421 protein-coding genes, 7 tRNA genes, 1 other RNA gene and 1 pseudogene (1 of these 430 only partly in view) are annotated in these 461373 nt (G+C 69.4%); 171 read left to right on the top strand and 259 right to left on the bottom strand.

The features are described from left to right. The 7 genes from FFS15_RS02150 to FFS15_RS02120 form a co-directional block, all read right to left on the bottom strand. A protein-coding gene (locus tag FFS15_RS02150) for a branched-chain amino acid ABC transporter permease (protein ID WP_137843342.1) crosses the window boundary here: on the bottom strand, nt 1-182 show its beginning. 703 nt of this gene lie to the left of the window's left edge; the window shows 182 of its 885 coding nt (coding positions 1-182); its start codon is at nt 180-182; the stop codon falls past the left edge of the window. Nucleotides 183-189: 7 nt separating this feature from the next. Further along, nucleotides 190-1419, bottom strand: coding sequence for an amino acid ABC transporter substrate-binding protein (locus FFS15_RS02145; protein ID WP_137843341.1), 1230 nt, complete (start codon nt 1417-1419; stop codon nt 190-192). A gap of 99 nt (nt 1420-1518) precedes the next feature. Beyond that, nucleotides 1519-1980, bottom strand: a complete 462-nt coding sequence (locus FFS15_RS02140) for a DoxX family protein (protein WP_137843340.1) — start codon at nt 1978-1980, stop codon at nt 1519-1521. Between the two features lie 101 nt (nt 1981-2081). Then, the gene (locus FFS15_RS02135; protein WP_137843339.1) at nt 2082-2573 is read right to left on the bottom strand and encodes a pyridoxamine 5'-phosphate oxidase family protein; all 492 of its coding nucleotides are present in this window, start codon (nt 2571-2573) and stop codon (nt 2082-2084) included. Then, nucleotides 2570-3583: an alpha/beta hydrolase gene (locus FFS15_RS02130; protein ID WP_137843338.1), complete on the bottom strand. Its 1014-nt coding sequence runs from the start codon at nt 3581-3583 to the stop codon at nt 2570-2572. The genes FFS15_RS02135 and FFS15_RS02130 overlap by 4 nt, the downstream gene beginning before the upstream one ends. 11 nt (nt 3584-3594) lie before the next feature. Beyond that, a complete protein-coding gene (locus tag FFS15_RS02125; RefSeq protein ID WP_249353636.1) occupies nt 3595-4857 on the bottom strand; it encodes an MFS transporter in 1263 nt (420 codons plus the stop codon). A gap of 89 nt (nt 4858-4946) precedes the next feature. Then, nucleotides 4947-6140, bottom strand: coding sequence for an ROK family transcriptional regulator (locus FFS15_RS02120; protein WP_137843336.1), 1194 nt, complete (start codon nt 6138-6140; stop codon nt 4947-4949). A 132-nt stretch (nt 6141-6272) separates the two neighbouring features. Here FFS15_RS02120 and FFS15_RS02115 point away from each other — a divergent pair, with 132 nt between their 5' ends. From FFS15_RS02115 to FFS15_RS18935, 4 genes are read left to right on the top strand one after another with little or no spacing between them, the layout of a single operon-like run. Further along, nucleotides 6273-7445 (top strand): ABC transporter substrate-binding protein, encoded by a 1173-nt coding sequence (locus FFS15_RS02115; RefSeq protein ID WP_137843335.1) that lies wholly within the window; start codon nt 6273-6275, stop codon nt 7443-7445. Nucleotides 7446-7452: 7 nt separating this feature from the next. After that, a complete protein-coding gene (locus FFS15_RS02110; protein WP_137843334.1) occupies nt 7453-8322 on the top strand; it encodes a branched-chain amino acid ABC transporter permease in 870 nt (289 codons plus the stop codon). Next, nucleotides 8322-10205: a branched-chain amino acid ABC transporter ATP-binding protein/permease gene (locus FFS15_RS02105; protein WP_137843333.1), complete on the top strand. Its 1884-nt coding sequence runs from the start codon at nt 8322-8324 to the stop codon at nt 10203-10205. Before FFS15_RS02110 ends, FFS15_RS02105 begins: the two co-directional genes overlap by 1 nt. Continuing rightward, the gene (locus FFS15_RS18935) at nt 10202-10915 is read left to right on the top strand and encodes an ABC transporter ATP-binding protein (protein WP_137843332.1); all 714 of its coding nucleotides are present in this window, start codon (nt 10202-10204) and stop codon (nt 10913-10915) included. The genes FFS15_RS02105 and FFS15_RS18935 overlap by 4 nt, the downstream gene beginning before the upstream one ends. Here the strand turns inward: FFS15_RS18935 and FFS15_RS02095 are convergent. The 3 genes from FFS15_RS02095 to FFS15_RS02085 all read right to left on the bottom strand — a co-directional run bounded on the left by FFS15_RS02095 (nt 10912) and on the right by FFS15_RS02085 (nt 14661). After that, nucleotides 10912-11937: a 3-hydroxyisobutyryl-CoA hydrolase gene (locus FFS15_RS02095; protein WP_137843331.1), complete on the bottom strand. Its 1026-nt coding sequence runs from the start codon at nt 11935-11937 to the stop codon at nt 10912-10914. The genes FFS15_RS18935 and FFS15_RS02095 overlap by 4 nt on opposite strands. Before the next feature lie 79 nt (nt 11938-12016). Next, the gene (locus FFS15_RS02090) at nt 12017-13156 is read right to left on the bottom strand and encodes an alpha/beta hydrolase (RefSeq protein ID WP_137843330.1); all 1140 of its coding nucleotides are present in this window, start codon (nt 13154-13156) and stop codon (nt 12017-12019) included. A gap of 47 nt (nt 13157-13203) precedes the next feature. Next, entirely contained in the window at nt 13204-14661 is a 1458-nt protein-coding gene (locus FFS15_RS02085) for an MFS transporter (RefSeq protein WP_212743095.1), read from the bottom strand. A 105-nt stretch (nt 14662-14766) separates the two neighbouring features. Here FFS15_RS02085 and FFS15_RS02080 point away from each other — a divergent pair, with 105 nt between their 5' ends. Further along, nucleotides 14767-15357, top strand: coding sequence for a TetR/AcrR family transcriptional regulator (locus FFS15_RS02080; protein ID WP_137843328.1), 591 nt, complete (start codon nt 14767-14769; stop codon nt 15355-15357). A 46-nt stretch (nt 15358-15403) separates the two neighbouring features. On the opposite strand, the gene paaZ is transcribed toward FFS15_RS02080, so the two are convergent. Genes paaZ through FFS15_RS02060 form a run of 4 tightly spaced genes read right to left on the bottom strand, consistent with a single transcriptional unit; the run spans nt 15404 to nt 20254 of the window. Then, nucleotides 15404-17476, bottom strand: a complete 2073-nt coding sequence (paaZ, locus tag FFS15_RS02075; protein ID WP_137843327.1) for a phenylacetic acid degradation bifunctional protein PaaZ — start codon at nt 17474-17476, stop codon at nt 15404-15406. Continuing rightward, nucleotides 17473-18333 (bottom strand): 3-hydroxyacyl-CoA dehydrogenase family protein, encoded by an 861-nt coding sequence (locus FFS15_RS02070; protein WP_137843326.1) that lies wholly within the window; start codon nt 18331-18333, stop codon nt 17473-17475. The genes paaZ and FFS15_RS02070 overlap by 4 nt, the downstream gene beginning before the upstream one ends. Continuing rightward, nucleotides 18330-19070 carry an enoyl-CoA hydratase/isomerase family protein gene (locus FFS15_RS02065; RefSeq protein ID WP_171013022.1) on the bottom strand — a complete coding sequence of 247 codons (741 nt, stop codon included), beginning with the start codon at nt 19068-19070 and terminating at the stop codon, nt 18330-18332. The genes FFS15_RS02070 and FFS15_RS02065 overlap by 4 nt, the downstream gene beginning before the upstream one ends. Further along, nucleotides 19067-20254, bottom strand: a complete 1188-nt coding sequence (locus tag FFS15_RS02060) for an acetyl-CoA C-acyltransferase (protein ID WP_137843324.1) — start codon at nt 20252-20254, stop codon at nt 19067-19069. The genes FFS15_RS02065 and FFS15_RS02060 overlap by 4 nt, the downstream gene beginning before the upstream one ends. 205 nt (nt 20255-20459) lie before the next feature. On the opposite strand from FFS15_RS02060, the gene FFS15_RS02055 reads away from it, so the two are divergent. Next, nucleotides 20460-21074: a TetR/AcrR family transcriptional regulator gene (locus FFS15_RS02055; protein WP_137843323.1), complete on the top strand. Its 615-nt coding sequence runs from the start codon at nt 20460-20462 to the stop codon at nt 21072-21074. 12 nt (nt 21075-21086) lie between these two features. On the opposite strand, the gene FFS15_RS02050 is transcribed toward FFS15_RS02055, so the two are convergent. Genes FFS15_RS02050 through paaA form a run of 6 tightly spaced genes read right to left on the bottom strand, consistent with a single transcriptional unit; the run spans nt 21087 to nt 25680 of the window. Beyond that, nucleotides 21087-21854 (bottom strand): enoyl-CoA hydratase/isomerase family protein, encoded by a 768-nt coding sequence (locus tag FFS15_RS02050; RefSeq protein WP_137843322.1) that lies wholly within the window; start codon nt 21852-21854, stop codon nt 21087-21089. Between the two features lie 17 nt (nt 21855-21871). Beyond that, on the bottom strand, nt 21872-23068 hold the full coding sequence (gene paaE / locus FFS15_RS02045; protein ID WP_137843321.1) for a 1,2-phenylacetyl-CoA epoxidase subunit PaaE: 1197 nt from the start codon (nt 23066-23068) through the stop codon (nt 21872-21874). Then, nucleotides 23068-23550, bottom strand: a complete 483-nt coding sequence (gene paaD, locus FFS15_RS02040) for a 1,2-phenylacetyl-CoA epoxidase subunit PaaD (RefSeq protein ID WP_137843320.1) — start codon at nt 23548-23550, stop codon at nt 23068-23070. The genes paaE and paaD overlap by 1 nt, the downstream gene beginning before the upstream one ends. Further along, nucleotides 23544-24398 (bottom strand): 1,2-phenylacetyl-CoA epoxidase subunit PaaC, encoded by an 855-nt coding sequence (gene paaC, locus FFS15_RS02035; protein WP_137843319.1) that lies wholly within the window; start codon nt 24396-24398, stop codon nt 23544-23546. The genes paaD and paaC overlap by 7 nt, the downstream gene beginning before the upstream one ends. Continuing rightward, nucleotides 24395-24700 (bottom strand): 1,2-phenylacetyl-CoA epoxidase subunit PaaB, encoded by a 306-nt coding sequence (gene paaB, locus FFS15_RS02030; RefSeq protein WP_137843403.1) that lies wholly within the window; start codon nt 24698-24700, stop codon nt 24395-24397. Before paaB ends, paaC begins: the two co-directional genes overlap by 4 nt. Beyond that, nucleotides 24700-25680, bottom strand: a complete 981-nt coding sequence (gene paaA / locus FFS15_RS02025) for a 1,2-phenylacetyl-CoA epoxidase subunit PaaA (RefSeq protein WP_137843318.1) — start codon at nt 25678-25680, stop codon at nt 24700-24702. The genes paaB and paaA overlap by 1 nt, the downstream gene beginning before the upstream one ends. 207 nt (nt 25681-25887) lie before the next feature. On the opposite strand from paaA, the gene paaI reads away from it, so the two are divergent. The 4 genes from paaI (at nt 25888) to FFS15_RS02005 (ending at nt 31171) form a co-directional block, all read left to right on the top strand. Next, nucleotides 25888-26271: a hydroxyphenylacetyl-CoA thioesterase PaaI gene (paaI, locus tag FFS15_RS02020; protein ID WP_137843317.1), complete on the top strand. Its 384-nt coding sequence runs from the start codon at nt 25888-25890 to the stop codon at nt 26269-26271. A 14-nt stretch (nt 26272-26285) separates the two neighbouring features. Beyond that, a complete protein-coding gene (gene paaK / locus FFS15_RS02015) occupies nt 26286-27599 on the top strand; it encodes a phenylacetate--CoA ligase PaaK (RefSeq protein ID WP_137843316.1) in 1314 nt (437 codons plus the stop codon). 42 nt (nt 27600-27641) lie between these two features. Further along, complete coding sequence (locus FFS15_RS02010) at nt 27642-30395, top strand: helix-turn-helix transcriptional regulator (protein WP_137843315.1); 2754 nt, start codon at nt 27642-27644, stop codon at nt 30393-30395. Nucleotides 30396-30472: 77 nt separating this feature from the next. Then, a complete protein-coding gene (locus tag FFS15_RS02005; RefSeq protein ID WP_137843314.1) occupies nt 30473-31171 on the top strand; it encodes an alpha/beta hydrolase in 699 nt (232 codons plus the stop codon). A 296-nt stretch (nt 31172-31467) separates the two neighbouring features. Here FFS15_RS02005 and FFS15_RS02000 read toward each other — a convergent pair whose 3' ends face one another. From FFS15_RS02000 to FFS15_RS01955, 10 genes are all read right to left on the bottom strand, one after another. Continuing rightward, a complete protein-coding gene (locus FFS15_RS02000; protein ID WP_137843313.1) occupies nt 31468-32070 on the bottom strand; it encodes a flavin reductase family protein in 603 nt (200 codons plus the stop codon). A gap of 12 nt (nt 32071-32082) precedes the next feature. Continuing rightward, nucleotides 32083-32844, bottom strand: a complete 762-nt coding sequence (locus FFS15_RS01995; protein WP_137843312.1) for a maleylpyruvate isomerase family mycothiol-dependent enzyme — start codon at nt 32842-32844, stop codon at nt 32083-32085. A 3-nt stretch (nt 32845-32847) separates the two neighbouring features. Beyond that, nucleotides 32848-33684: a fumarylacetoacetate hydrolase family protein gene (locus FFS15_RS01990; RefSeq protein WP_137843311.1), complete on the bottom strand. Its 837-nt coding sequence runs from the start codon at nt 33682-33684 to the stop codon at nt 32848-32850. Continuing rightward, nucleotides 33684-34766, bottom strand: a complete 1083-nt coding sequence (locus FFS15_RS01985) for a cupin domain-containing protein (protein WP_137843310.1) — start codon at nt 34764-34766, stop codon at nt 33684-33686. The genes FFS15_RS01990 and FFS15_RS01985 overlap by 1 nt, the downstream gene beginning before the upstream one ends. A gap of 90 nt (nt 34767-34856) precedes the next feature. After that, a complete protein-coding gene (locus FFS15_RS01980) occupies nt 34857-35957 on the bottom strand; it encodes an NAD(P)-dependent alcohol dehydrogenase (protein ID WP_137843309.1) in 1101 nt (366 codons plus the stop codon). A 44-nt stretch (nt 35958-36001) separates the two neighbouring features. Further along, nucleotides 36002-37453: an aldehyde dehydrogenase gene (locus FFS15_RS01975; protein WP_137843308.1), complete on the bottom strand. Its 1452-nt coding sequence runs from the start codon at nt 37451-37453 to the stop codon at nt 36002-36004. Between the two features lie 86 nt (nt 37454-37539). Next, nucleotides 37540-38367, bottom strand: coding sequence for a PaaX family transcriptional regulator C-terminal domain-containing protein (locus tag FFS15_RS01970; protein WP_137843307.1), 828 nt, complete (start codon nt 38365-38367; stop codon nt 37540-37542). A gap of 49 nt (nt 38368-38416) precedes the next feature. Continuing rightward, the gene (locus FFS15_RS01965; protein WP_137843306.1) at nt 38417-40063 is read right to left on the bottom strand and encodes an AMP-binding protein; all 1647 of its coding nucleotides are present in this window, start codon (nt 40061-40063) and stop codon (nt 38417-38419) included. Further along, nucleotides 40060-42129 carry an acetate--CoA ligase family protein gene (locus FFS15_RS01960; protein ID WP_249353634.1) on the bottom strand — a complete coding sequence of 690 codons (2070 nt, stop codon included), beginning with the start codon at nt 42127-42129 and terminating at the stop codon, nt 40060-40062. Before FFS15_RS01960 ends, FFS15_RS01965 begins: the two co-directional genes overlap by 4 nt. Beyond that, a complete protein-coding gene (locus tag FFS15_RS01955) occupies nt 42116-43669 on the bottom strand; it encodes an FAD-dependent monooxygenase (RefSeq protein WP_137843304.1) in 1554 nt (517 codons plus the stop codon). The genes FFS15_RS01960 and FFS15_RS01955 overlap by 14 nt, the downstream gene beginning before the upstream one ends. Nucleotides 43670-43940: 271 nt before the next feature. On the opposite strand from FFS15_RS01955, the gene FFS15_RS01950 reads away from it, so the two are divergent. From FFS15_RS01950 to FFS15_RS01930, 5 genes are read left to right on the top strand one after another with little or no spacing between them, the layout of a single operon-like run. Continuing rightward, entirely contained in the window at nt 43941-44882 is a 942-nt protein-coding gene (locus tag FFS15_RS01950; protein WP_137843303.1) for an ABC transporter permease, read from the top strand. Beyond that, the gene (locus FFS15_RS01945; protein ID WP_137843302.1) at nt 44879-46750 is read left to right on the top strand and encodes a dipeptide/oligopeptide/nickel ABC transporter permease/ATP-binding protein; all 1872 of its coding nucleotides are present in this window, start codon (nt 44879-44881) and stop codon (nt 46748-46750) included. The genes FFS15_RS01950 and FFS15_RS01945 overlap by 4 nt, the downstream gene beginning before the upstream one ends. Beyond that, complete coding sequence (locus FFS15_RS01940; RefSeq protein WP_137843301.1) at nt 46747-47604, top strand: ATP-binding cassette domain-containing protein; 858 nt, start codon at nt 46747-46749, stop codon at nt 47602-47604. The genes FFS15_RS01945 and FFS15_RS01940 overlap by 4 nt, the downstream gene beginning before the upstream one ends. Continuing rightward, the gene (locus tag FFS15_RS01935; protein WP_137843300.1) at nt 47601-48737 is read left to right on the top strand and encodes a serine hydrolase domain-containing protein; all 1137 of its coding nucleotides are present in this window, start codon (nt 47601-47603) and stop codon (nt 48735-48737) included. The genes FFS15_RS01940 and FFS15_RS01935 overlap by 4 nt, the downstream gene beginning before the upstream one ends. Further along, nucleotides 48734-49384 (top strand): TetR/AcrR family transcriptional regulator, encoded by a 651-nt coding sequence (locus FFS15_RS01930; RefSeq protein WP_171013050.1) that lies wholly within the window; start codon nt 48734-48736, stop codon nt 49382-49384. The genes FFS15_RS01935 and FFS15_RS01930 overlap by 4 nt, the downstream gene beginning before the upstream one ends. A 21-nt stretch (nt 49385-49405) precedes the next feature. Here FFS15_RS01930 and FFS15_RS01925 read toward each other — a convergent pair whose 3' ends face one another. The 3 genes from FFS15_RS01925 to FFS15_RS01915 all read right to left on the bottom strand — a co-directional run bounded on the left by FFS15_RS01925 (nt 49406) and on the right by FFS15_RS01915 (nt 54344). Beyond that, a complete protein-coding gene (locus tag FFS15_RS01925) occupies nt 49406-50326 on the bottom strand; it encodes an alpha/beta hydrolase fold domain-containing protein (protein WP_137843298.1) in 921 nt (306 codons plus the stop codon). Further along, the gene (locus FFS15_RS01920) at nt 50319-52694 is read right to left on the bottom strand and encodes a glycoside hydrolase family 3 C-terminal domain-containing protein (protein WP_349290444.1); all 2376 of its coding nucleotides are present in this window, start codon (nt 52692-52694) and stop codon (nt 50319-50321) included. The genes FFS15_RS01925 and FFS15_RS01920 overlap by 8 nt, the downstream gene beginning before the upstream one ends. Before the next feature lie 141 nt (nt 52695-52835). Beyond that, nucleotides 52836-54344, bottom strand: a complete 1509-nt coding sequence (locus FFS15_RS01915; protein ID WP_249353632.1) for an ABC transporter substrate-binding protein — start codon at nt 54342-54344, stop codon at nt 52836-52838. A gap of 173 nt (nt 54345-54517) precedes the next feature. Between FFS15_RS01915 and FFS15_RS01910 the strand changes: the two genes are divergently transcribed. The 6 genes from FFS15_RS01910 (at nt 54518) to FFS15_RS01885 (ending at nt 61148) form a co-directional block, all read left to right on the top strand. Then, entirely contained in the window at nt 54518-55174 is a 657-nt protein-coding gene (locus FFS15_RS01910) for a TetR/AcrR family transcriptional regulator (protein ID WP_171013049.1), read from the top strand. A gap of 63 nt (nt 55175-55237) precedes the next feature. Continuing rightward, the gene (locus FFS15_RS01905) at nt 55238-55876 is read left to right on the top strand and encodes an isochorismatase family cysteine hydrolase (RefSeq protein ID WP_137843294.1); all 639 of its coding nucleotides are present in this window, start codon (nt 55238-55240) and stop codon (nt 55874-55876) included. 26 nt (nt 55877-55902) lie between these two features. After that, on the top strand, nt 55903-56805 hold the full coding sequence (locus FFS15_RS01900; protein ID WP_137843293.1) for a PRD domain-containing protein: 903 nt from the start codon (nt 55903-55905) through the stop codon (nt 56803-56805). Nucleotides 56806-56986: 181 nt separating this feature from the next. Further along, nucleotides 56987-58849 carry a beta-glucoside-specific PTS transporter subunit IIABC gene (locus FFS15_RS01895; protein WP_137843292.1) on the top strand — a complete coding sequence of 621 codons (1863 nt, stop codon included), beginning with the start codon at nt 56987-56989 and terminating at the stop codon, nt 58847-58849. 15 nt (nt 58850-58864) lie between these two features. After that, a complete protein-coding gene (locus FFS15_RS01890) occupies nt 58865-60289 on the top strand; it encodes a glycoside hydrolase family 1 protein (RefSeq protein ID WP_137843291.1) in 1425 nt (474 codons plus the stop codon). A gap of 1 nt (nt 60290) precedes the next feature. Next, entirely contained in the window at nt 60291-61148 is an 858-nt protein-coding gene (locus FFS15_RS01885) for a Cof-type HAD-IIB family hydrolase (RefSeq protein WP_137843290.1), read from the top strand. Here the strand turns inward: FFS15_RS01885 and FFS15_RS01880 are convergent. From FFS15_RS01880 to FFS15_RS01865, 4 genes are read right to left on the bottom strand one after another with little or no spacing between them, the layout of a single operon-like run. Then, nucleotides 61145-62191, bottom strand: coding sequence for an LLM class flavin-dependent oxidoreductase (locus FFS15_RS01880; protein ID WP_137843289.1), 1047 nt, complete (start codon nt 62189-62191; stop codon nt 61145-61147). The two genes, FFS15_RS01885 and FFS15_RS01880, sit on opposite strands and share 4 nt — an antisense overlap. After that, nucleotides 62188-62841, bottom strand: coding sequence for a hypothetical protein (locus FFS15_RS01875; RefSeq protein ID WP_137843288.1), 654 nt, complete (start codon nt 62839-62841; stop codon nt 62188-62190). Before FFS15_RS01875 ends, FFS15_RS01880 begins: the two co-directional genes overlap by 4 nt. Continuing rightward, nucleotides 62838-63752, bottom strand: coding sequence for a VOC family protein (locus FFS15_RS01870; protein WP_137843287.1), 915 nt, complete (start codon nt 63750-63752; stop codon nt 62838-62840). Before FFS15_RS01870 ends, FFS15_RS01875 begins: the two co-directional genes overlap by 4 nt. A 52-nt stretch (nt 63753-63804) precedes the next feature. Continuing rightward, nucleotides 63805-64383, bottom strand: a complete 579-nt coding sequence (locus FFS15_RS01865; RefSeq protein WP_137843286.1) for an NADPH-dependent F420 reductase — start codon at nt 64381-64383, stop codon at nt 63805-63807. 101 nt (nt 64384-64484) lie between these two features. On the opposite strand from FFS15_RS01865, the gene FFS15_RS01860 reads away from it, so the two are divergent. Further along, nucleotides 64485-64997: a MarR family transcriptional regulator gene (locus FFS15_RS01860; protein WP_137843285.1), complete on the top strand. Its 513-nt coding sequence runs from the start codon at nt 64485-64487 to the stop codon at nt 64995-64997. 27 nt (nt 64998-65024) lie between these two features. Here FFS15_RS01860 and FFS15_RS01855 read toward each other — a convergent pair whose 3' ends face one another. From FFS15_RS01855 to FFS15_RS01840, 4 genes are read right to left on the bottom strand one after another with little or no spacing between them, the layout of a single operon-like run. Next, complete coding sequence (locus tag FFS15_RS01855; protein WP_137843284.1) at nt 65025-65939, bottom strand: ABC transporter substrate-binding protein; 915 nt, start codon at nt 65937-65939, stop codon at nt 65025-65027. Continuing rightward, entirely contained in the window at nt 65936-66610 is a 675-nt protein-coding gene (locus FFS15_RS01850) for an ABC transporter permease subunit (RefSeq protein WP_137843283.1), read from the bottom strand. Before FFS15_RS01850 ends, FFS15_RS01855 begins: the two co-directional genes overlap by 4 nt. Further along, nucleotides 66607-67266, bottom strand: a complete 660-nt coding sequence (locus FFS15_RS01845; RefSeq protein ID WP_137843282.1) for an ABC transporter permease subunit — start codon at nt 67264-67266, stop codon at nt 66607-66609. Before FFS15_RS01845 ends, FFS15_RS01850 begins: the two co-directional genes overlap by 4 nt. Continuing rightward, nucleotides 67263-68069, bottom strand: coding sequence for an ABC transporter ATP-binding protein (locus tag FFS15_RS01840; protein ID WP_249353630.1), 807 nt, complete (start codon nt 68067-68069; stop codon nt 67263-67265). Before FFS15_RS01840 ends, FFS15_RS01845 begins: the two co-directional genes overlap by 4 nt. A 96-nt stretch (nt 68070-68165) precedes the next feature. On the opposite strand from FFS15_RS01840, the gene FFS15_RS01835 reads away from it, so the two are divergent. Both FFS15_RS01835 and FFS15_RS01830 read left to right on the top strand, forming a co-directional pair. Continuing rightward, nucleotides 68166-68597, top strand: a complete 432-nt coding sequence (locus FFS15_RS01835; RefSeq protein WP_171013048.1) for a MarR family transcriptional regulator — start codon at nt 68166-68168, stop codon at nt 68595-68597. Further along, entirely contained in the window at nt 68594-69577 is a 984-nt protein-coding gene (locus tag FFS15_RS01830; RefSeq protein ID WP_137843279.1) for a zinc-binding dehydrogenase, read from the top strand. The genes FFS15_RS01835 and FFS15_RS01830 overlap by 4 nt, the downstream gene beginning before the upstream one ends. 21 nt (nt 69578-69598) lie before the next feature. Here FFS15_RS01830 and FFS15_RS01825 read toward each other — a convergent pair whose 3' ends face one another. Next, nucleotides 69599-70309, bottom strand: a complete 711-nt coding sequence (locus FFS15_RS01825; protein WP_137843278.1) for an SDR family oxidoreductase — start codon at nt 70307-70309, stop codon at nt 69599-69601. 171 nt (nt 70310-70480) lie between these two features. Between FFS15_RS01825 and FFS15_RS01820 the strand changes: the two genes are divergently transcribed. The 6 genes from FFS15_RS01820 to FFS15_RS01795 all read left to right on the top strand — a co-directional run bounded on the left by FFS15_RS01820 (nt 70481) and on the right by FFS15_RS01795 (nt 75807). After that, complete coding sequence (locus tag FFS15_RS01820) at nt 70481-71398, top strand: LysR substrate-binding domain-containing protein (RefSeq protein WP_137843277.1); 918 nt, start codon at nt 70481-70483, stop codon at nt 71396-71398. 116 nt (nt 71399-71514) lie between these two features. Further along, a complete protein-coding gene (locus FFS15_RS01815; RefSeq protein ID WP_137843276.1) occupies nt 71515-72669 on the top strand; it encodes an enolase C-terminal domain-like protein in 1155 nt (384 codons plus the stop codon). Nucleotides 72670-72724: 55 nt separating this feature from the next. After that, nucleotides 72725-73183, top strand: coding sequence for a VOC family protein (locus FFS15_RS01810; protein WP_137843275.1), 459 nt, complete (start codon nt 72725-72727; stop codon nt 73181-73183). A 67-nt stretch (nt 73184-73250) separates the two neighbouring features. Beyond that, on the top strand, nt 73251-74204 hold the full coding sequence (locus FFS15_RS01805) for a cyclase family protein (protein WP_171013047.1): 954 nt from the start codon (nt 73251-73253) through the stop codon (nt 74202-74204). Nucleotides 74205-74226: 22 nt separating this feature from the next. Further along, entirely contained in the window at nt 74227-74982 is a 756-nt protein-coding gene (locus FFS15_RS01800; protein WP_171013046.1) for an SDR family NAD(P)-dependent oxidoreductase, read from the top strand. A 27-nt stretch (nt 74983-75009) separates the two neighbouring features. Then, nucleotides 75010-75807: an alpha/beta hydrolase gene (locus FFS15_RS01795; RefSeq protein WP_137843272.1), complete on the top strand. Its 798-nt coding sequence runs from the start codon at nt 75010-75012 to the stop codon at nt 75805-75807. 13 nt (nt 75808-75820) lie between these two features. Here FFS15_RS01795 and FFS15_RS01790 read toward each other — a convergent pair whose 3' ends face one another. The 12 genes from FFS15_RS01790 to FFS15_RS01735 all read right to left on the bottom strand — a co-directional run bounded on the left by FFS15_RS01790 (nt 75821) and on the right by FFS15_RS01735 (nt 86719). Next, nucleotides 75821-76945: a site-specific integrase gene (locus FFS15_RS01790; RefSeq protein ID WP_171013045.1), complete on the bottom strand. Its 1125-nt coding sequence runs from the start codon at nt 76943-76945 to the stop codon at nt 75821-75823. Nucleotides 76946-77015: 70 nt separating this feature from the next. Continuing rightward, the gene (locus tag FFS15_RS01785) at nt 77016-77207 is read right to left on the bottom strand and encodes a helix-turn-helix domain-containing protein (RefSeq protein ID WP_212743093.1); all 192 of its coding nucleotides are present in this window, start codon (nt 77205-77207) and stop codon (nt 77016-77018) included. A 202-nt stretch (nt 77208-77409) separates the two neighbouring features. Continuing rightward, nucleotides 77410-77485, bottom strand: a tRNA-Thr gene (locus FFS15_RS01780). 74 nt (nt 77486-77559) lie between these two features. Continuing rightward, nucleotides 77560-79134, bottom strand: coding sequence for an alpha/beta hydrolase (locus FFS15_RS01775; RefSeq protein WP_137843269.1), 1575 nt, complete (start codon nt 79132-79134; stop codon nt 77560-77562). Continuing rightward, on the bottom strand, nt 79131-80288 hold the full coding sequence (locus tag FFS15_RS01770; protein ID WP_137843268.1) for a DNA polymerase III subunit delta': 1158 nt from the start codon (nt 80286-80288) through the stop codon (nt 79131-79133). The genes FFS15_RS01775 and FFS15_RS01770 overlap by 4 nt, the downstream gene beginning before the upstream one ends. A gap of 73 nt (nt 80289-80361) precedes the next feature. Continuing rightward, the gene (tmk, locus tag FFS15_RS01765) at nt 80362-81000 is read right to left on the bottom strand and encodes a dTMP kinase (protein WP_137843267.1); all 639 of its coding nucleotides are present in this window, start codon (nt 80998-81000) and stop codon (nt 80362-80364) included. Beyond that, nucleotides 80997-83735 (bottom strand): type I DNA topoisomerase, encoded by a 2739-nt coding sequence (gene topA / locus FFS15_RS01760; protein WP_137843266.1) that lies wholly within the window; start codon nt 83733-83735, stop codon nt 80997-80999. Before topA ends, tmk begins: the two co-directional genes overlap by 4 nt. Before the next feature lie 96 nt (nt 83736-83831). Then, complete coding sequence (locus tag FFS15_RS01755; protein ID WP_137843265.1) at nt 83832-84149, bottom strand: Rv3654c family TadE-like protein; 318 nt, start codon at nt 84147-84149, stop codon at nt 83832-83834. Beyond that, nucleotides 84149-84487: a TadE family type IV pilus minor pilin gene (locus tag FFS15_RS01750; protein ID WP_137843264.1), complete on the bottom strand. Its 339-nt coding sequence runs from the start codon at nt 84485-84487 to the stop codon at nt 84149-84151. The genes FFS15_RS01755 and FFS15_RS01750 overlap by 1 nt, the downstream gene beginning before the upstream one ends. Continuing rightward, nucleotides 84484-84690, bottom strand: a complete 207-nt coding sequence (locus tag FFS15_RS01745; protein ID WP_137843263.1) for a DUF4244 domain-containing protein — start codon at nt 84688-84690, stop codon at nt 84484-84486. Before FFS15_RS01745 ends, FFS15_RS01750 begins: the two co-directional genes overlap by 4 nt. 38 nt (nt 84691-84728) lie before the next feature. Continuing rightward, complete coding sequence (locus FFS15_RS01740; RefSeq protein ID WP_137843262.1) at nt 84729-85640, bottom strand: type II secretion system F family protein; 912 nt, start codon at nt 85638-85640, stop codon at nt 84729-84731. Continuing rightward, nucleotides 85625-86719 (bottom strand): TadA family conjugal transfer-associated ATPase, encoded by a 1095-nt coding sequence (locus FFS15_RS01735; protein WP_137843261.1) that lies wholly within the window; start codon nt 86717-86719, stop codon nt 85625-85627. Before FFS15_RS01735 ends, FFS15_RS01740 begins: the two co-directional genes overlap by 16 nt. 406 nt (nt 86720-87125) lie before the next feature. Here FFS15_RS01735 and acs point away from each other — a divergent pair, with 406 nt between their 5' ends. Next, on the top strand, nt 87126-89090 hold the full coding sequence (gene acs, locus FFS15_RS01730; RefSeq protein WP_137843260.1) for an acetate--CoA ligase: 1965 nt from the start codon (nt 87126-87128) through the stop codon (nt 89088-89090). On the opposite strand, the gene FFS15_RS01725 is transcribed toward acs, so the two are convergent. Together FFS15_RS01725 and FFS15_RS01720 are read right to left on the bottom strand one after the other, a co-directional pair. Next, nucleotides 89091-89558 (bottom strand): RidA family protein, encoded by a 468-nt coding sequence (locus FFS15_RS01725; protein WP_137843259.1) that lies wholly within the window; start codon nt 89556-89558, stop codon nt 89091-89093. 3 nt (nt 89559-89561) lie between these two features. Continuing rightward, entirely contained in the window at nt 89562-89777 is a 216-nt protein-coding gene (locus tag FFS15_RS01720) for a DUF4177 domain-containing protein (RefSeq protein ID WP_137843258.1), read from the bottom strand. Between the two features lie 110 nt (nt 89778-89887). Here FFS15_RS01720 and FFS15_RS01715 point away from each other — a divergent pair, with 110 nt between their 5' ends. From FFS15_RS01715 to FFS15_RS01695, 5 genes are all read left to right on the top strand, one after another. Beyond that, nucleotides 89888-92710 carry a transglycosylase domain-containing protein gene (locus FFS15_RS01715; protein WP_137843257.1) on the top strand — a complete coding sequence of 941 codons (2823 nt, stop codon included), beginning with the start codon at nt 89888-89890 and terminating at the stop codon, nt 92708-92710. A gap of 17 nt (nt 92711-92727) precedes the next feature. Further along, nucleotides 92728-93645 (top strand): metallophosphoesterase, encoded by a 918-nt coding sequence (locus tag FFS15_RS01710; RefSeq protein WP_137843256.1) that lies wholly within the window; start codon nt 92728-92730, stop codon nt 93643-93645. 128 nt (nt 93646-93773) lie between these two features. After that, nucleotides 93774-95732: a hypothetical protein gene (locus FFS15_RS18745; RefSeq protein WP_212743092.1), complete on the top strand. Its 1959-nt coding sequence runs from the start codon at nt 93774-93776 to the stop codon at nt 95730-95732. Nucleotides 95733-95750: 18 nt separating this feature from the next. Continuing rightward, nucleotides 95751-95824 (top strand) — tRNA-Pro (locus FFS15_RS01700). Nucleotides 95825-95878: 54 nt separating this feature from the next. Beyond that, complete coding sequence (locus FFS15_RS01695) at nt 95879-96655, top strand: HAD-IIB family hydrolase (RefSeq protein ID WP_137843255.1); 777 nt, start codon at nt 95879-95881, stop codon at nt 96653-96655. Between the two features lie 22 nt (nt 96656-96677). On the opposite strand, the gene FFS15_RS01690 is transcribed toward FFS15_RS01695, so the two are convergent. Together FFS15_RS01690 and FFS15_RS01685 are read right to left on the bottom strand one after the other, a co-directional pair. Continuing rightward, a complete protein-coding gene (locus FFS15_RS01690) occupies nt 96678-97955 on the bottom strand; it encodes an alpha-hydroxy acid oxidase (RefSeq protein ID WP_137843254.1) in 1278 nt (425 codons plus the stop codon). An 18-nt stretch (nt 97956-97973) separates the two neighbouring features. After that, nucleotides 97974-98714, bottom strand: coding sequence for an FCD domain-containing protein (locus FFS15_RS01685; RefSeq protein WP_137843253.1), 741 nt, complete (start codon nt 98712-98714; stop codon nt 97974-97976). A gap of 83 nt (nt 98715-98797) precedes the next feature. Between FFS15_RS01685 and FFS15_RS01680 the strand changes: the two genes are divergently transcribed. Continuing rightward, on the top strand, nt 98798-99640 hold the full coding sequence (locus FFS15_RS01680) for a DUF1295 domain-containing protein (RefSeq protein ID WP_137843252.1): 843 nt from the start codon (nt 98798-98800) through the stop codon (nt 99638-99640). A gap of 22 nt (nt 99641-99662) precedes the next feature. On the opposite strand, the gene galE is transcribed toward FFS15_RS01680, so the two are convergent. The 13 genes from galE to pta form a co-directional block, all read right to left on the bottom strand. Then, nucleotides 99663-100682 carry a UDP-glucose 4-epimerase GalE gene (gene galE / locus FFS15_RS01675; RefSeq protein ID WP_137843251.1) on the bottom strand — a complete coding sequence of 340 codons (1020 nt, stop codon included), beginning with the start codon at nt 100680-100682 and terminating at the stop codon, nt 99663-99665. A 38-nt stretch (nt 100683-100720) separates the two neighbouring features. Then, a complete protein-coding gene (locus tag FFS15_RS01670) occupies nt 100721-101368 on the bottom strand; it encodes a thymidine kinase (RefSeq protein WP_137843250.1) in 648 nt (215 codons plus the stop codon). Between the two features lie 22 nt (nt 101369-101390). Then, the gene (locus tag FFS15_RS01665) at nt 101391-103433 is read right to left on the bottom strand and encodes a DUF2207 domain-containing protein (RefSeq protein WP_137843249.1); all 2043 of its coding nucleotides are present in this window, start codon (nt 103431-103433) and stop codon (nt 101391-101393) included. A 25-nt stretch (nt 103434-103458) separates the two neighbouring features. Further along, nucleotides 103459-104982, bottom strand: coding sequence for a malate:quinone oxidoreductase (locus FFS15_RS01660; RefSeq protein WP_137843248.1), 1524 nt, complete (start codon nt 104980-104982; stop codon nt 103459-103461). Between the two features lie 91 nt (nt 104983-105073). Then, complete coding sequence (locus FFS15_RS01655) at nt 105074-106144, bottom strand: aspartate-semialdehyde dehydrogenase (protein ID WP_137843247.1); 1071 nt, start codon at nt 106142-106144, stop codon at nt 105074-105076. 30 nt (nt 106145-106174) lie between these two features. After that, nucleotides 106175-107461 carry an aspartate kinase gene (locus tag FFS15_RS01650; RefSeq protein ID WP_137843246.1) on the bottom strand — a complete coding sequence of 429 codons (1287 nt, stop codon included), beginning with the start codon at nt 107459-107461 and terminating at the stop codon, nt 106175-106177. 141 nt (nt 107462-107602) lie between these two features. Then, the gene (locus tag FFS15_RS01645; RefSeq protein ID WP_137843245.1) at nt 107603-108535 is read right to left on the bottom strand and encodes a DMT family transporter; all 933 of its coding nucleotides are present in this window, start codon (nt 108533-108535) and stop codon (nt 107603-107605) included. Further along, on the bottom strand, nt 108535-109128 hold the full coding sequence (recR, locus tag FFS15_RS01640) for a recombination mediator RecR (protein ID WP_137843244.1): 594 nt from the start codon (nt 109126-109128) through the stop codon (nt 108535-108537). The genes FFS15_RS01645 and recR overlap by 1 nt, the downstream gene beginning before the upstream one ends. 3 nt (nt 109129-109131) lie before the next feature. Then, a complete protein-coding gene (locus FFS15_RS01635; RefSeq protein ID WP_137843243.1) occupies nt 109132-111246 on the bottom strand; it encodes a DNA polymerase III subunit gamma and tau in 2115 nt (704 codons plus the stop codon). Nucleotides 111247-111285: 39 nt separating this feature from the next. Beyond that, on the bottom strand, nt 111286-113823 hold the full coding sequence (locus FFS15_RS01630) for a glycosyl hydrolase family 65 protein (RefSeq protein ID WP_137843242.1): 2538 nt from the start codon (nt 113821-113823) through the stop codon (nt 111286-111288). Further along, nucleotides 113820-114548: a beta-phosphoglucomutase family hydrolase gene (locus tag FFS15_RS01625; protein ID WP_137843241.1), complete on the bottom strand. Its 729-nt coding sequence runs from the start codon at nt 114546-114548 to the stop codon at nt 113820-113822. Before FFS15_RS01625 ends, FFS15_RS01630 begins: the two co-directional genes overlap by 4 nt. Before the next feature lie 37 nt (nt 114549-114585). Further along, nucleotides 114586-115836, bottom strand: coding sequence for an acetate kinase (locus tag FFS15_RS01620; RefSeq protein WP_137843240.1), 1251 nt, complete (start codon nt 115834-115836; stop codon nt 114586-114588). Beyond that, nucleotides 115833-117971: a phosphate acetyltransferase gene (pta, locus tag FFS15_RS01615; protein ID WP_137843239.1), complete on the bottom strand. Its 2139-nt coding sequence runs from the start codon at nt 117969-117971 to the stop codon at nt 115833-115835. Before pta ends, FFS15_RS01620 begins: the two co-directional genes overlap by 4 nt. A 35-nt stretch (nt 117972-118006) precedes the next feature. Between pta and FFS15_RS01610 the strand changes: the two genes are divergently transcribed. After that, nucleotides 118007-118681: an NUDIX domain-containing protein gene (locus FFS15_RS01610; RefSeq protein ID WP_137843238.1), complete on the top strand. Its 675-nt coding sequence runs from the start codon at nt 118007-118009 to the stop codon at nt 118679-118681. A gap of 10 nt (nt 118682-118691) precedes the next feature. Here FFS15_RS01610 and ffs read toward each other — a convergent pair. From ffs to FFS15_RS01595, 3 genes are all read right to left on the bottom strand, one after another. Beyond that, nucleotides 118692-118788: signal recognition particle sRNA small type (ffs, locus tag FFS15_RS01605), an RNA gene on the bottom strand. Nucleotides 118789-118819: 31 nt separating this feature from the next. Continuing rightward, nucleotides 118820-120427 carry a DUF5671 domain-containing protein gene (locus FFS15_RS01600; RefSeq protein ID WP_137843237.1) on the bottom strand — a complete coding sequence of 536 codons (1608 nt, stop codon included), beginning with the start codon at nt 120425-120427 and terminating at the stop codon, nt 118820-118822. Then, on the bottom strand, nt 120427-120882 hold the full coding sequence (locus FFS15_RS01595; RefSeq protein WP_137843236.1) for a hypothetical protein: 456 nt from the start codon (nt 120880-120882) through the stop codon (nt 120427-120429). The genes FFS15_RS01600 and FFS15_RS01595 overlap by 1 nt, the downstream gene beginning before the upstream one ends. Nucleotides 120883-121063: 181 nt before the next feature. On the opposite strand from FFS15_RS01595, the gene FFS15_RS01590 reads away from it, so the two are divergent. The 8 genes from FFS15_RS01590 (at nt 121064) to FFS15_RS01555 (ending at nt 129794) form a co-directional block, all read left to right on the top strand. Continuing rightward, on the top strand, nt 121064-122071 hold the full coding sequence (locus FFS15_RS01590; protein ID WP_171013057.1) for a MoxR family ATPase: 1008 nt from the start codon (nt 121064-121066) through the stop codon (nt 122069-122071). 18 nt (nt 122072-122089) lie between these two features. Next, nucleotides 122090-123337, top strand: coding sequence for a DUF58 domain-containing protein (locus tag FFS15_RS01585; protein WP_137843235.1), 1248 nt, complete (start codon nt 122090-122092; stop codon nt 123335-123337). Next, nucleotides 123324-125612: a DUF3488 and transglutaminase-like domain-containing protein gene (locus FFS15_RS01580; RefSeq protein WP_137843234.1), complete on the top strand. Its 2289-nt coding sequence runs from the start codon at nt 123324-123326 to the stop codon at nt 125610-125612. Before FFS15_RS01585 ends, FFS15_RS01580 begins: the two co-directional genes overlap by 14 nt. 25 nt (nt 125613-125637) lie before the next feature. After that, a tRNA-Ser gene (locus FFS15_RS01575) sits at nt 125638-125725 on the top strand. A gap of 379 nt (nt 125726-126104) precedes the next feature. Then, nucleotides 126105-126875, top strand: a complete 771-nt coding sequence (locus FFS15_RS01570) for a hypothetical protein (RefSeq protein ID WP_137843233.1) — start codon at nt 126105-126107, stop codon at nt 126873-126875. 83 nt (nt 126876-126958) lie between these two features. Further along, nucleotides 126959-127210: a hypothetical protein gene (locus tag FFS15_RS01565; protein ID WP_137843232.1), complete on the top strand. Its 252-nt coding sequence runs from the start codon at nt 126959-126961 to the stop codon at nt 127208-127210. A 146-nt stretch (nt 127211-127356) separates the two neighbouring features. After that, nucleotides 127357-127881 (top strand): flavodoxin domain-containing protein, encoded by a 525-nt coding sequence (locus tag FFS15_RS01560; protein ID WP_137843231.1) that lies wholly within the window; start codon nt 127357-127359, stop codon nt 127879-127881. A gap of 17 nt (nt 127882-127898) precedes the next feature. Beyond that, on the top strand, nt 127899-129794 hold the full coding sequence (locus FFS15_RS01555; RefSeq protein WP_137843230.1) for a heavy metal translocating P-type ATPase: 1896 nt from the start codon (nt 127899-127901) through the stop codon (nt 129792-129794). A gap of 24 nt (nt 129795-129818) precedes the next feature. Here FFS15_RS01555 and FFS15_RS01550 read toward each other — a convergent pair whose 3' ends face one another. The 4 genes from FFS15_RS01550 to FFS15_RS01530 all read right to left on the bottom strand — a co-directional run bounded on the left by FFS15_RS01550 (nt 129819) and on the right by FFS15_RS01530 (nt 134599). Further along, nucleotides 129819-131879: a heavy metal translocating P-type ATPase gene (locus tag FFS15_RS01550; RefSeq protein WP_249353653.1), complete on the bottom strand. Its 2061-nt coding sequence runs from the start codon at nt 131877-131879 to the stop codon at nt 129819-129821. 23 nt (nt 131880-131902) lie between these two features. Beyond that, nucleotides 131903-132511 carry a DUF305 domain-containing protein gene (locus FFS15_RS01545; protein WP_137843228.1) on the bottom strand — a complete coding sequence of 203 codons (609 nt, stop codon included), beginning with the start codon at nt 132509-132511 and terminating at the stop codon, nt 131903-131905. 89 nt (nt 132512-132600) lie between these two features. Further along, a complete protein-coding gene (locus tag FFS15_RS01540) occupies nt 132601-133014 on the bottom strand; it encodes a DUF6153 family protein (RefSeq protein ID WP_137843227.1) in 414 nt (137 codons plus the stop codon). 268 nt (nt 133015-133282) lie between these two features. Then, nucleotides 133283-134599: an FAD-dependent oxidoreductase gene (locus FFS15_RS01530; protein WP_137843226.1), complete on the bottom strand. Its 1317-nt coding sequence runs from the start codon at nt 134597-134599 to the stop codon at nt 133283-133285. An 85-nt stretch (nt 134600-134684) separates the two neighbouring features. Here FFS15_RS01530 and FFS15_RS01525 point away from each other — a divergent pair, with 85 nt between their 5' ends. Together FFS15_RS01525 and FFS15_RS01520 are read left to right on the top strand one after the other, a co-directional pair. Next, on the top strand, nt 134685-135032 hold the full coding sequence (locus tag FFS15_RS01525) for a metalloregulator ArsR/SmtB family transcription factor (protein WP_137843225.1): 348 nt from the start codon (nt 134685-134687) through the stop codon (nt 135030-135032). After that, nucleotides 135029-135718, top strand: coding sequence for an MIP/aquaporin family protein (locus tag FFS15_RS01520; RefSeq protein ID WP_137843224.1), 690 nt, complete (start codon nt 135029-135031; stop codon nt 135716-135718). The genes FFS15_RS01525 and FFS15_RS01520 overlap by 4 nt, the downstream gene beginning before the upstream one ends. Before the next feature lie 20 nt (nt 135719-135738). Here FFS15_RS01520 and FFS15_RS01515 read toward each other — a convergent pair whose 3' ends face one another. Continuing rightward, nucleotides 135739-136230, bottom strand: coding sequence for a bifunctional nuclease family protein (locus tag FFS15_RS01515; protein WP_137843223.1), 492 nt, complete (start codon nt 136228-136230; stop codon nt 135739-135741). A 92-nt stretch (nt 136231-136322) separates the two neighbouring features. On the opposite strand from FFS15_RS01515, the gene FFS15_RS01510 reads away from it, so the two are divergent. Continuing rightward, entirely contained in the window at nt 136323-137351 is a 1029-nt protein-coding gene (locus FFS15_RS01510) for an LLM class flavin-dependent oxidoreductase (RefSeq protein WP_137843222.1), read from the top strand. A gap of 11 nt (nt 137352-137362) precedes the next feature. Here the strand turns inward: FFS15_RS01510 and FFS15_RS01505 are convergent, their stop codons facing one another. Genes FFS15_RS01505 through FFS15_RS01495 form a run of 3 tightly spaced genes read right to left on the bottom strand, consistent with a single transcriptional unit; the run spans nt 137363 to nt 139766 of the window. Then, a complete protein-coding gene (locus FFS15_RS01505) occupies nt 137363-137875 on the bottom strand; it encodes a GNAT family N-acetyltransferase (protein ID WP_249353628.1) in 513 nt (170 codons plus the stop codon). Next, a complete protein-coding gene (locus FFS15_RS01500) occupies nt 137872-138948 on the bottom strand; it encodes a crosslink repair DNA glycosylase YcaQ family protein (RefSeq protein ID WP_137843221.1) in 1077 nt (358 codons plus the stop codon). The genes FFS15_RS01505 and FFS15_RS01500 overlap by 4 nt, the downstream gene beginning before the upstream one ends. Beyond that, complete coding sequence (locus tag FFS15_RS01495) at nt 138945-139766, bottom strand: SDR family NAD(P)-dependent oxidoreductase (RefSeq protein WP_137843220.1); 822 nt, start codon at nt 139764-139766, stop codon at nt 138945-138947. Before FFS15_RS01495 ends, FFS15_RS01500 begins: the two co-directional genes overlap by 4 nt. A gap of 69 nt (nt 139767-139835) precedes the next feature. Here FFS15_RS01495 and FFS15_RS01490 point away from each other — a divergent pair, with 69 nt between their 5' ends. Further along, complete coding sequence (locus tag FFS15_RS01490; protein ID WP_171013044.1) at nt 139836-140354, top strand: DUF1697 domain-containing protein; 519 nt, start codon at nt 139836-139838, stop codon at nt 140352-140354. Nucleotides 140355-140426: 72 nt separating this feature from the next. Here FFS15_RS01490 and FFS15_RS01485 read toward each other — a convergent pair whose 3' ends face one another. Together FFS15_RS01485 and FFS15_RS01480 are read right to left on the bottom strand one after the other, a co-directional pair. Then, complete coding sequence (locus FFS15_RS01485) at nt 140427-142292, bottom strand: hypothetical protein (protein WP_137843218.1); 1866 nt, start codon at nt 142290-142292, stop codon at nt 140427-140429. 257 nt (nt 142293-142549) lie between these two features. Then, entirely contained in the window at nt 142550-143275 is a 726-nt protein-coding gene (locus FFS15_RS01480) for a CoA pyrophosphatase (RefSeq protein WP_137843217.1), read from the bottom strand. Between the two features lie 96 nt (nt 143276-143371). Here FFS15_RS01480 and FFS15_RS01475 point away from each other — a divergent pair, with 96 nt between their 5' ends. The 3 genes from FFS15_RS01475 to FFS15_RS18785 all read left to right on the top strand — a co-directional run bounded on the left by FFS15_RS01475 (nt 143372) and on the right by FFS15_RS18785 (nt 145872). Then, nucleotides 143372-144604, top strand: a complete 1233-nt coding sequence (locus FFS15_RS01475; protein WP_137843216.1) for a phage tail sheath C-terminal domain-containing protein — start codon at nt 143372-143374, stop codon at nt 144602-144604. A 145-nt stretch (nt 144605-144749) separates the two neighbouring features. Further along, the gene (msrA, locus tag FFS15_RS01470) at nt 144750-145295 is read left to right on the top strand and encodes a peptide-methionine (S)-S-oxide reductase MsrA (protein WP_137843215.1); all 546 of its coding nucleotides are present in this window, start codon (nt 144750-144752) and stop codon (nt 145293-145295) included. A 1-nt stretch (nt 145296) separates the two neighbouring features. Beyond that, nucleotides 145297-145872 (top strand): DUF2510 domain-containing protein, encoded by a 576-nt coding sequence (locus tag FFS15_RS18785; RefSeq protein WP_249353626.1) that lies wholly within the window; start codon nt 145297-145299, stop codon nt 145870-145872. A gap of 205 nt (nt 145873-146077) precedes the next feature. Here the strand turns inward: FFS15_RS18785 and FFS15_RS18545 are convergent, their stop codons facing one another. After that, complete coding sequence (locus tag FFS15_RS18545) at nt 146078-146218, bottom strand: hypothetical protein (protein ID WP_171013043.1); 141 nt, start codon at nt 146216-146218, stop codon at nt 146078-146080. 156 nt (nt 146219-146374) lie between these two features. Here FFS15_RS18545 and FFS15_RS01460 point away from each other — a divergent pair, with 156 nt between their 5' ends. After that, entirely contained in the window at nt 146375-146578 is a 204-nt protein-coding gene (locus FFS15_RS01460) for a cold-shock protein (protein ID WP_137843214.1), read from the top strand. A 51-nt stretch (nt 146579-146629) separates the two neighbouring features. Here FFS15_RS01460 and FFS15_RS01455 read toward each other — a convergent pair whose 3' ends face one another. Both FFS15_RS01455 and FFS15_RS01450 read right to left on the bottom strand, forming a co-directional pair. Continuing rightward, entirely contained in the window at nt 146630-148315 is a 1686-nt protein-coding gene (locus FFS15_RS01455; RefSeq protein WP_137843213.1) for an AarF/UbiB family protein, read from the bottom strand. Between the two features lie 51 nt (nt 148316-148366). Continuing rightward, nucleotides 148367-148954 (bottom strand): PadR family transcriptional regulator, encoded by a 588-nt coding sequence (locus tag FFS15_RS01450; protein ID WP_137843212.1) that lies wholly within the window; start codon nt 148952-148954, stop codon nt 148367-148369. 143 nt (nt 148955-149097) lie between these two features. On the opposite strand from FFS15_RS01450, the gene FFS15_RS01445 reads away from it, so the two are divergent. After that, the gene (locus FFS15_RS01445) at nt 149098-150177 is read left to right on the top strand and encodes a DNA polymerase IV (protein WP_171013042.1); all 1080 of its coding nucleotides are present in this window, start codon (nt 149098-149100) and stop codon (nt 150175-150177) included. A 24-nt stretch (nt 150178-150201) separates the two neighbouring features. After that, complete coding sequence (locus FFS15_RS01440; RefSeq protein WP_137843211.1) at nt 150202-150603, top strand: gamma-glutamylcyclotransferase; 402 nt, start codon at nt 150202-150204, stop codon at nt 150601-150603. On the opposite strand, the gene FFS15_RS01435 is transcribed toward FFS15_RS01440, so the two are convergent. Continuing rightward, a complete protein-coding gene (locus FFS15_RS01435) occupies nt 150573-151184 on the bottom strand; it encodes a GyrI-like domain-containing protein (RefSeq protein WP_137843210.1) in 612 nt (203 codons plus the stop codon). The genes FFS15_RS01440 and FFS15_RS01435 overlap by 31 nt on opposite strands. Before the next feature lie 122 nt (nt 151185-151306). Here FFS15_RS01435 and FFS15_RS01430 point away from each other — a divergent pair, with 122 nt between their 5' ends. Then, nucleotides 151307-152818, top strand: coding sequence for a SulP family inorganic anion transporter (locus tag FFS15_RS01430; RefSeq protein ID WP_137843209.1), 1512 nt, complete (start codon nt 151307-151309; stop codon nt 152816-152818). A gap of 36 nt (nt 152819-152854) precedes the next feature. Here the strand turns inward: FFS15_RS01430 and FFS15_RS01425 are convergent, their stop codons facing one another. Further along, nucleotides 152855-153352: a DUF427 domain-containing protein gene (locus FFS15_RS01425; RefSeq protein WP_137843208.1), complete on the bottom strand. Its 498-nt coding sequence runs from the start codon at nt 153350-153352 to the stop codon at nt 152855-152857. Between the two features lie 52 nt (nt 153353-153404). On the opposite strand from FFS15_RS01425, the gene FFS15_RS01420 reads away from it, so the two are divergent. Next, nucleotides 153405-154028 carry an LON peptidase substrate-binding domain-containing protein gene (locus tag FFS15_RS01420; protein ID WP_137843207.1) on the top strand — a complete coding sequence of 208 codons (624 nt, stop codon included), beginning with the start codon at nt 153405-153407 and terminating at the stop codon, nt 154026-154028. Here FFS15_RS01420 and FFS15_RS01415 read toward each other — a convergent pair. Both FFS15_RS01415 and FFS15_RS18540 read right to left on the bottom strand, forming a co-directional pair. Beyond that, nucleotides 153959-154759, bottom strand: coding sequence for a sulfurtransferase (locus tag FFS15_RS01415; protein ID WP_137843206.1), 801 nt, complete (start codon nt 154757-154759; stop codon nt 153959-153961). The two genes, FFS15_RS01420 and FFS15_RS01415, sit on opposite strands and share 70 nt — an antisense overlap. A gap of 164 nt (nt 154760-154923) precedes the next feature. Continuing rightward, nucleotides 154924-155412 carry a hypothetical protein gene (locus FFS15_RS18540; RefSeq protein WP_171013041.1) on the bottom strand — a complete coding sequence of 163 codons (489 nt, stop codon included), beginning with the start codon at nt 155410-155412 and terminating at the stop codon, nt 154924-154926. 93 nt (nt 155413-155505) lie between these two features. Here FFS15_RS18540 and FFS15_RS18535 point away from each other — a divergent pair, with 93 nt between their 5' ends. Further along, nucleotides 155506-156846 carry a cytochrome P450 gene (locus tag FFS15_RS18535; RefSeq protein WP_212743091.1) on the top strand — a complete coding sequence of 447 codons (1341 nt, stop codon included), beginning with the start codon at nt 155506-155508 and terminating at the stop codon, nt 156844-156846. Between the two features lie 91 nt (nt 156847-156937). Then, nucleotides 156938-157111 (top strand): hypothetical protein, encoded by a 174-nt coding sequence (locus FFS15_RS18530; RefSeq protein WP_171013039.1) that lies wholly within the window; start codon nt 156938-156940, stop codon nt 157109-157111. A gap of 8 nt (nt 157112-157119) precedes the next feature. On the opposite strand, the gene FFS15_RS01405 is transcribed toward FFS15_RS18530, so the two are convergent. Next, on the bottom strand, nt 157120-157683 hold the full coding sequence (locus FFS15_RS01405; protein WP_137843204.1) for an NYN domain-containing protein: 564 nt from the start codon (nt 157681-157683) through the stop codon (nt 157120-157122). A 101-nt stretch (nt 157684-157784) separates the two neighbouring features. On the opposite strand from FFS15_RS01405, the gene FFS15_RS01400 reads away from it, so the two are divergent. The 3 genes from FFS15_RS01400 to FFS15_RS01390 are packed head-to-tail and all read left to right on the top strand — an operon-like array spanning nt 157785 to nt 160299. Further along, nucleotides 157785-159230: an ATP-binding protein gene (locus FFS15_RS01400; RefSeq protein ID WP_137843203.1), complete on the top strand. Its 1446-nt coding sequence runs from the start codon at nt 157785-157787 to the stop codon at nt 159228-159230. 36 nt (nt 159231-159266) lie between these two features. Continuing rightward, on the top strand, nt 159267-159644 hold the full coding sequence (locus tag FFS15_RS01395) for a hypothetical protein (RefSeq protein ID WP_137843202.1): 378 nt from the start codon (nt 159267-159269) through the stop codon (nt 159642-159644). Nucleotides 159645-159690: 46 nt separating this feature from the next. Next, nucleotides 159691-160299, top strand: a complete 609-nt coding sequence (locus FFS15_RS01390; protein ID WP_137843201.1) for a helix-turn-helix domain-containing protein — start codon at nt 159691-159693, stop codon at nt 160297-160299. Nucleotides 160300-160311: 12 nt separating this feature from the next. Here FFS15_RS01390 and fdhD read toward each other — a convergent pair whose 3' ends face one another. Together fdhD and moaA are read right to left on the bottom strand one after the other, a co-directional pair. Then, nucleotides 160312-161199 (bottom strand): formate dehydrogenase accessory sulfurtransferase FdhD, encoded by an 888-nt coding sequence (gene fdhD / locus FFS15_RS01385; RefSeq protein ID WP_137843200.1) that lies wholly within the window; start codon nt 161197-161199, stop codon nt 160312-160314. Nucleotides 161200-161243: 44 nt separating this feature from the next. Beyond that, nucleotides 161244-162296 (bottom strand): GTP 3',8-cyclase MoaA, encoded by a 1053-nt coding sequence (gene moaA, locus FFS15_RS01380; protein WP_137843399.1) that lies wholly within the window; start codon nt 162294-162296, stop codon nt 161244-161246. Nucleotides 162297-162543: 247 nt separating this feature from the next. Here moaA and FFS15_RS01375 point away from each other — a divergent pair, with 247 nt between their 5' ends. The 5 genes from FFS15_RS01375 (at nt 162544) to FFS15_RS01355 (ending at nt 170266) form a co-directional block, all read left to right on the top strand. Next, nucleotides 162544-163989 (top strand): cytochrome ubiquinol oxidase subunit I, encoded by a 1446-nt coding sequence (locus FFS15_RS01375; protein WP_137843199.1) that lies wholly within the window; start codon nt 162544-162546, stop codon nt 163987-163989. A 9-nt stretch (nt 163990-163998) separates the two neighbouring features. Beyond that, a complete protein-coding gene (cydB, locus tag FFS15_RS01370; RefSeq protein WP_137843198.1) occupies nt 163999-165033 on the top strand; it encodes a cytochrome d ubiquinol oxidase subunit II in 1035 nt (344 codons plus the stop codon). A 101-nt stretch (nt 165034-165134) separates the two neighbouring features. Beyond that, nucleotides 165135-166805 (top strand): thiol reductant ABC exporter subunit CydD, encoded by a 1671-nt coding sequence (gene cydD, locus FFS15_RS01365; protein WP_137843197.1) that lies wholly within the window; start codon nt 165135-165137, stop codon nt 166803-166805. Further along, on the top strand, nt 166802-168484 hold the full coding sequence (gene cydC / locus FFS15_RS01360; protein WP_249353624.1) for a thiol reductant ABC exporter subunit CydC: 1683 nt from the start codon (nt 166802-166804) through the stop codon (nt 168482-168484). Before cydD ends, cydC begins: the two co-directional genes overlap by 4 nt. Nucleotides 168485-168739: 255 nt before the next feature. Then, complete coding sequence (locus FFS15_RS01355; protein ID WP_171013037.1) at nt 168740-170266, top strand: Ig-like domain repeat protein; 1527 nt, start codon at nt 168740-168742, stop codon at nt 170264-170266. 51 nt (nt 170267-170317) lie between these two features. On the opposite strand, the gene FFS15_RS01350 is transcribed toward FFS15_RS01355, so the two are convergent. The 6 genes from FFS15_RS01350 to FFS15_RS01325 form a co-directional block, all read right to left on the bottom strand. Further along, nucleotides 170318-171907, bottom strand: coding sequence for an SDR family oxidoreductase (locus FFS15_RS01350; RefSeq protein WP_137843195.1), 1590 nt, complete (start codon nt 171905-171907; stop codon nt 170318-170320). A 70-nt stretch (nt 171908-171977) separates the two neighbouring features. Further along, a complete protein-coding gene (locus FFS15_RS01345) occupies nt 171978-172574 on the bottom strand; it encodes a GNAT family N-acetyltransferase (protein WP_137843194.1) in 597 nt (198 codons plus the stop codon). A gap of 27 nt (nt 172575-172601) precedes the next feature. Beyond that, nucleotides 172602-173726 (bottom strand): ABC transporter ATP-binding protein, encoded by a 1125-nt coding sequence (locus FFS15_RS01340; RefSeq protein WP_171013036.1) that lies wholly within the window; start codon nt 173724-173726, stop codon nt 172602-172604. After that, nucleotides 173723-174532 carry an ABC transporter permease gene (locus FFS15_RS01335; protein WP_249353622.1) on the bottom strand — a complete coding sequence of 270 codons (810 nt, stop codon included), beginning with the start codon at nt 174530-174532 and terminating at the stop codon, nt 173723-173725. The genes FFS15_RS01340 and FFS15_RS01335 overlap by 4 nt, the downstream gene beginning before the upstream one ends. Further along, nucleotides 174529-175377, bottom strand: a complete 849-nt coding sequence (modA, locus tag FFS15_RS01330) for a molybdate ABC transporter substrate-binding protein (protein WP_249353620.1) — start codon at nt 175375-175377, stop codon at nt 174529-174531. The genes FFS15_RS01335 and modA overlap by 4 nt, the downstream gene beginning before the upstream one ends. Nucleotides 175378-175380: 3 nt before the next feature. Then, on the bottom strand, nt 175381-175773 hold the full coding sequence (locus FFS15_RS01325) for a TOBE domain-containing protein (RefSeq protein ID WP_137843192.1): 393 nt from the start codon (nt 175771-175773) through the stop codon (nt 175381-175383). Between the two features lie 104 nt (nt 175774-175877). Between FFS15_RS01325 and FFS15_RS01320 the strand changes: the two genes are divergently transcribed. The 6 genes from FFS15_RS01320 to FFS15_RS01295 are packed head-to-tail and all read left to right on the top strand — an operon-like array spanning nt 175878 to nt 179865. Beyond that, a complete protein-coding gene (locus FFS15_RS01320) occupies nt 175878-177002 on the top strand; it encodes a ThiF family adenylyltransferase (protein ID WP_137843191.1) in 1125 nt (374 codons plus the stop codon). Next, on the top strand, nt 176999-178249 hold the full coding sequence (gene glp, locus FFS15_RS01315) for a gephyrin-like molybdotransferase Glp (RefSeq protein ID WP_137843190.1): 1251 nt from the start codon (nt 176999-177001) through the stop codon (nt 178247-178249). Before FFS15_RS01320 ends, glp begins: the two co-directional genes overlap by 4 nt. Then, entirely contained in the window at nt 178246-178722 is a 477-nt protein-coding gene (moaC, locus tag FFS15_RS01310) for a cyclic pyranopterin monophosphate synthase MoaC (RefSeq protein WP_137843189.1), read from the top strand. The genes glp and moaC overlap by 4 nt, the downstream gene beginning before the upstream one ends. Next, nucleotides 178719-179366 (top strand): NTP transferase domain-containing protein, encoded by a 648-nt coding sequence (locus FFS15_RS01305; RefSeq protein WP_137843188.1) that lies wholly within the window; start codon nt 178719-178721, stop codon nt 179364-179366. Before moaC ends, FFS15_RS01305 begins: the two co-directional genes overlap by 4 nt. Next, on the top strand, nt 179363-179632 hold the full coding sequence (locus FFS15_RS01300) for a DUF6457 domain-containing protein (RefSeq protein WP_137843187.1): 270 nt from the start codon (nt 179363-179365) through the stop codon (nt 179630-179632). The genes FFS15_RS01305 and FFS15_RS01300 overlap by 4 nt, the downstream gene beginning before the upstream one ends. Further along, the gene (locus tag FFS15_RS01295) at nt 179632-179865 is read left to right on the top strand and encodes a MoaD/ThiS family protein (protein ID WP_137843186.1); all 234 of its coding nucleotides are present in this window, start codon (nt 179632-179634) and stop codon (nt 179863-179865) included. The genes FFS15_RS01300 and FFS15_RS01295 overlap by 1 nt, the downstream gene beginning before the upstream one ends. A 198-nt stretch (nt 179866-180063) precedes the next feature. Here the strand turns inward: FFS15_RS01295 and FFS15_RS01290 are convergent, their stop codons facing one another. From FFS15_RS01290 to FFS15_RS01265, 6 genes are all read right to left on the bottom strand, one after another. Then, nucleotides 180064-180492 (bottom strand): molybdenum cofactor biosynthesis protein MoaE, encoded by a 429-nt coding sequence (locus FFS15_RS01290; protein ID WP_137843185.1) that lies wholly within the window; start codon nt 180490-180492, stop codon nt 180064-180066. Continuing rightward, nucleotides 180492-180971: a molybdenum cofactor synthesis domain-containing protein gene (locus FFS15_RS01285; RefSeq protein ID WP_137843184.1), complete on the bottom strand. Its 480-nt coding sequence runs from the start codon at nt 180969-180971 to the stop codon at nt 180492-180494. Before FFS15_RS01285 ends, FFS15_RS01290 begins: the two co-directional genes overlap by 1 nt. 19 nt (nt 180972-180990) lie before the next feature. Beyond that, complete coding sequence (locus FFS15_RS01280) at nt 180991-183423, bottom strand: FdhF/YdeP family oxidoreductase (RefSeq protein WP_137843183.1); 2433 nt, start codon at nt 183421-183423, stop codon at nt 180991-180993. Nucleotides 183424-183516: 93 nt separating this feature from the next. Beyond that, a complete protein-coding gene (locus FFS15_RS01275) occupies nt 183517-184152 on the bottom strand; it encodes a DUF305 domain-containing protein (RefSeq protein ID WP_137843182.1) in 636 nt (211 codons plus the stop codon). Between the two features lie 70 nt (nt 184153-184222). Continuing rightward, entirely contained in the window at nt 184223-186118 is a 1896-nt protein-coding gene (locus FFS15_RS01270) for a helicase HerA-like domain-containing protein (protein ID WP_137843181.1), read from the bottom strand. Between the two features lie 5 nt (nt 186119-186123). Beyond that, nucleotides 186124-186804, bottom strand: coding sequence for a phosphatase PAP2 family protein (locus FFS15_RS01265; RefSeq protein WP_137843180.1), 681 nt, complete (start codon nt 186802-186804; stop codon nt 186124-186126). Nucleotides 186805-186896: 92 nt separating this feature from the next. Here FFS15_RS01265 and FFS15_RS01260 point away from each other — a divergent pair, with 92 nt between their 5' ends. Together FFS15_RS01260 and FFS15_RS01255 are read left to right on the top strand one after the other, a co-directional pair. Then, the gene (locus FFS15_RS01260) at nt 186897-187403 is read left to right on the top strand and encodes a nitroreductase family deazaflavin-dependent oxidoreductase (RefSeq protein ID WP_137843179.1); all 507 of its coding nucleotides are present in this window, start codon (nt 186897-186899) and stop codon (nt 187401-187403) included. Between the two features lie 7 nt (nt 187404-187410). Continuing rightward, nucleotides 187411-187908, top strand: a complete 498-nt coding sequence (locus tag FFS15_RS01255) for a nitroreductase family deazaflavin-dependent oxidoreductase (protein WP_137843178.1) — start codon at nt 187411-187413, stop codon at nt 187906-187908. A 29-nt stretch (nt 187909-187937) separates the two neighbouring features. Here the strand turns inward: FFS15_RS01255 and FFS15_RS01250 are convergent, their stop codons facing one another. Continuing rightward, entirely contained in the window at nt 187938-189290 is a 1353-nt protein-coding gene (locus tag FFS15_RS01250; protein WP_137843177.1) for a multidrug effflux MFS transporter, read from the bottom strand. A 216-nt stretch (nt 189291-189506) separates the two neighbouring features. Here FFS15_RS01250 and FFS15_RS01245 point away from each other — a divergent pair, with 216 nt between their 5' ends. The 3 genes from FFS15_RS01245 to FFS15_RS01235 are packed head-to-tail and all read left to right on the top strand — an operon-like array spanning nt 189507 to nt 191383. Then, nucleotides 189507-190223, top strand: a complete 717-nt coding sequence (locus FFS15_RS01245; RefSeq protein ID WP_137843176.1) for a DUF3105 domain-containing protein — start codon at nt 189507-189509, stop codon at nt 190221-190223. A gap of 43 nt (nt 190224-190266) precedes the next feature. Then, the gene (locus FFS15_RS01240) at nt 190267-190929 is read left to right on the top strand and encodes a DUF305 domain-containing protein (protein ID WP_137843395.1); all 663 of its coding nucleotides are present in this window, start codon (nt 190267-190269) and stop codon (nt 190927-190929) included. Nucleotides 190930-190951: 22 nt separating this feature from the next. Next, nucleotides 190952-191383 carry a hypothetical protein gene (locus FFS15_RS01235; RefSeq protein WP_137843175.1) on the top strand — a complete coding sequence of 144 codons (432 nt, stop codon included), beginning with the start codon at nt 190952-190954 and terminating at the stop codon, nt 191381-191383. On the opposite strand, the gene FFS15_RS01230 is transcribed toward FFS15_RS01235, so the two are convergent. The 4 genes from FFS15_RS01230 to FFS15_RS01215 all read right to left on the bottom strand — a co-directional run bounded on the left by FFS15_RS01230 (nt 191369) and on the right by FFS15_RS01215 (nt 197439). Continuing rightward, complete coding sequence (locus FFS15_RS01230; protein ID WP_137843174.1) at nt 191369-193816, bottom strand: HAD-IC family P-type ATPase; 2448 nt, start codon at nt 193814-193816, stop codon at nt 191369-191371. The genes FFS15_RS01235 and FFS15_RS01230 overlap by 15 nt on opposite strands. An 87-nt stretch (nt 193817-193903) precedes the next feature. Then, a complete protein-coding gene (locus FFS15_RS01225) occupies nt 193904-194875 on the bottom strand; it encodes a carbohydrate ABC transporter permease (protein WP_137843173.1) in 972 nt (323 codons plus the stop codon). Then, complete coding sequence (locus FFS15_RS01220; protein ID WP_137843172.1) at nt 194875-196008, bottom strand: sugar ABC transporter permease; 1134 nt, start codon at nt 196006-196008, stop codon at nt 194875-194877. Before FFS15_RS01220 ends, FFS15_RS01225 begins: the two co-directional genes overlap by 1 nt. A gap of 99 nt (nt 196009-196107) precedes the next feature. Continuing rightward, entirely contained in the window at nt 196108-197439 is a 1332-nt protein-coding gene (locus FFS15_RS01215; RefSeq protein WP_137843171.1) for an ABC transporter substrate-binding protein, read from the bottom strand. Between the two features lie 245 nt (nt 197440-197684). Between FFS15_RS01215 and FFS15_RS01210 the strand changes: the two genes are divergently transcribed. After that, nucleotides 197685-198722, top strand: coding sequence for a LacI family DNA-binding transcriptional regulator (locus FFS15_RS01210; protein ID WP_137843170.1), 1038 nt, complete (start codon nt 197685-197687; stop codon nt 198720-198722). 3 nt (nt 198723-198725) lie between these two features. Here the strand turns inward: FFS15_RS01210 and FFS15_RS01205 are convergent, their stop codons facing one another. From FFS15_RS01205 to FFS15_RS01170, 8 genes are all read right to left on the bottom strand, one after another. Continuing rightward, nucleotides 198726-199838, bottom strand: a complete 1113-nt coding sequence (locus tag FFS15_RS01205; RefSeq protein ID WP_171013035.1) for a Gfo/Idh/MocA family oxidoreductase — start codon at nt 199836-199838, stop codon at nt 198726-198728. After that, nucleotides 199835-201691 (bottom strand): DUF6807 family protein, encoded by a 1857-nt coding sequence (locus FFS15_RS01200; RefSeq protein WP_171013034.1) that lies wholly within the window; start codon nt 201689-201691, stop codon nt 199835-199837. Before FFS15_RS01200 ends, FFS15_RS01205 begins: the two co-directional genes overlap by 4 nt. A gap of 185 nt (nt 201692-201876) precedes the next feature. Then, nucleotides 201877-203214 (bottom strand): extracellular solute-binding protein, encoded by a 1338-nt coding sequence (locus FFS15_RS01195; RefSeq protein ID WP_137843167.1) that lies wholly within the window; start codon nt 203212-203214, stop codon nt 201877-201879. 94 nt (nt 203215-203308) lie between these two features. Beyond that, the gene (locus tag FFS15_RS01190; protein WP_249353618.1) at nt 203309-204235 is read right to left on the bottom strand and encodes a carbohydrate ABC transporter permease; all 927 of its coding nucleotides are present in this window, start codon (nt 204233-204235) and stop codon (nt 203309-203311) included. After that, on the bottom strand, nt 204222-205148 hold the full coding sequence (locus FFS15_RS01185) for a sugar ABC transporter permease (RefSeq protein WP_137843166.1): 927 nt from the start codon (nt 205146-205148) through the stop codon (nt 204222-204224). The genes FFS15_RS01190 and FFS15_RS01185 overlap by 14 nt, the downstream gene beginning before the upstream one ends. Before the next feature lie 274 nt (nt 205149-205422). Further along, nucleotides 205423-205809, bottom strand: coding sequence for a 50S ribosomal protein L7/L12 (gene rplL / locus FFS15_RS01180; protein ID WP_137843165.1), 387 nt, complete (start codon nt 205807-205809; stop codon nt 205423-205425). Nucleotides 205810-205853: 44 nt separating this feature from the next. Further along, nucleotides 205854-206369 (bottom strand): 50S ribosomal protein L10, encoded by a 516-nt coding sequence (rplJ, locus tag FFS15_RS01175; RefSeq protein ID WP_137843164.1) that lies wholly within the window; start codon nt 206367-206369, stop codon nt 205854-205856. 387 nt (nt 206370-206756) lie between these two features. Beyond that, nucleotides 206757-207626 carry a hypothetical protein gene (locus FFS15_RS01170; RefSeq protein WP_137843163.1) on the bottom strand — a complete coding sequence of 290 codons (870 nt, stop codon included), beginning with the start codon at nt 207624-207626 and terminating at the stop codon, nt 206757-206759. Between the two features lie 392 nt (nt 207627-208018). Between FFS15_RS01170 and FFS15_RS01165 the strand changes: the two genes are divergently transcribed. The 4 genes from FFS15_RS01165 to FFS15_RS01150 all read left to right on the top strand — a co-directional run bounded on the left by FFS15_RS01165 (nt 208019) and on the right by FFS15_RS01150 (nt 212218). After that, nucleotides 208019-208702: a YqaJ viral recombinase family protein gene (locus tag FFS15_RS01165; RefSeq protein WP_137843162.1), complete on the top strand. Its 684-nt coding sequence runs from the start codon at nt 208019-208021 to the stop codon at nt 208700-208702. Between the two features lie 162 nt (nt 208703-208864). Then, on the top strand, nt 208865-210571 hold the full coding sequence (locus tag FFS15_RS01160) for an MDR family MFS transporter (protein WP_137843161.1): 1707 nt from the start codon (nt 208865-208867) through the stop codon (nt 210569-210571). Between the two features lie 11 nt (nt 210572-210582). Beyond that, complete coding sequence (locus tag FFS15_RS01155; RefSeq protein WP_171013033.1) at nt 210583-211077, top strand: MarR family transcriptional regulator; 495 nt, start codon at nt 210583-210585, stop codon at nt 211075-211077. 109 nt (nt 211078-211186) lie between these two features. Beyond that, nucleotides 211187-212218 (top strand): NADP-dependent oxidoreductase, encoded by a 1032-nt coding sequence (locus tag FFS15_RS01150; protein ID WP_137843160.1) that lies wholly within the window; start codon nt 211187-211189, stop codon nt 212216-212218. On the opposite strand, the gene FFS15_RS01145 is transcribed toward FFS15_RS01150, so the two are convergent. Beyond that, nucleotides 212205-213119: a LysR family transcriptional regulator ArgP gene (locus tag FFS15_RS01145; protein ID WP_171013032.1), complete on the bottom strand. Its 915-nt coding sequence runs from the start codon at nt 213117-213119 to the stop codon at nt 212205-212207. The two genes, FFS15_RS01150 and FFS15_RS01145, sit on opposite strands and share 14 nt — an antisense overlap. Before the next feature lie 71 nt (nt 213120-213190). On the opposite strand from FFS15_RS01145, the gene FFS15_RS01140 reads away from it, so the two are divergent. Next, nucleotides 213191-213856: a LysE/ArgO family amino acid transporter gene (locus FFS15_RS01140; RefSeq protein ID WP_249353616.1), complete on the top strand. Its 666-nt coding sequence runs from the start codon at nt 213191-213193 to the stop codon at nt 213854-213856. 7 nt (nt 213857-213863) lie between these two features. On the opposite strand, the gene FFS15_RS01135 is transcribed toward FFS15_RS01140, so the two are convergent. Beyond that, a complete protein-coding gene (locus tag FFS15_RS01135; protein ID WP_137843157.1) occupies nt 213864-214217 on the bottom strand; it encodes a DUF1801 domain-containing protein in 354 nt (117 codons plus the stop codon). A 58-nt stretch (nt 214218-214275) separates the two neighbouring features. On the opposite strand from FFS15_RS01135, the gene FFS15_RS01130 reads away from it, so the two are divergent. After that, complete coding sequence (locus FFS15_RS01130) at nt 214276-214551, top strand: acylphosphatase (protein WP_137843156.1); 276 nt, start codon at nt 214276-214278, stop codon at nt 214549-214551. A 106-nt stretch (nt 214552-214657) separates the two neighbouring features. On the opposite strand, the gene rplA is transcribed toward FFS15_RS01130, so the two are convergent. From rplA to FFS15_RS01100, 6 genes are all read right to left on the bottom strand, one after another. After that, a complete protein-coding gene (gene rplA / locus FFS15_RS01125) occupies nt 214658-215347 on the bottom strand; it encodes a 50S ribosomal protein L1 (protein WP_137843155.1) in 690 nt (229 codons plus the stop codon). Nucleotides 215348-215360: 13 nt separating this feature from the next. Beyond that, a complete protein-coding gene (gene rplK / locus FFS15_RS01120; RefSeq protein ID WP_137843154.1) occupies nt 215361-215792 on the bottom strand; it encodes a 50S ribosomal protein L11 in 432 nt (143 codons plus the stop codon). A gap of 107 nt (nt 215793-215899) precedes the next feature. Beyond that, nucleotides 215900-216934, bottom strand: a complete 1035-nt coding sequence (nusG, locus tag FFS15_RS01115) for a transcription termination/antitermination protein NusG (RefSeq protein ID WP_137843153.1) — start codon at nt 216932-216934, stop codon at nt 215900-215902. An 88-nt stretch (nt 216935-217022) separates the two neighbouring features. Continuing rightward, nucleotides 217023-217292 carry a preprotein translocase subunit SecE gene (gene secE, locus FFS15_RS01110; protein WP_137843392.1) on the bottom strand — a complete coding sequence of 90 codons (270 nt, stop codon included), beginning with the start codon at nt 217290-217292 and terminating at the stop codon, nt 217023-217025. A 45-nt stretch (nt 217293-217337) separates the two neighbouring features. Further along, nucleotides 217338-217410, bottom strand: a tRNA-Trp gene (locus FFS15_RS01105). A 155-nt stretch (nt 217411-217565) separates the two neighbouring features. Then, a complete protein-coding gene (locus tag FFS15_RS01100) occupies nt 217566-218003 on the bottom strand; it encodes a pyridoxamine 5'-phosphate oxidase family protein (RefSeq protein ID WP_137843152.1) in 438 nt (145 codons plus the stop codon). A 65-nt stretch (nt 218004-218068) separates the two neighbouring features. On the opposite strand from FFS15_RS01100, the gene FFS15_RS01095 reads away from it, so the two are divergent. Beyond that, complete coding sequence (locus FFS15_RS01095; RefSeq protein ID WP_137843151.1) at nt 218069-218710, top strand: hypothetical protein; 642 nt, start codon at nt 218069-218071, stop codon at nt 218708-218710. Nucleotides 218711-218714: 4 nt separating this feature from the next. On the opposite strand, the gene FFS15_RS01090 is transcribed toward FFS15_RS01095, so the two are convergent. The 5 genes from FFS15_RS01090 to gabT all read right to left on the bottom strand — a co-directional run bounded on the left by FFS15_RS01090 (nt 218715) and on the right by gabT (nt 225410). Beyond that, complete coding sequence (locus tag FFS15_RS01090) at nt 218715-220076, bottom strand: NAD-dependent succinate-semialdehyde dehydrogenase (protein ID WP_137843150.1); 1362 nt, start codon at nt 220074-220076, stop codon at nt 218715-218717. Between the two features lie 56 nt (nt 220077-220132). Then, the gene (locus tag FFS15_RS01085) at nt 220133-221683 is read right to left on the bottom strand and encodes an APC family permease (RefSeq protein ID WP_137843149.1); all 1551 of its coding nucleotides are present in this window, start codon (nt 221681-221683) and stop codon (nt 220133-220135) included. A 2-nt stretch (nt 221684-221685) separates the two neighbouring features. Beyond that, on the bottom strand, nt 221686-222567 hold the full coding sequence (locus FFS15_RS01080) for a universal stress protein (protein WP_137843148.1): 882 nt from the start codon (nt 222565-222567) through the stop codon (nt 221686-221688). Next, nucleotides 222564-223925: an NAD(P)/FAD-dependent oxidoreductase gene (locus FFS15_RS01075; RefSeq protein WP_137843147.1), complete on the bottom strand. Its 1362-nt coding sequence runs from the start codon at nt 223923-223925 to the stop codon at nt 222564-222566. Before FFS15_RS01075 ends, FFS15_RS01080 begins: the two co-directional genes overlap by 4 nt. 126 nt (nt 223926-224051) lie before the next feature. Next, nucleotides 224052-225410 (bottom strand): 4-aminobutyrate--2-oxoglutarate transaminase, encoded by a 1359-nt coding sequence (gene gabT / locus FFS15_RS01070; protein ID WP_137843146.1) that lies wholly within the window; start codon nt 225408-225410, stop codon nt 224052-224054. A 99-nt stretch (nt 225411-225509) separates the two neighbouring features. Between gabT and FFS15_RS01065 the strand changes: the two genes are divergently transcribed. Both FFS15_RS01065 and FFS15_RS01060 read left to right on the top strand, forming a co-directional pair. Next, nucleotides 225510-227036, top strand: coding sequence for a PucR family transcriptional regulator (locus tag FFS15_RS01065; RefSeq protein WP_349290443.1), 1527 nt, complete (start codon nt 225510-225512; stop codon nt 227034-227036). A 121-nt stretch (nt 227037-227157) separates the two neighbouring features. Further along, entirely contained in the window at nt 227158-228534 is a 1377-nt protein-coding gene (locus tag FFS15_RS01060) for an FAD-dependent oxidoreductase (protein ID WP_137843144.1), read from the top strand. An 89-nt stretch (nt 228535-228623) separates the two neighbouring features. Here the strand turns inward: FFS15_RS01060 and FFS15_RS01055 are convergent, their stop codons facing one another. Continuing rightward, complete coding sequence (locus FFS15_RS01055) at nt 228624-230102, bottom strand: helix-turn-helix transcriptional regulator (RefSeq protein WP_137843143.1); 1479 nt, start codon at nt 230100-230102, stop codon at nt 228624-228626. Between the two features lie 135 nt (nt 230103-230237). Here FFS15_RS01055 and aceA point away from each other — a divergent pair, with 135 nt between their 5' ends. Then, nucleotides 230238-231554, top strand: a complete 1317-nt coding sequence (gene aceA / locus FFS15_RS01050; RefSeq protein WP_137843142.1) for an isocitrate lyase — start codon at nt 230238-230240, stop codon at nt 231552-231554. 182 nt (nt 231555-231736) lie between these two features. After that, a complete protein-coding gene (gene aceB / locus FFS15_RS01045) occupies nt 231737-233329 on the top strand; it encodes a malate synthase A (RefSeq protein ID WP_249353651.1) in 1593 nt (530 codons plus the stop codon). A gap of 95 nt (nt 233330-233424) precedes the next feature. Here the strand turns inward: aceB and FFS15_RS01040 are convergent, their stop codons facing one another. The 5 genes from FFS15_RS01040 to FFS15_RS01020 form a co-directional block, all read right to left on the bottom strand. Continuing rightward, complete coding sequence (locus FFS15_RS01040) at nt 233425-234057, bottom strand: response regulator transcription factor (protein ID WP_137843140.1); 633 nt, start codon at nt 234055-234057, stop codon at nt 233425-233427. Continuing rightward, nucleotides 234054-235238 (bottom strand): sensor histidine kinase, encoded by a 1185-nt coding sequence (locus FFS15_RS01035; RefSeq protein WP_137843139.1) that lies wholly within the window; start codon nt 235236-235238, stop codon nt 234054-234056. The genes FFS15_RS01040 and FFS15_RS01035 overlap by 4 nt, the downstream gene beginning before the upstream one ends. Nucleotides 235239-235278: 40 nt before the next feature. After that, on the bottom strand, nt 235279-236082 hold the full coding sequence (locus FFS15_RS01030) for an ABC transporter permease (protein WP_249353649.1): 804 nt from the start codon (nt 236080-236082) through the stop codon (nt 235279-235281). An 80-nt stretch (nt 236083-236162) separates the two neighbouring features. Continuing rightward, nucleotides 236163-237047: an ABC transporter ATP-binding protein gene (locus FFS15_RS01025; protein ID WP_137843137.1), complete on the bottom strand. Its 885-nt coding sequence runs from the start codon at nt 237045-237047 to the stop codon at nt 236163-236165. 98 nt (nt 237048-237145) lie between these two features. Beyond that, complete coding sequence (locus FFS15_RS01020) at nt 237146-237475, bottom strand: hypothetical protein (protein ID WP_137843136.1); 330 nt, start codon at nt 237473-237475, stop codon at nt 237146-237148. Nucleotides 237476-237596: 121 nt separating this feature from the next. Between FFS15_RS01020 and FFS15_RS01015 the strand changes: the two genes are divergently transcribed. Then, nucleotides 237597-238799: a pyridoxal phosphate-dependent aminotransferase gene (locus FFS15_RS01015; RefSeq protein WP_137843135.1), complete on the top strand. Its 1203-nt coding sequence runs from the start codon at nt 237597-237599 to the stop codon at nt 238797-238799. A 7-nt stretch (nt 238800-238806) separates the two neighbouring features. Here FFS15_RS01015 and FFS15_RS01010 read toward each other — a convergent pair whose 3' ends face one another. The 8 genes from FFS15_RS01010 to FFS15_RS00975 form a co-directional block, all read right to left on the bottom strand. Then, nucleotides 238807-239943, bottom strand: coding sequence for a UDP-N-acetylmuramate dehydrogenase (locus tag FFS15_RS01010; protein WP_137843134.1), 1137 nt, complete (start codon nt 239941-239943; stop codon nt 238807-238809). A 3-nt stretch (nt 239944-239946) separates the two neighbouring features. Next, nucleotides 239947-240351, bottom strand: coding sequence for a MaoC/PaaZ C-terminal domain-containing protein (locus FFS15_RS01005; protein WP_137843133.1), 405 nt, complete (start codon nt 240349-240351; stop codon nt 239947-239949). Continuing rightward, a complete protein-coding gene (locus FFS15_RS01000; protein WP_137843132.1) occupies nt 240348-240797 on the bottom strand; it encodes a MaoC family dehydratase N-terminal domain-containing protein in 450 nt (149 codons plus the stop codon). The genes FFS15_RS01005 and FFS15_RS01000 overlap by 4 nt, the downstream gene beginning before the upstream one ends. Nucleotides 240798-240832: 35 nt before the next feature. Continuing rightward, a complete protein-coding gene (locus FFS15_RS00995) occupies nt 240833-241639 on the bottom strand; it encodes a sulfite exporter TauE/SafE family protein (RefSeq protein WP_137843131.1) in 807 nt (268 codons plus the stop codon). After that, complete coding sequence (locus tag FFS15_RS18740) at nt 241639-242454, bottom strand: DUF2510 domain-containing protein (protein WP_212743090.1); 816 nt, start codon at nt 242452-242454, stop codon at nt 241639-241641. Before FFS15_RS18740 ends, FFS15_RS00995 begins: the two co-directional genes overlap by 1 nt. Before the next feature lie 50 nt (nt 242455-242504). Beyond that, nucleotides 242505-243506, bottom strand: a complete 1002-nt coding sequence (locus FFS15_RS00985) for a sugar phosphate isomerase/epimerase family protein (RefSeq protein ID WP_137843130.1) — start codon at nt 243504-243506, stop codon at nt 242505-242507. A 43-nt stretch (nt 243507-243549) separates the two neighbouring features. Further along, nucleotides 243550-244695 (bottom strand): Gfo/Idh/MocA family oxidoreductase, encoded by a 1146-nt coding sequence (locus tag FFS15_RS00980; protein WP_137843391.1) that lies wholly within the window; start codon nt 244693-244695, stop codon nt 243550-243552. A 100-nt stretch (nt 244696-244795) separates the two neighbouring features. Next, entirely contained in the window at nt 244796-245842 is a 1047-nt protein-coding gene (locus tag FFS15_RS00975) for a substrate-binding domain-containing protein (RefSeq protein WP_137843129.1), read from the bottom strand. Between the two features lie 315 nt (nt 245843-246157). Between FFS15_RS00975 and FFS15_RS00970 the strand changes: the two genes are divergently transcribed. The 3 genes from FFS15_RS00970 to FFS15_RS00960 all read left to right on the top strand — a co-directional run bounded on the left by FFS15_RS00970 (nt 246158) and on the right by FFS15_RS00960 (nt 249977). Further along, nucleotides 246158-247633 carry a sugar ABC transporter ATP-binding protein gene (locus tag FFS15_RS00970; RefSeq protein ID WP_137843128.1) on the top strand — a complete coding sequence of 492 codons (1476 nt, stop codon included), beginning with the start codon at nt 246158-246160 and terminating at the stop codon, nt 247631-247633. Further along, nucleotides 247630-248676, top strand: a complete 1047-nt coding sequence (locus FFS15_RS00965) for an ABC transporter permease (protein ID WP_137843127.1) — start codon at nt 247630-247632, stop codon at nt 248674-248676. The genes FFS15_RS00970 and FFS15_RS00965 overlap by 4 nt, the downstream gene beginning before the upstream one ends. 122 nt (nt 248677-248798) lie before the next feature. Further along, on the top strand, nt 248799-249977 hold the full coding sequence (locus tag FFS15_RS00960; protein WP_137843126.1) for an ROK family transcriptional regulator: 1179 nt from the start codon (nt 248799-248801) through the stop codon (nt 249975-249977). A gap of 60 nt (nt 249978-250037) precedes the next feature. Here FFS15_RS00960 and FFS15_RS00955 read toward each other — a convergent pair whose 3' ends face one another. From FFS15_RS00955 to FFS15_RS00940, 4 genes are all read right to left on the bottom strand, one after another. Beyond that, on the bottom strand, nt 250038-251027 hold the full coding sequence (locus FFS15_RS00955; RefSeq protein WP_137843125.1) for an SRPBCC family protein: 990 nt from the start codon (nt 251025-251027) through the stop codon (nt 250038-250040). Nucleotides 251028-251052: 25 nt separating this feature from the next. Further along, nucleotides 251053-251403 (bottom strand): metalloregulator ArsR/SmtB family transcription factor, encoded by a 351-nt coding sequence (locus FFS15_RS00950; RefSeq protein WP_137843124.1) that lies wholly within the window; start codon nt 251401-251403, stop codon nt 251053-251055. 117 nt (nt 251404-251520) lie between these two features. Next, nucleotides 251521-252906, bottom strand: coding sequence for an Ig-like domain-containing protein (locus tag FFS15_RS00945; protein WP_137843123.1), 1386 nt, complete (start codon nt 252904-252906; stop codon nt 251521-251523). 127 nt (nt 252907-253033) lie between these two features. Next, nucleotides 253034-253816 (bottom strand): hypothetical protein, encoded by a 783-nt coding sequence (locus tag FFS15_RS00940; protein ID WP_137843122.1) that lies wholly within the window; start codon nt 253814-253816, stop codon nt 253034-253036. Between the two features lie 128 nt (nt 253817-253944). Here FFS15_RS00940 and FFS15_RS00935 point away from each other — a divergent pair, with 128 nt between their 5' ends. Next, a complete protein-coding gene (locus FFS15_RS00935; protein WP_171013031.1) occupies nt 253945-258174 on the top strand; it encodes a BTAD domain-containing putative transcriptional regulator in 4230 nt (1409 codons plus the stop codon). A 75-nt stretch (nt 258175-258249) separates the two neighbouring features. On the opposite strand, the gene FFS15_RS00930 is transcribed toward FFS15_RS00935, so the two are convergent. Continuing rightward, nucleotides 258250-260994, bottom strand: coding sequence for a glycoside hydrolase family 3 protein (locus tag FFS15_RS00930; RefSeq protein WP_137843120.1), 2745 nt, complete (start codon nt 260992-260994; stop codon nt 258250-258252). 5 nt (nt 260995-260999) lie between these two features. Further along, nucleotides 261000-263426, bottom strand: coding sequence for a glycoside hydrolase family 3 C-terminal domain-containing protein (locus FFS15_RS00925; protein WP_137843119.1), 2427 nt, complete (start codon nt 263424-263426; stop codon nt 261000-261002). 85 nt (nt 263427-263511) lie between these two features. Here FFS15_RS00925 and FFS15_RS00920 point away from each other — a divergent pair, with 85 nt between their 5' ends. The 3 genes from FFS15_RS00920 to FFS15_RS00910 are packed head-to-tail and all read left to right on the top strand — an operon-like array spanning nt 263512 to nt 265842. Further along, entirely contained in the window at nt 263512-264141 is a 630-nt protein-coding gene (locus FFS15_RS00920) for a TetR/AcrR family transcriptional regulator (protein WP_171013030.1), read from the top strand. Between the two features lie 31 nt (nt 264142-264172). After that, nucleotides 264173-265021 (top strand): sulfurtransferase, encoded by an 849-nt coding sequence (locus tag FFS15_RS00915; protein WP_137843117.1) that lies wholly within the window; start codon nt 264173-264175, stop codon nt 265019-265021. Further along, entirely contained in the window at nt 265018-265842 is an 825-nt protein-coding gene (locus FFS15_RS00910; protein ID WP_171013029.1) for an NAD(P)-dependent oxidoreductase, read from the top strand. The genes FFS15_RS00915 and FFS15_RS00910 overlap by 4 nt, the downstream gene beginning before the upstream one ends. A gap of 13 nt (nt 265843-265855) precedes the next feature. Here FFS15_RS00910 and FFS15_RS00905 read toward each other — a convergent pair whose 3' ends face one another. Beyond that, the gene (locus tag FFS15_RS00905) at nt 265856-266530 is read right to left on the bottom strand and encodes a TetR/AcrR family transcriptional regulator (protein WP_137843115.1); all 675 of its coding nucleotides are present in this window, start codon (nt 266528-266530) and stop codon (nt 265856-265858) included. Between the two features lie 119 nt (nt 266531-266649). Here FFS15_RS00905 and FFS15_RS00900 point away from each other — a divergent pair, with 119 nt between their 5' ends. From FFS15_RS00900 to FFS15_RS00845, 11 genes are all read left to right on the top strand, one after another. Then, a complete protein-coding gene (locus tag FFS15_RS00900) occupies nt 266650-267687 on the top strand; it encodes an NAD(P)-dependent alcohol dehydrogenase (protein ID WP_212743089.1) in 1038 nt (345 codons plus the stop codon). Between the two features lie 51 nt (nt 267688-267738). Next, nucleotides 267739-268221, top strand: a complete 483-nt coding sequence (locus FFS15_RS00895; protein ID WP_137843114.1) for a DUF6326 family protein — start codon at nt 267739-267741, stop codon at nt 268219-268221. 45 nt (nt 268222-268266) lie between these two features. Then, on the top strand, nt 268267-269088 hold the full coding sequence (locus FFS15_RS00890; protein ID WP_137843113.1) for an HAD family hydrolase: 822 nt from the start codon (nt 268267-268269) through the stop codon (nt 269086-269088). Nucleotides 269089-269168: 80 nt separating this feature from the next. Continuing rightward, nucleotides 269169-269948 (top strand): glucosamine-6-phosphate deaminase, encoded by a 780-nt coding sequence (locus tag FFS15_RS00885; protein WP_137843112.1) that lies wholly within the window; start codon nt 269169-269171, stop codon nt 269946-269948. A gap of 28 nt (nt 269949-269976) precedes the next feature. Further along, nucleotides 269977-271905 (top strand): N-acetylglucosamine-specific PTS transporter subunit IIBC, encoded by a 1929-nt coding sequence (gene nagE, locus FFS15_RS00880; RefSeq protein WP_137843111.1) that lies wholly within the window; start codon nt 269977-269979, stop codon nt 271903-271905. Between the two features lie 2 nt (nt 271906-271907). Continuing rightward, nucleotides 271908-272627: a copper homeostasis protein CutC gene (locus FFS15_RS00875; RefSeq protein WP_249353614.1), complete on the top strand. Its 720-nt coding sequence runs from the start codon at nt 271908-271910 to the stop codon at nt 272625-272627. 141 nt (nt 272628-272768) lie between these two features. Continuing rightward, nucleotides 272769-273845, top strand: a complete 1077-nt coding sequence (locus tag FFS15_RS00865; RefSeq protein WP_137843109.1) for a replication initiator — start codon at nt 272769-272771, stop codon at nt 273843-273845. 11 nt (nt 273846-273856) lie between these two features. Then, on the top strand, nt 273857-274093 hold the full coding sequence (locus FFS15_RS00860) for a hypothetical protein (RefSeq protein ID WP_137843108.1): 237 nt from the start codon (nt 273857-273859) through the stop codon (nt 274091-274093). A 170-nt stretch (nt 274094-274263) separates the two neighbouring features. Further along, nucleotides 274264-275562 (top strand): toll/interleukin-1 receptor domain-containing protein, encoded by a 1299-nt coding sequence (locus FFS15_RS00855; RefSeq protein WP_137843107.1) that lies wholly within the window; start codon nt 274264-274266, stop codon nt 275560-275562. A gap of 326 nt (nt 275563-275888) precedes the next feature. Continuing rightward, on the top strand, nt 275889-276299 hold the full coding sequence (locus FFS15_RS00850) for a hypothetical protein (RefSeq protein ID WP_137843106.1): 411 nt from the start codon (nt 275889-275891) through the stop codon (nt 276297-276299). A 45-nt stretch (nt 276300-276344) separates the two neighbouring features. Beyond that, nucleotides 276345-277361: a site-specific integrase gene (locus tag FFS15_RS00845; protein WP_137843105.1), complete on the top strand. Its 1017-nt coding sequence runs from the start codon at nt 276345-276347 to the stop codon at nt 277359-277361. Here the strand turns inward: FFS15_RS00845 and FFS15_RS00840 are convergent. The 4 genes from FFS15_RS00840 to FFS15_RS00825 all read right to left on the bottom strand — a co-directional run bounded on the left by FFS15_RS00840 (nt 277359) and on the right by FFS15_RS00825 (nt 279983). Further along, nucleotides 277359-277432 (bottom strand) — tRNA-Met (locus FFS15_RS00840). The two genes, FFS15_RS00845 and FFS15_RS00840, sit on opposite strands and share 3 nt — an antisense overlap. Nucleotides 277433-277468: 36 nt before the next feature. Continuing rightward, nucleotides 277469-277540 (bottom strand) — tRNA-Thr (locus FFS15_RS00835). A gap of 65 nt (nt 277541-277605) precedes the next feature. After that, on the bottom strand, nt 277606-278994 hold the full coding sequence (locus FFS15_RS00830) for a M23 family metallopeptidase (RefSeq protein WP_249353612.1): 1389 nt from the start codon (nt 278992-278994) through the stop codon (nt 277606-277608). Between the two features lie 188 nt (nt 278995-279182). Beyond that, on the bottom strand, nt 279183-279983 hold the full coding sequence (locus tag FFS15_RS00825) for an inositol monophosphatase family protein (protein ID WP_137843104.1): 801 nt from the start codon (nt 279981-279983) through the stop codon (nt 279183-279185). A 120-nt stretch (nt 279984-280103) separates the two neighbouring features. Here FFS15_RS00825 and FFS15_RS00820 point away from each other — a divergent pair, with 120 nt between their 5' ends. Next, nucleotides 280104-281693: an NAD(P)/FAD-dependent oxidoreductase gene (locus FFS15_RS00820; RefSeq protein ID WP_137843103.1), complete on the top strand. Its 1590-nt coding sequence runs from the start codon at nt 280104-280106 to the stop codon at nt 281691-281693. Nucleotides 281694-281705: 12 nt separating this feature from the next. Here FFS15_RS00820 and FFS15_RS00815 read toward each other — a convergent pair whose 3' ends face one another. The 10 genes from FFS15_RS00815 to FFS15_RS00770 all read right to left on the bottom strand — a co-directional run bounded on the left by FFS15_RS00815 (nt 281706) and on the right by FFS15_RS00770 (nt 292961). Then, the gene (locus FFS15_RS00815) at nt 281706-282677 is read right to left on the bottom strand and encodes a hypothetical protein (RefSeq protein ID WP_137843102.1); all 972 of its coding nucleotides are present in this window, start codon (nt 282675-282677) and stop codon (nt 281706-281708) included. Nucleotides 282678-282804: 127 nt separating this feature from the next. After that, nucleotides 282805-282889 (bottom strand) — tRNA-Tyr (locus FFS15_RS00810). 96 nt (nt 282890-282985) lie between these two features. Beyond that, entirely contained in the window at nt 282986-283903 is a 918-nt protein-coding gene (locus FFS15_RS00805) for a PfkB family carbohydrate kinase (RefSeq protein ID WP_137843101.1), read from the bottom strand. After that, nucleotides 283900-284400, bottom strand: coding sequence for an FBP domain-containing protein (locus FFS15_RS00800; RefSeq protein WP_137843100.1), 501 nt, complete (start codon nt 284398-284400; stop codon nt 283900-283902). Before FFS15_RS00800 ends, FFS15_RS00805 begins: the two co-directional genes overlap by 4 nt. An 86-nt stretch (nt 284401-284486) precedes the next feature. Further along, nucleotides 284487-285398, bottom strand: a complete 912-nt coding sequence (locus tag FFS15_RS00795; protein ID WP_137843099.1) for a bile acid:sodium symporter family protein — start codon at nt 285396-285398, stop codon at nt 284487-284489. Between the two features lie 52 nt (nt 285399-285450). Continuing rightward, nucleotides 285451-287340 (bottom strand): glycoside hydrolase family 13 protein, encoded by a 1890-nt coding sequence (locus tag FFS15_RS00790; protein ID WP_137843098.1) that lies wholly within the window; start codon nt 287338-287340, stop codon nt 285451-285453. A gap of 165 nt (nt 287341-287505) precedes the next feature. Beyond that, the gene (locus FFS15_RS00785; RefSeq protein WP_137843097.1) at nt 287506-288990 is read right to left on the bottom strand and encodes an alpha-amylase family protein; all 1485 of its coding nucleotides are present in this window, start codon (nt 288988-288990) and stop codon (nt 287506-287508) included. A gap of 7 nt (nt 288991-288997) precedes the next feature. After that, the gene (locus FFS15_RS00780) at nt 288998-290008 is read right to left on the bottom strand and encodes a sugar ABC transporter permease (RefSeq protein WP_249353610.1); all 1011 of its coding nucleotides are present in this window, start codon (nt 290006-290008) and stop codon (nt 288998-289000) included. Between the two features lies 1 nt (nt 290009). After that, entirely contained in the window at nt 290010-291617 is a 1608-nt protein-coding gene (malF, locus tag FFS15_RS00775; RefSeq protein ID WP_137843387.1) for a maltose ABC transporter permease MalF, read from the bottom strand. 111 nt (nt 291618-291728) lie between these two features. Then, nucleotides 291729-292961 (bottom strand): extracellular solute-binding protein, encoded by a 1233-nt coding sequence (locus FFS15_RS00770; protein ID WP_137843096.1) that lies wholly within the window; start codon nt 292959-292961, stop codon nt 291729-291731. 278 nt (nt 292962-293239) lie between these two features. Here FFS15_RS00770 and FFS15_RS00765 point away from each other — a divergent pair, with 278 nt between their 5' ends. Next, on the top strand, nt 293240-293728 hold the full coding sequence (locus FFS15_RS00765) for a YajQ family cyclic di-GMP-binding protein (RefSeq protein ID WP_137843095.1): 489 nt from the start codon (nt 293240-293242) through the stop codon (nt 293726-293728). A gap of 21 nt (nt 293729-293749) precedes the next feature. Here FFS15_RS00765 and FFS15_RS00760 read toward each other — a convergent pair whose 3' ends face one another. From FFS15_RS00760 to FFS15_RS00735, 6 genes and pseudogenes are all read right to left on the bottom strand, one after another. Further along, the gene (locus FFS15_RS00760) at nt 293750-294724 is read right to left on the bottom strand and encodes an alpha/beta hydrolase (protein WP_137843094.1); all 975 of its coding nucleotides are present in this window, start codon (nt 294722-294724) and stop codon (nt 293750-293752) included. 73 nt (nt 294725-294797) lie between these two features. Next, nucleotides 294798-295247, bottom strand: a pseudogene (locus FFS15_RS18780) (DUF559 domain-containing protein); the annotation flags it as partial. A 537-nt stretch (nt 295248-295784) separates the two neighbouring features. Continuing rightward, nucleotides 295785-297158, bottom strand: coding sequence for an FAD-dependent oxidoreductase (locus FFS15_RS00750; RefSeq protein WP_137843093.1), 1374 nt, complete (start codon nt 297156-297158; stop codon nt 295785-295787). A 16-nt stretch (nt 297159-297174) separates the two neighbouring features. After that, the gene (locus FFS15_RS00745; RefSeq protein ID WP_137843092.1) at nt 297175-298230 is read right to left on the bottom strand and encodes a polyprenyl synthetase family protein; all 1056 of its coding nucleotides are present in this window, start codon (nt 298228-298230) and stop codon (nt 297175-297177) included. A gap of 45 nt (nt 298231-298275) precedes the next feature. Then, nucleotides 298276-299013, bottom strand: coding sequence for a bifunctional demethylmenaquinone methyltransferase/2-methoxy-6-polyprenyl-1,4-benzoquinol methylase UbiE (gene ubiE, locus FFS15_RS00740; RefSeq protein ID WP_283205743.1), 738 nt, complete (start codon nt 299011-299013; stop codon nt 298276-298278). 19 nt (nt 299014-299032) lie between these two features. Beyond that, a complete protein-coding gene (locus tag FFS15_RS00735; RefSeq protein ID WP_249353608.1) occupies nt 299033-299572 on the bottom strand; it encodes a DUF402 domain-containing protein in 540 nt (179 codons plus the stop codon). Nucleotides 299573-299626: 54 nt separating this feature from the next. Between FFS15_RS00735 and FFS15_RS00730 the strand changes: the two genes are divergently transcribed. Continuing rightward, nucleotides 299627-300922, top strand: a complete 1296-nt coding sequence (locus FFS15_RS00730) for an isochorismate synthase (RefSeq protein ID WP_137843091.1) — start codon at nt 299627-299629, stop codon at nt 300920-300922. Nucleotides 300923-301041: 119 nt separating this feature from the next. Here FFS15_RS00730 and FFS15_RS00725 read toward each other — a convergent pair whose 3' ends face one another. The 5 genes from FFS15_RS00725 to FFS15_RS00705 form a co-directional block, all read right to left on the bottom strand. After that, a complete protein-coding gene (locus tag FFS15_RS00725; RefSeq protein ID WP_137843090.1) occupies nt 301042-301932 on the bottom strand; it encodes a permease prefix domain 1-containing protein in 891 nt (296 codons plus the stop codon). Next, a complete protein-coding gene (locus tag FFS15_RS00720; protein ID WP_137843089.1) occupies nt 301929-302294 on the bottom strand; it encodes a PadR family transcriptional regulator in 366 nt (121 codons plus the stop codon). Before FFS15_RS00720 ends, FFS15_RS00725 begins: the two co-directional genes overlap by 4 nt. A 64-nt stretch (nt 302295-302358) precedes the next feature. Then, nucleotides 302359-303222 (bottom strand): PPK2 family polyphosphate kinase, encoded by an 864-nt coding sequence (locus tag FFS15_RS00715; RefSeq protein WP_137843088.1) that lies wholly within the window; start codon nt 303220-303222, stop codon nt 302359-302361. A 57-nt stretch (nt 303223-303279) separates the two neighbouring features. Continuing rightward, the gene (gene menD, locus FFS15_RS00710; RefSeq protein WP_137843087.1) at nt 303280-305097 is read right to left on the bottom strand and encodes a 2-succinyl-5-enolpyruvyl-6-hydroxy-3-cyclohexene-1-carboxylic-acid synthase; all 1818 of its coding nucleotides are present in this window, start codon (nt 305095-305097) and stop codon (nt 303280-303282) included. A gap of 2 nt (nt 305098-305099) precedes the next feature. Continuing rightward, entirely contained in the window at nt 305100-305567 is a 468-nt protein-coding gene (locus tag FFS15_RS00705) for a PLD nuclease N-terminal domain-containing protein (RefSeq protein ID WP_137843086.1), read from the bottom strand. A 92-nt stretch (nt 305568-305659) separates the two neighbouring features. Between FFS15_RS00705 and FFS15_RS00700 the strand changes: the two genes are divergently transcribed. Next, nucleotides 305660-305953: a DUF4229 domain-containing protein gene (locus tag FFS15_RS00700; protein ID WP_137843085.1), complete on the top strand. Its 294-nt coding sequence runs from the start codon at nt 305660-305662 to the stop codon at nt 305951-305953. Here the strand turns inward: FFS15_RS00700 and FFS15_RS00695 are convergent, their stop codons facing one another. From FFS15_RS00695 to FFS15_RS00680, 4 genes are all read right to left on the bottom strand, one after another. After that, entirely contained in the window at nt 305954-306463 is a 510-nt protein-coding gene (locus tag FFS15_RS00695) for a DUF4260 domain-containing protein (protein ID WP_249353606.1), read from the bottom strand. A gap of 25 nt (nt 306464-306488) precedes the next feature. After that, nucleotides 306489-307487: a 1,4-dihydroxy-2-naphthoate polyprenyltransferase gene (locus FFS15_RS00690; protein WP_137843084.1), complete on the bottom strand. Its 999-nt coding sequence runs from the start codon at nt 307485-307487 to the stop codon at nt 306489-306491. Between the two features lie 73 nt (nt 307488-307560). Then, nucleotides 307561-308715 carry an AMP-binding protein gene (locus FFS15_RS00685; RefSeq protein WP_137843083.1) on the bottom strand — a complete coding sequence of 385 codons (1155 nt, stop codon included), beginning with the start codon at nt 308713-308715 and terminating at the stop codon, nt 307561-307563. Nucleotides 308716-308737: 22 nt separating this feature from the next. Next, nucleotides 308738-309646 (bottom strand): 1,4-dihydroxy-2-naphthoyl-CoA synthase, encoded by a 909-nt coding sequence (locus tag FFS15_RS00680; protein ID WP_137843082.1) that lies wholly within the window; start codon nt 309644-309646, stop codon nt 308738-308740. Nucleotides 309647-309722: 76 nt separating this feature from the next. Between FFS15_RS00680 and FFS15_RS00675 the strand changes: the two genes are divergently transcribed. Beyond that, the gene (locus FFS15_RS00675) at nt 309723-310280 is read left to right on the top strand and encodes a hypothetical protein (RefSeq protein WP_137843081.1); all 558 of its coding nucleotides are present in this window, start codon (nt 309723-309725) and stop codon (nt 310278-310280) included. A 5-nt stretch (nt 310281-310285) separates the two neighbouring features. Next, entirely contained in the window at nt 310286-313222 is a 2937-nt protein-coding gene (locus tag FFS15_RS00670) for an ATP-binding cassette domain-containing protein (RefSeq protein WP_137843080.1), read from the top strand. Between the two features lie 39 nt (nt 313223-313261). Here the strand turns inward: FFS15_RS00670 and metH are convergent, their stop codons facing one another. The 4 genes from metH to FFS15_RS00650 all read right to left on the bottom strand — a co-directional run bounded on the left by metH (nt 313262) and on the right by FFS15_RS00650 (nt 319167). Continuing rightward, entirely contained in the window at nt 313262-316924 is a 3663-nt protein-coding gene (metH, locus tag FFS15_RS00665) for a methionine synthase (RefSeq protein WP_137843079.1), read from the bottom strand. A gap of 66 nt (nt 316925-316990) precedes the next feature. Next, nucleotides 316991-317785, bottom strand: a complete 795-nt coding sequence (locus FFS15_RS00660) for an LLM class F420-dependent oxidoreductase (RefSeq protein WP_137843078.1) — start codon at nt 317783-317785, stop codon at nt 316991-316993. 79 nt (nt 317786-317864) lie between these two features. Then, nucleotides 317865-318830, bottom strand: a complete 966-nt coding sequence (locus FFS15_RS00655; protein WP_137843077.1) for a permease prefix domain 1-containing protein — start codon at nt 318828-318830, stop codon at nt 317865-317867. A 1-nt stretch (nt 318831) separates the two neighbouring features. Next, nucleotides 318832-319167: a PadR family transcriptional regulator gene (locus tag FFS15_RS00650; RefSeq protein WP_137843076.1), complete on the bottom strand. Its 336-nt coding sequence runs from the start codon at nt 319165-319167 to the stop codon at nt 318832-318834. Nucleotides 319168-319371: 204 nt separating this feature from the next. Here FFS15_RS00650 and FFS15_RS00645 point away from each other — a divergent pair, with 204 nt between their 5' ends. After that, a complete protein-coding gene (locus FFS15_RS00645; RefSeq protein WP_171013027.1) occupies nt 319372-320373 on the top strand; it encodes an o-succinylbenzoate synthase in 1002 nt (333 codons plus the stop codon). Between the two features lie 3 nt (nt 320374-320376). Here FFS15_RS00645 and FFS15_RS00640 read toward each other — a convergent pair whose 3' ends face one another. Next, a complete protein-coding gene (locus tag FFS15_RS00640; protein WP_137843075.1) occupies nt 320377-321018 on the bottom strand; it encodes a TetR/AcrR family transcriptional regulator in 642 nt (213 codons plus the stop codon). Nucleotides 321019-321151: 133 nt separating this feature from the next. On the opposite strand from FFS15_RS00640, the gene FFS15_RS00635 reads away from it, so the two are divergent. Continuing rightward, the gene (locus FFS15_RS00635; protein ID WP_137843074.1) at nt 321152-324046 is read left to right on the top strand and encodes an MMPL family transporter; all 2895 of its coding nucleotides are present in this window, start codon (nt 321152-321154) and stop codon (nt 324044-324046) included. Beyond that, complete coding sequence (locus FFS15_RS00630) at nt 324043-326001, top strand: YhgE/Pip family protein (RefSeq protein ID WP_137843073.1); 1959 nt, start codon at nt 324043-324045, stop codon at nt 325999-326001. The genes FFS15_RS00635 and FFS15_RS00630 overlap by 4 nt, the downstream gene beginning before the upstream one ends. A 138-nt stretch (nt 326002-326139) precedes the next feature. Here the strand turns inward: FFS15_RS00630 and ccsB are convergent, their stop codons facing one another. The 6 genes from ccsB to FFS15_RS00600 are packed head-to-tail and all read right to left on the bottom strand — an operon-like array spanning nt 326140 to nt 331743. Next, nucleotides 326140-327234 (bottom strand): c-type cytochrome biogenesis protein CcsB, encoded by a 1095-nt coding sequence (gene ccsB / locus FFS15_RS00625; RefSeq protein WP_137843072.1) that lies wholly within the window; start codon nt 327232-327234, stop codon nt 326140-326142. 10 nt (nt 327235-327244) lie between these two features. Continuing rightward, the gene (locus tag FFS15_RS00620; RefSeq protein WP_137843071.1) at nt 327245-328933 is read right to left on the bottom strand and encodes a cytochrome c biogenesis protein ResB; all 1689 of its coding nucleotides are present in this window, start codon (nt 328931-328933) and stop codon (nt 327245-327247) included. Next, nucleotides 328914-329744, bottom strand: a complete 831-nt coding sequence (locus tag FFS15_RS00615) for a cytochrome c biogenesis protein CcdA (protein ID WP_137843070.1) — start codon at nt 329742-329744, stop codon at nt 328914-328916. The genes FFS15_RS00620 and FFS15_RS00615 overlap by 20 nt, the downstream gene beginning before the upstream one ends. Beyond that, nucleotides 329741-330364, bottom strand: coding sequence for a TlpA disulfide reductase family protein (locus tag FFS15_RS00610; protein ID WP_137843069.1), 624 nt, complete (start codon nt 330362-330364; stop codon nt 329741-329743). Before FFS15_RS00610 ends, FFS15_RS00615 begins: the two co-directional genes overlap by 4 nt. Next, nucleotides 330361-330990, bottom strand: coding sequence for a histidine phosphatase family protein (locus FFS15_RS00605; RefSeq protein ID WP_137843068.1), 630 nt, complete (start codon nt 330988-330990; stop codon nt 330361-330363). The genes FFS15_RS00610 and FFS15_RS00605 overlap by 4 nt, the downstream gene beginning before the upstream one ends. Nucleotides 330991-331032: 42 nt before the next feature. After that, complete coding sequence (locus tag FFS15_RS00600; RefSeq protein WP_137843067.1) at nt 331033-331743, bottom strand: DedA family protein; 711 nt, start codon at nt 331741-331743, stop codon at nt 331033-331035. 184 nt (nt 331744-331927) lie between these two features. Here FFS15_RS00600 and aspS point away from each other — a divergent pair, with 184 nt between their 5' ends. Then, the gene (gene aspS, locus FFS15_RS00595; protein ID WP_137843066.1) at nt 331928-333280 is read left to right on the top strand and encodes an aspartate--tRNA(Asn) ligase; all 1353 of its coding nucleotides are present in this window, start codon (nt 331928-331930) and stop codon (nt 333278-333280) included. A gap of 90 nt (nt 333281-333370) precedes the next feature. Here aspS and FFS15_RS00590 read toward each other — a convergent pair whose 3' ends face one another. The 5 genes from FFS15_RS00590 to FFS15_RS00570 all read right to left on the bottom strand — a co-directional run bounded on the left by FFS15_RS00590 (nt 333371) and on the right by FFS15_RS00570 (nt 335434). Next, on the bottom strand, nt 333371-333625 hold the full coding sequence (locus FFS15_RS00590; RefSeq protein WP_137843065.1) for a glutaredoxin family protein: 255 nt from the start codon (nt 333623-333625) through the stop codon (nt 333371-333373). Nucleotides 333626-333659: 34 nt separating this feature from the next. Then, nucleotides 333660-333953 carry a rhodanese-like domain-containing protein gene (locus FFS15_RS00585; protein WP_137843064.1) on the bottom strand — a complete coding sequence of 98 codons (294 nt, stop codon included), beginning with the start codon at nt 333951-333953 and terminating at the stop codon, nt 333660-333662. 82 nt (nt 333954-334035) lie between these two features. Further along, nucleotides 334036-334134: an AURKAIP1/COX24 domain-containing protein gene (locus tag FFS15_RS00580; RefSeq protein WP_003792170.1), complete on the bottom strand. Its 99-nt coding sequence runs from the start codon at nt 334132-334134 to the stop codon at nt 334036-334038. An 83-nt stretch (nt 334135-334217) separates the two neighbouring features. Then, a complete protein-coding gene (locus FFS15_RS00575) occupies nt 334218-334409 on the bottom strand; it encodes a helix-turn-helix domain-containing protein (RefSeq protein WP_137843063.1) in 192 nt (63 codons plus the stop codon). Between the two features lie 98 nt (nt 334410-334507). After that, a complete protein-coding gene (locus tag FFS15_RS00570) occupies nt 334508-335434 on the bottom strand; it encodes a TetR/AcrR family transcriptional regulator (protein WP_137843062.1) in 927 nt (308 codons plus the stop codon). Nucleotides 335435-335520: 86 nt separating this feature from the next. Between FFS15_RS00570 and FFS15_RS00565 the strand changes: the two genes are divergently transcribed. Beyond that, on the top strand, nt 335521-336444 hold the full coding sequence (locus FFS15_RS00565; RefSeq protein WP_137843061.1) for an ATP-binding cassette domain-containing protein: 924 nt from the start codon (nt 335521-335523) through the stop codon (nt 336442-336444). Continuing rightward, entirely contained in the window at nt 336441-337232 is a 792-nt protein-coding gene (locus FFS15_RS00560) for an ABC transporter permease (protein ID WP_137843060.1), read from the top strand. Before FFS15_RS00565 ends, FFS15_RS00560 begins: the two co-directional genes overlap by 4 nt. Nucleotides 337233-337251: 19 nt before the next feature. On the opposite strand, the gene FFS15_RS00555 is transcribed toward FFS15_RS00560, so the two are convergent. Continuing rightward, the gene (locus FFS15_RS00555) at nt 337252-337659 is read right to left on the bottom strand and encodes a metalloregulator ArsR/SmtB family transcription factor (protein ID WP_137843059.1); all 408 of its coding nucleotides are present in this window, start codon (nt 337657-337659) and stop codon (nt 337252-337254) included. 67 nt (nt 337660-337726) lie between these two features. Here FFS15_RS00555 and FFS15_RS00550 point away from each other — a divergent pair, with 67 nt between their 5' ends. The 3 genes from FFS15_RS00550 to FFS15_RS00540 all read left to right on the top strand — a co-directional run bounded on the left by FFS15_RS00550 (nt 337727) and on the right by FFS15_RS00540 (nt 344298). Continuing rightward, nucleotides 337727-339166, top strand: a complete 1440-nt coding sequence (locus tag FFS15_RS00550; protein ID WP_137843058.1) for a potassium transporter TrkG — start codon at nt 337727-337729, stop codon at nt 339164-339166. Beyond that, nucleotides 339159-339830, top strand: a complete 672-nt coding sequence (locus FFS15_RS00545; protein WP_137843057.1) for a TrkA family potassium uptake protein — start codon at nt 339159-339161, stop codon at nt 339828-339830. The genes FFS15_RS00550 and FFS15_RS00545 overlap by 8 nt, the downstream gene beginning before the upstream one ends. Nucleotides 339831-339945: 115 nt before the next feature. Further along, the gene (locus FFS15_RS00540; RefSeq protein ID WP_137843056.1) at nt 339946-344298 is read left to right on the top strand and encodes a family 43 glycosylhydrolase; all 4353 of its coding nucleotides are present in this window, start codon (nt 339946-339948) and stop codon (nt 344296-344298) included. A 69-nt stretch (nt 344299-344367) separates the two neighbouring features. Here the strand turns inward: FFS15_RS00540 and FFS15_RS00535 are convergent, their stop codons facing one another. The 3 genes from FFS15_RS00535 to proC are packed head-to-tail and all read right to left on the bottom strand — an operon-like array spanning nt 344368 to nt 347305. Continuing rightward, complete coding sequence (locus FFS15_RS00535; RefSeq protein WP_171013026.1) at nt 344368-345063, bottom strand: TrkA family potassium uptake protein; 696 nt, start codon at nt 345061-345063, stop codon at nt 344368-344370. After that, nucleotides 345056-346420 carry a potassium transporter TrkG gene (locus FFS15_RS00530; RefSeq protein ID WP_137843055.1) on the bottom strand — a complete coding sequence of 455 codons (1365 nt, stop codon included), beginning with the start codon at nt 346418-346420 and terminating at the stop codon, nt 345056-345058. Before FFS15_RS00530 ends, FFS15_RS00535 begins: the two co-directional genes overlap by 8 nt. A 48-nt stretch (nt 346421-346468) precedes the next feature. After that, complete coding sequence (gene proC / locus FFS15_RS00525; RefSeq protein WP_137843054.1) at nt 346469-347305, bottom strand: pyrroline-5-carboxylate reductase; 837 nt, start codon at nt 347303-347305, stop codon at nt 346469-346471. A 65-nt stretch (nt 347306-347370) separates the two neighbouring features. Here proC and FFS15_RS00520 point away from each other — a divergent pair, with 65 nt between their 5' ends. The 4 genes from FFS15_RS00520 (at nt 347371) to FFS15_RS00505 (ending at nt 350622) form a co-directional block, all read left to right on the top strand. Beyond that, the gene (locus FFS15_RS00520; RefSeq protein WP_137843053.1) at nt 347371-347766 is read left to right on the top strand and encodes a metalloregulator ArsR/SmtB family transcription factor; all 396 of its coding nucleotides are present in this window, start codon (nt 347371-347373) and stop codon (nt 347764-347766) included. Between the two features lies 1 nt (nt 347767). After that, nucleotides 347768-348424 carry an SRPBCC domain-containing protein gene (locus tag FFS15_RS00515; protein ID WP_137843052.1) on the top strand — a complete coding sequence of 219 codons (657 nt, stop codon included), beginning with the start codon at nt 347768-347770 and terminating at the stop codon, nt 348422-348424. Nucleotides 348425-348516: 92 nt separating this feature from the next. Further along, nucleotides 348517-349629, top strand: a complete 1113-nt coding sequence (locus FFS15_RS00510) for an alpha/beta hydrolase (protein WP_137843051.1) — start codon at nt 348517-348519, stop codon at nt 349627-349629. 27 nt (nt 349630-349656) lie between these two features. Beyond that, entirely contained in the window at nt 349657-350622 is a 966-nt protein-coding gene (locus FFS15_RS00505; protein WP_137843050.1) for a cation diffusion facilitator family transporter, read from the top strand. Between the two features lie 19 nt (nt 350623-350641). Here the strand turns inward: FFS15_RS00505 and FFS15_RS00500 are convergent, their stop codons facing one another. Further along, a complete protein-coding gene (locus FFS15_RS00500) occupies nt 350642-351337 on the bottom strand; it encodes a DUF2306 domain-containing protein (protein ID WP_137843049.1) in 696 nt (231 codons plus the stop codon). A gap of 84 nt (nt 351338-351421) precedes the next feature. After that, nucleotides 351422-351853, bottom strand: a complete 432-nt coding sequence (locus FFS15_RS00495) for a nucleoside deaminase (RefSeq protein WP_137843381.1) — start codon at nt 351851-351853, stop codon at nt 351422-351424. 63 nt (nt 351854-351916) lie between these two features. Here FFS15_RS00495 and upp point away from each other — a divergent pair, with 63 nt between their 5' ends. Further along, nucleotides 351917-352549 (top strand): uracil phosphoribosyltransferase, encoded by a 633-nt coding sequence (gene upp, locus FFS15_RS00490; RefSeq protein WP_137843048.1) that lies wholly within the window; start codon nt 351917-351919, stop codon nt 352547-352549. On the opposite strand, the gene FFS15_RS00485 is transcribed toward upp, so the two are convergent. From FFS15_RS00485 to FFS15_RS00470, 4 genes are all read right to left on the bottom strand, one after another. Then, nucleotides 352534-353802 carry a type III PLP-dependent enzyme gene (locus FFS15_RS00485; RefSeq protein ID WP_137843047.1) on the bottom strand — a complete coding sequence of 423 codons (1269 nt, stop codon included), beginning with the start codon at nt 353800-353802 and terminating at the stop codon, nt 352534-352536. The two genes, upp and FFS15_RS00485, sit on opposite strands and share 16 nt — an antisense overlap. Next, nucleotides 353799-354341, bottom strand: coding sequence for a hypothetical protein (locus FFS15_RS00480; protein ID WP_137843046.1), 543 nt, complete (start codon nt 354339-354341; stop codon nt 353799-353801). Before FFS15_RS00480 ends, FFS15_RS00485 begins: the two co-directional genes overlap by 4 nt. 195 nt (nt 354342-354536) lie before the next feature. Then, complete coding sequence (locus FFS15_RS00475) at nt 354537-354857, bottom strand: DUF3467 domain-containing protein (protein WP_137843045.1); 321 nt, start codon at nt 354855-354857, stop codon at nt 354537-354539. A gap of 85 nt (nt 354858-354942) precedes the next feature. Then, nucleotides 354943-358497 carry a bifunctional RecB family nuclease/DEAD/DEAH box helicase gene (locus FFS15_RS00470; protein WP_137843044.1) on the bottom strand — a complete coding sequence of 1185 codons (3555 nt, stop codon included), beginning with the start codon at nt 358495-358497 and terminating at the stop codon, nt 354943-354945. A gap of 93 nt (nt 358498-358590) precedes the next feature. Between FFS15_RS00470 and FFS15_RS00465 the strand changes: the two genes are divergently transcribed. After that, nucleotides 358591-360648: an NAD(+) synthase gene (locus tag FFS15_RS00465; protein WP_137843043.1), complete on the top strand. Its 2058-nt coding sequence runs from the start codon at nt 358591-358593 to the stop codon at nt 360646-360648. Between the two features lie 7 nt (nt 360649-360655). Here the strand turns inward: FFS15_RS00465 and FFS15_RS00460 are convergent, their stop codons facing one another. Further along, nucleotides 360656-361234 (bottom strand): hypothetical protein, encoded by a 579-nt coding sequence (locus FFS15_RS00460; RefSeq protein ID WP_137843042.1) that lies wholly within the window; start codon nt 361232-361234, stop codon nt 360656-360658. 94 nt (nt 361235-361328) lie between these two features. Between FFS15_RS00460 and FFS15_RS18525 the strand changes: the two genes are divergently transcribed. Then, on the top strand, nt 361329-361685 hold the full coding sequence (locus FFS15_RS18525) for a hypothetical protein (RefSeq protein WP_171013025.1): 357 nt from the start codon (nt 361329-361331) through the stop codon (nt 361683-361685). 259 nt (nt 361686-361944) lie between these two features. On the opposite strand, the gene FFS15_RS00450 is transcribed toward FFS15_RS18525, so the two are convergent. Continuing rightward, entirely contained in the window at nt 361945-363087 is a 1143-nt protein-coding gene (locus FFS15_RS00450) for a phosphotransferase (protein WP_137843041.1), read from the bottom strand. A gap of 125 nt (nt 363088-363212) precedes the next feature. Between FFS15_RS00450 and FFS15_RS00445 the strand changes: the two genes are divergently transcribed. The 4 genes from FFS15_RS00445 to FFS15_RS00430 are packed head-to-tail and all read left to right on the top strand — an operon-like array spanning nt 363213 to nt 367477. Next, nucleotides 363213-364688, top strand: coding sequence for a HAMP domain-containing sensor histidine kinase (locus FFS15_RS00445; RefSeq protein ID WP_171013024.1), 1476 nt, complete (start codon nt 363213-363215; stop codon nt 364686-364688). 10 nt (nt 364689-364698) lie between these two features. After that, the gene (locus tag FFS15_RS00440; RefSeq protein ID WP_137843039.1) at nt 364699-365355 is read left to right on the top strand and encodes a response regulator transcription factor; all 657 of its coding nucleotides are present in this window, start codon (nt 364699-364701) and stop codon (nt 365353-365355) included. 51 nt (nt 365356-365406) lie between these two features. Then, nucleotides 365407-366867 carry an NAD(P)/FAD-dependent oxidoreductase gene (locus FFS15_RS00435; RefSeq protein ID WP_137843038.1) on the top strand — a complete coding sequence of 487 codons (1461 nt, stop codon included), beginning with the start codon at nt 365407-365409 and terminating at the stop codon, nt 366865-366867. A 52-nt stretch (nt 366868-366919) separates the two neighbouring features. Further along, nucleotides 366920-367477: a nucleoside phosphorylase gene (locus tag FFS15_RS00430; RefSeq protein ID WP_137843037.1), complete on the top strand. Its 558-nt coding sequence runs from the start codon at nt 366920-366922 to the stop codon at nt 367475-367477. A 66-nt stretch (nt 367478-367543) separates the two neighbouring features. Here FFS15_RS00430 and FFS15_RS00425 read toward each other — a convergent pair whose 3' ends face one another. The 3 genes from FFS15_RS00425 to FFS15_RS00415 form a co-directional block, all read right to left on the bottom strand. Next, nucleotides 367544-368398 (bottom strand): SGNH/GDSL hydrolase family protein, encoded by an 855-nt coding sequence (locus FFS15_RS00425; protein ID WP_137843036.1) that lies wholly within the window; start codon nt 368396-368398, stop codon nt 367544-367546. Nucleotides 368399-368562: 164 nt separating this feature from the next. Continuing rightward, the gene (locus FFS15_RS00420; RefSeq protein ID WP_137843035.1) at nt 368563-371613 is read right to left on the bottom strand and encodes an SMC family ATPase; all 3051 of its coding nucleotides are present in this window, start codon (nt 371611-371613) and stop codon (nt 368563-368565) included. After that, a complete protein-coding gene (locus FFS15_RS00415; protein WP_137843034.1) occupies nt 371610-372764 on the bottom strand; it encodes an exonuclease SbcCD subunit D in 1155 nt (384 codons plus the stop codon). The genes FFS15_RS00420 and FFS15_RS00415 overlap by 4 nt, the downstream gene beginning before the upstream one ends. 87 nt (nt 372765-372851) lie before the next feature. Here FFS15_RS00415 and FFS15_RS00410 point away from each other — a divergent pair, with 87 nt between their 5' ends. Next, nucleotides 372852-374207, top strand: coding sequence for an MFS transporter (locus tag FFS15_RS00410; protein ID WP_249353604.1), 1356 nt, complete (start codon nt 372852-372854; stop codon nt 374205-374207). 109 nt (nt 374208-374316) lie between these two features. On the opposite strand, the gene FFS15_RS00405 is transcribed toward FFS15_RS00410, so the two are convergent. Together FFS15_RS00405 and FFS15_RS00400 are read right to left on the bottom strand one after the other, a co-directional pair. Next, on the bottom strand, nt 374317-376251 hold the full coding sequence (locus tag FFS15_RS00405; protein ID WP_137843033.1) for a hypothetical protein: 1935 nt from the start codon (nt 376249-376251) through the stop codon (nt 374317-374319). A 141-nt stretch (nt 376252-376392) separates the two neighbouring features. Beyond that, entirely contained in the window at nt 376393-376827 is a 435-nt protein-coding gene (locus FFS15_RS00400) for a hypothetical protein (protein WP_137843032.1), read from the bottom strand. Between the two features lie 66 nt (nt 376828-376893). On the opposite strand from FFS15_RS00400, the gene FFS15_RS00395 reads away from it, so the two are divergent. The 3 genes from FFS15_RS00395 (at nt 376894) to FFS15_RS00385 (ending at nt 378518) form a co-directional block, all read left to right on the top strand. Further along, a complete protein-coding gene (locus FFS15_RS00395; protein WP_137843031.1) occupies nt 376894-377454 on the top strand; it encodes a hypothetical protein in 561 nt (186 codons plus the stop codon). Continuing rightward, entirely contained in the window at nt 377451-378197 is a 747-nt protein-coding gene (locus FFS15_RS00390; RefSeq protein ID WP_137843030.1) for an alpha/beta hydrolase, read from the top strand. Before FFS15_RS00395 ends, FFS15_RS00390 begins: the two co-directional genes overlap by 4 nt. A gap of 99 nt (nt 378198-378296) precedes the next feature. Beyond that, nucleotides 378297-378518 carry a hypothetical protein gene (locus FFS15_RS00385; RefSeq protein ID WP_137843029.1) on the top strand — a complete coding sequence of 74 codons (222 nt, stop codon included), beginning with the start codon at nt 378297-378299 and terminating at the stop codon, nt 378516-378518. Nucleotides 378519-378520: 2 nt separating this feature from the next. On the opposite strand, the gene FFS15_RS00380 is transcribed toward FFS15_RS00385, so the two are convergent. The 4 genes from FFS15_RS00380 to FFS15_RS00365 form a co-directional block, all read right to left on the bottom strand. After that, nucleotides 378521-378853, bottom strand: coding sequence for a hypothetical protein (locus tag FFS15_RS00380; RefSeq protein WP_137843028.1), 333 nt, complete (start codon nt 378851-378853; stop codon nt 378521-378523). A gap of 71 nt (nt 378854-378924) precedes the next feature. Next, the gene (locus FFS15_RS00375) at nt 378925-379377 is read right to left on the bottom strand and encodes a DUF1622 domain-containing protein (RefSeq protein ID WP_137843379.1); all 453 of its coding nucleotides are present in this window, start codon (nt 379375-379377) and stop codon (nt 378925-378927) included. A 102-nt stretch (nt 379378-379479) separates the two neighbouring features. Continuing rightward, complete coding sequence (locus FFS15_RS00370) at nt 379480-379779, bottom strand: GNAT family N-acetyltransferase (RefSeq protein ID WP_137843027.1); 300 nt, start codon at nt 379777-379779, stop codon at nt 379480-379482. Nucleotides 379780-379875: 96 nt separating this feature from the next. Then, entirely contained in the window at nt 379876-381315 is a 1440-nt protein-coding gene (locus FFS15_RS00365) for a GH1 family beta-glucosidase (RefSeq protein WP_249353602.1), read from the bottom strand. 463 nt (nt 381316-381778) lie between these two features. Here FFS15_RS00365 and FFS15_RS00360 point away from each other — a divergent pair, with 463 nt between their 5' ends. Beyond that, nucleotides 381779-382543 (top strand): winged helix-turn-helix domain-containing protein, encoded by a 765-nt coding sequence (locus FFS15_RS00360; protein WP_137843025.1) that lies wholly within the window; start codon nt 381779-381781, stop codon nt 382541-382543. Nucleotides 382544-382588: 45 nt separating this feature from the next. Then, nucleotides 382589-383566 carry a DNA-3-methyladenine glycosylase 2 family protein gene (locus tag FFS15_RS00355; protein ID WP_137843024.1) on the top strand — a complete coding sequence of 326 codons (978 nt, stop codon included), beginning with the start codon at nt 382589-382591 and terminating at the stop codon, nt 383564-383566. An 82-nt stretch (nt 383567-383648) separates the two neighbouring features. On the opposite strand, the gene FFS15_RS18735 is transcribed toward FFS15_RS00355, so the two are convergent. Next, nucleotides 383649-387215 carry a family 43 glycosylhydrolase gene (locus tag FFS15_RS18735; RefSeq protein ID WP_212743088.1) on the bottom strand — a complete coding sequence of 1189 codons (3567 nt, stop codon included), beginning with the start codon at nt 387213-387215 and terminating at the stop codon, nt 383649-383651. Between the two features lie 185 nt (nt 387216-387400). Here FFS15_RS18735 and FFS15_RS00340 point away from each other — a divergent pair, with 185 nt between their 5' ends. The 4 genes from FFS15_RS00340 (at nt 387401) to FFS15_RS00325 (ending at nt 388835) form a co-directional block, all read left to right on the top strand. Next, nucleotides 387401-387778: an STAS/SEC14 domain-containing protein gene (locus FFS15_RS00340; protein ID WP_137843023.1), complete on the top strand. Its 378-nt coding sequence runs from the start codon at nt 387401-387403 to the stop codon at nt 387776-387778. 118 nt (nt 387779-387896) lie between these two features. Further along, the gene (locus FFS15_RS00335) at nt 387897-388319 is read left to right on the top strand and encodes a VOC family protein (protein WP_137843022.1); all 423 of its coding nucleotides are present in this window, start codon (nt 387897-387899) and stop codon (nt 388317-388319) included. A gap of 23 nt (nt 388320-388342) precedes the next feature. Further along, complete coding sequence (locus FFS15_RS00330; RefSeq protein WP_137843021.1) at nt 388343-388564, top strand: hypothetical protein; 222 nt, start codon at nt 388343-388345, stop codon at nt 388562-388564. Nucleotides 388565-388649: 85 nt separating this feature from the next. Continuing rightward, nucleotides 388650-388835: a DUF1918 domain-containing protein gene (locus FFS15_RS00325; RefSeq protein WP_137843020.1), complete on the top strand. Its 186-nt coding sequence runs from the start codon at nt 388650-388652 to the stop codon at nt 388833-388835. Nucleotides 388836-388853: 18 nt separating this feature from the next. Here the strand turns inward: FFS15_RS00325 and FFS15_RS00320 are convergent, their stop codons facing one another. The 4 genes from FFS15_RS00320 to FFS15_RS00305 form a co-directional block, all read right to left on the bottom strand. Further along, nucleotides 388854-389612: an ATP-binding cassette domain-containing protein gene (locus tag FFS15_RS00320; protein WP_137843019.1), complete on the bottom strand. Its 759-nt coding sequence runs from the start codon at nt 389610-389612 to the stop codon at nt 388854-388856. Further along, complete coding sequence (locus FFS15_RS00315; protein WP_249353600.1) at nt 389609-390550, bottom strand: iron chelate uptake ABC transporter family permease subunit; 942 nt, start codon at nt 390548-390550, stop codon at nt 389609-389611. Before FFS15_RS00315 ends, FFS15_RS00320 begins: the two co-directional genes overlap by 4 nt. 181 nt (nt 390551-390731) lie before the next feature. Further along, complete coding sequence (locus FFS15_RS00310; protein ID WP_137843018.1) at nt 390732-391745, bottom strand: ABC transporter permease; 1014 nt, start codon at nt 391743-391745, stop codon at nt 390732-390734. A gap of 4 nt (nt 391746-391749) precedes the next feature. Continuing rightward, the gene (locus FFS15_RS00305) at nt 391750-392706 is read right to left on the bottom strand and encodes a siderophore ABC transporter substrate-binding protein (RefSeq protein WP_137843017.1); all 957 of its coding nucleotides are present in this window, start codon (nt 392704-392706) and stop codon (nt 391750-391752) included. 149 nt (nt 392707-392855) lie between these two features. Between FFS15_RS00305 and FFS15_RS00300 the strand changes: the two genes are divergently transcribed. The 3 genes from FFS15_RS00300 to FFS15_RS00290 are packed head-to-tail and all read left to right on the top strand — an operon-like array spanning nt 392856 to nt 395462. Next, nucleotides 392856-393656 (top strand): siderophore-interacting protein, encoded by an 801-nt coding sequence (locus FFS15_RS00300; RefSeq protein ID WP_137843016.1) that lies wholly within the window; start codon nt 392856-392858, stop codon nt 393654-393656. Nucleotides 393657-393708: 52 nt separating this feature from the next. After that, a complete protein-coding gene (locus FFS15_RS00295; RefSeq protein ID WP_137843015.1) occupies nt 393709-394665 on the top strand; it encodes a DMT family transporter in 957 nt (318 codons plus the stop codon). A gap of 47 nt (nt 394666-394712) precedes the next feature. Beyond that, the gene (locus tag FFS15_RS00290; RefSeq protein ID WP_137843014.1) at nt 394713-395462 is read left to right on the top strand and encodes an NAD(P)H-binding protein; all 750 of its coding nucleotides are present in this window, start codon (nt 394713-394715) and stop codon (nt 395460-395462) included. A gap of 2 nt (nt 395463-395464) precedes the next feature. Here the strand turns inward: FFS15_RS00290 and FFS15_RS00285 are convergent, their stop codons facing one another. From FFS15_RS00285 to FFS15_RS00275, 3 genes are read right to left on the bottom strand one after another with little or no spacing between them, the layout of a single operon-like run. Further along, nucleotides 395465-396298, bottom strand: a complete 834-nt coding sequence (locus FFS15_RS00285) for an aldo/keto reductase (RefSeq protein ID WP_137843013.1) — start codon at nt 396296-396298, stop codon at nt 395465-395467. 58 nt (nt 396299-396356) lie between these two features. Next, the gene (locus FFS15_RS00280) at nt 396357-397049 is read right to left on the bottom strand and encodes a M23 family metallopeptidase (RefSeq protein WP_137843012.1); all 693 of its coding nucleotides are present in this window, start codon (nt 397047-397049) and stop codon (nt 396357-396359) included. 26 nt (nt 397050-397075) lie between these two features. Then, nucleotides 397076-397705, bottom strand: coding sequence for a TetR family transcriptional regulator C-terminal domain-containing protein (locus tag FFS15_RS00275; protein ID WP_137843011.1), 630 nt, complete (start codon nt 397703-397705; stop codon nt 397076-397078). Nucleotides 397706-397776: 71 nt separating this feature from the next. Between FFS15_RS00275 and FFS15_RS00270 the strand changes: the two genes are divergently transcribed. The 3 genes from FFS15_RS00270 to FFS15_RS00260 are packed head-to-tail and all read left to right on the top strand — an operon-like array spanning nt 397777 to nt 402070. Next, a complete protein-coding gene (locus FFS15_RS00270) occupies nt 397777-399288 on the top strand; it encodes a cytosine permease (RefSeq protein WP_137843010.1) in 1512 nt (503 codons plus the stop codon). Then, complete coding sequence (locus FFS15_RS00265) at nt 399285-400349, top strand: agmatine deiminase family protein (protein WP_137843009.1); 1065 nt, start codon at nt 399285-399287, stop codon at nt 400347-400349. The genes FFS15_RS00270 and FFS15_RS00265 overlap by 4 nt, the downstream gene beginning before the upstream one ends. Continuing rightward, the gene (locus tag FFS15_RS00260; protein WP_137843008.1) at nt 400346-402070 is read left to right on the top strand and encodes an amidase; all 1725 of its coding nucleotides are present in this window, start codon (nt 400346-400348) and stop codon (nt 402068-402070) included. Before FFS15_RS00265 ends, FFS15_RS00260 begins: the two co-directional genes overlap by 4 nt. An 80-nt stretch (nt 402071-402150) precedes the next feature. Here FFS15_RS00260 and FFS15_RS00255 read toward each other — a convergent pair whose 3' ends face one another. Next, on the bottom strand, nt 402151-403224 hold the full coding sequence (locus FFS15_RS00255; protein ID WP_137843007.1) for a methyltransferase domain-containing protein: 1074 nt from the start codon (nt 403222-403224) through the stop codon (nt 402151-402153). A gap of 129 nt (nt 403225-403353) precedes the next feature. Between FFS15_RS00255 and FFS15_RS00250 the strand changes: the two genes are divergently transcribed. Beyond that, nucleotides 403354-404367 (top strand): helix-turn-helix domain-containing protein, encoded by a 1014-nt coding sequence (locus tag FFS15_RS00250; RefSeq protein ID WP_212743087.1) that lies wholly within the window; start codon nt 403354-403356, stop codon nt 404365-404367. Between the two features lie 13 nt (nt 404368-404380). Here the strand turns inward: FFS15_RS00250 and FFS15_RS00245 are convergent, their stop codons facing one another. Then, entirely contained in the window at nt 404381-405811 is a 1431-nt protein-coding gene (locus FFS15_RS00245) for an MFS transporter (RefSeq protein WP_137843005.1), read from the bottom strand. Nucleotides 405812-405926: 115 nt separating this feature from the next. On the opposite strand from FFS15_RS00245, the gene FFS15_RS00240 reads away from it, so the two are divergent. Continuing rightward, nucleotides 405927-406574, top strand: a complete 648-nt coding sequence (locus tag FFS15_RS00240) for a TetR/AcrR family transcriptional regulator (protein WP_137843004.1) — start codon at nt 405927-405929, stop codon at nt 406572-406574. A gap of 10 nt (nt 406575-406584) precedes the next feature. Beyond that, nucleotides 406585-407424 carry a hypothetical protein gene (locus tag FFS15_RS00235; RefSeq protein ID WP_137843003.1) on the top strand — a complete coding sequence of 280 codons (840 nt, stop codon included), beginning with the start codon at nt 406585-406587 and terminating at the stop codon, nt 407422-407424. A 14-nt stretch (nt 407425-407438) separates the two neighbouring features. Here the strand turns inward: FFS15_RS00235 and FFS15_RS00230 are convergent, their stop codons facing one another. After that, the gene (locus FFS15_RS00230) at nt 407439-408257 is read right to left on the bottom strand and encodes a Cof-type HAD-IIB family hydrolase (RefSeq protein WP_137843002.1); all 819 of its coding nucleotides are present in this window, start codon (nt 408255-408257) and stop codon (nt 407439-407441) included. 45 nt (nt 408258-408302) lie between these two features. Between FFS15_RS00230 and pgi the strand changes: the two genes are divergently transcribed. After that, nucleotides 408303-409985, top strand: coding sequence for a glucose-6-phosphate isomerase (pgi, locus tag FFS15_RS00225; protein ID WP_137843001.1), 1683 nt, complete (start codon nt 408303-408305; stop codon nt 409983-409985). Nucleotides 409986-410162: 177 nt separating this feature from the next. Here pgi and FFS15_RS00220 read toward each other — a convergent pair whose 3' ends face one another. Further along, on the bottom strand, nt 410163-412277 hold the full coding sequence (locus tag FFS15_RS00220; protein ID WP_137843000.1) for a glucose PTS transporter subunit IIA: 2115 nt from the start codon (nt 412275-412277) through the stop codon (nt 410163-410165). Nucleotides 412278-412589: 312 nt separating this feature from the next. On the opposite strand from FFS15_RS00220, the gene FFS15_RS00215 reads away from it, so the two are divergent. Beyond that, nucleotides 412590-413531 carry a phospholipase gene (locus FFS15_RS00215; RefSeq protein WP_137842999.1) on the top strand — a complete coding sequence of 314 codons (942 nt, stop codon included), beginning with the start codon at nt 412590-412592 and terminating at the stop codon, nt 413529-413531. A gap of 3 nt (nt 413532-413534) precedes the next feature. Here the strand turns inward: FFS15_RS00215 and FFS15_RS00210 are convergent, their stop codons facing one another. The 7 genes from FFS15_RS00210 to FFS15_RS00180 all read right to left on the bottom strand — a co-directional run bounded on the left by FFS15_RS00210 (nt 413535) and on the right by FFS15_RS00180 (nt 423415). Then, complete coding sequence (locus FFS15_RS00210; protein WP_137842998.1) at nt 413535-413987, bottom strand: GNAT family N-acetyltransferase; 453 nt, start codon at nt 413985-413987, stop codon at nt 413535-413537. After that, on the bottom strand, nt 413984-415003 hold the full coding sequence (locus FFS15_RS00205) for a putative zinc-binding metallopeptidase (protein WP_137842997.1): 1020 nt from the start codon (nt 415001-415003) through the stop codon (nt 413984-413986). The genes FFS15_RS00210 and FFS15_RS00205 overlap by 4 nt, the downstream gene beginning before the upstream one ends. 34 nt (nt 415004-415037) lie before the next feature. Then, a complete protein-coding gene (locus FFS15_RS00200; RefSeq protein WP_137842996.1) occupies nt 415038-415934 on the bottom strand; it encodes a transglutaminase family protein in 897 nt (298 codons plus the stop codon). A gap of 16 nt (nt 415935-415950) precedes the next feature. After that, a complete protein-coding gene (locus tag FFS15_RS00195; protein ID WP_137842995.1) occupies nt 415951-418479 on the bottom strand; it encodes a circularly permuted type 2 ATP-grasp protein in 2529 nt (842 codons plus the stop codon). Then, nucleotides 418476-421754: a transglutaminase family protein gene (locus tag FFS15_RS00190; protein WP_137842994.1), complete on the bottom strand. Its 3279-nt coding sequence runs from the start codon at nt 421752-421754 to the stop codon at nt 418476-418478. Before FFS15_RS00190 ends, FFS15_RS00195 begins: the two co-directional genes overlap by 4 nt. 75 nt (nt 421755-421829) lie before the next feature. Next, on the bottom strand, nt 421830-422168 hold the full coding sequence (locus FFS15_RS00185) for an HNH endonuclease (protein ID WP_137842993.1): 339 nt from the start codon (nt 422166-422168) through the stop codon (nt 421830-421832). Nucleotides 422169-422227: 59 nt separating this feature from the next. Beyond that, a complete protein-coding gene (locus FFS15_RS00180; RefSeq protein WP_137842992.1) occupies nt 422228-423415 on the bottom strand; it encodes a polysaccharide pyruvyl transferase family protein in 1188 nt (395 codons plus the stop codon). 114 nt (nt 423416-423529) lie between these two features. Here FFS15_RS00180 and FFS15_RS00175 point away from each other — a divergent pair, with 114 nt between their 5' ends. Then, entirely contained in the window at nt 423530-425683 is a 2154-nt protein-coding gene (locus tag FFS15_RS00175) for a glycosyltransferase (protein WP_137842991.1), read from the top strand. After that, a complete protein-coding gene (locus tag FFS15_RS00170) occupies nt 425680-426990 on the top strand; it encodes a glycosyltransferase (protein ID WP_137842990.1) in 1311 nt (436 codons plus the stop codon). Before FFS15_RS00175 ends, FFS15_RS00170 begins: the two co-directional genes overlap by 4 nt. On the opposite strand, the gene FFS15_RS00165 is transcribed toward FFS15_RS00170, so the two are convergent. From FFS15_RS00165 to FFS15_RS00130, 8 genes are all read right to left on the bottom strand, one after another. Continuing rightward, nucleotides 426951-427631, bottom strand: coding sequence for a hypothetical protein (locus tag FFS15_RS00165; RefSeq protein WP_137842989.1), 681 nt, complete (start codon nt 427629-427631; stop codon nt 426951-426953). The two genes, FFS15_RS00170 and FFS15_RS00165, sit on opposite strands and share 40 nt — an antisense overlap. A gap of 58 nt (nt 427632-427689) precedes the next feature. Next, nucleotides 427690-428400, bottom strand: coding sequence for a DUF899 family protein (locus FFS15_RS00160; protein WP_137842988.1), 711 nt, complete (start codon nt 428398-428400; stop codon nt 427690-427692). A gap of 149 nt (nt 428401-428549) precedes the next feature. Then, nucleotides 428550-429389: an alpha/beta hydrolase gene (locus FFS15_RS00155; protein ID WP_137842987.1), complete on the bottom strand. Its 840-nt coding sequence runs from the start codon at nt 429387-429389 to the stop codon at nt 428550-428552. 49 nt (nt 429390-429438) lie between these two features. Further along, a complete protein-coding gene (locus FFS15_RS00150) occupies nt 429439-430278 on the bottom strand; it encodes an alpha/beta hydrolase (protein ID WP_137842986.1) in 840 nt (279 codons plus the stop codon). A gap of 48 nt (nt 430279-430326) precedes the next feature. Then, nucleotides 430327-431151 carry an alpha/beta hydrolase gene (locus tag FFS15_RS00145; protein ID WP_137842985.1) on the bottom strand — a complete coding sequence of 275 codons (825 nt, stop codon included), beginning with the start codon at nt 431149-431151 and terminating at the stop codon, nt 430327-430329. 102 nt (nt 431152-431253) lie between these two features. After that, nucleotides 431254-433986, bottom strand: a complete 2733-nt coding sequence (locus FFS15_RS00140; RefSeq protein ID WP_283205744.1) for a LuxR family transcriptional regulator — start codon at nt 433984-433986, stop codon at nt 431254-431256. A 54-nt stretch (nt 433987-434040) separates the two neighbouring features. Continuing rightward, on the bottom strand, nt 434041-435393 hold the full coding sequence (locus FFS15_RS00135) for a D-alanyl-D-alanine carboxypeptidase (RefSeq protein ID WP_137842983.1): 1353 nt from the start codon (nt 435391-435393) through the stop codon (nt 434041-434043). Nucleotides 435394-435442: 49 nt separating this feature from the next. Next, nucleotides 435443-436201 (bottom strand): Type 1 glutamine amidotransferase-like domain-containing protein, encoded by a 759-nt coding sequence (locus tag FFS15_RS00130; RefSeq protein WP_137842982.1) that lies wholly within the window; start codon nt 436199-436201, stop codon nt 435443-435445. A 262-nt stretch (nt 436202-436463) separates the two neighbouring features. Between FFS15_RS00130 and arfB the strand changes: the two genes are divergently transcribed. After that, complete coding sequence (gene arfB, locus FFS15_RS00125) at nt 436464-436901, top strand: alternative ribosome rescue aminoacyl-tRNA hydrolase ArfB (protein ID WP_137842981.1); 438 nt, start codon at nt 436464-436466, stop codon at nt 436899-436901. A 19-nt stretch (nt 436902-436920) separates the two neighbouring features. Here the strand turns inward: arfB and FFS15_RS00120 are convergent, their stop codons facing one another. After that, the gene (locus tag FFS15_RS00120) at nt 436921-437310 is read right to left on the bottom strand and encodes a hypothetical protein (protein ID WP_137842980.1); all 390 of its coding nucleotides are present in this window, start codon (nt 437308-437310) and stop codon (nt 436921-436923) included. Nucleotides 437311-437403: 93 nt separating this feature from the next. Between FFS15_RS00120 and FFS15_RS00115 the strand changes: the two genes are divergently transcribed. Next, complete coding sequence (locus FFS15_RS00115; RefSeq protein WP_137842979.1) at nt 437404-437706, top strand: hypothetical protein; 303 nt, start codon at nt 437404-437406, stop codon at nt 437704-437706. A 31-nt stretch (nt 437707-437737) separates the two neighbouring features. Next, nucleotides 437738-438175, top strand: a complete 438-nt coding sequence (locus tag FFS15_RS00110; RefSeq protein ID WP_137842978.1) for a VOC family protein — start codon at nt 437738-437740, stop codon at nt 438173-438175. A gap of 7 nt (nt 438176-438182) precedes the next feature. Here the strand turns inward: FFS15_RS00110 and FFS15_RS00105 are convergent, their stop codons facing one another. After that, the gene (locus FFS15_RS00105; RefSeq protein ID WP_137842977.1) at nt 438183-438860 is read right to left on the bottom strand and encodes a Type 1 glutamine amidotransferase-like domain-containing protein; all 678 of its coding nucleotides are present in this window, start codon (nt 438858-438860) and stop codon (nt 438183-438185) included. A 164-nt stretch (nt 438861-439024) separates the two neighbouring features. On the opposite strand from FFS15_RS00105, the gene FFS15_RS00100 reads away from it, so the two are divergent. From FFS15_RS00100 to FFS15_RS00080, 5 genes are all read left to right on the top strand, one after another. Beyond that, nucleotides 439025-440932 carry an alkyl sulfatase dimerization domain-containing protein gene (locus FFS15_RS00100; protein ID WP_137842976.1) on the top strand — a complete coding sequence of 636 codons (1908 nt, stop codon included), beginning with the start codon at nt 439025-439027 and terminating at the stop codon, nt 440930-440932. Nucleotides 440933-440952: 20 nt separating this feature from the next. Next, nucleotides 440953-441624 carry a VOC family protein gene (locus FFS15_RS00095; protein WP_137842975.1) on the top strand — a complete coding sequence of 224 codons (672 nt, stop codon included), beginning with the start codon at nt 440953-440955 and terminating at the stop codon, nt 441622-441624. A 63-nt stretch (nt 441625-441687) separates the two neighbouring features. Next, nucleotides 441688-442884: a DNA polymerase IV gene (dinB, locus tag FFS15_RS00090; protein ID WP_137842974.1), complete on the top strand. Its 1197-nt coding sequence runs from the start codon at nt 441688-441690 to the stop codon at nt 442882-442884. A 34-nt stretch (nt 442885-442918) separates the two neighbouring features. Continuing rightward, the gene (locus FFS15_RS00085; RefSeq protein ID WP_137842973.1) at nt 442919-443806 is read left to right on the top strand and encodes a zinc-ribbon domain-containing protein; all 888 of its coding nucleotides are present in this window, start codon (nt 442919-442921) and stop codon (nt 443804-443806) included. A 71-nt stretch (nt 443807-443877) separates the two neighbouring features. Beyond that, nucleotides 443878-444384 (top strand): AAA family ATPase, encoded by a 507-nt coding sequence (locus FFS15_RS00080; protein ID WP_171013023.1) that lies wholly within the window; start codon nt 443878-443880, stop codon nt 444382-444384. A 10-nt stretch (nt 444385-444394) separates the two neighbouring features. Here the strand turns inward: FFS15_RS00080 and FFS15_RS00075 are convergent, their stop codons facing one another. Further along, entirely contained in the window at nt 444395-444958 is a 564-nt protein-coding gene (locus FFS15_RS00075; RefSeq protein WP_137842971.1) for a DnaJ family domain-containing protein, read from the bottom strand. Nucleotides 444959-445203: 245 nt separating this feature from the next. Here FFS15_RS00075 and FFS15_RS00070 point away from each other — a divergent pair, with 245 nt between their 5' ends. After that, entirely contained in the window at nt 445204-446904 is a 1701-nt protein-coding gene (locus FFS15_RS00070) for a long-chain-fatty-acid--CoA ligase (RefSeq protein ID WP_137842970.1), read from the top strand. Nucleotides 446905-446910: 6 nt separating this feature from the next. Here the strand turns inward: FFS15_RS00070 and FFS15_RS00065 are convergent, their stop codons facing one another. Continuing rightward, the gene (locus FFS15_RS00065; protein ID WP_137842969.1) at nt 446911-448722 is read right to left on the bottom strand and encodes a DUF2207 domain-containing protein; all 1812 of its coding nucleotides are present in this window, start codon (nt 448720-448722) and stop codon (nt 446911-446913) included. Between the two features lie 41 nt (nt 448723-448763). On the opposite strand from FFS15_RS00065, the gene FFS15_RS00060 reads away from it, so the two are divergent. Then, nucleotides 448764-449201: a MarR family transcriptional regulator gene (locus FFS15_RS00060; RefSeq protein WP_137842968.1), complete on the top strand. Its 438-nt coding sequence runs from the start codon at nt 448764-448766 to the stop codon at nt 449199-449201. Nucleotides 449202-449223: 22 nt separating this feature from the next. Here FFS15_RS00060 and FFS15_RS00055 read toward each other — a convergent pair whose 3' ends face one another. The 4 genes from FFS15_RS00055 to FFS15_RS00040 are packed head-to-tail and all read right to left on the bottom strand — an operon-like array spanning nt 449224 to nt 451691. Then, entirely contained in the window at nt 449224-449958 is a 735-nt protein-coding gene (locus FFS15_RS00055; RefSeq protein ID WP_137842967.1) for an ABC transporter permease, read from the bottom strand. Then, nucleotides 449955-450710: an ABC transporter ATP-binding protein gene (locus FFS15_RS00050; protein ID WP_249353646.1), complete on the bottom strand. Its 756-nt coding sequence runs from the start codon at nt 450708-450710 to the stop codon at nt 449955-449957. The genes FFS15_RS00055 and FFS15_RS00050 overlap by 4 nt, the downstream gene beginning before the upstream one ends. A 60-nt stretch (nt 450711-450770) precedes the next feature. Continuing rightward, nucleotides 450771-451061 carry a DUF4287 domain-containing protein gene (locus tag FFS15_RS00045; protein ID WP_137842966.1) on the bottom strand — a complete coding sequence of 97 codons (291 nt, stop codon included), beginning with the start codon at nt 451059-451061 and terminating at the stop codon, nt 450771-450773. 21 nt (nt 451062-451082) lie between these two features. Beyond that, nucleotides 451083-451691 (bottom strand): TetR family transcriptional regulator, encoded by a 609-nt coding sequence (locus FFS15_RS00040; protein WP_249353596.1) that lies wholly within the window; start codon nt 451689-451691, stop codon nt 451083-451085. Nucleotides 451692-451774: 83 nt separating this feature from the next. Here FFS15_RS00040 and FFS15_RS00035 point away from each other — a divergent pair, with 83 nt between their 5' ends. Continuing rightward, on the top strand, nt 451775-452968 hold the full coding sequence (locus FFS15_RS00035) for a low temperature requirement protein A (protein ID WP_137842965.1): 1194 nt from the start codon (nt 451775-451777) through the stop codon (nt 452966-452968). A 135-nt stretch (nt 452969-453103) separates the two neighbouring features. On the opposite strand, the gene FFS15_RS00030 is transcribed toward FFS15_RS00035, so the two are convergent. The 3 genes from FFS15_RS00030 to FFS15_RS00020 are packed head-to-tail and all read right to left on the bottom strand — an operon-like array spanning nt 453104 to nt 455966. Next, nucleotides 453104-454711, bottom strand: coding sequence for an L-serine ammonia-lyase, iron-sulfur-dependent, subunit alpha (locus tag FFS15_RS00030; protein WP_137842964.1), 1608 nt, complete (start codon nt 454709-454711; stop codon nt 453104-453106). Between the two features lie 55 nt (nt 454712-454766). Beyond that, the gene (locus FFS15_RS00025) at nt 454767-455564 is read right to left on the bottom strand and encodes an alpha/beta hydrolase family protein (RefSeq protein WP_137842963.1); all 798 of its coding nucleotides are present in this window, start codon (nt 455562-455564) and stop codon (nt 454767-454769) included. A gap of 36 nt (nt 455565-455600) precedes the next feature. Next, nucleotides 455601-455966, bottom strand: a complete 366-nt coding sequence (locus tag FFS15_RS00020) for a VOC family protein (RefSeq protein WP_137842962.1) — start codon at nt 455964-455966, stop codon at nt 455601-455603. Nucleotides 455967-456029: 63 nt separating this feature from the next. On the opposite strand from FFS15_RS00020, the gene FFS15_RS00015 reads away from it, so the two are divergent. Further along, a complete protein-coding gene (locus FFS15_RS00015) occupies nt 456030-457514 on the top strand; it encodes an aminotransferase class V-fold PLP-dependent enzyme (RefSeq protein ID WP_137842961.1) in 1485 nt (494 codons plus the stop codon). A 78-nt stretch (nt 457515-457592) separates the two neighbouring features. Here FFS15_RS00015 and FFS15_RS00010 read toward each other — a convergent pair whose 3' ends face one another. Next, nucleotides 457593-460718: a glycosyl hydrolase gene (locus FFS15_RS00010; RefSeq protein ID WP_137842960.1), complete on the bottom strand. Its 3126-nt coding sequence runs from the start codon at nt 460716-460718 to the stop codon at nt 457593-457595. Nucleotides 460719-460878: 160 nt separating this feature from the next. Beyond that, nucleotides 460879-461373: substrate-binding domain-containing protein (locus FFS15_RS00005; RefSeq protein ID WP_137842959.1), on the bottom strand; the 495-nt coding region annotated here is incomplete at its 5' end.

Genomic DNA, 461373 nt, shown 5'->3' with positions numbered 1-461373 from the left:
GGGTCGAAGCCGAACGTGGCCCATAGCGTGTACGTGACGTACCCGCCTGCGATGAGCAGTGATCCGTGCACGAGGTTCACGATCCGAAGCACGCCGTACGTGAGGGCAAGTCCAGAGGACGAGAGCGCGTACACGCACCCGAGGAGCACGCCGAAGATCAGCGTCTGGATCAGCAGGTCCATGAGGGCCTCAGTTCACCCACTCGGGGCGCGGGTAGACGACGGTGGTGGACTCGGCGGCTTCCTCGGGGAGAACGATGACGAGCTCGTCGTCCTGCCACTGAGCGAGCGACAACGATCCCTGGGGGACGCCCCGCTCGTCCCACGAGATGGGTCCGAGGATCGTCTCCACAGTGTTCTCGTGCAGCCAATCGGCGAGCGCGTCCTGGTCGATCTCGCCGACGGCCTCGACGGCGGCCTGGAGGATCTGCGCAGCCGCGTATGACGCGGCGGAGTCATCCGTGGGCTGCTGATCGAACATGTCGGTGTACGCCGTGACGAACTCCGCGCTTCCCGGGAAGCCCGCCTTCGGGGTCCAGGCCACGGGGGTGAAGATTCCCTCCGTGTTCGCCTCGCCGATCGCCTCAGGGAAGTGGAGGATGTCGGAGGGCGTGTTGGTCTGGAAGAGAACGGCCGGGCTGAACCCAGTGCGCTGAAGGGCCTGAATGAAAGACTGCCCGTCCTCGGCGACGGCACCGTGCACGAGCACGTCGGGGTTCGCGCGTGCGATCGCGTCGGCCGCGGAGTCGAACGCGGTCTGCTCGGGCGCATACGCCTCGCTGTAGACCGTTTCGACTCCGAGCTCTTCGAGACCTGCCTGGATCCCCTGAACGGCCGGCTCTGTGTTCGGGTCGGTCTGGGTCAGGTACGCCGCCGACGCAGGACGCTCTTCCGCGGGAAGCGACTCGACCCACTCCAAGAACCGGTCGGGCAGGGTCGCCGAGGTCCCCGGCTGGGCGAAGAACATGCGGGTGATGCCCTGTTCGAAGATCTCCTCCGCGCCTCCGGACGGCTGCACGTAGAGCATGCCGTTTCGTTCGGCGACGGCAGACGCCGGCAGATTGAGGAATGACGAGAAGGTGCCCAGGAGCAGGTCGACCTTGTCTTGTCCGATGAGCTTCGTGTAGTTGGAGACGACCTGGTCTTGGTCGAACCCGTCATCGAGCACGTTCAGCTCGACATCGCGTCCGAGCAGCCCGCCGTCGGCGTTGACCTGCTCGGCCCAGAGTTCGTAGCCCTGAAGACCGGGGCCGGAGCGATCGGCCACGGGGCCGGTGAGCGGTAGCGACGCGCCGATCACGAGCGGCGCGTCATCTGCCGGGGCTGCTGCACTCGCGCAGCCGGCGGTCAGAAGCGCAACGGCGACGACGGCGACGCTGGCGAGAGTGCGGACCGTCTTGCGGGAACGGAATTGGGACATCATTGGCCTCCTTCTTCGTTGAAGTTTCTCAAATATTACAGATATATCTTGAGTATGCAATAGGTGAGCAGAGCAATTTGCGAGCTCCCCCAACGATGCTCAGACGGCGGCGTGCTCCGCCTGCTGCACGCGTCGACCCACGATCAGTGGGTCAACCGCGATGCGCCCGGCGCCGAGGCCTGCGATGACGAGCGCGAGTGTGGCGACGACGAGCACGAACTCCCAGCCTCCATCGATCACGAAGAGTCCGTTGGCCGCGTGGACGAAGATGAAAGCTCCCAGCATGTCGATCGCGATCAGCGGCCCGACCACGCGCACGGCGAGCCCGAGGATCAGGAGGATCCCTCCGAGGAGTTCCACCGTCGCGGCGAAGGCCGCGGCAGCAATGGGCATCGGAATTCCCAAGGAACCGAACCATTGCCCGACGCCGTCGATGCCGTCGACGGCGAATTTCTGCCAGCCGTGAGCGATCAGCACGATACCGAGCGAGACGCGACCGAAGAGCAGGGTGATGTCCTGCAGTCGGGAGTTGGAGTTCGAGCCGAAGATGACGCGCTTCATGGTGAGTCCTTTGCGGTCGTTGCGATCACCGGCATGCCAGGTTTGGCTCAAATATTACAGATATATCTTCGGTATGCAATAGGCGCGTGGGTTCGCCCGTCTCACGAACCGTCGTCCTCCCGACCGAAATCGATGGCCACATAGTCGCCGGCGATCAGCAGCTCTTCGTCGAAGACCTTGGCGCGTTCAGGAACGAATTCGTAGATCGCGCGCCCTGAGTGCCCGTGCGAAGCGGGCTGGGGAACATCCGCGAACCTCTCCGCAAAACGTACGAGGGCCCCTTCGGCCGCTTCGGCCCCGAGCAGGGACATCGTGCCGAAGAGCTGGACCCCGCGACGGGCCGTCCGATCCTGCCGCGAATCGAAAACCGTGACCGCCGCACTCTGGTTGGTCTCGAGGTTGCGACTGTGTTCAGTGTCCACGGGTGAGACGATACGTACGCGCAGGTCCGGCTCGTACGCGAAGTAGGCGATATTCGCGTGTGCCCGCCCATCGGGCGAGACCGTGGCGAGCGTCAGAAGACGTCCGGACGCCAGGATCGTGCGCAGCGCCGAGATGATCTCCGCCCGCGGCGGCCCTCCGGCGTCGCTCATCGCTCTGGCAGGGCTCGATCGCGCACGGCGCGATCGAGGAAGTCGGTGATCATCGTCATCATCGGCACGGTCGTCCAGTACTTCTCCTCGCCACCCCTGACCGCGAGATCGCCGTGCCCGGCACCGTCGATGAGGTACCACGTGCTGTCGACGTCCGCCGCGCACAGCGCCTGATGAAGAGCCGCCGTTCCGACCGGCGAGATGAGCCGATCGGCACTCCCATGGAACAGAAGGAAGGGCGGCGTATTCGCCGAGACATGCGTCGCCGGATCCGCCTCCCGGAGCGCCGACAGGTCATCGGTGACCAGTCGAGCACCGGGTCCGTGAATGTAGCGCGCGAGGGAGTTCCCCGGACTCTGGATCTGCGCGACGGTGGCGTCGTCGAAGCCCTCGCCCAGCCGATCGAGCGCCGAACCGCCGAACTTGTCGACGACCGCAAGAATCGGCGCCTCGCCGGGGTTCACCTCGAGTTCTTCGGTCACACCGATCATCGCAGCGAGGTAGCCTCCCGCCGATTCGCCCCACACCGCGACCCGATCCGGGTCGATCCCGTACTCTGCGGCATGACCGCGCAGGAACGAGATCGCCGCACGCACATCGGCCATGCCGTCTCGATAGGTCGCACCGTGCATCGTCGTTCGGTACTCGACGCTCGCCACGACGTACCCCGTCGATGCGACGTACCGACGCATCCGTGCACCGCCCGCCCGCACAGCGCGCACGAATCCACCGCCGGGAATGTACACGATGAGGGGATGCGGGCCGTCGGACTTGGGTATCAGCAGGTCGAGCCGCAGGGGGCGCGGACCTCCCCCTGCGACCGCTCCGTCACGGCGTGCGAACTCGACGCCTCGGATGGAGCGAAGATCCGACCGCGAGGGTATCTGGTCACCCGCGTCGGCGGGGATGCGAATGCTTCCGGTGTCGTCGAACGGCGCAGGGCGCGCCGACACCGGGATGGGATGGCCCATCAGCGCAGCGATCTTGGTCATCAGGGTGGGTATGTTCATGGCGGTCTCCGTCAGCGCACACTCTTGATCGGCATCAGCGCGACGATCGCGATCAGCACCGCGATGATCCCGAAGACGAAGAGAGCCTGGTATCCGAGCAGGGAGATCAGCACGCCGCCCGCAACGGTGCTGAGCGCCTGCGGCAGGTTCGTGGCGATGTTCAGGATGCCGAGATCCTTCCCCGCGGAGGCGCCGTCCTTGGGCAGCACCTCGGTCATGAGCGCCGTGTCGCACGCCGTGTACAGACCGAATCCGATTCCGCTGATCGCGCTCATGAGGATCATTCCGGCAACCGTCGGCAGGAACACGGGCACAGCGAAGCCGAGCGCGATCAACACCGACGCGGCATAGATGAAGACCTTCCGGCGCCCGATGCGATCACTCCACACGCCGCTCACGCCGATGGAGATCAGGGAGGTCGCAAGGCTGGCCAGCGCGAGCAGCCCGATCGTCTGGTTCGCCTGCGGCAAGGAGAGCTCGATGTAGTCGGTCAGGAGGTAGAGCTGGAAGAACAGCACCATGAAATACCCGAGGATGAAGAAGAAGCGTGCAACGAAAGCCCACGCGAAATCGGGGTGCCGGCGGGGACTGACCCAGAACGCCGCGATGAACGTCCGCCACCGGAGCGGCTCGTGCGTCACGCTCCGGCTCGAGTAATCGCGGTTCACCAGAACGAACGCCAGCGTCGCGAGCAGGACGAGCCCACCGAACAGTGCGTACGCGATGCCGAGATTGGCCGCGAGCTGCCCGCCCGCGACGACGCCGATGGTCAGACCGAGAGCCGTGCCGATCCCGAACATCGCACTTGCGACACCGCGACGGCTCTTGGGGTAGCGATCAGGGACGACCGCCGTGAACGGACCCTGCACCGCATTGAGCGACACCTGGATAACGATCCAGAAGACGCCGACCCAGAGCACCGACGTCATCGACCCCATCCCCACGAGGAGGAGACCACCGACCGCGCCGCCGATCATGATCCAGGGCGCCCGGCGCCCCATTTTCGAGCGGGTGCGATCGCTGAACGCGCCGATGATCGGCTGGGTCAGCAACGTGAAGATGAAGGATGCGCCGGTGATCGTCGCCAGATTGACCACCTTGTTGTGCTCGTCGATGATGGCCAACTGGTTGGGCAGAAGGACCTGACCGACGCCGGCGTAGCTGGCGAACATGACGAAGGCCAGCACCGCGAGCGAGGGCAGCAGCGCGCGCGGCGACTGCGGGCTGCGCGGGGACTGCTCGTCTTCGATCTCGTGAAGGGCAGGGGTTGACATGACACTCCTCGTCGTTGAGAAAGTCGACCCGCTCGTCGACGCAGGTCTCACTGCGACTGAGTATGCATGCATTTAGTTCAAGCGTCAAACTAACAAAGGGCGAGCGGATCGCGCGCGATCCGATCGCGCGCCGCCTCGACCGCTCCCCTCAGCGCCGCCTCCGCTCCCAGGACTCCGGCGACCACCTCCACATGAACGTCAGGGCCGGTCGCGATCTTGGGACGGTCCGTCGCGAAGGCAGCCGCGATGGACGGCGTGAGCCTCGCCCAATGCCCGCCGATGATGATCGTCGCGGGATCGACGGCCATGCTCAGGATCTGCAGGGAGCGACCGATCCATGGCACCGCCTGTCCCCATGCAGCGGTTGCGAGGGGATCTTCGGCCTCGACGCGCGACACGAACAAGTCGAGCGCTGCCGACGGGCTCATGGATTCCAGTGCAGGCTCGGACTGGGCCGCCCGCAGGAGCGCGTAGACACCTGCCACCGTGATGAGGCACCCATGCTGCCCGCACGCGCACAGCTCGCCGCCGGGGACGACGGCGAGATGTCCGAGCGAGCCCGCAAACCCGTGGGCGCCGTGGACCGGGGTGCCGTTGACGACGAGCGCGCCGCCGATGTTCGAGTCGCCCTTGAGGTAGATGGCGTTCTCCACTCCCCCCCGACGCCGAAACTCCGCCCCTGCCGCGACCGGAGTGTCTGACGAGAGGCGGAGATCGACCGCGCGAAGATCGGGAACCCGGATGCGGAGCTCACCGACGACATCGGTGGTGCTCCAGCCGAGAGTGACGTCTGCGAGCACGCGTGCAGGCGACCCGCCGACGGGCGCGAGCACAACGACAGTCACATCGACGACGCGTCGCCCCATGTCCTTCAATCGGCGCACGACCTCGGCGACCAGGCCACCGGTGACATCGAGCACCGCGGCCGGATCGCCGCCGGCATGGTCCATCGCCAGGCGGACGAGATCGCCGCCCGCGAGAGTCGTCGCGAGAACGGAGGCGGAGTCCGACGCGATCTGGACCGCGAGCAGAGCATGCGTGTCGGAAGCGATCTCCAAGCGAGTACGAGGACGACCCTTGCTCCCGCTCACTGAGTACGATTCGCGCAGCCAATCCGCGTCGATGAGTACCTGGACGAGCGCGGTCACCGACCCACGTGTCAATCCCGTGCCCGCGGCGATCTCGCTCCGGGAGTTCGGACCCGTGCGGATCAGGTGGTCGAGGACGAGAGCGAGGTTGTGTCGCCTGACGTCGCCACTGACCAGGCCTGAGGGACTCGACATGGGTCGATCGTAGGCCTCGCGTCTCCTACGCGTCTCTCGACGTAACGCGGTTGCGCCGGCGGGCCCAGCACGCTAGCGTTCCTCGAAATAGTGACCGGCCGTTCGGTTACTAATTCAAAACTGGGAGATTCAATGAAGAAACTTCGCGCAATCGCGGTGATCGGCGTGACCGCAACACTCGCACTTGCCGGTTGCTCGTCGCAGAACTTCAGCGACGAGGAGCCTGCCGGCGAGACCGGCCCGATCTCGATCGGCGCCGTGCTCGACATCACCGGACCGGGGGCGACCCTCGGTGTTCCGCAGCAGAACACCCTCCGGATGCTGGCCGACGCACTCAACGCAGAGGGAGGGATCGACGGCCGCGAGGTCGAACTCCACATCGTGGACAATCAGTCCACCGAGGACGCCGCCGCACGCGCGGTCAGCGATCTCATCGAGCAGGACGACGTCGACATCATTCTCGGCGCATCGCGGACGGGCCCCAGCCTCGCCATGCGTCCGGTCGCCGAGCAGAACGGCATCCCGATGATCTCGCTCGCCGCCAATGCCGCGATCGTGGCCGACTCCGAATGGGTCTTCAAGACCACGCAAGACGACAAGGTCGTCCTCGAGCGAATCCTGGACCACGCCGAGAGCGAGGGGTACGCAAGCGTAGCCCTCCTTCGCGATGCGTCCGGATTCGGCGAGGGAGTCGCCGAGTCGATCACCGAGCTCGGAGCCGAGCGCGGAATCGAACTGGTGACGACGGAGTCCTTCGAGCCGACAGCAACGGACTTCACCGCGCAGCTCACGAACATCCGCTCATCCGGGGCGGACGCCGTCGTGATCTGGGGAATCAACCCGGCCGCCGCGCTCGCACAGAAGCAGTATGTGCAACTCGGCGTCGGACTTCCTGTCTACCAGTCACACGGTGTCGCGAATCAGTCCTTCTTCGACCAGGCGGGCGATGCGGCGAATGGTGCGATCGTCCCCATGGGCCGGATGCTCGTCGCAGATCAGCTTCCGGACGACAACCCTCAGAAGGCGGTCATCGAGGCGTACATCGAGCAGTACGAGGCCGAGTACGGCGAGCAGCCGAACGCCTTCGGCGGCTACGCGTATGACGCCTGGAACATCGCGATCGCGGCGCTGGAGGATGCCGGTACGGAACCGTCGGCTCTTCGTGACGCGATTGCGTCCACTGCTGGCTACGTCGGCGTCTCGGGAGTCTTCGACTACTCCCCCACGCTGCGCTCGGGCCTGTCAGCGGACTCCGTGATCATCGCCGAGGCACGCGACGGCAGCTGGGTGCTGATCGAGGAATGACCCGTTCATGACGGACTTTCTCCAGCTGACGGCGGCAGGGCTGTCCCAGGGTTCGGTCTATGCCCTGCTCGCCGTCGGCTTGATCGCGGTGTACAGCGTTCGCCATATCGTCAACCTCGCCCAAGGCGAGTTCGCCACGCTCGGCGGCCTCGGCTCGGTATGGCTGATCAGTGTCGGCATCCCTGTCTTCACGGCGATACTGCTCGCAGTGTTCTCGGTGACGGTCACAGCCATCCTCATCGATCGACTCATCATCGCTCGCGTGAAGACCATGACCACGCTGACCTCGATCATCCTGACATTGGGGATCGCCACGGTCATGCAGGCACTGATGCTGCTCGCGTGGGGTCCGACTGCGCGTGGATTGCCCCCCTTTCCCGGCGCCGACCTGGTGATCGGAGGGGTGAGCTTCCGGGCACAGGAGTTCTGGATGATCGGCTCGCTCATCGTGGTCGGCGTGGGCATCATCCTGTTCTCCGAGCAGACCCGGCTCGGAAAAGCCATGCGTGCGGTGGCTGAGCAGCCCGTTGCCGCCCGCATCGTCGGGATATCGCCCGCCCTCGCCTCTGCTGTGGCATTCGGAATCGCCGGGTTCACGGGCGCAATTGCCGGCGTCGTCTCATCGCCGCTGTACTTGTCCGCCTGGTCAGTGGGGCTGGTCCTCGCGCTCAAGGGATTCGTCGCTGCGGTGCTCGGGGGCCTCAGTTCCTACCGCGCAGCCATCGTCGGAGGGCTACTCCTCGGCGTCCTCGAGTCCTACGTCGCGGGGTACATCGCATCGGGGTACCGCGACGCCGTCGCCTTCCTGATCCTCATCGTGGTTCTCGTCGCCCGGCCGACCGGCCTGGTGCTCCGATCAAACAAGGCTCGAGTCTGATGCCCGCACAAAAGAACCGGATCCCCTTCCTTCGTCCCTCGAAGCGCAGAAACGAGGTCATCGGGCTCGTCGTCCTGACGGCGATCATGATCTTATTGCCGTTCGTCGCGAGTCCCTCGTTCCTCGGTATCGCGGTTTTCGCGATGATCTTCGCGCTGCCGGCGATCGGGCTCAATCTCCTGATGGGCCTCGCGGGTCAAGTGAGCTTGGGACAGGCAGCTTTCTTCGCGATCGGCGCGTACGCCCATGCTCTGCTGCTGACCCGCACAGACGCTCCGGCGCTCCTCGCCGCAGCCGTGGGAGTCGCTGCCCCGATGCTGCTCGCGCTGCTCGTCGGGTTGCCCCTCCTACGTCTCCACGGGCACTATCTCGCCCTGGCAACGCTCGGCCTGGGGTACATCGTGATGATCTTGGCGCGCGAGTCAGACTTCACGGGTCGAAACACGGGGATCTATGGCTTCGAGCGCCCCGAAGTGTTCGGCGTCGTGATCGACAACAACGCACTCTTCCTGTGGTTCGTCACCCCGGCGGTCCTCATCGCGCTCGCAATCGCTATGAACCTGACGCGAAGCAGGACAGGGCGCGCTCTCTCGGCCCTGAACGACTCGGGGATCGCGGCCGAGTCGCTGGGCGTGCCGACCTTCAAGCTTCGACTTGGGGTCTTCGCCATTTCCGCGGGTCTTGCCGGCCTCGGAGGCGTCTTCTACGCGTATCACGTGTCACTCGTGAGCCCCGCAACGGCGGAGCTCCACCTGTCGGTTGAGTTCTTGCTCATGGCCGTTCTCGGCGGGTTGGGTTCTGTCTGGGGCGCTCTCATCGGCGCTTTCGTCGTCGAGTGGTTGGGTGAAGGTCTGCGCGACCTCATACCGGTTCTTATCCCGGGCGCGGGAGGCGAGGTGCAGCTCGTCGGCTACGGCATTGCACTCGTGGTCGTCATCATCGCGATGCCGGGCGGCGTCTACGCGTTCGTGATGGCCCTCGCCCAGAAGGTGCGGAACGCAATCGCGCTCCGCCGACCCCAGGCCGAACACGATCCGACTGCTTCCGCGGCGCCGACCGATCCGACCGCACTCGAGGTTCGAACTGCGACCCCGGTCGCGAGAGGCGAAATCATCCTCGAAGTGCAGGGACTCGTCAAGCGCTACGGCGGCGTCGTCGCGGTCGACGACGTGAGTTTCGATGTCCGCGCAGGAACGATCGTCGGCCTGATCGGACCGAACGGGGCAGGCAAGACCACCTGCTTCAACATGATCAGCGGAGCGCTCGCCCCAACCTCGGGTGACGTCCTCCTGTTCGGCCACCCGATCGCAGGCAAGCACCCCCACATCGCGGCGCGGCTTGGCCTCACGCGAACGTTCCAGAATCTCCAGGTGTTCACGTCCACTGATGTTCGGGGCAACGTCTATATGGGTCGGTACCTCCGTGGGCGCGCCGGGTTCCTGCGAAGCCTCCTGGGATTGCAAGACCGCGAGCAACGAAGTCAGTTCGATCGCGCGGACGAGCTCATCCGCAGCTTGGGGCTGGAGGATGTCGCACACGTCTCCGCTGGGACGTTGCCGTTCGGGCGCCAGCGGATCATGGAGGTAGCACGTGCGTTGGCCGCCGAGCCCGCGCTCCTCCTCCTCGACGAGCCTATGGCGGGCCTGACCGGGATCGAGCGCAGGAGACTCGCTGAGCTGCTCGTCCTGCTCCGCGACGCCGGGCTCACCACAATTCTCGTCGAGCATGATGTCGCCCAAGTGCTTTCACTCGCCGATGAGGTCATCGTGCTCGACGACGGAGCGCTTATCTGCCGAGGAACCCCCGACCACGTACGCCACGACCCCGCTGTGATCGCCGCTTACCTCGGCGACGGCACCCCCGGTGAAAGGGACGTCCATTGACCCTCGAAGTCGCCAACCTCACCGCCGGCTATGGGCCTCTGAAAGTCCTCCACGGCCTGTCGTGCTCCGTGCCGACGGGGTCGATGCTGGCTGTGGTCGGCGCGAACGGCGCGGGAAAGTCCACGCTGTTGCGCGCGATCAACGGGCTCATTCCGGCATCCGGCGAGGTGACGCTCGATGGGGAGTCCATCTTGGGTGTTCCTACGGAGCGGATGGCGCGGAGAGGCTTGGCTCATGTCCCCGAGAATCGCCTCGTCTTTCCCGGACTGTCCGTTCGGGACAACCTGGTACTCGGGGCATGGAGCAATCCTCGAAATCCACCCCTTGACGAGACTCTGGCACTCTTTCCGCGCCTCGCCACGCGACTGAGTCAGGCAGCCGGCTCGCTTTCTGGAGGGGAACAGCAGATGCTCGCGCTCGGCCGAGCTCTTATGTCACGACCGCGCGCGATCATCCTCGACGAACCCAGCATCGGCCTCGCGCCGAAGATCGTCATCGAGATCATGGACGTGCTCGCTCGTCTACGGGATTCGGGAGGCCTCTCGATTCTGCTGGTCGAGCAGAATCTGTCGGCGGCCTTCCGCGTCGTCGACCGGGCGATCGTCGTCGCGCATGGTCGAGTCGTTCTCGAGGGCTCACCGGAGGAGCTCATGAGCGCACCCGAGGTCCGGCAGGCATACTTCGGAGGGCTCGACGCAGGATCGCCCTAGCCCGCAAGCAGCATGCCTCTGACGGTGTCAGCATCCACGTCCTCTATCGAGCGCGGCGACCAACGAGGATCGAAGTCCTTCTCGATGACCTGCGCGCGGATGCCCTCGTGCAGGTCGCCGTGGAGATACATCGCCATCGACGTCCGCAGATCCTGTTGGAGAGTTTGAACCAGATCCCTCCAGTCGCGCGAGTTGCGGATAGCACCCAGCGCCACGGACACCGCTGTCGGCGACGCGCGGCGGATCTGAGCACACGCTGCAGCAGCATCCGGTTCGTCTTGATGGGTCAAGCGATCAAGAACTTCGGACGCCGAGTCGTCAACGTAGCACTGGTCGATCCAGCGCCGCGCAGACGCGAGCCTGCCGCCCGGTGGAGGAGACACCGTGTGCTGACCGATCGCGTAGGCGAGACCTCTCCTCTCCAGATCGGCGACGAAGTCGGGGAGGCGGGCTGCCGGAATTGCCATGTCCGCGAGGCCTGCGTAGATCGCGTCGGCCGCGCCGATCGACTCCCCGGTGAGAGCAAGATGCGTTCCGATAGCGCCCGGCGCGTGCGCGAGTCGAAACGTGCCTCCGACGTCGGGCGACAGCCCGATGCGCACTTCGGGCATGGCAAGCACAGATCGCTCGGTGACGACTCGCACCGCGTCATGCATGGCGATTCCCATTCCGCCGCCCATGACAATCCCGTCCATCAGCGCTACGACCGGTACCGGGTGGGCGGCGAGTCTGGCGTTGAGTCGGTACTCGGACGCCCAGTACTCCCGCGCGTCCTCCTCACCCATCCCCCACAGAATGCGAACGTCTCCGCCCGCGGAGAGCCCCCGATCGCCCTCGCCGCTGATGATCACGGCCTCGATCGATCGATGGGCTTCAGACAGGTCGAGCGCCTCGCCGATTCCGGCGATCATTGCGGGTGTGATCGCGTTGAGCCTCGCGGGTCGGGCAAGACGGACATGCAAGACGCGGCCCTGATGGACGACACGGAGTTCGTCCGCTCCATGCTGCACCAGGTTCACCATTGAGCCTCCCGGAAGCGGTCGATCGCAACTGCTGACCCCTGAAATACTAACCGATCGGACGGTATATGACAGTGGCCACCTAGGGCTTCAGCTGCTCGACGAAGAACTCCACGAGGGGGTCCATGACGGCAACAGTCGACCATGCCCGCCCGCCCAGCGGATCGCCGAGGAACGCGAGGTCGCCGTGGCCGGCACCTTCGATGAGGTAGCGGGTGCTCGGCACGCCGGCCGCGACGAGCGCGTCGTGCGTGAGAAGGGTCTGCGAGGGAGAGATGAGGTTGTCCTCCGTGCCGTGGTAGTGCAAGAACGGCGGCTCGTCGCCGTCGATGTGAGTCAACGGGTTTGATTCCGCGGCCGCGTTCGGGTCATCGTAGAGCGTGAGCCCCGTTCCCGCGCCGAGGACGTAGCTCGCGACGAAGTTGTCTGGCGTGTCACGGTAGTAGTCCTGGGTCTCTTCGTCGAAGTCTGCGGCGATCTGCAGCATGTCCGACGCACCGAACTCCTCGACGACAGCGGCCACATCACTCGACACGTCCAGGTCACTCCCCGTGTCGAACGACCGATCCCCCTGGGTCACCCCGGCCATCGTTGCAAGGTAAGCGCCGGCGGATTCTCCCCACAGCCCGATCGAATCCGGATCGAGACTGTACTGCTCGGCGTGTGCTCTCAGGAAGCGGACGGCGGACTTCACGTCTGCGATGCCATCTTCATAGGTGGCACCGTCGCCGATCGTGCGGTACTCGATGGCGGCGACCGCGATGCCCTGCTCAAGCAGGTATGAGCGGTTGCCGAGCGAGCCTCCGCGATCCGACACCACGAAGCCGCCGCCGGGCACGTAGACCACTACAGGGGCGGATGCTGCCCCCGCGGGGACCGAAATGTCCATCCGAATGAGGTAGGTCGATCCGTCAGCAAGGGTGCGCTCGGAGTAGACGACGTTCCGGTGCTCCACCACTGGCATCCCCACGCACTCGGCCTGCGGACTGCCCTCGGGATCGATCAGTGTGCTCGTGCTCGTGTCGCTCTCCGACACGGTCGTCGACAGCGGAAGGCCGCCGCCTCCCTCCGCATCCATCGCCGGCGCATTCGCGACCGGGACGGTGCACTCGCCCACCGCCGTGGTCGCGTCGGCCGCGACCCCGCAGCCCGCAAGAATCAGGCCAACTGCCAGAACGACGACGCCGATCCCTGACTTGCGGCCGTTCGAGATTTTCGTCACGTGGGTTCTCCTCGAGATATGGGTACGGTTTGCCAGCCGTGCCGCAATCAGCGGGCGGCCGCCGTCGAGGCAAGCTTCGACGGGTAGCGAAGACCAGCCACGAGCGCCGTAGCGACGAAGGCGACGGCCGCGAACCAGAAGACGGCCTGATATCCGGCAATAACTGCCAGTGCGATCGTGTGGGTGCTGGGGACTCCACCGAGCCCACCGACCTCGACGAGGTGGGTGCCGATGTAGACGCCCGTCGCCAGCCCAGACAGCGTCGTCAAGACCGCCACGCCGAGCGAAGTTCCGATCTGCTGGGCCGAGTTCAGAACAGCCGACGCCACGCCCGAGTCTTCGGGGAGAACACCCCACGTCGCGGACGACAGCGTGCTTGCGAAGATCACCCCGAGACCGATGCCGACGAGCAGAAGCCCCGGCAGAATCCCCGTCGCGTACGCGACACCGTCATGGACTTGCGCGAGCCACACCATTCCCCCTGCGCTGACCAGCGCAGCGATGGGAACCTTGCGCCGGAGCGGAACGCCAACGGCGAGGCCCGCCGAGATCACCTGGGCGCCGACGACGATCGCAATCACCATGGGAAGGAAGGCAAGTCCTGCAAGGAATGCGGGGATGCCGAGGACGTCTTGCAGGTAGCTCGTCGCGAACACGAAGACGGCAACGACGCCAACCGATGCGACGAGCATGACGAGGGAGGACGTCGAGCGTGTGCGATCCGCAAGGATCGAGGGCGGTAGCAGCGGGTAAGTGGTGCGCCGTTGAGTTCGGGCGAAGATCACCAGCAGCACAATGCCCGCGACGAGCGTGACACCGGCTGTGATCGGCTGAAGCGCCACCGTTCCGATGGCGTAGACGACACCGAGAACGCCCAGAGAAGCGAGGATCGAACCGCGGACGTCGAAAGGTGTCCGCGGCGCTGGCCCAGGTCGCGGCAGCGCGATGAGCGCACCGATGATCGCGGCGAGAGCGAAGGCGACGTTGATGAAGAGCGTCCATCGCCAGGAGAAGTATTCGGTCAACCAGCCTCCGAGAACCAGCCCGATGCCGGCTCCGGCCCCCGACACCGCCCCGAAGATCGCGAAGGCCTTCTCCCGATGACCGGATCCGGCGAACGCAACCGTCAAGAGTCCGAGCGCCGCAGGAGCCAGGAGCGCCGCAAACACCCCCTGCGCCGCTCGCGCGCCGATCAGGACTTCGAGCGTCGGCGCCCACCCTCCGACCGCGGATGCGAGCGCGAACCCGGCAGCGCCGATGACGAACGCACGGAACTTGCCGATGCGATCGCCGATGCGACCCCCGACGAGCAATAGCCCACCGAACGCGAGCGAGTACGCCGCAACGATCCACTGTCGCCCGTTGGCGTCGAACTGGAGCTCGGCCGATGCGGCGGGAAGCGCGATGTTGACGATCGTGGCGTCCAAGACGACGAGCAGCTGAGCGAGCGAAACGACGGCGAGTGTCAGCCAACTCCGATGGCGCGACGCCGGTAGGGCTGTCACGGAAACCGACGTCTCGTTGGACATGAAGACCTCTCATGGGATGCGGAATAGTAGTTCCGATACGGTATCACACGGCGGAACAACTATTCCGACTAGGATTCAGCCGTGACCAACGACGACACCGACGACGCAGTCAACGCGACTGAACGCATTCTTGAAGCCGCGCGCGAGGTCTTCGCATCCGAAGGACTCGATGCCAGCCTCGGCGAGATTGCCCGCGTCGCGGGGGTCGGCGTTGGAAGCATCTACCGACGCTTCGGAAACAAGGACGACCTGATCCAGGAGCTCGCCGACCAGCGCTTCTCTGCACTCGTCGAGCGCATGTCCGCTTCTCTTGGGGCAGATGATGCGTGGGTGGCGTTCAGCACCGAGTTCCGACAGTCGGTCGCGGACTACACGACCGATCGAGGGTTTCGAGAACTCGTGCTCGGTGCGGTGACAGGCTCGTTGGGCTGGGCGCGCGGCTCGGAACCCGACCGGCTGCGAGCGTCGATGGCGCGCTGGAGCACCGAGATCGAGGAGGTCATCGATCGACTCCTCAAGCGGGCGCAGCACGAGGGGACGCTGCGGGCGGACGTTTCGGGGTCTGTCATCCTCGGCCTGAGCATTGCATTGCAGTCGATCTCAGGTCTCGCTGATCACGGCGATCACGAGAAGGCGATCACGATCGTGCTGGACGGACTGCGCCGGCGCTGAGCTTTCGCTCCTTCGTGATGAAGACGGCGCCTAGAACTCCGTTGACTCAAGCCGCTGGTTGTTCGGCGACAGAGTGCTCCTTAGCGACGAGCGTGAGCACGTCGTATGTCGCGACGGTCTCGTCGTGCTGGTTGAGGATGACGGCATCCCACCGCACCTCACCGTACTCGTCGGTCTCGCGCGGCGTGATCTGCTTGGCAGTAAGCGTGACCCGGATCGTGTCACCGGGTGAGACGGGAGTGATGAACCGTAGATTCTCGAGTCCGCTGTTCGCGAGCACCGGACCCGGGTCGGGGTCGACAAAGAGTCCGGCCGCCCATGAGACCAGCAGGTAACCGTGCGCGACGCGGCCAGGGAAGAATGGGTTGGCTGAGGCGGCCGCTTCGTTCATATGTGCGTAGAAGGTGTCGCCGGTGAAGTGCGCGAACGTCTCGATGTCGTCAAGGGTCACCTCACGTGCGGCCGAGACGACCTGGTCGCCCAGTACGAGCTCGTCGAGCGACTTGCGGAAGGGATGCCGCCCTTGAGCGTCGGATGCGGCGCCCGCGTGCCAAACGCCCGTGAGCGCCGTCAGCATTTCAGGCGAGCCCTGGACGGCTGTCCGCTGCATGTGATGAAGAACCGCGCGAATCCCGCCCAGCTCTTCACCGCCGCCAGCGCGACCGGGCCCGCCATGGATGAGATGCGGGACTGGGGAGCCGTGACCTGTGGACGTTCGCGCGTTATCGCGACTGAGGAACAGCACGCGCCCATTGAACGCTGCGATCCGGGACATGAGCTCGACGGCAACGGCTGGATCGTCGGTGGCGACGCTCGTGACGAGCGACCCGCCGCCGAGTGCGACCAGGTCTGCGGCATCGGCGAGCGATGAATAGCCGAGCACGCTCGAGACCGGCCCGAAGGCCTCGAGCTGGTGGACGGCAGATGCGCGAGCATCGGTGAATCCGATCAGGATCGGAGCGATGAACGCACCGACGGAGGGTCCGACCGTGCCGTCGGCCCGGATCACCGAAGGCGGCTCAGTAGAGCCCAGGAGGATTGTTCCGCCAGCGATCTCGAGCTCTGTGACCTGGCGGAGCACTTCGTCGCGCTGCTCGATCGAGACGAGAGGGCCCATCGTGACGTTGTCCGCATGGGGGTCGCCGATGACGACGCGCTCGGCGATCTTCGCGCGCAGTGCCTCTACGACGGCGTCGATGGATGCCGCAGGCACGATCGCGCGCCTGATCGCAGTGCACTTCTGGCCCGCCTTGGTCGTCATTTCGACCAGCAGCTGCTTGACATAGGCATCGAACCCCGGGGATCCCGGCGTGGCGTCGGGGCCGAGGACGGAAGCGTTGATCGAGTCGGTCTCGCTCGTGAAGCGAACCCCCTGAGGCGTCTTCGCCTTCAGTCGCGTTGCGGTCGAAGCACTCCCGGTGAAGCCGACGAGGTCGCCGAGTCGAAGGTGTTCGAACAGGGTGGGCACACTGCCGCTGACGAGCTGCAAGGCGCCGTCGGGCAGGAGGCCGGAATCGACGAGGATACGCACCCAGGCCTCGGCGATGTAGCCGGTCGGGGTGGCAGGCTTCACGACGCTCGGGACGCCGGCCAAGAACGCGGGGGCAAACTTCTCGAGCGCGCCCCACATCGGGAAGTTGAACGCGTTGATCTGCACGGCGACGCCGGGGAGTCGCGTGAAGACGTGACGTCCCAGGAACGTGCCATCCTTCGACAGCGGCTCGACGGCTCCGTCGACATAGACCTGCGAATTGGGCAGATCGCGCCGGCCCTTCGATGAGTAGGTGAACAGCACGCCGATCCCGCCGTCGACGTCGCTCAACGAGTCGCGCACGGTCGAGCCCGACCGCTTCGACAACTCGTAGAGTTCCTGCTTGTGCTCGCTCAGCGCGAGCGCGAACTGCTTGAGCAGCACAGCTCGTTGGTGAAAGGTCATCGCACCGAGGCTCCGCTGCCCGACTGTGCGGGCGAAGTCGAGGGCGCCGGCGAGATCCAAACCCTCAGTACTCACGCGTGCGACGAGTTCTCCCGTCGACGCGTCAAGCACGTCGGTGGCACTCGCGGCGTCTGCGGGTGTCCACCATGATCCCTGGACATAGCTCGGCAGGATCCCGGTCATGATTGACTCCATTCGTAGAATCCGCGGCCGGTCTTCCGGCCGAGATGTCCTTTCGCGACGAGGCTGCGCAGCAGTTCGGGCGGTGCGAACCGATCTCCGAGCTTTTCGTGCAGCTCCTGCGCGATCCCCAGGCGCACATCGAGTCCGACGATGTCGGTGGTGCGAAGCGGACCGGCCGGATGCCGATAGCCGAGCTCCATCGCCGCGTCGATGTCGGCCGCCGTGGCGACGCCCTCTTCGAGCATGCGGATTGCCTCGAGCCCGAGCAGAACTCCCAGTCGGCTCGAAGCGAACCCCGGTGAATCGCGCACGATCACGGCCGTCTTGCCGATCGCGGCGACCCAGTCGCGGGCACCAGCGACACACGGAGCGTCAGTCGCGCTGCCGACGACCACCTCGACAAGTGTCGACGCCGGAACCGGGTTGAAGAAGTGCAGGCCGAGGAACAGGTTCGGTCGAGCCAGAGAGGTTGCGAGGTCGTCGATCGAAATCGAGGAGGTGTTGGAGGCGAGGACGGATGCCGCGGGCATCGCGCTCTCTGCACGAAGGAGCGCCTCGGACTTCAGTCGACGATCTTCCGGAACCGCCTCGACAACCAAGTCGCAATCCCCAAAGAGCTCCGCGTTGACACCGGTATCGAGCGCCGAATCAAGATCCGGGAAGGCGTGTGCTGTTGCACCGCTGTCGACCGAGCGGGCAAGGCTCTCACGGATTCGGCCGGCAGCAGCATCCGCCGCATCGTCGTCGCGCTCGATGACGGTGACGCGAGAGCCGGCAAGGACGAACGCATGGGCGATGCCGGCGCCCATGCGCCCTCCGCCGAGCACGCCAACGCGGGCGGGAGCTGTTGTGGTCACTTTCGCTTCCTCTCAAGGAACTCCGTCATCCGGCGCACCTTCTCGGGGCTCTCGAACAGGTCAGCCTGCAGCTCGAGCTCGATCGCGGGGTGATCAGGCATCGGGGTGAGCAGCGCGGTCTTGGTGTGGCGCGTCGCGAGCGGATCATTCGATGCGATGCGGTCCGCGATCCCGTGGGCCGCCGCCAAAAGCTCATCGGGCAGGTGCAGTGACGACACAAGTCCCCACGCGAGTGCCTCATCGCCGCTCAGAATTCGTCCGGTCAGCAGCATCTCGCTCGCACGCGCGTGCCCCACGATCTCAGGGAGGCGCCAGGTCGCACCGGCTGCGGCGATGATGCCGAGCCCGGTCTCAGGGTTGCCGATCTTCGCATCTGGCGTCGCGACGCGAATGTCGGCGGCGTAGGCGAGCTCGGCGCCACCCCCGAGGGCGTATCCGTCGATCGCGGCGATGACGGGCATGGGCAAGTCATGCACGCGGATGAATGCCCGTGCATTGATACCGAGGCGCGCATCGGCCGCCCGCCGGTCACGAAGCTGGGCGATATCGGCGCCCGACGCGAACACACCGTGCGTACCGGCGAGGATCAGGGTGCGGGGTGCCGCCTCGAGCTCGGCACACAGCGCGTGAAGTGCGTCGACCATGCTCTGATCGATCGCGTTTCGGCGCTCGGGCCTGTTCAGCAGCGCTACCACACGATCGGGCAGCCGTTCGATCAGGAGCGGCTCGCTGCTCACGCGACCCGCTCCAGAACGATCGCCGTGCCCTGCCCGACCCCGACGCACATCGTCGCGAGTCCGCGTTGGGCCCCTTCGCGCTCCATGCGTCCGAGCAACGTGACAACGATGCGACATCCGCTCGATCCCAGCGGGTGGCCGAGCGCGATCGCACCGCCGTCGGCGTTCACGATCTCGGGGTCAAGGCCCAGGCGCCGCATCGAAGCGAGCGACTGCGACGCGAACGCTTCGTTGAGCTCGACGGCACCGAGATCTGCGACGGTGAGCCCGGCTTTCGCCAGGGCCTTCTCGGATGCAGGCACGGGACCAAGCCCCATGATCTCGGGGGCGAGAGCGGCGGAGGCGGAAGACACAATACGTGCGCGCGCCTGCAAGCCGAGTCGCTCAACGGCAGCCGCACTGGCTACGACGACCGCTGAAGCACCGTCGTTGAGTGAACTGGCGTTCCCGGCCGTGACGACTGATCCGCCTGCGACGACCGGGCGCAGACCGTTCAGAATGTCAATCGTCGTGTCGCGCCGCGGACCCTCGTCGATGGAGACGACACCAGCCGCGGTCGTCACCGGCACGGTCTCGCGGGCAAAGCGCCCGGCGTCGATCGCCGCGATCGCACGCTGATGGCTGCGAAGCGCGAAGGCATCAGCGTCCGCACGCGAGACGCCCTCGATGCGAGCGACCTCCTCCGCTGTCTCCGGCATCGAGTAGGTCGCCTTGTCGCGAGCAGCGAGACGCGGATTCGTGAACCGCCAGCCAATGGACGTGTCGAACGCGGCGCCGGGCTTTGCCCATGCCCGGTCCGGCTTTGACTGCACCCACGGCGCCCGCGTCATGGACTCGACTCCACCGGCCACCACGATGTCGGCGTCCCCCGAGCGGATCATCTGCGATGCGATGGTGATCGCCGACATCCCAGAAGCGCAGAGGCGATTGACCGTTAGTCCGGGGATTTCGTCGGGCAGCCCGGCGAGAAGCGCGGCCATGCGTGCGACGTTGCGGTTGTCCTCTCCGGCCTGGTTTGCCGCGCCAAGGATCACCTCGTCGATCTGGTCGTGTGGCACGCCAGCGCGATCAACAGCGGCCGCGACGACGAGCGCGGCGAGATCGTCGGGCCGGATCCCCGACAGCGCACCGCCGTACCTTCCCACGGGAGTGCGCACACCGCCGACCAGGAACGCTTCAGACATCGTCATCCTCCAGTCCGACCGTGCACCCTGGCGTCCTCGCAAGTCGTGCTTCTATTCCTTACCGATCGTTCAGAAATCATGTCAGACCCAGCGTCAGATCGCAAAGTCAAACTCGCATCATTCGTCCCCTCTGGCCGTCGTGATCGATCGACTAACCCCCGCGAGGTTCGACCGCATGCAGTGAGTGCAGTGCCAGACTGAACGAGTGACCACACTCGGAACCACCCCTGCCCGCGCGCCGCGGCGAGGGCGACCCGGCTACGACCGGCAAGAGGTACTCGCCGTCGCCGTCGAGGCATTCAACGAGCAGGGTTATGACGCGACATCAGTGTCCGACCTCGCGGAACGGCTGGGGCTGACGAAGTCCGCGATGTACCACCACTTCTCATCCAAGGAGCAGCTCCTCGAGATGGCCCTCGGCCAGGCCCTGGATGGCCTCGAGGGAGTTCTCGCCGAACCCGATGCGAGTGTCGGATCGGCCGCAGATCGCCTGGAGTTCGTACTGCGGGCCGCAGTGCACGTGCTCCTGGATCAGCTCCCCAACGTCACGTTGCTCCTGCGCCTGCGGGGAAACAGCGATGTCGAGCGCGCTGCTCTTGAGCGCCGGCGCGCATTCGACCACCAGATGACCGCGCTCGTCCGCGAGGCACAGGACTCGGGCTCGGTTCGCCCCGATGTCGACAGCGGGATCGTCTCGCGACTCCTCTTCGGCATGCTCAACTCCACGATCGAGTGGTACCGGCCCGGCAAGGCGGTCGACCGCGACGCTCTCACGCACGACATCCTCACGATCGCCTTCGACGGCATCAGGGCACGATGACGACGGTGAAGCTCACCCGTTGAACTGCGGTCGGCGCTTCTCCTGGAAGGCGGCGAAGCCCTCGCGATAGTCGTCGGTGTCGCAGAGCGCGGCCTGTGCGGCGTTCTCGGCATCCATCGATCGCCACAGGCCCAGGCGTTCGTCGCGCAGCTGCCGCACGAGCTCTTTGCTCGCCCGGAATGCGCCGGTTGCGCCGGTGGCGGCGCGTTCGGCGGCCTCGACGGTGGTCGCGACGAGCTCGTCGGCGGGGAGAGCGCGCGAGAACAGCCCAGACGCAACGGCTTCGGTGCCGGTCATGAGCCGGCCGGTGTAGATGAGGTCGAGCGTCTTGTGCGCGCCGAGGCGCTCGAAGAACAGGGCATGGCCGCCGGAGTCGAGGGTCGCGCCCAGCGCGGCGAACGGCGAGCCGATCTTCGCGGTGTCGGCGACGTAAACGACGTCGGTCGCGATGAGGAGGCCGAGGCCGACGCCCAGGCACGCGCCGTGGGCAGCCGCGAAGGTCGGGGCGGGGAACGCCGACATGCGCTGCAGGAGCGGCGTCACGAGACCGCCGAGGTAGCCGAGCACGTCGTCGTCGCGCGGATCGACGCCGGCGATGTCGCGGCCGGCGCAGAACGCGCGCCCCTCGCCGCGCAACACGAGGGCACGAACCCCGGCTGCCTCGGCTTCTGCATAGGCGGCATCGAGATCCCGCACGGCCTGCTCGTCGAGCGCGTTCAGCTTCGCGGGGTTGTCAAGCACGACGTGGGCGACGTCGCCGTCGATGCGGAGGTCGATCATCGGAGAACTCCTCGTCGTCACACGTCGTAGTCGACGGCGACGCGGTCGCTCGTCGGGTGGGATTGGCAGGTGAGCACGTAGCCGCGTTCGAGCTCGTCGGGCTCGAGGGCGTAGTTCTCGGTCATCGTGACCGAGCCCACGAGCAGCCTGGCGCGGCACGTGCCGCACACACCTCCGGCGCACGCGAACGGCACGTCGGGGCGCACGCGCAGGGCCGCATTGAGGATCGACTCGTGCGCACTCACCGGGCTCTCGATCGTCGAAGACTGCCCGTCGAGAGTGATCTCGATGGTGCGCACCGGGTCACCCTGCGCCACGACCACGGGCCGGCCGGCATCGCCCTCATCGCGACCGGGCTCGCCCGTCGTGAACAGCTCATACCGCACGTGAGCCTGATCGACGCCGATGTCGGCGAGGGTGTCACGGCACAGCTGCACCAGCTCGAACGGTCCGCACAGGAACCACTCGTCGACCGTCTCGGGAAGCACGAGCGCGTCGAGGATGCGCCGCAGGCGCTCCTCGTCGATGCGGCCCGACAGCAGCGGAGCCGAGCGCTGCTCGCGCGAGAGCACGTGGTGCAGCGCGAGCCGGGTCGGGTAGCGGTCCTTCAGGTCGGCGAGGTCTTCCAGGAACATCACGTCGGTCGTCGAGCGGTTCGTGTAGACGAGAGTGAAGCGCGAGGTCGCCGATCGCGCGAGCACGGTCGCCGCGAGCGCCATCAGCGGGGTGATCCCCGAACCGGCCGCGATGCCAGCGACGTGCGCCCCGTCGAGATCGGCCAGGTTCGAGGTGAACGATCCCTGCGGGCTCATGACGTCGAGCTCGGCGCCGGGCTTCAGCTCCGTCTGCGCCCACGTCGAGAACCTCCCGCCCAGATCGCGCTTGATCGCGACGCTCACCGCGCCCGGAGCCGGCGGGCGGCACAGCGAATACGACCGCCGCACCTCACGTCCGTCGATGCGGGTGCGCAGCGCCACATGCTGCCCGGCGAGGTAGTCGAACTCTCCCGCGAGCTCAGGCGGCACCGCGAACGTCACCTCGATCGCGGCATCGGTAAGCGGCCGCACCTCGGCGACGCGCAGCGTATGGAAGCGGGCGCGCCGGCGCGAGCCCGACGGGCCCCCGACGGTGCTCGCGAGGAATGCCTCGGCGAGTCCGGCAGCGTCGTCCGGAAGGTTCGCATCCGGCGCAGGAATCTGTCGGAGGGTCGTCATCAGTGCACCTTGAAGTGGTCGAAAGGCTCGAGGCATGCGCGGCATTCGTAGAGCGCCTTGCACGAGGTCGAGCCGAAGCGCGACACCTCGCGGGTATCGAGCGACCCGCACTGCGGGCACCTCACCGCGAGGGCGAGCTTGATCGGCCCGACGGCTGCCCGGCCGGTCGGCGGCGCGATGCCGTACTCGATCAGCTTGCGCTTGCCGGCATCGCTCATCCAGTCGGTCGTCCATGCGGGTGAGAGCGTCAAGCGCACCTCGACGTCATCGAAGCCCGCCGCGGTGAGTGCAAGCACGACGTCGTCGCGGATCACGTCCATGGCGGGGCATCCCGAGTAGGTCGGTGTGATCGTGACGGTCACCCGCTCGCCCGTCACGGCGACGTCTCGCAGCACGCCGAGGTCGGCGATCGTCAGCACGGGTACCTCGGGATCTGCGACGGCGGCTGCCACCTCCCACGCCCGCGAAACCGTGGTCACCATGTCGCCCCCGGATACTGCCGCGCCAGGACCTGCATCTCGGCGAGGATGAACCCCAGCGTCGGGAAGTGCTCCCCACGGCGCCCGCCGCCGGAAGCGATGACACCGCGGGGCACCTCGAGGTCTGCCTCGGCGAAGACCTCGTCGATTGCGGCGTCAAATCCGGGTCGCAGCACGGAGGGGCGTACGGCGATCTCGGCTTCGGCGAGCCGGTCGGTCAGCTCCTCGTCGCGGAACAGCTCATCGACGTAGGGCCAGACATCCGACACCGCACGGATCATGCGGCGGCGCGACTCGTCGGTGCCGCCCGCGAGGCGAAGGGTCCATTGCACGGCGTGATCGCGATGGTAGTCGACCTCCTTGACCGCCTTCGCGGCGATCGCAGCGAGCGTCGCGTCGGTCGATCCGGCGAGCGCGGAATAGAGCTCGAAGAGATAGACGGATGCCGCCAGCTGACGCGCGATCGTCTGCGCGAAGTCGCCGTTGGGCTGCTCGAAGAGCCACACGCACCGGAACTCCGGCTCATCGCGCCAGTATGCGAGATCGTCTTCGGTTCGTCCGTCAGCCGTTCCTGCGTAGTGCAAGAGGGAGCGGGCGTGACCGAGCAGATCGAGCGCGATGTTGCCGAGCGCGACGTCTTCCTCGAGCTCGGGCGCGTTCGCGATCCACGCGCCGAGCTGCTGCGCGAGGATCAGCGAGTCATCGCCGAGCCACAGCGCGTACTTCGCCACGTCGGGTGAGGCAGAAGCTCCGGCCGCGCCGGTGAGTTCTTCGACCAGTTCAAGGTGGTCGACCGAGACATCGCCGTGGACGTCGGGGCTCCCGCCGGTATCCGCAGTCTGTGCGGTCATAGGTGCGCCACCCCCTCGGAGGCCGTGTAGTAGATCGCGTGTCGGTAGTTCTTGCCCGCAGGCGACTCGAAGAACGCGCCCTTGGAATCGGGGTCGCTCGTCGTGATCGCCTCAGCCGGAACAACCCACACCGATGTCCCCTCGCCACGACGCGTGTAGAGGTCGCGCGCGTTGCGGAGTGCCATGTCGGCGTCGGGTGCGTGCAGAGATCCCGCGTGCACGTGCGACATTCCGCGATTCGCGCGCACGAAAACCTCCCACAGGGGCCAGGTCTCGCGGTCGGAGCCGCCGGGGGTCGCCATCACGCCACGTCCTTCTCAGTCTTCGCGGCCTGTTTGCGCGCGTACTCGGCGGCGGCCTCGCGCACCCAGGCGCCGTCCTCGTGAGCGTTCCGGCGGTGCTGCAGCCGCACGGCATTCATCGGTCCGCGGCCGGCGAGTATCTCGAAGAACTCGGTCCAGTCGATTTCACTCATGTCGTACTGGTTCGTCTGGTCGTTCCATCGAAGGCTCGGGTCGGGCAAGGTCACGCCGAGCACGTCGGCCTGCGGCACCAGCATTCCGACGAACCGCTGGCGCAACTCGTCGTTCGAGAAGCGCTTGATCTTCCACGCAGTTGACTGCGCCGAGTTCGGCGACTGGTCATCGGGTGGCCCGAACATCATGAGCGAGGGCCAGTACCAGCGGTTCACAGCATCCTGAGCCATCTCGCGCTGCGCGGGCGTTCCCTGCATCAGGGTCAGCAGGATCTCGAAGCCCTGGCGCTGGTGGAACGATTCCTCCTTGCAGATGCGCACCATCGCACGGCCGTACGGTCCGTACGACGCGCGACACAAAGGCACCTGGTTGCAGATCGCGGCGCCGTCCACGAGCCAGCCGATCGCGCCCATATCGGCCCACGTCGGCGTCGGGTAGTTGAAAATCGACGAATACTTCGCGCGGCCCGCGATCAGCTGCTCGGTCATCTCGTCACGCGTGATGCCGAGTGTCTGCGCGGCCGAGTAGAGGTAGAGCCCATGGCCCGCCTCATCCTGCACCTTCGCCATCAGGATCGCCTTGCGCTTCAGGCTCGGCGCCCGCGAGATCCAATTGCCCTCGGGCTGCATGCCGATGATCTCCGAGTGCCCGTGCTGCGAGATCTGCCGGATCAGCGTCTTGCGGTACGCCGCAGGCATCCAATCCCGCGGCTCGATGCGCTGCTCCGCTGCGATGAGCGCGTCGAAGGCCTCCTGCTCGGCCGTCTCGTCATGCTCGAGCACGGCCAGGTCGGGTGCGGTCATCATCGACTCCTAACGAGTTTTACAGAACGATCGTTCAGTAAGCATAGTCGCCACACATCATCTTCGGCAATCGTCCGATCAAACGACTTTACAGAACGAGCGTTCATTTATCCGGTATAGTCGGCGTCGTCGCTGAAGACCACCCCTGATACCTCGATGGAGAGTTTGACGATGACCGAAACCGCGAGTGAGCGCGCACCCCTTCGGCAAATGATGCAACGCGACCGGGCATCCTCAGCCCTCGGGATGGTCGTCCAGGTGGACGAACCTGCGCGTGCAGTCGTCTCGATGCCCGTCCGCGCCGACATGACGAATGGCTTCGAGATCACCCATGGTGGGCTCGTTTTCGCTCTCGCCGACACCGCCTTCGCGATCGCGTGCAACGAGGACGAGTCGGTAACGGTCGCCGCTGGCGCTGACATCACGTTCCTGAAATCCACACGCGAAGGTCAGGTTCTCACCGCCGAGGCAACGCGACGCGTCCTGGCTGGCCGAACCGGCCTCTACGACGTCACCGTCACCGACGAGACAGGCGACGTCGTCGCCGAGTTCCGCGGACGCTCCATCTCCACCCGCCGCCAGGCTACCGACTGAACCGGACTACCCACATGTCAACGATCCACACGATTCCCGCCGCGCACCCGGACCTGACGCTCGACCCTGAGGAGCGCCTCGATCGCCCAGCGCTCGAGGCGCTGCAGCTGGAGAGACTCCAGTGGACCGTGCACCACGCCTATGCGCAGGTGCCTCTCTATACGCGCAAGCTCGATGAGGCGGGGGTCACCCCAGACGACATACGCACGCTCAGCGACATCGTCAAGCTCCCCTTCACGACCAAGGAGGACCTGCGCAGCACCTACCCGTTCGGGATGTTCGCCGTGCCGATGACCGAAGTGCGCCGCATCCACGCCTCGTCCGGGACGACTGGGCGACCGACTGTCGTCGGCTACACCGCCGGCGACCTCGATCGGTGGGCGAGCCTGATCGCGCGGTCGCTGCGTGCAAGTGGGATCCGGCCGGGGATGAAGGTGCACAACGCCTACGGGTATGGCCTGTTCACCGGCGGTCTCGGCGCGCATGCCGGCATCGAGAAACTGGGCGCAACCGCCATCCCGATCTCGGGCGGACAGACGGCTCGGCAAGTACAGCTCATCGTCGACTTCGAACCCGATGCAATCCTGTGCACCCCGAGTTATCTGCTCACGATCGCCGACGCGATGGAGGAGCAAGGTATCGATCCTCGATCGACTTCGCTGAAGGTGGCCGTGCTCGGTGCGGAGCCATGGACCAACGAGATGCGGTTGGAACTCGAACGCCGTCTCGATATCGATGCCGTCGACATCTACGGGCTCAGCGAAGTGATGGGTCCCGGCGTAGGCAATGAGTGTGTCGAGACCAAGGACGGCCCACACATCTGGGAAGACCACTTCCTCCCCGAGATCATCGGCGAGGACGGGGCGCCCCTTCCCGATGGCGAGCGCGGCGAACTGGTGTTCACCTCACTCACCAAGGAGGCTTTCCCCGTCCTGCGCTACCGCACGCGCGACCTCACTCGCCTCCTGCCAGGTACGGCCCGCCCGGGTATGCGGCGCATCGAAAAGATCACGGGACGCAATGACGACATGATCATCCTCCGCGGTGTGAACCTGTTCCCGACCCAGATCGAGGAGATCGTGCTCGGCATCGAGACCCTGACCCCCCACTTCATCCTCGAGCTCTCCAAGAACGGTCGGATGGACGCCATGAAAGTCCGCATCGAGCGCCATCCCGAGCTGTCCCGCGAGACGTGCGAGGCCGCAGCCAAGGTCCTCGCTCAGCGGATCAAGGTGCACATCGGAACGAGCGTGGATGTCCAGCTCGAGGAACCAGGCGCGCTGCCGCGCAGCGAGGGCAAGTACAAGCGCGTGTACGACCTCCGCTGAACCCGGTTGCGAGCCTGATCGAGGGCTTCTACCCTCAGGACGATGGCGGGAGCGCATTCCGCGACGGTGGTGATCATCTTGCTGGTGGGACGACACACGGAGCTCGCATTGGTCGAGCATCTCCTCGAGGCCGATCCCGCGTCGCCGGTGCTCGTGCTGAGCGGTGAACCGGGCGTGGGCAAGTCCGTCCTGCTCGATGCGGCTGCCGAGGTCGGCGAGTCCGCGGGTTGGGCGGTCGTTCGCGCCACGGCACTTCAGTATGAGGCCGACCTTCCCTTCTGGTCCCTCAATCAGATGTTGCACCCCCTTTTGGACATTCTTCCCGAGCTTGAGGAGTTGCACCGAACAGCGATCGCTGTGATCTGCGGGCTGCAGGCCGGTCCGCCACCCACGCAGCTCATCGCCGGCGCAGCCACGCTCGCGCTGGTGAGGCAGTTCGCGCAGACGAGGCCACTCCTGATCGTGATCGACGACGTGCCTTGGCTGGACTTTGCCAGCGCGATGGCGTTCACCTATCTCGCGCGCCGACTCGACGACGACGACGTGCGACTGATCGTCGCCGCGCGGTCTGAACTTGAGAACGTGTTTGTCCGGAGCGGATACGACGCGCACATCGTGGAACCTCTGTCGGATGGGGATGCCGATCTCCTGCTGGTCAGCAGATTCCCCGCACTCGCTCCGAACGTGCGCCAGCGCATCCACTCGGCGGCCCGTGGCAATCCGCTCGCGCTGCTCGACCTGCCAGCAGCATTCGACACGACCGCCGCCCCAATCCCCGATGCGCTTCCGCTGTCCAATCGGCTCACTTCCGTGTACTCCGACCGCCTCCGCGATCTTCCCGCCAGGACGCGGGAGATGCTTCTGTTCGTTGTGCTGGCGGGTGCGGAAAGCAGTCTGACGATCGACCGTTGCATGGCCACTCCGGAGGGACGCCTGGATCTGCCCCCGGCCGAGAAGGCGGGGATCCTGCGTCGAAACCCGCGGTCAGGACGAATGGAGTTCCGGCATCCGCTGATCCGCTCCGCCGTCGTCGAACTGTCCACCCGTGAGGAACGGCAACGTGCCCACGAAGCCCTCGCTCAAGCCTTCATAGACGACCCGAACCGGCGAGCATGGCACCTGGGGCAGTCCACCACATCGCCGGACGAGCATATCGCCGCGATGCTTGAGACAGCCTCCGATGATCTGCTCCACACCGGCAACAGCACGCGCGCGACGGCAGCGATGCTTCGCGCCGCCGAACTCAGCCCCTCACCCCGCGACCGCGCGCGGCGGGTGGCGCGAGCCGCATACCTCGGATCTCTTGTCACCGGTGCATTGCATGCGGGTTCTGCTCTGGTTGCGGCAGCTCAAGCCGAGACTGAGTCCCCTCCTTCGCTGGATGCCGTCATCGCCGCCGCCTATCAGCTCCTTAGCGGCGAGGGAGATGCGTCGACCGCGCAGCGGCTTCTTGTCGCGGCGCTCGATGCTCTTCCTGATCCGCTCGACTCGGCTGATGAGGCGGTCGTGGAGGCACTGCACACGCTCGTTTTCGTCGGGTTCTATGCTGCGCGTCCGGCTTTCTCGCTGGAAACCCGCCGTCAGCTATCCCGTCTCGCTACCCCACTGCCCGACACCCTCACCCTGCTCGATCGTGCGTTCACCGATCCCGCGCGGATCGAGGGAGGCGAGATCCGCCAGCTCGAATCAGCGCTCGACGACCTGCGGTTCACCGCGGACCCGGTGCGGATCACGAGGATCGCGACCGCCGGCGCGTACCTCGACCGGATCGCGCAGGCACGCGACCCGCTCGCCCGCGTGATCGACGACGGTCAACGTGGCGGCGCCGTCGCGAAGGAGATCGAGGCACTCTTCCTCCTCGCGAATGACGCCTATTTCACCGGGGAGTGGGACGACCTCGAATCTCTGACAGACGACGGCCTCCGCCTCTCCATCGAACGCGGCTACGCGCTCACGGCCGCGCCGGGGCGATTCCTGCGCGGACTTGTGGACGCATCCAGGGGCAGACGGCAAGCTGCCGACGCGGCGGCGGAACAGCTCTTGCTGTGGGCCGCACCGCGGCGCCTATACACATTGGCCGCGTACGCATCGCACATTCGCTGCATCCTCGCCCTCTCGGAAGGGAACTTCGAGATCGCGTACCGTCACGCCGCTTCCATCAGCCCGGCCGGCACCCTCCAGCCATTCCTGCCGCACGCGGTCTGGCTCGTCTTCGATCTCGTCGAGGCCTCCGCGCGCGCGGGGCGCAGCCGCGAAGCCGCCGCGCACGTGCAAGCCGCCGACGAGGCCGGACTCGCGGATCACTCCTCACGGCTTCACCTTCTGGTGACCGCCGCACGTGGGCTCACCAACCCGAAGCGATGGCGCGACGAGTTCGACCGATCGCTGGGCACTCCCGACAGCCAGCGCTGGGTGTTCGACCGCGCACGAGTTCAGCTCGTCTACGGTGAGCAGCTGCGCCGCGAGCACGCCGCGAACGACGCGCGAGTTCAGTTATCGGCGGCAGCGGACGCTTTTCGCCGCCTGCAGGCGCTCCCCTGGCTCGACCGTGCGCATCGAGAGCTCCGCGCCGCCGGTGGCAGTGAGCCGCGGACCGAAACGCTCACAGCTCAGGAGTCGGCGATTGCGGAGCTTGCGGCGACCGGTCTGAGCAACAAGGAGATCGCGACGCGCCTGTTCCTATCACCGAGAACCGTGTCCACGCACCTTTCGCATGTGTATCCCAAGCTCGGCATCACATCCCGCGGTGCGCTCCGTGATGCGCTGGATCGGCCCACGGCGCAGTTGCGTCAATGACTTACGTCATCTGACGGATTCCTCGGGTGAACGTGATCCCTAGGTTCGGTGGTACCCCAACCGACAAGGAGTCACCCATGAACCCCACCATCGTTCTCGTCCACGGAGGATTCGTCGACGGATCCGGCTGGCACGGCGTCTACAAAGAACTGCGCGCCAGCGGATTCGAAGTCCGCGTCGTACAGAATGGCACAACCTCGCTCGCCGACGACGACGCCACCACACGGGCGGTGCTCGATGCCGTCGACGGCCCCGTCGTTCTCGTCGGCCACTCCTACGGCGGCGCGGTCATCACCGAAGCGGGCACGCACGAAAAGGTCGCAGCGCTCGTCTACATCACCGCGTTCGCTCCCGATCAAGGCGAATCGGTGAACTCGCTCATCGGCACCTTCCCAACCGACGGCCCTCAGCCGCCGATCCTTCCCCCGGTCGATGGATTCCTCTTCCTCGACCGCGACAAGTTCCACGACTCATTCGCCGGCGACGTGTCTGCCGAGGACGCGGCGTTCATGGCCGACTCGCAAGTGCCCTGGGGACTCAACGCTCTCGGCGGCACCATCAGCGAGGCCGCGTGGCGAGTGAAGCCCAGCTGGTACCTCCACGTCACCGAGGACCGCATGATCCCGCCCGCAGCCCAGGCGACAATGGCCGAACGCATCGGGGCGACAGTAGCTCAGACACCGGGAAGCCATGCAATCTACGTGTCCCAGCCCAACGTGGTCACGGACCTTGTTCGCACGGCGGCCGCCGCGGTGACCAGCCTCGTCACGCGATGACCGATTGGGGTCGGACCCTCCTCGGGGGGTCCGGCCCTTGGTCCGCGTGGACTCGTACCCATTCATGCGCTTCTCGATGAGGACTAGTCGCCGCGTCTTTGGACGCGAGGGGTCGATGAAGCGCCCTGGGTCTGATGGAGACTCGCGTTTCTGATTCCGACCAGCAGCTCGCGGTCGGCTTTGGACAGCACAAAATGCGTTCTCGAACTCGCCGGAGCGCGCGAGGCCGCGACCGTGCGCTACGCGGCGTATCGGGTCACCTCACTCGACATTTGCGGAATCGCCTCGGCCTTGGGTCAACCCCCGGGGACAGGCGGCAGCTCGGTGACCTCGCCGAGCCGCGAGTATCGGGGGCCGGCAAGCCTGCCCAGAGGGCGCACCAGCTCGGTGTCGATACGTCCGTCGACCATCACCTCGTCGGCGATGTGCCACCCCACGACCCGTCCCACCACGAACTCGCCCCCGGTCGGGCTGAACTGGATGGTCTGGTGGTGGACGCATTCCATGCTGATGGGGACGCCTGCGAGCCGGGGAACGCTGATGATCGTCGAGGGCAGCAGGTCAAGGCCCAGCACGTCGATCTCGCTCACGTCAGGCCCGTGCCACTGCGAGCTCGCATGCAGGTCGTTCAGCATCGCGTCGCCCGCGATGTTCACGACGTATTCGCCGTCCTCTTCGATGTTCCGGATCGTGTCCTTGCGACCGGTCGGGCGGCGATTGATGGTGAACCCGAGCATCGCCGGATGCTGACTGACCCACGCGAACGAACTGAACGGCGCGAGGTTGACCGGTCTGGGCGAGATGCCGGACGTCACCCACGCGATCGGTCGGGGGACGACGGAGCCGACGAGCAGTCGGTAGGTCCCAGCCGGATCAAGCGTTCCCGCATCGATGAACATCTCTTCCCTTTCTCACAGCCATGTCGGTGCTTTCGGGGGCGCCCCGCCGTCAGCGGCGACCACACCCCGGGCGGAGCGGCCAGTCCCCCAGCCGACGAGGTCAGCGGCAGTGCCTCTGACCACCAGCGGATCGCGACCGGTGCCTTGCCCGACAGCGTCGAGAACGAACGTTTCGGCGCGGTCGACCGGTTCCAGGACGATACTCCGTTCTGTGGCGACCCCTTTTCGCGTCCATACCCGGATGAGATCGTCCAGGAGAAGATCGTGCAGCTCGGGCGGGAAGTCGCGCACGCTCGCACCGTTGCGAAGGTCGACCGCATGGATCCACACCTCGCGGGTGCGGATCCAGACGGTTTCGGATGCCGGCACCAGCCTGCCCTGCGCGGTGCGCACTTCATGCGACCACGCCGCTTCCGGCAGGTCACGCCACTCGACGTCGAGGTGCACGGCCGCGTGGGCTGCGAGATGGCGCAGCGCCTCGACCGGCAGTGTCGCTCCGAACTCGATCTCCTCGGCGCGCTGGGTATCGGACGCGTACATCGGATTCTCAACGCCGGTGCGGGCCCACTCGACGAGGCGTGCCACGGCCCGCGCGTTGAATCCCACGTGGGCGACGAGGTGACGCCTCGACCACCCCGGCAGCAGCGACGGCTCGTCGAATCGGTCGTCGGCGAGTTCGGCCAAGCTGCGCGCCCAATATGCCTGGCCACGACGCATCAACAGCAACGAGGCCACGAGCCGTGGGTCGGTGACGTTGTCTGTGCGCGCCGGCATCGTTCACTCCTCCGAGACGACGCGATTGCGAAGTTCGCCGATTCCCTCGACGGCGGTGAGCAGCGTCGAACCGGCCGTCAGGTAGCGAGCGGGCTTGCGAGCGTGGCCGACGCCACCGGGGGTGCCCGTCGCGATCACATCCCCCGGCTTCAACGTCAGGATGCGGGAGATATACGACACGAGCGCGGCCGGGTCGAACACCAGGTCGTCGGTGGATGACTGCTGCACGACCTCGCCGTCGACCTCGGCGCGGAGGACACCGCCCAAGGCGAACTCGTCTGCGGTGACGAGCACCGGACCGAACGGCGCGGTCGCCTCGAACGTCTTGCCTTGGAACCACTCAGGCGTGCGGTACTGATAGTCCCGCATGGTGACGTCGTTGATGATCGAGTATCCGGCGATCGCCTCCGCCGCAGCGGCGTCATCGGCGTTGCGGACCGTAGATCCGATGACGACGGCGAGCTCGGCCTCCCAGTCGACCGCGTCTGCCGCGACCGCTGGGAGGACGAGGTCGTCGAAGGGGCCGATCAGTGCTTCGGGGTACTTCGCGAAGAGCGTGGGGTACTCGGGCAGATCGCGACCCATTTCGAGGATGTGGTTGCGGTAGTTGAGCCCGACGCAGATGATCTTGCCGGGATTCGGCACGACGGGCGCCCAGGACCCCGAGGCAAGCGCCGCCGCGTTGTGAACGGCGCCGTCGGCGCGCAGCGCCCGATCTCGCCAGCGGGGATCCTGCAGCAGCGCGCCGACATCTGCCGCATCGGGGATCTCGACAATCGTGTCGCCGTCGGCGCGGACCGCGGTCGTTCCAGCGGTTTTGCGAAGTGTCGCCAGTCGCATCAGTGGTTGTCCTTGCTGGGGATGTAGACCCGCGCGAACCCGAGCCGGTCGATGATGGGTCCGTCGTTGAATCGGAAGAGATCGAACTCGGTCTCGGCGCGCAGCGACCAGGGCACCCAGCTCGGCACCACGAAGAGATCGCCCTTCTGGACGTGGTGCTCCGTCTCTCCCAGGACCACCGACCCGCGTCCCTCGAACACCTGCCAGACGGAAGACCCGACCTCGTGACGCACGGGGGTCTCGAACCCTTCACGGATCCGGTGGAACTCGCAGCGGATCGTGGGCATGACGTCACCGCCGGTGGTCGGGTTCACGAACCGGACAGCAGCATGACCTTGCTCGACGGTCGCCGGGTAGCCCTCGTCTTCGAGCTTCAGCTGCTCGCGGAGTGCGGCATCCGTGTACTCCCAGCGATACGCGGCGAGGGGTGAGCTGACCTTGTCGTCCAGCCCCGACAGCGGTCGCAGACCGGGGTGCGCCCACAGTCGCTCGGCACGAGAGACCTCAGGCGATGCCTCGTCGGTCACCCGCTCGGAACCGAACTCGAAGAAGCCGACGTCTGCGTAGCTGGAGAACGGGATGTCCAGCCCGTCGATCCAGGCCATGGGCTCGGCGGTGTCGTTATGGTGGCCGTGGAAGTTCCACCCGGGAGTCAGCAGCAGGTCGCCGCGGCTCATGCGGACCGGATCGCCGTTGACCACCGTCCAGACCCCTTCACCCTCGACGACGAAGCGGAAGGCATTCTGGCTGTGGCGGTGCTCCGGCGCCGTCTCGAAGCCGCCGAGATACTGGATCGCACACCAGAGCGTGGGCGTTGCGTAGGCGGTTCCGGGGAGACCCGGGTTCACCAGTCCGATCGCGCGGCGCTCCCCGCCCCGGCCGACCGGCACCAGCTCACCGGAACGCTCCGCGATGTCGAACAGCGTCTCCCAGCGCCAGACGTGCGGCTTGGCGACGGGCGCGGGGGTGAACGGCATGAGGTCGTCGCGCTGGGTCCACAACGGCGCCAGCCCGTTCGACTCGAAGTCGCGGTACAGCTGCTCCAGCTCAGGGCTGTCTGCTGTGCCATCCATCTGCTGCATGGCTGTTCCTCTCTGAGGCAGATCGGCGCTATGCCGAAAAGGTTCGGGCGGGATTCGGTGCCCGGGGGCGCCGAATCCCGCCCGGGTCGATCAGAAGACGACGACCGGCTTGACCGTCGTCCCGGCGGCGGAGTCGGCGAATCCCTGGTTGATATCGGCCAACGCGTAGTTGCGCATCAGCTTCTCCATCGGGAAGCGGCCGTCGCGCCACAGTTCGATCAGCTTCGGGATGAAGACCTGCGGGACGGAGCTGCCCTGGACAATCGTCTTGAACGTCCACCCCTTCACGAGCGAGAGGCCGATCTCGAAGGTCGCCTCGGTTCCCGGTGCCGCGGCACCGACGAGTGCGAGCGTGCCGCGATTTCCGAGCGCGTCCGCCGCCTTGCGCAGCAGCTCCGGCCGGGCGGTGGTATCGAGCACGTAGTCCGCGCCGTGGCCGTCGGTCAGGCGCATGATCTCATCGGTGAGATCGGCGCCCCGCGTGTTGATCGTGTGTGTCGCACCGATCTCCTGAGCGAGCGCAAGACGATCATCGTGGATGTCGACGGCGATGATCCTGCTGCACCCCGCGACCTTGCCCGCCATGATCGCTCCCGCCCCGACCGCGCCGGTGCCGATCACCACCAGCGTGCTGTTCAGCGACGGCTTCAACTCGTTGAGAATCGAACCCGCGCCGGTCTGGATGCCGCACCCCAGCGGGGCGACGATCTCGAGTGGGACGTCGGGATCGATCTTGACGACGCTCTCTTCGACGACGTTGGCGTAGGTCGCGAACGACGACTGCCCGAAGAAGTGCGATGAGATGACCTCACCGTGCTTGCTCAACGCACTCGTTCCGTCTGCCCGCCGTCCGCCGAAGTCAGCGGCGAACAGATTTTCGCAGTACGCCATCTGACCCGCGCGGCAGCGTGCGCAGTAGCCGCAGTAGGCTGCGGCGAGCAGCACGTGATCGCCGGGCTCGACGGTACGCACTGACTCACCCACGCGCTCGACGACGCCTGCCCCTTCGTGACCCAGCACGGCGGGGAGCGGCGTGGGATATACCTGGTCGCGCACGATCGCATCGGTGTGGCAGACGCCGGTGGCAACTATCCGCACCAGCACCTCGTTCGGCCTGAGCTCGTCGAGTTCGAGCTCTTCGATCACAAGATCCGCGCCGGCGTCGCGTGCGACGGCCGCGGTCACAGTCATACTCATCTGTCTTCTGTCTCCTGGTCTGCGTTCGGGAGCGGTGCTCAGAACGGGTACTGCTGGTCGGACGGCTCGATCGTGATCCACTTGAGCTCGGTGAACTCGTTGATCACGGCACGGCCGTCGAATCGCCCGTAGCCACTGGCCTTGGTTCCGCCGTAGGGAGCCTGCGCCTCGTTCTGGACGGTCGCACCGTTGACGTGGACGTGACCGGCCTGGATGCGGTTGGCAACCTGGAGCGCACGCGTGGTGTCGCGGCCGAAGACCGCAGCCGCCAGTCCGTACTCGGTGTCGTTGGCGACCTGCACGGCTTCCTCGACTCCCGAGACGCGAACAACCGTCGTGATCGGGCCGAACGTCTCCTGGTCATAGATCGCCATGTCCGGCTTGACGTTGTCGACGATCGTCGCAGGCATCGCGGCGCCGTCCGCACGCCCGCCCACGGCGATGTCGGCGCCCTTGGCGAGCGCGTCGTCGATCAGGCCGTTGATCCGGTCGCCCGATTCGGGCCGCACCATCGGTCCGACGATGGCGTCGGGGTTCGTCATCGGGTCGCCGCTGACGATCTCCCGGGTCCGCGCGACGAACTTCGCGACGAACTCGTCGGCGACCTTCTCGTCGACGACGAAGCGCTCCGTCGACATGCAGATCTGCCCCTGATACATGAACGACCCGAAGACCGCCGCGTTGACGGCGCCGTCGATGTCGGCGTCATCGAGCACGACGAGCGGTGCCTTGCCGCCGAGCTCGAGCAGCACGGGCTTGAGGTGGCGCCCTGCCTGCTCCGCGATGATGCGGCCGACGGGGGTGGAGCCGGTGAAGTTGATGCGACGCACGGCGGGGTGAGCGATGATCGACTCCACCACGCGAGCGGCGTCCTCCGGGCTGCTCGTGATGAAGTTCAGCACGCCGGCAGGCAGACCTGCCTCGTGAAGGACCTCGGCGATGATCGCGTGGGTACGCGGGCTGGTCTCCGATGCGCGGAAGACGACGGTGTTGCCGCACACGATCGGGTAGGCGATCGCGCGGGCGGCCAGAACGCCGGGTCCGTTCCACGGCGCCATGCTGAAGATCACGCCGACCGGTTGGCGCACCGTCATGGAAAGCGTTCCCGGCTTGTCGGTGGGGAGCGTCTCACCCTGGATCTGGGTCGCGAGCCCGGCCGCTTCGCGGAAGAGCTGAGCGGTCAGGAAGACGTTGAAGCCCGCCCAGAGCTGAGCGGCGCCGACCTCGGACATCATCGTCTGGATGAACTCGCCGGCGCGAGCCTCGATGATGTCGGCGGCCTTCAGCATCACGGCACGCCGCTGAGTGGGGCCGCTCTGCGACCAGTCCTCGAAGGCCTTGGATGCGGATTCGACCGCGTCGATCGCGTCGTCGACGCTGCCTGCGGCGCCTTCCGTGACGACCTCGCCGGTCAGCGGGCTGCGCCGAGAGAAGGTCTTGCCCTCTCGCGCATCTCGCGCTTCGTTGTCGATGATGAGTTGAGTCTGCATCGGGTATCCCTTCGTCGTCGTTGACAAGAAATCGCGTCGCCGAGCGGCGACGATGTAACGGTAACACGTTGAAGCGCAGAAGTGTGTTACATGTTTTGGATGCGGAGCTCGGGTGCTTCCACATCGGAGCCGACCACGCCACTGACGTAGGCGACGGCTGCGTCGGAGAGTGCGCGGTGGACCGTCAGGAACAGCTCGTGGGCGGTCGCGCCGGGCCATCCGGCAGGCCGCAGGGCGACAGGCAGCGACGGGTCGCGGAACGGGAAGTGTCGATAGGTCGAGACGATCTCGGTGCGAACAGCGAGCGCGGAAGGCCCCTCGAGCCCCGACGACGCGTCGAGCAGGTGACGATGGCCCTCGATGAAGCCGAGATAGTCGGACTCGAGCAACGAGAGATCCCAGCAGCGGGCGACCAGCGCTCGATCGGCGTCGAGGTCGTCAGTGCGGCTGGTGAGCACATCGACGGTCGCCGCCGGGAACTCGGCCTGCAGCTTGAGCGCCTCTCCCCGCACGTCGCGGGGCGAAAGCCACGTGGATGGCGTCAGCGGGCCGAACCCCAGCCAGGCGAGCTTCTTCTTGACCTGCTCCCGGACGGTGCGGTCGGACTCGGGTGTCTGGAAGACCACCTGCGTCCACCAGCCGTCCCACTCGTCCTCGTAAGGTGCGAAGATTCGCGCTCGCCCCTCGTCGAGGATCTCGAGCAGGTGGTCGCTGAGACGATAGATCGTCTCGCGACCGACGCGGCGCGTCGTGAACCAGCCCTCCTGCTTGAGTCTCGACAGGGTCATACGGGTGGCCGCGGGTTCGACTCCGAGGGCGCCGAGGAGGATGACGAGGTCGCCTGCCTTGGCTTCGGAGTCGACGTATCGGAGGTAGTCCCCGAAGATGTCGAGGATCAGCGCCCGAGGCTTCATCGGCGTCCTCCTTCGCGTCCGGTCGGCGTCGCCCATCGTAAGCGCTGCGTCATCCGATCGCTGCGAGCCGTGCGGCGATCGTCTCCCGGAGCGCGCGCTTGTCGATCTTGCCTACCTTGGTCAGCGGCATCGAGTCGACGACTTCGAGGCGTTCGGGCAGTTTGAACGCGGCCAGCCCCTGACTCGTCATGAAGTCGCGGACCGCCTCGAGAGTCAACGGGTCGCCGGCGAGCAGCGTGACGAACAGGCACAGGCGTTCGCCGAGGACGGGATCGGGCATGCTGACGGCGGCCGCCAGGTCTACCTCGGGGATGCGATAGACGATGTTCTCGACCTCCTCCGCCGAGATCTTCTCGCCACCGCGGTTGATGATGTCCTTGTCCCGACCGAAGACCACGAGGTTGCCGTCAGGACGTCGCATCACGATGTCGCCGGAGCTGTACCAGCCGCCGGGGAAGGCTCGCTCATTGTGGTCCGCCGCACGGAAGTATCCGCGTGGCGTGTACGGTCCGCGAGTGAGGATCGTGCCGGTCGTGCCGTCGGGGACGTCGCGACCGGCCTCGTCGACGACGCGGATCTCGTCCTCAGCCGAGACCGGGCGACCTTGGGTGCGGGTGATCACGTCGTCCGGATCATCGAGCCGCGTCATGTTGATGAGGCCTTCCGCCATGCCGAAGACCTGCTGCAGGGTGGCGCCCAGCTCGGGACCCACGCGTGCGGCGAGTTCATCCGGCATGCGGGATCCGCCGACCTGGAGCACCCGTAGGGTCTCCAGCGCGTCTCCGCCGTGTTCGTGGTGGTGCTCGAGCCATCTCTGCGCCACCGCCGGCACGGCAGCGGCGAGGGTGACTCGCTCGCGCTGGATCGTTGCGAAGGCGCGAACCGGTTCCGGGCTCGGCAGCATCACGCTCGTTCCGCCGGAGAAGAGCGCGCCGAGGACGCCCGGGCACGCAAGCGGGAAGTTGTGGCTTGCCGGGAGCGTGCCGAGGTAGACGGTGGTGTCGTCCACGCCGGTGGCCGCGGACGTGGCCCGGACGTTGTACGCATAGTCGTTGTGGGTTCTGACGATGAGCTTAGGCAACCCTGTGGTCCCGCCCGACAGGAGGAAGCAGGCGGGAGAGTCGGGATGCGGTTTCGCGGAGTCCCGTCGGCCGCGGGCACCGATGTCGCCGTCGGTCCGCAGCAGCCGCCGCAGATCGACGGCATCGCCTCGCGCCTCACCGTCGACCAGGATCCGTCGAACGGACGGAACCTCGGCCGCGATCTGCTCGGCGAGGGCCTGATGGTCGAAGTCCTTCATCGTCGAGGGGACGACCAGGGCCACGGCGTCGGCGTGGTGCGCGAGATGGGTGAGTTCATGGGAGCGGTGCGCCGGCAGCGCCATCACCGGCACGATTCCGGCGCGGAAGCACGCGAGGGTGAACACCACGAACGGCCAGTCGTTCGGGAGCTGGACGAGGATCCTCTCACCCGCAGTGAACCCGAGCGCGAGAAGCCTCTCGGCAGCCTCGTCCATGCGCGCGACGAGCTCGCGATAGGTCATGCGCGTCTCGCCGCTCACGAGCGCGACCTTGTCGGGGCTGCTGTCGGCGGCATCCAGCACGTATTCGCCGAGTGTGCGGTCCTCCCAAAGTCCTGCTGCGCGGTACCGTGCGGCGTCTTCCTCGGGCCAGGGCGTGATGTCAGGCGCGGTCACGAGGCGACTCCCGTCGTGCTGGAGGTGGCCGCGACGACGACCGCATCCAGGGCGATGAGCCCGTCGGCCGTCACGCGGAGTGGGTTGATCTCGATCTCCGCAATGCGACCGTCCGCAACGACCTGACCGAGCGACATGAGAATCCGGCCGAGCTCGGAGCGATCCACCGCCGGTGCACCTCGATACCCGTCGACGAGATCGACGGCGACGAGATCGTCGATCATCGTCGATGCTGCGCGCTCACTCAGAGGCGCGGATCGGATGGCGACATCGCCCATGACCTCCGCTGCGACACCACCGAGCCCGACCACCACGACGGGGCCGAAGGCCTCGTCGATGCGAGCTCCGACGACGAGTTCGACCCCGGCATCCGCCATCTCCTCCACCAGGAACTCGGACGCACCGATCGATTCGAGGGAGTCGAGCGCGGCATCCATCGCCTGGGGCGAGTCCACCCCCAGGACGACACCGCCGATGTCGGACTTGTGGAGGACATCGGCATCCACGAGCTTCACGGCGACCGAACGCCCGAGCGTCGCGAGGGCGGCCTGGGCTTCGGCTCGCCCCGCGCACCGGAGACGGATCGGGGTGCGGATGCCGAGCGTGCCGAGGAGGTCCTTCGCGCGGATCTCGTCCCAGTCGCCGTTCCACCCGTCGACAGGTTCGGGCGTGAGCGCCGCGTGCGAAAGCACCGGCGCGTCGTCGAGCACCGCGCGCAGTCGGGCGTCTTCGGCAAGGGCGGACAACGCACGAGCGAGGGGCGTCGGCCCCCGGACGATCGCGATCCCCGAGTCGCGTGCCGAACGGCGCGCAGCAGCGACATCAGCGGACGTCCCGTCCACGGCGACCACAGCGGGGATCCCTCCCTCGCTCGCCAACCCGCGGGCGACCGCCCGGGGAAGGTCGATGACCTCCTCCGTGATCGCGTACACGCCGATGATGTCGATGCTGGGATCCTCGCTCACGACGGCGACGACGTCGGGGAAGGACTCACCCGGCCGACCGGTATCGACGGGATTGCCCTGGAATGTCAGCGGTGGCAAGTGGTCCGACAGCCTCCGCGCGCTGTGCGCAGACAGCGGAGGCAGCGTCCATCCGTCGCCGAGAAGTCGGTCGGCGACGACCAGGCCTGGTCCTGCCTGGCCCGTGATCAGGCCGATCCCCGGCGCGCGCTGCGGACGGGCGCGTCCCTTCGACAGGGCGATCGCGGCCGCGACGGCATGAGCTTCGTCGTCGACGACGACAGCGCCTGCCTGGCGCAGCAGCGCCCTGGCCGTCCGCCACGATGTGGTCAGTGCTCCCGTGTGCGACTGGGCGAACTCCGCCACATCGTTGCGCCCGACGATGAGGGCGACGACCGGCTTGCTGGCCGCCAGCGCCGCGACGGCATCCACCAGGTCGCGCCCGTCGGGGATCGACTCCACGTGGAGGATGACCGCGCGGGTCTGCTCGTGTGCGGCGAGATAGCGGAGGACGTCGGGCGCCGTGACATCCTGTCCCGCTCCGAGCCCGACCCCGAGACTGACCCCTGCCCCCTCCTCCTGCAGGCCGAACGAGAGGACGTGGTTGATGCCTCCGCTGGCTGCGACGACGGCGACCGAACCCGACCCGAACTCGCGAACGCCCGGGACGAAGCTCGCGAAGAGGGCGTCTCCGGGCACGAAGAACCCCGAGGTGTTCGGGCCGAGCACCCTGATGCCCGTCTCGGCGATCACAGCGTCGAGGTCCTGCGCGTACCCTGACCCGGCACCGCCTGCTTCGGCGAACCCACCGGCACAGACCAGCGCGGCACGAACGCCGGCGTCGGCGCTCTCGCGCACGGCGGTCGCCGTCACCGACGCCGGCACGCACATCACCGCCAGATCGATGTCCGCTGTCGAACTGACGGCCTCCGCGATCGAGCCGAACATACCCGGCGACGGCCGCGCGTTCACGAGTCGCACGGATCCCGCATACGACTCGAGCGACTGAGCCATCGCGTGACCCAGCTTCCCCGGACTCGTCGATGCGCCCACGATGACCACCCCGCGCGGCTCGAACAGCGCGGTCAGGTCAAGCGCCGACACGAACGGCCTCCGTTCGGGCGACCGCGTCGGCGCGACCGGAGAGGATGAGCGTGGCGGCAGCCGCGTCATTCAACTCGTCGTCCAGGATGATCGTCGGGATGCCGCGCTCGAGCCGCAGCCGTTCGGCGATGAGGCTGCGGCTCAACGCGCTGCCTCCTTCGACGAGCACGGCATCCGCCTCATCGATGGCCGGAAGCGCGTCGACGAGATGACTGTCATCGGGGGCGATGAGCACCTTCACGTCGCGGCCGACCGACCATGCCTCACCCGTGCCGTCCTCAAGAGTGCGATTGTCGTCCCGGCCGCGCACCGTCAAGTCGCGGGCGCTCAGAACCCCGCGGGCGGTGCGCAACGGCGTCGCCAACGGCGGCGCGCCGTGCGCGCGATCCCACGCGTCCGTCACCGCATCCGCGAGTCGCGGATCGCGTCGGCGCACGCGGTCGATGTCGATGCTCCGCGAGAAGAAGTGGAACGCGAAGTCGAGCGGCTTCAGAGCGTCGTAGTAGAACGCGAAGTGCTCCCACCAGCTCAGACTCGGCGCCGCGGCCGCTTGGATGCGGGCGACATCGGGCTGGCGTTCCTCTTCATATGCGCCGAACGCGGCTTCGAGATCTTCTGGCGACGCCGAGATATGCTCGGCGAGCGAGATCGCGTCCTCCATCGCCATCTTGGTCCCGGAGCCGACGGAGAAGTGCGCGGTGTGCACGGCATCACCCAGGAAGACCACGTTCCCGGTGTGCCACCGCGCGGTGCGTCGGGTGCGGAAGTTCGCCCACCGCGAGTTGTTCGCGACCAGCGGCGCACCCGAGATATCGTCCGCGAAGAGCTCGCGGAGGTACTGCTGCGACACCTCGTCGGACGTGCCGGGCGGGGAAGTCATGTCGAAACCGTCGAGGCCGGCCTCGCGCCACGTCTGCTCGTCGGCTTCGACGATGAAGGTGCTGAGCCCTTGACCGATCGGGTAGGCGTGCGCGGCGAAGTTGCCGTGGGGTCCCTTCTGGTGCAGGAACGACAACCCGTCGAAGCGGTGGGTCGTGCCGAACCAGATGAACTTCGCCGCCGCCGTCTCGACCTCGGGCTCGAGCTCATCAGCCAACTCGTCCCGCAGACGCGAGTTCGCGCCGTCCGCGGCGACGACGACGTCGAACGACGCGCGCAGTTCCGCGAGCGGAGGTGCCTCGACACCGAAGCGGAGGTCGACACCGGCATCCGCTGCGTTCTGCTGAAGGAATCGCAAGAGGATGCGCCGATGGATCGCCGCCATGCCGTTCCCGGCGAACTCGAACGACTCACCACGGAGCCTGACATCGATGGTGTCCCAGTGGACGCCTTCGCGCTCGAGCGCCGTGTGCAGGATGGGGTCGGCGGCATCGATCTTCTGCAGCGTGCGATCCGAGAAGACGACGCCGAACCCGAACGCGTCGGACGCCTGATTGCGCTCGAAGAGCACGACCTCGATGTCTGGTCGAGCGCGCCGCAGGAGCGTGGAGAAGAAGAGCCCGCCGGGGCCGCCGCCGACACAGGCAACACGAATCGTCATTGATTGTCCGTCCTATTCGCTACCCGATCATCATGCAACAGATTTACGCGCATGGTCAAGAAGGTGTTATATATCCGGAGATCCTCACATCTCGTACGAATCCAAATGAAAACCGAACACTAAGTCGGCTTTCATGTATTCTGTCCCCGAGAGGCGGTCCACAGGGGCACCGCCGTCTGACGGAGGGACCGAAGATGTTCCGATCGATCGAAGCACGGCACACGGGTGCCGCAGAGATCCCTTCTCCACTCTGAGACAACCTGGAGCACCCATGCTCGTGTTCATCGTCCGCCGGATCCTCGCCGGCATCGTCCTCCTCTTCGTCATATCGGCCCTCGCGTTCGGGCTGCTCTATGTAGGCAGCGCCAACATCGCTCGGCGTATCCTCGGGCAGAACGCATCCCTTGAGCTCGTGCAGCAGAAGGCGCAGGAACTCGGCCTCGATCGGCCCGTCGTGGTGCAGTACTGGGACTGGCTGACCAACGCGATCACCGGCGACCTCGGCCGGTCGTGGTTCAACGGCCAGCTCGTCACCGTGAGCCTCTCGGGGCGAGTCGCCGTGACGCTCTCACTCGTGATCGGCACGACGCTCGTCTCGGCCCTGCTGTCGGTGATCCTCGGAGTGCTTGCGGCTCGTCGGGGCGGATGGATCGATGGCGGAGTCCAGTTCATCTCGGTGCTCGGCTTCGCGATCCCCGGCTTCCTCATCGCGCTGTACCTCGTGCTGATCTTCGCGATCAACCTCGGCTGGTTCAAGGCCACCGGCTACATCCCGATCACAGAGTCCGTGACCGGCTGGCTCTCGTCGGTGACTCTGCCGATCATCGCCCTCTCGCTCGGGGCCATCGCGGCGGTGACTCAGCAAGTGCGCGGCTCGATGATCGACGCGATGTCGCGCGACTACGTCCGCACGCTCCGCTCGCGCGGGCTCGGCATGGGCAGCGTCATCTACAAGCACGTCCTTCGCAACGCCGGCGGACCGGCGCTCGCGATCCTCGCGGTCCAGTTCATCGGCCTTCTGGGCGGCGCGGTGATCGTCGAGCAGGTCTTCGCCCTACCCGGAATGGGCCAGCTCACCGTACAGGCGGGCACCCAGGGCGACATCCCGGTCATGATGGGGCTCGTCGTCGCCTTCGCCGTGATCGTCATCATCGTCAACCTCATCATCGATCTCGCGCAGGCTGCGCTCAACCCGAAGGTTCGTCTGTCATGACCGCCATCGAAGTCCCCCTCGCCGTCCCCACGCCCCACGTCACCACGTCGCTCTTCCGGCGGCTGGTACGCAAGCCCGTCGGGCTCGCTGCGCTGATCTACCTCGGGTTCGTCGTGCTGATCGCATTCATCGGCCCACTGATCGCGCCCTACGACCCGAACACCGCGTCGATTCCGCTCGTGCTCGCCCCGCCGAGCCCCGAGCACCCGCTGGGCAACGACAGCGCAGGCCGCGACGTGCTGTCGCGACTGCTGTGGGCGACGTCGGTGACGTTGGCCGCAGCATCCGTCGCCATCGTCACCGCCCTGGCGATCGGCGTCATCGCCGGCCTCATCGCCGGCTACTTCAAGGGCTGGTTCGACTCCGTCGCCTCGTGGACCACGTCCCTGGTCATGGCTCTTCCGGCGATCATCGTTCTGATCGCGGCGCGCGCAGTCCTCGGCCCCTCGGTGTGGTGGGCGATGCTCATCTTCGGAGTCATCCTGTCGACCGCTTACTACCGCCTGGTGTACGCGGCGGTGGTCGGAGTCCGCAGCGAACTCTACGTCGATGCCGCTCGCGTGTCCGGGCTGAGCGACATGCGAATCATCGGTCGCCACATCCTCTCCGTCGTGCGGGCGCCCATCGTCATACAGACGGCGATCATCGCCGGCATCGCGATCGGCATCCAGTCCGGGCTCGAATTCCTCGGCCTCGGCGACATGAGTGTTCCGACGTGGGGCTCGATGCTCAACGACGGTTTCGCGAACATCTACCGCGCACCGATCCTGATGCTGTGGCCCTCGCTCGCGATCGCCACGACCTGCGTGGCGCTCACGCTGCTCGCCAATGCCATGCGAGACGTGCTGGAGCGCACCGTGAGTGTCCGACGCCGGGGGCGCCGAGCCGTCACGACGGCGACCGGGTCGATCGCAGCCGTCACGACATCGATCGCCATGGGCGGATCGGATGCCGCGCCCATCGACGACTCGATGGAACTACCGGTCATCGCCGAGACGATCGTGCACGAAAGCACGGATTCGGCGGCCGATGCCGGCCAGTCGGTGCTCATGATCCGCGACCTTCGCGTCGCGTACCAGCAGACCGAGGGCGAAGACATCGAGGTCGTCCACGGCGTCTCGCTCGACATCCGCAAGGGTGAGATCCACGGGCTGATCGGAGAATCCGGTTCAGGCAAGACGCAGACCGCGTTCGCGGTTCTCGGCCTCCTCCCCCGCGGCGGCCACGTGTCGGGGGGATCGATCGACTACGAGGGCACTCAGCTCGCCGATGCCGGTGAGCGAGCCTTCTCGGGCATCCGCGGCAAGCGCATCGGCTACATCCCGCAGGAGCCGATGTCGAACCTGGACCCCTCCTTCACGATCGGCTACCAGCTCGTCGAGCCGCTGCGGAAGAACCTCGGGCTCAGTAAGAAGGAGGCGACGGAGAAGTCGCTCGCACTCCTCGCCCGTGTCGGCATTCCGAATCCGAAGCGCACGTTCGATGCGTATCCGTTCGAGGTGTCGGGCGGGATGGCCCAGCGCGTGCTCATCGCGGGGGCGGTGTCGACCGATCCCGACCTCATCGTGGCCGACGAGCCGACGACTGCTCTCGATGTGACCGTGCAGGCCGAGGTGCTCGACCTGCTTCGCGACCTGCAGCGCGAGCGCCACATGGCGATGCTGCTGGTCACGCACAACTTCGGCGTCGTCGCCGATCTGTGCGACCGGGTGACGGTCATGCAGCAGGGTCGCTTCGTCGAGCAGGGTCCAGTGCGCACCATCCTGGGTTCGCCGGCACACCCGTACACGCAGTCTCTGCTGGACGCGCTGCTGGACGACGGCCCCGCCCGACCACCACTCGCCGCGATCGAAGGAGGACGCTCATGAGCACGCTGCTGGATGTCCAGAACCTCACCGTCGAGTACCCCGGCAAGGGTTTCCGCGCGAAGCCGTTCCAGGCCCTCAAGGGAATCTCACTCGACATCCGACCCGGCGAGACCGTCGGGCTGGTCGGCGAGTCGGGCTCAGGCAAGACCACACTCGGCCGCGCCGTACTGGGGCTCGCCCCGGTGACAGGCGGATCCATCACGTACCAGGGCCGCGACATCAGCAACCTCGGCCGTCGAGAGCGGCGCGCCCTCTCGAGCGAGATCCAGGTCGTCTTCCAGGACCCCTACTCGTCGCTGAACCCGTCGCTGACCATCGAGCAGATCCTCTCGGAGCCGCTCACCGCGAGCGGCACCCCGTCCAAGCAGGCGAAGGCCCGGGTCCGCGACGTGCTCGAGGCGGTGGGCCTCCCCTCGAACGCCGCGAGTCGCCTGCCGCGTGAGTTCTCCGGCGGCCAGCGACAGCGCGTCGCCATCGCGCGCGCACTCACCCTCGATCCCCAGCTGATCGTGTGCGACGAACCGGTGTCCGCTCTCGACCTCTCGACGCAGGCGCGCGTACTCGACCTGTTCATCGAGATCCAGGAGCGAACCGGCGTCGCCTATCTGTTCATCACGCACGACCTCGCCGTGGTCCGCCACGTCAGCCACCGGGTCGCCGTGATGTATCGCGGCGAACTGGTCGAGACGGGCGACTGCGACCAGGTGACCGCCCGGCCGCAGCATCCGTACACGCAGCGACTCTTCCTCGCCGCACCCGTCCCGAACCCCGACGCGCAGACTGAGCGTCGCCTCGCCCGCCGTGCCCTCATCGACAGTCAGGCGGCGCTGGATGCCGACGGGGCCGCAGCATGACGGCGGAGATCGTCCATCCGGGCTTCGAGCCGGTGCGCGAGGAGCTCATGCGCATGGTGGAGGCCGATCCGCACTATTCCGCGCAGTTCTGTGCGTATGCCGATGGAGTACCGGTCGTCGATATCTGGGGTGGGAGCGAGATCGACGGGGAGTCGATCCAGGGAGTCTTCTCGGCGACGAAGGGCATCTCCGCGATCTCGCTGGCGCTTCTGCTCGAACGCGGTGCGCTCGATCTGGAGGCACCCGTCACGCGGTACTGGCCTGCGTTCGCCCAGGCGGGGAAGGCCGACATCACCGTGCGCGTCGCGCTGTCCCACCAGGCCGGACTGATCGGCATCGATGATCCGCTCACGTTCGAGCGCCTGACGGATCACGACGCCTTCGCCGGTGCGCTCGCTGCGCAGTCACCCTTCTGGCAGCCCGGCGCGGCACATGGCTACCATGCCCTGACCATCGGGACGATGATCGACGAGCTGGTGCGACGGATCGACGGGCGGTCGGTCGCCGATTTCTACGCGCAGGAGATCGCGACACCTCTCGGAATCGACTTCTTCATCACCACCCCGGATGCGCAGGAGGATCGCGTCGTCGACGTGCTCCCCGCGAAGACGGTCACGGGCACCGACGCCGCGACGGAGGCGATCGACGACGAACGCTCGCTGATGGCGGTCGCGTTCAGCGGGTCCGGCTGGGACCCGTTCGATCCACCGCTTCCGAATCGTCGGGCGGTGCGGGCAGCAGGCCTGGCCGCCGTCGGAGGCGTCGGCTCAGCCCGTGGTCTGGCGCGGGCGTACGCCGCCTGCGTCAGTGAGGTGGACGAGACCTCACGCATCCTCTCCCCCGCGACCGTTGCCGAGATGAGCCGCCTGCAGACCACCGGCTCCGACCTCGTGCTCGGCTTCCCGACTCGGTTCGCGATCGTCTTCCAGGTACCCGACGAGCGGCTGGCCTACGGGAGCTGGCGCGCATTCGGTCACGACGGTGCCGGCGGCGCGATCGGCGTCGCCGACCCCGAGTACGGCCTCGCGTACGGGTACATCCCGCGGCGGATGAGCACGCCCGGCGGCGCAGACCCGCGCGGGCTGGCGCTCGCACGCACGCTTCGACGATGTGTCGAGGCCGGCCGACGGTGAGCACCCGGCGGACCGACCTCCCCAACGAAGGCGCGGGGACTCCGATGGTGCGCGGTCCCTATCGGAAGACCGCCGAGACCCGCAGCGCCATCCTCGACGCGGCACTCGAAGTCTTCGCGGGTTCGGGATTTCATGCGGGTTCCCTGCGCGATGTCGCACGCCGCGTCGGCATGAGCAACGCGGGAGTCCTGCACCACTTCACCGACAAGGAGACGCTTCTGGCGGCGATGCTGGACCATCGTGATGAGGTCGACGTCGAAGAGGTCCGACGCCTCACACGTGATGGCGAATCCGCCCTCCATGCGTTGATCGACCTCGCGAAGTCCAACCAGACCAAGCCCGAGATCGTCCGGCTGTACGCGATCCTCTCGACCGAGGCGACGGCGCTGGACCACCCCGCGCACGAGCATTTCGTCGTTCGCTACACGCGCACGCGCGCTTTCGTCCGCGAGGCGTTCGAGTCGCTCGAGAACCTTGGGCACCTCGCACCGGGCGTGACCGCCGAGTCCGCCGCGATCGGAACGATCGCGATGATGGACGGACTGCAGACGCAGTGGCTCATCGATCCCACGGTGGTGGACATGCCCGCTCAGCTCGCGGGCTACCTGAGTTCGGTGACACGCATCGACTTCACGGCAGCGGGCTGACCGCCGACCGACGGATCGCGATCACCGGACCTCGTTGAGAAACGCGAGCCAGCCCTCGATCGCATCGACCGCACCGGGGTGGTTCGGCTCATCCAAGAACCCGTGCTGGGCGCCGGTTTGGGTCACGCACTCGACATCGACGCCTACGGCGGCGAGCTGACGAGCGAACAGCTCGCCCGACGCGCGCATCTCGTCCGCCTCCGCGTTGACGATTCTGACGGGCGGAAGATCGTGGAGCTCGATGTCGCCGGGGAACGCGTACCGCGACGACGCGGCCGCATCGCCGACGTAGTTCGCGTTGAACGCCTCGACCACTGTGGGTGTGAAGTTCACCGGCGGCGGATTGGAGGCCAGCGCCGCCGTGAGCCCCTCGCTGAGAGGCGGGAGCTCGGTATGCAGGAGGGGGTAGGCGAGGACCAGCGACCGAGGCATCGGGCGTCCCTCATCGCGCAGTCGCTGGGTCGCTGCCGTGGCGAGGTTGGCGCCCGCGCTCGCACCGCCGAGGTGAAAGCCGGTCACCTGCGCGCCGAGCGGCTGAGCCGCACCCGTGACCCACTGCCACGCCGCGATCACTTCGTCCAGCTGAACCGGGTACCGGACTCCGCGGAGCGCCTTCCGATAGTCCACCGACGCGACGGGGATGCCGCGTGAAGCGATGACGAGCGATACCCAGTGCGCCTCCGGCATATCGAGATCGCCGCCGACGAACCCGCCGCCGTGAATCCACACGAGCGCGGTCGTACCGGCGCGAGATGGGTCGGAGTAGAGGCGCACCGGCACGTCCCCGTGCGGTCCGACGACGTTCACCTCGGTGATCTCGACGGACGAGAGTGTGGGATCCGCGCTCACGAGCGACTCCGTATCCAAGCCGCGCCTCGGATCCGCCGGCGGCCCGCTCGCTTCCAGCTGCCGGATGAAGCCGGCGACATCGAACTCAGGCATCTTCCACCTCCTTCATCGCTTCCGTCGTCTCCCACGTCAGCGAGAGCGGCAGGTGCTCGACCGATCCACCGATGCGGAGCGTGAAGGCGCCCGGCTCGAGATTCCACCCATCGTCCCAGTGAGCGAGGCGGCGGGGGTCGATCGCGATGCGGCACGCCACGCGCTCCGCCGGCTCGGCCGTGACGACGGCGAACCCGACCAGCCAGCGGACCGGTCGCTCTACCGCGGAGTCCGGGCGCTCGGCATACACCTGCACGACGTTCTTGCCCGGGCGCCGTCCCGTGTTGGCCAACGTCACGACGAGGTCGTCGCCGTCGCGTTCCACAGAAGTCCACGACCAATCGGTGTAACCCAGTCCATGGCCGAACACGAACGCGGGTGCAGTGTTCGCGCGGAGCCACGCGCGGTAACCGACGTGAATCCCCTCGTCGTAGTTCAGGACCCCGTCGACCGGGACCACGTCGCGCACAGGCACCTCTTCAAGAGCGCGCGGCCACGTCGTCGGAAGCCGTCCGCCCGGTTCGACAGTGCCGGTGAGGATGTCCGCGAGCGCGGGGCCGAACTCCTGACCGCCGAAGTAGCTGACGATGACGGCGGCCGCGCGGTCGGCCCACGGCAGGAGCACCGGGGCTCCTGCGTTGACCACCACGATCGTGCGGGGGTTCGCGTCGATGACGGCTCGCACCAGATCATCCTGTCGCCCCGGAAGGTTCAGATCCGACCGGTCGTAGCCCTCGGACTCGACTTCTGTGTCGGTCCCCACCACCACGACAGCGACGTCGGATTCCGCCGCGAGGCGGGCCGCGCTCTCGATCAATGCGTCCGCATCTCCGCGCGGGGGAACGATGCCGAGGGCGACACTCAATGCGTCGAGCGGCAGGCCGTCGTCGCCGTCGATCGAGAACACGATGCTGAGCTCGATCGGCACCCCCTGCCGGACCGCCACATGCGCACTCAGCACGGGGGGCTGGAGGAACGCCGCCCCGAGATCCATGCCCTCGACGGCAGGACGTCCCTCGATGAGTGTCGACCCACCGACGCTCATCGCCGCATGATTCGACGCGGCGAACCCCAGCTCGATCTCGCCGTCGGTGTCGGGTGTGAAGATCGTCGACACCCGCAGCGTCGCGCTCCGCGCGAGGGGGGCGTCGCCGCCGAACCACACCAGGGCCGTCGACCGACGATCATCGGCGAACAGCTCGCTCCCGGCGGCGTCGGCGAAGCTGATGCGCACGCCGGGCTCGTGCGTGACGGGGTTGGTGAGCTGGGCCAGGGGCAGCTCCATCAGCGTGTGCGACAGTTCCGCACCCACAGCGAATCGCACCTGCGTATCGGGCACGGCTGCGCGAAGCGCGTCCAGCGGCGAGATGACCCTCTCGGGAATCACGGTCGCGCTGCCTCCGCCTTGCGTGCGGGGTGCGCGGGCCGGCTCGCCGATCACGGCGATGCTCCGCGCCACCGCGGGGTCGAAGGGCAGAATTCCGTGGTTCGTCAGCAGCACGGAGCCTGCTGCGGATGCCTCGCGCGCGAACGACACACCGTCGAACGCGGCCTGCGGCGCCGGCTGCTGGTCGCCCAGCGCGCCGACGCGCTCGGCGAGGAGCAGGATCCTCAGCACCTTCCGATCGAGGTCGGCCTCATCCACGATCCCGTCACGGACGGCCGATCCGAGTTCCGACCACGACGTGTGCGGGCCGGGCATCGCAAGGTCCTGCGCGGCGGGCACGGCCGCGAGGCTTCGGACCGCAGTCCAGTCACTGATGACGACGCCGTCGAATCCCCATTCGTCGTTCAGCGGAGATTCGAGCAGATCGCTCTCGGTCATCGTCACGCCGTTGACGGCGTTGTACGCGCTCATCATTCCCCACGCTCCCGCCTCCACGGCGCGTTCGAAGGGCGCGAGGTACAGTTCGCGCAGGGCGCGCGCGTCGACCCGGACGTCGACGGTGAAGCGGTCGGTCTCGGAGTCGTTGGCGACATAGTGCTTCGGCGTCGCCGCGACGCCGTTGGCCTGGAGGCCGCGCACATAGGCAGCGCCGATCCGACCGCTGAGTTCAGGGTCCTCGCTCAGGCACTCGAAGTGGCGGCCGCCGAGCGGCGAACGGTGCAGATTGATGGTGGGGCCGAGCACGATGTCGACGCCCTTTCGGCGCGCCTCCACAGCGGATGCCACGCCGTACCGCTCGGCGAGCTCCTCGTCCCACGAAGCGCCGAGCGCCGACCCGGAGGGGAGGTTCAACGACGGCAGCCGTTCGTCCCATCGCGGACCGCGCACGCCGGCGGGCCCGTCGGAGAGTGTCATCGCCCGCAGCCCGATGGACGGGATCGGAGCGGTGGTCCAGAAGTCGGCACCCTGGACCAGTTTCACCTTGTCGTCGAGGGTCAATGCAGCCAGGAGGTGGTCCAGGTGAGCATGGGAAGCGCGCAAGAGGGAGTCCAGTTCTGGGGTTCGTTCGGCGACAGCGAGGAAGGGCGGACGGGACCGTGGTCCTCGTCCGCCCCTCGCCTGCTACTGCGCGGGCGTGATGTCGAAGATCGACGGAACGATGTTCGTGGCGTTCAGCGTCACGGCCGTCGTCTCTGCGTTGTACGCGTAGCCCGCGCTGACGCGGTAGTACGGCGCGAACCAGCCCTGCTCAACGATGTAGGCGTTGAGCTCAGCAGCCTTCTCATCCTGCGTCGCCTTGTCGCCGTTCTGGATCTCGGAGATCAGTGCGTCCGTGGTCTCGTCGCCGAAGCCGAACGGGTTGAACGGTGCGGTGCGCGAGATCATGAACTGGATCAGCTGCCAGTCGGCGTTCGTCTCGAGCTGCATCGGCACGGCGGCGTACTTCGGAGCGGTCAGGTCAGCGATGTAGTTCTCCACCGGGGTGTCCACCCAGTTGACCGTGATGCCGACGTCGGCGAGCTGCTGACCGATCAGCGGGAACTGGGCGGCGCCGAGGACCGCCGTGCTCGACATCTCGAGCTCAAGCCCATCCTCGAAGCCGGCCTCGGCCAGGAGCTCCCGCGACTTCTCGGGGTCGTACGAGTAGAACGAGTCGAGCTCAGGGTCGTATGCCGCAGACGCCTTGTTGAAGACCTGCGTGGTCACCGTGCCGTTGCCGAGCTGGAGCGCCTCGAGCAGGCCCTCACGGTCGAGGGCGTAGTTGATCGCCTGGCGAACACGCACGTCGCCGATCGCCGGATCCAGCTCGCCCCCACGGTCCAGAAGCAGCAGCCCCTGGAAGTTCAGCTCGCTCGCCTCGATCGTGAAGCCCGCCGCCTCGACCTGGTCGAGGTTGTTGTTGTCGGTGAGCACCATCGTGTCGACCTCGCCGGCCTGGATCGCGTTGATTCCGGCGGTCGGGTCGGCCAGCACGTTCATCGTGACGGTGTCCCAAAGCTGGACCTCGGTGTTCCAGTAGTCGGGGTTCTTCGTGAAGACGTAGCTCGTGCCGGTGGTCGTGGCGTCCTGATTGAGGACGTAGGGTCCCGATCCGACCGGGTTGGTCGCGGCATCCTCGGCGTCGAACGTCGAGGGAGCGGCGATGAGGCCTGCTTCACGGCTGAGATACGCCAGGAGCGCGGGGTCGGGCGCGCTCAGCGTCAGCACGACTGTCGTCTCGTCGGGCGCCTCGAATGCATCGACGTTCGCAAGATCGCCGGCGTAGGCGCCGCCGCCGTTCTTGAACCGCTCGAGGTTCTCGACGACGACCTCGGCGGTGAGCGGGGTTCCATCGGTGAACTCGACATCGTCGCGGAGCGTGAGCGTGAGCTCCTTGTTGTCGTCGGAGTAGACGAACTCCGTCGCGAGGTTCGGCTCGATGCTGCCGTCGGACTCACCGTAGAGCAGGGTGTCGTAGACCGCCTGGTAGTAGAGCGCGCGGTTGCCCCACTCGGCCTGGGTCACCTCAAAAGTCGCGGGTGCGAGGAACTGCCCGATGATCACCGATGTCGGCTCGTCGTCGGGGGTTGATTCGTCGGCGGCAGAGCATCCCGCCAGCGCGAGGGCGGCCACCGCAAAGGTGGCAGCCATGGTCTTCCAGCGGAGCATCTTCGGCCCTTCTGTCTGCGGCAGTCCCCCATGGACTGCTTCGGATGGAAGGTACCACGAATTCCGACCAGGTGTCCTGTATTCGTAATCGAGTTGTGATCATCGGCACTCTCACGACTGGCGTGTGCATGTGGCCGTGGCTACGGTTGAGCACAATGGCTGACACCGCACAACCCTCCCTCAAGCCGCGCGGGCCGTATCGGAAGACCGCGGCAACCCGAGTCGCGATCCTCGAGGCGGCGCTCGAGGTCTTCTCGGAGTCGGGTTACCACTCCGGCTCGCTCCGCGACGTCGCGCGGCGCGCCGGGATCAGCAATTCAGGACTCCTGCACCATTTCCCCGACAAGATCGCGCTCCTCGACGCAATGCTCGATCATCGCGACGAGGTGGATGCCGACGCGATGCGGCAGTACACCCGCGACGGCAAGAGTGCTCTCCATGCGCTGATCCATCTCGCTGCCGCCAATGCATCGAAGCCCGGGATCGTGAAGCTCTACGCGATCCTGTCCACTGAGGCGACCGCTGCCGATCATCCCGCGCACGACCACTTCGTCTCGCGCTATGCCCGCACACGGGATTTCGTGAGAGAGGCCTTCACATCCTTGGCCGACACCGGCCACCTGGCTGCCGGCGCGACGCCCGAGTCTGCCGCGATCGGCACCCTCGCGATGATGGACGGCCTGCAGGTCCAGTGGCTGCTCGATCCGGAGCGGATCGACATGCACTACGAGCTGGCCTTCTACCTGTCCACGGTGACAGACATCGACTTCGTCGCCGAGCTCATCGAGGCGGATCGGCTTCCCCCGCAGTAGGGCTGCTGTCGGCCATATTGCATTCCGAGGAATACATTCGCCGACCGTGCGTTCTCGCTCACCATGACAGAGCCCACGCGTAACCTCCCGGCGATACTCGTCGTCGACATGCAGAACGACAATCTCCACCCGGACGGGGCTTTCGCCGCATTCGGTGCGGCCCAGCATGCAGAGGAGCAGGACGTGATCACCAACGTGAGAGCGGTGCTCGACTCCGCCCGGTCTGCCGGCGCCCCCGTCTTCCACAACCGCATCGTCGCGTTCCCCGTGCCGGCCGGGCTGGGCGGCGCGAACGCACCGATCTTCCGGATGATCGGACCCGACAGCCTTCGAGCGGGTACGTGGGGCGCTGACATCGTCGACGGTCTTGACCCCCGCGACGACGAACCGGTCCTCGACCGCATCCGGATGAGCGCCTTCCACGGCACCTCCCTCGATGTGATGCTCCGCAATCTCGAGGTGACCGATGTCGTGATCGTCGGCGTGTGGACGAACATGGCGGTCGAGCACACCGCGCGTGATGCCGCAGACCACGGCTACCGGGTGACGGTTGTCTCGGATGCGACCTCCAGCATCAACGCCGACTGGCAGCGGGTCGCACTCGGCTACGCGCTGACCAACATCGCGACGATACAGACAGTCGCGGAAGTCCGAGCGAGCTTCTCCGGCTCCACGACTGCAGTGGTGACCCCGACTCCGTGACGAGCACTGCGGCATAGGATTCCCCCATGACGGCCGACGAAGGCGCCGGGCGCAGGTCGGCGCGCGCTGCGCACAAGGTGCTCAACAACAACGTCGTCATCTCGGTCGACGAGTCGGGCCGCGAGCGGGTGCTCATGGGCCGCGGCATCGGCTTCCAGCTCAAGCCGGAGGATCACCTCGATCCGGCAAGGATCGAGAAGACGTTCATCCTCGAGGACGGTGCCGAGGGGGATCGCGCGCGCCGACTGCTCACGGATGTGCCGTACCCGATCGTCGAGGCGGTCACAGCCGCGGTGGATGAGGCGGAGCGGATGCTGGGGCGTGATCTCGGCCGCCGAATCCTGCTCGCGGTCATCGATCACGTCCAGTACGTGCTCGAGCGGCTGCAACAGGGCGTGCGCATCCCCGCGACGTCCATGCCGGAACTGCGGGTGCTGTTCCCTCAGGAGTTCGGTGCCGCAGTCCTGATGGCCTCATCGATCAGCTCGCGTCTCGGCACCGACCTGCCGGAAGAGGAGTCCGTCTTCCTGACGATGCACCTCCTCAACGCGACCCGCGACGAGCCCAACGGCACCGCCGCGCTGCTGTTCAGGCGCGTGCAGCACGTCGTTTCCACGGTCGAGTCGGGTCTCGGTGTCGCCCTCGACACGACGAGCGCCGACTACGCGCGGTTCATCCTCCATGTCCAGTTCCTGCTGCAGCGGCTCGTGGCCAGGACCATGCTCCGCGGCAGCGACTCTTCATTCTTCGAGTTCGCCAAGCGCAGCTACCCGCGATCCTTCGCCATCGCAGAAGACGTGAAGGCCTACGTCCGCGCGGCGACGGGATCGGAGCTCACCGACGAGGAGGTGCTCTACGTCGTGGTGCATGTCGAGCGCCTGGCCACGCAGCTCGCGTTTGAAGATCCGGGCGATCCCGTGATACCGTGACGTCCGCAGGGCAACGCTGTCCTGCGGAAGTCTCCGGATTGTTACTGCGGACGCAGGCAAAACCTGAACTCACATGGCCGAAAGGTCGTGAACGAGTTCAGGTTTTTTTGTTGCCCTGGCGCCGACGGAGCCTTCTCGGACATGACGGCCGCGCAGGCGCGGCAGGAAGCACGTGAGTTCGATGGATCATCAGAAGACGGCCGCCGGGGTCCTCCAGGGCGTCGGCGGCGAAGAGAACGTGCAGTCCCTCGTGCACTGTGCCACGCGACTGCGATTCGTGATCAAGGATGACGCGAAAGTGGACAAGGCCGCCGTCAAGGCGACCCCCGGTGTGATCGCCACGGCGGAGGCCGGCGGCCAGTACCAGGTGGTCATCGGCAACGATGTGCCCGAGGTCTACGCCGAGATCGGCAAGATCTCCTCTCTGACGGGGAACGGTCCGAGCGCGGCGTCCAGCGCCGCAAAGGAGGCGCCGAAGGGAAACCCGCTCAACAGGTTCATCTCCATGATCTCGGCGATCTTCACGCCGCTGCTGTGGGCTCTGGCCGGCACCGGTCTGCTGAAGGCGTTTCTCGCGGCCGCGGTGACCTTCGGCTGGATCGACACGACCACCACGACGTACACGGTACTGAACGCACTCTCGGACGCGTTCATCTATTTCCTGCCGCTCGCGCTCGCCATCACCTCGGCGAAGTACTTCGGCGCCCAGCAGTTCACCTCGCTGGCACTGGCCGGAGCACTGGTCTACCCCTCGATCGTGGCACTCAACGGCTCTCCCGACCTGACCTTCCTCGGCATCCCGTTCACGATGGTCAGCTACGTCTCCAGTGTCATCCCGATCATCATCATCGTCTGGCTGCAGTCGCACATGGAGCGCTTCCTGTACGCGAAGCTGCACTCCTCGATTCGTCGCTTCGCCACACCGATGGTGATCGTCCTCACGCTTGTGCCCCTGACGTTCCTCGTGATCGGACCGATCTCCAACCTGATCAGTGGAGGACTCGCCGGAGGGATCGGATGGCTCTTCGAGGTCGCCCCGTGGCTCGGAGGAGCCGTGATGGGCGGCATGTGGCAGGTCTTCGTGATCTTCGGGCTGCACTGGGGCTTCATCCCGCTCTTCGTCGTCGAGATGCAGGACACCGGCCTCATCCTCATGCTCGCCCCCGTGTTCGCCGCTGTGCTCGCTCAAGCTTCCGCCGTCGCCGGCGTGTGGGTCCGAACGCGCAACAAGAACCTCAAGTCCCTCGCAGCCCCGGCAACCCTGTCAGGCTTCCTGGCCGGGGTCACCGAGCCCGCGATCTACGGCGTGAACCTCCCCCTCAAGCGCCCCTTCGCCTTCGGTGTGGTCGGCGGAGTGATCGGCGGTGCGCTCCTGGCCGCCGGCGGCGTCGCCTCCAATGCATTCGTGCTCGCGTCCGCGCTCGCGCTGCCTGCGCTGTTCGGCACCGGAAGCACGCTCCTGCTCATCCTCGGCCTTGCGGCCGCGATCCTCATCCCCTTCCTGCTCACCGTCCTCGTCGGTTTCAAGGACCCCGCCGAGGACGCCGTGGTGGCGGCCGAGGGCAACGACGTCGAGGTGCGCAGCCCGCTCGACGGCACCGTGGTGCCACTGTCGGAGACCCCGGACGCCGTGTTCGCGGAAGGGGGCCTGGGTCAGGGCGTCGCGATCGTCCCCCGATCGGGTGCCGTCTATGCGCCCTTCGATGCCGTGGTCGTCGCCGCGTTCCCGACCGGGCACGCCGTCGGACTGCGTCACGCCGACGGCGCCGAACTGCTTATTCACGTGGGAATCGACACGGTCAAGCTGGGCGGCAAGCACTTCACCCTCAAGACCGAGACCGGTCAGCACGTGAAGGCCGGCGATCTGCTCGTCGAGTTCGATCTCGAGGCGATCAAGGCCGCGGGCTACGACCTGACGACCCCCGTGGTGGTCACCAACTCAGACCTCTACCCTGAGGTCGGCAGTCCGGCGTCCGGACCGATCGCGCACGGGGATCCTCTGTTCTTCGCGCAGGCCGTCGAATCGATCGTCCCCGAGAAGTAGAGGGCTGGGAGCACCATGACCACGAAGACCACACCCTTCCCGGAGGGGTTCCTCTGGGGCGGCGCCACGGCGGCCAACCAGGTCGAGGGCGCCTACAACGTGGGAGGCAAGGGCCTCTCCGTCCAGGACGTCCTGCCCCACGGCGGGATCGGCTCGGCTCGGAGCGCCGGCCCCACACCCGACAACCTGAAGCTCGAGGCGATCGACTTCTATCACCGTTTCGCAGACGACATCGCCCTGTTCGCGCGGATGGGCTTCAAGACCTATCGCTTCTCAATCGCATGGAGCCGCATCTACCCGAACGGCGACGACGCAGAGCCCAATGAGGAGGGCCTCGCCTTCTACGACCGTGTGCTGGACGAACTCGAGAAGCACGGCATCGAGCCTCTGGTCACGATCTCGCACTACGAGACGCCGCTCCACCTCTCCGATGCCTACGACGGGTGGGTGAGCCGTGACCTCATCGGGTTCTACGAGACGTACGCGCGCACCCTCTTCGATCGCTACGGTTCGCGCGTGACCTACTGGCTGACCTTCAACGAGATCAACTCGCTGCTGCATGCGCCGTTCATGAGCGGCGGCATCAGCACCCCGAAGGACATGCTCGGCGAGCAGGCCCTGTACCAGGCCATGCACCACGAGCTGGTCGCGAGCGCGCGGGCCACCCGCATCGCGCGCGAGGTGGCCCCGAATGCCCGCGTGGGCTGCATGGTGCTGTCGATGCCCGTCTACCCGTTGACGCCCGACCCCGCGGACGTGCTCACCGTCATGGATGCCGATCACGCGAACCTGGTCTACGGCGATGTCCACACGCGAGGAACCTATCCCGGCTACTTCCTGCGCACTCTCCGCGAGCGGGGCATCGAGCTCGAGATCACCGATCAGGATCGCGAGGATCTGACCCACACGGTCGACTTCGTCTCGTTCAGCTATTACATGAGCGTGGCTGAGACCGCCGATCCGGCGAAGAAGGTCGCAGGTGCGGGGAACATCATGGGTGGGGTTCCCAATCCCACCCTCGCCGCCAGCGAGTGGGGCTGGCAGATCGACCCGGTGGGTCTGCGCATCGTCCTGAATCAATTCTGGGACCGCTGGCAGAAGCCGCTGTTCATCGTGGAGAACGGCCTCGGCGCCAAGGACGAGCTCGTCGATGTCGACGGGGTGAAGACCGTGATCGACGACTACCGCATCGCCTACCTCAACGACCACCTCGTGCAGGTCGGCGAGGCGATCGCCGACGGTGTCGAGGTGATCGGCTACACATCGTGGGGGTGCATCGACCTCGTCAGCGCCTCGACGGCACAGCTGAGCAAGCGCTACGGCTTCATCTATGTCGATCGCAATGACGACGGCACCGGCACGCTGGAGCGCTTCCCGAAGAAATCCTTCGACTGGTACGCCGAGGTCATCGCGACCAATGGCGCCTCGCTGACCCGCTGAGATGGCTTCCCCCCGCATCGTGTTCCTGGACGTCGACGGCACGCTCATCGACGGAGGCGAGAGAATCGCTCAGACGACCGTCGAGGCGATTCGCAGGGCTCGCGCTGACGGCCACCTCATGTATCTGTGCACCGGACGCTCGAGGACCGAGATCTACCCGCAGATCCGTGCGATCGGATTCGACGGCACCATCAGCGCAGGAGGCGGGTTCGCCGAGATCGGCGACGACCTCGTGATCTCCCGCACACTGCCCGAAGAAGCGACGACGCGCATGGTCGCGTTCTACGAGGAGGCGGGGTACGACTACTACCTGCAGTCCTACGATGAGGTATATCCGAGTCCGGGAATGCGCGATCGCTTCGTGAAATACCTCGCCGAGGACCTCGCTCGCCAAGGCGACCCCCGGCCCGATCTGTTGGCCGTCGCCTCGGAGAGCGACCACCCGGCCCTCCGGGCATTCGACCACATCCGCCCGATGACCAGCACCGGGATCGCCAAGTCGCTGTTCCTCGCCGACGATCAGCGGGCGTTCGAGCGCGTCAGCGAAGCGTTCCTGGGCGAGTTCCACGTCATCACCGGCACGATTCCGCACATGGGGCCTGCTAGCGGCGAGGTCACGCTCCACGGGGTCAACAAGGGCTCCACCATCCTCCAGCTGCTCAACCTCCTCGGCATGGATGCCGGGTCGGCCATCGGCATCGGCGACAGCGCGAACGACGTCGAGATGCTGGACGTGTGCGGCGTCGGCATCGCGATGGGCAACGCCGACCAGGCGATCAAGGCTGCCGCCGACGAGGTCACCACATCCGTTCTGGACGACGGCGTCTGGAACGCGTTCCGCCGCCATGGGCTGATCTAAACGGGGGCTCCGCTTCCGATCGCCCTGCGGACGGCCGGGAGGACCTCGGTGGCGAGGAGTTCGATGGAACGCAGCGTGTCGACTTGGGCGAGCCCTCCGAGGCCGACCTGCGCGAGGAACCGGCTGTGGCCGAGCGCCTCGTGCTCCCAGAGGATCTTGTCCACGATCTCGGCGGGGCTCCCTGCGAACAGTGCGCCCCGCGGACTCGCCCAGGTATCGAAGGCGTCCCGATCCAGCCGCCCGACGCGTGGCATGTTCTGACCGATGTACGACGAGTAGTGCGGATAGAACTCGTTGCGGGCACCCTGCGACGTGCGCCCCACGTGAAAGTGCGACGTGACGCCGATGCGAGCGCCCTCATGCCCCGCGGCGTCCGCTGCGCGGCGGTGGAGCTCGGCGAGCGGCACGAACCGCGCCGGGTCGCCGAGGATCGCGAGGTAGACCGGGAGGCCGCGGGCGCCTGCCCGCACAACCGAGTCCGGCGTTCCGCCGACGGCTACCCAGATCGGCAGCGCCTCCTGGAACGGTCGCGGCCACACTCCCGCGCTGTTCATCGCCGGGCGCGTCGTGCCGGTCCACGTGACGGGGTTCTCGTCACGGATCTTCAGCAGCAGGTCCAGCCGGTCCTCGAAGTACTCGTCGTATCGGTCCAGGTCCTGTCCGAACAGTGGAAAAGACTCGATGTAGGCGCCACGGCCCGCCGTGACCTCGGCCCGACCCTTGCTGATCAGGTCGAGCGTGGCGAAATCCTCGTGGACACGCACCGGATCGGCGCTGGAGAGCACAGTGACGGTGCTCGTCAGGCGGATCCGGTCGGTACGCGCTGCTGCCGCCGCGAGCACGACCTGGGGTGATGACACCGCGAAGTCGGCCCGATGGTGTTCTCCCACTCCGAAGACGTCGAGGCCCGCATCGTCGGCCACGCTCGCCCACTCCAGCAGGTCGCTCAATCGCTGCGCCGCGCGCATCGGAATGCCGTCCGCGTCACGCGTGAGCTCGCCGAAGGTGAAGATGCCGATCTCGAAGGGCGATGCTGCGCTCATCGTGCGCCGACCGCATGAGCCCCGACGTGCGCGCGAAGGAAGCCACGCACGTCGTCCACCTCGGCTGCGCTGATGCCGTGCCCCAGCCCGGGGTAGATCTCTTCCACCAGAGTCGAATGCTGCGGAAGGTAGGTGGCGGTGCGTGCGATCGCGGCCGAGGCGATGACGCGGTCCTCTGCCCCGCGGCCCCAGAAGAGCGGCGGCCTGGTCGTAGCGAGCGTGTCGTCTCCCGGTTGGGGCGAGCCCTGGACGAAGCCTCCGAGCACGACGGGAGCCAGCACCCGTTCGGGTCGCGTGCGCAGAAGCTGGCTGGCCATCAGCCCGCCCTGTGAGAAGCCGACGGGAATCACGCAGGCGTCGGGATCCACATGCTCGTCGACCCAGGCCCAGACGGCATCGGTCGCCTCCGCGACCGGCTGGGGGTCAGGGTTTCCGGGCGTCACGATCTCGAACCAGGCCGCTCCGCCGTTGCCGACCTCATGCGGCGCACGGAGGGATGCCCACGGAAGTGCGAGATCGAGCGCAGGGGCCAGGCCGGCGAGGTCCCGCTCGCTCGAGCCGAAGCCGTGGAGGAAGAGCATGACCGCCCGGTAATCCCCGACGTGCGAAGCGAAATCGGGTGAGCGCAGGTCGCGCAGCGCAGTGTTCATCGGGCGAGCATCTCCTCGGTGGTGAGATCGGGAAGGGAGACCGTGACGGCCGTTCCCCAGGGGTCGGAGACGGCGACGGATCGACCGTCACCGCGGAAAGCGATCGACCGCGCCCGAAGCCGCGCTTCAAGCGATTCGAGCTCGGAGACGGTAGGAACGGTCACGGCGACATCGCCCAGGCCCAGGCTGGCCGCGCGCGGCCCCGCTCCCCTGCTGTTCCAGACGTTCATGGCGATGTGGTGGTGATAGCCGCCCGCCGAGGCGAAGATCGCGCCGGGGTAGCCGGTCTGCGTCGCCTCGAAGCCGAGCGCCTCGACGTAGAACGCGCGTGCCGTGGCGAGGTCGCCGACTTGGAGGTGGACGTGACCGACCCGTCCGGCGAGTGCGGGCCCGGCATCCGTCCGTTCCTCCGTCAAGTGCCGCTGGAGGAATGCATTCGGGTCGAGATAGTCGGTGGTGATCTCGATCTGGGTTCCGCGACGGATCCACTGCTCGCGGGGTCGATCGACGTAGAGTTCGACGCCGTTGCCCTCCGGGTCGGTGAAGTAGAAGGCCTCGCTGACCAGGTGGTCGCTGGCACCTGCGAATCGGCTCCGCGGATCCTGCGCCGCCCGGTAGACCGTGGCGGCCAGGCTGGCCTGATCCTCGAGAAGGAACGCGGTGTGGAACAGCCCGGCCTGATGTGGATCGACGCCGGGAAGGTCGGGAGTGTGCACCAACCGCACGAGAGGAGTCCGACCTCGACCGAGAACCCGACGGGTCTCGCCTGCTGATGCACGCTCCTCGAGCGGCTCCATGGCGAACGCGCGCGCGTAGTAGTCCGACATGCCTTCCAGGTCTCCGACGCGGAGCGTCACAGCCCCCATCGAGCTGTCTGGATGCAGTACGCGATCGTCTGTCTCGGCGATCATGATCGGTGCTCCTCTCTGGTGGCGGGGCCGGTCGCCCGGCCCCGCGTCACGGTCAGCGTGCGACGGCGAAGCCGCCGGTCCAGCTGATCTTCTCGCCGACGGCGAGGGTCAGCTGAAGGAATCCGAGCGCCTCGAGCTCGTGGGCTCGCGCGAGCGAGCCGGCGTCGATCGCCTCGATGCCCCCGGCGGTGATCGCCGCAGCAAGAGCGCCCTTGGCGGAAGAGTCGTCTCCGGCGATGAGCACCGTCGTCGGAAGGCCGCCGACCTGCTTGCCGGCGAGCGTCGCGGCGAACGTCGTGTTGAACGCCTTGAGGACCTTGCTGGTCGGCAGCTTGGCCTGAATCTCAGCCGCCGCCGAGCTGCCGACCGGCACCACGAGCGAGTCGAAGGTCTCGAAGTTGAGCGGGTTGGTGATGTCGACGACGATCTTGCCATCGAGCTGGTCGGCGTAGGCCGCGATGACCTCATCGACCGCTCCGTAGGGGACAGCGAGGACGACGACATCGCCCAGGGCAGGAGCCGCGCTGAGCTGCTCCCGCGTGACGTGGCTGACGTCGCTCCCGCCTGCCGCGAGCACGCCGCCGATCGCGCCGCCCATGTTTCCCGTTCCGATGATCGTGAAGCTCGTCATGTCCATTCCCTCGTGTCCGTGCCGTGACCGGCATCCGTTTACTTGTACCTTGAACTATACATCAATTGCTTGTAGGTGCAACTTTCGGTTAGTCTGGCGTCATGGAACCCCTTGGGCACGACGAACGCGTCGCCGTCGCACGGTTGCGCGCGCTCCTCGAGCTGCTGCCGACTGCGCTCGACCGACAGCTCAGCGGCACAGGAGTCACCTCGTTCGAGTACACGCTGCTCGAGGCCCTGCACGCCGCAGATCTCGGCAGGCTGCGCCTGACGGCGCTCGCCTCCCGCACCAATGCGACCCTCCCCCGGTTGTCGCGGGTGGTGACGGGCCTGGAGCGCAAGGGACTCGTCACCCGGGCCGCGTGCGAGGAGGACGGCCGTGCGACGAATGCCGTACTCACCCCGGCGGGCGCGGAGGCCTACCTGCAGGCCCGCCCGATCTACGAGGGTGCGGTGAAGGAGATGATCCTCGGCAACCTCGACGGCGAGTCGGTCGGCCAGCTGTCCACTATCTCGTACGCGGTCCTCACCGGGCTCGACCCCGAGCGCCGCCTGGCGGTGACGCTCGAGGGCGCTCCCGAGGAGTGCGCAGCGGACCCGATCCCGCACCGCTGACGAGCACGCCCGATGGGCGATCTGCGATCAGCGCAGATCGTCCGCGCGGCTCGCGAGCCACTCCTCGGCGATCGTCGCGGCGGGCGCCTGGGTCTGGACGCTCTCGGTGTTGAGCGCGACCAGGTCGGCTGCGCTCATGGCGGCACTGATCTTGTCGATGATGTCCGCCGCGGCCCCATCGAGCTTGTCGGAGGCCAGCGGGACGACGTGCGAGGCGAGCATGAACCCGTCGGGGTCTTCGAGCGCGACGAGGTCTTCGCCTGCCATCGAAGGACTGGCGGTGTAGATGACGGCGAGCTGCACCTGGTCGTCGAGCAGCGCCTTCACGGTGAGCGGTCCGCCGCCGTCTTCGATGGGGGTGAACGACACGTCGACGCCGTAGGTGGACTTGAGTCCGGCCGGACCGATGGGACGGTTCTCGCCTTCGGAGTTTCCGCCGAGGGTGATCGGAACCGGCACCGTCGCAAGGTCGGCGATCGTCGTCACGCCGTACTCTTCAGCGAACTCACGGGTCACGACGTAGCTGTCCTGGTCAGACGCGTCCGACTGGTCGAGCACACGCAGACCGTCGGGGACCGCCGCGGCGAGAGCGTCGTAGACCTCGTCGGCCGTCCCGGGGCTCGCCTCCGGCTCCCACACCAGCAGAAGGGGGCCGGTGTATTCGGGGAACAGGTCGATGCGGCCGGCCTCGATCTCAGGCAGGTACGCCTCGCGCTGCCCGATGCGGAAGTCGCGCTGCACGTCGTAGCCCGCGCCCTCCAATGCCTGAGCGTAGATCTCGGCGATGATCTCGTTCGAGTAGTAATCCTGGGAGCCGACGACGATCGTCTCGGACGCAGACGGTGCACCGGACTCGAGCGGGTCTCCGCCCGAGCATCCGGCCAGCAGCGCGAGGCTGCTGAGGGCTGCGATGGTTCCGAGCGTTCGGGTGGTGGTCTTCATTCCGGTGTCCCTTCGGTGGTGGTGAGGTGTCGATAGAGCCGGCCGATGCCGGCAGCCGCGGCGGTGACGAGGAGGGCGAGCGAGATGGTCAGCAGTGAGCCGGCGAGCATCTCGGGATAGTCACGGGACTTGAGGCCCGAGAAGATGTAGCGTCCGAGTCCGACGTCCGCGACGTACGCTGCGATCGTCGCTGTCGCGACGACCTGCAGCAGGGCGGACTGGAATCCGCCGCCGATCGTCGGCATCGCCAGCGGCGCCTCCACCCGGGTCAGGGTCTGCCAGCTCGTGTGACCGAGAGCTCGGGCGGCTTCCACGGCCGGGCGGGACGCGGAGCTGATCCCGGAGTAGGTGGCCGCGACGATCGACGGGATCGCGAGGATGACCAGGGCGATGATCGGTGCGCGAACACCGATGCCCAGCCACAGTGCGAACAGTGTGACGAGCCCCAGCGTCGGAAGCGCCCGGGAGCCGTTGACCAGTGTCGCGATCGTCGCCTCGCCCCGGCGGGTGTGGCCCATCCACGCACCGATCGGCAGCGCGATGGCTCCCGCGATCGCGATCACCGCAAGGGTCAGTCCCACGTGCTGTGCGAGTCGGGTCGGAATTCCGTCGGGACCCGACCAGTGGGCCGGGTCTGCCAGCCACGCGAGCGTCTCACCGAGAAGGTTCATGCTGCGACCCTCCTCGACGCGCGGGCGGCACGAGCCCAGGGCTGGCTCACACGGCCGACGAACCACAGCGAGCCGTCGACGACGGCGGCCAGGGCCAGGGTGAGAATGATGCCGGTGGCCACTTCAGCGGCGATACCGCGCTGGAATCCGTCGGTGAGGAGACTCCCCAGGCTCGGGATGCCGATGAGCGCTCCAATGGTGGCGAGGCCGATCGTGCTCATGGCGACGACCCTCGTCCCGGCGATGAGGACGGGCATCGCGAGCGGCAGTTCGACGTGCACGAACCGCGCGCCGGAGGTGTGTCCGGTCGCGTCGGCAGCCGCAAGGACCTCGCGCGGAACGGAGGCGAATGCGTCCGCCGCCGTCCGAGTGAGCAGCGCGACCCCATAGACGGTGAGCGCGATGATCATGGTCGCCGCCGATCGCAGCGGCAGTCCGAGCACAGCGGGGATCACGATGAGCAGCGGAAGCGACGGTATCGCGTAGAGGATTCCCGTCGTGGCAAGGATGCTGCCGCGGGCACGCCCCGACGCGTGGGCGAGCCGGCCGAGAGGGACGGCCACCATGACGCTCAGGGCGATCGCGGGAATCGTGATCACGAGATGGGCGATGAGCAGCCCGACGATCTGGGAGCTGTTCTCGGCAACCCAGTTCATCGCTCGAGCACCCCGACCGGCCGACCCGATCGGTCGACGACGACCTCCGCTCCACCGGCCGGGTGAACACGGAGCGACCGATCGCCGCTCGCGGTGCCGAGCATCTCGGCCACGAAGGAGTCGGCGGGGTTCGTGAGCACTTCCGTCGGCGCAGCATCCTGCGCGATGCGTCCTCCGGCATCCAGCACGATGATCCGATCCCCGAGTGCGAGCGCCTCATCGACATCGTGCGTGACGAACAGCGCCGTCATGCCGGTTTCTGCGTGGAGTCGGAGAACCTCCTGCTGCAGCGCACGCCGCGTGATCGGGTCCACGGCGCCGAACGGCTCGTCCATGAGCATGAGCCGCGGACCGGCCGCGAGCGCACGAGCGACACCGACCCGCTGCTGCTGACCGCCCGACAGCTGTGCGGGGTACCGAGGCGCGAGCTCGCGCCCCAGTCCGACGAGATCCATCGTCGCGAGCGCCGTCTCGCGAGCGGCTGCCCGGGAGACGCCGAAGAGCCGCGGGACCGTCGCGACGTTGTCGAGCACGGTCCGGTGGGGATAGAGTCCGCTCGCCTGCATGACGTAGCCGATCGACCTCCGCAGGCGTACGACGTTCTCATCGGCCACGTCGCTCCCGCCGACCAGCACGCGCCCCCCGACCGGCTCGACCATCCGATTCACACTGCGCAGCAGCGTCGTCTTCCCCGAACCCGACGGACCCAGCAGCACGGTGAACGAGCCTGCCTCGATCGTCAGCGACACGTCATTGAGCACATCGGTGTCGCCGTAGCGGACCCGCAGTCGCTCGAACTGCACGGAGGGTGCCGGATTCTGCTGCATACGGTGGTCAACTGAGTGTCGGAGAACTATATTCCCAGGAATATGCTGCCTAGGAGTACGGTTGCGGATGTCATGGACTTCTTCGATCACCTCGTCCGATTCGAGACCGACCTCTGGAATGCGGTCGAGCGACAGCTCGCCCGCAGCGGCCAGGTCGGCCTCGGCACACTGCAGGCGCTGCGCATCCTCGACCGCCACGACGGCGCAGGACGCGTGCACGAACTGAGCGAGGAGCTCTCGATCACGATCGGCGCCGCGAGCAAGGTCGTCGACCGGCTCGAGCGCGATGGTCTCGCGACCCGGCGCCCGCATCCCGAAGACCGCCGCTCCTCGCTGGTCGCCCTCACGTTCGTCGGCCAGCAGGCACGGCAGGACGGCGAGAAGGTCGCGCGAGCGTTCATCGGGCGCATCATCGAAGAACCGGCGGATGCCGCGCTCGTCGTCGACGCACTGCGCCGACTGCAGGATCGTCTCACCGACACGGTGGCGGAGGTGACGGCGTGAGTGACACCATGCGCGCGGTCGTCGTGAGCGAACCCGGGCCAGCCGAGGTCCTCCAGATCCGAGAGATTCCCGTGCCGGTTCCGGATCCGGGGGAAGTCCTGATCGCCGTGAAGGCGTTCGGCCTCAATCGCTCCGAACTGCACTTCCGGCGAGGAGCGGCCTACAGCGGCTCGTTCCCGCGCGTCCCGGGCATCGAGGCGACCGGTGTCGTCGCCGCCGCACCCGGTGGAGAGTTCGCCGTGGGCACCCAGGTCGTCACCATGATGGGCGGGATGGGTCGAGACTTCGACGGCGGCTACGCCGAGTACGTCGTCGTGCCGGCAGCCCAGGTCATCGCTTTCGCCAGCCCCCTCGCATGGGACCTGCTGGGGGCGGTCCCCGAGATGCTGCAGACCGCGTACGGCTCCCTCTTCGTCGGATTGCACGCGCAACCTGGGCAGACGCTCCTGATCCGCGGCGGCACATCGTCGATCGGCCTCGCACTCGCCGTTCTCGGCAAGCTCCACGGCCTCACCGTCCTGGCGACGACACGGCGCGAGAGCGCGCGCTCACAGCTCGAGTCCATCGGGGTCGACCACATCCTGATCGACGACGGTGACATCGCAGACTCGGTGCGCGAGCTGTTCCCCGACGGCGTCGACGGTGCGGTGGAGCTCGTCGGGGTGAACGTGATGAAGGACACCCTCCGAGCCGTTCGCACCGGCGGCACCGTGTGCTTCACCGGCATGCTGTCGGACCAGTGGACCATCCCCGAGTTCTATCCGATGGCATGGCTCCCCAACGGCGTCCGCCTCACCGCGTACTCGGGCGAAGCAGCCGACCTGCCTCCGGCAGAGCTCCAGGCCTACCTCGACGCCGTCGAAGATGGTCGCGCTCAGATCCCGGTCGGGCGCACCTACGACCTCGACGAGATCGTCCAGGCGCACCGCGACATGGAGGCCGGCGTCGTGGGGGGCAAAGCCGTCGTCGTGCTCGGCTGAGCACGGACCTCGGCTCCGTCGTCAGACCGGAATCGAGCCGACGGAGAGCCCGCCGCACACGTACAGGGTCTGACCCGTCACGAAGCCCGATCTCTCGTCGAGGAAGAACGCGGCCGCATGCGCGACGTCCTCGGGCTCGCCGAGGCGGCCGACGGGGACCGACGACACGATCGCCTGGGTGTATGGCGAGTCGGCGGGATTCGCGTTCAGAAAGAGCTCAGTCGCGATGGGCCCTGGGCCGATCGCGTTGACGGTGATCCGTGCGGGGCCGAGTTCGAGCGCCCAGACCCTGGTGAGCCCGATGAGGCCGGCCTTCGCTGCGGCGTAGGCCGTGCGCAGCTCCTTGCCCAAAGCTGCCCGCGACGTCATGTTCACGATCCGCCCGAAGCCGGCCTCGGTCATGCCGCCGACGACCGCTTGGGCGCACTGGACCGCCGCCCTGAGGTTGAGGGCATGGGACTGGTCGAGCTGGGTCAGCGTCTGCTCCTGCAGGCCGGCGGGGAACACCGCTCCGACGTTGTTGACGAGGCGCGTGATCGGTCCCTCGGCCAGGGCATCAGCCAGTGCGACGGCCGTGCTGTCGACATCGGCGAGGTCGGCGATGACCGAGCGACCCTGCTGAGAGCGCTGCCGGTCGATCACGATGACGTCCCAGCCCTGGGCAATCCCGTGCTCGACGATGGCGCGGCCGATCCCCGACGCGCCGCCCGTCACCAGTAGGCGGTCGACCATGGTTCCTGCCCCTCTCGCGGTCTGTCGGCAGACCAGCACCGCAGCCGCGGCATCGCGGCGCGCTCCCACTGTGACGCAGGTGACCGCGGGATCGGTCCTGAATCCGAGACGAATCTGGTGCAGACTGATCCCGATTGACGATCAATCCTGCTTCCATCGGAGGGATCTGGCATGGAGATCAAGGACTTCGAAGCGTTCGTCGCGGTTGCCGAGGAACTGCATTTCGGGCGCGCCGCCAGTCGTCTGCACATGTCGCAGCCACCCCTGAGCGCCCGGATCAAGCAGCTCGAGACCGACCTCGGCCTTCAGCTGTTCGAACGGAGCACACGCAGCGTCGTGCTCACCGATGCGGGAGCACGACTGCTCGTCCCCGCGCGACGGGTGCTCAGTCAGGTCTCGGCGGCCCGTAACCTTGCCGCGTCGATCGCCGCGGGCGACCAGGGGCGCGTGCGGATCGCCTTCGCGGGTGCCTCGAGCCAACGTGCGCTTCCGATCCTCACTCGCGCTGTTCGCGAATCCCACCCGGGGATCGAGCTCCAGCTCGAATCTCAGACCTACGTGTACAGCGCGCTGGAGCGCCTGCTCGACGGCTCCATCGACCTCGCATTCGCTCGCCTTCCCACCCCGAATCCAGAGCTCGAGTCGCGCGTCGTCGAAGTCGAGGAGATCCTCTGCGCCCTGCCCGAGGGCCATCCGCTCGCCGGCCAGTCCGAACTTTCGCTCGCGGAACTGCACGACGAAGACTTCGTCAGCCTGCCCGACGACCAGGGATCCATGCTGCAGTCGACGATGTTCGCGCTGTGCGTGACGGCCGGCTTCCGCCCGCGCATCGCGCAGGTCGCACCCGACTCCGCGACCGTTCTCGCACTGGTCGCGGCCGGGGCAGGAATCACGATCACCCTCAGCTCGGTGACACCGACACAATCCGTGGGGATCACCTACAAGCCACTGCGCGATATCCACCCGGACCACATGTTCGCCACGCTCACGTGGCGGCGCGATGACGCCTCTCCTGCACTCGCCGCCGTGCTCGAGGTCTCCAAGCGCGCGCTCCCCACGCCCGATCTTTCCGACTTCGCTATCAAATGAGAGTCGATTGGTATTTCCCTCGTCATCAATGACCGATTAGCGTCCGTAGAGGACGCCGACATCGCGGTCGTCCCCTCGACGAAGAGAGGCCCACCGAGGATGATCGAGCCACGCTGATGCATGTCGCACCCCAGGTCCTGCCCGACTCGAGCGCACTGTGCGCTGCCGGCCGCATCGTCGCCGTGCGCACAGTCCCCTACCGGATTCCCTACCGGAAGGCGCTGCGATTCGCGAGCGGATCGATCGAGGTGGCCGACAACGTCCTCGTCGAGATCGTCACGAGCGATGGCGTCGTCGGCATCGCCGAGGCTCCACCCCGCCCGTACACGTACGGCGAGACCCAGGCCTCGATCGTCGCGATCATCGACCAGTTGTTCGCCCCCGCGATCCTCGGGCTGTCGATACTCGACAGAGAGCAGGTCCGCGCGCGACTGGCCCGCACAGTCGGTAATCCGACCGCGAAAGCCGCCATCGACATGGCTCTGTGGGATGCCTGGGGCAAGAGCATCGGCACGTCGGTCCACAAGCTGCTCGGCGGGTTCGCCGACCGCCTTCAGGTCAGCCACATGCTCGGCTTCGACCACCCCGACGTCGTCGCCGCCGAGGCCGTGCACTTGCGCGAAGCGCTCGGGATCTCGAGCTTCAAGATCAAGGTCGGCCGCCGGCCTGTGCAGCTCGACGTCGCCGTGTGCCGCGCCGTCCGAGAGGCGCTCGGCGCGGACGCCGAGCTGTACATCGACGGCAACCGCGGGTGGACCGCGGCCGAGTCGGCCCGCGCAATACGGATGCTGGAAGACGTCGGCCTCAGTCGGGTCGAGGAGCTCTGCCCTGCCGATGACGTGCTGGGCAGGCGATGGCTCGTGTCGCAGAGCCCGGTCCCCTTCGTGGCGGACGAGAGCATTCCGACCCCGGCCGACCTCGTCCGTGAACTGCTCGCCGGAGCCGCGACCGCGGTGAGCATCAAGACCGCCCGGACGGGATTCTCCGACTCTCTGCGCGTCACCCACATCGCCGAGGCGTTCGGCGTCGAGGCGGTCATCGGCAACCAGATCGACGCGCACCTCGGCACGGTGTGCTCGCTCGTGTTCGGCGCCTCGCAAGAGCTCACCTCGCGCTCCGCGGCCGAACTCTCCAACTACCTCGACCTCGACGATGATCTGCTGAGCGAGCCGTTGGTGATCGAGGACGGCTACATGACTGTCCCGGACGGCCCGGGACTCGGCGTCAGTCTCGACCCCCAGAAGGTGGCCCGCTACCGTCTCACGCCCTGAGCGACCAGACTGCCGCTCCATCCACCACCGACCACCCACCAACCGAAGGAACATCATGGTCTACCTCCGCCTCCACCACGTGAACGTCACCTCGGACGACATGTCCGTGCTGACCGACTTCTACGGGAACGCGCTCGGCCTGAATATTCTGCCGTCGCCCGCGATGATCGCAACGTCGAAGAACGCCGACACCGGCGTCGACGGCAACAGCGAGTGGGACGACGCGGCGAAGTTCTACGACGCCGGCGACCCCGAGGAGCTCCAGATTCACGCCACCCAGCGTCAGCCTTACCTCGCCTGGCGTGAGGGGCACACGGTGAACCCCCTCATCCAGGGTCACTTCGCGTTCCGCACTGACGACATCGAGGCGATCAAGGCTCGTCTCACCGAGCACAACATCCCCTTCGACGACTGGGGGATCTGGTCGGTGGAGGGCTGGCACCAGATCTTCCTGACCGACCCCGCGGGCTACATGATCGAGATCCACCAGGTCATGACCGACGGCGAAGGCTGACGCCGCGCTGATGGAGCGACCGCGGGAACGGCGCGTCCGGGATGACAGCATCCCGGACTATGCCGCGTTGCAACGCAGACCCGGCCGCCTGCAGGGAACCGCGTGGGAACTCTGGGGAGCCGACGATCAGCTCGGAACCCTGAATCACCTCACCGCGGAGCGGGTCATGGATGCGCAGATGAGCATGCTGACTGGCGAAGTCGTTCCTCTCAACCTCTCGCTCACGGAGTTCGATCCGCCGATCATCGCGCACCGCGGGTCCATCGAGCACACCGTCTTCGGCCTGAACGAGTTCCATCGCGACGACCGCCTCGACAGCTTCTTCCCACAGGCGTCGACCCAGCTCGACGGGCTGCGCCACTTCGGGCATCCTGATCGGGGCTTCTACAACGGCGCCGACCCGGCCGAGCTCGTGGCGGGCAATCCTGCCCTCGGCATCCAAGCGGCGGCCGAGCGCGGCATCGCCGGACGCGGACTGCTGATCGATGTCGCCGCGTATCGCGACGAAATCGGTCGCCCGATCGACCACACCGTGAACGAACGAATCCCCGTCTCCGATCTCGAGGCGGCGCTCGAACATCAGGGCAGCAGCATCGATCCGGGCGACATCCTCATGATCCGCACGGGCTGGCTCCATCACTTCCGAACCCACCCGAGGGCGGACGGACCCCTCGTCTCCCCTGGCCTGCGGCAGTCCGAAGAGACGGCGGCATGGCTGTGGGATCACCAGGTCGCCGTGGCGGCGGCCGACAACATCGCACTCGAGGCGTGGCCGGCCACCGGCTCCGAGTTGTCGGTGACGGCGGAGACGAGCGGGGCGATGGCGCCCTCCAGCCACAGCGGGATGCTGCACCGCATCCTCATTCCGCTTCTCGGCATGACGATCGGCGAGCTCTGGCGACTCGACGAGCTTGCCGTCGCCTGCGCCGCTCGGCGACGCTACGACGTCTTCGTCACAGCCCAGCCCTTGAATCTGCCCGGTGGTGTCGGCAGCCCGGCCAATGCCATGGCAATCCTCTGACCCCGAGAACCAGGAGTTCCCCATGACCCAGCACAGCGAGCCGACGGCCGAGGCCGTCCTCATCACCGGCGGCGCGTCAGGCATCGGCCTCACCTGCGCTCAACAAGCGGCCGAACGGGGCGCTCGCGTCGCGATCGTCGACATCGACCCCGCAGCCGCCGACCGCGCAGTGAGCGAGCTCGTCGGCGAAGGACATCTCGCGTTCGGCGCAGACGTGACGGATGCCGCCGCCATGCGCCTCGCGGCGAACCGATTCGCAGACGGGGGCGGCATCACCGGCGTCGTCGCTGCGGCCGGAATCGTCAGCCGCGCGTCGCTTCTCGAGATCGACGCGAGCGAGTTCCGACGGGTGCTCGACATCAACGTCGTCGGCGTACAGAACACGATCTCGGCCGCCGGCCCCCACCTCATCCAGGCGGGGACACTCGGTTCGGTGGTCGTCTTGGGCAGTGCCGCGGCCTTCACCGGCGGCGGCCTGATGGGAAACGGCGCATACGCCACCTCGAAAGCGGCCCTGATCGGACTCGTCCGCGGATACGCCCGCGAGCTTGCACCTCATCGAGTTCGCGTGAACATGGTCGCACCCGGTGCCACCGAGACGCCAATGACCGCAGTGCTGTCCGACGATGACCGAGACCGCATCGCGGGGATGTCGCTGTTGGGCAGGCTCTCGAAGCCCGATGAGATCGCCTCGGCGATCGCGTTCCTCCTGACGCCCGAGGTCGGAACCATCACGGGGCAGGTCATCCATGTCAACGGCGGCGTGATTTTCGGCTGAATCGCCTGAGAACTGAAGGAGACAACAATGGTGTTGAAGAAGCTCGCAACCTCCGACGGCATTTCGATCGTCTATACCGACGATGGTGCGGGCCGACCGGTCGTGCTGCTGCACGGGATGCTGTGCCACAAGGGGCACTGGACGTTTCAGCGAAACGTGCTCCTCGCGGCAGGCTTCCGCGTGATCGCGATGGACCTGCGCGGCCACGGCGAATCCGACGCCCCCGAGTACGGGCAGCGGATCGCGCGCATGGGGCAGGACCTCGCGGAACTGCTGGAGGCGGAAGGCATCGACGACGCGACGCTCGTCGGCCACTCGATGGGAGCGTCGGTGTCATTTGCCTACCTGAGCCTTCACGGGTCGCACGCCGTCGCTCGGCTGGTGCTCATCGACCAGTCACCGCGGATCATGAACGACGCCACATGGCAGTGGGGGGTGCGTCATGTGTCGTGGGACAAGCTCGAGGCGCAGGTCGCCGGACAGGCGGCCTGGTCGGAGTTCGATCGCGAGCCGCCGGCTCCACCGCACGTGCAACGGATGCTCGAGCAAGAGGGCGGGATCGGCGACTTCTTCGCTAGTTCGCTGGGACTCCGGATCGACCACTTCACCGCAGACTGGCGCGACGTCGTGCCGACGATCGATGTCCCCACGTGGGTGGTCACTTCGGAACACTCGCCGTCGTTCCCACTCGAAGGCATGCAATGGGTGGCCGACAGCATCCCCGGCGCTCGCCTCACCGTCTACCCCCGCAGTGGCCACTGCCCGCACTGGAACGAGTACGAGGATTTCAACCGCGACCTCGTGACGTTCCTGCAGGAGATGTAGCGATCCGCCGCCCTCACGAGGGCGGTTCAGTGTCACGAGGCGGCGCGAGCCCATCCAGAATCCGCGCCGTCTCAGGGTTCGCCCGCTGCTTCCGCTCGATGTAATGCTCGCGTGTGACCGCGGTGCCGGCGTGCCCGAGCATCTCGGCGGCCACCTCGTCCGTGGCCTCCTCGCTGAGGAGCGTGGCCACGGTCTTGCGGAACGAGTGCGGCTTGATGCCGCGGCCATCGAGCCCTGCTTCCTCGAGCACCTGGCGGAAGGTGCGCCGAGCGTTGTAGGGCGTGATCGGCGTCCCGCGCTTGGTGAAGAAGAGCAGATGCTCGGGGTCGCGGTCCGCGATGAGCGCGAGGCGCCGACGAAGGACTTCGGCGGCGAACTGCGGGATGGCGACGATCCGGTCGGACGCATGCGTCTTCGGCCACGCCTGACGGGCGACACCTGCGCCCTTTCGCACGACGACAGTGCCGCGGATGTGCACGGTCGGCGGGTTCGCCGTCATGTCGAGATCGCATCTGCGGAGTGCGAGAGCCTCACCGATCCGTGCCGAACTGCCCAGCATCACCTCGATGATGTCGCGAAGCTGCCCGTCGGGCTTGGGACCTGGCCGGCTCTCCCCCGTGCGCCACTCGCGCGCCGCCGTGCGGATGCGTGCGAGCTCGTCGAGCGTCAGGGCTTTCGGGGCCGCGGGAGGCTTGTGCAGCGGGGAGGTCCCCGCGAGCGGATTGTGGCGTATCGCGCCGTGACGCATCGCGAACTTCAGTATCAGGTTCAGCAGCACCCGGGCGTGCTTGGCCTTCGAGTACGACACCCCCGCCTGCAGCTTGAGGAATCGCTCCAGCCGCGCCGTCGTGATCTCCCGCACCGTCAGGTTTCCCCAGGCCGGGAGCAGCAGCGTACGCAGCTGCGTCGCGTACAGGTCCTTCGTTGCGTCGGCGAGCCGCGAGTCGATCGCGATCTCCTCCAGCCACAGCGCCCCGAGATCGGAGAACTCCGTGTCGGCGGTGACGCACTCCCCCGTGTCGCCGATTCGATCGCGTTCGACGAGCTTCTCGCGTAGAGCGGCCTCGGCCCGCGCCCGCGTCGTTCCGGTCGCGGTGACACGACGTAACCGACCGTCCCAATCCCGTAACCGCGTCATGGCCTGGAAGGCTCCGGACGGCAGAGCGGTCGTCCGAATGGCCCCGAAGGTCCCGATGCCGGTGCGCGGCTTACCGGGCATCGCCGGCGCCCTTCGGCATCGGGTCGGCTCTCGTTTCGAGCCAGTCCCTGACGTCTGAGATCCGGTACCGGAGCTCCTTGCCGACGTGAATGCCGCGAGGCCCCTCGCCCTTGTGGCGGAGGTCGTAGATGACCTGCCGGGAGACGCTCAAGTGGTCAGCGAGCTCGCTCGTCGTGAGCATTCGTTCGAGGCCGTGCGAGGTGAAATCTGACATACCGATGAGGTGCGCCAGACCACGCCAGATGCGTCGAGATACCGCGACGAAAACGGGCGAACCGCTGGTGAAGTCCCGGTCAGAACGCCAAATGTGTCCTACAAGTGTCCAATCGGCCATTGTGTGATCCCTTCCGGAATCAGACAAAGCCGCGATGACCAGGTGATTGTGGAGCCACCTAAGGGAATCGAACCCTTGACCTATTCATTACGAGTGAATCGCTCTGCCGTCTGAGCTAAGGTGGCGTACTTCGCTTGCGCGATGCACGATCAACGATCTTACAGGGTCGCGGGGGCACCCGCGAACCGCGGGGTCGGCGCTATTCGCAGCGCAGACCGTCGTCGGGGACGACACCGTCGACGAGGTATGCCGAGACCGCGTCGTCGACGCACTCATTGCCCTTGTTGTAGCCGGTGTGCCCCTCACCCACGAGCGTGACGAGCACGCCCGACGACAGCTGGTCGGCAAGCGACACCGACCACTCATAGGGCGTCGCCGGGTCGTTCGTCGTGCCGACGACCACGATCGGCGCCGCGCCGTCGGCCGCGATCGCGCCGCGCGTGCCTGTGGGCGGCGTCGTCCACACCGAGCACGGGTCCGGGCCGATCCAGTACGGCGCGATCGTCGGCGCCTCGGCGAAGATGCGTGCCTCGGCCTCGGCCTCCTGCTCGGGAGTCGCATCATCGGGGTAGTCGACGCAGTTGTACGCGCGGAAGGCCTCGGTCGAGTTCGACGTGTAGACCCCCTCCTCGCGGTCGTAGTAGAAGTCGGCGAGCAGGAAGGCCACCTCGGGGTCTCCGGCGAGCACGTCGGTGAGCGCGATCGTGAGGTATTCCCAGCTCTCCTGTGAGTACAGCGCGGAGACGATCGCGGTCATGAGGGAATCGGCGCCCAGCATCCGTCCGTCAGCCGCTGGCAGCGGGTCGCGATCGACGCTCGCGAGCAGAGTCGCGAGATCCGCCATCGCCTGGTCGACCGTGCCGCGGAACGGGCAGTCGCTGCCGGCGACGCAGTCGGCCATGTAGGCGCGAAGCGCCGACTCGAACCCGATCGCCTGGATCGTACCGACGTCGATGCCGGGAATCGACGGGTCGACCGCGCCGTCGAGAACGAGGCGACCGACGCGCTCGGGGAAGAGCTCCGCGTAGGTGGCGCCGAGGAAGGTGCCGTAGGAGTAGCCCAGATAGTGCAGTTCGCTGTCACCGAGGACTGCGCGCAGGAGGTCCAGGTCGCGCGCGGAGTTCTCGGTCGTGATGTGCGGGAGGATGCCGCCGCTCTCGGCCTTGCACGCCTCGGCGAAGTCGGCCTGACGATCGAGGACCTCGTCTTCCCACGCGTCGGTCCCCCGCTCGTTCTCGGGGATGTCGAAGAGGAACGCGTCCATCTCGGCGTCGTCGTAGCAGCGAACCGCGGTCGACTCCCCTACTCCGCGCGGATCGAAGCCGATGACGTCGTACACGGCACGCACCGGGTCGCCGACCATGAAGGTGAGCGAATCGCGGACCCGCTGCAGGCCACTCGTTCCCGGGCCGCCGGGATTGGTCAGCAGCGATCCGATCGGCTCGCCCGCCTCGGCGCGACTGCGGATCACGGCGAGCTCGATGTCGCCCGCCCTCGGATTCGCCCAGTCGAGCGGCGCCGTCACGGTCGTGCACTCGAACGTGTCGTTACACGAGGACCAGTCGAGCGTCTGCGAGTAGAACGGCAGCAGGTCCGCCGCGACGCCCTCGGTGTCAGGCGTGGGGCTGGCCGTCGAGCGCGGGCTCTCCTCCGGGATGAGCCCGTAGAGGCAGCCGCTGAGGGCCAGTGATGCCGCGATCACACCGGCGACGATCGCGGCGACGCGCGGTGCGCGCCGCGCTGGGCCGACACGGCGGGGGGACGACTGCTTCACGGGGTCCTTCCGCTCGCGACAGTCACGAGCATGCTCTCGAGGGCGAGCGTGGGGGCGGCGTTGAGTTCGACGTTGGTGCGCGTCTCGCCGATGCGGTCGACGACGGTGAGGGTGCGCTCGATCGTCCAGGCCGCGGCGAGAGAGCGCAGATCGGACTCGAGCTCGCGATTGATGAGGTCTCCGTCGCGGCCGAACTGCAGCATGAGCACGTCACGGAACATCGACTCGAGATCGGTGAGCACGCGGTCGATGCCGTCACGGAGGCTCCGGGTGGCACGGCGCTTCTGGTCGTCTTCGAGGGCCGACAGCTGCGAGCGCACGGCGGGCGGCACGGGCGACCCCTCGGCGATGCCGAGGGTGCGGAGCAGACTCGACCGCTCGGTCTCATCGCGCTCCGCCGTGAGCGACTTCGCGTCATCGGTGGCGACCTGCACGATGCGGCCGGCGACCTCGACCGCGTCGCCCACGCCGCGGACGCCGAGCACCGCGCGCAGCGTCTCGTCGCGGCGGGCCCGCGCCGCGGCATCCGTCGCCAGACGCTGCGCCATGCCGATGTGACGCTGAGCGTGCCGCGCCGACTGCTCGGCCGTCGCGAGGTCGGCGCCCGTTCGCGCCGCGATCAGTCGGGCTACGTCGTCGATGTCGGGGTCGCGCAGGCGGAGGGTGCGCACGCGCGAGCGGATCGTCGGCAGCAGGTCGGCGTCGCTCGGCGCGCACAGCACCCACACCGTGCGCTCCGGCGGCTCCTCGAGGGCCTTCAGCAGGACGTTGGAGGTGCGCTCGGCCATACGATCGGCATCCTCCATCACGATGACGCGATAGCGGCCGAGCGAGGGGGCGAAGTACGACCGCTCGACGAGGGCACGCGCCTCCTTGATCGAGATGATGACGCCCTCGGTGCGCAGCGCCGCGAGATCGGGGTGGGTTCCGGCCAGCACCTGCCGCATCGCGTTCTCGTCACCGGGCTCGGCGATCAGCGCCGCGGCGAACGCGTACGCGAGGGTCGAGCGGCCGGAGCCGGGAGGACCGGTGATGAGCCACGCGTGGGTCATCGACGCGGGATCGGATGCCGCATCCTGAAGCGCTGCGACCGCGGCGTCCTGTCCCCACACGTCGGTCCAGGGCAGAACCGCGACGTCGGTGGCGGCATCCATGCCGAACAGCCTAATCGGCGCGCCGACACCGCCCGGCCGCGGCCGCCCGGCACCGGCGACGCAGACGACGGGATCAGCCGAGGATGGACGCGACGCGAGAGCGGATGTCGGCGGCGAGCGCGTCGGCCGACCGCGCCGCGTCGAGCACGAGGAAGCGGTCGGGCTCGGCCGCCGCGAGCGCGAGGAACTCGGCCCGCACGCGCTCGTGGAACGACTCCCGCTCCGCCTCGAGCCGGTCGAAGGGCTTGTCGTCGGCGTCGAGGCGCGCCCGCGCTGCGGCCGGATCGAGATCGAGCAGCACCGTGAGATCGGGAAGCAGGCCCCCGGTCGCCCACAGCGACAGATCGCGCACCTCGTCACGCCCGAGCACCCGGCCCGCGCCCTGGTAGGCCACCGACGAGTCGAGGTACCGATCCTGGATCACGACCTCGCCGCGGGCGAGTGCAGGGCGCACGAGGGATTCCACGTGATGGGCCCGATCCGCGGCGTACAGCAGCGCCTCGGCACGCGGGGCGACTTCGCCGCGGTGGTGCAGCACGATGTCACGGACGAGCACGCCGACCTCGGTGCCGCCGGGCTCGCGCGTGCGCACGACAATGTGTCCGGCATCCGCCAGCCACGCCTCCAGGAGCGCGGCCTGCGTCGTCTTTCCGGCTCCGTCGCCCCCTTCGAGCGTGACGAAGAGTCCGGGGTGGCCGTGCGCCTCGGTCACTTCTTCGCCGGGGCCTTCTTCGTCGTCGTGGTGCGGCGCGTCGTCGTCCGCTTGACCGGACCCTTCGCGCGCTTGTCGGCGATCAGCTGCACGGCGCGCTCGAAGGTGACCTCCATCGCGTCCTCGCCGCGCGGGATCGTGGCGTTCGTCTCACCGTCGGTGACGTACGGGCCGAACCGGCCGTCCTTCAGCTTGATCGGCTTGCCGCTGACGGGGTCCGCCTCGAACTCCTTGAGGGCGCTCGAGGCACCCCGTGCGCCGTACTTCGGCTGCGCGTAGACGGCGAGCGCCTCGTCCAGCGTGATGTCGAACAGCTGCTGCTCGCTGGCGAGCGTGCGCGAGTCGGTGCCCTTCTTCAGATACGGGCCATAGCGCCCGTTCTGAGCGGTGATGACGTCGCCCGACTCGGGATCGGCGCCGACCGTGCGGGGCAGGTCGAGAAGACGCAGCGCCGTCTCGAGGTCGATCGTGTCGACCGACATCGACTTGAACAGCGACGCGGTGCGGGGCTTGGGCGCCGCCGGCGCCTTCTTCGCGCCGCGCTTGGGCTTCTCGGCGGGGACGGCCGGATCCGGCGCCGCCGCGATGACCTCGCCTGTCGCCTCGCCGACGACCTCGTCGGCAGGCGGATCCGCCTCTTGCACGTAGGGTCCGAAGCGGCCGTCCTTCACGAGCACCAGCTTGCCGGTGGCGGGGTTCTCGCCCAGCACGCGGTCACCGGCGACCGGCGCGTCGATGAGCTCCTGCGCCTTCGCCGGGGTGAGCTCGTCGGGCGCGAGCTCCTCAGGGATGTTGACGCGACGCGGTTCGCCCTCGGGGTTCGCGGCGTCGGCGATCTCGAGGTACGGACCGTATTTTCCGAAACGAAGCGTCGCCACGTCGCCGATCGGGGTCGAGTTGAGCGCGCGGGCATCGATCTCGCCGAGATTGTCGACGATGTTGCGCAGGCCCACGTGCTCGTCCGAGCCGAAGTAGAAGTCCTTCAGCCAGTCCACACGCTTCTGCTCGCCGCGAGCGATCGCATCGAGGTCGTCCTCGAGGGCCGCGGTGAAGTCGTAGTCGACGAGGTCGGCGAAGTGCTGCTCGAGCAGACGGATGACGCTGAACGCGAGCCAGCTCGGAATCAGCGCCTGACCGCGCTTGGTGACGTAGCCGCGGTTGATGATGACGTCGATGATGCTCGCGAAGGTCGATGGGCGGCCGATGCCCTTCTCCTCCAGCGCCTTGACGAGACTCGCCTCGGTGTAGCGCGGCTTCGGCGAGGTCGCGTGGCCCTTGGGCTCGACGTCCTTCAGCTTCAGCACGTCGCCCACGGCGAGGTTCGGCAGCGACTGGTCGTCGGCCTTGTCGGCATCCCCGCGCTTCTCATCGCGACCCTCTTCGTACGCGTCGAGGAAGCCCTTGAACGTGTACACGGTGCCCGATGCGGTGAACTCGACGCGTCGGCCGGCGGCGTCCACGGTGAGCGTCACCGTCGTCGTCTCGTACTTCGCGTCGGACATCTGGCTCGCCATCGTGCGCTTCCAGATGAGGTCGTACAGGCGCTGCTCGTCGCGGTCGAGCTCGCCCGACACTTCGGAGGGCGTCCGGAACGTCTCACCCGATGGACGGATCGCCTCGTGCGCCTCTTGCGCGTTCTTGGCGTTGTTGCGGTACGTGCGCGGGTTCGGCGGCACGGCCTTGTCGCCGTACATCGCCACCGCCTGCGCACGGGCCGCCTCGATCGCCTGCTTCGACAGCGCGGTCGAGTCGGTGCGCATATAGGTGATGAAGCCCTTCTCGTAGAGACGCTGCGCGACGCCCATGGCGTGCTTGGCGCTCATGGAGAGCTTGCGGCCGGCCTCCTGCTGCAGGGTCGAGGTGGTGAAGGGCGGCTTCGGGGAGCGTGTTCCGGGCTTGGCTTCGAGATTCGAGACGGATGCGGAGCCTGCGGCCTCGATCGCGGCGGCGAGTTCGCGGGCCTGGGCCTCGTCGAGGACGAGCACGGCCTTCTTGAGCTCACCGCGGTCGTCGAAGTCGGTGCCGCGGGCGAGCCCCGCACCGTCGACGCGCGCGAGTCGTGCGGCGAACGACTCGTCAGGGGCGTGCGCCTCACGTGCCGGCACCGCCATCGTCTCGATGTCCCAGTACGACGCCGACACGAATGCCATGCGCTCACGCTCGCGATCGACGACCATGCGGGTCGCCGCGGACTGCACGCGGCCCGCCGACGTGCCCTGCTGCACCTTGTACCAGAGCACGGGGCTGACATCCCACCCATAGAGGCGGTCGAGGATGCGCCGGGTCTCCTGGGCGTCGACGAGCGCGAGGTCGAGCTCGCGCGTGTTGCCGACGGCCGCCTGGATCGCGTCCTTCGTGATCTCGTGGAACACCATGCGGCGCACCGGCACCTTGGGCTTGAGCGCCTCGAGCAGGTGCCACGCGATGGCCTCACCCTCGCGGTCTTCATCGGTGGCGAGGAGGAGTTCGTCGGCGCCCTTGAGCGCGCGCTTGAGCTCGGTGACGGTCTTGCGGCCGCGGTCGCTCTCGACGTAATACGGGTCGAAGCCGTTGTCGATGTCGATCGAGTACTTGCCGTACGCCTGCTTCTTGTCGGCAGGAATGTCCTTCTTGTCCGCCAGGTCGCGGATGTGCCCGACCGAGCTGAGCACCTCGTAGCCGTCACCGAGGTACCCCTGGATCGACCGCATCTTCGTCGGAGACTCGACGATGACGAGCTTCTTGCCTTCTGCCAACGGGGGCGTCCTTTCGTCGACGCAAACCATACACGCCGTTTCCGCATGTCCGGGCGGTCGTCGTGCGGGGACGGATGCGGCAGCCCTAGCCGCTGATCACGGCGGAGGCCCCGCACGAGCCCGCGCCGTCGCCTCGACACCGCCGAAGGAGGTGGTGACCGAGACCGTCGCGATGAGGCCCTCGAGACGGCACTCCGCCAGCACTGCGTCATGCGCGTGCGCCACCTCGTCGGCGCGTTCGCACGGTATGCCGTGGGCAGCACCCGATGCCGTGTCTGCGGCCGCCAGGGCCGCCGCATCGGCGGCGGCGGCCAGGCGCTGCCCGACGACGGCGGCGGTGCCCACCGTGGCCAGACCCACGACAAGGGCCGCGGCGCAGCCGACCACCGCGGCCGACAGTGTGGCGCCCGCCATCAGAGGCCGCCCGCGAGGGCGCAGCCGGTCGCTGTGAGCATCAGCCCCACGGCGAACGGCGCCGCCGATCGCGCCGTCACGCACACCAGGTCGTCGCGGCGATCGACGGCGACCTGCGCGCCCGGCAACGCAGCGGTCACTGCGGAGTGGACGCGCTCGTCATCCTCACCGCGTGCCGCCAGACGAGCGGCGTCGGACGCGGCATCCTGCAGTCGCACCTGTCGAGCGCTCGCGGTGAGGACCCCGGCACCCAGCACCAGCACGAGCACGACGGCGGGCAGAGCCACGGCGAACTCGGCGACGACAGCGCCGCGGTCGTCGCCGAGCCGCCGGATCATGCGACGGTGAGCGCGCGACGGACGAGGTCGGTGAGGATGCCGCGTACCTCATCGCTGCGCATGATCACGACGAGGAGCCCGGCGAAGGCGACGGCAGCCATCGTCGCGATCGCGTATTCGGCGGTCGCCGCGCCGTCGTCGTCGGGGCCGCACCGAGCGTACAGGCGCTCGGCGCGGCGGCGGTTGAGGCGGGGGATGTTCATCTCTTCTCCTATCGATCGGATGGTTCACGGGCACGGACTCACAGCGAGAGGGATGCGCTCGACAGCACGCTCAGCAGCATCGGGGCGACGCCCAGCAGCAGGAACGCCGGAAGGGTGCACGCGCCGAGCGGCAGCAGCAGACGGGACGACAGCCGCGCCGCGCGCAGGCGACCGTCGACGCGTGCCCGGTGCCGCTCGAACGCGGCGGAGGCGCGGAGCAGCTCGACCGCGGGCACCCCGGCCGTCGAGGACAGGGCGAGAACCGTCGCCGCAGCATCCCCATCGGCTTTCGCAGCCGCGGCCGATCCCTCACCGGCGTGGGCGACGAGCGCCGTCGCGCGCTCGATCGAGACGCCGCCGCTGAGGGCGATCGCCAGAAGCTCGGCGCGGTGACCGGGGATGCCGCCGTCGGGGCGCGCGCGGCGCACGAGCACGGCCGTCCAACGGTTGGCGGCGGCGATGAGCAGCCCGCCGCCGACGAGACACGCGATCCCTGCCGGGCTCCCCAGCAGCACGGCGAACGTATCGAAGCCGAGCACCGCCCCGAGCCCGACGGCGACGAGCGGGAGCCACGCCATGAGCCGCGCGGTGCCGGCGGGCTCGGCAAGGGCGACCCGCACTTCGTCGGCCGCCTCCTGCGCATCGAGGAGCGCCGTGGCGAGGCCCCGCAGGCTCTCGGCGAGCGGGGCGCCGACAGTGGTGGCGAGCCGCCACGCGGACGCGACCTCGGGCCACCCGCCGCGTCCGCTCGCATCGGCATCGGCGATGGCGTCGGCGAGGCCGCTTCCCCGTCCCACCGCGCCGACGATCTTCGCAGCGGCGGCGTCGCCGGTCGCAGCCAGATGCGACCACGCGCGGGCGGGCGCGATGCCCGCCTGCAGCAGCACCGCGAGCCGGAGCACGGTGTCGGCGGCGGGCGCGGCATCCGTCTTCTTCATTCGCGCGGCCATCGCGCCTCTTCGATCGCGAGGCGCCCGGTTCCATCGAGCGCGGGTGCGCCGAGCCCCGCGACGCGGCGAACGCCGTCCGCTCCGCGTTCGAGATGCACCACGAGCTCGATCGCGCCAACGACCTGCCGCGCGAGCGAGCGGTCGTCGAGCCCCGCCAGCGCGCCGAGTGCCTCGAGGCGAGCCGGCACGTCGCGCAGACTGTTCGCGTGGAGCGTGCCGGCACCGCCGTCGTGCCCGGTGTTCAGCGCCGTCAGCAGCTCGCGCACCTCTTCGCCGCGGCACTCGCCCACCACGAGCCGATCCGGACGCATGCGCAGCGCCTCGCGCACGAGTCGCCCGAGGCCGATCCCGCCCGCGCCTTCCAGGTTGGGCTGCCGCGCCTCGAGCCGAACGTGGTGCGGGTGGTCGATGCGGAGTTCCGCGACATCCTCGATCGTGACGATCCGCTCGCTCGGTGGGGCGAGACCGAGCAGGCTCGCCAGCAGTGTCGTCTTCCCCGACCCCGCGGCGCCGGTGATGAGCAGATTCGTCCGCCTCGCGACCGCCGCCTCGAGCCGAGCGCAGTCGTCGGGGCCGGCAAGGCCGCGCGCCGCGAGGTCGGAGAGCCGGGGCCTGTCCCACCGCGGGATGCGGATCGAGATCGCCGTGCCTTCAGGCGCGATGGGGGCGAGCACGGCGTGCACGCGGAGTCCGTCCTCGAGCCGCACGTCCACACACGGCGAGGCATCGTCGATGTGCCGCCCGCCGAGGCCGACGAGGGCGACCGCGAGCTCACGCACATCGCTCGTCGAGGCACGCCACTCGGGAGCTGCCACGGGTCCGCGCCCGCGATCGACGAAGAGGCCCGCATCGCCGTTGACGAAGACGTCGGTCACGTCGGGGTCGTCGAGGTAGACGGCGAGAGGGGCGAGGACCGGATGCCGCACCCTCGCCCGAGCCTGTGCCGAGGTCGGAGCCGAAGCCGTGACCTCGGCCACGGTCGGCGCCCACCGCTCAGGTGCAGCTGCAGTAGTCCCCGCGCCCCGGGCGACCGCCACCGCCGGAGCGGTGCGGGGGCGGGCGACGAACGGCTCGGGCATGGCACGACGCTAAGACCGCACGCGGGCCGTGATCGTGCTGTCGGCGTGCCGGTGGAGGAACTTCACCACGGGCGCGGCTGGGGAGGAACCAGCGCGAGATCGCCGCGAAATGAAAAAGGGGCGGCATCCCATGGGGGGAATGGGATGCCGCCACGCGCGACATCCTTTTCGGGGGGTGATTCGGATGCCGCAATGCCAGAATCGAAGTTCGGCCGCTGAAGATCATATGCGAAGGAATGCACCCGGCAAAACAGTCCGGGAGCGATCTCACTGATATATCGCTCGAGCCTCGCCGGACGCCCGTTCCCCACTATCGGGGGTAGTGCTCGCAGGCCACCGTGGGTAGCTTTCCCCTCAGACTCGCCGGAGACCGGCATCCACTCAGCCCGCAAAGGAGCGCGCTCGAATGAGCAGCCAGATCGACCACCTTCTGAACGAGACCCGACGCTTCGCGCCGTCCGCCGATTTCGCCGGGAACGCCGTCGCAACCGCCGACCTGTACGAGCGCGCAGCGACCGACCGCGAGGGCTTCTGGGGTGATCAGGCCCGCGACCTCCACTGGCACAAGCCCTTCACGCAGGTGCTCGACTGGTCGAACCCGCCGTTCGCGCAGTGGTTCGCCGACGGCGAGCTCAACGTCGCGTACAACTGCCTCGACCGACACGTCGAAGCCGGCAACGGCGATCGCGTCGCGCTCCTGTGGGAGGGCGAGCCCGGCGACGAGCGGCGCATCACGTATGCCGAGCTCACCGACGAGGTCAAGCGCCTGGCCAACGTGCTCGAGGGACTCGGCGTCGGGCACGGCGACCGGGTCGCGATCTACATGCCGATGATCCCCGAGGCCGTCGCCGCGATGCTCGCCGTCGCGCGCATCGGCGCGATCCACTCGGTGGTGTTCGGCGGGTTCTCGGCCGACAGCCTGCGGGCGCGCATCGACGATGCCGGCGCACGCCTGGTCATCACGGCCGACGGCGGCTATCGCAAGGGCAAGGTCTCACCGCTCAAGCCCGCCGTCGACCTCGCCCTCGGCGACCGAGGCACCGGTGTTCAGGAGACCGTCGAGCACGTGCTGGTCGTGAAGCGCGGCGGCAACGAGATCGAATGGACCGAGGGTCGCGATCTCTGGTGGCACGACGTCGTGCCCGCGGCATCCGCCGAGCACGAAGCGCAGTCGTTCCCCGCCGAGAACCCGCTGTTCATCCTCTATACGTCGGGGACGACGGGCAAGCCCAAGGGCATCCTCCACACCTCGGGCGGCTACCTCACCCAGGCCGCCTTCACGAACCGGGTCGTGCACGACATCCACCCGGAGACCGACGTCTTCTGGTGCACCGCGGACATCGGGTGGATCACCGGCCACAGCTACGTCACCTACGGTCCGCTCGCCAACGGTGCGACGCAGGTGCTTTTCGAGGGCACTCCCGACACCCCGCACCCCGGCCGCTGGTGGGAGATCATCCAGAAGTACGGCGTGACGGTCTTCTACACCGCGCCGACGGCGATCCGCTCGTTCATGAAGCTCGGCCGGGCCATCCCGAAGAAGTTCGACCTGTCGACGCTGCGCCTGCTCGGCTCGGTGGGCGAGCCCATCAACCCCGAGGCCTGGATGTGGTACCGCAAGATCATCGGCGGCAAGTCCGCGCCGATCGTCGACACGTGGTGGCAGACCGAGACCGGCGGCATCATGATCTCGGCGCTCCCGGGAGTCACCGAGACCAAGCCAGGCTCGGCGCAGGTGCCGCTGCCGGGCATCGCGATCGACGTCGTCGACGAGGACGGCTCGCACGTCGGCAACGGCAACGGCGGACTGCTGGTCGTGACCGAGCCCTGGCCGAGCATGCTGCGCGGCATCTGGGGCGACCCCGAGCGGTTCGTCGAGACGTACTGGGAGAAGTTCCGCACGCAGGGGTATTACTTCGCCGGTGATGGCGCGCGCCTCGACGATGACGGCGACGTGTGGCTGCTGGGCCGCGTGGACGACGTCATGAACGTGTCGGGCCACCGGCTCTCGACCACCGAGATCGAGTCGGCGCTCGTCGCGAACGAAGCGGTGGCCGAAGCCGCCGTGGTGGGCGCCTCCGACGAGACGACCGGACAGGCCGTCGCCGCGTTCGTGATCATCAAGCAGAGCTACCTCGCCGCCCACTCCCCCGACGGCCTCGCCCAGACGCTGCGCCAGTGGGTCGGCGCGCAGATCGGCCCGATCGCGCGACCGCGCGACGTCTACATCGTCGAGGAGCTGCCCAAGACCCGCTCGGGCAAGATCATGCGCCGGCTGCTGCGCGACGTCGCCGAGGGCCGCGAGGTCGGCGACACGACGACCCTCGCCGACACTGCGGTGATGTCGGTGATCAGCGCCCAGGTGCGGTGATCACGCGAAGCTGAAGACGACCTCGACCTCGACGGGGCTGTCGAGCGGCAGCACGGGCACGCCGACGGCCGAGCGGGCGTGCTTGCCGGCATCCGCGAAGATCTCGCCGAGCAGCTCGCTCGCGCCGTTGACGACGCCGGGCTGGCCGGTGAATTCGGGGACCGACGCGACGAAGCCGGTGACCTTGACGACGCCGGTGAGCCGGTCGACGCCGCCGACTGCGGCCGCTGCGGCCGCGACGGCGTTCAGCGCGCACTGGCGGGCATAATCCTTGGCGTCGGCGGCGGGGACGAGGCCATGCCCGTCACCGACCTTGCCGGTCGCCGGCAACGCGCCCGAGATCATGGGAAGCTGTCCGGCGGTGAACACGAGGTCGCCGTGGGCCTTGGCTGGAACGTAAGCCGCGACCGGCGGCACAACATCGGGAAGACGGATGCCGAGCTCGGCGAGGCGCTCTGAGATCGTCATCACTCAGCCCTGCTCGAACTGTCGGGCAGCCTGGGCTGCGGCATCAAGTCCGGCGTTCGCGTCGCCGCCGCCCGTGGGGCGCTTGAGGTACGCGACGAGCCCGCCCTCCGGACCCGGGACGACCTGCACCAGCTCCCAGCCCTGCTTGCCCCAGTTATTGAGGATCGCGGCGGTGTTGTGGATCAGAAGGGGCGTGGTGAGGTACTCCCACGTCGTCATCGCAGCTCCTCGGATTGAGCGGAAGATCGGGCTGATGAAGGCTGGGAAACACCTTCGCGGGCGCACGCCTGTCAAGGGATCGCCCAGGCAACTCCCCTACGATCAAGCCTATGCCTGATACCAAACGCACGGCTACCGGTGTGCTCGGCGGCCTCGCCGGCCTCGTCGGCCTCAGTGCTGTCGCCGGAGTTCTCATCTCCGCCACTGTCACTCCGGCGATCGCCCTGTCTGGTGCAGCCGCGTCGAGCGCGATCACGATGTTCGACAGCCTTCCGAGCGTGCTCGACATCGACAAGCTCATGCTGCCGACCACGATCTACGCCAAGAACGCCGAGACCGGCGAGGATCAGGTCCTCACCCAGTTCTACGACCAGAACCGCTCTCCCGTCGAGTACGAGGAGATCCCCCTCGTGATGTACGACGCGATCCTCTCGAGCGAAGACCCGCGGTACTTCGAGCATGGCGGCATCGACCTCATCGGCACGACCCGCGCCGTGCTGTCGAACCTGCAGGGCGGCGCCGAGACCCAGGGTGGCTCGTCGATCAGCCAGCAGTACGTCAAGAACATCCTCGTGCAGCGCTGCGAAGCCACCGCCGAGGCCACCGCCCGCGAAGAGCTCACGGCCGAGGCCGAGGCCGCAGCGGCGGAGTCCGGGGAAGACGTGATCGTTCCGACGATCGATGACATCATCGCCCGCCGCGACCAGGTCAACGCGAACTGCTGGACCGAGGCGACGACGGCGGTCGGCAACGAGGGCATCGAGCGCAAGCTCCAAGAGATGCGCTACGCGATCGCCCTCGAGCAGAAGTACTCGAAAGAGGAGATCCTCCTCGGCTACCTCAACATCGCCAACTTCGGCGGCACGACCTACGGCATCGACGCCGCGGCCCGCCGCTACTTCGGCGTCGCTTCGAAGGACCTCACCGTCGCGCAGGCGGCAACGCTCGCGGGCATCGTGCAGAACCCGAACACCTACCGCATCGACATGCCCGGCGGCACCGTCACCGATGCCGACGGCAACGCGATCAACGCGCAGGCGGACGGCGAAGTCAAGGCAGGAGCCGGTCAGCTGGCGGCACTGGACAGCCTTCTCGCCTCGGGCACGATCACTCAGGAGCAGTACGTGGCCGCAGGCGACGGCTACACCTCGACCAAGGGCCGTCAGCTGTATGTGCTCAGCCGCATGCTCGACGACAAGAAGATCACGCAGGAGCAGTACGACGCGGCCGTGCTCGAGCCGATCACGCCGAACATCACGTCTCCGAAGACCGGCTGCGAGGCAGCCAAGGGCGCACAGTACTTCTGCCAGTACGTGCGCTACGTGATCGAGCGCGACCCCGCGTTCGGCGCGACCGCCGAGGAGCGCACCGAGGTGCTCAAGCGCGGCGGTCTGAACGTCTACACGACGCTGGATTGGCGCCTGCAGAACGAGGCGCAGAGCACGATCACCGAGGTGGCCCCGACATCCGTCGCCGGCGGCAAGTTCGGCGCCGCCGCCGCGAGCATCGAGGCCGGCACCGGCCGCATCCTCTCGATCGCGCAGAACACGAAGTTCAGCGAGTCGATCACCGATGACGTCAACTACACGCCGATCGTGTACGCCGGCGATCTGAACTTCGGAAACTCGATCGGCTTCAGCGCGGGATCGACCTTCAAGCTCTTCACGCTCGTGAACTGGCTCGAGAACGGTCACTCGGTGCGCGAGGTCGTCAACGGCAGCAATCGCAAGATCACCACCTTCCCCGCCGAGTGCCTGGGTGGTGTGTGGGCGGAGAACCCCGGCTACGAGCCCGGCAACTTCGATCGCCAGCGAGGCTACGTCGGAACCCCGATGCAGTTCACCGCGCAGTCGCTCAACTCCGGTTACCTCGCGATGGCCGCCGAGCTCGACATCTGCGACATCATCGACACCGCCGCGAAGATGGGCGTGACCCAGCCCGACGGCAGTCCGTTCCAGGCGATCGGGCCGAACCAGGTCATCGGCTCGGACATCGTGTCGCCCATCGCGATGGCCGGTGCCTACGCGACCGTCGCGAACAACGGCATCTACTGCGAGCCCCAGGCGATCGATCGCGTGACCGACTCCGACGGGAACGAGATCGCGAAGCCCGAGCGCACCTGCTCGCAAGTGATCGACCCGAAGGTCGCGGCGACTGCGGCGTATGCGCTCGAAGGCGTCATGAACGGCGGCACCGGTAGCCGCGCCAACCCGTACGACGGCACTCCGCTCCTCGGCAAGACCGGTACCCACCAGGAGTGGCAGACCTGGATGGTCGAATCCAGCAGCAAGGTCGCGACGGCCGCGTGGGTCGGCAACGCCGAGGGCTCGATCGACATGTTCAAGAACTGGCACAACGGCAACCAGCTCTCGCAGCTGCGCTACATCATCGCCGAAGACATCCAGCGTGTCGCGAACCAGTTCTACCCGGGCGCGGCATTCCCAGGCCCCGACAGCAACCTCAGCCGTCAGGTGCTCACCGAGCTGCCGAACGTCGTCGGCAAGTCCGTCGACGAGGCGCGGAAGACGCTTGAGGGGGCCGGCTTCCAGGTCGTCGTCGGCGACGCCGTCGACTCCGATGCCGCTCGCGACATCGTCGCGGCGCAGAATCCGGGGGCCGGGCAGGTCGCCGGTGGCACCACGGTGACGATCAGCCCCAGCAACGGCCAGGGCATCACGGTTCCCGACGTCTCGGGCTTCAAGCTCGACCGCGCGGTTTCCGAGCTCCGCCAGGCCGGATTCGGCAACGTGCAGCCCGGATCGTGCTCGGTCGACGAGAACGCCGACGGGCAAGGCACCGCGGGCGGCACCGATCCCGCCGCGGGCGAGGTGGTCAATCGCAATACCGCGATCACCGTGTCGTACTCCAGCCCCGACTGCGGCGGTGGCGGCGGACCGGGCGGCGGCAACGGCAACGACGACAACGACGACTAGTGCCACGCGGATCCTCCATGACCGCCCTCTCCGCACTCGGTGCGGTGGGGGCGGTCGGCATCGGTGCTGCCGTCTGGGGCATCGGCATCGAGCGGTACCTGTTCACGGTTCGCCGTCATGACCTCGCGATACTGCCGACCGGGGCGCCGTCCGTGCGTGTGCTCCACCTCTCCGATGCCCACATGGCGCCGTGGCAGCACCGCAAGCAGCGCTTCATCGCGTCGCTCGCCGAAGAGCTCCAGCCCGACATCGTCATCAACACCGGCGACAACATGGGTCACCCCGAGGGTCTGCGCGGGCTTCGCGCCGCGTTCGATCCCCTGCGCGGCATCCCCGGCGCCTTCGTGCACGGGTCCAACGACCACATCGCCCCCTCGCCCCGCAACCCGTTCAAGTACTTCCTGGGTCCGTCGACGGTCACGCATGAGCCCGAGCCCCTCGACACGCAGGCTCTGGACGGCTACCTCGCCGATGAGCTCGGCTGGATCGATCTCAACAACGCGGCGGGTTCGCTGGACGCTGCGGGCCTGCGAATCGCCGCGTTCGGCGTGAGCGACGCCCACCGCGGCTGGGATCGACTCGAAGACCTCCCCGACCTCGTCGAGGATCTGCGCGCCGACGGCCCGGCGACGATCACGCTGGGCGTCACCCACGCGCCGTATCGCCGCGTTCTCGACACCTTCACCGGCCTCGGCGCCCAGGCGATCCTCGCCGGGCACACGCACGGCGGACAGGTGCGGGTTCCCGGCTACGGCGCGCTCGTCGCCAACTGCGACATCCCGCTGAAGCAGGCCCGCGGGCTGAGTGAGTGGACCCACGACGGAGTAACCGTCCCGCTCAACGTGAGCGCCGGACTCGGCCACTCGATCTACGCCCCGGTGCGATTCGCCTGCCGCCCCGAGGCATCCCTCCTGACGCTCGTCGCGCGCGCCTGACGCGCCGCCGTCCGGCGGTTCCTCCCCAGTCGGCGCGGCTGCGGCATTCGTCCCCAGACCGCCCGAACGGTCCACAAGGATGTGCGCGACGCGCGAGCATCGAGTCCTCTCACCCGGAGGACACCCCGATGACGATCTCGACCACCCGCCCCCGCCGGCATCCCCGACGCCGCACTGCCGCAGCGATCGTGGCGCTTCTCATCGTGATGGCGGGAGCCGTGGTGGCGACGAACCCCGCGCATGCCGCCTCGCCGGGGAGCGGCTTCGGCACGTGGGCTCCGACGTCTGCCTACGGCTGGCACGGCTCGATGCTCATCGGCGGCGTGCACACGTACTGCATCCTGCCCGGCGCCCCCGCTCCGACGGGAACGAGCGTGGACCGTGGCATCAGCGGTTCGGCCGCGAGCCTCTCACCCCGCCAGTTGACCGGGATCAACCTCCTCGTGACGAAGTACGGACAGACCACCGATCCGGTGCGGGCGGCCGCAGTGGGATGGGCGGTGAAGGCCATCGCGAACTGGGACGAGACACTTCACCACTTCGGGTATCGCGGCTCGTCGCTCGCCGGCGCCATCAACTGGACCTTCGCGAGCCTCGCGCCCGCGCACAATCTCGCAGTCCAGCGCCTCGCGGTCTCGTACTACAACGAAGCCACCCGGGTCTCCCCCGGCGTCGTGTCGGCGAGCGGCGAGTTGGCCATCACGACGGATGCCGCAGACCCGCGCCGCGGCACGGTGCGCCTTGACTCAGAGGCCGTCACTGCACGGGGGACGATCACGCTCGTCGGTGCCACCTTCGACGACACGGGCGGGGCCGAACTGCGCGACGCCGTATCCGGACGCGCGTACCCGTTCACGGCGGTGGGCTCGGCTCCCGGGCGTCCGTTCTCGGTGAGCGCGACCGGCTCGTTCACCGCAGGTCTCGCGGCCGCCGTGCGGCACTTCACGACGCGAGGCGGCCAAGACACAGCCGGCCCTGCAGGCGACGTGCGCTTCGCTGCGGCGGGAGCGGATGCCGAGCCCCGTGTGGCGCTGTTCGCGCCGACCGTCAGCACACAGGTGGCGGGGCGCTATGCGTCCGGCGGCCCCTTCATCGACGATGTGACCTTCGGCGGCGACCTCGCCGCGTGGCCGCGCTCCGCCGGCGGCGCACATCTCGCCGTCGTCGCCACTGCGGGGGTGTTCCGCACCGCGACGGTGCCGACCCCGGGTGCTGCGCCGCCGGCCGAAGCCGTTCACGTGGGCGACCTGACGCTCGAGACGGATGCCGCCGGGCCGGACGGCGCGACGCGGGTCACCTCGACGTGGGTGATGGACCAGCCCGGCTTCTACACCGCCGTGTGGACGATCCGCAGAGACCGGCAGCGATCAGAGGTCGCCGCAGCCCTTCGTGGGGACGACGAATGGACCGAGACATTCGGCACGCCGTCGCAGATCGTCATGGTCCCCGACGTGTCGTCCCGAGCAGAGCCCGAGGCGACGGTCGGCACATCGATGAGCGACACGATCGTCGTGGCGGACCCGCTGCCCACCGGCGGACTCGTCGTCTCGTCGGCCGTCTACCGCGCCGTCGACGGCGTCCCGCCCGAAGAGACGTGCGTGCCGGGGAATCAGGTCTGGACGAGCGCCGCAGAGCGAGTGACCGAGCCGGGTGAGTACGTCGTGACGTCGCCGGCCGTCGATCAGGCCGGCACCTACCACTGGCAGGAACGCGCGGAAGACGCCGACGGCACGCTCGTGCACCTCGGCACGTGTGGTGTGCCGCACGAGACGACGCGAGTGACGGCACCCGTGCCACCATCCGCGCCCAGCCCCACCCCCACGCCGACGCCCGAGCCGGCTACTCCGGCACCGACCCCCACACCGACACCGACGCCGACGCCCGCGCCGGTCGTCACGACACCGACACCTGCACCGCAGTCAGGGGCGCCCGCATCCCAGCCACCCGAACCCCTCGCGGCGACGGGTTTCGATGCCGGCGGATTGCGCGGCATCGCCGGCGCCGCGATCGCGATCGGGACGATCGGGGCGACGCTCTTCGGGCTGCGCGATCGCCGTCGGTTCGGCGCACGCCCTCGCATCGGGTAGACTCGCAGGGTTGCAAAACGGGGTGTGGCGCAGCTTGGTAGCGCGCGTCGTTCGGGACGACGAGGCCGCAGGTTCAAATCCTGTCACCCCGACAACTGAAAGGCTCCGCCGGAAGGCGGAGCCTTTCGCACGGAAGGACCGACCCGATGACCCGCAGCATCCCGCCCCGCCTCGTCGCTTTCGATCTCGATGACACGCTCGCGCCCTCCAAGAGCGCGATCGACCCGCGGATCGGCGACCTCCTCGTAGCCCTTGCCGAGCGCGTCGAGGTGGCGATCATCTCGGGCGGTCAGCTCGCGCAGTTCACCGCGCAGGTCGTCGACCGCCTCCCCGCCACCGCCGCGGCGGTCCGCGAGCAGCTGCATCTGCTGCCCACGTGCGGCACTCAGTACTACCGCCTCTCGGAATCGGGCATCTTCACGGTCTATGCGCACGCGCTCACCGGCGACGAGAAGTCCCGCGCACTCGCCGCGGTCGAGGAGGAGGCCCGCCGCCTGGGCCTGTGGGAGACCGAGACGTGGGGAGACATCCTCGAGGACCGCGGCTCGCAGATCACGTTCTCGGCGCTCGGGCAGAGGGCGCCGCTCGCGGTGAAGACCGCGTGGGACCCCACCGGCGAGAAGAAGAACACGCTCCGCAGCGCGGTCGCTGCCCGCATCCCCGATCTCGAAGTGCGCTCGGGTGGTTCCACATCGGTCGACATCACCCACCGCGGCATCGACAAGGCCTACGGCATGCACCAGCTCGCCGAGCAGACCGGCATCCCCCTCGACGACATGCTGTTCGTCGGCGATCGCCTGGATCCCGACGGCAACGACTACCCGGTGCTCGCGATGGGCGTCCGCTGCCACGCGGTCGACGGCTGGGAAGACACGGCGGCATTCCTCGACACGCTGATCCCGACCCTCCCGCTGCGCGCCTGACCTCGGCGCGCAGCGACGCGCGTCAGGCCTTCGTCGCGACGCGCCGCGGCGCCCGCGCTGCCGCGGGCTGCGCGACCGGAACGAGACGCTGCAGCTGTGTGACGTGCTTCGGCTCGAGCTCGGCGAGAGTCGAGACGCCCAACAGCTTCATCGTCCGCTCGATCTCGCTGCGCAGAATCGCGATCGTGCGGTCGACGCCCTGGCGCCCGCCGGCCATGAGGCCGTAGAGGTAGGCCCGCCCGATCAGCGTGAACTTCGCGCCCAGCGCGATCGAGGCGACGATGTCGGCGCCGTTCATGATGCCGGTGTCGACCATGACGGTCGCATCGCGACCGACCTCGCGCACCACGTGCGGCAGCAGGTGGAACGGAATCGGTGCGCGGTCGAGCTGGCGCCCGCCGTGGTTCGAAAGGATGATGCCGTCGACGCCGGCATCGATCAGGCGCTTGGAGTCCTCGACGTTCTGAACGCCCTTCACGACGATCTTGCCCGGCCAGATCTCGCGGATGATCGCGAGGTCGTCGAAGCTGATCGTCGGATCCATGGCCGAGTTGAGGAGCTCGCCGACGGTACCGCCCGTCGTCGAGAGTGACGCGAACTCGAGCTTGGGGGTCGTCAGGAAGTCGTACCACCACCAGGGCCGCGGGATCGCGTTGATGATCGTGCCCAGGGTCAGCTGGGGCGGGATCGAGAAGCCGTTGCGCTTGTCGCGCAGGCGCGCGCCTGCGACCGGGGTGTCGACGGTGAACTGCAGCGTGTCGAAGCCCGCCGCCGCTGCGCGCCGCGCGAGGGCGTACGAGATCTCGCGGTCGCGCATGACGTACAGCTGGAACCAGTTGCGTCCGTTCGGGTTCGCCTTCTTCACGTCCTCGATCGAGGTCGTTCCGAGGGTCGACAGCGTGAACGGGATGCCCGCGGCGCCCGCCGCCGACGCCCCCGCGATCTCGCCCTCGGTCTGCATCAGACGCGTGAAGCCCGTCGGCGCGATGCCGAACGGAAGCGCGCTGGGTCCGCCGAGGATCTCGGTGGACATGTCGACGTTCTCGGCGGGGCGCAGCACACCCGGGTGGAACTCGATGTCTTCGAACGCCTGACGCGCCCGCGTCAGCGACAGCTCGCCCTCGGCTGCCCCGTCGGTGTAGTCGAAGGCTGCCTTCGGGGTGCGGCGCTTGGCGATCGTCCGCAGGTCGTGGATCGTGAGCGCTCCCTCGAGGCGCCGCTTGCGACCGTCGAGCTCGGGCTTCTTGAACTGCATGAGCTCGAGGAGCTCGGCGGGGTTGGGGAGCTGGCGCTGAACCATGGGCATTCCTTCTTCGTGTCAGTCGTGAGTGCGGGCCAGGCCCGCTTCGGCGTAGTAGCCGGTGATGTGGTCGTGGATCAGGGTGCGCGCCCGGGCGGCATCGCCCGCGTCGACCGCGGCGAGGATCGCGCGGTGCTCGTGACGGAGACGGGATGCCGCGGCATCCCATTCCGAGATCCGCGCCGCACCCGCCTGGACATACGTCTCGATGGCGGTGCGCAGACCCGCCATCATCGCGGCGATGACGGCGTTGCCCGATGCCTCGGCGAGCGCGAGGTGGAGCTGCGCGTCGAGGGCGAGGAATTCGGCGGGGGTGAGGTCGGGGGCGTCCATCGCATCGAGCACGGCGTGGGCGTCCGCCGTCGCCGAGCCGGTGGTGTCGGCCGCAGCAGCCTCGGCCAGCGCTTCGACAACTGCCGATTCGAGCACGAGGCGCGTACGCACGACGTCGTCGAGCGGGAATCCCTGCGCCGCGACCTGCAGCCGCAGGAGCGCCGACATGCCGCCGCGCGGAGTCGCGATGATGATCGCCCCCGACGTCGGCCCCGATCCCGTGCCGGTGCGGATGAGGCCCATCACCTCGAGGACGCGCAGCGCTTCCCGGACGCTCGATCGCCCGACGCCGAGCGAGGTCGCGAGCTCACGCTCGCCGGGCAGCCGGTCGCCGGGAGCGAGGCGACCGTCGAGCAGGTCGGACTCGATCTTCTCGAGCACGATCCGCCAGGCCCGTGCCGCAGGCGCCGCCGTGGTCTCGTCCACTCTGCTCCTCGTCGACTGTGGTCCGACCACAGTAGCGCGTGGTCAGACCACATGCCAACCCGGTCCGCGTCTAGGCTGACGCCATGGATCCACTCCTCCTCGTCCTCATCGTCGCGGGCGCCGTCAGCGCATTCTGCTGGATCGCATCGCTCATCACGAAGGACACCTCGTGGGTCGACCGCCTCTGGTCGATCGTTCCGGTGGTCTACGTCTGGATCTTCGCGGGGGCCGCGATAGCGGAGGGACGGGATGCCGCACGCCTGATCGTCATGGCCCTGCTCGTCACCGCATGGGGCGCGCGCCTGACCTTCAACTTCGCCCGCAAGGGCGGCTACAGCGGCATGGAGGACTATCGCTGGGCGGTCCTGCGCAAGCGGATGAGCCCGACGCAGTTCCAGCTGTTCAATCTGTTCTTCATCGTGCTTTACCAGAACGCCCTGCTGGTGCTCATCACGCTCCCCGCCCTCGTCGCATGGCAGAATCCGGTGCCGTTCACTGCCTGGGATGCCGCGGTCGCGTTGCTGTTCACGGCGCTGCTGGTCGGTGAGACCGTCGCCGACCAGCAGCAGTGGCGGTTCCACCAGGCCAAGAAGGCGGCGGGCGGCACCCTCGAGCCCGGGTTCGCCACCACGGGGCTGTTCGCGTACAGCCGACACCCCAACTTCTTCTTCGAGCAGGCGCAGTGGTGGGTGTTCTATGCGATCGGCGCGACGGCCGCTGCCGGACTCGGCGTCTGGGGCGGTTCACTGAACTGGACGATCGCGGGGCCGGCGCTGCTGACGCTCCTGTTCATCGGCTCGACGATCTTCACCGAGTCGATCACCGCGTCGAAGTACCCGGCGTACGCCGACTATCGGCGGACGACCTCGATGCTCGTGCCACTCCCCCGCCGTCGCCCACGATCCGGAGAGCCGAAGGTCGCCTGAGTCCGAGACCCACGCTCGCGCGTCAGCCGCGCGGGTAGCCGTCGGGGTTCTGCGTCTGCCAGTTCCAGTAGTCCCGGCAGGCATCGTCGATCGACAGGTCAGCCGTCCACCCGAGCTCACGTTGCGCCTTCGCCGGGTCGGCGTAGCTCGCGGCGACGTCGCCCGGCCGCCGAGCGACGATCACCTGAGGGATGCTGCGACCGCTCGCCCGCTCGAACGCGGCGATGAGATCGAGCACGCTCACCGGCTCGCCCGTGCCGAGGTTGTAGACCGCGTACCCCGACGCGGCGTGCTCGAGGGCGGCGACGTGGCCCGCGGCGAGATCGCTCACGTGGATGTAGTCGCGCAGGCCCGTTCCGTCGGGGGTGTCGTAGTCGTCGCCGAAGACGGCGACCTGCTCGAGCGAGCCGATCGCGACCCGCGAGACGAACGGCATCAGGTTGTTCGGGATGCCGTTCGGGTCCTCGCCGATGAGTCCCGAGGTATGGGCGCCGACGGGGTTGAAGTACCGCAGGCTCACGACGGCGAGACCGGGATCGGCAGCGGCCGCATCGGAGAGGATCTCCTCGATGATGCGCTTGGTCTTGCCGTAGGGGTTCGCGAGGTCGATGCCGGTCGGCGACTCCTCGGTCAGCGGCAGCTGCTCGGGGGTGCCGTACACGGTCGCCGAACTCGAGAAGACGAGCGAGCGGATGCCGGCTGTGTCCATGACCTTCAGCAGCGCGATCGTGGTGCCGAGATTGACGTCGTAGTAGCGGACGGGCTCGGCCATCGACTCGCCCACGGCCTTGAGTCCCGCGAGATGGATGACGGCATCGACGGGAGCGTGCTCGGCGACGAACCCGGCAACGGCCGCCTCATCGCGCACGTCCGCCACCAGGAGCGGAACTGCGGCACCGGTGATCGTCTCGATGCGGGCGACCGCCTCGGCGCTCGTGCCGGAGAGGTCGTCGACGATGATGACGTCGTGGCCGGCTTCGATGAGTGCGACCGCGGTATGTGCGCCGATGTAGCCGGCACCGCCGGTGAGGAGTACTCGCATGGTCTCCAGCCTAGAGCGCGAGGGCGGTCGGCCTCACATCAGCCGAGACGCCCGCCCGATGCCGTGAGATAGCACTCCGCGCACATCGACTCATACGTCACACGGTCGGTCGAGAGCTCGTCGATCGCGACCTGGTCGCCGTCGAACACGAAGCGCCCTCCGACCAGACGCGCGTTGAAGAGCGCCTTGCGACCGCAGCGGCAGATGGTCTTCAGCTCCTCCAGCGTGTGGGCGAGTTCGAGCAGACGCCGGGATCCGGGAAACGCCTGCGTCTGGAAGTCGGTGCGGATGCCGTATGCCAGCACGGGAATGCGGTCCATCACCACGATCCGCAAGAGGTCGTCGACCTGCTCGCGCGTGAGGAACTGGGCCTCGTCGATGAGAAGGCACGCGACATCGACGGCGTGCTCGTCGGATTCGGGAACCAGGGTGTCGGCGGCATCCGCGCGCAGCCGCTCGCGGTGCTCGGAGAACAGGACGCGCAGCTCGGCGTCGGGAGCGATGAGGAAGTCGACCGTGCGCTCCATGCCCAGACGGCTCGAGATCTGCTCGGCACCCTTCGTGTCGATCGCGGGCTTCGCCAGCAGCACATGCTGACCGCGCTCCTCGTAGTTGTAGGCGGCCTGCAGGAGCGATGTCGACTTGCCCGAGTTCATCGCCCCGAAGCGGAAGTACAGTTTGGCCACGAAGAGAGCGTAGTCCGGGCGATCAGCGCCCGCCGAACCCGCCGCCGCCTCCGCCGCCGCCGGAGAAGCCGCCGCCGGACGAGCCGCCCGACGAAGACCAGCTCGACCCCGAGCTCGACCCACCCGAACTCGACGAGCCACTCGAGACCGGCGTCGCGGCGAGGCGCCCGATCGCGTTCGACGCACTCGAGATCGAGTCGCTCGTGACGGCATCGAAGAGCGAGACTCGGGCGACGGATGCTGCTGCCGGCGCCGCGGCGCGGATGACGCCCACCCATTCCCGCTCCATGCCGAACAGCACCGCATACGGCAGCAGCCGCTCATAGAGGTTGACGACGTCGGCGCCAGGCGCGTTCGGAGCGTCGCCGAACGCCCGCGTGCCTGACGACACGAGGTCTGCGGTGCGCGGGGACTGAGCGGCGCGCAGCCGGTCCTCTTCGGCGAGGCGCAGATACTCGTGGATGCCGTCGAGATACGTGCGGTGCATGCCCCCGGCCAGCGTCAGCGTCGATTCCGGCATCCCGAACATCGGGAGGATGAACCCCGCGAAGAACCCGCTGGCGATCGCCGCGACGAACAGCAGGCTGCCGAAGCCGCCGAGGTCGCCGAGCACCTCGAAGGCGCCATCGCTCAAGAAGATGAGGGCGAAGCCGAGGCCGAGACCGCCGAGTTGGAAGGCTCCTCGCACGAAGTCGATCCAATCGGGAAGCTTGCTGCGGTAGCCGCGCTGCAGCGTGAAGTCGTCGATCCGCCGCACGTATGTCACCGCCCGGCTGGGCGGCTTGCGGGCGAACGAGCCCAGGTCGACATCGGCGCCCGGCTCGGCGCCCTTGCCGAACAGGGTGTCGACGACGCGCCGGTCGTCGTGCTCGAGTCCCTCGGGATCCCGCAGGATCAGCTCGAAGTCCTCGGGATCGTCGCGGTCCTCCCGCGCACGGATCTCGAGCTTGTCGCGCACCGCAAGATCGACCACGTGCGCGGCGAGCGCTCTCGCCGGGACGTCGAGGACTCCTGCCGACAGCGTCAGCGACTCGTCGTCCGGCGGTGTGTACTGCACGACGACGGGCGAGTCATCGGGATTGCGGCGCGCCGCCAGCCGCACGACGATCAGGAACACGAGTCCGCCGATGCCCGACAGCAGGGCGCCCAAGGGAATGATCCACTGCCACCACGGGTACGGGGGCGGCGGGGGCGGGGTCGGCGCGGCGAACGTGCCCTGCTCGAAGCCGACGACCACGGTGACGTTCTCGTAGGGCCCCACATCGGCCTCTCGCGCCGTGAAGCGGACGGGGGGCGCAGCATCCGTTACCGACTCCGCACCCGCCCACGCGAGATACTCCAACGGCCACGGCTCACCGTCGACAGGCCCCTCGATCGCGCACTCGGCGGTCGAGCCGGCCGGCCCCGTATAGCAGAACGTGCGCCCGTCGATGAGGCCGGATGCCGGAGCCCCCGCGACGTGGATGCGCGCCGTCACCTCGTCGAACGGCTGCGCGTGGTCGGTGCCGACCGTGTCCCAGTAGAACTCGTCGGCCCCGGTGTCTTCGTAGCGGAGCACGACGTCGCTCATCGCGTAGGTCAGTACGTAGGTCTGGGCGCCGCGCACGTACGTGTCGTCGCCGGTGAGCACGTAGACCCACTCGTCGTCGCTCTCGGTCCACCACTGAATCGGGGCGCCGTCCGCGCCGGTGACCTCGATCACCATCGTGCCGAGATCGATACCGCTGTCGATGCGCGGAAGGGCGCGGACGATGCCCTTGTTCTGATCGAACTCCGGAAAGCGGGCGACGATCGTCTCGACGGTCAGCAGGCTGCTGCGACGGCCGGCGTCGCGGGCGAGCCAGTAGTCGACCTCGAACGAGTCGAACGAGAAGTCGTCGACGGATGCCGCGACTCCGGTGCGCAGCGCTGCGACCGGGTCGGCCTCGGCGCCCCGCGCGGCGATGCTCGCGGGCTGGGCGTCGGCGGCGACCCTGGGGACGACGACGATCGCGACGACGACGATCGCGACGATCGCGACGGCGAGCACCCAGGCCCGCCATGCGGACCCTCCCCGAAGCTGCATGCCCCCACCCTAGGGGCAGGCCCGGTCAGGCAGTCAAGGCGAGCGTCTGAGCGGTCTCTGCGAGCGCTTCCTCCGCCGCTTCGGGGCGCGGGTTGAGGGTCTCGCCATAAGTCGGGATGAGATCGCGCAGCTGCGACTCCCACGTGTCGATGTGCTCGGGGAAGCAGGTCTTCATGAGGCCGAGCATGATCGAAACCGCCGTCGAGGCGCCGGGCGACGCTCCCAGCAGACCCGCGATCGTGCCGTCGGCGCCGGTGACGACCTCGGTGCCGAACTGCAGGATGCCGCCCTTCTCAGGGTCCTTCTTCATGACCTGCGCGCGCTGGCCGGCCTGGATGAGCTCCCAGTCCTCGTCCTTCGCGGTCGGAACGAAGGTGCGGAGGCTGTCGACCTTCTTGGAGTGGTTCTTCAGCAGCTCGCCGACGAGATACGTGATGAGCGAAGGGTTGTCCCACGCCACCTTGAGCATCGGCCCGAGGTTGCCGGGGCGCACCTGCGTGACGAGGTCGAGGATCGAGCCGTTCTTCAGGAACTTCGGGCTGAAAGTCGCGAACGGTCCGAACAGGAGCGATGCCTCGCCGTCGACCACACGGGTGTCGAGGTGGGGCACCGACATCGGCGGTGCGCCGACCGAGGCCTGCGAGTACACCTTCGCCTTGTGCTTGGCCACGAGCGCGGGGTTCGTCGTCTTCAGGAACTGGCCGCCGATCGGGAAAACGCCGTACCCGGAGATCTCGGGGATGCCCGAGTTCTGCAGCAGCTTCAGCGCCCAGCCGCCCGCGCCCACGAAGACGAACTTCGCGCGGATCTCGCCGGGAGTGCGGCCGATCGACCGGCGGTAGCGCACGCGCCACGTGCCGTCGTCCAAGCGCTTGAGGCTGCGCACCTCGGTGTTGGTGCGGACGTCTGCCCCACGGCCTGCGAGGTGGTCGAAGAGCTGGTGAGTGAGCGCGCCGAAGTCGACGTCGGTGCCCGCGGGCACGCGGGTCGCCGCGAATGGCTCGCCCGCGCGACGCTTCTGCATGAGCAGCGGCGCCCACGTGTTGATGACGCGGGAGTCCTCGCTGTACTCGATACCGGCGAAGAGCGGCTCCTGCTTGAGTGCCTCGTAGCGCTTCTTGAGGAACGCGACGTCCTTCTCACCGCGGACGAAGGTCATGTGGGGCGTCGCGTTGATGAAGGTCGTCGGCTCGTCGAGCACGCCGCGCTCGACGAGCGTCGACCACAGCTGCCGGCTCTGCTGGAACTGCTCGTTGATCGAGATCGCCTTGGCGGGGTCGACCGAGCCGTCCTTGCCCTCGGGCGTGTAGTTGAGCTCGCACAGCGCCGCGTGACCGGTGCCGGCGTTGTTCCACGCGTTCGACGATTCGAGGGCGACGTCGTGGAGCCGCTCGAACACCGAGATCTTCCAGTCGGGCTGGAGCTCCGAGAGGAGCGTGCCGAGGGTCGCGCTCATGATGCCGCCCCCGATCAGGAGGACGTCGACGGTTCCGGCGGGAAGGTCGCTGTCGTCAGGGTGGGGAAGCGCGGAGTCGTGCGTGTCTGTCACCCGACAATTCTAGGCGCGCGTGAAAGCGCCCCCGACCGGAGGACGGCTGTGCGGGCGAAAGTCCCGGGGTTCTTGACGACCCGGAAAGGCGTCAGGCCGTGACGCCGAGCGAGGCCGCGACGACCTCGGCGATCTGCACGGCGTTGAGCGCTGCACCCTTGCGGAGGTTGTCGTTCGAGATGAAGAGAACGAGTCCCTTGCCCTCGGGCGCGGACTGGTCGGCGCGGATGCGTCCGACGAAGCTCGGGTCCTTGCCTGCTGCCTGCAGCGGCGTCGGCACCTCTTCGAGCACGACGCCCGGCGCTGCGGCCAGGAGCTCGCGGGCGCGGTCGGGCGTGATGTCGCGCGCGAACTCGGCGTGGATCGAGAGGGAGTGGCCGGTGAAGACGGGGACGCGAACGCACGTGCCGGCGACGCGGAGGTCGGGCAATTCGAGGATCTTGCGGCTCTCGTTGCGGAGCTTCTTCTCTTCGTCGGTCTCGTTCCAGCCGTCGTCGACGAGGCTTCCGGCGAGCGGGATGACGTCGAACGCGATGGGGGCGACGTACTTCTCGGGTGCCGGGAAGTCGACCGCCGAGCCGTCGTGCACGAGGTCGAGCGTGTTCCCCTGGGCGAGGACGCCCTCGACCTGGCCGAGCAGCTCCTGAGCACCGGCCAGGCCCGAGCCCGAGACCGCCTGGTAGGTCGACACGATGAGGCGCTCGAGGCCGGCCTCGGCGTCCAGCACCTTCAGCACCGGCATCGCGGCCATCGTGGTGCAGTTCGGGTTGGCGACGATGCCCTTGCGGGCTTCGGCGATCGCGTGCGGGTTGACTTCGCTGACGACGAGCGGCACCTCGGGGTCCATGCGCCACGCGCTCGAGTTGTCGATGACGAGTGCCCCCGCCGCCGCGAAGCGCGGAGCGTGAGCGCGGCTGCCGGTTGCCCCGGCGGAGAACAGGGCGATGTCGATGCCCGCCGGGTCGGCGGTCGCGATGTCTTCGATGACGACCGTCTCGCCGGCGTACTCGACGGCGGTGCCGGCCGAACGGGCGGTGGCGAAGAGGCGCAGCTCGCGGATCGGGAAGCGCCGATCCGCGAGGATCTCGCGCATGACGGTGCCGACCTGACCGGTGGCGCCGACCACGGCGACGGAGAGTCCGGAATCTGCGATGCGTGTCATTCGGGGATTCTACCTTCGGTGGAGGATGGGCTAGCGGCCGGTGCCGGCGTGCACGACGGCATCCGAGTCGCCGTCGAGGCCGTAGGCGGTGTGTACGACGCGCGCCGCGGCGGCCAGGTCGTCGCCGCGCACGACGACGGAGATGCGGATCTCGGAGGTCGAGATCATCTCGATGTTGATGCCCGAGATGCTGAGCGCCTCGAAGAGCGTCGCCGAGACGCCCGAGTGCGTGCGCATGCCGGCGCCGACGACCGAGAGCTTGCCGATCTGGTCGTCGTGGACGAGATTCTGGAACCCGATCTCCGCCTGGTCGCCCGCGAGTGCCTTGAGCGCGATCGCCGACTCGGTCTTGGGGAGCGTGAACGAGATGTCGGTGCGGCCCGTCGCCGCCGCCGAGACGTTCTGCACGATCATGTCGACGTTCGCGCCGGACTTGGCGATCACCTTGAAGATCTCGGCGGCCTTGCCCGGCACATCGGGCACGCCGATGACCGTGATCTTCGCCTGGCTGAGGTCGGTCGCGACACCCGCGACGATCGGCTCTTCCATGTTGTCTCCCTCTTCGCCGTCGGGGAGGGTCATCCCCGGGCCGAGCACGTAGGTTCCGACGCCCGAACTGAACGTCGAGCGCGAGTGGATCAGGACGCCGTGGCGGCGCGCGTATTCGACAGCGCGGATGTACAGCACCTTCGCGCCGTTGGCCGCGAGCTCGAGCATCTCCTCCGCCGACACGACGCTCAGCTTGCGCGCCTTCGGCACCACACGCGGGTCGGCGGTGAAGATGCCGTCGACGTCGCTGTAGATCTCGCAGACATCGGCGTCGAGGGCTGCGGCGAGCGCGACGGCGGTGGTGTCGGAACCTCCACGGCCGAGCGTGGTGATGTCGCGGGTGTCGCGGTTGAAGCCCTGGAACCCGGCGACGATGACGATCGCGCCCTCGTCGAGCGCCTCGCGCAGGCGGATCGGGGTGACATCCACGATGCGCGCGGCGCCGTGGGTGGCGTCGGTGATCATGCCCGCCTGGCTGCCGGTGAACGAGCGTGCCTCGAAGCCCATCGAGTGGATCGCCATCGCCAGCAGCGCCATCGAGATGCGCTCGCCGCTCGAGAGCAGCATGTCGAGCTCGCGAGGCGCCGGGATCGGGGCGACCTGCCCGGCGAGGTCGAGCAGCTCATCGGTCGTGTCGCCCATCGCGCTGACGGCGACGACGACGTCGTGGCCCGCGCGGCGGGTGTCGACGATGCGCTTCGCGACACGCTTGATGCTCTCCGCATCGGCGACGGACGACCCGCCGTACTTCTGGACGATCAGCGCCACGATGGAACTCCCGGAAGTGCCGTCGTTCGGCACGCTGTGTGACGGGCGGGCGATCGGATGCCGCGCCCGAGGATCCATCTTACGGACGTCGTCATTCCCGGCCCGCCATGTGACAGGGGCGGGCGCTGAGCCGACGGCCGCTCAGCCCGGCGCGATCGGAGGCAGATCGCCGGCCGGCTTCGCAGTGCGCACCGTGCCCCCGGTCGCAGCGAGCCAGCAGCCGAGGATCACGAGCGGGAACCCCACGATCAGGCCCAGTGTGATCTCCTCCCCCAGGATCAGGATGCCGAGAACGATCGCGACGACGGGGTTGACGTACGTGAACAGCGGCGCTCGGACTGGTCCGACGCGCGCGATCAGCGCGAAGAACACGATGAAGGCAACAGCAGTGCACAACACGGCGAGCAGGACGAGCGCGACCGTGCTCCGGACCGTCGGCACCTCGTGCTGTGTCAGCAGCGCGATCGGCAGATAGACGATGCCGACGGCCAGCAGAGCGACCGTCACGCTGCCGAGCGCCGGGACGTCCTTCAGCTGTCGCGCCACGATGAACGGTGCGATCGCGTAGCAGACCGCGACCAGCAGCACCTCGCCGATGGCGACGAGCCCCGCTCCGCCGTCGATGGCGAGCCCCGGGCCGACGACGATCACAGCGACGCCCGCGAAGCCGATGAACAGCCCGATGGATCGCGCAGGGGTCAGCACCGACCGATCGCCGCCGCCCAGTGCGATCATCGCGGCGAAGAGCGGAACCGTCGCTACGAGCAGTCCGGTCAACCCCGATGACAGTGTCTGCTCCGCGTGGGCGAGCAGCACGAACGGCCCTGCCATCTCGATGGCGCCGAAGGCCAGCACCCAGCCGATCTTGCCGAAAGCGGGGCGGATCGCCTTCTGGCGCAGTGCGAACGGCACGAGGATGAGTGCGCCCAGCAGCGTGCGCCCGGCGACCACGGCCGCCGGAGAGTAGGAGTCGACGGCCTCTTTGATGAACAGGTACGGGATGCCCCAGAGCACCGCCATCGCGCCGAACAGGATCCATGCGCGTGTGCCGAACCGCGATGCCACTGCGTCCATCAGATCGAGCGGCGGCCCTCGAACGCGCGGCCGAGGGTGACCTCGTCGGCGTACTCGAGATCGCCGCCGACGGGGAGCCCCGACGCGAGCCTGGTCACGCTGATCTCGAGGGTGTGCAGCAGACGGCTGAGATAGGTCGCGGTCGCCTCGCCCTCGAGGTTGGGATTCGTCGCGAGGATCACTTCCTGCACCGTGCCGTCGGCGAGCCGCTGCATGAGCTGAGTGATGCGGAGGTCGTCGGGCCCGACGCCCGCGATCGGGCTGATGGCGCCGCCGAGCACGTGATACAGACCGCGGAACTCGCGCGTGCGCTCGATCGCCGCGACGTCCTTCGCGTCTTCGACCACGCAGATGAGCGAAAGGTTGCGGCGCGGGTCGCGGCAGATGCCGCAGCGGTCCTGCTCGGAGACGTTCCCGCAAACCTCGCAGAAGCGCACCTTCTCGCGGACGTCGGTGAGGAGCTCGGCGAGGTGGGAGACGTCGAAGTTGGGGGTCTGCAGGATGTGGAAGGTGATCCGCTGCGCCGACTTCGGGCCGATACCCGGCAGGCGCCCGAACTCGTCGATCAGGTCTTGCACGATGCCGTCGTACATGGTCTAGCTGAACCTCGTCGGCTGCTCGTAGGGCTCCTCGCGGATGAACGTCGCACCGAGCACCTGCCGGATGACCGCTTCGCCGTAGCGCTGCACGCCGTCGCTGCGGGTGGCGGCCGCAGGGGGCAGCGGCGGTGCGATCACCGGCGGCACCGGCGCATCGACGGCGATCTCGACCGGGGCGTCTTCGGCCTCGTCGGGGTCGACCGAGACGGCGACCTCGGCCGTCGGCAGCACCTCTCCCTCGCGCGGCGGAGCGAGGGTGGCGATGCGAACGGCGGATGCCGCGCCCGCGGCGTCTTCGGGCTCGTCATCGACCGCGAATTGACTGCGGGCGTCCGGCGCCGGGTCGGGCGGCGGCGCATCGGCGTCGGTCGGGATGGGTGCGACGGCCCACTCGGTGACGGGGGCCGCGGCTGCAGCGGACGGGCGTGGGGCGGGCGCATCGGAAGCGCGAGCGGACTCGGGCCGATCAGCGGCAGGTGCGCTCCGCGCAGGCCGGGCTTGCTTGGCGGGCGGCACAGTTGCGGGCGCGGATCTGCCGACAGGCGGTGCCGACGGGTCTTCCGGCGCCGGCGGGGGCTCGTCGTCGGGCGGCGGAGGCTCGTCGGGGTGACCCGCACCGGGCTCGTACTTGGCGAGGTACTTCACCCGCAGACCGAGCACCGCGATGATCGCCTGGCGGAGGTCTTCGCTCGGCCCCTTGCCGGCCGCCAGATGCTTGAACTTGGCGACGTCAGCCTGGCTCTGGAAGGAGAGGGTGAGCACATCGCCCGCCAGGGACGAGACGCTCGCCCCGGAGGCGAGCAGCCAGGACGACCGGCTGATGCCTTCGAGGTTGCCGAGCACCTCGGGCCATGCGTCGCGCAGGCGCTGGAGAGTCACCGGACCCGATGGCACGGGAGCCGCCGGTGCTGCGGACGGCTGCGCGGGCGTCGCGTCGGGCGCAACCACGGGGGGCGCAGCGGCAACGGGCGCAGCCACGGGGGGCGCCGCCACAGGTGTCGCCGCAGCATCCGCTCCCCGCGCCAGCACGCGCGCGACCATCAGCTCGAGCTGAAGCCGGGGCGAGGTCGCGCCGGTCATGTCGTCGAGCGTGGCGATGACGAGGTCGGCGGTGTGCGACAGCCGCGAAGCGCCGTAGGTGTCGGCCTGTCGCTGCATGCGCGCGAGGTCTTCCGCCGAGAGTCCGCGCAGCACGGACGCAGCCCCCTGACCCGTCGCCGCGACGACGATGAGATCGCGAAGGCGCTCGAGCAGATCGTCGACGAACCGACGTGGGTCTTGCCCCGTCTGAACCACGCGGTCGACCGCGGCGAACGCCGCCGCGGCATCACCCGCGCCGAACGCGTCGACGACCTCGTCGAGAAGCTCGGCATGCGTGTATCCGAGCAGCGAGACTGCTCGGGCGTACGCGACTCGCGAGTCCTCCGACCCGGCGATGAGCTGATCCAGGAGCGACAGCGTGTCTCGCGGCGAGCCGCCCCCGGCCCGCACGACGAGCGGCAGCACACCTGCCTCGACCTCGACGCCCTCGGTCGCGCACAGCTCTTGCACGTACTCGAGCATCGCCGCGGGCGGCACGAGCCGGAACGGGTAGTGGTGGGTGCGCGAGCGGATCGTCCCGATGACCTTCTCGGGCTCGGTCGTCGCGAAGATGAACTTGACGTGATCGGGCGGCTCTTCCACGAGCTTGAGCAGCGCGTTGAAGCCCTGCGGCGTGACCATGTGGGCCTCGTCGAGGATGAAGATCTTGAATCGGTCGCGCGCGGGCGCGAACACCGCGCGCTCACGCAGGTCTCGCGCGTCGTCGACGCCGTTGTGGCTCGCCGCGTCGATCTCGACGACGTCGAGCGAACCGCCCCCGCCGCGACCGAGTTCGACGCAGCTGTCGCACGTGCCGCACGGGGTGTCGGTGGGGCCGGCTGCGCAGTTGAGACAGCGGGCGAGGATCCGGGCCGACGTCGTCTTGCCGCATCCGCGCGGACCCGAGAACAGGTAGGCATGGCCGACGCGGTCGCCGCGCAGCGCCGTCATGAGCGGCTCGGTGACCTGGGACTGGCCGATCATCTCGCCGAACGACTCGGGTCGGTAGCGGCGGTAGAGGGCTGTGGTCACGCCTCCACCCTAAGCCGTGCCTGCGACAACGGAGCGGGGTCAGGCATCGGCGCCGTGCTCGAGGTCGGCCATCCCCCCGACGATCGGGATCGAGGTCGTGACGGTCGGCACCGACGCCGACAGCAGCGAGCCGTCCTCACGACGCTGATCGGCGAACTGACGCAGCGACGGGCGCCCGGCGATGACCGGCCCCTGGCCGTCGAGCGGCACCACGACCTCTTCACCCGCGCCGACGACGTAGCCCGTGCCGCGCACGCTGAACCCGACAGGGTCGCCGTCACCGGCACGCACGCGCAGCTCGTCGCGCACGATCGAGACCTCGAGGCGCGTGCCGTGCCAGTGCAGCACGAAGGCGAGTTCGGGCCAGTCTGCGGGGAGCCTCGGATCGAACGAGAGCTCGCCGAAATGGTCGCGCATGCCGCCGAATCCCGAGACGAGCGCCGTCCAGACGCCGCCTGCAGAGGCCACGTGCACGCCGTCCGCCGCGTTGTGATGGAGGTCGGCGAGGTCGACGAAGATCGACTGCCGGAAGTACTCCAGCGCGAGGTCCTGGTAGCCGACCTCGGCGGCGAGGATCGCCTGCACGACAGCCGACAGCGTCGAATCGCCCGTGGTCAGCGGATCGTAGTAGTCGAAGTCGGCGAGCTTGTCCTCGGGCGAGAAGTGGTTGCCCTGAAGGAACAGCGCGAGCACCACATCGGCCTGCTTGAGCACCTGGTAGCGGTAGATCACCAGCGGATGGAAGTGCAGCAGCAGCGGGCGCTTGTCGGGCGGGGTGTTCTCGAGGTCCCAGATCTCGCGTTCGAGGAACACGTGATCCTGGGGATGGATGCCGAGGGCCGGGCTGAACGGGATGTGCATCGCCTCGGCGGCGCGCTCCCAGGCCTCGGGCTCACCGGGTTCGAGGCCGAGTCGTTCCACCGTCTTGCGGTAGACCTCGCCGTCCAGCTCGGCCATCTCGCGCACGGTGCGTGCTGCGAACCGCAGGTTGAAGCGGGCCATCACGTTCGTGAAGAGGTTGTCGTTGACGACGGTGGTGTACTCGTCCGGCCCGGTCACGCCGTGGATGTGGAACGTCTCGCCGACGCCGTCGATGTCGCCGTCGAACTCGCCCTCGACCGAGCGCCAGAATCCGAGGGTCGCCCACAGTCGCGCGGTCTCGACGGCGATGTCGACGCCTTCGCGGTGGAGGAACTCGACGTCGCCGGTCGCCCGCACGTACTTCGCCAGCGCGAAGCTGACGTCGGCGTTGATGTGGTACTGGGCGGTGCCCGCTGCGTAGTAGGCCGAGGCCTCTTCGCCGTTGATCGTGCGCCAGGGGAAGAGCGCGCCGTGCTCGTTCAGCTGGAACGCGCGCTTGCGCGCGGCGGGAAGCATGAGGTAGCGCATGCGCAGCGCGTTGCGTGCCCACAGCGGGGTCGTGTACGCGAGGAAGGGGAGCACGTAGATCTCGGTGTCCCAGAAGTAGTGCCCCGAGTAGCCCGACCCGGTCATGCCCTTCGCCGGCACGCCCTGCCCGTCGGCACGGGCCGAGGCCTGCGCGAGCTGGAACAGGCACCAGCGGGTCGCCTGCTGCAGGTCGGGGTGACCCTCGATGCGCACGTCCGAGCGCTTCCAGAACTCGCCCAGCCAGTGGCGCTGCCGGTCGTACTGGGCCTCGATGCCCTCGGTGAGGGCCCGGTCGAGCGTGCGGCGGCACCGGTCGACGAGCTCCCGCGCCGGCACTCCGCGAGAGGTGTGATAGCTGACGAGCTTCGTGACCGTCACCGGGACGCCGGCCTTCGCCTGCACGCGGAAGACGTTCTTGGCGATGTCGGGCTCGATGAGCGTGCGCGCCGTGTAGGCGTTCTCGGTCTCGACGACGTGGTCGGCGACGACGGCGAGCGTCATCCCCGACTCGCTCGCGCGATACGAGAGCGCCGAGCGCAGCTTGTCCTGCCAGAACTCCTGCGGCTGCAGCACACGCTCGTGGATGCGCTCGGCCTTGCGCGGATCGAAGCCGGCCTTCCGCGGCGCGGTCGGCGTGCCGCCGTAGACGTCCTCACCGTCCTGCCGGTTGATGACCTGGCAGCTGATCGTCACCGGGGCGTCGGCGTTGAGCACCGTCACCTCGAGGCGCATGATCGCGAGGTGCTTCTCCTCGAACGAGACGAGCCGGTCGTAATCGATGCACACGTCCTTGCCCGACGGTGTCGTCCACTCGATGCGACGCCGCAGCACGCCGTCGCGCATGTCGAGCGTGCGGGTGTAATCGCGGACGTCGGCGACATCGAGTGAGAGCGGCTCGTCGTCGACGTAGACGCGCATGACCTTCGCGTCGGGCGCGTTGATGATCGTCTGGCCGACCTCGGCGAATCCGTAGGCCTGCTCGGCGTGGCGGATCGGGAACGTCTCATGGAACCCGTTGATGAAGGTGCCGTGCTCGTGCTCGTGGCGACCTTCGGGCTCGTTCCCGCGGAGGCCCAGATAGCCGTTGGCGACCGAGAACAGCGTCTCGGTCACTCCCGCGTCATCCAGCGAAGGCGAGGTCTCGACGAGCCGCCAGGGGTCGACGGGGAACCGGTCGCGGTCGATCATGAGACGAACTCCTCCAGGTCCTGGACGACGAGATGCGCGCCGGCATCCAACAGCACCTGCGCACCCACGCCGCGATCGACGCCGACGACGAGCCCGAAACCGCCCGCCGCCGCCGACTGCACGCCGCTGAGCGCGTCCTCCACGGCTGCGCAGCGCGCCGGATCGACGCCGAGCATCCGCGCTGCCTCGACGAAGACGTCGGGCGCGGGCTTGGAGGCGAGGTGGTCGCGCTCTGCGATGACGCCGTCCATCACGACGGGGAACCGATCGCGGATGCCCGCGACCGCGAGCACCTCCTCGGCGTTCTTCGAGCTCGAGACGACCGCGATCGTCGTGCCGGCCGCTGCCAGGACGTCGAGCAGCGCGAGCGACCCGGGGTAGGGCGCGATGCCGTCTCCGCGCAGCACGCGCTCGAAGACGACGTTCTTGCGATTGCCGATGCCGCACACGGTGTCGGCGCTCGTCGGATCCGACGGGTCGCCCCACGGCACCTCGACGTCGCGCGAGCGCAGCAGGCTCGCGACGCCGTCGTAGCGTTTCTTGCCGTCGAGGTAGTCGAAGTAGTCGCGCTCGGTGTACGCGGGAGTGATCTCCCACGCCGCGAAGAGCTCTTCGAACATCGTCTGCCACGCGTGCATGTGCACTTCGGCCGTCGGCGTCAGAACACCGTCGAGGTCGAACAGCACGGCGTCGTAAGCGGTCAGATCGGGCAGGGCGTGGGTCACAGAACCTCCCGGCGAAGGGTGCGAGATGGGCGAGCCGTCATGCCAGCGTAGTGGCGACGCGGAGGGTCTGCCGCGCGATCTCGAGCTCCTCGTCGGTGGGGACGACCAGAACGGCGATCCGGGAGGAGTCGGTGGAGATCCTGCGCACTCCTCGCTCCGGCGCGAGATTGCGGGCAGGGTCGATCTCGACACCGGCGAAGCCCAGCTTCTCCAGCGCGTGGGCGCGCACGAGCGGGGCGTTCTCGCCCACGCCGGCGGTGAACGAGATGATGTCGGCGCCGCCGAGCTGGGCGAGGTACGCCCCGGCATAGGCTCGCAGGCGGTGGACGTAGACCTGGTAGGCCAGGAGCGCGTTCTCGTCGCCCGCAGCGATCGCATCCTTGATGTCGCGATGGTCCGACATGCCGGCGAGCCCCAGCATCCCGCTCCGCTTGTTGAGGAGGTCGTCGAGGTCGTCGATCGACATGTCCGCCCGCCGTGCCAGGTGGAAGATCACGGCCGGGTCGATGTCGCCCGAGCGCGTGCCCATCACGAGCCCCTCGAGCGGGGTCATCCCCATCGAGGTGTCGACCGATCGGCCGCCGTCGATCGCGGTCACCGACGCGCCGTTTCCGAGGTGGAAGACGATCTGCTTGAGCTCGGCAAGCGGGCGGCCGACGAATCGCGCTGCGGCCTCGCTCACGAACTTGTGCGAGGTGCCGTGGAACCCGTAGCGGCGGATGCGGTGCGCGGCCGCGAGCTCCGCATCGATCGCATACGTGTACGCGTCGGGGGCGAGGGTCTGATGGAACGCGGTGTCGAACACGGCAACGTGCGCGACGCCCGCGAATGCGGCCCGCGCCGCCACGATGCCCGCGAGGTTCGCCGGATTGTGCAGCGGCGCGAGCACTGACAGCTCGTCGATCGCGGCTTCGACGGGCGGCGTGATGAGCGTCGGCTCGAAGAACCGCGACCCGCCGTGGACGACGCGGTGCCCGACGGCGACGGGCGGCCGATCCTCGAGCGAGGGTCCGTGCTCGGCGAACGCCTCGAGCATCACGCGGAATCCGGCCGTGTGGTCGGGGATCGGCAGCTCGCGCGTGAAGGTCGCCTCCACCATCGCGGATGCCGGTCCCTCGCGCCGCGGATTGGCCACGGTGTGCTTGGCACGACCGGCGCCGCCCGCACCAGCCGAGCTCTCGCCGATGCGCTCGACGAGCCCGGAGGCGAGCGTCGTCTCGGCATCCATGTCGATGAGCTGGTATTTGAACGAAGACGACCCGCTGTTGACGACCAGCACGAGACTCACGAACCGACCCCCTGCGCCTGGATGGCGGTGATGGCGATCGTGTTGACGATGTCGTCGACGAGCGCGCCGCGCGAGAGGTCGTTGATCGGCTTGTTGAGGCCCTGCAGCACCGGGCCGATCGCGACCGCGCCCGCCGACCGCTGCACCGCCTTGTAGGTGTTGTTGCCGGTGTTGAGGTCGGGGAAGACGAACACCGTCGCACGCCCCGCGACCGCGGATCCGGGCATCTTCGCCGCGGCGACCGCGGCATCGGCGGCTGCGTCGTACTGGATGGGTCCCTCGACGGGCAGTTCGGGCGCGCGTTCGCGCACGAGAGCCGTCGCGTGGCGCACCTTCTCGACCTCGGCGCCCGATCCCGACTCCCCCGTCGAATACGACAGCATCGCGATGCGCGGCTCGATGCCGAACTGCGCGGCGGTCGCCGCCGACGAGACCGCGATGTCGGCGAGCTGCTCGCTGGTCGGGTCGGGGATCACGGCGCAGTCGCCGTAGACGAGCACACGGTCGGCGAGCGCCATGAGGAAGACGCTCGAGACCACCGAGACGCCGGGCTTCGTCTTGATGATCTCGAATGCGGGGCGAATCGTGTGCGCGGTGGTGTGCGCCGCCCCCGACACCATGCCGTCGGCGAGACCGAGGTGCACCATGAGCGTGCCGAAGTACGAGACGTCGGTCACCGTGTCGGCTGCCTGGGCGACAGTCACGCCCTTGTGCGCGCGCAGCTTCGCGTACTCGTCCGCGAACTTGTGGACGTGCACGGCATCGAAGGGCGAAAGCACCTCGGCGCCGGCGATGTCGATGCCGAGCTCGATCGCCCGCGCCCGCACCTCGAACGGCTCACCCAGGATCACGAGGTCGGCGATGCCGCGCTTGAGCACGGTGCCCGCGGCGCGGAGCACCCGGTCGTCGTCGCCCTCGGGCAGCACGATGCGCTTGCGCTCGGAGCGCGCGCGCTCGATCAGCTGGAACTCGAACATGAGCGGCGTGACGACGGTCGCGCGGGCGACGCCGAACGAGCGCAGCAGCTCGTCGGTGTCGACGTTCTGCTCGAACAGGGCGAGGGCCGTGTCGTATCGGCGCTGCGAGTCGGCCGCGAGGCGACCGCGGGTGCCCATGATCCTCACCGTCGTCTCGTAGGTGCCGAGTCCGGTCGTGATGATCGGCACGTTCGAGCCGAGTCCGTCGAGCAGCCGGGTGATGGGCTCGGGCAGCTCGAACCCGCCGTTGAGGACGATGCCCGAGATCGAGGGGAAGGTTCCCGACGCGTTCGCGAGGAGCGTCGCGAGCAGCACTTCCGAGCGGTCGGCCGGGATCACCACGACGGCGCCTTCGAACAGCCGCGGCAGCACGTTGACCATCGACATCCCGGCCACGACCACCCCGAGTGCTTCCCGCGTGAGCCGGTCGGGGTCGCCCGCCAGCAGTTCGCCGTCGACCGCGCGCATGATGCCGCGGATCGACGGTGCCACGAGGAACCGGTCCTCGGGGATCGCCCAGATCGGGATGCGCGATTCGGCTGCGCCGGGGACGGATGCCGCGACCGCCCGCGCGATGGCGTCGATCGTCTCGGCCGAGCGGTCGGGGTCGGCGCGATTCGCAACGACGGCGAAGAGCTCGGCACGGCCGTGGGCGAGTTCGGCCAGCGCGAGATCGGCGATCTGGCCCATCTCGGCGGGAGTGCGCGGGATCGACGAGCCGAGCTGCTCGGGCTGCCCCTGCGCGGCCCGACCGCCGATGACCAGCAGCACCGGCGCACCGAGGTTGGCCGCGATGCGGGCGTTGTAGGCGAGCTCGGCGGGACTGCCCACGTCGGTGTAGTCGCTGCCGACGATCACCACGGCGTCGCACTGCGCCTCGACCGCCTTGTAGCGCTCGACGATCGTGGCGAGCGCGGCCTCCGGATCGTGCCGCACATCGTCGTAGGTGACGCCGATGCACTCGTCGTAGGGCAGATCGACGCCGTCGTGGGCGAGCAGCATCTCGAGCACGTAGTCGGGCTCGACCGTGGATCGCGCGATGGCGCGGAACACCCCGACCCGGGGCGTGGCGTGACTCAGCGCCTGGAGCACTCCGAGGGCCACGGTGGACTTGCCCGAGTGCCCTTCCGCCGACGTGATGAAGATGCTGTGCGCCACAGCGACAGCCTATGGGCCCGGGTTACGCTCCGGGGATGACCGACCCCCGCGCCGGAAGAGATGTCCCCGATCACCGCGGCCGCACCGGACTCGATCGCACCGGCCGCGACCTCGATCGCAATCCCGATGTGCGGGTGACGGATGTCGAGCTCCTCGCAGCCGGCTGGCACGTGCTGCGACGCACCACGCTGGAGTACCGGGCGCCCTCGGGCCGGTGGGAGACGCAGCAGCGCGAGACCTACGACCGCGGCAACGGGGCGACGGTGCTGCTCTACGATCCCGACCGGCAGACCGTGCTGCTGACGCGGCAGTTCCGCTACCCGGTGTACGTCAACGACCATCCCGACGGGATGCTGATCGAGACCGCCGCCGGACTCCTCGACGACGACGATCCGGCGACCGCGATCCGGCGCGAAGCCGCTGAGGAGACCGGCGTCGAGGTCGGCGAGCTGGAGCACGTGTGGGACGTGTACATGAGCCCGGGATCGGTGACCGAGCGGATCCACTTCTTCGCCGCAGCCTACGACGGCTCGCTCCGAGACTTCGACCGCGGCGGCCTCGCTGAGGAGGGCGAGCACATCGACCTGCTCGAGCTCGACATCGACGTCGCTCTGGACATGGTTCGAGACGGCCGCATTCAGGATGCGAAGACCATCATGCTTTTGCAGTGGGCGGTGCTCGACGGGCCGTTCACTCGATCGGGGCGCTGACTCCCCGGAAAATTAAGACTCTCCGCGAACCCGGCAGAGCCTGGTTACCCTTGCTACGTTTCCGTCCTGGGGGAGTTGGCCTGGATGCCGCCTCGCGGAGAGCTGACGCAAGTCTAACCGCTCTCGCGCCGCCGCCGATCACTCGGCCAACGCGATCGCCTCGACATGCTCCTCCGACGCGATGACGAGCACGCGCGGTGCCGAGACGTCTCCGAGCGCCTCCAGGAAGACCGACAGCTCGGGGACCGCGCCGGGCTCGGCCGTCCGCCACACCGTCACCGGCGCTCCCGTGGCGCCTCGCAGCGCGGCGGCGAGCTCGGCCGGGTCGCCCGGCGCGACCAGGACGATGCGGCCGATCAGCTGCGTTCGCGCGGCGGCGGGCGCGAGCGCCCGGTCGCGTCGCCAGATCGCGAAGTGGTAGCCGAACACGAGGGCTGCAGCGCTCAGAAGTCCGAGCGGAACGCGAATGTGCTCGACGAGCCCGCGGTCCGCCGGCGCGAGCAGGAACTCGAAGACGCGGTAGCCGATGAGCAGAACCGTGACCAGCCCCACGATCGCGCTGGCGCCGAACACCGCGACGAGGTAGACGCGGCGCGCGGGGCTCGCTGCCTCGTCGGCGTCGATGGGGCGCTGCGGCCGCCACGCAAGCCACCACACGGGTCCGCCGACGACGAGGGCGCTGACGCCGCCGTAGAGCAGGATGCGCGGGTCGTCATCGACGAGCACCGCGGTGAGAGAAGCAAGCAGTGCGTTGACGATCACGCCGAAGCCGCTCGCAGCGAAGACGAGGCCGATCGCCGACACCACGAGGCGCCCGGCGCGACGAGCGGCGGGGGCTCGGCCGGCGAGGACGCCGCCGAGATGGACCCATACCAGCCCGCCCACAAGCGCAGACGCGATGGCCGTGTCGAGCGACGCGAGCGCCTGAACCGGCGGCTCCCCCGTGAAGAGCACCCGCAGCACGATGTGCAGCACCGTGCCGACACCGATGACGGTGGTCGCCGCTGCGGCCCCCAGCAGGATCGCGAGCAGCACGTTCCCGAACATGCTCGCGTCGTCCTTCGCGCGGTCGCGCACCCAGTGCCACCACCACACGAGAGCGCCGATCGCAAGCCAGATGAGCGCCTGCAGCACGGCGATCGCCCAGTGCCGGGAGCCGATCATGCTCATCGTCACCGTCGTCAGCGCCTCGGCGATCAGCGCGGCCAGAGCCGTGATCATCGCCGCGGCGCCGACCGCCAATCCATAGACGGCGGCGAGGTCGATCGGCAGGAGGTGCAGGCGCGTCGGCGCGGTGCGGGGGCTCCGCCACATCCACCGATGCCAGACCCAGACGAATGCCCACACGACGGCGGTCGCCAGCGGCCCCGGCCGGAACTCGCCGTCGACGGCATCCGACGCCGTCGATGCGAGCGCCGCCGTCGCGGTGATGAGCGCGGTGAGGTACATGAGCGCGACATACAGCGCCCACAGCAGCGATGCGCGCTCGTCGTCCCGCGCAAGCAGGCGCCGCTGCCACCACCACAGGAGCCCCGCCAGCGGCACTCCGATGAGCGCGAACGCGAGCGACAGCGCGAGCCCGGTGTCGCCGCCGGCGAGCGATCGCCCGGCGCCGAGCACGCGCTCGAGCAGTCCGCTCACGCCGGTCGCGCCGATGGCGACGAGGGCGAACAGGATGCCGAGAAGGATGAGGCGGCGCACGACCGTGCCCGCGCGAGCCGTCGACGTCGGCCCCGCGCCCGACATCACCGCGCTCCTTCGACGCAGAGCGCCAGCTGCCACGGTGCGAACTCGATGAGCCAATCGCCGCCGATGCGGCGCAGCTCGAACTCCTCGTCGCTGTCGTACTCGTCGCTCCCGAGCAGTCCCGACCCGTACACCTCGGTGACGATCACCTCGACCCGGGCGGTGTCGTCCGCCTGGCTGGTCGCAACGAGCGTCACGCGCGTGTCGTCCGCGTCGGGAGCCAGGCGCTCGCACGCATCCGCCACGTCGGGCACGAGGTAGGTGAGGGCTTCCTCGACGTCGCCGTCGACGACCGCCTGCGAGTACAGCTGAACGACGCCCTCGGGACTGTCGGGATCGTATTCGGGCGGCGCAGAGCGCGCGAGGACGGCGACGAGGGCGATAACCACGACCAGCCCGATCGCGGCGAGGAGCGCGATGAGCGGCACACGGGATCGTCGGGCGTCGTCGCTCATGGTCACATCATGCACCTTGTCGGCGGCTCGACGCCGTCGATACGGCGCCGATCCCGCCCAGCACACTCCCAGACCCACGACGACGCTGCGGTTGTTACGATCGACGGGTGGGCGACGGTGCCCGCACTCACCCGCCGATCCGCCCGATCCAGGCGGTCCGAGGAGGTCGCACGTGGTCGATATCGCGCTGACGGATGCTGCACCCGATGCGTCGGGGGCGCTGACCGCCGAGGGCTTCGCGCGCACGACCGACGCGATCCTGGCGTCAGTGGGCCGCGTGATCGACGGCAAGCCCGAGGCCGTGCGCAGCGCGCTGGTGTGCCTGCTCGCCGAGGGGCACCTGCTCATCGAGGATGTGCCGGGTGTCGGCAAGACGATGCTGGCGCGGGCACTCGGGGCATCCGTCGACGCCACCGTCCGCCGCATCCAGTTCACGCCCGACCTGCTGCCGGGAGACGTGACCGGCGTGAGCGTGTTCAACCCGGTCGATCGCGAATTCGAGTTCAAGTCGGGAGCGATCTTCGCCAACATCGTCATCGCCGACGAGATCAACCGCTCCTCACCCAAGACCCAGTCGGCTCTGCTCGAGGCGATGGAAGAGGGACAGGTCACCGTCGACGGGCGCACGCACATGCTCCCCGAGCCGTTCTTGGTCGTGGCGACCCAGAATCCGCTCGAGATGGAGGGCACGTACGCACTCCCCGAGGCTCAGCGCGACCGCTTCATGATGCGCATCTCGATGGGGTATCCGGACGCACAGTCCGAAGCGCTCATGCTCCGCCAGCGCGAGACGGCGAACCCGCTCGACGAGATCACGCCGGTGGCCACGGCCGACCAGATCACCGACCTCGTCGCGTGGGCGCGTGCCGTGCACGTCTCACCGCCGATCGAGGACTACGCCGTCGCTCTCGCGCACGCCACGCGCACGCACTCCGATCTGCGTCTCGGCGCCAGCCCTCGCGCGACGCTGCAGCTCGTGCGGGCGGCGAAGGTGTGGGCGTCGCTGGACGGCCGCGGCTTCGTGATCCCCGACGACATCACGGCACTGCTCGTCCCCGTCTTCGCCCACCGCCTCATCCCGACGCGGTCTGCGGGCGGCGCACGCGCGCGGAACACCGCGGAGGCGATCGCCTCGATCCTCGAGCGCATCGCCGCGAACGTGCGCGTGCCGATCGCCGCGCGCCAATGAGACGGTGACGGTACCGCGATGAGACGCCTGTGGCCCCTGACCGTGCGAGGTACGGGCGCGCTCGTCCTCGCTGTGGTCTGCTTCGTGCTCGCCGGCGAGATCGGCGTCGTCGAACTGATGTACTTCGGCATCCTGCTGCTCGCCGTCGTCGGTGCGAGCGTCGCGTCGCTCTACCTCACCCGACGCTCCGACAGGGTCACGCGTTCGCTCTCGCCCGACGTCGCGACGGTCGGGCGCGAGGCGCTCGTCTCGGTGCGGGCGGGCGTGCGCACCGCCGTTCCGACGCCTCCGGGCACCTGGCACGACGCTCTGCCGAAGGGGCTCTCCGGAAGAGCCGAGGGCGTCTTCCCGGCGCTGGGCTCAGGGCTCCGGCGCAGCGAACGCGTCGTCGACCTTTCGTACACCGTTCGGGGTGTGAAGCGCGGCATCCACTCGATCGGGCCGCTCCGGGTGCGAACGAGCGACCCCTTCGGTCTGGCCAGGCGCAGCACCGTTTTCGGCGAGCGCACCTCGGTCGTCGTGGCACCGGCGATCGTCGACCTGCCGCCCCTCACCGATTTCGCGGGCGCTGCGGGCGGCACCCTCCACACCACGACCAATCAACTCGGGCAGGGCGCCGACAACCTCGTCGCGCGGCCCTACGTGTCGGGCGATTCGATGCGCCGCATCCATTGGCGCGCGACCGCGCACCGCGACGAGCTGATGGTGCGGCAGGAGGAGCAGGAGTCCACCCCCGAAGCGAGCGTCGTGCTCGATCTGTGCGTGCTGCGGTGGTCGGTCGAGGCGATGCAGGCGCCGGGCGCCGACCCCGGCTTCGAGACCGCGGTGTCGGTATGCGTTTCGGCCGTCGCACGCCTCGTCCACGACGGGTACGCGGTGGAGGTGATCGACACCGAGGGCACCGTGCTCGTCGAGCGCATCGACGGCGGAGACATGGTCGAGGTCGAGGCCCTGCTCACGCAGTTCGCCACGCTCACCGCACGCCGCGACGACAGCCTGGCCAAGCTGTCGCGCCTGTTCGCGGGAGTCATGACCGGACCCGTGATCCTCATTGCGGGGCGCTTCGATCCGGCCGACGCCGCCCTCATCGGCCCGGTCGCGCACCACAGTGCGCTGCCGATGCTGATGGCGGTCGCACCGGTGGGCGACGCGCTCGATCGCGCAGCCGACCACGGCTGGCGCGTCGCCGCGATCGATCCCGAGGCCGACATCGCCGTGGCGTGGTCGAGTGCCGTCGGCCGGGGTGTGAGTCATGTCGTCGGCTGAACGGCGCGCCGCGACTCTGCGAGGCGGCGAGTGGGTGCTCGCCGTCGCCATTCTTGCGGCTCTCGTCGCCGCGCTCCTCCCCGTTCTCGGCGTGGTCGAACCCGGCGCGTGGCTGCTCGGCGCCGTCGTCCTCGCCGCCCTGATCCTCGCCGCTGGATTCATCGCTCGAAGTTTCCGTCTGCCCGCCGTCGCCGTGAGCCTCATCGAGGCGGGTGTGTGGGTCGGGTTCATGTCGATCGTGTTCTTCCGCGATTCGGCGATGCTCTGGCTCATCCCGACGCCCGAGACCGTGCGCGCGGTTCCGGGTCTGTATCAGGACGGCGTCGACGAGATCGTTCTCGGAGCCGCTCCCCTCGAGTCGACGGTCTCGCTGTCGTTCTTCATCGTCGGCGCGATGGGCCTGCTCGCGATCATCATCGACCACGTCGTCGTGACGGCGCGGATGCCGCTCCTCGCGTCGATCGGGATCGTTGCGGTCTCGCTGATCCCGGCGATCGCCGTGCCCACCGACGTGGATGTGATGGCGTTCGTCTTCCTCGCAGCTTCGATCCTCTTCCTCATCCGACTCGAGACGCGGTCCCGCGAGAAGCCGCTCGAACGGGACGCCGAGCGCAGTGCGGGCGTGCCTGCGACCGCGATCGGGATCGGCGCGATCGCCGTCGTCATCGCCGTCGTCGCGACGCCGCTCTTCCCCCAGCCGATCCTCCGCGCCGGCTCAGGACTCGGCCCGGGCCACGGAATCGACGCGACGCTGCAGCTCGGCGACGACTTGCGGCGACCGCAGGAGGTCGACGTGCTGCTCGTGCGCAGCGACGCCCCGACCTCTCCCTACCTGCGCGCGACGACGCTGTCGCGCTTCGAGGGCGGGGTGTGGGAGCCCGATCGCGTGCGCACCGTGCCCCTCGAAGCCGACTACGCACTCGGTCCCCTCGACCTCGACGCCGACATCCGCATATCGGTGTACACGACGAGCATCGAGGTGCTCAACCTCAACTCGACCTACCTGCCGGTGTCGTACCCCGCCGTCGCGGTGACGGGACTCGACGGCCGATGGGGCGCTGTGCCGTACAACCGCACCGTCATGTCTCAGGCGGGCTCGACGCAGGGACAGACCTACGAGGTGGTGACGAATCAGCCTCGACCCACGCTCGAGCAGATCCGCGCCATTGACGCGGTCGCCGCCGACGCGCGCGACGAGACGACCGAGCTCCCCTCCGATCTTCCGGCGAACATCCTCGAGCTCGCACTCGAACAGACGGCCGGCACGACCAACGACTACGACGCGCTGGTGAAGCTGCAGAGCTGGTTCCGCGGCGGCGCGTTCCGCTACTCGCTCGAGGCGCCGGTCGAAGACGGCTTCGATGGTTCGGGCGCCGAGGCGGTCGGACAGTTCCTCGAACGGCGCGAGGGGTACTGCGTGCACTTTGCATCGGCGTTCGCGCTCATGGCACGCACGCTCGAGATGCCGTCACGCATCGTCGTGGGCTACCTTCCCGGCACGGCCAATGGCGAGATCGTGGACTCAAAGCCCGTCTTCACGGTGAACAGTTCACTGGTGCACGCGTGGCCCGAGGTGTACTTCGAGGGCATCGGCTGGATTCCGTTCGAGCCCACCGCAGGCCTCGGCAATCCGACCTCGTTCTCCCCCGCTGCCGCGCTCCCCGGTCAGGCCGGTGACCCGCAGTCCCCCACCCCCGGAGCGACGCCGACCCCCACGTCGACGCCCGGGGCGAACCCGAACGACCTCCTCAACCCGCGCGACGACGAGGCATCCGGACCGGCGGTCGGGGCTGCCAACCCCCTGCCGATGGCGGGTGTGGTGATCGGCATCCTGTTCCTGCTCGCACTGCCCGCCGTGTGGCGCGAGGTACGTCGTCGTCAGCTGCTCTCGGCCGCGGCCGGCGGAGACGCCGCATCGGCGTGGACGATGGTTCAGGACGCCGCGATCGACGTGGGCATCGCGGTGCCGGCGAGCGAGTCGCCGCGGGCTTTCGCCGCGCGACTCATCGACGAGGGAGCCCCGCCCGATGCCGTCGCGGTGCTGCTCACCGCCATCGAGCGGGCGTCGTATGCTCCGACGGCCGGCGGGCGCGACTTCTGGCTGGGCGATGCGACCGGGGATGCCGCGACCGCAGTCCGCGCCACGCTCCTCGCCGCCGCACCGCCGTCTCGGCGCGTGCTCGCGGTCATCGCTCCGAGATCGCTCATCGTGCGACCCGGCAGCGTCTACGCCGGGGGCGGCACTGCGGCAAAGGCACCGACCAGGTCGGGGTAGGATGTCTACGGCCCTCCGGGGCCGTGGAGGATTCGCCTAGTGGCCTATGGCGCACGCTTGGAAAGCGTGTTGGGTGAAAGCCCTCAGGGGTTCGAATCCCCTATCCTCCGCCACACCGATCCCGTGTCTTGATGGGATTCTTCGTCCATCGATTCCGCGTGACGGCTTCGTGCTTCGGCATTCCGCGGCCCCGAGACTCCGCCCTGGCCGATCGCTGATTCACTGAGGTGACAGCAGCAGCGGTGCGCAGCGCGGCCTTCCGAGCGATCCTCGTGCATCGTTCCGCCATTAGATGAGTCCGTATCGCGTCTCTATCACGCCGCTATGTGCCGTTTGCGTGCGTATAGATTGCTGATAGGATGCCTCAGTAAGTGCCGACACCGTCAGGCATTGAGCTCACCGCCTCGCGGAATGCGGAGCGGCAGCGGCTCCGAACGAGCAGACCGATAGCCTCGCCGCGCCTGCCATCCCACCAACCATGGAGTTGTCACTTTGCACACTAAGAAGTCCCGAGCCGTCGCTGTCGTCGCGCTATCCTCCGCGCTCGCGCTGGCGGCGTCGCCTGCTCTGGCCGCGACCAGCCCCTACCTCACCGACTTCACCGGAGTCACGATCGACACGGCGACGGAGCCGCTTGCCGACTCCTGGCGGATGACCGGTGGCTACGACGCCACGATCACCGACGGCTACGACCCGGCGCTGCGGGTCACCAACGCGGTGACGTCCGGCAGCTTCGGCGACCAGCTGTTCAGCCCCACCCTCGACCTCCCGGCTACCGAGTCCGGAGCGGCGAGCACCTTCACCGCGTCCTTCGTGCTCGAGCCCGTCGCGTTGCAGCCCGGCCTGCGGGTGACCGTCAGCCCCGACAACGGTCAGGGCGGTCGCGGTGGCTTCCTCGCGATCGAGCACACGACGACCGGTCTCAACCTGGTGACTCAGGGGTCGTCCTTCGACGCTGCAGGCGAGCTCCGCTGGGACACCAAGGTGGTGGCCAGCGACCTGGACGTCACGAAGCCCCATACCGTGAAGCTCAAGCTCATCAAGAAGCCTGACACGAAGAAGTCGACCAACAACGACGTCTTCTCGGTCCAGGTCGACGGCAAGCCCGTCAAGAACACCACGTTCGAGGCCTACTACGAGGCAACCGGCGAGGGCGACTACAAGACCGACACGCTGCTGTTCCGTTTCAGCGGCGTGGCGCAGCCGAGCCTCGTCGCCGGCGACGGCCTGCTGATCGACGACGTCAGCATCGCGACCTCCTGACCCGACGCAACACCCCGCGAACAGGAGGGCTCACCGATACGGTGAGCCCTCCTGTTCGCGGCATTGCGGGTACCGTCATGGGTATGCCGCGCCCGTATGGAGAACCTGTTGAGGTAGTCACCGAACCCATCCCCGCCCAATCACCGTTCATCCCCTCGGATGCGAAGATCGTCGTCGGAGTGGTCGCACCGGCATCGCCCGGCCCGATCCCGATCGTGTTGCTCCCCGGCTTCGAGTACCGGATGCGCGAATGGCGGCATCCCACCACCCACGAGATCCATTGGCGGCTCGAGCGCAGGAAGTCGACCTTGCCACCTGGCGACTCCGACGACTGAGACGCTCAGTACGCACCCGTCGAGTGAGGACCTCGAGTAGGAGCGCATCGTCACGAACGCGGCGCACTCGACGGGACGTTCGACCCATGTCGCGTCCGCGCAGCCGATGAGACTCAGGATCACCGGTCCAGCGAAGGAAGCACGCCATGAACGCACTCGTCGTGTATGAATCCATGTTCGGCAACACCCGCACGATCGCAGAAGCCATCGCCGATGGGCTCAGGTCTGCGGGAGTCGATGTCACCGTGAGCCTCGCCTACGACGCTCCCGCCGATCTCAGCGACTACGCGCTGGTCGTCGTGGGCGCCCCCACACATGCACACGGCCTTCCCCGCACGACGTCGCGCAACGAGGCCGTCGCGTGGGCGGCGGACCCGGCCAAGAATCTGCTGCTCGAGCCGATGGCTCAGGCCACCGGCGTGCGCGAGTGGCTCGCGCGCATGATGCTCGTCGGCGATCCCCACTTCGCCGTCTTCTCCACACGCGCGGACATTCCGTGGATCTTCTCCGGCGACGCATGCAAGGCCATCGCGAAAGGACTCCGCAAGCGCCTCGCGCAGGTCGACAGCCACTCCGACTTCCTCGTCGGGCTCGACAATCGGCTCGTCGAGGGCGAGGAGACTCGCGCCCGCGAATGGGCGAACGGACTCGTCCCGCTCCCGATCGCCTGAGAGCGGACGTCGATTCGATGACCGTGCCTGCGGCCCCTGTCGCCGAACCCGTGGGGACGAACCGCGCCGCGGCCGGTGCGATTCGTGCCGCAACCGTGATTCGGCGATTCCCCTGGGTTGCGGCCACCGTAGGGGTAGCGATACTCGGCGGCGCGCTCTCGCTCAGCGCGGGTCCCGCGACAGGCGAGCGGATCGTGACGGCCTACGTGATCCTCATGGCCGCTCGCTCCGCGTGGGCGATGGTCCGGATGCTGCGCACCGGCGCATTCGGCGTGGACATCATCGCCGTGACGGCGATCGTCGCCGCCGTTCTCGTCGGAGAGACATGGGCAGCACTGGTCATCGTGCTGATGCTCACGACGGGACAGGCACTCGAGAGCTACGCGGAGCACCGCGCGCGACGAGACCTGACCGACCTGCTGGCCCGGAACCCGCAGATCGCGCACCGCGTGCGACCCGACCGAACAATCGAGGATGTGGGGGTCGGCGACATCGTTCCCACGGATCGGGTGCTGGTCCGGGCGAACGAGGTGGTGCCCGTCGACGGCCTCCTCATCGACCGCTCAGGCGTCTTCGACGAATCCTCGCTGACCGGTGAGAGCCTGCCCGTGGACAAGGTCGCGGGAGACGAAGTCCTCAGCGGGTGCATCAACGGCTCGGCATCCGTCACCCTCGAGACCACCCGCACCGCGAAGGACAGTCAATACCAGCAGATCGTCGCCCTCGTCGAGAGCGCCGCGAACAGCAAAGCCCCCATGGTGCGACTGGCCGATCGCTTCGCGCTGCCGTTCGCCCTCGCCGCCTACGCGATCGCCGCGCTCGCGTGGTGGCTCTCCGGCGACCCCGCACGCTTCGCGGAGGTGCTGGTCGTGGCGACGCCCTGTCCGCTGATCATCGCCGCCCCCGTGGCGTTCATGGCCGGCATGAGCCGATCCGCTCGCGACGGCGTCATCATCCGCAGCAGCTCGACTCTCGAGAAGCTGCATCGCGTGCGCGCGTTCGCCTTCGACAAGACCGGAACGCTGACCCGAGGAGAGCCGGCCCTCGTCGAGGTCCGCACCGAGGACGACCGGTCGACCGACTCGCTGCTTCGATTCGCCGCGTCCGTGGAATCGAACTCGACGCACACACTGGCGCGGGCGATCCTGAGAGGCGCGAGCGATCGAGGGATCACCCTCCTCGAGTCCGAAGACGCGGAAGAGGCGACCGGACGCGGCGTCACGGCATATGTCTCAGGGCGCGTCGTCGCGGTCGGCAAGCGGGACTTCATCGATCGACACGTCGGACGCGCCATCGCTCGCGCGGAGCTCGCCAGCGGCGAAATGGCGACGTACGTGGCGATCGACGCAGAGTTCGCGGGGGTGCTCGTCTTCCGCGATGAGGTCCGAGCGAATGCCGCGACGACGGTGGCTGCTCTGCGCGCGGCCGGCGTCGACGACGTGGCGATGCTCACCGGGGATGACCGTGCGACCGCGGATCACATCGCCGCCGAGGTCGGCATCATCGACGTCCACGCGAACTGCCTGCCGATCGACAAGGTCGCGTTCGTCTCCCACGCTCGGAAGCGCCCGATCGCCATGGTCGGCGACGGCGTCAACGACGCGCCGGTGCTCGCGGCGGCCGACATCGGGATAGCCATGGGCGCCCGCGGCGCGACCGCCGCCAGCGAGGCAGCCGACATCGTCGTGCTTCCCGACGACATCGGACGGATCGCGGATGCTGTCACGATCGGCCGACGCACGGTCGACATCGCCCTGCAGGCGATCTGGATCGGCATCGGGCTCAGTCTGATCCTCATGCTGCTGGCTGCATTCGGCCTCGTGCCCGCCATCGTCGGCGCCTGGCTGCAAGAGGCCATCGACGTCGTCGCCATTCTCTGGGCCCTGCGCGCGACGCGCACGCGGCTTGCATGAGATGGGCGCGCGACGCACCGACGATCACGTTCGACCACCGAGAATGGTCCGCGCGCTCGTATCCGGTCGCAGGTCCAGGCGCCGGAGCAGCTGCGCGTTGAGCGCCACCACGATCGTGGACAGCGACATGAGGATGGCGCCGACCGACATCGGCAGCACGAACCCGAACGGCGCGAGCACACCCGCTGCGAGAGGTACGGAGATCAGGTTGTAGCCGGCCGCCCACCACAGGTTCTGCTTCATCTTGCGGTAGCTCGCGCGGGAGAGCTCGATCACCGAGAGCACGGAGCGCGGGTCGTCACTGGCGAGGATGACACCGGCCGAGGCGATCGCGACGTCGGTGCCGGCGCCGATCGCTATGCCGACATCGGCCTGCGCGAGCGCCGGTGCGTCGTTGACGCCGTCTCCGACCATCGCGACCTGTCGGCCCTCGTGCTGCAGCTCAGCGACCTTCGCGGCCTTGTCCTCTGGTCGAACCCCGGCGAAGACGCGATCCACGCCCAGATCACTGCCCACGGACTGCGCGACCGCTTCGGCGTCGCCGGTGATCATGACCACCAGGACTCCGAGCCTGTGGAGGGCATCGACAGCCTGGCGCGACTCGGGGCGGATCTCGTCGGCGAGCTTCACACCCCCGATCACCACGCCGTCGCGCACGACGTGGAGGATGATCGCGCCCTCCTCACGCCACTCCGCAGCAGCGGCGACCTCACGCACCCCCGATTCCTCGAGCAGGCGTGGCCCGCCGACCCGGATCTGCCGTCCCTGCACCATCGCGACGACGCCGACCGCGGGCGAGGATGAGAATGCGGATGCCGTGCTCACGGCGAGTCCGCGGGTTTCGGCCGCGCGCACGATCGCCTTCGCCAGCGGATGCTCGCTGTCGGCCTCGGCGGCCGCCGCGAGGGTCAGGATCGCGTCGACGTCAAGGTCGCCGACTGCGACGACGTCGGTGACCGTCGGTTCGCCCTTCGTGAGCGTGCCGGTCTTGTCGAAGAGCACCGTTTCGATCGAGCGCATGCGCTCGAGCGCGAGCCGGTCTTTGACGAGCACTCCCCCGCGGGCCGCGCGTTCGGTCGCGATGGCGACGACGAGCGGGATCGCGAGACCGAGCGCGTGAGGGCAGGCGATGACCAGCACCGTGATGGTGCGGACCACGGCGGCGTCGGGGTCGCCGAGCAGCGTCCAGACGATCGCCGTGAGCGCGGCGGCGACGAGCGCGAACCAGAAGAGCCATCCGGCTGCACGATCGGCGATCCGCTGAGCGCGCGATGTGGAGTTCTGCGCCTCGGCGACGAGCCGCTGGATGCCTGCGAGGGCGGTTTCGTCGCCGGTGGCGGTGACCGCCACACGGAGTCCGGAGTCGGTGGCGACCGTGCCCGCTGTGACCGCGTCGCCGATGCCGCGTGTGACGGTCCGAGACTCTCCGGTGACCATGGACTCGTCCATCTCCGCGCGCCCGTCGACGATCCTTCCGTCGCCCGGCACGCTCCCGCCCGGTCGCACGACGACGACGTCGCCGACCCGAAGTTCGGAGGGCGACACGGTCACGACCTGATCGCCGTCGACGCGTTCAGCCTCGTCAGGCAGAAGCGCCGCGAGCGAATCCAGCGCCGACGTGGTCTGTGCCAGCGACCGCATGTCGATCCAATGGCCGAGCAGCATGATCACGATCAGGAGGGCGAGCTCCCACCAGAACTCCAGCTCATGATCGAGGAGCCCCAGACTCGCGCCCCAGGAGGCGACGAAGGCGACGGAGATCGCGAGGCCGATCAACAGCATCATCCCGGGCGTTCTGGCTCGCAGTTCACCGACCGCGCCTGCGAGGAACGGACGGCCGCCCCAGAAATACATGACCGTTCCGAGTACCGGCGAGATCAGGTTCACCCCGGGGAACTCCGGCAGCGTGTAGCCGATCAGCATCGCGAACATGCTCGAGAATCCGACGACCGGGACGGCGAGGATCAGGTTGATCCAGAACAGGCGCCGGAACTGCGCGACGTGGTCGGCGCCGTGGCCCGCATGGGCGTTGTGCCCGCCGTCGTGAGCCGCCGGCGCGGCGTGATCTGGGTCGCCGCCGGCCATGTCGTGAACCGCGTGTGGATCGGTCATGGCTCGAGCAGCTCCTGCATCGTGGCGATCTCGGCAGTCTGCGAGGCGATGATCTGCTGGGCCAGGGCGAGCACATCGGGGTCGGCCCCGTCGTCGAGCTCGTCTTCGGCCATCTCGATGGCGCCCACGTGATGCTCGATCATCTGCTCCAGGAAAAGGCGCTCCGCCGCTGTGCCCTCCGCGGCATCGAGAGCCGCGATGTCGTCGTCCGACATCATGCCGTCACCGTGGTCCATGCCGCCCATCCCGCCCGAGGACGGCATGCCCCAGTCATCGAGCCAGCTCTTCATCAGCTCGATCTCGGGGCCTTGGGCCTCCTTGATCTGCTGGGCGAGATCGAGGACGCGCTGATCGACGCCCTGCTCGGCGAGGATCAGGTCGCTCATCTCGATCGCCTGCTCGTGGTGCGGGATCATCATCATCGCGAACATCGCATCCGCGGCGTTGGACTCTTCCCGGGCAGCGGCGGGTGGCGACGACGAATCGCTCCCGTACCCCATACCCGGCATCCCGTCGCCGTTCCCTGCGTTCATCGTGCAGCCGGCGAGCGCGAGCGCGATCACCACCGGCGCGGCCGCGAACGCGGCCTTGCGAGTCTTCTTCATTTCCTCTGTCCTTTGAGATCGAATCGGTGAATCTGCCCGGAGCGCGGGCAGGGCGCGATCCCGGCGTCGATGACCGGGATCGGCTGCCATCACGTGCGACTGATCGAAAGGTATGCGAGAGAGGGCGGCCTCGGAGGGGGCAGGACGACCGCGCGCAGGAAGCGTGCGACGGTACCCGATCCACGAACGCGGAGGAGTGCGGGCTTCACGCGAGAGACCAGCAGGATCGTCACCAGGAGGCCGAGGACGCACGCCATGAACATCGCGTGATGCGAGCCGCTCGAGCCGCAATCGGCGCAGCCCTCGTCACCGTGCGTGTCGGGAGTCGCTGCCTCGGCGTGCAGGTGGTCGGCGTGCACAGGATCGACGTGCGCCGTCACCGTGGCCGTCGAGACGGCGACCGAGTGCTGCGCGTGCGCAGTGGTCAGCGTGTGCATTCCCAGCAGGCCCGTGATCACGAGCGCGGCGAACAGCACGGTGAGGAGCAACGGGCGGGAGACCACCGGTTGCTGCGATCGCCGAACGAATTGTGCGCGCATAATGCCTCAGAAACCAGAGTACCCCTATGGGGTATTCCTTGGTGCCCTGCGACGATAGTCGGAGAGGTCAGCCCTGACCGTTCGCGACGCTCCGCCGTTCGATCAGCACGGTGGCGCGCCACTGCCCGGCGTGCGCGCCCTTCTGTGACCGCGCGATCCGCTCGCGCGTGCCCACGATTCGAAAGCCGGCAGACTCATGCAGCCGGTGCGGCTGCCCTGGCACGGATGCCTGTCACGAGCAGCATCCGCCGCCCGAGCCGGGATCCGTGGAGCAGACGCCGGTCGCCGGAAGCACCAGGTCGACCTGGGCCGCGGATGCGGTGTCGCCCGCGATCCACGCGGCCACGGAGCGGACCTGTTCGTAGCCGGTGGCGAGCAGGAAGGTCGGCGCGCGGCCGTACGACTTCATGCCGACGATGAAGAAGCCCTGCTCCGGGTGAGTCAGCTCGCGGAAGCCGTGCGGTTCGACCGTGCCGCACGAGTGCACGTTCGGGTCGATGAGCGGCGCGAGACGCTTCGGCGCCTCGACGATGTCGTCGAGCTCGAGTCGCATCTCGCGCAGCATCCCGAGGTCGGGGCGGAACCCGGTCGCGTTGACGACGACGTCGGTCGCGTGCGTCACGACCTCGCCGCGGCGATGCCCGATCAGTTCGACGCCCTCTGCCGATCGGCGCCCGCGGATGATCTCGAACCCGTCGACGACCTCGATCTCGCCACGCTCGACCGCGCGGTCGACGCGACTGCCGAGGTTCGCGCGGCCGATCAGCTCGTCGTCGGGCGAGGACGACACGCGGACCGCCTGGGCGTTGCGGATGAGCCACGTCACGCTCGTGCCGGGCTCTTCACGCGCCAGCTTGACGATCGCAAGCAACGTGTTCGCCGCCGAGTGCCCCGCCCCGACCACCGTCACGCGGCGGCCGGCGAACCGCGAACGGTCGCGGCCGAGGACGTCCGGCAGCGCCGGGGTCACCCGATCGGCGATATCAGCCATGCCGAGCAGCTCGAGTCCACTCGAGGACAGCGGGTTCGGTGAGCGGTAGGTGCCCGAGGCGTCGATGACCGCGCGGGCGACGATATCGTCGGCACTGCCGTCCGCCGCGCGGGTGCGCAGCACGAACGGCGTCGCGGCGCGTGCGCGGGTGCGCGTGCGATCCATGCCCTCGCGACTGACGCCGATGACCTCGACACCGGTGCGGATGCGCGATGCGATCGCGTCGAGCTCTGCCAGAGGTCCGACGTACTTCTCCACCAGTTCCGACCCCGTGGGCGCGCGCTCCGGATCGGGCAGCTCCCAGCCCTGCGCTTCGAGCAGGCGTCGGGATGCCGGATCGACGAGGTGCTTCCACGGCGAGAACAGCCGGGTGTGTCCCCACGACCGCATGCTCGACGCGACCTGATCGCCGGCTTCGAAGACGACGAAGTCGATCCCGCGCTCGACGAGGTTCGCCGCCGCAGCGAGACCGATGGGCCCCGCGCCGATGATCGCCACCGGCAGCGTCGCCGTACGATCGTTGTGGGTGATTCGCGGGGTCAGATCGAGCAGGGTCACAGCATCCTCCGGAATATCGATGAACTTCGATGTTCGATTCTGTATCCGTCTATCGATGAATGTCAATATCGACTATCATCGATGCATGCCCACGATGCTCCCGGTCACGGACGTCTCTGCCGACGCGTGCTGCACGTCACTCGTACGCGAGCCGATCACCGCCGCCGAGGCCGAGCAGCTGGCGACGACAATGAAGGCCCTCGCCGACCCCGCACGACTGCGTCTGCTGTCGATCGTTGCGGCCTCGGCGAACGCCGAGGCGTGCGTGTGCGATCTGATCGATCCCGTCGGACTCAGCCAGCCCACGGTCTCGCATCACCTCAAGGTCCTGACGACCGCCGGCTTCCTCACGCGCACCAAGCGCGGAACGTGGGCCTACTACGCGCTGGTCCCAGGGGCACTCGACCGCATCTCGCAGGCGCTCGCGCCGTGAGCCGCACCGTGCGCGCGGTCGCGGGTGAGTTCCTCGGCAGCGCCGGACTCGCCGCAGTGGTCGTCGGCTCGGGCATCGCCGCCCAGCGCCTCTCTCCGGGAGACGTCGGCCTGCAGCTCCTCGAGAACGCCTTCGCGACCGCCCTCGGTCTGGGCGTGCTCATTCTCGTGTTCGCGGCGGTCTCGGGCGCGCACTTCAACCCCGTCGTGACGCTTGTCGACATCGCGCTGCACCGCAAGAAGTGGTCGACGGCAGCGACCTACCTTCCCGCGCAGGTGCTCGGCTGTATCGCCGGCGCGGTTCTTGCGAACCTGATGTTCGCGGCGCCCGCGGTCACGTGGAGCACCACGGAGCGCTCCGGGTGGCATCTGCTCCTGGCCGAAGCGGTCGCGACAGCGGGCCTGATCCTCGTGATCTTCGCGCTCGTACGCACCGGGCGATCTCATCTGGCCGCGCCGGCGGTCGGCGCATACATCGGCGCGGCGTACTTCTTCACGTCGTCGACGAGCTTCGCGAATCCGGCCATCACGGTCGGGCGCATGTTCTCCGACACGTTCGCCGGCATCGCCCCGGCTTCGGTGCTGCCGTTCATCGGGGCACAGCTGGTCGGCGCGGCGCTCGGGTGGGCACTGGTGCGCCTTCTCTTCCCCGCAACTGCCCCGCAGCGGGTCGCTGCGGTCGCCTGACGCGCCTGTCACCGACGGGCTCAGGCCTCGAAGTCCTCAGGTTCGACCTCGTCCAGGAACTGCTTGAACTCGTCGAGGCTCGCCGCCGCGTCGTTCTCGGTGAGCACGTCGGGAACGCCCGCCTCGGTCATCACCGCGTCGGCCACCCAGATCGCCGCGCCCACGCGCGACGCGAGGGCCACGGCATCCGAGGGTCGCGCGTCGACGATGCGATCGCCGAGGGCCGTGGCGAGCGTGATGTCGGCGTAGAACGTGCCGTCGTCGATGCGCGAGATCTCGACTCGCGTCACCTCTGCGCCCAGCGTCTCGAGCAGAGTTCGCATGAGGTCGTGGGCGAGGGGCCGTGGCACAGCGGCCTTCTCGACGGCGACGAGGATCGAGGTCGCCTCCATCTGCCCGATCCAGACGGGAAGCACCATGCCGTCGCCGGGGATCTCGTCGATGGGCTTCAGCAGGAGGACGTGCTGGCCCGAGGCATCGAGCGCGACACCTGCCACGCGCACCTGGACCATCACGCCTCCTCGTTCCCTTGTGGCCATCGTAGGCACGCGACGGGTCTGACGACAGGAGGAATGGATGCCGCGGGGGTACCGTTGCTCTGGTCATGCAGCGCTTCGGAACCCTCTCGTTCGGTCACTACGGACCCCTCGGGGGTGGACGTCAGCTCACCGCGGGCGACTCGATGCGCCAGGCGATCGACCTGGCGCAGGGCATGGACGACCTCGGGGTCAACGGAACGTACTTCCGAGTGCACCACTTCGCCCGGCAGCAGGCCTCGCCCATGCCGCTCCTCGCCGCAATCGCCGCAACGACCGAACGCATCGAGGTCGGCACCGGTGTCATCGACATGCGCTACGAGAATCCGCTCAATCTCGCGGAAGAGGCGGCCGCCGTCGACCTCATCAGCGACGGGCGGCTCGCGCTCGGCGTGAGTCGCGGGTCCCCCGAGACCGTCGTGCGCGGCTACGAGGCGTTCGGCTACACCGGCTCGGACGACCCGCGCGGGGCAGACATCGCCCGCCAGCACTTCGATCTGTTCCTGCGGGCGATCGAAGGCGAGGGGCTCGCCGAGCGGGATGCCGCTTCGCCTTTCGGCGGCGGGACGGGGATGCAGCGGATCGAGCCGCACTCCCCGGGGCTCCGCTCGCGCATCTGGTGGGGCGCGGGCAATCGGGACAGCGCCGAGTGGGCAGGGCGGATGGGCGTCAACCTCATGTCGTCGACGCTGCTCACCTCGGCTGACGGCCGCCCCTTCGACATCCTGCAAGCCGAGCAGATCGATGCGTTCCGCGCCGCCTGGCGTGCAGCCGGGCACGCGGGCGAGCCACGGGTTTCGGTGAGCCGCTCGATCTTCCCGCTCATGACGGCCGAGGACCACCTGTACTTCGGCGGCAGGCAGGACGGGGATCAGATCGGCGTGATCGACGGCATCCGCTCGACGTTCGGCAAGACGTACGCGGCCGAGCCCGATGTCCTCGTCGAAGAGCTGCTGGCGGATGCCGCCATCCAAGCGGCCGACACCCTCATGCTCACGATCCCGATCCAACTGGGTGTGGAGTTCAACCTGCGCGTCATCGAGGCCTTCGCCACCCACGTCGCCCCGAGTCTCGGGTGGCAGAGCACACGCGCCTGACCGCGCCCTGATCAGATGCTACGCGCCAACGCCGCGAGGTCGACGCCGGTGAGGCGCTGCGTCGTCCACTCGTCCATCGGCGCCGCGGCGAGAGAGCGGTAGAACGCGATCGCGGGCGCGTTCCAGTCGAGGACCGTCCATTCCAGGCGCGAGTATCCCCGCTCGACGCACAACGCCGCGAGCGACGCGATGAGGGCCTTGCCGTAGCCGCGCCCGCGCTGCGCGTCGTCGACGAAGAGGTCTTCGAGCCAGATCCCGTGGCGCCCCGTCCAGGTGGAGTAGGTCAGGAACCAGATCGCGATGCCGACGATCTCGCCGTCGCGCTCGACGACATGCGCGAACGCGCGAGCCTCGGGCCCGAACAGCGTCTCGGTGAGCGCCTCGGCCGTGTTCTCGACGGCGTCGGGTTCACGCTCGTAGACGGCCAGGGCGTGGATCGACGACAGGATGCCGGCCTCATCGCCCGGTCGGGCGGAGCGCAGCAGGGCACCATCGGGAAGGGTTCTGAAGGTGGGCGAGGTCACTCCACGAGCGTAGTCACGCCGAGCCACTCCGCGAGTTCTGCGACCTCGGCCCGCACCGCGTCGGCCTCGTCGGGTTCGAACGGCAGGAACTCGTGCAGTGCGTTGATGCGCAGGATCTCGCGGCCGCGATCCACCTCGGCGTCCAGCATCCCGACGAATCGGTCGCCCATCAGGATCGGGTGCGCGAAGAAACCGTAGCGCCGCTGGGGCTTGGGCTTGAACTGCTCGAGGACGTAGGTGAACTCGAAGATCTCGGTGAGGCGCGGGCGATCGGACAGGAAGCTGTCGTAGGGGTTGAGGAGCGCGACGCGGCCGCCGGCATCGTCGTCGATGGCGGCGAGCGCGGCAGGATCGACACGGAACTTCCACGTGCTGCCTTCTACGGTCGCCGGTTCCCCGGCATCCCCCACGAGCGACCACGGCGACTTCTGCTTCGCGATGCCGACGGCCTGCAGTCGGCGCTCGTCGAGCAGCCGTGCCGCTTCGTCGTCGACGTACTCCGGCAGGTCCGCCGGGTAGACGCGCTCCGCCAGTTCCCACCGGCGATGGCGTCCCTCGCGCCCCGAGATCGCGACTTCGCCCTGTCGCATGAGGAACTCGAGCATGTGCGGCACCTGGTTCGACCCCGACCATCCGTCGGGCGGACGGCTGACCTGCGCGGTATCGGGGATCTGGGTCGCCAGGAGCGGGCCTTCGGCGCGCAGGCGTGCGAGCACATCAGCGCGAAAGCGGTCGTTCGCCGCGAGCCAGTCGCGACTGCTCTGCCGACGCGGCCACCGGCGCATGATCGGGCGCATGAGCGGCAGCAGGCTGATCGGACGGAACGCGCCGTCGTATTCGAACAGCTGCCGGTCGAGTTCGACGGCCTTCTGCAGCTGTCCAGCCTCGTACGACCACCCGATCCGCGACCACAGAACGGTCTGCTCGCATGGCGCGATCGTGGCGGTCGGGTCGATCTTGATGTACCCGAGCTGCTCGGCGACCTCGACCACGTCGCCGGGTCGCACCGCGTCCAGCAGCTGCGCTCTCACCGCGATTCGGCGGGCCTCGTCGCGCGTGAGGCGGTGGGTCACAGCCCCACCATCCGGGTGCTCTCCTCCCACAGTCGTTCGGCGACGGCAGGGTCGCTCGCGACGCGCGCGGTGCGGGCGGGTCGATTGTCGGCGTAGTACTCCCCCGAGATCCACGTCTCCCCGGGTGTGCCCTCGGCGAGCCAGGTGAGGCGCGAGCCGCCCTTGTCGGTCGAGATGAGCATTCGCTTGGCGAGGGCGTTGTGGTACAGGAATCGCCACGCCCCCTTGGCCTCCGCGGCGAACGCCGTCGCAACCGCACCCGGATGGAACGCGACGGCCGAAAGCCCGGCATCGTGGAAGCGGTGGTGCAGCTCTTTCGTGAAGAGGATGTTCGCGAGCTTGCCGTTGCCGTACGCGGTGCTGGCGGAGTAAGAACGCTCGCCCTGCAGGTCGTCGATGTCGAACCGCGAGAAGCGGTGCGCGGCGGCGCTCGAGGTCTGGATGACCGCCGCGCGGCTCTCGATGAGCCGGTCCAGCAGCAGGTTCGTGAGCAGGAAGCCGCCGAGGTGGTTCACCTGGAAGGTGAGTTCGAAGCCGTCGCGCGTAACGGTGCGATCGGCGAAGACGCCACCGGCGTTGTTGGCGAGGACATCGATGCGCGGGTACGCGGCGAGGAGCGCCGCGGCGAGGTCGCGGACCTGCGATAGATCGCCGTAGTCCACGACGAAGGATGCCGCGCCGAGCTCGGCGGCCACGGCGCCGGTCTTCTGCGGATCACGTCCGACGATGACGACGGTCTCGCCCGCTGCATGCAGCTGCCGGGCGGCGGCCGCGCCGATCCCGTCGCTCGCGCCGGTGATGACGATGGTGCGTGGCATGGCGTCCTCTCCTATCGGATCAGCGTATGCCGTGTGACGGCTGTCGGCGCCCGGGCCTATCTTCGGCACGTGCGTCATGTCGCGTTCCTGCGTAACGTCAACCAAGGTCAGCAGGGCCACCCGTCGACGGACGACCTGCGACGGGCTTTCGCTGAAGCGGGCTGCACCGAAGTTGTGCCGTTCCAGAGCAATGGCACGGTCGTGTTCGAGGCGACCGACCCTGAGCAGGTTGTCGCCGATGCCGTGGCTGCGCTCGCCGCACGATCAGGAACCGAGCGTGAGGCATTCCGGATGCCGATGCACGATGTCGTCCGTCTGGTCGAGGCTCACTCTGCCGAGCCCGACGCACAGCGGCGCGAGCTGACCCTCCACGGCGGGTCGGCCATAGATCTCCGCGGCGCCGCGAACGTGCGCGAAGCCGCCCGCCGGCGCTGCGTCATCGCCGAGACAGGCGAGGGGTGGGCGGTTTCGATCAACGAGCGGGATCACGAGAGCAACGCGACTCCCACGCTCGAGCGGATCACCGGCCTCCCGGCGACGTCTCGCGGTCTGCCGACGCTGGTGCGGCTGGTCGCTCGCTTCGGGTGAGATCTCTCAGCCCGAAAGCGATGAGGGGCAGTGCGGCTGGTCGCCGCACTGCCCCTCAGAGAGACTCGTCGCTTACGGGGCGACCGGAGCCTGAGCCGTGAACGTGTAGGTGCCGGTGTGGCCAACGAGGTCGGCGAAGCTCACCGTGATCGCCTTCTCGCGGTAGTAGATCTTCGTGAAGGTGGTGCCGTTGCCGTACCAGCCCTGGCCGAGCGTGGCACCGTCGACCTGTTCGCTGAAGGTCAGGGTGACGGCGGTGCGGCCGCCCTCCTTCGCCTCGTACGCCTGCGCGATGGAGGTGACCTCCGGCGCGACGGTGTCGAGCACGAACTGGAACGTCGAACTGTTGCCCGCGGTGTCGAACACCGTGATCGTGTTCGCGCCCTGGACGGCGTTGTAGTTGCCCGCGTTCAGGTCGGACCACTTGCTGTTCGTGCGCTCGTACTTCGTGCCGTTGGCGACCACGTAGTCGACCTGGCCGACTCCGGCGTCGGAGAGCTTGAAGCTCGGGACCGAGGTGTAGATGCCGTTCACGACCGTCGCTCCATCCTTCACCGTGATGGTGGGAGCCGCGGTGTCGAGGATGAAGCTGAACGTCGCGCTGTTGCCGGCGGTGTCGAACACGGTGATGGTGTTCTCGCCCTGGACCGCGGCGTAATTGCCTGCGTTCAGGTCGGACCACTTGTCGTTCGTGCGCTCGTGCTTCGTGCCGTTGGCCACGACGTAGTCGATCTGGCCCACGCCGGCATCCTCGAGCTTGAAGCTCGGGACCGACGCGTAGATGCCGTTGACGACCGTCGCGCCCGCCTTCACCGTGATCATGGGAACCACCGTGTCGATCTCGACCGGGAGGTTGCCCGTGACCGCGATGTTGCCGGCGAGGTCGGACGCGTTGTAGCGCAACACGTACTCGCCGTCGGGCAGGTTGACGGTGGCGTTGTGTGTCGCCGCCGCCGCACCGGCGGCCGACGACGAGGTGCTCTTGAGGAGCACGCCGTTCTGGTAGACGTTCACGGTGAGACGGTTCAGACCATGGTCATCGGTCGCGTCGAGCTGGATGCCGAGCGACGCGTTGCTGACGGGGTTGCCGTCGGCCGGTGCGATCAGCGTCACGACGGGCTTCACCCGGTCGATCACGACGGGGTAGGTCTTGCTCGTCTGGTTGTTCGAGTCATCCCATGTGCTGACCTTGAGCTGCGTGGCGGGGCCGTCGGCGAGGGCGTCGGTGTCGGCCGTGAACGCGAAGTCGTTGGTGTCGAAGAACCACTGGCCGGACTTCTTCGCCCACTTGCCGTTCTCCAGCTGCTGGATCTCGACATAGGCCTTCGCCGGGTTCGCCTCGATCTGCGAGAGATCGAACGTCTGTGTGCCCTTGACCGGGCCGAAGGCTGCGTCCGCGAGAACGGGAGCGGTGGTGTCGGCCTCGACCTCAGGCTCGGTGACCTCAGGCTCGGTGACCTCAGGCTCGGTGACCTCGGGCTCGGTGACCTCGGGATCGGTGACCTCGGGATCGGTGACCTCGGGATCGGTGACCTCGGGCGTCGAGCCGTTGCCGTTGCCCTGGCCGTTGCCGTTGTTGCCGTTGTTGCCGTTGCCATTGCCGTTGTTGCCGTTGCCGTTGCCGTTGCCGTTGTTGCCCTGGCCGTTGCCGTTGTTGCCGTTGCCCTGACCCTGGTTGCCGTTGCCCTGGCCGTGGTTGCCCTCGCCGTGGTTGCCCTGGTTGCCGGCGACACGAGCCGCAGGCGCTGCCTCGACAGCCTCATCGGCGACGACGGTGGTGGCCGTCTCGGTCGTCTCGGTCGACGCGATCGACTCGAGGCCCGCTGCGGCGGCCTTCTCGCCCATCTCGGGCGCAACCACGTTGGCTGCGACGACGGCGACCGGAGCACCGATCAGTGCTGCAACGGCGATGGCGACGGACACACTCTTCTTCGACATTCATTCCCCTATAGGTATGCGAGCGCGCGACAGCGCACCGCGACATGCGTCCCGTCTCCCCAGTGGCGACAGGACAGCCCTTCAAACCACGCGGCCGGCGTGATCGCACGGCCGCAGATGATGGACTGGCCCCGGCAGCGCTTGCGCGCACCCGAAGCTCATCGGCTCAGGTTCCATCGTTTCATGGGGCACCGACATCGAACGAGTCGCGAGATGTATTCGTCTGAATCTTTCAGAAAACCTGAGGTACGGACTTCTCAGTCCGGTGGCAGCACGAGAGGCAGTTCGCGCTCGGCATCCCACCACTCGGTCCACCCGAGCCGGTCGAAGAGCCCGTCCAGCAGCATCCCCGTGAATCCCCACACGAGGTGCTCGCCGCGCGCATGCCGCACAAGGAATCCGGGCCCGCGCCACTCTTGCCCGTCGCGGCGGATCACCGTCACACCGCGGTTCGACGGGTCGAGCAGATCGGCGACGGGCGCGCGGAAGACGGCGGCCGATTCGCCCTCGTCGACGACGCGCACCGGCGACGGATGCCGCCACCAGCCGAGCACCGGCGTGACGACATGCCGGTTGAACGCGAGCGGGACCGTCTCGAGCTCGCCCAGCACCTCCACCCCGGCCGGGTCGAGACCGGTCTCCTCCTGCGCCTCGCGGAGCGCCGCTTCTACCGGCCCGGCATCGCCCGGGTCGATACGTCCGCCCGGAAAGGCGACCTGCCCGGGATTCGACCGCAGCGTCCACGCCCGCTCGAGAAGCAGCACGTCGAGGTCACGTGAGACCACCTGAGCGCGGGGATCGTGGTCGCTCGGGATCGAGTCGAGCACTCCGAAGAGGATGAGGACCGCCGCGGCCCGTGAGTTCGCCGCCGTCGGCAGGTCGGCGAACGCCTCGAATCCGCGTCCACCCCGCCCCTCGCCCACCGCTGCGGCGAGTGCGGACAGCTGCGCGCGGGCACCCGGCGAGACAGGAGGACGAGACATCGATTCAGGCTACGCCCACGCTGTCTGCACAGCCCCACCGCCCCGCGCGGTGCAAGCTCCTGTCGCGGCACCGTCATCCGGCCTAGCATCCGTTTCATGGGGCGAGACGACGAGCGCGACGATTTCGACTTCAGCAACGACGCCACACAGCTTTCCAGCCGCGATCTGGACGGCCTTGCCGACTACCTCGAGGAACACGAGCGCGGTGTGAGCCGACGCCTGGTCGATGAGATCCCGCCAGGCCTGCGGATCCCCCGGATCGTCCCCGACCTGCGCCGCGTGCGGCCGTCACCCATCGAGGGGGCCCCTACGACCCTGACCGCTTTCCTCGGCATCGCAACCGGCGACCTGACCCCCGTGCGCGTCGACGGCTGGAAGCAGTACACACAACGGTGGCCCGACGACACGCCGCTCGCATCCGCCGTCGAGGCCTACTTCCGCGGCGGCGGTCAGTCGGCATGGATCGCGCCGCTCGCGAAGCTCACCCCCGAGAACGCCTCCGACGCGGCCGCAGCCCTTCACCGAGATGTCTCGCTCGTCGCGGTCGTCGACGACCCGGCTCCGGCACCCGAGATCGTGGCCGCCGTCTCGGCCGCCCTGAGCGGGAGGCGCGTGATGCTCCTCGTCGAAGGCCCGTGGACGGATGCCGCGACCGCCCGGTCTGCCATGTCGGGCGACCCCGCGACAACGGTCGGCGCTGCAGGACCCGACGTCGCGGTGTACTGGCCGCGCGTTCGCGTGCCGTCTCCCACCGGCGTCCGCTCGATCGCTCCCCTGGGTCCGGTCGCCGGCGCCATCGTGGCAGGCGATCTGCTCGCCGGAGTCTTTTCGGCGCCCACCGGCAGTCGCGGCGCGTTGCCCGGGGCGCTCGGACCGGTCGTCACGGCGACACCGCCCGAGATCGCGCAGCTCAATCCGCTCGGGCTGAACGTGATCCGCGAACTCCCGGACCGTGGGGCGATGGTGTGGGGTGCGCGCACACTCACGACCGACCCCGAGTGGAGGTATATCTCGGTGCGGCGCGGCGCTCATTTCATCACAGCGAGCATCGAACGCGGGCTCACGTGGACCGCCTCCCAGCCGAACGCGGAGCCGCTGTGGGCAGACGTGCGACGCGAGGTCGACGGGTTCCTCACGAACCTCTGGCGTTCGGGCGCGCTGTTCGGCCAGAAGCCGAGCGAGGCGTTCTTCGTACGCTGCGATCGCACGACGATGACCGAGACCGACATCGCCGAAGGCCGCCTGATCTGCATGGTCGGGTTCGCACCGTTGCGGCCCGCGGAATTCATCGTGCTGCGCCTGACCGCACGCACCGCTGTGCAGCCGTAGCCGCGCGATCGACTCGGGAACTCCAAGCCGGCTCCCAGCTTCACGGGACCAAATCGGGTGCGGCATCCGTTGTCATGGAAGCACCGAGACATCGGCGCTCGTGATCGACGAAACTAGAGGCACGACTCGCAACGAGGAGCACGTCATGACCATCGACACCGGAACCATCACCCAGAACCCCGACACGGAGACCGCCGTGCTCGCCGGCGGCTGCTTCTGGGGGATGGAGGATCTCATCCGCCGCCAGCCGGGTGTGCTCGACACTCGCGTCGGCTACACGGGTGGCTCGAACGACCACGCCACCTACCGCAATCACCCCGGTCACGCCGAGGCGGTCGAGATCGTCTTCGACCCGACCGAGACGTCGTTCCGCGACATCCTGGCGTTCTTCTTCCAGATCCACGACCCGTCCACGCGTGATCGCCAGGGCAACGACATCGGCTCGAGCTACCGTTCCGCCATCTTCCCGCTCTCGCCCGAGCAGGAGCGGGTCGCCCGCGAGACAATCGCCGACGTCGACGCCTCGGGACTCTGGCCCGGCAAGGCGGTCACGCAGATCGAGCCCGTCGGCCCCTTCTGGGAGGCCGAGCCCGAGCATCAGGACTACCTGATTCGCTACCCCAACGGCTACACCTGCCACTTCCCGCGTGCGGGCTGGGTGCTGCCGAAGCGGGCCGACGCGACCGCGTGAGATGACCGCACCCGAGGCGGGCTGGTACGACGACGGCACCGGCAGGCAGCGCTGGTGGGACGGATCGCGCTGGAGCGGGCAGTACATCGATCTGCGCGAACGCGACGTCGAGCTTCACAGTGACGCGTCGGCACCGCTCACCTCGGGGGCCGCGCCCGGTTGGTACGACGACGGGCGCGGCCGGCAGCGGTGGTGGGACGGCGCCGGCTGGACGAACGCAGCGAAGTTCAGCGGCGAGGAGCAGGTGCTCGCCGGCGTCGTCGTCGACGGCAGGTGGCTGCACTTCGGTGTGGCGAGCGAGCCCGTCGCCGGGGCTCGGGCCTCCGTCGCCACGGGCGCCGAACTGCTCAAGCGCGGGCGTCTCGGCAGCGCCGCCACTGCCAGAGCCCTCCTCGCGCCGTCGGGGCCGATCACGCCACGGCTGCTCAAGCGGTCGGTCGACCCGGCGTCGACCTACCTCGTGGTCGAGGTCGCCGGGCAGGTCTGGCTCGCCTTCGTCGGTACGGCTCAGGATGCCGTGGCCACCCGGTTCGCCACGTGGATCAACACCGTCGCGGAGTACTACCGCTATCGGTGACAGTCGGGCGTGCTAGGGTGGATACCGCCCACTCGGGTCATGCGTCGATTCCCACTGCCTCACTGTGGAGTTGCAGACAGCCTGACGCCCGGAACGTCGTACCGACGTCCGCCCCCATAAACTTCGACTACCGCGCACGAGCGTCTGTACCGCCGCGCAACTCCTGAAAGCCCTCTTGACCTTCGTCACCCTCAGTACCTCTTCGTCACGACCGCCGCTTCACTGGCGTCAGGCCGACGACGACGTCTTCGTCGCGACTTCCGCCGGCGAGTATGCCGGCTTCGTCGGCGTCACGCCGCTCGGCTTCGAGGCGCACACCGCCCGCGGCGAAGACCTCGGCGTGCACAGCACGCGCGAAATCGCCTCCTCGGCTGTCGCGGCCGCGATGACGCGTCCGGCACCCATCCCTGCGGGCTCCCCGCACCACATCCGTCCGCTCCGCACACAGCGGCGCGGCACCCCTGGTCGCTCTCGCGGCCCGAAAAACAAAAGGAAAGACACGATGGCCACTGGCACCGTGAAATGGTTCAACTCCGAAAAGGGCTTCGGCTTCATCGCCCCTGACGACGGCGGCGCCGACCTGTTCGCGCACTTCAGCGCGATCACCGGCGAAGGCTTCAAGGAGCTCCGCGAAGACCAGAAGGTCGAGTTCGAGGCGGAGCGCGGCCCGAAGGGCATGCAGGCCGCCAACATCCGGCCGCTCTGATCTTCCCGTCGGCCGGGGTGACCTCGTCACCCCGGCCGACGCACCTCAGAGCTATCCGCGCCGTCCGCCGACCCCGGCGAACAGCGCGTGCAGCAGCGGGATCACCGCCGCTGCCATGAGTACCGTGCCGAAGACCACGTCGTCGGCACGCAGCAGGACACCGCCCACGAGCAGTCCTGCGAACAGGATCGCCGACACGATTCGTCGGCCCGTGCGCTCGAGGCGCGCGATGCGCCGATCGAGCTTGGGTGAGTCGACCGCGAGCCTGCCGTCTTCTAAGCGCGTCGCGAGATCATCGATCCGCTGCGGCAGTCGCGCCACGACGCCCGCGACCGAGACCGCCTGTTTGGCGAAGGCCTGCACGACGTTGCCGCTCTCATCGCGAATGAGCTGACCTGCGTAGGGCTCGACGGCATCCCAGATGTTGAACGCCGGGTCGAGCGAACTGCACATCCCCGACGTCAGCGACATCGCCCGGATGATCAGCAGGAAGTTCTCCGGCAGCTGGAACGGCAACGATCGCACGACGTCGCCGAACTCGAGCGCGAACGCGCGGAACTCCCGAGGGTCGACCTCCTGCAGTTCGGCGAAGCCCATCCCGCCGAACCGGGCGAAGAGCTTCGTCATGGCGCGTTCGAGCTCGGCGGTATCCGCCGACGGCAGCAGCACGCCCACCTCGCGGATGCCGTCGACCATCCCCTTGCCGTCGCGTGATGCCGCCGCGATGAGGATTCGCCGAAGGCCTCGGCGCAGCCCCTCGGGCACCTCGCCCATCATGCCGAAGTCGATGAACGTGAACCGCCACTCGCGGCCTCCCTCACCGTCCGCGATCGGCGTCACGAAGATGTTGCCCGGATGCGGATCGGCGTGGAAGAACCCGTCCTTGAAGAGCTGATCGAACATCACCGCGGCGAATTCGCTCGCGACCAACGCCGGGTCGATGCCGGCAGCACGCAGGCCCTCGACGTCGTTGATCTTGATCGCCGTGACGTCCTCGAGCGTCAGCACGCGACGCGTCGTGCGCTCCCACACGATCTCGGGCACCGCGACGCGCGGGTCGTCTGCGAAGTCGCCCGCGAACCGCTCGGCACTCGCAGCCTCGTGCAGATAGTCGATCTCCTCGAGACTCGTATAGGCGAACTCCTCGACGAGGGCGGGCATGTCGACGCGGTCGGCGACGAGACGCACGCGGCTCAGCCACACAGCCACCCGCCGGAGTGCCTTGAGGTCGACATCGACGACTTCATCGATGCCCGGGCGCTGAATCTTCACGACCACGTCGCGGAGTCCGGTGTCTTCGGCATCGGCATCCGACAACCGTGCGCGGTGGGCCTGACCGAGGGATGCCGCCGCCAGGGGGATCTCGTCGACGAAGGAGAACGCTCGATCGAGGGACACTCCGAGCTCGGCTTCGGCGAGAGCGCGGATCGCGGGGAACGGCACCGCCGGGACCTCGTCCTGCAGCCCTTCGAGCTCTTTCGTGATCTCGGGCGGCAGCACGTCCAGCCGCGACGACATGAACTGGCCCACCTTGATCATGAGCCCGCCGAGATCGACCGCCAGCACATGGAAGCGCTGAGCGATGCGCGTGAGCCGCGCCGCACGCCCGCGCGCGGACAGGCGCGCGAGGCCGAGTCGGGGCAGGAACAGCTCGTACCACCAGGCCTGGATCATGTATCGCGCCGCGAACCGCAGAATCCTGCGGTAGCGGGCGCGCATGTTCGAGGCGCCGGTCATGAAGTCTCCTCGCAGCTGAGAGCCCAGGACCGACGTGCCGCGGGCACCCGGTCAGTCCTGAGCGAGGATCGAGTAGAGCTTACGACGCGCGTCGTCGAGCACGGCGACCGCCTCCTTCACCTGCTCGGGACTGCCCGAGCGACCGACCTGAGCGACCGCCTGGGCGAGATCGATGCCGGCCTTCGGCAATGCGGACTGCCGCGAGCCTTCCCGTGCATTCCCGGACGACTCCCACGGCGCCGATCGGTCAGGCGCGGCATCCGCGACCTGTCGACCTTCGTCGGTGAGCGCGTACGTCTTGCGTCCGTTGGACTCCTCGGCCTGGATGAGCCCCTCGTCGGTGAGCAGCTGCAGCGTGGGATACACCGAGCCGGGGCTCGGCTTCCACGCACCGGCGCTGCGCTCCTCGATCTCGCGGATGATCTGGTAGCCGTGCATCGGCTTCTCCGCCAACAGCGCGAGCACGGCCGCGCGCACGTCGCCTCGGCCCATGCGCGTGCCGCCGACCTTCTGTTCGAACTGCCCGCGCAGCTGCTCCATCGCCTCCCACAGACCCGTGACGGGCCAGGTGGACCCGGCGCCGGAGCCGGAGCCTCGTGTACTGCCGCCGAACCAGTCCCCCATGTTCGAACCGCTCATGACAACCTCCTCAGCGTCGACCCGGGCGGCTCGACGATACATAACGATATATCGCTCACGACGAAGATGGGTAGGGTTCACCGCACATCTGGCGGCGTCCCGTCGCCGCGCCTATCATCACGGAATGGATCGGACATGACCCGATGAGCGCCGCCGCGATTCCGTGGGTGCTGCACGTCGACCTCGACCAGTTCATCGCCGCGGTCGAGGTGCTGCGGCGTCCCGAGCTCGCCGGCAAGCCGGTCATCGTCGGCGGACGCGGCGATCCCACCGAGCGCGCCGTCGTGTCGACGGCGTCGTACGAGGCGCGCGCGTTCGGCGTCGGATCCGGGATGCCGCTGCGGATCGCCGCGCGCAAGGCCCCCGACGCCGTCATCCTTCCCGTCGACGCCCCGGCGTACACCGCCGCCTCGGACGAGGTCATGGCCACCCTGCGCGCGCAGCCCGGCGCGGTGGTGCAGGTGCTCGGATGGGACGAGGCGTTCGTGGGCATCACGACCGAGGATCCCGAGGCGTACGCGCGCTCGATCCAGGCGGCCGTGCTCGAGCGCACCCGACTGCACTGCAGTGTCGGCATCGGCGACACGCTCGTCCGCGCCAAGAACGCGACCGATTTCGGCAAGCCTCAGGGCCGCTTCCGCCTCACGGCCGAGAACTGGATCGAGGTGATGGGTGCACGGCCGACCCAGGCGCTGTGGGGCGTCGGGTCGAAGATCTCGAAGCGGCTGGCCGGGCACGGCATCCGCACGGTCGCCGAACTGGCCGCAGCCGATCCCGACGCCCTCGCCGCCGAGTTCGGCCCGAAGATGGGTCCGTGGTACCGGCAGCTCGGCCGAGGCGACGGCTCGGCGACTGTCGACGACACACCGTGGGTCGCCCGCGGCCACGGCCGCGAGACGACGTTCCAGCAGGATCTCACCGACCGCGCTGACATCGAGCGCGCCGCCCGCGAGCTGATCGCCCAGGTGCTCGAAGCCGTCGCTGCCGAGGGCCGGCCCGTCATCGGCGTGGGCCTGAAGGTGCGCTACGCGCCGTTCATCACCAAGACCCTCGTGCACAAGATCGAGACGACGTACGACCGCGACACGGTGTCAGCCGAGATCCTGGCGCTCGTCGACCGCATCGAGCCCGATCGCGCGATCCGGCTGCTCGGCGTCCGCGCCGAGATGCAGATGCCCGACGAGGCGAGGGACGACCACACCCCGACGCGGAGCGGGTGGTGAGCGACCTTCACTACCGTGGTCAGCGTGACATTCCCGCACTCGACCGTTCCGCTGTTCGTCTATGGGAGCCTGCGCCCCGGCATGGCTCTGTGGAGCGCGATCAGCGCACACGTCGTCGACTCGACGACCGCGACGGTGCGAGGTCGGCTGCACTGGCACGTCGGCATGGAGTGGCCGCTGCTCGTCCTCGCCGATGACGAGCTCGGCGTCGTGCACGGCGACCTGCTGTCGCTGGTTCCCGGCGACGCGGTGAACCGGGTCATCGTCGACGAGGAGCTGCGCTACGGCTACGACGCCCGCTGGCTGCCGGTGTCCACCGACGCCGGAGAGGTCGAGGCGCTCGTGCTGGTGTGGAGCCGTGACGACGAGTGCGGACCCGAGATCGCCGGAGGCGATTACGCGTCGGCGGGCGGGCCGACCGGCTGACGCAGGATCGTGCGCAGCTTCGACGGCTCGGTGCGCCGGATGTCGCTGAGGTAGATCTCGTGGTGCCTGCCGGTCATCTGCAGCCCGGCGCCGGGGATGAACTCGTGGTGCATCCGGTCGAGGACGGGCCCCTCCTCGTCGAACGGACCGAGGTGCAGAATCTGCACGCAACGACCCTCGCTGAGCGTCTCGAGGCGCAGACGATCGATCGCGGGCGCTCCGGCCGCCGCCTTCCGCGCGCGAGCGAACTGGTCGTCCGTGATCCAGTCGGGCGTGAGGATCATCGCCGTCCAGTCCCACTGGGACTTGTCGCGGACGCTCGTGAAGCTCGCCATGTCGTCGGACCACCACAGCGCCTCGAGAGGCATGACCACGTAGTCGCGGTCCAACTCGTTGCGGCTCGCGAACTTGAGCTTGTAGGCGACGGGGAACAGCGTCGAGATCGCGTCGGCGTACACCGGGCCGTTGGGATCGCCGTGGCCGTCGATCATCAGGTAGCGCAGCGGCGGCACATCGACGACCTCGAACACGCCCTGGCGAGCGCGATACGACGCGATCTCTGTCTTGAGGTCGGTCTTCACGGGGCTCCTCAGATCGGGCGGCTGACGGATTCGACCCTAGACGCCTGAGTGCGCGCACGGGCGGCGGGTAGAGTTCCACGGTCGCGACCGGTCGCGGCATCCCGCAGCGAACAGGAGCGCCGATGTCCGCCATCGCCCCCGCACCCGACCGTGCCGACCGATATCGCATCGAGCCGACGGTGCTGCAGGCGCTGCGGAGCCCCCGCCTCCTCACGCGCGAGGTGCTGGCCGGGCTCGTCGTCGCGATCGCGCTCATCCCCGAGGCGATCGCGTTCTCGGTCGTGGCGGGGGTCGACCCGCGCGTCGGCCTGTTCTCGTCGTTCGTGCTGGCCGTCGTCATCGCCTTCACGGGCGGCCGACCCGCCATGATCACCGCAGCGGCCGGCGCCGTGGCCCTCGTGATCGCTCCCGTCGCACGCGAGTACGGCATGGACTACTTCATCGCGACCGTCGTACTCGCGGGCATCATGCAGATCCTGCTCGCCGTGCTGGGCGTCGCGAAGCTCATGCGGTTCATCCCCCGCGGCGTCATGGTGGGCTTCGTCAACGCGCTGGCGATCCTCATCTTCGTCTCGCAGGTGCCACAGCTGATCGACGTCCCGTGGGCGGTGTACGTGCTCGTGATCGCGGGGATCGGCATCCTGTACCTCTGGCCCCGGCTCACTCGCGCCGTGCCCGCCCCGCTCGTCTCCGTCGTGCTGCTGACGGTGGTCGTGGCGGTTTTCGGCATCTCGGTGCCGAATGTGGGCGACCAGGGAGAGCTGCCGACGAGCCTGCCGGAACTTCTGATCCCGAACGTGCCGCTCACGTGGGAGACGCTTCAGATCATCGCGCCCTACGCCTTCGCGGTGGCCCTGGTGGGGCTGCTCGAATCCCTCATGACCGCCAAGCTCGTCGACGACATCACCGACACCCATTCGCGCAAGACCCGCGAGGCGTGGGGGCTCGGCGTCGCCAACCTCGCGTCGGCGTTCTTCGGCGGCACCGGCGGGTGCGCCATGATCGGGCAGACGATGATCGGCGTCAAGGCGTCGGGTGCGCGTACGCGCATCTCGACGTTCATGGCGGGCGTCTTCGTGCTCGTGCTCGTCGTCGTGCTCGGCGACGTCGTCGCGATCATCCCCATGGCCGCGCTCGTAGCCGTCATGATCGTCGTCTCGGTCTCGACGTTCGACTGGCACAGCATCCGCCCGTCGACGCTGAGGCGCATGCCGATCAGCGAGACGGTCGTCATGGTGGTCACCGTCGCCTTGACGGTATGGACCCACAACCTCGCGATCGGCGTGATCGCGGGCGTGCTGGCGGCGGTGGTGCTGTTCGCACGGCGCGTGGCCCACTTCACGACCGTGACGCGAACCGTCGACGGCGATGTCGCCCGCTATCGGGTCGACGGCGAACTGTTCTTCGCCTCGAGCAACGATCTGACGACCCAGTTCGACTATGCGACCGACCCGAGGCGGGTCGTCATCGACATGTCGCGATCGCACGTGTGGGACGCCTCGACCGTCGCCGCGCTGGATGCGATCGTCACCAAATACGAGCGACGCGGCACGGTCGTCGAACTCCAGGGCATGAACGCTGCCACCACGGCGTTCCACGGCCGGCTCAGCGGAGAACTCGGCGGCGAGAGCTGACCCACGGCGCTGCGCGCACGCCCGGGTGTCGGAACGTCACCAGCCCATCGAACCCGGGGCACCCTTGAAGGGGCCGGCGATGTCGGGCGTGACCCACCCGCCGTAGAAGGTGCCCGGCTGCGGCGTGACCTCGACACCGTCGATCGTGCAGGCGTCCATCGGAGCGGGGTACACCGCGACGCGATCGGCCAGCACCTCGAAGCCCGGAGACGGGTCGGGGTAGTTCCACGCGGTGCGCGGGCGCGCCTGGCCCCCGCCGTGCACGTCGAGGTAGCGGGCACCGCCCTTGAACTCGCAGAACGAAGAGCCCGCGGCATCCGTCAGCGAACCCTCGGCGAAAGCCGAGATCGGCAGGTAGTACACCGGCGGGTGACTCGTCTCGAGCACGCGCACGACGTCATCCGTGTCGACGATCACCTCGCCGCCCAGCACGATGCGGACGCGCCGGGCCACCCGCTCGACGCGGGGCGGACGCGGGTAGTCCCACACCGACTCCTGGCCGGGGGCAATGGGATCGGGGGTGGGATGAGCCATGGTTTCAGCGTAAGCGGCCCACAGACCCCCGGGGCTTGATTGACTGGGATGCATGAGCGCCACGGCGATGTTCCCGCTCGGAGCGGTGCTGTTTCCGCACACGCCGCTCGTCCTTCGCATCTTCGAGCCCCGCTATCTGACGATGCTCGGGCACCTGCTCGACGAGGAGGACCCGCAGTTCGGCGTCGTCCTCATCGAGCGCGGACCCGAGGCGGGCGGCGGCGAGCAGCGCAACAGTGTGGGGACGATGGCGCGCCTGGTGAAGGTGCGGGCCGCCGCCGAAGACCTCATCCTCGTGGCCGTCGGCGGTGATCGGATCACGGTCGACCGCTGGCTCGACGACGACCCGCACCCGCGTGCCGAGGTGTCGGCACTTCCGACGCTCGAGTGGGACGAGGCGCTCGCGCCGCTGCTCGGCGAGGCCGAGCGGATCGTGCGGCGCGTGCTCGCACGAGCTGCCGAGTTCGGCGAGGTGCAATGGGATGCCGGCACCGAGATCTCGGACGACCCCGTCGAGTCGACGTGGCAGCTCGCGGCGATGGCGCCGCTCGGCGAGTTCGACCGGTTCTCGCTCTTGCGCGAGACGACCCTCGGCGGGCTGCTGCGTCAGCTGATCGATCTGTCGCTCGACATGGAGTCGATGCTCGCGGCACTGCCGCCGGGCGAAGACTCCTGAGCGGCGACCGGCGCGAGATCCGGATGCAGCGCCTCGCGCTCGTCGAAGACGAAGCATGCGCCGCTCCAGTGCTCGCCGCCGACCTGCTCGAAGTAGCCGAGGATCCCGCCGTCGAGCTGGAAGGCGTCGATCCCCTGCTCACGCAGGTGGATCGCGGCCTTCTCGCAGCGGATGCCGCCCGTGCAGTAGCTGACCACCGTCTTGCCCGCGAGGTCGGCGCGGTGTGCGGCTGCGGCAACCGGGAATTGGGTGAACCGCTCGATCCGCCAGTCGAGCGCCCCGTCGAACGAGCCGTAGTCGACCTCGAACGCGTTGCGCGTGTCGATCAGCACGACCTCGCGTCCCTCGTCGTCGCGACCCTGGTCGAGCCATCGACGCAGCGTCGCCGGAGCGACGGCCGGTGCGCGGCCGGCGTCGGGACGGATCGTCGGATGGCCCATGCGGATGATCTCGCGCTTGACCTTCACGAGCATCTTGCCGAACGGCTGCTCGGCCGACCAGCTCTCCTTCGGCGTGAGGCCTGCGAACCGGGGATCACGGCGCAGGTCGTCGACGAAGCCGTGGACGGCATCGGCGTCGCCCGCGAGGAACAGGTTGATGCCTTCCTCGGCGAGGAGGATCGTGCCCTTGAGGCCCGCGGCCACCGCGCGTTCGCGCAGAACGGGGCGCAGGGTCGAGGCATCGTCGATCCGCGTGAACAGATACGCCGAGATGTTGAGAACCGATGCCACCGCACAAGCGTACGCGGCGCGCGACGTGCGTTCGCGTGTTCATAACTCCGGATGGTTGTGCGCGAAGTACCCCGACACGCCGTGTACAACATCCGCTTCGCGCGTTCATCCGGAGTTATGAACATCACAACGCGACGACGGCCGGCTTTCAGCGCCCCAGCGACTCAGGCCGGCAGCTCGACCTTCGCCTCGCGCGGACCGCCGCACTGCGCCGAACCACCGACCCGTACCCACTCCACTTCCACGGCGCCCTCGGCGATCACCGCCCCGTCAGCGCCGACCACTCGGTAGCCGATCACCGGTTGACCGCCGACGAAGCCCGCGTTCCACCCCGTCAGTCCATCGCCCGCGATGGCCAGAACTCCCGTGTCCTCGATCGGAGTCTCATCAGGCTCGACGGCCGGCGCGTCACCCGAAGTCGCCGGGAGCTCGGTGGCGATCACGAGCGGCGCGTCGACAGGCGCGATCGGCGGGCCGGGAACGCAGCCCTCCCGGTCGCAGAGCTCGAGCCCTACGCCGGACTTCGGCTCCGACAGGACGATCTGCGCAGAACTGAAGTAGCCGATGGCCGGGCACGCGACGCCCGGTGGGGCGCACGCGGCGAGACCGGCGCACAGCAACGCGAAGCCTGCACACACCAGGGAGAGCCTCACGGGTCGACGATATCCGAACGGCCGCCCCTACCCCGGGGATCTCCGTCCCGATACGCTGACGCCGTCACGCACGGAGAGGCGAGAGAGGCGAAGATGGCGCAGGCTCCCGCGGTGGGTCCGGTCACATTCGCCCGTGGCGTGCGCCGCAGCGGCTTCCTCGACTTCGCCGGTGACCTCTGGCGCGGCCACGGCGACGTGTTCGAGGCCCACCTCGGTCCGAAGCGCCTCGTCTTCGCGATGCATCCCGATGCGGTCGAGCACATCACCGTTTCGGGTCGGGAGCACTACGAGAAGGGCCCGAGCTACGACGGCGTGCGACGCTATCTCACCGGCTCGGGCCTCATCGGGAGCACCGGCGATCTGTGGAAGCGCCAGCGCAAGCTGATGGCGCCGTTCTTCACACCGCGCGGCGTGCAGACGTACGCCGATCTCGTCGTTCAGGATGCCGAGCGCTTCGCCGAGCGCTGGCAACAGCTCGCCCGAAGCACCCCCGACGTCGACATGGAGGAGGAGATGACGCTGATCACCGCGTCCATCATTCTGAAGGCCATGTTCAGCACCGAGACGATGGACTCGATCACCCGCATGAAGGATGCCGTCAGCGAGATGATCGGCTTCACCGACGCGCAGATGATCGGCGTCCGCCTGCCGCTGTGGGCCCCGACCGCGCGCAACCGGCGCTATCTGGCCGCGCGCAAAGTGGTGCACCGAGCCATCGCAGACGTGATCGCCGAGCGCCGCGCCCTCGACGAGTCTGACTGGCCCGACGACCTCCTCACCCGCCTCATGCAGGCCCGGGATGCCGACACCGGCGAGCCGATGTCGGAGGCGCTGCTGCGTGACGAGTCGATCACGACCTTCTTCGCCGGCCACGAGACCACCGCGCGGACGCTCACGTTCACCTGGTACGTGCTGGCGCGGCATCCCGATGTCACCGCGCAGCTTCACGAGGAACTCGACACGGTGCTCGGGGATCGCCTGCCGACCCTCGCCGACCTGCATGCCCTCCCCTACACGCTCCAGGTGGTCAAAGAGGTGCTGCGGCTGTACCCGGCCGCGCCGTTCTATGCGCGCGATGCCGTCGACGCCGACACGCTCGGCGGGTTCGACGTCGCAGCGAAGTCGGTCGTCATGCTCTCGCCGTTCTACACGCACCGGCATCCCGACTTCTGGGAAGACCCGGATCGTTTCGACCCCGGCCGCTGGACGAGCGATGCCGAGCACAGCCGCCATCGTCACGCCTACCACCCCTTCGCCGCCGGTCCGCGCCTGTGCATCGGGAACAACTTCTCGCTGCTGGAGAGCCATCTGCTGCTCGCCGTGCTCGCGCGGCGCTTCGACCCGCGACTGCCCACGGGGTTCGTCGCGCGTCCCGTGATGCGCGGCACGCTGACGGTGGAACACGGGATGCCGATGACCATCGTCGCGCGCTAGCCGGTTCCTCCCCAGGCGCGTGATTCGGATGCCGAGTCCACAGCGACCGGCTCGCCCACCGCTCGCGCGCACGCGCTCGTACGGTCGGAGGATGGGATTCCTCTTCCGACTGTGCGTCTCGATGGTTCTGCGTGCGGGCGATGACCCGGGGGAGTCAGGCTGCGCTCCGCTCCCCCCACTCGGCGAGTTCTCCGAGACGGGATCCCTTGCCGCGTGGTGGGCGGGCGGCAGCAATCGTCACGCGATCATCTCGCGCCTGCTCTGAGCGACGGGTCAGCGCAGGAACTGCGTCGGGTCGAACTCGTCGATCGGAATGACGCGCACGCGCGGCAGCGGCGCATCGAAGACAGCTGCGTCGAACTCGAGGTCGAAGCGCTCGAGGCCCGCGATCGAGGCGAATCCGGCGTTGCGGAACTCCGAGAACGCCAGGATCCCCACTCGCCGCTCGCCGTCGACGAGGGCCTCCACGTCGTCGAGGAAGTCGCCGTCGTGGCTGACCAGCATCACGTCGTCGGCACGCTGGGTGAGAGCGCGCAGCGTGCGCTGGATCGCGATGTCGACGACCTTCTCCTCAGCGCCACCCGACAGCGGGATCACCTGGAAGTCCATGGCCTTGAGCGCCTGCACGAATGACATCGGGATGCCGGTCGTGGCATTGAGGAAGAACAGCCCGCGCGCCGGCTGCTGCCACGTGCGCGAAGCGAACGCCATCATGCGGTCCCACCGCGGGCGCTCATCGGGCTGCGGGCGCCGGCCGAGGATCGAGCCGCCGAGCGTCGCATCGATGTTCTCGCCGTCCACCAGCACGAACGTGGTGCGGTCGTCGTTGTCGCTCACGCGCTCCCCCTCGGTCGGACCGCGCTGTGCGGTCCGAGATCGATCCTAGGCGCGCGGCGCCGCGCGCATGAGTGTCGACCGCGCCCGATACGGTGAAGCGCATGGAATCGACGGACCGCGCTCTCGTGACCGACCTGCAGCGACTCGTGCAGCGCCTGAACGCCCTGCCCGACACGCGCGAACCCCAGACCACGCCGCTCGGGGCGTCGATCCAGGAGCACCTCGGCGTCGACCCGCGCGCGCTCCCGGTCACCCGCGAGCAGGTCAGTCCCCACCGCCTCGTCGACACCGACATCGCGCTCGCTGCACTGGCTGCGGCCGACCCCGACGCCCGGCTCATCGGCGTCAGCGGCGGGATGGAGCGTCACCACGAAGACCTCCAGAACCTTCTCGCGCACCGGTACACGACCTTCGCGCCCGGACCGGTCGAATACGTCACGACGGCGACCGGGCCGTCGACCACCCGCCAGACCGTGTCGTTCGGCATCCACCTGTTCCGCTTCGACGGGTCGCCGGTGGCGGTTCTCGTCCGCAACGCCTCGCAGATGTTCGGGCGCGAATCGGTCACCCTCGAGATCGCCGCGACCGACGAAGCCGTCTCGACGCGCCTCGTCGCACGGCTCCACGAGGTGATGAATGAGCGGAGCGTGATCCGCGGCAACGTCGTGAGCTTCACCTCCGACGAGTTCGGCAACGGCATCGGCGCGCTGACGTTCCTCGCGCGACCCGAGGTCGGCCCGGGCGACGTCGTGCTGCCGGACGGCGTGCTCGACGGCATCCGGGGCCACGTGATCGGCATCGGCGACCACGCCGAGCGGCTGCTCGCGCTGGGTCAGCACCTCAAGCGCGGGGTGCTCCTCTACGGCCCTCCCGGCACGGGCAAGACCCTCACCGTCGAGCACCTGCTCACGTCGACCCCCGGCCGCACGGCGATCCTGCTGCAGGGCGGCAGCCTGCGGTTTGTCGCCGAGGCTGCGCGGCTCGCGCGCGCCATGGCGCCGGCGATGCTCGTGTTCGAAGACGTCGACCTCGTCGCCATGGAGCGCGGCATGTTCGGTGGTCCGCAGCCGCTGCTCTTCGAGATCCTCGACGCGCTCGACGGCGTGGGGGGCGACGCCGACATCGCGTTCCTGCTCACGACGAACCGCGTCGACATGCTCGAGCCCGCGCTCGCCCAGCGGCCGGGTCGCGTCGATCTCGCGGTCGAGATCCCCTTGCCGGATGCCGCGGCCCGCCGCACCCTGCTGGCGCTCTACGCCCGCGACACCGCACTCACAACCGCCGCGCTGGATGCTGCGGCCGATCGCGCCGATCGCGTGACGGCGTCCTTCGCGAAAGAGCTCGTCCGCCGTGCGGCGCTGCGCGCCGCTCTCGCGGGCCACGAACTCGGCGACGCGGATCTCGCCACGGCACTCGACGAGATGCTCGACTCAGCAGCCTCCATCACGCGCGCGCTCGTCGGCGGCGGGGACGGCGAAGACGGGAGCGACAGCGACGGGACCACGGCGATGAGCTTCGGCTCGTTCGGCCACCAACCCGGCATGTGACAGGCGGCGCGCGCCCACCCCGCTAGGCTCTTGCGCATGGCATCAGGCAACAAGCAGCAGTACGAAGAGACCGAACTCCACGGCGGCGTGCTCAGCGGCAACGGCAGCCCCGCGCTGTGGGGAGCCCTCCTCGGTCTCATCGTGTTCGCGTTCGTCGCGGTGCCCATCTCGGCCGCGGTGCGCTTCGCAACGCACCCGCTCTCGCAGCAGCTGTTCGGCGGGCGACTGTCCGATGCCACGACCGGCGGCTACGTCGCGTTCTGGTGGATCGTCGCGATCCTGCTGTTCGCCCTTCCGTTCCTCGTCGGCTGGGGCGTCGCGAAGCTCTCGGGCAAGACGCTCGGCATCATCGCCGCGATCCTCGGGATCTTCTTCATCGCGATCCTGGTGCTCGGCCAGCTCTTCGTCTTCTGAGGCGGGGCGCCCGCGGCTTCGCCGCACACGGCGCGATAATGGGGCCATGGCGGCCGGCTACAGCGCGATCTCGAGCTACTCCCGCGTCGAGATCATGAATCTCGTGCAGGAGCGCCCGCAGCGACCGATCGCCGAGATCGTCGACGCGACCGGGCTGCATCCCAACACCGTGCGCGAACACCTCCAGCGACTCATCGACGCCGGGTATGTGATCGCCGAGACCGAGCACCGCACCACGCGCGGCCGGCCCCGTGTGCTCTACACCGCGGCGACGGGAACGCCCGGAGCTGCCAGCCCCGTCGCCCGGCGCAAGGTCGCCGACGCCGCGCGCCGCGGTGATCTGCTCCGCCGGATCGCTCCCGAAGGCCGCGGCGCGACGCTCTCGGACGCGGCGGTGCACCAGCTCGACGCGCTGATCGACGACCTCGGCGAGGCGGGGTTCGATCCTCTCGTCGACGAGGAGGCGCTCACCGTCGACCTCACGCCGTGCCCGCACGCGCCCATCGCCGAGCATCGGGGGACGCTGTGCGGCGTGCACCTCGGGCTCATGGAGAGCGTGCTCGCCCAGGCGGGCGGCCCCCTTCGCGTCGAGGGGATCGCGCCGTCGTGCGATCCGTCGCACTGCGTCGTGCACCTCGCCGCGACGAGTGACTGACGACGAGCGACGCTAACCCGCGCGAGCCGCCGCCTCGGCGGCCGAGCCGACGGTGATCCGCTCCGGCCGTGCGTATACGTTGAGCGAGGTTCCCCGGACGAAACCCGCGAGCGTGAGGCCTGCGGCCGTCGCCAGCTCGGTCGCCAGCGACGACGGCGCCGAGACCGCCGACAGGATCGGGATGCCGGCCATCACGGCCTTCTGCACGAGCTCGAAGCTCGCACGCCCCGACACCTGCAGCACGATCCCCGCGAGCGGGAGCCTGTCGTGGAGAATCGCCCAGCCGATCACCTTGTCGACGGCGTTGTGGCGACCGACGTCTTCGCGGACGACGAGCATCTCGCCGGTCGCCGCGTCGAACAGACCGGCCGCGTGGAGGCCGCCGGTCTTGTCGAAGACCGTCTGGTGAGCGCGCAGCGCGTCGGGGAAGCGCGCGAGGGCACTCGCCTCCACCTCGACCGCGTCGGCTGCGACATCGAAGCGGGACACCTTCTCGACCGCTTCGATGGATGCCGTCCCGCACACGCCGCACGAGCTCGTCATGTAGAAGTTGCGGTTGGGCTCGGGTGCCGCGACACCCGGAGCGAGGGTGACGTCGAGCACGTTGTAGGTGTTCTCGGGAGTGCCCGCGGCCGGGCCGCCCGTGCCGGGTCCGCCGCAGTGGATCGCCGAAAGGAAGTCGCCGGCGCCGGCGATGATGCCCTCCGAGACGAGGAAGCCCGCGGCGAGCTCGATGTCGTGGCCCGGCGTGCGCATCGTCACCGCGAGCGCGACACCTCCCACGCGGATCTCGAGCGGCTCCTCGACGGCGAGCGCGTCGGGGCGGCGGCGTGCGGTCGCGTCACCGGACTCGTCGAACGTGATCCGGGTGACCGGTCGGTTCGCCGTGATCCGTCCCATGGGGTCAGCCTATGGCTGCGAAGGCCATCGTGGTGGACGTGTCGTCAGCCGCCGATCGCGTTCATTCCCCGCGCGGGCTGCAGGAACGCGGGGTCGTTGATGGCGTGACCGGGGAGCTTTCCGCGGACGCAGTCGCGCAGCATCCGGTCGATCGAGCCGTCGACCCCCGTCTCGGCCGGTTCCTGCGAGCGCAGGATCGGCACGAGGTCGTACTCGGTCGTCGAGAACAGGCAGTTCCGCAGCTGACCGTCGGCCGTGAGGCGCAGGCGATCGCAGTCGCCGCAGAAGGGCGCCGTCACCGACGCGATGACGCCGACCGCCGTCGGCCCGTCGTCGATGAGCCAGCGCGCCGCAGGAGCGCCGCCGCGGCCTGGCACGGCGGTCAGGCGCCAGCGCGCGGCGAGCGCGGCGAGGATCTCGTCCTGGGTCACCATGCGCGAGCGGTCCCACGTGTGTCCTGCGTCGAGCGGCATCTGCTCGATGAAGCGCATCTCGGCACCGTGCCCGATGGCGAACTCGACCAGGTCAGCCAGTTCGTCGTCGTTGACGTCGCGCATGGCGACCGCGTTGAGCTTGAGCGGGCGAAGGCCGGATTCCGCCGCCGCCGCGATGCCGTCGAGCACGTCGTCGAGCCGATCCCGGCGCGTGAGCTCGTGGAACCGGTCGCGGCGAAGGGTGTCGAGCGAGATGTTGAGGCGCGACAGACCTGCGCCGATGAGCCCCGGCAGCACCTCGCGGAGGCGGATGCCGTTGGTGGTCATCGCGATCTCGACACCGCGACCATCGGGCCCCGTGATCGCGGCGAGTCGGGCGACCACCTCGACGATGTCGGGGCGCAGCAGCGGCTCGCCGCCGGTCAGGCGGAACGTCGTGATCCCGTCCGCCGCGGCAACCCGCGCGATCTGTTCGATCTCATCGAGGGTCAGGATGCTGCTGCGCGCGAGCCATTCGTTCCCCTGCTCGGGCATGCAGTACGTGCAGCGCAGCGAGCACCGATCCGTCAGCGAGATGCGCAGATCGCGGTGAACGCGGCCGTGGGTGTCGACGAGCAGGTCGCCGGGCGACGCCGGCGATGCCGGAGCGGCGGGGGTCGGCATCCGCACCCCGATCGTGACCGGGACGACGCTCACTCGCGCCTCCCGCGTCGCGCCGCCCCGATGATCATGATTCCGAGGGTAGTCGCGCCGCGCATTATTCACGGCGACGAGGGGGTGCGCTCGCGCGCGATTCCTGGAACTCTGAGTCTCGACACCGCCTGCGGCCGGCCGAAGTTCTCTATGGTCTGACCACATGCTACCGTGTGGTCAGACCACACTCCCGGGCTGAGCGATCGGAGAACGCATCGTGGATCTGCTGGAACCCCTCTTCCTTGCACGATGGCAGTTCGGTCTCACGACGCTGTACCACTTCCTCTTCGTTCCGCTGACCCTCGGCATGGCGCTGACGGTTGCGATCTTCCAGACCGCGTGGTTCCGCACGGGCCACGTCAAGTGGCTGCACCTCACGCGCTTCTTCGGCAAGATCTTCCTGATCAACTTCGCGATGGGCGTCGTCACCGGCATCGTGCAGGAGTTCCAGTTCGGCATGAACTGGTCGGCCTACTCGCGATTCGTCGGCGACGTGTTCGGCGCCCCGCTCGCCTTCGAGGGCCTCATGGCGTTCTTCTTCGAGGCGACCTTCATCGGCCTCTGGATCTTCGGCTGGGACAAGCTGCCCAAGGCGCTGCACCTCGCGAGTATCTGGATCGCGACCATCGGGGCCTGGTTCTCGGCGTACTTCATCCTCGCCGCGAACGCCTTCATGCAGAACCCGGTCGGCTACCAGATGGCCGAAGACGGCGGCCGCGCCGAGATGAACGACTTCCTCGCGGTGCTCACCAACCCGGTCGCCCTCGCCGCGCTCCCCCACACGCTGTTCGCGGCCTTCATGATGACCGCGGGCGTGATCATCTCGATCGCCGCCTGGCACCTGCTGCGCCGCCAGAACGAGGAGATGATGCGGCCGGCGCTGAAGTACGGCCTGTGGGGCATGATCATCGCCTTCGCGGGCGTCGCGCTCTCGGGCGACCAGCTGAGCCTCGTGATGGTGTCGACGCAGCCGATGAAGATGGCTGCCGCTGAAGCGCTGTTCGACAGCGCATGCGGGGCGGACGCCTCGTTCTCGCTCATCTCCATCGGCACGCCTGACGGCACCGAGGAGGTGTGGTCGCTGCGCGTTCCGTACCTGCTCGCGCTGCTGTCGACGCATTCGCTCGATGGCTGCGTCGAGGGCATCAACGACCTCAACATGCTCTACACGACCGAGCTGTTCCCGCAGTTCGCCGATCAGGTCGACGGCAACTTCGCGCCGACGCTGTGGATCACCTACTGGTCGTTCCGCTGGATGATCGGGCTCGGCGGCATCGCCGCGCTGTCGGCCGTGGTCGGCCTGTGGCTCACGCGCAAGAAGGCCAAGCGCGACGTTCCGGCATGGGCGTGGAAGCTCGCGATCTGGGCGTGGCCGGCATCCCTCTTCGCGATCCTCATCGGCTGGGTCTTCACCGAGATGGGTCGCCAGCCCTGGATCGTGTTCGGGCTCATGCTCACCGAAGACGGGGTGTCGCCGAGTGTGCCCGGCTGGACGGTGCTCATCTCGCTCGTATCGTTCACCCTCATCTACGCCGCCCTCGCGGTGGTCGAGGTGGGTCTCATCGTCAAGACCGCGCAGAAGGGGCCGGATCCCCTGCCCGGCCCGGATGATCCCGACCCGCGGCACCGCGCGGTCGAAGACACCCCGACGACGGTCTACTAGGAGAGCGCCATGGACCTCGCAAACCTCTGGTTCTGGATCGTCGGATTCCTCTTCGTCGGCTACTTCGTGCTCGACGGGTTCGATTTCGGCGTCGGAATGTCACTGCCGTTCCTCGGCAAGGACGACATCAGCCGCCGTCAGATCATCAACACGATCGGCCCGGTGTGGGACCTCAACGAGACGTGGGTCATCGTCGCCGGCGCCTGCCTGTTCGCCGCTTTCCCGGAGTGGTACGCGACGCTGTTCAGCGGCTTCTATCTGGCGCTGCTGCTCATCCTGCTCGCGCTCATCCTCCGCGGCGTGTCGTTCGAGTACCGCCACCAGCGCGACTCGCTGCGGTGGAAGAAGGGCTTCGACACGATGATCGTCGTCGGCTCGGCCGTCCCCGCGCTGCTGTGGGGCGTCGCGGTCGCCAACATCGTCCAGGGCGTGCCGCTGGATGCCGACCACGAGTTCATGGGTTCGCTGCTCACGCTGCTCAACCCCTACGGCCTGCTCGGCGGCCTCACGACCCTCCTGCTCTTCTTCACGCACGGCGTGTACTTCGTCGCCCTCAAGACCGACGGGCAGGTTCACCAGGACGCCCGGCGACTGGCGCGGCGATCGGGGATGCTGACGGTCGTCGTCGCCGCCGCGTTCCTCATCTGGACGATCTTCATCGCGGCCGGTCGCGGCGCGCCGCTGATCTCGCTCGTGGTCGCGGGGGCCGCGATCGCCGCCGCGGCGCTCGTCATGTCGCTCGTGTTCAATCTGCGCGACCGCGAGGGCTGGGCCTTCGGGTTCGGTGCGGCCACGATCGTGGCGGCTGTGCTGACGCTGTGGTTCGCCCTGTTCCCCTACGTGATGCCGTCCTCGACCGACCTCGCGAACAACAGCCTCACGATCGAGAACGCATCGAGCACCGACTACACGCTCACGATCATGACGTGGGCTGCGGTGATCTTCCTGCCGCTCGTGCTGGTCTACCAGGGCTGGACGTACTGGGTCTTCCGCAAGCGGGTCACGCGGTCGCGGATCGAGAAGGCGGCGGCCCTCGCGCACTGACCCCTCGACACGTCCGTTTACGGACGGGACGCGCCGCCGGGCGCACGTCCCCTCGCGGCGTGTCCCGTCCGTAAACGGTGGGGAGATAGGGTCGGAAGGCGATGACAGAGACGGATGCCGCCGCGCCACGTGAGCGCATGCGGCCTGTCGACCCGCGACTGCTGCGGTACGCGAGCGCATCGCGCGGCTTCTTCGTCGCCATCGGGGTGATCGCGGTGGCGCAGACCGCCGTCATCGTGGCGTTCGCGTGGCTTCTCACGCGGGCGATCACGGGCGCGATCGACGGGATGCCGCAACGGGAACTCGTCGAAACCCTCGGCGCTCTCGCGATCGTGGTCGTCGCCCGCGCGGTGCTGCTGTGGGCGCGCGAAGCCGCCGCGGCGCGCGCCGCCGCGCGCGTTCAGACCCAGCTGCGCACGGCGCTGGTCGACGCGGTCGGAACCCTCGGTCCCGCGTGGCTCGGCACGCGCAACTCCGCCCAGCTCGCCATCACCGCGGGCCGCGGGCTCGACGCGCTCGAGGCCTATTTCGGCCGCTACCTGCCGCAGCTCGTGCAGACCGTCGTCGCGACGCCGATCATCCTCGCGGTGATGTGGTGGCAGGACTGGATCTCCGGACTGACGGTGCTCCTCACCCTTCCCCTCATCCCGCTGTTCATGGTGCTCATCGGACTCGCGACGCGGACGGTGCAGCAGCGGCAGTGGCAGACCCTCCAGCGACTCGCGGCGCGCTTCGCCGACACGGTGCAGGGACTGTCGACCCTGAAGGTCTTCGGCCGGCAGCACCGGGCCGCAGCATCCATCGAGCAGGTCACCGAGACCTACCGGCGCGAGACGATGAAGGTGCTGCGCATCTCGTTCCTCTCGGGGTTCGCGCTCGAATTCCTGGCCTCGATCTCGGTCGCGATCGTCGCGGTGTCGATCGGGTTCCGGCTGGTCGACGGCGCCCTGGCGCTGTCGGTCGGGCTCTTCGTGCTGCTGCTCGCGCCCGAGGCGTACCTCCCGATCCGGCAGGTGGGCGTGCAATTCCACGCGGCCGCCGAGGGTGTCGCTGCGACCGACGACGTTTTCGCGGTGCTCGACGCGGCGCGCGCGAGCAGTCGGCACGGCGCGGGGCACGCGTCGGCCGCCATACCCGACGGCGTCGTGCGGCTCGACGGTGTGCGCGTTCGGCGCGGCGAGCGGATGCTGCCACCCGTGTCGCTCGAGGCCGGACCCGGCACCGTCACTCTCGTCGAGGGCCCGAGCGGCGCGGGCAAGTCGAGCGTGTTCGCTGCACTCCGCGGTGCGGCCGAGTTCGACGGCGACGCGGAGTGCGACGGCATCGACGTGCGCGAGCTCGCACCGAGCAGCTGGCTCGCGTGGGCGGGTCAGCAGCCCGGGCTCGTGACGGGGACGATCGCCGAGAACGTCGCGCTCGGCGACACGGCGCCAGATGAAGAAATCGTGCGGCGTGCACTCGAGCTCGCGTGCGCCGACGACCTCGAGCCGGGGCGCGCGCTCGGCGTGCAGGGGGCGGGACTGTCGGGCGGTCAGGCCCACCGCGTCGCGGTCGCCCGCGCGCTCTACCGGCGCCTCGGAGGGCGGGCCGCGGTCGTCGCTCTCGACGAGCCGAGCTCGGCGCTCGATCCCGTCACCGAGGAGCGCCTTTGGCGCAGCATCCGCTCGATCGCCGACGACGGCGCGACCGTACTTCTCATCTCGCACCGCACGAGCGCCCGCGCGATCGCCGACCGCGTCGTGCGGCTCGAGCCGAGCGAGGTGGTCGCGTGACCGATCGTGTGAGCGCGACCTCGACCGCTGAGGTGCTGCGCGGAGCCCTTCCCCCGGCCCGCCGATTCTGGCCCGCCCTGGCGGCCGGGTTCGCGACCGAGGCCTCGGCGGTGGCCCTCCTCGCGGTGAGCGCGTGGCTGATCGTGCGCGCGAGCGAGCAGCCGCCGGTCCTCTACCTCTCGGCGGCCGTCGTCGGCGTGCGCCTGTTCGCCCTCACCCGTGCGACCTTCCGCTACCTCGAGCGCCTGGCCGGGCACGATGCGGCGCTGCGCCGGCTCGCGAGCACGCGGGCATCGCTCGTGCGACGCCTCGTGCCGCTCGCACCCGACGGCCTCACACAGACGCGCCGCGGCTCGGTCCTCGGTGCTCTGGTCGACGACGTCGACGACCTGCAGAACCTTCCGCTGCGGGTCGTCCAGCCGCTCGTCTCGTCGGCGACCGTCGCGCTCGGCGCGGTCGTGCTCGTCTCGATCGTGTGGTGGCCCGCCGGCCTCACGCTGCTCGCGTGCCTCGTCGTCGCCGGCGCCGCGGCGGTGCTGTGGGGGTGGGCTGCCGGGTCGCGCGCCGAACGCGCCGTCGCCCCGCTGCGCGCCCGCCTGGCAGACGCCCTGCTCGACCACATCGGCAGCCTCGAGGTGCTCACCGCCTTCGGCGCCGAAGAGCAGAGCCGCGAGCGCGTCGCGCGCGCCGACGCCGACCTCCGCCGCGCGGTCACCCGGCGCGCCGGCGCCCAGGCCGGGACCGCTGCGGTCGTCTCGCTCGTCGCGGGCCTCGCCTCAGCTGCGGCGGTGCTCGTCGCGGCGCCGGGTGCGGCATCCGGTTCCCTTACCGGCCCGGCGCTCGCCGTCGTCGTCCTCGTGCCGATGGCCGTGTTCGAGGTCTTCGCCTCCGTGCCGCTCGCGGCAGCCGCGTGGCGACAGGTGCGGGCGTCGGCCGAGCGCATCGCCGACTCGCTCCCGGCGGAGCTGCCCGCCGAACTCGTCGACGAGCGCGTGTCCGCGACGGGAGTCGCTCCGACGCTCGGCGCCGGCGTGCGCCTGCGCGGGGCGTCGGTGCGGTGGCCCGGCGACACGGATGCCGCGCTCCACGATCTCGATCTCGACGTCCGCCCCGGCGAGCGCGTGCTCGTGATCGGATCCAGCGGCGCGGGCAAGACGACGCTCGCCCACGCGCTCGTCCGCTTCCTCGAGACCGACGGCGCCTACGACATCGGCGGGCGCTCGGCGCACGATCTCGCCGGCGACGACGTGCGGCTCGCTGTCGGCCTGTGCGAGCAGCATCCGATGCTCTTCGACGAAGACATCCGCCAGAACCTCCTCTTCGCACGCGACACCGCGACCGACGCCGACCTCGAGACGGCGCTCGCGCGCGTCGGGCTCGGCGACTGGCTCCGCGAGCGCGGTGGTCTCGACGCGCGGGTCGGCGAGCGCGGGGCGCTCGTCTCGGGCGGGCAGGCGCAGCGGATCGCGCTGGCACGGGCGCTCCTCCGCGGATTCCCGGTGCTCGTGCTCGACGAGCCGACGGCGGGCGTCGACCCCGACGCATCGGATGCCCTGCTCACCGATCTGCTGACCGCCGTCGGCGACGATCAGGCCGTCGTGCTCATCTCGCACGTGGCGATGCCCGACGGGCTCGTCGACCGCGTCGTGCGGCTGGAGGGCGGCCGGGTCATCACATAAGCCCGGCGTTCAACTTCTGAACTCATTGACCGGTTTAGATTCTTTTTATCTTCATTGCGTGTTGACATTGACCCAAGAGCAACCTATTTTGGACTCCTCAGGTCGTTGAATCCGCCAACCGGCTGCTTTTCATGTCGACAATATGGTCGACATCGACGGTAAACGCCACCTTCTTGCGCCGTCCCCAGCGGTGCAGAATCGTCGCGCCCGGACGTCATGAGAACCACGACAACGAAGTTCTGGGAGGGACCAACCGTGACGACAATCCGCAGGCGCGCATGGATCGCGGCCGTACTGGCCGCGATCACCGCCGCAAGCACCGTGGGATTCGCATCCACCGCAACAGCGGCCGAGCCGACCGCCGAGGAACTCTCGCCCGACATCGTGCACACCGGGACCGGCCCGACCGGGTACGAAGTGACATTCCACTTCTACGACCCCCTGGCCACGAGCATCCGCATCAAGGGCGAGTGGTCCTTCGCATCGGCCGGCGACATCGCAGCCGACCCGACCAACCCCTCGCCGCGGTTCGGCTCGACATGGCTGCCGGGCGACATCCCGATCCCGTCGCCCCTCGCCGGATCGGCGGGGAACTGGCCAGTGAGCAGCATGGTGAAGGATGAAGCCACCGGGATCTGGTCCTACACCACGCCGCTGCCGTCCGGCGTCTTCAGCTACTGGCTGTACCGGGACTGCACCGCCGCCGCACCCGCGATGACCGGCTGCACGGCGCTCTACGACCCGTCGAACCCCCCATGGTCGACCGCGGGAACGATCGAGCGCACCAGCCAGGTGTACGTTCCGTCCGACCCGGCGTTCGGCACGGCCGACTACTCGTGGCAGGCGCCCTCACCGGAGTCCGCTCAGGGCGCACTTGAGCACATCACCTTCCCGTTCCCCGGTCACACGAACCCCGCGAACGCAAACTACGCGACGGTGTACACCCCGCCCGGATACGACCCCGATCGTGCCGTGCCGTACCCGACCTACTACCTCAATCACGGCGGTGGCGGCAATGAGATGAACTGGAGCACCCAGGGGGTAGTCGCGAGCATCGTCGACAATCTGATCGCAGCGGACGAGATTGAGCCGCTCGTCATCGTCATGCCGAACAATCCGACGCGCCCGGAGATCACCGACTACCTGGTGCCCTACATCGAGGGTGCCTTCAACGTCAGCTCTGCGGCTTCGGATCGCGCGTTGTCGGGCCTCTCGGGCGGTGGCACCGTCGTCCAGGACATCCTGTTCAACGACACGACCCAGTTCGGCTACTACGGCGTCTGGTCGGTGCCCCGCGGTCTTCCGACCGCCGGGCAGGAGAACAGTCCGGCGCTGAAGGAGCTCCTCGGCCTGCACATCGGCGTCGGCATCCAGGACCTCGGCGGCCTCGCCCAAGGCAACACCACCGCCGAGCAGGCGCTGCTGACGAGTGTGGGCGTCCCGTTCACCTCGTACAACGTGGACGGAGCGCACACGTGGTCGTACTGGCGTGACGCGCTGCGGGACTTCCTGACCCGGGTCGCGTTCAAGGCGACCTCGGTCGAGGTCGAGAACCACGGCCGCGCGGTCACCGCCGCGGTGACCTCCGACACCGGTCATGTCACGGCGCCGAGCGGTTCCGTGCAGTTCGCGCTCGACGGCGTCGCGATCGGCGCACCGCAGCCGGTTCGCAACGGGGTCGCCCGCGTGGCCATCCCGGCGAAGTACGGAACGGGTGAGGTGACGGCCGTCTACACAGGCGACACTCTGTTCAACACCAGCACGGGCGCCGGGGCGCTGTAGCACCGTGCCCGAATACGCGGCCGCCGCGGTCTCACGATCGCGGCGGCCGCGTCATTCGCGCTCAGCCGCCTCCGCCTCCTCGGCCGCCGCGGTGATGCGGTTCGCCATCCCGGCGAAGATGAATCCGTGGAAGGGCAGGACGGCCAGCCAGTAGAGCCGCCCCGCGAGCCCACGCGGGAAGAACACGGCACGCTGCTCGTACCGCGCGCCCGAGCCTTCGGGGGTGACGGACATCTCGAGCCACGCGAGCCCCGGCACTTTCATCTCGGCGCGCAGGCGCAGCAGCATGCCGGGCTCGATCGCCTCGACGCGCCAGAAGTCGACCGCATCGCCGACGACGAGCCGGTCGCGGTGGCGCCGTCCGCGGCGCAGGCCCACCCCGCCGACGATCTTGTCCATCCACCCCCGGATCGCCCACAGCAGCGGATTGGAGTACCAGCCGCGCTCGCCCCCGATCCCCTGGATGACGCGCCACAGCGCCTCGGGGCCTGCGTCGGTGGCGGCGACCCGGCGATCGGTGAAGACGACCCGGCCGGCCCAGTCGGGGTCGTTCGGCAGCGGGTCGCTCGGGACGCCCAGCACCTCGGCGTCCTGCCAGCTGGTCTCGACCTGATCGAGCTCCACCTTGCCGAGCGCGAGGTCGACGGCACGGCGGTACGGCGTAAGACCGTCCTCGGGTGGTGGGATCAGCGCATCGACGTCGCGATTCTTCACGATGCACTCGTTCTGCAGCGACTCCACGAGCGGCATCGCGACGCGCCTGGGGATCGGCGTCACGAGGTTCACCCAGTGCGACGCGAGGCGCGGCGTCAGCACCGGCAGCGCCGCGATGCCGCGCTGTTTGAGACCCGCCTCGACCGCGTAGCCGTTCATCATCTGGCCGTAGCGCAGCACGTCGGGCCCGCCGATGTCGACGGCGGTGTTGACGTCGGGGGCGACGCGAGCCGCACCCAGCAGGTAGTGCAGCACGTCGCGCACCGCGATGGGCTGGATGCGGTTGCGCACCCACTTCGGCGCGGGCATGTACGGCAGCACCTCGGTGAGGTGGCGCACCATCTCGAACGACGCCGAGCCCGAGCCGATCACGACGCCCGCCTGCAGCACGAGGGTCGGAACGCCGCTGTCGAGGAGGGTCTCGCCCACCTCGACGCGGGAGCGCAGGTGGGGTGAAAGCACCACGCTGCCTTCTGGGGCTCCGCCCCAGACCCCCGGCTTGCTGACGCGCGCCTCGGGATGCAGCCCACCCAAGTACACGATGCGACGGACGGATGCTGCCGCTGCCGCCTCGGCGGCGGTGACGGCTGCGTCGCGATCGGCCGCTTCGAAGCCCTTGCCGGCGCCCATCGAATGCACGAGGTAGTAGAGCACGTCGACGTCGCGCACGGCGTCTGCCATCGCCTCGGCATCCGTCGCATCGCCGACCGTCACCTCGACCCGCGCACCCCACTCGAACGCGGCGACCCGCGTGGCATCCCGTGCGAGCACCCGCACCCGGTACCCGGCGTTCAGTAGCCGAGGCACGAGCCGCCCGCCGATGTAGCCGGTGGCGCCGAGCACGAGGGCGCGCGGCTGCGAGCCGTCTTCGTGCGGCACAGCCTGCAGGGCCGGCTCGCGGCCGGTGGGTGCGGTGAGGTCTGTCACTCTGGCGACGCTACGTCACGCGCGCGCGCATCGGCAGGGGGTTGACCCTGTTGCCGACGCGCGACAGTGGTCACAGATGCCGGCCGAAGGCCTGCACGCCCTCGTGCGACGGCAGGGCCGTGAACCCGACGCGCGGGTAGAACGCGATGGCACCCTGATTGTCGCTCGACGACGCGAGGTGCAGGCCCGTGACGCCGCGCTCGCGCAGCGCGTCCACGAGCGTGTCGATGAGGCGTCGGCCCCACCCCTGCCCCTGGAGTTCGGGAAGCAGATCGATGTGCAGGTGCGCGGGGTAGGTGTCTCCGTACGGCTCGGCACCACCGCGGCGACCGTACGCGTAGATGAGCGTGCCGTCCTGCCGCGAGCGCTCCGCGTCGGGAAGCGGCCAGCGCTCCGCGAACCGCGGCCACCATTCGGTGCGGAACCACTCCTCGAACGCGCGGGTATCGGGCGCGCCGACGATGTAGCCGGCGACCCGGGCGTCGTCGGTCTCGACGACGAAGGCGAGATCCGGGTGCCGCGCGACATACGGCAGTGCGAAGACCTCGGCCCACAGGTCGTCGTCCGAGAAGACGCCGGTGGCGTCACCCCCGGCGTCCGCGGTCTGGAGGCAGATCTCGGCGAGGGCAGGCTCGTCGCCGGGTCGGAACGGGCGGATCTTCGGCATCCCGCGATTCTAAGGCTCGGCGTTCGGTCAGGCCGCGGGCGGCTGCGACACGACCAGGCGCACATCGGCGGCGTCGACCCGCAGCCGCACCGGAACGCCCGGCGCGAGCCCGAGGCCGGCGACGCTGTCAGCCGACACGTCGACGGCGACCTCGGGATCGGCCGTGCGCACGCGCACGCCTCCCGGCGTCTGCTCGAGCCGGGTCACGCGCGCGAGCCACTCGCCGCGCGAGCGGGAGGCTCCATCGGTGATCCGCAGCGCCCCGGTCCAGGTGTCGGTCTCGACACGCTCAAGCCGCACGGACGACGGGCGGAAGACCGCGGCGGCGGCGTCGACATCGGCGGGGAAGGATGCCGCATCCGCCGTCTCGAGCACGACCGCGTCACGCACCCAGCGCCCCGACCGCAGCTCACCCTCGACGCGATTGAGACCTGCCACCGCTGCGGTGAATCGCGTCGCGGGCGATGCGAGAACATCACGCACCGGCCCCGCCTGCGTGACCTGCCCCGCCTCGAGCACGACGAGGTGCGACGCGAGGGAGACGGCATCGACGGCGTCGTGGGTCGCCACGATCGCCGTCGTGCGCGTCGCCGCGAGCTGATCGTGCAACAGGGCTCGCACATCGGCCGCGGTCTCGGCGTCGAGCGACGTGAGCGGCTCGTCGAGGAGGATCGCCGACGGCGAGGTCGCCAGAGCGCGTGCGAGTGCGACCCGCTGCTGCTGCCCACCCGAGAGCTCGGCAGGTCGCCGCGCGCCCATGCCGTCGAGGCCGACCCGCCACAGCCACTCGCCGGCATCCGCCGCCGCGACCGTCTTGGTCGCCCCGTGCACGCGCGCGGCGAACGCGATGTTCTCGTGCGCCGTGAGATGCGGGAACAGCCGGGGCTCCTGTCCGAGCAGCACGACGCCGCGCTCGGACGGCGCGGTGTGCCGGCGCGGTCGGAGCGCAGCATCCAGAACCCGATCGCCGAGGCGCACCTCGCCTTCCGACAGTCGCACGAGGCCCGCGAGCACCCCGAGAAACGTCGATTTGCCGGCGCCGCTCGGACCCATGAGCGCGACGACGTCGCCCGGGTCGGCATGCAGCGTTGCGTCGAGCCGGAATCCGGATCTCGTCACCACGACGTGGGCATCGAGGGCAGCGCCGGTCATCGCGGTGTCTCCACGCGCCACGCGCGAACGAGCAGCAGCACGCCGATCGCGGTGACCAGCAGCAGCAGCGACAGCGCGACGGCGGTGCCCTGCGAGACTCCCGCGCCGTTGAAGGCGGTGTAGATCGCGAGCGGCATCGTCTGCGTGACGCCCGGGGCGTTGCCGGCGAAAAGCGCCGTCGCGCCGAACTCGCCGATCGCGCGCGCGAAGCACAGCACGATGCCGGCGGTGAGTCCGGGGGCGGCCAGCGGCAAGGTGACACGGGCGAGGATCGTCCATCGTCCGGCGCCGAGGCCGGCGGCGGCCTGCTCGTAGCCGATGCCGATCGAGCGCATCGACCCCTCGACAGCGAGCACGAGGAACGGGAGCGCGACGAACGTCTGGGCGAGGACGACCGCCGTGGTCGTGAACGGCACCCGGATCCCCCACTCGGCCAGCATCCCGCCGATGACGCTCGTGCGCCCGAAGAGGAACAGCATCGCCACACCCCCGACCATCGGCGGCAGCACGAGGGGAACGGTCACGATCGCCCGCAGCACGGCAGCCCGCCGCGGCGCGCTCCGCGCGATGACGAGCGCGAGCGGCACGCCCAGCACAATGCATGCCGTCGTGGCGACGGCGCCGGTCGCCAGCGACAGCCACAGCGCCGACATCGCCTCGGGCGAGGTGACATCCGACCAGAGCGTCGACCACTCGACGCGAAGGACCAGTGCCGCCAGCGGCAGCACGAGCAGCGCGAGGCCGAGGATCGCCGGAAGCGCGAGGATACGCGGCACGAAGCCGGCCCGGTCGGCGGTCACACTCACGGCGGGCCGAATCCGCGCGAGGCGAGGAGCGCCTGCGCCGGCTCCGAGAGCACGAAGTCGACGAATGCAGCGGCGATCTCGGGATCGGCCGCGTCTTCGAGCGCCGCGATCGGATAATGGCCGACCACATCCTCGGAGCCGGCCGCCGGAATCGCCTCGACGTCGTCGCGGTTGCGAACATCGGTGACGTATACGAGCCCCGCGTCGGCCTCGCCCGCGGCGACCTTCGCGAGCACCGCCGTGACGTTCTGTTCGATACTCGCCGGCGTCACACTCACCCCGTTGTCGGCGAGAAGGGTTATGGATGCCGCGCCGCACGGCACGGCGGGAGCGCACAGCACGACCGTGAGCTCGGGCGACCCGAGGTCTTCGATCGCCTGCACGGTGCCCGGGTTGCCGGCGGGCACCGCGATCACGAGGGTGTTCGAGGCGAAGAGCCGAGGGCTCGCGGCGATGCCGGCATCGACGACGCGCTGCATCGTGGCCTCATCGGCCGACGCGAACACGTCGGCCGGCGCCCCTTCGATGAGCTGCGTCGCGAGGGTGCTCGAACCGTCGTACGAGATCGGCAGCACCTCGACACCCGGATGCCGCCCCTCGAAGCCCGTGGCGAGTTCCTCGAACACGGCGCCGAGCGATGCCGCCGCCCAGATCGTGAGCTCACCGCTCAGCTCGGCGCCGTTCGTGGCGGTGGGATCGCCGGGCATGGCCTGCTCGTCGGGGGATGCCGACCCGGCCGCCGCGCATCCCGTGAGCGCGAGAGCGAGTGATGCCGCGACGAAGAGCACTCGGTGGCGGCGCGGGCGAGGGTGCTCGTGCGTCATGGTGCCGTGAGGACGCGGCATCCGTCAGCCCTTCGGCGTCTCGACGATGACGTTCGTGGCCTTCACGACCGCCACGGCGAGCGAGCCGACCTCGAGGCCGAGGTCGGAGGCGGCCTCGGCCGACAGCAGCGAGACGACGCGGTGGGGTCCTGCCTGGATGTCGATCTGCGCCATGATCCCGTCCCGCTGGACGCGTGTGACGATCCCCACGAACCGGTTGCGGGCGCTCGACAGCACGTCTCCGGAATCGCGGGGCGCGGCGGCCAGCTCGACCGCGCGCGCGGCGAGCGCATCGCCGGGGATCTCGGCCGGCGTGGATCCCGTCGTGGAGAGCAGTCCGCCGTCGATCCAGCGCCGCACCGTGTCGTCGCTGACGCCGAGCAGGCGAGCGGCATCCGAGATCTTGTAGGTGGGCACACGAGCACGCTACCACCGCACATGCGGATGAACAGAGGCTAATTCTCCGCATGTGCGGAAACGGTTTCGGCCTCGCGCGCGCCGAGCGGTCCTACCCTGGAACCATGCCGTTCCCGCCTCTCGTCGAGCCCGTCGACGCCCTCGAACCGGACGAGCGCACGCGCACTGCGCGGCACGCATCGCTCGCGGGCTTCGGCGAGCTCGCCCAGCGGCGCCTCGCCGCCGCGCATGTCGTCGTCGTCGGAGCGGGCGGCCTCGGGTCGCCGACGGTGCTGGCTCTCGCCGCCGCGGGGATCGGAACCCTCACCGTCATCGACGACGACGTCGTCGAGGCATCGAACCTGCAGCGCCAGGTGATGCACCGCGTCGCCGACGTCGGACGCGCGAAGGTCGACTCGGCGACGCGCGTCGCGGCAGACCTCTCCCCCACGACCATCGTGCGGACCCGGCCCGTCCGACTCACCGCCGCGAACGCCCGCGAACTGCTCGCCGGCGCCCACGTGGTCGTCGACGGCACCGACACGTTCGAGACGCGGGATGCCGTCGCTTCGGCGTGCGAGCACCTCGGCGTGCCGCTCGTATGGGGCGTCGTGCAGGAGTTCCACGCCCAGGTCACGGTGTTCTGGTCGAGCCCGCCCGACGGTGCGGCGCCCGTGCGGCTCTCCGACCTCTATCCGTCCGAGACGGTCGGCGACGTTCCGACCTGCGCCCAGGTCGGCGTGCTCGGGTCGCTCTGCCTGCAGGTGGGAGCGATGCTCGCCACCGAGACCGTGAAGCTGATCACGGGCGTCGGCGAGCCGCTGCTCGGCCGGGTGCTGATCGTCGACGCGCTGCGCACCCGCACCGACGAGGTGCCGCTGCGCCCGGCGAACGTGGCGCCGATCGCGCCCGCGCCGGCAGCTTCACCCGCCGGCGAACCCATCCCGCACGTCGAGCCCGACGGCGCCCTCGCGGCGCAGTCGGCCGGAGCCACTCTGCTCGATGTCCGCGAACCGCACGAGACGGCCGGCGGAGTGATCCCCGGCGCGATCGAGGTGCCGCTCGCCGACCTGCTCGCCGACCCTGCGCGCGCCGGCGCCGGACCCGTCATCGTCGTCTGCCAGGTCGGTGTGCGCGCGCAGCGCGCGGCGAGCGCTTTGCGCGCGGCCGGGATCGAGGCCGCTGTCCTCGCCGGAGGCATGACGGCGTGGGATACCGCGACCGCCGCCCGCGCTCGGGTGAGCGCGTGACCCCGGGGCCCACCGGCGACGGGCTCGTCTCCGTGGACGAGCACCTCGCTGCGGTGCTCGCGGCCGTCGTCACGCTCGATCCGGTCGCCGTGCCGGTGAGCGCCGCGCGCGGCCGCACGCTCCGCGAGGCCGTCGCCGCCGCGGTCGACATCCCGGTCTTCGACAACTCCGCCATGGACGGGTTCGCCGTGCGGCACGCCGACGTGGCGACGGCATCACCCGAGGACCCCGCCGTGCTGCGCGTCGTCGCCGATCTGCCGGCGGGCACCGCCCTCGACCCGCCGATCGGCGAGCGGGAAGCCGCGCGCATCATGACCGGGTCGCCTGTCCCGCGCGACGCGACGGCGATCGTGCCGTTCGAGGACACCGCCGGAGGTCTCGCCGATTCGCTCGGCGAGATCACCGTGCTGCGCGCGCCGCGCGTTCTGGGCGCCCACATCCGCCGACGCGGCGAAGATGCCGTGGTCGGCGACGAGATCCTGGCGCCGGGAGTCCTCCTCGGCGCCCTCCAGCTCGCCGCAGCCGCGGCCGCCGGTGTCGACCGGGTGAGCGTCAGCCGCACCCCGCGCGTCGCCGTCGTGTCGACCGGTTCCGAGCTCGTCGCCCCCGGGTCACCCCTGCTGCGCGGCCAGATCCCCGAGTCCAACAGCGAGCTGCTGGCGGGGCTCGCCGCCGAAGCGGGTGCGGAGGTCGTGCTGCGCGGCAGCGTGCCCGATGACGGCGACGGCCCGCGTCGCGCGATCGCCGACGCCGAGGCGCTCGGCGCCGATGTGGTCGTGTTCTCGGGAGGAGTGAGCGCCGGCGCGTACGAAGTCGTCAAGGCGACCCTCGGAGACAGCATGACCTTCACGAAGGTGCGGATGCAGCCCGGCAAGCCGCAGGGGTTCGGGCGGACCCCCGCCGGAACGCTGCTGTTCGGCCTGCCCGGCAATCCCGTGAGCGCCGCGGTGTCGTTCGAGGTGTTCGTGCGCCCCGCACTGCTGGAGCTGCAGGGCCGCGCCGATGCGCAGCGCCGCGTCATCGCCCTGCCCGCGGGCCGCGCATGGCGAACGCCGCCCGGGCGCACCCAGTATCTGCCCGTGATGATCGACCGCTCCGACCCGCGCGGCTGGCGTGCGATGCCGGCGACGGGCGGCGGCTCGCACCTCGCCGGCGGCCTCGGCCGCGCCGAGGCGTACGCGGTGGTGCCGGCCGACATCGACACGGTCACGGCGGGAGATCTCATCGATGTCATGCTGATCTCATGAGCTTCACGCACCTCGACGGCTCCGGCCACGCTCGCATGGTCGATGTCACCCAGAAGCAGCCGACGGTGCGCGCAGCGACGGCCCGTGGGTTCGTACGGTGCTCCCCCGCGGTCGTCGCGGCGCTCCGCGACGGCTCCGTTCCCAAGGGCGATGTGCTCGCGGTCGCCCGCATCGCCGGCATCCAGGCAGCCAAGCGCACCCCCGATCTCCTTCCCCTCGCCCACGTGATCGGCGTGCACGGCGCCGCCGTCGAACTCGTGATCGACGACGACGGCGTCAGTGTCGAGGCCACGGTGCGCACCGCCGATCGCACGGGCGTCGAGATGGAGGCCCTCACCGCCGTCTCCGTCGCAGCCCTCGCGATCGTCGACATGGTCAAGGGCCTCGACAAGGCGACGTCGATCGAGAACGTGCGCATCACCCGAAAGACCGGCGGCAAGAGCGGTGACTGGATGCGCCCCGGAGAGGCATGACCCAGGATCACGGTCCGAACCCCCACCTCGGCGCGATCCTCCTCGCCGGCGGCCGCGCTTCGCGCGTCGACGGCGCCGTGAAGCCGCTGTTCGAGGTCGGCGGCCGCACGCTGCTCGCCACCGCGGTGGCTGCGGCGGCGGATGCCGCGGCCCACCCGATCTCGGTGGTCGCTCCGGTCCTCGACCCCGGCCTACCCGTCACGTGGGTGCACGAAGACCCGCCGTTCGGCGGCCCCGCGGCCGCGATCATCGCCGCGCTGTCGTCGTGGCCGGGCGCGCCGGAGGCGCCCGACCCGGAGTGGACCCTCGTGCTCGCATGCGACCTCCCCGGCATCGACGCCGCCGTGCGGCGACTGGTGTCCGACATCGTGCTCCTCCCCTCCGACACCGACGGCATGTGCCTCGGCGACGCGTCGAGTCGGCCGCAGTGGCTGGTCGGCGCGTATCGCACGCGCGCGCTGCGGACAGCGGCATCCGCTCTCCCCGACGGCGGTCGTGACGCACCCGTGCGCGCGATCCTCGACGATCTCGCGATCACCGTCGTCGCGGCAGCCGACGACCTCACCCGTGACGTCGACACGTGGGAGGATCTGGTCGAGGCCCGCGCCGCGGCCGCCCCGCACGAGGCTGAGGAGTCGTCATGAGCGAACAATCCCGCACCCTTCCGCCCGAAGCGCTCGACGCGTGGGCCGCAGCGCTGCGCGAGCGGTTCGGACTCGCCGACGACGACGTCCCGGTCGCCGCGGTGCTCGACCTCACGCGTGACGTGGCGAACGGCGTCGCACGCCCCGCCGCGCCGCTCGGCGCGTTCGTCGCCGGACTCGTCGCCGGTCGCGGCGGCACCGACCCGGCTCTCGTGCTCGAGGCGGTCGAGGCGGTCGCCGCCCTCGCCGACGGCTGGGAGAAGTAGTGGCGGTCGTCCGCTACTTCGCCGCAGCCCAGGAGGCCGCCGGCCGCGACACCGAGCACCGCGGCGAGCCGACCCTCGGCGACCTGCGCCGCGGGGTCTCGGCCGACTACCCCGGTCTCGGCGGCATTCTCCCGCGCTGCGCCGTCCTCGTCGGAGGGGCGCGGGTCGACGACGACACCGTTCTCGGCACCGACGACCTCGTCGACGTGCTTCCGCCCTTCGCCGGCGGCTGATCCCCCGGTCCCCCCGACCCGAGCCGACCGGACCCGACCCGACCGGACTCGACCGGACCCGTGTACCGAAAACCCGGTCGGTAAACCCGACACGCCGGTGCCGCAGCTCCGTTCACGGCGTGTCATTGTGACCGACCGGGTTTTCGGTACGGGCCAGTCTCGGAGCGGGAACGTCGGAACCGATCTGGACCTCGAGGATCAGCCGCCGAGGCCCAGCCACCGAGCGGTGCCGTCGGCCTCGACCTGCCGCTTCCACACGGGCAGATCGGTCTTGATCGCCTCGATCAGGGCCCGACACACCTCGAACGCCTCGGCGCGATGCGGCGCCGCCACCGCGATCACGACGGCGGCATCGCCGACCGCGAGTCGGCCCACCCGGTGGCTCACCGCCACGAGAGCGCCCCCCTCCCCCACGGACGCTTCCGCGATGCGTCGGAGCGCCGCCTCGGCGTCGGGATGCGCGGAGTACTCCAACGCGACGACGGCGGTCGCGGCATCCGGATCATGATCTCGAACCCGACCCACGAACGTCGTGACCGCCCCCACTGCGGCGTCGTCGACGGCCGCGAGGTGGGCGTCGAGGTCGAGCGGCTCCGCGCTGATGGCGGCCAGGCGCACCGCGGGCATCAATGGTCGCCTCCGCCGAGCTGATCGATCACGTGGCGCGCGACCGACAACAGCACCGGCATGCCCGACGACACACCCGCGGTCGATCCGGGAAGGTTGACGACGAGCGCGCCGTGCGGATCGACGACGCCCGCGATGCCGCGGGTCAGCATGCCGGCAGGCTTCTCGCTGACTCCGCGACGACGGAGCGCTTCGGCGATGCCGGGGATCTCGCGCGTGATCACGCGGGCCGTGCCCTCCGGGGTCTCGTCGCGCGGGCCGACGCCCGTGCCGCCCGTGGTGACGACCAGTTTCACCCCCGCCACGATCTCGGCCTGCAGCGCCCGCTCGACCGAGTCGGCGCCATCTGCCACCACGACGGCCTCAGCGCAGTCGAAACCGGCTTCCCGCAACGCGGCGACAGCGATGGGCCCGCTGGAGTCGACCCGCTCGCCGGCTGCGGAGCGGTCGGAGACCGTGATGACGGCGGCGCGGATCATTGCTCCAGCCTAGAGACCGTCAGGCATCCCGGCGCTCGAGGCGGATGACCACCGACTTCGAGGTCGGTGTGCCGCTCACGTCGGCCGTCGAATCCAGCGGCACGAGCACGTTCGTCTCGGGGTAGTAGGCGGCGGCGTTCCCGCGCGGCGTTCGGTACGAGACGATGCGGAATGCCCCCGCCCGCCGCTCCTGCAGCACCCCGTCGGCGCCGGTCCACTCCGACACCAGGTCGACGACCTCGCCGTCGGCGAACCCGAGATCCTGGATGTCGCGCCGGTGCATGAGGATCACCCGCCGCCCGCCGTGGATGCCGCGGTACCGATCGTCCTTGCCGTAGATCGTCGTGTTGTACTGATCGTGCGAGCGCAGCGTCTGCAGCAGCACCCGCCCACGCGGAATCACGGGGTATTCGAGCGGATTCGCCGTGAAGCGTGCCTTGCCATCGGCGGTGGCGAACCGCCGCTCGTCGCGCGGGCCGTTGGGGAGGAAGAACGTGCGCCCCTTCGCGGTGCGTGATTCGTAGTCGTCGAACCCGGGGATGACCCGCTCGATGTGCCCGCGGATGAGCGCGTAGTCGGCTTCGAGCGCCACCCAGTCGGCCTGCGGCTTCGCACGATTGCGAGGAGTGGATGCCGCGGCATCCGTCGCCAGATCAGGTGATGTCCCCGGCTCAGGACGATTCCCGCCCGATTCGTCCTTCATACGTGAGATCACCTGATCTCGCGACGAGGGCGACGGCGAGCCGAACACCAGACCGCACAGGCGCGCGACGATCGCGACTTCGCTCAAGAGGTCGTCCGACGGCGGGGCGAGCCGGCCGCGCGAGCCGTGCACGGCACCCATCGAGTCCTCGACGGTGACCCGCTGCTCGCGCCCGCCGCGACGATCGCGGTCGGTGCGGCCCAGGGTCGGCAGAATGATCGCCCGGCGCCCGGCGACGACATGCGACCGGTTGAGCTTGGTCGAGACCTGCACCGTCAGGTCGACGCGCGCCATCGCAGCCTCGACGACCGCGGTGTCGGGCGTCGCCGAGACGAAGTTGCCTCCCATGCCCATGAAAACGCGCACACGGCCGTCGCGCATCGCCCGGATCGCCTCGACCGTGTCGAAGCCGTGAGCACGCGGGGCCGTGAAGCCGAACTCCGCGTCGAGGGAGGCGAGGAAGGCCTCGGACGGGTTCTCGTAGATGCCGACGGTGCGGTCGCCCTGCACGTTCGAGTGGCCGCGCACGGGGCACACCCCGGCCCCGGGCCGACCGATGCTGCCTTGCACCAGCAGCACGTTGACGACATCGCGCAGCGTCGGCACCGAGTGCTTGTGCTGCGTCAGCCCCATCGCCCAGCACACGATCGTCGCCTTCGAGGTGCGCACCGACTCGCCGACGCGTCGCAGCGTCTTCTCGGGGAGACCGGTGGCCGTGACCAGCTCGCGCCACGACACCTCCGCCATCGCCTGCCGATACGCCTCGAAGCCGCTCGTGTGCTCGGCGATGAAGGCGTGGTCGAGCGCCGCCGACCTGCCGGCGTCAGCCTCGAGCAGATGCTTGCCGATCGCCTGGAAGAGCGCCTGATCGCCGCCGAGCCGGATCTGCAGGAAGTCGTCGGCGAGCTTCGTGCCCCCGAACGCGATGCCGCGAACCGTCTGCGGGTTCTCGAACCGCATGAGCCCCGCTTCGGGCAGCGGATTGACAGCGATGATCGTCGCGCCGCGCGACTTCGCCTTCTCGAGGGCCGACAGCATGCGCGGGTGATTCGTGCCGGGATTCTGCCCGGCGACGATGATCAGGTCGGCATCGTGAATGTCCTCGATCGAGACCGTGCCCTTGCCGATTCCGATCGTCTCGGTGAGGGCCGAGCCCGACGACTCGTGGCACATGTTCGAGCAGTCGGGCAGGTTGTTGGTGCCGATGCCGCGCACGAGCAGCTGGTACAGGAACGCCGCCTCGTTCGAGGTGCGGCCCGAGGTGTAGAACACCGCCTCGTCCGGGTCATCGAGTGACGAGAGCTCGTCGGCGATGAGTCCCAGCGCGTCGTCCCACGGGATCGGCCGGTAGTGGGTCGCTCCTTCGTCGAGGAGCATCGGATGCGTCAGGCGACCCTGCTGCCCGAGCCACCAGTCGTCGTGGCCGCGCAGTTCGTCCATCGAGTGTGCGGCGAAGAAGTCGGGCCCGACCCGGCGCAGCGTCGCCTCCTCGGCGACGGCCTTCGCTCCGTTCTCGCAGAACTCCGCGACGTGCCGCTTGTCCTCCTCGGGCCACGCGCATCCGGGGCAGTCGAAGCCGTCCTTCTGGTTGACGCGCAGCAGCGTCTGCACCGAGCGCGCGATGCCCATCTGATCCGCCGAGATCTGCAGCGCGTGCAGCACCGCGGGCACGCCGACCGCGACCGTCTTGGGGCCGGTGACGCGCACGCGCGTCTCGTCGATGTCGGCTTTCGGGGGCTTCGTCGCCATGGCTCCAGGCTAGGCGTTCGCGTGCGGCGAGGCCGCGAGGATCACGAGCCTGCGGGTTCACCATTGGGTTCGGATGCCGAGCCCGCCCGATCCTCAGGGCGCTGCATCCCGCAGCTCGGCCAGACCGCGCGCTCGGATCGCCCCCGCTGCGAGCGCCCGTTCGGCGGATTCGCGCACGATCGGATGCGCGGGCACGTCGAGCGTGTCGGCGACCAGTGCCGCGACACCCGCATTCTGGGCGATCATCAGAGCGAGGAACAGCTGCTCGCCGGCCGCGCCGTCGGCGGCCGAGAGGTCGCCGCGCTGGGCGAGGCTCGGCATCCCCGGCATCTGCGCGTGGGCTCCGTGACCCGCGCACGCCCCGTCGTCGGTCGGTTCGAGCGGCCGGGCGTCGGCCCACGCCACGTACCGCTCGCGGAGTTCGTCGAGCTCGGCCGAATCGTCCTCGACCACCGTGTCGGCGAAAGCCCGGAGAGGCGGTGACACGTCGTCCATGCCGCGGAGCACGGTCGCAAGCTCGACCGCCTCGACCCGATAGAAGATCATCGACTCGACGAAGCAGAAGTCGCTCGCCGCCACGGCTTGGGGCGTCTCTGCTCCCGGCGCCGTCGCGACGACCTCGGGCGCGGCATCCGAACCCCGTGCCCCCGCGGTGATCGCGAGCGCGACGCCCGCCCCGGCGACGGCAACCGCCACGACGAGGCCTGCGGCGACGAGCTTCCTGCGCACGCGAGCGAACCTTCCGACGGGGAGCGCCGACGCGCCGGGCGCCGGATGGGGGGCGGGATGCCGCGCGGGCTCAGCGGCGGCCGGTGCCGAAGATCCCGCGGATGACCCCGTTCAGGATAGTCTGCGTCGACTTCGAGCCGAGAACCTGTTCGAGCGGCGACTTCTGGGCGGAGCGCGACGTGCGCGTCGTGCCTGACGTCTTCTTCAGGAGACGCTCGTACTCCTGCTGCGCCTTCCTCTCAGCCGCCGCCTGCTGCTTGTCCAGCACCGCCTGCTGTTTCGCGAGTTCGGCGGCGACCTTCGCCTTCTCGAGCGCCGCCTGCTCGGCGGCTTCGGCATCGGCGGCCGCGTTCATGCGGACGGTCAGCACCTCGCGTGCCGACTCGCGGTCGATCGCGGTGCCGTATTTCGCCAGCAGCGGCGAAGCCTTCACCGCCGCCTCGATCGCGGGATCGGTCGTCGGCGACATGAGGCCCTGCGGCGCGCGCAGGCGCGTCCACGCGACCGGCGTCGGGGCGCCCTTCTCGCTCATGACGGTCACGATCGCCTCACCCGTGCCGAGCTCCTGCAGCACGCGCTCGAGGTCGTACCCCGAATTCGGGTACGTGCCGACCGTGGCGCGCAGCGCCTTCGCGTCGTCGGGGGTGAAGGCGCGCAGCGCATGCTGCACGCGCGAGCCGAGCTGGGCGAGCACGTCGGAGGGGACGTCCTTGGGCGTCTGCGTCACGAAGAAGACACCGACGCCCTTCGAGCGGATCAGTCGCACGGTCTGCACGATCGCCGCGAGGAAGTCCTTCGAGGCGTCGCGGAACAGCAGATGCGCCTCGTCGAAGAAGAACACGAGCTTCGGCTTGTCGAGGTCACCGACCTCGGGGAGGATCTCGAACAGTTCGGCCAGCAGGTACATGAGGAATGTCGAGAACAGTGCCGGCTTGTCGATCACGCCCGGGACCTCGAGCAGGCTCACGATGCCGCGGCCGTCGGCGACCGTGCGGAGGAAGTCGGTCACCTCGAACTCGGGCTCGCCGAAGAAGACGTCCGCGCCCTGGTCGGCGAAGGTGATGAGCTCGCGCAGGATCACGCCCGCCGTGGCCGCCGACAGCCCGCCGAGCTCCCTCAGCTGCGGCTTGCCCTCGTCACTCGTGAGGTAGGTGAGCACCGCGCGCAGATCCGAGAGGTCGACGAGGGCGAGTCCCTGCGCATCGGCGTAGTGGAACACGAGGCCGAGACTCGACTCCTGTGTCGCGTTGAGCCCGAGCACCTTGCTCAGCAGCAGCGGGCCGAAACCCGACACGGTCGCGCGCACCGGCACGCCCTTGCCGATGCCGCCGAGCGCGAAGTACTCGGTCGCCGACGCCTCGGGCTTCCAGTCCTGGCCGATCGCGCTCGTGCGCGCCAGCAGCTTCTCGCTCGGCTCACCGGGAGTCGCGACACCGGTGAGGTCGCCCTTGATGTCTGCGGCGAAGACGGGAACGCCGCGCGCGGCGAGCTGCTCGGCGAGCCCCTGCAGCGTGCGGGTCTTGCCGGTGCCGGTGGCACCGGCGACAAGTCCGTGGCGGTTCATCATCCCGAGCGGGATCCGCACCTGCGCGCTCGCGTCCGGCTCGCCGTTCACGAGCGCGCCGAGGTCGAGCGTCGGCGCATCGAACGTGTACCCGGCGACGATCGCCGCGACCTCGTCGGCGTTCAGCGGGCCGGTCGGCGCAGCATCCGTCATCGGCGTGACCTCGCGAATCGGAGGAGATCCGCCATCCGGAGGAGCGATCGGGCCCGAAACGTCCTCCGTTTCGCGGATCTCCTCCGTTTTGCCGGCGTGCGCGGCCTTCACGGCCTCGGCCTCCGCGGCCGCGAGCGCCGCGCGTGCCTGCGCGGCCTTCAGCTGGGCTTCGGCGGCCTCGGCTTCGGCGCGCAGCCGCGCAAGCTCGGCTGCGGCGACGGCGGCATCGGACGTCTCGGGCGCGCTCATGCGCCTCAGCCTAGCGACGGCTCCTTCGGCACGGCGCGAGCGGCCTCACGAGCCATCGGCACGGCGAACGCCGCGGCGACGAGGAGCGTGGCACCGGCACCGGCGAGTGCGCCGCCGAGGGTGTCGCTCAACCAGTGCGCATGCAGATACGTGCGGCTGAAGGCCATGAGCAGCACCCAGGCGGCGCCGACCACAGCGACCCACGCCCGCGGGAAGATGACGAACAGCGCGACGGCGATCGCGGCGGCGTTCGCGACGTGACCCGAGGGGTACGAGCCGTGGTCCGAGATCACGATGATGTCTTCCGGGCGAACGCGTCCGAACAGGTGCTTCTGCACCTGAACGACCAGCGCGGTGAGCGCCTCGGCGGCGATGAAGAACGCCGCCGCCCAGGGCCTGCGCACGAGCACCAGCACGAGCCCGACGCCGATCGGCACCGCGAACACGCCGAACCATCCCGCGCCGACCCAATCCATGAAGTGGCAGATGGCCGCGAGCACCGGGTTCCACCATTCGGCGACCGTGACGTTCCACCACTCGTCGATCGTGAACGGCTCGTCGGCTCGCGTCAGCAGCCACAGCCCCAGCAGGAGCGAGAGGGCCACCAGCACGACACCGGTGATCAGAAGCGGAACGGCAGCGGTCTTCGCGGGCGTCGCAGGTTTCGTCGTCGCAGGTTCCGTCATCGCCCTATTCTGCCCCGGTGGCGGCGGCAACCGGCCATCGACCCGATATCGACCTGACCGGCGAGAGCCGTGCGCGGGAGCATGATGGCCTCATGACCGGAGTCGTCGACGCGGTGCGCGCCCTCATCGCCCCCCTCACCCGAACGCGGGTGTTCCGGCGCGTGATCGGCCCCGCCCTGCTGCCGCCGGTCGAGCGCGTCGTCGCGTGGATCTCGCGCGGCCGCGTGCAGGTGAGCGCGCTTCTCGTGCCCTCGCTCGTGCTGCACACCGTGGGCGCTCGGTCGGGCGAACCGCGCGACGCCCCGCTCATGTACACGCCCGACGGGCACGGTCGAGCGATCGTGGCGGGCACCAACTTCGCGGGTTCACGGCACCCGGCGTGGACGGCGAACCTGCTGGCGCATCCTGAGGCGGCGATCACCGTTCGCGGGCGACGGATGCCGGTGCGCGCGACCCCGATCCCCGACGACGAGCGCGATGCGGCATGGGCGCTGATCGAAGCGCAGTGGCCGGGCTACCGCAACTACGAGCGCGAGTCGGGCAGGGCGGTGCGCCTGTTCCGTCTGCAGCCTGTGCGCGCGGTCGCCGGCGGAGCATGATGGGCTCATGCCCCGCGCCGCCGACGCCCTTCGCGCCATCGTCGCGCCGATCACCCGCACGGGATGGTTCCGGCGCTTCGCGACGACCGTGCTCCCGCCGTTCGAGCGATTCCTCGCGCGGGTGTCGAACGGCCGCGTGCAGTTCAGCGCGTTCATCGTTCCGTCGCTGATCCTCCACACGATCGGGGCGCGCTCGGGAGAGCCGCGGGATGCGCCGCTCATGTACACCGCCGACGGCCGCGGCCGCGCGATCGTCGCCGGCACCAACTGGGCGGGGGCGAAGCACCCGGCGTGGACGGCGAACCTGCTCGCGCATCCGGATGCCGAGATCACCGTCCGCGGCCGCCGGATGGCCGTTCACGCGACCCTCGTGCCCGATGCCGAGCGCGACGCGATCTGGGCGATCCTCGAAGCGCAGTGGCCCGACTACCGCGAGTACGAGCGCGATTCGGGGCGCACCGCACGGATCTTCGTCCTGCAGCCGACGCGGATCATCCCCGGCTGACCGCGGAAGCCGACGTAAGCCCCGAGGACCTAGGGCGCGAGGCGCTCGACCGTGCGCGGGCGCACGACGAACCATAGCGACAGCACGCCGATCACAGCGCAGCCGACCATGACCGAGGCCATCGTCGTCGCGGTGATGCCGGCGTCGCGCGCGAGCCAGCCCACGAGCGGCGAGATGAGGCCCGCGACCCCGAAGTTCGTCGCGCCGATGATCGACTGCGCGGTGCCGGCGGCCTTGCCGTGCCGATCGAGGGCCAGCACCTGCACGCACGGGAACGTGAAGCCGCACGCGGTCATGAAGACGAACAGCGGCACGACGGTGCCCCACAGCCCGAGACCCATCTGATCGGTCACGATGATCGCGGCAGCCGAGATGCCGAGCACCGCCGTCGACCACGCCATGACCCACTGTGGGCCGAACCGCGCCGCGAGCCGCGACGCGGCCTGGACGCCCACTACGACGCCGAGCGAGTTCGCCGCGAAGAGCAGGCCGTACTGCTGGGCGTCGAAGCCGTACTCCTGCTGGAAGAGGAACGACGACGACGACAGGTACGAGAACAGTCCGCTGAAGGTCATGCCGCCGATGATGAGCACGCCGATGAAGACGCGGTCGCTGAAGACGCTCCGATAGCGCTGCCACACGGTGGTGGCGCCCTTCTCGTGGCGACGAGCGGGCGGCAGCGTCTCGGGGATGAAGATCATCGCCGAGACGAGCATGACCGCGCCGTACACCGCGAGGACCACGAAGATGCCGCGCCAGGGCATCACCAGCAGCAGAGCCGAGCCTACGAGCGGCGCGAGCACGGGAGCCACGCCCGAGACGAGCGCGAGGCGCGAAAGCATCACGACGAGACGGCGTCCGCCGAAGAGGTCGCGCACGATCGCGGCTGCTACCACGCCGCCGGCGGCAGCACCCGCGCCCTGCATGACGCGCGCGGCCGAGAGCAGCTCGAGAGTCGGTGCGAGGGCCGCCGCGACGCTCGCGACGACGTGCAGCGCCGTGACCGACAGCAGCGGCACACGACGACCGACCTTGTCGCTGAGGGGACCCACGATCAGCTGGCCGAGCGCGAAGCCGATCATGGTTCCGGTGAGGGTCAGCTGGATGGCCGTCGCCGTCGTCTGGAAGTCCGCTTCGAGCACCGGGAACGCCGGCAGGTAGAGGTCGATCGTGAACGGGCCGAGGGCGGTGAGAGCCCCGAGAAGGATGATGTAGAGCACCCGACGCCCGGCGGGGATCGAGTCTCCGGGGTGCAGCACGATCGGCGCGGTAGCCGGGTTCGGGCCGAGGGTCCGGATGGCGCCGGTGGACGAGGGCGCCGGGGTCGACGGGCGCGCCGAGCCTTCGGCTCGGGCAATGGGGATGGAGGCGGTATCGAGCACGTGTGTTTCGTTTCAGCGGCGAGGCATCAGGCCGAATCGAATCGATTCGAAAGGACCATGATAGCGGATGCCGCCGCCCGAGCATCCCGTCATCTGGGCGCCTTCTCAGCCACATGAGCATTCCGGCGCATAGGCTGGAGCCGGTCCGCGTCGACGCGGCCTGTCCCGCACCCGCACGCATTCGCCCTCCGTGGCGCCCGAGCCGAGATCACACACATGACCCCGACACCCCCGCGCCCCGACGACAAGCGCACGAGCGGCAACCCCGCCAAGCAGGCCGAGATCACGCTGACGGTTAAGCAGCAGCGCGAGCAGAAGCGCCAGGAGAAGCTCGCCGAGTACCAGCGCCAGCTTGCCAAGCGCCGTCGCAGCAAGCTCGTCTGGTGGATCGTCGGCGGCACCGCGGCGCTCGTGATCGTCGCCCTCGTCGTCGCCTCCATCGTCCTCGCGCCGCCTGCGCCGCAGGACTACGAGGCCGGCAGTGACGGGGTCGAGATCGAGGGCGTCGAGACCTTCGAGCACGTCACGCAGCACGTCGAGGGCGCCGTCGAGTACGAGCAGACCCCGCCCGCCGGCGGCGAGCACAACGCCGTGTGGCTCAACTGCGGCATCTACGACCAGTCGGTTCCGAACGAGAACGCGGTCCACTCGATGGAGCACGGCGCCGTCTGGGTGACCTACGACCCGGCCGAGGTTTCGGGCGACGAGCTCGACACGCTCAAGGGCACGCTTCCCTCGTCGTACGTGATCCTCTCGCCGTACGAGGGGATGGACACCCCGATCGCCATCTCGAACTGGAACCACCAGCTGAAGGTCGACTCGGCCGACGACGAGCGCATCGGCGAGTTCTTCGAGGAGTTCTGGCGCAGCCAGAACGTCCCCGAGCCCAACGCCGCGTGCACCGGCGCGCTCGACGCCCCCGGCAAGCAGTAGGCCTTCGGTGAGCAGCGCCGACCCCGCAGGCGACGCCGGCGCAATCGCGCCGGCGCGCCCCGTGGTGCGCTGGTGGGTCGTGGCGCTCGTGCTCCTCGCGATCGCAGCCCTCGCCTTCGCGGTCGGACGCTTCTCGACGTTCGGGAACGCCGGGCCGGTGGATCCCGGCACCGACTCCCCTGAGGCGGGGTTCTCCCGCGACATGCAGGTTCATCACGCCCAGGCGATCGCCATGGCGATGGAGATCTACCGCAAGACCGACGATGACGAGCTGCGCGTGCTCAGCTACGACATCGCCACCGGGCAGGCGGGCCAGCGGGGCGAGATGTTCGACTGGCTCGTGCAGTGGGGACTCCCCCAGTCGGGTGGCCCGATGATGCAGTGGATGAGCGCGTCCGATGCAGGGCACGACCACGGCGTCGGGGGCGACGACCCCTTGACGGACGAAGAGGCGCGCATCGCGATGGGCATGGCATCGGATGCCGAGCTCGACGCCCTCGCCGCGGCCACCGGCCAGGATGCCGACTGTCAGTTCCTCAGCCTCATGATCCGTCACCACGAGGGCGCGATCCCGATGGCCGAGGCGCTGCTCGAGCTCGGCACCGACGCGCGGGCGCTGCAGGTGGCGCAGTCGATCAAGGACGGGCAGACCGCCGAGATCGACGCGATGGAGTCGATGCAGGCACGCCTCGGCTGCACGTCCTGATCCCGCTCGTTACAGTGGTCGCGTGACCGCCGACCTCTTACGCCGCCCAGCCGTCGTGACGATCGCCGTCGTGCTGGTCTACATCGTCGCCTTCGCGAACGTGCTGGTCGGAACGCTCGTCCTGCTCAGTCGCTACCGCGTCGGATCCGGCGCCGTCCTTGCGGTCTCACTTCTCGGCGCCGCGATCATCCTCGTCGGCCTCCTCCTGGTCGCCGTCGCGTCGGGCATCGCGCGCGGCAGCCGGCTCTCGCGGATTCTGGCGTCGGTGTATCTCGGCATCCTGATGTCGTTGCACCTGGCGACACTCCTGACCACCGACGGGTGGGATTGGAGCGCGGCGGTGCAGTTCGCACTGGGCGCCTTCGTGCTGACCGCGCTGTGGGCACCGCCCGCAGCGCGGCATTTCGTTCGCGATGTCCCGACGCCGGCAGACCCGAGGTCAGCGGCCCCCTGAGCCGCTCGCGGCATCCATCGAGCGGGCCACATACCGGCGATGGAAGTACCGCACGATCTCGATCGCGCCGATCGCGATCGCCGTCACGACGGCGACCAGCCACGCCGCCTCCTCCCCCGGATCGACCAGCACGAAGAACTCGGTCAGCAGCGGGAGCGTGAACACCGCGACGAGGGCGATGAACATCGCGCCGATCACGAGGGCCTTGAACCGCGTGATCGGGCGCGAGAGAACGGTGAGCACCCAGATGCCGACGATGGCGAGGATGATGGTCGACCCGGTGCGCAATTCGTCCTCGGGCACCCCCAGGGCCATGGCCCCCAGCGTGTAGCCGAGGAGCGCGAGCGCGATGACGATGCCGGCCGGTATCGCGAACACCAGCGAGCGCCGGAGGAATCCGGGGACGTAACGCTGGGTGTTCGGCAGGAGCGCCAGGAAGAAGGCGGGGATGCCGATCGTCAGCCCGTCGGTGATCGACAGCTGGCGTGGGAGGAACGGGAACTCGAGCACCAGCATCCCGAACAGGATCGCGAGGCCCGTCGCGTAGACCGTCTTGGTGAGGAAGAGCATCGAGACCCGCTCGATGTTCGCGATGACCTGCCGGCCCTCGGCCACGACGTCGGGGAGATGCGAGAAGCGCCCGTCGAGAAGCACCAGCCGAGCCACCGCCTTCGTGGCGGCGGCGCCGGAGTTCATCGCGATCCCGATGTCTGCGGTCTTGATCGCGAGCGCGTCGTTGACGCCGTCTCCGGTCATCGCCACGACGTGACCACGCGCCTGCAGTGCGACGACCATCCGCTTCTTCTGCTCAGGCGTGACCCGGCCGAACACGGCGTGATCCTCGAGGATCGCGCCGAGCTCGGCATCGTCGTCGGGGAGCCTCCGCGCGTCGAACCCCTCGTCGACCTCCAGCCCGACCTCGCGCGCGATCGCAGCGACCGTGCGCGGGTTGTCACCCGAGATGACCCGGATGCCGACACCCTGCTCACGGAAATACGCGAGAGTCTGGGCGGCGTCCGGCCGCACCTGCTCGCGGAAGGTCACCACGACGACGGGGACGAGTCCCGGAGGCAGGGACTCGGCCTCGACGTCGGCCTCTGTGAGGGCCGCCTCCGACATCGCGAGCACCAGGGTGCGCCGCCCCGTCGAGGCGAGGGTCGTCACGACCCGCCCGAGGTCGGTCGACGGATCCGATGCGGCGTCGCCGAACACCATCTCGGGCGCACCGAGCACCCATGACCCCTCCGGACCCGACAGGAACGAGACGGCGCTCCACTTGCGCGCCGAGGAGAATGCGATGTATTCGGCGACGGCGAGCGGATGCGTCACCGGAAAGGGCGCCCGCAGGCATCGCGCCGTCGCGTTCGCGTCGGGGGCCGCTCCGTACCAGCCGAGCACGGCGTCGACGGCCGGGTCGGTCCCTCGCATCGGATGCAGGGCGTCGAACTCGATCTCACCCGCCGTCAGCGTTCCCGTCTTGTCGAGGCAGATCACGTCGACGCGCGCGAGGCCCTCGACGGCGGGCAGCTCGTTCACGAGCACCTGCTTCGCCGCGAGCCTCGCTGCCCCGACGGCGAACGTGATCGAGGTCATCAGCACGAGGCCGAGCGGGATCATCGCAGTGAGCGCCGCGATCGTGTTGACGACCGCCTGCACCCATCCGCCGTTCGCCACCGCCTCGGCCCAGCCGCCCGCGACCATCATCTGGGCGTTCAGCACGAGCAGGCCCACCGGGCCGATGATCCAGCTCATCCACTTCAGCACCCGGTTGACCGATCCGCGCACCTCCGACGCGACGAGCGAGAAGCGCTTGGCCTCGCCGGCGAACTTGTTGGCGTACGAGTCCGCCCCCACGCGGATGGCGCGCGCGGCACCGTCGCCCGAGACGACGATCGATCCCGAGAGCGCCTCGTCGCCCGGCTTCTTGTCGACGGCATCCGACTCGCCGGTGAGCATCGACTCGTCGATCTGCAGAGCGCGGGTCTCGACGATCATGGCGTCTGCGGGCACCTGATCGCCCGCCCGGAGAACCAGGATGTCGTCCTGCACGACGTCGCCCGGCGCCACGTCGAGCTCGCGCCCGTCGCGCCGTACCCGCGCGCGGGGTGCGTTCAGCAGCGCCAGTCGATCGAGGGCCGACTTGGCCTTGAACTCCTGCACGCAGCCGATGATCGAGTTCGCGAAGGCTGCCAGACCGAACAGCGCATCCTGCCAGCGGCCGAGGACGAACAGCACGAAGAAGCACGCGAAGACGATCCCGTTGAACAGCGTGAAGACGTTCGCGCGGACGATGTTCCAGACGCTCCGGCTCGTGTCGGCGGTGAAATCGTTCGTGCGACCCGCCGCGATCCGCTCGACGATATCCGCCGCCGTCAGACCGACAGCGGGATCGACGGCGGCGCGGTCGACAGACACATCGGCGGCGGCATCCATGGTTCGAGGCTAGCGATGCCCCCGCACGCACGGGTGACGCGGCACGCGTCCCCCCGAGCGCGTGCCGCGTGGTCCCGGTGCCCGCCGTCAGCCCTTCGTGCTGCCGGCGAGGAGTCCTCGCACGAAGAATCGCTGCAGTGACAGGAACACCACGAGCGGCACGATGAGGGCGATGAACGCACCCGCCGTCATGAGGTACCAGTCCTGTCCGCGGTTGCCGCTCATCTCGGCCAGCAGCTTCGTGATCGGGGCCACATTGCCGTCGGCGAAGATGAGCGAGACGAGCAGGTCGTTCCACACCCACAGGAACTGGAAGATCGCCACGGATGCGATCGCGGGCATGGTCAGCGGCAGGATGATCCGGAAGAAGATCTGCCCGTGCCCGGCGCCGTCGACACGCGCCGCCTCGATCACCTCGTGCGGAATCTCGGACACGAAGTTGTGCAGCAGGAAGATCGCCAGCGGCAGCGCGAACATCGTGTGGGCGATCCACACCTGGGCGTAGCCGGCCGAGCCGATCGCCTGGATCACCGGGATGCCGAAGATCGTGCCCTGCGAGAACAGCTGCAGCAGCGGGATCAGCGCCATCTGGATCGGCACGATCTGCAGCGCGAACACGAGGATGAACAGCATGTTCTTGCCGCGGAAGTCCATCCACGCGAACGCGTAGGCGGCCAGCAGCGCGATCGAGATCGGGATCACGGTCGCCGGGATCGTGATCGCGAACGAGTTGACGAACGCCTGGGCCATCGTGAGCTGGCTGTTGCCCGACTGCAGCGCCGTCGCGTAGTTGTCGAGAGTCCAGCCCCAGTTCTCGAAGACCGTCCACCAGCCTGTGGTCTGGATGAGCTCCCGCGGCCGGAACGAGCTGATGAGCACGCCGAACGTCGGAATCGTCCACAGGATCGCGATGATGAGCGCCGCCAGCGTCGCCCAGCGCGACGTCAGCCGGCGCTTGGTCTTGCCGAACATGTCGCGGTCGGCCCTGCGGGCACCGCGTGCGAGATCCTTCTTGCCCTCGTCGTCGATCGGAAGATCGACCGGCATGACCGCACTCATCAGCGTGCCTCTCTCTGCTTCTTGAGCTGGATCGCGTTGTAGATCACGATCGGCATCACCAGCACGAACAGGACCACCGCGAAGGCGGCGGAGCGCCCCGCCTCGAAGCTGCGGAACTGCGTGTACATCTCGTTCGCGATGACGGAGGTGTTGTTCGCGCCCGCGGTCATCGTGCGGACGATGTCGAAGACCTTGAGCGAGGCGATCGAGATCGTCGTGAGCACGACGATGAGCGCGGGACGGATGCCGGGCACGATGACGTTGATGAACCGCTGCCAGCCGTTGGTCCCGTCGAGCTCTGCCGCCTCGAGCTGCTCGGTCGGCACGCCCTTGATGGCTGCGGAGAGGATCACCATCGCGAACCCGGTCTGGATCCAGATCAGGACGATGATGAGGAACAGCGTGTTCCACGGCTCCACGGCGAGGAAGTTGTACGGCTGCCCCCCGAACCACACGATCACCTGGTTGAGGAAGCCGATCTGCTCCTGGTCGGCCGGGCGAGGCGTGTACATGAAGCGCCAGATGATCGAGGCGCCCACGAACGAGATCGCCATCGGCATGAAGACGAGGATCTTGTAGTAGCGCTCACCCCTCGTCTTGTCGATGAAGTACGCGTAGGCCAGGCCCGCCGCGGTCGAGACGACGGGGGCGATGAGCACCCAGATGATCGTGTTGACGACGACGCGCACGTTCTGGTCCTGCGAGAAGATCCAGACGAAGTTGTCCCACCCCACGAACTCGGTGCCGCGGGAGTTCATGAACGCCTGGAACATCGTCTGGATGGTGGGAATGATGAGCCCGACGATGATGAGCAGAATGGCCGGAGTCAGGAAGCCGAAGAGCTGGAAGAGCGAGCCGGCCCCGTTCTTCGCCCTCTTGTCGAGGAAGAAGAAGAGCAGACCCAGGACCGCGGCTGCGCCGATCGCCCACTGATAGGACTGCAGGAGCCACAGGAACAGCGCGGGGAACGCGACGCACGCGGCGAGGCGGATGATCGTGTACATCCGGCCCGAGCGCGGGGCGATCTCGACGAAGAACAGGATGAGTGCGACCACCAGCAGGAAGACGCCGACGATGACGACGATCTCCAGCCACGGATTGAGCGTGCTCACCCACTTCAGGAAAGCGGACATGGGTTCCTTTCGAGTACGGCGTCGGACTCGGACATGTGCAGCGGGAGGGGACGGGGCCGTCACCGCAAGGGTGGCGGCCCCGTCCTGATCAGGCGGGCGTCAGCTGGACGGCCACCCGGATTCGATCTGCTCGAGCACCGTGTCCAGATCGGTGCCGTTGACGTAATCCACCATTCCCTTGAAGAAGGTTCCCGCACCCACTGCGCCCGGCATGAGGTCGGAGGCGTCGAAGCGGAAGGTGGTGGTGTCGCTCTGCAGGATCGAGATGGCCTCCTGCAGGATCGGGCTCGAGGCGCTCGCCGGGTCGAGACCCTTGTTCGCGCTGATCACGCCGCCGAGCGAGACCCGGCTGTTCGCCCACTCAGGGCTGGAGAGGTACTCCTGTACCTTCACGGTGGACTCCGAGTCGTCGAAGGCCGCGACGATCTCGCCGCCGCCGGTGACGACCGCGCCGTCCGAACCGCCTCCCGCGCCGAAGGGCGGCGTCAGGAAGGCCCAGATATCACCGTCCTCGCCCACCTCGGCACCGGCATCGACGAGGAATCCGTCGAAGAACGAGGCCTGGTGATGCAGCGTGCACGAGCCGTCGGCGAGCGCCGCGGCCGGGTCGGTGCCGAACGGGGTGGTGACGATGGTGTCGATCCCGCCGAAGCCCGCGTTGACGTAGTTCGGGTCGAGGGCGACCTTTCCGAACTCCTCGAACGCCGACTTGATCTCCGGCGCGGTGAAGGGCACGTCGTTGGTGACCCACTGGTCGTAGACGTCGGTGCCCGATTGCCGCAGGACGATGTCCTCGATCCAGTCGGTGCCCGGCCATCCGGTGGCGGCATCGGAGTTGAAGCCGATGCACCAGGGCGGCTCGCCGCTGTCGGCCTGGATCTGAGCGGTCAGGTCGATGAGCCCCTGCCAGTCGGTCGGCACCTCCCAGCCGTTCTCGGCGAACTTCGACGGCGAGTACCAGATCCATCCCTTGACGCTCGCCATGAGGGGCGCACCGTAGAGCGTGTCGTCGACCGTGCCATAGCCGGCCCAGTCCTCCGACCAGTACTCCTCGACGTTGGCGACCACGACCTCGGGCGCGGGAAGAACCAGATCGCGGCTCGCCATGTCGGCGAGGAGGCCCGGCTGCGGGAAGATCGCGAGATCAGGGGGCGTGCCGCCCTGGGCGCGGACGGCGATCTGTGCCTCGAACTCCTTCGACCCCTCGTACTGGATGTCGATGCCGTTCTCTTCTTCCCATGCGGCCCAGGACTCCTCGAGCAGCTCCTGTTCGGGGGTCACGATCGTGCCGTAGACGGTGACGACGTCATCGCCGCCACCTTCGCCGCCGCCGTTGTCCACACCCGGACCGCCGCTGCAGCCGGCGAGCGCGATGCCTGCCGCCCCTGCCATGGCGATCGAGACCAGGATGCGGCTTCTTGATGACTTCATACGTCCTCCTCATTGAGTTCCGCAGGGCACTCGTTGCCCCGGGCTCCGCGTGTGGAACGTCGGGAACCGATTCCATGCCACGCTAGAGGATGCTCCGGGTCGACACAATCGACTCTGATCACAACTCGGTGAACAGTGGATTCGTGCTGGCGTATCACGAACCTCCCCGGCATGATGGGTCCCGGGAACGGTTCCACATAGACCGGTGGACGGCGTCGTCCACCGCGTCCGAAGGAGGGCATCCGATGGGGGGCATCGCCGACGTCGCGCGCGCTGCGAGCGTATCGAAGTCAACCGCCAGTCGCGCCCTGACCGGGGCAGGCTACGTCTCGGATGAGACGCGGGCCCGCGTTCGAGCCGCCGCCGAAGCCCTCGGGTACGTCGCGACCACGAGCGCCGTCAGCCTCGTGACCGGTCGCACGCAGACGATCGGCGTCGTCATGCCGGCCCTCGACCGCTGGTTCTTCGCCCAGGTGCTCGAAGGCATCCAGGACGCCCTCCTCGAGCGGCGCTACGACCTCGCCCTCTACGGCGCGCAGCCCGGCTCCGACGCGCGGCGCGAGATGTTCGAGCACTTCCTCGCTCGCAAGCGCTTCGACGGCCTCATCGCCGTCGGCATCGAGCCGAGCGCTCGTGAGCTCGAGCGCCTCGTCTCATTCGGGAAGCCGGTGGTCAGCGTCGGAGGGTACGACGTCGGCACCAACGCGGTGTCGATCGACGACGCCGCGGCCGCGCGCATCGCCACCGAGCACCTGCTGGGACTCGGGCATCGCTCGATCGCCTTCCTCGGCGGCGATCCCGACGGCCATCGCACGAGCTTCGGCGATGCGCATCGGCTCGAGGGATACATCGATGCGATGCGGGATGCCGGGTGCGCGGCATCCATTCAGCAGGTGAGATCCGCGGTGACGGTGCCCGGCGGCTACGGAGCGGCGGTGGAACTGCTCGGCGACCGGCGGACGCGGCCGACGGCGCTCGTGGGGGTCTGCGACGAGGTCGCTGTGGGCGCGATCATCGCGGCACGGCGACTCGGCATCCGCGTTCCCGAGGGCCTCAGCGTCGTCGGGATCGACGATCACGCCTACGCCGAGATGTTCTCGCTGACGACGCTCCAGCAGAAGCCGCACCAGCAGGGGCGGGCCGCCGTGCAGCTGCTCATGTGGCAGCTCGACGATCCGGCTGCCCCGACACACCGCATCTACGAGGCCTCTCCCCTGATCGTCCGCAACTCCACCGCCGCGATCGACGACGACGCGTCCGCGATCGTGGGCGTCGGCCGCTGAGCGCTACCAGGGCGCGCCGAGCTCGGCGAACGTGCGTCCCTCCCATGCCGCGCGCTCGGACCACTCCTCGATGCCGCGCACGATGCGGAACGTCTCGCCGCCGCGCTGCTCGATATCGATGTGCTCCGGTGCGATCGCGAGGGGTTCGGGAGCGGCGACGACTTCTTCGAGTACGCGCGTGAAGGCCCCCGTGCTCGCCAGCGGCGCGGAGAGCGCGGCGCCGGTGCGCACGTGCGCGACCAGCTCGGCCAGCAGCCCGCGGCGGGCGCACTGATACGTGCGCGCGAGCGCGCCCGTACCGTGCACCTGCAGCAGGTCGAGCGTGTAGAAGTACAGAGCATGACCGCGGGCGCCCGCGATCAGCACGAACGGCTCGTGGCGCCGCGGTGCCGTGACGCTCAGCGCTGCCGCGATCCGCAGGCCGCCGGAGAGTTCGATCACGAGCGATGACGTGTCGTCGGTGTCGATGTCGTTCGCACGGCGGAGATCGGAGCGGATGCCGCGCACGTCTGCAGCAGCGTGGGCGCCGCCGATCGCGAGGGCGGTGACGACGGCGTGGGCGAGCGGGTTGGTCACGGCACCGTCGGCGACGACCGAGCCGTCGGATGCCGTCCGCCGACCCGCCCAGGCGCTCCGGCGCCAGTACTCCTCCGACCGCGACCACAGCCCGACGGTGCCCAGATGCTCGATCTCGCCGAGCTCGCCGGAGGCGATCAGGTCGCGTGCGGCATCGATGCCCGCACTGCCGAGAGACTGGAAGCCGACCTGCACAGAACGCCCGGCGGCGACCGACGCCGTCAGCACGCGATCGTGCTCGGCGATCGAGACGACGGGCGGCTTCTCGAGGAGCACGTGCGCGCCGGCCTCGAGCGCCTGGACGGCGAGCGCCGCGTGAGACGGGATCGGCGTCGAGAGGATCGCGATGTCGAGTCCGCCCGCGGCGAGCATGGCCTCGGCATCCGCGTGCACGCTCACCGATCGCGGAACGTCGCCGCCGCCCCGGGGGTCGGCGACGGCGACGAGCTCCACATCGTCGGGCTGGGCGAGCACGGCATCCACGTGGCTGCGGCCATGGCCGTGCACCCCCGCGATGCCGACGCGCAGCGGTGCACTCACAGGCCGGCCCGTGCCCGCAGAGCGGGGAGCACCCGCTCGACGGCCTCCGCGTCGCCGAGGTCTTCGTCGAGCACGAATGCGGTCAGCTCGAGGTCGAGCTCACCGCCCTCGGGGATCGTGTGCGGGGAATCCCAGGCGATCGACGGCCCGGCACCGAGGTACTCGGCGAAGCGCACGAACCACGGCAGCGGCTCGGCTCCCTGTGCGAGGACCACTGTGGTGGCGCGCTCGGGGAAGGTGAAGGCCAGCCACGGCGTAGCGGCGCCGTGCACGTCGCGCTCGGTGTCGCCCGCGGGGCTGAAGACCCGTGCCCGCTCGGGTGCGAAGCGCCAGAAGATGCCCCCGTAGCCCGCACCCTCGCGCCCGTTCGTCGCCGGCGACCCGAACGTGATCGCGTCGAGCGTCGCCTTGAGGTGGCTCCGCCAGCGCAGCGCCCAGCCGTTCTCGAGCTCGGCCGAGCGCAGCTCCCGCACCTCGACGAGCTGCGTCGTGCCGGTCTGGTCGACCCAGCTGAGCCGCTCGTCGAGCGAGTGCCCGTCGATGTGCAGCCGGTCGCGCCGCTGCCGGCCGTGGTTGGGCACCATGATCGATCCCTCGCCGCGCACGTACGTCCGGCCGCCCCAGTACGACGTGCCGTTGACGTCGGGGATCGCGAGGCTGACCCCGAGGTGGTGCGGGTGGTCGGTGGGTTCGGTCACCGACAGCGGGGTTCCACCGCGCGAGACGACCGCGTCGAGGAACGGCCGGGGCGAGAGCACCGAGTCGACCGTGGCGCCCTCGTCGTACTGGGCGACGACCGTCGAGCCGAGTCGCAGCACCGGGCGGGCCGGTCCGACCCAGCCGCTCGCGTGCGAGGCCGGACCCGAGCTCTTTCGGGCCACGAGCACCGGACGATAGAAGATCGGGTGGTCGGCACTCTCGCCGTCGAGGGCCTGCCGCATCCGATTCCACGCCTGCCGGCCGATCTCGATGCGCGGCACCGACATGGTCGTGAGAGGCGGCGCGGCGAACCGCGACTGCGGAATGTCGTCGAGGCCGACGATCGAGATCTGCCCGGGCACATCGACTCCGACTTCGCCCAGGCGCGAAAGGAGGCCGAGGGCGACGAGGTCGTTGAAGGCGATGGCGGCGGTGGCGCCGGTCTCGAGCACCGCGTCGGCGGCGTCGTACCCGGCCTCCATGCTCGATCCGGCACCGATCGTGAGGATCTCGAGATCGGCGTACTCGCGCGTCAGCTCGCCGAGGCCCTGCGCGCGCAACTCGTTCGCGTAGCTGAGCGCGGGTCCTGCGACATAGACGATCCGGCGATGCCCGAAACCCATGAGATGGATGCCGAGCTCCTTCACCGCGGAGGCGTAGTCCACCGCGAGCTGAGCCGCCGGTGTGTCGTCTACGCGGCGGTTCACCACGACGACGGGCGTGGTGCGCGCGATGAGGTCCTTGAGCTCCTGATCGGGCATGCGAGGCGAGACGAGCACCAGGGCGTCGCACTTGCTGCGTGCCTCGGTGGCGATCTCGGCCTCGACGCCGACGGCCTCGGCGCTGTCGGCGACGAGCACGCGATACCCGTCCCGCGCCGCAGCCATCGTGAGGCCCTTGAGCACACCCTGGAACATCGGGTTCTCGAGGTCGGGCACGAGCAGGGCGATCGTATGGCTGCTGCCGCGCACGAGGCTGCGAGCGGCCTCGCTCGGCGAGTAGTTCAGCGCGGCGACGGCGCGGTTGACCTTCGCGACGATCGAGGGATCGACGGTGGCGACACCGTTGAGGACGCGCGACACCGACGCCTGCGACACTCCGGCGTACTGGGCTACCTGCGCCATCGTGATGGGACGCGACGTGACCTCGGTCAACGCGACCTCCTCAGGCTCTAGAGACATTGTGGGCGTGGCGGATCCCGGCGGGGCGGATTGGCGTGCTCGCCGCTCCGCGTCGTCGGGGGCCGCTCGGGACCGGACCCCTCATCACTTCGATCCGGCCCCGAGCAGTGGATGGATGAGCGGATCGCGCAACGGACGAACGCGATCCGCTCATCGGCTCAGATGGCGGCGTCGTCGAGAGCCCGCTGGAGCTCTGCGATGAAGCTCGCCGCCGCTTCTTCAGGCGTCTTCTCGCCGAAGAGCACCTGCTGGGTGTGCTGATCGATGATCGTCTCGATCGCACCACCGCCCGGCGGGGTCGCCGGCGGCGCGTCGCCGACGCGCTCGGAGATGCTGTCCAGGAAGTCGACGACCTCCTGGTTCGTCTCGTCGAGCTTGGGCGTGATGTACTCGCGGATCTTTTCGTTGGCCGGAACTCCGCGCTCGGCGAGAAGCAGGTCGGCCGCCTCCTCGCTGTTGGAGAGGAAGTCGAGGAAGAGCGCCACTTCGCCCGGGTGCTCGGTCTTCGCAGACGCCGACCAGAACATCGAGGGCTTGTAGTACGCCGCCTGGCCCGCCCCCTCGTCGGGAGTGGGGATCATGAGGGGCTCGAGATTCTGCCCGCTCGCATCGCGAAGCGCCGCGACCTGGTTCGACCACCACGGGCCGAACGCGGACTGGTTGGTCGCCGTGAACGACTCGGCGAGACCGGCCGACTCCCGCTCGATGGTCGCGGACGGGTCGGGGGTGCCGCCGGCCTCGGTGACGTCGAGCAGAAGCTGCCACCACTCGGCGAGCGTCTCCTCGGAGGCCGAGACCTCGGGCGAGCCGTCCTCGGCGTACAGCGACTCGCCGTGCTGACGCAGCCAGTTGTTGAGTCCACCGTCTTCGAAGCCCCACGACTGCGAGCCGATGACCGCGCCGCCGCTGGCGGCGGTGACCTCTTCGGCGAGGGCCGTGAAGTCGTCCCACGACCAGGTCTCGTCGTCGGGCACGTCGATGCCGAGGCTCTCCAGCAGATCGAGGTTCGCCATGTAGGTGTAGGAGTTGATGCCCACCGGAACGCCGTACTGCGTGCCGTCCAGGGCACCGGTGCCGAGCACCGCTTCGGGGAAGTCACCCGTCGGCAGGGAGTCGCCGAGCGTGCCGAGGTCGAGCAGCACGCCGTTGGCGGCGTACGTCGACAGCTGCTTCTCGTCCATCTGGATGATGTCGGGAGCGTCCCCCGCGGCGACCGTCGTCGCGAGCTTGTCCCAGTAGCCGGCCCAGTCGGTGTACTGCGGCTCGATGGTGATGTTCTCGTGCTCGGCCTCGAAGGCCGCGATCAGCTCTTCGGTGATCCCGTGGCGGACGTCGTTGCCCCACCACGTGAAGCTGATCGTCACGGGTTCATCCGAGAGCGTCGGCCCGGTGGCAGGAGTCTCCGTCGATCCTGCACACGCCGTCAGCGCCAGCGTCGTCGCTGCGCCGACAGCGGTGAACAGCAACCAGCGGTGTGCGGTTCTGGTGCGTCGCATGTCTTGCATCCTTTCGACCGAAGTCGGGTTGTGTGTGTGGTGCGTGTGATGAGGGTGGGCCCGGCGGGCCCGCGAAGTGCTGCGTGACGAGTCGTCACTTGATCCCGGTCGTCGCGATTCCCTTGATGAGGAACTTCTGGCCGAACAGGAAGATGAGGAAGATCGGTATCAGCGAGACGACGCTCATGGCGAACATCTGCGCGTAGTTGGTCGCACTCTGCGCGTCTTCGAAGGAGCGGAGCGCGAGCGGCACCGTGTACAGCTCGGGCTTGGTGAGGAAGATCAGCTGCGAGAAGAAGTCGTTCCACGTCCAGATGAAGGTGAAGATCGCCGTCGTCGCGAGCGCCGGCACCATCAGCGGCAGGATGATCTGCAGGAAGATGCGGGGATGCCCGGCACCGTCGATGCGTGCGGCTTCGTCGAGCTCCTTCGGGATGCCGCGGATGAACTGCACCATCAGGAAGATGAAGAACGCGTCCGTCGCGAGGATCTTGGGCACGATCAGCGGCAGGAACGTGTTGATCCAGCCGAGCTGCGAGAAGAGCACGTACTGCGGGACGATGATCACGTGGATCGGGAGCATGATGCTCAGCAGCATCACCGCGAACCAGATCGCCTTGCCGGTGAACTGCAGCCGGGCGAAGGCATACGCCGCCATCGAGCACGACACGAGGTTGCCGATGATGCAGCCGATCACGATCAGCGCCGAGTTCCAGATGTAGACGTTGAACGGGTAGGTGAGCGCCGTCCAGCCGTCGACGTAGTTCTGGATCTCGAAGCTGTCGAGGATGATCCCCGGGTCGCGGAAGATCTCCTCGTTGGGCCGCAGCGAGCTCACGACCATCCAGATCACGGGGTACAGCATCCCGGCCGCCAATGCGATGAGCAGGGTGTGGCGCACCACGCTCGTGAGGGGCTTCCGGAACGGGTTGCGGCGGCGCTCACTGCCCGCGGGCCGGCCGGTGACGATCGTCTCGGTGGCAAGCGGCGCGGACGTTTCGGCGGGGTCAATCTTGGTCATCGTAGAAAACCCAATACCTCGAGGTCCAGAACATCAGGACGGTCAGGACGGCGATGATGATCAGCAGGAGCCACGCCATCGCCGAGGCGTAGCCCATGTTGTAGTTCGTGAAGCCCTGCTGATACAGGTACAGCGTGTAGAAGAGCGTCGAATCGACCGGGCCGCCGGTGCCGCCCGAGACGATGTAGGCCTGGGTGAACGACTGGAACGTGCCGATGAGCTGCAGCACCGCGTTGAAGAAGATGATCGGGGTGAGCAGCGGGATCGTGATCCGGAACAGCTGCTGGCGCCGGCTCGCGCCGTCGACCGAGGCCGCCTCGTAGTACATCGACGGGATCTGGCGGAGACCCGCGAGGAAGATCACCATGGGCGACCCGAAGGTCCAGACGTTCAGGATCATCAGGGTCCCGAGCGCGGTGTCGGGGTTCGAGATCCACCCCTGACCCTCCATGCCGAACATGCGCAGAACCTGGTTCACGAGCCCGTCGACGCCGAAGATCTGACGCCACAGGATCGCGATCGCGACGCTGGCGCCGAGGAGCGAGGGCAGGTAGAAGGCCGAGCGGTAGAACGCCAGGCCCCGCAGACCTCGGTCCAGGACGATCGCGAGGAAGAGCGCCGCGGCAAGCTGCAGCGGCAGCGAGACGAACACGTAGGTGAAGGTCACCTGCAGCGACGTCGCCAGTCGCTCGTCGGTCAGCATCCGCGCGTAGTTCTCGAAGCCGATCCACTTCGGCGGGCTCAGCAGGTTGTAGCGCGTGAACGAGAGTCCGAACGAAGCCACCATCGGGCCGATCGTGATGAGCGCGAGGCCCACGAACCACGGCGCGAGGAACAGGTACGCGGCCTTGTTCTGCTTCTTGCCTTCGGACTTCGCCCGCTTGAGCTTGCCGAGTTCGCTGATGGCGCTCATGCGGCTGCCTCGCTGTCGCGACCGGGCGGTCGCGTTCTGGGGCGGTGCGTCGTCGTCACCGTTGGCCCTCCGGTCATCGTCGTCGATGGATGAGAATGCGCATTCTGGAATGCGCTTTCTCTTTCTAACATCCCGATGCTGACGATGCAACACTCACCCGGAAAATCAATCGAATCTCGTGATCAGATCGTGAGAAAGGGCAATCCCGTTCGGATGCTGCGGGCATGACGAAGGCCCCGGATGCCAGCATCCGGGGCCTTCGTGGAAAGCGAGGTTACTTCAGGGTAACCGTAGCGCCGGCCTCTTCGAGAGCGGCCTTCGCCTTGTCAGCGGCTTCCTTGGTCGCGCCCTCGAGCACGGCCTTGGGAGCGCCGTCGACAACAGCCTTCGCCTCACCGAGGCCGAGCGAGGTGAGCTCGCGGACGACCTTGATGACCTGGATCTTCTTGTCGCCTGCGGCCTCGAGCACGACGTCGAATGCCGACTGCTCCTCGACCTCTTCAGCGGCAGCGCCACCGGCGGCAGCCGGACCGGCAACAGCCACCGGGGCGGCGGCGGTGACGTCGAAGGTCTCCTCGAACGCCTTGACGAACTCGGAGAGCTCGATGAGGGTGAGCTCCTTGAACGCCTCGAGCAGCTGCTCAGTGCTGAGCTTTGCCATGATGTGTCTCCTTGTTGTGGGTTGTTCTACGCCGGGGCCCGATGTCAGGCCGCGGACTCCTGCTTCTCACGCAGCGCGTCGACCGTGCGAACGGCCTTCGACGGCAGTGCGTTGAAGACGTAGGCCGCCTTCGTCAGCGAGGCCTTCATCGCACCGGCGAGCTTCGCCAGCAGGACTTCACGGCTCTCGAGATCAGCGAGCTTGTTGACCTCATCCGCAGTCAGGGGGTTTCCGTCGAAGAAACCGCCCTTGATCACGAGAAGAGGGTGTGCCTTGGCGAAGGCACGAAGACCCTTCGCGACGGAGACCGGGTCACCGTGCACGAAAGCGATGGCAGACGGACCCTTGAGGTCGTCGTCCAGCGAAGAGATCCCGGCCTTGTTGGCCGCGATCTTGGTCAGCGTGTTCTTCACCACGGCGTATTCCGCGTCCTGACGAATGCTGTTGCGCAGCTCCTTGAGCTGGGCAACCGTCAGACCGCGGTACTCGGTCAGCAGAACGGCGGTCGAGTCCTCGAATTGCTTCGTGAGCTCGGCGACCGATGCATCCTTCTGCGCCATGGCCACTCCTTGTGTGTACGAGACGCTCCCGCGATGACGGGGCGTCGGCCAGCGGCATCCGCTCATCCGATCTCGCCCTGAAATGGAAGAAGCTCCGGCGCAAGCGCACGGAGCTGGATTCTCGAAGAGATTCGTTCGTACACCTGCGCGGGCCCCTGCACTGCAGAGCTTCGATCGTCGTTCGCTTGCGCTCACGTCGATGACCGGCGGTCTTTGGCTACCCACCAGAGTACGCGACCCCCGCGCCTCCGCCAAATCGGCGCCCACCCCTTCTCGATCCCCCCATCTCCCCGAGTGCACGACTTGTCCGCGAGTGCACGGGTTGCCCGCGCCGGTACGTCGTGCACTCGCGGGTCGGTCGTGCGCTCGCGGCCGGGTGAGAGCCAGTCAGCGCCGCGGCGTGATGTGGAACGACCGCAGGCGCGCGGCGAGCGCTGCAGGCGAGGTGATGTGCTCGTCACCCCAGCGCGCGAACTTCCGCTGCGTCGTGCCGCGGATCCAGTCCTCGCGCTGCTTCTCCTCCAGGAGGGCCTGCTCGAGAGGGATGCCGCGCCGCAGCGCCTCGTCGAGATACTTGCCCTGGCCGTCGAACTCGCCGAAGGCGCCGACGTCGTCAAGACCGAGATCGACGAAGTACCGCTTCGCCCCCGGCCCCGCGACGGGCACCTGCAGCCGCGGAGTATGAAAGCCCAGTCGAACGATCTGCAGCCTGCTCACGCTCTCGCCGGGCAGCTGCGCCCTGCCGTTCGCGAACGCGGTCACCCAGCGTGCCTGCTTGATCCCCCGGGCGCCGGCTGCTCCGGCGATGCGCTCGCTCATGCCATGGCGCCACGACTGCACCGCATCCTCGTCCCACTCCCGTCCCCGCTGCGCCATCATGCGCTCCGCCGCGTCCGCACACGCCACGGCCGCCTCGGGCGGAAGCGTACGTACGAGGTCGAACACTGTGCGCGCCAGCGAGGTGGTGCGGATTCCGTGACGGATGACGACGTCGGATGCCGGGAGCGGCGCGACATGCCGGATGACGTCGGTTCCGCTCGAGATGCGCTGCGGGGCATCCGTCGTGACATGGACCCGCGTCGGCGTGTGCCGGTACAGCGGGAGACCCCACCACACCCCCGCCGAAACGTGGGAGGTCGCCGCGTCGCCGGTGGCGTCTCGAGTCACAGCGATGACGTGCGCGAGGTGGCGCCCTTCGGGCCACAGTTCTGCGGCATCGGTCGCCGCCATGAACCACCCGCGGCGCACCTGCGTCAACGCGCCAGAGCGAACCGCCGCCGCAATGGATCGCTCCGACCAGCCCCTCTGAAGCAGCGCCCCCGTCGAACGGACGAGAGGACTCAATTCGGAGACAGACACGGCGCGGCGCATCCTCCAGCGTCGGCCCGACTGGCACCGCTCCAGCATCCTCGCCCGCCGTTGTGCACAACTCGACTCGCCGCGCTTGCCGGGGAGGAACCTCTGCCTGGCGCGTCGCGCTCCGTCACACCGCGCCTCTCGCTACCGAGTGCACGGCTTGTCCGCGAGTGCACGACCTGCGCGCGCCGGCGGGCCGTGCACTCTGCGCCATGTCGTGCACTCGCGCTCCGGGGCGGAGAGGGGGGGTGTCGTGAGAGCGGGATGTCGCCCGTGCGGCGTAGCCTCGAGAGGTGACTCCCGAACTCGCCGCACGCTCGCCTGAGCTGGCGGCGCGCGTGGTGGCCGACTCGCGCGATCGGGTCGCGTGGATCCGGGCGCGCTCGCGCGGGATCACGGCCACGGATGTCGCGACGCTCACGTCGGTGAACGCGATCGCGAAGGCGGCCGACGCCAAGCTCATGGGCTCGGGCTTCTCGGGCAACGCCTACACCACCCACGGGCGCGTTCGCGAGCCCGAGATCGCCGCCTGGGTCGCGGCGACGCATGGCATTCAGCCCTCGTCCGCCCTGTTCCACGCGGTGGTTGAGAAGCGCCACCTCGCGACCCCCGACGGAGTCGCGGTGGATACCGACGGCCGCATCACGCTGTGCGAGATCAAGACGACGAACAAGTCGTGGCGCAGCATCCCCCGGTCCTACCTTCGGCAGATCTGGTGGCAGCAGCATGTGCTCGGCGCGGAGCGCACGCTCGTCGCGTGGGAGCAGCACGACGCGTTCATCCCCGTCGGCGACGAGCCGCGCTGCGCGTGGGTCGATCGCGACGACGCCGAGATCGACAAGCTCGTCGGCCTCGCGACCGCGCTCATCGACGAGCTCTACGAGCGCACGACCCGCGCCCGGCAGGGCGTTGAGCGGATGCCGCAGCCGGCGACTACGCCGCGCGAGCCCTTCCGCGCCCTCGCCCTGGCGGACTGACGCCGTCCCCTCCCCGCGACAAGCATCCCAGCCTGCGGGAATAGTTGACACGCATCAACGATTACCCCTATGGTTGACTCCGATCAACTGTTGACCCGGTTCAACAATCCCGCGCCATCGTCGCCGCCGCTTCCTCATCACGTTTCTTCTCGAAGGACTCCCATGGCTACGTCCACCACCGCGACCGCGACGGTCGCCCCCGACGAAAAGCGACGCCACCGCCAGGTGCTGCAGGCGCTGTCGGGCCTGCTGCTCGGCATGTTCGTCTCGATGCTCGCCTCGACGGTCGTCTCGACGTCACTACCGGTCATCGTCCACGACCTGGAGGGCGACCAGGCCGCCTTCACGTGGGTCATCACTGCGACACTGCTGACGACCGCGATCTCGACCCCCATCTGGGGCAAGCTCGCAGACCTCTTCAACCGCAAGCTCCTCATCCAGATCGCCATCGTGATCTTCGTGCTGGCCACGGCGGCTGCCGGCTTCTCGCAGAGCCCCGAGATGATGATCGGCTTCCGCGCCGTGCAGGGCATCGGCGCCGGCGGGCTCGCCGCGCTCAGCCAGGTCATCATGGCCGACATCATCAGCCCGCGCGAGCGCGGTCGCTACATGGGCCTGTTCGGCGCGGTCATGGCCGTCGCCACCGTCGGCGGCCCGCTCCTCGGCGGCGTCATCACCGACACGCTCGGATGGCGCTGGAACTTCTTCGTCGCGATCCCGTTCGCCGTCCTCGCGCTCATCATGCTGCAGCGGACGCTCCACCTCCCCGCCCGCGCCAAGCGGAAGGTGTCGATCGACTACATCGGCATCGTGCTGCTGTCGGTGTCGGTGTCGCTCCTGCTCATCTGGATCACCGGCGCCGGCGACTCCTACGACTGGTGGAGCACCGAGACCGTCCTCATGGTCGGGGGCGCACTCCTGGGAGTCGCGCTGTTCGTGATCACCGAGCTCCGCGCGAAGGAGCCGCTCGTCCCCCTGACGCTCTTCCGCAACCGCACGTTCACCCTCGCGGTCATCGCCTCGATCGCGACCGGCATCGCGATGTTCGGCACGTCGGTGTTCCTCAGCCAGTACATGCAGATGGCGCGGGGCGCGACCCCCACCGAGGCCGGTCTCATGACGATCCCGATGATCGCGGGCCTTCTCATCGCCTCGATCGTCATCGGCGCGCTGATCACCCGGTACGGGCATTGGAAGCCGTACCTGATCACGGGCGGCATCCTGCTGATCGCCGGCTCGTTCCTGCTGTCGACGATCCACTACGACACGAACTTCGCCCTCGTCTCGCTCTACATGTTCCTGCTCGGCGCGGGCGTCGGCATGACGATGCAGAACCTCGTCCTCATCGTTCAGAACACCGCGAAGCCGACCGAGATGGGCGTCGCGAGCTCGGGTGTCGCGTTCTTCCGCAGCCTCGGCGGCACGATCGGGGTCTCGGTCATGGGCGCGGCTCTCGCCTCGTCGGCGACCACGCTCTTCGGCGACCGCAAGGCCGACATCGGCGCCGCCCTCGCGAAGCTCGGCGAGCAGGGTGCAGCGCTCGGCGAGCAGCTGCAGTCCGGAACGATCCCGCAGGTGTCCGCGCTCCCCGAGGGCATCCGGGTCATCATCGAGGACATCTACGCGCAGGCCATCGCGCAGTCGTTCCTCATCGCGGTGCCGGTCGCCGTCATCAGCCTCATCGCGATCGTGTTCCTGCCGAACGTGCCGCTTACGCGTATGACGACGAGCGAGCGGGTGGCTGCGAGCGAGGCCGATCTCGCGACGGTCTCGACGCCCCAGGGCATGGACGCGCTTGCCGCGACGGGCACGGTCACCACGACGGATGCCGCCCCCGCGGCATCCGATGCCCCCTCGCGTCGACGCTAGTGTCGATCCCGATGACCGCTGACGACACCCGAGAGGCGCGCACCGTGGCGGTGCGCGCCCTCGAGGCGGAGTTCGGCGAGCTGATCAATCGCTTCCGGCGGATCATCTCCGAGAACGCGAATCGCGTGAGTCCGGGGATGCTCCCGGGCGCGTACAAGGTCTTCACCACCATCGTGCGGCGCGAGTCCGTGACGCTGTCGGCCCTCGCCGAGAGTCTCGGGGCCGACAAGGGGCAGATCAGCCGTACCGTGCGCGAGCTCGAGCAGCTGGGGCTGATCGAACGCACGCCCGATCCCGAGGACGGCCGCTCGAGCCTGCTCTCCCCCACCGCCGCCGGGCTCGAGCGCCTCGCGGCGGCGCGCGCGCCGCAGGAGAGCACGCTCGTCGACGCCCTCGAGGCTTGGCCGATCGAAGACATCCGCAACCTCAGTCGCCTGCTGCACGCCCTCACGGCCGGCGAGCGCCCGATTCCCGGCGCGCATGCCGGCACACCGTCCGCACCTTAGTCACCCGGTAGCACCCGCGTAACACCCCGGAGACATTGCCGCGATTGACTGTGTTCATCAGTGGCAACGAGCGCTGCCGACGACGACACGCACGCGGAAGGAGCGACCGATGAGATTCCGGCCGCTGCGATCAGCCCCCACCCCCGATACCGAGCCGGTGGCGATGCCCGACCCGCCCGCCACGATGAACGCCGTCGTGTTCGACGGGCCCGGCACGCCGGACGCCCTGCACTCGGCATCCGTCCCGGTTCCCTCGCCCGTCTTGAGCGAGCTGCTCGTCCGCGTCGTCGCAGCAGGGGTCAACCCGATCGACGCGAAGACGCGCGCCGGCGGCGGCGTTTCAGCCGCCATCGGCTCGTACCCGGCGACGCCCGGTTACGACTTCAGCGGGATCGTCGTGAAGAGCCCCTACGAATCGCACGCCTTCCCACCCGGCACCCCGGTGTTCGGCATGGCCTCGTTCCCCCGCTCGAGCGGCACGTACGCCGAGTACACGGTGGTGCCCGCGCTCTCCGTCGCCCGCAAACCCGCATCGCTGTCGCACGTCGAGGCCGCGGGTGTTCCGCTGGCGGCACTCACGGCGTGGGGCCTGGTGGTCGAGACCGCCCACGCGCACGAGGGACAGCGGATCCTCATCCACGCCGGCAGCGGCGGCGTCGGCCACTTCGCCGTGCAGATCGCGGCCTACTTCGGCGCACGGGTGACCGCGACGGCATCGGGACGCAACGCCGCGTGGCTGCGCGAGCTCGGCGCATCGGTGGTCATCGACTACACCACGACCCGGTTCGAAGAGGTCGTCGCCGATGTCGACGTCGTCATCGACCTGGTCGGCAACGTGCATGCCGACACCGGTTCGCGCTCGCTCGAGGTGCTGCGGCCCGGGGGCCTGTACATCCTGGTGCCGACGGGATCGTGGCCGGGGTACGCCGAAGCCGCCGAGGCGGCGGGCGTGCGTGCAACCAGTTACAAGGTGATCCCCGACGGCAGCGCCCTGGCGACGATCGGGCGCCTGCTGGATTCGGGATCGGTGCAGGTGTACATCGACAAGGTCATCGACCTGGAGGATGCCGCCACCGCCCACCGCGAGATCGAAGCCGGGCACACGCGCGGGAAGATCGTGCTGCGGGTCAGCGACGACTGACCCGCGTCGCGGGCACGGGCCCGAGTACGCGCCGCCCCTCGGTGACGATCTCGTCGGCGATCGCGTCGAGCAGCGGCGAGCGCAGATTCCACTGCTGCCAGTGCAGCGGCACGTCCACCGGCGGCCCGCCCAGCAGCACCAGGTCGCCGCGCTCGAGAGCGTCGTGCGACTGGAATCGCGGCAGCAGCGCCCACCCGATTCCGAAGCGCACGGCGGTCGCGAAGTCGTTCGATGCGGGGACGTAGTGCCGCGGCGGCAGCGCCGGGTCGACGCCGCGCGCGCCCAGCCACTCGTTCTGCAGATCGTCACGCCGGTCGAAGTCGACCACGGGTGCCGTGGCGAGCGCGGTGCCGAGATCGCCGCCCAGCCAGCGTTCGACGAAGCCGGGCGTCGCCACCGCCTCGTAGCGCATCGCGCCGAGCGCCGAGACGCGGCATCCGGCCACCGGCGTCGCGCGCGAGGTGACGGCGCCCATCACGGTGCCCGACTCGAGCAGCCCGGCGGTGAAGTCCTGATCGTCGCGATGAAGTTCGAAGACCACCGGATGCTGTCGCGAGAGCCGCGCGAGCGGCTCGAGGAACCAGGTGGCGAGCGAGTCGGCGTTGACCGCGAGCGGCACCGAGGTGCGCGCGCCACCGTCGGGGTCGGCGCCGAGCTCGGCGATCGTGTCGTGCTCCAGGAGCGCAGCCTGGCGGGCGAGGCGGATGACGACCACCCCCGCCTCGGTGGCCCGCACCGGCTTGGAGCGCACGAGCACGACGCGGCCGAGCTGCTCCTCGAGCGCTTTGATGCGCTGGCTGACCGCTGAGGGCGTGATGTGCAGTCGGCGAGCGGCGGCGTCGAAAGTGCCCTCGTCGACGACGGCCGCGACGGTCTCGGCGAGTTCGAACGGGATGCGCATGATAAGCCATGCTAATGGCTCTGAAGAATGATGAGCTGGACTGCTGGCATCTCGATGCGTACCGTCGAAGAGTGCTCACCCCCCTGCTCGCCGGCATCGGCCTCGGCTTCTCCCTCATCATCGCCATCGGCGCGCAGAACCTCTTCGTGCTGCGGCAGGGCCTCCGCCGCGAGCACGTCTTCGTCGTCGCCGCGATCTGCGCAGCATCCGACGCCCTCCTCATCGCTCTGGGCGTCTCGGGCATCGGGCTGGTGCTGCAGGCCGTGCCGTGGCTCGTCGACGTCGTCCGCTGGGCGGGTGCGCTGTTCCTCGTGACGTACGGTCTGCTCGCCGCGCGCCGCGCGTGGCGGCCGTCCGGGACCGTGCTCGCAGCCGACGACGCCGGCTCGCGCGAGGCGGGCTCACCCGGCGACTCCCCCGCAGCATCCGCCCCCGTCGCGACCCGCACGCGCCTGGTGCCCGTGGTCCTCACCTGCCTCGCGCTCACGTGGCTGAACCCCCACGTCTATCTCGACACGGTGTTCCTGCTCGGAACCGTCGCCAACACGCACGGCGATGCGCGCTGGGTGTTCGCCGCGGGCGCGATGTGCGCGAGCGTGATGTGGTTCTTCGGCCTCGCGTTCGGAGCGCGCTACCTCGGTCGCTGGCTGTCCACGCCGCGCGCCTGGCGCATCCTCGACGCGGTGATCGCCGTCGTGATGATCGCGCTCGGGGTGAGCCTGGTTCTGCCCCACTGATCGCGGACTACGCGTCGATCTGCGCCCTCCGCGCCCGCACGAGCGCGCGCACAGCATCGTCGGGGAGCGGATGCTGGGGCTGGTATCGGATCGTCCCCTTGTCGAGCCCGATGCCGGGGTGATCCGCGAGCGCATCCGCGACGGCCGCCACCGCCTCTGGGCTGAACGGGTAGACCCCGATGTGCTTCTTCGCGCGCATGACCGACACCAGCGGCTTCCCGCGGTACACGAGGGCCGGCATCCCGTACCCGAGGCCCTGCTCGGCCTCAGGCACCTCCTCGTGGGCGAGGGCGTAGAGGTGCTCGATCGAGAGGCGGTCGGCCGGTTCCAGTCCGGAGAGAAGGTCGTCGACGGTTCCCATACCGGCATCCTGGCATCCACCCCTCGCACACGACAGCCCCACACGGCACGATGGAGCGATGAGGCGCGTGCACGTGATCATCGACGGCGACGTCCAGGGCGTCGGCTACCGCTACACGATGAGGATCGTCGCGCGTGAGGCCGGGGTCGCGGGATGGGTGCGGAACCTCCGCGACGGCAGCGTCGAAGCCGAGTTCGAGGGGACCGCGGCCCAGGTCGACGAGGTTCTCGCCTGGATGGCGGACGGCCCGCCCGGGTCGCGCGTCGCGGACGCGACGGTGACGGATGCCGAACCCGTCGGCGGCGCCGGGTTCGAGGTCCTGCCCACCGCGTGACGCCCGCGGGCGCACCGCCCGGCGACGACGAAGGGGCCCCACCCGAAGGTGGGGCCCCGACGGATCTCGAGTCAGCGCTCTCGCGCCGCCTCGATCACCGACTCGTTCAGAGGGCGTTGACGTCCAGCGGGATGCCGGGGCCGAACGTGGTCGACACGGCACCCTTCTGGATGTAGCGACCCTTCGAGCTCGAGGGCTTGAGGCGGATGATCTCCTCGAGCGCAGCGGCGAGGTTCTCGTCGAGCTGCTCGGCCGAGAAGGACGCCTTGCCGACGACGAAGTGCACGTTGGCGTGCTTGTCGACGCGGAACTCGATCTTGCCGCCCTTGATCTCCTCGACGGCCTTGGCCGGGTTGGGGGTCACGGTGCCGGTCTTCGGGTTGGGCATGAGGCCACGCGGGCCCAGCACCTTGCCGAGACGACCGACCTGGCCCATGAGCTCGGGGGTCGAGACAGCCGCGTCGAACGACGTGTAGCCGCCGGCGACCTTCTCGATGAGCTCGGCGCCGCCGACCTCGTCTGCACCCGCGGCGATCGCGGCCTCAGCGGCCGGACCCGTCGCGAACACGATGACGCGCGCGGTCTTGCCCGTGCCGTGCGGGAGGATGACGGTGCCGCGCACCATCTGGTCCGCCTTGCGGGGGTCGACCGCGAGCTTGAGGGCGACCTCGACGGTGGAGTCGAACTTCGCCGAACCGGTCTGCTTCGCGAGGGCGACAGCCTCGGTCGGCGTGTAGAACGTGTCAGCAGCGATCTTCGCTGCGGCGGCCTGGAAGGCCTTGGACTTGGTAGCCATTTTCGTTATCCCCTCAGCTCTCGACCGTGATGCCCATGGAACGGGCGGTTCCCGCGATGATCAGCGAGGCGGCCTCGATGTCGTTCGCGTTCAGGTCGGGCATCTTGGTCTCGGCGATCTCGCGCACCTGGTCCTTGGTGAGCTTGCCCACCTTGGTCGTGTGGGGGGTCGACGAGCCCTTGGCGACGCCAGCGGCCTTCTTGATGAGCTCAGCCGCCGGGGGCGTCTTGAGGATGAACGTGAAGCTGCGGTCCTCGTAGACGGTGATCTCCACGGGGATGACGTTGCCGCGCTGGGCTTCCGTCGCGGCGTTGTACGCCTTGCAGAACTCCATGATGTTGACGCCGTGCTGACCGAGCGCCGGACCGATGGGCGGTGCGGGGTTAGCCGCGCCAGCCTTGATCTGGAGCTTGATCAGGCCGGTCACCTTCTTCTTGGGTGCCATTTCCTTTTCCTTTCGTCGAGCGGGTCAGTGGCCTGACCCATCTCTCCCGCGCGTCCGGCATCTCCGGACCGCGGTTCCCCCGAGGACTCGCCTCGGGAAGTCTGTGGTTACTGCTTGGTGACCTGGTCGAACGACAGCTCGACCGGGGTCTCGCGCTCGAAGAGCGAGACGAGGACCGTGAGCTTGCCGCTCTCGGGCTTGATCTCGCTGATGGAGCCCGGAAGACCCGCGAACGAGCCCTCCTTGATCGTGATCGTCTCGCCGACCTCGAAGTCGACCTCGGTGACGATGCTGCGCGCGACGGCCTGGCCGCCCTTGGGGGCGCCCGCCTTGGTCGGCGCGACTTCCTTGACCTCGACGAGGCTCTTCAGCATGTTGAAGGCCTCTTCGAACCGGAGCGGGGTCGGGTTGTGGGCGTTGCCCACGAAGCCCGTGACGCCGGGCGTGTGACGCACGACCGACCAGGTGTCTTCGTTGAGCTCCATGCGCACGAGCACGTAGCCGGGGATCCGGACGCGCGTGACCATCTTGCGCTGACCGTTCTTGATCTCGACGACGTCCTCCATGGGGACCTCGATCTGGTAGATGTCTTCCTCGACCTCGAGCGTGGACTTGCGCTGCTCGATGTTGGCCTTCACCTTGCGCTCGAAGCCCGCGTAGGAGTGGATGACGTACCACTTGCCGGGAAGCGTGCGCAGTTCGAGGCGGAACGCCTCGTAGGGGTCCTCGTCCTCGTCCTCGTCGTCCTCGGAATCGGACGCGGACTCGTCCTCGTCGCCGTTCACGTCGGGACCGTCGTAGGGCGTGACCTCGTCGGCCGCCTCGGCCGCGTGCTCGGCCTCCTCCTCGGCGATGGAGTCGTTGAGCACCTCGGCGGCGGCCTCGGTCTCGGCGGTCTCGTCGAGGTTCAGGGCGTCGTTCACGATGGCGTCGGCCTCCGGGTCGTCGATGTCGATGTCGTCCAGGTCGTCGGACAGGTCCTCGTCGTCGGCGTCATCCACGATGTGGATCGCCACGTGCTCGGCCGCGGTGTTCGCGCGGTCCTCCTCGGCGAGGATGTTGCCTTCCTGGGCCTCGTCGTCCTCCGAGCTCTGCTCAGCGGCGGTCGCCCAGTCGGCGTCGTCGAAATATCTTTCAGACACTTGCGTTCTCTTCCGTTTCGTCCGCGGTGGATGACTCGACCCGCCGCGTCAGTCTCGATCGCTTGGCTCAGGGGTCGATCCGGGCGGATCAGGCGGTCGGCACTCCGAAGATCTGGGCGGTCAGCCAGACGAAGAACAGGTCCAGTCCATAGACGATCGCCATCATCACGACGACGAACCCCAGCACGACACCGGTGTACTTGAGCAGCTCCTGACGGGTCGGCGTGACGACCTTGCGGAGTTCGGCGAAGACCTGCCGAATGAACAGCGCGATCCGCGCGAAGACGTTGGGCTTCTTCTCGCGGGGTGCGCCGGCATTCGCCGCGACGACTTCGCCCTTCGGCTCGTCCTGGACCATCGATGCCACCTGATTACCTTCCATGTGTCAGCTTCCGCTGACGCGCAGGGCGGACAGGAATCGAACCTGCAACCTGCGGTTTTGGAGACCGCTGCTCTGCCAATTGAGCTACCGCCCTAGAGACCCGGAGGTCTCGGGATGCCCACAGTCTTCCACCCTGACCTTGCGAGGGGAAACCCGCCCGACTGGCGGGCACGGCGAAAGAATGCAGACTTCAACTGCACGTCCCAGTGTACGGCATGCCCCGAGGCGCCGCGAACCGGGACGGGCCCGTCAGTACTGCTGCACGCCGTACCGATCGGGTTCCGGACCCCGTGCGAAGGCCCTGCCCGAGAGCGACGCGGCATCGACGTGGACGTACGTGTACTTGAGAGTCGGAATCCAGGGAGTGAGCCCCAGAGCATCCGCGCGTTCGACCTCGGCCGAGGTCTCGAGCGGGCGCGCGTGCCCGCGGACGATGACGCTCCACGCGTCCACCTCGGTATGGTCGTCGACCTCGAAAAGCACCTCGTCGTTGACCGTCAGCTCGAACAGCTTGCTCCCCTGGGCCGTGCGGAACAGCACGCCCTGCCCGTCGACGACGTAGTTCACCGGAAAGATGTCGAGCACATCGCCCACACGGGTGACGAGTCGGCCGAGCTGCTGCCCGCGCAGCCTCTCCCAGCATTGCTCGTCGGTCAGCACGACGACGGGGTCGGTTGTCTCTGCCATGACCCCATCCTGCTCTTCTCGTGGCACGGGCGACAGGGCGCCGGGCCGTGAATACGATGCTGGTCATGACGATCTCGCAGTCCCGGCTCGACGCGCTCTGGGACTTCTCCGATCCGGCAGGCTCAGAGCTCCGCCTGCGGGCGGCGCGCGCGGAGGCTCCGGACGATGCGACCCGCGCCGAACTCGACACCCAGGTCGCGAGGGCACTCGGCCTGCAGGGCCGGTTCGCCGAGGCCGACGCACTGATCGACACGCTGGGAGCACCCGATCACGCGGCCGTCGCCGCGCGAATCGCCCTGGAGCGAGGCCGCCTGCGCAACTCGGGCGGTGACCCCGTCGCGGCGGTTTCCCTGTTCCACTCGGCCGCCGCGGTGGCAGCATCCGCTCGCCTGACGTTCCTGCACGTCGACGCGATCCACATGCTCGCGATCGCCGACCCGGAGCGCGCTGAGGAATGGACGAGCGAAGCGCTGCGCGCACTCGCGGAGACCGCTGACGAGCGCACCCTCCGCTGGCACGTCGCACTGCACAACAACGCCGGATCGGTGCTCTTGGATGCGGGCCGGTTCACCGAGGCCGTGCACGAGTTCGAGTCGGCCAAGGATGCTGCGCGGCGCTGGGGCACGCCGCAGCAGGTGGTGTGGGCCGACGAGGCCCTCTCCGAGGCTCGCGCAGCGCAGGACGCCGCGCGAGCCTCGGAGCGGTGACCGACTACGCGCCGATGCGGATGAGCTTCTTGTTGACGAACTCGTCGGCAGCGAGGAGTCCCATCTCGCGCGAGGTGCCCGAGCGCTTCACGCCGCCGAACGGGAGCCCCGGCTCGTCTGCGAGCACGACGTTGACGTAGACCATGCCGGCGTCGATCTTGTCGGCGATACGCGCGGCCTGCTCCTCGTCGGTCGTGAAGACGTACGACCCGAGACCGAAGCTCGTGTCGTTGGCGACCTTCACCGCCTCGTCCTCGTCAGCCACTTTGTAGACGACGCCCACAGGACCGAAGAACTCTTCGCTGTACGCGTCCATCTCAGCGGTCACGCCGGTGAGGACGGTGCCCGGGTAGTACGCCCCGTCTCGCGTGCCGCCGGTGACGAGGGTGGCCCCCTGAGCGACGGCCTTGTCGACCTGCTCGGCGAGTCGCTCGGCCGCCGTCAGCGACGAGAGCGGGCCGAGCACAGTGTCTTCCGCGAACGGGTCGCCGACCTTCGCCGCTGCCATCTTCGCGCTGAACTTCTCGAGGAACTCGTCATACAGCCCGTCGACGACGATGAAGCGCTTCGCGGCGTTGCACGACTGACCCGTGTTGTCGAGGCGCGCATCGACCGCGGCCTGCACCGCGCCTTCGAGGTCATCCGTCGACAGCAGGATGAAGGGATCCGATCCGCCGAGCTCGAGAGCGACCTTCTTGAGGTTGCGTCCCGCGACCTCGGCGACCGCGGCGCCCGCGCGCTCCGAACCGGTGACCGAGACCCCTTGCACACGGTGATCGGCGATGATCGTCGCCGCCTGATCGTTACTCGCGTAGACGTTCGTGTACACCCCGGCGAGGCCCGCGTCGTGGTACATCGCCTCGATCGCGGCGGCGGACTCCGGGCACTGTCCTGCATGCTTGAGGATGATCGTGTTACCGATCACGATGTTCGGCGCAGCGAAGCGGGCGACCTGGTAGTACGGGAAGTTCCAGGGCATGATGCCCAGGAGCACGCCGAGCGCCGAGCGCCGGATCACCGCCGTACCCTCTCCGTCGATGTCGATCGGGTGGTCGCCGGTGATCTTGTCGGCATGGTCGGCGTAGTACTCGGTGATGTCCGCGGCGAAGTCGACTTCGCCGAGCGCCGCCTCGAGGGGCTTGCCCATCTCGCGCACGATGATCGCGGCGAGTTCGTCGCGGCGCTCGCGGTGGAGGTCGGCGACCTTGCGGATGCGCGCGGCGCGCTCGGCGACGTCTTCGTTCCGCCACGTGCGGTACGCGGCATCCGCATCGGTGATGACCTTCTCGAGAGCGTCGTCGGTGATCGTCGGGTAGGTGGCCAGGGTCTCGCCCGTTGCGGGGTTGACGACGGCGTAGTCGCTCATGGGTTCTGTCTCCGATCGAAGGGGTGGAATGGTCTGCAGTGTCGGGTGCGTCAGTGTCAGCGTCGGCGCAGGCTCGCGGGGGCATCCAGCGACAGCGTCTCGCCCTTGAAGAAGGCGGGGCGCTTGATCGCCTGCCAGATCATGATGACGATACCCAGTCCGATGATGCCGACGCCGAGCACGAACACGCTCCCGAGGCCGAACCACTCGGTGCCGCTGCCGTAGTCGGGGTCCATGCTCTCGAAGAGCGTGATCCAGAACAGGGCGAACAGGATGATGCCGCCGACGAGCGGGAACAGCAGCGTGAAGACGAAGCTGCGCGCCGAGTCGAACCATTGCTTCCGGAAATACCACACGCACGCGAACGCCGTGATGCCGTAGTAGAAGCAGATCATCATGCCGAGGGTCGTGATCGTGTCCCACAGCACGTTCTCGTTCAGGAAGCGCATCACCGCGTAGAACACCGATGCGACGATGGCCGACACGATCGTCGCGTACCCCGGGGTGAAGAATCGCGGCGAGACCTGTGCGAACTTCGGCGGCAGCGCGCCGTAGTGACCCATCGCGAGGAGGGTACGGGCGGGGCCGACGAAGGTCGACTGCAGCGAGGATGCCGAACTCGTGAGCACCGCGAGCGAGACGAGGAACGCGAGGGGGCCGAGGATCGGACCGCTCAGATAGAAGAACACGTTCGCCTGGATCTCTTCGTTGCCGAGGCCGAGCCCCTCGGTCCCCGTGCCGGCGAACGAGAGGAGCGAGACCGAGATCAGCAGGTACAGGATCACGATCGTGACGACCGTGACGGTCGCGGCACGGCCCGGCGTCTTCTCGGGGTCCTTCGTCTCCTCGTTCATGGTGAGGGTGACATCCCACCCCCAGAAGATGAAGATCGAGAGCGACAGGCCCGCGACGATCGCGATCGCCGGGGTGACCACGAACGGGTTGAACCAGCTCAGTTCGACCGGGCTCGCGTCGAACGCGGTGCCGTTGGCGACATGGAAGAACGCCGCGATCGAGAAGACCAGCAGCACGAGCACCTGGAAGCTCACGAGCACGTACTGCAGCTTCTGCGTCGTCTGCATGTCGCGATACGAGATGAGGGTCGCACCCAGCATGAACAGCAGGCACACCGCGACGTTGATGAAGGGGTTGAAGGCCAGTTCGGCGATCGTGCCCGGGCTCCCGGCGATCTGATCGATCAGGAGGAAGAGGAACTCCACCGCGATGCCGGCGAGATTCGACAGCACGAGGATCGTCGCTGCGATCAGGCCCCACCCCGCCATCCAGCCCACCCAGGGGCCGAAGGCGCGCGCGGCCCACGTGAACGACGTACCCGAGTCGGGCATCTGCCGGTTGAGTTCGCGATAGCCGAAGGCCACCAGCAGCATCGGGATGAACCCGAGCAGGATGATGCCGGGCACCTGGAAGCCGACCTCGGAGACCGTGGGGCCGAGCGCTGCGGTGAGCGTATAGGCGGGGGCGATGCACGAGATGCCGATGACGACGGCGCCGATGAGGCCGACGGTGCCGGCGCTCAGGCCCTTCTTCGACAGCCCTCCGGTCAGAGGCTCGCCGGCCGTTGTCGGGGATTCGGGAGTGGTGCTCATGGTCATGCTCCTTCGCTGGTGCGCGTGCGGGGCACGACGACCATCGGAACCGGAAGCTCGTGCAGCATCTTCGCCGCCGTCGAGCCGAGGAAGAGGCGCCGCGGCTGTGCGAGGCGGCTGGAGCCGACGACGGCGAGCTCGCCCGGTTCCCAGCTGAGGTGCGAGACGGCGTCTTCGATGCTGTCGCCGCGTGCCACCACGACATCGGCCTCGATGCCGTCGGGAAGCGCCGCCAGCGCCTGGGTGAGCACCTCGTCGGCGTGGGCGGCACCGGCGATGCGGATGACGCCGGTGTCGACGGTCGCCGGGAGGTCGACCGAGACGAGCGAGAGCAGTCGCAGCTCGGCGCCGGTCGCCGCGGCCAGCGCGACGCTCTCGTCCAGCAGCGCGCTCGCGCCCGGGCGGGTGCCGATCGCGCACGTGATGCGGGTGATGCCGTTGGCCGGGTCGATGCGGCGCGAGCCCTCGGGCGCGAGCACGACGGGCACATCGGACGAGTGCAGCAGCTCGGTGGCCACCGTGCCGAGACGGTGCCGGCCGCGCAGGCCTCCGTTGGCGGCGCCGACCACGATGTGCGAGGCTCCGAGCTCTCCCGCTGCGCCCACGAGGCCCTCCGCGAAGGAGTCGCCGTAGCGGATGTGCGTGCCGTGCGGGATGGCATCGGGGATCCCCTGCACCGCTTCGGCGAGCCATGTCGTCGCCTGTTCGCGGAGGTACCGGTCATAGCCGGCTCCGGGCGGCGTGATGACGCTGCGGTCGTCGGCGGGCAGGATGACGACGACGTCCAGCGACGCGCCCGATGCGGCGGCCAGCCGCGCGCCGAGTGCGACGGCATCGGCGCCGGCGTCGGTCGCGGTGTAGCCGACGACGATGTGTCCGCTCATCGGCGGGCCTCCTCGATGATGTTGGCGGCGACGAGGCGGCCCATCCGGACCGCGCCGTCGACGTGCTGGTAGCCGGCTCCGGCCATATCGCTGCATGCGAAGTGGATGGGGCCGACGGGGGTCCGCAGATCCGCTCCGTAGCGGTGGAGCCCGCCCAGGTCGAAACTGGCGGCGTAGGCGCCGCGGGTCCACTCCTCGGCGCCCCAATCGCTCTCGAAGTAGACGACGGGTTCTTTGGCCTCGGGGCCGAAGTAGTGCGACAGCGACTCGAGGATGCGGGCCTTGCGCTCGTCGGCCGATACCCGGAAGAGGTCGTCGGCGTTGCGATCGGAGACGAATCCGACGAGCGTGCCGCGCTCGTCGCCGTGATTGGTGTTGTCGTATGCCTCGTGGGAGATCTCGTACGGGCTGAACGCCGTTCCCGACAACCCCTGCTCGCGCCAGAACGGGCGGTCGTAGACCGCGTGCACCTTGATGACGAAGCCCATCGAGATGTGCTGGTGCATCTGCTGCTTGAGGCGGGGAAGCGCCGGATTGAAGTCGATCCACGGGTAGAGGATCGGCGCGTGGGCGAGGATCGCGAACCGCGCCCGCACGGTCATGTCACCGTCGGTGAGAAGGGTCACGCCCTTCTCACCCCACTCGACCGTGTGGACCGGCTGGCCGAGGAACACGTCGTCGCCGAGTCGCTCGGCGAGCAGCAGCGGCACCTGCTGGAGGCCCCCCACGACCCGCTCGTCCAGGATGTAGTCCGCGTCGACCAGGTGCGAGAAGCTGCCGGCGCTGGCTGCCATGAGGAGCGCCTGCAGCGCCGAGAACGCGTACGCCGGCTTGGTGAGCATCGCACCGGCGATGAACAGGGCGATGTTGTCGCGCGCTTCCTGGTCTTCGGTCTGCTGCTCGAGCCATGCCTCGAACGAGACGCGGTCGAGCTCTTCCGCGTTCGGGTGCTCCCACGGCTTGTCGGGGTCGACCTCGGCGACGAGCTCGTCGAGCAGCTCGATCAGCCGGACGATCTCCTTCTCCGTCTCCGGCTTGACCGGGAAGATCTCGCCGGTGAACCGAGTGAGTTCACCCGCCTCGTTGACGTAGACCGAGTCGCCCTCGCGATAGCGGCGGTAGGTCTCGAGCCCGAGCTCCTCGATCGTCTCCTTGAGTGCCTCCTGATCGGGCGAGACCCACTGGCCGCCGATCTCGAGCATCGCGCCGTCGATGACGTCGGTCCACAGGCGCCCGCCCACGCGATCGCGCGCCTCGAGGACGGCGACCGAGAGCCCCGCCTTCTTGAGGGCGTTGGCTGCCGTCAGACCGGCAGCGCCGGCTCCGACGATCACGACGTCTCGGGTGATCTCGGTCATGTGGACTCCTTCGTCTGATCCGCCGTGTGCACGGGTTTCCGTCGAGTGGACGGCTTGCGTGCGGTGTTCGGTCGTGCACTCGGCGGTACGTCGTGCACTCGTGTCATGCGGGCGGGATGCCGCGGCTCACGCCCCGGCGAGCGCCGCCGCGACGACGTCGATGCCCTCGTGGAGCAGGTCGTCGGGGATGGACAGCGGCGGGAGGAAGCGGATCACGTTCCCGTAGGTGCCGCAGGTCAGCACGATGACGCCCTCGGCGATGCAGGCCTTCGCGACCGCGGCGGTGAGGGCCGCATCGGGCTTGCCGGTGGCCGCATCGACGAACTCGGCGGCGATCATCGCGCCGTGGCCGCGCACGTCGCCGATGCGGGGGTCGCCCGCCTGCAGCGCCGTGAGCCGGTCGGTGAGGATCGCGCCGATCTCGCGCGCCCGCTCGATGAGTCCCTCGGTCTCGAACGCCTCGATCGCGGCGAGCGCCGCAGCGCACGCGACAGGGTTGCCGCCGTAGGTGCCGCCGAGGCCGCCGGCGTGGGCGGCATCCATGATCTCGGCGCGTCCGGTCACCGCCGCCAGCGGCATCCCGCCCGCGATGCCCTTGGCCGTCGTGATGAGGTCGGGCACGATGCCGAAGATCTCGCTCGCGAACATGGATCCTGTGCGCGCGAAGCCGGTCTGGATCTCGTCGGCGATGAAGACGACGTCGTTGGCGCGGCACCACTCGACGATGGCGGGCAGGAACCCGTCGGCGGGAACGATGAAGCCGCCCTCGCCCTGGATCGGCTCGATGATGACGGCGGCGAGGTTGTCGGCGCCGACCTGCTTCTCGATGATCGAGATCGCCTTCTCAGCGGCGGCCGCGCCCGAGAGCCCGTCGCGGTACGGGTACGACAGCGGTGCGCGGTAGATCTCCGACGCGAACGGGCCGAAGCCGCTCTTGTAGGGCATCGCCTTGGCGGTGAGGGCCATCGTGAGGTTCGTACGGCCGTGGTAGCCGTGGTCGAACGCGACGACGGCCTGCTTCTTCGTGTGCTTGCGGGCGATCTTGATCGCGTTCTCGACGGCCTCGGCACCCGAGTTGAACAGGGCGCTCTTCTTGGCGTGGTCGCCGGGGGTGACGCGGTTGAGCGCCTCGGCGACGGCGACGTACGACTCGTACGGAGAGATCATGAAGCAGGTGTGCGTGAACTGCGCGGCCTGCGCCTGGATCGCCTCGACGACCTTCGGGTGGGCGTTGCCGAGAGTCGTGACCGCGATGCCCGAGCCGAGGTCGATGAGCGAGTTGCCGTCGGCGTCGACGATGACGCCGCCGCCGGCTGCGACCGCCTCGATGGGTGCGGTGTGGCCGACGCCGGCTGCGACCGCGGCGGCCTTGCGCGCGAGCAGCTGCTGCGATCGGGGGCCGGGGATGGCCGTGACCATGCGACGCTCCTGCGGCAGGGTCGGGCCGCCGAGGGGGGTGTTCGTGAGGGTGTCCACTGCGCTCATGATCGCGAGCGTATGCCGTGCGCCGAACTGTCCGCACCTTCCTTCGGGTACATTCTCGCTACCCTGATGTACAGCTCGTACATACCGATCGGAGTCGCCGTGGAGTCCACGACCGATGCACCCACCCTTCGCGCGCTGTTGGCGCGCCGCGACCTGGTGCTCCGCCTCGATGACACCCACGCCATCGACGAGGGCGCCCTCGACCGCGAGATCCGCTGGGTGCACAGCTCCGACCTCGCCGACCCGACGCCGTTCCTCTCCGAGGGCCTCGTGCTCCTCACCACGGGCACGCAGTTCGACGGCGATGACCCGGGCCAGTTTCGCGCGTACGTCGACCGCCTTGCCGGGCGCGGAGTCGTCGGACTCGGCTTCGGCACCGAGGTCGCGCGCTCCGGCATCCCCCTCGCCCTCGCCGAGGCGTGCCGCGCGCGGCGGATGCCGCTGTTCGAAGTCCCCTACAAGACGCCGTTCATCGCCCTCGCGCGGGCCAACGCCGAGGCCATCGCCGCGCAGTCGTACGCCCGCCGCAGCTGGGCGCTCGCCGCGCAGCGCGCGATCGCCCTCGCGGCGCTCCGGCCCGATGGGCTCGGCGCAACGCTCGCCGAGCTGGCACGTCAGCTCGACACGTGGGTCGGCATGTACGACGCGGTGGGCGAGCTCACCCGCGAACACCCGTCCGACGGATTGGATGCCGCGACCGCCGAGTCGGTGCGAGGAGAAGTGGCCGCGGTGCTTCGTCGCGGCGCCCGGGCAGGATCCGCGATGCGGATCGGCGACACCCCCTTCACCCTGCAGACGCTCGGGCGCGGTGGGCATCTGCGGGGCGTGATCGCGATCGCCGCGGGCGACCTCGACCAGGAGGGTCGCGGCGTCGTGACCGCCGTGATCGCGATGGCCGGCCTCGCCCTCGAGCAGCAGCAGGGCCTGAGCCGCGCCCGCAACTCGCTTCGCGCGGGGCTCGTGCAGTCGCTCCTCACCGACGATCCGACGCTCGCCCGCCGCATCTCGCGCGACCTGTGGGGGTCGCTCCCCCCTGCCCCGGTGGTCGTCGCGGTGACGGAGGCTGCGGCATCCCGTATCGACGGCATCGCCGAGCTCCTCGAACTGCGCGCCGACGAGAAGCGCGGTTCGCTCTTCTTCGGGCGGGGCGACGACGGCGTGGTCGTCGTCGTTCCTGCGGGCGACCACGGCGTCATCGACGAGGTCGCCGAGCGGTTCGACATGCGGCTCGGCGTCTCGGATGCGACCGGCTACGACGGGTTCCGGGCCGCCGTCGGGCAGGCACGGGCCGCGCGCGATCGCGGCGCCGGGCGCGTCACGGCGTTCGCCGAGGTCGCGCGCTCGGGCGTGCTCTCGGCACTGTCGGGCGATGCGCGTGCGCTCGCGGAAGCCGAGCTTGCTCCGCTCGAGGACCACGACCGTGAGCAGGGCTCGGAGCTGCTCGCCACACTGCGGGCCTGGCTCGAGAACGACTGCTCGCACGAAGCGTCGGCCCGGGCGCTCGGCGTCCACCGGCACACGATCCGCACCCGACTGGCGCTGGCGGAGCGACTGCTCGCGCGCGATCTCACCTCGTTCGCGGTGCGCGCCGAGCTGTGGGCCGCCCTGCACGCGCTGCGTTCGTGAATCCGGCACGCGCTGTCGAAACCGGCATCCGCGGTCGATGTGTTCGGCAGCGCATGCAGGTTCGGACAGCGCGAACCGCTCGGCAGGCACCGTCAGGAGTGCGCCGCGAGAGGATGTGCGCATGACCGAATCGCGCGTGCCCAACGGAGACGTTTCGTGGTGGTGGCGCGATCTCGGCGGCACCCCCGAGCCGCGGCATCCCCTCGCCGGTGACACCGACGCCGATGTCGCGATCGTCGGCGCCGGCTACACCGGGCTCTGGACGGCGTACTACCTGAAGTCCCTGCAGCCCGACCTCCGCATCGTCGTCCTCGAGGCGCGCTTCGCCGGCTTCGGCGCCTCGGGTCGCAACGGCGGCTGGCTGACGAACTCGGTCACGGGCGGGCGCGAGCGGTACGGCCGCGAGGGCGGCGCCGCGCAGCAGCTCGCCCTCAACGCGTCGGTCGACGAGGTGATCGCGGTCGCCGCACACGAGGGCATCGACGCCGATATCGTCAAGGGCGGCGAATTCGAGATCGCGCGCACCCCCGCGCAGCTCGCCCGCCTCCGCGCGGCCGCCGCGCACGAGCGCGAGTGGCCCCACACCGACATCGAGGAATCGGATGCCGCTGCCGCAGCAACCCGCATCGCCGTCGCCGGCATCCTCGGCGGCATCTGGCACCCGCACTGTGCGCGCGTCCACCCCGCGAAGCTGGCGTCGGGTCTCGCCGTGGCCGTGGAGCGGCTGGGCGTCGTGATCCACGAAGACACCCGCGTGACCGAGATCGCGCCCGGTCGCGCCGTCACCGACCGAGGCACCGTGCGCGCGGCGCACGTGATCCGGGCGACCGAGGGATTCACCGCCGACCTTCGCGGCGAGCACCGCACATGGCTGCCGATGAACTCTTCGATGATCGTCACCGACCCGCTTCCCGCATCGTTCTGGGCGAAGGTCGGCTGGGATGGCCGCGAGACGCTCGGCGACTTCGCGCACGTGTACATGTACGCGCAGCGCACCACTGACGACCGCATCGCGTTCGGTGGGCGCGGCGTGCCCTATCGCTACGGGTCTCGCGTCGACACCGACGGCTCGACGCAGGGTCGCACGATCACGGCGCTCGCGGCGCACCTGCGCGACTTCTTCCCCGATGCAGCCGAGGTGCCGATCGCGCACGCGTGGGCGGGAGTACTGGGCGTGCCCCGCGACTGGGCTGCGACCGTCGGCCACGATCGCGCCACCGGGCTCGGCTGGGCCGGGGGCTATGTCGGCACCGGCGTCACCGCGACGAACCTCGCCGGCCGCACGCTCGCCGACCTCGTGCTCGAGCGCGACACCGATCTCGTCCGCCTGCCGTGGGTCGACCACCGGGCGAAGCGCTGGGAGATCGAACCGCTGCGGTGGGCCGCCGTGCAGGGGATCTACGCCGCGTACCGCACGGCAGACGCGCTCGAGCAGCGGTCGTCGTCAGCCCACACCGCGTGGCCGGCGTCGGTCGCCGATCGGATCGCCGGCCGCTGACCCCTCCCCCCTTCCGTTTGCGGACGGAACACGCCGCGGCTGAGCCCCGCGCGCGCGGCGCGTCCCGTCCGTAAACGGCCGGGAGCGGGTCAGCGGGGGGCGTGGGCCTCGAGGAACTCGTACACGTCGGTCGTGTCCACGCCCGGGAACGCACCGGTCGGCAGCGTCGCGAGCAGCGTGCGCGGGGTGCGCACGTTCGGCCACGAGTTCTCGCGCCACGCCGCCTCGAGGTCGGCGGGTGCCCGACGGCAGCACACCTCGACCGAGTGCTTCGACACCCCGCGGTTCGGGGTGTCGCGCCCGAGGAACCACTTGGTGTCGTCGAAGCGCACGCCGACGCTGACCGAGTGGGCGCCCTCGCTCGAGAGCTCGACGCGCGCGGTGCACCAGTACGTGCCGTTGCCGGTGTCGGTGTACTGGTAGTACGGGTTGAAATGGTCGTCCTCGTCGAAGACCACGCGCGACGTCCACCGGCGGCAGCACATCTGGCCCTCGATCGCGCCGAGGCGGTCGGTCGGGAAGTTGACGTCGTCGTTCTCGTACGCCTTGGTGATCGTCCCCGACTCGTGGACCTTGAGGAAGTGCACCGGGATGCCGAGATGCACGGTCGCGAGATTCGTGAAGCGGTGCGCTGCCGTCTCGTACGAGACGGAGTACGCGTCGCGCAGGTCTTCGATCGAGATCGCGCGGTCGCCCTTCGCGTCCTGCAGGAACGGCACGGCGTGCGCCTCGGGAATCAGCAGCGCTCCGGTGAGGTAGTTCGTCTCGACGCGCTGGCGGAGGAAGTCGGCGTACGACGTCGGCTCACGATGGCCGAGGATGCGGCTCGACAGGGCCTGCAGCACGGCGGTGCGCGGATCGCCCTTCGAGGCCAGTCTGCTCGAGAGGTACAGCCGCCCGTTCTTGATGTCGGCGACGGAACGCGTCGTCTGCGGCAGGTCGGGCACGTAGTGGAGCGTGAAGCCGAGATGGGCGGCGATGTCGGATGCCGTCCGCTGCGTGAGCGGACCACCGGGGTGGTCGACGGCCGCAAGCAGCGCCCGGGCCTGCTGTTCGAGGTCGGCGAAGTAGTTGTTCTGCGTGCGCATGAGTCGCCGCAGCGCCACGTTCGCCCGCCGCGCCTCTTCGGGGGTCGCGGCGCGCTCGTCGCGCAGTCGCTCGATCTCGGCCTGGAGCGAGAGCATGGCCTTGAGCGCATCGGTCGGCACGGTCTTCGCGATGCGGAAAGGGGGGATGCCGAGGGCCTGAAAGGTCTGCCCGCGCATCGCCCGCTCGAGCGCGATCTCGAGGGTCGCCCGCTCATCGAGGGGCTCGGACTCGAGGATCGCGTCGAGGGATGAGCCGAGCGCCCGCGCGATCGCCTGGAGCAGGGTGAGCTTCGGCTCACGCCGCCCGTTCTCGATCATCGACAGCTGGCTCGGCACCCGGTCGACCGCGGTCGCGAGCTCTTCGAGCGTCATGCCGCGGTCGGTGCGCAGCTGCCGGATGCGGCGGCCGATCGTGAGGGAGTCCACATCCCCATCGTCGGGGAGGTCTGCCAGCGGATCGCGGGTGAACGACGTCGTCATGCGGTGATTCTGTCACGAAAGCGGAAATACCCGAAAACTTCACACCCGAAATCGTCGGGGTACCGCTGGAACTTCACCGCAGAGTGGACACACGACCAGCCGCGAAGGATGCGGCATCCGACTCAGGAGAACGACATGACGATCCACGCAACGCCCGGCCGCCCCCCCCTTCGTGCAGGCGACCAGACGCAGACCGCCGCCGAGCTCCAGGAGATCTGGGACACCGACCCCCGCTGGGACGGCATCGAGCGCACCTACACCGCCGACGACGTCATCGCGTTGCGCGGCTCGGTGCGCGAGGAGTCGACGCTCGCCCACCGCGGCGCCGAGAACCTCTGGAACCTCCTGCACACCGAGGACTACATCCGCGCGCTCGGTGCGTACACCGGCGGCCAGGCGGTACAGCAGGTGCGAGCGGGCCTGAAGGCCATCTACCTGAGCGGGTGGCAGGTCGCCGCCGACGGCAACCTCGCCGGGCAGACCTACCCCGACCAGAGCCTCTACCCGGCGAACTCGGTGCCGGCGGTCGTGCGCCGGATCAACAACGCGCTGATCCGCCAGGACCAGATCGAGCACGCCGAAGGCGACACGACCCAGGACTGGCTCGCGCCGATCGTCGCGGACGCGGAGGCCGGGTTCGGCGGGCCGCTCAACGCCTACGAACTCGCGCAGTCGCTCATCCAGTCGGGCGCCGCCGGCATCCACTGGGAGGACCAGCTCGCGAGCGAGAAGAAGTGCGGCCACCTCGGCGGCAAGGTGCTGGTGCCCACGCAGCAGCACATCCGCACCCTCAACGCCGCGCGGCTCGCCGCCGACGTCGCGGGCGTGCCGACCGTCATCATCGCCCGCACCGACGCACTCGCCGCCGACCTGCTCACCAGCGACGTCGACGAGCGAGACCAGGAGTTCACCACCGGCGAGCGCACGAGCGAGGGCTTCTACCGGGTGACCCCCGGCCTCGACGCGGTCATCAGCCGCGGCCTCGCCTTCGCCCCGTACGCCGACCTCATCTGGGTCGAGACGGGCGAGCCCGACATCGAGCTGGCACGCGCCTTCGCCGCGGCGATCCACGAGCAGTATCCGGGCAAGCTGCTCGCGTACAACTGCTCGCCGTCGTTCAACTGGAAGCGCCACCTCGACGACCAGCAGATCGCAACCTTCCAGCAGGAGCTGGCCGACCTCGGCTACAAGTTCCAGTTCATCACGCTGGCCGGCTTCCACGCCCTGAACTACTCGATGTTCGACCTGGCCTCGGGCTACGCCGAGCGCGCCATGAGCGCGTACGTCGAGCTGCAGGAGGCCGAGTTCGCCGCCGAGGCTCGCGGCTACACCGCCACCAAGCACCAGCGCGAGGCAGGCACCGGCTACTTCGACCGCGTTTCCACGGCGCTCAACCCCGACAGCGCCACCCTCGCCCTGGCGGGATCCACCGAGGCACAGCAGTTCCACTGACCAAGAGCACCCGGCGAGACGACGCAGAATGCGCCGCCAGCGCCACGCAGCGACATTCTGCGTCGTCTCGCCCACCTGAACAGGAGAACATCATGACCATCATCGACACCGGCTCGCCGCCCACCACCGAGATCGACGACATCCGCCCGACCACCGGGCCGATCGCGACCGGCAGTACCGCAATGACCATTACCGGCCCCCTCCGCGATCGCTACGACGAGATCCTCACCCCGGATGCCGTCGCCTTCCTCGCCGAGCTGCACCAGCGCTTCTCGGGCCGCCGGCACGACCGGCTCGCCGACCGCATGCGCCGCCGCTACGAGATCGGCAACGGGCGCGACCCGCACTTCCGCGACGACACCGCACATATCCGCGAGGATGCCGAATGGAAGGTGGCCGGTGCCGGTCCCGGCCTCGAGGACCGCCGGGTCGAGATCACGGGTCCGACCGACCCGAAGATGACGATCAACGCGCTGAACTCGGGCGCGAAGGTCTGGCTCGCCGACCAGGAGGACGCCACGAGCCCCACCTGGAAGAACGTGATCGAGGGCCAGCTGTCGCTGCGCGACGCGATCCGGGGCGAGCTGAGCTTCACGAGCCCCGACGGCAAGCGGTACGAGGTCACCGCCACCGAGACGCCCACGATCGTGATGCGCCCGCGCGGCTGGCACCTCACCGAGCAGCACATCCGCTTCACCGACCGCGCCGGCCGCGAGATGGCGGCGTCGGGCTCGCTCGTCGACTTCGGGCTGTACTTCTTCCACAACGCAGCAGCCCTCATCGCGAACGGCCGCGGACCGTACTTCTACATCGCCAAGCTCGAATCGGCGGAGGAGGCGAAGCTGTGGGACGACATCTTCACCTTCAGCGAGCAGCATGTCGGCATCCCGCACGGAACGATCCGCGCGACCGTGCTCATCGAGACGCTGCCGGCCGCGTTCGAGATGGAGGAGATCCTCTTCGAGCTGCGTGACCATATCGCGGGGCTGAACGCCGGCCGGTGGGACTACATCTTCTCGATCATCAAGAACTACCGCGGGCGCGGAGCGCGCTTCGTCCTCCCCGACCGCAGCGAGGTGACGATGACGGTGCCGTTCATGCGGGCGTACACCGAGCTGCTCGTGAAGACGTGCCACAAGCGCGGAGCCTTCGCGATCGGGGGCATGAGCGCGTTCATCCCGAACCGCCGTGACCCGGAGGTCACCGAGCGCGCGTTCGAAAAGGTCGCAGCAGACAAGAAGCGCGAGGCCGGCGACGGCTTCGACGGCACGTGGGTGGCGCATCCCGACCTCATCCCGGTCGCGCGCGCCGAGTTCGACGCGGTGCTCGGCGACCGGCCGAACCAGATCGACCGTCAGCGCGACGACGTCCAGGTGAAAGCGGCGGACCTGCTCGACGTCCACATCGGGCGCCCGGTGACGGCGGCCGGCGTCCACGCGAACGTGTCGGTGGCCGTGCGCTACCTCGAGGCATGGCTGCGGGGGCTCGGCGCCGTCGCGATCGACAACCTCATGGAGGATGCCGCGACCGCTGAGATCTCGCGAAGCCAGGTGTGGCAGTGGATCCACCAGGACCGCTCCACCGAGGACGGCACCCCGATCACCCGTGACTACATCGAAGGGCTGATCACCCAAGTGCTCGGCGAGGTCGAGCGGCGGGACGGCGACCGGTTCGACGACGCGGCGGAGATCTTCCGCGACGTGGCTCTCGGCATCGAGTTCCCGGCGTTTCTGACCCTCGGCGCGTACGCGAAGTTCCTCGTCGACGCCGACTGACCTCCCCACCGGGTTGGGGCGCGGTCCGTGCGCGACACGCCGAACATCACGTTGTGTCGCGCACGACTCGCGCCCCGAACACGGGTGCGTTCGACTCAGGACAGGATGCCGCGCTCCATCGCCAGGGTCACCGCTCGTGTCCGGTCGGCGACGCCGAGCTTCTCGAAGACCTTCAGCAGGTGGGTCTTCACGGTCGACTCGCCGATGCCGAGAACCGCGGCCGCCTGCTTGTTGCTGTGGCCGGTCGCGACGAGGCGCAGCACCTCGGTCTCTCGCGCGGTGAGCACGGCGTCGGGCTCGGGCCGCCGCATCCGCTCGACGAGCCGAACCGCCACCTGCGGCGACAGCGCCGACTGACCGGCGGCGACCGAGCGGATGCCGGCGACGATCTCGGCCCGCGGCGCGGCCTTGAGCAGGTACCCCGACGCCCCCGCCTCGATGGCCGCGAGGATCTGGTCGTCGGACTCGTAGGTGGTCAGGATCAGCACGCGCGGCGGCGGATCGCCCGCCTCGCCGGCGACGATCCGGGTGGTCGCCGCGACGCCGTCGACGCCCGGCATCCGGAGATCCATCAGCACGACGTCGGGCCGCGTCGCCACCGCGAGACGCACCGCCTCGTCGCCGTCGGCGGCCTCGCCGACCACCTCGAAGCCGGGCTCGTCCGACAGGAGCCCAGCCAACCCCGACCGGACGATCGGATGGTCGTCGGCGATGAGCAGTCGGATCACAGCGCGCCCTCCGCCATCATCCGCGCGGGCAGGACGACCCGCAGCGCCGTCCCCTCCCCGGGTCGTGAATGAACGTCGAGGACTCCCCCGGCCAGGGCGACGCGTTCGCGCATCCCCTCGATCCCGAATCCCAAACTGGGTGACGCGCCGTCGAACCCGCGGCCGTCGTCGACGACTTCGAGCCGGGAGCCGCCGCCGGCGTCGACGCCGACCCGCACGACAACCCGCGACGCGCCGGCGTGCTTCGCGACGTTGGACAGCGTCTCCTGCAGGCACCGCAGCAGCACCACCTGAGCGTCTCGGTCGAGCGCGCCCGCGATCTCGTCACGGTCGAGGACGATCGCGGCGCCGTCATGCGCCCGGAAGCGCTCGACCAGTCTCTCCACGGCCGATTCGAACGCCGGCTCCGAAGGAACCGCCGCCGTGCGCGCGACGAGCGCCCGAGCCTCGCCCAGAGCATCGCGGGCGACCTGTTCGACGGTCGCGATGGTCGTGGCCGCGGCATCCGTCTCGCCGTCGCGCGATTGGCGCCCTGCGCGCTCGGCGAGGATCACGAGGCCGGCGAGCGTCTGCGCGAGCGTGTCGTGGATGTCGCGGGCCAGCCGCTCGCGCTCTTCCGCCGCGCCGCGATCGCGGCTGAGCGCCTCGACCTCGTCCTGCGCGGCGGTGAGTTCGGCGAGAAGTCGCGCACGCTCATCGCCGTACTCGGCGATGCTGGCGATCCAGAGGCCGAGCGCGGTGGCGAACACCACCGAGAAGGTCGCGGTCGTCGCGCCCGAGATCGCCGCATCGGCGGTGAAGCCGCCGCCGATGAAGAACCCCGCGAACACGCTCGCAGCGATGACCACGGAGCCGAGGATGCCGCGGCGGCGGGTGTCGCCGACGACCCACACGAGCGGGTACGCAAGCGTCTGCAGAATGGCCAGGAACGGCGCCGCGGCCGCTCCCACTCCCACGGCGAGCGCCGCCACCGCGAGGAAGGCCGGAAACCGCCAGCCGGGAGGCGGGTTGCCGATGGTCGCTCGGCCGATGAGCACGTAGCCGAGGACGAACAGCGCGATCGAGGCGAGCGCGACGGCCTGTCGCGGCTGGCCGACCGGGCCGAACCCGAACATCAGCCCCACGGCGATCGCGAACGACCCGGCGCCGACCGTGACATCCCACCAGCGTGGCTTGAGCATGTGTCCCATCCTTCGGCGGCCGCGAGGCCCCAGCGTCAGGCTACGCGTCGCGCCGGATCCATCGGAAGGTGAGGCGCGAGAGCACGAGCCCGATCACGAGCCACACTCCGAGCGCTATCGCGACTCCGGCGAGGTTCCACTCGCCGCCCTGTTCGAGGGTCGCGAACTCGTCGGGGAGGAACACGGCACGCATCCCCTGCGCCATCCACTTCAGCGGGAAGATCCCCGCGACGTTCTGCAGCCACTCCGGCAGCTGCGAGAAGAGGAGGTACACGCCGGAGATGAACTGCAGCGCCAGCGCGATCGGCACGACGACGGCCGTCGCGCTCTTGCCGGTGCGCGGAACCGCCGACAGTGCGATGCCCAGCAGCGCGGACGTGATGATCCCCAGCACGAACACCCACGCGAACGTCGCCCAGCGCTCAGGCTCGGTGGGCAGCTCCACCCCGAGCACCACCACCGCGAAGGTCATGAGGAGCCCGGCCTGCAGGACACCGGTCACGGCGACCTGCCCCATCTTGCCGATGAAGTAGCTGACGGGTGAGAGCGGCGTGCCACCCAGGCGCTTGAGCATGCCGTCGGATCGCTCGATCGCGATGTCCATCGCCAGATTCTGGAAGCCCGAGAGCAGCAGGCCCGCCGCCAGCATGCCCGGCAGGTACAGCTCGCCCATCGAGATCGGGGGCACGCCGGGTGCGATCTGCACGTCGCCGTCCGAGCCGAAGGCGACATTGAACAGCCCGAGCATGAAGATCGGGAAGAGGAACGTGAAGAACACCGTCTCGCCCGAGCGGAAGTACTGCACGATCTCGAATCGCGCGCGCCACGCACCGGTCGCGAGCATGCCTTTTCGCGCACGTCGCGAACCGCGCGTGCGCTTGGTCGCGCCGCGCGCGCTCAGCGAGCGGCTTTCGGCTGACAGGGTCATCGGCTCGTTCCTTCCGTGACGGATGCCGCGACGGCGGCATCCGCGTCGGCGACCAGTCCGAGGTAGATGTCCTCCAGACTCGGACGCACGATCTCGATGTCGGGCGGTGCCTCCCCGAGCCGCGCGGCGAGGATGGTGGCGAAGGCGAACGGGTCTGCGGTGCGCTGCTCGCGCGGCATCCCGCCCTCGCTCCACCGCACGACCGGCATGCGGGCCTCGTCGCCGCCGAATCCGGCGACGGGTCCGATGGCCTGCATGCGACCGGCCGCGATCACGGCGACCCGATCGGCGAGCTGCGCCGCCTCGTCGAGATAGTGCGTCGTCAAGAGGATCGTGGTGCCCTCGGACTGCAGGATGCGGATCAGATCCCAGAACTCACGCCGCGCGTGCGGGTCGAAGCCGGTCGTCGGCTCGTCGAGGAACAGCAGCTCGGGCCGCCCGATGATGCCGAGGGCGACGTCGACGCGCCGCTGCTGGCCCCCCGAGAGCCGTGAGATGCGGGTCTTCGCCTGCGCCTCGAGCCCGACCGCCGCGATCACCTCGTCGACGTCGCGCGGATCGGGGTAGAACCCGGCGAACTGGCGCAGCTGCTCGCGCACCGTGACGAGGCCTGACTGGCTCGTCGACTGCAGGACGATGCCCAGGCGCGCTTTCCAGTCGAGCCCGGCCGAACCCGGGTCGACTCCGAGCACCTCGACCTCGCCGCCGGTGCGGCGCCGGTAGCCCTCGAGGATCTCGACCGTGGTCGACTTACCGGCGCCGTTCGGGCCGAGGAGCGCGAACGTCTCACCGCGGACGATGTCGAACGAGACGCCGTCGACGACTGCCCGATCACCATAGGTCTTTCGCAGGTTCCGCACCCGCACCGCATGTGTGTCCATGCCTTCAGCATGGTCGGTGACGGATGCCGTGGCCAGCCGTCGTCCGTCGGAGTCGGCATCCCCCATTCGGTGGATGCCGGAGACGAACCGGCGGCTGCCTAGACGCGGCCTTCGGGCTGCACGGCCGCGATGCGGACGAGATCGGCCTCCTCAGACGCGCGAAGCGCGCGCTGCCCCTTGATCCCGCCGGCGAGCGCCCACGCGAGGAGCCAGACACCGGCGACGGCCGTGACGATCGCCGACATGCGGAACGCCGCATCGGGGTCGACCAGCAGCACGAGCGACAGCAGAGCTGCCACGCCGCCCACGACGCCGCCCGCCGCGCCCACGATCGTGACGGCACACCCCTTCGCCAGCCACCAGGCGATCCCGCCCGCGATGACCAGCGCGATGGCCATGACGACCGACCCCCACATCCACGCTCCCACGGGCCCAACCTACTCGCACCGGGGCGCCTGCGGGAGTGGCGGCATCCGATCGGCCGTCGCGTGTCGTGCGCGGAGGTGATCCGGACAGTCCGTCGGCGCCGAGCGGACTACGCTCGTACGCGTGACAGAACGTGCTCCGCTCTCCCGCAAACTCTCCGCGATCGCCGAGTCGGCGACCCTCAAGGTCGACGCCAAGGCCAAGGCGCTGCAGGCCGCCGGCCGGCCCGTCATCTCTTATGCGGCGGGCGAACCAGACTTCGCCACGCCGCAGTTCATCGTGGATGCCGCCGCCGAGGCCCTCCACGACCCTGCGAACTTCCGCTACACCCCCGCCGCCGGGCTCCCGGTGCTGCGCGAGGCGATCGCCGCGAAGACGCTGCGCGACTCGGGCCTCGAGGTCGACCCGTCGCAGGTCATCGTGACCAACGGCGGCAAGCAGGCGGTGTACCAGGCGTTCCAGGCCGTCGTGAACCCGGGCGACGAGGTGTTACTGCCGGCGCCGTACTGGACCACGTACCCCGAGGCGATCGCGCTCGCCGACGGCATCCCCGTCGAGGTGTTCGCCGGCGCCGACCAGGACTACAAGGTCACCGTCGAGCAGCTCGAGGCCGCCCGTACCGAGCGCACCACCGCGCTCGTGTTCGTGTCGCCGTCGAACCCGACCGGTGCCGTCTACACGCCCGAGGAGACGAAGGCGATCGGCGAGTGGGCCGTGGAGCACGGCATCTGGATCATCTCCGACGAGATCTACCAGAACCTCGTCTACCAAGGCGTGCGTGCGGTCTCGATCGTCGAGGCCGTGCCGGATGCCGCGGGCCAGACGATCCTCGTCAACGGCGTCGCCAAGACCTACGCGATGACCGGCTGGCGGCTCGGCTGGATGGTGGGCCCCGCGGATGCGATCAAGGTCGCCGGCAATCTGCAGTCGCACCTCTGCTCGAACGTGAACAACATCGCGCAGCGCGCAGCGCTCGCAGCGCTCACCGGCCCTCAGACCGAGGTCGAGCAGATGCGCCTCGCGTTCGACCGGCGCCGCAAGCTGATCGTCGGCGAGCTGTCGAAGATCGAGGGCGTCATGGTCCCGAACCCGCTCGGCGCGTTCTACGCGTACCCCGACGTGCGGGGCCTGCTCGGTCGCGAGTGGCACGGCTCGACCCCGACGACCTCGCTCGAGCTCGCCGACCTCATCCTCGAGAAGGCCGAGGTCGCGGTCGTCCCCGGCGAGGCCTTCGGTCCGTCGGGCTACCTCCGCCTGTCGTACGCGCTCGGCGACGAGGCGCTCCTCGAGGGCGTACGCCGCATGCAGGAGCTCTTCGCGTCCTGACGCCGCGTTAGAGCTCGACGTTCACCAGCACGGGTTCGGGCTGCAGGATCAGCCCGAACTCGGACTGCACGCGCCCCTGGATGAACCGCGCGAGCTCGGCGAGCTCGGCCGCCGTCGCGCTGCCGCGGTTCGTGAGCGCGAGCGCGTGCTTCGACGACAAGGCGGCGCGCGAGCGGGGCAGCTTGAAGCCCTTCCGCACGCCCGAGTGCTCGATGAGCCACGCGGCACTCACCTTGACCTCGGACTCCGTCGCGGTCACCGGCGGAACGTACCCGTCGAAGGCGGCGAGCGGGATGACGAGCACTGGGTCGAGGTCGGGGCTGACCGGCCACCGCGGGCATTCGTCGGGAAGGGTGCGGGCGAAGGATGCCGACACGACCGCGTTCTGGAAGAACGAGCCCGCACTGTAGGTGTCGGGGTCGTCGGCGTCGAGCACCATTCCCTTCCGACGGCGTGTCTCGAGCACATGGTCGCGGATCCACGCGACCGACACGGTCTGATCGGGCGTGAGCCCGAGGGCGCTCCGCAGCTGCTCGCCCACGATCGGGCGCTCGGTGTGCCCGACGTCTGCGAGTTCCAGGGTCACCGACAGGATCACCGCGCTGCGCTCGGGAACCGACCCGTAGTGGTGCTTGAGCACCGACGTGCGAAAGCCGAGTCCGAGCTCGGCGGCAGGCACCGTCGAGACCTCGCCGGTCGATTCGTCGATGAGCTCGACCTCGACGAGGGTCTGCACGATCTCCTGCCCGTACGCGCCGATGTTCTGCACGGGTGCAGCGCCGACGGTGCCGGGGATCCCCGACATAGCCTCGATCCCGGCGAGGCCCTCGGCGACGGCATGGGCGACCAGGGCATCCCAGTCGTGGCCCGCCTGCACGCGCAGGCGCGCGAAACCTGGCCGGGGCGACGGCATCCGCTCGATGCCCCGCGTGAGGATGCGCACGACCGTGCCCTCGAACGACTCGTCGCCGACGAAGAGGTTCGACCCGCCGCCGAGCACGAACCAGGGCTCACCGCTCGACCAGACGTCGCGCAGTGCCGCTTCGAGCTCGTCGGCGGTCGTGGCGTCGATCATGCGGGCCGGGGCGCCGCCCGTGCGCAGCGTCGTCAGCTGAGCGAGCGGGAGAGGCGTGACAGCGGGCATGCGCTACGCGACCCGGATGCGCACCTGCGCCTTGCCGAGCACCGTGGTCTCGCCGTGGCTCACGGTGAGGTCGATGCGCGCGGTCTCGTCGTCGACCGCGCCGACCTTCGCGACGACCGTCACGTCGGCGCCGGTCTCGGGGTCCACGACGACGGGCCGCGTGAACCGCACGCCGTACTCGAGCACGCGCCCCGCGTCACCGAGCCACGGCACGATGGTCTCGACGGCGAGGCCCATGGTCAGCATCCCGTGGGCGAGGACGCCCGGAAGGCCGACGGCGGCTGCGACGTCGTCGCGATAGTGGATCGGGTTGAAGTCGCCCGACGCGCCCGCATAGCGCACGAGCGACTCGCGCGTCAGGTGCACGGTGCGCTCGGCGACGATCTCGCCGACGGTCAACGCGGTCATGACTCCCCCTCGCCGACCAGCAGCACAGACGTCGCGGTCACGACGTGCTCGCCTGCCGCATCGGTGATGACGGCATCGCTGGTCACCATCGCGTTGCCCCCGAGGGTGCGGATGCCGGTGACCGCCAGCCGCGCCGTGAGCTCGTCGCCGGCGACGATCGGCCGCGTGTAGCGGAAGCGCTGCTCGGCGTGGAGCACCCGCGAGAGGACGATGCCGGAATCGGGCTCGGCCAGCAGCTGCTGGAGTGTGTGGTCCTGCACCACCATCGCGAAGGTCGGCGGTGCGACGACGTCGGCATAGCCCAGGGCCTGGGCCGCTGCCGGGTCGAGGTGCTGCGGGTCATCGGCGAAGACGGCACGCGCGAACTCGCGCACCTTCTCACGACCCACGAGGTAGGGGGCCGTCGGCGGAAACTCTCGACCGACGATCTCGGGGTTCACTGGCACCGTGCCATCCTACCGACGGGTACCTCGCCCGCCCGCTACGCCTTCTTCTTGCGCCCGCGGATCGCGCGCAGCGCCATCTGCACGGCGATGACCGTGAGGAACACGGCGAACAGCACGTTGCCGACGAAGGGATCGACGATCGTCGCGATCCAGGCTCCGAGCGCGGTGGTCGTGCAGGCGGCACCGCCGATGATCGCCGCCGCGACGAGGTCGACGTTCGATCTCTTGATGTTGCCGACCGTTCCCGACACGGCGGTCGGGATCATCATGAGCAGCGACGTGCCCTTGGCGATGAGGTCGCTCGTGCCGAAGAGCAGCATGAGCGCGGGCACGACGATGATGCCGCCGCCCACGCCGATGAGTCCGGCGACCGTGCCGGTGAAGACGCCCAGCAGCACCAGCGCGGCCCCCGTGAGGAAGGTGAGCGGCAGCTCGGCCTCGCGCGAGGGGATCACGAGGAAGAGGCTCACGATCACGATCACGAGGAAGCCGACGAACCCCCAGCGCAGCGCAGTGAGCGAGATCCGGGGCAGCAGCCAGGTGCCGATCTGTGCACCGACGACGGCGCCGACGGCGAGCAGCAGCGCAGGGATCCAGGCGACCGACCCGTGGATCGCATAGGAGATGACGCCCACCGTCGCAGTGGGGACGATCGCCGCAAGCGACGTGCCGGCGGCGAGCCGCTGGTCGAAGCCGAGGATCAAGACCAGCAGCGGCACGATCACCGTTCCGCCGCCGACGCCGAAGAGGCCCGACAGAAGCCCGGCGAGCAGCCCCACCCCCACGCACGTGAGGATGAAGCGGGCGTCCCGCGGGCGCGGCTCGGCGGCGGCGCCGGTCATCAGTAGATCTCGTCGATCGCCCAGGTGTCGCCGGCGGGGATCACGACGTAGTCGTAGAGGTACTCGTACTCCCCCATGCCGTCGGTGGGGTTGCCCTCCTGGTCGTATTCGCTCCGGTACGACTCGACGGTCGAGACCGTAATGGCGTCGGCATCCGTCGATATCCCTGTCACTGTGACGACGTAGTCCTCGGTCGTCTCACCGAAATCGAGCGCCCGGGCTTCGAAGTCGGCACAGTCGACGTAGCCGTCGAGCTCGCGGAAGTTCTCGGTCGTGGCCCGCAGATAACTGTCGCAGTCGGCGGTCTGCCAGGCCTCGTCGAGCAGTTCGACCGCGTCGACCGCGGCAGCTTCGTCGGCCGTCGCCGGCTCGACGGACGTCTCGGTCGTGCCCGATCCCGAGCCTCCACCCGACGCGAGCGAGAGGAACAGCAGCGGTATGAACACCGCCGCCGCGATCACGATCGCCAGCAGCGCCACGCCGACGACGACCCAGACGACCCGCTTCGACTTCTGCGGCTCGGTCGCAGCGGAGAACGCACCGCCGGCGCCGACGGGGTATCCGGCGTCACCGGCCGGATAGACCGCGGTGTGACCACCGGCCGACCCGCCGGGATAGCCGCCGGGGTAGGGCTCCGCGCCCGGTGTCGCCGCGGCCGCGCCGGGAAGAGTCGGCGCCGGCGGGGCAGCTTCGGCGGAATCGGATGCTGCGCTCTCGTCGTCCGGCGTCTGCACGTGCTCTGTCCACTGCACGCCGTCCCACCAGCGCAGCGCGCCGCGGCCGTCGTCGTACCATCCGGGAGGGGTCGCAGTCATGCTGAAACCCTATCCGGCGCGCGAGCCCCGCCCGCGCGCCGGAAGGAGTGTCACCGGCTGCTGAAGGCTGCGTCGAAAGCCGCGGAAGGCGCCTCGAACGCGTTGCGCTTGACGAACTCGAGGGCCTCGGGGGCGCCGATCAGGCGGTCCATGCCGGCATCCTCCCACTCGACCGAGATGGGGCCGTCGTACCCGATGCTGTTGAGGGCGCGGAACGACGCCTCCCAAGGAACGTCGCCGCGACCTGTCGAGACGAAGTCCCATCCGCGCCGGAGGTCGGCCCACGCGAGGTGCGAGCCGAGACGGCCGTTGCGGCCGTTGCCGATGTTCATCTTCACGTCCTTGCAGTCGACGTGATAGATGAGGTCGCTGAACTCGAGGATGAAGTCGACCGGGTTGAGCTCCTGCCACACGAAGTGCGACGGGTCCCAGTTGAGGCCGAAGGCCTTGCGGTGGCCGATCGCTTCAAGCGTGCGCACGGTCGTCCAGTAGTCGTACGCGATCTCGGACGGGTGCACCTCGTGCGCGAAGCGCACGCCCACCTCGTCGAAGACGTCGAGGATCGGGTTCCACCGGTCGGCGAAGTCCTGGTATCCCGCGTCGATGAGCTCTTGGGATGCCGGCGGGAACATCGCGACGTACTTCCAGATGCTCGACCCGGTGAAGCCGACGACCGTCTTGACGCCCAGCGCCGCTGCGAGCCGCGCGGTGTGCTTCATCTCCTCGGAGGCCCGCTGACGCACGCCCTCCGGGTCACCGTCGCCCCACACCTGATCCGACAGGATGTCGCGGTGGCGCTGGTCGATCGGGTCATCGCACACGGCCTGGCCCTTGAGGTGGTTCGAGATCGCCCAGACCTTCAGCCCGTACTTCTCGAGCAGCGCGAGCTTGCCGTCGACATAGCCGGGCTCGTCCCAGCGCCACGGGTCGAGGTGGTCGCCCCAGCAGGCGATCTCGAGGCCGTCGTAGCCCCACTCGGCGGCGAGGCGGGCGACCTCCTCGAGAGGCAGGTCGGCCCACTGGCCGGTGAAGAGCGTGATGGGTCGCGTCATTGCGGGTGTCCTTCCGGAGTGGAACGGGTGTTGATCGTGCGCGTCACGCGCCGGTCGCGGTCCATGCGCTGTCTGCGGCAGAGCTGCGCTCCACCGCGTCGAGCACGCGCTGGATGTGGAGACCGTCGGCGAACGACGGCCGCGGCTGCGCGCCCTCCTGGATCGCGGTGACGAAGTCGTAGACCTGATGCGAGAAGCCGTGCTCGTAGCCGAGCATATGGCCGGTCGGCCACCAGGGTGCGAGGTAGGGGTGGTCGTGCTCGGTGACGAGGATCCGCTGGAAGCCGAGACCGGTCGCCGGGAGCGTTGCGTCGTAGAACTCCAGCTCGTTGAGGCGCTCGAGATCGAACGAGATCGCGCCCTTCGAACCCGCGATCTCGATGCGGAGTGCGTTCTTGCGCCCGGTACGGAAACGCGTTGCCTCGAACGATGCCAGCGCGCCCGATTCGAGGCGCCCGGTGAACAAGGCGATGTCGTCGACCGTCACCTCGCCGCGCTCGGTCGACGCGGTGCCCGAGAGGCCCACGCCCTCGCCGAGGAGCGGACGCTCCTTCACGAGTGTCTCGATGATGCCCGACACGCGCGTGACCTTCTGACCGGTGATGTACTCGGTGAGGTCGATCGCGTGCGCGCCGATGTCGCCCAGCGCGCCGGAACCCGCGAGCTCCTTCTTCATGCGCCAGGTGAGGGGGGCATCGGCATCCATCAGCCAGTCCTGCAGGTACTCCGCCCGCACCTGACGGATCTCGCCGATGCGACCCGATGCGACGAGATCGCGCGCGAACGTCGTCGCGGGCACGCGGCGGTAGGTGAAGCCCACCATCGAGCGGATGCCGCGCGCAGCTGCAGCCTCGGCCGCGGCGTTCATCGCCTCGGCCTCTTCGACCGTGTTGGCGAGAGGCTTCTCGCACAGCACGTGCTTCCCCGCCTCGAGCGCGGCGATCGCGATTTCGGCGTGGGTGTCGCCTGGTGTGACGATGTCGACCACGTCGATGTCGGAGCGCTCGATCACCTCGCGCCAGTCGGTCGCCGCTTCGGCCCAGCCCCACTTGGCGGCGGAAGCCTGGGTCTTCGCGGCATCCCGACCGACCACGACGGCCATCTCGGGTTCGGCCGGCAGATCGAAGAACCGCGGGGCGACCCGCCAGCCCTGTGAATGCGCGGCGCCCATGAAGCCGTGGCCGATCATGGCGATGCGGAGCGTTTCGGTCAACGCAGTGTCCTCTCGGGAGGGTGTGAGGGCGGGGCGCCCGCCGAAGCCGGCGGACGCCCCGCGATCGTCGTCAGGCTTACTCGAAGGCCAGGTCGATGAACTGGTCCACGTTGTCAGCGGTGACGACCGGCGCGTCGAGCACGATCCGGTTCGGGATGCTGGGCGTGATCAGGTCGCCCATGGTCTTGCCCTGCGCGATGAGGCGAGCCAGCGCCACACCGTCGGCCGCCTGGGTCGACGGGTAGATGACCGTCGCCTCGAGGACAGAGTCGCCGGCCTGGATGTGCTCCATGGCCGAGAGGCTGCCTGCGCCGCCCATCATGAAGAACTCGTCGCGGCCCGCGGCCTCGATCGCCGCGAGGACGCCGATGCCCTGGTCGTCATCGTGGTTCCACAGGGCGTCGATCTGCGGGTTGGCTGCCAGCAGCTGGGATGCCGCCGCCTCACCGCCGGCGACCGTGAAGTCGGCGGCGACACGTGCCGTGACCTCGAGGCCGCAGTCGCCGAGCGCGTCGGCGAAGCCCGCGGAGCGGTCCTGCGTCAGCGGCAGCGAGTCGATGCCCGGGATCTCCGCGACGACCGCGTCGGGGTTGTCCCCGAGCTGCTCGCAGATGTAGGTGCCGGCGCTGACGCCCATGCCGTAGTTGTCACCGAGGATCGTGGTGCGGGCGGCGAACGGGCTCGAGAACTCGCGGTCGACGTTGATGACCGGGATGCCGGCCTCCATCGCCGCGATCGCGGCCTCGGTCAGCGCAGCGCCGTCGGTCGGCAGCAGCACGATCGCGTCCACGCCGTCGTTGACGAACTGCTCGACGGCCGCGATCTGCGCGATCGGGTCGTTGGTGCCTTCTGCGACGCGGAGCTCGACGTCGTCGTAGCTGTCGGCCGCGGCCTGGGCGCCGGAGTTGATGGCGCCGAGCCAGCCGTGGTCGGCTGCGGGGCCCGAGAAGCCGATGACGACGGTGTCGCCCGACTCCGCGTTCTCCTCCGAGCTCGTGCCCTGGTCGACGACCGAGTCCTCTTCGGCCCCGCCGCCGGTGCAACCGGCCAGAAGCCCGATCGCGGCGACGACTGCGGTACCGGTCAGGACCAGTCGGGTGCGCGCCTTCAGGTGTGAGCGCATGTGTGTTCCTCCTTGAATGTGATGCAGCTGAGACGGCGTGGTTTCCGAGAGGGAGCTGCCCGCACTCGTGGGGTCCACGCTGACGGGATCACCGTAGCAGAAGTGCGCTGTCGGTTGTCATCTTTTGTTTTCTGCCCGTCAGAAGTTATCGATTCTTGATGTGCGAACCGAAGACCGGGCGATCCCGGCCGCAGTGTCCGGATCGCCCCCGCAGCACCGTTGCCGGATTGAGACTCGGCAAGCACCCCTCCGGCGTGTTATGTTCGGCGAGTGATCAAAGTTGACCATCAATCGGCATTACTCACCGTCCGAGGCGTGACGAAGTCCTTCGCTGGGGTCCGCGCACTCCGCGGTGTCGACCTCGAAGTCCTCCCGGGCGAGGTGCACTGCGTGCTCGGGCAGAACGGTGCGGGCAAGTCCACGCTCATCAAGACGCTCGCCGGCGTCCACCGTCCCGATGAGGGCGAGATCGCGTGGCAGGGCGAGGTCGTCGACATCCCGAACCCCGAGTTCGCGATCGAGCTCGGCATCGCCACGATGTACCAGGAGCTCGACGTCGTAGACGGCCTCACCATCGCCGAGAACATCTTCCTCGGCCATGAGATCGCCCGCGGCGGCTTCACGAAGCGCTCCGAAGCGGCGAAGCAGACGCGCGCGCTGCTCGGGCGCCTCGGCCACGCGAACCTGTCGCCGAACACCGAGGTCGGGTCGCTGAGCGCGGCGAACAAGCAGATCGTGAGCATGGCGCGCGCACTCTCGCACGACATCAAGCTCATCATCATGGACGAGCCGTCCGCCGTCCTCGACAGCGAGGAGGTGAAGAACCTCTTCCACGTCGTGAACGAGCTCACCTCCGCCGGTATCGCGGTCGTGTACATCACGCACCGACTCGAGGAGATCCGCCAGATCGGCGACCGCATCACCGTCCTCAAGGACGGCCGTACGACCGCCGTGGGTCTTCCCGTCGCCGACACTCCGACGAGCGAGCTCATCAAGCTGATGACCGGTCGCGACGTGGCGAACGTCTTCCCCCCGGCGGTGCCGATCCCCGGCGACGCGCCGCTCGTGCTCGAAGTCGCCGACCTCGGCCTCGCGGGCGTGTTCGACGACGTGTCGTTCACGGTGCGCGCGGGAGAGATCGTCGGGCTCGCGGGCCTGGTCGGATCGGGGCGCTCCGAGATCCTCGAGACGGTCTACGGCGCGCGCAAGTCCACGGCCGGATCCGTGCGGGTCGGCGGCAAGACGCTGCGTCGCGGCTCGGTGGTCGCCGCGGTCGGCGCGGGAATCGGGCTCTCGCCCGAAGAGCGCAAGAGCCAGGGACTCGTCCTCGACGAGCCGATCTTCGTCAACGTCACCCTGTCGTCCGTATCGCGCTTCGCCAAGGCCGGGTTCCTCGACGAGCGGGCCGAGCGCAAGGTCGCCGCCGAGCAGATCGAGGCGCTCGAGCTGCGTCCGGCCGACCCCGACCGGCCGGCCCGCACCCTCTCCGGCGGAAACCAGCAGAAGATCCTCCTCGCCCGCTGGCTCGTCCACGGCACGCGGGTGCTCCTGCTGGACGAGCCCACCCGCGGCGTCGACGTCGGCGCCCGCAGCGAGATCTACGCCCTCATCCGCCGTCTCGCCGCTGCCGGCAACGCGATCGTCGTCGTCTCGAGCGAGATCGAAGAAGTGCTCGGCCTCGCCGACACCGTTCTGGTCGTGGCCGACGGCCGCGTCCTCACCACCCTCCCCGCCGCTGAGATCGACGAGCACGGAGTGCTCGACCTCGTCATGAAAGGAACCGCCGCGTGAGCGAGCAGAAGATCGACGGCGGAGGCCCGCCGTCCACTACGACCACCACGACCACGACCGCCGACGCCACACCGGCGTGGCGCAGATTCCTCTCCGGTTCGGTCGGGCGCAACCTCGGCCTGGTGCTGGCGCTGCTGCTGCTGATCGTCGTCGGCGCCATCACCGCGCCCGACACGTTCACCACCGTGAACAACGTGCTGACGATCCTGCGGCAGGCCTCGATCATCGGCGTCATCAGCATCGGCATGACCCTCGTCATCATCGCGGGCGGCATCGACCTCTCCGTCGGATCGGTGATGGGCCTCGCCTCGGTCGCCGCCACCCTCGCGGCCATCCAGGACCTCGCCGACCAGACCCACTGGATCTTCATGGTGCTGATCGCCCTCGGTGTCGGCATCGGCGCCGGCCTCATCAACGGGGTCGTGATCGCCTACGGCAACGTGGTGGCGTTCATGGCGACGCTCGCGATGCTGGTCGCCGCGCGCGGCCTCGCCGAGATCCTCGCGGAGCGACGCACCCTGCAGGTCGGCAACCGCGACTTCATCGATTTCATGAACCTCGACATCATCGGCGTCGACATGCTGATCTGGATCTTCGCGATCGTCGCAGCCCTCGGGTGGGTCGTGCTCAACCGCACCACCTTCGGCCGGCGCACTGTCGCGATCGGCGGCAACCGCGAAGCCGCCCGCCTCGCCGGCATCAACGTCAAGCGGCACACCATGTGGCTCTACGCGATCGCGGGCCTCACCGCCGGCATCGCCGCCGTCATGATCCTCGGCCGCACCACCGCCGGCACGTCCACCCACGGGCAGCTGTACGAGCTCGACGCGATCGCCGCGGTCGTCGTCGGCGGCACGCTCCTCGTCGGCGGGCGCGGCACGATCACCGGCACGGTCTTCGGTGTGCTGATCTTCGCGACGCTGACGAACGTCTTCGTGCAGAACAACCTCACCTCCTCGGTGCAGGCCGTCGCGAAGGGCGTCATCATCGTGGTCGCCGTGCTGCTGCAGCAGCGGTTCGCCCGGCCCAGCGGAAGAGGATGAAGGATGCCGCGGCCCGGCACCACGGACTATTGGATGGTCTGCGGCGCCGGGCTTCGGCATCCCGTCAGAAGTCATCGGACTTCGGCGCCCCCGCGGCGCCGTTAGAGTGAAATGTGGCGAAAATGAGCATCGATCCGACGGTCAACGTGTCGGGAGTGAGTCAGCTCTTCCAGCTTCTGCGCGACGGTGTCCCGAGGACCCGCGCAGAGCTTGCGAAGTCGACCGGACTCGCGCGCTCCACGATCGCCGCCCGCGTCGACGAACTGATGCGCATGGGGCTCATCACCCCGATCGCCGAGACGGTGTCGACCGGCGGCCGCCCGCCGTCGCAGTTCAAGCTCAATCCCAGCGCGCGCCTCGTGCTCGCCGCCGACATCGGCGCATCGCACGCGACCCTCGCCGTCACCGATCTGGCCGGCGGCATCATCGCCGAGCACAGTGAGCCGCTCGATGTGAGCCTCGGCCCGGTGCCCGTGCTCACGTGGATGGTCGACAACGCGATCACGATGCTCTCGGATCTCGGCCGCTCCACGGGCGACCTCGCCGCGATCGGCATGGGGGTTCCCGGGCCGGTCGAGCACTCGACCGGACAGCCGGTCAACCCGCCCATCATGCCCGGCTGGGACCGCTTCGATGTCCCGGGATGGGTGCAGCAGCACCTCAACGTGCCGGTGCTCGTCGACAACGACGTGAACATCATGGCTCTCGGCGAGCGCCATGCCGCCTACCCCGGCGTCGAGCACCTGATGTTCGTGAAGGTCGCGACCGGCATCGGCGCGGGCGTCATCTCGGGCGGCTCGCTCCAGCGCGGCGCGCAGGGCATCGCGGGCGACATCGGCCACGTGCAGGTCGCCCGGGGCGCCGGCGTGCCCTGCCACTGCGGCAACAAGGGCTGCCTCGAGGCGCTCGCGTCGGGTCCGGCCATCGCGCGCGCGCTGCGCGCGCAGGGCGTCGCCGCGGAGAGCGGCAACGACGTCGTCGACCTCGTCAAGCGCGGCAACATCGATGCGATCCAGGCGGTGCGACAGGCTGGCCGCGACATCGGCGAGGTCCTCACCACCTGCGTGAGCCTCGTGAACCCCTCGGTGATCGCGATCGGCGGCTCGATGGCGCGCGTCGGTGAACACCTCATCGCCGGCGTCCGCGAAGTCGTCTACACACGGTCGATCCCGCTCGCGACCGAGCACCTGTCGATCGTGCAGTCGGCCGCCGGCGGCAACGCCGCCGTGCTCGGGGCCAGCATGCTCGCGATCGAACACGCGCTCTCGCCCGAGACTCTCAGCTCGCTGGTCTCGGCGTAGCAGCGCCGACGACGGCGGCAACGATTCCGTGAATCGCCACCGCCGTCGTGAGTGTGCGGATTACGCCGGAACCAGCTGCGACTCCAAGCGCGCGTAGCTCGTCTCCATGCCGTCGGTCATCCCGGTCGCCAGCACGATGTCTCGCACCTCGGTGCTCGGATAGGTGATGACGATGCTGAGCAGCGTGCCACCCTCGACCGGGGTGAGGGTCATCTCGTTGACCGAGCCGGGACCCTCCATGCCGATCATCTGTTCGGTGGTCACGGCGCGGTGCGGGGCGTCGTTCTCGAGCAGCTCCCCCACGAAGCCGAACGACGGTGCACCGTCGGCGGGTCCGCCCGCGACCGGCGCCCACTCGTAGCGGTAGGAGTCGCCCACCCGCTCCGCGAGATCGCACACGGTCATCTCCCACCCGTCGGGCCCGAGCAGCCAGGTCTTCATGAGGTCGGCGTCGTTGTGCGCGCGCCAGACCTGCTCCACCGAGCCGCGGATCACGCGCGCGACGCGGATGCGGGTGTCGTCGAGGATCTGCGCCTCGGTCGCCCGCTCGGCGGCGAACGACGCGAGGTCGGCGAGCACCGCGTCGATCTGCCCCATCGCTTCGCGCATGCCGTCTTCCATGCCCATTCCGACGAGCTGCTCGAGGGCTTCGGCAGTCGGGAAGGAGGTCGTGGTCGTCACGCGGGAGCCGGCATCCGTCGCCTCGAAGGAGAAGCGCATGAGCACGCTCGGGAAGTCGGTGTTCTCGCTGCCGTCGTCGGCCGCGAAGCCGTCGCGGACGTCGAATCCGCGGCCGGGATCGACCGCGAGGAACTCCCAGAATCCGCTCGAGGTCTCGCCGTCGGGGCCGGTCATCGTGTAACTGGAGCGCCCGCCCGGATACACGTCGTGGCGATAGAAGGTCGCGGGCCACGTCGGCGGCCCCCAGAAGCGCTCGATCTGGCGCGGGTCGGTGTAGGCGTTCCACAGACGTTCGACGGTCGCGGGGAACTCGGCGACCACGGTCATCGTGAGCGCTTCGGCGTCTTTGGTGACGGAGGTGATGGGCATGAGAGTGCCTTTCTGAAGGGGCCGGTCAGCTGCCGGATCGGGGGTCTTCGGCCAGCAGCGCATCGAGGCTGTCGATGCGTGCTCGCCAGAGCTGCTCGTAGCGGTCGAGCAGGCGCTGAGCCCGCCGGATCGCTTCGGGGTTGCCGCGCACCATGCGCTCGCGGCCGTGAGGATGCTTGGTCACAAGTCCTGCCCCCTCGAGTACCGCCACGTGCTTCTGCACCGCGGCGAAGGACATGTCGTATGAGGCGGCGAGCTCCGACACGGAGGCCTCGCCCCCCAGGGTGCGCCGGACGATGTCGCGTCGCGTCGCATCGGCGAGGGCCCGGAAGATCCGGTCCACCTCGGCGTCGGAGAGTTCTGTTTGTACAACCATTTGGTTGTACGTTACGCCACGATGACAACCGTGTCAACCATCGGATGGGATGCCGCGGCCCGGCGCACAGCGCAGCGCCCCCTCGCCGTAGGGAGAAGGGGCGCTGCGCAGGAGCGATCAGTTCAGCGTGAAGAGGAGCGTCTGGGTGTTGCCCGCGATGTCGTGGACGACGAGGGTGTTCTCCCCCACGATCGCCCCGAAGGTGCCGGGGCGCACGAAGTTGACGTCGGACCACACATTGTTCGAGAGGTCCTTCACGGTGCCGTTGATCGTGACCTTGTCGATCTTGCCCGCGTCGAAGAGCTTGAAGCTCACGACGTCGTAGCCCGCGGCGTCACCGACCGTGAAGGCCCGGCCGGGCTTCACCGTCGCCTGCGGTGCGGTGCCGTCGATCGAGAACGCGAACGTGCGGGTCTGCGAGATGTTCCCCGCGAGGTCCTGCGCGTTGTACCTCAGCGTGTAGTCCCCGTCGGCGAGCGCGACGGTGGCCGTGTGCGAGGCGCTGGTAGCGCCGTCGGCCGCCGACTGGGTGCTCCGCACGAGCTTTCCACCCCGGTAGATGTTCGCGACGATCCGCTGCAGTCCGCGATCGTCGGTGGCGTCGACCTGGACCACCAGCGACGGAGCCGGGCCGGCCGTCGTGGGCGACACGAGCGTCGTCTCGGGGCGCACGGTGTCGGGCACTTCCTCCAGCGTGACCGTGAACGCCGGGTTCCAGAAGTAGTTCCAGACCTCGGTCGACGCGAAGTAGTACGCCCCGTCGCGCTCGGTCACCGTGAACGTGCTGTTGTCGCCCGCCGTCGCGCCGGCCACTCGGTAGCCCTCGGGCGCGGTGATGCGCACGCCGAGATCGCCCGGGAGGTGGCGGACGTAGCTGTAGCCCTCGAATGCCTCGTAGGTGCCGGGGCGGAAGCTGTACTCCGATGCCGGATACCAGGAGTCGCCCGAGCCCAGCTCCACCGTGGTGAGACCCGCGGCCGGCGCGCCGTCGGCGAACTGGACGTTCGCGACGAGGCGAAGGGCCGTCATGCCGATCAGCCGCTCTTCGCCGTCCTCGTCGATCACGACGTCGACCGTTCCCTGCGGACCGAAGTACTCGGTCGTGGGAACGGGCGTGATGTCGGCGGCACTGGTTGCACCGGTCGCGTCGAAGAAGCGCTCCATCGCCGGGGCGTTCGGGTGCCCGAGGTACAGCTTCGCGGGCCCGACCGGGATGCCGGTGAAGCGGTAGAGGCCGTCGGTGTCCGCACTGATGTACCAGCGCTTGCCGTTGACGTCGACGAGCTGCGCGGCAGACGAGCTGTTCAGCCGATCGACGTCGCCGCTCGGCGCGGTCTTGCTCGCATCGAAGAGCCCGTCGGCGTAGCGGTCGTCGAACCTCGTGACGACGAGGTCGCCGGTTGCGGCATCCGTCGTCTCGTCCGCCAGCGCCGGCAGCGGCGCCGCCACCAGCGCCGCCGCGATGCCGGCCGTCGCCCAGGTGATTCCTCTTGTGATGCGCATGTGTGTCTGTCCTCGGTCCTCGATCGTGTCGGTGGATGCGGGCTCGCAAGCCCGTCTCGACGCTAAGCGCGTGCGAGAGGCGAGGTCTGCCGGATCAGACGATGTTCACGAGGCGGTCAGGAGGACGTCACCGGCTCACCGCGAACTCCAGCGAGTCGATGATCGGCTGCAGTGCCGACCGAAACTCCTCGGCACTGTGCTGCTCGCGGACGTTCGTGATCTCGAGCGTCACGTTGCCGCTGCCGCGTTCGAGGAAGACCAGCCGGACGTCCATCTCGCCGCCGATTCCATGGTGCAGATGCGAGACGCCGTCGCCCATGATCAACGGGGTGCCGCCCACGTCTTCGAAGACGCAGGTCCCGCCGCCCGGCTCGAGCGCGAGGTCGATCTGAAGTCCGGCTAGGCCCCCGACCGTGACCTCGACGGGCTCGGACACGGTGAGTCCCGGAACCGACCGGAACCACGCGACGAGATCCGCCGGGGAGTTGCCCACTCCCGCTTGCCAGTCCTCGCGGCAGTCGATCGCCGCAGCGTGGATGTTCGTGAAGATGCCGAGGTAGCTGCCGCCGCGCGGAGTGGTCTGCACGGCGAGGTCGTCCTCCAGGAACAGCCAGAAGTTGCCCGGCAGGTCTTCGTAGTTCATCCAACCCTCGGGAACGGCGTAGGTGATCTGCGGCTGGAAGACCCTCGTCTGATACTCGCCCGCAGCCAGGGCGCCGAGACAGGCGCCGCCGTCCGGGTTCGGGCAGTCAGGCGGGACCGGTGCGGACGGTGCGGATTCGGCGGCCGCCGGCTGACCTCCCGCAGGATTGCCGACGCTCGATGCGGAGCACGCGGTCAGCAAGGCCACCGACAGGGCGACCGCTCCCCACGATGCCCCGACGAGCGGCCGGGAGTTGTGCGTAGACATGATTGACCCCTTTCGTGGACCTGTTCGGTATCCGAGATTCCTCGGGACGGTTTCCTCCGACCTTCCACCGGTATCCGTCCGGTTTCCGTGTCGTTGACGGGGCGGCGCAGCGGGCGCATGATCGTCGCGTGAGCATCCGTGTGCTCGGCCCGATCGAGGTGGACGGCGGCGAGGATCTTCGACCGCGGGACCGCACTGTGCTGGCCGCGCTCGTCGTGCGACGCGGTCGACCGGCGGCTCCAGCGGAGATCGCCGACGCGGTCTGGGGCGACGAGCCGCCGACATCATGGGCCAAGCAGGTGCAGATCTGCATTGTCCGCCTTCGCAAGGTGCTCACGCGCGACGCGATCGAGACGACCGGCGACGGCGGATACCGCCTGGCCATGGCCCGCGTCGACATCGACGCGGACCGTATGGAGGAGCTCGTCGCCCGCGGCAGGCAGTTCCTGAGCACGGGTGAACCCGACCGCGCCGTGACAGCGCTGGGCCGTGCACTCGCGCTCGTGCGTGGAGAGCCGTTTCGGTCGGTCGAGCACTGGGCGCCAGCGGCTTCGGAGAGCACACGCCTCACCGAAGTGATCCGTTCAGCCGAGGACGACCTGCTCGACGCGCGGCTCGCGCTCGGCCAGCACCGCGAGGCGGTGGGCGACGCGCACGTCCTCGTCGCGCAGGATCCCCTTCGCGAAAGACGTTGGTGCGCTCTCACGCTGGCGCAGTATCGCTGTGGCCGGCAGGCCGAAGCCCTCGACACCCTCCATCGCGCGCGGGGACTGCTGCGAGAACAGCTCGGCATCGATCCGGGTGCCGAGCTGCGCGACCTCGAGCGGCGGATCCTGCACCACGACCCGCTGCTCGACCAGATCGCCGAGCCGCGGCCCGTATCGACCGCGTGCCCGTACAAGGGTCTGGCACCGCTGACGGCCGGCGACACGCTCTTCGGTCGCGCCCGGGAGCTCGAGGAACTGCTGCGGCGCTCCGATACGACCGGGCTCATGGTCGTCACGGGGCCGTCCGGTTCCGGCAAGTCGTCGCTGGTCCGCGCCGGTCTCGTGCCTGCCCTCGAACGTCGCGGACGATCGTGCCGCGTCGTGGCTCCGGATCCCACAGGAGCCATCGAGCTTCCCGATTCCGCGAGCCAGACGGTGCTCGTGATCGACCAGTTCGAGCAGGTCCTGCTCGCGGATCGACCGGCTGCGGTGCTGAAAGATGAACTGTCGGCGCTCGCGCGGTATGCGGCATCCGTCGGTCTCGTCGTCATCGTCGTTCGGGCCGACCAGTTCGCCGGCCTCGGGGTGGAGCCCGCGTTCGGGCGACTCGCGGAGCAGAATCTGCACTTCGTGACCGCCCCAACCGGCGCGGACCTGCGTGAGGCGATCGAACGACCCGCGATCGAAGCGGGCCTGCGCGTGGAGTCTGGCCTCGTGGATCTCATCATGCGCGACGCAGAGGGCGAACCGGGCGCACTGCCGATGATGTCGCACGCGCTCGCGGAGACGTGGCAGCGGCGCGACGGGAACGTGCTGACGGTCGAGGCATATCGGGCGTGCGGCGGCATTCAGGGAGCGGTGGCCCGGACGGCGGATCGCGTGTACACGAGCGTTTCCGAAGCGCAGCGGCGCGCCATCCGCTCGGTGCTCCTCCGCCTCGTCGTCCCCTCGATCGAGGGGCCTCCCCTGCGATCCCGCTTGGCGAACGGTGTCCTGCGCGGCAAGCCGGAATGGGATGACGTGGTGTCGCGGCTCATCGCGGCCCGGCTGGTGACAGCAGAGGGCGGGGCGCTCGAGATCTCGCACGAGGCGCTCGTGCGGGCGTGGCCGCGACTGCAGTCGTGGCTGGATGAGGATGCCGCGGGCCTGCGCATCGTGCGGCATATCGCCGCCGCGGCCGAGGGGTGGGAGAGCCTGGGGCGACCCGACAGCGAACTGTATCGGGGCGCCCGCCTCGAGGCGGCACACGAGTACCTCGACTCTGCGTCTCCCGACCTGACGCCTCTCGAGCGGGAGTTCCTCGCCGCTTCGCTGGGTCGGTCGCAGTCCGAGACGCGGGCTCTGCAGCAGCGGGCGGTGCGCGACGCCAGACAGAACCGGCGGCTTCGCGTGCTGCTGAGCGCGGCGGCCGTGATGATCCTCGCAACGGTCGGTGCCGTCGGGATCGCCGTTCGCCAAGGCATCGAGACTTCGCAGCAAGCCGAGCAGGCGACGATCGAGAGCATCGTGAACCGCTCGCTCGCCCTTCGCGCGACCGATCGCGACGTCGCGGCACTCCTGGCCGTCGAAGCGCACCGGCGGTGGCCGGACGACCCGCGCGTCGCCTCGGCGCTCCTCGGCACTTTCACGACCGGGGCCGGGGTGCTCACCACACACTACGTCGACGATGCCACGCTGCTCCGTGGCGCGCTGATTCCGGGAACGACGCACGCGCTCGCGGCGCGCGACGGCGACCGGCCCGCCATCGTCGACCTCGACACCGGGCATGAGGTTGCGACCATCGACCTCCCCGACGGACTCGCGACGGTGGGTGGTGCCGGCGTCGCAGTGGCGGCGGACGGAAGCCGCGCGGCAATTCTCGTCTCCGTCCCGGGCGAGCAGTGCGGCGATGACGGCGGCATCACGGCGCGGGGATTCTGCGCGGCGATCGTGCTCGTCGACCTCGCGACCGATGCGTCGACGGGTCCTGTCCTGCTGCCGGACGGGCCAGGCGGGATCGCGATCTCGCCGGACGGGCGGCACGTGGCCGTGGTCGGCATGGAACGCGGGATCGTATCGATCTACGACCCGGTCGCGGGGCGCATGGTCGCGGAACTGCCCGGTCTGCCGACACCTTCCCCTGCCCCCGACGATCGGTACATGAGTGCGATCGCGTTCGACGACGCGGGCGTGCTGTACGCCGGGTCGGCGGAGGGCACGATCCGCGCCATCCAGGCCGACACCGGCGCGGTCGTGGCGGTCTGGGACGCGCCGCGAGGCTACTCCGAACGCGACGTGGTCGTCGGATCTGACGGGGTGCTCGTCGCCGCGGGCCCGAAGGGCCTGATCGCGCTCGACACCTCATCGGGCGCGACGCAGTGGAGCGTCGAGCTGACGGGGACGAATCCCGACCCGTGCCCGTGGGTCGCGGCGTCCGTCACCACCGAGATGATTTACTGCGGCACCCACTACGGCCGAATCGAGGAGCGTGATCGACGCACCGGCCAGCTCACCGGTCGCCGCTTCGACACGCAACTCGGCTCGGTCGGCGATCTCGTCCTGTCGCCCGACGGTTCGGAACTGATCTCGTTCGGCGTACAGACCCCTGCCATCACCCGATTGCGCCTCGACGGGAGCGGACCGGTCAGCGCGAGGATCGCCGACGGCTACGTCGCGATGGACCGCTTCGCCTACGACGACGATCAGACGCTGCTGGTGGCGCGACGCGATGCGGACGCGACGGTCTCGTCGGACTTCACCGACTACGCCCTGTGGGACGCGGCCGAGGACCGGCTGGTCGATGACGTTCCCTCGGATGAGGATCTGGAGGGGATCGGGTGGGCCGGACGCGAGCTCCTCGTCGGCATGGACCGCTCACGGCTTCAGTTCGGCTGGTACGACACGGGCCGACGCGCTGTGACGGACGGCCCCGGGATCGGCGTCGAGTGCGATCACCTCTGGCCCACGTCGGAGGGCACCAGAGCATACTGCGGCGGCCTGCGTGGCGAGGTGTGGACGATCGACACCGCGGCACGCGAAGTCGTCGGTCCGATGCTGAGGACACCGGGATTCGTGCTGTCGGTATCCGCGACCCGTGGAGGCGAGCACGTGGTCGTGACCTCGGCGACGGTGTCGGGATTCGCGACGCTCGTGTTCGACCCGGACGGACGCGTGCTCGCCGGGCCGCTGGCGGGTCCGTCTCTGACGAGCGTGAGCCTCGACGGGACGCTCGTCGGCACGGTGGCCGGCGCGATCACGCGCTATGACCTCGAAACGCTCGAGCCGCTGGGCGAACTCGCCGGTGCACACGGCGAGGTGAACTCGCTCCAGTTCAGCGACGACGGCACGCTCCTGCTCGCGACGTCGAACGACCAGACTGCTTCGCTCTACGACGTCGCGACCGGCACCCGCCTCGGCGACCCGATCGCGACCGATGCGCCCCTCATCTACCCCGCCTTCCTGCGACCGGATGGAGCCGCGCTCGCGGTGACGGACGCGTCGGGGATCGTCGTGTGGGATCTGGACCGCGAGCGCCTCGCCGCGGCGGCCTGCCGCGTCGCGGGGCGCGATCTCACCCGGAGCGAGTGGGCGACCTACCTGTCGGGGCTGGGCGAGTACCGCGCCACGTGCGAACGAGAGGCGGTGTCCGCGCGCTCGGAGACACGCGGCTGACGTGTGTGTTGCGCGTCCACAGCACAGCGCCCCCTCGCCGTGAGGCGAAGGGGCGCTGCCTGTTGCCGGTCACCGTCAGCGGAAGAGGTCCGTCTGCAGCAGCGCGAACATCACGGCGTGCACGCGGTCGCGAAGGCCCTCGCCGACGCCGACCGGGTCCGCTTCGAGCTCCGCGGCGACCGTCGAGGCGGTGACGTTCCCGAGGGGCGCGAGCATGAGGTCGTTTCCGTAGCGCACGGCCTGGCCCGGATCCATGAAGGCACCCAGCACGGCATCCGTCGACACCACGCCCGAGAAGCCCCACTCACCGCGCAGCACCTCCTGCAGCAGCTGTTCGTTGCCGCCCGACCAGCGGGGTCCGATGTGGATGAACGAGGTCATCGCGCCGTTGGCGCCGCCGTCCTTGACGGTGATCTCGAAGGGGCGCAGGTAGAGCTCGCGCAGCGTCTGCTCGTCCACCCACACGTTCACGCCGGTGCGGGCGTTGACCTCCTGCTCGTTGAGCGCGAAGTGCTTCATGAACGTCAGCAGATCCTTGCTCTGCGCGCCCGCCACCATCGCGGCGCCCATCGTTCCCGAGACGACCGGGTCTTCGGAGTAGTACTCGAAGTTGCGGCCGCCCATCGCAGTGCGGTGCAGGTTCATGCCCGGCGCATACCAGCCCTGCACGCCGTAGGCGTTGGCCTCGGCGCCGATCGCGACACCCATCTCACGGGCGAGGTCGACGTTCCACGTCGAGGCGATGACCACCTCGGTCGGGAACGACGCGGCCGTCACCGAGCTGAACAGCGAGTTGAGGCCGGCCGGTCCGTCGAGGAGGATCGCCGACGGCACGCCGAGGCGCTCGACGGCCTGCGTCACATACGCGCCACGCGAGAAGACGTCGATCTGCTCCTTAGCGGTGAACTGATCCAGGAACAGCTCCCACTGCGGGTCGTCGTAGTCGAGCCCCGCGAGGTCTTCGAGCTGCAGGCCGTTGTCGGCGCCGTAGGTCGGGGCATCGCCCTCGGCCGGCTCGATCTCGGGGTACATCGCCTCGAGGAGATCTTCGGATGCCGTCGCGTCGTTGTTCGCGTCGTCGGGGTACGTCCCCTCCCAGTCGTCACGCGAGAGATACGTGAGGTCGCCGTCGGCGTAGCCGAAGCGGTTCTCGAGCGGAACGCCGGTGTCGGCATCCGTCGTGTAGACGATCTGCTCGGCGATCGAAGTCTCGAACGCGGCCACAGGCGTGTGCACGTCCGTGCCGACGGTGATCGCATAAGTGCCCGCGTCGAGCACGTAGGCGCCCTCGCCGCTCTGATCCCACGACGCCATGTCCCGCACGTCGAATGTGACGGACACCGTCTCGGAGGCGCCCGGCTCGAGCAGAGCGGTCTTCGCGTAACCGGCGAGCTCGATCGCCGACTTCTCGATGCCGCCGGCGGTGTGCGGGGCCGAGAAGTAGACCTGCACGACGTCCTTGCCGGCGACCGCACCGGCGTTGGTCACGGTGACCTCGACGGTCACGGTCTCGTCGGTGACGACGGGCTCTGCACTCGCCCACTCGAACGACGCGTAGCTCAGTCCGTACCCGAACGGGTACTGGACGGCCGCCGCGTAGCCGGCCTCGTCTCCGGCGTAGCGGGTCTCGTAGTACCGGTATCCGACGTAGATGCCCTCGTTGTAGTTGATGAAGGCGCGCTCTGCGTTCTCGTACGGGTAGTCGCCGAAGTTCTCGGTCGACGGCGCGCTCGTCACGTCGTACGCGTACGTGTCGGTGAGGTGGCCGGACGGGTTGATCTCACCCGAGAGCACCTGCGCGAGCGATACGGCGCCCTGCGGACCGGGCGTGCCGATCCAGACGGCGCCCGTGATCTCGGGGTACTCCTCGAGGAAGCCGAGCTCCATCTGGTTGCCGGAGTTGACGACGACGACGACGTCGTCGAAGTTCGCGGTCACCACGTCGAGCAGCTCGCGCTGCGTGTCGGTGATGCGGAGCTCGTCGGCGGTGAAGTCGGACCCCTCGACGCCGTCGTTGCCGACGACGATCAGTGCGGTTCCCGAGTACTCCTTCGCCTGGGCGAGGACCTCGTCGGTCAGGTAGGCGGGAGCAGGCTCCTTCTCGTCGTCGCCCGCGAGCAGGCTGCCGATGATCTGCACGAAGCCGTTGCTCGCACCGGTCTCGGTCTTGGCGCCGGCATCCTCCATCGCCGCCTTGAGCTCGGGGTTGTACGAAATGCCCTCCCCCTCGAGCGCGTCATACAGCGTGACGGCGCTCGACTGGTCGGCGCCGCCCGAGCCACCGCCGCCGTAGCGGAGGTTGAACGAGGCGAAGCTGAAGACGTTGACGGCGTCGCCCGCGAGCGGGAGCGCGCCATGGTTCTCGAGCAGGACGACGCCCTCGTCGGAGATCTCGCCGGCGAGCTCGGTCGAGTAAGTCCGGGCGGCGACGCCTTCGGCCGTCGAACTGTCGACGCTCATCGAGGTGAGACGACCGATGTCGGAGACCGTCGGTGCGGCAAGGAATCCGATGCCGACGACGGCGAGCGCAGCGACGCTCCAGCCGACGATGCGGCGCGGGCGGTGCTTGACCTTGCGGTAGATGCGTTCGCGGCGCTTGTCCTCGCGGCGCTCGGCGCGCGTCATCCCGGCGCGGGCGGCCTTGCGCTCGGCCTTCGCGGTCGCGCGGGCGTCGCGGGCCGCCGTGGCGTCCGCCGCGCGTGCGTCCTTGCGGTCGGCCGGCGTCATCGCCTTCAACTCGGCCTTGCGCTGCCGCTTCGCAGCCTTCTCAGCGGCGACGCGTGCGAGCGCCTCCTGCTTGAGTTCTTTCCTCGTTGCCATGTCTCTCAGTTCGCTTTCGGGTTTCGGGAGTTTCGTGCGCGCAGCCGCAGGGCTGCACCGATCAGGTGGCGCGCGCCGCGGAAGAAGCGACGGTTGACCATGAGCAGCAGGCCGACGAGCATGTCGTCGTCGAACTTTCCGCCCGACAGCCGCGGGATCGAGCGGAACGGCAGGTCGAGCACGAAGCGGGTGTTGTTCGCCGCCAGGGGGCGCCGGAGCCGCATCAGCACGTCGCTGCTCGTGTCGATCAGGAAGTAGAGCAGTCCTCCGAAGCCGCCGCGGCCCTTCGTCTGCGCGACGATGTCGTCGCGAGTGAGCGCGCGCCCTGTCGACCAGTCGGGCGTCGGCAGGGGTGAGCCGAGGAGGGCCTCGAATTCGGTGGAGGTGACCTGCTCGACGTGCCCCGAGACGTAGTGCGGCAGCTGCGCGGTGTCGGCTTCGGACCCCGTGTCTCCGGCGATCTCCACCGACGCGCTCAACCGAATGTCGCGCGAAGACGCTCCGGCGAGCACCGCGTACGAGCCCGCGACCGTACGCCAGTCGCCCGCGGCGACGTCGAACACGTCGAACGCGTGCTCGGCGAGGGCGACGTCGACGGTCGCGCTCGCGCCCGGCTCGAGGCGAACCTTGACGAATCCGCGCAGCTCGCGCGGCGCGCGGAACACTCCGGCAGCGGCATCCGGAGCCTCGACGTAGAACTGCACGATCTCGGCGCCCGCGCGATCACCGGTGTTCGTGACGGTGACGCGGGCGGTCGTGGCGTCGGCGACGAGGTCGGCGTACGAGAATGCGGTGTAACTCAGGCCATGCCCGAACGGGTACCGGACGGGGGCGCCCACCTTGTCGTAGTAGCGGTAGCCGACGTAGATGCTCTCGCGGTGCTCGCTGGTCGCCTCGGTCTTCGTGAACGCCTTCGACGACGGCACATCGGCGTAGCGCAGCGGATAAGTCTCGGCGAGCCTGCCGCTCGGGTTGACCACGCCGGTGAGCACCTCGACGATCGCGCGGCCGCCGCCCTGCCCGGCGAGGTAGCCGTGCACGATGGCGTCGACGCGCTCAGCGAAGGGGAGCTCGACCGGCGACCCGCCTGCGAGAACGACGATCACCGGCTTGCCGAGAGCGATCAGGTCTTCCGCGAGGGTCAGCTGATTCTGGGCGAGGCGCATGTGCGCACGGTCCACGCCCTCGGCCTCAGCCGACTCGTCGAGGCCGAGGAACAGCAGCACGGCCTCGGCTCGGGCTGCGAGGGCGAGCGCACGTCGGCGCAGGCGAGTGGATGCTGCATCCCTCCGCGCGAAGCCGGGCTCGTAGCCGACGATGTCGAGACCCGCGGCCTGCAGCGCGTCCAGCGCCGAGTCGACCCGGGTGGGGTTGACCAGCGAGCTGCCCGCCCCCTGGAATCGCGGGGTCTCGGCGAAGTCGCCGATGACGGCGATGCGGCCGGCCCCGGGTCCGAGCGGAAGGGTGCCGGCGCGGTTCGCGAGCAGCACGATGGACTGGCGTGCGGCCTCGACCGCGAGCTCGTGGTGGGCGTCGAGGTCGGCCGGCGCGGCGCCTCGCGGACTGGTCTTCTCGATCAGCGCGAGCACCTCGTCGACGCGGGCATCGAGGACGGCCGCATCGAGCGTCCCGCCTTCGACGGCGCGCACGACCTCGCGGTCGGTGACTCCGCCGGTCGACGGCATCTCGAGCGCGTTGCCTGCGACGAGGCCGCCGACGCGGTCGTTGTTGCCGCCCCAGTCGGTGACCACGAGGCCGTCGAAGCCCCAGCGTCGGCGGAGGATGCCGTCGAGCAGTTCGCGGTTCTCGTTCGCGTAGGTGCCGTTGACCTTGTTGTACGAGCTCATCACGGTCCACGCGTCGCCGCCGGTGATCGCGAGGCGGAAGCCTTCGAGGTAGATCTCGTGAAGCGCACGCTCATCGACGATCTCGTCGATGCTCATGCGGTGGGTCTCTTGGCTGTTGACGGCGAAGTGCTTGGCGGATGCCGCGACCCCTCGGGACTGCACACCGCGGATGAACGCGGCGGCCAGCGCACCGGAGACGAGGGGGTCTTCGGAGAAGTACTCGAAGTTGCGGCCCGCGAGCGGGTTTCGCTTGATGTTGAGCCCCGGCCCGAGCAGTACGCTCACGCTCTCGGCTGCGGCCTCGTCGCCGAGCGCCTCGCCGACGCGGTGCAGCAGCTCAGCATCCCAGCTGTTGGCGAGGGTCGCAGCCGTCGGGAAGCACGTGGCGGGGATGCTGGAGTTCAGACCCAGGTGGTCGGCCGCTCCCCCCTGCTTGCGCAGGCCATGGGGGCCGTCGGTCAGCATGATCGACGGGATGCCGAGGCGCGGGACGGGCTTCGTGTTCCAGAAGTTCGCCCCGGAGGTCAGCGACGCCTTCTCGGTGAGAGTCATCTGCTCACGCAGGTGCCGAACGCTTTCGTTCATGGGAGTGCCTCCTCGGACAACGCAGGTGCTATCGTAACTGAATTCCACCATGTGGTGGAATTCGTGGAGCGAAGGGGCGAGACGAGTGTCAGACGGCGAGTGGCTGCAACGTGTCGAGGGCTACGTCAACGGTCGCGCGACGAAGAGCGCGATCGTCGAGCGAGCCGCCGAGGCGTTCGCCCAGCAGGGGTTCCACGGCGCCTCGGTGCGTGGCATCGCGCGGGCGGCGGGCATCGACCACTCGACCCTGCTCCACCACTTCGGGAACAAGACGATGCTGCTGCTCGCGGTTCTCGAGTGGCAGGATGCCCAGAACCTGACGGCGTCGGTGCCGGCGGAGGCGCCGGCCGAAGTGACCGCCGAGATGCTCGTAGACGGCTTCACGGCGACCGCCGAGCGCAACCGAGCGGTTCCGGGTCTCGTTCAGCTGCTCTCGGTGATGTCAGCGGAGGCGGGTGCCGCGGATCACCCCGCTCGGCCCCACCTGCAGGAGCGCCATCGCATCGCACGCGACCTCATCGCGTCGATGATCCGTCGTCAGCGCGAAGCCGGCGCGGTCGGAGACGACGGCCTCACTCCGGAGCAGGGCGCCGCCGTCTTCCTCGCGACGTGGGAGGGCCTGCAGGTCTACGACGCGCTGCACCCGGGCGAGCTGGACATACCTGCGCTGGTCGCCCGCGCGCTGCGAGAGGCGTTCGGTCTCGAGTCAGCCTGACCCGCCGGTTCCGGCGTGTGATGATGGCGGTATGGCGACCTCTGCGGCCTCCCCCCTCATCTCCGTGGACGAGCTCCGCGCCCGCCTCGAGGCCGGTGACGGCATCCGTCTGCTCGATGTGCGGTATCGACTCGAGCAGCCCGATGGCCGAGTCGACCATCGTGACGGGCACCTTCCCGGCGCGGTGTATGTCGACATGGAAACGGAACTCGCCACGCACGGCGAACCGTCGCAGGGGCGTCATCCGGTTCCATCGCGAGAGGTGCTCCAGGATGCCGCGCGCCGCTGGGGTCTCCGTGCCGGCGACTCCGTCGTCGTCTACGACGACTATCGTTCGGTGTCTGCGGCGCGGGCATGGTGGCTGCTCACGCATTCCGGGGTCGACGGCGTGCGCGTGCTGGACGGCGGTCTGTCGGCATGGACGGCGGCCGGACTTCCGCTCGAGGCGGGCGATGTCGTGCCCGCGCGCGGCTCCATCGAACTCGAAGAGCTGAGCGGAGGAATCGCGACGATCGACGATGCGGAGTCCTGGCCGGCCCGCGGCGTTCTGCTCGACGTGCGCGCGCCCGAACGGTACCGAGGCGAGACCGAGCCGTACGACCCGATCGCGGGGCACATCCCCGGAGCCGTCAACCTGCCCGCGGGGGCCTATCTTGACGGCGAGGGCTTCGCACATGCCGGGGCGATCCGTGAAGCCCTCGCCCGTGCCGGAGTGACCGCTGGTGCCCCCGTCGCCGCCTACTGCGGCTCGGGGCTGACGGCTGCGCATCTCGCGCTCGCGGGCGCGGTCGTGGGCGTCGATGTCGCCGTGTTCCCCGGCTCGTGGAGCCAGTGGTCGAACACGCCCGGCCGCCCTGTCGCGACGGGACCGATGCCGTGACCGAACCCCCGGTGGTCTGGGTGAGTGGTGCGCGGGGCAAGCTCGGGCGCGAGGTCTGCCGCCAGTTGCGCGCGGCCGGCGCCCGGGTCCTGGAGGCTGACCTGCAGGGATCGTCCCCCGTGGATCTCACGGATGCCGACGAGGTTGCGCGCTCGATGCGCGGTGCGACCGCGATCATCCACTGCGCTGCGATCCCGACCCCGGAGCACACCGAGCCGAGTGAGCTCGTTCGCAACAACACGATGGCGTGCTTCAACGCACTCGAGGAGGCGTGGAAGGCCGGCATCCGCACCGCGGTGCTGGTTTCGAGCGGTGCGATCCACGGGACGTCATTCTCGCCTGAGCCGCTCCTCTTCTCGACCCTCCCGGTGGACGAGTCGACGCCGCTCGACTTCGTCGACCCCTACGCGCTGACGAAAGACTTCACGGAGCGCATGGGCGCGATGTACGCCCGACGAGGAATGACCGTCACGGCGCTGAGGCCCCATTGGATCCTCACCTCCAGCGAGGCCGAACACATCGCACACACCCGCAGCGACGCAGACGGTGCCGCGAGCCTGTGGGGCTGGATCCACATCGAGGACGCTGCTCGAGCATGCGTCCTGGCACTGCAGCCTCGACCCGAGCACCGGGGCTACGAGGCGGTGGTGATCGCAAGCGACGACACGCTCTCGGAAACTCCGACCGACGACTTGCTGGACCGCCACCTCGGGGCCGCTGCTCGCCACAGGGACTTCCCCGGCCACGCGAGCGGATTCGACACCTCACGCGCAGCCGTCGTTCTCGGATGGCATGCGACACGCTCGTGGCGGCGTCGCTGACGTCTGCGCGTCGCTATGCGGAGGTTCGCAGCGGCTCGAGAGCGTCGAGGACGAGGTCGAGGCCGAAGATGAACTGCTCCGCCGGATCGAATCCGGCAGCGACGAGCGCTGCGGCGGACTCGTTGAGGTAGGGGAACTCGTCCGGAGGAAGCTGGGGCAGGTAGACGTCCTCCGCCATGTCGGCGAACTCATCTGCGGTGTCGAACGGCAGGCTGGCTTCCTGCAGCGCGAACCCGTAGACATAGCTGTCGAGAAGCCAGTTGGCGTGCGTCGCCATCACGACCGAGAAGCCGGCTCTCCGGAGGCACGCGGTGACCGCTTCGTGGTATCGGAGATTCGCGGGCCCCGGAGACGTCCGCGACTCCATCAGGCCGATCGCCCACGGGTGGCGTGCGAGAACCTGTCGGGCGGACGCCGCCCGTCGCCGCATCGCCGACTGCCATTCAGTGCCATCGGGCGGGAGCTCGATCTCGTCGAACACGATGTCGATCATGGCGTCCAGCAGCTCGTCCTTGCTCGCCACGTAGTGATAGAGCGACATCGCGCCCGCGCCGAGAGCGTCGGCAAGCCGGCGCATGGTCAGAGCGTCGACTCCCTCGCCGTCGGCGAGCCGGATCGCCTCAGCCACCACTCGCTGCTTGCTCAGCCCGGCCCCCGGCGCGCCGTGACGTTGCTCCCTGCCGGACACGGGTATCTCCTTCGCTCGGGATGACTTGACAACCGTACAGTGTACGCCCCATAGTACGGTGTACGACGTACAGTGTACGAGCCTGCGAAGAGTCGCAGCTCGACCGTTAGGAGGCATCTGTGGAAATCGAACAGCGCTCGCATGCCGGAGCACGCCCGGGGTCGGGCGCGAGTCCGGCCGGGCAGACGATGCGCGCTGTCGTTCAGCACCGCTACGGCCCGCCCTCGGTGCTCGAGGTCTCCGAGGTCGGACTACCGCTGGTCGGACGAGGCGATGTGCTGGTCCGGGTGGGCGCGGCCTCGGTGCACCCCGGCGACTGCTTCGTCATGACCGGTGAGCCGTATCTGGTGCGCCTGGCATTCGGGCTCCGTCGTCCACGCCACAGCATCCCCGGCATGGACCTGGCCGGCGTGGTGACCGCAGTCGGGACGGACGTCACCACCTTCCGCCCCGGCGACGAGGTGTTCGGGTGGAGCACCGCGGGAGCGCTCGCGGAGTACGCCTGCGTCCCGGCGAAGAACCTCGCGCACGTGCCTGCCGAGCTCCCGGTCGAGGACGCGGCAGCCGTGCCCACGTCGGCCATCACCGCGTTGCAGGCACTGCGCGACATCGCGAACGTTCGACCGGGACAGACGGTGCTGATCACGGGCGCGTCGGGCGGCGTGGGCTCATTCGCCGTGCAGATCGCCAAGGCGTTCGGTGCCGAGGTGACGGGCGTCTGCAGCACCCGCAACGTCGACGTGGTCCGATCTCTCGGCGCCGACCACGTCATCGACTACACGACGACCGACTTCACCCGTGACGAGGGGCGCTTTGACGTCATCCTCGACAACGTGGAAGCCCAGCCCCTGGCGGATGTGCGCCGGGCGCTGACGCCCTCCGGGACCCTCATCCCCAACAGCGGCCGCGGCGGACGCTGGATCGGCCCGCTCGGGCGGATCGCCAAGGCGCGCATGCTGTCGGGGTTCACACGGCAGCGCCTCCGGCCCTTCACGTCGATCGGGAAGCGCCAGGATCTGCTCACCCTGGCCGACCTGCTCACGACCGGGCAGATCGTGCCCCTCATCGATCGCACCTACCCGCTCCACGAAGCCGCCGACGCGCTCCGCTACGTCGCGGCCGGCCACACGCGAGGGAAGGTCGTCATCACCGTCTGACGACCGCACCAAGAACGATCCACCTCTGCCGACTCGACGAAAGAAGACCCGATGACCACCCGAACGACAACCACTAACCTGCTCGACAGCCGACCGATACCCGTGCAGGCCAAGCTCGCCGCCGCATGGGCCAGCTTCATGTTTCTCTACATCTACGTCGACATCCTCAACTTCTACAAGCCGGGCGTCGTGGACGGCATCCTGAACGGCCTCATCTGGAGGTTCGACATCAGCTCGACCTTGTTGACGATCTTCCTCGTGTCGGTCTCGATCCCGGCTCTCATGGTGATGCTCTCCATGACGTTGCCCGCCCGGGCGAACCGCGCCGCGAACCTCGTCGTCGCATCGCTCCTCATCCCCTACTCGATCTTCAACGCGGCGGGTACGACCTGGGAGTGGGCCGCCTTCTACGCGATCTCCATCGGCATCGAGGTGCTGCTCCTGGCCTTCATCCTGCGCGCCGCCTGGAGGTGGCCGCGAACTTCCGCCGTCATCACCGATCCGGCGTCCGAACGGGGCATCACTGTTCCCTGAGTTGGGAGAGACGACAAGCCCGCCACCGGGGAAGAATGGGTGCTTGTGAACTCACGCCGTATCGCTTTCCTCGACGTCGACGGGACGATCCTCGACCACCATGGAACGATCGCTCCGTCCACGGTGGACGCGATCCGCGCCGCACGGAACGCTGGACATCTCGTGTTCTTGAGCACGGGCAGGTCCTCGGGCGACGTGCCGCCCGTCGTCCGGGTGATCGGATTCGACGGGGTCGTGTCCAACGGCGGCGCCTATGCGACCGTCGGCGATGCGACCGTCGTCGCCCGGCCCATGCCGCTGCCCGCTGTGCACGAGCTCATCGAGTACTTCGAATCTGCCGGCATCCGCTACCTCCTTCAGACCGACGGTGGCGCGTATGCGGACGCGGAGGTGCGGGCCGTCTTCGACGAACTGCACCGCCGCCTGTTCGCGTCGCACGCCCCCGACTCGGCGCCGCACCTGCACGACATCGCCACAATGGACCGCGCGCACGTGGCGAAGGCCGTCTTCCTGAGCAGTGACGCGAATGCCGTCACCCGTGCACAGTCAGACCTGCGGCATGCGTTCCACGTCGTACCGGGAAGCATGCCGCTGCCCGCAGGTTCGAACGGCGAGATCGGGATGCTCGGGACCACGAAGGGCTCCGCGATCCTCGAGGTGCTCGCATACCTCGGCGCGACGGCAGATGATGCGATCGGGGTCGGCGACAGTTGGAACGACGTCGAGATGTTCGAGGTGTGCGGCGTCGGCATCGCGATGGGAAATGCGGATGCCGCGCTTCGAGCCCTCGCAGACGAGGTCACGACGAGCGTCACGGACGACGGCGTGTTGAACGCGTTCGTCCGCCACGGACTCATCGGCGGGTGACGATTTCTGGTGCGCGCGAGCGAGGAAGCCACTATCGTTGGGCCGATCGCGGCACTGTCGCCGCAGAGGCGGGGTGCTCGATGGCGGAAGTCGTGGTCGTGGACTCGAAGGCGGCTGCCGGCGCCCTGATCGCCGACGAGATCGCGGCGCTGATTCGCCGTCAACCGGACGTCGTACTCGGACTCGCGACGGGTTCGACACCCACCCCCGTCTACGAGGCGCTCCCTTCGCGCCTGCAAGGAGTGGACGTCTCGCGTGTGCGCGGATTCGCCCTGGACGAATACGTGGGGCTCGACCCACGGCATCCGGAGACGTACCGCAATGTGATCAGACGCGAGGTGGTGGAGCCGCTCGGCCTCACCCCCGAGCTGATCCACACCCCGAACGGCTCCCCCGAGGGGATCGAACACGCGGGCGACGATTACGAAGCCGCGATCCTCGCCGCGGGCGGGATCGAGCTGCAGATCCTCGGCATCGGCACCGGCGGGCACATCGGATTCAACGAGCCGGGCTCCTCATTCGCGTCGAAGACCCGTGTGAAGACGCTGACGGCCCAGACACGCAGCGACAACGCGCGCTTCTTCGATTCGATCGACCAGGTTCCGATGCACTGCGTCACTCAAGGACTCGGCACGATCCTGCGCGCACGGCACCTGGTGCTGCTGGCATTCGGGGTAGGAAAGGCTGCTGCCGTCGCGGGCGCTGTCGAAGGCCCCGTCACGTCGTCGCTGCCCGGTTCGGCGATCCAGCTGCATCCGCACGCGACCGTGGTCGTCGACGAGGCCGCAGCCTCGAGGCTGCGTCACCTCGACTACTACCGATACGCCTACGACAACAAGCCAGCCTGGCAGGGTCTCTGAGGCCCCCGTCTCAAAGAGGAGAAGCAGCATGAAATTCCTTCAACGACTCGGCCGGTCGATCATGCTTCCGGTCGCCGTGCTCCCGGTTGCGGCGATCCTGTCCGGGCTCAGCTACTGGATCAGCAACGGCGGCCAGAGTCCCAACGCCTTCTCGGCGTTCCTCGGCGCAGCCGGCGGAGCCCTGCTCGACAACATGGCGCTGCTGTTCGCCGTCGGCATCGCCATCGGCATGGCTCGGAAGTCCGATGGCACATCTGCGTTGGCAGGCCTCGTGTCGTGGCTTGTCGTGACGACACTGCTCAAGCCCGAGACGGTGGCGCTCTACACGGGAGTCGCCAATGTCAACGAGGTCGACCCGGCGTTCCTCCGGGTGCAGAACGTCTTCATCGGCATCATCTGCGGACTGATCGGCGCCTACTGCTACAACCGCTTCAAGGACACCAGGCTGCCCGATGCGCTGTCGTTCTTCTCCGGCAAGCGCTCCGTCGCGATCGTCACCGCCGGCGTCTCGCTCGTCGTCGCCACCGCGCTCTACTTCATCTGGCCCTTCGTATACGGCGGACTGGTCGTCTTCGGCGAATGGATCGTCACGCTCGGGCCGCTCGGAACAGGTATCTACGGCTTCCTGAACCGGCTCCTGATCCCGGTGGGTCTGCACCATGCGCTCAACTCGGTGTTCTGGTTCGACGTCGCGGGCATCAACGACCTCAACAACTTCCTGTCGGGCGAAGGCACCTACGGCGTCACGGGCCAGTACATGACGGGGTTCTTCCCGATCATGATGTTCGGTCTCCCCGGTGCCGCGCTCGCGATGTATCTCACCGCGAAGACCACGCGGAAGAAGCTCGCGTACGGCATCCTGTTCGCCGGCGCGGTCTCGTCGTTCTTCGTCGGCGTGACCGAACCGCTCGAATTCGCGTTCATGTTCCTCGCACCGGTGCTGTACCTCGTGCACGCGGTCTTCATGGGCATCTCGATGGCGATCAGCGAGATCCTCCCGGTGCGGATGGGCTTCGGGTTCTCGGGAGGCTTCGTCGATCTCGTCCTCAACTGGATGAACCCGATGGCGCAGAATCCATGGCTGATCCTCGTGATGGGCGTCTTCTGGTTCTTCATCTACTTCGCCGTGTTCTACTTCTTCATCAAGCGGTTCAACCTCAAGACCCCGGGACGCGAGGACGACGACATCCTCGGCGACGGCACGGAGTTCGACACCCACTCGAAGGACGACGCCTACAACATGACCGCGGTGCGATTCATCGATGCGCTCGGCGGCAAGGAGAACATCACAGACCTCGACAACTGCGCGACACGGCTGCGCATGGAGATCGCGGATGTGTCGCAGGTCGACGACGTCGCTCTCAAGCGCGCAGGCGCGGCGGGCACGATGAAGACCGGCGGCCACTCCGTGCAGGTGGTCTACGGCACGAACGTGCAGTTCGTGAAGGATGCGATGGAGCGCGTGATGTCCGGCGAGGTCGTGATGCCCACCGCGGATGCCGAGCCCGGACCGCAGGGCGGCGATACTGCGACAGGAACCAGGACCCGGACGACGATCACCCTCCGTCAGCCGGTCGCGGGCACGGTGGTGCAGCTGAGCGCTGTACCGGACCCGACGTTCGCACAGGAGATCATGGGCCCGGGCGTCGCGATCGAACCCACAGGGAGCGTCGTCGTGGCACCTGCCGACGGCACTGTGGGCGCCACATTCGAAACGAGCCATGCCGTCGCGCTGGTGCTCGACGACGGAACTGAGCTGCTCATCCATGTCGGAATCGACACGGTCCAGATGAAGGGCGACGGATTCCGGACGCTCGTCGAGAAGGGCGCCCGCGTGACAGCGGGCACACCGCTGCTGGAGTTCGACCTTCGGAAGATCGCAGCAGCCGGACATCCGGCGATCACCCCGGTGATCGTGCTCAACAATGAGGACGCGCAGATCGAATTCTCCGAGTGACCGTGGGCGCACCTACCATCGAGATCGCGGTTCAGGACGCCACAGGTGCGCGTGCTGCGCTCGACGCCGGAGCCGACAGGCTTGAGCTGTGCCAGGCGTTGGAGGCCGGAGGCCTCACACCATCGCTCGGCATCCTCGAGTCGGTGCTCGACGCCGTCGACCCGCTTCTCGTGAACGTGCTCGTGCGTCCGCGCCCCGGTGGCTTCGTGTACTCCACGGAGGAGGTCGCGGTTGTCGAGGCCGATATCCGGGCGTGCGTGGAGCGGGGTGCCGGCGGCGTGGTGGTCGGCGCACTCGCCCGGGACGGTCGGCTGGATCGCGATGCGATGCGCCGATGGAGGGACGCCGCGGGTGACGCGACCATCGTCTTTCACCGGGCGATCGACGCGAGCACCGACCCGCGAGCGGTGTTCGATGCCGTGATCGCGGAAGGAGCGGACCGCGTCCTCACATCGGGGGGCGCTGCTCGAAGCTTTGACGGGATCGCGCTCCTTTCGGAGTTCGCCGCGGCATCCGCCGGCCGCATCGAAGTGATGGCAGGCGGCGGTGTGACCGCGGCGGACATCCCCGCCCTCTTCGCTGCCGGTGTAGACGCGGTGCACCTCTCCGCGCGTCGGCGCTCGGGCACGGATGCTCCGTCCGGGCCCGGCGGCGGTGCGAGCGGGCATGACGTCACGAGCGCGGAACTCGTAGCCGAGGCAGTGCGCCAGGCCAGGCGCTGACGCTCGGGGCCGCCTCGTACCAGGGGCGAAGAGCAGAGAAGGCCCCGGAGAATCGGCGAGATTCCGGGGCCATCCGTAGCAGGAGCGGGGCTTGAACCCGCGACCTCACGATTATGAGGCGTGTGCCCGTAGCCGCTCGCTATGCGAGCAACTACCGAAGAGGATGCCACCGCGCGCGCTGCGGTCGTCGCGCGCGGGTGCTCATCCCCCATCCGCACGGCGACGGGCGTGTGGGTGCGCTGCGGCTCGCGGATTAAGTCCAAGTGTGAGTCCTGCGCGGAGCTCTACCGCAATGACTGGGCGGCGATTGCGCGCTCTGGTGTGTTCGATGGGCCGGTCACGGAGTTTCGCTTCTACCTGCTGACACTCACCGCTCCGTCTTTCGGGCGGGTGCACCGCGTGCCGCGTGATGGTGGACAGCGGGTCGGCGCCTGCAGCTGCGGTGTCGAACACTCCGCGACGGATGCTGGGCTGCGAGGGGTGCCGATCGACGGCGACATGTACGACTACGCGGGACAAGTCGCGTGGAACCGGGATGCGGGTCTCCTTTGGGATCGGACTCGACGGCGGATGCGTGATCGATGGGACTCGCTCGAGTACTTCATCGTCCGCGAGTGGCAGGACCGCGGCGTGCTGCATGTGCACGCGATCATCCGGGTTGCCCGCTTCGAGGCTCCAACACCTGGCGTGCTGAGGGATGCTGCGCTAAGTGCGACGGCGGTGTCGCAGGTAGACGCTGGCGTGCTCGTCGAGTGGGGCGAGCAAGCGCGCTGTGATGCGTTCCGCGCGGACGGCGACGGAGCAAAGACCATTTGGTACCTGTCCAAAGCGCTGAATTACGTGCTCAAGGACGTTGCCACGGCGTCCGTGGACGCGCCTATCGACGTGTGGCGACATCAGGTCGCCCTCGGCGATGCTGCGCGCCGGATGCGCTGCGCCCGGGACTGTCAGCCGCAAGACTGCATGAACCTCGTACATAAGCGGTACGGGTCGCGCTCTCAAGTGGTCAGCGCGTCGCGGCGCACGAGGAACCGCACGGGCTGGTCGTTCACCGGCTTGACACGTACCGTGCAGCGCCGGCTACGGCGGGAGTGGTGGGAATCGCGGATGCGCGATGAGGCCGGCGACGATGCGCCGGCGCTCTCGCCTCCCCCGCTGGAAGACCTCGCGGCGCGGTCGCGGCGTGAGTTGATCGCGCGGGGCTGGTCCGCGCCATGAAAGGAACAATCATGATGTGTCTGAACCACACGCACGCGGACAGCGAGCCGCTGCCGGACTGGGAGATTCACCTGCAGGACGCCTTCGGTCGCCCGGGCGACCCGGTCGGCGGGGTGACAGGGCAGGCTTTCACTCCGGAAGCGGCACTACAGGCGTTTCTGTTGGTCTGGCCAGAGCTCTCGGTCTATCCGCTGGTCGCGGTGCGGTCGGAGATCGCGCCACCATGGTCCATGTACGAATGGGCGTGAGCGGCACGGATCCGGCGCGAAGCGGTGCCGCGTGCGGCACGCGCGCGCCCGGACCGGACCGTTGACGCCCGACGCACAGGAGCCCGGGACACGATGCCGAGGGCAACCGGAGCGCGAAGCGCGGAGGGCGGCAGCCGGGACGGCGCGGTATCCCCAGTACAGTGGCGCGCATGGAAGTTGCTGCGAAAGCATTCTGGAGTTACGCGCACGCCGATAACGAGCGTGAGCAAGGCCGCATCTTGAGGCTCGCGGATTTGGTGAAGGCCGAGTTCGAGCTGCTGACTGGGACGACGATTGAGATCTTTACTGACAAGGTTGAGATTCGGTGGGGCGACGACTTCCGAGAAAAGCTCGAAGAGGCGCTCCAAGAGACAGCGTTCTTTATTCCAATCCTTACCCCCACCTACTTCGTACGCGACGAGTGCCGTAAGGAGATATCACAGTTCGTTCGGTCGGCGACCTCACTCGGCCTGAACCAGCTCTTGCTTTCTGTGCGCTATATCCCGGTACCCGATCTGCGCGAGGAGAGCGCGGACAAGCTGAAGGCGACGGCCGCCAAGATGCAGTACGAGCCTTGGGACGCGCTACGCCTCCTGGACGAGGGCTCTGCCGAGCATCGCGCAGCGGTGCACAGGCTCGCGTCTCGGCTCGTCGAGCTAACAGCGCGTCTCGAGTCAGGCGGCAGAGACGACCAGGCCGGTGGCACACTCACGCCGTCTGGCGGCGACGACCAGGCCGGTGGCACACGTACACCGGCTGGTGGAAGCGAGGCCGGTACTCCAACCTCGGACGAGGGGCCGCCCCGACCGGACCAAGCGCCCCCGGCGCGCGAACCAGCCGCCCGCGGCGCTGGCGATCAAGTCCCGACGCCGCCCGCGACGATGTCGGATACGGCGGCGCTGGTGCCCGACGACGAGGAGCCCGGTCTGCTTGACCTAGTCGCCGACGCGCAACCGGCGATGGAGGCCTGGCGCCAAACGCTGGGCCAGATAGCACCCGCGGCGGAACGCTTCAATGCGAAGTTTCAAGCGGCAACCGCCCTAATGAACACGGCGAACAAGAAGCCCGACGCATTCGCGCGAAAGATTGTCATTGCGCGCGAACTCGCGCGAGACGTCGAACCGGAGCTGCAAGAGATCGAGGAGCTTTCCAGTCAGTATGTCGCGGGACTGCTCCGCATCGATCCCACGGTCCATGCGATCTTCGAACTAAGCAAGCTCTCGACCGATGAGAATGCGGAGGACGTGGTCGCTACGCTCTCGACCAGCTTCTCCGAGCTCGTCGAGCAGGCGCGGCAAGCAAGTGACTCAATGAATCGTGCGGCTGATGCTGCACGCGCAAACGCAAAGTTGAGTCGCGATCTGCGCCCCGTCCTCCGCCGGTACGAGACTGCCGTCCGCAACATCGCGGACGGATTCGAGATCATCGAGGAGTGGGACTCACTCAGTTCCGGGGGCGAAGCCGCTTGATCTTGTGTAGAAGATTTCGGGAGACGCTGCCCGATACGCGATGATTGGGCTGTGGCGAACGCCTGCACAAAGAACCCGTATCCCGATCAAGCATCCGCGCGCGTTGCGCTCGAACGGATTCGCCTGAAGCGTGCTGGGGATCCCCGCGTGCCTGTCCGGGTGTATCCCTGCGATCAGTGCCCGGCATGGCACGTCACAGCGAAGAAGAATGTCGGCAAGACACCACCTTGGGATCGCGATCCCCATTGGCAACGCCCGACGCAGTGATACTTGTCCGGCGCCTCGCGTAGTCTGATAGTCCTAGAAACCGAGACTAGGCGGACACTGTGGCGGACTTTCGATCGGAGCGCAGCGCATCCCCCGAGGGCGAGGGCCGCGCCAAAGACGCCCTTGAGCGCGCATGGGGCGCGTACTACTCCGCGAACAAGGCCGTAAACAAGCCGCTCTACGCAGCTTTCCCATGGTTGAGGCGACTTGTACGAGGTCAGGTCGCCTCAGCCGCAACCGACCTGTTCGGCTTCTGGCTACTTTGGCGTCTGCTGGGCGGATTCGACGGTCTGCAGCAATCGCTAGGTATGAGTCGTTCGACGATCTACCGGCGCATCTCGGCGTTCCGCTCCGTATTCGGCGAGCATCCCGACGTCTATGAGTTCCCCGGCGTGACTGTCGACCTGGAGGCTTTCGTTCGCGGGATGGCGAAGACTCCTCCCGCGCCTGAGGAAGATGCAACAGAGTAGTCTCATCCTTGACACTACGAGCAAACGACCCATAGAGTCTCAAATGTGAGACTAGACCCCGACGCGACGACCCTTGCTGAGTTCTTCAGCGAGTTCCGTGCGCTCGTCGAGGACGGCCTCACATCCAACGCTCGCCAGGCTTACGCACGGGCATGGACGCTCCGAGTCGAGCCGACGCTCGGCGCCCTCGCCCTCACCGAACTGCGCACCCTCACCATCGGGAAGGCAAAGGCGCTCTGGTCCGGCTCGGAGTCCACAAAGGGCGACGCGATCGCGCTGCTGTCCAAGATCCTCGGGCTGGCCGTCATGGATGGCCTACTGCCCGCGAACCCGTGCCGTTCGCTCCCCCGGACGCGTGGGAAGGCTCACGAAGCGGAATGGACGTCGCGCGCGCTCGACGATCTGCAAGTGCGGCGGATGCTGGCGCTTACCTCGTTCCATCCGTTCGGACAGCGGGCGCTGGCTGGACTTGCCTTCACCGGTCTGCGCCTCGGCGAGCTGGTCGGTCTGCGCTGGGAGGATCTGAACGAGTCGCAGGGCTACCTGACGGTCAGGCGCACGTTCTCTCCCGACGGTCACGGTCGGCTCGAAGAGCGACCGACGAAGAGCGGCAAGTCGCGGCAGGTCCCGATCCTCGAAGAACTCACCCCGTGGCTCGACACCGCGCGCGGACTCGGACACGATCACGTGTTCACCGGCAAGCTCGGCGGGCCGTTCGACAGCGGCAACCTTGCGCGGGCGCTGCGCTGGCATGCGATCCGCGATCACATCGCGGTCTTCGCGGACGGGCAACCGCTCCGGTTCCACGACCTGCGGCATACGTTCCTGTCTCGCCTGGCGCGCCACGGCATTGCACCGGCGCATATCCAGAAGGTGGCGGGACACGCGTCCATCACGACGACCGAGCGCTACACCCACATCTCCGGCACGGAGGCAGCGCTGGCGGTGCGCGACGCGGTCAACGGCGCGAATCGTGAGGTCACTTTTCGAGGGGGTGAGCACGCGGCAAACACGGGTCTGACACGACAAAACCCCCGGAAATCCGGGGGCTTCGATCTGTAGCAGGAGCGGGGCTTGAACCCGCGACCTCACGATTATGAGTCGTGCGCTCTCACCAACTGAGCTACCCTGCCGTACGGCATCCGCGGTCACATGTGATGGATGCTGCGAGCCCCGAGTCAGGATTGAACTGACGACCCCTTCCTTACCATGGAAGTGCTCTGCCACTGAGCTATCGGGGCGTGCTGCCTGCCTGCAGGCAACTAGAAGAGGATACCAGAGCGGCGGCATCCTGCTGAATCGAGCGTCACCCGCCGGCGTGCTCCTTGAGCCATGGGAACGGGTCGATCGCGGTCGTTCCGTTCATGAGGATCTCGAAGTGCGTGTGGGCCCCGTACGAGCGGCCGGTGTTGCCCGTGCGGCCGAGGATCGTGCCGACCGTGACCTTCTGCCCGGGCGACACCTGCATCGAGCCGTACTGCATGTGCGCGTAGTGGCTCGAGACCAGCTGGCCGTCGACCATGTGGTCGATGATCACGTGTACGCCATACGCACCGCCGGCCTCAGAGGCCACCCGGACCGTGCCGTCGGCGATCGCCTGGATCGGCGAGCCGGCACCGGGCGTGAAGTCGATGCCCTCGTGCATGCGGCCCGAGCGCCAGCCGAAGCCGTACGACATCGTCACGCCGACCGCGAAGGGCCACTGGATCGCGGAGTTCGGGTCGTTGTGGAAGAGGTTCGAGAAGTTGCGGATGCCCGCCTCGGAGGCGAGCTCAGCCGTCGTGGTCGTCGAGTAGTTCTCGGCGCGCTGAAGCGAGTCGTTCTCGGCGCCGGCAGGAGCGACGTACGCCTGGATCTCGTCTTCGTCGATCACGAGGTCGGAGTCGAGCGGCGCGATGACCGAGACCACGCTGTTGTCGACACCGCTCGCGGCGGCGACCGCCTCGGCGGGCATCGTCATGCCGACGGTCACGAGTCCGACGATGCCCATCACACCGACCGAGAACGATGCGGCAGCAACGCGACGGAACGACGATCCGGCCGAGGCACGCGGGCGGCGCGGGGCGGTGTGGGTGTGCGAGCTGCGCTCGGCGTCTGCGGGTTCTGCATCGGCAGCCGCGGTCTGCACCGGGGTCTCACCGGTGAAGGAGAAGAGGCGCGCGGCGGCCTCGAATTCGTCGACGGATGATGACGCCTGCCAGCCTGCGGCCATGGCCGGCTCCGCCTCGGGCTCGGGCACCTCTGCGACGGCGGGCTCGGGCACCGCTTCCGGCTCGAGCAGTTCGAACGGCTCGGCGGGTGTGAGGACGGCATCCGGAAGCGTCGTCGAGGCGCGACGCGCGCGGCGACCCAGCGGCGCGGCGGCCGTAGCGGGAGGCTCCTCGATGACCGGCATCTCGATGACGGCCTCTTCGGCGACCGGAAGCTCGATCACCGGCTCCGGGGCGACGACAGGCTCCACCACGACGACGACAGGCTCGGCAGGAACGACCATCTCCGCAACCGCGACGGGCTCGGTGACGACGCGCTCAGCACCCCAGACCGTGGGCCGCGCGGTGCCGCTCTCGGCCGACCGGCGACGGAGTTCTGCGCGCGAGACACCCGGCGTCGCCGGCGCCGCATGAACAGGCGTGGCGGCGGTGCGGCTGGAACGGCGCGTGGGCGCAGGATCAGCCGGGAGGGCGTCGAAAGGCAAGCGGAAAGAGCTCTCGGTCGTGTCGCTCGGGGGGCAACGGTACGGTCGGTGGGGCGTGAAATCACTCTCGCGGTTCGGGCCGCGAAGGTAACGATCGGGTAAACACTACCCCGGAGCTCCTGAGAATGCCATGTAAAGCACGCCGTCGACGCGCCGATTCGTTCGGAATCTTCACAATCCCGGAACGATCAGTCCCCGAGGGCCGCGCGACGCAGCGCATCGAACAGCGCAGGCCCGGCCGCGACGGTCATCGCGCGCGACGGCGAGCCGCTCTCCCCCGCCCCGCCGACCACGCCGCCGGCCTCGGTCACGAGGAGCGCGCCGGCGGCGTGATCCCACGGATGCAGCCCGCGCTCGAAGTACCCGTCGAGGCGCCCGCTGGCGACGAAGGCGAGATCGAGCGATGCCGCGCCGATCCGTCGCAGGTCTCGTGCCATCGGCATGACCCGGGCGACGCGGGCGAGGTCGCCGGCGTGGGTGGCGGGGTCATAGCCGAAGCCGGTGGCCAGCAGCGCGCCCGCGGACGACGGCTCGGCGTTCACCGCGAGACGCTGATCGTCCAGCCATGCGCCCTCCCCGCGCGCGGCACGGAAGAGTTCGCCCGAGGCCGGGTTGAAGACGACGGCGGCGAGCGCGTCCCAGTGCTCCGGCACGGGGTCGCCCTCGACGGCAGCGATGCTCACGGCGTACGAGGGGATGCCGTACGCATAGTTCACGGTGCCATCGATCGGGTCGACGACCCACGTGATGCCGGTCGTGCCGGTCGCGGCATCCGATTCCTCGCCGAGAAAGCCGTCGTCGGGCCGCACCGCCGCCAGGCGCGCCCGGATGAGGTCCTCGACCTCGCGATCGGCCTCGGTCACGATGTCGGCGATCGACGATTTCGTCGCCGCGATCGACACGCCCTCGGTGCGGCGCCGTCGAGCGAGTTCCCCCGCCTCTCGGGCGATGTCGATCGCGATGGCTTCGAGCTGCTGCGCACGTGTCATCCCTTCACGCTATCCCCCTCCCCCACCACCGTTTACGGACGAGACGCGCCGCGTAGCGGGACGAGCCGGCGGCGTGTCCCGTCCGTAAACGGAAGGGCGCGGGAGGGCTAGCGTGGGGGGATGGTCAGCGGAGTCCACACCCACGACGTCGTCATCGTCGGCGGCGGGCACAACGCTCTCGTCGCCGCCGCCTACCTGGGCCGTGCGGGCAGATCGGTCGTCGTGCTCGAGCGCCTGGATCACGTCGGCGGCGCCGCCGTATCGGAGCGCCCGTGGGCGGGGGTCGACGCGCGGCTGTCGCGCTACTCGTACCTCGTGAGCCTGCTGCCGCGCGCGATCATCGACGACCTCGACCTCCGCATCGCGCTGCGACGGCGGCGGTATTCGTCCTACACGCCGGACCCTGCCGATCCGGCTCGCGGCATCCTCATCGACAACGCGGATGCCGAGGCCACCGGCGCCTCCTTCGCGCGCGTGACCGGCACCACCGGCGAGGCCGACCGGTTCGCCTCGTTCACCGCCCGGCTCGAACCGGCCGCGCGCGCGGTGTTCCCGACGATGACCGAGCCGCTGCGCCGGCGCAGCGCCGTGAGGATCGCGGTCGCGGACGACCGCCTGTGGGACGACCTCGTCGACAACCCGCTCGGCGCGGTGCTGCGGTCATCGCTCGACACGGACATCGCGCGCGGCATCGCCCTGACCGACGGCCTCATCGGCACCTTCGCGACCGCCGACGATGAGAGTCTGCGGCAGAACCGCTGCTTCCTGTACCACGTGATCGGCGGCGGAACCGGTGACTGGGACGTCCCGGTCGGCGGGATGGGCCAGGTCAGCGGCGAGCTCGAGCGTGCCGCGCGCACGGCGGGCGCCGACCTGCGCACCGGCGTCGAGGTGACGGCCGTGAGCCCCGACGGCGAGGTCACCGTCGGCGGATCCCGTCCCGAGACGCTGCGCGGACGCCTGGTGCTGTCGGGAGTCGGTCCGGCGGTGCTCGCCGGACTCCTGCGCGCCGGTGGCGCCGCGCCCGACGGCGAAGACCAGGCTCCCGAAGGCGCCCAGGTGAAGGTCAACATGCTGCTGCGGCGGCTTCCGAAGCTCTGCGACGCCGCGGTGACACCTGAGGCGGCGTTCGGCGGCACCTTCCACATCAACGAGACGATGAGCCAGCTCGACGCCGCGCACGCGACGGCGGTGGGCGGCGGCATCCCGAACCCGCTTCCGGCCGAGATCTACTGTCACTCGCTCACCGACCCGTCGATCCTCGGCGAGGATCTCCGGGCATCGGGTGCACATACCCTGACCCTGTTCGGCCTGCAGGTGCCTCACCGACTCGTGGCGGGCGAGGATCGGGATGCCGCACGCGCGGCGCTCCTCGCGGCGGCGCAGCGCTCGCTCGACTCGGTGCTCGCCGAGCCCATCGCCGACGTCGTATTCGAGGCCCCCGACGGCTCGGCCTGCATCGAGGCCCGTACGACCGCCGACCTCGAAGACTCGCTCGGCATGGCCGGGGGCGACATCTTCCACGGCGACCTGTCGTGGCCCTGGGCCGACGACGACGAGCCCCTGGAGACGCCGGCCCAGCGCTGGGGCGTCGCGACCGCGCACGACCGGGTTCTGGTGTGCGGATCGGGGTCACGCCGCGGCGGGGCCGTGAGCGGTCTGGGCGGGCACAGCGCGGCGATGGCGGCGCTCGAGATGCTCGCGGGCTGACGCCGGCGACGCCTACGACCGGGGCGGAAGCGGCGGCGGGGGCGGGTAGCCCTCGTACCCGGGCGCCGCAGGCGCGACGGGCGCCGGCTCGACCGCCGCCTGCGGCAGCGCGAACACATGGGCACCGGGCGTCGGCTGACCCGTGTAATAGGCGTTCCAGTCGGGTGAGCCGTCGGGGAGCATCGGCAGCGGCGTGTAGCCGTCGGCGAAGTTCGGCCACGGCAGCAGCTCTGCCTCGGCAGCCCGGTGATCGGCCGGCGCGGCCGGAAGCGCGGCGTATGGGTCGTTCTGCGCGTAGCTCGGGTACCCCTGCGGCTGCTGTGGCGCGTAGATCCCCGTCGGCCGCGGTGCGCGCGGTCGACGCGGCGCGAACAGTACGTTCACGAGCGGGATGAGCGTCGTGCCGACGGCCGCGAGGATCGCGACGGCCACGACCACGCGCCAATAGAGCTCGGGGAAATCGGTGTACTCGCTGAGCACCAGCGGGATGATCAGCAGCGCGGCGAGCCCGACCACGAGCGCGATCGTGATGACGGCCACGACCTGCGTGAACGGGGTGACGTACCGCTGGAACGCCTTGGCGTACAGCCGCACATGCAACAGCGCCAGCTGGAGGATCAGCACGATCACGAGGAACTGAAGCAGGCGCGAGAACCCGCCCCACGCGTAGCGCTCCGGCATCCAGATCATGACGGCGCCGACCAGCAGCGCGACGACCCACGAGGCCATGCTCGCCAGCGCGAACCACGCCGGCCGCTTCGGTGCGAGGTGTGCGTCGAGGATCGCAACGCCGGCGAAGCCGACGAGCAGCAGGATCGTGAGGAACGCCCGCCCGACGATGCCGTTCTGCGACCCGACCAGCACCCAGATCACACACACGATCGCGGCGGCGATGAGCGCGCCGATCGCGACCCAGATCGCGGCCCGCAGGAGCGACGACAGCGGAGTGTCGGTCTGCGCGGCATCGTCACGGGGGTCGGTCATGGCGATCCTCACTGTCGGCTCTACGTGCGGGCGCGCGCCCGCACGCCCATCCTGACACGGGGCGCCCGTCGCGGGGATCCCCGACTCCGGAAACGAGAAAGCGCCCCGCGAAGGGGCGCTTTCCGACTGGTGGCGAGTGAGGGATTCGAACCCCCGAAGTCGATGACAGCTGAGTTACAATCAGATCCCTTTGGCCGCTTGGGTAACTCGCCAGACGCATCCGTCCGACTTTCTCAGACGACCGGAGGCGCGATCAACAATCATACTCGGTGACGGGCAGTGCTCGAAATCGAGGCGGCCCGTCGTGCTCAGGTGCCGATCCCGTCGAGATCGAGGTCGCGGAGCGCCGACGGCAGGCGCAGGAGCGCCCCCTCGAACCGGCAGGTGGCGGCCGCGGCATCCATCGCGTCGTTGAGGACGGCACCCCACCCGTCGGCGTCCGTCGGCGCACCGTCCACGAGGGAAGCGAGCGTCGCGGCGAAGGCGGCGTCTCCCGCCCCCATCGTGTCGACGATGCGTCCGGGAAGAGTCGAGATCGGGCGCGTCACGACGACCCCGTCCGACTCGATCGTGGCGCCGGCCGCTCCCTCGGTCGCCAGTACGGCGCCCGCTCCGAGGTCGATGAGCCGGGCGCGCAATGCGTCGAGCGGGGTGCCGTAGAGAACGGCAGCGTCGTCTTCGCCGACTTTCACGAGGGATGCCGAGGCGGCGAGCTTCTCGAACGACGCGACGAACGCGTCCCGGTCGTGGAGCATGCCCGTACGCGGATTCGGATCGATCGCGAGCGGGGTGCCCGATCGAGCGAGAGCACCCGCGAATTCGTCGGCCTGTGCCACGTCGTCGAAGGCGAAGCAGCTCACCGCGACGAGGTCGGCATCCGACATCGCCCGCCTCTCGCGCTCGCCGAAGTGGATGCGGCGCCGCTGCGAAGCCTCGTTGAAGACGTACGCGGGCTCGCCACCGCCGCTGCGGGTGCTCACCGCGCGCGCCGTGCCGTACTCGGACGACGTGCCGATCAGCTCGACCCCGTAGTCGGCGAGATACGAGCGCACGTGGGCACCGGCCTCGTCGTCGCCCACCATCGCGATGAGCGTCGCGGGCAGGCCGAGCCGCGCGAGCCCCACCGCGACGTTCAGCGCAGCGCCGCCCACGAACTCACGAACACCGGCATCATCGCGCAGCTCGTCGATGAGTGCATCGCCGACGACCACCACATGCCCGGTCATCGGCGGCTCCCCGCGTTCTCGAAGACGCGGGTGACGAAGTCCTCGGTGCGCCGGCGCGTGCCGTCGATGCGGCGATCGACGCTCGCCCGCACCTCGCTGGGCGCGAGCGGAGCCGCGAGGCGCACGTTCTCGTGGCACGACAGGTCAGTGCAGATGTACGTGCCCACACTGTCGCCGTTGTCACCGGCATCCCCGGCCTTGCGCGCAGTGAAGAGGGCGACCTGATCGGCGGGCTGCATCGTGTGGCAGAGGTTGCACATCGCCGAGCGCGCATGCGACGACGTATCCGAGGCCCGCAGCACCACGCCGCGCGCTTCGCCGTCCACCTCGATGATGACGTACCCCCGTCCGCGGGTGCGCGGATCGCGCCACGCGAAGAAGTCGAGATGGTCCCAGTCGACCAGGACGAAGTCCGACGGCAGCGCGACGAGCCGCAGGTCGTCGGGTGAGGCATTGACGAACGATGAACGCACGTCCTGCTCGGTCAGTGGGCGCATGGCACCTCCTCGAGCCCTCAGTCTACGAACGACGGATGCCTCCGCCACCCTGTGCGGGTGACGGAGGCATCCGGTGGCGCGCGAAATCAGGCCGGCGCAGGCTCGGTTTTGCCGGGCTCAGCCGCCGGTGCGGCCTCGTCGGCCGCGGCGGCGGAGCGGTCGCGGATGAGGAAGCCGAAGCCGAACGCGATGAAGAACATCAGCACGCCGTACACGGCCGCGGGCAGGCTCAGCTCCTCCGAGCCCAACACCGACTGGGCGATGACGATGGCGAGCGTGGCGTTGTGGATGCCGATCTCGAACGACGTCGCGATCGCCTGCCTCTTGCCGACCTTGAGCCAGCGCGGCACGAGATACCCGATCGCGAGGCTGATGAGGCAGAACACGATCGTGATGAGGGCCAGGCGCGCGAAATTCGCCACGAGCAGGTCCCAGTTCGCGGCGACGGCGCCGGCGATCACGACGATCAGGATGATGACCGAAGCGATGCGCACCGGCTTGTCCATCCTGTCGGCGAACTTCGGCCAGAACCTCCGCACCACCATGCCGACCGCGACGGGCACGAGCACGATCGCGAAGACCTCGGCGGCCTTGGCCCACTGCATGCCGAGCTGGTCGTCGAAGGGGTCGAAGTACCAGATCGCGAAGTTGGTGATGAGCGGCAGCGTCACGACGGCGATGACGGAGTTGACCGCGGTGAGCGAGATGTTCAGAGCGATGTCGCCGCGGAACAGATGGCTGTAGAGATTCGCGGTCGTGCCGCCCGGCGAGGCCGCCAGCATCATCATGCCGACCGCGAGGACCGGCGGCAGCTGGAACGCGAGCACCAGGCCGAAGCAGATCGCCGGCAGCAGAACCAGCTGGCACACGAGAGCGATGATCACCGCCTTGGGCTGCTTCAGGACCCGGGCGAAATCGCCGAGGGTCAGACTGAGCCCGAGGCCGAACATGATGATGCCCAGGGCCACGGGAAGGCCGATGGTGGTCAACGGTGACATGGAACTCAGTGTGCCTGATACGGCCACCGGGTGTCAGCCGCCTGTGGACAGATCACCCCGCGGGCGCGATGACCCCCGGCAGGCTCCACACCGCGAACGCCGGGCCCTCCGCCGACAGCAGCACCGCGCCGTCGTCGGCCACCGCGAGGGTCGCGTCGCCGAAGCGGGCCTCGGCAGCCGCCGCGCCCGGCAGCGCGCCGGGCGCGAGGTCGGCATCCGCTCCCCCGCGCGTAGCCAGCACGAGGATCGTCTCGTCGGCCGATTCGCGGACGAACGCGACCGTCTCGTCGTCGATGTGCACCCAGCGGAATCCACCGGTCGCGAGCGCCGGGTGCGCGCGACGGAGCGCGATGAGGTCGCGGTACAGCGCGAGGCGCTCGGCGGTCGCGGGCTCGCTCTCGCTCCCCCACGGCATCGGCGTGCGGCTCATCTCGCCGTCGACCCCGAGCGCCCCGAACTCGTCGCCGGCGAACACGACCGGCAGCCCCGGCAGCGTCATCGAGAGCCCTGCCGCGACCGGCACGGTTCCGGCTGCGGCGTTCGTCGCGAAGCGGGCCGTGTCGTGCGTGTCGAGCGGCTGCATGTTGCCGAGCCGCACGCGCCACGGGATGCCGGCAGTGAAGCGCACGACGGCCTCGGCGAAGTCGGCGGCGGTGTAGCGCGGGATGCCGCCCACCGGCTGCCCGAAGAACCAGGCCTCGGTCACCTCGTCGTCGTCCGACGTGATGTACGGCGCGCCGTCGGGCGTGCTCAGCCATCCCCACACCGGCCGCGTGAAGCTCGGGTAGGTCATCGCGCCGTGCCAGCCGTCGCCCTGCAGGTCGCTCGCGGCGTCGTTGGTCGACTCTCCGAGAAGGATCGTGTCGGGGTTGATGGCGAGCATCGTCTCGCGGAAGAGCTGACGCACCTCGGCGTTGAGGTCGACGGCGCCGAGGCGCCCCGTCATGTTCGCGACGTCGATGCGCCAGCCGTCGGCGCTGTACGGCGGCTTCAGCCACTTCGCGACGATCGAGTCCTCGCCCTCGATGAAGCGGGCGCGGAGCTCCTCGGAGGCCCAGTTGAACTTCGGCAGGCTCGGGTAGCCGAGCCACGACTCGTACGCGGTGTTGGCGTCGTCGGTGAAGTAGTAGAACTCCTCTTCCGGCGCTCCGGGGTGCCCGAACGCCGCCTGGAACCACTCGTGCCGATCGCCGGAGTGATTGCTCGTGAGGTCGCCGATCACGCGGATTCCGCGCGCGTGCGCCGCCTCGATGAGCCGGATGTACGCCTCGTCGCCGCCGAGCAGCGGATCGACCCGGTCGAAGCTCGAGGCGTCATAGCGGTGGTTGGAAGCGGCCGGGAACACCGGCGTGAGGTAGAGCAGGTTCACACCCAGCGACACGAGGTGGTCGAGCTTCTCGGTCACCCCGTCGAGGTCGCCGCCGAAGAACTGCTGCGCACGCCCCGGCATGACGGGGTCGAGGGCGTCGCCCCACTCTGCGGGGATCGCCCAGTCAGGCAGCTCCCGGGCGCCTGCATGCTCCGACCGCGCGAACCGGTCGGGGAACACCTGGTACATCACGGCGTCGTAGAGCCATGCCGGCGGCGCGGGAGTGGCGACCAGCGCGAAGTCCTCGGCGTCGAGCGTCTCTATGCGGTGCAGCCCCGTCTGGTTCAGCCACTCCACGGCCCCGTTCTCGAGCTGCAGCATCCACCGATAGCCGTGCCGGGGATTGCGCACCGTCACGGGCGCCTCCCACCAGTCCCAGCCGTCCGATTCGCCGAGATGAACCGCGTCGGACCACTCGGGCTCGTGATCGGGGTTCGAGCGCGTCCGCACGACCGCGAGCGGCCCGTAGCCGGCGGGAACGCGCAGTCGCACCGTGACGACGTCGCCGAGCGCCGGCGCGAGATCCGAGACGTGCAGCGGCGAGCCGTCGTGGTGAGGAAGGAGCGAAGTCATGCCGGACCTTTCGGGGATTCACACGGCGGCGCCGCGCGGGAGCGGGATCACTGCGACGTGGTTGCACGGCGTGATGCCATGACAGAGCCCTCAGGTTGTTCTTCGGTTGTGAGGTCGATTGTGGCACGCCGGGGTGAGCGGATGCTGCGCCTCAGCGCACGCTGTTCACGACTGCGCTCCGACATGGATCGCCGCCGCAGCGAGAGGCTCGAGCGCGAAGCGTGCGACACCGTCGTCGACCGTGAATGCGAGGCCCCGGCATCCGTCGCCTTCGACCGGGTCGCGACCACCCGTGACGACGTCGCAGTACTCGCCCGCGGGCATCGTGGTGGGGATCTCGATCGTCGCAGCCAGACCTCCGGGATTGACGGCGACCACGCCGCGGCCCTCACGCTCGAAGCCGTAGGCGCCGTCCGCGCGCACGCCGTCGAGTCGGGGCGCGTCGCCGACCGCCGCGCGGAAGGCGAGCATCCCGCCGATCGCCGGCCACGCCTGCACGCACGTGCGCTCCCCGTCCGGGTACGACGCGGCGGGCCCCGTGGCGTCGGCGCACGATGCCGCGAGCACGCGGCCGTCGGCGTCTGCGGGAGCGCCGGCATCGCGGTCGCTGAACGCGTAGCCCGAGTACACGACCGGCGTGCCGTAGTCGTCGGCGAGCATGAGCGCGTTCGCGATCACGTAGAGCGCGCCGTCGCGGGCGGTGACGTCCGCCTCGCCACGCTCGGTGTCGTGATTGTCGACGAACACGATCGCGCGGTCTGCGGGCACGTGCTGCGGGCGCTCGTCGCCCTGCGGCGGATCGTTGACGATGCCGCTGGCGAGCGCCGGGCCGAGGTCGCGCGCGTAGGTGAACTCGAAGACGTCGCCGAAGCCGGTGTACTCCTCAGGCGTGACCGGCTCACCTCCCCCGCGGATCACTTCGCTGAGGATGCGGGTGCCCTCGGGCAGTTCCGCGACGATCGCGGCGACGTCGTCTGCCGCCATGTGCTTGGCAGCGTCGATGCGGAAGCCTGCGACGCCGAGCGAGAGCAGATCGTCGAGGTAGGCGCCGATCGTTCCCCGCACGCGATCACTCGCGGTGTCGAGATCGGCGAGGTTCACCAGCTCGCACGTCTGCACCTGCTCGCGCGAGGTGTAGTCCGCGATGTCGTCGTTCGGCGTGAGGCCGCAGCGGTGGAAGTCGTCGTCGCCGTAGATGCCCGGGTAGTCGTAGTGCTCGTAGGCCGAGCCCGCCCACCCCACACCCGGGGAGTCCTGTCCCGTCATGTGGTTGATCACGGCATCCGCGATGATCGCAACGCCGGCCGCATCGCATCGCGCGACCATGTCGGCGAACTCGTCGCGCGTGCCGAGCCTGGACTCGACCGCGTAGCTCACCGGCTGGTACGACGCCCACCACTCGTCGCGCACGATGTGCTCGTTCGGCGGCGAGGTGAGCACCCACGCGAACCCGTTCGGGCCGAGCGTCTCTTCGCACTCCTCGGCGATCGAGACCCACGGCAACTGGAAGAGCTGGATGCCGACGTCGGGCTCTCCGGCCTGCTCGTCGGGCGCGGGCGCCGCACACCCGGCCATCGCGACGAGGGAAGCCGCGGCGAGCGCCGCCGACAGCATCCGCATCGCGCCGGGGATGCGCCGGCGGCCGCTCACGCGGGACTCATCCCTTGGTCGCGCCGGCCGTGAGGCCTCCGACGACGTAGCGCTGGAGGAGCAGGAACACGATCAGGACGGGGATCGCCGCCATCACAGCGCCGGCCGAGAACGCCGACCAGTCCGCGTACCGCGGGTTGGAGACGAGCTTGACCATGCCGACAACCAGCGTCTGCTTCTCGGAGTCGATGAGGATGACGCTCGCGATCACGTACTCGTTCACGATCCCGATGAACGACAGCAGCCCGACGACCGCGAGGATCGGCGCGACCAGCCGCAGGATGATCGTGAAGAAGATGCGGGCGTGGCCCGCGCCGTCGATCTTCGCGGCCTCGTCGAGCTCCTTCGGGATCGTGTTGAAGAAGCCGTACATGAGGAACGTGTTCACGCCCAGCGCGCCGCCGAGGTAGACGAGGATCAGGCCCGTGTGGGTGTTGAGGCCGATCGCGGGGAACCAGTCGCCGATCGAGGTCATCAGCAGGAAGATCGCGACGACGGCGAGCAGCTGCGGGAACATCTGCACCACGACGATCGTGGTGAGCCCGACCCGGCGACCCATGAACCGCATACGCGAGAAGGCATAGGCCGCGAGTGCCCCGATGAAGACCATGACGAAGCCGGTCACGATCGCGATGATCAGGGTGTTGGCGTACCACTGGGTGTACGGCACCTGCGGGTCGGTCAGCATCCGCACGTAGCTGTCGAGGCTCCACGCCGAGAACAGCTGGTTCGATCCCGTCAGGGTTCCTCGGGGATTGAGGGATGCCGACAGCACGTACAGCAGGGGGAAGACCGCGAAGATCGCGACGACAATGGCGATGACGTGGCGCCAGCCGTCCTCACGGAACCAGCGGCCGAAGGGGCGGCGCTTCTCGCCCTTCGCGCGCTTGACGGGCTTGTTGCCTGCGGTGCCGTCGGAGTAGAGGTTGACCTCTTCGGACGTGGCGCCCATGAAGACCTGCTGTGTGATCCGCTTGCCCATCGTGGGCTCGGCGCGGGGTGCTGGATTCTCGCTCATGTCAGTTCAGCTCCTCGAGTGCCTTGGTGCGGCGGAACGAGACGATCGCGATCACCGCGACCACGATGAAGATCAGGATCGTGAACGCCGATGCGAGCCCGTAGTCGCGGTTCTGCCCGGTGAAGGCGACCTTGTAGACCATCGAGATCAGGATGTCGGTGTGTCCGACCGGTATCGACACATCGGAGAATCGCGGCCCACCGTTGGTCAGCATGTAGATCAGGTTGAAGTTGTTGAAGTTGAACGCGAAGGACGCGATGAGGATCGGCGTCACCGTGACCAGCAGCAGCGGGAACTTGATGCGTCGGAAAGTCTGCCACGCGTTCGCGCCGTCGACCTTGGCGGCCTCGGTCAGCTCGTCGGGAATCGCCTGGAGGGCGCCCATGCAGATGAGGAACATGTACGGGAAGCCGAGCCACAGGTTCACCAGCAGCACCGAGATCTTCGCGACGAACGGATCGGTGAGCCAGGGCACCTCGGCGCCGCCGAGCAGCACCTGGTTGATGAATCCGAAGCTCTCGTTCATCATGCCGCGCCAGATGAGAGCGGAAAGGAACGCGGGGAACGCGTACGGGAGGATCAGCAGGATGCGGTAGATGTTGCGTCCGCGCATCCGCTTGGACTGGAAGGCGACCGCGAGCAGGAGTCCGAGGGCGAACGTGGTGACGACCGAGACGATCGCGAAGACGAAGGTCCAGACAGTCACCGCGAGGAGGGGTCCGCGGATCGAGGTGTCGGTGAGGGCGCGCACGAAGTTGTCGAACCCGACGACGATCTGCCAGCCCGGGAGCAGCTCTTCGCCGTCCTCCGAGGTGAACGCGCCGGTGCCGATGTCGGTGTACACGACGCCGGTGTTCGTGTCGGTCATCGTGCCGGCCTGCTCGTCGTACTCGAGCGTCGAGACGTAGAGGTAGCCGTTCTGCCCGTCGGGCGTGCGGATAGCACCGTCGTTCGGGTCGTCGCTGAACGGAACTGCGAGCTCGGTGATCTCGTCGCTGCGGGCGAGCACATCGGCGAACTGCAGGGTCGTCCACCCGTCGAGGGCAACGGCCTTGTCGCCGTCCATCTCGGCCCCGTCGGCGGGGCTCAGCGGCTCGGTCGCGGTGCCGACGCTCACGTCGCCGTCGGTGGGGTCGGTGACGAGCAGCCCGAGTTCGTTGAAGCGCTCGACGACGGTGACACCGTAGGTCGGCGAGTCGGGCACACGCTCGAGCGCCGAGCTCATCAGCGACGAGACGGCCTGCTCCTTGGAGCCGTTGTGCCCGGTTCCGTAGTTGGTGAACCCGATGTAGCCGGTGTAGACGAGCGTGAACACCTGGAAGACGATCAGGAGCAGCACCCCGGGGATCAGGTACTTCGGGGCGATCTGCTTGCGTGAGAAGTAGATCCAGTTGACGAGGATCGTGACGGCGACGACCCCGGCGAGGACGAGCCACTCTTCGGCGCCGAAGAGGACGAACACCGCGTACACGGCGACGGCGTCGACGATCGCGAGCAGCAGGATCTTCAGCAGCAGCCAGCGTGTGCGGCCGCCTGCCGATTCGGCCATCGAGGCCGCCCGGCGCTGGCGCGCGGTCGGCGGCTTCTCGTCCACCGCCGTGTCGGTCATCTCAGTCATGCGTCGTCCTCGTCGTGTGTACGGCATCGCCGGGGCGGATGCGTTCAGCATCCGCCCCGACGATGTGGATCGCAACCCCCGTGGGGGCATGCGGTCCGCGTATTACTGGATGGCGGCCGTCACGTCGTCGACGAGCTTCTGCCACGTCGCCGTCGGGTCTTCGCCGTTGATGATCGCAGCCTCGGCGACACCCCAGAACGCCCAGACCGAACCCATGGCCGGGATGGCCGGCATCGGGACGGCGTCGCCACCGACGGCCTGGAAGCCGGCGATGATCGGGTCGCTCGCGGCGGCGTCAGCGGCAGCCGTCAGGGCGGGGAGGATGTTGCCGGCCTCGAAGAGCGAGAGCTGAACGTCTTCGGTGCCGATGTAGTTGACGAGGAAGTCGTTCGCGGCGACCTTGTTCTCGGACTCCGACGAGACGAAGAAGCCCTTGACGCCGGCGAACGGCTGAGCGACCTCGGCGGTGGGGCTGGGGATCGGGTCGATCGCGACGTTGATGCCGCCGTCGATGGCCGCGCCGACGTTCCACGGGCCGGTCAGCCAGAAGGCCGACTTGCCGGTGAGGAAGTTGTCCTTCGCGATCTGACCGTCGATGTCGGTGTTCAGCGTGCCGGCGGCACCCTGGGCTGCGAGCCAGTCGGCGAAGGCGAAGCCGCCCTCGCTGCCGAGCTGCAGGTCGGTCGGGTCGTAGCTGCCCGAGTCGTCGGTGCCGAAGACGGGGGCGCCGAACGCGGTCTGGAACGGGTACAGGTGGTACGGGTTGCCCTCGGCGCCCTGCTCGACGACGAACGGCTGCTCGAGACCGGCGGCCGTGCCCTTCGCGATCATGTCGTCGAAGTTCGCTGCCGGCTCGGGGATGATGTCGGCGTTGCGCAGCACCGCGATGTTCTCGACGGCGTACGGGAGCATGTAGACGGTGCCCTCGTAGGTCGACGCCTGGAGCGCGACGGGGAGGTAGTCGGCCGAGCTGTCGCCCAGCTCGAGCGGTGCGACGGTGCCGTTGGTCGAGAGCTCGCCGAGCCAGTCGTGCGCACCCATCGTGATGTCGGGGCCTTCGCCGGTCGGAACCTGCTGGATGAAGTCATCCTTGATCGTGTTGACGTCCTTGCCGACGAGCTCGACCTCGACACCGGTCTCTTCGGTGTATGCGTCGGCTGCGCCCTGCAGCGCATCGACGCGCTCGGCGTCGACCCAGACGACCAGCGAGCCTGCGGCTTCGGCCGGCTCGCTGGTCTCGCCGGCGGAGCCGCCGCTCGCGCAGCCTGCCAGAACGATCGCGCTGGACGCGATGACGGCGCTCAGTGCCAGCGCGCCCTTCATGTTCACCTTCATCGGTGTGCCTCTCTCAAAGTGCTTTCGGATTGTCCGGCCTCAGCCGGCGCAGAGCACCGTTGAAGACCGTCCTTCGACTTGCAGGGGAATGCAAGCGCTTACATTCTTACCCGGGATCCTCGATTGTGCAAACGGCAGGACCCATTCGATATCAGGCTGTGACCATCGGCGGGTCCATGCAATCGCTTGCAAATCCGACGAAAGTACGAACGGATGCCGCGCGGCGCGGCCGCAGCGGGCCCGGCACTGCCCGCAGCCCTGCGGATAGAATGCCCGGCATGGCTGATTCCTCTTTCGACATCGTGAGCAAGGTCGACCACCAGGAGGCCGAGAACGCCCTGAACCAGGCGCGCAAGGAGATCGAGCAGCGCTACGACTTCAAGGGCACGGGCGCCTCGGTCGAGTGGAGCGGCGAGTCGGTGCTCATCAAGGCGAGCACCGAAGAGCGCGCGAAGGCCGTCCTCGACGTCTTCCAGTCCAAGCTCATCAAGCGCGGCATCTCGCTGAAGAGCCTCGAGTCGGGCGAGCCCTTCGCCAGCGGCAAGGAGTACCGCATCGTCTCAACGATCAAGGACGGCATCTCGTCCGAGAACGCCAAGAAGATCTCGAAGATCATCCGCGACGAAGGCCCCAAGGGCGTCAAGTCGCAGATCCAGGGCGACGAGCTGCGCGTACAGTCCAAGAGCCGCGACGACCTGCAGGAAGTGCAGCGCATGCTCAAGGCCGCCGATCTCGACGTCGACCTGCAGTTCGTCAACTACCGGTAGCCCCGGCACGACCGGGCAGCCTCACGGGAGCGCGGCGACCCACCGCTCGAGCTCGGTGTACGCCTTCACGCGGGGTTCCTGCCGCGATAGGAAGACGTCGTGGATCGCACCGTCGATGCGCGCGATCGTCACGAGTGACCCGATGCGCGTGGCGCTGCGCGCGATGTCGTCGACGACGAGCACCGAGTCGGTCGCGGCCATTGCGTCGTTCCACGAGAACGCCGGCGTCGACCGCGCGGACAGCAGCACGAGCGCCGGACACCCGACATCGACCCCCGACGCCACGCGCCGGTGACCCTCGATGATCGCCGCGAGCCAGCCCGGGTGCGTGGGGAAGCCCTGCGGCGGCCGCCACTCGGATCGATACCCGTCGACGGGAAGCGCCCCGACCTCGGTCTGCGCGCGCGTGTAGAAGCCTAGGTCGACCGCGGGGTGCGTGCCGAGCGGATCGAACCGCGCCCGCATCCCCACGATCGGGGCGATCGCCTGCCGGCCGAGGGCGCCGAGCTGCAGCTCGAGCCACGGGCTGTTCAGCACCAGCGCGCTCGCGCGCCCCGGGTGGCGGGCCGCCCACAGCGTCAGCGTGAGACCCCCGGTCGAATGCCCGAGGAGGATGAGGCGACGCCGGGATGCAGCATCCACCCCATGCCCGATCGCGGTGAGCGCCGCGTCGATGTCGTCGTCGTACTCGTCGAGGGAGTCGACGTAGCCGGGCACCTGATCCGGTCGGAGGCTCCGGCCGTACCGGCGCAGATCGAGGGCGTGGAAGCGCGCACCGAGGTGGTTCCAGAAGCGGGCGAGCTCGGTCTGGAAGAAGTAGTCCGACCAGCCGTGCACGTACAGCACGTCGATGTCGGCCGCCGGGCGAAGGAAGGAGAGCAGCGGATTCGGGATGCTGCGCACCACCGTCGCGACCGGTCCGTCGGCGCCTTCGAGCGGCAGCGTGAGCTGCTCGAACGGCTTGCCGAGGATGTCGGGCACCCAGTTGCGGGACACACGCCCAGCCTAGGGGGACGGCTCGGGGCGGTGCGGCTCTCGCATCTCGGAGGGGATCGACAATCTGCCCGTAGCCGACGCGGATCACGTGGTACCCGAGGAGCACGAGCGCGGCATCGTGCGCGATGTCGGCCTCGCGCTGCCGCCCGACGTGGTGACCGCCGTCGATCTGGAGCACGAGGCGATCCCCGATCAGGAGGTCGACCCGGTGGCCGTGGATCCAGATCTGGCGACGCAGCGGCAGCCGCAGCCACAGCAGCCTCGGCACGACGAACGTCTCGAGGCCGGAGTCCGAGAAGGGCTGCGCCGAAGCCAGGAGCCGTCGCGCAGCCGGGCCGAGATCGAGCCGCTCGAGCGCGCTGCGCGGCACGAGATCCTTCTGGAGCGCGGACTCCCACACCGCGAGCGCGGACTCGAACGGCTGGCACACGGCGACGAGGCCGAGCACGTTCTCGACGGGGTCGGCCAGGAGGTCGGGATGCCTCGGCACGAGCGGCACGGCCCAGTGGATCGTTCCGCGCATCGAGGTCACGCGCCCGGCGTGCGGAGGTGCGCCGACGTGCGGCATGCCGTCGTCGAGCACCCACAACCCGAGGCGCTGCGCCTGGGTGATGCAGGTGACCACGACTCCGGCGCGCGCGGCTGCCGCGAGATGGGGATCGGCATCCGGATTCGCGACCCAGCCGTTGCGCAGGCGCGTCAGCACGCCCGCATGCACGGCCCCGTCGATGTGCGCGCGACTGAACCCCGCGTCGCGCAGCACCCGCACCCGGACTACGCCGCCGCGCCTGCGCACTTCGGCCGCGAGCCGGTCCGCGGTGAGGAGCAGCTGCGGCGGCATCCTCCGAGTATCGGGAGAGCCGCTCTCATTCCGCCGCGGATGTCCAGGCCTGTGGACAGCGAGGCCCTGAACCACGACTGGGGAGGATGCGGCCCCACGGCGGCACGAGTGCTCGCATTTCGGAGGAGATCCGCGAAACGGAGGACGGATGCCGCGGCATCCGTCCTCCGTTCTGCCGATCTCCTCCGTTTAGCACGCGCCGCAGCACGCGCACCCCGGCTACTCGCCGCGCGAGATCCGGATCATGTCGTCGCGCGGGACCACCTTGATGCGTGCCCGCTCGTGCGGGGCGCCGAGGGCCATCTCGTGCTCGTCGAGGCGATGCCAGCCGTCGAGGTCGGTCCAGGCGACGCCGCGCTCGGCCAGGAGCGCCGGTATGGCGGCCTCCGAGGGATCGGACGGCTGCCACCACGAACCCTGGTCGTTGATGAGGTGGCGGACGGTCTCCATCGCGTCGGACTTCGTGTGGCCGATGAGGCCGACCGGGCCGCGCTTGATCCAGCCGGTGGCGTAGACGCCGGGCACGCGCTCGTTCGAGTCCTTGCGCAGCACCTGGCCCTCGTGGTTGGGGATCACGCCGTGGCGCTTGTCGAAGGGGACGCCCGGCAGCGGCGAGCCGAAGTAGCCGACGGCGCGGTAGATCGCCTGGATCGCGACCTCGCGGATCTCGCCCGTGCCGACCACTCCGCCTTCGCCGTCGGGGCGCGTGCGCTCGTAACGGAAACCCGCCACACGACCCTCGTCGTCGGTGACGACCTCGAGCGGCTTGGCGTAGAAATGCAGGTGCAGACGACGCGACGCCTCGCCGCCGGCATTGTTGGCCGAGGGACGCTTGCGCCACGACTGCAGCACGCGGTCGATGACCATGACCTGCTTGTTGCTGGCGACCGCCGCGCGCGACGCATCGTCGTAGTCGAAGTCCTCGTCGTAGACGACCATGTCGACGTCGCGGAGCTCGCCGAGCTCGCGCAGTTCGAGCGGGGTGAACTTCACCTGGGCCGGGCCGCGACGCCCGAACACGTGCACGTCGGTGACCGCCGAGGCGACGAGCCCGGCGTGGACGTTGTCGGGGATCTCGGTCGGCAGCAGGTCTTCGGCGTGCTTGGCGAGCATGCGGGCGACGTCGAGCGCGACGTTGCCGTTGCCCACGACGGCGACGGATGCCGCATCCAGCGACCAGTCGCGGGGCACATCGGGGTGCCCGTCGAACCAGCTGACGAAGTCGGCCGCACCGTACGAGCCCTCGGCATCGATGCCGGGGATGTCGAGGCTCGTGTCGCGGATCGCGCCGGTCGAGAAGATGACGGCGTGATAGTGGTGCTTGAGGTCTTCGAGGGTGATGTCCTCGCCGAACCGCACGTTGCCGAAGATGCGGATGTCACCGCGGTCGAGCACTTCTCGCAGCGCCGTGATGATGCCCTTGATGCGCGGATGATCGGGCGCGACGCCGTAGCGGACGAGACCGTAGGGAGCGGGAAGCTGCTCGAACAGGTCGATCGAGACGTCGAACTTGCGCTCGGCCTTCAGGAGGATGTCGGCGGCGTAGATGCCGGCCGGGCCTGCGCCCACGATGGCGAGACGGAGCTTGGTCATAGGTGCTCTCCGGGGTTCAGCTGGAACGGTCGGCGACGGCGCGCGCGAATCGGGTCAGCGCCTCGCGGACCGCCCCATCGGGCAGCGGCGCGAGGGCCTCGACCGCCTCGTTCGACCACGCGTGGGCGAGATCGAGGGTGGCCTGAGTGGCGTCGTGGTCGCGCAGGCGCGCGAGCGGCTCGTCGAGGAGCGCGGGATCGGCGCCGTCCGCGATGCGCGCGACGCCGGCGTCGATCTCGGCGACGAGCGCGCGCGAATCGTCGTCGGTGCGCTGGCCGAGCACCAGATACGGCATCGTCGGGACTCCCGCCCGCAGATCGGTGCCGGGGACCTTGCCGGTCTCGTCAGGGTCGGCAGACAGGTCGATGACGTCGTCGAGCAGCTGGAATGCCACGCCGGCCTTCTCGCCGAACGTCACCATCGGCTGCTCGAACTCGCGCGGGCCGTTCGAGAAGATGACCCCGGCCTGCGCGGCGGCGGCGATGAGGGATCCGGTCTTGTCGGAGAGCACCTGCAGGTAGAACGCGACCCGATCGTCGCCGTCCTGCGGACCGACCGTCTCGTGCATCTGCCCGAGCACCAGCCGTTCGAAGGTGTCGGCCTGCAGGCGGATGGCCCGGTCGCCGAAGCGCGCCATGATCTGGCTCGCACGCGAGAAGAGGAGGTCGCCGGTGAGGATCGCGACGTTGTTGCCCCACACCGCGTGCGCGCTCGGCACACCGCGACGGCGGTCTGCGGCATCCATCACATCGTCGTGGTACAGGGATCCGAGATGGGTCATCTCGAGCGCAGCCGCGCCGTCGATCACGTCGTCGTTGGCGCCGTCGCCCAGCTGCGAGGTCAGCAGCGCCAGCATGGGCCGCACGCGCTTGCCGCCGGCCTCGTAGAGGTAGCGGCTCGCCGCGTCGGCGAGGGCATCGGTCACTCGCAGTTCGCGCTCGAGCGCGCGGTCGACGCGCTCGAGGCCTGCCTCGACCGTCGCCAGGAGCTTGCGCGAACGCGGTCCGGCGAAGATGCGGTCGGACAGACCCAGCTTGCCCGCGATGTGCGGGCCGGACGCTGAGGGAGTCACACGCACAGCCTACCGGGGTGCGCGCAGCGCACAGCCGCCGTGAAGTCAGCGCGCGAGGGGCTTCACGGCCCGGTGCAGTGCCACGATGCCCATCGACAGGTTGCGGTGGGCGACATCGGTCCATCCCGCCTCGCGGATCCACGCCGACAGCGTCGGCTGGTCGGGCCAGTCTCGGATCGACTCGTTGAGGTAGTCGTAGGCCTCGGCGTTCGAGCTCATCGACTTCGCGACCACGGGGAGCACCCGGTCGTTGTAGAAGCGGTAGAGCCCGTTGAAGGCCTTCGACGGCGGATGCGAGAACTCGCACACCACGAGCCGGCCACCCGGGCGCGTCACCCGCAGCAGCTCGGCGAGCGCCTTCTTGGGCTCGTTGACGTTGCGGAGCCCGAACGACATGGTCACCGTGTCGAACTCGGCGTCGGCGAACGGCAGATCGGTCGCGTCGGCCTGCACGAACGAAAGGTTCGGGATGCCGCGATGGCGGCGCCTGCCCTCCGCGATCATTCCCGGTGAGAAGTCGGCGGCGACCACGAACGCCCCGCTGCGGGCCAGGGCGACGCTCGAAGCACCCGTGCCTGCGGCGAGATCGAGGATGCGCTGGCCGTAGCGGGGGTCGACGGCGCGCGTGGTCGCCGCGCGCCAGAAGCGGTCGTTGCCCATGCTCAGCACCGTGTTCGTGCGGTCGTAACCGGCGGCGACCTGATCGAACATGCCGCTCACGCGCGCCGGATCCTTGTACAGATCGGCGCGGTTCGGCTCGTGCTCGGGCGCGTGCGGACTCACGCGTCGAGTCTAGGCCGGGTCAGGAGAGGCCGAGGGCGTCGAGCCGTTCCAGCCATTCCCGAGCTGTGCGCTGGTCGAAGGGCGCCGTCTGCGCACGAACCCGCGCCTCGAGGTCGAGGGCCAGCGCCTCGAGGCGCTCGACGACCTCGCTCGGGTACCCGTAGGCGACTCGGTGCTCGTCCCACTCGTCGCGGTCGTCGACGTACACGCCGGTGTCGGCGCGGTCGACGACATCGAGATCCATGTCGATGCCGCTCGGCTCATCGCCCTGCCACCGGATGTCCCACCCCAGGTCGATGTAGACGCGGGTGCGGTGCGGCGATGCGTTGTGCGTATACGCGTACTCGCCGTTCGGGTCGACGAGGGTGACATTCGGATGCTCGGGCACGAAGTCGCGACCGGGTCGCGAGCTGTGCCAGCCGGGCAGCTGCCCGAACCAGTCGCCCCACTGATCACGGCCGAGATAGACGCACTCGTGCACCCAGTGCGGGCCGCCGTCCCACTTGCGCCAGCGGAACATGAGCCGGGTGCCGGGGTCGGGAGGAATCGCGTCGTTCACGGCGCGATTCTAAGCGCAGCGTCCTCCAGCGGTGCGCGAGTCTAGGCTGGAGGGGTGACCCGTCCGCCCCTGCGCACCCCGCGGCTGCGGGTCGTCACACGCGAGATCGAGGCCGTCGACGACGTGCTCGAGTTCGCCTCACCGCACGATCCCCTCTTCTGGGGCCGCCGCGGCGATGCGATGGTCGGATCCGGCTCGGTCCTCGAGGTGGCCGTCGCGGGCGGGGCGGCAGAATCGGACGTCGCCGAGCAGTGGCGCAGCCTCGCCGCGAACGCCGAGATCGACGACCCCGTCGGCGCCCCGGGCTCAGGACTCATCGCGTTCGGCTCGTTCGCGTTCGATGCCCGATCGGCGGCCTCGAGCATCCTCACAGTGCCGGCGGTCGTCGTCGGCCGCCGCGGGCGGCGATCGTGGGTGACGCGCATCACACGCGACGACCAGCCCGAGTCGCCCGACGCGACGTCGACGACTGACGCGCTCCCCGAGCCGACGCCGTTCGGGCCGTACTGGTCGGCGACGCTCGGGCCCGGGGCGCTCGGCCCCGACGCATACCAATCCGCCGTGCGCGCGGCGCTCGCGGTCATCGCCGCCGGCGAGGCCGAGAAGGTCGTGCTCGCGCGCGACCTCGCCGGCACGGTACCTGCCGGATCCGACCTGCGCCGCCTGGTCCGCGCACTTTCATCGGGCTATCCCGACTGCTGGACCTTCGCCGTCGACGGGCTGGTGGGTGCGAGCCCCGAGACGCTCGTGACGGTCTCGGGCGGAACGGTGACCGCGCGCGTGCTCGCCGGCACGGCGCCCCGCGGCGCCGACGCGGACGCCGACACCGAGGCCTCGCTCACGCTCGCAACGAGCGCGAAAGACCTCGACGAGCACGAGTACGCCGTGCAGAGCGTGCTGGCGTCGCTGCGGCCGCACACGAGCGCGCTCGCCGCGAGCGAGCAGCCGTTCACCCTCAAGCTTCCGAACGTGTGGCACCTCGCGACGGACGTCGAGGGCGAGCTCGCGGGCTCCGCCTCGTCGCTGGATCTGCTGTCGGTGCTGCATCCGACGGCCGCGGTGGCGGGCACGCCGACGGATGCTGCAGTCGAGGTGATCCGCCGGCTCGAGCCGTTCGACCGCGGGCGCTATGCCGGACCCGTCGGCTGGGTCGGCGCGAACGGCGACGGCGAATGGGCTATCGCGCTGCGCTGCGCGCAGTTCGACCTGCACGCCGTGCCCGTCGGCAGCGCCGACGCGATCCCCGTCACCGCGCACGCGGGCGCCGGCATCGTGGCCGGAAGCGACCCCGAGTCGGAGATGCTCGAGACGCGCGTGAAGTTCCGCCCGATCGTCGACGCGCTGGCGTAGGCGCGCTGGTCCCTGAGCGAGGAGCGCAGCGACCGAGACGAAGGGCGTCTCGCTGCGCTCGCTCAGCGACCCACCGGTCCCTGAGCGAGGCCGCGAAGCGCCCGAGACGAAGGGCGGCGTCAGGACTTCCGCGGGCCGAACAGCATCCGCGCGAGCAGGAGCATCATCGCGGCGAAGCCGCCGACGAAGGCGAGCGGCGCCCACCACCAGCCGACCGTGAAGACGAGCACGACGATCACGACGAAGGTGACGAGCCAGATGACGGCCGAGTAGATGCCGAAACGCGCCCCGGTCTCGGGTTCGTCTTCGAACCGCGTGCCGATGCGAGCGGGGTCGAGCTGCGCCTGCCGTACCCAGGCCTTGTGCCGATTCGTCTGCGATGCGAACAGGAAGGCGAAGAGGATGATCGAGCCGATCACGCCGAGCGCCGCGAACACGACGCACCAGACGGGAAGCGCACCGAGGGCGACCACGAGCGCGAACCCGAGGCCGTATGCCCCGAGCAGCGTGGCGAGGAAGTAGCCGGCCGCACGGTTCTCGGGCATCGGGTGGTTGGTCGTCGTCTCCTGCGAGAGCGAGTCTCCGACGAGGAGGGCGAGACCGGTCGACGCCATGCCCAGCAGCCCGATGATGGGCCCTGCCGGCAGCACACCGGTGGCGCCGAGCACCGCGAGGGTCGTGCCGACCACGAAGACGAGCGACCAGACGACGGCCCGCACCACGAAGCCGGCCTTCGGGCGCACGCGGTGGCGGAGCTGAAGCGCCGCGTACGAACTCGAGGCGTGGGGGACTCCGACGGCCACGTCGGCTCCGTCGAGCAGCTCGCGTACGTCGCCGAGCTCGCCGAACGCCGCGCGTGCGGCATCCGACGGCGATGTTCCCGCGCTCTCGAGCTCGTCCACGCGGGCGACGAGGTTGGCGCGGACTTCTTCCTTCAGGTCCTGCGCGTCGGGCGTCATCTCGATGCCCGAGAACGCCTCGTCGAGCAGGCGGTGGATGTCGGTGTTCATGGCTTTTCCTTCACGTCGGTGCTGTTGAGATCCAGGAGCGCGTCGATGATCCGCTTGGTCGCGATCCACGCCCGGACGTTGCCCTGGTAGACCGCGCGGCCGGCGTCGGTGATCCGGTAGTACTTGCGGCGGCCGCCCTGCGTCTCGTCGCCCCAGTACGACTCCACGAGCCCGTCCTTCTCGAGGCGGCGATATGTCGCATAGAGGGTCGCCTCTTTGATCTCGTGGTCTCCCCCGGTGGCATCGCGGATCGCCTTGTAGATCTCGAACCCGTAGCGGTCGCCGGGCCGCAGCACGCCGAGCACGATCGTGTCGGTGTGCCCGCGCAGAAGATCTGCGGCGAAGGCGTCGTCCTGTGTCATGGCAAGTACTGTATCAGACAAAGTACTTGATCGAACAGATTCGCCCGACGTCGAGCATGGACCCTCAGGTCGCGGCGAGGCGCGCCTTCTCGACGGCGACATCGAAGGTCGCCACCGGCCACTGCGGGTCGATCCCCTCGAGCGCCTCGAGCAGCAGGTCCTGCACCGCCAGGCGCGCGTACCACTTGCGGTTCGCCGGCACCACATGCCAGGGCGCGTGGTCGGTCGAGGTGCGCTCGAAGACCGTCTGGTACGCGTCCATGTACGCCGGCCACAGCGCCCGCTCGTCGACATCGCCGGGGTTGTACTTCCAGTGCTTGTCGGCGCGGTCGAGCCGCTCGGTGAGCCGCGCCTTCTGCTCGTCGGACGAGATGTGCAGCATCACCTTGACGATGCGGACGCCGACATCCGTCAGCCGGTTCTCGAAGTCGTTGATCGCGCCGTACCGCCGCTCGATCTCCGCTTCGGGGACGAGAGAGCGCACGCGGCCGATCAGCACGTCCTCGTAGTGCGAGCGGTCGAAGACGCCGATGAAGCCCGGTACCGGCACGCGCTTCTCAATGCGCCACAGGAAGTCGTGCGCGAGCTCATCGGGCGTCGGCTTCTTGAACGCCGTGATCGAGACGCCCTGCGGGTCGACCGCCCCGACGACATGCCGCACGATGCCGCCCTTGCCGGCGGAGTCCATCGCCTGCAGCACCAGCAGCACGGCGGCATCCGTCGCCTCCGCGCGGCTCTGCGCGAACAGCCGCTCCTGATACTCGTCGAGCTGCACGGCACCCGCCGCGAGGTCGTCGGCAGCGGCATCCTTGCCGGCGTCGTAGCCCGGCGTCGCATCGGGATCGACGGCGCCCAGACGGAAGCCGTTCCCCACGCGCAGCAGGTCGCCGGCCTCACCGGTCCAGTTCTTCTGACTCTTCGCCGTCATGGGCCCATCTTGGCGGGCGGACTGCCGACCACGAAAGGGCGACGACGGATGCTGCGCTCAGCGCGCCAGCGGAACCTCGATGATCTGCCGACCGCCGACCGGGGCCGTCAGCGCCTGATCGAGCGCGGTGCGCGTCGTCACCCGCTGGTACTCCCACCCGAACGCGAGCGCGAGCTGCTCGAAACGCGCGGTCTGCGGCGTGTAGAGCACGCGATCCATGGCGGCGGGCGCCGCGACCGCCGCCACCTCGAGGTCATCGAAGATCGTGCCGCCGCCGTCGTTGCCGACCACGACCTGAATCCGGGGCTCCGATTCTCCCGGCGGCAGGAGCAGCGCGCCGACGTCGTGGAGAAGGGCGAGATCGCCCAGGAGGACACGGGTGACTCCCGGAGCGCCGCCCGCCTGGCTCGCCAGCGCGACCCCGAGCGCGGTCGCCACCGTGCCGTCGATGCCGGCGAGCCCGCGGTTGGCGTGCACTGGGACCTTCTTGCCGCCGAGCATCGCATCGGCCACACGCACGAGCCGCGACGAGCCGAACACGAGGCGGTCGTGCGGCCACGTCGCCCGCCACAACGCGTCGACGAGGCCGGGGCGGTCGAGGGGCCGGCGGATCGTCGCGAGCTCGGCGGCGATCGCGCCGAGCCGCTCTTCGGGCACCGCCGACGACAGCGCCTGCGCATCGGGTGCATCGGGCGAGAGATCGACGGATGCCGCACGCGAAGCCTGCAGCCACGCGCCCAGCCACTCCCGGTCGACTGCCCCCGTGGCGACGGCGATCTTGTCGACCGCGCTCGTCGCACCGTTGAGGTTGAGCGGCTCGCCCGGACCGCGCAGGGCCACGACCTCGATCTCGGCGTCGGACAGCAGCGCCGCGGATTCGCGGCTGAGCGTCGGGTGGCCGAGCACGACGATCCGCTCGACGCGGCCGCCGAGGTCGGCGTCGGCGAGAATCCCGCGATAGCCGTGGACGAGATTGCGGCCGAAACGTGCACCGCTGACGATCTCGGCGACGAGCGGCCAGCCGCCGACGTGGGCGAGCTCTTCCGCATCGGGACCGGCATCCGCACCCGCGATCACGATCGTTCGCGGACCCCGCACGAGGACGAACGGCGCGTCCTCGGCTTCGATCGGCACGTCCGACTCACCGATCCCGCCGCCGCCCTGATAAAGCGCACCCGAGATCTCATCCTCGGCGAGCGGGTCATCGGCCGGGGGCGGACCGTCGGGGTCTTCGTCGGCGGCGGTCTCGAGTTCGACGGCGGGCACCCCCATCCACCCCGGCAGGGATCCTGCGAGCGGCTCGCGGAACGGCAGGTTCAGGTGGACGGGTCCGGCCGAGCGGAGACCTTCGCCGAGGGCCGCGGCGAACGCCTCTTCGGCGACGGTGCGGAGCATGAGGCTCTGCTCGGAATCGCCGGACGGATCGGGCTCCTCCGGAACCGGCAGATCCGCCTCGTAGCGCATGCTCGGCGAGAACATGCCCGGCTGCCGCGTGGTCTGGTTGGCGCCGACGCCGCGGAGCTCGGGTGGTCGGTCGCCGGTGAGCAGCAGCAGCGGCACACCGGCGTGATGGGCCTCCAACGCCGCCGGCATCAAGTTCGCCACGGCGGTCCCGGACGTGCAGATCAGCGCGGCCGGCACGCGACTCTCGCGGCCGATGCCGAGCGCGGTGAAGCCCGCCACACGCTCGTCGATGCGGACGTGCAGGCGCACGGCGCCCCGCTCCTCGAGCTCAGCGGCCACCAGAGCGAGCGCCTGCGAGCGCGACCCGGGGCTCAGGACGATGTGCTCCACGCCGAGTTCGACGAGGCGGCCGAGGAGCGCTGCCGCGGCGTCGGTCGCGGCGGATTCCCGCCGGCGCTCTGTGCCCGCCACGGTCAGCCGACGGCGCCGCGCTGACCGCGGGTGTCGTCGTCGCCGTCCGCCGGTCGCGCCGGCGGCTCGGCTGCTCCGCCGGCGTTGGGGGTCGCAGGCGGTTCTGCTGCGGGAGGCGCGGCATCCACGCCGAGCTGCGTCCACTTCGGATCGTCGTCCTCGGCGTCGAGCTGGGCGAGCTCTTCCTCGAGGCGGCGGATGCGCTCGTCCTGGTCACTGACGACGCCGAGCTTTCCGAGGAACTCGGGATCGTCGTCGGGAGCGCGGCGCGTGGCGACCGTCGATCGCCGGGTGCGGCCGAGCGCGAGCCACATGAGGCCGCCGAGCACCGGGACCAGGACCACGATGAGGATCCACACCGGCTTGCTCACCCCACGGTGCCGTGTGGGCGGCTGGACAGCACAGTCCACGATGGTGAAGACCCAGAATGCGGTCGCCACCAGGGCCAGTATCAGCAGCACCCGAGGCATCTTCCCATCCTAGGTGGCCCTCGTCCGCCCTGGCCCCGCTCGTGACCGAACCGTCGCCGGAGATCGCACCGCCGCCGACTTAGGATGGACGGGTGAAAGCGCGCTCGGCCCTTGTCTACACGGTGCTGCGGCTGCTGGCGTTCCTCGTTCCCTTCGGCCTGCTGATGCTGCTGCCGATCATGCGCGAGTACTACTGGCTCGCCGCGATCTTCGCCGCGCTCATCGGCCTGAGCCTGTCGGTGCTGTTCCTGCGCCGTCCCCTCGACGACATGACCAGCGGGCTCGCAGCTCGGCGCGCCACCGCCGCGAAGACGGTGAGCGACGAAGAGGCAGAGGATGCCGCGGCGGACGCCGCTCCCCCGGCATCCGATCAGCCCCGCGACTGATCAGCGGCGCGAGCGGCCGATCCAGCCGAGATGGGTGTGCTCGAACGCGTCGGGGAGCTTCAGCCCGTAGCCGAGGGCGCGGTCCACGCCGACGTGGAAGGCCCAGCACAGCGCCAGCATCCCGCCCCACCATGCCAGTGGCGCGATGCCCCACAGCGCGATGATCGCCGCGGCGCCGACGATCGCGGGGCCGGTGTAGTTGTGGACGAGGTTGTAGCCGATGGCACCGGCGCGTGTGGATCGCAGGTAGCCGAGCATCGACAGATCGAACACGAGGAACGCCGCGAACGGAATCCACCACCACTGCGGAAAGAGCACGATCGAGGCGACCAGCGCCGCGATGGCGATCGCCCCGCCCTCGATGCGCTCGATCACGACGGGGCCGGTGACATCCGTCCCCGGGTGCACGGCCTCGTCGGCGACGATCTCGTCGGCTTCGGCCGCAGCCAGGGCTTCGGCGGAGATCAAGGGCTCATCCGCCTCGCGGCGGGACACGGCATCGGCATCCACACCGTTCAGCGTAGCGACGGCGTGATCAGCCGATGAACGCCCACAGCAGGAAAGCGCCGAACGCGATCGAGGTGAGGGACGTGAGTCCCAGAGCCACGACGAGCTCCTTCGGGTCGCGGTAGGTCCAGACGATCAGGATCGCCGGCAGCGCCGCGAGGAGCGCGAGGAGCGTCAGCCACGCGATCGGGTAGAACAGGGCGAGGACGATCGCGATGCCGAACGGCGCGAGCACGAAGATCGAGAAGATCCAGCGCGTCGCCGTGCGGCCGACGAGCACGGTGAGCGTGCGCTTGCCGGCAGCGCGGTCCTGGTCGATGTCGCGCAGGTTGTTCGCGAGCAGCACCGCGCACGCGAGGAGTCCCGCGCCGACGGCGCCGAACCAGGCCTCCTGCGGCAGCGAGGGCCCCGCAGGTTCTGCGGCCGTCTGCACCCAGGTCGTGCCGAGGGTGGCGACGAGACCGAAGAAGATGAAGACGACGACCTCGCCGAGACCGTAGTAGCCGTAGGGGCGCTTGCCTCCGGTGTAGAGCCACGCCGCGGCGATGCAGACCGCGCCGACGGCGAGGAACCACCACTGCTGCGTGCGGATCGTGAGCGCGAGACCCGCGAGCGCGGCGATCGCGAAGAAGACCAGGGCGACGATGAGGACCGTACGAGGCTTCGCCTTGCGCGAGGCGGTGAGACGGGCGGGTCCGACGCGGTGGTCGTCGGTGCCGCGGATGCCGTCGCTGTAGTCGTTGGCGTAGTTCACGCCGATCTGCAGCGACGCCGAGACGATGAGGCAGAACAGCGCGATGACCCAGTGGAACTGATCGATCACGAGCATCGCAGCGCCGGTGCCGATGAGGATCGGCGTCACCGCGAGCGGAAGGGTGCGCAGCCGCGCGGCGCCGATCCAGTCGCGCGCGGTCGCGGGCTCGACCTTGCGAGGGTCGCGCGACTCGGTGCGCTTCTGCGGGTTGCCGCGCGCGGGCTGCTTCTTCGGACCCGTGCTCTTGCGCTTCTTGCTGGAGGTTCCTGCCACGAGGGGAAAGCATAGAGGGTCACGCGATGCGCGGCACCGAACTGTCCACAACGCGGGCGCTCGCGCGGGTTCCTCAGTGCAGCGCGGTGATCACGCGGCGGATCGCCTCGCGATCGGGCTTGCCCGACGGCAGGGTCGCCAGCTCGTCGACGAGCACGAGCCGCGAAGGACGCGCGTGCGCGCCGATCTCGACCTCGACCGCCGCCCGCGCCTCTTCGAGCTGCACCGATTCGCTCCGCCGCAACGCCTCGCCGCGCGTGGCGACGACGACCGAAGCCTCGCCCCACCGCGTATCCGGAACGCCGACGACGACCGCGGCCGCGAGCCCCGGCACCCCACGAACGATGCGCTCGACGCGGTCGAGCGACACGTTGATCCCGCCCGAGACGATGACGTTGTCGATGCGACCGCGCACGCGCAGAATCCCGTCGTCGATCAGCCCGGCGTCACCGGTGCGGTACCAGCGCGTTCCGTCCGCTTCACGCCGGAAGGCGGCATCCGTCGCCTCGGGGTCGCCGAGGTAGCCCTCGGCCAGGGTCGGTCCGGCGATATGGACCTCGCCGTCGGACACGCGCACCGAAACACCACGCAGCGGCCGGCCGTCGTAGACGCAGCCGCCGCTCGTCTCGGTCGAGCCGTAAGTGCGGACGACCCGCACGCCCGCAGTCTCGGCGCGCTCGAGCGTCACCGGCGGCAGCGCCTGGCCGCCCACGAGGATCGTCTCGAACGAGCGCAGCGCCGTGAGCACGGTCGAGTCGTGCTCACCGGCATCCAGCAGCCTCGTCAGCTGCGCGGGGACGAGCGAGGTGAATGTCGGGATGCGCTCCCCGTGCTCGGTCGAGACCATCATGAGCGCCGCAGCCGCGAACGCCTGCGGCGTGAAGGTGCCGCTCATCACCGCGGGTTCGCGGCCGGAGACGATGGCGCGCACGAACACCTGCATGCCGGCGACGTAGCTCGCCGGGAGCGCGAGCAGCCACGCGCCCTCGCCGATGCGCTCGGCGGTCGCGAGCGCGCTCGCGGTGAGCGCGTCGCGGCTGAGGACGACGCTCTTGGGGATGCCGGTGGAGCCCGACGTCGTCACGACCACAGCGGTGCCGGGTCTCACGTCACCGGGGAGCGCACTCACGAGCCCGAGGCCCAGCGCGGGACCGGCACCGTGCAGCGCGCTGCGAAGCCCGCGCAGGATGTCGCGCGGGTCGTCGCCGATGACGGGCTCGAGCCTCATCGCCGAGGCGCTCCGAGGCGCATCAGTAGTGCCAGGGGTACGGCGACCAGTCGGGGTCGCGCTTGCCGAGGAACGAGTCGCGCCCTTCGACGGCCTCGTCGGTGCCGTAGGCGAGGCGCGTGGCCTCGCCCGCGAACACCTGCTGGCCGACGAGACCGTCGTCGACGGCGTTGAAGGCGAATTTCAGCATGCGGATGGCCGTCGGCGACTTCGTGAGTATCGTGCGGGCCATCGCGACGGCCTCACGCTCGAGGTCGGCGTGCGGCACGACCCGGTTCACCGCACCCATCTCGTAGGCACGGCCGGCCGAGTACTCCTCGGCGAGGAAGAACACCTCGCGCGCGAACTTCTGGCCGATCTGCCGTGCGAAGTAGGCCGAGCCGTAGCCGGCGTCGAACGAGCCCACATCGGCATCCGTCTGCTTGAAGCGGCCGTGCTCGGCGCTCGCGATCGACAGGTCGCACACGACGTGCAGCGAATGTCCACCGCCGGCCGCCCATCCGGGGATCACGGCGATGACGACCTTCGGCATGAAGCGGATGAGGCGCTGCACTTCGAGGATGTGGAGGCGGCCGGCACGAGCGGGGTCGTGCACCGCAGCTTCGTCGTCGCTGTACTTGTAGCCGTCGCGGCCGCGGATGCGCTGATCGCCGCCCGAGCAGAAGGCCCAGCCGCCGTCTTTCGGACTGGGGCCGTTGCCGGTGAGGAGCACGACGCCGATGCGCGGGTCCTGCCGCGCGATGTCGAGCGCGCGGTACAACTCGTCGACGGTGTGCGGGCGGAAGGCGTTTCGCACCTCGGGCCGGTCGAACGCGATCCGCGCGATGCGGGCGTCCTTCGACACATGCGCCGTGATGTCGGTGTAGCCGCCCTCGGGGGCGCCGGGCGCCGGCATCCACTCGTCTTCGTCGAACAGGTCGGAAACACTCACTCCGCCAGACTACGGCTGTGAGACCACGAGCGTCATCTGGGCGGGGCTCGGAGGTCGCGGGCCCTAGCCTGGAGCGGTGACTTCTGCTCTTCGCGCCCTCTCGCTCGCCGCCGCCTCGACGGCTCTGCTGCTCTCGCTCGCCGCCTGTTCGACCGCGGGGGAGGTCGAGACCACGCCGTCGTCCGACACTCCCGAGAACGTCGCGGCGTCGGTGAGCGCGTGCGACGGCGACGAAGGCGTGACGTTCGTCGTCGATCCGAGCGCGCTCGGCACGGATGCCACGACGTGGTGCGTGTTCGCCGACGACACCATCGGCGCGGCCGAGGTCGTCGAGCTCGCGGGCGTCGTGACCGAGGGAACCGTCGAGTACGGCGACCAGGTCGTGTGCCGTGTGAACGGCGTGCCCGCCGAAGACGTCGCGATCACCGCCGACGACGGCTCGGAGTACTTCGAGACCTGCGAGTCGATGGCCCCCGCATTCGCCTACTGGGGGCTGTGGGTGCAGCCCGAAGGCGCCGAGTGGGATTACGCGCAGGAGGGCCTGTCGACGCTCCAACTCGAGCCCGGTGACGCGGTCGCGCTGCTGTTCACCCTGAACGGCGAGCCCGCGGCCCCCGCGGCACTCACCCCGTAGAGACCATGACGTTCCGGCCCGGGCCCCTTCGCGCCGCCGCGGTCCTCGCGGCCGGTTTCGTGGTGGTCCGGGTCGTCTACCGCGTCCTCTTCCACGGTGCCGAGGGCTCGGGCGCGGTGCTGCTGCCCTTCCCGGAGTTCCGGCTGCCGGCGCCGTTCGCGCACGTCGTGCTGCTGGGTCCGGTGACGATCGACGGGCTCTGGGATGCCGCTTCCAGCGCGATCCCGATCGCCGCGACCATCCTCGCGTTCGGCCTCCTGAGCGCGCTGATCGATCTGCACCGGGTGTTCGCCCGTGCGTCGCGTCGCGGGCCGCTGCGCGGCATCGCGCGTGCCCTGGCGATCGCGTGGGCGACGCTGCCCTCGCTCGCCGAGGCCGCGCACGCCGTGCGTCGCGCCCAGCGCCTGCGCGGTGAGCGCGGCGGGGTTCGCCTGCTCGCACCGCTGCTGCAGCGCACGCTCGAACGGGCCGGCCGGGTCGCTTCCGCCCTCGAACTGCGGGGGTTCGCCGGCCGCCCGCTCGACGGGGACTGCCTGCGGCCGGTCGAAGCGACGGACGTCGAGGTCGGCTTCGGTGCAGGTTCGGCAGGCGCGAGCGGCTCGTCGTCGCGGACGCCGCACGGCGGCATCCGTCTTCCCTCGCTCACCCTCGGCCACGGGACGCTCGCCGTGCTGTCGGGCCCGACCGGTTCGGGAAAGTCGACCGTGCTGCGCGCCCTCGCGGGTCTGCATACCCACGTCGACGGCGGCTGGCAGCGCGGCACGCTCCGCATCGCCGGCCACGATCGCGCGGCCGTGCCGCCGCGCGACCTCGCGCTGCGCGTGGGCGTGGTGCTGCAGCATCCGCGCGAGGCCTTCACCGCGGAGCGCGTTCGCGACGAGATCGGGCTCACGCTGGAACTGCGCGGCGTTGCCGCGGTGATCGTTGCGGCGCGCGTGGCCGAGGTCGCCGATCGGGTCGGCGTTGCGGGCCTGCTCGACCGTCCGACGCGTGGACTCTCGGCGGGCGAGGCGACGCGGGTCGCGATCGCCGCCGCGATCGTGGAGCATCCGATCCTGCTGCTCGTGGACGAGCCCCTCGCCGACCTCGACGCCGACGCCCGCGCGCAGGTCACCTGTCTGCTCGATGCACTCGCGCACGAGGCGGGGATGTGCGTCGTGGTCGCCGAGCACCGCGTCGAGCAGCTCGCGGCGCGCGCAGATGTGCGGCTGCGGATCGTCGGCGGTGAGGTGGGGATCGACGACGGCCGAGCCAGCGAGGTTGACAGGGTCGGGGAGTCGCCGCCCACCGTCGACGCGGCACGACGGCCCCCGGCGGTCGGAGATATCGCATTGTCGGCAGCGGAAGTGACCGTGAGCCATCGCGGGCACATCGCGGTGACCGATGCCAGCCTCTCCGTTGCGGCCGGCGAGTTCGTCGCTCTCGTCGGACCCAACGGTGCGGGCAAGTCGAGCCTGCTCGTCACCCTCGCCCTGCCCGGGCGCGACACCAGGGTCGAGGCCGCGGGGCGCGTGGCACTGGTCCCGGATGCCTCGGACGACCTCTTCGTGTTCGACACCGTCGCCGCGGAGTGCCTGCGAGCCGACCGGCGTGCACGCAAGGCGCTCGGCGGCGGAGACGATGCCACGACCGCTGACCGGTTCGCGCGCTTTCTCGGCTTCGCACCCGACGGACCCGAGCTCGTCGCGCGATGGATGCGGCATCCCCTCGATCTGTCGGTCGGCGAACGCCGCTGCCTCGCCCTCGCGATCCAGCTCGCGGGCTCGCCCGCCGTGCTCCTCGTCGACGAGCCGACGCGCGGCCTCGATCCCGACGCGCGAGCCCTGGTGATCGCGGCGCTCCAGTCGCTCGCCGCCGACGGCACGGCCGTGCTCGTCGCCTCGCACGAGCCCGAGATCGCAGGTCTCGCCGACCGGGCACTCGCGATGCGCGACGGCGTGCTCGGCGCGGACGCATCGAATCCGCTCGGGCAGCGGGCAGGCGTCTCCGCTGCCCGAGGGCAGCGGTCTCGTGTGTTCACAACTCCGGATACGCGGCACCCTCCCGCGCGGAAACCGCTGGTCGGAGCCGGCGGCTCCCGCATCCATCCGGAGTTGCGAACCTCCGCCGGGGGCCGACTCGTCTCCCTGCACACCGCCGATCGGCGCGGGTACGGACCGGTGCTCGCACTTCTCGCGGCGAACCTCATCGCGCTCGCCGCGTTCTGCTGGCCTCTCGTCGCGTCCGCGGTGCCGGAACAGGCGCACGATGCGGTGCCGATCGCCGCGCTCGCACTCGCACCACTCGCCGTCCTCGTCGTGGTCGCGAGCCTCGACGGCACCGTACGTTCGGCGCACATGCTCGCCCTGCTCGGCACGCTCGCCGCGATCGGCGCCGCGGTGCGGATCGCGAGCACCGGGGTCGGCGGGCTCGAAGCCGTCTTCATCCTGCTGATCCTCGCGGGGCGGTCGTTCGGCGCGCGCTTCGGTCTGCTTCTCGGGATGCTGACGATCGCACTGTCGACGCTCGTGACGGGCACCTTCGGCCCGTGGACGCCGTTCCAGATGTTCGCGTGCGCCTGGGTCGGCGCCGGGGCGGGGCTGCTGCCCCGCCGTGTCGGACTCCGGGCCGAGATCGTGATGCTGTCGGTCTACGGCGTGCTCGCGTCGTACGCGTTCGGGCTCATCATGAACCTGTGGTTCTGGCCGTTCGCGGTCGGCGGCGGCACCGGCATCTCATACGTCGCGGGCGCCCCCGCGGGGCAGAACGTCGCGAGCTTCCTGCTGTACTCCCTCGTGACCTCGACCGCGACGTGGGACACCCTCCGCGCGATCACGACCGTCATCGGCCTGGCGCTGGTCGGGCGCGCGATCCTCGCGGCGCTCCGCCGCGCGAAGCCCGTCGTCCCGCAGCACAGGTCGTCAGCCGCTGAGACGACGCAGTCTGCTGTCGCCACTCGCTGAGACGACGATCTGCGTCGTCTCGTCGCTGCCGCGCAGGCCTCAGACCGAGAAGTACTTCGCCTCGGGGTGGTGGAAGACGAACGCGTCGGTCGACTGCTCGGGGTGCAGCTGCAGCTCCTCGCTGAGCTCGACTCCCATGCGCTCGGGGCGCAGCAGCTCGACGACCTTGCGGCGGTCTTCCATGTCGGGGCACGCCGGGTAGCCGAGCGAGAAGCGGGCACCGCGGTACTCGAGCTTGAAGAGACCGGCGACGTCGGCGGGGTCTTCGTCTGCGAATCCCAGCTCGGAGCGGATGCGGGCGTGCCAGAACTCCGCGAGCGACTCGGTCAGCTGCATGACCAGGCCGTTGAGCTCGTAGTAGTCGCGGTAGCGGTCCTCAGCGAAGAGCTTCGCGGTCACCGAGTCGATGTGTGCACCGGCTGTCACCAGCTGCACCGGCATCACATCGACGTGCCCCGACGCGCGCGAGCGCACGAAGTCGGCGAGGCAGAGGTGCCGGTCGCGGCGCTGACGAGGGAAGTGGAAGCGCAGCCGATCGGTGCCGACGGGTTCGCCCGAACCGCCGTCGGGCGCCAGGAGTCCCGCCACCCCGAGCGCGCCCGTCGGGTCGTCGCCGTGGTGGAGCACGACGACGTCGTCACCGTCCGAGACGACCGGGAAGTACCCGTAGGCGACGGAGGCATCCAGCATCCCCTCGCCGAGGATCCGATCGAGCCAGTACCGCAACCGCGGGCGGCCCTCCTGCTCGACGAGCTGCTCGTACGAGAGGCCGTCCTCGCCGCGGCCGGGCTTGAGCCCCCACTGACCCATGAAGGTCGCACGTTCGTCGAGGAAGGCCGCGTAGTCGGCGAGCGCGATGCCGCGGACGATGCGCGTCCCCCAGAACGGCGGGGTGGGCACGAGATTGTCGGATGCCGCATCCGAGCGCGCCGGCATGGCCTCGGGCTCGGTCAGGGTGAGCTGAGACCCCGCGCGGTGGATGCGCTTCTTGAGCGCCGGGAGGCCGACCGAGTCGGGGGCGGCACCGCGCGCGATCTTCACGAGCGGCTCCATGAGCGTCAGCCCCTCGAACGCATCGCGTGCGTAGCGCACCTCGCCGTCGAACCGGCTCGCGAGGTCGTCTTCGACGTAGGCACGGGTGAGGGCGGCGCCGCCGAGGATCACCGGCCAGCGCTTGGCGAGCCCCCGCGACTGCAGCTCGTCGAGGTTCTCCTTCATCACGACTGTCGACTTCACCAACAGCCCCGACAGCCCGATGACGTCGGCGTCGTGCTCTTCTGCCGCGGCGATGATGTCGGCGATCGGCTGCTTGATGCCGAGGTTGATGACGTCGTAGCCGTTGTTGGTGAGGATGATGTCGACGAGGTTCTTGCCGATGTCGTGCACGTCGCCGCGGACGGTCGCCAGCACGATCCGCCCCTTGCCCGAGGCGTCCGCCCGCTCCATGTGCGGCTCGAGGAGGGCGACCGCGGTCTTCATCACCTCGGCGGACTGCAGCACGAACGGCAGCTGCATCTCGCCCGAGCCGAACCGCTCGCCCACGACCTTCATGCCCTCGAGGAGGTGGTCGTTGATGATCTGGAGCGCCGTGAGGCCACCCGCGCGCGCGAGGTCGAGGTCGGCCTCGAGCCCCTTCGCCTCGCCGTCGATGATGCGGCGCTCGAGGCGCTCGTTCACGGGCAGCGCGGCGAGCTCGGCAGCCCGCTGGTCCTTGAGCGCCGCACTGTCGACGCCGTCGAACAGGTCGAGCATCGCCGAGAGCGGGTCGTAGACCAGCGTGCCGTCGGCGTCGTACTCGCGGCGATCCCACACGAGATCGAGCGCGACTCTTCGGCGATCATCCGGCACCGAGGCCAGCGGCACGATCTTGGCGGCGTCGATGATGCCCGAGGTGAGGCCGGCTTCTGCCGCCTCGTGCAGGAAGACCGAGTTCAAGACGCTGCGGGCGGCCGGATTGAGACCGAACGACACATTCGAGACACCGAGGGTGGTCTGGATGCCGGGATACTTCGCCGAGATCTGCCGGATCGCCTCAATCGTCTCGATCGCGTCGCGGCGGGTCTCCTCCTGGCCGGTGGCGATCGGGAAGGTGAGGCAGTCGACGATGATGTCGGGCACCTTCATGCCCCACTCCCCCACGAGTGAGTCGACGAGCCGCGACGCGATGCGCACCTTGTCGTCGGCGGTGCGCGCCTGCCCCTGCTCGTCGATCGTGAGCGCGATGACGGCGGTGCCGTGCTCCTTCACCAGAGGCATGATGCGCCCGAAGCGGCTGGCTGCGGCATCCCCGTCCTCGTAGTTGACCGAGTTGACCACCGGGCGTCCGCCGATGAGCTCGAGCCCTGCTTGGATGACCGCCGGCTCGGTCGAGTCGATCACCAGCGGGAGGGTCGACGCGCTCGCGAAGCGCGAGACGACCTCGCGGATGTCGGCGACGCCGTCTCGGCCGACGTAGTCCACGCACACGTCGAGGAGGTGCGCGCCGACGCGGATCTGGTTGCGGGCGATCTCGACGCAGTCGTCCCAGCGCTCGTCGAGCATCGCCTCGCGGAACGCCTTCGACCCGTTCGCGTTCGTGCGCTCGCCGATCGCGAGGTAGGAGGCGTCCTGGTCGAACGGCACGTGCTGGTACAGGCTCGCGACGCCGGGGTCGGCGATCGGTGCGGTGCGCTTCGTCTCGCCTGCGGCTCGCTCAGCGACCGGCGTCTCGCCGGCTGCCGGACGCAGGCGCTCGACGACGGCGGCCATGTGCTCGGGCGTGGTGCCGCAGCATCCGCCCACGAGGCTCAGGCCGAACTCGCGCACGAACTGCTCGTGAGCGGTGGCGAGCTCCGCAGGGTTGAGCGGGTAGTGGGCACCGTCGGCGGTGAGCACCGGCAGCCCGGCGTTGGGCATGCAGGCCACCGGCACCGGCGAGTGCTTCGAGAGGTGGCGCAGATGCTCGCTCATCTCCATCGGCCCGGTCGCGCAGTTCAGGCCGATCGCGTCGACGCCGAGCGGCTCGAGCGCGGTGAGCGCCGCGCCGATCTCGCTTCCCATCAGCATGGTGCCCGTGGTCTCGACGGTCACCTCGACGAAGATGGGAAGGCGGATGCCGCGACGAACGATCGCCTGCTTGCAGCCGTTGACGGCGGCCTTGGTCTGCAGCAGGTCCTGCGAGGTCTCGACGAGGAACGCATCGGCGCCGCCGTCGATGAGGCCCTCAGCCTGCTCGGCGAAGGTCTGCTTGAGGTTGTCGTAGGTGGTGTGCCCGAGGCTCGGCAGCTTCGTGCCCGGCCCCATCGACCCCAGCACCCAGCGCATGCGGCCGTCGCGCTCCTCGGCCGCCTCGACCCGCTCGCGCGCGATGCGGGCCCCCGCCTCGGCGAGTTCGGCGATGCGGTGCTCGATGCCGTAGTCGCCGAGGTTCGACCAGTTCGCGCCGAAGGTGTTGGTCTCAACGGCGTCGATGCCGACGGCGAGGTACTCGTCGTGGATGTCGCCGATCATGTCGGGGCGACTGACGTTGAGGATCTCGTTGCAGCCCTCGAGCTGCTGATAGTCCTCGAGCGTCGGGTCGTGACGCTGCAGCATCGTTCCCATCGCACCGTCGGCGATGACGACGCGCGTGCGGAGCGCCTCGAGCAGGGCCTCGGCCCGCGCCGGTCGCGCGACCCCGTCGATGTCGAGGTCGAAACGGGGTGCTGCGGTGGGCGTGCTCACCTGGGCGATTCTATTCGCCGGCGCCGCCCCCGAGCCGCCCCATGACGCCGCCGTCGCTGCGGAAGCTCAGGCGTTCTTGGCGTCGCGCCAGCGCAGCCACGATCGCACGAGGTCGTAGTCGTAATCGGGACCCGGGAAGCCCAGCGTGAACACTCGCGTGCCGGCGGCGTAGAGGGCATCGGCGACGTCTTCGCCCCGGCGCTGCAGCTCGTTCGAGATGACGAGTCCGCCGGTGTCGCGGCCCTCCTTCTCGGCCCACCGCTCGATGACCTCGACCTTGTGCGCGACTTCCTCGGGGCGCACGAAGCTGTGCCAGATGTCGGCGTGACGGGCGACGAGCCGCAGCGTCTTCTGCTCGCCCTTGCCGCCGATCATCACCGGGATGCGGCGCGTCGGTGCCGGGTTGAGCGCCGACCAACGCGCCTCGATGCGAGCAAGGCCGTCGGCGAGGTCGTCGAGGCGGGACCCTGCGGTGCCGAATTCGTACCCGTACTCGTCGTAGTCGCGCTCGAACCAGCCCGATCCGGTGCCGAAGATGAACCGGCCCTCGCCGCCCCGCGCCGACATGTGGTCGATCGTGCGGGCCATGTCGGCCTGCAGGTCGGGGTTGCGGTAGCTGTTGCAGTTGACCAGTGCGCCGAACTCGACCCGCTCGGTCTGCTCGGCCCACGCGCCGAGCATCGTCCACGACTCGAAGTGCAGTCCGTCGGGGTCGCCCGAGAGCGGGTAGAAGTGATCCCAGTTGAAGAGGATGTCGACGCCGAGGTCTTCGAGCCGGGCGACGGCCTCGCGGATCTGCGGGTAGGTGACGTGCTGGGGCTGCAGCTGCACGCCGAGGCGCACCGGGGTGTCGAGAAGCATGGTGTCAGCCTACGAGCGCTGCGCAGCGATGGGCGCGTACGAGCCGAACTGCGTGCGGCATCCGTCGCGCGCGCCGACATCACCGCCGGTCGCGCACCGTCTTGATGATCACATCGATGATGTCCCACAGCGCGATCCCGGCGATCCCGAACCCGAAGACGACGTTCACGATCGCGGCGACCTCGGCGCCCTCGTCGCCGATCACCGCCGGGAAGAACTCCGGGTTCAGCAGCTGTCCCTGCGCGAGGAGGAAGAGGGCGGGCACGGCGAACGCGAGGGCGAGCAGGGTGTTGAACACGGCGAGCGCAGGCGTCCACCGGCCGACCAGGTAGACCACGACGGCGAGAGTCGCCTCGAACGCCATCAGGACGAAGAGTCCGGCGATCCACCACGGCCACAGGCCCGGGTTCAGGAACGGCAGGGGAGCGCCGGCGTCGGTGACGAAGGAGGGCACGAAGCCGATCGTGAGGTCCCAGATGATCGCACCCGCCGCGATGGCGAGGAAGACGAGCGAGGCGATCATGTCGCCGAAGCCGACGCCGCGCGGCCGCGGCTCGGGGAGGCTGTCCACGCTCCAGGTGCCGAACTCCGCTCGCGCGGCCCCGCTGCGTTCGACGATGACGAAGACGAGGGTCGTCCAGAAGCACAGGTGCACCCCGACGCTGAGGAGCGTCACCCAGAGCGTGCCCATGATCGCGCCGAAGCTCTCGCCCTCGAGGGTCTGAGCGAGCGCGACGCCGAAGGCGGCGGCGGGGAGCACGATCCACAGCAGCAGTTTCAGCAGGCGCCACCAGTCGAGGTAGTACTTCGGACCGATCAGGTGCAGCGGCCGGTCCGTGTAGCCGGCCGCGAGCTTGTCGGGGTCGCCGAGATCGGTGAGCACGGCACGTTCGGCCGCGTCCCGCGACTCGCCGTTGTCCACGCGCGCGTCGATCTGATCATCGATCGAGGCGCGCAGCTCGGCCGCGAGGTCGGCACGCTGGCTCTCAGGGACGGTCCGCATCGCGGCGTCCACGTAGCGGTCGGTGAATGTCGTGCTGGTCATGTCAGTCCTCCTGGGGAAGGGTCGCGATCGCAGCGGCGATCGCACGGAAGTCGTCGGTGAGGGCGGCGGCCAGGCGCGTGCCCGCGTCGCTCGTGCGGTAGAACTTGCGAGGCCGCGCCTCGTCGGTGTTCCACTCGCTCGTGAGGTGCCCCTGCTTCTCGAGCCGCCGCAGCAGCGGATACAGCGTGTTCGCATCGGTCGCGAAGCCGCGCACCTCGAGCTCTTCGAGCAGGCCGTAGCCGTAGCCCGGCTGCACGAGCAGGCGGAGGCACGCCAGCACCACCGTGCCGCGCCGCAGCTCCTGCAGGTGCGTGTCGAGGATCTCGGATTCGCTCATGGCTCACACTGTACTGTGTGGCACACACTATCGTCAATGACACATTGATATTGATTCGGCATCCCCCGAGTACCCGGGTGCCGAAAACCTGCTCCGTGACACGACACGCCGGGTTGCGGCATCCGTCGTCGGCGTGTCGACGGGACCGGGCAGGTTTTCGGCCCGGCAGGCACGGGAAGAGAGGGAAGACGGCAGGATGGGCTTGTGACCACTGAGGCGACGCTGCCCCCGCTCGACGAGATCCTTGCCACCGCCCGTGTGGTCGCGCTGCCGCTCGCGGCCCGCTTCCGCGGAGTCGAGGTGCGCGAGGCACTGCTCTTCGAAGGCCCCGAGGGCTGGACCGAGTTCTCCCCCTTCGTCGAGTACGACGACGCCGAGGCCGCGACCTGGCTCGCGGCGGCGATCGACTTCGGATGGATGCCGCAGCCCGCAGCCCGCCGAGACGCGATCGCGGTCAACGCCACGGTGCCCGCCGTGCCCGCCGCATCCGTCGCCGGGATCCTTGCCCGCTTCGACGGCTGCCGCACCGCGAAGGTCAAGGTCGCCGAGCCCGGTCAGCGCCTGTCCGACGACGTCGCGCGCGTGCGGGCCGTCCGCGAGGCGATGGGCGCCGAAGGCCGCATCCGCGTCGATGCGAACGGCGCCTGGAACGTCGACGAGGCCGAGCACGCGATCCACGCACTGGCCGAGTTCGACCTCGAGTACGCCGAGCAGCCGTGCGCGAGCGTCGACGAACTCGCCGAACTCCGCCGCCGCGTGAAGTACATGGGCATCCCGATCGCCGCCGACGAGAGCGTGCGCAAGGCCGCCGACCCTCTCGCGGTCGCTCGCGCGGGCGCCGCCGATCTGCTCGTGATCAAGGCCCAGCCACTCGGTGGCGTGCGCCGCGCGCTCGCGATCGTCGCCGAGGCCGGGCTGCCGGTCGTCGTCTCGAGCGCGCTCGACACCTCGGTCGGGCTCGCGATGGGGGCGGCGCTCGCGGCGGCGCTCCCCGATCTCGACTACGACTGCGGTCTCGGCACGGCGGCGCTGTTCACCGCCGACGTCGTCTCACCGCCGCTCGCACCGCACGGCGGCATGCTTCCGGTCGGTCGTGTGATCCCCGATGCCGCGCTGCTCGACGAGCACGCGGCCTCCGCAGAGCGTCGCGACTGGTGGCTCGCGAGGCTCGGCCGCTGCTGGGACGAGCTTTCTCGGCGCCTCTGAACGTCAGCCCGCGGAAGGCACGATGATCAGCTGCGCGACCCGGGCGAGCTCTTCGTTGGTGCGCAGGCACATCTGCTCGTAGTCGAGCCCCGCCATCACCGCGCGCACGGAAGCGCCCTCCCAGACCGTGAGCATGAGGCGGGCCGCGTCGACGGCGGCCAGTCGGAACGTCATGACGTTCGCCCGCGCGATGTCGTCGATGATGTGCGCGACCGACTGCAGCATCTCGTCCTCTTGCGCGAGATAGGCCGACGCGAGCGACGGCGTCCGCAGCGCGTGGATGCGGATCTCGCTCATGAGCAGCACGCCGAGGCGATCGTCGGCTGAGATGTCGAGCACGCCCTGCACGATCTCGAACGCGTTCGCGGGCCCCCCGGCGAACGCGCCGTCGCGCTCGAGGTCGACGACCCGCGTTCGGACGGCCTCGACGCGCTCGCGCGCGACGTTGCCGGCGAGTTCGAGGAACAGCTCGTCTTTGGTCTCGAAGTTCGAATAGAAAGCGCCACGCGTGAATCCGGCGCGTTCGCAGATCGCCTCGACGGATGCCGCGTCCAGCCCCACTTCGGCGAAGACGAGGGCCGCGGCATCCAGCAGCTTCTGGCGCGTGGCCTCGCGACGGGGCGATGTGACGGCGGCGTCTGTCATGGGCACTCTCCTCTTGCGCTCAGTCTCACACGTACTACTCAGTTTCGAGCGGGCAACCCGCCTTACGATACACTCATGTATCCGATACAGCGCTGTATCGACATGTCCTGTCACCCGTGAACCCGGAGGCGCTGTGTCCACCCTTCTCTATGCCCTGGGGCGCTGGTCTTACCGCCACCCGTGGCGGGTACTGGTCGGCTGGCTGCTGCTGCTGGTCGTCGCCCTCGGCTTCGCGATCCCGAACCTCGGCGGCACCGACAACTCGTTCTCGATCCCCGGCACAGAGGCGCAGGAGGGCATCGAGCTTCTCGACCGCAGCTTCCCGCAGGCCAGCGGCACCAGCGCTCAGCTGGTCATCGTCGCCGCAGACGGCGACACCGTCACGGCAGACCCGTATGCGACCGGCATCGACGACACCGTCGCCGAGCTCGAAGACCTCGACGGCGTCATCGCCGTCACCGACCCGTTCAACGAGATGGTCACGGGCCTCGTGTCGGACGACGAGTCCGCCGCCATCGTCCGCCTGCAGTTCGACGGACAGGCGACCGACGTCTCAGACGAGACCCTGACCCAGCTCGAGGGCGTCGCCGACGACCTGCGCGAGTCGCTTCCCGCGGGCTCGCAGGTCGCGATGGGCGGCGACCTCTTCTCGACCTCGGTTCCCGCTCTGTCGCTCATCGAGGCCGTCGGCGTGCTGATCGCGCTGTTCGTGCTGATCGTCACGTTCCGCTCGTTCGCCGTCTCGTGGTTCCCGCTCATCTCCGCCCTCATCGGCGTGGGCCTGGCGATCGCGCTCATCTTCATCGCGACGGCGTTCGTCTCGGTCTCGTCGACGACACCCATGCTCGCGATCATGCTGGGACTCGCCGTCGGCATCGACTACGCCCTCTTCATCGCGGCACGACATCAGGACCAGGTGCGTGTCGGCATGGAGCCGGAGGAGTCGGCCGCGCGCGCCACCGGCACCGCGGGCTCGGCCGTCGTCTTCGCCGGTGTCACGGTGCTCATCGCCCTCGTCGGCCTCGGCTTCGCCGGCATCCCGTTCCTCACCACGATGGGCATCGCCGCGGCCGTCGCCGTCGCGATCGCCGTCGTCGTCGCCGTCACGCTCACTCCCGCGCTCCTCGGCTTCGCGAAGGGCCGCGTCGTCGGGTGGGGCCACGGCAAGAAGAGGCGAGGGATGCCGCTCGGCCGTCGCCGCGCGACCGCCCAGGCGACCGCGACCGAGGAGGACGCAGAGGCACCGGAACCGGTCCCGACGACCCCCGCCGGCAAGAAGCAGAACCGCTGGGTCATGCTCGTCACGCGGCACCCGTGGGTCACGACGATCGTGGTCGTCCTCACCCTCGGCGTCATGGCGATCCCGGCTGCGAGCCTCACGCTCGCCCTCCCGAACGCCGGCGTTCAGCCTGAGACGAGCCAGGCGCGGCAGGCGTACGACTTGACCGCCGAGAATTTCGGACCAGGCTCGAACGGCCCCCTCATCATGACCGGCACGATCGTGACCTCGACCGATCCGCTGGGGCTCATGGCCGACCTCGCCGACGAGATCGAGCAGGTTCCGGGCGTCAAGGAGATCGCCCTCGCGACGCCCAACGAGACGGCCGACACGGGCCTCATCCAGATCGTGCCCGAGACCGCACCCGACGACCCGGCGACCGCCGATCTTGTCCGCGAACTGCGCGCGCTCGCGCCGGAACTGCTGGACGAGTACGGCGTCGACCTCAAGGTCACCGGCTTCACTGCAGTCGGCATCGACATCTCCGACCGCCTCGGCGCCGCCCTCGTGCCCTTCGGGATCTTCGTCGTGGGCCTGTCGCTCATCCTGCTCATGATCGTGTTCCGCTCGATCTGGGTGCCGATCACGGCCGCACTCGGCTATCTGCTGTCGGTCGCCGCGTCGTTCGGCGTGGTCGCCGCGGTGTTCGAGTGGGGCTGGCTCGCCGACCTCCTGCACGTCACGCGCACGGGTCCGGTCATCAGCTTCATGCCGATCATCCTCATGGGTGTGCTGTTCGGCCTCGCGATGGACTACCAGGTGTTCCTCGTCAGCCGCATGCGCGAGGACTACGTGCACGCTCGCCGAGCAACTGTCGGACATGCGACCCGCACCGACCGCGACCTCGCCGTCGGCGCCGTGCGCTCGGGGTTCACCGCCTCGGCGCGCGTCGTCACGGCCGCCGCCGTGATCATGTTCGCCGTGTTCGCCGCGTTCGTTCCCGAGGGCGATGCCTCGATCAAGCCGATCGCCCTGGGCCTCGCCGTCGGCATCGCGGTCGACGCCTTCCTCGTGCGGATGACGCTGGTTCCCGCGGTGATGGCGCTGCTCGGCGCGAAGGCCTGGTGGATGCCGCGCTGGCTCGAGCGGGCGCTTCCCCACTTCGACATCGAGGGCGAAGCCGTCGAGCGCGAAATCGCCCTCGCCGACTGGCCCGAGCCCGACACGACCGCCGACGTCGTCGGCGAGCGCGTCTCGGTGCACGCCGACACCGGCCGCACCACCGGCGACGTGGCACTCTTCGATGATGCGAGCTTCCGCGTCGAGCGGGGAGGCACGCTGCTCGTGAGCGGCGACCCGCGCGCCGCGCGCGCGTTCGCGCTCGCCGTCGCCGGGCGCCTCCAGCCGTCCGACGGACTGCTGCGCGTCGCCGGACACCTTCTTCCCGGTCGCGGCGCGTGGGTTCGCGCCCATGTGGGCCTCGCCCTCCTCGCCGACAGCGACGAGCCGGTGCGGGAGCTCAGGCGCGCGCTCAACGGGCGCACGAAGCTTGTCGTGATCGACGGCCTGGACACCCTCGATCGCGCCGGACGCGACCAGGCTGCGGCGCTGCTGCGCGACGCCGACGCCGCCCTGCGCGCTCGCGATGACGACCGAGTTCCACAGCTCACCGTCGTCGCCACCACCAAGACCGACGGCCCCGCCCTCGCCCTGCTCGCCGACGCGCACCGCCCCCAGGTGGCGTCGCTCGCGCTGCGCGCGGCAACGAGCCAGGCCGCACCGACCACCACCGCAGAGGTGCTCTCATGACACTCCCCATCGAGCGCTCGCGCTCCCGCCGCCCCGTCACCTGGCTCACCCTCATCGGCGTGCTGCTGCTGCCCGTCGTCATCGGCGGCATCCTCGTGGCGGCCCTGTACAACCCGGTGGAGCGACTGGACGGCCTCACGGCCGCCATCGTGAATGAGGACGAGCCCGTCACGATCGACGACCAGCTCGTCCCCCTCGGGCGCCAGCTCACCGCGGGCCTCGTCGAGGGCGCCGACGACCAGGCGAGCAACCTCACCTGGACGATCTCCAACGCCGACGACGCGGCCGCCGGGCTCGCCGACGGAACATACGCCGCGGTCGTCACGATCCCGGAGAACTTCTCGGCGGCGGCGACCTCGACGTTGCCCGGTGCGACGCCGGAGCAGGCGACCATCGAGGTGCAGACTCCCCCCGACAGCCTCATCGTCGACGACGCGATCACCGCCCAGGTGACCTCGACCGCGGCATCCATCATGGGCGACCAGCTCTCGACGGTGTACCTCGAGAACGTGTTCCTCGGCTTCACGACCCTCGGCGACCAGCTCGGAGAGGCGGCGACGGGCGCGACCCAGCTCGCGGACGGCGCGACGCAGGCGGCTGACGGCGCCGCGGCCCTCTCGGACGGGTTCCCGCAGATCTCGAGCGGTGCGACCGGCCTCGCATCCGGGGCCGGAGAGCTGCAGTCGGGGCTCGGCACGATCGCCGAAAAGACGCGGGAAGCGGCAGCCGGCGCCTCGCAGCTGGCCGCCGGCGTCAACGGCGGCGCGGCGACCCTCGAGGCCGAGGGCCTCGTGCCCGCGCAGGTGTCAGGCGTCGCGACGACGACGAAGGATGCCGCCGCCGGCACGGCACAGGCCACAGCCGGCGTGCTTGCGCTCGCTCAGCAGTGCGTGGCCAGCGGCGCGGACGCGACCTATTGCGAGACCCTTGCCAAGGCAGCGGCGACAGCCGACGGCGCGGCGTCGGGCACCGCGCAGGCCGCAGCCGGCACCGTCACCGCCCTCGAGGCGTTCGACACCGCTGCCACGGCCGAACTCGCCGGGCAGTTCCGCACGATCGGCACCAGCGTCGCCGCGCTCGGCGGCGGACTGACCCAGCTCGCCGGCGGCATCGACCAGAGCGCGACGGGCGCGGGTGCCCTCTCGTCGGGCGCGTCCCAGCTCGCGGGCGGCATCGACCAGGCGGGCTCGGGTGCGTCGTCGCTCGCCGACGGCGTCGCTGAGCTCGCCGAGGGCACGTCCACCCTCGCCGACGGGCTCGATGAGGCATCCACCGCGATCCCCACCTACACCGAGGCCGAGGCGACGAGTCTCGCCGAGGTCGTGGCCGATCCCGTCGCCGCCGAGGGCGTCGGGACGTCGCTCTTCGGGGCATCGGCCATCCCGCTGCTGGCGATGCTCGCACTGTGGTTCGGCGGACTCGGCACCTTCGTGGCACTGCAGGCGGTGTCGCGCCGCGCACTGTCGGCGCGTGAGACGTCCGCGGCTCTCGCGCTGCGAGGCTTCGCGCCGGCCGCCGTGCTCGGTGCCGCCCAAGGCGTGCTCGTCGCCGGCGTCGTCCAGCTCGCCGCGTCGTATGACTGGGCGGACTGGTCGGTGTTCGCCGCGGTATGCGTCGCGGCCGGCATCGCCTTCGCTGCAGTGAACCAGGCGCTCGTCGCCGTCTTCGGCGGCGCGGGTCGCTGGATCGCCGCGCTCATCGGCGTGCTCGCCGTGGCCACCGGGGTCGTCTCGACCGTGCCGGGCGCCCTGTCGGGGCTCGCGGCCCTCATGCCGACGGCGCCCGCGTACAACGGCATGGTCGCCGCCCTCACCTCGACCGCGGGCGTCGGCGCGGCCTTCGCCGGCCTCGTGGTCTGGACGGTCCTCGCCTTCGTGGCGACGGTCCTCGCCGTGGCGCGGCGGCGCACGACATCGGCACGCGCGCTGCTGAAGGCGGCTCCCGCGCCGGCCTAGACGCCGTTCGCAACGACAAAGCCGCCGTGCCGCACCGTACGTGGGGGGTGCGACACGACGGCAGTCGTCGTCATGGGGATTCGGGGCACAAGGTAGACCCGTCCAGGAGCGCCGTCAAGGGCGTCTGCCGAATACCGGTCAGCTGAGGCCGGAGTACGCGTGCAGGCCCTTGAAGAACATGTTCACGATGGTGAAGTTGAACAGCACCGCGGTGAAGCCGATGATCGACAGCCACGCCGAGCGGGATCCGCGCCAGCCGCGCGTGGCCCGCGCGTGGATGTATCCGGCGTAGAGCACCCAGATCACGAACGTCCAGACTTCCTTCGTGTCGAAGCCCCAGTATCGGCCCCACGCGTCGTTCGCCCAGATGGATCCTGCGATCAGCGTGAAGGTCCAGAAGATGAACCCGAGGATCGCGAAGCGGTACGCGAGCGACTCGAGGGCCTCCGAACTCGGGAGGGTACGCAGGAACCCTGGGCCCGTCTTCACCGGGGTCGAGACGACGGAGTCGGATGCCGCGGCGGCAGCCACCTTGTGCTCGCGGCGCCCTTGCATCAACTGCACGACCGAGAGCCCGAAGGCGATCGCGAAGAGCGCGGTCGCGAGCGAGGCGACGAAGACGTGGATCACGAGCCACACGGACTTCAACGGATCCATCAGCGGCACGATCTCGACGTAGAGCCCGCCGAGCATCACTCCGCCCAGGAGCACCACCACGAGGCCGGTGATGAACGTCCCGAGGAACCGCAGGTCGTAGCGCAGCAGCACGATGAGGTACACCGCGATGATGAGCATCGTGCCGGTGAGTGCGAACTCGTACATGTTCGACCACGGCACGCGCCCTGCGGCGATGCCGCGCGTGACGTCGGCGCCGACGTGGAAGAGGAAGCCGAGCACCGTGAGCGAGGTGCCGATGCGGGCCCAGATGTGCCGCGATCGGCGTGCGGGCGACGCGTTCAGCGCAGCATCGGCGACCCGCTCCTCGGCGCGGAGAATGTCCATCGCCGAGGCGCCGGGTGCGGCATCCGCTCCCCCGCCCGCAGCCTGTGAGCGCGCGCCCGCGACGACGAGTTCGCGTTCGCGCCCCTTCGCGTCCTGCGCATCGACGGCGAGCGCCGATCGGCGGGCGAGGTCGATCGCATAGGCGATGAAGGCGAGGGCATAGACGGCGATCGCCGTCCACACCATGAGCACCGAGACCGAATCGAGCGTGAGCAGGGCAGAGTCGGGCATGGGTGCCATTCTACGCGCGGGTCGAGGGTGCTCCGAGGGCGTCGCCGTGGCGCTGGGCGAGCTGGGCGACCGCGGCATCGAGCGTCGGATCCTCGCCGCGCGCCAGACCGGCGTACTCGATGTGGAGGCTCTGCCCCTCGGGCCGCACCTTCACCCACAGGCGTCGGCGCGGCACGAAGAGCCCGGCGAGCAGGCCCGCGAACGCGAGGAGCGCGAAGACCAGCACCCACGTGGCTGCGGCATCGCGGTGGATCGACAGCGAGACGTAGCGCTTGACCGAGCCCTCGTACCCCTCGGCGCCCTCGGGCGCGTCGTTCTCGAAGGTGATCGTGCCGAGGCCGTCGGGAAGGTCTGCGGTCTCGCCCGGGGCGAGCTCGATCGACGGGACGTCGGTCTCACCGCCGGTGAGTCGGGTCATGTCGGCCGTGTCGAGCGTATACACCGAGCGCGGGACGCCGTCGTTGATGCCGAGGTCGCCCGAGAAGACGTTGAGCGAGAGCACGGGGTTCACCAGCGCCGGGTACGCCGAGGTGAACGCACCCGACTGGAGAGGAACCTGCGTGGGATAGAAGAACCCGACGAGACCGAGCTGCTCGGCGAGGCCGTCGGGAACCTTGACGACGCCGAGCGAGGTCATGTTCGTGTCCTGCGGCAGGAACGGCACCGATTCCGAGAAGACGACGTCGCCGTCCGCATCGCGGATCGTCATGGTCGGGGCGTAGCCGTTGCCCATGAGGTAGATGCGGTCGCCGGCCATCTCGAGCGGATGATTCACCCGCACCTCGCCGGCGCCGGGCGCCTCACCGGCGTGCTGGGTCGTCAGGTGCGCGACGAAGTCGCCCGCCTGCCCGGCGCCCTGCTCCCCGACCGGCTGGTACGTCACCGAGAACTCGTCGAGCGTGAGCGAGTAGGGCTCGAGCGCCTCTTCGTCGACGAAGCGCCCCGGGTTGAACGACGTGTAGTCCAGCAGCGTGTTGACGAACGTGCGGCCCTCGATGATGACCGTCTGCCCCGTGTAGGTGAAGCCGCCACCGAGACCGACCGCGAGGAGTACGCCCACGAGCGCGGCGTGGAAGACGAGGTTCCCGGTCTCACGCAGGTAGCCGCGCTCGGCCGACACGCTCAGCGCGGCGCCCGTGTCATAGCGCTCGACGCGGTAGCCGGCCTTGCGCAGCTGGAAGGCGGCGAGTTCCACCGCGCCGGAGGCCGCGGTCGCGGCATCCGTCTCGCCGGTGATCTCGACGCTCGTCGCCCGATGCGCATCGAGGCGCGACAGCCGCGCCGGGGTTCGCGGCGGACGCGCGCGCAGGGCCTTGTAGTGGTGCTTCGTGCGCGGGATCACGCACCCGATGAGCGAGATGAACAGCAGCAGGTAGATGGCCGAGAACCACGGCGACGCATAGACGTCGAACATGCTGAACCCGTCGAGGATCGGCGCGAGATCGGGGTTGTCGATGAAGTACTGCGTCACGCCGTTCGGGTCGGCGCCGCGCTGCGGCACGAGCGAGCCCGGCACCGCGGCGATGGCGAGCAGCAGCAGCAGGACCAGAGCGGTGCGCATCGAGGTGAGCTGACGCCACCCCCACCGCAGCCAGCCCACGAAGCCGAGGGCGGGCTGGGTGATCTCGCCGGCGTCGGCGACCGCGTCTGCGTGGTCGGCCGGGCGCAGCGGATCGCCGTCAGAACGGGAGCGGGACACTGGCGAACACCCCCTGCAGCTGAGCCATGATGCGGGTCCAGACGCCGGTCACCATGAGTACTCCGAGCACGATCAGCAGGAGACCGCCGATGAGGTTGACGACGCGGATGTGCCGGCGCACGAACGACACCGAGCGCGTCGCCCAGCCGAAGCCGAGGGTGAGGAGGATGAACGGGATGCCGAGGCCCAGCGAGTACGCGAGACCCAGGGTCGCGGCGCGGGCGGCCGAGCCGGAGTCGAACGCCATCGTGAGGATCACCGCGAGGGTCGGCCCGATGCAGGGCGCCCAGCCGATGCCGAGAGCGATTCCGAGGAGCGGTGCCCCGACGAGGCCGAGGTTGCCGCGCACCTGCGGGCGCGCGATGCGCTGCGCGAGGCCGAACACGCCGATGAAGACGAGGCCCATCGCGATGATCACGACGCCGAGGATGCGGGTGATCAGGTCTGCATACTCGATGAAGAACTGGCCGAGCGTCCCGCCGAGCATCGCGACGCTCACGAACACCAGCGTGAAGCCGGCGATGAAGAGCACGACGCCCAGCAGCAGACGCCCGCGGGTCGGTGCCGCCTCCGCGACATCGGTCGGCGCGGGCGCGGCGGCCCGAGCGGAGTCGGTGATCGCAGCGTCCTGCGCGGACGGCGCTGTTCTCCGGCTCTCGGGGCGTGCCGTCACGGCCCCGCCGATGAATCCGAGGTAGCCGGGGACGAGCGGCAGCACGCACGGCGACAGGAACGAGATCAGGCCCGCGAGGATCGCGATCGGGATCGCGACGAACAGCGAGCCGTCGGCGACGAGCTCCGTCAAACTCACGAGGCCTCCAGCGCGTCGTCGACGATCGTCTCGAGGATCGATTCGTACTCGTCGGTGATGACGCCGATGATGCGGGCCGCGACCCGCCCGTCCTTGTCGAGGACGAGCGTGACCGGCACCGCGTTCAGCGGAGTCTCCCCGGCGAAGGCCAGCTTGATCGAGCCGTCTTCGGTGGCGAGCGCGCTCGGGTATTCGATGTCGTAGGTCTCGGCGAAGGCGCGCGACTGGTCGGCGCCGTCGAAGAGGTTCACGCCGAGGAACGACACGTCCTCACCCTCGTACGACGCCGACATCGCCGCGAGTTCCGGGGCTTCGACGCGGCACGGCGCGCAGGCTGCGTACCAGAAGTTCACGACCAGCACGTCGCCGCGGTAGTCCTCGCTCGTCGCGGTGCCGCCGGTGTCGAGCACGGCTTCGAACTCGATCGGCTCGGTGCGCTCGTCCTCGGGGATCTCCACGACCCGGAACCCGTCGGCTGCGATGAAGCCCTTGTTGTCTCCGGCGCGGTACTGCTCGGCGAGAGGGTCGTTCGAGCATGCGGCGAGACCTACGGCCAGCACGACGGCGACGAGGGCGGATGCCGCGCGGCGCAGGCCGGCGCGGGGCGGGAGAGGCGTCATACGGCGCCCACATCCACGGCGCCCGAGAGGCCCGCAGGCTCGGCGTACGAGACCTCGGTCCACTTCCCGTCGACCATCTCGAAGCTCGTGACACTCGACAGCGCGCAACGGCGTTCGCGCGGATCGTGCCGCAGCGGCTCGCCCGCCACGGCCAGGTGCGTGATCCAGATCGGCAGCTGGTGCGACACGATGACGACGTCGCCGGACTCGGCGGCATTCCACGCCTCGGTCATCGCGGCGTTCATGCGACCGACCACGTCGAGGTACGGCTCGCCCCAGCTGGGCAGTGCGGGCTTGCGCAGGTGCCGCCAGTTCCAGGGATTCAGGAGCGCCCGCACCATCCGCCGACCCTCGAAGACGTTGGTCGGCTCGATGACCCGCTCATCGATCACGGGCTCGATGCCGAAGATCTCGGTGAACGGCTCGGCCGATTCGCGCGTGCGCTGCAGCGGCGAAGAGATCAGTGCGCTGACAGGCCGCGCGAGCGACTGCACGTACTCCGCCGCCTGTCGCGTCATACGACGGCCGTCGACACTCAGACCGAAGCCGGGAAGCCGGCCGTAGAGCACGCGGCCGGGATTGTGGACCTCCCCGTGACGCACGAGATGGAGGCGGTCGGCAGGCACCCGAACAGTCTACGGTGGCCGGATCTGTGGGGCGGCTGAGCGTCAGTCGGCGGAGCTCGAGACGAGCTCCGGCTCGTCGGCCGGGTCTGAGGGGTCGGCCGACCGCGCACGGGAAGCGGCGATGAGCGAGCGCGTGCGCGCGAAGACGAACCAGGCACCCGCGATCAGCACGGCCGCGATCACGGCGTACTGCAGCACATCGACGTACTGCTCCACCACGTGCCACGACTCGCCCAGCAGGAACCCGGCCATCACGAACACCGTGTTCCAGATGAGGCTGCCCGCCGCCGTGAGGAGGGCGAACCGCCACACCGGCATGCGGGTGACGCCCGCCGGAATCGAGATGAGACTGCGGAAGATCGGGATCATGCGCCCGAAGAACACCGCCTTGCCGCCGTGCCGGTGGAACCAGCCGACCGTGCGGTCGATGTCTTCGGGGTGCAGCAGCGGCACGCGCGCGGCGATGCGCCGCAGGCGCTCGACCCCGAGCCACGCGCCGAGACCGTAAAGCAGGAATGCTCCGATGATGGATCCCGCGGTGGTCCACGCGAGCGCCTCGACGAGTGTGAACGAGCCGGTGCTGGCGGCGAGCCCCGCCATCGGCAGGACGACTTCGCTCGGCAACGGCGGGAACAGGTTCTCCAGTGCGATCGCGATGCCGGCGCCGGCGGGGCCGATCACATCCATGAGCGAGACGGACCAGTCGAGGATCGCGCTCAGCCACGAGCCGTCGGTGGTGGGGGAAGCGGTCATCGGGTGTCGACTCCTGTGAACGGGAAGGGCGCTCGGTGATCGGATGCCGCCACCCGGATGGGCACGACATCTCCCACGTTAGGCGAGCCAGATGAACCCTTCCTGGGTGCTGACACCCGGAACCGGATCGGGTTGGGGGATGCCGCGGCGTCGCAGCATCCGCCCCCACGTAGACTGGTCCCTCGTGAGTGAACGCGTTCTGGTATCCCAGCTGAAGTCCCTCGAAGACGGCCCCGTCTCGGTGTCCGGGTGGGTCGAGACCGTCCGAGACCAGAAGAAGGTCCAGTTCGTCATCCTGCGCGACGAGACCGGCGCCGTGCAGCTGGTGAACCCCGCAACGCGTCCGCCGGCCGAAGGCGCCGAGGTCACCGAACCGCAGGACGCCGACGCCCTCGCGCTCACCGAGACCATCTCGGCGCTCGCCACCGGCACGTTCCTGACCGTGCGCGGCGCGCTCAAGCACGACGAGCGTGTGAAGCTCGGCGGCGTCGAGATCAAGATCGGCTCGCTCGAGATCGCCGCCGCAGCGAACCCCGAGACTCCCATCGCAGCCGACTCGAGCCCCGACAAGCGCATGGACTGGCGCTTCCTCGACCTCCGTCAGCGCCGCAACAACCTGATCTTCCGCGTGCAGACGACCTTCGAGCACGCGCTTCGCACCTACTGGATCGAGCGCGACTACATCGAGGTGCACTCACCGAAGCTCATGGCGAGCCCGTCGGAGTCCAACGCCGAGCTCTTCGCGCTCGAGTACTTCAACGACCAGACGGCTTACCTCGCGCAGTCGCCGCAGTTCTTCAAGCAGATGGCGCAGTCGGCCGGCTTCGGCAAGATCTTCGAGATCGCCCCCGCGTTCCGCGCCGACCCCTCGTTCACCTCCCGGCACGCGACCGAGTTCACCTCGATCGACGCCGAGATCAGCTGGGTCGACTCGCACGAAGACGTGGCGCGCATGCAGGAGGAGCTGCTGCAGTTCGCGTTCCAGGCCGTCGCCGACAAGCACGGCGCCGAAGTGCAGGAACTGTTCGGCGTCGAGGTGCAGGTGCCGGCGGTGCCGTTCCCGCGCATCCCGCTCGCCGAGGCGCTCGAGATCGTGAAGGCCCGCGGCTACGAGGTGCCGCGCACCGATGGTGACCTCGACCCCGAGGGCGAGCGCCAGATCGCGGCGCACGTGCTCGAGACCTACGGTCACCAGTTCGTCTTCATCACGGACTACCACCCCGAGATCCGCGCTTTCTACCACATGCGCGACGAGGAGACCGGGCTCACCAAGAGCTACGACCTGCTCTTCAACGGGGTCGAGATCACGACGGGCGCACAGCGCGAGCACCGCGTCGACGTGCTGATCGAGCAGGCCAAGGAGAAGGGGCTCGACCCCGCGCACCTCGACTTCTACCTGGACTTCTTCCGCTTCGGCGCCCCGCCGCACGGCGGGTTCGGCATGGGCCTCGCGCGCGTGCTGATGCTGCTGCTCGGCGAGTCGTCGATCCGCGAGGTCACTTTTCTTTTCAGAGGCCCCACGCGCCTCGCCCCCTGACGCCGCCAGACTTCAGAGATGCACGCTCCGGCGGCCCCGCGGCTACATCTGTGAAGTCTCGCGGGCGTGCGGAACGGATGCCGGTGGGCCTCAGTGCGCGGCGGCCTCGAGGGCGGCGCGCAGACGGTCGGGCGACACGCGCCAGTGCCCGTGCAGGGCGCCGTCGATGAGCACGACCGGGATCTTCTCCCACCACACCGCGTAGAGCGCGGGATCGTCGGCGATCGAGAGCTCCTCGACCGCGACGGCATCTTCAGGGAGGTCGGCGACCACCGTCTCGACGACCTCGCGAGCGACGTCGCACAGGTGGCAGTCGGGCTTGCCGATGAGGGTGAGGGTCGTCACGACGACAGCCTAAGACGGCAGCGGATGCCGCGGCTCATCGCTCGATCGGGTACCCCGCCGCGATCCATTCGTCGGTACCGCCCTCGACGTTCGTCGCGTCGTATCCGCGCGCAGTGAGAACCTCGACGACACGGCCGGAACGGCCCCCCACCTTGCAGATCACGTCGAACGGGCCGTCCGGGAGTTCGTCCAGGTGCTCGCCGATGGTCGACATCGGCAGGTTGACGGCACCGGGGACGCGCCCCGACTCGAACTCGTAGGTCTCGCGCACGTCGATCAGCGGGCGATCGGTGCCGGCCTTGAGCGCGTGGACGTCGATGGACTGCATCGCGGTCTGCTCCTTCGTGATCTCTCGGGGAAAGACACGAAGCGCCCGTCCCAGAGGACAGGCGCTTGGTGTCGGTGCCGCTTTACTTCTTGTTGCGGCGCTGGTGGCGAGTCTTGCGAAGCAGCTTGCGGTGCTTCTTCTTCGCCATGCGCTTGCGGCGCTTCTTGATGACTGAACCCACGGAAAACCTCACAATGTCGGGGTCTGGGCGCAACTCGTGTGCGCCCGGGATCGGGCAGATGCGTAAAAATGCCTCGGGACAGTCTAGCCGACGTCGGCGATAGGCCGTTGCAGGGCGTCGGTGACCGCGGATTCGGGCACACGATAGCTGCGACCGAAGCGCACGGCGGGGAGTTCTCCGGAGTGCACGAGCCGATAGACCGTCATCTTCGAGACGCGCATGAGCTCGGCGACCTCGGCGACGGTGAGGAAGCGCACGTCAGGCAGCTCCGCCATGTCATCCCCTTCCCCAGAAGTGCTGAGCACACTCTAGGGGCATGCGGCAACGCGTGTAAACCGGTGTGGCTGATGTGACCCGTGGGGCCTATGCGCTCTCAGCCCGGCGGACGCTGCCGTGCACGACGCTCGCGCGCTTCGCGCGCCGCCTGACGCTCGACCTTGCGCGCATCCCGCAGCGCCTTCTCGGCATCCCGCACGGCCTTGCGCGCCTCACGGAACTTCTTGTCGTCGGCGATGTCGGCGTCGTCCCTGCCGTGCCACGGCCGCGGCTCGTCGGCACGGCCTGCGGCGAGCGCCGCGAGATACGTCTCGACGCCGTCGAGGCTGCGCGCGACCCCGAACGCGAAGGGGTCGGACTCGTCGAGGAAGACGCCCGCGTCGATCGCTGCGCGGAGGTCGGGGAACTCGTCCCCCGAGATCAGGTGACGGTAGAGCGCGTCCTCGCGCAGCGTGATGTCGGCGTCGCTCTCGCTGTGCTCGCGCGCCACTCGCGCGTACCCGGCGAGCACCGTCCCGGTCCAGCGGGCGTGGCCGGTCACCAGAAGGATCACGGCCAGGCGGTCGTTGTGCGAGAGCGGGGTGTCGGCGAGAGCGGCGAGGCCGGCATCCATCCACGCGGCGCTGTTCGGCGTCGCGGGCGACCCGCTGATGGGCACATCGAGGACCCACGGGTGCCGCAGGTACTGCTGCACCTGTTCGCCGTACAGCGCCTCGAGACGCTCACGCCAACTGCCCACGTGCATACCCTCGGACGGCAGACCGGTCGCCTCTTCCTGCATGAGCAGCACGAGGTCGTCCTTCGCGGTCACGTAGCGGTACAGCGACATCGGAGTGAAGCCGAGGCGAGCGGCCACCGCGGCCATCGACACGGCACCGAGTCCCTCGGCATCGGCGATCTCGACCGCCGCATCGACGATGCGCTCGACGCTCATCTCGCGCTTCGGCCCGCGCTGCGGGTCGGCGGCGATGCCCCACGCGAGCGCCACGCCCCGCGGCAGGTCGGGCTCGACAGCATCGGTCATCGCGCCAGTCTAGGACTGTTTACCGCGTAAACAGTGTGTTACCATCATAAACAGTTTCAGTCGTATACAGAATCTGGAGGATCGCCATGTCCGATCGCCCTGCCCCCGCCATCGAGATCCGGGGACTCTGCAAGACCCTGGGCGGCCACAGCGTGCTGGACGGTCTCGACCTTTCGGTGGAACGCGGAGAGGTCTTCGCTCTTCTCGGACCCAACGGCGCCGGCAAGACGACGACCATCAATGTGCTCACGACCCTCGTGCGGCCCGACTCGGGCAGTGTGTCGGTCGCCGGCGTCGATGTGGTGACGGACCCCGCCTCGGCCAAGCGCCGCATCAGCCTCACCGGCCAGTCGGCCGCCGTCGACGATGTGCTCACCGGCACCGAGAACCTCGTCATGATGGCGAGGCTCTCGGGCCTGTCTCGACGCGCGGCGCGGCTGCGAGCGAACGAGCTCTTGGATCGCTTCGCATTGACGGATGCCGCGACCCGGCGCGTCGGCACCTACTCCGGCGGCATGCGCCGGCGCCTCGACCTCGCGCTGAGCTTCGTGGTGACCCCCGAGGTGCTGTTCCTCGACGAGCCCACCACGGGGCTCGACACCCGCAGCCGCCGCGAGCTCTGGGATGTGATCCGCTCGCTCGCGGCAGCAGGGACGACGGTGTTCCTCACGACCCAGTACCTCGAAGAGGCCGACCAGCTCGCCGACCGCATCGCCGTCCTGCACGGTGGCCGCATCGTGGCGACCGGCACCCCGGCCGAGCTCAAGGCCCGCGTCGGCGGCGACACCGTCGAGCTCCACGACATGCGCGGCGACCTCGTCCGCGAAGAGCCCACCGACGGAACGGTGTCGGGCCTCCGGCGCGCCCTCGACGTGCTCGACGAATCCGGCGCCGAAGGCATCGTCACCCTGCGGCGGCCGTCGCTGGACGACGTCTTCCTCGCCCTCACCTCGTCAGACCCCCGCCCTGCCGACACGCGGGGCGCGGCATCCCTCCAGGAGATCGCATGACCACGCTCACCGCGCCCGCACCCCGCCCCCGCATCTCGGGGCTCACCGCCGAGGCCGTCTTCGTCGGACGGAGCCTGCGGCACTCCCTCCGCGACGGCGAATCGCTCCTCATGGCGATCCTGCTGCCGGTGATGCTCATGCTGGTGTTCACGTTCGTCTTCGGCGGCGCGCTCGACCCGTCGGGCGGCTACGTCGACTACGTCGTCCCGGGCATCATCCTCACGTGCGCAGGCTTCGGCGCCGCCTCGACGGCGGTGTACGTCGCCACCGACATGAAGGCCGGCATCATCGACCGGTTCCGCACGATGCCGCTGCGCGCAAGTGCCGTGCTCACCGGGCATGTCGTGGCGAGCCTGCTGCGCAACCTGCTGGCGACCGGTGTCGTCATCGGCGTCGCACTGCTCGTGGGCTTCCGCCCCACCGCCGACCTCGGGGGGTGGCTCGGCGCGATCGGAATGATCGCCGCGTGGATCCTCGCGATCACGTACCTGTTCGCCGCGATCGGACTCGCCTCGGGGAGCCCCGAGGCCGCGAACGGCTACGGGTTCATCATCCTGTTCCTCCCCTACCTCTCGAGCGCCTTCGTGCCGGTCTCGACGATGCCGGAGTGGCTGCAGTGGGTTGCCGACCACCAGCCGGTGACGCCGATCATCGAGACGATCCGCGGGCTCCTCATGGGCACGCCGATGGACGGCGCGCCGTGGTGGGCGCTCGGCTGGTGCGCCGCGATCCTCGTCATCTCGTATGCGTGGGGCGCGTGGCTCTTCCGCCGCAGCGGCCGCCGCTGAAGCGACGCCGGGGTTCGGCTCAGCGCCCGGGCAGCTTCTTGAGCGCGTTCTCGAGCGCGTGCTTGGCCGAGGCTGCGGCGCGTCCGACCACCTCGGCGGCGTGCGCGGCCTGCTCGGGGAGCATCGAGACGCCGACGAGGTCGGCGTCGGCATCCTCGCCGAGGAATGGGACCAGCCAGTCGTCGACCTCGTCGAGGGGTGCCGACGAGAGGCTGTAGTAGCGGTGCTGCCCCTCTTCACGGACCGTCACGAGGTGCGCTTCGCGCAGCACCTTCAGGTGCTTGGACACCGTCGGCTGGCTCGCACCGAGCTCGTGGACGATATGCGAGACGCTCGTCCCTCGTTCACCGGCGGTCGCGCGATCGAGAAGGATGCGCAGGATGTCGCGACGCGTGCCGTCCGCGATCACGTCGAAGATGTCCGCCATGTGCTCAGATTAGTCGTGCGGATCCCGGAGTACCATGACGGGAGTCTCGAGTCGAAGGGGGCGACGCATGGCGACTGACCCTGCAGGGTCTCTCGCGCGACGCGCTCGGTCGGCGCTCAAGTCCTGGTGGGACGTCCTGCGAAACCTGACGACATCCTCGCCCGCCCGCTTCGCGGTCATCGTCTTCGTCTCGCTGATCCTCCTGTTCACCGCGCTGCTGTCGCTGCCGGCGGCAGCCACCGACGGCCGTCGCCTGCCGCTGGCCGATGCCCTCTTCACCGCCGTCTCGACGATCTGCGTCACCGGCCTCTCGACCGTCGACATCGCCTCGACGTTCTCGCCGCTCGGCAAGACCATCATCTTCGTCGGCGTCAACATCGGCGGAATGGGCGTGCTGACCCTCGCCTCGATCCTCGGCCTCGTCATCTCGAAGCGACTGGGCCTGCGCGCGAAGCTCATCGCGGCGAGCGACACGAACCCGCTGCGCTCGCACGGCGGACCGGTCAACGAGGGCCAGACCGTGCGCCTCGGCGAGGTCGGCCAGCTGCTGCGCACCGTGGCCCTCTCGACCCTCCTCATCGAGGGCGTGGTCGCGGTGGCCCTGTATCCCCTGCTGGTGATGGCCGAGATCCGTCCCCTCGAAGCCCTGTGGGAGGCGCCGTTCTACGCAGCGATGTCGTTCACCAACACCGGCTTCACCCCGAATCCCGGCGGTCTCGAGCCGTTCGCCGACGACTACCTGCTGCTGACGGTGCTGATGGTCTCGGTCTTCCTCGGCAGCATCGGCTTCCCGGTCATCTATGCGCTGTGGAAGCACCTCTGGCACGTGCGCCGCTGGACGCTGCACACCAAGCTCACCCTCATCACCACCATCGCGCTGTTCTTCGCCGGCGCCGCGGCGTTCTTGATCCTGGAGTACAACAACCCCAAGACCTTCGGATCCATGGATGCGTGGGACACCACGTTCCAGGCCTTCTTCCTCTCGGCGATGACGCGCTCCGGCGGCTTCAGCGTGGTCGATGTGGGCGAGCTCTACGGCTCGTCGCTCGTGGTCGGATCGATGCTCATGTTCGTGGGCGGCGGTTCGGCATCCACCGCTGGTGGCATCAAGGTGACGACCCTCGCGGTGCTCGCCCTCGCCGTCATCTCCGAGGCGAAGGGCCGTCAGTCCGTCGAAGCCTTCGGCCGCCGGATCCCGAGCGACGTTCAGCGCGTCGCGCTGTCGGTCGTCGCGTGGGGCGCGACGATCGTGGCGCTGTCGACGATCGTGATCGCCCAGATGAGCCAGGCGCCCGTCTCGGACGTGCTCTTCGACGTGATCTCGGCGTTCGGCACGGTGGGCCTGTCGACCGGCCTCACTGCGGAACTGGCCGACCCCGCCGTCTACGTCATGGCGCTGACGATCTTCATGGGCCGCATTGGTACAGTGACACTCGCCGCGGCCGTGGCCGCGACATCCCGTTCGCAGCTCTACTCGCTGCCCGTGGAAAGGCCGATCGTTGGTTGAACGGATCCGGAGCGACGCTCCCGTCCTCGTGATCGGGCTCGGGCGCTTCGGCGCGGCGTGCGCGGGTGAACTCGACCGCCTCGAGCGCGAGGTGCTCGCGATCGACGAGAGCCTGGACCTCGTCCAGAAGTGGTCAGAGCGTGTGACCCACACGGTGCAGGCCGACGCGAAGAACATCGACGCACTCAAGCAGGTCGGCGCGCAGGACTTCCAGGTCGCCGTCGTGGCGGTCGGCTCGTCGATCGAGGCGTCGGTGCTCATCACCGCGAACCTCGTCGACCTCAAGGTTCCCCAGATCTGGGCGAAGGCCGTGTCGCAGTCGCACGGCAAGATCCTCGCGCGGGTCGGCGCGAACCACGTGATCTACCCCGAGCGCGAGGCCGGCGAGCGCGTGGCGCACCTCGTGAGCGGACGGATGCTGGACTTCATCCGCTTCGACGACGACTTCGTCCTCGCCAAGATGTACCCGCCGAAGTTCATCCGCGGAGTCGGCCTGAACGAATCGGGCGTCCGTACGAAGTACAACGTGACGGTGGTCGGGGTGAAGAGCCCGGGGAAGCCCTTCCGCTACGCCGAAGCCAACACGATCGTCACCAACCACGACCTGATCATCGTGTCGGGAACGAACTCCGACATCGAGCGCTTCGCGGCCCTCGACCGCTGACGCGGGATTTCGCCGTTCGTCCGCGCATGGTTGCGTGCTTGCGAATGTGAGCGATAACATCGCCTTCGACCCACCCCAGACGCCGTCTCCGTCGACGGCCATCGAAGGATGTGCAATGAAGCAGACCATCGTCAGACGCACGACCGCGGGAGTCACCGCGATCATCCTCGGGCTCACCGGAGCGCTCGTAGCCGCTCCCCCGGCCCTCGCGGACTCCCACCTCGTGGCGCACTACCCGCTCACCGAGACGACCGGCACGATCGCCGTCGACGCCTCGGGATCGGGACGCGACGCCGCCTACGTGGGCGGCCCGTCGCTGACCGGCGGCGAGGGGGTGCGCCTGGATGGCACCGACGATCACGTCAAGCTGCCGAACAACATCCTGGCGGGGCTCACCTCCATCACGATCAGCGCCGACGTGCTCATCCGCGCGTCGCAAGCGACGCCGTACTTCATCTACGGCCTGGGCAACACCGACACCGCGGGCGTGGGCAACGGCTACCTCTTCTCGAGCGGCAACGCCTACCGCACGTCGATCGCGTCGGGCAACTGGTCGACCGAGCAGACCACCAACAGCGGGGCGAACCTCGCTCGCGACGTCTGGAAGACGATCACCTACACGCTGGACGACGCCACCAACACCGCCCGGGTGTACCTCGACGGCGTGCAGGTGGGCGTGAACACCAACGTCACCCTCACCCCCGGCTCCATCGGCGGCGGGGTGACGACCGCGAACTACCTCGGCCGCTCGGTCTACAACGCCGACCGGACGCTCGCCGGCAGCCTCCGCGACGTGCGGATCTACGACACGGCGCTCCCGGCTGCCGATGTCGCTGCGCTCGCCCCCACCGACGCGACGAGGGTGCAGCGCGACGCCGCAGCCCTGTCGCTGGGCGACCTATCGGCCGTGACCGGCAACCTTGCACTTCCCGCCACGGCGCCCAACGGCTCGACCGCGACGTGGGCTTCGAGCGCGCCCGGGCTGATCTCGGCCACCGGCGTCGTCACGCGGCCGGCCGCCGGCCAGCCCGCGGCGACGGTCACGCTGACCGCCACCCTGACCCGAGGCACGGCCAGCGACACGCGCGCCTTCACTGCCACTGTGCTGCCGCTTCCCGGCGGCGAGACGCTCGCGCAGGCCGACCTCGATGCGATCGTCATCCCGAACGCGGGCGACATCCGCGGCAACATCACGCTCCCGTCCGTCGGGTCGCTCAACGGCAGCGCAATCCTCTGGTCCTCGGCGCCGACCGGGATCGTCTCGACGACTGCGCAGAACGGCAAGGCTGCCGGCGTGGTCACCCGCGGGGCGTCCGACGCCACCGTGACGCTCACCGCGACGGTGCCGGGGACGCCGGCGACGCGTCAGCTCACCGTCACCGTCAAGGCGGTGCCCGCCGATCTCGACACCGACTACACCGCCGGCTACCTCTGGACCCACTTCGAGGCGCAGGGAGGCTACGAGAAGATCTTCTTCGGGCACAGCGACGACGGCCTCCACTGGTCGAAGCTCAACGACAACTCGCCGATCCTCGCGAACCTCGGCGGCGACCTGGGCGTCCGCGACCCGCACCTGGTCCGCGCCCCGGAGGGCGACAAGTACTGGGTCATCGGCACCGACCTGCACGCCGAAGGCGGCGGCCCCGGCGGATCGGGCTGGGATCAGCTCAACGCCAGCCAGAACATCGTGGTGTGGGAGTCGACCGACCTCGTCACCTGGAGCGACCAGCGGATCGTGTTCGCCGGCTTCGACTTCGCCGGCAACGTCTGGGCACCCGAGGCGACGTACAACGAAGAGACCGGCGAGTACTACGTGTACTGGTCGGCCCGCGACCAGCGCGAGAACGAGACGCCGGACTGGGCGCTGCGGGTGTACCTCACCAAGACCCGCGACTTCGTGACGTTCACCGAGCCCGAGGTCTGGGCGTCGCTGAACGCACAGGGCGACGGACAGACCGGGCCCAACATCATCGACTCGAGCATCGCGAAGGAGGGCGACACCTACTACCGCTTCTCGACGTCGGACTGGAACACGATCATCGACACCGCCCCCAGCCTCGACGGCCCCTGGACGACGGTGGTCGGGCGTGACCAGGCTGCCTCGTTCGGTCTCCGGGCGCGGATGGAGGGCCACACGGTCTACCGGCTGCCCGACGGTCGCTGGGCCGTGATGGGTGACGACGGCGGCTACTACGGCCACATCGCCGACACCCTGGCAGAGCTCGACTTCACCCAGCTCACGGTCGGCGCCGGCGCCGAGCAGTACTCGTTCGAGCAGCGCTTCCGGCACGGCTCGGTGCTGCGCCTGTCTGCTGCCGAGGAGGAGCGCCTGCTCGAGGCCTACGGCGACGAACCTGTCGACCCGGAGGAGCCGGAGGAGCCGCAGGTCGGCCCGATCGCGGAGTACACCTTCGACGACGGCACCCTCGCGGACGCGGTCGGAGATGCCGACCTCACCGCGTTCGGCACCGCGGCCGTCGCTGAGGAGGCCACGCAGGGCGATGCCCTCCGCCTCACCGGCGCGGCGAACGGCTACGCCGGATTCCCGACCGGGTTCTTCGACGGCCGGAGCACGATGACGGTGTCGATGGATGTGAAGTCCGAGCGCACGAGCGGCAACTTCTTCACGTTCACCTTCGGACGCGACACCACCGACTACTACTTCTTCCGCGTCCGCGGCGGTGACGTGCGCAGTGCGATCACAGCGGCCTCGTGGCAGAGCGAATCGGCGGTGACCACGACGGTCGCCTCGGGCGAGTGGCACCGGTACGACGTCGTCTTCGAGGGCACGAAGATGACGCTGTACGTGGACGGTGTGAAGGCGGGCGAGAACGCGGCGCTCAGCACGAGCGTGGGCGAGCTGGGCGACGACCTTCTCGGCTACCTCGGGCGCTCGTTCTACTCCGGCGACGCGTTCTTCCAGGGCTGGTACGACAACGTGCGGGTCTACAACCGGGCGTTGTCGCAGACCGAGATCCTCGCGAACGCGGGCGTCGAGGACCAGCTGCTCGATGTCTCGCTCGCCGATCCCGAGGCCCTCAAGATCGCGCCCATCGTGGACGCCGACGCCCACAGCGTCGTGCTCCCGGTCGTGAAGGGCACCGACGTGAGCGCGCTCGCACCGACGTTCGCCACCGTCGAGGGCGCCACCGTGTCGCCGGCCAGCGGCACGGTCGTCGATCTCACCTCGCCCGTCGAGTACGCGCTGACGACGCCGTCCGGCGACGTCGTCACCTGGACGATCGAGGCCCGTGTGGTGAACAGCCCGGTGCTGCCGGGCCTGTACGCCGACCCGAACATCGCGGTGTTCGGCGACACGTACTACATCTACGCGACGACCGACGGCTTCCCCGGCTGGGGCGGCAAGGAGTTCTACGTGTGGAAGTCGAAGAACCTCGTCGACTGGGAGCGCTCGGAGGGGCCGTTCCTCACGCTCGACGGCGCCAACGGCAACGTGCCGTGGGCGACCGGGAACGCGTGGGCGCCGACCATCATCGAGCGGGACGGGAAGTACTACTTCTACTTCTCGGGTCACAACCCGACCCACAACCGCAAGACGATCGGCGTCGCCGTGGCTGACAGCCCGGAGGGTCCCTTCATCGCCCAGCCCACCGCGATGATCCTCAACAACGAGGAGGTCACATCGGGTCAGGCCATCGATCCGGCGGCGTTCCACGACCCGGTGAGCGGCAAGTGGTACCTCGGGTGGGGCAACGGCGGCAACGCCGCCGTGCTGGCAGAGCTCAGCGACGACATGGTCTCGCTCAAGGCCGGGACATACCAGCGGATCAACGGGCTGACGAACTTCCGCGAGGGCGTGTTCTTCAACTACCGCGAGGGGATCTACCACCTCACCTACGCGATCGACGACACCGGATCGGAGAACTACCGCGTCGGCTACGCGACGGCGACGAGCATGAACGGGCCGTGGACCTACCGCGGCGTCATCCTGGAGAAGGACCTGTCGCTCGGGATCAAGGGCCCCGGCCACAGCTCGATCATCAACGTGCCCGGAACCGATGACTGGTACATCGCGTACCACCGGTTCGCGATCCCGGACGGCAACGGCACGAACCGCGAGACGACGATCGACCGGCTCGAGTTCGGGGATGACGGGTTCATCAAGCCCGTCATCCCGACGCTGGAGAGCGTGGCACCCCAGGAGGTGCCGGCGGCAGGACCCGACATCGCGGTGGTCGCGAGCACCCGCTGCGTCGCGGGCAAGGTCGTCCTCACGGTGCAGACCGAGAACCGCGAAGACACCTCCGTCGCCCTGCGGATCGCGACGCCGTACGGTGCGAAGACCGTCGCGGCGCTCCTTCCCGGCAAGTCGACCTCGGCGGCGTTCACGACACGCGTCGCGGCGATCGCCGGCGGGTCTGTCACCGTCGCGGCCGACGCCACCGTGGGCGGAGAACTCGTCACCACCGAGGTCGAGACGGCGTACGACGCGCGAACGTGCGGCTGACCCTGCGTTGAAAGAGGCCCCCGGCGATCCGCCGGGGGCCTCACTCGCTCTGACCGCGTGCCGTGCCCGTCAGCGCAGCTGCGCGAAGGCCTCGACCTTGTCGGTGGGGCCGACGATGAGGATCTTGTCACCTTCGGCGAGCACGGTCTGGTTGTCGGCGTTCTGCCACACCTCGTCGCCCGGCTTGAACGCGGTCACCGTCACGCCGTGGGTCTTGCGGAGGGTCGTCGCGCCGAGCGCGACGCCGCGGATGAGCGACGGTGCCGCCACCTTCGCGAGTGCGTAGCCGCGGTCGATCTCGAGATAGTCCATGGCGGCACCGCGCACGAGGTGCGCCACGCGGCGCCCCATGTCCTTCTCGGGGAAGATCACGTGGTGCACGCCCAGCTGCTCGAGGATGCGGCCGTGCTGCTCGCTCACGGCCTTCGCCCACACCACCGGGACCTTCAGCTGCAGCAGCAGCGCCGAGGTGAGGATCGACGCCTGCACGTCGTCGCCGATCGCCACCACGACACGATCGAACTGGTCGACGGCGAGCTGGCGCAGCGCCTCCTCCTTGGTGGAGTCGGCCCGCACCACCTGCGTCAGGATGCCGTTGTAGGACTGCACGATCTCTTCGGAGCTGTCGATGCCGAGCACCTCGGTGCCCGAGGCCATCAGCTCTTCGGCCAGCGAGCTGCCGAAGCGGCCGAGACCGATGACGGCGACCGAGTCCGCCTCGGCGATGCGTCGGGAATCATCCCCGAACAGGGCGAATCTAGCCAATGGCGGGCCTCTCCTTCGGGTATTCGTACAGGATGCGGCGGTCGCGGAGTGCGAGCGCCGAGCCGAGTGTCAGCGGGCCGATCCGGCCGAGGAACATGAGCACGACGAGGATCACCTCCGCCGCCGGCGGCAGGTCGTAGGTGATCCCGGTCGACAGGCCCACCGTGCCGAACGCCGAGACCGCCTCGAAGAGCACGCGGTCGAAGGCGAGTCCGGTCACGAGCATGAGGCCGATCACGGAGGTCATGACCGCTGCGATCGCCATGAGCACGACCGCGATCGCCTGCCGGTGCACGGCGCGCGAGAGACGCTTGCCGAAGATGTTGACAGCCCCTTCGCCGCGCAGCTCTGTCATGAGGATGAAGAAGAGCACCGCGAACGTCGTCACCTTGATGCCACCGGCGGTGCCCGCAGGTCCCCCGCCGATGAACATCAGCACGTCCATCCCCACCCACGTCTCGTCGTGCATGAGGCCGATGTCGACCGAGTTGAACCCGGCGGTGCGGGTCTGCACGGAGTGGAAGAACCCGATGAGGATGCGCTCCGCCGGAGCGTAGGCGCCGAGGGTCGCCGGGTTCGACCACTCGAGCACCGTGATGTAGACCGTGCCGAGGATGAGGAGGAGGACCGATGCCCACAGCACGATCCGTGTGTTCATGTTCCACCGCAGCGGGCGCCGCAGTTCGCGGCGCAGCTGCATCAGCACGGGGAATCCCAGTCCGCCGAGGATGATCGCGGCGCAGATCGGCAGGCAGATGAAGGGGTCGGCCGCGAACCCGATGAGGTTGTCGCTGTAGAGGGCGAAACCCGCGTTGTTGAACGACGAGACCGAGTGGAACAGCCCGTGCCACGCGGCCTTGCCGATGTCGTACCCGTAGCCGAGCGCGAATCGCGGGAAGAGGAAGACGAAGGTGGCCCCTTCGATCGCGAGGGAGGTGAGCAGGATGCCGCGCAGCGCCGTCCGGGCATCGTGTGGCGTGACCGCATCGCTCTCGGCGGCCGCGTTCAACCGCGATCGCACACTGAGCCGCCGCACGAGGACGAGGCCGATGAGGGTCGCGAACACCATGATTCCGAGACCGCCGACCTGGATGAGCAGCATGATGACGACCAGCCCGAACGGGCTCCACTGGGTCGCGGTGTCGACAGAGGTGAGCCCCGTCACGCACACCGCCGACGTCGCCGTGAACAGCGCGTCGTAGAAGTCGGTGCTCTTCCCGTCTGCCCATGAGATGGGGAGGGCGAGAAGGGTGGTTCCGGCGAAGATCGCAGCGGCGAACCCCAGCACGACGGCCTGAGCGGGGTGAAGCCGGAGTGCGCGGCGCCACCGCGCGCCCGCGGCGACGCGTGTGAGCACGATCGAGAACTCTACGCCTCTCCGGCGCGCGCGCAAGTCCCCGGCGTTTCAGCCGCCGGCGGCGAGTTCTTTCGCGCGCGCGAGGGCGGCATCCGTCGCCTCGGCGAACACCTCGTCGAGGTGCGCCGTCTGCAGCACCGCAATCGCGCGCTCGGTCGTGCCCTTGGGGCTCGTGACGCGGCGGCGCAGCTCGGCCGGATCCACGTCGGATGCCGCCAGCAGCGCGGCCGCGCCGATGAAGGTCTGCTCGGCCATGAGTCGGGCCTCGGGCTCTGTGAAGCCCTTGCCGACCGCGGCTTTCGTGAACTCCTCGACGAGGAGGAAGAAGTAGGCGGGGCCTGAGCCCGAGATCGTCGACAGCGCGTCGATCTGGGACTCCGGCACCTCGATCACGACGCCGCACGTCTCGAAGAGTCGCCGCACCACCGCGACGTGCTCGGCGGTCGCGGTCGACCCCGCCGCGAGCCCGGTCACCGCCTTTCCGACGACCGCGGGGGTGTTCGGCATCGAGCGCAGCACGGGGATGCCGTGCCCGAGGATCCCCTCGAAGGTCGAGAGCGTGACACCCGCGGCGAGACTCACCACCACAGTGCCGGGGCGGAGGTGCGGGGCGATCTCGCGCAGCAGGTCGGGCACCATCGCGGGCTTGACCCCGACGAGCACGATGTCGGCGGCCGCCGCCGCGGCCGCATTGCCGTCAGCATCGCGCTCGAGGGCGATGCTGGTGACGCCGGCGAGGTCAGCGAGCGCATCGGCCTTCGCCGCCGTGCGGTTGGTGACGGTGACCTCGGGTGCCGCACCCGAGGCGACGAGCCCCTGCAGGATCGCGCCTCCCATCGAACCTGCTCCGACGATGGCGATGGGCGGGAGAGCGGCGACAGTCATCCCGTCATCCTAGTCATGCATAAGTGCGCCTTGACTTATATAAGCTGATGCTGAATCATGTCAGCATGCACGCACTCGACATCCTCGGAGATCCGGTCCGCCGCCGGATCCTCGAGCTGCTCGCACTCGGCGAGCTGTCGGCCGGCGAGATCGGCGAGAGCGTCCAGCGAGAGTTCGGCATCTCGCAGCCCGCAGTGTCGCAGCACCTGAGGGTGCTTCGAGAGGCGGGATTCGCCACCGTGCGACCCGAGGGCGCACGTCGCGTCTACGCGGTCGAGGCGGCACCGCTCGAGGCGGCGGCGGCATGGTTCGATCCGTTCCGCCGGTTCTGGCAGCCGCACCTCGACGCGCTCGGCACCGAACTCGCGCGCGGACGCCGCCAGAAGCGGCTCGCCGCTGCGGAACCGGCGGCGGACCCCGAAACCCCCGATCCCGAGACCCCCGAACCAGAGGAGAAATGACATGGTCGATGTCCAGGCCCAGATAGCAGCGGTGTCGCGCGACGTGCGCGACGGTGTGACCGACGGCGCGCCGTCCTACGTCCAGACGCTGAGCCAGGTCTACCCCAGCCCGATCGACGACGTGTGGGACGCCGTGACGACCCTCGAGCGGATTCCGCGCTGGTTCACGCCGATCACCGGCGATCTGCGGCTCGGCGGCCGCTACCAACTCGAGCACAACGCCGGCGGAGAGGTGCTCGAGTGCGCTCCCCCGGCGGATGGCGACGCGCACTACCGCGTGACGTGGGAGTACGGCGGCGGTGTGACCTGGCTGGTCGTGCGACTCGCTGCGACCAGCCCGGACACCACCCGCGTCGAGCTCGAGCACACGTCGAAGACCGCCGACATCCCGCCGGGCTTCTGGGAGCAGTTCGGGCCCGGAGCCACCGGCGTCGGCTGGGACGGCGGCATGCTGGGGCTCAGCCTGCACCTCACGGGCGGCAGCGAGGTGAACCCCGAGAACGCCGAGGCATGGGCCTTCACCGAAGAGGGGCGAGCCTTCTACCGTGCCGCCGCGGACGCCTGGCGCGCAGCCCACGTCGCGCACGGCGCGGATCCGGATGCCGCCACGCGCGCGGCCGACGCGACCTACGGGTTCTACACCGGGCAGACGCCGTGACCTGAAAGCTCGTTCACACCTCGTTCGGCCGGGTCTACACTCGAGGATGCGGGGGCGCAGAAGCCCTCGCGACGACTGCGGAGGAACCCGGAATGACCCTCTTCGACGGCATCACGTCCCGTGTGATCGAGACGCCGCGCCTGGCTGTGAACATCCTCGAACGCGCCGGCGACGACGCCGCGACTCCCTCCGAGCGAACCGTCGTCCTCATCCACGGCAACATCTCGTCGGCGGTGTTCTGGCAGGAGATCATGCAGGACCTGCCGAGCGACCTGCGCTTGGTGGCGATCGACCTGCGGGGGTACGGCGGCACCGAGCACGCGCCGATCGACGCGACCCGCGGAGTGCGCGACTTCAGCGACGACGTCTATGCCACCCTCGACGCCCTCGGGATTCCGACCGCGCACCTGGTGGGATGGTCGTTGGGCGGCAGCGTCGTGATGCAGTACGCACTGGACCACCCCGTGCTGAGCCTCACGCTGGAGGCGCCGGTCTCGCCGTACGGGTTCGGCGGCACGCGGCGCGACGGGACGCGGCTCACCGACGACGACGCCGGCTGCGGTGGAGGCGCCGGCAACCCCGATTTCGTGCAGCGACTGACCGACAACGACTCCGGCGACGAGGCTCCGACGTCGCCTCGCAGCGTCTTCCGTGCGCAGTACGTCGCCTCGGGCTACCGCAGCGACCACGAGGATGTCTGGGTCGAATCGATGCTGGCGACGTCGACGGCGACCGGCAACTACCCCGGGGACTCCGTCGCGAGTGAGAACTGGCCCGGCTTCGCCGCCGGCACGATCGGCGTGCTCAACACCCTGGCGCCGCGATATCACGACCTCTCGTCCATCGTCGATCTCGCCGAGAAGCCTCCGATCGTGTGGATCCGCGGCACGGTCGATGCGATCGTCTCGGACGCCTCGTTCTACGACCTCAACCATCTGGGCGCCCTCGGTATCGTTCCCGGGTGGCCCGGCGCCGAAGTCGCGCCGCCGCAGGAGATGATCTCGCAGACCCGCGACGTGCTCGGCCGGTACGCCGACGCCGGCGGCGCGGTGAGCGAGATCGCCCTGGAGGGCGTCGGCCACACGCCCCACCTCGAGCGCCCGGCCGAGTTCCGGCACGCCCTGCTCACCGTGATCGGATACGTGGGCACCCCGGCGTACCCGTCACCGCCGACCGAGGCGATCATCATCCGATCGGCGGACTGACGCCGCCGCATCCGTAGACTCGTCGCCATGAGTGCATCCGGTGGCGGCAAGGCGATCATCGCGGCGTTCCTCGCGAACATGGGCATCGCCCTCGCGAAGTTCGTCGCGTGGTTCATCTCGGGTTCGGCGTCGATGCTCGCCGAGGCGATCCACTCACTCGCAGACTCCGGCAATCAGCTGCTGCTCCTGCGCGGCGGTCGCAAGGCGCGTCGCACGGCAGATTCGGAGCACCCCTTCGGCTACGGCCGCGAGCGCTACGTGTACGCGTTCGTCGTCTCGATCATCCTGTTCTCGGTCGGCGGCCTGTTCTCGATCTACGAGGGCATCGACAAGCTCACCCACCCGCACGAACTCACGAACGCGTGGGTGCCGATCATCGTCCTCGTGATCGCCATCGGCCTCGAGTCGTTCTCGCTGCGCACGGCGATCAAGGAGAGCAACCTCGTCCGCGGCAAGGGCCAGTCGTGGGTCTCGTTCGTGCGTCACGCCAAGGCGCCCGAGCTGCCCGTCGTGCTGCTCGAAGACATCGCCGCACTCACCGGGCTCGCGTTCGCGCTCGTCGCCGTGAGCCTGACGGCCATCACCGGCAACCCGCTGTTCGACGCCATCGGCACCCTCATGATCGGAACGCTCCTCATCCTCGTGGCGATCACGCTGGGCATCGAGACGAAGAGCCTGCTCGTCGGCGAGGGGGCGACGGATGCCGACCACGACCGCATCGTCGACGCCATCGTCGGCGGACCCGAGGTCGAGAAGCTCATCCATATCAAGACCCTCTACCTCGGCCCCGACGAGCTGCTCGTCGCAGCCAAGCTCGGCTTCGCCGCCGACACAACGCTGGCGCACGTCGCCGGCGACATCGACCGCATCGAGGAGCGCGTCCGTCAGGCCGTGCCGGCCGCGCGCGTCATCTACTTCGAGCCCGACATCTACCGCCCGGGCGACGACCCGACCCCGCCGACGTCGGACTTCGTGATCAAGTCCGCGGACTGACCGGTGCCGTGCTGATCCGCTAGGACGGCAGTCCGCGACGGCGGATGAGCCACTCCGCGACGACCAGGTTCGGCAGCCAGCACAGGAATGGCACCGCGGCGTACGCGTTCGCGAACGCGGCGTCGAATTCGAACGGCGCGCCGACCGCGAGGGGTGCCAGCAGCAGGAGCGGCAGCCAGATCCGCAACGTGACGCCCGCATAGGTGAGTGCGTAGTTGCGGATCATCCACGCCTGATGAGACGGCACATCGCGCCGACGGATCGCGCGGTACGCGCGCCACCCCGTGACCAGCCACAGCACCGCGAGCGTGCCGAACCCGAAGAACCCCACGTACCCGGCCGGGCTCGACGGCGCGATGATGAGACCGGCGATGGCGCCGATCGCGACAGCCCCGAGATACACGCGACCGAGGATCCGGTGAACACGTGGTGCGCGGGCGCGCAGTCCGCGCCAGAACTGCAGCGGTCCGACCACGAGGGCGATCGCGCCGCCCACGATGTGCACGTAGAGCGCAGCCTGGATGACCGGGTGCGTTGCGGCGTAGGTGGGGGCGAGTCCGACTTCGGCGTCGGCGAGGTCGCGCAGCGATGCGGTGAAGTACGGCGCGGCCGAGAACGCGACGATGGCGACGGCGGTGAGGAGCACCACGGTCCAGCCGACGCGCGAGCGGACCGGCGTCGGGGCGGTGCGGACGGGTTCGATGAGGCGAGTCACGCCTGTCACGGTAGGGGCGAGCTCGACGCCGGCGGCAGGGCGCGGGCCCCCCGTTCGTACGGGGGCAGACCCCCGTGTCCGAGGTCAGCGCCGGGAGTTGAAGAAGGTGCGCAGCAGAGCCGATGCCTCGTCGGCGCGCACGCCTGCGACGACCTCGGCACGCTGCGGCAGACGCCGGTCACGCACGACGTCGTACACCGATCCCACGGCCCCGGCCTTGTCGTCCCACGCACCGAAGACGAGCCGCGAGACGTGCGCCTGCAGGATCGCCCCCGCGCACATCACGCACGGCTCGAGCGTCACGACCAGCGTGCATCCCTCGAGGTTCCACGAGCCGACGGATGCCGCAGCTTCGCGCATCGCGACGATCTCGGCGTGCGCTGTGGGGTCGTGCGTGACTTCGCGGAGGTTGCGTCCCGTGCCGATCACCGCACCCGCGGCATCCGTCACCACCGCGCCGACCGGAACGTCGCCCGCCTCCCCTGCATCGCGGGCGAGGCCGAGGGCGCGGTCCATCGCCGCAAGTTCGGCAGGTTCGAAGATCACACGACGAGACTACGACGCGACTAGCCTGGGCTCATGCGCCTGCACGTCGCCGATCATCCCCTCATCACCCACAAGCTCACGGTGCTGCGCGACCAGCGCACCCCGTCGCCGGTGTTCCGACAGCTCACCGAAGAGCTCGTGACGCTGCTCGCGTACGAGGCGACGCGGAACGTCCGCGTCGAGCCGATCGAGATCCAGACCCCGGTCACGACGACCATGGGCGTCAAGATCAGCGAGCCGCGTCCGCTCGTGGTGCCGATCCTGCGCGCGGGCCTCGGCATGCTCGAGGGCATGGTGAAGCTCCTGCCGACGGCCGAGGTCGGATTCCTCGGCATGGCCCGCAACGAAGAGACACTCGAGCCGACGACGTATGCGGAGCGCCTTCCCGACGACCTCAGCGATCGCCAGTGCTTCGTCCTCGACCCGATGCTCGCCACCGGCGGGTCGCTCGGCGCGGCGATCGACTTCCTGTTCGCCCGCGGCGCGCAGGATGTGACGGCCATCTGCATCCTCGGCGCACCCGAGGGCGTCGCCGCGATCGAGAAGCAGGTCGCAGGGCGCGACGTGACCCTCGTCCTCGGCGCGCTCGACGAGCGGCTCAACGAGAAGGGCTACATCGTGCCCGGTCTCGGCGACGCCGGCGATCGGCTCTACGGCACGGTCTGACCCACTCGCACGGGCTCTGTGATCGCGGTGACCTCCCCGGTCGCCGGGCCTCTCCCGACCACGGCGACCGGCGTGAACGGGCGGCCGTTGAAGCGCGTCGCCGTCACGGTCGTGTAGGCGCCCATCACCGGGCTCACCAGCAGATCGCCGACCTGCAGGTCGGGCAGCATCACCTCGCGCGCGATCACGTCGGACGAGTCGCACGTCGGACCCCCGAGCGTCGCCCACCGGTGGGGCGCAGCATCCGTCGCCCGACCTTGCAGCTCGCGCTCGGCGAAGATCATCGGGTGAACGTCCTCGGTGAGGACGTTCGAGTACGCCCCGTAGAGACCGTCGTCGAGGTAGTACCAACGGCCGTCGGCGCGCTCGGCGATGCCGGCGACGCTCGTGACGAGCATCATCGCCTCGGCGACCATCACCCGGCCGGGCTCCGCGATGATGTCGTAGCGCTCGGCGTACGGCTCGAGGACCGCGCGCAGTCGCGCGCCGACCTCTTCGACGGAGGCCACCGGAGCGTCGTAAGCCGTCGGGAAGCCGCCGCCGATGTCGAGCGTTGAGAAGCGGATGCCCCACCGCTTCTCGAGCGCCGACATGAGCGCGAGCGTCTCGCTCACGGCCTGGACGAACCGTTCGGGATCGTCGAGCTGGCTGCCGACATGGAAGCTGAAGCCGCCCACCTCGATGCCGAGCGCGAGCGCGCGCTCGACCAGGTGCTCGGCCTCGAACGCGCCGACGCCGAACTTGCTCGACAGATCGCTCTTGGCGTGCGGGCTCCGGTACGCGAGGCGTACGAGGATGCGGACGTCGTCCGGCGTGCCCTCGAACTTCGCGAGCTCGGTCTCGTTGTCGACGACGAACGTGCGCACCCCGGCATCGATGGCCTCGGCGATCTCGCGCGGCTTCTTGATCGGGTGGGTGTGGATGACCCGGGGCGCGTCGACGCCGTGGGCGGCCACCAGCTGCAGTTCCTCGCTCGTCGCGACATCGAACCCGCAGCCCGCCGCGGCGAGCGCGCCGATCACGGCGTCGTGTGAGAGCGCCTTGACCGCGTAGTGGAAGCGGACGAACGGCAGCGCGTTGCGGAGGCGCCGGTATTGACGACGCACGCGGTCGGGATCCAGCAGCAGCACCGGGGTGCCGTGCAGCGCGATCGCCGCACGAGCGGCGTCGGACGACAGCAGGGCGGACGCCTCGGCACCGCGGGTCTCGCGCAGCGATCGCGTCGCTCGTCGGCCCCGCGCTGCGGCGCTCATGCCGCACGCTCCGCCGCGCGGCGCGCGCCCCGGATTCCGGTGCGGGCGGTGACGGTGAACGCGCCGGCGGCGACGGCGTAGAAGATGACGTCGGCGACGACCTTGCCGGCCAGCAGTCCCCACATCGGGTCGCCGAGCAGCCAGACGCCCAGCATGAGGGCGAGGGGTCGGATCAGAAGGGTGTCCAGCAGTTCGGCGACACCGAATTCGGCGATCAGCAGCATCGCCGTGCGGCCGACCGCCGCGCGCCAGCTCGCAGCGACGTGCGCCTGCTCGGCGTAGATCGTGATCGAAAGGACGACATAGAACCCGACGATTTCGCCGAGGAGGGCGGCGACCGCGATGAGCGCGGCATTATCGGTCCAGGCCGTCACGGCGATGCCGGCGATGACCATGGCGGCCGTGCCGACGATCTCGGCGGGAAGGTAGCGGACGATCCAGAAGACGATCCCGCGACGCTGCTTCTCGGTCGATGGCGCCTCGGTCGGTGCCTGCGGTGCGGGGATGCCGACTCGGATCCCGTGCTCAATGGTGCTCATGACGCTCCCTTCCCCGTGAGAGAGCGCACCGCCTCGCCGCTGATACCTTCCGGCGCCGCGAACGACGGCGCGGCATCCGCCCCTCGCCGAACGGATGCCGCGCCCGCGCCGTGAGGCGCCCTCACAGGCTATGCGTGCGCCCGATCGACCCCAATGGGGTTGACACCGCTCAGCGACGCGTCTACGGGAGAGGCGTCAGTCGTCGAGGACAGGACCCGCGGGCTTGCGCCGGCCGGTCTCCTGCTCCCAGAACTCCAGCTGCTGGGTGAGAGCCTTGGCGAGCTCGAACACCTGCTCGGGCGGTATGCGGATACGGCCGACGACACGTGCCGGCACGATCGTGTGGTGCTCGCCGGTCTCGGGGTCGACCTGGTCGCGCGGCGGCTGCGCGAGGGTCAGGAAGTCCATGACGAAGACGGTCGGCGTGTGCCACACATTGGCGAAGTCGGCGTACGCGCCGCCGATGAGCTCGGGGGGCAGATCGATCTCGAACTGCCGCGGTGCCTCGTCTGCCATGGCCGCCTCCTCGCCGCTGAGCACCGCCGTCGGGCGCTCGAGCGCGAGTCTACGCGGGGGGGGTTGCGTGCGGAGTCGCACGCGGTCAGCCGCGGCCGACCAGCCGCGCGAACCCGCTCAACCGTGCGACGCCCTCGGGGGTGTACGGCAGGTCGTCGAGGAGCGCCGGCGAGTGCACGAGGTAGGCGGTGTGCTTCGCGCGCGAGATCGCGACGTTGAGCCGGTTGCGCAGCAGCAGGAACTCGAGCCCGCGAGGAGCGTCACGTCCCGAGGAGGCCGCGAGTGAGACGATCGCGACGGCAGCCTCCTGCCCCTGGAACTTGTCGACCGTGCCGACGCGCACAGCGCCGAAGCCGGCGGCGGCGAGAGCCTCTTCGACGGCGACCTGCTGTGCGTTGTACGGCGTGACGACGATGAGGTCTGCCGGCACGAGGGGTCGCTCGGACAGGGGTTCGATGGTTCCGTCGTCGTCGGTGCGCACGTCGGTCCAGGCTCGGCCGATCACATCGCCGACGATCCGGACCACGACGCCTGCCTCTTCGAGCGACTGGGTCGTGTTGCCGCGATGGCGCACCGGTACCGGATGAACGCCCGACGGCACGCCCTCGATCCTCCGCAGCGCCGTCGACGGGTGCGCCGCGAGCTCGCCGCGGTACGACAGCGTCGAGACGGTCTCGGCGACGTCGGGGTGCATGCGCCACGTCTGCCCGAGGAAGTAGCCGAAGTCGGACGGGATCACGTCGGCGTCGTCCATCACCCAGCCGAGCGCCGAGGTGTCGACGGGCTCGGGATGCGTGCCCTGGCTCACCTGCGGCAGCTGCTGCGGGTCGCCGAGAAGCAGCAGGCGGGACGCTGCGAGCGACACCGCGATCGTGGAGGCGAGCGAGAACTGCCCGGCCTCGTCGATCACGAGCAGGTCGAGACTCCCCCGCGGGATGCGCCCTTCGTGGCTGAAGTCCCACGCGGTGCCGCCGACGACGAAGCCTTCGGGGTGCTCGGCCACGAACGCGGGCACGCCGTTCTTGGGGATGACGGTGAACCCGACGGACGCGGGGTCGGACCCGTCTTTCTGGGCCTTGGCGACACTCGCCGCAGGCACGCCCGCCGCGATGACGCGCTCGAGCATGTGCTCGACGACAGCGTGCGACTGGGCCACGACGCCCACCCGATAGCCGCGCTCGGCGACGAGGCGCGCGATCACGTGCGAGCCGACGTAGGTCTTGCCGGTGCCCGGCGGGCCCTGCACGGCGAGATAGCTGTGGTCGAGCACCTGCACGGCCCGAACGATCGCGTCGATCGCGTCGCCCGTCGAGCGCGGCAGCCCGGACGAGGCCACAGTGCGCGGCGGCCGTCGATGGAGGATGTCGGTGGCCGGATCGTTCGGCAGGTCCGGAGACACCGAGATGACGGCATCCGCCCACGCGTCGATCGCCGCCTGCTGGTTGCCCGCACCTGGGGGCGAGGGCGGCGTGAGCGCGACGGGGTACTCCGACCAGGTGAAACCGTCGACGGCGGTCTCTTCGACGATCGCTCCGTCGTCGAGCACCTCGATCACCTTCACCGAGCGGGCGGAGTGGATCCACCGCGGCTTCGGCTCGAACGGATACGGCGCGGGCAGCTCGTACAGGGCGAAAGGTCCGGATCCCTCGCTGAGCCGCGTTCCGGGGGCGAGTTCGCCCCGCAGCTCCACCGTGCGGCGCTGGCCGCCGCGGCCGCTCTCGAGGAAGTGCCATTCCTCGACGACGCGGCACCGCGCGGAGTCGATCGCGACGACGTCGCGGGTCTCTTCCCACAGCGACACGGGTTCGCGCAGCCGCAGGAAGTGCGTCGCCCAGAACGATTTCACCTCGCGGGGGTAGTAGTCGATCGCCGCGGCGCCGAGGCGGAGCGTCTGCGCTTCGCGCGAGTCGGACGGATGCCGGAGCGCCAGCGCTCCGAGCGCGTGGGCCCGCACCGACGGCTCGTACGCCGTCTCATCGGGCTCGGGATTCGGCGACGGCCGGAGTCCCGATTCGCGCGCACGGTCGACGAGCCAGTCGCGCAGACGCCGCGTCGAGACGCAGTCGTAGCGGTTGTAGTCGGCCAGGTCGTCGAGCACCTGCTGACCCGCGGCCTCGTCACCGTCGGCGGCGAGCGCGCGCGCCTCGACGTAGCGGACGATCGAGTCGTCGCCCTTCTGCACGTCACTCGTGCGCACCTCGGCACGCATGTACAGCGGCTCGAGCTTCTTGATCGAGTACGACCGGGAGCCGACGCGCACCGCGCGCCGCACGACAGGGTAGAGATCGACGAAGACGCCGTCGCGCAGCAGCCGGTCGACGTCGGCCTCGCGCACGCCGTGGCGCGCGGCCATCGTGAGCAGATGCGTCGGCTCGTACGGCGCGTAGTGGTAGATGTGCATGTCGGGGTGCTGCAGGCGACGCAGGTTCACGATGTCGAGGAACGTCTCGAGCGCGATCTTCTCGTCGGCGAAGGAGTGCGCCCAGAGCGCCGTGTACTGCTCACGCTCGTCGACCCACCCGAACAGGTAGTCGATCCCCCACTGCACGGCGCCCGGCGCCGCGGATGTGGGCGCCTCGGTGTAGAGCGGGTCCCCCTCGAAGTCGAAGAAGATGTCGCCGTGATCCGGGCGCGGAAGACCCGCGAGCGCCTTCGGCGCGACGACCTCATAGATCGGCACCGCAGGCGCGGAGTGCGCGTCGCCGGATTCGTGCGCGGGAGCGATGAGCGGCGGCGTGCCGGCGGGACTCTCGAGCTGCAGCCGCGCCTGCGTGCGCAGTCCTCCGAAGGTGTCGGGGTTCATGCCGGCGGGGCCGAGTGCGGTCGCCGCGAGGTCGTCGATCGTCTGGATGCCCGCGGCGCGCAGTCGCTGTCGCTGCACCGGGCGCATGCCTGCCACCAGCAGCAGGTCGCGCGAAGCCACCACCTCGGCGTCGCAGGTCGCGCAGCGCCCGCAGGCGGCGATCCCGAGCTCGCCCCGATCGTCGCCCCAAGCGATCGGCTCGCCTGCCGTGCCGAGCTCCAGCCGCCGGTCGGCCACGAGTGCGGCGAGACGCTCGCGCCGCAGGCGGAAGACGGGCATGAGGTCGTCGACCTCGTGCACGCTGACGCTGCCGTCGCCGAGCAGCAGCTCGACGCGGTCTGACCGCGCCACGCCGAGCCGGTCGAGCTGATCGACGTACGCGGCGAGCTGCATGAGCGCGGTGACCCGCGCGCGTCGAGCCAGCTTCGTGTCCTGCACGACCCAGCGGCCCGCCTCGTCGCGCACGAGGAAGTCGGCGAACCCCACGAAGTCGTGCGTCGCGAAGGCCGCCTGATAGACGACCTCCGCCTCGGAATCCAGCGCCGCGCAGGTCTGCGCGACCGCTGCGGCGAGGGCCTCGGCATCCGACGATCGTGTCTCGGGGATGACAACGACGCCGTCGCCGAACCGCTCGACGTACGCGGCGAGCACGCGCTCTTCGTGCGCGTAGCCGAGCCTCCCGGCGCGCTCGAGCGTGAGGTCTTCGGGCTCGACCACCGCCGGCACCCGCCCCAGACGAGCATCGACCGCGCGCAGCCACGCGAACTCGCACTCGGCGGCCGCCTTCAGGTCGCTCGCGCTCCAGACGATCCGGCCTTCGTCCTCGATGTACCGCATGCCTCCCCTTCCCCCACGACCATAGCCGCGGGCGCCGACACCGCCTGCGCCCTGCTCCCGCCGCCGCGTGCGGTGTCCTGCCAGACTGGGGGCATGAGCCTCCCTTTCGAGAGCGCCTACCGGCACGGCTTCGCGCGCATCGCCGCCTGCACGATCCCCGTCGCGATCGCCGACCCGGCCGCCAACGCCGACGCCGTCCTCGAGGCGGCGCGCGCGTGCCACGACGAGTCGGTCGCGGTCGCCGTCTTCCCCGAGCTGTGCCTCACCGGCTACGCGATCGACGACTTGGTGATGCAGGATGCCGTCCTCGACGCGGTCGAGGCGGCCCTCGAGCGGCTGGCCGCGGCATCCGCCGATCTCTTCCCCGTCCTCGTCGTCGGCGCCCCGCTGCGCCATCGCAACCGCCTCTACAACTGCGCGGTCGTGATCCATCGGGGCGAGATCGTCGGCGTCGCCCCGAAGTCGTACCTGCCGACCTACCGCGAGTTCTACGAGCGCCGCTGGTACGCGGCGGGCGAGCCGTGGTCGGGCGAAGGCATCCGCATCGGCGAGTTCGAGACCGTGTTCGGCACGAACCTGCTCTTCGACGTGCGCGACGTGCCGGGGCTCGTGCTGCACGCCGAGGTGTGCGAAGACGTGTGGGTGCCGGTGCCGCCGTCGTCGTTCGCGGCGCTGGCCGGTGCGACGGTGCTCGTCAACCTCTCGGGCAGCCCGATCACGATCGCGCGGGCCGACGACCGCAAGACCCTGTGCCAGTCGCAGTCGCTGCGGTGCCTCGCCGCCTACGCCTATGCCGCCGCGGCGGCTGGCGAGTCGACCAACGACGTGTCGTGGGACGGCCAGACCATGATCTACGAGGGCGGCGCGCTGCTGGCCGAGACCGAACGCTTCCCCGACGGCCCACGCCGATCGGTCGCCGACGTCGATCTCGACCGGCTGCGACAGGACCGCATTCGCCAGGGCACCTTCGACGACAATCGCGCGGCCCTCGGCGATCATCCGTTCCTCACCGTCGAGCTCTTCCTCGACCCGCCGGTCGCCGACATCGGCCTGCGCCGCCCGCTCGACCGCTTCCCGTTCGTGCCCGATGACCCCGAGCGCCTGGCGCAGGACTGCTATGAGGCCTTCAACATCCAGGTCTCGGGGCTCGTGCAGCGCCTGCGTGCGATCGGCGGCCCGAAGCCGGTCATCGGGGTCAGCGGCGGACTCGACTCGACCCACGCGCTGCTGGTGGTCGCCCGCGCGATGGACCGCATGGGGCGCCCGCGCAGTGACATCCTGGCGTACACGATGCCGGGGTTCGCCACGAGCGACCACACGAAATCGAACGCGATCGCCCTCGCCGAATCCGTCGGCGCGTCGATCGAGACGATCGACATCCGCCCCGCTGCGACCGAGATCCTCGAGAAGATCGGGCACGCCTTCGCCGACGGTGAGCCCGTGTACGACGTCACGTTCGAGAACGTGCAGGCCGGCATCCGCACCGATTTCCTCTTCCGCCTCGCGAACCAGAACGGCGGGATCGTGATCGGCACGTCGGATCTGTCCGAGCTCGCGCTCGGCTGGGCCACGTACGGCGTCGGCGATCACATGAGCCACTACGCAGTGAACTCCGGGGTGCCCAAGACCCTGATCCAGCACCTCATCCGCTGGGTGATCTCGCACCGCGAGGGCGTGGACGACCGCGAGGCGGCGGTGCTGCAGTCGGTGCTCGACACCGAGATCTCACCCGAGCTCGTGCCGATGAGCCAGGACGGCCGCATGCAGTCCACCGAGGACCGCATCGGCCCGTACGCGCTGCATGACTTCGCGCTCGCCCACGTGCTGCGGTACGGCTTCCGGCCGTCGAAGATCGCGTTCCTCGCCGCGCACGCGTGGGGAGACAAGGATGCCGGCGCCTGGCCGCCCGGTTTCGCCGAGGCCGATCGCTATGCCTACGACCTGCCGACGGTCGCGAAGTGGCTGCAGGTGTTCCTCCGGCGGTACTTCGGCTTCGCGCAGTTCAAGCGCTCGGCGATCCCGAACGGACCCAAGGTGTCGCCGGTCGGATCGCTCTCCCCGCGGGGCGACTGGCGGGCTCCGAGCGACGGCAACGCGACCGTGTGGATCGGCGAGCTGAAGGCCGCACTCCCCGAACTCGTCGAGGAGTGAGTCCCGTTCAGGCCGGCAGCGCTCCGTAGGCGAGCGTGATGATCCAGCTGTCACGCGAAAGATCCGCCAGCTGGTAGTACACGCGGCGGTCGGGGATCCACCCCCTCGTCAGCGGGGCGTCCAGGCGCACGTGGTCTGCCGCGACCCGCGCTCCGCGCCCGTCCGCGTCGCGTATGGCCTGCACCCGCGTCCAGTGCGCGAGGAGCTTCGGCAGATCATCTTCATCGAACAGATGCGAGTGGCGCTTCATCTGGTGCAGCGTCGCCTCGTCGGGCTGCCCGTCGCGGAGGTCGAGGCCGATCGGGATCGCCGGGTCGCACACCGCGACGATGGTCGCCGCGCGGAAGGTCGCATTGCGGATCGTGAGCGGCACCTCTTCGCCCTTCACCTCGGCGATGAGCTGGGTGTGGAACCCGAACCTGCCCGGCGCCTCACGCTCGACGCGCACATCGCGCTCTTCGACTCCGAGGCGCGCCGCCACGATCTCGCGGGCGAGGGCGCGCTTGCGGTCGTGGTCCGACAGCTTCGGCTCCCAACCGAGGCGGGCGGTGATGCCGGAGGGGGTGTCGAGAAGCACCGATTGCATGTCAACCTCTTTCCGCGCGACGGGCGCCCTCTCATCTTGTCGAAGCCCTGCACGCTCGGGAAGTGCGCCACGCAGGCGAGACGGCAGGACGCGGATGCGCCCTGCCGTCTCGGCCTCACCCGGTGCGACTCAGTCGGAGCCGGCCGATGCGACCGACGCCGGCGACGCCGGGGAGGGCGCCGAGGCCGGCGAGTCGGGCGCGGGCGCCGGAGCCGGCGCAGGGGCGGGCGCCGGCGGGGGAACCGGCGACGGCGCGCTCACGGCCGAGATCGGCGACGCCGGGGAGGCGGGCGCCGTGGGCGAGGCCGCCGAGGCGGCCGAGGCCACCGCGGGTGCCGAAGGCGCCGAGGCCGTCGGCGACGGGGTCGGCGAAGGCGATGAGATGACCGACGCCGAGGTGTCGCTGACGCGAAGCGTGAGACCCGGCCGATCGAGCACGTTTCCGTTCTGACCGACCACGGGACCGCCGGGGATGACCCGTCCGTCGGTGCCCTGCAGGCTCATGGTCGCCGCGGTCGCCGCTGCGGCCCCGCCGATGACGGTGAGCCCGACGGCTCCGGCGACGCCGTACGTGATCCACTTCTTCTTGTTCCACATGATCGTCTCCTGTTCGCTGAGCGCCGGGGATCCGGGGGGATGGTGCCTCCGGCGTGTGACTCCAGCATTCCGACGCCGGGTAAGGACGGCTGAAGGATGCGATGAGATCGCTCTTATGGAGCGTGGATCGCGCTCGGGTCGCGATCGACGACGGATGCCGCCGCCCGCAGCAGCCGGTCCGCGCGCTCGCGGTGACCGGTCTCGACCGCCGCGAGCGCGTGCCCGAGCAGATGCGTCGCCGTGCGCGCGCGCAGGCCGGCCTCGGCATCCCATCGCTCCAGCGCGCAGCGCGCGAGGGCCCACACCCGCTCATCGCGTGGCACGGGAGTGAGCACGGCACTGGCGACCGCGTGCGAGACGAACGCGGCCGCGTCGTCGACGGCCGCCCCCGCACCCGCGGTATCGACGTCGATGACGGCGCTGATCCGCATCCGTTCGTCGAGGAAGAGCTGGCCGAAATGCAGGTCGCCGTGGATCGTCGCGGTGTCGGCCTCGCCCCATTCCGCGTGCGCCGCGCGGTCGATGCGGTCGACGAGTGCGCGACGGTCATCGGAGAACACGACGCGCAGCCGTGCGACGTACCATTTCAGGCGTCGGTCGAGGTGGGTGCGGGCCGCACGCCTCAGCGGCACCCCCGCGAATCGTGCGCGCAGCCCGTCGACCTCGTCGACGAAGCCGCCGGGTTCCCACGCCGCGTCCTGCGCCGGCGTTCCGATGGCAGCATCGAGCACGAGGAGTCCCTCATCCGACCAGCCGAGCACGGCCGGCACCGGGATGCCCTGGATCGCCAGCTCACGATGCGTCTCGACGATCCGGCCGACGCGCGTGGGCGGGACGACCTTGATCCACACCGACCGGCCCGCCGTCGGCATCCGCAGCACCGCCCGCCGACCCGGCCGGTACGCGACCAGCTCGGGCGTGCCGTGGGCCGCGAGACCCAGTCGCCTCAGGAGCGCCTCGGCGGCGTGACCGAAGGCCACCGGTGCCAGAGCGGGAAGATGCGGATCGGCCGGATGCAGCCACACGCGGTCGCCCGGCTCGTCGGGGGTGCCGGTCGCGAATCCGGTCTCGCGCGCGACGACGCGGTGCGACGTGTCGACGAAGTACGTGATCGCGGCTTCACCGGCCGCAGTCACGTCGAAGCCGGCGACCGATCCCTCGCCCAGCGGCTCACGGCTCCGCAGCACCACGGACGACGACGCGTCGAGGTCGAGCGCCTCGCGCAGGAGCAGCTCTTCGGGCGGGGCGAGATCCATCCTTCATCCCAGCACGAACACGGCATCCGCGGGGTGAGACCTTCCTTATGCTCGCCGAGTGCGGGGATGCGGGCACCCATACTGGGGAGGTGGGCGGCCATGGGGACTCGGGCAGACGCTGGCGGATGCCGGTCTTCTCGGTGCGCACGCGACTCATCGCCGTCATCACGATCGTCGCGGGGCTCGGGATGCTCGCCGTCGGTTTCGTCGTCTATCTCGAGGAGCGCGGCCGCATCCTGCGGCAGGTCGATGACCTGCTGGCCGCTAACCTCGAGTCCGCAAGCTACCTCGTGACGCAGGGCGACGACGAGACGGGCACGTGGGAAAGCTCCGCACAGGCGCTCGCGGCCGTCGTGCAGCGCGCGTCCCCCGATGACAACACCGGGACGGTCGGCATCATCGACGGCGAGGCGGCTCTCGTTCCGGGCATTCCGCTGGATGTCGACCTGCTCACGGCACCGGACTTCGTCGCGCGAGCTGTCGCCGAAACCGACGACGGCGAGCCCGTCATCGGCACGTATGCCGAGAACGGCGTCGTCTGGCGCTATCTCGCGACACCGATCACGATCGAACCACCCGACGCGACCACGGCGATCTTCGCGATCGCCTACGACATCGAGGCCGAGCTTGCCGAGATCGACGTCGCTGCCCGGGTGTGGGCGATCGCATCTGCGGCCACGCTGATCGTCATCGCGGGCGCCGCCGCGCTCGTGACCACGAGGCTCCTGCGACCGCTTCGCCAGATGCGCGAAACCGCGGAACGGGTGACGGCGCAGTCGGTCTCGGAGCGCCTCCCGATCCAGGGGCGCGACGACGTCTCGCAACTCGCAGTCACGATGAACGACATGCTCGACCGGCTGGACGAAGCCCTCGACTCGCAGCGTCGCCTGCTCAGCGACGTCGGGCACGAGCTGAAGACGCCGATCACGATCATCCGCGGCTACCTCGAGGTGGTCGACCCCGACGACGCCGGCGACGTGCGCGAGACCCGCGACCTGGCGGTCGACGAGCTCGAGCGCATGGGACAGCTGGTGCAGGATCTGGCGTCGGCGGCCGCTCTCCACGGCCCCTCGCCGATCCGGCGGGTGCCGGTCGACACAGCCGATCTCGTGCCGCAGATCGTGCGCAAGGCCCAGGGCATCGACGGCGCGACGGTAGAGACGGGCGAGGTCGCCGAGGTCGTGACGGCGCTCGACCCCGCACGCGTCACGCAGGCGATGCTCCAGCTCGCCCAGAATGCGGTCACCCACGGCGGCGGGCACCTGGTGATCGCCGCGCGGGTGTCCGGCGAAGAGCTGCAGCTGTCGGTGCGAGACTTCGGGCCCGGCGTTCCCGACGACGCGAAGGCGCGGGTCTTCGATCGATTCCAACGGGGCGCGGATGCCGAGGGCAGGGCGGGCAGCGGGCTCGGGCTCAACATCGTGCAGCTGATCGCCCGCGCCCACGGGGGCACCGTGCGGGTGACGGATGCCGTCGGCGGCGGGGCCCTGTTCACGATGTCGCTGCCGCTCGCGCGCTCGGGAATCCGTGTGGCCCCGGGGCTTGTGATCCCCCCGCGGCCGCCACTCCCCGCAACCGACGCAGTACGGGTTCCGGAATGAGGAGGACGACGTGGCATCGATCCTGATAGCAGATGACGAGGCGCGCATCTCGGGATTCATCGACAAGGGCCTGCGATCGGCGGGGTTCGCGACGCAGGTCGCGACCACCGGGCCGCAGGCGCTCGACCTCGCCCTCAGCGGCGAGTTCGACCTGCTCGTACTCGACGTGAACCTGCCCGGGATGGACGGCTTCGGCGTGCTCGAGGCGCTCCGCGGTTCGGGGTCGCGCATGCCCGTCATCATGCTGACCGCACGCGTCGAGCTGCACGACACCGTCGCGGGCCTCGAGGGCGGCGCCGACGACTACCTCGGCAAGCCCTTCCGTTTCGACGAGCTGGTCGCCCGCATCCGTGTCCGCATGCGCCGCGAAGATGCCGCAGCGGGCTCGGAGCTGAGTCACGGCGACATCGTCCTCGACATCCGCACCCGCCGAGCGCACGTCGGGGGCGTGGCGATCGAGCTGTCCGCCCGTGAGTTCGCTCTCGCCGAAGAGCTCATCCGCAACGCCGGCCAGGTGCTCAGCCGCGAGCAGCTGCTCAGCCGCGTGTGGGGGTACGACTTCGATCCCGGTTCCAACGTCGCCGACGTGTACATCGGCTACCTCCGTCAGAAGCTCGGCTCGAACCGCATCGAGACGGTGCGCGGCGTCGGCTACCGGCTGGTGTGACCTCCGCACCGCGGTGGCGAGGCGCGGTAGCCGCCGTGGGAGGATGACGCCATGTCCCGGCGCGCGACGATCGTAGGGAGCGGGCCGAACGGGCTCGCGGCCGCCGTCGCACTCGCCCGGGCGGGCTATGCCGTGCGCGTCCTCGAGGCGGCCGACACCCCGGGCGGCGGGGTTCGCACGGCTGAGCTGACCCTGCCGGGCTTCCGCCACGACGTCTGCTCGGCGGTGCATCCGGCGGCGCTCACCTCGCCGTTCTTCCGCGCGTTCGGGCTGCGCGAGCGCATCGAGTGGATCGTGCCCGAGGCGTCGTATGCGCAGCCGCTCGACGGCGGCCGCGCGGCCGTCGCGTGGCGCGACCTCGATCGCACGGCCGAGGAACTCGGCCGTGACGGGCGCGCCTGGCGTGACGTCGTCGGCGTCCTGAGCCACCGGCTCGACGCCGTGGTCGACTTCACCGGGTCGCAGCTGCTGCGCGTGCCTCGGCATCCGGTCGTCACCGCCCGATTCGGGCTCCGATCGCTGGTGCTCGGCACGCGTGCGGGCCGCGCGACGCTCGCGACCGAAGCGGGGAACGCGCTGCTCGCGGGGGCGTTCGCGCACGCGAATGCCGCCCTGCCGTCGGTGGGCGCCGCTGCCTCGGGGCTGTTCCTCGCGGCGCACGGACACACCGCCGACGGGTGGGCGTACCCGCGCGGCGGCGCGTCGCGCATCGCCGACGCGCTCATCGAAGACCTGCGCGCCCACGGCGGCGAGGTCGAGACGGGGCGGCTGGTGGGATCGCTCGCCGATCTCGATCGGGGAGACGCGGATGCCGGTGACCTGCTGCTGCTCGACACCTCGCCGAGACTGCTGCTGACGCATCCCGATCTGCCGTCGCGGTACGCACGGGCGATCCGCCGGTACCGCTACGGCGCCGGGGCGGCGAAGGTCGACATCGCCCTCGACGGACCGATCCCCTGGGCGAATCCGGACGTGGCGCGGGCACCCACCGTTCACCTGGGCGGCACCCGTGCCGAGGTCGAGGCGAGCGAGAACGCCGTCGCCCGCGGTGAGGTCACCGACCGACCGTATGTGCTCGCGGTGCAGCCGTCACTCCTCGACCCCACGCGCGCCCCCGACGGGAAGCACGTGGCGTGGGCGTACATCCATGTGCCGTCGGGGTCGGCGCTGGACCCGACGGAACGGGTGCTGAGCCAGTTCGAGCGCTTCGCCCCGGGCTTTCGCGAACGGGTGCTCGCCACGAGCGCGATGACGGCTGCCGACCGAGCGACCTACAACCCGTCCGACATCGGCGGCGACATCCTCGGCGGGGCCTTCACGTTCGAGCAGGCGTTCCGTCGACCCGTCGTGTCGACGACCCCGTGGCGCACACCGCTGCGGGGCGTGTATCTCGCCTCGGCCTCCACTCCCCCGGGCCCGGGTGTCACCGGGATGCCGGGCTGGTACGCGGCGCGACAGGCGCTGAGCGACATCGCGGGGGTGCGCGTGTCGCCCGCCGACCTGTTCGCCTGACGCTGGACGGCGTCGGAGGGGCCTCTCAGGCGGCGACTGCGAGAATGGGCCGGTGAAGCTTCTCGTCGCCGCCCTCGAGGCCGAACTCGTCGCCTTTCCCGCCGAACTCCCCGGGTTCGACCGACTCGTCACCGGCCCCGGCAAGCTCCAGGCGACCTACGCGCTCACGCGCGCCCTCGACGCCGCGACCTACGACGAGATCGTGGTCGTCGGCACGGCAGGCGCGATCGATCCTCGCCTCGACGGCACCGTCTACGACGTCGGCGGGGCGATCCAGCACGACGTCACCGACATCGACGGGATCGTCGGGCAGCACGTGTCGCTGCCGACCCGTGTCGACTTCGGGCCCGAGGGCGTCACCATCGCGACCGGCGACCACTTCGTCGACGACTCGGAGGCGGTCGGGGTGATCCGCCCGCTCGGCGCCGGCCTCGTCGACATGGAGACCTACGCCTACGCGTGGGTGGCCGAGCAGTTCGGCGTTCATATTCGTGTGCTCAAGGCCGTCTCGGATCGCGCCCAGGACGACGCGATCACCGACTGGCGCACCGCGGTCACGGCGTGCAGCCACCAGCTGCGCGATCGCGTGCGCATCGACTACGGCGTCTGAGCCCACACGCGCGAACATCCCGGGACGAAGCCCATCCCGGGATGCCGCGTGGATCAGGTCAGCGGACTACGGCGTGGGGACCCACTGGGTCTTCGCCCACGTGATCTTGGCGAGCTTCGTCTGGCCCGCCGTCGACGGGTGGAAGTAGTCGCGCGTGGAGATGTCCGCCTTCACGAACTCCTCAGCCGCCACGGCACCGCCGTCGAAGCGGCAGTTCGCCGCCGCCTTGCAGGCGTCCGCGAGGATGACGTTGTAGGCGTCGACACGGGCCTGAACGTCGAGGCGACGCTGAATGTCGGCAGGCTTGTCGCTCGTCGGGTTGGCGAGCATCGACTGGCAGATCCGCAGCAGACCCCATACGAAGCGTGCGCTCGAGCTTCCTCGGTTGAGGTCGAACATACGATGCAGGTTCGGGATGCTGGCGACGAAGATCTCGCGCGTGCTGCCGTTCGCGTTGAGCGTGGTGAGCGCCTTCTCCACGTTGGTCTTGAATGCCGCCGTCGATGTCATGTTGGTCGAACTCGAGGTGCACGCGTCGTTGGCGCCGATCTGGATCGTCACATACTGGGCTTGCTGTGTCACCGCCTTCTGCGCCTGCGCGTTCAGGGCGCTGGACAGCGCCCCCGACACCGCGTTGTTGTAGCCGACGAGCGTGCTCGCCCCCGCTGCCCGCAGCCGCGAGTAGTGCGAGCTGACCGAGCTGGTGGTGCCGGTGGCCCAGCTGTTGGCCGGACAGCTCGTGAGCGAGCTGCAGGTCATGGCGGCCTGCGTGATCGAGTCGCCGAGAGCGGCCATTCGGGTGATGGTCGCCGGCGCAGGTGCAGCGTGTGCTGCCGAAGCGCTGGCGAGGGTTCCCGAGACGATGAGGGCTGCGGTGGCGAAGGTGGCGAGAGCGCGTCGCGCCCCGGTCGAGATGCGCATGTGTGGACTCCGTACGGCTGTGTGGATGGAGCAGATTTGCGGCACGCGGCCGCAGCCGGACGAGCCGGCATCGGGTGAAATCTGATTCCCCCAGGAATGATCTTGGGGCGAACAATACACCCGCGTATCGAGCCGGACAACAGGCGGGTCGGCTGGAGCGTCGTTCAGCTCACGCGAGCGGCGTCCTGAGAGATCACGCTCGGCCCCTGCGGCGTCGCAGTCACGACGAGCTGCGCGGAGAGCTGGTCTTTCATGGCGGCGACGTGGCTGATGAGTCCGACCGTGCGCCCGCCCTGGCGCAGCTCATCGAGCGTGCGCATGGCGAGTTCGAGGGTGTCGTCGTCGAGCGAGCCGAAGCCTTCGTCGATGAAGAGGGTGTCGAGCTGCACGCCGCCCGCACGAGCGGTCACGACTTCCGCCAGCCCGAGCGCGAGCGAGAGCGATGCGAGGAACGTCTCGCCGCCCGACAGCGACTGCGCAGAGCGCGGGATGCCGGTGTGGGCGTCGAGGATCTCGAGCCCGAGTCCGGAGGCCGCGTTCCGCGCCGCGCGAGCGTCGGTGTGCTGCAGCCGGTAGCGTCCGGACGACATGTCGTCGAGCCGCAGATTGGCCCGCTCGACGATCTCTTCGAGCTCGGCGGCGAGGACGAACGACTCGAGCGTCATGCGGTGCGTGTTCGGCGCGCGGCCGGCGACGGTGTCGGCGAGCCGGACGAGAACTACCTGCTGCTCGGCGAGTCCGTCGATCGCGGCATGGGCCGCGTTCGCGCGCGCGACCAACTCCGCCAGGCGCGTCGCCGCCTGCGACGCGTGCGCCGCGGCGTCGACCGCGGCTGTCCACCGGTCGCGTGCCGCGGTGAGCGCGGTGTGCGTCGGTTCGAGTTCGATCAGCTCTTCGGGCGCCCCGGCGAGCTCGAGTTCGAGCTCGCGCAGTCTGTCGCGCTCGACGCGCAGCGAGACCTCGTGCTCGCGGATGCGCTCAGCGAGCGCAGCCCGCGTCGCGGCATCGCGGAGAGCGGCGGCGACGTCGTCGGCTGCGGTGAACCCGGATGTCGAGATTCGAGCCGCCAGGTCGGCCGCTGCTGCAGCGGCGCGTGCAGTCGCATCGGCCGCAGCCCGGAGCGCGTCGGTGAGATCCAGCGCCCGCCGCCGCCGGTCTCGTGCATGGGCGATGCGAGCGGTGACCGAGGCGAACCCGCCCCGGGCGATCGCGATCGCGCGTCGCGCAGACTCGGCGTCGGCGGCGGTGGCTGCGAGCTTCTCACGCAGCGCGGCGAACTCCGCGACGAGCGCTTCGTGCTCCGCGCGAGCCGAGCGCTCGAGCGCGACGAGCTCGTCACGTTCGGCGGACAGCCGGTCTCTGTTCCGGAGGGCGACGACAGCCGTTTCGACAGCCGCAGCCGCGACGGTCCGGTCGGCGGCGAGCGTCGCGACCTCGGCGGCGCCCGATCGCGCGTTCGCCTCGGCAAGCGTCTCGCGGGTTGTTCGCGCGTGAGCGACGGCGCGGGACTCGATCGCCGCATCGGCGTCGCGCCGGGCCTCGGCAGCGGCGACCATCTCGTCGGAGACCGCCGCGTCGCCGGCAGCCGCCGGCGCCGGGTGCTCGGCCGATCCGCACACCGCGCAGGGTTCACCGTCGACGAGCGCGGCCGCGAGTTCGCCCGCATGCCCGGCGAGACGCCGCTGCAGCAGGTGCGTGACGGCGGACCGGGATCGATCGTGCTGTTCGGCTGCGGCGAGATAGGCCGCTTCGGCCTCGCGGGACGCCGCAGCGAGGCGCTCGGCCTCGTGCGCGGCGACGAGCCGCTGCTCGAGCTCGGCGAGCAGGCGCTCCGCCGCATCGAGTGCGCCGGCTGCGGTGCTCGCCGCGGACAGCTCGTCGCCGAGTGACTCCATGCGGGTGGGGTATGCGGCGAGCGCTGTGGCCAGTTCGCCGATGATGCGTTCGTAGTCTGCACAGCGCTGGGCGCCGTCGGCGAGCTGCGCATCGACGAGGTGCAGACCGGCTTCACGCTCGGCCGCGGCCGCCCACAGCGCGAGGTCACCGGTCAGACGCTCCACGATGACGCGGAGTGCGTCCTCGTCGGCGTCGTCGGCTACCTCTCCCGCGTCGGCATCGTGCGGCCCGTCTCCGACACCATCCCGCCACGCCGCACGCGCACCCTCGAGCAGGTTGTGCGCCGCGGTCTCGGCTGCCGCGGCCTGCGCGGCCGCGTCGAGCGGAGCCCGCAGCGCCTCGGCGTCGACAGCACGCGCGAGCGTGTGGCGTTGTTCGGCGATCAGTGGTTCCGCGGCCTCGCGTGCGGCGAGCGCTGTGCGCGCCCGCTGCCGCTGCTCTTGCGCCTCGCGCAGCGACTTCACCGCGACATGGGCCGCGTCGGCGTCGCGGTGGGCGGTGTCTGCGGCATCGCGCTCTCGGACGAGAGTCTCGGCGCGGTAGTCGGCCCGCTGGATGCCGACGGCTCCGGCGGCGAGCCGCGACAACAGGTCACGGGCGACGAGCCCGGCAGGCACAGCGTCGATCGCGGGCTCACCGGCAAGGCGCTCGACTTCGAGCATTCGCTCGACCTCATCGAGGAGCAGTTCGACCCCGCTGCCCGCGTGAGCGAGCTCCCGCTCGGCGTCTTTGCGACGCTGCTCAAGGGAGACCTGATAGCCCTCGTAGGTGCGGGTGCCGAAGAGCCGGCGCAGCAGCCGCTGCCGGTCGTCGTTCTTCGCGAGCAGGAACTCGGCGAACCGGTTCTGCGCGAGCAGGATCACCTGCAGGAACTGCTGCTGATTGAGTCCCAGCAGCTCGTCGAGCTCGCGGGCCACATCGACCGGCCGTGCCGCGCGACCGATCCAGACCCCCTCGATCAGCTCGTCGAGCTGGGCACGATGCGGCTCGGTGGTCATGCCGGTGCCGCGAAGCTTGGGGCGGTCGTACTCGGGCGAACGAGTCACCCGCCATCGGCGGCCGGCAGCGCTGAACTCGACCACGACACTCGTGGGGTCATCGGGGTCGCAATGGTCGCTGCGCAGTCGCTTCTCGACGCCCTCATATCGGGGCACGCCTCCGTAGAGCCCGAAGCACACGCCGTCGAGCACGCTCGACTTGCCCGCGCCGGTACGACCGGCGATGAGGAAGATGCCGTCGGCGGCGAACGCGTCGAAGTCGACGGTCTGCTGCTCGCGGAAGGGGCCGAATCCGGTGAGTTCGAGCCTGTGGAGCCTCATGCGAGGGCCTCGGTCAAGGTGCGCTCGTCGATCACGTCGCGGATGATCTCGGCTTCGCGCTCAGAAGCGCCCTCGCCTTCGCGCACGTGAGCGAGGAAGGCATCGACGAGTTCAGCGTCGGATCGGGCCGCGCGGACCCGGCGCGCGTAGGTGAGGCCGTCGTCGCCGCGCACACCCTCGGGCGTGTGCATGACGGTCGCGCAGTGCGGGAAGCGCGCCTGCAGCCGGCGCATCGGCTCGGGCTGAGGCGTCGCGTCGGTGTATTGCGCACACACCCACGCGTCGACTGCGCCGGCGTGACTCGCATCGGAGAGCAGATCGTCGAGGGCTCCGCGGATCGTCACGAGCCGGCGCGGGATCGGCAGATCGAGCCACTCGACCGAGGCGAGGCCGGCGGCATCCAACTCGACGAGCCACGAGCCGCGGGGCTTGTCGGCCTCGCCGAAGCTGTAGTGAAGCGGCGCGCCCGCATAGCGAACCGCGTCGGAGAGTCGCTGTCGCCCGTGGATGTGGCCGAGCGCGACGTAGTCGGGGCCGTCGAACACGGCGAGCGGAACGACGTCGAGGCTCCCCTGCCGGATCTCGCGCTCGACGCCGGGGGTCGCATCGACGCCGGCGGCGAAGCAGTGCGCGATCGTGACCGAGCGCCCGCCGCGTGCGGCGATGTCGGCCCGGATGAGGTCCATCGCGTGGGCCAACGTGTGGTGCTGCGAGCGCAGTTCGGCATCCGGCCAGAGGTGACGTACGAGGGCCGGCTCGAGGAACGGGATGCCGTACACGTGGACCGGGCCGTGCTCGTCGGCGAGCGTGATCGGGGTGCCGATCGTCAGCGGATCGGTCACGACGTGGATGCCGTCGCGCAGCAGCGACGACTGGAAGCCCAACCGGGCGGCGGAATCGTGGTTGCCGCTTGTGACGACGACGGCGGCCCCGGCATCCGCCAGCGAGCGCAGCGTGTCGGTGAGGAGCGAGTAGCACGCGGCGGCCGGAGCCGCGGAGTCGAACACGTCGCCCGCCACGATCACGACGTCGACCTCGTGCTCACGGACCCGTGCCACCAGGGCATCGAGCACGCCGCGCAGCGCATCGAGCGTGGCGTGGCCGTGGAACGACCGCCCGATGTGCCAGTCAGAGGTGTGCAGGATGCGCATGTTCACACGGTAGATCGCTCCTCCGACATCACCGCTGAGGCGGGCCGCCGCCACCGTAATCCGCCGCGGGCATAGGGTGGAGGAACCGTGTCAAGCCCCCTCGCCACCGCCGCTCCCACGTGGCGGAGCTGGCTGATCTGGGGCGTCGGGGTCGCCGCATACATCATCGCGATCACGAACCGCACGTCGCTCGCGTCGGTGGGCGTCGACACCGCGGAGCGCTTCGAGATCGACGCGTCGACGCTGTCGATGTTCGCGGTCATCCAGCTCGGCGTCTACGGCGCGATGCAGGTGCCCGTCGGCATGCTGCTCGACCGCTGGGGCGCGCGCCCGATCATCGCGATCGGCATGGTGCTCATGGCCGCGGGACAGCTCGCGATGGCGCTCTCGCCGAACGTCGGCATCGCGATCGCCGCCCGCATGCTGCTCGGCGCCGGCGATGCGGCGGTGTTCCCGAGCGTGCTGCGCCTGGTGGCGACGTGGTTCCCCGCGCAGCGCGGGCCGCTGATGGTGCAGCTCACCGGCATCCTGGGCCAGCTCGGCCAGATCATCGCGATCGTCCCGCTTGCGGCGCTCCTGCACGCCACCACGTGGTCGATCGCGTTCGGCAGCCTCGCCGGTCTCACCCTGCTGTTCGCGGTGCTCGTGTTCGCGGTCATCCGCAACCACCCGCCCGATCGCGACGCCGATGTCTCCGTCGACACCGACACCGGCGCGATCCGGGTCGTCACCTCGTCCATCGACAATCGTGTCGGCATCCGCGCCGCCTGGTCGCACCCCGGAACCCGGCTCGCCTTCTGGTCGCACTTCACGACGCCGTTCGCGGGCACCGCCTTCATCATGCTGTGGGGCATCCCGTTCCTCACAGCCGGCGAGGGACGCACGCAGGGCGAGGCCGCCGCCATCACGACGATCTACGTCGTCGCGGGCATGATCCTGGGTCCCGTCATGGGGCTGCTGTCGGGCCGCATCCCGAACCTGCGCTCACGCGCGCTCGTGCTCCCGACGGTCGCGATCCAGGCGATCGCGTGGCTCGTGGTGATCGCCCTGCCGGGGCCCGCACCGCTGTGGCTGCTGATCGCGCTGGCCATAGCTCTCGCCACCGGCGGCCCAGCCTCCCTCGTCGCGTTCGACCACGCGCGCACGCATAACCCGGCGCACCGGCTCAGCACGGCGACCGGCATCACGAACTCCGGAGGCTTCCTCGCGAGCCTCATCGCGATCTTCCTCATCGGCGTCGCGCTCGACCTGCAGGGCGCCGGAACTCCGGCGACGTTCACGCTCGACGCCTTCCGGATCGCCTTCCTCACGCAGGTGCCGCTGTGGATCCTCGGCGCGATCATGATCGTGATCGAGCGCAAGAACACGCGGGTGCACATCGGCCTCGATGCGCCGCGGTCGCGGTCGCGGTCGCGGCGGTCCAAGGACGAGCGGATGCCGTAGGCCTGGTCCTCGCGCGGGTTGCGGCAGCTTGCAAAACGGAGGAGATCGGCGAAACGGAGGAGCTTCAGCGCGAAATCCCTCCTCCGTTCTGCAGATCTCCTCCGGTTTGCTACGGGCGTACGTCGTCGTGGGTCACCACCCGGCTGAGCTCGACTGCCCCGCCGGCGAGCGCCCAGTAGTGCAGGCGCCGCGCGGCAGCGGCATTCTGCTCGATGTACGCGCGGTAGCACTTCGCCCCGTCCGAACGCACCAGGTCGGGATCCCCCGCCCCGTCACCGGAACGCAGCGCATGCACCCCGCGGCTCGGAACATCGCGGATGCGGCCTGTGACGGCATCCACCACCGCCTTCATGGCCTTGTCGAAGTGGCCGATCGTGAGCGACGCGAGCGATGCGACGAACTCCGGCCCGACGTCGTACTCTCCGATCGCCCAGCGCTCGCGCTCGCCCGGTTCGACCCGCTCGACCCACGCGAGATACACCTCGTGACGCACCCACTGCTCGTCATCGACCCACCTCGACCGCCGGTCGTCGACGCTCGCGACCGGCACGACCGCCGGCGCGGCACGCCGTGACTCGCGCACCGCCCGCGTGGTCGCCAACTGCTGGGCCTTCAGCTCTTTGAGCTGCCGCTCGAGCTCGCCGCGCTCGGCGAGCTCTTCGCGCAGTCGGGCCTCCGCACCGATGACCCGGGCTCTGAGGCGCCCGAGCCCCGAGTCGTCGACACCGACCTCCGCGAGGCGCCGCTCGAGTTCGGCGCTCCTCGCGCGCTCGCTCTGGAGCTGGAGCTGGGTCGAACGGAGCGCGGCCCCGGCGGCCGGCGCGGACGCGTCTCCGACACCGCCTTCGAGCTGCGCCACGACGGCCGCGGCCGCGGAGGTGGCCGTCGCCTCGACCGGCACCGACTCGACGCGGCGCCTTCCCGGGCCGGGCATCGGCCGCTCGGCCTGCACGTCCGGTGGGATGGACGCCGCAGCCACAGCACCGGGATCGGCGAGCGTCGACGGTGCCGCCGGAATCGCCGCGGCATCCACCGGGCTCCGCGCGTCCCCCGCCCGCGTCGATGCTGCCGCCGCCTCATTGAGCGCTGCAAGGTCGCCCGCGGCATCCGTCGTGTGAAGTTCGAGCGTACGGCCCTCTTCGAGCCAGGGCCGACCGCCGGACGTCAGCGCGAGCGGCGGCACGACCGGCTCGTCGTCGTCGACGTCGGTGAGTGCGAGATGCAGCGTTCCGTCGCTCAGGTGCGTGACCCGAGCAGCGACGACGTCGCCCTCGGCGACGAGGAGGTCGACCGTGTCGAGGGGGTTCGGTGAGACGTCGATGCGCCGCAGCACGATCTCGACGGCGGGATGCAGCAGCAGCGTCGCGCGGGCCGGCGAAACCTTGCGCACGAGCGCGAGGGTCACGCAGCCGTGCGGGAACGCCGCCTCGAGGGCTGCCTGCGTCGGCGTGCTCTCCTCGACCAGCAGAAGCCGGGTGTCGAGGTCGAGGACGCCGGCCACGCGCTGGCCGCGATGAAGGCTCCAGTCGAGCGGAATCGGCGGATAGGTCAGCTCGCGCGAGATCGTGGCGAGGCCCCTGCCGTCGAGGTCGACGACTGCGCGGGTATCGTCGGCGACGAATCCCTTCACGACACCGGATGCCGCCAACCGGCGCACCGACGGCTTGTCGAACAGACCGGCGGCTCCCGCCTGGCCGAGGGCATCGCCGATCAGCTGCTGGGTCGCCCGGCCGCCCGGGAACCGCAGCGGCGAGCGCCGCCAATCAGGCTGGACGCCGAAGTCCACCGGATACGACCGCCCTGCCCCGCCGTAGACCTGCGTCTTCTCGGGCAGCAGCGAGTCGAGCTCGCGCGTGAGGTCGCCGGTCGAGATGAGCACGAGGTCGGCGATGTCCCGCAGCTCGCCCGCCAGCTCATCGGTGTCGAGTGCGAACAGGTCGGTGTGCGGATCGGTCGAGACCACGACCAGCGGCCGCTGCCGGCGCGCAAGAATGCGCTCGGCGAGGGCCGCGACGTCGGGTGATGTGCGGACGCGCTCGGTCACGATCCCTCCTTCCGGCCAAGACGATCGGGACGAGACGGACTCTATGCGCGACCTCCGACATGCGGTCCGCAGTCGCCGCAACTGAGGCACCGCAGAACGGAGGAGATCCGGTTTGCAAAGCGAGCCGACCCGGCCCGCTGCTCAGACCTTCCCGTCGGGCCCCGCGCCCGCGGCGAGCGACACCAGGCGGCCGAGCTCGCCGAGGTCGACGCCCTCGACACGGCGGAAGCTCACAGCGGCAGAGCCGATCTTCACGGCGCCCAGGCGGCCGCCGTACTTCTTGGCGAGATACTGCCCGTCTTCGGTCGCGTTGAGGTACACGCTGATGTGGTTCTTCTGCATGCCCAGCCCCACCCGGAACCAATCCACGCGGGTGCGATCGCTGCGGGTGTACGACCAGTCGCCGTAGCCGATGATGCGCTGCTCGCTCCCGCCCCAGAACACGCCCTCCCACAGCACACGCTCGGCGTCCGGCATCCGCTCGACGATGAGACGATCGAGCAGCACCATGTCGCCCTGGCGGTCGTCGGGCAGCGAGGCGAGGAATTCATCGACGGATGCTGCTGACTTCTCCATGACGCGATCGTAGGCCGATCCGCCTGCCTGCCACCCGACGGGCGGCCGTCGGACGTATCGTGGACCATGGCGCCTCCCGCAGATTCCGCACCACGGTCCACCGTCGTCGCGCTCGTCGGCGCCGACAGCGATGCCCTGCTCTCGGGCCTCGCCGATGTTCCCGCCCTCGCCGCCCTGTCGCTGCGCGAGAGCGATCCGGCCCTCGCCACGCGGATGCTGGCCGCAGCGTCGAGCCCCTACGTCGTCCACGACGCCGACCCGCTCGAGCACGTCGCTGCGGCGTGGGTGGAGCTCTACGAGGAGCGAGCCACCCTCGGCACCCTCGAGATCGAGGTCGAGACGCTGCTCGCCCTCTTCGCCGCCGGCGACGCGGTGATGCCCGACTACTACGTCGTCACCGGGCCCGAAGTCATCGAGGGGACGTGGCGCCACTGGTGGCTGGGCGCCCTCGCGCACCATGCACCGAATCGGGTACTGCCGGTCGAGGCGTCCACCGCAGCGCTGCGCGCGCGCCTGCGGTCACTGCCGACCTCGCGCCCCTGGCCCGACCCCGCATCCTGGCTCACGCGCGTGCAGTTCGACATCCCCGACCGCGTCGGACTCCGCGACCAGCGCGGCGCCGCGTGAACGGATCCGCGCCGGTCGTCATACGCTTCGAGCACGCAGGCGCCACCCTCGTCGCCGAATCCCGCGGCACCGGGCGCCCGGTACTCGTCCTCGTCCACGGCATCGGCATGGGCCGCAGCGTCTTCGGCGACCTCATCTCGCATCTCGACGACGTCGCGCACATCATCGCCCTCGACCTGCCGGGGTACGGCGAGGCGCCCGAACCCCGCCGGGTCCTCACGATGGAGCGCACCGCCGACCTCGTGGCCGAATTCCTGCACGAGCGGGTCGGCTCGCCCGTCGTGCTGATCGGCCATTCGATGGGCGCGCAGGTCGCCGGCGAGGTGGCGGCACGGCATCCCGAGACCGTCGCTCGGCTCGTGCTCGTCGGACCCACGGTGGATCCGGCCGCCCGCACGGCCCGCGCGCAGCTGTCGCGGCTGCTGCGCGACATCGCCGTCGAGAATCCGAAGGTGATCGCGCTCGGCACGAGGGAGTATCTGCGGGCGGGCCCGCGGCTCCGCGCGAAGTTCCGCGCGATGCTCGTCCACCGGCCCGAGGACTCGTGCGAGCGCATCGTCGCACCGACACTGGTCCTGCGCGGCGAGGACGACCTCGTGGTGCCCCGCTCGTGGGCCCGGCGTCTCACCGACGCGATTCCCGAGGCACGCCTCGAGGAGGTGCGCGGTCACGGCCACGAGACGATGATCCGGGATGCCGGAGCCGCCGCGCGGCATATCGAGGCGTTCCTGAGCGAGGAGTGACGACTGCCGTGCGTCATCGCATTTCCGCCATGTCGGCGGAGCACGGCAATGTCGGAACCCCTTCGTAGGTTGGAGTCATCGGAACCTACGGAGGAAGCCATGCTCTCGCTCGTCACCGCCGCCGAACAGCAGTACCGCTACGACACCGCCGCCCGCGACCGCGAACTCGCGCTGCTCGCCTCGATCCGCGAGCGACGTCTCGCCGAGGCCATGTTCGCCGAGGCACCCGTCCGGCTCGCCCCGCGCGCCGCGTGGGCGCGGCCGATCGGAGTACGCCTCGAGCGGGCCGAGGTGTGCACGACCACCTGCGCGATCGCCTGACGCTACGCCGACGGCGGCGCGCCTGCTCCCGTCGAGACCTGACGGGCGAGGCCATCGATCTCGTCGTCGCCGAGGTCGATGCCCGACTGCTCGAGCCGCTGGCGAAGCACGCCCTCGATCCGCGCGAGCGATTCCGTGCCCACGTCGACGCGGGTCTGGGCGACGATCCCTGCCACCTTGTCGTCGACAGGTGCGTCGTTCTGCGACATCGCCGGCAGCCGCTGCTCGCCGGCGGCGCCGAGCGCGCCGGGGGTGCGCTGAGCCTCACCGGCCGTCAGCGTGTCACGACCCTCGTCCTGTCCGAGGTGGTCGACGCCGGAAAGATCACGGTCCATGGCGGACTCCTTTCGTCTGAGTCCACCCTCACCCGCGCGCACGAGACCCGACACGGGGTTGACAACAGCGATCAGGCGCGCTCCGCCGCCGCGGGGTTCGAGCCGGCGCGCCCGGTCGCCCCCGCCGCTGCCGTCGCAGCCTTGTCGCGCACCACGGCATCCGCCACGACCTGTCCGCCGCTGCGCAACAGCGCGCGCCGCCACGGCAGCGTCCCCTCGATCTCGATCTGGATCGAGATCGACAGCACCGTCCGGATCAGCACGATGAGGCCGAGGGTCGCAGCTTCCTCGAGCGACGGCTTCGAGGTGATCGTGCGGATGAGGTCGGCGGCCACCAGCACCTCGAGGCCGAGCAGGATCGCGGCGCCGAGCGTCGTGCGCAGCACGAGGAATGCGGCCGAGCCGCCCTCGCCGCGGCCGAGTGCGCGCACGCCGAGCACGACGGCGATCGCGAACCCCACCATCATCGCGACAGCTCCGATGATCTCGAAGCCCACGGCGACGTAGACGAAGAACTCCTCCATGTGCACGCGGCCAGCATAGGGCGCAGCATCCCGAACCGCGTCGAATCACGCGCGAACCGCGTTCGCGCGTGGCGGCTCCCCGAGGATCCGCGTCGAGAACCCTTACGCGGTGCGGCGCGAGGCGAGGATCGCCCGACGCTGCGGGTGCGCCTCGAACCAGTCCGCGACGTACCAGCACACTGGCACCACCGTGCGGTCGCCCTGCTGCTCGAGGTCGCCGACGGCTCGCTCGACGAGGTCGCCGGCATAGCCGTGGCCGCGGAAAGTGGGGATCGTGTAGGCGCGGGTCATCGCCACCGAGCGACCGTCGTCGCGGTAATCGAGGATGCTCACGAGGTCGTTCCCCCGATGAAGCGTGTAGCGCGAGGCATCCGCTTCGTGTGTGAATCGCAGCTCAGTCACCTCGACAGGCTAAGCCCGCGTACGGACACGTCGGCGAGGCGGCCGGGATGTCGCGGCATTCGTGCGGCGACATCCCGGCCGGCACTCAGGCTCGCGTCACTCCGGCAGCACGCCCGTCCGCGCGAGGTCGGCGTACCAGAGCCCGGAGTCCTTCACGGTTCGCTCCAGCGTGTCGAAGTCGACGCGGACGATGCCGAACCGCTTGGCGTAGCCGTAGCCCCACTCGAAGTTGTCGAGCAGCGACCACACGAAGTAGCCGCGCAGATCCACGCCGCGCTCGATCGCCCGGTGCGCGGCCGTGAAGTGCCGGCGCAGGTAGTCGAGCCGCTTCGGGTCGGGCACCGACCCGTCGGCGGCCACGACGTCGTCGAAGGCAGCGCCGTTCTCGGTGATCATGAGCGGCTGGTCGGGGAACTCCGCCGACAGCGAGACGAGCAGCTCTTCGAGCCCCTCGGGCGCGATGTTCCACCCCATCGCCGTGTACGGGCCCGCCTGCTCGACGAACTCGACGGCGAGGTCGCTGCCGGGCCACGCGGTGCCGCCGGCAGTGCCCTTGTGGCCGTCGTTCATCTGCTTGGGCGAGACGCCGTCCCACAGACGCACCGTGGCCGTCGAGTAGTAGTTGACTCCGAGTACATCGATCGGCTGGTTGATCGCAGCGAGATCGCCCTCGTGCACGAACGACCAGTCGGTGACCGACGCGGTGTCTTCGAGCAGGTCGGCCGGGTACTCGCCCTTCAGGAGCGGGTGGGTGAACGCCCGGTTCGCGAGCGCGTCGATGCGGCGCATCGCCTCGGGCGCGGCATCCCCCACCCCGCGCAGCACGTGGAAGTTGAGCGTGATCGAGTACTCGGGGTCCCCGGAAGACGTCGCCCGCAGCGCCTGAACCGCGCGCCCGTGCGCGAGGTTGAGGTGGTGCACCGCGGCGAGTGCCGATGCCGGCTCGCTGCGGCCGGGGGCGTGCCCGCCCTGACCGTAGCCGAGGTAGGCCGAGCACCACGGCTCGTTGAGCGTCGTCCAGGTGTGCACCCGGTCGCCGAGCGCTGCGCCCATGATCTTGGCGTACCGCTCGAACGCGTCGGTCGTCGCACGGGCGGCCCACCCCCCGGCATCCTCCAGATATTGCGGCAGATCCCAGTGATAGAGCGTGGCGACGGGACGGATGCCGCGCTCGAGCAACCCGTCGACCAGACGCGCGTAGAAGTCGATGCCCGCCTGGTTGACCTCGCCCGAGGCGGTCGGCTGGATGCGCGGCCACGCGATCGAGAACCGGTAGGCGCCGAGCCCGAGGTCCTTCATGAGATCGAGGTCGGAGTCCAGCCGGTGGTAGTGGTCGCATGCGACGTCGCCGGTGTCGCCGTTCCAGACCTTGCCGGGCGTCTTGCTGAAGGTGTCCCAGATCGAGGGGCTGCGGCCGTCCTCGTCGAAGGCGCCTTCCACCTGATACGAGGCCGTCGCCGATCCGAACGTGAAGCCGGGTGGAAACACGAGTCCCGAGTCGCGGTAATCGGGGTTGCCCTGGTTCGTCGTAGTCACGGATCTCATCGTGTCACCTCCGAGCGATCGGGTGCTGTGGCCGTGTCTGCACCGCGGCCGTGTGGCGCTGAGCAATCTGTCACATTTCGTCATCGTCGGGGCCTGGCATCCGAGCGATTTGACGCATTGCGACGTACTCCGTCATAATCGGGCACATGACTGACAACGCACGCTCTCTGTCCGCCTGGGAGGCGAACGGGACTGCTGGCATGATGATGGCCAGCTGCGCTGTCATGTGCTGTCGAATGTGCCACTAGCACGGTGACCCCCGCCGGACCCGCACGCCGCTTCTGAAACACGGCGACGCGAGTCCCCCGAAGCACCCGCTTCCCGCGTCGATCACGCGCAGCCGGATGCCTCGCACACCGCCCATCGTCGGGCACAGCCCTCCCAGGGCAGCAGCACACCGAATCCCTTCGGGCCGCATCACAGGCCGGGATTCCCTCCCGCAAGGACCATCATCATGTCGCACTCCGCTCTCCTCGACCGTCCCGCTTCCGCCACCGCCGCTCCCGTCCGTCACCTCCGTGCCGTGACGCAGCCGAACCCCGTCGTGGATGCCGCTCCGGCAGCGCCCGCCGCGCAGGCGCCCGCAGCGCCCGCCGCCCGCAACCTTCCCCCGGGGACCGCGCCCCGCGGCTTCGCGCTGTACGTCGGACTCGACGAGGCGAAGGCAGCCGCAGCCGGCGTCGACCTCGGCGTCATCGTCGAGGCCCTCCGCCGCACGATCGCCGAACTCGCTCCTGCAGCCGAGACCTACGCCACGGTCGCCCTCGCGCCGGTCGGCGCGGGCGGTCGCGACGTCGACGTCGTGCGCCTCGCCCTGCACGAGCCTTCTGCCGTCGCCCGCACCAAGCAGGAGGAGCCCGAAGACGAAGACCGCGCTCCCGGCGGCGTCGTGGTCGACATCTCGCGCAAGCGTGTGCTCATCGACGGCGAGTCGGCGGCCTTCACGTTCAAGGAGTTCGAGCTGCTGCAGTACCTCGTGCTGCGCGAAGGCCGCACGATCGAGCGCATCGAGCTGGTGAACTCGCTCTGGCAGGGTGCCACCGAAGAAGAGGCTCCCGGCGAGCGCACGATCGACGTGCATGTGCGGCGCCTGCGCGCCAAGCTCGGCCGGTACGAAGACATCGTGCGCACCGTGCGCGGCGTCGGCTACCGCTTCGACCGCCACGCCGACGTCGTGATCCGCTACGGCCACGGAACGCCCTCGCCCGACCGCTTCTGATCGCCGTCGACGTCGATGTCGGAGGTCCCGGCGTAGGGTGAGGCCATGACCTTCGTCGCGTCCACGCCGACACGCGCGGGCACGCGCGACCCGAGGGTCGACCACGGGCGTCCGCTCGAGACCGAGTACCGGCCACGGCATCCGCTCGACCTCCGCCGTACCCTGCTCGTGCAACGCCGCGGTTCGGGTGACCCGACGATGACCCTCGCGGGCGCTGTCATCTGGCGTGCGAGCCGCACGCCCGACGGCGTCGCGACGCTCGCGATCCGCGAGACGCATCCGGGCGTCGTGCGGGCGGCGGCCTGGGGGCCGGGGCGCGACTGGGCGCTCGCGCAGCTGCCGGCGCTGTGTGGTGCCGACGATGATCCCCGCGACTTCGACGCCTCGCGGCATCCACTCGTCGCCGACGCCCACCACCGCAACCCGGGCCTGCGTCTCAGCCGCACCGACCTCGTCTTCGACGCCCTGGCGAGCGCGATCTTCGAGCAGAAGGTGACCGGCATGCAGGCCTTCGCCGCGTGGCGGCGCATCGTCACGTGGTGCGGCGAGCGCGCGCCCGGGCCGACGCCCGCGCCGATGTTCGCCCCGCCGACGATCGACGGCTGGCGGCACGTCCCCTCGTGGGCGTGGCACCGTGCCGGACTCGAACCGCCGCAGTCGAAGACGATCGTGCGCGCCGCTCGCCGCGGCGATGCGATCGCCCGCGCCGTGCGCGCGGCCGACGACGGCGAGGCCGTCGACCGCGTGCTCGTGAGCCAGCCGGGGATCGGCCCGTGGACGTCGGCCGAGACCCGCATCCGCGCCCTCGGCGACCCCGATGCCGTGAGCGTGGGCGACTTCCACCTCGCCCACGAGGTCGGCTACGCGCTGACGGGCGAGCGCGTCGACGACGACGGGATGCTGCGCCTCCTCGACCCGTGGGCGGGGCAGCGCCAGCGCGTCATCCGCCTGCTCGGCGCGAGCGGCGTGAGCGAGCCGCGGCGCGCTCCGCGGCTGCATCCCGAAGACCACCGCGCACGCTGACCGACGCGCGCCCCCGGGGCGGCACGTCACGCGGAGCAGAGCCGAGCCGGCCACGCGCGATGCGCAGCCGGCTCCGCTCCGGTCAGCAGGTGCGGGCCGAGTACTCCGCGGTGTACTCCTCGGTCACCGTTTCGCCGTCGATCACCGCGGTGACCACCGCGACGACCTCGCCGGCGGGCATATCCTTCACGCGCGTGGAGAACGCCTGGGCGACCTTCTTGTCGACGGCGAGGTCGACGATGGTCTTCGATCCGTACGGCGTCTGCAGGGCTACGGTCACGGGGGTCTCGCCCTCGTTGGTCGCCGTCACCGCGAGCACCGCCCTCGCCGCGACGCAGCGGTCGGTGACCGCCACCGCGACGTCGATCGCCGGCGGCTCGGGCACGTCGGCCGCCCATGCCTCGAACTCGAGGATGCCGCTCGACCCGCCGGCGCTCGCGGCGCCCCAGGCCTGCATGACGGCACGGAGTTTGGTCGTCGTCACCGGCGCGAAGGTCACCTCGTTGATCGCCGTGGACGAGCGTCCGTATGCGCCGTCCGCGACGACGTCGATCCATTGCCCGGTCGCGAGATCGACGTATTGCAGCTTCCACTCCCGCGGCGGGATCATCCCCGCGTTCGCGGTGTCGGTCGAGTCGCGGAAGAACAGCACGCCCGCACGGTCGACGGTGACCACGCGATCCCACTCGAGCTGCACCCACTGCTCGCCGACGTTGGGCCAGGTGCCCCACGAGGCGCCCGTGAGCGACCCGTCGTTGACGGCGGTCACCGAGTTCCAGCCCGACGTGTACGACGCAGTAGCGGTCGCGATGGGAGCGATGTTGCCCTCGAGCGGCGCGTCCGGCGAGAGCGGCACGGAGACCGAGCCGAGCGCCGAGACGTTGCCCGCGGCATCCTTCGATCGCAGGTAGACGACGTGGCGCTGCCCGTCGACGGCGATCGGACCGCCGTAGGCCTGCCACCCGGTCGGCGCGTCGATCGCGTACTCGATGCCGGCTGCGCCCGAGCCGCTGTCGGCGGCCGTCGCACTGACCGTGCGCGCGACGATGTCGAGCGTTCCGGTCACGGAGGGACGCGTGGCGTCGATGCGGACGGTGGTGGACGCCTCATCGGAGGTGTTGCCCGTGGAGTCGGTCGCCCGCGCTCTGACGGTGTGTTCTCCGTCGCCGGTGACCGTCGCCTCGGCGAAGCGGACGTTCTCGGTGACCTGCCAGGCCCCGCCGTCGACCGCGATCTCCACACGCGCACGAAGGTCGCGGTCGTCGATCGCTGTCGCCCGGGCGGTGACGGGCGAGATGAACCAGCCGTTCGCGCCCTCCACTCCTGAGGTGGTGACGGTGACCTCGGGCGCGGCGGCGTCGAGGGTCTCGCCGAACACCTCGAGCTCGGTCAGCCCGACGGCTGCGCGCGTGTCGCCGTTCGTCTGGGCGGTGAGCACCGCTCGCACCCCGGTGGTGACGATCGGATCGAACGTCACCCCGTTGGGCGCCTCGCGCTCGGTCGGGAATGCGTCGGCCCCGGTGACGTCCTGCCATTCGCCGTCCGCGAGCACCTGCACCTTCCACGACTCGGGTGCCGCCACGCCCTCGCCGGCGTCGGGTCCCGCGGTGTCGCTCCAGAAGTGCGCGGTGACCCCGTCGACGCGGACCGGCTCCGGCCAGGTGTAGCCCACCCAGCGGGTCGCGGGCCGCTCCTCGGCCGCGGTCGTCCACGTCGCCGACGCGGCACCGCCGGTGTAGGCGACGGCGCCGTCGTTCAGCGCGTCCAGCGACGTGCCCGCCGCAGTGGCCTCGGCCTCGGGCTCGCCGTCCGGCGCGAGGTTGGCCCGCCACGGGTTCGACCCGAGCACGGTCACGGTCGCCGAGACGCGTCCGGCGGCATAGCCTTCGGCGAAACCCTCGACGGTGAACTCGCCGGCAGCCGCGAGATCGGCGGGATCGATCGTGTCCCAGCGCACCGGCGCCGCGACGTGCTCGTCACCGTAGCGCAGCGACACGGTCTCGGGCAGCTCGGGTGCGGTGCCGACGACGGTCTGCACCTCGACCGGCTCGACGGTGTCGGGCTGGGCGGCGTGCACCTCCCACTCCTCGACGGCCAGCGCCGAATACTGCGGCGGGGTGGCGGAGTTCGGCGAGGCGTTCAGCACCGCGCGAAGGCGCGAGGTCGTGATGTCGTCGAAGGTGACCTCGTGCACGGTCGTGGTTGTGGTCGGGTAGCCGCTCGGGTTCGGAACGTCCTTCCAGACGCCCTCGTCCCAGTACTGCAACACCCAGGATGACGGGTTGGAGACGCCGTTGCCGGTTCCCGGTGCCGCATCGCGCCAGAACTTGATGCGGGCGCGGTCGACGCGCACGGGCGCGTCCCAGTCGTACTGGATCCACTGCTGCGCAGGGCGCGTGCCGGTCCAGCTGCCCCACATGTCCGGCGGAAGCGGGTTGGGGCGGATGATCTCGTCATTGAGCGCCTTCATCCAGTACTGGGTCGGGATGGGCTGATTCGACGCCGACGAGGTCGCCCACGGGGCGACGTTCGACCGGGGAGTCAGGTTCTCACCGCGCTGCGGAGTCGTGACGACGGGCACGATGCGGGCGGGCGTGACCGAGTCGTCCCACTCGAGGTGGTCGATCGCGACCGAGCGGCGGAAGTGGTTTCCTCCCACGGCGTCGGCGGTGTGGTACGCCATGTACCACTCGCCCTGGAACTCGGCGATCGCCGGGTGGCTGGTCGTCGAAGAGACCGGCGCGAGGATGCGGCCGCGGAACGTCCACGGGCCGAGCGGGCTCGACGCCGTCGAGTACGCGATGCAGGCGTGGTAGTTCGCCGGCGTGCAGGTGCTGGTCGGGCCGGCGTTGTTCGCGGCGTAGGCGAGGTAGTAGGTGCCGTCGCGGGTGAACATCCACGCCGCCTCGAAGAAGCCGGTGACACCGCTGGTGATGGTGGTCGGTGTGCCGACGCGCGTCTTCATATCGGCGGCGAGCTCCGTCGCCATGAGCCGGCCGAAGCTGCCCCAGTACATCCACACGCGGCCGTCCTCGACCAGCACCGTCGGGTCGATGTTGTGCGCATCGTTGCCGAGGATCGACTGCGAGACGATCGGTCCGCCCGCGTGGTCGGTCCAGGGCCCGAGAGGCGTGTCGGAGACCGCCACGCCGATGCCGAACTTGTCGGGCGACGTGCTCGCGGCCTCGTTCACGGGCACGTACCAGTAGAACCGGCCGTCGACGCCCTCGACGACCTGACCCGCATACGCGCGGCCGGGCGTCGCCCAGTCGAACACCACCTCGGGGCGCATGATCCCCGGGTGGTGCTCCCACGTGCCGCTGTCGACGTCGGTCGTCGAGAACGCCTGCCACTCGTTCATGATGAAGTCGTTGACGGTCGGGCCGGCCTCGTCGCGGCCGGCGTGGATGTAGAGCTTGTCGTCTACGGCCAGCAGGCTCGGATCGGCCGAGTACATCGATCCGTCTCCGAGGATCGGATTCTCGGTGGCTGCGGTCGCGGGCAGCACCGCGGTGAGCAGAGCCCCGACGACGCCGATCGCGAGCGCAGCGCCCAGCTTCTTGGATTTCCAGACCACGGTGTCCACTCTCCTCGCGGCGTCGGCACGGTCGACGACCTCAGCCAAGACGGTAGCCGTGACGGAAACCATTCCGCAAGGCTTTTCGAAGTTTTCGAGATCCATCGAAATTGCACAATGGCGAGCACTTCGCGACAGCAATCGCGACTCGAAGACCTTTTCGGACGGATGCCGAGTGTGTCTCAACCGGTCATCTTCTCGTGGAGTGCATCGACGATGACTGGCGTCACCGCCCGTCCGCCCGCAAGGATGGGGCGATGATCGAGTCATTGCACGGCCTGCCCGACGGAGTCCTCGGGTTCCGAGCCATCGGTGCGGTAGAGGCGTCCGATTACGAGAGCAGCCTCGACCCGGCGATCGACGCCGCGATCGAGGCGGGCGACAAGGTCAACCTCGTCTTCGTGCTGGGCGAGGAGTTCGAGCGGTACACGCTCGGAGCCCTGTGGCAGGATGCGCAGCTCGAGGGCAAGCCGCCACGCGTCTGGGGACGCATCGCCCTCGTCACCGATCACACCGTCATCGGTGAGATCGTGCACGGCATCGCATTCCTCTTCCCCTGCGAGGTGCGCATCTTCGCCGTCTCGGCGCTCGACGACGCCATTGCGTGGGCGGCCGAGGCCCCGGTCGACGACTGACCTCTCATTCGGCACTGCCGGTCCTGCCGGGCTCCTTGCGGGATGTCGGAGGTCGGCGCGACACTGGATCCGCCACGCGGCCGGGCGCGGCATCCCTCACCTCGATCAGGAGTTCGACATGCCCAGCCTCAACCCGTATCTCTCGTTCCGCACCCAAGCGCGCGACGCCATGACCTTCTATCAGAGCGTGTTCGGCGGTGAGCTCACGATCGACACGTTCGCCGGCTTCGAGGGCATGGTGCAGGATCCCGCCGAGCAGGACCTCGTGATGCACGCGCAACTGACGAGCCCCGAGGGCTTCGTCCTCATGGGCGCCGATACTCCCAGCGGGATGCCGTACTCCGCGCCGGCCGGCATCTCGGTCTCGGTGAGCGGCGACGACGAGGCGTCGCTGCAGGGCTTCTGGGACAAGCTGTCCGACGGCGGCACGGTGGTCATGCCCTTCGACACTCCTCCGTGGGGCGGCCGGTTCGGCATGCTGACCGACCGGTTCGGCATCGACTGGATGATCGCGCTCAACGCGTCGCCCGAAGCCGCGTAGACGGAGCGCCCTAGGCTGGCCGCATGACGACTCGCAGAGGCTGGACGCGCGGCCACTCCGGCTGGGCGTTCGGCACAGCCCTCATGTTCACGCTCGGCATCGTGTTCGGCATGATCTGGGGCAACGTGTGGCTCGGGGTGATCCTCGCAGCGGCGGTGTCGATCGGGTGGCTCATGGCGTACGAGTCGTGGCGAGGCCGCAACGTCGGTCTCGAGAACCGCGAGGACGACGGCGCGCAGCTGTAGGGGAACTGCAGGCACGAGCGCGCTTCGCGCATCGCCCTACCCCTCGCGCCGCGACCGTCGTATCGTGAGCGCCAGGAGGTGCAGCATGCGAGCCAGTGTCGGTGACCGCGTGATCATCCACGGACGCGTCGTCGGAGCGGCGGGCCGCGCCGGCGAAGTCCTCGAGGTACGGGGCGACGAGGCGAATCCGCTGCTCGTCGTGCGGTACGACGACGGGCACGAGGCGATCCTGTCGCCGGGGAGCGACTGCGAGATCCGCCACGAGTCCTGATCCGATGCCGCCGCCGCGTCAGGCGTAGTACAGCGCGACCGCTCGACCGTCGATCTCCCGCACGTCGACGGGCAGTTCGTACAGGTCAGCGAGAAGCTCGGGTCGCATGATGTCGGCGGGCGCCGCATCGGCCACCACCCGGCCGCCGCGCATCGCGATGATGCGGTCGGAATGCGCTGAGGCGAAGTTGATGTCGTGGAGCACGACGATCACCCGCTTGTCGAGCTCGTCGGCCATGCGCCGAAGCAGCCGCATGATCTCGACGGCGTGCTTGAGGTCGAGGTTGTTGAGCGGCTCGTCCAGCAGCACATAGCGGGTGTCCTGCGCGAGGACCATCGCGATGAACGCGCGCTGGCGCTGGCCGCCCGACAGCTCGTCGAGGAATCGTCCGCGCAGCGGCTCTAGGTCGAGGTAGGCGATCGCGCGGTCGACGGCGTCGCGATCGTCGGGGCCGAGACGTCCCCGGGAGTGCGGGAAGCGACCGAACTCGACGAGGTCCGCCACGGTGAGGCGCGCGGTGAGATGGTTGTCCTGGCGGAGCACCGCGATCAGGCGCGCGAGGTCGCGCGGGGCGGCGGTCGCGGCATCCGATCCGTCGATCACGACGCGCCCCGCGACGGGCGCGACCAGGCGCCCGATGACGGAGAACAGTGTCGACTTGCCGGCGCCGTTCGGGCCGATGACGCTCGTGACGCCCACGTCGCCGAGGGTCAGCGACACGTCGTCGAGCACGGTCTGCGGGCCGTAGCGGTGGCTCACGGCGTCGATCTCGATCATCGGGGGCTCCTTCGGAGGATCAGGACGAGGAAGAGGATGCCGCCGGCGAACTCGATCACGACCGACAGCGTCGTCTGCAGCGCGAAGACCCGCTCGAGGACGAGCTGACCGCCGACGAGGCAGACCAGGCCGAGCGCGATGGCCATCGGCAGTGTGTGCCGGTGGCGGAAGGAACCCGCGACGGCGTAGGCGAGGTTCGCGACGATGAGGCCGAAGAAGAGTGTCGGCCCGACCAGCGCGGTCGAGGCGGCGACCATCACGGCGACGAGGCCGAACAGTGCGGTCACGACACGGCGATGACGGATGCCGAGCCCGATCGCCGGCGCCTCCCCCAGCGCCAGCACGTCGAGCGTCGGCAGGAGCGGGACGAGGGCAGTGACGGCGGCGCCCACGATCACGAGGGTGAAGACGAGCAGCTGCGGGTCGGGCCGCGTGAAGCTCGCGAAGAACGCGTCCTGCAGCACGGCGAACTCGGCTGGGTCGATCATGCGCTGCATCCATTCCGAGAGCGAACGGAAGAAGACGCCGAAGACGATGCCGACGAGCAGCATGAGGTGGATGCTGCGAACCGCGCCGCCGGCCCGCCGCGCACCGCCGAAGAGCCACCGGAACAGCAGCATCGCGAAGCCCGCCATCACGATGAGCTCGACGATCCACGAGAGCATCGGATCAGCCGTGGCCAGCGCGAACGAACCGAAGACGAAGACGACGGTGGTCTGGATGAGGATGTACAGGGCGTCGAAGCCCATGATGCCGGGGGTCAGGATGCGGTTGTCGGTGATCGTCTGGAACACCACCGTCGACGCGCCGATCGCCACGGCGACGGCGAGCATCGCCAGCACCGTGCGGCCGCGGATCTTGAGCGCGTAGTCGAGGGATCCGGGCACCGCGGTGAAGAGGTACAGAGCGACGAGCGCGAGCACGACCGCGCCGATCACCGCGAGCCGGACCCCCGGCCGCGCCCACAGGGCCGCGATGGCAGCCCACCCCCGTTCATAACTCCGGATGGTTGCTGAGCGGCCCCTGGATTTCCGCGCGCGAGGAGCACCGCCGGGCTCGTTCATCCGGAGTTGTGAACCGGATTCGGCCGAGACAACCGGGTCGACAGCGCTGCGAGGGTCAGTGCGCATGGGATCCCCTCCTCAGCAGCAGCCACAGGAACAGCGCCGCGCCGATCGTGCCGACGACGACCCCCAGCGGGATCTCGTACGGGAACCTGACGAGGCGGCCGACGAGGTCGCACGCGACGATGAAGCCGGCGCCGAGCACGGCGACCCACGGGATCGAGCGGCGCACGTTGTCTCCCCTGACGAGGCTGACGATGTTGGGGACGACGAGCCCCAGGAACGGGATCATGCCGGCGGTGACGATCACGCACGCCGTGATGATCGCGATGATCGTGATGCCGAGCGCGACGACGCGCCCGTAGTGCAGGCCGAGGTTGGTGGCGAACTCCTCGCCGAGACCGGCGACGCTGAAGCGGTCGGCGGCGACCCACGCGATCGCGACCATCACCGCCGCGACCCAGAGGAACTCGTAGCGCCCGCGCAGCACGCCCGAGAAGTCGCCGGTCATCCAGGCGCCCAGGGTCTGCAGCAGGTCGGTGCGGTAGGCGACGAAGGTCGTGACCGAGCCGATGATGCCGCCCAGCATGATGCCGACGAGCGGCACGAGCATGATCTGCCGCGTGGGCACACGGCGCAGGATCGTGAGGAACAGCGCGGTGCCGGCGAGGGCGAACAACGCCGCGACGGCCATCTTGCCGGCGAGCGGCATCGCGGGGGCGACGAGGGTGACGACCAGGATGCCGAGGGCGGCCGACTCGCCCGTGCCGGCGGTTCCGGGCTCGACGAAGCGGTTCCGCACGATCATCTGCATGATGAGCCCGGCGATCGCCATCGCGGCACCCGCGAGCACGAGCGCGAGCGTGCGCGGGATGCGACTGGCGAACAGCAGCATCGCGGCATCGGAGTCGGCGCCGCCCGCCCAGAGCGCGGCCGGCGACACGTCGGCGACGCCGACGAACACGCTGACGACGGCGAGCGCCGCCAGCACGAGCACGGCGAGCACCCCCGCCCCCGCGCGCGTGATGCGCGCCGGGGCGGAGGTGCCCGTCTCGACGAGGGTCGTCATCGGATCAGGACAGGCCGTCCTGGATCTGGTCGACCATCGTGTTCACGGCGGTGAGGCCGCTCATCACGATGTACCAGGGCGCCGGGTCGAGGTAGACGACCTGGTCGCTCTCCCACGCTGCCGTCTGAGCGACGACCTCGTTGTCGAGGATCTGCTCGGCCGTCTCGGTGCCCTCGCCGGTCGCGGCGTCGCGGTCGACGACGAACATCCACTCCGGGTCGGTCTCGAGCAGGAACTCGAACGACACCGGGTCACCGTGGGTCGCGGCCTCGACGTCTTCGATCGCAGGTGTCACGCCCAGCACGTCGTGCAGCCACCCGAAGCGCGATCCCGGGCCGAACGCGGTGACCTCGCCGCCGCTGGTCAGCACGATGAGCCCGGTGCCGGCGTCGGCTGCGGCATCCTGCGTCTCGGCGATCTTGTCGTCGATCTCGGCGAGCGCGGCCTCGACCTCGTCCTCCTTGCCGAAGATCTGCCCGAGCGTCTCGGCGTTCTGCTGGAAGCTCGGAATGTAGTCGGCCCAGTCGAGGGTCAGGTCGATCGTGGGCGCGATCTCGGCGAGCTCGGGGTAGGCCTCGCTCGAGCGGTTCGCGACGATGATGAGGTCGGGCTCGGCCGCCTCGATCGCGGTGTAGTCGGGCTCGAAGAGCGTGCCGGCGTTGAGGTACTCGTCGCCCTCGTAGGCACTCAGGTATGACGGCAGGTTGCCCTTGGCGACGCCGGCGACCTCGACGCCCAGCGCGTCGAGCGTGTCGAGGCTCGCGAGATCGAGCACGATGACGGTCTCGGGATTCGTGTCGACCTCGGTCTCGCCCTGGGCGTGCTCGATCGTAAGGGTCTCCGGCACGGCTGCGGCGGCGGACTCCTCCGACGCGGCGGGGGTTCCGGTTGCGCAGCCGGCGAGGGCTGCGGCCGTGGTGAGGGCGAGGGATGCTGCGATGAGCGGTCTGATCGTGCGCATGCGGATGGTTCTCCTGTGGGCAGGGTGGAACGGCGCCGCGGAGCCGTCATCGCGCACGACGAACAGCTCCGACGGCGTCGTCGATGGGAGGCCGGATCGGGCGGACATCCGCACTCGACTCCGGCTGAGGGTAGGCTAACCTAAGTTCCATGAACCTGTCGACCCCCGTGACATCGGCCCCCGCTTCCGGCTCCTTTCGGCTGACGCCCCACCCGCTCGAGCTGCGGTTCCGCCGCGTGCGGCTCGCCGCACGGCAGTGGATCACCCCCGAGTACGTGCGGGTGCGCCTGCAGGGCACCGAACTGCGAGGCTTCGAATCGCTCGGCGCTGACGACCACATCCGCGTGTTCTTCCCCGACGGCGACCCGCAGACCGTCGAAGAACTGCGTGCCGCGCCGAGCCGGGAGTACACGCCGCTCGCGTGGGACGACGACTGGCTCGACCTCGAGTTCGCCGTCCACGGCGACGCCGGGGTCGCCGCACCCTGGGCCGCGAACGCACCGCTGGACGCCGTCGCAGGGGTGGGCGGCCCGCGCGGATCGAAGGTGCTCACCGGCCGCCCCGACGCGTGGTTCCTCGCCGGCGACGAGACCGCGGTTCCCGCGATGCGGCGCTTCGCGCACGGAATGGATGCCGATGCCGTCGGCCGCATCCTGGTCGAGGTTCCCGACGCCGACCACGAGCTGCCGATCGAGACGCCCCCGAGTGTCGTCGTCGAGCAGGTGCATCGCGGCGCCTCCCCCGCCGGATCGGCACTTGCCACGCGGCTGGACGCCGTCTCGGCATCCGATCGCCCTTCCGGCGACGTCTTCGGGTTCATCGCGGCGGAGCAGGCGATCGTGAAGCCGGGGCGAGCGCTGCTGCTCGAGCGCTGGGGGCTCCCCGCCGACACGGTGGTCGTGAAGGGCTACTGGAAGCGCGACGAGACCGAGTACCACGCCCCGCACTGAGCGCCACCCGGGCCAGGCGCACGCACCGGTGCCGCGCCTAGACTGAATCCTCGTGTCGAACCGCTGGCTGCCGCTCGGGGCGATCGGGCTCTCGGTGCTGCTGTGGTCGGCCGCGTACGTCGTGTCGGGCTGGGCGCTCGAGACCGGGTCGCCGGCCGTCCTGTCGGTCGGGCGCTTCGCGATCGCGCTCCTCGTGCTGGTGCCGCTCGCCGCGCGCCGACCCGGATTCGTCCGCACGCTGAAGCAGCCCCGAACGCTCGTGCTCGGACTCACCGGGGTGAGCCTCTACTACTCGCTCGCCAACATCGGCCTGCTCTTCACGACACCGGGCACCGCGGCGCTGACGGCCGCGTTCCTGCCGGTGCTCACCGCCGCCGCCGCCGTCGCGATGATCCATGAGCGACTCTCGCGCCGCACGTGGATCGGGCTGGCGCTCGCGACCCTCGGGGTGGCACTGGTGGCGGCATCCGGATTCCGCATCGATGTGGGCGTGCTCCTCAACATCGCGGCGCTGGCCTCGTACGCGATCTACACGGTGCTGCTCCGCAAGGATGCGGGGCGCCCCGATGCGCCCGATGCGATCGTGCTGGCGACGGCGACGGGCGTCTGGGGCACGGCGATCCTCCTCCCCTGGCTCGCGTGGGAGGCAGTGACGGGCACGCTCGCCGTGCCCACGGATACGCGCGGGCTTCTCAGCATCCTCGTCCTCGCCCTCGTCGTCACCGCACCGACGCTCGTGCTGTTCAACTACGGAGCCGAGCGCCTGCCCGCGGCGATCTCGGGCGTCGCAACCGCCGCGATCCCCGCCCTCGGGTACGGCTTCGCGCTGCTGCTCGGCGAACCGCTCGACCCCATCAAGGCCCTGGGCGGCGCGATCGCGCTGGTGGGCGTCGTGATCGCGACGCTCGCGACGCCCGACATCGAGCCGAGCCCGCCGGGGTCGGGGCTTCCCGAACCGGCAGACCTCGCGACCGGCCCGATCGGCACGAGCAGCGACAGAACGGCGTAGCCCGGCGTCCGCCAAGATGGACGGGGAACGACCCCGAGGAGGCAGGCATGAGGATCGCGATCGCCGGCGGCAGCGGACTCGCCGGCACCCCGACGGCCGAGATCGCGCGCACGCGCGGACACGACGTCGTGATCCTCGCGCGCGGCCACGGCGTCGAACTGCTCAGCGGATCCGGGCTCACCGGCGCCCTCCGCGGTGTCGACGCCGTCATCGACGTCTCGAACGTCGCGACCCTCAAGCCCGACGTCTCGGTCTCGTTCTTCGCCGGCGCGACGCGCAACCTGCTCGCCGCCGAGCGCGCCGCCGGGGTCGGGCACCACATCGTGTTGACGATCGTGGGGGCGGATGCCGCTCCCGACGGCTATTACGCCGGCAAGCTCGTGCAGGAGCGGCTCGTCGAGGCCGGCTCGACGCCGTGGACGATCCAGCGCGCGACCCAGTTCCACGAGTTCGCGCCGATGATGTACCACTCCGCAAAGGCGGGCCCCCTGCACCTCGCTCCACGCGCCCGCACGCAGCCCATCGCGGTGCGAGAGGTCGCGGAGCATCTCGTGACCCTCGCGGAGCAGCCGCCCGCCGGGCGCGCTCTCGAGCTCGGCGGCCCCCAGGAGGAGAGCCTCGTCGAGATGGTTCGCGCCTACGCCCGCGCGATCGGCGGGCCGTCGTGGATCCCCGCGGTCTCGCTGCCCGGAACGTTCGGACGTGCCCAGCGCAGTGGCGCGCTGCTTCCCGGCCCGGGCGCGATCCTCGGGCGGCAGACGTACGCCGAATGGCTCGACGAGCTGCCCGACGCCTGAGGCTACATCTCCTCGTGCGTGTCGGGGTCGCCGTCCCAGAGCCGTCCGCGCTCGAGGCCCGAGATCACGGCGACCTGATCGTCGGTGAGCGTGAAGCCGAAGACGTCGGCGTTCTCGCGCTGACGGTCGGGATCGGCCGACTTCGGGATCGGCGTGCTGCCGAGCTGCGTGTGCCAGCGCAGCACGACCTGCGTGGGCGTCACGTCGTGCACGACGGCGAGCTCCTGCAGCAGCTGCTCGGTGAGCAGCTCGCTGCGGCGGGCCAGCGGGCTCCAGCTCTCGGTGCGGATGCCGTGCTCGGCGTGGAAGGCGCGCAGCGCCTCCTGCGGGAAGTAGGGGTGCAGCTCGACCTGGTTGACGGCGGGCGTGACGCCCGTCTCGTCGATGAGCTCGGTGAGCATCGCTTCGGTGAAGTTCGAGACGCCGATCGAGCGCACGAGACCGCGCTCGCGCGCCTCGATCATGCCGCGCCACGTGTCGACGTACTTGCCGACGCTGGGGTTCGGCCAGTGGATCAGCTGCAGGTCGATGCGGTCGAGGCCGAGAAGCCCGAGCGAGCCCTGGATGCTGTCGACGGCCTCGTCGAACCCGTGATGGCGGCCCGGGATCTTCGACACGACGAGCAGGTCGTCGCGCTCGACGTCGGAGCGGCGGACGGCCTCGCCGACCTCGCGCTCGTTCTCGTAGTTCACGGCGGTGTCGAGCAGCCGGTAACCCGACGAGATCGCCGCGACGATGGCGTCGATGCCCTCCTCGCCGCGCAGGTTGTAGGTGCCGAGTCCGAGTTCGGGAAACCAGGTGCCGTCGTTCAGGGTCACGGTGGGGATGTTCAGCATGGGGTCCATTCTGGCGCGAACACCGACGGATCGGGCCGGGGTTGACACATCGCGCGGTTCACCGGGCGACGGCGCGAATCCGCTCACGGGAATCCGGGATGCCGCGCTCGACGCGCTGCCACGTGCCGTCGCCCTGGCGAACGTCGTACGCCGCGAAGGCGCACGCGATCCCGTTCGCCGTCATGAGGTCTGCCGAGTCCATGAGCTGGAAGTGGAGGTGCGGCGAGGTCGAGTTGCCGGTGTGGCCGACCCGCCCGATCACCTCGCCCGCGCGCACGCGCTGACCCGCTGCGACACCGACCGAGCCGGGCGCGAGGTGCGCGAAGCCGGCGAAGATCTCGCCGGCGCGCAGAATCACGTGGTTCCCCAGGATCGACGGGATCTTCTCGGGCCGGAAGGTGATGCCGTTCCAGAGCATGCGCGCGACCTCGCGGAACGGGTTGATCCAGCCCCGCTCCGCGACACCGTCGATCGCGGCGACGACCTCGGCGTCGAACGGCGCGTGGACGGGGCTCCCCCACGCGTAGCACTCGGTCGTGCGCCCACCGACCGTCGAGGCGACCAGGGTCGATGTCGGATGCACGTGGACGCCCGGCCGATCGTCGACCTTCACGAAGTCGTACGCGTACCGCTGACCGAGGAGGTCGACGCCGTGGCTCGGCACGCGTGCCGCCGGGGTGGTGACGGCCATCCAGCCCTCGCCGCGCAGCGGGAAGTCCACCACGACCGGGTTCTCGAGCTCGTGCGGCACGCCACCGAGCGTAGCCGTCGCCGCTCTCAGCCCGACAGGGTCAGCGAACCCGGCCGCGCGCCCAGCAGCGTCTCGGCGGCACGGGACGTCTGGGCGATCGCGGTGGCGGGATCGACCTCGCGCACGAGCGACTGCGCATTGATGCCGTCGACCATCCCCATGATCTGCCACGCCACGTCGGCGGCCTCGTCGGTCGCGAACACACCCGCCGCGCGACCTTCGTCGACGATCTCGACGAGCAGCTCCTGCCAACGCGCCATCTGGGCGCGCACCGCGACAGCGAGCGCCTCGTTGCGGCGCGCCGTCGCCCACGCCTCGACCCACACGACGGTGAGGTCTTCGCGCAAGCCGTCGAGAAGCGTGCCGAGAAGTCGCGCCATGCGATCTGCGGGTTCGGATGCCGTCGCCAGCAGCGCCCGCACGTCGGCGATCTCGGCGGTGACGAGGTCGGTGTAGACGCGGGCGACGAGGTCGTCCATCGACGGCTGATAGTGGGCGATCAGCCCCGACGCGACTCCCGCGCGCTGCGCGACGGCCCGCAGCGTCAGGGCGCTGAGGCCGCTCTCCTGGGCGAGCGCGGTGGCCGCCTTGACGATCTCCGCGGCGCGCTCGGCCGGCGCCTTGCGGGTGCGCGCTCGGGAATCCGTGGTTGACATCTCACCGCCAGTGTAGGTAGCTTGCTTATTGATCGCTTGATCAATAGTACCCCCAATGGAGGGAGGGCGCCATGAGCATCACCGACATCGACGCGAGTGCACCGACGATCACGCACCCGCGCGACCGAGCCGACGCCGGCCAGAGTGACCGGGTCGGCCGCATCGAGACGCGCGGCATCGATCAGATCCCCGACGCAGAGCGCCACGGCCGGCCGCAGACGCTCTTCGGCATCTGGGCGGCCGCGAACGTCGTGTATCTCAACATCGTCCTCGGCGCGCTCCTGGTGCTGCTCGGCCTCGGCCTCTGGGAATCCCTCGCGATCTGCGTGCTCGGCAACCTCTGGTGGTTCGTCATCGGGTGGATCTCGATCAGCGGCCCCGCCTCGGGCACCCCGAGCGTCATGATCATGCGCGCGATGTTCGGCGTGCGCGGCAACGCGGTGTTCGGCTCGGGTCTGGGCGTTCTGATCGGGCTCTTCTACATCGTGCTGAACCTCGCGTTCGCGACGCTGGCCACCGAGGCGCTGCTCGCGACGATGGGCATCGCGGTGCCCGGCGGGCTCAGCGCGCTCGTGCTCGTCACGGTCGCCGCGGTCAGCACCGCCGTGAGCGTCTTCGGCCACGCAACGATCGAGAAGCTGAGTCCGTACATCTCGATCGGGGTCGGCGTGTGCTTCGTCGCCGTGGGCATCTTCGTCGTGACGGCGGCGGACTGGTCGTACGCGCCGGCCGCGCTCCCTGCCGGCGATCACACCGCGATGTGGCTCCTGGGCCTCACCGTCATCGCCTCCACTCCCCTGTCATGGGGCACGAGCGCCGACTACTCCCGCTACCTGCCGCCCGCGACCCCGAAGCGTCGGATCGTGCTGTGGACCGCCCTCGGCGGGTTCGTTCCGGGCGTGCTGCTGTGCGCGCTCGGCGTGCTGGCTGCGACCGCGGTCGACATGACCGACCCGCAGACCGCACTCGCCGAGATCCTGCCGTCGTGGCTGTACCCGATCTTCCTCATCGCCGTGATCGCGGGCACCATCGCCAACAACGTGCTGTGCTCGTACTCGACAGGCCTCTACGCGCAGGCATTCGCGCCGCGGGTACGCCGTGCGGCATCCGTCGCCGTGGTGGGCGTTGTCGCCGCGGTGCTCGCAGCCGCCCTCCTCTACGCCGCCACGAGCCTCCTCGAGACCATGAACTACGCGATCGAGATCGCCGTCGCGGTCATGGGCCCCCTCGTCGCGGTCTATGCGGTCGACATCTGGCTGCGCCGCAACGCGTACGACGGTCGCGCGCTCAACGACACGACTCCCGCGAGCCCGTTCTGGTACCGCGGCGGCTGGTTCGCGCCCGGGACCATCGCGATGGTCGTCGCGACCACGATCGCCGTGCTCATGGTCAACACGACCCTGTACACCGGCCCGATCGCCGCGGCCCTCGGCGGAGCCGACGTGTCGTCGATCGCGGGCCCCGCCATCGCCGGCACCCTGTACGCGGTGCTCTGGCGCACCACCCGCCCGTATCGCGATCGCGCGGCCCGCCCTGCGCTGGCGTGGACGGTCGGCCAGAATGAGACCGAGGAGCGACCATGACCTGGATGATGCCGCACGAAGGCGCCGAGCACGAACGCACCTGGATGGCCTTCCCGAACGAGGGCCCGACCCTGGGCGACGATCCCGCCGAGCACGAGCGCTTCTATGCGGCGTGGACGGCGGTCGCCCACGCGGTGGCCGAGTTCGAGCCGGTCACGATGCTCGCCGACCCGTCGAAGGCAGACCGCGCGCGGAACATGCTCGGATCGGGGATCGAGATCGTCGAGACTCCGGTCGACGAGTTCTGGTTCCGCGATCACGGGCCGACCTTCGTCGTCGACGCCGACCGCCCCGGTGTGCTCGGCGCGGTCGACTGGGTGTTCAACGGCTGGGGCGCGCCCGATTGGGCAGCGTGGGCGAAGGCGGCCGCGCACGCGCGGTTCGTCGCGGATCTCGTGGGTGCAGAAGTCGTCCCCTCGCTCCTCGTGAACGAGGGCGGCGGCATCCACGTCGACGGCGAGGGAACGGTGCTGCTCACCGAGACTGTGCAGCTCGACCCGCGCCGCAACCGCTTCGCCGACCGCACTCGCGTCGAGGCCGAGATGGCCCGCACGATCGGCGCGACGAAGGCGGTGTGGCTCCCCCGCGGCCTCACGCGCGATTACGACGAGTTCGGCACGAACGGGCACGTCGACATCGTCGCGACGATCCCCTCGCCCGGGCGCCTGCTGCTCCACGAACAGCGCAACCCCGATCACCCCGACTTCGCGGTGACGCGCGAGCTGCGGGCCTTGCTTTCTCATGAGACGGATGCCGCGGGCCGCCGCTTCGAGATCATCGACCTGCCGGCACCCGACGTGCTCCGCGACGACGAGGGCTTCGTCGACTACAGCTACGTCAACCACCTCGTCGTCAACGGCGGCGTCATCGCGTGCGGCTTCGGCGAAGAGACCGCCGATGCGCGAGCGCGCGAGATCCTCGAGGCCGCCTACCCCGGCCGCCGCGCCGTGACGGTGGACGCCCGCCAGATCTTCGCGGGTGGCGGCGGCATCCACTGCATCACCCAGCAGCAGCCGGCACTCCCCCGGGTCGCTGAGCGAGCGAAGCGAGACGAAGCGTGACCGCGCGCTTCCGCGTCGTCGAGGCGACGATCGCCGAGCTGCGCGCCGCGCTGGAATCGGGCGCGGTGACCAGCGTCGAACTCGTCGACGCCTACCTCGCCCGCATCGAGACCTACGACAAGACCGGTATCCGGCTCAACGCGGTCATCGTCGACAATCCCGAAGCGCGGGCCGAGGCTGCGGCATCCGATCGCCGTCGCGCCGCGGGCGAGACGCTCGGTCCGCTCGACGGCATCCCGTACACCGCGAAGGACAGCTTCATGGTGCAGGGGCTCACGGTCGCGGCCGGGTCGCCCGCGTTCGCCGACCTCACAGCGACCCGCGATGCGTTCTCGATCGAGCGGCTGCGGGCGGCGGGGTGCGTGTGCCTCGGGCTCACGAACATGCCGCCGATGGCGAACGGCGGCATGCAGCGCGGGCTCTACGGCCGCGCCGAGAGCCCATACAACGCCGACTTCCTCACGAGCGCGTTCGGGTCGGGGTCGTCCAACGGCTCGGGTACCGCGACAGCCGCGTCCTTCGCCGCCTTCGGGCTCGGCGAAGAGACCTGGTCGAGCGGGCGGGCGCCGGCGTCGAACAACGCACTGTGCGCGTACACCCCCTCGCGGGGCGTGATCTCGGTGCGAGGCAACTGGCCGCTCGTGCCGACGATGGACGTCGTCGTGCCGCACACCCGCACGATGGCCGACCTGCTCGAGATCCTCGACGCGCTCGTCGCCGACGACCCCGAGTCCCGTGGCGATTTCTGGCGGGCGCAGCCGTGGATCACGCTCCCGCCTGCGTCGACCGTGCGCCCGGACTCGTACCCGGCGCTCGCGCCCGCGGATGCGGATGCCGCACGCGCGTCGCTGGCCGGCAGGCGCTTCGGCGTTCCGCGGATGTACATCAACGCCGACCCCGATGCGGGGACGAACCCCGATGGCGGGATCGGCGGCTCGACCGGTCAGCGCATCGAGACCCGGGCGTCGGTGATCGCGCTGTGGGAGCACGCTCGCCGTGACCTCGAGGAGGCCGGCGCGGTCGTGGTCGAGGTCGACTTCCCCGCGGTGTCGAACTACGAGGGCGACCGGCCGGGTGCACCCACGATCGCGACGCGGGGGCTCGTCTCACCTGAGTTTCTCCACCGCGAGATCGTCGACCTGTCGGCCTGGGCGTGGGACGACTTCCTGCGGGCCAACGGGGACCCGCAGCTCGACCGGCTGGACGACGTCGACGGCGCGGCGATCTTCCCGCACCCCGAAGGCGCCCTGCCCGACCGGTATACCGGCTTCGACGACGACATCGTCACCTACCCCGCGCAGGTGCGCGAGCATCCGTATGCCTCGATCGCCGAGATCCCCGAGCTCGCCGCGGGCCTGGCCGGGCTCGAAGAGACCCGCCGCCTCGACTTCGAGGAGTGGATGCGGGAGCAGGGTCTCGACGCCGTCCTCTTCCCGGCCGTCGCCGACGTCGGGCCCGCCGATGCCGATGTGAACGAGGAGTCGGCCGTCCGCGCGTGGGCGAACGGCGTGTGGGTCGCCAACGGAAACCTCGCGATCCGTCACCTCGGGATCCCCACGGTGACGGTCCCCATGGGCACGATGGCCGACATCGGGATGCCGGTCGGGCTCACCTTCGCGGGGCCGGCGTACACCGACGCCGAACTGCTGCGGCTCGCGGCGGCCTTCGAGGCCCTTGCGCCGCGGCGCACGCCACCGGGGCGGACGCCCGAACTGGCCTGAGCCCTGCCGATGCACGGGGCGCAACGACGCAGCGGCCCCTCCGACAGGAGAGGCCGCTGCGTCGCGATCCGGTGACCGGGTCAGCGCTTCGCCTCGATGATGAGGTTGAAGGGCGTCTCGGCGACCACGCGCACGCGGCTGAAGCCGGCGGCGTTCAGCACCTCGGTGAGCCGCGCGGGGCCGGCCTGCGCGCCGAGCACGAGCTCGCCGCCGTCCGCGATCGCGTGCGCGGTGCAGATCATGCTCGACGCTGCGAAGTAGGTCTGCGAGACGACCGACAGGTTGTCTTCGAGCCGGTCCGCCGCATTCGGCTCGACCAGCAGCAGCGTGCCGTCGGGCGTGAGCGCCTCGGCCGCGTGCCGCAGCACGCCGACCGGGTCGCCCATGTCGTGCAGCGCGTCGAAGAAGCAGATGAGCCCGAAGCCGAGGGCCTCGTACTCCGTCGCCCGCACCCGTTCGAACGTGGTGCGCTCGGTGACGCCCGCTTCTCGCGCGTTGCGGCGCGCCTCGAACACCGACGGCTCGTGGGTGTCGAACCCGAAGAACCGCGAGTTCGGGAACGCCTCGGCCATGAGCACCGTCGTGTGGCCGTGCCCGACGCCGACGTCGGCGACGGCGATCCCGTTCTCGAGCGCCGCGACGACGCCGTCCAGCGCCGGCAGCCACTGCGAGACCAGGCTCGCGCGGTAGCCGTTGCGGTAGAAGGCCGCGGTGCCGTGGGCGAGGCGGGGGTCGTGGTCGCCCCATGCGATGCCCTCGCCGGTGCGGAAGGCGTGGAGTGCCTTCGCCTCGTCCGACCACATCGCCGCGGGCACGTTCCACGCCGGAGGGAGGTAGACCGGGCTCGTCTCGTCTGCCAGCACGAGCGCCTGCTCGGGGCTGAGCGAGAACGTCTTCCCGGCCGGCTCGTACTCGAGGTAGCCCGCGGCCGCCTGCGAAGAGAGCCAGTCACGCACATAGCGCTCTGCGCAGTCGGTGCGCAGAGCCAGCTCGTGCGAGGTGAGCGGGCCTGATTCGGCGAGCTCCGCGTAGAGGCCGAGGCGCGCACCGAGGCTCACCATCACCCCGAGGTATCCGGCTCCGAGGTCGTCGATCGCCCGCATCACGAATGCCTGCAGGGCGGTCTCATCGATGGTTGTCGTTGTCGTCGTCATCGTTTCGGTCCTTTCATCGTCCGATCGATTGGTGTTCTTCCATGTTCGGGATGCCGCGCCGCGGCGTTCAGAGGCATCTCGACCCTCGATCGGTCCATTCGTGCCACCATGGCGTCGAGGAGGTCGCCCGTGCCCGCCGACCGCACCCTGCGCGTGAGCGTCATCGCCCTGCCCGACACCGGCGTCGCGACGATGTTCGGTGTGCTCGACGTGATGAACTCGTTCGGCGTCATGGACATCCGAGGAGTCACGGGAACCCCGCCCTTCCGTGCTGAGATCGTCGGAGCCGAAGCGGGCCCGCTGATGGGGGTGAGCGGGATCCCAGTGCCGGTGTCGCGCAGCATCGACGAGATCGAGACCACCGACATCGTGATCGTGCCCTCGATCGTTCTCGGGGCCGACGGGTGGATCAGCGACCGGTATCCCGGCATCGTCGCCTGGGCATCGCGCATGCACGATCAGGGGGCGCTGCTGTGCTCCGCCTGCTCGGGCATCTTCCTGCTCGCCGAGACCGGACTCTTCGACGACCGCGACGTGACGGTGCACTACGACTACGCGCCGCAGCTGCGCGCCGCCCACCCCGATGTGCGGATCCATCCGGAGCGCGCACTCATGGTCGCGGGCTCCCGCGACGAGCTGATCACGTCGGGCGCGTCGACGACGTGGCACGACCTCGTGCTGTATCTCACCGGCCGCTTCGCCGGCGCGATCGCAGCGCAGGAGACGGCGCGGATGTTCGCGCTGCAGTGGCACCAGGACGGCCTGGCGCCGTACATGCTGTTCGAGGGACGCACCGACCACGGTGACGCGGTCGTGCAGGACGCGCAGGAGTGGCTGCGCACCCACTTCTCGGTGGCCACCCCCGTCGAGCAGCTGGTCGTTCGCTCAGGGCTCGCCGAGCGCACCTTCAAGCGCCGCTTCACCGAGGCGACCGGCATCAGCCCGCTTGTGTACGTGCAGCGCGTCCGCGTCGAGGAGGCCAAGCGACGGCTCGAGCGCTCCGAAGACTCGGTCGAAGCCGTGGGCTGGCATGTCGGATACGAGGACGCGGCGTTCTTCCGCCGTCTGTTCAAGCGGGTCACCGGGCTCTCGCCCGCCGCCTATCGCAAGCGCTATCGGGTGCCCGTCATCACTCCGGCGTGAGCGCCGGAGCGGGTCAGCGCACGCTCGTGCGAAGCGCGTCACCGGCCTCGCCGACGGCGTCGGTGTCGCCCGCCGTCGCAAGCGACGGCGGTGCGTCGGCATAGGCGGCCGACAGTTCGCGATACGGCTTCGAGACGAAGGCGAGCAGCACGAGCACGAGGAGCAGCAGGCTCGCGCCCACGAACGCGAGCGCCATTCCGCGCGCCTCGCCCTCGCCGAGCAGCCACCCGAACGCGTCCTGCCCGGCCTGCGAGTCCATGAACGGGATCAGCCAGAACTGCGCGAGCGGTCCCACGAGGAAGGCCGAGATCGGCGCCGCCGCCGACTCGACGCTCGCGGCGAAGCCGAACACACGGCCCTGCTTCTCGAACGGCACGACGCGCTGCACGATGGTCTGCTCGGCGGCCTCGGCGATCGGCATGAGGCACATGAAGATGAGGATGCCGAGCGCGTACAGCCACCACCACTCGCGGATCGCGAACGTCATGCCGAGCAGCGCGATGCCGATGTTGACGAGCAGCATCGTGCGCACCGGATTCCTGCCCAGGCCGAATTTCGCCACGAGCCCGCCGCCGATGATGAAGCCGATGCTCGTGATGCCGAGCACGATGCCCCACACCTCGACCGAGAACAGCGTGAGTCCATACGGGTCCATGAGTGCCATGAACACGCCGCCGACGAGATTGTTGAAGGTCGAGAAGAGGATGAGCGCGAGGAGTCCGGGCACGGCGATCACCGCGGGGATCACGCCCCGGAACCCGAAGCCCGCGGGCGCAGCGCCCTCGACATGGGCGATGCCCCGCTCGGGGATCGGGACGAAGAACAGGTGCACGAGCGCGATTGCCGTCGCGACGATCGCGATCGCGACCGTCCAACCCATGCCGAGCAACCCGATCGACAGCCCCGAGAAGACGCTCGTGACCATGAACGCGATGCCGTGCACGGCACCCACGAGACCGTTCGCCTTGTCACGGCGGTCGGACGGCACGAGCAGCGTGACGGTCGTCGACAGCGCGATGTTGCGGAGGTTCTCGACCACGCCGCCGATGAGGATCACACCCGCGAAAACCCAGAACCACGGCCCGCCCCAGTCGACCAGCACGCTCTCGGGGAACGCGAGGTAGAGGGCCCCGGCGAGCAGGTAGGTCGTGAGCGTCACGCCGCTGGAGAGGACCATGACGGCCTTCTTCTTCATGCGGTCGACGAGTACGCCGAACACGACCCCGAACACGGCGACCAGCAGCATGTACGAGCCGCCGATGATGGCGGTCGCCAGCACCGAGCGGGTCTCGAGGTAAGCCCAGAACGTGAGCCCCCACCACAGGTAGCTCGAGGTCACATTGGCGACGGCGGTGTTGACGAGCACCTGGTAGAACGCCCGCACCGTGGCGGGCCCGGGAGTCACCTGCGTTGCGTCGTCTCGCGTCGACGTCGGCTCGCTCATGAGGATTCCTTCTGCGTGTGGTGCTGGGGGAGGCGGATGCTGCGCAGTACGCTCGATGTGGACACCGTTCACATCCGCGATGTTCACACCGTACACACTCGGTCGGAGCGATGCAATGAGCGCTGAGGCGCGTACCTATCATCACGGCGACCTCCGACACGCGCTGATCCAGGAGGGGCTGCAGCTCGCTCGCGTCGGAGGACCGGCAGCGGTGTCGCTGCGCGAGGTCACGCGCGCCGTCGGCGTCTCACCCAATGCCGCCTACCGCCACTTCACCGATCGGGACGACCTCCTTCACGCGGTGGCCGCACTGGCCCAGCTCGCCTTCGGCCGGCACATCCGCGCGCGCGTCGACGCGACGCCCGACGATCTCGACCCCGCAGCCGCCTCGATCGAGCGCCTGCGCCGCATCGGGCTCGCGTACATCGACTTCGCCCGCACCGAGCGGGGATGGTTCGAGCTGGCCTTCACGACCCAGGACCCGACGGCGAGCATCGGGATCGTGACGCTCGACGACGAAGTGGTCGAGCCTTTCCAGCTGCTCCTCGACACCCTCGACGAGATGGTCGTCACCGGGGCGCTCTCAGCGGAGCGGCGGCCGTTCGCGGAGTTCGCGTGCTGGTCGGCCGTCCACGGCTTCGCCGACATCGCCGCCCACGGCCCCGTGCAGTGGCAGCCGGCGCCCGTGATCGACGCCCTCGCCGCCGCGGTGGTCGAAGCGGCCATCGTGGGCGTTCGCGGCACGACAGCCGAGCCCTCGTAGACTTCGGCACATGCCCCGCACCCCCGCGCCCGCCGACGCCCCCGCGCGGATCTCGCTCATGCGTCGCGGTTTCGTGTGGGCCGCGGACTACCTCTATGCGGGTCGCCGGCAGCTCGCGGTGGCGTCGCTGCCATGGTCGATCGGGCGTCCCCGGCCGGTGCCGGTGGCGTGGAGCCGGGGCGACACCGATCTTCCCGAGGTCGTGCTGCTCCCGGGCGTCTACGAGCACTGGACGTTCCTGCGTCCCCTCGGTGACGCCCTCGCCGCCGCGGGTTACCGCGTCGAGGTCGTCCACGGCCTCGGCATGAACCGTCGCAGCGTCGCCGGCACGGCGGAGCGCCTGGGCGAGATCCTCGCGGAGCGGCCCGCCCCCGAGGCCGGCCGCGTGCTCGTCGCGCACAGCAAGGGCGGGCTCATCGGCAAGCACCTGCTGGTGTCGACCGGCGCGGCAGCCGCGGCCGCCGCCGAGGCGGCATCCGGCGGCGACCCCGCCGAAGCCGCGGCGAGCGCGCCGCCCGAAGGCGGTGGCCCGCCGCTCGGGATCCTCGGACTCGTCGCCGTCGCGACGCCGTTCGGCGGTGCCCGACTCGCGCGCCTCCTGTTCGTGGATCCCAGCATCCGCGCCTTCCTCCCCGAGAACGAGACGATCGTGACCCTCGGCCGCGAGACCTCGGTGAACGGGCGCATCGTCTCGATCTTCGGACCCTACGACCCGCACATCCTGGAGGGCAGCGCCCTCGAGGGCGCGACGAATGTCGCAGTGACGATGCCGGGGCATTTCCGTGTACTCGCGTCACCCGTGACGCACGCCGCCGTCATCGAGGGCGTCGCGCGCCTGACCGCGGAGTAAGTGGTCGCGCCGCGTCAGCCCGGCCCGTCGAGCAGCTTGCCGATCGTCGTGATGACGCCGCTCTCGACGTTGGACGGGGCGGTGTGCCGTGCGCGGGCGAGGACGTCGGGGTGCGCGTTGGCCATCGCGAACGAGAGGTCGGCGGCATCCATCATCTCGAGGTCGTTGAGGTAGTCGCCGAACACGGCCGTCTCGGCGCGGGCGATGCCGAGCGACTCCTGCAGGCGTGCGAGGGCGACGCCCTTGTTGACGCCGGTGTTCATGATGTCGATCCAGTGATGCCCCGACACCACGACCTGGTGGGTGCTCTGCAGGTCGTCGAACGCAGGTGCGGTGGCCTCGGCGTCCGCGAAATCGAAGATCGCCACTTTGAGCACCTGATCATCCACGGCGCGCAGATCATCGACGATCTCGAGCTTCGCGTAGTACTTGCGCGCCTCGGCGAGGAAGTCGGCATCCGTCCGCTCGACGTAGGCCGACCGCTTGCCGCACAGCACGACGCCGATGTCGGCCCCTCGCCGGGCGAGCTCGCGCAGCCGCCCGAGCAGCGAGACCGCGAACGACGGATCCATCGACGCCGAGCTCACCTCGGCGCCGCCCTGCACGACGTAGCCGCCGTTCTCGGCGATGAAGACCATCTCCGACGCGTGGTCGCTGAACGCCCGCTGCAGCGTCGCGAGCTGGCGCCCGCTGGCGGGTGCGAAGAGGATCCCGCGCTCGTGCAGCCGATCCAGCAGCGGCCAGAGGGCCTCGGGGATGCGGCCGGCGCCGTCGAGCAGCGTGCCGTCCATGTCGACGGCGATGAGCCGCAGTCGGGGTGAGGGAAAGGGCATGGCACCTCCGCCTCCAGCGTAGGCGGGCCCTGTACCGTGAGTGTCGTGACCGCCCCGATCGATGCCACGTCCACCTCCGCCTGGGCCGAGCTCGCCGCGCACCGCGACGCGTTCTCCCCCGATCTGCGCGGCTGGTTCGCCGCCGATCCGGGTCGTGTCGAGCGACTCAGCCATACACTCGCCGACCTCCACGTCGACCTGTCGAAGAACCTCGTCACCGACGAGATCGTCGCCTCGCTCGTGCACCTCGCCGAGCAGACCGGTGTCGCCGAGCGCTACGCCGCCATGCTCGCGGGCGAGCACATCAACACGACCGAAGACCGCGCCGTGCTGCACACCGCCCTCCGCCGGCCGGCGGGGAGCGAGCCCGCACTCGTCGTCGACGGCCAGCAGATCGACCACGACGTGCACGCTGTTCTCGATGCCATCGATGCATTCGCGAACCGCGTCCGCACCGGCGACTGGCGCGGTGTGAGCGGCAAGAAGGTCACCCACATCGTCAACATCGGCATCGGCGGCTCGGACCTCGGCCCCGTCATGATCTCGGCCGCCCTCGAGCCGTACGCGACCGCCGGCATCGAGGCGCGGTTCGTCTCGAACATCGACCCGACCGATCTCGCGCAGAAGACGAAGGGACTCGACCCCGAGACCACGCTCGTCATCGTCGCGTCGAAGACCTTCACGACCCTCGAGACGCTCACCAACGCCCGCCTCGCGCGCGACTGGCTCTGGGCGGGACTCGAGGCCGTCGGCGCGATCGACGGTTCGGACGCGCAGCGGACGGATGCCGTCGCCCACCACTTCGTCGCGGTGTCGACGGCCCTCGACAAGGTCGCCGCGTTCGGCATCGATCCGGTGAACGCGTTCGGGTTCTGGGACTGGGTGGGCGGCCGCTACTCGGTCGACTCGGCCATCGGCCTGTCGCTCGCGATCGAGCTCGGCCCCGACGTGTTCCGCGAGCTGCTCGCCGGGTTCCACGCCGTCGACGAGCACGTGCGGACGACACCGCTCGAGCAGAACGTCCCGGTGCTGATGGGCCTCCTCAACGTCTGGTACGTCAACTTCCTGGGCGCCCAGTCGCACGCCGTGCTGCCGTACGCGCAGCAGCTGAGCCGGTTCGCGGCGTACCTGCAGCAGCTGACGATGGAATCCAACGGCAAGTCGGTGCGCTGGGACGGCACCCCCGTCACCACCGACACGGGCGAGGTCTTCTGGGGCGAGCCCGGGACGAACGGCCAGCACGCGTTCTACCAGCTCATCCACCAGGGCACGCGCCTGATCCCGGCCGACTTCATCGCGTTCGCGAACCCGGCGTATCCGCTGCAGGACGACGGTCGCGACGTGCACGGCCTGTTCCTGTCGAACTTCCTCGCGCAGACGAAGGCGCTGGCGTTCGGCAAGACCTCGTCCGAGGTCGAGGCCGAAGGAACGACCGGCCCCCTCGTCGCCGCCCGCACGTTCGCAGGCAACCGCCCGACGACGTCGATCTTCGCCCCGGCGCTCACCCCCGCCGTCCTCGGGCAGCTCGTCGCGCTCTACGAGCACATCACCTTCACGCAGGGCGTGATCTGGGGCATCAACTCGTTCGACCAGTGGGGCGTCGAGCTCGGCAAGCAGCTCGCCCTGCAGATCGCGCCCGCGATCGAGGGCGACGCCGAGGCGATCGCCGCGCAGGACGCCTCCACTCGCGCCCTGCTCGCGTACTACGCCGCGCACCGCGAGGTCTGACGCACGGCGTCTCCGGCCGACGCGAACGCCGGCCGCAGCATCCCTCGTCCCGCGGTTCGCGCTGTCGAAACCGCCATCCGCGCACGCCGTGAACGACCGCGAGTGCAGGTTTCGACAGCGCGAGCGACCGCGGCAGCCTGGACCCCGGGAGCCTGGACCCCGGGAGCCTGGGCCGCGTCAGCCGGCTCGCTCGGCAGCCTTGGGCTCCACCGTGATGAGGGACGCGCCGGGAACGACGTCGCCCTCGAGCACGGGGGCGACCTCGCCGAAGTCGTCGGCGTTGAGCACGATCACCGGCGTGATGAGCGGGTAGCCGGCCGCCTCGATGACCGCGCGGTCGAAGACGACGAGCGGTGTGCCGAGCTCGACGCGGTCGCCGTTCTTCACCTTCACGTCGAACCCCTCGCCCTTGAGGTTCACGGTGTCGATGCCGACGTGGATCAGCACCTCGACACCACCGTCGAGCACGAGCCCGAACGCGTGGCCGGTCGGCTGCGCCGCCGCGACCACGCCCGCACCCGGCGAGTACACGGTGTCTCCCGACGGCTCGATGGCAGCTCCCGGGCCCATGACCCCACCGCCGAACACCGGGTCGGGCACTTCCGAGAGCGGCACCACGCGCCCCGCCAGCGGCGAGGCGATCTCGATCGCCGCGCGCTCGAGAACCGCGGTCGCGGCGACGGCCGCAGTCCCTGCGGCAGCCGTCCCGGCATCCGATGCGTCGATCGTTCGCGCCTCGCCCGCCTCGACCGTCGCGGGTGCGACGTGCTCGACGGCGGCAGCGGCCTCGGCGGCATCGCGCGCCGCCTCGAACTCGGCCTGCTGCTCGGGCGTGCGGAAGTTCGACAGCACGACGAGCAGCATCGAGACGCCGAACGCCGCAAAGATCGCGATCGCGTAGAGCCCGATCGGTTCGAAGGCCGGAATCGTCAGCAGCGACGTGAACACGAAGGCCTGGGTCGTGATGCCGTTCGGCAGGTTCAGGATGAGGCTGCCGACGCCGATCACAAGACCGCCCACGAAGCACCCCACGAGCATGCGCGGATAGATCCTCTTGAAGCGCAGATGGATGCCGTACAGCGACGGCTCCGAGATGCCGCCGAGCAGGCCTGCCGCGAGCGCCCCCGTGGAGGTCTGCCGCATCTGGGTGTCGCGGTGGCGGAGCGCGAGCACCAGCACGCCGGCGGTCGCGCCGAAGCACGCGAAGTTCCACGCGCCCATGGGCCCCTGGATGAAGTCATACCCGAGGGTCTGGATGTTGAGCAGCATCACGGCGTTGATCGGCCAGTGGAGCCCCAGCGGAACCATGAACGGATACGCGAGCGGGATCACGATCGCGAAGATGAACGGCGAGAAGTTGTTGATCGCCGCCAGCACGTTTGCAAGGCCGGCACCGGCGTAGACGCCGATCGGGCCGATGATGAACGCCGTCAGCGGGATCATGATGAGCATCGCGAAGAACGGCACGAAGATGAGCTGCAGGTTCGCGGTGATGAGCTTGCGCAGCAGCTTGTACAGCGGCCCGAGGACGGCCGCCATGAGCAGCGGCGGGAACACCTGCGAGCTGTAGTCGAAGATCGTGAGCGGGAAGCCGAAGATCGGCACGATCGTGACGTCCACGCCGAAGACGCTGGTGGGTTCGACTCCTTCGCCGAGCGCGAGGAAGCCCGGCAGCATCAGCACCGCCATGATGCCGAAGCCCACCCACGGGTCGGCGCCGACCTTCTTCGTCGCGTTGTAGGCGACCATGAGCGGCAGGAAGACGAAGATGCACTGCCACATCAGGTTGATGAACGCCCAGGACGGATCGAGGGTCACGCCCGGCGCGTTCCAGTCGGGGATGACGTCGAGCGTCGCCATGAGCGCCATGAACGTGATGAAGAACGATGCGCCGAGGAGTGCCCCGAGCACCGGCCGGAACGAGTCCGACAGGAACTCGAAGAGGCCGTCGACCCACGCGACCTTGCCGCGCACGCCCTTCTCGCGCTCGCGGGCCTTGATGGTGTCGAGGTCGTCCTCACCGCCCCCACCGCCGCCCGATTTCGCCATCGCGGGCAGCGCCATGATGTCGTTGTAGACGGTCTGCACGCCGCCGCCGATGACGACCTGGTAGCGCTCGCCCGCCTGCGGCACGGCGCCCATCACTCCCGGGATCGCCTCGACCGCTTTCTGGTCGACGCCGGTCGCGTCGCGGAGCTGGAATCGGAGCCTCGTCGCGCAGTGCGTGAGACTCTCGACGTTGCCCGCGCCGCCGACGGCGGTGATGATCTCCGATGCTGTCGAGGTGGCCATGAACTGCTCCTTCGATGTCCGAGGGCGTCACTGTCGGCAGGCCTCGGTGCGCTGTCGACGTCGAGCGAAGCGTAGCGCTCGGCCGCTCCGCGGGGGGTCATCCGCGCCGGGTGAGAAGCGCGTCGCCGGGCGCGCCGGCAGCGCACCGCGGCACCTGATCAGGACTTTTCGCGGCACTGCGCTCTCACGGTTCTTCCAGCCAAGCCAGGAGGTTCGTCCAGAAACAGTGCGCAGACTCGGTGTTTTGCGTCCGAACCCGAGGGCGCACTGGCCGCCGCGGCGGCGAGAGACACGAAGGACTCCACGCTTCGCATGCACTCCCCCACGTCTACGAGCACGCCCACGACTTCGCCCCTCACCGCGGGCGCCCGCCGTCGCCGCACCGTCGCCGCAGCGACACTCGCCACCGGGGTCACCCTCGGCCTGTTGGCCACCGCGGCCCTCTCGGCCGCCTCGCCGGCGGTCGCGGCACGCGCCGCCGAGCCGGCCGCATCGGCGACCAGCGGGGCCGCGTATGCGACATACCCCTCCGGCATCGAGACGCTGCACGACATCGCGGCGGATGCCGAAACCGCGCTCTCGGCGGCCCGGGCGGCCGTCAACGGGGCTGCGGCCGTGACCGAAGAGGTCGAAGCTTCAGGGTTCGACTTCGACGGCATGCGCACCTCGATCGACACGACGGCGCTGCAGGACGAGGTCGATCGGCTCGCGACCCACGGCATCCTGCCGCTGATGCTCGTTCCCGACGCGACCGACGACACCGTCGCCCAGACGCGACTCGTGATGCTGCGCATCGGCGAGCTGCGCGAGGCACTCGATGCGGCCGTCGCGAAGAAGGCGGCCGAGGAAGCCGCGGCGGCAGCCGCCGCGAAGGCCGCCGCCGAAGCAGCCGCCCAGGCGAAGCGCGAAGCGGAAGCGGCAGCCGCCGCCCTCGCCGCCGTCAACACCGTCGAGGGCGCGAAGGCGACCGCCGCGAACATGGCATCGGCGAACTACGGCTGGGGCGGAGACCAGTTCTCGTGCCTGGAGTCGCTGTGGAACAAGGAGTCGGGCTGGAACTACCAGGCATACAACGGCTCGAGCGGTGCGACCGGCATTCCGCAGGCGCTTCCCGGCAGCAAGATGGCCAGCGCCGGCTCGGACTGGCAGACCAACGCCGCGACCCAGATCGCGTGGGGTCTCGGCTACATCTCGGCCGTGTACGGCAGCCCGTGCGCCGCGTGGGGGCACTCGCAGGCGACCAACTGGTACTGAGCGCTATGCGCTCCACACCATGGTGTGCCCCGTCGCGCTGAACTCCTCGTTGCCGGCGAGCTTGCCGGTCGTCGTTCCTTCGTGCACGAAGCCGAGCGACTCGTAGAACCCGCGCGCGGCGTTGCCGTCGAGCACCTCGAGCTCGATGGGCCCGGTCGCGAGGCTCTGCATGTGCTCGACGAGCGCACGGCCGACGCCGCGGCGGTACAGCTGCGGGTCGACGTACGCCCACGTGATCTCACCCCGGGATCCGGCGAGGAACCCGGCGACGCGGCCGTCGACCTCGGCGATCCACACCTCGTCGTCGAAGAGCCCCTCGTTCTCGTAGGTCGCGGCGAGGTCGAGGTAGGCCTCGAGGAGTCCGGCGCCCCGCAGCTCATCCAGGCGCGCGGCGTCGTGGATGCGGCAGATGTCCTCCCAGTCGCGGGATTCATACGGACGGATCTCGACGGTCATGCCACGCCCGCCGCTGGCCGCAGCGACGCCACGAAGTCGAGCTTGTCGAGCACGGGCGCGGGGATGACGAACGGGTAGAGGTCGTCCTTGCCCATCGAGCGGTTGATCATGTTGAGCGCGGTCGACAGCGGCACCCAGACGCCGGTGACGAGGTCGCGGAAGTGCGAGAACGCGTCGACGCCGGCGACCGCGGTGAGCCCGTACTCGGCGGCCGTCCCCACCGTGTCGCAGATGTGCAGGTAGTGCGCCCAGGTCTCGGCGAAGTCCTCGTACGGGTGCATCGTGGCGTACATCGTGAGGTGGGAGAGCTCCCAGCCCGCGGGCGCCCCCGATGCGTAGTGGCGGTCGATCGCCGTCTGGTAGTCGGCGGTCTCGTCGCCGAACAGCGCGCGGGAGCGCGAGAGAAGGTCCCCATCGGCGGCGCACTCCACCAGCTGCCATTGGATGTAGTGGCCGACCTCGTGACGGAAGTGGCCGAGCATCGTGCGATAGGGCTCGTCGAGCTCGCCGCGCAGGCGCTCGCGGTAGGCGGGATCGCTCTCGGCGAGGTCGATCGTGACGACGCCGGCGTCGTGGCCGATGGTGACGGAGCGGTCGGTGCTCGAGAGCAGGTCGAAGCAGAGTCCGTTCACCGGATCGCCGCCGAGCGCGGCATCCCTTCCCGCGACGACGAATCCGAGGTGGTCGAGCTCGGCGATGAGGTGCCGCTTCGCACGCTCGGCGATCGGGAAGTTCACGAGGCCCGCGACGTCAGCGTCGTTGGGCCTCGTGCGCGTCAGGGCGCAACTGAAGCACTGGCCGCCCTCGAGGGGCGCGAGCCACGTGCACCCCGACAGGTTGAGGTTGCGGCAAACGTGCCAGATGAGGCCGGTGGCGTCGACGTACACGCCGTTGCGGTCGACGGGCACGATCTCGCGCTCGGCACGCGAGTAGCCGAGCCCGGTTCCGCACGACACGCAGATCGAGTTCTCGAAGTAGAGCGGACTGCTGCAGACGCGGCATCGATAGGCCTTCACCCATCGATGCTCGCACACACCATGGCGCGTGAAGTCAGCCTTCGGGGTAATCCTCGAGCGGAGCGACGTCGACCGCCACCCGCAGCGTCGATCTCTTCGCCTCGGTGAAGATCACGCCCTTGACCGGCGGCACGTCGCCGTAGTCGCGACCCCATGCCACGGTCACGTGGCGGTCCGCCGCCCACTGGTCGTTCGTCGGATCGAACGCGAGCCACTGGTCCGACCCCGGAATCCACGCCGCCACCCACGCATGCGAGGCGTCGGCTCCGACCATGCGGGGCTTGCCGGCCGGCGGTCGCGTGGCGAGGTAGCCGCTGACGTACCGCGCCGCCATGCCGTGACTGCGCAGGCACGCGAGGGCGAGGTGCGCGAAGTCCTGGCAGACCCCTGCGCGCTTGTCCATCACATCGGCGACGGTGCTCGTGACGGTCGTGGCGGTCTTGTCGTAGTCGAAGTCGGTCTTGATGCGGTGCATGAGATCGGTGACGGCCTCGCCGATCGGGCGGCCCGGGGTGAGGGATGCCGCGGCGTACGCGTGCGCCGCGTCGACGTGCCGGGCCTTGGGCGACTCGAGGGCGAACTCGGTCGCCGCCCACGCGCCCCGCGAGACCGCCGGGTTGAGGATCGGCCGGGCGAGCTCCCACGGCTGCGCGAGCGCATCTTCGTCGTAGACGGTCGGCAGCACGGTCACCTCGCTCACCGCGTCGATCGTCAGCTGCACGTGCGGGTCGGTCACGTGGAAGTACGACACGATGTTGCCGTAGTGGTCGACGTCGTCGGTCAGGTCGCCCGGCAGCGGATCGATCGTGACGCTGCGCGAGGCGACCTCCTGCCACGGCAGATCGCGCGGCCGGCAGTGCGCCAGGCCGAAGCTGCTCGACACGTCGTCGTCGTACGAGTACGTGGTGCGGTGCGAGACGCGGTATCTCATGAGTGCTGTCCCGACATCAGGTGGCCTGGGCCAGTTCGATCAGCGACAGCGACGAGATCGGCTGCGGCAGCGGTCCGCTCTCGAAGTGGAGGTGGACGATGGCGTCGCCCAGGATGTGCAGCTGCGCGTGCGTGTCCGCGAGGAACTCCTCGAGCCGCGGGCGATGCCCGTCGACGGGTGCCGACAGCGCCGCCATGTCGGCCGACTCCACCGCGTCTTCCAGGTGCTCGAGCAGCCGCTCCGGCCGCGTCGACCCCGTGGAGCCGGCGAGCTTCGAGAGGTGGTACCGCAGTCGCGCCAGCGAGAACGCGATCGAGCGCGGGTTGTCGGCATCCGCCACCAGCAGCTCGAGCACATCGACGGCGCGCACGCTCCCGCGGAACCGCCGCCGGTGCGTGACCGAGCTCTCGGCGGCCATGAGGACGCCGCCGAGCACAGCGCGGTCGACGCCGGCCCCGAGCGACAGCGTGGTGGTCGCGGCGAGCAGCGTGCACACCTGCAGCGAGCGCTCCAGGTAGCGGCCGGCCTCGAGTGCGTGCCAGCCGTCGTCGCGCATCATGTTCGCGAAGACGCCCTGGAGGCCGAGGATGCCGCCCAGCATGCGGCTGGCCGACTCGGCGTTCTGCGGGCGGCGCGAGGCACGCAGCGCCTTCATGGCGCGATCGGTGCTGCCGAACGCGCGCCACGTGTCGCCCGACAACTGGTCGCGGACGCCTTCGAGCGCATCACGCAGACGCGCGAGCGAGTGGGCGGCAGAGCCCGCGCGATCGGCATCCAGCAGCAGCGAACGCTGCTCGAGGTCGGGATCGAGCCAGCGGGTGCCGCACAGGCGCTGGAGGGCCCCGATGAGGGCGCGCAGCGCCGCGCCGCCCTGCGACGTGGACGCGTAGTCGAGCTGCTCGGCATAGGCGCTCGCGGTGATGACGAGACGCACGAGGTCTTCGGCGCGCTCGGTGTAGCGCCCCGACCAGAACATGTCCTCGACGGCGCGGGGCGACAGCACCGGCACCGCGCGGGCAAGCGGCAGCGGAACCGCCTCGACGATGCCCTGATCGGGATCGGCGAGCGCCGCCTTCAGCACCCACACGTCTTTCGTGCTCGGTGCCGCGGTGCGCTCGTCGACGAGTGTCGCGAGTCCGCCGACGAGCGGGCGATAGATCGCGCCGTCTCGGACGGTGAACGCGCGGAGCATGACCTGCCCGGGCTTGGCTGCCCCGGCCGCCCGACCGGCGTCGCCCCATGACGGCGCCTGCGAGAGCGGCAGGCGCTCCTGCCCGACGAAACGGTGAGGCGCGGCGAGGATGCGCGCGCTCAGCTGTTCGGCCGACAGCCCCGCGAGATCAGCCGCACGCCCGTCGATCTGCCGCACGATCACCGAGGCGGGGTCGGCGGCGAGCGCGTCGAGGACGCCGCGGAGCCCGTCGGGGTCGCCGCACCAGCGCGTCGGCACCGACGGCAGCCGCAGCTGCTCGCCGAGCAGACGCTCGCAGACCGCCGGCATGAACGGCATGAGTCCGGGGTTCTCGAGGACTCCGGCGCCGAGGCCGTTGACGAGCCGCACGCGGCCGCGGCGCACGGCCTCGGTGAGACCGGCGACGCCGAGCTGGGACCCGGCACGGAGTTCGAGCGGATCGCACCATTCGGCATCCACCCGTCGAAGGATCACATCGACGCGCTCGTGCGGCTGATGCTGGGGGAAGCCCGCCGGCTTCATCCATACCCAACCGTCGCGGACGACCAGGTCTTCGCCCTGCACGAGCGGGAAGCCGAGGATGTTGGCGATGAACGCCTGGTCGTAGGCGGTCTCGGAGTGCGTGCCGGGCGAGAGCACGACGACGCGCGGGTCTGCGGTCTCAGCGGGTGCAGCCTGCAACAGGGCGGAACGCAGGGCCGAGAAGTACGGCTCCATGCGGTGGAGCCCGGCCTCTTCGTAGAGCTCGGGCAGCACGCGTGAGAGCACGCGGCGGTTCTCCATCGCGTACCCGAGGCCAGACGGCGCCTGCACGCGGTCGGTGAGCACGTGCCACTCCCCCGCGGCGTCGCGGCCGAGATCGGTGCTGGAGAGGATGAGCGGGTGAGCGTCGAACCCGGTCGTGCGGGCGACCGGCCGGGTGTATCCGGCGTGACCGAAGACGACGGCGGCGGGGACGACGCCCTCGGCGAGCAGTCGCTGCTCACCGTAGATGTCGGCCAAGAGGGCGTTGAGCAGCTCCGCCCGCTGGGCGAGACCCACCTCGAGCCGAGCCCAGGTCGCGGCATCCAGCACGAGCGGCATGGGATCCAGGCGCCAAGGCTGCGAGCCCGACTCGGGGTTGCCGTACGTGACGCCGTCGTCGGCGAGGAGGGTCGTGATCTCGCCGTCGATGCGCTCGATCTCCGCGGCGGTCAGGTCGACGGCGATCGCCGCCATCCCCTTCCATGCCGGGCGCAGCGCACCGTCTGGCCCCACGACCTCGTCGAAGCGCGCGCCGCCGTTCCCCTCGCCGGCGGCAAGGGGAAGCGTCGGCTGCGCGAGTCGAGCGGCGTAGTCGCGGAGAAGGCTCACTCCGTCGGAACCCTCCGGAGATCGAGGGTGTGCGGGTAGTCCGCGCTGAACGCGCGTCGACCGGCTTCGCGGAGCGCCGCGACGTCGATCCGGCCCGCCGTGTGTCCGTGGGGCTCGAACCGGCTGGCCCGACGCGCCTCGGCCTCGTTGGAGTTGATCGGCGGGTGGTCGTACGACCGGCCGCCCGGGTGCACCACGTGGTAGGTCGCTCCGCCGAGGCTCACGGCGGCCTCGACGTCGACGACGTCGAACGTGAGCGGGGCGTGCACGGGGATCGTCGGATGCAGCGCCGACCACGGCTGCCACGCGCGGTAGCGGACGCCGGCGTAGTACTCGCCGGGCTCGCCGGTGGGTGTCAGAGGCACGGGTACACCTTCGCACGTCACGAGGTGGCGGTGCGCCTCGATGCCCGTGACCTTCACCTGAACGCGCTCGACCGACGAGTCGACATAGCGCGAGGTTCCGCCCGCCGTCGCTTCTTCGCCGAGCACGTGCCAGGGCTCGATGGCCTGCCGCAGCTCGAGTTCGATGGCGCGCCCGGCGGAGCCGTCGACGAGACGCGTGACGCCGATGCGCGGGAAGCGGAACTCGGTGAACGAGTCGAGCCACGACTGCTCGAAAGGGATGCCGTGCGCCTGCAGGTCGGCGACGACCTCGCCGATATCGGCGGTCGCACCCGCGGGCAGCAGGAAGTCCTCGTGCAGGCGCGTGCCCCAGCGGACGAGGGGTGCCGCGTACGGCTTCTCCCAGAACATCGCGACGAGGCTGCGCACGAGCAGCGCCTGCACGAGGGCGAGCTCGGGATGCGGCGGCATCTCGAATCCGCGCAGCTCGAGGAGTCCGAGCCGCCCCCGGCTCGAGTCGGGGCTGTACAGCTTGTCGATGCAGAACTCGGCGCGGTGGGTGTTGCCGGTGAGGTCGGTGAGCAGGTGCCGCAGCGCCCGGTCGATGACCCACGGCGAAGGCTCCTCGTCGATCGCGGCGGCGGCAGCGGTGAGCCGGCGCACCTCCTGCAGCGCGATCTCCATCTCGTAGACGGCCTCGGGTCGACCCTCGTCGAAGCGCGGCGCCTGGCTCGTCGGTCCGATGAACCGGCCCGAGAACAGGAACGACAGACTCGGATGCCGCTGCCAGTATGCGATGAGGCTCGCGAGCAGATCGGGGCGACGCAGCAGCGGCGAATCCACCGGCTGCGTGCCGCCGAGGGTGATGTGATTGCCGCCGCCGGTGCCGGTGTGCAGGCCGTCGAGGTCGAACTTCTCGGTCGCCAGGCGGCTCTGCCGGGCCTGCTCGTAGAGCAGGAAGGTGAGGCCGCGGAGGTCTCGCCACGACGAGGTGGGCTGCACGTTGACCTCGATCACTCCGGGATCGGGGGTGACCGACAGCTGCACCAGCCGCGCGTCCGGCGGCGGGCCGTAGCCTTCGAGCACGATGCGGCAGCGCACGGCACTCGTCGCCTGCTCGAGCACTGCGAGCAGGCTCGCGTACGCCTCGAGCGTCTGCGTCGGCGGAAGGAAGACGTGCACCTGCCCGCCGCGCGCCTCGAACGCGAGCGCGGTGGTCGGCGCCTCCTTCGGGTCGACGACCGTCACCTTCGGGATGCCGGGCTGCAACGGCGGTCCGGCCTCGAGGTACGACGGCTCGCCAGGGTGCTCGGGGTCGAGCCATGAGATGGAGTCGAGCGGCAGGCGGAGTCCGACCGCACTCTCGCCCGGGATCAGCACGAGGCGCCCGCGACGGAACGACCACGCCGGGCTCGTCCACTCGCCGTCGGTGGTCAGCGGCAGCACCCAGCCGGTCGGCCGCGAAACACCGTCGTCGAGGGCCGCTACCGCGCCGGCATCGGGCTCGTCGCCTGCGGGGCGCGGCCCCTCGGGACGGCGGATGTCGGCGGCGAGGCTCGCGAGCGGGTCTTCGAACGCCGGCAGCAGCTGCTTCGCGGGAACGGCGAGCACGGCTGTCACCGCCTGCGCGAGCGCCTCGGCGTGCAACTCGGCCTCGGGATCGGCATCCGCTCCCCAGGGATCCGCGAAGAGGTCGGCGTCGTTCCACAGCGGCTCGCCGTCGGCCCGCCACTGCAACGCGATGTTCCAGCGCGGCAGCGGCTCGCCCGGGTACCACTTGCCCTGCCCGCGGTGCACGACGCCACCCAGGGCGTACGCCGAGCGCAGACGCTCCGCCAGCTCGCCCGCGAGCACGCGCTTGTGCGGGCCGTCGGCGTCGGTGTTCCACTCGGGGCTGGTCGCATCGTCGAGCGCGACGAAGGTCGGCTCGCCGCCCATCGTCAGCCGTACATCGCCGGCCGCGAGGCGCTCGTCGACCGCTTCGCCGAGCTTGTCGATGCGAGCCCACTGGCCGTCGGTGTAGGGCTTCGTGGTGCGCGGGTCTTCGTGGATGCGGAGCACCTCGTTGGCGAACTCGAACGTCACCTCGACCGGCTCGGTCGCGCCCTCGATCGGCGCAGCGCTCGAGGGATGCGGCGTGGCGCTCAGCGGAATGTGCCCCTCGCCGGCGAAGAGAGCGCTCGTCGGATCCATGCCGACCCAGCCGGCACCCGGGATGTACACCTCGGTCCACGCGTGCAGGTCGGTGAAGTCTGCCTCGGTGCCGCTCGGACCGTCGAGGGCCTTCTGGTCGGCAGCGAGCTGCACGAGATAGCCCGAGACGAAGCGGGCTGCCAAGCCGTACTTGCGCAGAAGGCTCACCAGCAGCCACGCACTGTCGCGGCACGAGCCGATCGCGCGGCGGAGCGTCTCGTCGGGCGTCTGCACGCCCGGCTCCATGCGCACGTCGTACGCGATGTCACGGTGCACCGCACTGTTGAGGTTCGCGAGGAACGGCACGGTCGCCATCCCGCCTTCGGGCAGCGGCGGCAGCGCGTCCTTCCAGGCGCCGGCCTCGTCGCTGTCGTCGACCGGTCGCAGGTACGGTGCCAGGTCGGCCTTGAGGCTCGGCTCGTACTGGAAGGGGAAGGTCTCGGCGTACTCCTCGATGAAGAAGTCGAACGGATTGATCACCATCATGTCGGCGACGAGGCCGACCGTGATCTTGAGGTGATCGATCTTCTCGGGGAAGACGAGCCGGGCCACCCAGTTGCCGAACGGGTCCTGCTGCCAGTTGATGAAATGCTCTTTGGGACTCACATCGAGCGAGTACGCCTCGATCGGTGTGCGGGAGTGCGGGGCGGGGCGCAGGCGCACGACGTGTGGCGTGACTTTCACCGGCCGGGCGAACTGATAGCCGGTGTAGTGGGTCAACGACACTTTGATCGACATGACCCAACCTTGCCCCACTTCTGTTGCGGAGGGGTTACGCGCCGAGACACACGCCGCGCGAGGCGTGGCCGCCGGTCACGCCCGCCAGGCCGCGAGAATCTCGATGTGCCGCAGCAGGAACGCGCGCTCGTCGAGTCGCTTGCGCCGCAGCCATCCGGTCACCTCGTCGTTGCACTTGCTCGCGTTGCACGAGCGGCAGGCAGGCACGACGTTCTCGAAGGTGTACCGCCCGCCGCGCGAGATCGGCAGCACGCAGTCCTTCTGGAAGGGGCCGGATGCACCGCAGTACGCGCAGGTGCCCCACGCCTCGACGAGCGACTCCCATTCGTCGGGTGTGAGGTCGTTGTCTGCCGCCGCCACTCGCCGGGTGCGGCGCCGCGCGGCGCGGGCGCGACGGGTCTGACTCACGGCCATGGTGCGAGGGTAGCGAGCCCGAGCGGTGGACTGAGACACCCGCGCCGGTCAGCTCTCGACTAGGCCATACCCCCGAGCACGGTCGCGACGTCGTCCCACCACGCTGACGCCGCGGCGCGGTGGTCCGGCAGGCGCCGCGCCGCCTCAGCGGCGATCGCGGCGCGCTCGGCCCACAGACTCCGCATCCGCGGAATGCCCCGCGAGTCGGCCTCGGCGATCGGCACCACGGCATCCTGACCCCAGTGAGCAAGAGCACCGCGTTGCTTGATCGCGGTGTAGTCGTCGGTCACGAGACCGAGCACCGGCACTCCCGCAGGCGCCGCGAACACGGCCGGGTGATACCGCCCGGTGATCAGGAGCGCCGAGGACCGGGCGAGGGATGCCGCCGACCGCGCGTCACCCGAGGGCACGACGCTCGAGGGAGCGCGCATCAGCGCGCGCACCTCCTCATGCAGCAGCGCGTCCCCGCGCGGCTCGACGCCCGCGAGCGGCCCGAAGTGCGCGTGGAATCGGACCGGGCCGCCCACCTCATCGGCGGCGGCGTCCACCAGCGCCGCGATGCGGGCGGCGGCCTTTGCCCGGGGCGCTCCGCCGAGACTCAGCGACAGACTCACGAGCACGCCGCTGCGGGGGGTGTCGGCATCCGCTGCGGTCATCCCCAAGAAGGACGCATCGTCGACGCCGAGCCGGGCGTCGATCCCGAGGTCTGCGGCGAGCCGCTGCGACGCGGCCTCTCGCACGCCGCTGCGACGGGCGCTGCCGAGGAGCCGCGCGACCAGCTCACGGTCTCGTGCGTCGAGCCTCGGGCCGAGGGTCTGGCCGGTGACGGCGAGCGGCTTTCCGCACCGTGCCGCGATGCCGGCGAGCGCCGCGCGCTCGTACACGTGCAGCGGCCACGTGGAGGCGAGGTTGCCGCCGCCGGCGACGACCACGCCATCGGCATCGGCCACCGCGGCGATCACCGCGTGAGCCGCATCGCCGGGGGCGAGCGTGTCTTCGTTGTCAGCCGCCGACAGCACGGCGGCGAGCCGCGCCTCGGACGAGGCGCGATCGAGCCCGTCGAAGCCGATGCGTCCGACGGCGCGGACGCCGTACCGCCGGGCCGTCTCGGCAGGACTCGACGAAATGCCCACCACCTCGGCGCCACGGGCCGAGAGCTCGTCACGGGCTGCCTCGAACATGGCCTCGTCGCCGATGTGCACCATGTCGTCGACGACGCCCACGTCGCCGATCATCACGACTCTCATGAAACTCCTCAGGGTAACCAGCGGGCCCGGTTCACGCTAGACCAGTCCGCTCGCCTTTCGGGCGGCTTACCATCGAGTGCCTGCCGGAAGTGACCGGATGACCGAGGGGGTGCCATGGGCGTGCAGACGGCTCTGGACGAGGTGCGCGCAGCACCGCGGATCATCGATGCCATGCGACTCGCCGACGACCTCGCGTTCGAGGCCGGCCGCGATCCGGGCGTGCGCACCCTGCGCGTGCTGGGCTCGGCGCTGGCGGGTGACGATCAGGTCGCCGCGATCGCCGCCGTGCACGCCCTCGCCGAGATCTTCGACGAGCAGGCGTCGCGCATGCTCAGCGGCCTGCTGTCGGACGACCGCGCGACGATCCGCGAGCACGCGGCGTGGGCGCTCGGCTCGGCGCCGCCCCGCGCCGACGCGATGGGCCGCCTCATCGGTCTGGTCGCCGCCGGCGGATTCACCGGGATGCTCGCGCAGCGCACGCTCGAGCAGTGGTCGACGTCATCGGCCGAGACACTCGCCGTCAGCGTCGAGGCCGCGCTGCTCGGCATCGTCGACCCGGCTGCTCGGGCCCGGCTGGTCGAGACACTCGGCCTCGTGCGGCCGGCCGTCGCCACGCGGGCCCTCGTCCGGATCGCCGGCGACGCGCGCGAGCACGACGAGGTTCGCATCGCCGCGGTCTCCGCCCTCGGCCAGCGGCGCGGCACGCCCGGGCTGTCGGGTCCGATCGAAGACCTCGTGGGGACGGGGGGACTTCTCGCCGAGGTCGCCCGCCTCGCGCTGATCGACCTCGCCGACACCGCTGCGCCGAGAGAACCGCACCACGCCGGACTGACGGTGGCGCAGCTGTTCCTCCACGCCGACATCGACCCGTCGCTCGCTTCTGCCGGCGCCGGCGACAACGGCGGCATCGCGACACTCCTCGTGCGCTTGGGCAACGCCCTGGTCGCCGACCCCGATACGGGCGTGCGCCGCGTGATCACGCTCTCTCGCGGCCCCGTCGCGCAGGCGGCCGCCGATCTGCTCGACATCGGCTCCGCCGCGTCGGGCCACATCTACGGACACGTGCCGCTGCGCTCTGCCCCCGTCCCCTCGGCAGCGGCCTGGCCGTTGCGCGTGACGGCGCGGCGCGGCATCCGTCGCATCCTCCGCGCGGCAGGGCGGGTCGACCTGCTGCACCTGCGTATGGCCGATGTCGGAAGCCTCGCCGCCGCCGATGTCGCGCGCGAGCTCGGCATCCCCGTCGTCTTCACCGTCGCACCCGACCCCCACGGCGTGATCACCTCGATGGACCGCTCGGGTGCCCTCACGCGCGAACACTTCGGCGACGTCGATCTGGTCGAGCACTTCTGGTTTCGCGTGCGCCTCGTGCAGAACCTCGCCTCCAACGCCGCCCACACCGTGCTCTTCCCGCGCCCCGAGCTGCAACGCGACATGCGCCAGCTCGTCGGCATCGACATCACCTCGCACCCGGAGCGGCACACGATCGTGGCCGAGGGCGTCGACCTCGATGTGGTCGACCGTGCGGTCGCGGTTGCGCGCGCCCACGCCGACGGCACCCCCGCGGTGCCGGCGATCGCCGAGCTGCGGGCTCGCGTCGAGGCGCTGGCGCCCGAGCGGCGCAGTCTTCCGATCGTGGTCACCGTCGGTCGGCTCCACCGGGTCAAGGGCATGGCGACCCTGGTCGACACGTGGGCACGAGGACCCTTGCGCGATCGCGCGAATCTGCTCGTGATCGGCGGGGATCTCGAGCACCCGTCCCTCGACGAGCGCGAGCAGCTCTCGCGCATCGACCTCGCGGTGCCCGAAGCCGAGCGCGCCGAGGGCGGGTTGATCCTCGCGGGCCATCAGCCGAACGACATCGCGGCGCTGTGGCTCGCGGCGGTGCGATTCGGGATGCCGGGGCTCACCTCGCCGGGCGGGATCTACGTGTGCGCAAGCCTCAAGGAGGAGTTCGGCATCGCGCTCCTCGAAGCGATGGCGACCGGGCTCATGGTCGTCGCCCCCGACGGCGGCGGCCCCGCCACCTACGTCGAGGACGGCGTCACCGGCGTTCTCACGCAGACATGGGATGCCGACCGGCTCGAGACCGCGATCGGATCCGCGCTGGAGGCCGGAGCCCGCGGCGAGGGCACGCGTCCCGAGGTCGCGCACGAGATGGTGCGGACGAGCTTCACGATCCAGGCGATGGCCGCGGCCCTCGGTCCCGTGTACCGCGGGGTCGCGGCCGAAGAGGCCGAACTCATCCGCGCCGCCGGGGCGAGCCTGTGACCCTGCTCGTCATCAGCCCCGACTACGCGTCGCATCTGCTGCCCCTGGCGACCCTCGCGACGGCCTGGCGCGATGCCGGCGAGCGGGTGGTCGTCGCCACGGGACCCGCGACCGATCCGCTGGTGCGCGAGTTCGGAATGGAGCGCGTCGATCTGGCCCTCGGGCGCGGGAGCAATGCGCGCGTGATCTCGGCCGACGAGCAGCCCGCGGACGAGTCGGCGTCGCTGCGCGGATTCTTCGACGCGACGCGCGAGGGGATGATCGCGACGCTGCGGTATCAGGCCTCGGAGCGCCTCACCGACCTCATGTGGGATCCGGTCACGATCGGGCACCGCGTGCTCGAGGCCGTCGAGACGGTGCAGGCCACCGCCGTCCTCGTCGACCATCTGGCCTTCAGCGCGCGCATCGCCCTGCAGACCGCGCGCATCCCGCACGGCGATGTCGTGCTGGGGCACCCGAGCGCGCTGCCGGTGGCCGGTGAGGTCTACGGCTTCCCGCCGTTCTGGCCCACGGCCTTCACGCCCGACGACGCGGCGCTGCGCGACCTGCGAGCACTGTGCGAAGAGGTCTCGGCGCGGTTCACGGCGGAGTGGAATCGCACCGCACGCGCACTCGACCCGGCCGCTGCGCCGACGACGGACGCGTTCGCCGAGCACGGCGACCGGGTGCTCTACAACTACCCGGCGGCCCTGGCGGCAGGCGACGGCAGGGCACTGCCTCCGCACGCGTTCCTGGGGTCGACGCGGCGCACCGAGCCCGCTGACGACCAGGTCGAACGGTGGATCGCCGACGGGGGCGAGTACGCGTACGTGAGCTTCGGCAGCTTCCTCTCGGTGCGCGGCGATGTGCTGCGCCGCGTCGCTCAGGCGCTGGCGCGCACCGGCGTGCGCGCGGCGATCGCCACCGGATCGACCCCGCCCGCCGAGCTCGGCCCGATGCCGGAAGGCTGGCTGGTCCGCGACTACCTCCCGCAAGTGCGTCTGCTCGCCGGTGCAAGGTTGGCCGTGACCCACGGCGGCAACAACTCGGTGACCGAGGCCGTAGGCCACGGGGTGCCGCTGCTCGTGCTGCCGTTCTCCACCGACCAGTTCGCCGGGGCCGCCGCGATCGAGCGCGTCGGCATCGGGCGAGCGCTGGCGCCGAACCTCGCAACGGTCGACGACCTCGCCGACGCCCTGCGGGCCGTCCGCGACCTGCCGGCGCCCGGACGCGAGGTACTTCGTGCGGTGGCGGCCGAGCAGCAGGTGCGTTCGGGCCCGCAGATCGCCTACGAGCTGCTGACCGGCGGGGCGACGCCCACCAGCTGAGCCATCGCCGGGGCGTCGCCGGCCGCCGAACGGTACAGCTCCATCCGCGCGGCATTCGCCTCGTAGCCTGCTCCTGCGCGCACCTCCGCGACGTGGTGCAGCGCGTACACGCGCCCGTCGTGTCTCACCGGCGGGCCGGCGAGCAGCGTCTCGTGCGCGAGGTTCCACGCGGCGTCTTCGAATCCCCAGCCGCGGAAGCCCTCGTCCTGACCTCCGTGCGCGTTCCACGTCCGCGGCGTGGTCACGTAGACCCCGGAACAGGCGCCGATCACGAGTTCGAATGAGCAGTCGCGAGCGGGGACGCCTGCCCGCAGCTGCGCGGTGCCCTCGGCTCCGAGCCAGTGGTACGCGGTGTACGGCAGGTGCACCCGACCGCTGGTGCGGGCCGCCTCGACGGCCGCGCGGAGCGCGCCGGGTTCGGGAATCGTGTCGGCGTCGTTGATCACGACGACCTCGTCGGGACCGACGGTGGAGACGGCCCGGTTGCGGCACGCGGCGAGCACGAACACGTCGTCGTCGGTGTCGATCGTCTGCACCGAGGCCTCGGGAACGTGCTCGGCGTACCAGCCGGTCACGAACTCGAAGGCGCTGACACGCGACGGCGCCGACCGCCACGGGATGACGACGGTGAACGGTGACATCGCACCAGCGTATGTCGGCGCGCGGGCCTCGGGCTCGCCGCGCGGCGACGCGTGCGCCTCAGGCCGAAGGCCCGTAGAGCCGCGCGACCTCGGGCGAATCCACCCAGAGCTCGTAGGCCGGCGCCTGCGGCCACCCCTCGGGCGAATCCTGCCACTCCTCCTGTCTGCCCCACGGCAGCAGGTCGATGAAGGGGAACGTGTGGCTCAGCTGCTCGGTGCCGCGGCCGTCGGTGTGCCACGTGCGGTAGACGGTGTCGCCGTCGCGCAGGAACACGTTCACCGCGAAGCCGCCTCCCGGAGGCGCGCCGACGTCGGCGCCGAACGGGCTGTCTGCCGTGGAGTACCACTCCATGCGGTTGCCGACCTTCTCGCGGTAGGCCAGCGCCTCGTCGATCGCACCCTGCGTCACGATGACGAACCGCGCGTCGTACGGATCGAGGAACTCGGTGCGCGTGAACTGCGACGTGTAGCCCGTGCAGCCGCCGCACTGCCACTCGGCACCCGGATTCCACATGTGGTGGTACGTGATGAGCTGCGACCGCCCGTCGAACACGTCGACGAGGCGTACGGGGCCGTCCTTGCCGACGAGGGTGTAGTCCGCCAGCTCGACCATCGGCAGTCGCCGCCGCTGCGCCGCGATCGCATCGAGCTCACGGGTCGCAGCCTTCTCGCGCACCCGCAACTCCGCCAGCTCTCGGCGCCACGTCTCGGCATCGACCACGGGCGGAAGGGCCGCGGGAGCCGTCGGGGCAGAAAGGGTCTCGGTCATAGCGCGTCTCCTTCGCAGAATGTGCACAGCGTCAACATCGACATGTGGACATCGTACACATCGCAGGGCGAGGGGACAGGGGGACGGATGCCGAGGCCGCAGCATCAGCGCCGGTCCGCCCCTCACGCAGCGAACCGGCGCAGAGGCCGCTACTTGGCCGCGTCGAGGATGAGTGCGACCACCTTGAGCGGATGGCTGATCATCGGCACGTGCGAGCTGTTCACCTCGACGGTCTTGGCGCCGGCGCGCTCGGCCATCGCCCGCTCGGCTTCGGGCGGGATGATGCGGTCGTTCGTCGCGACCATGTACCAGCTCGGAATCGACTCCCAGGCCGCCGGGCCCGATGGAGTCACGAGAGAGGCCAAGGCCCCGGGACGCTGCGAGCCGGCCATGTTCTGCGCCACGGCCTTCGGAATGTCCTGCGCGAACAGCTGTGGGAAGTACGCGGGGTCGATGTACGCGTCGGCGTTGCCGTCGGTCGCTCCGGGGAACGGTCGGAGGACGAGGTGGTCGATCACGTCGGTATGCCCGCCGCCGAGCGCGTTGGCGGCTTGGACGGACTCACCTTCGGCCAGCGCATAGGCGGCGATGTAGACGAGCGACTTGACGTTCGGATTGCCGGTCGCGGCATTCGTGATCACCGCGCCGCCGTACGAGTGGCCGACGAGCACGACAGGGCCGGTGATCGTGCTGAGGAACTGCCGCAGGTACTCGGCGTCGTGCTGCGGCCCGCGGAGCGGGTTCGAGAACGCGAGCACCGGGTAGCCCTTGGCCTGGAGCGCGGTCGAGACGAGGTTCCATCCGCTGGAGTCGGCGAACGCTCCGTGCACGAGGACGACCGTGGGCTTCGGCACGGGCGGTCCCTTCGCGATCTGCGCCTCCGCGGGGATGTTCGCGGTGGCGGGGAGGGCAGCGCCCCCGAGGGCGACGAGCGAGAGCGCAGCGGCGACCGCCAGCGCGACGAATCCCGTCCTCTTGCGTGTGATCATGGCGACTTCCTTTCGATTCCGTTGTGGTGTGCTGTGGCTCTGCGGCGCCTCACGCGCCGACGCGGGCCGACGCCTTCGCGTGGGCGAGCGCCCAGGCGAGGGCGTGGTCGGCGACCTCTTCCCAGCCGGGCTCCGCGCAGATCCAGTGCGAGCGGCCGGGGAACTCGACGTACTCGGTGACGGCCGGCGACGCCGCGTAGTGCTTCGCGTTGGACTTGTTGACCGACGGCGGCATGATGTGGTCCTTCTCGCCGCCGATGAACAGCAGCGGCGCACGATCCTTCGCATAGTCGACCCAGGTCTCCTGGTGACCGGGCTTGAAGTTCGCGATGAGCCCGTACGCCCAGATCCAGTTGCCCGGCGCCGGAATGGCGAACTCGCGCCAGACCGCATCGGAGTCGTCGCGCGCGAGCGTGTTCGCGAACGCGTAGTGGAACTCCTCAGGTGTGAAGGCGACCGCCTTGCGACGGTTCGCCGGGCTCTTCAGCGCCGGGAAGAGCGACTTGGCCTGCGACAGGGGCGTCACCCGCACGCCCTCGGTCGGCGCCGAATCGACCACGACCGCCGCGGCCCCGAGTCCGCGTGCGAGCAGCAGCTGCGTGAGCGTTCCGCCGAAGGAATGGCCCATGATGATCGGCGGCTTCGGCAGTGCCTCGATCTGCGCGGCGATGTGATCGACGGTCTCCGGCACCGTGAGGTTCGCGATCAGGTCGGGATCCTCGCGGAGCGCTTCGACCTCGATCTCGAATCCGGGGTACGCGGGGGTGATGACGGTGAAGCCCTGGGCCTCGAAACGCTCCTTCCACCCGCGCCAGCTGCGCGGTGTCATCCACAGACCGTGGACGAGGACGATGGTGTCGGGGGCTTCGGGATCGGTCGGTTCGGTCATGGCGGCTCCTTGTTCGGTGGTGGCGGTGGTGGGGTGTCGGCATCCGTGTCAGGAATCGATGAAGGCGAGCAGGTCTGCGTGCAGCCGGTCGCGCTCCGTGTCGGGCAGCCCGTGGGCGCCGCCCGCGTAGACGAGCAGAGTGCCTCCGGCGATGAGCTCGGCCGATCGCTTGCCGCCGACCGCGAAGGGGACGATCTGATCGTCGTCGCCGTGGATGACGAGCGTGGGCACGTCGATCTTCGCCAGGTCGGGTCGGAAGTCGGTGGCCGAGAACGCAGCGATGCACTCGAATGCAGCGCGGTGCCCGCAGGCCATGCTCTGCAGCCAGAACGCGTCCCGCACGCCCTGCGAGATGTCCGCGTTGCGGTTGTGACCGAAGAAGGGGCCGTCGGCGAGGTCGCGATACAGCTGCGAGCGATCAGCCGCCTCGCCCGCGCGGATGCCGTCGAACACCGCGAGCGGCAGACCGCCGGGGTTGTCCTCGGTCGCGAGCATGAGAGGCGGCACAGCCGAGACGAGAACGAGCTTGGCGACCCGGGCAGAGCCGTGGCGGCCGACGTAGTGCGCGATCTCTCCCCCACCGGTCGAGTGACCGACCAGCGTCAGGTCGGCGAGGTCGAGGTGCTCGATCAGGCACGCGAGGTCGTCGGCGTACGTGTCCATCTCGTTGCCGTTCCACGTCTGACTCGACCGCCCGTGACCGCGCCGATCGTGCGCGATCGCACGGTGACCGTTCTGAGCGAGGAAGAGTGCGGCCGCTTCCCACGCGTCCGCGTTCAGCGGCCAGCCGTGACTGAGCAGCACCGGTGTTCCGCAGTCACCCCAGTCCTTGTAGAAGATCTGTGCGCCGTCATCAGCGGTCACGTAGGGCATGGGCGCCTCCTCGGATGCATCGGATGACCGATGCTCCCGCGTGACGGCGCACGACCGAACCACGCGCCGCTCGTAGTCGTGAACGGGAACGCGTGGTCGGCGTCAGTCTGTCGGCAGCCGCTCGCTGAGCTGCCGGCGCGAGGTGACGCCGACCTTTCGGAACACCTTGCGCAGGTGGTAGTCGACGGTGTTGACGCTGATGAAAAGCGCCGAGCCGATCTCGGCATTGGTCCTGCCGACAGCAGCCATGCGCGCGACCGACGCCTCCTGCGGGGTCAGCGCGGCGATGCCGACCTCGTCCGCGCCGTGGACAGGCACATGCTCGCCGGTGGCCTCGAGTTCACGGCGCGCGCGGGCCTCGAACGCGGCCGAACCGACTCGGTTGAGCACGCTCAGCGCTGTCCGCAGCTGCTCTCGCGCCTCTCTCCGCCGCTTCATGCGTCGAAGCCACTCGCCGTAGACCAGATGGGCGCGACCGAGATCACCCCGCGCCGTCGACTGCTCCAAATGGTCGATCGCCGAGCGGTAGTGTGCCTCGGCCTCGTCGTCCGGTGCCAAGAGCGCGGCGCTGCGCGCGGCGAGCCCGCGGATCCAGGGGGTCGCGCTGACGTCGGCGAACATCACCAATCGCTCGACGGCGAACCGCACCTCCTCCCCCATGCCGCTGCGAACACCCGCTTCGACGAAGTCGGGGATCTGCTGGAAGGTCACCTGGAGGTACTCGCGCCGGATCATCGGCAGGCTGCGCTCGTAGGCCTCGCGGTAGTTGCCGTCGGCGACGTCACGGCTGCTGAGCGCTGACATCGCGACCGTCCACGCGCCGATGAACCCCGAGGCGCGGACCGCGTCGGCGATCTGCACGACGACGGCGATCGGTGCGCCCGACCACGCGAAGTAGGCGGCGTTGACGACCTGCTCGGCGTCGTAGCCGATCGCGCGGCGAAGCTCACGCACCTGCTCGGCGTACCGGCCTGAAGCGACGGCCCCGCCGTGCACCAGCTCGACGAGGCTGAGCAGCCACAGCGTGGTGTCGAGGATGCGCAGGGCACCCGCATCGCGGGCGGCCTCGGCCTGACGTTCGAGCAGCCGGACGCAGGTCGCCTCGTCCCAAAGCCCCATCGTGAGCGCCACGCCGAAGTAGCCGGCGTCGAGGAGCTCAGCATCCTCTGCCCCGAGGAGCGCTTCGACCGCGCCCCGCATCGCAGGCACGGCGTCCTCATACGGATCGAGGATGAACGACGACAGCGCGGCCAGCGCAAGCGATCTCGGCCCGTCCGTCACGTGGGCGCCCGCCGCCAGCCGCTCGCCGAGCTCGCGGAGGGTGCCGCTTCTCACCGCCCACTCCGAGGTGAGGTCCACCTCGAACGCCTGCAGCAGCGCCCGCTGCTCGAGCTCCGGCGCGAGCCCGTGGAAGAGCTCGGCACTGCGCAGCAGCGTCGCCGTGCCGTGCGTGATCCCCTGAGGATCGGCGACGAACATCGCGAGCGTCACCTCGAGCAGGAGCGCGCGCCCCTTCGACACCGGGTCGAGGCCGTCGACGTCCAGGCGATCGAGCTGCTCGAGAGCGAGGTGGGCCGCCCCCGCCTCGGCCGCGGCCTCGGCGGAGGCGAGGAGCCTGGCGTCCCGAACCGCACCCAGCGGGGTGAGGTCGGCGGCGCGTGCGAGCAGGTGGGACCGGGATGCCGACCCGCCGCGTCCGCCGGCCGCATCAGCCAGCTCCTCCATCCGTCCCGCCAGCACCTCGTCGATGCCGATCGCCGCGGCCGCGGCATGCCACACCGCGAGGTCGGCGCGCCCGCGGTCGTCGGCGACGGCAGCGAGCACCTCGTGAATGCGTCGGCGGTCAGCGCCCGGCATGCCGTTGTAGACGGCGGCACGGACGAGCGGATGCCGGAACGCGACGCTGCTTCGCACCACGACCAGGTCGGCACGCTCCGCCTCAGCCGCAGAATCCGCCGGCAGGGCGAGCCGCGCCGCGGCATCTTCGATGAGAGCGAGGTCGCCGGTCGACTCCGCGGCGGCGATGAGCAGCCAGTCCTGACAGGAGCGCCCGAGGGTCTGCACGCGCTCGAGATAGTGACGCTCAAGACGCTCCCCGATCGGCACCGGCGTCGACGCCAGCGTGGTCTCGGTGAGCTCACGCGCACTGAAGGCGCGGCCCAAGTCGATCAGCGCCAGCGGATTGCCGCCCGTCTCGTCGGCGATGCGCTTGGCCAGCAGCGGGTCGATCGCGCCCTGCACCGACCGATGCAGCAGCTGCGTCGCGGCGGACGGCTCGAGTCCGGCGAGGTCGAGTGAGGCGACGCCGGCGGTCGCCCGGTCGATGCCGGGGTCGGGGCGGGCGCTGAGGATCAGAGTCACCGCCTCGGCCTGCAGGCGGCGCGCGACGAATGCGAGCACTTCGAGCGACTCTGCGTCGGCGAGGTGCGCGTCGTCGACCACGCACACGATCGGCTCGTGCTCCGCCGCGGCCGCGAGCAGCGACAGCATCCCGAGCCCCACGAGATAGCGATCGGGCGGCGGCCCCGGTTCGACACCGGCGGCGATCCGCAGCGCCGCCGCCTGGCGTTCGGGCAGCAGCCGCACGAGGTGCGCGAACGGGGCTCCGAGCCGCTGCAACGTCGCGTACGCCATCGCCGATTCGGCTTCGAAGCCGTCAGCCCGGACGACGCGCACCCCGCCGAGGTCGCGCACGGCCTCCTCGAGCAGAGTGGTCTTGCCGATGCCGGCTTCACCGCGCACCAGCAAGGCCGAGCCGTGGCCGTTGCGCGCCAGACTCACGAGCGTGCCGAGGCGATCCAACTCATCGCGACGGCCGAGGAGCGATGGCTGGATGACGTCGATGCCCTACACGGTAGTGGAGCGCTCCCACGGGACGCTATGACGAAGTCAGCCGCCGAGCTCGGCCGGATGGGTCAGCCGCCACCAATCGGTCGGCGGCTCGATGGTGCCCTTGACGACGATGTCGGCTGTCACCGTCTGGGGTCCGGCCGTCCACGTGATGGAGCCGACGACCTCGCCGTCGCGATACTCCTTCGGAATCGTCGTCTCCATCGACACGGTGATCGGCGTGTCGGACCACGCGAGGATCGACGTGTCGCGGCTGATGACCATCTGCGCCTTCGCGCCCCACGGCGTCGAGAACGAGCCCACGGGTTCGCCGCCGGCAGCGACCGGCACCGCACGGAAGCCGTCGCGGATGCCGTCGAGCATCGCGACGACGTGCTCGTCGACGGCGGCCCGCGATGCCGCGTCGAGCACGACTCCGGTCACGCCGAGCGGCGCATCCAGGCCCACGTCGAGGGAGGACGTGAACAACAGGCTGTAGGTTCCCGGGCCGAGATTGCCGGTCTTGAGCCCGGTGATCCCGTGACTGCCGAGCAACTCGTTCGTATTGTTGATCCGGCCCGGCCCGGCGAGCATCAGCGACGGCGTCGCAACGATGTCTGCGATCGCCGGATTCGCCGCCGCGAGCCGCGCGATCGCCATGAGATCGGTCGGCGTGCTCGTATTGCGCGGGCTGATGCCGGTGGGCTCGACGATCGCGGTGCCGGTCAGCCCGTGCTCGGCGAGCCACGTGCGCGTCGCGTTCGCAAACGCCCACTGCGACCCGAATGCCCAGGTCGACACGGCCTCGGCGTAGTTGCTCGCCGACGGGATGAGCATCGTGGCGAGCGCATCGTGCAGCGACATCGAACTGCCGGTCGGCATCGCGGCGATCGTCGCGCCCATCACGTAGTACTTGTCGTAGAGGTCGTGGTCGGCCTTGTCGAAGGTGATCGTGGGCCCGGGATCGTCCGCGCTCGCGAGAGGGTGCGCGTCGAGGACGACGAGTGCGGTGACCAGCTTGCTGATGCTCGCGATCGAGCGGGGCTCGTCGCCGCCGCTCGTGACCCAGATGCCGCTCGCCTCAGTGCCGAGGTACTCCTCCGCGCCGCTGACGCTGATCGCCGCAGCCCCCTCCGTCGGAAGCGTGATGGCAGCGGGCGGGGGCGTCGGCGCGGTGACCGTGCGCGAGCTGACGACGGGTGGGGCGAGCGGCGCGTTCAGCGCCCAGCCGATATACCCGCCCGGCACCGCGAGCATGACGGCAAGAACGATCGCGGCGATGATCCAGCCCCAGCGGCGCCGGCGACGCGTCGCCGGGTCGACAGGAGCGCGGCCGGTCGGCGGAGCCTCTTCGCGGCTCATCAGCTCTGCGAGGTGTGCGAGCTCGTCCGGCGTCTGCTGCTGTGTCGTCATCGGTCCCCGTCGGTCGATCCTGCTCCCCTGATGCATTCTCGCCGACCGGTCAGACAGAACCTGCCGTGCGGCGGTCGACGGTGACGGGTCCCGCGCCGGCGTCGCCCCGGGTCACGTGCCACGCGGCACCTCGGCCGTGCACCGACGCGGCGCGTTCCTCCCCGTCGCTGCGCCACTCGACGGCGGTGTGCTCGTCGATCGCGACCCCGTCGCCGACGAGACCCGCGGTGGCCGCAGCGACCAGACGCGACACCGTGCCCCACTGCGCGGCGTGCACGTCGACCGAGAACGGCACGAGCCCGAGGCCTGTGACCACCGTCACGTCGTCGAGCTCTTCGCCGGCATCCTCATCGCACACGACCACGCCGTCGATCAGGTAGCCGCCGATCACGGCCCGCTCGGCGGCGATGGCCGCGCCCGCCGAGAAGCCGAGGTACGGGGTGCCGGCGGCGACCCGCTCGTGCACGAGCGGACCGATCTTCGCGAACGCCGCGTGATAGGCCGGGGTGAGCCCGCCGCCGACGAAGATGCCGTCGGCCCCGTCGAGCGCCGTCGCGTCGAAGGCCGCGCCCTCCTCGATGGCGTGCACCGAGACGTCGGCCCCGGCGAGACTCAGGGCGCTGCGGAACCGCTCGACGGTCTCGTCGTCGTCGTCTTCGAGAACGAGGAGGGCGTGGATGCCGGGCGCCCCGCTCCCGCCGGAGCGGGCGGCTGCGGCATCCTCGACGAATCGGGCGAACAACAAGACGACGGCATCCTCGTCCCTCCCGCCGCCGACGAGATGGACGGTTCCGGGTTGGCGGGGCATGCGGTGCTCCTCGTCGGGGGACGGCTGACGCGCTCAGTCTTGCGCACTCCGCCGATGTCGGGCCACCCGGCGGCGAGACGACGCAGGTTGCTGTCTGACAGCGTCCCTGGGTGCCGTTTGCGTCGTCTCGCCGGTCGAACGCCAATGCCTGAGCACCGAGACGACGCAGAGTGCTGGTCGGCGGCGGTTCTGCGGACCATCTGCGTCGTCTCGGCGCCGAAGAGGGCTGCAGCCGCGCCCCACCACACGTGATGATGGGTCTATGCCTGCCGCCCACCGCCCCGGACTCCGGGTCGCCCCGGGCGTCACGATCGCCGAGGCCGAGCTGGCGTGGCGGTTCTCGCGATCGTCCGGTCCGGGCGGCCAGGGGGTGAACACCGCTGACTCTCGCGTCGAGCTCGTGTGGGATGCCGCAGCCTCGCCGGCCCTCTCGCCGCTGCAACGCGAGCGGCTGCTCGAGCGCCTGAGCGGGCGCCTCGTCGACGGGATGCTCACGATCGCGGCATCCGAGCATCGCGCGCAGCTGCGCAACCGCGAGGCCGCACGCGACCGGCTCGCCGCCATCGTCGCGGACGCCATCCGGCCGCCCGCGCCGTCACGCCGACCGACGAAGCCGAGCCGGGGCGCCAAGGAGCGGCGGCTGAAGGAGAAGAAGCGGCGCACCGACGTCAAGCAGCTGCGCAAACCGCCGCGCGACTGACCGGCGAGCGAGACGCGGTTCAGCCGACCGGGATGAAGAACGCCACGAGCGCGACGACCGCCGCGATGGCGAAGGCGAGCACCGTGATGAGGAGCGCCTTGCGCTGATCCTTCTTGCGGAACTCTGCCTCGTACACCGTCTCTTCCGTGCCCAACTGGCCGAAGTTGTAGAGGCCGCGCGAGGCGAATCCGACGCAGAAACGGAACGCCGCCTGCAGGAACCCCTGGGCCGCGAGGAATACGGGCGCCGCCACCAGCAGTCGCCACGGCGCCGCCCAGCCGAGGGCGAACGCGACGACCAGGAACACGGCCGCGATCGCAAGCCCCACCCAGCCCGACATGCGCCGCCTGCGGATCTCGGCCGGCCCGATGTTGCACACGCCCGGCTGGTACTCGGCAGTCTTGTTCATGTCGACAGTCTGGCGCACGGCGTGCACGGCGACGCGCGAAAGAGCACAATGGCCTCGACGGCCGCACGCGCCGCGGGAACTCGGAGGGCCGCCGTGGCTGACATCGATGGCAACTGGGCGATCGAGGTCGCGACGCTCGCCGGCTCGCGTCGCTACGACCTCACGCTGACCACGGAGGGCACCGTGCTCACCGGCACGGCGATCGGCGACACCGGCCCGATCGCGATCAGGAACGGCACGGCGGCGGGCGACACCGCCGAGTTCACGCTCGACTTCGTCGCCCCCGTGCCGATGTCGCTCCGGTTCGTCTTGCATGTGGTCGGCGGCCGCCTGACCGGCACCGCCCAGTCCGGACCGTTTCCGCCGAGCACAGTCCTCGGCACGCGCACCGCGTAGCGCCCTGGACTCACGCGAACCCAGGAGAACCATGGCCATCAGAATCGACAACGTCGCCATCGCGGTGCGCGACCTCGAGGCGACGATCGCCTTCTTCACCGACCTCGGCCTCACCGTCATCGGACGCGACACGGTCAGCGGCGAGTGGACCGACACAGCTGTGGGCCTCGACGGCAACCACGCGAAGATCGCGATGCTGCAGACGCCCGACGGGCACGGCCGCCTCGAACTCTTCGAATACATCCACCCCGATGCCATCGAGACCGAGCCCACGCTTCCCAACGAGATCGGCATGCACCGGGTCGCGTTCGCCGTCGACGACATCGACGAAGCCCTCGAGATCGCCGCGAGGCACGGCTGCCACCCGCTTCGCGGCGTCGCCACCTACGAAGACGTGTACAAGCTCACCTACGTGCGAGGCCCGAGCGGCATCATCGTGATGTTCGCCGAGGACGTGAGGAAGGGCTGACGTCGGGTCAGTCGCTGTTGAGCTGAAGCCAGTTCCCCTCGGAGATCACCCGCACCTCACCGTCGACGACGGAGATCGCCGTCTGTTCGTCGATCGCGTAGGCGGGGTTGTCGATCCTCGTCGCCCAGTCCCGCGCCGCGTCCGACGTGTTCGAGGACCAGCCCGGGTAGTCCAGGTGCGGAAAGATCGAGAAATCCACGAGGCCGAGCGTCTCGTCGCCGCCGTCGGGCTTCCAGTCCAGGAACTCCTTGCCGACGCGCGGCGTCATCACCATGCTGCCCGCGCTCACACCCACCCAGACGGTGTCGGTCAGCGACGCCATCTCGTCATGCAGCCCGGATTCCAGCATCCAGTCGCGGAGGTAGATCGCCTCGCCGCCGTCGACGAGGAGTACGTCCGCGTCGCGCACCCACGGCAGCCAGCGATCGCGACCGATGCTGGGGAGCGCCGTCAGTTCGAGGACTCCGACCGACTTCCAGCCGAGGTCCACCAGGCCCGGCTCTCCCGGCCACCGCCCGGCGGTCGACATCCACACGCTCCGGGGCGAGCACATCGGCTGACCCCACTGCGCCGTCGGGATGAAGAGCGCATCGCACTCGTCGATCGGCTTGCCGAGCATGTCGACGAGCGCCTCGCGAATGGAGGCGTTCGTGATCCCGCCCGAAGTCAGCAGAAGTTTGACCATGATGGGACGCTAACGCAACCCACCCCCGCTGACCCTTGGGTACACGTTTGCCCTGCGTTCTGCGACCGGCTTGCGGATCGGCGAGAAGGGTCGAGAGGATGCAGGAGAGGGTCGCCGGCTGTCGACATCCGTGGGATGCGCCGGTCACCGTCTGAGAGGCAATGATGACCGTCGATCCGAAGTCGGCTACATCGGCCACCCGCGAGGCGAACGAGAAGGCCCGCGAACGCTACGCGATGGAGGACGTCGAAGACTTCGAAACAGCGCGGCGGGGACTGGTCGCACCGCTGCCCGACGGCAGAGTCATCGCCGATGACGGTGCCGTGGCCTACGACGTGGAGCGACTCGCGTTCCTCGAGGGCGATGGGCCGGCGCCGGACTCGGTGAACCCGAGCCTGTGGCGACAGTCCCAGCTGATCTACCAATCAGGCCTGTACAAGGTCACCGAGCGGCTTCACCAGGTCCGCAATCACGACATCGGCAACCTGACGATCGTCGAAGGCGACGAGGGCCTGATCATCATCGACTGCACGACCGGGATCGAGCCTGCGAAAGCCGGCCTGGAGCTGTACCGCGCTCACGTCGCGGACAAGCCCGTGGTCGCGATCATCTACACGCACACCCACATCGACCACTACGGCGGCGTCAAGGGACTGGTCGACCCGGCGGACGTCGCCTCGGGACAGGTGCCGATCATCGCTCCGGGAACGATCGCGTCGTTCGACAAGTTCGCGATCGGCGAGAACGTGATCGCCGGCAACGCGATGAGTCGGCGCGCGTCGTATGCATTCGGCAATCTGCTCGAGAACGGGCCGCTCGCGATGATCACGAACGGGATCGCATCGATCGGGGGGCGCAACATCACGGTGTCGTACCTGTCTCCCACCGACCCGATCACCCGCACAGGCGAGACCCGCTCCATCGGCGGCCTGACGTTCGAGTTCCTCTACGCGCCCGACACCGAAGCGCCCGAAGAGATGCACATCTGGATTCCGGAACTGAAGGCGCTCACCTGCGCAGAGAACGCGAACCACTCGCTGCACAACATCCAGACCCTGCGCGGCGCACGCACCCGCGATGCACGCAACTTCGCCCGCTACCTCGACGAGACCCTCGTCCGGTGGGGCGACGAGGTCGAGGTGCACTACGGGCCGCACACGTGGCCGGTGTGGGGAAACGCTGAGGTTGTCGAGTTCCTCGAGTCGCAGCGTGACACGTACAAGTACATCCACGATCAGGCGCTGCGCCTCGCCAACCAGGGATACACCCCGCTCGAAGCCGCTGAAGTCGTCGAGCTGCCACCGGCGCTCGCACGCCGTTGGTTCAACCGCGGCTACCACGGCACGCTCCACCACGACGTCCGCGCCGTGTTCACCAAGGAGCTCGGGATGTGGGACGGCGACCCCGTGTCGCTGCATCCGCACACGCCCGTCGACACCGCCAAGCGCGTGGTCGCGATGGTCGGCCGCGACGCCATCCTCGCCGAAGGCAGCCGCGCCATTGCCGTCGCCGACTACCGGTGGGCCGCGCAGATCCTCCACAGCCTCGTTTTCGCCGACCCCGCCGACGACGAGGCCCGCAACCTGCAGGCCGACGCGTACGAGCAGCTCGGGTATCAGGCCGAGGGCCCGCAGTGGCGAGGCATCTACCTCACCGCGGCGAAAGAGCTCCGTGATGGCGTCATCCCCGCCCGGTTCGCGAGCGCGAGTCCCGACACGATCCTCGCGATGCCCCTCGACATCCTCTTCGACTTCGTCGCCGTCCACATCAACGGACCGGCCGCAGCCGAGGCGGATGTCCAGTTGAACTTCGAGTTCACCGATGCCGGAGAGACGTGGACGGTGTGGGTGCGCCAGGGCGTCCTCAACGCACGGCCCGGCGCGTCGCCGGATGCCGGTCTCACCGTCAGCGGGCCGAAGCCGGCGCTCGTCGGCGTGCTTCTGCAACCCGGCGCTGCCGCGGCTCTGATCGAGAAGGGCGCCGTCGGCGTGACCGGCGACGAGGGTGTCCTCGATGCGCTCATCGAGCTCGTCGACCAGTTCGACCCGAACTTCGCGATCGTCACCCCGTAGCCCGGCACGAAGGAGTTCCCATGGACGAATCCACAAGTGGATCGGAATCGATCTCGGCGGCCGCGTTCCACCGGGCGCCGGGCGTCTCGGACTGGCATGTCACCGGCACGGGGCCGCAGGCGGTCTTCACCGCGACCTCCCTCGCCCACGCCGCAAGCCTCCTCACGCCTGTCGTCGCGGCGGCAGAGCGACACGGCATCCAACCCGATATCGACGTTCGGCCCGAGGGAGTCGTCGTGCGCGTCCCCGACCGCACGACTGACGGCGTCCCCGCCGCCGCCGCGGACTTCGCTGCAGAGGTCTCTCGCGCGGCAGCCGAACTGCAGCTCACGCCCGATCCGTCACGCGCGCAGTCGGTCGGGATCTACGTCGCCCAGCATTCACAGGCCGACGCGCGCCCCTTCTTCATCGCGGCGCTCGGCTACGAGGCACTCGGCGACACGGATGCCGTCGACCCGCTGCGCTGCGGGCCGCAGCTCGCCTTCAACCCGATCACCGGCGATGCGCCGGCGCGGGGTCGCACCCACTTCGACGTCTTCGTGCCGGCCGATCAGGCGCGGGCACGAGTGGATGCTGCGCTCGCCGCAGGCGGCAGGCTCGTCGACGACTCGAACGCGCCTGCCTGGTGGTCACTCGCATCGCCCGACAACCACGGCGTCGACATCGCCGCGTGGACGGACACCTACGGCTGACCCGAAGTCATGTCGCCGGTACCTGCCATGATCCCCACGACGAGGTGACCGGCGGGAGGGCGGATGCGGGGCGAGGCGACCGTGCTGCACGCCGATCTCGACGCCTTCTACGCGTCGGTCGAGCAGCGCGATGCGCCGGCGCTGCGTGGCCGGCCCGTCATCGTCGGCGGCGGTGTGGTGCTGGCGGCGAGCTACGAGGCCAAAGCCCGCGGAGTGCGGACCGCGATGGGCGGCCGACAGGCGCGCGAGCTCTGCCCGGATGCCGTGATCGTCCGCCCGCGGATGGACGCCTACTCCGCCGCCAGCAAAGACGTCTTCGCGATCTTCCGCGACACGACGCCGCTGGTCGAAGGCTTGTCCATCGACGAGGCCTTCCTCGAGGTCGGCGGGCTCCGCCGTATCGCCGGCACACCCGAGCAGATCGCGGTGCGACTGCGCGAGCGGGTTCGCGACGAGGTCGGACTCGCGATCTCGGTCGGCGTCGCACGCACCAAGTTCCTCGCCAAGGTCGCGAGTGCCGTCAGCAAACCCGACGGACTGCTCGTGGTCGAGCCTGACGAGGAGCAGTCGTTCCTCCTCCCGCTCCCCGTCGAGAGGCTGTGGGGAGTCGGCGCGGTGACCGCCGAGAAGCTGCGCCGGCTCGGCATCCGCACCGTGGGGCAATTGGCCGAGCTCGAAGCCGCGACCGCCGAGCGGCTGCTGGGCAGGGCGGCCGGCGCGCACCTGCACGCCCTCGCCCGGCTGCGGGATCCGCGGCCCGTCGACACCGCGAAGCGCCGCGGATCCATAGGCTCGCAGCGCGCGCTCGGCAACGCGCCGCGGACGGCCGAAGAGCTCGACCTCTTCCTCACCCAGATCGTCGATCGGCTCGCCCGTCGCCTCCGCGACCGCGATCGGGTGTGCCGGACCGTGGTGCTGCGCCTCCGCTACGGCGACTACGCGAAGGCCACCCGATCGCGCACGATGGGCACGGCGACGGGCAGCACCGGCGTGCTTCTCGCCGTCGCCCGCGGGCTGCTGGACGCCGCGCTGCCCCTCATCGACGAGCGCGGCATCACCCTCATCGGCATCTCGCTGTCGCAGCTCGCGAGCGCCGACAGTGTGCCGCCGGAACTGCCCATCGATTGGGACGACGGGTCGCGCCTCGACTCGGTTCTGGATGCCGTCCGCGATCGCTTCGGCGCCACTTCGGTGGCGCGGGCCGCGCAACTCGGTCGCGACCCGGGCTGGTCGACCCCCGTGCTGCCGGAGCACGAGTGACGGCTGTGTCGGCGGCCGACCGTACCCTGCACGCATGCCGGAGCGTGTCGAACTGTGGTGGGCCCGCCGCCAGTTCTCCAAGGGGACGGAGGTGCCCTACCCTGTCGGGAGCTACCGCGACGCGTGGGCGCCCTTCCCCGCACTCATCCGCCAGTACCACCCCGAGCTCAACGCCGGGATCACGCTGACCCAGATACCGCCCGCGGCCGACGTTCTCCTGCTGTGGCAGTGCGAAGCGGGCCACGCCTTCGCTGCGACCCCCGACGAGCAGCGCAATCGCCCCGGCCGCGAACGCCGCCGTTCGGCCTGGTGCCCCGAGTGCGCCGATCTGGCTCGGCCCGCCCGTGCGCTGCCGATGCGCGACTCGGTGGCCTGGCCCGATTCTCCGGCTCCCGTCGCGATCGCGCACCCGGTCGAACGCACGGTCCTCCGGGCACGAAAGCCGAAGTCGGCTCGAACGGTGTGCCCGAAGACCCCCGACCTGGCCGTCGGAGAGCCGTTCCATTCGGAGTGCGCGCCGAAACCGGCATCCGCGATCGAAGCGAAGCTGCGCGCCGATCTCTTCGCGCGCCTGCGGGTGACGCCGGGCCTCAATGCCGTGCGTGTCGCCCGACCGTTCTTCGACCACGTCGAGGTGTGGCCCGACATCGTCCTCGCCGAACTGCGGGTCGCCGTCGAGTACGACAGCACCGGCCGGCACGGCCTCGAGCACGTCGGCAAGCGCGAAGACGCCGACCGCCGCAAGGATCGGGCGCTGCGGGCCGCCGGGTGGGAGGTGATCCGCATTCGCACGGGCAAGCTCGCGCCGCTCGGCCCCCACGACATCCAGCTGGCGACCTGGGGCCGGCGCGGGCTCGACGACCTCATCGATACGCTCAGAGACCTCCGCGGACCCCTGCTCGTCGACGCTTACCTCGCGTGAAGGCGCAAGAAGGCATGCCGCCTCGCCCACGCTCCTCGAGCGACGACGGCGTCCCGGGCGAGAATAGGCACATGCTTGTCGTCATCTCCGGACTGCCCGGCACGGGCAAGACGGCGGTCGCCACCGAGGTCGCCCGCGAGCTCGACGCCGTTCACCTGTCGATCGACACCGTCGAAGATGCGCTTCTGGGGGCCGGCCTCCCGCGCTCCTGGACGACCGGCGTTGCCGCCTACGAAGCCGTACGGGCCGCCGCTGAGCAGAATCTGACGCTCGGCCGGATGGTGGTCGTCGATGCCGTGAATGACAGCGAGGCAGCCCGCGACACCTGGCGTCGCGCGGCCGCGACAACGGGCGCAGAGCTGATCTTCGCCCTTCTGAGCCTGGATGACGAGGTTGAACATCGTCGCCGGTTGGAAGGTCGAAGCCGCAACCTGACGAACGTCCGCGAGCCGAGCTGGGATGACGTGCGCAGTCGCGCGGCGACCTTCGAGCCATGGGTCGATGAGCCCCTGCGCGTGAGCGCCGACGGATCTCTGCAGCAGATCGCCGCGGTCATCCTGGCGCGACTCCGCGGCTGAGGCGGTCGGGTCAGCGCCGGAACCACCGACGTCGCCGTCGTGCTGGGATCTCCGCTGCGGCATCGGCCTGCTGCGCGGCTGCTCTGGTGGCGGCGCGGCGTTCTCGCCAGGCGTGAACCTCCGCCTCGACATCGCGCGTCGGAGTCACGACCGGCGGGCCCCCTTGCAGCTGACGTCGCGCATCGACCACTCGGCGGTTGAAGTCGTCGAGAATCTCACGGACCCTCGCTTCGGTCGGCTCCCGATCGAGTTGAGCGTCGAGCTCGAGGTTCTCCGATCGCAGGGTCAGTGCCGGCGGACCGAGCCCGGTGAGGTTCTCGGTCTCGATCTTCCGTCGGATCCACCAGTCCGGATCGTGATGGGTCCCCAGCCCCTCCAACGGCTTGCCCGACCCCGGAAGATCGTCGAACTCGCCGCGACGGATCGCCTGCTGGATCGCTGTCTCGATGAAAGCCGACTTGTTCTCGGCGTTCAGCGACATCGTCGGCCGGCCTTCGTCAGAGCCCGTCGAGGTGTCTTCCCCCGCGGCCCGCTGAGCTGCATAGCGAGCGGCATTGCTCATGGCGTCAGACATTCGCCACCCTCTGTCGTGTGCTCGTTCCCATCTCCCAGTCAACCTCAGAAACCGCTCGCGGCCGAGAATCACAAAAAGATAACGACAGATGCTTGCCACCGTTACCTCCCCGTTATAGAGTTCAGGAACGGTAGTTGTTTTGCTGTGGCAGCTACCGGCATGTGATTGCAGGACACTCTTGGTGCAAGGGACATGGGCCGGTCGGAAGCCTCTCCGACCGGCCCTATCCGTGCCAGGCTCGACCCATGGACTCTGAGAACCCGTACGCATCCCGCCCCTGGCTGTCGGCGTACGCGCCGGGCGTTCCCCACGACATCGACGAGGTCACCGAGAGCCTCTCCGACATGATCGAGGCGGGCATCGCCCGCTACGGCAAGGCCACCGCGCTGGAGTTCTTCGGCGCGACGACGACCTACCGAGAACTCGGTGAGCAGATCGCACGCGCGGCCGAGGGCCTGCGTCGCCTCGGGGTCTCGCACGGCGATCGGGTGGCGATCGTGCTGCCGAACTGCCCCCAGCACGTCGTCGCCTTCTACGCGGTGCTGCGCCTGGGCGCGATCGTGGTCGAGCACAACCCGCTGTACACCGCGCGCGAGCTGCGCCACCAGTTCGAAGACCACGGCGCACGTTTCGCGATCGCGTGGGACAAGGTCTACGACACGATCGACGCCTTCCCCTCCGACATGAGGGTCGAGCGCATCGTCAGCGTCGACATCACCGAGGCGATGCCGTGGACCACCCGCGTCGCGCTCCGGCTGCCGATCGCGAAGGCTCGTGCCGCCCGAGCCCAGCTCACCACGACACCGCAGGCCAAGAAGGTGCTCGCGTGGTCGGAGCTCGTCGATTCCAAGCGGCTGAGTGCCCGGCATCCACGTCCCGCCGTCACCGACATCGCCCTCCTCCAATACACGAGCGGCACGACGGGCACCCCGAAGGGTGCGATCCTCACGCATCGCAATCTGCGCGCGAATGCGATGCAGGGTCGCGCGTGGGTGCCGGGGCTGAAGGAGGGCGAAGAGACGTTCTACGGCGTGCTCCCCCTCTTCCACGCGTACGGGCTCACACTCTGCCTCACGTTCGCGATGAGCATCGGCGCAAGGCTGGTGCTCTTCCCGAAGTACGACGCGAAGCTCGTGGCGGATGCCGCGAAGAAGAGTCGCCCGACGTTCCTCCCCGCCGTGCCGCCGATCTATGACCAGCTCGCGCGTTCGGCGGCCCACGGCGACATCGACGTGACGAGCGTGCGCTTCGCGATCTCGGGGGCGATGAGCCTGCCGGTCGACACCGTCGCGCGTTGGGAGGAGGCGAGCGGCGGCCTGCTCGTCGAGGGCTACGGCATGACCGAAACCTCGCCGGTCGCGCTCGGCAATCCGATCGGCCCCTCGCGGCGACCCGGAACCGTCGGCGTGCCGTTCCCGAGCACCGAGATCCGGGTCGTCGATCCGGAGAATCCCACGGTGAACGTGCCGTTCGAAGAGCGCGGCGAGCTGCTCATCCGCGGACCCCAGGTCTTCCAGGGCTACTGGCACCGGCCCGCCGAGAGCGCCGAGGCGCTGCTCGCCGGCGGCTGGGTGCGCACCGGCGACATCGTGACCGTCGCGCCCGACGGATTCGTCACGGTGGTCGATCGCATCAAGGAGATCATCATCACGGGCGGCTTCAACGTCGCTCCGACCGAGGTCGAAGCGGCGCTGCACGCGCACCCCGACATCGTCGACGCCGCCGTCGTCGCCCTCCCGCGCGCGGGTGGCGAAGAGGTCGTGGCGGCGGTCGTGATGCGTGAGGGGGCGGAATTGGATGCCGAGGCGCTCCGCGATTTCTGCAAGCAGCACCTCGCCGCCTACAAAGTGCCGCGCAAGTTCTTCGTCGTGGAGGAGCTGCCGCGCTCGCTCATCGGCAAGGTGCTGCGGCGCCAGGTGCGGGAGCAGCTGCAGCGCGAGGGGTAGGAAGCGTCACACCCCGCCGCCGCCTCCTCCTCCGCCGCCGCCGCCGGCCGAGCCCCCACCACTGGAGCCGCCCGACGTCGACGAGGAAGAAGCCGTGCTCGCCGACAGTGTCGAGATGCCCGACGAGAACGACGACGCGTCGAATCCCGCCGTGCCGTAGTACCAGCTGGGCGAGTTGCCGGCGCCGTAGAGCACCGCGAGCTCTTTCGCCCACTCCTTCTCCTGGCCGAACACCACCGCATAGGGCAGCAGCGTCTCGTACAGCTTGAGTTTCTGCCGCGGATCGTTCACGTCGATCGGCACGCGCTCGGCGCCCGCCGGCGACTGCAGCATGCGGATGCGATCGGCCTCGGCCCACTCGATGAACACCTTGAGGCCCTCGAGGTGGTCGCGCACCTCGGCGCCGGCCGCCGTCAGCGGCATGCGCGCGACCATCCCGGCCGCGACGAAGACACCGAGGCCGGACGCCACGATCAACACGATCGGCACGAGTGGATTCACGAGGTTCTCGAGCGCGGCGAACCCGAAGACGACCACCAGCGCCGCCGCGATCGCGGCGAGGGCGATCGGCCACACGCGCACACTGGCGGCGACCGGGCGCCGCAGCCCCCGGTTCACGAGCTCCTGGTTCGCCGCCTTGAGGATCTTCTGCGCGGCGCTCGAGAAGCGGGTGTCGGAGCGGCCGAACTCGAACTCCTCCCCCGGCACTCCCATCGGGAAGAGGCCTTCGAGCAGCATGAGACCGTCGCCGTCGGCGCGCGAGGGATCGACCAGCACGGCCTTGAGCTTTGCCCCGCCGAAGAGGCGTCGGTCGCCTTCTTCGATCCGGAGGCTCCCGACGATCGCCTGCTCGAGCACCTCGGCCGGGATCGCCTTCGCCGGCAGCCCGCGCAGCATCGCGCTCTCGAGGGCGTCGACGGCGCGCGGCGGGGTGTATTCGGCGATGATCGTCGGCCGGCCCGGCTCGTCACGCAGCCGGCGACGGCGCGTCACGCCGGCGAACACGATCGCGCCCCCGAGCCCGACAGCCGCGAGCCCCTGCAGCCAGCCCCACGGCGATGCGAGATACGACGAGTCGAACGCGGCGAAGGTCTCGCGCTCGAATCCGACGGCGATCGTCATCGTCTCGAACGGATCGAGGTTCGCCGCGCCGGCCACCACCGCCTCGGCATCCGTTCCGATCTCGCACGTCTCGGTCGATCCCGCATACCCGACGTAGCAGGCCTGATCGCCGGTTCGGGCGGCCTCGAGTTCGGGCGACAGCGTCAGGCGTGCGGTCACCCGACCGAACGGCTGACGCCACTCGGTGCCGTTGACGTTCCAGTAGAACTCGTCCACGCCGACGTCGGAGAAGTATCGCGTGACGTTCTCGAGCGTGTAGGTGAAGACGTATACCTGCCGGCCGTGCACGAAGTCGCCGGCACGCGAGGTCATCGAGTAGTAGCCGTCCTCCGATTCGGTCTCGGCCTCGCGGGGGCGCCCCTCGGCATCCGTGATCGAGACGAGGTCGGGGTGCAGCGGCGCGCCGAGATAGGAATCCGGGATGCTGCGACGCATGCCCCGGTTCTGGTCGAACTCGGGGAAGATCGCCACGAACGTCTCGACGACCCGCAGCGTGCTCGTGCCGTCGTCGGAGCGCCCCAGTTCGTACTCGACGTCGAGGCTTTCGAACACGAAGTCGTCGACGTCGGCGCGCGCCGGGATGCCGGGTGCCAGGATCGCGAGGACGAAGCCGAGCGCCGCCGCGAGGGCGATCGCCGCCAGCGGAGCGCGCCACCGGCGTCTCGGTTCGGCTGACACAGCAAGAGGCGTCCCCATGCGCACAGCCTAGAACCCGCAATCGCCGTACTCTGGTGCGTATGACCGATCGCCGTCTCGCCATCGATGCGTGGGAGAGTCTGTTCCGCGCCCAGCACGAGGTGTTCGACGAGATCAAGGGCGACTTCGACGAGACGCTCACGCAGGCCGAGTACGACGTGCTTCTCACCGTCACGCGCGGCGCCGACCAGACGGCCCGCCTGCGCGATGTCACCGCCAACATGCTGATCAGCCAGCCGAGCGTCTCGCGTCTGGTCGACCGCATGGCCCAGCGCGGACTCATCGCCAAGTGCGCCGACCCCGACGACGGGCGCGGCGCGCTCGTGCGCGCGACCGATGAGGGCGCGTCGCTGTTCCGCAAGGTCGCGACGCTGCACGGTCGGGCGATCGCGGAGCGGATGTCTTCACTGACGGATGCCGAGCTCGCCCAGCTGCGCGACCTCACCGCCAAGCTCCGCAAGAAGCAGCCCGGCTGCTGAGTCGCGCCTGAGTCGGCTGGCGTTACGGCGTCCGGCGGCGGAGCGTGAGCGAGGCGAGGATCAGCGACCCGACCGCGAACGCCACGACGATCAGGAGCGGACCGAATACCTCCCACCCTTCATCCCCCGCAGTGACGGCGTTGATCGTGTCTATCGCATAGCTGAGCGGCAGCCAGCTCGAGATCGCGTACAGCGCATCGGGCATGTCCTCGCGGGGCATGAAGAGCCCGCCCAGGATGATCTGCGGGAACACCAGGATCGGCATGAACTGCACCGCCTGGAACTCGGTGCGCGCGAACGCGCTCGCGAGCAGCCCGAGCGCTGTGCCGAGGAGCGCGTCGACCACGGCGACGAGGCCGAGCTGCCACAGCGGCCCTTCGACGTCGAGGCCGCACACCCAGACCGCGAAGGTCACGGTGACGACCGCCTGGATCGTGGCCATCAGGCCGAACGCCAGGGCGTATCCGACGATGAAGTCGGCCTTGCCGATCGGCGTCGTCATGAGCCGCTCGAGCGTGCCCGAGCGGCGTTCGCGCAGCGTCGTGATCGAGGTGATGAGGAACATCACGATGAAGGGGAACAGCGCCAGGATCGCCCCACCGAACTGGTCGAAGACGCCCTCCTGCTCGCTGAAGAGCCACGCGAAGAGTCCGACGAGCAGGCTCGGCGCGATGAGCATCAGCGCGATCGAGCGTGGGTCGTGGCCCAGCTGTCGCAGCACCCGGCCCGCGGTCGCGAAGGTGCGGACGCCGTTCATGCGCCGGGCTCCGAGTGCTCTGCCGCATCCTGCTGCACGAGCGCGAGGAAGGCGGCATCCGGATCCTGCGTGCCGGTGTCGGCGAGCAGGCTCGACGGTGTGGTGTCGGCGATGATGCGGCCGGCGCGCATGAGGAGCAGGCGGTCGCACCGGAGCGCCTCGTCCATGACGTGGCTCGACACGATGAGCGTCGAGCCACGGTCGGCGAGGTCGCGGAACAACGTCCACAGCTCGCTCCGCAAGAGCGGATCGAGGCCCACGGTCGGCTCGTCGAGCACGAGCAGCTCGGGCGCGCCGAGCATCGCGACCGCGAGGGACGCGCGGTACTCCTGCCCGCCGCTGAGGGATCCGATCGTCTGGTGCCGCTGGTCGGCGAGGCCGACTTCGTCGATCACGCGGTCGGCGTCGACGCGCGGAGCGCCCAGCAGTCGCGCGAAGTAGCGCACGTTCTGGTGGATCGTGAGGTCGGCGTACACCGATGCCGCCTGCGTGTCGTACGAGACGCGGCGGCGCAGCGCCCGTGATCCGGCGGGTTCGCCCAGCACCGTGACCGTGCCGCCCGCAACCTTCTGCACCCCGACGATCGAGCGCAGCAGGGTGGTCTTGCCGCAGCCGGAGGGCCCGAGAAGCCCCGTGATCTGACCGCGCGGGATGCTGAGATCGAGCCCGCTGAAGACCTCGGTGTTGCCGCGGCGCACGCGCAGGCCACGTACGTCGACGGCATCCATGGTCGCCACGGGCAGGTTATTCATCACGTGATGAATTATTCGCCCACGGAGGATGCCGGTCAACCCCTGCGTGTGTTCCGCGCGCTACGTCGCCGGGTTGGTCGCCTTGCCGTCGAGCCACAGCGTGTCGGACGGATCCGCGTGCGCGCCGCCGGAGTCCACGTGCTTCGCGCTGATCTGCGGCCCCTTCGTGATCACGTGCACGAGCGCCATCGCGTGTCCGCGCCCGAGGCTGTAGTCCTCGCCCAGCCACGTGACGATCTCGCCGGCCTTCGTGCCGGGACCGAAGCCCTTCTCGGCCGCGAGGTCGATGAACTGGCGCGGTGTGAGACCGGTCTTGTCTTCGATGTTGTCGAGATATGCCTGGAACGACATAGGCGTCCTTTCGTCGGTTCGTCAACCGTAGAGGTAGGCCTGGACATTCGGGGCGATGCGTTTCACGAGCTCGTCGACCGGGGCCTCGGCGAGCGCGGGCAGGCGCAGGATGTAGCGGGCGATGAGCAGCCCCGCGATCTGCGTTGCGACCAGCGACGCGCGGAGCTCGGCATCGGGCGCATCCAGCGACCGCGCGATGCGCGCAAGGAGTTCACGTGAGAGGAACTCCGCGAGCAGAGGCGTGGTGAGCTTGTTGCCGATCGCCGTTCGCAGCAGCACGACGCCGCGCCGGCGGACGTCGGGGTCCTCCCACGACTCGAGGATGTAGCGCACGATGCGCTCGCCGACCTCGTCCTGCGGGCCGGCCAGGATGCCCGGGATCGCCCGATCCGGTCGCATCGGGGCGCCCACGGTCTCGCCGAACAGATCGGCCTTCGTGCCGAAATGGTGGTGCACGAGCGCCGAGTCGACCCCGGCGCGGGCGGCGATCCCGCGCATCGTCGCGCCGTCGTACCCGGCCTCGCCGAACTCGTCGATCGCGGCGGCGAGGATCCGCTGCCGCGCGTCGGACTCACCCGCGCGCGGCCGACCGCGGCGCCGCTTCGGCACGGGCACGACGTGTTCCACCACGTGGCCAGCCTACGACCGGCCCGCGGCGGGCGCGTCAGTCGGCAGCATCCACTCGCCGTCGACCGTCCCTGCCAAGATGAGGCATGGCCTTCGGCATGACCCGTGACGTGCTGCGCCCGACCGACTCGTCGCGCGCCGACCGCGTGACCTATGTCGAGCTGTTCTTCGACCTCGTGTTCGTCTTCGCGCTGACGCAGCTGTCGGCGTACCTGTATGAGAACCAGACGCCGCTGGGGCTGCTCGAGGGCACGATCATGGTGTGCGCGCTGTGGTGGGCCTGGGTGTCGACGACGTGGGTGACCAACTGGCTCGATCCCGTGAAGCTGCCCGTGCGCGGGGCGGTCGTGGCCCTCGCTTTCGTGGCGCTGCTGATCAGCGTGTCGATCGCGGAGGCGTTCGGCGACCGGGCGTGGACGTTCGCGATCGCCTACGTCGTGCTGCAGGTCGGCCGCACCGGGTTCATCGTGTGGGCGACGGCCCGGCACGCCCCGAAGGTGTCGCGCGACTTCGCGCTCGTGCTCGCCTGGACCGTCGCCGGTGCGGCGCTCTGGATCGTCGGCGCCCTGCTGCCGCTGCCGTGGCAACTGCCGCTGTGGGCGCTCGCGCTCGGCCTCGAACTGGTCGGCACTCTGCTCGGCTACCCGGTGCCGGGGCGCGGACGCGTGCTGATCGGGTCGTGGGACCTCTCGGGCCCGCACATCGCCGAGCGCACGTCCCTCTTCGTCCTGATCGCGCTCGGCGAGGGGCTGCTGGTGACGGGCTTCGCCTTTGTGGAGAAGGAGTCCTCGCCCGAGACGATCGTGGCGATGGCGACGGCGTTCCTCGCGGCGGCCGCGATGTGGTGGATCTACTTCGACCACGGCGAGCGCATCGGCTCGGAGGCGATCGAGGCCTCCGACGAACCCGGACGCCTCGCCCGCACGGCCTACACCTGGATCCACCTCGCGATCATCGCGGGCGTCGTGCTGCTGAGCGTGGGCGACAAGGAGGCGCTGTCGCATCCGCACGAGCACGGCTTCGCGGTGACGCTCGTGGTGCTGGGCGGTCCGTTCCTCTTCCTCGTCGGCACGGTGCTCTTCCGGCGCGTGCTCGAGCGGCGCTGGGCGCGCGCGCAGGTGGCGGGGCTCGGCGCGCTGGTCGTGCTCGGGGTGATCGCGGCAGGCACCGACGCCCTCGACACCCTCGTGCTGTCCATTGCGGCGGTGGTCATCCTCATCGGCGTGGCGGTCGGCGAGACCGTCGGCCGCGTGCGGCGAGGCCGCCGCAGCGGCGGCTGACCCGCGTTCGGGGCGTCTCCCGTGCACGACGCGCCGGAACCGTCGGCGTGTCGTGGACGCGGCGCGCCCCAAACCCGGGACGAGTGGATGCCGCGCGGCTGCCACCTCAGTCCTCGACAAGCAGCGACGCACCCCTCAGCACTCGATGACGTTGACCGCGAGGCCGCCCTCGCTGGTCTCCTTGTACTTCGTCGACATGTCGATGCCGGTCTGGCGCATCGTCTCGACCACGGCATCGAGCGAGACGTAGTGCGAGCCGTCGCCGCGCAGCGCGAGGCGCGCGGCGGTCACCGCGGTCGACGCTGCGATCGCGTTCCGCTCGATGCACGGGATCTGCACGAGCCCGCCGACCGGGTCGCACGTGAGCCCCAGGTGGTGCTCCATCGCGATCTCGGCGGCGTTCTCGATCTGCCGGTTCGTGCCGCCCATCACGGCGGTGAGTCCGCCCGCGGCCATCGCGCACGCCGACCCCACCTCGGCCTGGCAGCCGCCCTCAGCACCGGAGATCGAGGCGTTGGCCTTGAAGAGCGACCCCAGCGCGGTCGCGGTGAGAAGGAAGCGACGGATGCCGCGACGGCGGTTCGCCTCGGCCACCACCTCGGCGTCTTCCTCATGGGTCTGCAGGGGCTCAGGGTGCCCGGCGAAGCCGAGGAGGGCGCTGCCCACCAGCTCGCCGTACGGGGTGACAGCGTTACCGGCGCCGAGGCCCGAGTCGGCCAGGAACCGCCACCAGTACATCGCGACCGCCGGCAGGATTCCGGCGGCGCCGTTGGTCGGCGCAGTGACGACGCGGCCGCCGGCGGCGTTCTCTTCGTTGACGGCGAGGGCGAAGGCGCCGAGCCACTCCCCCGGCAGCTCGCGGTGCCCGGTCGACTCGGCGACCTCGAGCTGCTCGCGGATCGCGCCCGCCCGCCGCCGAACCGCCAGCATGCCCGGCAGCACGCCGTCGGCGCGAAGGCCGGCTTCGACGCAGGCCGACATGGCGTCCCAGATCGCGTCGAGTCCGGCGGCGATGTCCTCGTCAGACCGCAGCGCCTCTTCGTTGAGCCGAGCCGCCTCGGCGATCGTGAGGCCCCGCTCGTCGCAGAGGTTCAGCAGGTCTTCCGCGCTCGCGAAGTCGAGCGGATACGCGTGCGGCGCGATGCGGGGCGGTTCACCGTCGCGGCGGATGAAACCCCCGCCCACCGAGTAATAGGTCTCGCGCAGCACGAGGTCGGCGTCGTCCTCGACACGGGCGACGGATGCCGACTCCCCCGCGTCATAGGCGACCCCGGTCGCGCGGACGGCGGCGGACGCATCCGATCCCTCCGGTCGCCCGCCCGCACGAGCCCCGGCCGTCCCCCACGCTTCGAGCGTCATGGCGTTGGGGTGCGCCGGCAAGCGCGTGCGCGGGGCGAAGACGACGTCGGACTTGTCGAACGCGATCGGGCGGGTGCCGTCAAGAGCAAGTTCTGCACCCGAAGGCCAGGCCGACCAGGCCGATCGCACGACCGCGGGGTCGACCGTCTCGGGCTCGAGCCCCTGCAGGCCTGCGACGACCGCGTCGGGGGTTCCGTGACCGATGCCGGTGGCTCCGAGCGAGCCGTACAGCGTGCACGTCACGCGCTCGACCTGATCGAGCAGCCCCTCCTCGCGCAGACGCATGGCGAAGTCGCGGGCCGCCCGCATGGGTCCGACCGTGTGGGAGCTCGAGGGTCCTACTCCGATGGAGAACAGCTCGAACGCCGAGACGTAGGCGCTCACGGGTTCAGACTATCTGACCGATCGTTCGGCCACGCCCTCGCGAGGACCACCGCCCTCACGCCCGCGTGAAGAACTCGACCGCCGCCTGCCGGAACACCCGCGATCCGGGCGCGTTGAAGTGATGCCGGTCGGGCAGCTCGACGAACTCTCCGCGCGGCGTCGCCGCCGCGAGCCCCATCGAGCGCTCGAGGATGGCGTCTTCGCTGCCGGTCGCGAAGAGCACCGGCTGCTGCGGCGGTTGGGCCGGATCGGGATCGGCGTCGCCGAGGCGCATCCCCTCGGCGAGCGCGACGAGCGCGCGCAGGTCGTTGCCGGGCACGCGCTCGGCGAGGGTGACATAGTTGCGCGTCACCGGGTCTTCGACCGCGGTGCCGTGATCGGCGTACGCGCGCGCCTGCTCGATCTGCAGCCGGGCGAGCGGACGACCATCCGGGATGCCGCCGAGCACCGCCGTCGAGACGCGCTCGGGCGCCGTGACCGCGAGCTGCCAGCCGACACGGGCACCCAGCGAGTAGCCGGCGTACAGAACCGAGTCGACGAGGTGGGTATCGAGCACCTCGACGAGGTCGCCGACGAGCGCGTCCATGGCGTACGCGGAGGGCTCGTGGGGTTTGTCGCTCGCACCGTGGCCGCGCTGGTCGACGCCCAGCACGCGGAAGCCGGCGCGCGTGAGGTCACGCACCCATCCCGTGCTGACCCAGTTGTCGCGACAGCTCGACGCGAAGCCGTGGACGCACAGCACCGTCGGCGCGTCCTCGTCGCCCCACAGGTAGGTGGCGATCCGATAGCCCTCGGCCGACATGACGAACCGGGGCGCGGGCATCTCGGTCAGGGCGGGGAGTGCGGCATCCATTCCCCCAGTCTCCCCCTCAGCGCGCCACCACCGGCCTCATGGACGCTGGAACGCGACGAGGGCGACCGTGTTTCCCTCTGAATCGGCGATGAACGCCTGCCACTCCTCGTGGCCGGCGGGCCCGAGCGTGTCGTCGGTGTGCGTGAAGATGACGTGTGGGGGCGAGACGACATCGACCATGCCATCGAGCCGTTCGAGCGCCTCGTGCACGTTGTGCACCTGGAGGTAGAGGAGCGATGACGGCGCGTTGCGATCGAGCAGCAGCCGTACGCCGTCGAGGTCGAAGAACAGCAGTCCCGGAGGATCGAATCTCGCGCTCGGTTCGGTCTCGAGCAGCACCGTGTAGAACTCGGCCGCGCGCTGGAGGTCGACGGCGCGCTGGGCGATCTGGACAAGTCTCATGCGCGCCATTCTCGCGTGCGGCGACCCGAGGTGCCAGGAAGAGGGGCGAACTAGGGTGGCACCGTGACGGCATCCGATCCCTCCGATCCCCGCGACCCGCGTGATCCGCTCGGCCTCGCCGCCGACGCGCCGCTGCTGGCGGCCTGGCTCGGCTTCGACGAGGCGGTGCGCTCAGGCGCCGTGACGCCGTTCACGATTCCGGGGCACAAGCACCGGACGGATCTCGTGGGCGACGTGATCCGCGGCGACGTGCCGTTCTACGGCGGGCTCGGCACGATGAAGGATGCCGACACCGTGCTCGCCGATGCCGAACGCCGCGCTGCGAACGCGTGGGGCGTCGACTGGTGCCGCCTGTCGGTGGGCGGCTCGACGCACGCGAACCAGGCCGCGGTGCTGGCGCTCGGACGCCCCGACCAGAGCGTCGTCGTCTCGCGGACGCTCCACCGTTCGCTCCTGCTGGCGATCGTGTTCGCGGGTCTGCGCCCGGTGTGGGTGCGGCCCGAGATCGACGTGACGACAGGGCTCCCCGGCGCGATTCCGGCGAGCGCCGTGCGCACAGCGCTCGCCGCGAACCCCGACGCATGCGGCGTCGTGATCGGCGATCCGTCGTATGTCGGCACAATGAGCGACATCGAGGCGATCGCCGCTGCTGCACACGAGGCGGGCGTGCCGCTCGTCGTCGACGGCGCGTGGGCCGCGTACTTCGGCTTCTCACCGCGGGTTCCCGAGCACGCGCTCGCACGCGGTGCCGACGCGCTCGTGATGAGCGCCCACAAGACCCTGCCCACGTGGAGTCAGGGCGCGCTCCTCGTCGCCCGCACCACCCGCTCGGGCGCGCTCCTCGACCCCGACCGCCTCGAGCGGGCCTTCGACGCCTCGCACACGACGAGCGCCGCCGGAGCGATCCTCGCGAGCGCCGATGCATCGCGCGCCCTGCTCGAGCAGCACGGCATCCGACTCATCGACGATCTCGTCGCGCTGGTGGCGCGAGCACGCGACCGGCTCGAAGGCGTGGCCGGCATCGCCGTGCTGCGCTCGAGCGACGAGCTCACGGTCGATCCCGCGAAGCTCGTCGTACACCTCTCCGGAACCGGCGCGCACGGCCACGCCATCGAGCGTGACCTGCTCGCCGCGGGTCTGCCCGTCGAGATGGCGGATCGCGACGTGATCGTGCCCATCATCACGATGGCGGATGCCGCCCCCGCGGTCGACCGTCTGCTCCACGAACTGATCGCGGCGGTCGAGCGGCATCGCGGGGAACCCCGGCACCCAGCGGTGTCGCCCGCGTGGACCGTGGATGCCGAGACGGCGCTCGCGCCGCGCGAGGCGTTCTTCGCACGGCACGAGACCGTTCCAGTCGACGCCACCGTCGGACGGGTGTGCGCCGAGCTCGTTGCCCCGTATCCGCCGGGGGTTCCCGTGCTCGCACCCGGCGAGGTCGTCAGCGCGACCGCGATCGAGGCCCTCCGCCAGACGCTCGCCGATGGCGGCCGCATCGCCTACGCCGCCGACCCGACTCTCGCGTCGATCCAGGTGGTCGCGCGCTGATCGTGCCGCATCCGCGCGGGCAGCCCGAAGGGGCGGGCCGCGCAAGCGACCCGCCCCTCCGTCATCTCAGAAGGCCGGTCAGCGTGAGACCGGGATCTCCTTCTCACCGAACGTGTCGATGACCACCGGACCGAGCAGACCGTAGTTGTACGCCGTCCGAGCCGCAGCCGCGGTGTCGAGGCTCCGCAGCCGGTTGATGAGCGTCGAGGCCACCCGAACCTCGAGCGTGTTGGCACCCTTGACGAGGTACGGCGTCACGTCGACACGGCTGTCGAGCTGGTCGACGGCCACGCTGTGACCGTTGACCTTCACGGTGTACGTGTCGAACACCTTGCCGAGGTCGAGGTGCGCCCCGTCGCTCTTGCCCCACTTCGACAGCGTGAACGTCGTCGAGTAGGTTCCGATGCCCGATGTGTTCTCGAGTCCGGCGATCTCACGCCAGGGCTTGAGAGCGTCCAGCTCGACGCTGACGGTCGACTTGTCGGTCGCCATCGCGGCCACGCCGAAGGTCGTGGCGTAGTCGTTCGCAGGCTTCCAGTCCTCCACGGTGAGCTGCCACGTCGCAGCCGAGAGGTCGACGTCGGGCATGACCTTGCCGACCGGCGTGCTGACGGTGCGGCCGTCGCTCAGCGTGGTCTTGTAGTTGCCCTGCGCATCGGCGCGGACGACCACCCGACCCTCAGCGTTGACGACGGCGCCGCCATCGGCCTGTGTCGAGGTGACGAACACGCCCGGAGCGGCGGCGCCGAAGCGGGTCGGGTCGTCGGCCAGAGCGATGATCGTGTCCTCATCGATCCCGAGGGCGAGCGGCACGATGACTCGGCCGTCCTCCACCCGGTACTCGGCGATCGGCGTGACCTCGCCGCTCGCAGCATCCAGCACGAACGGATATCCGTCGCCCTCGAGCGCGACCTCGATGTCGATGGGCTCACCCTGGTCGACGCATCCGGTGGTGATTCCGGGCGTCACGCAGGCCCACGCTCCTTCGAAGTTGTACTGATACCCGGCGGGCGTGCCCGACGGAGCACCGACCATTCCCTGGTTGTAGAGGAAGAAGTAGTCGGTATCCGTCGCCTCGTCGACACGACGAACACTCAGCAGACCGCTCTCCTCACTCGGCTTCGCCGCCGGTTCGACGCCGGCAGCCTCAAGGGCAGCGGGCACCGCAGCCTGGTTCGCGACCTGTTGCACGTTGTCGAGGGCGAGGAGTTCCGCGATCACAGCCTGCAGCGCGGCGTCATCCTCGGGGGTGTTCCCCGTGGTCTTGCTCGGCGGTGCGCCGACCACGATCACCGGGAGTCCTTCCTGTGCGAACGCGAGGAAGCGCTCTGCCGCATCGAGCGGCATCGACGTCTTCTCGGGGAAGTTCGCGGGCTCCAGGGTGCTGTCGATCACGAGCGCTCCGTACGAGGGACCGTCCACCGCGAGGCGGCCGTCGGTGACCTCGACGTTCGGCAGGTCGAGCAGACGCGGGCTGAGGTAGTCGCGCGTGTAGCCGGCGCGCTCGAGACCCGGGTCACGCCACATGCGGAATCCACTCGCGACCACCGACGGCTGCAGGTACAGGTAGTTCTGCAGGAAGACGGCGACGTCGACCTTCGCGTCGCCCTGCGTGAGCACCTGCTGGTTGCGTGCCATGTCGAGGTTGACCTCGGCTCCGTCGGCGAACCAGTTCGGCTGACGCACGCCCCACCCGTTCGAGAATCCGGCCGCACCGAAGTTGTGGTAGCCCGGCCACCGGCTCGTGGCCGATTCACCGTAGGGGTACACGTGATACACCATCTTCGTGATGCCGCCGGCGAAGCTCTTGTTCATGCGGACCTGCACGCTCTCCAGGCTCTCGGCGTTGGCACCGCCCGACACCGCGCAGCACTCGGTGGAGTACCACGGGTTGCCCGTGAGGTGGTTGGCCGACGCGATCGGCAGGTAGCTGTCGACCTCGTCGACCGCGAAGAGCGACTCGTGCTCGGGACGATCGAGCTCGGCAGACACCGCAGCCTGATCGAAGATCGGAATCGTCGCCGAGCGCTCGCCTTCAGGCTGAAGTCGCATGACGAAGCCGTAGTCGCGGATCCACTCCTGCGTCGGGCGGATGTGGTTCTCGAGCCAGAGGTCGGTGCGCACCTCCACCAGATCGTTGAAGACGCGCGGGGCGGTTCCGTCGGCGAAGCTGAACGACGTCGGGAAGAGTGCAGCGAGGTTCGGTGTCAGCTCATAGCCGGCGCGATCGGCGAACTCCGCAGCCATGTCGTTGGTCCACAGCTCGTCGGGTGAACCGCGGTCGCTGGAGTGCGAGTCGTAGAACAGGTCTCCGCCGTTCTCGCGCATGAGTTCGGCGATCTCGGGCGTCCAGGCAGCCTCCATGCTCGCGATCAGCTGGTCGTGGCCCTCGGTCGAGAACGGATCGGGCTGATTGAACGCACCTCGACTCCAGAAGGTGACGACCTGCCAGGTTCCGCCGGCGGGTGCGGTCCAGGTGAGCGAGCCCGCCGTGGTGCCGCCTTCGACGCCGAGCGTGTTCGTGCCGGTCAGCGTGGAGGTGAGGTCGATGGCCGAGTCGGGATCGAGCACCGCCTGGCCCGTGGGCCCGCACGCTGACGTGCACTGGTAGGCGACGACCGCGACGACCGTCGTCCGGTTCGGCGAGGCGGCCGGGGCGGGCAGCGCTCCCGTGAACGTCGCGCCGCCGGCGACAGCAGCACGACTGATCACGAGTGTCTTGCGCGCGTGGTCGTCGTTGATCGAGTACCCGGTGGGATTCTGCGTCGGGCCGTGGCTGAGGCTGACCTTGATGCCCAGCTCGTTGGCCGTCTCGAGGATCTCGATGAGCTGCGCATCGTTGGGGTATGCGCCCTGGCCGAGCTCCACGCCGCCGATGTTCGCGGCCTTGGCCTCTTCGAGCAGCTGGCGGAGGAGGGCAGGGTCGGCCGTCGGCGGCATGTTCACGCGCACCCACGGCAGGTCTTCTGCCGGCGGTGCCGCGAAGGTGTCCGCGGTGAGCGCCGTGACGGGATTGAAGCTCCAGTCCTTGCCGGCGGCGTCTGCCGTGGCGGCGACGGCCGTCGAGGAGACCCCGACGAAAGCGCCTGCGGCGAGGGATGCTGCGGCGATCACGCACACGGCGGTGCGCAGTGGCCGAGCCTGGGCTCTCGGGGCCGGCGGGCGGGCGAGGGTCAGGTTTTTCGGGTCGCTTCGTCGAGACACGGGATTCTCCTTGGATCGGGTCGTTCTCTGGTGGGTTTGAGGTTGGTTCGCCCGTTTCGGGCGCGCACCGATGAGACGTCACCGCAGTGAGTCACTCGGATACGTCTGTGGTGCCGGCGGCGCGGCTCTGCACGCCGCCGGCGGGTTGTGGTGCTTCGGCTCAGAAGTCGAAGTCGCCGATGTTGTCGGCGTCGAAGACGTAGGGGTCGCCGAGGAGGACGCTGGCGCCCTCGCCGACCTCGAACGTGCCGAGCTTGCCGGCCTCGAACGAGTCGCCCTCTTCACCGGTGATCTCACCCGTGATCAGCGCCTGCGTCGCGAACGCGGCCAGGTAACCCAGATCCGCCGGGTTCCACAGTGCGAACGCGGTCACGGTGCCGTCCTCGACGTACTCCCGCATCTGGTTCGGCGTGCCCAGACCGGTCAGCGCGACCTGGCCCTTGTACTCCGACGTCGACAGGTACCGTGCCGCAGCCGAGATCCCGACCGTGGTGGGCGAGACGATGCCCTTCAGCTCCGGGTACGTCTGCAGCAGCGCCGCAGTCTTGTCGAACGAGGTCTGGTCGTCGTCGTCACCGTAAACGGTCTCCACGAGCTCGATGTCGGGGTGGCTCGCCGCGAGCTCAGCCTCCATCATCTCGATCCACGCGTTCTG

It is taken from the genome of Microbacterium sp. 2FI (genome assembly GCF_005502885.1).
Taxonomy (GTDB): domain Bacteria; phylum Actinomycetota; class Actinomycetes; order Actinomycetales; family Microbacteriaceae; genus Microbacterium.
Note: the sequence above shows the minus strand (reverse complement) of the source record. Positions and strands in the feature narration are given on the sequence as shown.

Excerpts from the sequence above, each read along its gene's own strand:
- FFS15_RS01905 (WP_137843294.1), top strand. The coding sequence starts at position 55,238 with ATGACAGAGCCCACGCGTAACCTCCCGGCGATACTCGTCGTCGACATG.
- FFS15_RS00915 (WP_137843117.1), top strand. The coding sequence starts at position 264,173 with ATGGCGACCTCTGCGGCCTCCCCCCTCATCTCCGTGGACGAGCTCCGC.
- FFS15_RS01925 (WP_137843298.1), bottom strand. The coding sequence starts at position 50,326 with ATGCCTGAGTTCGATGTCGCCGGCTTCATCCGGCAGCTGGAAGCGAGC.
- FFS15_RS00105 (WP_137842977.1), bottom strand. The coding sequence starts at position 438,860 with ATGGTCAAACTTCTGCTGACTTCGGGCGGGATCACGAACGCCTCCATT.
- FFS15_RS00335 (WP_137843022.1), top strand. The coding sequence starts at position 387,897 with ATGCCCAGCCTCAACCCGTATCTCTCGTTCCGCACCCAAGCGCGCGAC.
- FFS15_RS18530 (WP_171013039.1), top strand. The coding sequence starts at position 156,938 with ATGGGATTCCTCTTCCGACTGTGCGTCTCGATGGTTCTGCGTGCGGGC.
- FFS15_RS00155 (WP_137842987.1), bottom strand. The coding sequence starts at position 429,389 with ATGATCACACGCAAGAGGACGGGATTCGTCGCGCTGGCGGTCGCCGCT.
- FFS15_RS01185 (WP_137843166.1), bottom strand. The coding sequence starts at position 205,148 with ATGAGCGCCATCAGCGAACTCGGCAAGCTCAAGCGGGCGAAGTCCGAA.
- FFS15_RS00300 (WP_137843016.1), top strand. The coding sequence starts at position 392,856 with ATGAACCTGTCGACCCCCGTGACATCGGCCCCCGCTTCCGGCTCCTTT.
- rplK (WP_137843154.1), bottom strand. The coding sequence starts at position 215,792 with ATGGCACCCAAGAAGAAGGTGACCGGCCTGATCAAGCTCCAGATCAAG.
- FFS15_RS01835 (WP_171013048.1), top strand. The coding sequence starts at position 68,166 with ATGGACTTCTTCGATCACCTCGTCCGATTCGAGACCGACCTCTGGAAT.
- FFS15_RS01155 (WP_171013033.1), top strand. The coding sequence starts at position 210,583 with ATGACCGCTGACGACACCCGAGAGGCGCGCACCGTGGCGGTGCGCGCC.
- FFS15_RS01940 (WP_137843301.1), top strand. The coding sequence starts at position 46,747 with ATGAGCACGCTGCTGGATGTCCAGAACCTCACCGTCGAGTACCCCGGC.
- FFS15_RS01770 (WP_137843268.1), bottom strand. The coding sequence starts at position 80,288 with ATGGATGCCGCCACCGACGTCGCGGTTCTGCCCTGGACCGACGTGTGG.
- FFS15_RS01890 (WP_137843291.1), top strand. The coding sequence starts at position 58,865 with ATGACCACGAAGACCACACCCTTCCCGGAGGGGTTCCTCTGGGGCGGC.
- FFS15_RS00075 (WP_137842971.1), bottom strand. The coding sequence starts at position 444,958 with ATGTCTGACGCCATGAGCAATGCCGCTCGCTATGCAGCTCAGCGGGCC.
- FFS15_RS01800 (WP_171013046.1), top strand. The coding sequence starts at position 74,227 with ATGACCCAGCACAGCGAGCCGACGGCCGAGGCCGTCCTCATCACCGGC.
- FFS15_RS00200 (WP_137842996.1), bottom strand. The coding sequence starts at position 415,934 with ATGAGATACCGCGTCTCGCACCGCACCACGTACTCGTACGACGACGAC.
- cydB (WP_137843198.1), top strand. The coding sequence starts at position 163,999 with ATGGACCTCGCAAACCTCTGGTTCTGGATCGTCGGATTCCTCTTCGTC.
- FFS15_RS00655 (WP_137843077.1), bottom strand. The coding sequence starts at position 318,830 with ATGACCAGCACGACATTCACCGACCGCTACGTGGACGCCGCGATGCGG.
- paaB (WP_137843403.1), bottom strand. The coding sequence starts at position 24,700 with ATGGCGACCCCCGGCGGCTCCGACCGCGAGACCTGGCCCCTGTGGGAG.
- FFS15_RS00770 (WP_137843096.1), bottom strand. The coding sequence starts at position 292,961 with ATGAAGGTGAACATGAAGGGCGCGCTGGCACTGAGCGCCGTCATCGCG.
- FFS15_RS00895 (WP_137843114.1), top strand. The coding sequence starts at position 267,739 with ATGACCACCCGAACGACAACCACTAACCTGCTCGACAGCCGACCGATA.
- FFS15_RS00815 (WP_137843102.1), bottom strand. The coding sequence starts at position 282,677 with ATGACCGACCCCCGTGACGATGCCGCGCAGACCGACACTCCGCTGTCG.
- FFS15_RS01035 (WP_137843139.1), bottom strand. The coding sequence starts at position 235,238 with ATGCTCAAGCCACGCTGGTGGGATGTCACGGTCGGCGCCGGGTCGTTC.
- FFS15_RS01495 (WP_137843220.1), bottom strand. The coding sequence starts at position 139,766 with ATGCCACGCACCATCGTCATCACCGGCGCGAGCGACGGGATCGGCGCG.
- FFS15_RS01395 (WP_137843202.1), top strand. The coding sequence starts at position 159,267 with ATGGCATCAGGCAACAAGCAGCAGTACGAAGAGACCGAACTCCACGGC.
- FFS15_RS00325 (WP_137843020.1), top strand. The coding sequence starts at position 388,650 with ATGCGAGCCAGTGTCGGTGACCGCGTGATCATCCACGGACGCGTCGTC.
- FFS15_RS00355 (WP_137843024.1), top strand. The coding sequence starts at position 382,589 with ATGACCTTCGTCGCGTCCACGCCGACACGCGCGGGCACGCGCGACCCG.
- msrA (WP_137843215.1), top strand. The coding sequence starts at position 144,750 with ATGACCATCGACACCGGAACCATCACCCAGAACCCCGACACGGAGACC.
- FFS15_RS01430 (WP_137843209.1), top strand. The coding sequence starts at position 151,307 with ATGTCCGCCATCGCCCCCGCACCCGACCGTGCCGACCGATATCGCATC.
- paaK (WP_137843316.1), top strand. The coding sequence starts at position 26,286 with ATGTCAACGATCCACACGATTCCCGCCGCGCACCCGGACCTGACGCTC.
- FFS15_RS01510 (WP_137843222.1), top strand. The coding sequence starts at position 136,323 with ATGCAGCGCTTCGGAACCCTCTCGTTCGGTCACTACGGACCCCTCGGG.
- ccsB (WP_137843072.1), bottom strand. The coding sequence starts at position 327,234 with ATGCCCGACTCTGCCCTGCTCACGCTCGATTCGGTCTCGGTGCTCATG.
- FFS15_RS00650 (WP_137843076.1), bottom strand. The coding sequence starts at position 319,167 with ATGAGCGAATCCGAGATCCTCGACACGCACCTGCAGGAGCTGCGGCGC.
- FFS15_RS00320 (WP_137843019.1), bottom strand. The coding sequence starts at position 389,612 with ATGATCGAGATCGACGCCGTGAGCCACCGCTACGGCCCGCAGACCGTG.
- FFS15_RS18535 (WP_212743091.1), top strand. The coding sequence starts at position 155,506 with ATGGCGCAGGCTCCCGCGGTGGGTCCGGTCACATTCGCCCGTGGCGTG.
- FFS15_RS00065 (WP_137842969.1), bottom strand. The coding sequence starts at position 448,722 with ATGGGGACGCCTCTTGCTGTGTCAGCCGAACCGAGACGCCGGTGGCGC.
- FFS15_RS02125 (WP_249353636.1), bottom strand. The coding sequence starts at position 4,857 with ATGTCAACCCCTGCCCTTCACGAGATCGAAGACGAGCAGTCCCCGCGC.
- FFS15_RS00420 (WP_137843035.1), bottom strand. The coding sequence starts at position 371,613 with ATGAGGCTCCACAGGCTCGAACTCACCGGATTCGGCCCCTTCCGCGAG.
- FFS15_RS00795 (WP_137843099.1), bottom strand. The coding sequence starts at position 285,398 with ATGTCACCGTTGACCACCATCGGCCTTCCCGTGGCCCTGGGCATCATC.
- FFS15_RS02145 (WP_137843341.1), bottom strand. The coding sequence starts at position 1,419 with ATGTCCCAATTCCGTTCCCGCAAGACGGTCCGCACTCTCGCCAGCGTC.
- FFS15_RS01005 (WP_137843133.1), bottom strand. The coding sequence starts at position 240,351 with ATGACCGCGTTGACCGTCGGCGAGATCGTCGCCGAGCGCACCGTGCAC.
- FFS15_RS00360 (WP_137843025.1), top strand. The coding sequence starts at position 381,779 with ATGTCGCACTCCGCTCTCCTCGACCGTCCCGCTTCCGCCACCGCCGCT.
- secE (WP_137843392.1), bottom strand. The coding sequence starts at position 217,292 with ATGGTCCAGGACGAGCCGAAGGGCGAAGTCGTCGCGGCGAATGCCGGC.
- FFS15_RS01150 (WP_137843160.1), top strand. The coding sequence starts at position 211,187 with ATGAGATTCCGGCCGCTGCGATCAGCCCCCACCCCCGATACCGAGCCG.
- FFS15_RS01790 (WP_171013045.1), bottom strand. The coding sequence starts at position 76,945 with ATGACGCGGTTACGGGATTGGGACGGTCGGTTACGTCGTGTCACCGCG.
- FFS15_RS00820 (WP_137843103.1), top strand. The coding sequence starts at position 280,104 with ATGGTCAGCGGAGTCCACACCCACGACGTCGTCATCGTCGGCGGCGGG.
- FFS15_RS00425 (WP_137843036.1), bottom strand. The coding sequence starts at position 368,398 with ATGCGCATCTCGACCGGGGCGCGACGCGCTCTCGCCACCTTCGCCACC.
- FFS15_RS00055 (WP_137842967.1), bottom strand. The coding sequence starts at position 449,958 with ATGAACGGCGTCCGCACCTTCGCGACCGCGGGCCGGGTGCTGCGACAG.
- FFS15_RS00460 (WP_137843042.1), bottom strand. The coding sequence starts at position 361,234 with ATGCAATCGGTGCTTCTCGACACCCCCTCCGGCATCACCGCCCGCCTC.
- FFS15_RS00240 (WP_137843004.1), top strand. The coding sequence starts at position 405,927 with ATGAGCGCTGAGGCGCGTACCTATCATCACGGCGACCTCCGACACGCG.
- modA (WP_249353620.1), bottom strand. The coding sequence starts at position 175,377 with ATGCCGCGTCCTCACGGCACCATGACGCACGAGCACCCTCGCCCGCGC.
- FFS15_RS01560 (WP_137843231.1), top strand. The coding sequence starts at position 127,357 with ATGAACGCACTCGTCGTGTATGAATCCATGTTCGGCAACACCCGCACG.
- FFS15_RS01220 (WP_137843172.1), bottom strand. The coding sequence starts at position 196,008 with ATGTCCGCTTTCCTGAAGTGGGTGAGCACGCTCAATCCGTGGCTGGAG.
- FFS15_RS00045 (WP_137842966.1), bottom strand. The coding sequence starts at position 451,061 with ATGTCGTTCCAGGCATATCTCGACAACATCGAAGACAAGACCGGTCTC.
- FFS15_RS00165 (WP_137842989.1), bottom strand. The coding sequence starts at position 427,631 with ATGTCACCGTTCACCGTCGTCATCCCGTGGCGGTCGGCGCCGTCGCGT.
- FFS15_RS01580 (WP_137843234.1), top strand. The coding sequence starts at position 123,324 with ATGTCGTCGGCTGAACGGCGCGCCGCGACTCTGCGAGGCGGCGAGTGG.
- proC (WP_137843054.1), bottom strand. The coding sequence starts at position 347,305 with ATGACTGTCGCCGCTCTCCCGCCCATCGCCATCGTCGGAGCAGGTTCG.
- FFS15_RS00380 (WP_137843028.1), bottom strand. The coding sequence starts at position 378,853 with ATGGACCGTGATCTTTCCGGCGTCGACCACCTCGGACAGGACGAGGGT.
- FFS15_RS01845 (WP_137843282.1), bottom strand. The coding sequence starts at position 67,266 with ATGAACTGGGTTGCCGAGAACAGCTCCCAGATCGTCGGGCTGCTCATC.
- FFS15_RS01655 (WP_137843247.1), bottom strand. The coding sequence starts at position 106,144 with ATGACACGCATCGCAGATTCCGGACTCTCCGTCGCCGTGGTCGGCGCC.
- FFS15_RS00100 (WP_137842976.1), top strand. The coding sequence starts at position 439,025 with ATGACCGTCGATCCGAAGTCGGCTACATCGGCCACCCGCGAGGCGAAC.
- FFS15_RS01600 (WP_137843237.1), bottom strand. The coding sequence starts at position 120,427 with ATGTCGGGCGCGGGGCCGACGTCGACGGCTCGCGCGGGCACGGTCGTG.
- FFS15_RS00855 (WP_137843107.1), top strand. The coding sequence starts at position 274,264 with ATGGAAGTTGCTGCGAAAGCATTCTGGAGTTACGCGCACGCCGATAAC.
- FFS15_RS01820 (WP_137843277.1), top strand. The coding sequence starts at position 70,481 with ATGGAGATCAAGGACTTCGAAGCGTTCGTCGCGGTTGCCGAGGAACTG.
- FFS15_RS01860 (WP_137843285.1), top strand. The coding sequence starts at position 64,485 with ATGGAACCCCTTGGGCACGACGAACGCGTCGCCGTCGCACGGTTGCGC.
- FFS15_RS01970 (WP_137843307.1), bottom strand. The coding sequence starts at position 38,367 with ATGAAGCCTCGGGCGCTGATCCTCGACATCTTCGGGGACTACCTCCGA.
- FFS15_RS00480 (WP_137843046.1), bottom strand. The coding sequence starts at position 354,341 with ATGAGCACCATTGAGCACGGGATCCGAGTCGGCATCCCCGCACCGCAG.
- FFS15_RS00790 (WP_137843098.1), bottom strand. The coding sequence starts at position 287,340 with ATGACTTCGCTCCTTCCTCACCACGACGGCTCGCCGCTGCACGTCTCG.
- FFS15_RS00715 (WP_137843088.1), bottom strand. The coding sequence starts at position 303,222 with ATGACGGCGAAGAGTCAGAAGAACTGGACCGGTGAGGCCGGCGACCTG.
- FFS15_RS01755 (WP_137843265.1), bottom strand. The coding sequence starts at position 84,149 with ATGGCGGGCGCCACACTGTCGGCCGCGGTGGTCGGCTGCGCCGCGGCC.
- FFS15_RS01745 (WP_137843263.1), bottom strand. The coding sequence starts at position 84,690 with ATGAACATCCCCCGCCTCAACCGCCGCCGCGCCGAGCGCCTGTACGCT.
- FFS15_RS00865 (WP_137843109.1), top strand. The coding sequence starts at position 272,769 with ATGCGAGCAACTACCGAAGAGGATGCCACCGCGCGCGCTGCGGTCGTC.
- rplA (WP_137843155.1), bottom strand. The coding sequence starts at position 215,347 with ATGGCTACCAAGTCCAAGGCCTTCCAGGCCGCCGCAGCGAAGATCGCT.
- FFS15_RS00085 (WP_137842973.1), top strand. The coding sequence starts at position 442,919 with ATGCCGGAGCGTGTCGAACTGTGGTGGGCCCGCCGCCAGTTCTCCAAG.
- FFS15_RS01565 (WP_137843232.1), top strand. The coding sequence starts at position 126,959 with ATGCCGCGCCCGTATGGAGAACCTGTTGAGGTAGTCACCGAACCCATC.
- FFS15_RS00220 (WP_137843000.1), bottom strand. The coding sequence starts at position 412,277 with ATGGCCACCTCGACAGCATCGGAGATCATCACCGCCGTCGGCGGCGCG.
- FFS15_RS00485 (WP_137843047.1), bottom strand. The coding sequence starts at position 353,802 with ATGAGCGCCGCAGCGCGGGGCCGACGAGCGACGCGATCGCTGCGCGAG.
- FFS15_RS02050 (WP_137843322.1), bottom strand. The coding sequence starts at position 21,854 with ATGATCGACCTCCGCATCGACGGCGACGTCGCCCACGTCGTGCTTGAC.
- FFS15_RS01090 (WP_137843150.1), bottom strand. The coding sequence starts at position 220,076 with ATGAGCGACTACGCCGTCGTCAACCCCGCAACGGGCGAGACCCTGGCC.
- FFS15_RS00980 (WP_137843391.1), bottom strand. The coding sequence starts at position 244,695 with ATGATCGGCCACGGCTTCATGGGCGCCGCGCATTCACAGGGCTGGCGG.
- FFS15_RS01690 (WP_137843254.1), bottom strand. The coding sequence starts at position 97,955 with ATGGTTCAGCGCCAGCTCCCCAACCCCGCCGAGCTCCTCGAGCTCATG.
- FFS15_RS00825 (WP_137843104.1), bottom strand. The coding sequence starts at position 279,983 with ATGACACGTGCGCAGCAGCTCGAAGCCATCGCGATCGACATCGCCCGA.
- FFS15_RS00060 (WP_137842968.1), top strand. The coding sequence starts at position 448,764 with ATGACCGATCGCCGTCTCGCCATCGATGCGTGGGAGAGTCTGTTCCGC.
- aceA (WP_137843142.1), top strand. The coding sequence starts at position 230,238 with ATGACGATCCACGCAACGCCCGGCCGCCCCCCCCTTCGTGCAGGCGAC.
- FFS15_RS00950 (WP_137843124.1), bottom strand. The coding sequence starts at position 251,403 with ATGGTTGTACAAACAGAACTCTCCGACGCCGAGGTGGACCGGATCTTC.
- FFS15_RS01320 (WP_137843191.1), top strand. The coding sequence starts at position 175,878 with ATGCCGTTCCCGCCTCTCGTCGAGCCCGTCGACGCCCTCGAACCGGAC.
- FFS15_RS18525 (WP_171013025.1), top strand. The coding sequence starts at position 361,329 with ATGCGCCCTGCCGTCTCGGCCTCACCCGGTGCGACTCAGTCGGAGCCG.
- FFS15_RS01850 (WP_137843283.1), bottom strand. The coding sequence starts at position 66,610 with ATGAACCTTCTCGGTGAGACGCTCGCGTGGCTGGCAGACCCGGCCCAC.
- FFS15_RS18735 (WP_212743088.1), bottom strand. The coding sequence starts at position 387,215 with ATGGTTTCCGTCACGGCTACCGTCTTGGCTGAGGTCGTCGACCGTGCC.
- FFS15_RS01870 (WP_137843287.1), bottom strand. The coding sequence starts at position 63,752 with ATGATCGCCGAGACAGACGATCGCGTACTGCATCCAGACAGCTCGATG.
- FFS15_RS00210 (WP_137842998.1), bottom strand. The coding sequence starts at position 413,987 with ATGACCGTCGAGATCCGTCCGTATGAATCCCGCGACTGGGAGGACATC.
- FFS15_RS00630 (WP_137843073.1), top strand. The coding sequence starts at position 324,043 with ATGACACTCCCCATCGAGCGCTCGCGCTCCCGCCGCCCCGTCACCTGG.
- FFS15_RS00135 (WP_137842983.1), bottom strand. The coding sequence starts at position 435,393 with ATGACGACACAGCAGCAGACGCCGGACGAGCTCGCACACCTCGCAGAG.
- FFS15_RS00150 (WP_137842986.1), bottom strand. The coding sequence starts at position 430,278 with ATGACCGAACCGACCGATCCCGAAGCCCCCGACACCATCGTCCTCGTC.
- galE (WP_137843251.1), bottom strand. The coding sequence starts at position 100,682 with ATGCGAGTACTCCTCACCGGCGGTGCCGGCTACATCGGCGCACATACC.
- FFS15_RS01230 (WP_137843174.1), bottom strand. The coding sequence starts at position 193,816 with ATGGATGCCGCCGCCGATGTGTCTGTCGACCGCGCCGCCGTCGATCCC.
- FFS15_RS01305 (WP_137843188.1), top strand. The coding sequence starts at position 178,719 with ATGACCCAGGATCACGGTCCGAACCCCCACCTCGGCGCGATCCTCCTC.
- FFS15_RS01300 (WP_137843187.1), top strand. The coding sequence starts at position 179,363 with ATGAGCGAACAATCCCGCACCCTTCCGCCCGAAGCGCTCGACGCGTGG.
- FFS15_RS02140 (WP_137843340.1), bottom strand. The coding sequence starts at position 1,980 with ATGAAGCGCGTCATCTTCGGCTCGAACTCCAACTCCCGACTGCAGGAC.
- FFS15_RS00495 (WP_137843381.1), bottom strand. The coding sequence starts at position 351,853 with ATGGACCGCGCCCTCGGCCTCGCCCGCGATGCAGGGGAGGCGGGCGAC.
- FFS15_RS01810 (WP_137843275.1), top strand. The coding sequence starts at position 72,725 with ATGGTCTACCTCCGCCTCCACCACGTGAACGTCACCTCGGACGACATG.
- FFS15_RS00375 (WP_137843379.1), bottom strand. The coding sequence starts at position 379,377 with ATGGAGGAGTTCTTCGTCTACGTCGCCGTGGGCTTCGAGATCATCGGA.
- FFS15_RS01990 (WP_137843311.1), bottom strand. The coding sequence starts at position 33,684 with ATGCGACTGGCGACACTTCGCAAAACCGCTGGAACGACCGCGGTCCGC.
- FFS15_RS00975 (WP_137843129.1), bottom strand. The coding sequence starts at position 245,842 with ATGCGCTCACACCTGAAGGCGCGCACCCGACTGGTCCTGACCGGTACC.
- FFS15_RS00290 (WP_137843014.1), top strand. The coding sequence starts at position 394,713 with ATGAGGATCGCGATCGCCGGCGGCAGCGGACTCGCCGGCACCCCGACG.
- FFS15_RS00035 (WP_137842965.1), top strand. The coding sequence starts at position 451,775 with ATGGCCTTCGGCATGACCCGTGACGTGCTGCGCCCGACCGACTCGTCG.
- FFS15_RS00720 (WP_137843089.1), bottom strand. The coding sequence starts at position 302,294 with ATGACACAGGACGACGCCTTCGCCGCAGATCTTCTGCGCGGGCACACC.
- FFS15_RS01735 (WP_137843261.1), bottom strand. The coding sequence starts at position 86,719 with ATGCCCGAGCCGTTCGTCGCCCGCCCCCGCACCGCTCCGGCGGTGGCG.
- FFS15_RS00120 (WP_137842980.1), bottom strand. The coding sequence starts at position 437,310 with ATGAACAAGACTGCCGAGTACCAGCCGGGCGTGTGCAACATCGGGCCG.
- FFS15_RS01935 (WP_137843300.1), top strand. The coding sequence starts at position 47,601 with ATGACGGCGGAGATCGTCCATCCGGGCTTCGAGCCGGTGCGCGAGGAG.
- FFS15_RS00245 (WP_137843005.1), bottom strand. The coding sequence starts at position 405,811 with ATGAGCGAGCCGACGTCGACGCGAGACGACGCAACGCAGGTGACTCCC.
- FFS15_RS00550 (WP_137843058.1), top strand. The coding sequence starts at position 337,727 with ATGGCGACTGACCCTGCAGGGTCTCTCGCGCGACGCGCTCGGTCGGCG.
- FFS15_RS00400 (WP_137843032.1), bottom strand. The coding sequence starts at position 376,827 with ATGGAGAAGTCAGCAGCATCCGTCGATGAATTCCTCGCCTCGCTGCCC.
- FFS15_RS01060 (WP_137843144.1), top strand. The coding sequence starts at position 227,158 with ATGACCGAATCGCGCGTGCCCAACGGAGACGTTTCGTGGTGGTGGCGC.
- FFS15_RS01290 (WP_137843185.1), bottom strand. The coding sequence starts at position 180,492 with ATGCCCGCGGTGCGCCTGGCCGCCATCAGCGCGGAGCCGCTCGACCTC.
- FFS15_RS01885 (WP_137843290.1), top strand. The coding sequence starts at position 60,291 with ATGGCTTCCCCCCGCATCGTGTTCCTGGACGTCGACGGCACGCTCATC.
- malF (WP_137843387.1), bottom strand. The coding sequence starts at position 291,617 with ATGACCGACACGGCGGTGGACGAGAAGCCGCCGACCGCGCGCCAGCGC.
- cydD (WP_137843197.1), top strand. The coding sequence starts at position 165,135 with ATGACAGAGACGGATGCCGCCGCGCCACGTGAGCGCATGCGGCCTGTC.
- FFS15_RS02135 (WP_137843339.1), bottom strand. The coding sequence starts at position 2,573 with ATGAGCGACGCCGGAGGGCCGCCGCGGGCGGAGATCATCTCGGCGCTG.
- FFS15_RS00190 (WP_137842994.1), bottom strand. The coding sequence starts at position 421,754 with ATGTCGATCAAAGTGTCGTTGACCCACTACACCGGCTATCAGTTCGCC.
- FFS15_RS00725 (WP_137843090.1), bottom strand. The coding sequence starts at position 301,932 with ATGAACACCGACATCCACCGCCTGCTCGACGAGGCGTTCTCGGGCATC.
- FFS15_RS01445 (WP_171013042.1), top strand. The coding sequence starts at position 149,098 with ATGAGCGCCGCCGCGATTCCGTGGGTGCTGCACGTCGACCTCGACCAG.
- FFS15_RS00145 (WP_137842985.1), bottom strand. The coding sequence starts at position 431,151 with ATGCCCTACGTGACCGCTGATGACGGCGCACAGATCTTCTACAAGGAC.
- FFS15_RS18740 (WP_212743090.1), bottom strand. The coding sequence starts at position 242,454 with ATGACTGCGACCCCTCCCGGATGGTACGACGACGGCCGCGGCGCGCTG.
- FFS15_RS02130 (WP_137843338.1), bottom strand. The coding sequence starts at position 3,583 with ATGAACATACCCACCCTGATGACCAAGATCGCTGCGCTGATGGGCCAT.
- FFS15_RS01480 (WP_137843217.1), bottom strand. The coding sequence starts at position 143,275 with ATGTCTCGTCCTCCTGTCTCGCCGGGTGCCCGCGCGCAGCTGTCCGCA.
- FFS15_RS01825 (WP_137843278.1), bottom strand. The coding sequence starts at position 70,309 with ATGGTCGACCGCCTACTGGTGACGGGCGGCGCGTCGGGGATCGGCCGC.
- FFS15_RS01785 (WP_212743093.1), bottom strand. The coding sequence starts at position 77,207 with ATGCTCACGACGAGCGAGCTCGCTGACCACTTGAGCGTCTCCCGGCAG.
- FFS15_RS02060 (WP_137843324.1), bottom strand. The coding sequence starts at position 20,254 with ATGTCTGAAGCGTTCCTGGTCGGCGGTGTGCGCACTCCCGTGGGAAGG.
- FFS15_RS00540 (WP_137843056.1), top strand. The coding sequence starts at position 339,946 with ATGAAGCAGACCATCGTCAGACGCACGACCGCGGGAGTCACCGCGATC.
- FFS15_RS00475 (WP_137843045.1), bottom strand. The coding sequence starts at position 354,857 with ATGGCAGACGAGGCACCGCGGCAGTTCGAGATCGATCTGCCCCCCGAG.
- FFS15_RS01550 (WP_249353653.1), bottom strand. The coding sequence starts at position 131,879 with ATGGCCGGCGGCGACCCAGATCACGCCGCGCCGGCGGCTCACGACGGC.
- FFS15_RS00415 (WP_137843034.1), bottom strand. The coding sequence starts at position 372,764 with ATGCGCATCCTGCACACCTCTGACTGGCACATCGGGCGGTCGTTCCAC.
- rplL (WP_137843165.1), bottom strand. The coding sequence starts at position 205,809 with ATGGCAAAGCTCAGCACTGAGCAGCTGCTCGAGGCGTTCAAGGAGCTC.
- aceB (WP_249353651.1), top strand. The coding sequence starts at position 231,737 with ATGACCATTACCGGCCCCCTCCGCGATCGCTACGACGAGATCCTCACC.
- FFS15_RS01515 (WP_137843223.1), bottom strand. The coding sequence starts at position 136,230 with ATGGTCCAGGTGCGCGTGGCAGGTGTCGCGCTCGATGCCTCGGGCCAG.
- FFS15_RS01260 (WP_137843179.1), top strand. The coding sequence starts at position 186,897 with ATGACCGGAGTCGTCGACGCGGTGCGCGCCCTCATCGCCCCCCTCACC.
- FFS15_RS01345 (WP_137843194.1), bottom strand. The coding sequence starts at position 172,574 with ATGCCGAAGATCCGCCCGTTCCGACCCGGCGACGAGCCTGCCCTCGCC.
- paaZ (WP_137843327.1), bottom strand. The coding sequence starts at position 17,476 with ATGACCGGGATCCTGCCGAGCTATGTCCAGGGATCATGGTGGACACCC.
- FFS15_RS00070 (WP_137842970.1), top strand. The coding sequence starts at position 445,204 with ATGGACTCTGAGAACCCGTACGCATCCCGCCCCTGGCTGTCGGCGTAC.
- FFS15_RS01425 (WP_137843208.1), bottom strand. The coding sequence starts at position 153,352 with ATGGCTCATCCCACCCCCGATCCCATTGCCCCCGGCCAGGAGTCGGTG.
- FFS15_RS01475 (WP_137843216.1), top strand. The coding sequence starts at position 143,372 with ATGGGGCGAGACGACGAGCGCGACGATTTCGACTTCAGCAACGACGCC.
- paaC (WP_137843319.1), bottom strand. The coding sequence starts at position 24,398 with ATGACCGCACAGACTGCGGATACCGGCGGGAGCCCCGACGTCCACGGC.
- FFS15_RS00160 (WP_137842988.1), bottom strand. The coding sequence starts at position 428,400 with ATGACCGAGACCCTTTCTGCCCCGACGGCTCCCGCGGCCCTTCCGCCC.
- FFS15_RS00110 (WP_137842978.1), top strand. The coding sequence starts at position 437,738 with ATGGCCATCAGAATCGACAACGTCGCCATCGCGGTGCGCGACCTCGAG.
- upp (WP_137843048.1), top strand. The coding sequence starts at position 351,917 with ATGCGCCTGCACGTCGCCGATCATCCCCTCATCACCCACAAGCTCACG.
- dinB (WP_137842974.1), top strand. The coding sequence starts at position 441,688 with ATGCGGGGCGAGGCGACCGTGCTGCACGCCGATCTCGACGCCTTCTAC.
- FFS15_RS01750 (WP_137843264.1), bottom strand. The coding sequence starts at position 84,487 with ATGATCCGGCGGCTCGGCGACGACCGCGGCGCTGTCGTCGCCGAGTTC.
- FFS15_RS01255 (WP_137843178.1), top strand. The coding sequence starts at position 187,411 with ATGCCCCGCGCCGCCGACGCCCTTCGCGCCATCGTCGCGCCGATCACC.
- FFS15_RS01665 (WP_137843249.1), bottom strand. The coding sequence starts at position 103,433 with ATGCAGCTTCGGGGAGGGTCCGCATGGCGGGCCTGGGTGCTCGCCGTC.
- FFS15_RS01980 (WP_137843309.1), bottom strand. The coding sequence starts at position 35,957 with ATGACTGTGACCGCGGCCGTCGCACGCGACGCCGGCGCGGATCTTGTG.
- paaA (WP_137843318.1), bottom strand. The coding sequence starts at position 25,680 with ATGATGACCGCACCCGACCTGGCCGTGCTCGAGCATGACGAGACGGCC.
- paaE (WP_137843321.1), bottom strand. The coding sequence starts at position 23,068 with ATGACGACCCTCCGACAGATTCCTGCGCCGGATGCGAACCTTCCGGAC.
- FFS15_RS01815 (WP_137843276.1), top strand. The coding sequence starts at position 71,515 with ATGCATGTCGCACCCCAGGTCCTGCCCGACTCGAGCGCACTGTGCGCT.
- FFS15_RS00585 (WP_137843064.1), bottom strand. The coding sequence starts at position 333,953 with ATGCAGTCCATCGACGTCCACGCGCTCAAGGCCGGCACCGATCGCCCG.
- FFS15_RS00960 (WP_137843126.1), top strand. The coding sequence starts at position 248,799 with ATGAGCATCGATCCGACGGTCAACGTGTCGGGAGTGAGTCAGCTCTTC.
- FFS15_RS00340 (WP_137843023.1), top strand. The coding sequence starts at position 387,401 with ATGATCGAGTCATTGCACGGCCTGCCCGACGGAGTCCTCGGGTTCCGA.
- FFS15_RS01460 (WP_137843214.1), top strand. The coding sequence starts at position 146,375 with ATGGCCACTGGCACCGTGAAATGGTTCAACTCCGAAAAGGGCTTCGGC.
- FFS15_RS01910 (WP_171013049.1), top strand. The coding sequence starts at position 54,518 with ATGGCTGACACCGCACAACCCTCCCTCAAGCCGCGCGGGCCGTATCGG.
- FFS15_RS01390 (WP_137843201.1), top strand. The coding sequence starts at position 159,691 with ATGGCGGCCGGCTACAGCGCGATCTCGAGCTACTCCCGCGTCGAGATC.
- rplJ (WP_137843164.1), bottom strand. The coding sequence starts at position 206,369 with ATGGCGCAGAAGGATGCATCGGTCGCCGAGCTCACGAAGCAATTCGAG.
- FFS15_RS01740 (WP_137843262.1), bottom strand. The coding sequence starts at position 85,640 with ATGGCCGCGCGAATGAAGAAGACGGATGCCGCGCCCGCCGCCGACACC.
- FFS15_RS00255 (WP_137843007.1), bottom strand. The coding sequence starts at position 403,224 with ATGACGACGACAACGACAACCATCGATGAGACCGCCCTGCAGGCATTC.
- FFS15_RS00860 (WP_137843108.1), top strand. The coding sequence starts at position 273,857 with ATGATGTGTCTGAACCACACGCACGCGGACAGCGAGCCGCTGCCGGAC.
- FFS15_RS00175 (WP_137842991.1), top strand. The coding sequence starts at position 423,530 with ATGGGCGTGCAGACGGCTCTGGACGAGGTGCGCGCAGCACCGCGGATC.
- FFS15_RS01985 (WP_137843310.1), bottom strand. The coding sequence starts at position 34,766 with ATGCAGCAGATGGATGGCACAGCAGACAGCCCTGAGCTGGAGCAGCTG.
- FFS15_RS01420 (WP_137843207.1), top strand. The coding sequence starts at position 153,405 with ATGAGCGCCACGGCGATGTTCCCGCTCGGAGCGGTGCTGTTTCCGCAC.
- FFS15_RS00265 (WP_137843009.1), top strand. The coding sequence starts at position 399,285 with ATGACCTGGATGATGCCGCACGAAGGCGCCGAGCACGAACGCACCTGG.
- FFS15_RS01645 (WP_137843245.1), bottom strand. The coding sequence starts at position 108,535 with ATGGACGCAGTGGCATCGCGGTTCGGCACACGCGCATGGATCCTGTTC.
- FFS15_RS00330 (WP_137843021.1), top strand. The coding sequence starts at position 388,343 with ATGACGACTCGCAGAGGCTGGACGCGCGGCCACTCCGGCTGGGCGTTC.
- FFS15_RS01265 (WP_137843180.1), bottom strand. The coding sequence starts at position 186,804 with ATGACGGAACCTGCGACGACGAAACCTGCGACGCCCGCGAAGACCGCT.
- FFS15_RS00670 (WP_137843080.1), top strand. The coding sequence starts at position 310,286 with ATGACGTTCCGGCCCGGGCCCCTTCGCGCCGCCGCGGTCCTCGCGGCC.
- FFS15_RS00215 (WP_137842999.1), top strand. The coding sequence starts at position 412,590 with ATGCACTCCCCCACGTCTACGAGCACGCCCACGACTTCGCCCCTCACC.
- FFS15_RS01080 (WP_137843148.1), bottom strand. The coding sequence starts at position 222,567 with ATGAGCGGACACATCGTCGTCGGCTACACCGCGACCGACGCCGGCGCC.
- FFS15_RS01270 (WP_137843181.1), bottom strand. The coding sequence starts at position 186,118 with ATGAGCGCGCCCGAGACGTCCGATGCCGCCGTCGCCGCAGCCGAGCTT.
- gabT (WP_137843146.1), bottom strand. The coding sequence starts at position 225,410 with ATGAGCGCAGTGGACACCCTCACGAACACCCCCCTCGGCGGCCCGACC.
- FFS15_RS02115 (WP_137843335.1), top strand. The coding sequence starts at position 6,273 with ATGAAGAAACTTCGCGCAATCGCGGTGATCGGCGTGACCGCAACACTC.
- FFS15_RS00470 (WP_137843044.1), bottom strand. The coding sequence starts at position 358,497 with ATGCGGTACATCGAGGACGAAGGCCGGATCGTCTGGAGCGCGAGCGAC.
- FFS15_RS01400 (WP_137843203.1), top strand. The coding sequence starts at position 157,785 with ATGGAATCGACGGACCGCGCTCTCGTGACCGACCTGCAGCGACTCGTG.
- FFS15_RS00130 (WP_137842982.1), bottom strand. The coding sequence starts at position 436,201 with ATGCCCCGCCAACCCGGAACCGTCCATCTCGTCGGCGGCGGGAGGGAC.
- FFS15_RS00955 (WP_137843125.1), bottom strand. The coding sequence starts at position 251,027 with ATGCCCATCACCTCCGTCACCAAAGACGCCGAAGCGCTCACGATGACC.
- FFS15_RS00660 (WP_137843078.1), bottom strand. The coding sequence starts at position 317,785 with ATGCTTCTCGACACCCCGGTGCGCCTCGGCGTGCAGCTGCAGCCCCAG.
- recR (WP_137843244.1), bottom strand. The coding sequence starts at position 109,128 with ATGTACGACGGCATCGTGCAAGACCTGATCGACGAGTTCGGGCGCCTG.
- FFS15_RS01160 (WP_137843161.1), top strand. The coding sequence starts at position 208,865 with ATGGCTACGTCCACCACCGCGACCGCGACGGTCGCCCCCGACGAAAAG.
- FFS15_RS01725 (WP_137843259.1), bottom strand. The coding sequence starts at position 89,558 with ATGACGATCTCAGAGCGCCTCGCCGAGCTCGGCATCCGTCTTCCCGAT.
- FFS15_RS00185 (WP_137842993.1), bottom strand. The coding sequence starts at position 422,168 with ATGGCCGTGAGTCAGACCCGTCGCGCCCGCGCCGCGCGGCGCCGCACC.
- FFS15_RS00465 (WP_137843043.1), top strand. The coding sequence starts at position 358,591 with ATGAGCCTCCCTTTCGAGAGCGCCTACCGGCACGGCTTCGCGCGCATC.
- FFS15_RS01190 (WP_249353618.1), bottom strand. The coding sequence starts at position 204,235 with ATGACCAAGATTGACCCCGCCGAAACGTCCGCGCCGCTTGCCACCGAG.
- arfB (WP_137842981.1), top strand. The coding sequence starts at position 436,464 with ATGCCTGCCGCCCACCGCCCCGGACTCCGGGTCGCCCCGGGCGTCACG.
- FFS15_RS00940 (WP_137843122.1), bottom strand. The coding sequence starts at position 253,816 with ATGTCTACGCACAACTCCCGGCCGCTCGTCGGGGCATCGTGGGGAGCG.
- FFS15_RS00560 (WP_137843060.1), top strand. The coding sequence starts at position 336,441 with ATGACCACGCTCACCGCGCCCGCACCCCGCCCCCGCATCTCGGGGCTC.
- FFS15_RS01525 (WP_137843225.1), top strand. The coding sequence starts at position 134,685 with ATGCCCACGATGCTCCCGGTCACGGACGTCTCTGCCGACGCGTGCTGC.
- FFS15_RS00805 (WP_137843101.1), bottom strand. The coding sequence starts at position 283,903 with ATGACCGGGCATGTGGTGGTCGTCGGCGATGCACTCATCGACGAGCTG.
- FFS15_RS00685 (WP_137843083.1), bottom strand. The coding sequence starts at position 308,715 with ATGAGGCTCGAGCCCGTCATCGGCGACGACCCGCGCGACATCCTGCGC.
- FFS15_RS02105 (WP_137843333.1), top strand. The coding sequence starts at position 8,322 with ATGCCCGCACAAAAGAACCGGATCCCCTTCCTTCGTCCCTCGAAGCGC.
- FFS15_RS00395 (WP_137843031.1), top strand. The coding sequence starts at position 376,894 with ATGGCGCCTCCCGCAGATTCCGCACCACGGTCCACCGTCGTCGCGCTC.
- FFS15_RS00270 (WP_137843010.1), top strand. The coding sequence starts at position 397,777 with ATGAGCATCACCGACATCGACGCGAGTGCACCGACGATCACGCACCCG.
- FFS15_RS00885 (WP_137843112.1), top strand. The coding sequence starts at position 269,169 with ATGGCGGAAGTCGTGGTCGTGGACTCGAAGGCGGCTGCCGGCGCCCTG.
- FFS15_RS00445 (WP_171013024.1), top strand. The coding sequence starts at position 363,213 with ATGCCGGTCTTCTCGGTGCGCACGCGACTCATCGCCGTCATCACGATC.
- FFS15_RS00555 (WP_137843059.1), bottom strand. The coding sequence starts at position 337,659 with ATGGCGGACATCTTCGACGTGATCGCGGACGGCACGCGTCGCGACATC.
- FFS15_RS01225 (WP_137843173.1), bottom strand. The coding sequence starts at position 194,875 with ATGAGTGCGGTCATGCCGGTCGATCTTCCGATCGACGACGAGGGCAAG.
- FFS15_RS01955 (WP_137843304.1), bottom strand. The coding sequence starts at position 43,669 with ATGACGATTCGTGTTGCCTGTGTCGGCGGCGGCCCCGGCGGGCTCTTC.
- FFS15_RS01915 (WP_249353632.1), bottom strand. The coding sequence starts at position 54,344 with ATGGCTGCCACCTTTGCGGTGGCCGCCCTCGCGCTGGCGGGATGCTCT.
- FFS15_RS00080 (WP_171013023.1), top strand. The coding sequence starts at position 443,878 with ATGCTTGTCGTCATCTCCGGACTGCCCGGCACGGGCAAGACGGCGGTC.
- FFS15_RS01950 (WP_137843303.1), top strand. The coding sequence starts at position 43,941 with ATGCTCGTGTTCATCGTCCGCCGGATCCTCGCCGGCATCGTCCTCCTC.
- FFS15_RS01865 (WP_137843286.1), bottom strand. The coding sequence starts at position 64,383 with ATGACGAGCTTCACGATCATCGGAACGGGAAACATGGGCGGCGCGATC.
- FFS15_RS00020 (WP_137842962.1), bottom strand. The coding sequence starts at position 455,966 with ATGAGACTTGTCCAGATCGCCCAGCGCGCCGTCGACCTCCAGCGCGCG.
- FFS15_RS01215 (WP_137843171.1), bottom strand. The coding sequence starts at position 197,439 with ATGAAGTCATCAAGAAGCCGCATCCTGGTCTCGATCGCCATGGCAGGG.
- FFS15_RS01195 (WP_137843167.1), bottom strand. The coding sequence starts at position 203,214 with ATGCGACGCACCAGAACCGCACACCGCTGGTTGCTGTTCACCGCTGTC.
- FFS15_RS00985 (WP_137843130.1), bottom strand. The coding sequence starts at position 243,506 with ATGACGCGACCCATCACGCTCTTCACCGGCCAGTGGGCCGACCTGCCT.
- FFS15_RS01025 (WP_137843137.1), bottom strand. The coding sequence starts at position 237,047 with ATGGACACACATGCGGTGCGGGTGCGGAACCTGCGAAAGACCTATGGT.
- paaD (WP_137843320.1), bottom strand. The coding sequence starts at position 23,550 with ATGGTGACCACGGTTTCGCGGGCGTGGGAGGTGGCAGCCGCCGTCGCA.
- FFS15_RS00235 (WP_137843003.1), top strand. The coding sequence starts at position 406,585 with ATGCCCCGCACCCCCGCGCCCGCCGACGCCCCCGCGCGGATCTCGCTC.
- FFS15_RS01795 (WP_137843272.1), top strand. The coding sequence starts at position 75,010 with ATGGTGTTGAAGAAGCTCGCAACCTCCGACGGCATTTCGATCGTCTAT.
- FFS15_RS01555 (WP_137843230.1), top strand. The coding sequence starts at position 127,899 with ATGACCGTGCCTGCGGCCCCTGTCGCCGAACCCGTGGGGACGAACCGC.
- nagE (WP_137843111.1), top strand. The coding sequence starts at position 269,977 with ATGAAATTCCTTCAACGACTCGGCCGGTCGATCATGCTTCCGGTCGCC.
- FFS15_RS00275 (WP_137843011.1), bottom strand. The coding sequence starts at position 397,705 with ATGTCAACCACGGATTCCCGAGCGCGCACCCGCAAGGCGCCGGCCGAG.
- FFS15_RS01135 (WP_137843157.1), bottom strand. The coding sequence starts at position 214,217 with ATGGGAACCGTCGACGACCTTCTCTCCGGACTGGAACCGGCCGACCGC.
- FFS15_RS01075 (WP_137843147.1), bottom strand. The coding sequence starts at position 223,925 with ATGACCGAGATCACCCGAGACGTCGTGATCGTCGGAGCCGGCGCTGCC.
- FFS15_RS00640 (WP_137843075.1), bottom strand. The coding sequence starts at position 321,018 with ATGACAGACGCCGCCGTCACATCGCCCCGTCGCGAGGCCACGCGCCAG.
- FFS15_RS01340 (WP_171013036.1), bottom strand. The coding sequence starts at position 173,726 with ATGACCGGCGCTGCCCTCGATGCCCACGTCGTGGTGACGAGATCCGGA.
- FFS15_RS01595 (WP_137843236.1), bottom strand. The coding sequence starts at position 120,882 with ATGAGCGACGACGCCCGACGATCCCGTGTGCCGCTCATCGCGCTCCTC.
- FFS15_RS00780 (WP_249353610.1), bottom strand. The coding sequence starts at position 290,008 with ATGAGCGAGAATCCAGCACCCCGCGCCGAGCCCACGATGGGCAAGCGG.
- FFS15_RS00600 (WP_137843067.1), bottom strand. The coding sequence starts at position 331,743 with ATGACCGCTTCCCCCACCACCGACGGCTCGTGGCTGAGCGCGATCCTC.
- FFS15_RS00450 (WP_137843041.1), bottom strand. The coding sequence starts at position 363,087 with ATGGATCTCGCCCCGCCCGAAGAGCTGCTCCTGCGCGAGGCGCTCGAC.
- FFS15_RS00765 (WP_137843095.1), top strand. The coding sequence starts at position 293,240 with ATGGCTGATTCCTCTTTCGACATCGTGAGCAAGGTCGACCACCAGGAG.
- FFS15_RS01720 (WP_137843258.1), bottom strand. The coding sequence starts at position 89,777 with ATGACGACGTGGGAGTACCTCACCACGCCCCTTCTGATCCACAACACC.
- FFS15_RS01030 (WP_249353649.1), bottom strand. The coding sequence starts at position 236,082 with ATGCTCGCGACCGGTGCGTGGCGCGCGCGATTCGAGATCGTGCAGTAC.
- FFS15_RS01610 (WP_137843238.1), top strand. The coding sequence starts at position 118,007 with ATGACCGACCCCCGCGCCGGAAGAGATGTCCCCGATCACCGCGGCCGC.
- FFS15_RS00930 (WP_137843120.1), bottom strand. The coding sequence starts at position 260,994 with ATGGCAACGAGGAAAGAACTCAAGCAGGAGGCGCTCGCACGCGTCGCC.
- FFS15_RS01585 (WP_137843235.1), top strand. The coding sequence starts at position 122,090 with ATGAGACGCCTGTGGCCCCTGACCGTGCGAGGTACGGGCGCGCTCGTC.
- FFS15_RS01545 (WP_137843228.1), bottom strand. The coding sequence starts at position 132,511 with ATGAAGAAGACTCGCAAGGCCGCGTTCGCGGCCGCGCCGGTGGTGATC.
- FFS15_RS01880 (WP_137843289.1), bottom strand. The coding sequence starts at position 62,191 with ATGAGCGCAGCATCGCCCTTCGAGATCGGCATCTTCACCTTCGGCGAG.
- FFS15_RS00095 (WP_137842975.1), top strand. The coding sequence starts at position 440,953 with ATGGACGAATCCACAAGTGGATCGGAATCGATCTCGGCGGCCGCGTTC.
- FFS15_RS00515 (WP_137843052.1), top strand. The coding sequence starts at position 347,768 with ATGGTCGATGTCCAGGCCCAGATAGCAGCGGTGTCGCGCGACGTGCGC.
- FFS15_RS01630 (WP_137843242.1), bottom strand. The coding sequence starts at position 113,823 with ATGATCGACCGCGACCGGTTCCCCGTCGACCCCTGGCGGCTCGTCGAG.
- FFS15_RS00180 (WP_137842992.1), bottom strand. The coding sequence starts at position 423,415 with ATGAGAGTCGTGATGATCGGCGACGTGGGCGTCGTCGACGACATGGTG.
- FFS15_RS01085 (WP_137843149.1), bottom strand. The coding sequence starts at position 221,683 with ATGAGCACCACTCCCGAATCCCCGACAACGGCCGGCGAGCCTCTGACC.
- FFS15_RS01010 (WP_137843134.1), bottom strand. The coding sequence starts at position 239,943 with ATGCCCGCTGTCACGCCTCTCCCGCTCGCTCAGCTGACGACGCTGCGC.
- FFS15_RS00570 (WP_137843062.1), bottom strand. The coding sequence starts at position 335,434 with ATGACCGATGCTGTCGAGCCCGACCTGCCGCGGGGCGTGGCGCTCGCG.
- FFS15_RS02095 (WP_137843331.1), bottom strand. The coding sequence starts at position 11,937 with ATGGTGAACCTGGTGCAGCATGGAGCGGACGAACTCCGTGTCGTCCAT.
- FFS15_RS00510 (WP_137843051.1), top strand. The coding sequence starts at position 348,517 with ATGACCCTCTTCGACGGCATCACGTCCCGTGTGATCGAGACGCCGCGC.
- FFS15_RS00285 (WP_137843013.1), bottom strand. The coding sequence starts at position 396,298 with ATGCTGAACATCCCCACCGTGACCCTGAACGACGGCACCTGGTTTCCC.
- paaI (WP_137843317.1), top strand. The coding sequence starts at position 25,888 with ATGATGCAACGCGACCGGGCATCCTCAGCCCTCGGGATGGTCGTCCAG.
- FFS15_RS01715 (WP_137843257.1), top strand. The coding sequence starts at position 89,888 with ATGCCTGATACCAAACGCACGGCTACCGGTGTGCTCGGCGGCCTCGCC.
- FFS15_RS18785 (WP_249353626.1), top strand. The coding sequence starts at position 145,297 with ATGACCGCACCCGAGGCGGGCTGGTACGACGACGGCACCGGCAGGCAG.
- FFS15_RS00230 (WP_137843002.1), bottom strand. The coding sequence starts at position 408,257 with ATGCCCTTTCCCTCACCCCGACTGCGGCTCATCGCCGTCGACATGGAC.
- FFS15_RS00705 (WP_137843086.1), bottom strand. The coding sequence starts at position 305,567 with ATGCCTCGGGTGCTGCTGATACTGGCCCTGGTGGCGACCGCATTCTGG.
- FFS15_RS01485 (WP_137843218.1), bottom strand. The coding sequence starts at position 142,292 with ATGTCGAAGAAGAGTGTGTCCGTCGCCATCGCCGTTGCAGCACTGATC.
- FFS15_RS01875 (WP_137843288.1), bottom strand. The coding sequence starts at position 62,841 with ATGAACACTGCGCTGCGCGACCTGCGCTCACCCGATTTCGCTTCGCAC.
- FFS15_RS01995 (WP_137843312.1), bottom strand. The coding sequence starts at position 32,844 with ATGCCGGCGCGCACAGACAACGTCACCGACCCACGGCTCGTGGCCTCG.
- FFS15_RS01455 (WP_137843213.1), bottom strand. The coding sequence starts at position 148,315 with ATGACCGGCGCCTCGAACATGCGCGCCCGCTACCGCAGGATTCTGCGG.
- FFS15_RS02110 (WP_137843334.1), top strand. The coding sequence starts at position 7,453 with ATGACGGACTTTCTCCAGCTGACGGCGGCAGGGCTGTCCCAGGGTTCG.
- FFS15_RS00610 (WP_137843069.1), bottom strand. The coding sequence starts at position 330,364 with ATGACGCCTCTCCCGCCCCGCGCCGGCCTGCGCCGCGCGGCATCCGCC.
- FFS15_RS00385 (WP_137843029.1), top strand. The coding sequence starts at position 378,297 with ATGCTCTCGCTCGTCACCGCCGCCGAACAGCAGTACCGCTACGACACC.
- FFS15_RS00995 (WP_137843131.1), bottom strand. The coding sequence starts at position 241,639 with ATGACCGGCGCCGCCGCCGAGCCGCGCCCGCGGGACGCCCGCTTCATC.
- FFS15_RS01450 (WP_137843212.1), bottom strand. The coding sequence starts at position 148,954 with ATGAGCGGTTCGAACATGGGGGACTGGTTCGGCGGCAGTACACGAGGC.
- FFS15_RS01145 (WP_171013032.1), bottom strand. The coding sequence starts at position 213,119 with ATGCGCATCCCGTTCGAACTCGCCGAGACCGTCGCGGCCGTCGTCGAC.
- FFS15_RS01100 (WP_137843152.1), bottom strand. The coding sequence starts at position 218,003 with ATGGCAGAGACAACCGACCCCGTCGTCGTGCTGACCGACGAGCAATGC.
- FFS15_RS01945 (WP_137843302.1), top strand. The coding sequence starts at position 44,879 with ATGACCGCCATCGAAGTCCCCCTCGCCGTCCCCACGCCCCACGTCACC.
- FFS15_RS01245 (WP_137843176.1), top strand. The coding sequence starts at position 189,507 with ATGACCCCGACACCCCCGCGCCCCGACGACAAGCGCACGAGCGGCAAC.
- FFS15_RS01895 (WP_137843292.1), top strand. The coding sequence starts at position 56,987 with ATGGATCATCAGAAGACGGCCGCCGGGGTCCTCCAGGGCGTCGGCGGC.
- FFS15_RS00505 (WP_137843050.1), top strand. The coding sequence starts at position 349,657 with ATGAGTGCATCCGGTGGCGGCAAGGCGATCATCGCGGCGTTCCTCGCG.
- FFS15_RS00800 (WP_137843100.1), bottom strand. The coding sequence starts at position 284,400 with ATGCGCCCACTGACCGAGCAGGACGTGCGTTCATCGTTCGTCAATGCC.
- FFS15_RS00025 (WP_137842963.1), bottom strand. The coding sequence starts at position 455,564 with ATGGATGCCGCACTCCCCGCCCTGACCGAGATGCCCGCGCCCCGGTTC.
- FFS15_RS01285 (WP_137843184.1), bottom strand. The coding sequence starts at position 180,971 with ATGATCCGCGCCGCCGTCATCACGGTCTCCGACCGCTCCGCAGCCGGC.
- FFS15_RS02120 (WP_137843336.1), bottom strand. The coding sequence starts at position 6,140 with ATGTCGAGTCCCTCAGGCCTGGTCAGTGGCGACGTCAGGCGACACAAC.
- FFS15_RS01680 (WP_137843252.1), top strand. The coding sequence starts at position 98,798 with ATGGATCCACTCCTCCTCGTCCTCATCGTCGCGGGCGCCGTCAGCGCA.
- FFS15_RS00945 (WP_137843123.1), bottom strand. The coding sequence starts at position 252,906 with ATGCGCATCACAAGAGGAATCACCTGGGCGACGGCCGGCATCGCGGCG.
- FFS15_RS00565 (WP_137843061.1), top strand. The coding sequence starts at position 335,521 with ATGTCCGATCGCCCTGCCCCCGCCATCGAGATCCGGGGACTCTGCAAG.
- FFS15_RS02000 (WP_137843313.1), bottom strand. The coding sequence starts at position 32,070 with ATGTTCATCGATGCGGGAACGCTTGATCCGGCTGGGACCTACCGACTG.
- FFS15_RS01710 (WP_137843256.1), top strand. The coding sequence starts at position 92,728 with ATGACCGCCCTCTCCGCACTCGGTGCGGTGGGGGCGGTCGGCATCGGT.
- FFS15_RS00050 (WP_249353646.1), bottom strand. The coding sequence starts at position 450,710 with ATGAATAACCTGCCCGTGGCGACCATGGATGCCGTCGACGTACGTGGC.
- FFS15_RS01130 (WP_137843156.1), top strand. The coding sequence starts at position 214,276 with ATGAGGCGCGTGCACGTGATCATCGACGGCGACGTCCAGGGCGTCGGC.
- acs (WP_137843260.1), top strand. The coding sequence starts at position 87,126 with ATGAGCAGCCAGATCGACCACCTTCTGAACGAGACCCGACGCTTCGCG.
- FFS15_RS18745 (WP_212743092.1), top strand. The coding sequence starts at position 93,774 with ATGACGATCTCGACCACCCGCCCCCGCCGGCATCCCCGACGCCGCACT.
- FFS15_RS01855 (WP_137843284.1), bottom strand. The coding sequence starts at position 65,939 with ATGAAGACCACCACCCGAACGCTCGGAACCATCGCAGCCCTCAGCAGC.
- FFS15_RS00310 (WP_137843018.1), bottom strand. The coding sequence starts at position 391,745 with ATGACGACCCTCGTCGAGACGGGCACCTCCGCCCCGGCGCGCATCACG.
- FFS15_RS01900 (WP_137843293.1), top strand. The coding sequence starts at position 55,903 with ATGACGGCCGACGAAGGCGCCGGGCGCAGGTCGGCGCGCGCTGCGCAC.
- fdhD (WP_137843200.1), bottom strand. The coding sequence starts at position 161,199 with ATGGGACGGATCACGGCGAACCGACCGGTCACCCGGATCACGTTCGAC.
- FFS15_RS01095 (WP_137843151.1), top strand. The coding sequence starts at position 218,069 with ATGACGATCTCGCAGTCCCGGCTCGACGCGCTCTGGGACTTCTCCGAT.
- FFS15_RS01695 (WP_137843255.1), top strand. The coding sequence starts at position 95,879 with ATGACCCGCAGCATCCCGCCCCGCCTCGTCGCTTTCGATCTCGATGAC.
- FFS15_RS00520 (WP_137843053.1), top strand. The coding sequence starts at position 347,371 with ATGCACGCACTCGACATCCTCGGAGATCCGGTCCGCCGCCGGATCCTC.
- FFS15_RS01210 (WP_137843170.1), top strand. The coding sequence starts at position 197,685 with ATGGGGGGCATCGCCGACGTCGCGCGCGCTGCGAGCGTATCGAAGTCA.
- FFS15_RS01975 (WP_137843308.1), bottom strand. The coding sequence starts at position 37,453 with ATGCAGACTCAACTCATCATCGACAACGAAGCGCGAGATGCGCGAGAG.
- moaC (WP_137843189.1), top strand. The coding sequence starts at position 178,246 with ATGAGCTTCACGCACCTCGACGGCTCCGGCCACGCTCGCATGGTCGAT.
- FFS15_RS00435 (WP_137843038.1), top strand. The coding sequence starts at position 365,407 with ATGTCCCGGCGCGCGACGATCGTAGGGAGCGGGCCGAACGGGCTCGCG.
- FFS15_RS00575 (WP_137843063.1), bottom strand. The coding sequence starts at position 334,409 with ATGGCGGAGCTGCCTGACGTGCGCTTCCTCACCGTCGCCGAGGTCGCC.
- FFS15_RS02010 (WP_137843315.1), top strand. The coding sequence starts at position 27,642 with ATGGCGGGAGCGCATTCCGCGACGGTGGTGATCATCTTGCTGGTGGGA.
- moaA (WP_137843399.1), bottom strand. The coding sequence starts at position 162,296 with ATGCCGACCCCCGCCGCTCCGGCATCGCCGGCGTCGCCCGGCGACCTG.
- FFS15_RS01055 (WP_137843143.1), bottom strand. The coding sequence starts at position 230,102 with ATGACGACGTCGTTCACCCGCGATCCGCTGGCAGACCTCCCCGACGAT.
- FFS15_RS01280 (WP_137843183.1), bottom strand. The coding sequence starts at position 183,423 with ATGGCGACGAAGCCCCCGAAAGCCGACATCGACGAGACGCGCGTGCGC.
- FFS15_RS00925 (WP_137843119.1), bottom strand. The coding sequence starts at position 263,426 with ATGAACGAAAGCGTTCGGCACCTGCGTGAGCAGATGACTCTCACCGAG.
- FFS15_RS00305 (WP_137843017.1), bottom strand. The coding sequence starts at position 392,706 with ATGCGCACGATCAGACCGCTCATCGCAGCATCCCTCGCCCTCACCACG.
- FFS15_RS00750 (WP_137843093.1), bottom strand. The coding sequence starts at position 297,158 with ATGACCAAGCTCCGTCTCGCCATCGTGGGCGCAGGCCCGGCCGGCATC.
- FFS15_RS02005 (WP_137843314.1), top strand. The coding sequence starts at position 30,473 with ATGAACCCCACCATCGTTCTCGTCCACGGAGGATTCGTCGACGGATCC.